Origin of the sequence: Microbulbifer sp. THAF38 (assembly GCF_009363535.1) — a bacterium.
In the GTDB taxonomy this organism is placed as follows: domain Bacteria; phylum Pseudomonadota; class Gammaproteobacteria; order Pseudomonadales; family Cellvibrionaceae; genus Microbulbifer.
Map to the genome: position 1 here is coordinate 1,662,391 of NZ_CP045369.1, position 461,373 is coordinate 2,123,763.

At 49.4% G+C, this 461,373-nt stretch carries 391 protein-coding genes, 8 tRNA genes and 3 pseudogenes (2 of these 402 cut by a window edge); 258 read left to right on the forward strand and 144 right to left on the reverse strand.

The annotated features are described in order from the left end of the window. On the forward strand, nucleotides 1-4,042 hold the 3' portion of the coding sequence (locus FIU95_RS07095; RefSeq protein ID WP_152452805.1) for a PQQ-binding-like beta-propeller repeat protein. Its footprint begins 2,570 nt before the window's first position; 4,042 of the gene's 6,612 nt are visible here — the last part of the coding sequence; the start codon falls outside the window, past its left edge; its stop codon occupies nucleotides 4,040-4,042. Between the two features lie 643 nt (nucleotides 4,043-4,685). Here FIU95_RS07095 and FIU95_RS07100 read toward each other — a convergent pair. The 3 genes from FIU95_RS07100 to FIU95_RS07110 form a co-directional block, all read right to left on the reverse strand. Then, a complete protein-coding gene (locus FIU95_RS07100) occupies nucleotides 4,686-6,263 on the reverse strand; it encodes an NAD(P)/FAD-dependent oxidoreductase (RefSeq protein ID WP_152452807.1) in 1,578 nt (525 codons plus the stop codon). A gap of 153 nt (nucleotides 6,264-6,416) precedes the next feature. Next, nucleotides 6,417-7,169, reverse strand: a complete 753-nt coding sequence (locus tag FIU95_RS07105; protein WP_152452809.1) for a LytTR family DNA-binding domain-containing protein — start codon at nucleotides 7,167-7,169, stop codon at nucleotides 6,417-6,419. Next, nucleotides 7,141-8,241: a sensor histidine kinase gene (locus FIU95_RS07110; RefSeq protein ID WP_152452811.1), complete on the reverse strand. Its 1,101-nt coding sequence runs from the start codon at nucleotides 8,239-8,241 to the stop codon at nucleotides 7,141-7,143. The genes FIU95_RS07105 and FIU95_RS07110 overlap by 29 nt, the downstream gene beginning before the upstream one ends. A gap of 387 nt (nucleotides 8,242-8,628) precedes the next feature. Between FIU95_RS07110 and FIU95_RS07115 the strand changes: the two genes are divergently transcribed. The 3 genes from FIU95_RS07115 (at nucleotide 8,629) to FIU95_RS07125 (ending at nucleotide 15,659) form a co-directional block, all read left to right on the forward strand. Continuing rightward, nucleotides 8,629-10,446, forward strand: a complete 1,818-nt coding sequence (locus tag FIU95_RS07115; protein WP_152452813.1) for a haloalkane dehalogenase — start codon at nucleotides 8,629-8,631, stop codon at nucleotides 10,444-10,446. 880 nt (nucleotides 10,447-11,326) lie between these two features. Then, the gene (locus FIU95_RS07120; RefSeq protein ID WP_152452815.1) at nucleotides 11,327-12,820 is read left to right on the forward strand and encodes an APC family permease; all 1,494 of its coding nucleotides are present in this window, start codon (nucleotides 11,327-11,329) and stop codon (nucleotides 12,818-12,820) included. A 1,366-nt stretch (nucleotides 12,821-14,186) separates the two neighbouring features. Beyond that, entirely contained in the window at nucleotides 14,187-15,659 is a 1,473-nt protein-coding gene (locus tag FIU95_RS07125) for a lytic polysaccharide monooxygenase (RefSeq protein ID WP_152452817.1), read from the forward strand. A gap of 642 nt (nucleotides 15,660-16,301) precedes the next feature. Here the strand turns inward: FIU95_RS07125 and FIU95_RS07130 are convergent. After that, nucleotides 16,302-16,856 (reverse strand): hypothetical protein, encoded by a 555-nt coding sequence (locus tag FIU95_RS07130; protein ID WP_152452819.1) that lies wholly within the window; start codon nucleotides 16,854-16,856, stop codon nucleotides 16,302-16,304. A 655-nt stretch (nucleotides 16,857-17,511) separates the two neighbouring features. Between FIU95_RS07130 and FIU95_RS07135 the strand changes: the two genes are divergently transcribed. Together FIU95_RS07135 and FIU95_RS07140 are read left to right on the forward strand one after the other, a co-directional pair. Next, the gene (locus FIU95_RS07135) at nucleotides 17,512-17,994 is read left to right on the forward strand and encodes a hypothetical protein (RefSeq protein WP_152452821.1); all 483 of its coding nucleotides are present in this window, start codon (nucleotides 17,512-17,514) and stop codon (nucleotides 17,992-17,994) included. Nucleotides 17,995-18,256: 262 nt separating this feature from the next. Continuing rightward, nucleotides 18,257-18,577 (forward strand): cupin domain-containing protein, encoded by a 321-nt coding sequence (locus tag FIU95_RS07140; RefSeq protein ID WP_152452823.1) that lies wholly within the window; start codon nucleotides 18,257-18,259, stop codon nucleotides 18,575-18,577. Between the two features lie 59 nt (nucleotides 18,578-18,636). Here FIU95_RS07140 and FIU95_RS07145 read toward each other — a convergent pair whose 3' ends face one another. Beyond that, nucleotides 18,637-19,587, reverse strand: a complete 951-nt coding sequence (locus tag FIU95_RS07145; RefSeq protein ID WP_152452825.1) for an alpha/beta hydrolase — start codon at nucleotides 19,585-19,587, stop codon at nucleotides 18,637-18,639. A 536-nt stretch (nucleotides 19,588-20,123) separates the two neighbouring features. On the opposite strand from FIU95_RS07145, the gene FIU95_RS07150 reads away from it, so the two are divergent. Next, nucleotides 20,124-22,295, forward strand: coding sequence for a jacalin-like lectin (locus FIU95_RS07150; protein ID WP_152452827.1), 2,172 nt, complete (start codon nucleotides 20,124-20,126; stop codon nucleotides 22,293-22,295). A 62-nt stretch (nucleotides 22,296-22,357) separates the two neighbouring features. Here FIU95_RS07150 and FIU95_RS21290 read toward each other — a convergent pair whose 3' ends face one another. Genes FIU95_RS21290 through FIU95_RS21300 form a run of 3 tightly spaced genes read right to left on the reverse strand, consistent with a single transcriptional unit; the run spans nucleotide 22,358 to nucleotide 23,247 of the window. Continuing rightward, a complete protein-coding gene (locus FIU95_RS21290; RefSeq protein ID WP_216646313.1) occupies nucleotides 22,358-22,858 on the reverse strand; it encodes an EamA family transporter in 501 nt (166 codons plus the stop codon). A 6-nt stretch (nucleotides 22,859-22,864) separates the two neighbouring features. Beyond that, the gene (locus tag FIU95_RS21700; protein ID WP_216646314.1) at nucleotides 22,865-22,987 is read right to left on the reverse strand and encodes a hypothetical protein; all 123 of its coding nucleotides are present in this window, start codon (nucleotides 22,985-22,987) and stop codon (nucleotides 22,865-22,867) included. A gap of 35 nt (nucleotides 22,988-23,022) precedes the next feature. Next, nucleotides 23,023-23,247, reverse strand: coding sequence for a hypothetical protein (locus FIU95_RS21300; RefSeq protein ID WP_216646315.1), 225 nt, complete (start codon nucleotides 23,245-23,247; stop codon nucleotides 23,023-23,025). Nucleotides 23,248-23,401: 154 nt separating this feature from the next. On the opposite strand from FIU95_RS21300, the pseudogene FIU95_RS21425 reads away from it, so the two are divergent. From FIU95_RS21425 to FIU95_RS07185, 5 genes and pseudogenes are all read left to right on the forward strand, one after another. Beyond that, nucleotides 23,402-24,799, forward strand: a pseudogene (locus FIU95_RS21425) (PLP-dependent aminotransferase family protein). A gap of 252 nt (nucleotides 24,800-25,051) precedes the next feature. Next, nucleotides 25,052-25,825 (forward strand): hypothetical protein, encoded by a 774-nt coding sequence (locus FIU95_RS07170; RefSeq protein WP_152452833.1) that lies wholly within the window; start codon nucleotides 25,052-25,054, stop codon nucleotides 25,823-25,825. 417 nt (nucleotides 25,826-26,242) lie between these two features. Then, a complete protein-coding gene (locus FIU95_RS07175) occupies nucleotides 26,243-26,707 on the forward strand; it encodes a GNAT family N-acetyltransferase (protein ID WP_152452835.1) in 465 nt (154 codons plus the stop codon). A gap of 408 nt (nucleotides 26,708-27,115) precedes the next feature. Next, nucleotides 27,116-28,978, forward strand: coding sequence for a carotenoid oxygenase family protein (locus tag FIU95_RS07180; protein ID WP_152452837.1), 1,863 nt, complete (start codon nucleotides 27,116-27,118; stop codon nucleotides 28,976-28,978). Between the two features lie 58 nt (nucleotides 28,979-29,036). Continuing rightward, nucleotides 29,037-30,698 (forward strand): D-arabinono-1,4-lactone oxidase, encoded by a 1,662-nt coding sequence (locus FIU95_RS07185; RefSeq protein ID WP_152452839.1) that lies wholly within the window; start codon nucleotides 29,037-29,039, stop codon nucleotides 30,696-30,698. Nucleotides 30,699-31,400: 702 nt separating this feature from the next. Here FIU95_RS07185 and FIU95_RS07190 read toward each other — a convergent pair. Beyond that, the gene (locus tag FIU95_RS07190) at nucleotides 31,401-31,883 is read right to left on the reverse strand and encodes an Lrp/AsnC family transcriptional regulator (protein ID WP_152456185.1); all 483 of its coding nucleotides are present in this window, start codon (nucleotides 31,881-31,883) and stop codon (nucleotides 31,401-31,403) included. A 573-nt stretch (nucleotides 31,884-32,456) separates the two neighbouring features. Here FIU95_RS07190 and FIU95_RS07195 point away from each other — a divergent pair. Further along, complete coding sequence (locus FIU95_RS07195; RefSeq protein WP_152452841.1) at nucleotides 32,457-35,969, forward strand: indolepyruvate ferredoxin oxidoreductase family protein; 3,513 nt, start codon at nucleotides 32,457-32,459, stop codon at nucleotides 35,967-35,969. Nucleotides 35,970-36,119: 150 nt separating this feature from the next. Here the strand turns inward: FIU95_RS07195 and FIU95_RS07200 are convergent, their stop codons facing one another. Both FIU95_RS07200 and FIU95_RS07205 read right to left on the reverse strand, forming a co-directional pair. Then, nucleotides 36,120-36,803, reverse strand: a complete 684-nt coding sequence (locus FIU95_RS07200; RefSeq protein WP_152452843.1) for a ChrR family anti-sigma-E factor — start codon at nucleotides 36,801-36,803, stop codon at nucleotides 36,120-36,122. Nucleotides 36,804-36,810: 7 nt separating this feature from the next. Continuing rightward, nucleotides 36,811-37,428, reverse strand: coding sequence for a sigma-70 family RNA polymerase sigma factor (locus tag FIU95_RS07205; RefSeq protein ID WP_152452845.1), 618 nt, complete (start codon nucleotides 37,426-37,428; stop codon nucleotides 36,811-36,813). Between the two features lie 148 nt (nucleotides 37,429-37,576). Here FIU95_RS07205 and FIU95_RS07210 point away from each other — a divergent pair, with 148 nt between their 5' ends. From FIU95_RS07210 to FIU95_RS07240, 7 genes are all read left to right on the forward strand, one after another. Next, a complete protein-coding gene (locus FIU95_RS07210) occupies nucleotides 37,577-38,008 on the forward strand; it encodes a nuclear transport factor 2 family protein (protein ID WP_172975339.1) in 432 nt (143 codons plus the stop codon). A gap of 3 nt (nucleotides 38,009-38,011) precedes the next feature. Beyond that, nucleotides 38,012-38,788 (forward strand): SDR family oxidoreductase, encoded by a 777-nt coding sequence (locus tag FIU95_RS07215; protein WP_152452849.1) that lies wholly within the window; start codon nucleotides 38,012-38,014, stop codon nucleotides 38,786-38,788. Then, nucleotides 38,788-40,038, forward strand: a complete 1,251-nt coding sequence (locus tag FIU95_RS07220) for an NAD(P)/FAD-dependent oxidoreductase (RefSeq protein ID WP_152452851.1) — start codon at nucleotides 38,788-38,790, stop codon at nucleotides 40,036-40,038. The genes FIU95_RS07215 and FIU95_RS07220 overlap by 1 nt, the downstream gene beginning before the upstream one ends. A gap of 13 nt (nucleotides 40,039-40,051) precedes the next feature. After that, entirely contained in the window at nucleotides 40,052-40,858 is an 807-nt protein-coding gene (locus tag FIU95_RS07225; RefSeq protein WP_253868907.1) for a DUF1365 domain-containing protein, read from the forward strand. Further along, complete coding sequence (locus FIU95_RS07230; protein ID WP_152452853.1) at nucleotides 40,855-42,108, forward strand: cyclopropane-fatty-acyl-phospholipid synthase family protein; 1,254 nt, start codon at nucleotides 40,855-40,857, stop codon at nucleotides 42,106-42,108. Before FIU95_RS07225 ends, FIU95_RS07230 begins: the two co-directional genes overlap by 4 nt. Then, nucleotides 42,074-42,616 carry a DUF2878 domain-containing protein gene (locus FIU95_RS07235; protein ID WP_152452855.1) on the forward strand — a complete coding sequence of 181 codons (543 nt, stop codon included), beginning with the start codon at nucleotides 42,074-42,076 and terminating at the stop codon, nucleotides 42,614-42,616. The genes FIU95_RS07230 and FIU95_RS07235 overlap by 35 nt, the downstream gene beginning before the upstream one ends. Nucleotides 42,617-42,749: 133 nt before the next feature. Then, complete coding sequence (locus FIU95_RS07240) at nucleotides 42,750-43,580, forward strand: TorF family putative porin (RefSeq protein ID WP_152452857.1); 831 nt, start codon at nucleotides 42,750-42,752, stop codon at nucleotides 43,578-43,580. 239 nt (nucleotides 43,581-43,819) lie between these two features. Here the strand turns inward: FIU95_RS07240 and betA are convergent, their stop codons facing one another. Together betA and betT are read right to left on the reverse strand one after the other, a co-directional pair. Next, a complete protein-coding gene (betA, locus tag FIU95_RS07245; RefSeq protein ID WP_152452859.1) occupies nucleotides 43,820-45,517 on the reverse strand; it encodes a choline dehydrogenase in 1,698 nt (565 codons plus the stop codon). 9 nt (nucleotides 45,518-45,526) lie between these two features. Beyond that, nucleotides 45,527-47,593, reverse strand: a complete 2,067-nt coding sequence (betT, locus tag FIU95_RS07250) for a choline BCCT transporter BetT (RefSeq protein ID WP_152452862.1) — start codon at nucleotides 47,591-47,593, stop codon at nucleotides 45,527-45,529. A gap of 368 nt (nucleotides 47,594-47,961) precedes the next feature. Here betT and FIU95_RS07255 point away from each other — a divergent pair, with 368 nt between their 5' ends. The 4 genes from FIU95_RS07255 to FIU95_RS21105 all read left to right on the forward strand — a co-directional run bounded on the left by FIU95_RS07255 (nucleotide 47,962) and on the right by FIU95_RS21105 (nucleotide 51,164). Beyond that, complete coding sequence (locus tag FIU95_RS07255; RefSeq protein WP_152452863.1) at nucleotides 47,962-48,357, forward strand: glycine zipper family protein; 396 nt, start codon at nucleotides 47,962-47,964, stop codon at nucleotides 48,355-48,357. 189 nt (nucleotides 48,358-48,546) lie between these two features. Beyond that, nucleotides 48,547-49,563 carry an NAD(P)-dependent alcohol dehydrogenase gene (locus FIU95_RS07260; protein WP_152452866.1) on the forward strand — a complete coding sequence of 339 codons (1,017 nt, stop codon included), beginning with the start codon at nucleotides 48,547-48,549 and terminating at the stop codon, nucleotides 49,561-49,563. Between the two features lie 351 nt (nucleotides 49,564-49,914). Next, complete coding sequence (locus FIU95_RS07265; RefSeq protein ID WP_152452868.1) at nucleotides 49,915-50,505, forward strand: hypothetical protein; 591 nt, start codon at nucleotides 49,915-49,917, stop codon at nucleotides 50,503-50,505. A gap of 506 nt (nucleotides 50,506-51,011) precedes the next feature. Next, nucleotides 51,012-51,164, forward strand: coding sequence for a hypothetical protein (locus tag FIU95_RS21105; protein ID WP_172975340.1), 153 nt, complete (start codon nucleotides 51,012-51,014; stop codon nucleotides 51,162-51,164). 3 nt (nucleotides 51,165-51,167) lie between these two features. Here the strand turns inward: FIU95_RS21105 and FIU95_RS07270 are convergent, their stop codons facing one another. From FIU95_RS07270 to FIU95_RS07295, 6 genes are all read right to left on the reverse strand, one after another. Continuing rightward, nucleotides 51,168-52,334, reverse strand: coding sequence for a patatin-like phospholipase family protein (locus tag FIU95_RS07270; RefSeq protein ID WP_152452870.1), 1,167 nt, complete (start codon nucleotides 52,332-52,334; stop codon nucleotides 51,168-51,170). 174 nt (nucleotides 52,335-52,508) lie between these two features. Continuing rightward, complete coding sequence (locus FIU95_RS07275) at nucleotides 52,509-53,372, reverse strand: GyrI-like domain-containing protein (RefSeq protein ID WP_152452872.1); 864 nt, start codon at nucleotides 53,370-53,372, stop codon at nucleotides 52,509-52,511. A gap of 193 nt (nucleotides 53,373-53,565) precedes the next feature. Further along, complete coding sequence (locus FIU95_RS07280) at nucleotides 53,566-54,099, reverse strand: hypothetical protein (RefSeq protein WP_152452874.1); 534 nt, start codon at nucleotides 54,097-54,099, stop codon at nucleotides 53,566-53,568. Between the two features lie 8 nt (nucleotides 54,100-54,107). Further along, nucleotides 54,108-54,617, reverse strand: a complete 510-nt coding sequence (locus FIU95_RS07285) for a hypothetical protein (RefSeq protein WP_152452876.1) — start codon at nucleotides 54,615-54,617, stop codon at nucleotides 54,108-54,110. A 40-nt stretch (nucleotides 54,618-54,657) separates the two neighbouring features. After that, on the reverse strand, nucleotides 54,658-55,191 hold the full coding sequence (locus tag FIU95_RS07290) for a mechanosensitive ion channel domain-containing protein (protein ID WP_172975341.1): 534 nt from the start codon (nucleotides 55,189-55,191) through the stop codon (nucleotides 54,658-54,660). A gap of 65 nt (nucleotides 55,192-55,256) precedes the next feature. Next, on the reverse strand, nucleotides 55,257-55,442 hold the full coding sequence (locus FIU95_RS07295; protein WP_172975342.1) for a hypothetical protein: 186 nt from the start codon (nucleotides 55,440-55,442) through the stop codon (nucleotides 55,257-55,259). A 64-nt stretch (nucleotides 55,443-55,506) separates the two neighbouring features. Here FIU95_RS07295 and FIU95_RS07300 point away from each other — a divergent pair, with 64 nt between their 5' ends. Beyond that, a complete protein-coding gene (locus tag FIU95_RS07300) occupies nucleotides 55,507-55,896 on the forward strand; it encodes a LexA family transcriptional regulator (protein WP_152452880.1) in 390 nt (129 codons plus the stop codon). After that, nucleotides 55,897-57,150 carry a Y-family DNA polymerase gene (locus FIU95_RS07305; protein WP_152452882.1) on the forward strand — a complete coding sequence of 418 codons (1,254 nt, stop codon included), beginning with the start codon at nucleotides 55,897-55,899 and terminating at the stop codon, nucleotides 57,148-57,150. 486 nt (nucleotides 57,151-57,636) lie between these two features. Here FIU95_RS07305 and FIU95_RS07310 read toward each other — a convergent pair whose 3' ends face one another. Further along, nucleotides 57,637-58,068, reverse strand: a complete 432-nt coding sequence (locus tag FIU95_RS07310; RefSeq protein WP_152452884.1) for a helix-turn-helix domain-containing protein — start codon at nucleotides 58,066-58,068, stop codon at nucleotides 57,637-57,639. A gap of 193 nt (nucleotides 58,069-58,261) precedes the next feature. Here FIU95_RS07310 and FIU95_RS07315 point away from each other — a divergent pair, with 193 nt between their 5' ends. The 4 genes from FIU95_RS07315 to FIU95_RS21430 all read left to right on the forward strand — a co-directional run bounded on the left by FIU95_RS07315 (nucleotide 58,262) and on the right by FIU95_RS21430 (nucleotide 61,269). Then, on the forward strand, nucleotides 58,262-58,726 hold the full coding sequence (locus tag FIU95_RS07315) for a hypothetical protein (RefSeq protein WP_152452886.1): 465 nt from the start codon (nucleotides 58,262-58,264) through the stop codon (nucleotides 58,724-58,726). Between the two features lie 10 nt (nucleotides 58,727-58,736). Then, nucleotides 58,737-59,117, forward strand: a complete 381-nt coding sequence (locus tag FIU95_RS07320; protein ID WP_152452888.1) for a hypothetical protein — start codon at nucleotides 58,737-58,739, stop codon at nucleotides 59,115-59,117. Nucleotides 59,118-59,232: 115 nt separating this feature from the next. Beyond that, a complete protein-coding gene (locus tag FIU95_RS07325; RefSeq protein WP_152452890.1) occupies nucleotides 59,233-60,405 on the forward strand; it encodes an AMP-binding protein in 1,173 nt (390 codons plus the stop codon). A gap of 51 nt (nucleotides 60,406-60,456) precedes the next feature. Further along, nucleotides 60,457-61,269, forward strand: a complete 813-nt coding sequence (locus FIU95_RS21430; RefSeq protein ID WP_152452892.1) for an AMP-binding protein — start codon at nucleotides 60,457-60,459, stop codon at nucleotides 61,267-61,269. 45 nt (nucleotides 61,270-61,314) lie between these two features. On the opposite strand, the gene FIU95_RS07335 is transcribed toward FIU95_RS21430, so the two are convergent. The 6 genes from FIU95_RS07335 to FIU95_RS21110 all read right to left on the reverse strand — a co-directional run bounded on the left by FIU95_RS07335 (nucleotide 61,315) and on the right by FIU95_RS21110 (nucleotide 67,760). After that, entirely contained in the window at nucleotides 61,315-62,220 is a 906-nt protein-coding gene (locus tag FIU95_RS07335) for an EamA family transporter (protein WP_152452894.1), read from the reverse strand. Nucleotides 62,221-62,714: 494 nt separating this feature from the next. Then, entirely contained in the window at nucleotides 62,715-63,713 is a 999-nt protein-coding gene (locus FIU95_RS07340) for a patatin-like phospholipase family protein (protein ID WP_253868909.1), read from the reverse strand. Nucleotides 63,714-64,058: 345 nt separating this feature from the next. Further along, nucleotides 64,059-64,135 (reverse strand) — tRNA-Arg (locus FIU95_RS07345). A gap of 294 nt (nucleotides 64,136-64,429) precedes the next feature. Continuing rightward, nucleotides 64,430-65,296: a delta-class carbonic anhydrase gene (locus FIU95_RS07350; RefSeq protein WP_172975343.1), complete on the reverse strand. Its 867-nt coding sequence runs from the start codon at nucleotides 65,294-65,296 to the stop codon at nucleotides 64,430-64,432. A gap of 125 nt (nucleotides 65,297-65,421) precedes the next feature. Further along, nucleotides 65,422-66,546 carry a VCBS repeat-containing protein gene (locus FIU95_RS07355; protein WP_152452900.1) on the reverse strand — a complete coding sequence of 375 codons (1,125 nt, stop codon included), beginning with the start codon at nucleotides 66,544-66,546 and terminating at the stop codon, nucleotides 65,422-65,424. Between the two features lie 1,076 nt (nucleotides 66,547-67,622). Beyond that, nucleotides 67,623-67,760 carry a hypothetical protein gene (locus FIU95_RS21110; RefSeq protein ID WP_172975344.1) on the reverse strand — a complete coding sequence of 46 codons (138 nt, stop codon included), beginning with the start codon at nucleotides 67,758-67,760 and terminating at the stop codon, nucleotides 67,623-67,625. A 1,114-nt stretch (nucleotides 67,761-68,874) separates the two neighbouring features. On the opposite strand from FIU95_RS21110, the gene FIU95_RS07365 reads away from it, so the two are divergent. The 3 genes from FIU95_RS07365 (at nucleotide 68,875) to FIU95_RS07375 (ending at nucleotide 71,801) form a co-directional block, all read left to right on the forward strand. Then, nucleotides 68,875-69,750, forward strand: coding sequence for a hypothetical protein (locus FIU95_RS07365; protein ID WP_253868911.1), 876 nt, complete (start codon nucleotides 68,875-68,877; stop codon nucleotides 69,748-69,750). A 144-nt stretch (nucleotides 69,751-69,894) separates the two neighbouring features. After that, nucleotides 69,895-70,767, forward strand: coding sequence for a hypothetical protein (locus FIU95_RS07370; RefSeq protein WP_253868913.1), 873 nt, complete (start codon nucleotides 69,895-69,897; stop codon nucleotides 70,765-70,767). A gap of 152 nt (nucleotides 70,768-70,919) precedes the next feature. Beyond that, a complete protein-coding gene (locus FIU95_RS07375; protein ID WP_253868917.1) occupies nucleotides 70,920-71,801 on the forward strand; it encodes a hypothetical protein in 882 nt (293 codons plus the stop codon). Nucleotides 71,802-72,339: 538 nt separating this feature from the next. Here the strand turns inward: FIU95_RS07375 and FIU95_RS07385 are convergent. Continuing rightward, the gene (locus tag FIU95_RS07385; RefSeq protein WP_152452902.1) at nucleotides 72,340-72,984 is read right to left on the reverse strand and encodes a hypothetical protein; all 645 of its coding nucleotides are present in this window, start codon (nucleotides 72,982-72,984) and stop codon (nucleotides 72,340-72,342) included. Beyond that, entirely contained in the window at nucleotides 72,984-73,310 is a 327-nt protein-coding gene (locus tag FIU95_RS07390; protein WP_152452904.1) for a hypothetical protein, read from the reverse strand. The genes FIU95_RS07385 and FIU95_RS07390 overlap by 1 nt, the downstream gene beginning before the upstream one ends. A 360-nt stretch (nucleotides 73,311-73,670) precedes the next feature. Between FIU95_RS07390 and FIU95_RS07395 the strand changes: the two genes are divergently transcribed. Beyond that, nucleotides 73,671-73,880: a hypothetical protein gene (locus tag FIU95_RS07395; protein WP_152452906.1), complete on the forward strand. Its 210-nt coding sequence runs from the start codon at nucleotides 73,671-73,673 to the stop codon at nucleotides 73,878-73,880. A 1-nt stretch (nucleotide 73,881) separates the two neighbouring features. Here FIU95_RS07395 and FIU95_RS07400 read toward each other — a convergent pair whose 3' ends face one another. Next, on the reverse strand, nucleotides 73,882-74,139 hold the full coding sequence (locus FIU95_RS07400; protein ID WP_216646376.1) for a hypothetical protein: 258 nt from the start codon (nucleotides 74,137-74,139) through the stop codon (nucleotides 73,882-73,884). A gap of 79 nt (nucleotides 74,140-74,218) precedes the next feature. Here FIU95_RS07400 and FIU95_RS07405 point away from each other — a divergent pair, with 79 nt between their 5' ends. Further along, nucleotides 74,219-74,854, forward strand: a complete 636-nt coding sequence (locus FIU95_RS07405; protein ID WP_253868919.1) for a DUF4113 domain-containing protein — start codon at nucleotides 74,219-74,221, stop codon at nucleotides 74,852-74,854. A gap of 183 nt (nucleotides 74,855-75,037) precedes the next feature. On the opposite strand, the gene FIU95_RS07410 is transcribed toward FIU95_RS07405, so the two are convergent. From FIU95_RS07410 to FIU95_RS07435, 6 genes are all read right to left on the reverse strand, one after another. After that, a tRNA-Arg gene (locus FIU95_RS07410) sits at nucleotides 75,038-75,114 on the reverse strand. A gap of 176 nt (nucleotides 75,115-75,290) precedes the next feature. Next, the gene (locus FIU95_RS07415) at nucleotides 75,291-77,510 is read right to left on the reverse strand and encodes an ATP-dependent helicase (RefSeq protein WP_152452908.1); all 2,220 of its coding nucleotides are present in this window, start codon (nucleotides 77,508-77,510) and stop codon (nucleotides 75,291-75,293) included. A gap of 72 nt (nucleotides 77,511-77,582) precedes the next feature. Continuing rightward, nucleotides 77,583-79,337 carry a SulP family inorganic anion transporter gene (locus FIU95_RS07420; protein WP_152452910.1) on the reverse strand — a complete coding sequence of 585 codons (1,755 nt, stop codon included), beginning with the start codon at nucleotides 79,335-79,337 and terminating at the stop codon, nucleotides 77,583-77,585. A 115-nt stretch (nucleotides 79,338-79,452) separates the two neighbouring features. Continuing rightward, nucleotides 79,453-79,887, reverse strand: a complete 435-nt coding sequence (locus FIU95_RS07425; RefSeq protein WP_216646316.1) for a YeeE/YedE family protein — start codon at nucleotides 79,885-79,887, stop codon at nucleotides 79,453-79,455. A gap of 11 nt (nucleotides 79,888-79,898) precedes the next feature. Beyond that, on the reverse strand, nucleotides 79,899-80,330 hold the full coding sequence (locus FIU95_RS07430) for a YeeE/YedE family protein (RefSeq protein ID WP_152452912.1): 432 nt from the start codon (nucleotides 80,328-80,330) through the stop codon (nucleotides 79,899-79,901). Between the two features lie 4 nt (nucleotides 80,331-80,334). Then, entirely contained in the window at nucleotides 80,335-80,649 is a 315-nt protein-coding gene (locus FIU95_RS07435) for a helix-turn-helix transcriptional regulator (protein WP_152452914.1), read from the reverse strand. A 96-nt stretch (nucleotides 80,650-80,745) separates the two neighbouring features. On the opposite strand from FIU95_RS07435, the gene FIU95_RS07440 reads away from it, so the two are divergent. The 8 genes from FIU95_RS07440 to FIU95_RS07475 all read left to right on the forward strand — a co-directional run bounded on the left by FIU95_RS07440 (nucleotide 80,746) and on the right by FIU95_RS07475 (nucleotide 87,686). Beyond that, nucleotides 80,746-81,624 (forward strand): MBL fold metallo-hydrolase, encoded by an 879-nt coding sequence (locus FIU95_RS07440; RefSeq protein WP_152452916.1) that lies wholly within the window; start codon nucleotides 80,746-80,748, stop codon nucleotides 81,622-81,624. Nucleotides 81,625-81,689: 65 nt separating this feature from the next. Continuing rightward, nucleotides 81,690-82,103, forward strand: coding sequence for a TIGR01244 family sulfur transferase (locus FIU95_RS07445; protein WP_152452918.1), 414 nt, complete (start codon nucleotides 81,690-81,692; stop codon nucleotides 82,101-82,103). 184 nt (nucleotides 82,104-82,287) lie between these two features. After that, nucleotides 82,288-83,994 (forward strand): SulP family inorganic anion transporter, encoded by a 1,707-nt coding sequence (locus tag FIU95_RS07450; protein WP_152452920.1) that lies wholly within the window; start codon nucleotides 82,288-82,290, stop codon nucleotides 83,992-83,994. A gap of 1,001 nt (nucleotides 83,995-84,995) precedes the next feature. Beyond that, nucleotides 84,996-85,277 (forward strand): hypothetical protein, encoded by a 282-nt coding sequence (locus FIU95_RS07455; protein WP_152452922.1) that lies wholly within the window; start codon nucleotides 84,996-84,998, stop codon nucleotides 85,275-85,277. Nucleotides 85,278-85,410: 133 nt separating this feature from the next. Beyond that, nucleotides 85,411-86,304 (forward strand): sulfotransferase domain-containing protein, encoded by an 894-nt coding sequence (locus tag FIU95_RS07460; protein WP_172975345.1) that lies wholly within the window; start codon nucleotides 85,411-85,413, stop codon nucleotides 86,302-86,304. Between the two features lie 129 nt (nucleotides 86,305-86,433). Continuing rightward, complete coding sequence (locus FIU95_RS07465) at nucleotides 86,434-86,805, forward strand: hypothetical protein (protein ID WP_152452926.1); 372 nt, start codon at nucleotides 86,434-86,436, stop codon at nucleotides 86,803-86,805. Nucleotides 86,806-86,950: 145 nt separating this feature from the next. Next, entirely contained in the window at nucleotides 86,951-87,328 is a 378-nt protein-coding gene (locus FIU95_RS07470) for a hypothetical protein (protein WP_152452928.1), read from the forward strand. Between the two features lie 109 nt (nucleotides 87,329-87,437). Further along, entirely contained in the window at nucleotides 87,438-87,686 is a 249-nt protein-coding gene (locus tag FIU95_RS07475) for a hypothetical protein (protein WP_152452930.1), read from the forward strand. Between the two features lie 81 nt (nucleotides 87,687-87,767). Here FIU95_RS07475 and ltrA (FIU95_RS07480) read toward each other — a convergent pair whose 3' ends face one another. Continuing rightward, nucleotides 87,768-89,039 carry a group II intron reverse transcriptase/maturase gene (gene ltrA, locus FIU95_RS07480; protein WP_152452240.1) on the reverse strand — a complete coding sequence of 424 codons (1,272 nt, stop codon included), beginning with the start codon at nucleotides 89,037-89,039 and terminating at the stop codon, nucleotides 87,768-87,770. A 514-nt stretch (nucleotides 89,040-89,553) separates the two neighbouring features. On the opposite strand from ltrA (FIU95_RS07480), the gene FIU95_RS21610 reads away from it, so the two are divergent. From FIU95_RS21610 to FIU95_RS07600, 25 genes are all read left to right on the forward strand, one after another. Next, nucleotides 89,554-89,688: a hypothetical protein gene (locus FIU95_RS21610; RefSeq protein ID WP_256366410.1), complete on the forward strand. Its 135-nt coding sequence runs from the start codon at nucleotides 89,554-89,556 to the stop codon at nucleotides 89,686-89,688. A gap of 18 nt (nucleotides 89,689-89,706) precedes the next feature. After that, on the forward strand, nucleotides 89,707-90,063 hold the full coding sequence (locus FIU95_RS07485; RefSeq protein WP_152452932.1) for a hypothetical protein: 357 nt from the start codon (nucleotides 89,707-89,709) through the stop codon (nucleotides 90,061-90,063). 163 nt (nucleotides 90,064-90,226) lie between these two features. Further along, the gene (locus FIU95_RS07490) at nucleotides 90,227-90,508 is read left to right on the forward strand and encodes a hypothetical protein (RefSeq protein WP_152452922.1); all 282 of its coding nucleotides are present in this window, start codon (nucleotides 90,227-90,229) and stop codon (nucleotides 90,506-90,508) included. 200 nt (nucleotides 90,509-90,708) lie between these two features. Beyond that, nucleotides 90,709-92,073: an IS4 family transposase gene (locus FIU95_RS07495; RefSeq protein WP_152452934.1), complete on the forward strand. Its 1,365-nt coding sequence runs from the start codon at nucleotides 90,709-90,711 to the stop codon at nucleotides 92,071-92,073. 47 nt (nucleotides 92,074-92,120) lie between these two features. Then, complete coding sequence (locus FIU95_RS07500; protein ID WP_152452936.1) at nucleotides 92,121-92,381, forward strand: hypothetical protein; 261 nt, start codon at nucleotides 92,121-92,123, stop codon at nucleotides 92,379-92,381. Nucleotides 92,382-92,496: 115 nt separating this feature from the next. Further along, complete coding sequence (locus FIU95_RS07505) at nucleotides 92,497-92,790, forward strand: hypothetical protein (protein ID WP_152452938.1); 294 nt, start codon at nucleotides 92,497-92,499, stop codon at nucleotides 92,788-92,790. 927 nt (nucleotides 92,791-93,717) lie between these two features. Further along, nucleotides 93,718-94,221: a hypothetical protein gene (locus tag FIU95_RS07510; protein WP_152452940.1), complete on the forward strand. Its 504-nt coding sequence runs from the start codon at nucleotides 93,718-93,720 to the stop codon at nucleotides 94,219-94,221. A 444-nt stretch (nucleotides 94,222-94,665) separates the two neighbouring features. Beyond that, complete coding sequence (locus FIU95_RS07515) at nucleotides 94,666-95,049, forward strand: hypothetical protein (protein ID WP_152452942.1); 384 nt, start codon at nucleotides 94,666-94,668, stop codon at nucleotides 95,047-95,049. Nucleotides 95,050-95,572: 523 nt separating this feature from the next. Further along, entirely contained in the window at nucleotides 95,573-95,911 is a 339-nt protein-coding gene (locus tag FIU95_RS07520; RefSeq protein ID WP_152452943.1) for a hypothetical protein, read from the forward strand. An 87-nt stretch (nucleotides 95,912-95,998) separates the two neighbouring features. Continuing rightward, nucleotides 95,999-96,427, forward strand: a complete 429-nt coding sequence (locus tag FIU95_RS07525; protein WP_152452945.1) for a hypothetical protein — start codon at nucleotides 95,999-96,001, stop codon at nucleotides 96,425-96,427. 118 nt (nucleotides 96,428-96,545) lie between these two features. Then, nucleotides 96,546-97,007: a hypothetical protein gene (locus FIU95_RS07530; protein ID WP_152452947.1), complete on the forward strand. Its 462-nt coding sequence runs from the start codon at nucleotides 96,546-96,548 to the stop codon at nucleotides 97,005-97,007. Nucleotides 97,008-98,033: 1,026 nt separating this feature from the next. Next, nucleotides 98,034-98,297 carry a hypothetical protein gene (locus FIU95_RS07535; RefSeq protein ID WP_152452949.1) on the forward strand — a complete coding sequence of 88 codons (264 nt, stop codon included), beginning with the start codon at nucleotides 98,034-98,036 and terminating at the stop codon, nucleotides 98,295-98,297. Nucleotides 98,298-98,713: 416 nt separating this feature from the next. Then, nucleotides 98,714-99,067 carry a hypothetical protein gene (locus FIU95_RS07540; protein WP_152452951.1) on the forward strand — a complete coding sequence of 118 codons (354 nt, stop codon included), beginning with the start codon at nucleotides 98,714-98,716 and terminating at the stop codon, nucleotides 99,065-99,067. 100 nt (nucleotides 99,068-99,167) lie between these two features. Then, nucleotides 99,168-99,623, forward strand: coding sequence for a hypothetical protein (locus FIU95_RS07545; protein ID WP_152452953.1), 456 nt, complete (start codon nucleotides 99,168-99,170; stop codon nucleotides 99,621-99,623). Nucleotides 99,624-100,123: 500 nt separating this feature from the next. After that, nucleotides 100,124-100,495 carry a hypothetical protein gene (locus FIU95_RS07550; RefSeq protein ID WP_152452955.1) on the forward strand — a complete coding sequence of 124 codons (372 nt, stop codon included), beginning with the start codon at nucleotides 100,124-100,126 and terminating at the stop codon, nucleotides 100,493-100,495. Between the two features lie 779 nt (nucleotides 100,496-101,274). Beyond that, nucleotides 101,275-101,754 (forward strand): murein L,D-transpeptidase family protein, encoded by a 480-nt coding sequence (locus FIU95_RS07555; protein WP_253868922.1) that lies wholly within the window; start codon nucleotides 101,275-101,277, stop codon nucleotides 101,752-101,754. Between the two features lie 489 nt (nucleotides 101,755-102,243). Then, a complete protein-coding gene (locus FIU95_RS07560; protein ID WP_152452957.1) occupies nucleotides 102,244-102,570 on the forward strand; it encodes a hypothetical protein in 327 nt (108 codons plus the stop codon). 517 nt (nucleotides 102,571-103,087) lie between these two features. After that, nucleotides 103,088-103,381, forward strand: coding sequence for a hypothetical protein (locus FIU95_RS07565; protein ID WP_152452938.1), 294 nt, complete (start codon nucleotides 103,088-103,090; stop codon nucleotides 103,379-103,381). A gap of 92 nt (nucleotides 103,382-103,473) precedes the next feature. After that, nucleotides 103,474-103,857: a hypothetical protein gene (locus tag FIU95_RS07570; RefSeq protein ID WP_152452959.1), complete on the forward strand. Its 384-nt coding sequence runs from the start codon at nucleotides 103,474-103,476 to the stop codon at nucleotides 103,855-103,857. Nucleotides 103,858-103,949: 92 nt separating this feature from the next. After that, nucleotides 103,950-104,384, forward strand: a complete 435-nt coding sequence (locus tag FIU95_RS07575; RefSeq protein ID WP_152452961.1) for a hypothetical protein — start codon at nucleotides 103,950-103,952, stop codon at nucleotides 104,382-104,384. A 52-nt stretch (nucleotides 104,385-104,436) separates the two neighbouring features. Further along, nucleotides 104,437-104,850 carry a hypothetical protein gene (locus tag FIU95_RS07580; RefSeq protein WP_152452963.1) on the forward strand — a complete coding sequence of 138 codons (414 nt, stop codon included), beginning with the start codon at nucleotides 104,437-104,439 and terminating at the stop codon, nucleotides 104,848-104,850. Between the two features lie 485 nt (nucleotides 104,851-105,335). After that, on the forward strand, nucleotides 105,336-106,145 hold the full coding sequence (locus FIU95_RS07585; protein ID WP_152452965.1) for a hypothetical protein: 810 nt from the start codon (nucleotides 105,336-105,338) through the stop codon (nucleotides 106,143-106,145). 640 nt (nucleotides 106,146-106,785) lie between these two features. Further along, nucleotides 106,786-108,102 (forward strand): group II intron reverse transcriptase/maturase, encoded by a 1,317-nt coding sequence (ltrA, locus tag FIU95_RS07590; RefSeq protein ID WP_216646317.1) that lies wholly within the window; start codon nucleotides 106,786-106,788, stop codon nucleotides 108,100-108,102. A 39-nt stretch (nucleotides 108,103-108,141) separates the two neighbouring features. Continuing rightward, entirely contained in the window at nucleotides 108,142-108,360 is a 219-nt protein-coding gene (locus FIU95_RS07595) for a hypothetical protein (protein WP_152452967.1), read from the forward strand. A gap of 212 nt (nucleotides 108,361-108,572) precedes the next feature. Further along, nucleotides 108,573-109,067 (forward strand): T6SS effector amidase Tae4 family protein, encoded by a 495-nt coding sequence (locus FIU95_RS07600; protein ID WP_152452969.1) that lies wholly within the window; start codon nucleotides 108,573-108,575, stop codon nucleotides 109,065-109,067. Between the two features lie 208 nt (nucleotides 109,068-109,275). On the opposite strand, the gene FIU95_RS21115 is transcribed toward FIU95_RS07600, so the two are convergent. After that, on the reverse strand, nucleotides 109,276-109,434 hold the full coding sequence (locus FIU95_RS21115; RefSeq protein WP_172975346.1) for a hypothetical protein: 159 nt from the start codon (nucleotides 109,432-109,434) through the stop codon (nucleotides 109,276-109,278). A gap of 334 nt (nucleotides 109,435-109,768) precedes the next feature. On the opposite strand from FIU95_RS21115, the gene FIU95_RS07605 reads away from it, so the two are divergent. Beyond that, a complete protein-coding gene (locus FIU95_RS07605) occupies nucleotides 109,769-110,317 on the forward strand; it encodes a hypothetical protein (RefSeq protein ID WP_152452971.1) in 549 nt (182 codons plus the stop codon). Nucleotides 110,318-110,463: 146 nt separating this feature from the next. Here FIU95_RS07605 and FIU95_RS07610 read toward each other — a convergent pair whose 3' ends face one another. The 10 genes from FIU95_RS07610 to ahpC (FIU95_RS07655) form a co-directional block, all read right to left on the reverse strand. Then, on the reverse strand, nucleotides 110,464-112,395 hold the full coding sequence (locus FIU95_RS07610; protein WP_152452973.1) for an Ig-like domain-containing protein: 1,932 nt from the start codon (nucleotides 112,393-112,395) through the stop codon (nucleotides 110,464-110,466). Nucleotides 112,396-113,162: 767 nt separating this feature from the next. After that, on the reverse strand, nucleotides 113,163-113,672 hold the full coding sequence (locus tag FIU95_RS07615; RefSeq protein WP_152452975.1) for an ester cyclase: 510 nt from the start codon (nucleotides 113,670-113,672) through the stop codon (nucleotides 113,163-113,165). A gap of 342 nt (nucleotides 113,673-114,014) precedes the next feature. Further along, on the reverse strand, nucleotides 114,015-114,731 hold the full coding sequence (locus FIU95_RS07620) for a LytTR family DNA-binding domain-containing protein (protein ID WP_152452977.1): 717 nt from the start codon (nucleotides 114,729-114,731) through the stop codon (nucleotides 114,015-114,017). Nucleotides 114,732-114,734: 3 nt separating this feature from the next. Next, complete coding sequence (locus FIU95_RS07625) at nucleotides 114,735-115,817, reverse strand: sensor histidine kinase (protein WP_152452979.1); 1,083 nt, start codon at nucleotides 115,815-115,817, stop codon at nucleotides 114,735-114,737. A 65-nt stretch (nucleotides 115,818-115,882) separates the two neighbouring features. Beyond that, nucleotides 115,883-117,310, reverse strand: coding sequence for a S9 family peptidase (locus FIU95_RS07630; protein WP_172975347.1), 1,428 nt, complete (start codon nucleotides 117,308-117,310; stop codon nucleotides 115,883-115,885). Between the two features lie 444 nt (nucleotides 117,311-117,754). Beyond that, nucleotides 117,755-118,270, reverse strand: coding sequence for a MaoC/PaaZ C-terminal domain-containing protein (locus FIU95_RS07635; protein ID WP_152452983.1), 516 nt, complete (start codon nucleotides 118,268-118,270; stop codon nucleotides 117,755-117,757). A gap of 22 nt (nucleotides 118,271-118,292) precedes the next feature. Continuing rightward, complete coding sequence (locus FIU95_RS07640; protein ID WP_152452985.1) at nucleotides 118,293-119,141, reverse strand: CoA ester lyase; 849 nt, start codon at nucleotides 119,139-119,141, stop codon at nucleotides 118,293-118,295. A gap of 8 nt (nucleotides 119,142-119,149) precedes the next feature. Continuing rightward, nucleotides 119,150-120,463: an acetyl-CoA hydrolase/transferase family protein gene (locus FIU95_RS07645; protein ID WP_152452987.1), complete on the reverse strand. Its 1,314-nt coding sequence runs from the start codon at nucleotides 120,461-120,463 to the stop codon at nucleotides 119,150-119,152. Between the two features lie 424 nt (nucleotides 120,464-120,887). Beyond that, entirely contained in the window at nucleotides 120,888-122,438 is a 1,551-nt protein-coding gene (gene ahpF / locus FIU95_RS07650; protein WP_152452989.1) for an alkyl hydroperoxide reductase subunit F, read from the reverse strand. Nucleotides 122,439-122,515: 77 nt separating this feature from the next. Further along, nucleotides 122,516-123,082: an alkyl hydroperoxide reductase subunit C gene (ahpC, locus tag FIU95_RS07655; protein ID WP_152452991.1), complete on the reverse strand. Its 567-nt coding sequence runs from the start codon at nucleotides 123,080-123,082 to the stop codon at nucleotides 122,516-122,518. 378 nt (nucleotides 123,083-123,460) lie between these two features. Here ahpC (FIU95_RS07655) and FIU95_RS07660 point away from each other — a divergent pair, with 378 nt between their 5' ends. Together FIU95_RS07660 and FIU95_RS07665 are read left to right on the forward strand one after the other, a co-directional pair. Next, the gene (locus tag FIU95_RS07660; protein WP_152452993.1) at nucleotides 123,461-126,844 is read left to right on the forward strand and encodes a Gfo/Idh/MocA family oxidoreductase; all 3,384 of its coding nucleotides are present in this window, start codon (nucleotides 123,461-123,463) and stop codon (nucleotides 126,842-126,844) included. Continuing rightward, a complete protein-coding gene (locus FIU95_RS07665) occupies nucleotides 126,841-128,046 on the forward strand; it encodes a sugar MFS transporter (protein ID WP_152452995.1) in 1,206 nt (401 codons plus the stop codon). Before FIU95_RS07660 ends, FIU95_RS07665 begins: the two co-directional genes overlap by 4 nt. A gap of 167 nt (nucleotides 128,047-128,213) precedes the next feature. On the opposite strand, the gene ahpC (FIU95_RS07670) is transcribed toward FIU95_RS07665, so the two are convergent. Next, nucleotides 128,214-128,780 (reverse strand): alkyl hydroperoxide reductase subunit C, encoded by a 567-nt coding sequence (gene ahpC, locus FIU95_RS07670; protein WP_152452997.1) that lies wholly within the window; start codon nucleotides 128,778-128,780, stop codon nucleotides 128,214-128,216. A gap of 244 nt (nucleotides 128,781-129,024) precedes the next feature. Between ahpC (FIU95_RS07670) and FIU95_RS07675 the strand changes: the two genes are divergently transcribed. The 3 genes from FIU95_RS07675 (at nucleotide 129,025) to FIU95_RS07685 (ending at nucleotide 131,554) form a co-directional block, all read left to right on the forward strand. Next, nucleotides 129,025-130,341 (forward strand): DUF2157 domain-containing protein, encoded by a 1,317-nt coding sequence (locus tag FIU95_RS07675; protein ID WP_152452999.1) that lies wholly within the window; start codon nucleotides 129,025-129,027, stop codon nucleotides 130,339-130,341. Continuing rightward, nucleotides 130,338-130,859, forward strand: a complete 522-nt coding sequence (locus tag FIU95_RS07680; protein ID WP_152453001.1) for a GDYXXLXY domain-containing protein — start codon at nucleotides 130,338-130,340, stop codon at nucleotides 130,857-130,859. The genes FIU95_RS07675 and FIU95_RS07680 overlap by 4 nt, the downstream gene beginning before the upstream one ends. A gap of 95 nt (nucleotides 130,860-130,954) precedes the next feature. Beyond that, nucleotides 130,955-131,554 carry a CPBP family intramembrane glutamic endopeptidase gene (locus FIU95_RS07685; RefSeq protein WP_152453004.1) on the forward strand — a complete coding sequence of 200 codons (600 nt, stop codon included), beginning with the start codon at nucleotides 130,955-130,957 and terminating at the stop codon, nucleotides 131,552-131,554. 55 nt (nucleotides 131,555-131,609) lie between these two features. On the opposite strand, the gene FIU95_RS07690 is transcribed toward FIU95_RS07685, so the two are convergent. The 4 genes from FIU95_RS07690 to FIU95_RS07705 form a co-directional block, all read right to left on the reverse strand. Beyond that, entirely contained in the window at nucleotides 131,610-132,266 is a 657-nt protein-coding gene (locus FIU95_RS07690) for an exopolysaccharide biosynthesis protein (RefSeq protein WP_253868925.1), read from the reverse strand. A gap of 173 nt (nucleotides 132,267-132,439) precedes the next feature. Then, nucleotides 132,440-133,081 carry an NAD-dependent epimerase/dehydratase family protein gene (locus tag FIU95_RS07695; protein WP_253868928.1) on the reverse strand — a complete coding sequence of 214 codons (642 nt, stop codon included), beginning with the start codon at nucleotides 133,079-133,081 and terminating at the stop codon, nucleotides 132,440-132,442. Nucleotides 133,082-133,727: 646 nt separating this feature from the next. Then, nucleotides 133,728-134,339, reverse strand: a complete 612-nt coding sequence (locus FIU95_RS07700) for a hypothetical protein (protein ID WP_152453008.1) — start codon at nucleotides 134,337-134,339, stop codon at nucleotides 133,728-133,730. A 361-nt stretch (nucleotides 134,340-134,700) separates the two neighbouring features. Continuing rightward, a complete protein-coding gene (locus FIU95_RS07705) occupies nucleotides 134,701-135,222 on the reverse strand; it encodes a DUF4174 domain-containing protein (RefSeq protein WP_172975348.1) in 522 nt (173 codons plus the stop codon). Between the two features lie 256 nt (nucleotides 135,223-135,478). Between FIU95_RS07705 and FIU95_RS07710 the strand changes: the two genes are divergently transcribed. The 3 genes from FIU95_RS07710 (at nucleotide 135,479) to FIU95_RS07720 (ending at nucleotide 139,893) form a co-directional block, all read left to right on the forward strand. Next, on the forward strand, nucleotides 135,479-136,861 hold the full coding sequence (locus tag FIU95_RS07710) for an MFS transporter (protein WP_152453012.1): 1,383 nt from the start codon (nucleotides 135,479-135,481) through the stop codon (nucleotides 136,859-136,861). Between the two features lie 88 nt (nucleotides 136,862-136,949). Continuing rightward, complete coding sequence (locus tag FIU95_RS07715; RefSeq protein ID WP_253868930.1) at nucleotides 136,950-138,335, forward strand: MFS transporter; 1,386 nt, start codon at nucleotides 136,950-136,952, stop codon at nucleotides 138,333-138,335. Between the two features lie 169 nt (nucleotides 138,336-138,504). Beyond that, on the forward strand, nucleotides 138,505-139,893 hold the full coding sequence (locus FIU95_RS07720) for an MFS transporter (RefSeq protein WP_152453014.1): 1,389 nt from the start codon (nucleotides 138,505-138,507) through the stop codon (nucleotides 139,891-139,893). A gap of 155 nt (nucleotides 139,894-140,048) precedes the next feature. On the opposite strand, the gene FIU95_RS07725 is transcribed toward FIU95_RS07720, so the two are convergent. The 4 genes from FIU95_RS07725 to FIU95_RS07740 form a co-directional block, all read right to left on the reverse strand. Next, a complete protein-coding gene (locus tag FIU95_RS07725; RefSeq protein WP_253868933.1) occupies nucleotides 140,049-140,519 on the reverse strand; it encodes a GNAT family N-acetyltransferase in 471 nt (156 codons plus the stop codon). Nucleotides 140,520-141,252: 733 nt separating this feature from the next. Next, complete coding sequence (locus FIU95_RS07730) at nucleotides 141,253-141,648, reverse strand: hypothetical protein (protein ID WP_152453016.1); 396 nt, start codon at nucleotides 141,646-141,648, stop codon at nucleotides 141,253-141,255. Between the two features lie 167 nt (nucleotides 141,649-141,815). Next, entirely contained in the window at nucleotides 141,816-142,439 is a 624-nt protein-coding gene (locus tag FIU95_RS07735) for a hypothetical protein (RefSeq protein ID WP_152453018.1), read from the reverse strand. Nucleotides 142,440-142,688: 249 nt separating this feature from the next. After that, nucleotides 142,689-143,597 (reverse strand): LysR family transcriptional regulator, encoded by a 909-nt coding sequence (locus FIU95_RS07740; protein ID WP_152453020.1) that lies wholly within the window; start codon nucleotides 143,595-143,597, stop codon nucleotides 142,689-142,691. A gap of 147 nt (nucleotides 143,598-143,744) precedes the next feature. On the opposite strand from FIU95_RS07740, the gene FIU95_RS07745 reads away from it, so the two are divergent. The 12 genes from FIU95_RS07745 to FIU95_RS07800 all read left to right on the forward strand — a co-directional run bounded on the left by FIU95_RS07745 (nucleotide 143,745) and on the right by FIU95_RS07800 (nucleotide 174,002). After that, nucleotides 143,745-144,758 (forward strand): NADP-dependent oxidoreductase, encoded by a 1,014-nt coding sequence (locus FIU95_RS07745; RefSeq protein ID WP_152453022.1) that lies wholly within the window; start codon nucleotides 143,745-143,747, stop codon nucleotides 144,756-144,758. A 473-nt stretch (nucleotides 144,759-145,231) separates the two neighbouring features. Next, nucleotides 145,232-145,741, forward strand: coding sequence for a hypothetical protein (locus tag FIU95_RS07750; RefSeq protein ID WP_152453024.1), 510 nt, complete (start codon nucleotides 145,232-145,234; stop codon nucleotides 145,739-145,741). Nucleotides 145,742-145,743: 2 nt separating this feature from the next. Beyond that, complete coding sequence (locus tag FIU95_RS07755) at nucleotides 145,744-147,975, forward strand: hypothetical protein (protein ID WP_216646319.1); 2,232 nt, start codon at nucleotides 145,744-145,746, stop codon at nucleotides 147,973-147,975. Continuing rightward, a complete protein-coding gene (locus FIU95_RS07760; protein WP_253868936.1) occupies nucleotides 147,972-151,166 on the forward strand; it encodes a tetratricopeptide repeat protein in 3,195 nt (1,064 codons plus the stop codon). Before FIU95_RS07755 ends, FIU95_RS07760 begins: the two co-directional genes overlap by 4 nt. Nucleotides 151,167-151,189: 23 nt before the next feature. Continuing rightward, on the forward strand, nucleotides 151,190-151,774 hold the full coding sequence (locus FIU95_RS07765) for a tetratricopeptide repeat protein (RefSeq protein ID WP_152453026.1): 585 nt from the start codon (nucleotides 151,190-151,192) through the stop codon (nucleotides 151,772-151,774). Further along, nucleotides 151,771-152,094, forward strand: a complete 324-nt coding sequence (locus FIU95_RS07770; RefSeq protein WP_253868938.1) for a hypothetical protein — start codon at nucleotides 151,771-151,773, stop codon at nucleotides 152,092-152,094. The genes FIU95_RS07765 and FIU95_RS07770 overlap by 4 nt, the downstream gene beginning before the upstream one ends. A gap of 69 nt (nucleotides 152,095-152,163) precedes the next feature. Then, nucleotides 152,164-152,931, forward strand: coding sequence for a MotA/TolQ/ExbB proton channel family protein (locus FIU95_RS07775; RefSeq protein ID WP_152453028.1), 768 nt, complete (start codon nucleotides 152,164-152,166; stop codon nucleotides 152,929-152,931). After that, the gene (locus tag FIU95_RS07780; protein ID WP_152453030.1) at nucleotides 152,931-153,521 is read left to right on the forward strand and encodes a biopolymer transporter ExbD; all 591 of its coding nucleotides are present in this window, start codon (nucleotides 152,931-152,933) and stop codon (nucleotides 153,519-153,521) included. The genes FIU95_RS07775 and FIU95_RS07780 overlap by 1 nt, the downstream gene beginning before the upstream one ends. Next, nucleotides 153,518-154,063: a biopolymer transporter ExbD gene (locus FIU95_RS07785; RefSeq protein ID WP_253868941.1), complete on the forward strand. Its 546-nt coding sequence runs from the start codon at nucleotides 153,518-153,520 to the stop codon at nucleotides 154,061-154,063. Before FIU95_RS07780 ends, FIU95_RS07785 begins: the two co-directional genes overlap by 4 nt. Nucleotides 154,064-154,072: 9 nt before the next feature. Beyond that, nucleotides 154,073-155,452 carry an AgmX/PglI C-terminal domain-containing protein gene (locus FIU95_RS07790; protein WP_152453032.1) on the forward strand — a complete coding sequence of 460 codons (1,380 nt, stop codon included), beginning with the start codon at nucleotides 154,073-154,075 and terminating at the stop codon, nucleotides 155,450-155,452. Between the two features lie 491 nt (nucleotides 155,453-155,943). Beyond that, nucleotides 155,944-168,786: an isopeptide-forming domain-containing fimbrial protein gene (locus FIU95_RS07795; RefSeq protein ID WP_172975349.1), complete on the forward strand. Its 12,843-nt coding sequence runs from the start codon at nucleotides 155,944-155,946 to the stop codon at nucleotides 168,784-168,786. Beyond that, entirely contained in the window at nucleotides 168,786-174,002 is a 5,217-nt protein-coding gene (locus FIU95_RS07800; protein WP_253868943.1) for an OmpA family protein, read from the forward strand. The genes FIU95_RS07795 and FIU95_RS07800 overlap by 1 nt, the downstream gene beginning before the upstream one ends. 110 nt (nucleotides 174,003-174,112) lie before the next feature. Here the strand turns inward: FIU95_RS07800 and FIU95_RS07805 are convergent, their stop codons facing one another. Continuing rightward, a complete protein-coding gene (locus tag FIU95_RS07805; protein WP_152453037.1) occupies nucleotides 174,113-174,565 on the reverse strand; it encodes an immunity 26/phosphotriesterase HocA family protein in 453 nt (150 codons plus the stop codon). 247 nt (nucleotides 174,566-174,812) lie between these two features. Here FIU95_RS07805 and tnpA point away from each other — a divergent pair. After that, a pseudogene (tnpA, locus tag FIU95_RS21435) lies at nucleotides 174,813-175,177 on the forward strand (IS200/IS605 family transposase); the annotation flags it as partial. 423 nt (nucleotides 175,178-175,600) lie between these two features. Here the strand turns inward: tnpA and FIU95_RS07820 are convergent. Continuing rightward, nucleotides 175,601-177,667, reverse strand: coding sequence for an alpha/beta fold hydrolase (locus tag FIU95_RS07820; RefSeq protein WP_152453044.1), 2,067 nt, complete (start codon nucleotides 177,665-177,667; stop codon nucleotides 175,601-175,603). A 138-nt stretch (nucleotides 177,668-177,805) separates the two neighbouring features. On the opposite strand from FIU95_RS07820, the gene FIU95_RS07825 reads away from it, so the two are divergent. From FIU95_RS07825 to FIU95_RS21440, 6 genes are all read left to right on the forward strand, one after another. Then, nucleotides 177,806-178,315: a hypothetical protein gene (locus FIU95_RS07825; RefSeq protein ID WP_152453046.1), complete on the forward strand. Its 510-nt coding sequence runs from the start codon at nucleotides 177,806-177,808 to the stop codon at nucleotides 178,313-178,315. Between the two features lies 1 nt (nucleotide 178,316). Beyond that, nucleotides 178,317-178,526, forward strand: a complete 210-nt coding sequence (locus FIU95_RS07830) for a helix-turn-helix transcriptional regulator (protein WP_152453048.1) — start codon at nucleotides 178,317-178,319, stop codon at nucleotides 178,524-178,526. Between the two features lie 506 nt (nucleotides 178,527-179,032). Beyond that, nucleotides 179,033-180,106, forward strand: coding sequence for a hypothetical protein (locus tag FIU95_RS07835; RefSeq protein WP_152453050.1), 1,074 nt, complete (start codon nucleotides 179,033-179,035; stop codon nucleotides 180,104-180,106). Next, complete coding sequence (locus FIU95_RS07840; RefSeq protein ID WP_152453052.1) at nucleotides 180,103-180,366, forward strand: hypothetical protein; 264 nt, start codon at nucleotides 180,103-180,105, stop codon at nucleotides 180,364-180,366. Before FIU95_RS07835 ends, FIU95_RS07840 begins: the two co-directional genes overlap by 4 nt. Nucleotides 180,367-180,638: 272 nt before the next feature. After that, nucleotides 180,639-182,237, forward strand: a complete 1,599-nt coding sequence (locus FIU95_RS07845) for an NAD(P)/FAD-dependent oxidoreductase (protein ID WP_152453054.1) — start codon at nucleotides 180,639-180,641, stop codon at nucleotides 182,235-182,237. Nucleotides 182,238-182,628: 391 nt separating this feature from the next. After that, entirely contained in the window at nucleotides 182,629-183,945 is a 1,317-nt protein-coding gene (locus FIU95_RS21440; RefSeq protein WP_253868946.1) for a hypothetical protein, read from the forward strand. 121 nt (nucleotides 183,946-184,066) lie between these two features. On the opposite strand, the gene FIU95_RS07855 is transcribed toward FIU95_RS21440, so the two are convergent. Both FIU95_RS07855 and FIU95_RS07860 read right to left on the reverse strand, forming a co-directional pair. Beyond that, nucleotides 184,067-184,813 carry a sulfite exporter TauE/SafE family protein gene (locus FIU95_RS07855; RefSeq protein WP_152453056.1) on the reverse strand — a complete coding sequence of 249 codons (747 nt, stop codon included), beginning with the start codon at nucleotides 184,811-184,813 and terminating at the stop codon, nucleotides 184,067-184,069. A gap of 427 nt (nucleotides 184,814-185,240) precedes the next feature. Beyond that, nucleotides 185,241-186,149 carry a peptidoglycan DD-metalloendopeptidase family protein gene (locus tag FIU95_RS07860; RefSeq protein WP_152453058.1) on the reverse strand — a complete coding sequence of 303 codons (909 nt, stop codon included), beginning with the start codon at nucleotides 186,147-186,149 and terminating at the stop codon, nucleotides 185,241-185,243. Nucleotides 186,150-186,743: 594 nt separating this feature from the next. On the opposite strand from FIU95_RS07860, the gene FIU95_RS07865 reads away from it, so the two are divergent. Then, nucleotides 186,744-188,126: an MFS transporter gene (locus tag FIU95_RS07865; protein ID WP_152453060.1), complete on the forward strand. Its 1,383-nt coding sequence runs from the start codon at nucleotides 186,744-186,746 to the stop codon at nucleotides 188,124-188,126. 124 nt (nucleotides 188,127-188,250) lie between these two features. On the opposite strand, the gene FIU95_RS07870 is transcribed toward FIU95_RS07865, so the two are convergent. Then, nucleotides 188,251-189,105: a sulfotransferase family 2 domain-containing protein gene (locus tag FIU95_RS07870; RefSeq protein ID WP_152453062.1), complete on the reverse strand. Its 855-nt coding sequence runs from the start codon at nucleotides 189,103-189,105 to the stop codon at nucleotides 188,251-188,253. A 316-nt stretch (nucleotides 189,106-189,421) separates the two neighbouring features. Then, entirely contained in the window at nucleotides 189,422-192,037 is a 2,616-nt protein-coding gene (acnB, locus tag FIU95_RS07875) for a bifunctional aconitate hydratase 2/2-methylisocitrate dehydratase (protein WP_172975350.1), read from the reverse strand. A 306-nt stretch (nucleotides 192,038-192,343) separates the two neighbouring features. Here acnB and FIU95_RS07880 point away from each other — a divergent pair, with 306 nt between their 5' ends. From FIU95_RS07880 to FIU95_RS07890, 3 genes are all read left to right on the forward strand, one after another. After that, the gene (locus tag FIU95_RS07880) at nucleotides 192,344-192,799 is read left to right on the forward strand and encodes a DUF1289 domain-containing protein (protein WP_152453066.1); all 456 of its coding nucleotides are present in this window, start codon (nucleotides 192,344-192,346) and stop codon (nucleotides 192,797-192,799) included. A 102-nt stretch (nucleotides 192,800-192,901) separates the two neighbouring features. Next, nucleotides 192,902-193,831 carry a lipid kinase gene (locus FIU95_RS07885; protein WP_152453068.1) on the forward strand — a complete coding sequence of 310 codons (930 nt, stop codon included), beginning with the start codon at nucleotides 192,902-192,904 and terminating at the stop codon, nucleotides 193,829-193,831. Then, nucleotides 193,828-194,268, forward strand: a complete 441-nt coding sequence (locus tag FIU95_RS07890; protein WP_152453070.1) for a hypothetical protein — start codon at nucleotides 193,828-193,830, stop codon at nucleotides 194,266-194,268. Before FIU95_RS07885 ends, FIU95_RS07890 begins: the two co-directional genes overlap by 4 nt. A 20-nt stretch (nucleotides 194,269-194,288) precedes the next feature. Here FIU95_RS07890 and FIU95_RS07895 read toward each other — a convergent pair whose 3' ends face one another. Then, nucleotides 194,289-195,224, reverse strand: coding sequence for a hypothetical protein (locus FIU95_RS07895; RefSeq protein ID WP_152453073.1), 936 nt, complete (start codon nucleotides 195,222-195,224; stop codon nucleotides 194,289-194,291). 244 nt (nucleotides 195,225-195,468) lie between these two features. Here FIU95_RS07895 and FIU95_RS07900 point away from each other — a divergent pair, with 244 nt between their 5' ends. Beyond that, the gene (locus tag FIU95_RS07900; RefSeq protein ID WP_253868952.1) at nucleotides 195,469-196,104 is read left to right on the forward strand and encodes a tRNA-(ms[2]io[6]A)-hydroxylase; all 636 of its coding nucleotides are present in this window, start codon (nucleotides 195,469-195,471) and stop codon (nucleotides 196,102-196,104) included. A gap of 23 nt (nucleotides 196,105-196,127) precedes the next feature. Here the strand turns inward: FIU95_RS07900 and FIU95_RS07905 are convergent, their stop codons facing one another. Further along, on the reverse strand, nucleotides 196,128-196,388 hold the full coding sequence (locus FIU95_RS07905) for a DUF3081 family protein (RefSeq protein WP_152453075.1): 261 nt from the start codon (nucleotides 196,386-196,388) through the stop codon (nucleotides 196,128-196,130). Nucleotides 196,389-196,467: 79 nt separating this feature from the next. Here FIU95_RS07905 and FIU95_RS07910 point away from each other — a divergent pair, with 79 nt between their 5' ends. The 3 genes from FIU95_RS07910 to FIU95_RS07920 all read left to right on the forward strand — a co-directional run bounded on the left by FIU95_RS07910 (nucleotide 196,468) and on the right by FIU95_RS07920 (nucleotide 198,670). Beyond that, complete coding sequence (locus FIU95_RS07910; protein WP_152453077.1) at nucleotides 196,468-196,929, forward strand: DUF3429 domain-containing protein; 462 nt, start codon at nucleotides 196,468-196,470, stop codon at nucleotides 196,927-196,929. A gap of 74 nt (nucleotides 196,930-197,003) precedes the next feature. Then, nucleotides 197,004-197,633: a malonic semialdehyde reductase gene (locus FIU95_RS07915; protein ID WP_216646320.1), complete on the forward strand. Its 630-nt coding sequence runs from the start codon at nucleotides 197,004-197,006 to the stop codon at nucleotides 197,631-197,633. Nucleotides 197,634-197,692: 59 nt separating this feature from the next. Next, nucleotides 197,693-198,670, forward strand: coding sequence for a hypothetical protein (locus tag FIU95_RS07920; protein ID WP_152453081.1), 978 nt, complete (start codon nucleotides 197,693-197,695; stop codon nucleotides 198,668-198,670). Nucleotides 198,671-198,716: 46 nt separating this feature from the next. Here FIU95_RS07920 and FIU95_RS07925 read toward each other — a convergent pair whose 3' ends face one another. After that, entirely contained in the window at nucleotides 198,717-199,073 is a 357-nt protein-coding gene (locus FIU95_RS07925) for a DUF2269 family protein (protein ID WP_152453083.1), read from the reverse strand. Then, complete coding sequence (locus FIU95_RS21305; RefSeq protein WP_216646321.1) at nucleotides 199,074-199,172, reverse strand: DUF2269 domain-containing protein; 99 nt, start codon at nucleotides 199,170-199,172, stop codon at nucleotides 199,074-199,076. Nucleotides 199,173-199,261: 89 nt separating this feature from the next. Between FIU95_RS21305 and FIU95_RS07930 the strand changes: the two genes are divergently transcribed. Continuing rightward, nucleotides 199,262-199,729 carry a YpsA SLOG family protein gene (locus tag FIU95_RS07930; protein ID WP_152453085.1) on the forward strand — a complete coding sequence of 156 codons (468 nt, stop codon included), beginning with the start codon at nucleotides 199,262-199,264 and terminating at the stop codon, nucleotides 199,727-199,729. Here the strand turns inward: FIU95_RS07930 and adiC are convergent. The 4 genes from adiC to FIU95_RS07950 are packed head-to-tail and all read right to left on the reverse strand — an operon-like array spanning nucleotide 199,719 to nucleotide 206,988. Beyond that, complete coding sequence (gene adiC / locus FIU95_RS07935; protein ID WP_256366420.1) at nucleotides 199,719-201,200, reverse strand: arginine/agmatine antiporter; 1,482 nt, start codon at nucleotides 201,198-201,200, stop codon at nucleotides 199,719-199,721. The genes FIU95_RS07930 and adiC overlap by 11 nt on opposite strands. Then, nucleotides 201,197-203,503, reverse strand: coding sequence for an Orn/Lys/Arg decarboxylase N-terminal domain-containing protein (locus FIU95_RS07940; RefSeq protein ID WP_152453087.1), 2,307 nt, complete (start codon nucleotides 203,501-203,503; stop codon nucleotides 201,197-201,199). Before FIU95_RS07940 ends, adiC begins: the two co-directional genes overlap by 4 nt. A gap of 47 nt (nucleotides 203,504-203,550) precedes the next feature. Continuing rightward, the gene (locus FIU95_RS07945) at nucleotides 203,551-205,263 is read right to left on the reverse strand and encodes a thiamine pyrophosphate-dependent enzyme (protein WP_152453089.1); all 1,713 of its coding nucleotides are present in this window, start codon (nucleotides 205,261-205,263) and stop codon (nucleotides 203,551-203,553) included. 27 nt (nucleotides 205,264-205,290) lie between these two features. After that, the gene (locus FIU95_RS07950; protein ID WP_253868959.1) at nucleotides 205,291-206,988 is read right to left on the reverse strand and encodes an FMN-binding glutamate synthase family protein; all 1,698 of its coding nucleotides are present in this window, start codon (nucleotides 206,986-206,988) and stop codon (nucleotides 205,291-205,293) included. A 361-nt stretch (nucleotides 206,989-207,349) separates the two neighbouring features. Between FIU95_RS07950 and FIU95_RS07955 the strand changes: the two genes are divergently transcribed. Both FIU95_RS07955 and FIU95_RS07960 read left to right on the forward strand, forming a co-directional pair. Further along, nucleotides 207,350-208,636 (forward strand): condensation domain-containing protein, encoded by a 1,287-nt coding sequence (locus FIU95_RS07955; protein ID WP_152453091.1) that lies wholly within the window; start codon nucleotides 207,350-207,352, stop codon nucleotides 208,634-208,636. 388 nt (nucleotides 208,637-209,024) lie between these two features. Further along, on the forward strand, nucleotides 209,025-210,806 hold the full coding sequence (locus tag FIU95_RS07960) for a cellulase family glycosylhydrolase (RefSeq protein WP_152453092.1): 1,782 nt from the start codon (nucleotides 209,025-209,027) through the stop codon (nucleotides 210,804-210,806). A 687-nt stretch (nucleotides 210,807-211,493) separates the two neighbouring features. On the opposite strand, the gene FIU95_RS07965 is transcribed toward FIU95_RS07960, so the two are convergent. Continuing rightward, nucleotides 211,494-212,642 carry a saccharopine dehydrogenase family protein gene (locus tag FIU95_RS07965; protein ID WP_172975351.1) on the reverse strand — a complete coding sequence of 383 codons (1,149 nt, stop codon included), beginning with the start codon at nucleotides 212,640-212,642 and terminating at the stop codon, nucleotides 211,494-211,496. A 488-nt stretch (nucleotides 212,643-213,130) separates the two neighbouring features. Here FIU95_RS07965 and FIU95_RS07970 point away from each other — a divergent pair, with 488 nt between their 5' ends. The 4 genes from FIU95_RS07970 to FIU95_RS07985 all read left to right on the forward strand — a co-directional run bounded on the left by FIU95_RS07970 (nucleotide 213,131) and on the right by FIU95_RS07985 (nucleotide 217,590). Continuing rightward, nucleotides 213,131-214,435 (forward strand): NAD-dependent epimerase/dehydratase family protein, encoded by a 1,305-nt coding sequence (locus FIU95_RS07970; protein WP_152453094.1) that lies wholly within the window; start codon nucleotides 213,131-213,133, stop codon nucleotides 214,433-214,435. A 19-nt stretch (nucleotides 214,436-214,454) separates the two neighbouring features. Further along, a complete protein-coding gene (locus FIU95_RS07975) occupies nucleotides 214,455-215,759 on the forward strand; it encodes a condensation domain-containing protein (protein ID WP_152453095.1) in 1,305 nt (434 codons plus the stop codon). A gap of 161 nt (nucleotides 215,760-215,920) precedes the next feature. After that, a complete protein-coding gene (locus FIU95_RS07980; RefSeq protein ID WP_253868963.1) occupies nucleotides 215,921-216,664 on the forward strand; it encodes a glycosyltransferase in 744 nt (247 codons plus the stop codon). Then, nucleotides 216,661-217,590, forward strand: a complete 930-nt coding sequence (locus tag FIU95_RS07985) for an NAD(P)-dependent oxidoreductase (protein WP_172975352.1) — start codon at nucleotides 216,661-216,663, stop codon at nucleotides 217,588-217,590. Before FIU95_RS07980 ends, FIU95_RS07985 begins: the two co-directional genes overlap by 4 nt. Before the next feature lie 30 nt (nucleotides 217,591-217,620). Here the strand turns inward: FIU95_RS07985 and FIU95_RS07990 are convergent, their stop codons facing one another. After that, entirely contained in the window at nucleotides 217,621-218,346 is a 726-nt protein-coding gene (locus tag FIU95_RS07990) for a UDP-2,3-diacylglucosamine diphosphatase (RefSeq protein WP_152453098.1), read from the reverse strand. Nucleotides 218,347-218,381: 35 nt separating this feature from the next. Further along, the gene (locus tag FIU95_RS07995) at nucleotides 218,382-218,891 is read right to left on the reverse strand and encodes a peptidylprolyl isomerase (protein ID WP_152453099.1); all 510 of its coding nucleotides are present in this window, start codon (nucleotides 218,889-218,891) and stop codon (nucleotides 218,382-218,384) included. A 212-nt stretch (nucleotides 218,892-219,103) separates the two neighbouring features. On the opposite strand from FIU95_RS07995, the gene FIU95_RS08000 reads away from it, so the two are divergent. From FIU95_RS08000 to FIU95_RS08050, 11 genes are all read left to right on the forward strand, one after another. Continuing rightward, a complete protein-coding gene (locus FIU95_RS08000; RefSeq protein ID WP_152453100.1) occupies nucleotides 219,104-220,777 on the forward strand; it encodes a glutamine--tRNA ligase/YqeY domain fusion protein in 1,674 nt (557 codons plus the stop codon). An 87-nt stretch (nucleotides 220,778-220,864) separates the two neighbouring features. Continuing rightward, the gene (gene cysS, locus FIU95_RS08005; protein ID WP_152453101.1) at nucleotides 220,865-222,241 is read left to right on the forward strand and encodes a cysteine--tRNA ligase; all 1,377 of its coding nucleotides are present in this window, start codon (nucleotides 220,865-220,867) and stop codon (nucleotides 222,239-222,241) included. Nucleotides 222,242-222,351: 110 nt separating this feature from the next. Further along, the gene (locus FIU95_RS08010; protein ID WP_152453102.1) at nucleotides 222,352-222,540 is read left to right on the forward strand and encodes a DUF3012 domain-containing protein; all 189 of its coding nucleotides are present in this window, start codon (nucleotides 222,352-222,354) and stop codon (nucleotides 222,538-222,540) included. A 15-nt stretch (nucleotides 222,541-222,555) separates the two neighbouring features. Continuing rightward, nucleotides 222,556-223,983: a Wadjet anti-phage system protein JetA family protein gene (locus FIU95_RS08015; protein ID WP_152453103.1), complete on the forward strand. Its 1,428-nt coding sequence runs from the start codon at nucleotides 222,556-222,558 to the stop codon at nucleotides 223,981-223,983. After that, nucleotides 223,976-224,713, forward strand: a complete 738-nt coding sequence (locus FIU95_RS08020) for a DUF4194 domain-containing protein (RefSeq protein WP_152453104.1) — start codon at nucleotides 223,976-223,978, stop codon at nucleotides 224,711-224,713. The genes FIU95_RS08015 and FIU95_RS08020 overlap by 8 nt, the downstream gene beginning before the upstream one ends. A 142-nt stretch (nucleotides 224,714-224,855) precedes the next feature. Beyond that, the gene (locus FIU95_RS08025; RefSeq protein ID WP_152453106.1) at nucleotides 224,856-228,500 is read left to right on the forward strand and encodes an ATP-binding protein; all 3,645 of its coding nucleotides are present in this window, start codon (nucleotides 224,856-224,858) and stop codon (nucleotides 228,498-228,500) included. Nucleotides 228,501-228,552: 52 nt separating this feature from the next. Then, a complete protein-coding gene (locus FIU95_RS08030) occupies nucleotides 228,553-229,755 on the forward strand; it encodes a Wadjet anti-phage system protein JetD domain-containing protein (protein WP_152453108.1) in 1,203 nt (400 codons plus the stop codon). A gap of 186 nt (nucleotides 229,756-229,941) precedes the next feature. Next, nucleotides 229,942-230,391, forward strand: coding sequence for a capsule biosynthesis GfcC family protein (locus FIU95_RS08035; RefSeq protein ID WP_152453110.1), 450 nt, complete (start codon nucleotides 229,942-229,944; stop codon nucleotides 230,389-230,391). A 141-nt stretch (nucleotides 230,392-230,532) separates the two neighbouring features. Then, on the forward strand, nucleotides 230,533-231,006 hold the full coding sequence (locus tag FIU95_RS08040) for a GAF domain-containing protein (protein ID WP_152453112.1): 474 nt from the start codon (nucleotides 230,533-230,535) through the stop codon (nucleotides 231,004-231,006). Next, complete coding sequence (locus tag FIU95_RS08045; protein ID WP_152453114.1) at nucleotides 231,006-231,752, forward strand: methyltransferase domain-containing protein; 747 nt, start codon at nucleotides 231,006-231,008, stop codon at nucleotides 231,750-231,752. Before FIU95_RS08040 ends, FIU95_RS08045 begins: the two co-directional genes overlap by 1 nt. A 140-nt stretch (nucleotides 231,753-231,892) precedes the next feature. Then, on the forward strand, nucleotides 231,893-232,348 hold the full coding sequence (locus FIU95_RS08050) for a hypothetical protein (protein ID WP_152453116.1): 456 nt from the start codon (nucleotides 231,893-231,895) through the stop codon (nucleotides 232,346-232,348). A 118-nt stretch (nucleotides 232,349-232,466) separates the two neighbouring features. Here FIU95_RS08050 and FIU95_RS08055 read toward each other — a convergent pair whose 3' ends face one another. The 3 genes from FIU95_RS08055 to folD are packed head-to-tail and all read right to left on the reverse strand — an operon-like array spanning nucleotide 232,467 to nucleotide 235,028. Then, the gene (locus tag FIU95_RS08055; RefSeq protein ID WP_253868965.1) at nucleotides 232,467-233,447 is read right to left on the reverse strand and encodes a class I SAM-dependent methyltransferase; all 981 of its coding nucleotides are present in this window, start codon (nucleotides 233,445-233,447) and stop codon (nucleotides 232,467-232,469) included. 38 nt (nucleotides 233,448-233,485) lie between these two features. After that, entirely contained in the window at nucleotides 233,486-234,190 is a 705-nt protein-coding gene (rsuA, locus tag FIU95_RS08060; protein WP_152453120.1) for a 16S rRNA pseudouridine(516) synthase RsuA, read from the reverse strand. Continuing rightward, the gene (folD, locus tag FIU95_RS08065) at nucleotides 234,183-235,028 is read right to left on the reverse strand and encodes a bifunctional methylenetetrahydrofolate dehydrogenase/methenyltetrahydrofolate cyclohydrolase FolD (RefSeq protein ID WP_152453122.1); all 846 of its coding nucleotides are present in this window, start codon (nucleotides 235,026-235,028) and stop codon (nucleotides 234,183-234,185) included. Before folD ends, rsuA begins: the two co-directional genes overlap by 8 nt. A gap of 341 nt (nucleotides 235,029-235,369) precedes the next feature. On the opposite strand from folD, the gene FIU95_RS08070 reads away from it, so the two are divergent. From FIU95_RS08070 to FIU95_RS08090, 5 genes are all read left to right on the forward strand, one after another. Beyond that, nucleotides 235,370-235,446: transfer RNA gene (locus FIU95_RS08070), tRNA-Pro, on the forward strand. A gap of 18 nt (nucleotides 235,447-235,464) precedes the next feature. Next, nucleotides 235,465-235,541 (forward strand) — tRNA-Arg (locus FIU95_RS08075). Nucleotides 235,542-235,656: 115 nt separating this feature from the next. Further along, nucleotides 235,657-235,732 (forward strand) — tRNA-His (locus FIU95_RS08080). A 195-nt stretch (nucleotides 235,733-235,927) separates the two neighbouring features. After that, nucleotides 235,928-236,389, forward strand: a complete 462-nt coding sequence (locus FIU95_RS08085; RefSeq protein ID WP_152453124.1) for a hypothetical protein — start codon at nucleotides 235,928-235,930, stop codon at nucleotides 236,387-236,389. A 369-nt stretch (nucleotides 236,390-236,758) separates the two neighbouring features. Further along, on the forward strand, nucleotides 236,759-238,612 hold the full coding sequence (locus FIU95_RS08090) for an Ig-like domain-containing protein (RefSeq protein WP_152453125.1): 1,854 nt from the start codon (nucleotides 236,759-236,761) through the stop codon (nucleotides 238,610-238,612). Between the two features lie 232 nt (nucleotides 238,613-238,844). Here the strand turns inward: FIU95_RS08090 and FIU95_RS08095 are convergent, their stop codons facing one another. From FIU95_RS08095 to FIU95_RS08110, 4 genes are read right to left on the reverse strand one after another with little or no spacing between them, the layout of a single operon-like run. Further along, nucleotides 238,845-239,306 carry a tyrosine-type recombinase/integrase gene (locus FIU95_RS08095; protein ID WP_152453127.1) on the reverse strand — a complete coding sequence of 154 codons (462 nt, stop codon included), beginning with the start codon at nucleotides 239,304-239,306 and terminating at the stop codon, nucleotides 238,845-238,847. Between the two features lie 15 nt (nucleotides 239,307-239,321). Next, nucleotides 239,322-239,771, reverse strand: coding sequence for a hypothetical protein (locus tag FIU95_RS08100; RefSeq protein ID WP_152453129.1), 450 nt, complete (start codon nucleotides 239,769-239,771; stop codon nucleotides 239,322-239,324). After that, entirely contained in the window at nucleotides 239,771-239,974 is a 204-nt protein-coding gene (locus FIU95_RS08105) for a DUF4224 domain-containing protein (RefSeq protein ID WP_152453131.1), read from the reverse strand. The genes FIU95_RS08100 and FIU95_RS08105 overlap by 1 nt, the downstream gene beginning before the upstream one ends. Continuing rightward, a complete protein-coding gene (locus tag FIU95_RS08110) occupies nucleotides 239,971-240,186 on the reverse strand; it encodes a hypothetical protein (RefSeq protein WP_152453133.1) in 216 nt (71 codons plus the stop codon). Before FIU95_RS08110 ends, FIU95_RS08105 begins: the two co-directional genes overlap by 4 nt. A gap of 129 nt (nucleotides 240,187-240,315) precedes the next feature. Here FIU95_RS08110 and FIU95_RS08115 point away from each other — a divergent pair, with 129 nt between their 5' ends. From FIU95_RS08115 to FIU95_RS08245, 27 genes are all read left to right on the forward strand, one after another. Then, nucleotides 240,316-240,780: a hypothetical protein gene (locus tag FIU95_RS08115; RefSeq protein ID WP_152453135.1), complete on the forward strand. Its 465-nt coding sequence runs from the start codon at nucleotides 240,316-240,318 to the stop codon at nucleotides 240,778-240,780. A gap of 756 nt (nucleotides 240,781-241,536) precedes the next feature. After that, nucleotides 241,537-241,821, forward strand: a complete 285-nt coding sequence (locus FIU95_RS21445) for a hypothetical protein (RefSeq protein WP_253868968.1) — start codon at nucleotides 241,537-241,539, stop codon at nucleotides 241,819-241,821. A gap of 223 nt (nucleotides 241,822-242,044) precedes the next feature. After that, a complete protein-coding gene (locus FIU95_RS08125) occupies nucleotides 242,045-242,497 on the forward strand; it encodes a hypothetical protein (protein ID WP_152453137.1) in 453 nt (150 codons plus the stop codon). A 435-nt stretch (nucleotides 242,498-242,932) separates the two neighbouring features. Continuing rightward, nucleotides 242,933-243,229: a DUF5675 family protein gene (locus tag FIU95_RS08130; RefSeq protein ID WP_152453139.1), complete on the forward strand. Its 297-nt coding sequence runs from the start codon at nucleotides 242,933-242,935 to the stop codon at nucleotides 243,227-243,229. Then, nucleotides 243,229-243,585 carry a hypothetical protein gene (locus FIU95_RS08135; RefSeq protein ID WP_152453141.1) on the forward strand — a complete coding sequence of 119 codons (357 nt, stop codon included), beginning with the start codon at nucleotides 243,229-243,231 and terminating at the stop codon, nucleotides 243,583-243,585. The genes FIU95_RS08130 and FIU95_RS08135 overlap by 1 nt, the downstream gene beginning before the upstream one ends. Further along, nucleotides 243,582-243,812: a holin gene (locus tag FIU95_RS08140; protein ID WP_152453143.1), complete on the forward strand. Its 231-nt coding sequence runs from the start codon at nucleotides 243,582-243,584 to the stop codon at nucleotides 243,810-243,812. Before FIU95_RS08135 ends, FIU95_RS08140 begins: the two co-directional genes overlap by 4 nt. Beyond that, on the forward strand, nucleotides 243,802-244,536 hold the full coding sequence (locus tag FIU95_RS08145; protein ID WP_152453145.1) for a hypothetical protein: 735 nt from the start codon (nucleotides 243,802-243,804) through the stop codon (nucleotides 244,534-244,536). Before FIU95_RS08140 ends, FIU95_RS08145 begins: the two co-directional genes overlap by 11 nt. A gap of 88 nt (nucleotides 244,537-244,624) precedes the next feature. Further along, nucleotides 244,625-245,146, forward strand: a complete 522-nt coding sequence (locus FIU95_RS08150) for a hypothetical protein (protein ID WP_152453147.1) — start codon at nucleotides 244,625-244,627, stop codon at nucleotides 245,144-245,146. Beyond that, nucleotides 245,091-247,115 (forward strand): terminase gpA endonuclease subunit, encoded by a 2,025-nt coding sequence (locus tag FIU95_RS08155; RefSeq protein ID WP_172975353.1) that lies wholly within the window; start codon nucleotides 245,091-245,093, stop codon nucleotides 247,113-247,115. Before FIU95_RS08150 ends, FIU95_RS08155 begins: the two co-directional genes overlap by 56 nt. Next, the gene (locus FIU95_RS08160) at nucleotides 247,116-247,331 is read left to right on the forward strand and encodes a primosomal replication protein PriB/PriC domain protein (RefSeq protein WP_152453151.1); all 216 of its coding nucleotides are present in this window, start codon (nucleotides 247,116-247,118) and stop codon (nucleotides 247,329-247,331) included. After that, on the forward strand, nucleotides 247,331-248,815 hold the full coding sequence (locus FIU95_RS08165) for a phage portal protein (RefSeq protein ID WP_152453153.1): 1,485 nt from the start codon (nucleotides 247,331-247,333) through the stop codon (nucleotides 248,813-248,815). The genes FIU95_RS08160 and FIU95_RS08165 overlap by 1 nt, the downstream gene beginning before the upstream one ends. Nucleotides 248,816-248,824: 9 nt before the next feature. Next, nucleotides 248,825-249,445 (forward strand): head maturation protease, ClpP-related, encoded by a 621-nt coding sequence (locus FIU95_RS08170; RefSeq protein ID WP_152453155.1) that lies wholly within the window; start codon nucleotides 248,825-248,827, stop codon nucleotides 249,443-249,445. An 87-nt stretch (nucleotides 249,446-249,532) separates the two neighbouring features. Beyond that, nucleotides 249,533-250,885, forward strand: a complete 1,353-nt coding sequence (locus FIU95_RS08175) for a Mu-like prophage major head subunit gpT family protein (RefSeq protein WP_152453157.1) — start codon at nucleotides 249,533-249,535, stop codon at nucleotides 250,883-250,885. Between the two features lie 87 nt (nucleotides 250,886-250,972). Next, complete coding sequence (locus FIU95_RS08180) at nucleotides 250,973-251,344, forward strand: DUF2190 family protein (protein ID WP_152453159.1); 372 nt, start codon at nucleotides 250,973-250,975, stop codon at nucleotides 251,342-251,344. Between the two features lie 7 nt (nucleotides 251,345-251,351). Then, the gene (locus FIU95_RS08185) at nucleotides 251,352-251,648 is read left to right on the forward strand and encodes a hypothetical protein (RefSeq protein WP_152453162.1); all 297 of its coding nucleotides are present in this window, start codon (nucleotides 251,352-251,354) and stop codon (nucleotides 251,646-251,648) included. A gap of 222 nt (nucleotides 251,649-251,870) precedes the next feature. Next, nucleotides 251,871-252,392, forward strand: a complete 522-nt coding sequence (locus FIU95_RS08190) for a hypothetical protein (protein ID WP_152453164.1) — start codon at nucleotides 251,871-251,873, stop codon at nucleotides 252,390-252,392. Nucleotides 252,393-252,490: 98 nt separating this feature from the next. Then, entirely contained in the window at nucleotides 252,491-252,979 is a 489-nt protein-coding gene (locus tag FIU95_RS08195; protein ID WP_152453166.1) for a hypothetical protein, read from the forward strand. Between the two features lie 93 nt (nucleotides 252,980-253,072). Further along, entirely contained in the window at nucleotides 253,073-253,498 is a 426-nt protein-coding gene (locus tag FIU95_RS08200; RefSeq protein WP_152453168.1) for a hypothetical protein, read from the forward strand. A gap of 104 nt (nucleotides 253,499-253,602) precedes the next feature. Continuing rightward, nucleotides 253,603-253,893, forward strand: coding sequence for a hypothetical protein (locus tag FIU95_RS08205; RefSeq protein WP_152453170.1), 291 nt, complete (start codon nucleotides 253,603-253,605; stop codon nucleotides 253,891-253,893). A 178-nt stretch (nucleotides 253,894-254,071) separates the two neighbouring features. Continuing rightward, nucleotides 254,072-254,506, forward strand: a complete 435-nt coding sequence (locus FIU95_RS08210; RefSeq protein ID WP_152453172.1) for a hypothetical protein — start codon at nucleotides 254,072-254,074, stop codon at nucleotides 254,504-254,506. Nucleotides 254,507-254,535: 29 nt separating this feature from the next. After that, a complete protein-coding gene (locus FIU95_RS08215) occupies nucleotides 254,536-254,880 on the forward strand; it encodes a hypothetical protein (RefSeq protein WP_152453174.1) in 345 nt (114 codons plus the stop codon). 119 nt (nucleotides 254,881-254,999) lie between these two features. After that, on the forward strand, nucleotides 255,000-255,461 hold the full coding sequence (locus FIU95_RS08220) for a hypothetical protein (RefSeq protein WP_152453175.1): 462 nt from the start codon (nucleotides 255,000-255,002) through the stop codon (nucleotides 255,459-255,461). 81 nt (nucleotides 255,462-255,542) lie between these two features. Further along, nucleotides 255,543-255,935 (forward strand): hypothetical protein, encoded by a 393-nt coding sequence (locus FIU95_RS08225; RefSeq protein ID WP_152453177.1) that lies wholly within the window; start codon nucleotides 255,543-255,545, stop codon nucleotides 255,933-255,935. Between the two features lie 50 nt (nucleotides 255,936-255,985). Further along, entirely contained in the window at nucleotides 255,986-256,459 is a 474-nt protein-coding gene (locus FIU95_RS08230; RefSeq protein WP_152453178.1) for a phage tail tube protein, read from the forward strand. Nucleotides 256,460-257,704: 1,245 nt separating this feature from the next. Further along, nucleotides 257,705-258,139 carry a hypothetical protein gene (locus FIU95_RS08235; RefSeq protein WP_152453180.1) on the forward strand — a complete coding sequence of 145 codons (435 nt, stop codon included), beginning with the start codon at nucleotides 257,705-257,707 and terminating at the stop codon, nucleotides 258,137-258,139. A 995-nt stretch (nucleotides 258,140-259,134) separates the two neighbouring features. After that, nucleotides 259,135-259,965: a glycerophosphodiester phosphodiesterase gene (locus tag FIU95_RS08240; RefSeq protein ID WP_152453182.1), complete on the forward strand. Its 831-nt coding sequence runs from the start codon at nucleotides 259,135-259,137 to the stop codon at nucleotides 259,963-259,965. Between the two features lie 267 nt (nucleotides 259,966-260,232). Next, on the forward strand, nucleotides 260,233-260,628 hold the full coding sequence (locus tag FIU95_RS08245) for a universal stress protein (protein WP_152453184.1): 396 nt from the start codon (nucleotides 260,233-260,235) through the stop codon (nucleotides 260,626-260,628). Between the two features lie 317 nt (nucleotides 260,629-260,945). Here FIU95_RS08245 and nhaA read toward each other — a convergent pair whose 3' ends face one another. Beyond that, nucleotides 260,946-262,397 carry a Na+/H+ antiporter NhaA gene (gene nhaA, locus FIU95_RS08250; protein WP_253868972.1) on the reverse strand — a complete coding sequence of 484 codons (1,452 nt, stop codon included), beginning with the start codon at nucleotides 262,395-262,397 and terminating at the stop codon, nucleotides 260,946-260,948. 1,909 nt (nucleotides 262,398-264,306) lie between these two features. Between nhaA and cysC the strand changes: the two genes are divergently transcribed. The 11 genes and pseudogenes from cysC (at nucleotide 264,307) to FIU95_RS08305 (ending at nucleotide 275,510) form a co-directional block, all read left to right on the forward strand. Next, nucleotides 264,307-264,936 (forward strand): adenylyl-sulfate kinase, encoded by a 630-nt coding sequence (gene cysC / locus FIU95_RS08255; RefSeq protein ID WP_152453187.1) that lies wholly within the window; start codon nucleotides 264,307-264,309, stop codon nucleotides 264,934-264,936. Nucleotides 264,937-265,139: 203 nt separating this feature from the next. Then, on the forward strand, nucleotides 265,140-267,506 hold the full coding sequence (locus FIU95_RS08260) for a DUF6351 family protein (protein WP_152453189.1): 2,367 nt from the start codon (nucleotides 265,140-265,142) through the stop codon (nucleotides 267,504-267,506). 95 nt (nucleotides 267,507-267,601) lie between these two features. Next, nucleotides 267,602-267,677: transfer RNA gene (locus FIU95_RS08265), tRNA-Val, on the forward strand. Nucleotides 267,678-267,705: 28 nt separating this feature from the next. Next, nucleotides 267,706-267,782, forward strand: a tRNA-Asp gene (locus FIU95_RS08270). A gap of 500 nt (nucleotides 267,783-268,282) precedes the next feature. Then, a complete protein-coding gene (locus tag FIU95_RS08275) occupies nucleotides 268,283-269,257 on the forward strand; it encodes a 1-aminocyclopropane-1-carboxylate deaminase/D-cysteine desulfhydrase (protein WP_152453191.1) in 975 nt (324 codons plus the stop codon). Between the two features lie 194 nt (nucleotides 269,258-269,451). After that, nucleotides 269,452-270,324: an NAD(+) kinase gene (locus FIU95_RS08280; protein ID WP_152453193.1), complete on the forward strand. Its 873-nt coding sequence runs from the start codon at nucleotides 269,452-269,454 to the stop codon at nucleotides 270,322-270,324. Continuing rightward, complete coding sequence (locus FIU95_RS08285; RefSeq protein ID WP_152453195.1) at nucleotides 270,309-271,397, forward strand: glycosyltransferase; 1,089 nt, start codon at nucleotides 270,309-270,311, stop codon at nucleotides 271,395-271,397. The genes FIU95_RS08280 and FIU95_RS08285 overlap by 16 nt, the downstream gene beginning before the upstream one ends. Further along, complete coding sequence (locus tag FIU95_RS08290) at nucleotides 271,394-272,503, forward strand: hypothetical protein (RefSeq protein WP_152453197.1); 1,110 nt, start codon at nucleotides 271,394-271,396, stop codon at nucleotides 272,501-272,503. Before FIU95_RS08285 ends, FIU95_RS08290 begins: the two co-directional genes overlap by 4 nt. Nucleotides 272,504-272,600: 97 nt before the next feature. Further along, nucleotides 272,601-273,470 carry a hypothetical protein gene (locus FIU95_RS08295; RefSeq protein WP_152453199.1) on the forward strand — a complete coding sequence of 290 codons (870 nt, stop codon included), beginning with the start codon at nucleotides 272,601-272,603 and terminating at the stop codon, nucleotides 273,468-273,470. Then, nucleotides 273,451-274,104 (forward strand): hypothetical protein, encoded by a 654-nt coding sequence (locus tag FIU95_RS08300; protein WP_152453201.1) that lies wholly within the window; start codon nucleotides 273,451-273,453, stop codon nucleotides 274,102-274,104. Before FIU95_RS08295 ends, FIU95_RS08300 begins: the two co-directional genes overlap by 20 nt. Before the next feature lie 389 nt (nucleotides 274,105-274,493). After that, nucleotides 274,494-275,510, forward strand: a pseudogene (locus FIU95_RS08305) (IS481 family transposase). Between the two features lie 28 nt (nucleotides 275,511-275,538). On the opposite strand, the gene FIU95_RS21705 reads toward FIU95_RS08305, so the two are convergent. The 5 genes from FIU95_RS21705 to FIU95_RS08330 form a co-directional block, all read right to left on the reverse strand. Continuing rightward, nucleotides 275,539-276,099 (reverse strand): IS30 family transposase, encoded by a 561-nt coding sequence (locus FIU95_RS21705; protein WP_152453204.1) that lies wholly within the window; start codon nucleotides 276,097-276,099, stop codon nucleotides 275,539-275,541. A 79-nt stretch (nucleotides 276,100-276,178) separates the two neighbouring features. Beyond that, on the reverse strand, nucleotides 276,179-277,363 hold the full coding sequence (locus FIU95_RS08315) for a hypothetical protein (RefSeq protein ID WP_152453206.1): 1,185 nt from the start codon (nucleotides 277,361-277,363) through the stop codon (nucleotides 276,179-276,181). Further along, entirely contained in the window at nucleotides 277,363-278,067 is a 705-nt protein-coding gene (locus tag FIU95_RS08320) for an ABC transporter ATP-binding protein (protein WP_152453208.1), read from the reverse strand. Before FIU95_RS08320 ends, FIU95_RS08315 begins: the two co-directional genes overlap by 1 nt. Continuing rightward, nucleotides 278,064-278,840 carry an ABC transporter permease gene (locus FIU95_RS08325; protein WP_172975354.1) on the reverse strand — a complete coding sequence of 259 codons (777 nt, stop codon included), beginning with the start codon at nucleotides 278,838-278,840 and terminating at the stop codon, nucleotides 278,064-278,066. Before FIU95_RS08325 ends, FIU95_RS08320 begins: the two co-directional genes overlap by 4 nt. A gap of 4 nt (nucleotides 278,841-278,844) precedes the next feature. Continuing rightward, a complete protein-coding gene (locus FIU95_RS08330; RefSeq protein ID WP_152453212.1) occupies nucleotides 278,845-280,068 on the reverse strand; it encodes a glycosyltransferase in 1,224 nt (407 codons plus the stop codon). Nucleotides 280,069-280,188: 120 nt separating this feature from the next. On the opposite strand from FIU95_RS08330, the gene FIU95_RS08335 reads away from it, so the two are divergent. After that, nucleotides 280,189-281,307 (forward strand): glycosyltransferase, encoded by a 1,119-nt coding sequence (locus tag FIU95_RS08335; RefSeq protein WP_152453214.1) that lies wholly within the window; start codon nucleotides 280,189-280,191, stop codon nucleotides 281,305-281,307. Then, complete coding sequence (locus FIU95_RS08340) at nucleotides 281,307-282,401, forward strand: glycosyltransferase family 1 protein (protein ID WP_152453216.1); 1,095 nt, start codon at nucleotides 281,307-281,309, stop codon at nucleotides 282,399-282,401. The genes FIU95_RS08335 and FIU95_RS08340 overlap by 1 nt, the downstream gene beginning before the upstream one ends. Nucleotides 282,402-282,638: 237 nt before the next feature. Here the strand turns inward: FIU95_RS08340 and FIU95_RS08345 are convergent, their stop codons facing one another. From FIU95_RS08345 to FIU95_RS08370, 6 genes are all read right to left on the reverse strand, one after another. Then, on the reverse strand, nucleotides 282,639-284,342 hold the full coding sequence (locus tag FIU95_RS08345) for a BatD family protein (protein ID WP_253868975.1): 1,704 nt from the start codon (nucleotides 284,340-284,342) through the stop codon (nucleotides 282,639-282,641). A gap of 64 nt (nucleotides 284,343-284,406) precedes the next feature. Then, nucleotides 284,407-286,284 (reverse strand): VWA domain-containing protein, encoded by a 1,878-nt coding sequence (locus tag FIU95_RS08350; protein ID WP_152453218.1) that lies wholly within the window; start codon nucleotides 286,282-286,284, stop codon nucleotides 284,407-284,409. After that, nucleotides 286,281-287,321, reverse strand: coding sequence for a VWA domain-containing protein (locus FIU95_RS08355; protein WP_152453220.1), 1,041 nt, complete (start codon nucleotides 287,319-287,321; stop codon nucleotides 286,281-286,283). The genes FIU95_RS08350 and FIU95_RS08355 overlap by 4 nt, the downstream gene beginning before the upstream one ends. After that, the gene (locus FIU95_RS08360) at nucleotides 287,314-287,865 is read right to left on the reverse strand and encodes a DUF4381 domain-containing protein (protein ID WP_152453222.1); all 552 of its coding nucleotides are present in this window, start codon (nucleotides 287,863-287,865) and stop codon (nucleotides 287,314-287,316) included. The genes FIU95_RS08355 and FIU95_RS08360 overlap by 8 nt, the downstream gene beginning before the upstream one ends. A gap of 100 nt (nucleotides 287,866-287,965) precedes the next feature. After that, nucleotides 287,966-288,937 carry a DUF58 domain-containing protein gene (locus tag FIU95_RS08365; RefSeq protein WP_152453224.1) on the reverse strand — a complete coding sequence of 324 codons (972 nt, stop codon included), beginning with the start codon at nucleotides 288,935-288,937 and terminating at the stop codon, nucleotides 287,966-287,968. Further along, on the reverse strand, nucleotides 288,937-289,908 hold the full coding sequence (locus FIU95_RS08370) for a MoxR family ATPase (RefSeq protein WP_152453226.1): 972 nt from the start codon (nucleotides 289,906-289,908) through the stop codon (nucleotides 288,937-288,939). The genes FIU95_RS08365 and FIU95_RS08370 overlap by 1 nt, the downstream gene beginning before the upstream one ends. A gap of 315 nt (nucleotides 289,909-290,223) precedes the next feature. On the opposite strand from FIU95_RS08370, the gene FIU95_RS08375 reads away from it, so the two are divergent. Together FIU95_RS08375 and FIU95_RS08380 are read left to right on the forward strand one after the other, a co-directional pair. Then, nucleotides 290,224-295,140 (forward strand): NAD-glutamate dehydrogenase, encoded by a 4,917-nt coding sequence (locus tag FIU95_RS08375; RefSeq protein ID WP_172975488.1) that lies wholly within the window; start codon nucleotides 290,224-290,226, stop codon nucleotides 295,138-295,140. 124 nt (nucleotides 295,141-295,264) lie between these two features. Continuing rightward, nucleotides 295,265-296,302, forward strand: a complete 1,038-nt coding sequence (locus FIU95_RS08380) for a quinone-dependent dihydroorotate dehydrogenase (protein ID WP_152453230.1) — start codon at nucleotides 295,265-295,267, stop codon at nucleotides 296,300-296,302. 132 nt (nucleotides 296,303-296,434) lie between these two features. Here the strand turns inward: FIU95_RS08380 and rmf are convergent, their stop codons facing one another. Next, nucleotides 296,435-296,686, reverse strand: coding sequence for a ribosome modulation factor (gene rmf, locus FIU95_RS08385; protein WP_152453232.1), 252 nt, complete (start codon nucleotides 296,684-296,686; stop codon nucleotides 296,435-296,437). 88 nt (nucleotides 296,687-296,774) lie between these two features. After that, nucleotides 296,775-297,080 carry a hypothetical protein gene (locus FIU95_RS08390; RefSeq protein ID WP_152453234.1) on the reverse strand — a complete coding sequence of 102 codons (306 nt, stop codon included), beginning with the start codon at nucleotides 297,078-297,080 and terminating at the stop codon, nucleotides 296,775-296,777. A 27-nt stretch (nucleotides 297,081-297,107) separates the two neighbouring features. Here FIU95_RS08390 and rlmKL point away from each other — a divergent pair, with 27 nt between their 5' ends. Beyond that, nucleotides 297,108-299,306: a bifunctional 23S rRNA (guanine(2069)-N(7))-methyltransferase RlmK/23S rRNA (guanine(2445)-N(2))-methyltransferase RlmL gene (gene rlmKL, locus FIU95_RS08395; protein ID WP_253868978.1), complete on the forward strand. Its 2,199-nt coding sequence runs from the start codon at nucleotides 297,108-297,110 to the stop codon at nucleotides 299,304-299,306. A 206-nt stretch (nucleotides 299,307-299,512) separates the two neighbouring features. On the opposite strand, the gene FIU95_RS08400 is transcribed toward rlmKL, so the two are convergent. Both FIU95_RS08400 and FIU95_RS08405 read right to left on the reverse strand, forming a co-directional pair. Further along, nucleotides 299,513-301,882, reverse strand: coding sequence for a bifunctional serine/threonine-protein kinase/formylglycine-generating enzyme family protein (locus tag FIU95_RS08400; RefSeq protein ID WP_152453236.1), 2,370 nt, complete (start codon nucleotides 301,880-301,882; stop codon nucleotides 299,513-299,515). 17 nt (nucleotides 301,883-301,899) lie between these two features. Beyond that, nucleotides 301,900-302,832 carry a PP2C family serine/threonine-protein phosphatase gene (locus tag FIU95_RS08405; protein WP_152453238.1) on the reverse strand — a complete coding sequence of 311 codons (933 nt, stop codon included), beginning with the start codon at nucleotides 302,830-302,832 and terminating at the stop codon, nucleotides 301,900-301,902. 328 nt (nucleotides 302,833-303,160) lie between these two features. On the opposite strand from FIU95_RS08405, the gene FIU95_RS08410 reads away from it, so the two are divergent. Further along, nucleotides 303,161-304,039, forward strand: coding sequence for an FHA domain-containing protein (locus FIU95_RS08410; protein ID WP_152453240.1), 879 nt, complete (start codon nucleotides 303,161-303,163; stop codon nucleotides 304,037-304,039). Beyond that, nucleotides 304,039-304,296 carry a glutaredoxin family protein gene (locus tag FIU95_RS08415; protein WP_152453242.1) on the forward strand — a complete coding sequence of 86 codons (258 nt, stop codon included), beginning with the start codon at nucleotides 304,039-304,041 and terminating at the stop codon, nucleotides 304,294-304,296. Before FIU95_RS08410 ends, FIU95_RS08415 begins: the two co-directional genes overlap by 1 nt. Before the next feature lie 155 nt (nucleotides 304,297-304,451). Here the strand turns inward: FIU95_RS08415 and FIU95_RS08420 are convergent, their stop codons facing one another. Then, complete coding sequence (locus FIU95_RS08420; RefSeq protein WP_152453244.1) at nucleotides 304,452-306,455, reverse strand: transglycosylase SLT domain-containing protein; 2,004 nt, start codon at nucleotides 306,453-306,455, stop codon at nucleotides 304,452-304,454. A gap of 163 nt (nucleotides 306,456-306,618) precedes the next feature. Between FIU95_RS08420 and FIU95_RS08425 the strand changes: the two genes are divergently transcribed. Then, nucleotides 306,619-308,484: an ATP-binding cassette domain-containing protein gene (locus FIU95_RS08425; protein WP_152453246.1), complete on the forward strand. Its 1,866-nt coding sequence runs from the start codon at nucleotides 306,619-306,621 to the stop codon at nucleotides 308,482-308,484. 62 nt (nucleotides 308,485-308,546) lie between these two features. Here FIU95_RS08425 and FIU95_RS08430 read toward each other — a convergent pair whose 3' ends face one another. Then, complete coding sequence (locus FIU95_RS08430; RefSeq protein WP_152453248.1) at nucleotides 308,547-308,990, reverse strand: universal stress protein; 444 nt, start codon at nucleotides 308,988-308,990, stop codon at nucleotides 308,547-308,549. A 145-nt stretch (nucleotides 308,991-309,135) separates the two neighbouring features. Here FIU95_RS08430 and FIU95_RS08435 point away from each other — a divergent pair, with 145 nt between their 5' ends. The 4 genes from FIU95_RS08435 (at nucleotide 309,136) to FIU95_RS08450 (ending at nucleotide 313,406) form a co-directional block, all read left to right on the forward strand. Then, nucleotides 309,136-309,660 (forward strand): hypothetical protein, encoded by a 525-nt coding sequence (locus tag FIU95_RS08435; protein ID WP_152453249.1) that lies wholly within the window; start codon nucleotides 309,136-309,138, stop codon nucleotides 309,658-309,660. A gap of 214 nt (nucleotides 309,661-309,874) precedes the next feature. Then, nucleotides 309,875-312,559 carry a type I DNA topoisomerase gene (topA, locus tag FIU95_RS08440; RefSeq protein WP_152453252.1) on the forward strand — a complete coding sequence of 895 codons (2,685 nt, stop codon included), beginning with the start codon at nucleotides 309,875-309,877 and terminating at the stop codon, nucleotides 312,557-312,559. After that, nucleotides 312,560-313,048, forward strand: a complete 489-nt coding sequence (locus tag FIU95_RS08445) for a DUF6586 family protein (RefSeq protein WP_152453254.1) — start codon at nucleotides 312,560-312,562, stop codon at nucleotides 313,046-313,048. Nucleotides 313,049-313,151: 103 nt separating this feature from the next. Further along, complete coding sequence (locus FIU95_RS08450; RefSeq protein ID WP_152453256.1) at nucleotides 313,152-313,406, forward strand: hypothetical protein; 255 nt, start codon at nucleotides 313,152-313,154, stop codon at nucleotides 313,404-313,406. Nucleotides 313,407-313,498: 92 nt separating this feature from the next. On the opposite strand, the gene lexA is transcribed toward FIU95_RS08450, so the two are convergent. Beyond that, nucleotides 313,499-314,104, reverse strand: coding sequence for a transcriptional repressor LexA (lexA, locus tag FIU95_RS08455; RefSeq protein ID WP_152453258.1), 606 nt, complete (start codon nucleotides 314,102-314,104; stop codon nucleotides 313,499-313,501). 177 nt (nucleotides 314,105-314,281) lie between these two features. Between lexA and FIU95_RS08460 the strand changes: the two genes are divergently transcribed. From FIU95_RS08460 to FIU95_RS08485, 6 genes are all read left to right on the forward strand, one after another. Continuing rightward, nucleotides 314,282-314,929 (forward strand): TIGR00730 family Rossman fold protein, encoded by a 648-nt coding sequence (locus FIU95_RS08460; protein WP_152453260.1) that lies wholly within the window; start codon nucleotides 314,282-314,284, stop codon nucleotides 314,927-314,929. 286 nt (nucleotides 314,930-315,215) lie between these two features. Then, a complete protein-coding gene (locus FIU95_RS08465) occupies nucleotides 315,216-316,778 on the forward strand; it encodes a class I adenylate-forming enzyme family protein (RefSeq protein WP_253868981.1) in 1,563 nt (520 codons plus the stop codon). A 473-nt stretch (nucleotides 316,779-317,251) separates the two neighbouring features. Beyond that, nucleotides 317,252-317,884 carry a TetR/AcrR family transcriptional regulator gene (locus tag FIU95_RS08470; protein ID WP_152453264.1) on the forward strand — a complete coding sequence of 211 codons (633 nt, stop codon included), beginning with the start codon at nucleotides 317,252-317,254 and terminating at the stop codon, nucleotides 317,882-317,884. Nucleotides 317,885-317,918: 34 nt separating this feature from the next. After that, the gene (gene nagZ / locus FIU95_RS08475; RefSeq protein ID WP_152453266.1) at nucleotides 317,919-318,935 is read left to right on the forward strand and encodes a beta-N-acetylhexosaminidase; all 1,017 of its coding nucleotides are present in this window, start codon (nucleotides 317,919-317,921) and stop codon (nucleotides 318,933-318,935) included. 60 nt (nucleotides 318,936-318,995) lie between these two features. Beyond that, entirely contained in the window at nucleotides 318,996-320,120 is a 1,125-nt protein-coding gene (locus FIU95_RS08480; RefSeq protein WP_172975356.1) for a mechanosensitive ion channel family protein, read from the forward strand. A 299-nt stretch (nucleotides 320,121-320,419) separates the two neighbouring features. Next, nucleotides 320,420-320,635, forward strand: a complete 216-nt coding sequence (locus FIU95_RS08485) for a cold-shock protein (RefSeq protein WP_020413094.1) — start codon at nucleotides 320,420-320,422, stop codon at nucleotides 320,633-320,635. 741 nt (nucleotides 320,636-321,376) lie between these two features. On the opposite strand, the gene FIU95_RS08490 is transcribed toward FIU95_RS08485, so the two are convergent. Beyond that, nucleotides 321,377-322,357 carry a CsiV family protein gene (locus FIU95_RS08490; RefSeq protein WP_172975357.1) on the reverse strand — a complete coding sequence of 327 codons (981 nt, stop codon included), beginning with the start codon at nucleotides 322,355-322,357 and terminating at the stop codon, nucleotides 321,377-321,379. Between the two features lie 132 nt (nucleotides 322,358-322,489). Next, nucleotides 322,490-325,969 (reverse strand): transcription-repair coupling factor, encoded by a 3,480-nt coding sequence (gene mfd, locus FIU95_RS08495; RefSeq protein ID WP_152453270.1) that lies wholly within the window; start codon nucleotides 325,967-325,969, stop codon nucleotides 322,490-322,492. 307 nt (nucleotides 325,970-326,276) lie between these two features. Between mfd and FIU95_RS08500 the strand changes: the two genes are divergently transcribed. From FIU95_RS08500 to FIU95_RS08555, 12 genes are all read left to right on the forward strand, one after another. Beyond that, on the forward strand, nucleotides 326,277-327,737 hold the full coding sequence (locus FIU95_RS08500) for a glyceraldehyde-3-phosphate dehydrogenase (RefSeq protein ID WP_152456227.1): 1,461 nt from the start codon (nucleotides 326,277-326,279) through the stop codon (nucleotides 327,735-327,737). Between the two features lie 394 nt (nucleotides 327,738-328,131). Next, on the forward strand, nucleotides 328,132-329,472 hold the full coding sequence (locus FIU95_RS08505) for a Na(+)-translocating NADH-quinone reductase subunit A (RefSeq protein WP_152453272.1): 1,341 nt from the start codon (nucleotides 328,132-328,134) through the stop codon (nucleotides 329,470-329,472). Nucleotides 329,473-329,474: 2 nt separating this feature from the next. After that, complete coding sequence (locus FIU95_RS08510) at nucleotides 329,475-330,686, forward strand: NADH:ubiquinone reductase (Na(+)-transporting) subunit B (protein ID WP_152453274.1); 1,212 nt, start codon at nucleotides 329,475-329,477, stop codon at nucleotides 330,684-330,686. Continuing rightward, nucleotides 330,679-331,461, forward strand: coding sequence for a Na(+)-translocating NADH-quinone reductase subunit C (locus tag FIU95_RS08515; protein ID WP_152453276.1), 783 nt, complete (start codon nucleotides 330,679-330,681; stop codon nucleotides 331,459-331,461). Before FIU95_RS08510 ends, FIU95_RS08515 begins: the two co-directional genes overlap by 8 nt. Nucleotides 331,462-331,463: 2 nt before the next feature. Beyond that, nucleotides 331,464-332,120, forward strand: a complete 657-nt coding sequence (locus FIU95_RS08520) for an NADH:ubiquinone reductase (Na(+)-transporting) subunit D (RefSeq protein WP_152453278.1) — start codon at nucleotides 331,464-331,466, stop codon at nucleotides 332,118-332,120. Between the two features lie 3 nt (nucleotides 332,121-332,123). Further along, nucleotides 332,124-332,732: an NADH:ubiquinone reductase (Na(+)-transporting) subunit E gene (nqrE, locus tag FIU95_RS08525; protein ID WP_020413086.1), complete on the forward strand. Its 609-nt coding sequence runs from the start codon at nucleotides 332,124-332,126 to the stop codon at nucleotides 332,730-332,732. 17 nt (nucleotides 332,733-332,749) lie between these two features. Then, entirely contained in the window at nucleotides 332,750-333,973 is a 1,224-nt protein-coding gene (gene nqrF / locus FIU95_RS08530) for an NADH:ubiquinone reductase (Na(+)-transporting) subunit F (protein ID WP_152453280.1), read from the forward strand. A gap of 14 nt (nucleotides 333,974-333,987) precedes the next feature. Further along, nucleotides 333,988-335,046, forward strand: a complete 1,059-nt coding sequence (locus FIU95_RS08535; RefSeq protein WP_152453282.1) for an FAD:protein FMN transferase — start codon at nucleotides 333,988-333,990, stop codon at nucleotides 335,044-335,046. Then, the gene (gene nqrM / locus FIU95_RS08540) at nucleotides 335,046-335,288 is read left to right on the forward strand and encodes a (Na+)-NQR maturation NqrM (protein WP_152453284.1); all 243 of its coding nucleotides are present in this window, start codon (nucleotides 335,046-335,048) and stop codon (nucleotides 335,286-335,288) included. Before FIU95_RS08535 ends, nqrM begins: the two co-directional genes overlap by 1 nt. Nucleotides 335,289-335,420: 132 nt before the next feature. Continuing rightward, complete coding sequence (gene sthA / locus FIU95_RS08545) at nucleotides 335,421-336,818, forward strand: Si-specific NAD(P)(+) transhydrogenase (protein WP_152453286.1); 1,398 nt, start codon at nucleotides 335,421-335,423, stop codon at nucleotides 336,816-336,818. Next, the gene (locus FIU95_RS08550; RefSeq protein WP_152453288.1) at nucleotides 336,815-337,279 is read left to right on the forward strand and encodes a thioesterase family protein; all 465 of its coding nucleotides are present in this window, start codon (nucleotides 336,815-336,817) and stop codon (nucleotides 337,277-337,279) included. The genes sthA and FIU95_RS08550 overlap by 4 nt, the downstream gene beginning before the upstream one ends. Nucleotides 337,280-337,361: 82 nt before the next feature. After that, the gene (locus tag FIU95_RS08555; protein WP_172975358.1) at nucleotides 337,362-337,808 is read left to right on the forward strand and encodes an N-acetyltransferase; all 447 of its coding nucleotides are present in this window, start codon (nucleotides 337,362-337,364) and stop codon (nucleotides 337,806-337,808) included. Between the two features lie 80 nt (nucleotides 337,809-337,888). On the opposite strand, the gene FIU95_RS08560 is transcribed toward FIU95_RS08555, so the two are convergent. Next, the gene (locus FIU95_RS08560) at nucleotides 337,889-338,869 is read right to left on the reverse strand and encodes an integron integrase (protein ID WP_152453292.1); all 981 of its coding nucleotides are present in this window, start codon (nucleotides 338,867-338,869) and stop codon (nucleotides 337,889-337,891) included. A 361-nt stretch (nucleotides 338,870-339,230) separates the two neighbouring features. Between FIU95_RS08560 and FIU95_RS08565 the strand changes: the two genes are divergently transcribed. Together FIU95_RS08565 and FIU95_RS08570 are read left to right on the forward strand one after the other, a co-directional pair. Then, nucleotides 339,231-341,495, forward strand: coding sequence for an ATP-binding protein (locus FIU95_RS08565; protein WP_152453294.1), 2,265 nt, complete (start codon nucleotides 339,231-339,233; stop codon nucleotides 341,493-341,495). 818 nt (nucleotides 341,496-342,313) lie between these two features. After that, nucleotides 342,314-343,381, forward strand: coding sequence for an endonuclease/exonuclease/phosphatase family protein (locus FIU95_RS08570; protein ID WP_216646322.1), 1,068 nt, complete (start codon nucleotides 342,314-342,316; stop codon nucleotides 343,379-343,381). Nucleotides 343,382-343,770: 389 nt separating this feature from the next. Here the strand turns inward: FIU95_RS08570 and FIU95_RS08575 are convergent, their stop codons facing one another. From FIU95_RS08575 to trmA, 4 genes are all read right to left on the reverse strand, one after another. Continuing rightward, nucleotides 343,771-344,325 (reverse strand): BON domain-containing protein, encoded by a 555-nt coding sequence (locus FIU95_RS08575; protein ID WP_216646323.1) that lies wholly within the window; start codon nucleotides 344,323-344,325, stop codon nucleotides 343,771-343,773. Nucleotides 344,326-344,359: 34 nt separating this feature from the next. After that, on the reverse strand, nucleotides 344,360-344,869 hold the full coding sequence (locus FIU95_RS08580) for a hypothetical protein (RefSeq protein ID WP_152453298.1): 510 nt from the start codon (nucleotides 344,867-344,869) through the stop codon (nucleotides 344,360-344,362). Nucleotides 344,870-345,304: 435 nt separating this feature from the next. Then, a complete protein-coding gene (locus FIU95_RS08585) occupies nucleotides 345,305-345,502 on the reverse strand; it encodes a hypothetical protein (RefSeq protein WP_216646324.1) in 198 nt (65 codons plus the stop codon). Between the two features lie 344 nt (nucleotides 345,503-345,846). After that, nucleotides 345,847-346,935 (reverse strand): tRNA (uridine(54)-C5)-methyltransferase TrmA, encoded by a 1,089-nt coding sequence (trmA, locus tag FIU95_RS08590; protein ID WP_152453300.1) that lies wholly within the window; start codon nucleotides 346,933-346,935, stop codon nucleotides 345,847-345,849. Between the two features lie 55 nt (nucleotides 346,936-346,990). Between trmA and FIU95_RS08595 the strand changes: the two genes are divergently transcribed. Continuing rightward, complete coding sequence (locus FIU95_RS08595; RefSeq protein WP_152453301.1) at nucleotides 346,991-347,395, forward strand: secondary thiamine-phosphate synthase enzyme YjbQ; 405 nt, start codon at nucleotides 346,991-346,993, stop codon at nucleotides 347,393-347,395. Nucleotides 347,396-347,404: 9 nt separating this feature from the next. Here the strand turns inward: FIU95_RS08595 and FIU95_RS08600 are convergent, their stop codons facing one another. From FIU95_RS08600 to FIU95_RS08640, 9 genes are all read right to left on the reverse strand, one after another. Continuing rightward, nucleotides 347,405-347,740 (reverse strand): TusE/DsrC/DsvC family sulfur relay protein, encoded by a 336-nt coding sequence (locus FIU95_RS08600; RefSeq protein WP_152453303.1) that lies wholly within the window; start codon nucleotides 347,738-347,740, stop codon nucleotides 347,405-347,407. Nucleotides 347,741-347,748: 8 nt separating this feature from the next. Beyond that, nucleotides 347,749-348,039, reverse strand: coding sequence for a sulfurtransferase complex subunit TusB (tusB, locus tag FIU95_RS08605; protein WP_152453305.1), 291 nt, complete (start codon nucleotides 348,037-348,039; stop codon nucleotides 347,749-347,751). A gap of 1 nt (nucleotide 348,040) precedes the next feature. After that, complete coding sequence (gene tusC / locus FIU95_RS08610; protein ID WP_152453307.1) at nucleotides 348,041-348,403, reverse strand: sulfurtransferase complex subunit TusC; 363 nt, start codon at nucleotides 348,401-348,403, stop codon at nucleotides 348,041-348,043. Nucleotides 348,404-348,405: 2 nt separating this feature from the next. Next, complete coding sequence (tusD, locus tag FIU95_RS08615; RefSeq protein WP_172975359.1) at nucleotides 348,406-348,798, reverse strand: sulfurtransferase complex subunit TusD; 393 nt, start codon at nucleotides 348,796-348,798, stop codon at nucleotides 348,406-348,408. A gap of 65 nt (nucleotides 348,799-348,863) precedes the next feature. After that, entirely contained in the window at nucleotides 348,864-349,547 is a 684-nt protein-coding gene (locus tag FIU95_RS08620) for a Bax inhibitor-1/YccA family protein (protein WP_152453311.1), read from the reverse strand. 178 nt (nucleotides 349,548-349,725) lie between these two features. Further along, on the reverse strand, nucleotides 349,726-352,173 hold the full coding sequence (locus FIU95_RS08625) for an endonuclease/exonuclease/phosphatase family protein (protein WP_152453313.1): 2,448 nt from the start codon (nucleotides 352,171-352,173) through the stop codon (nucleotides 349,726-349,728). Nucleotides 352,174-352,182: 9 nt separating this feature from the next. Beyond that, a complete protein-coding gene (locus tag FIU95_RS08630) occupies nucleotides 352,183-353,457 on the reverse strand; it encodes a glycosyltransferase (RefSeq protein ID WP_152453315.1) in 1,275 nt (424 codons plus the stop codon). Beyond that, on the reverse strand, nucleotides 353,454-355,697 hold the full coding sequence (locus FIU95_RS08635) for a hypothetical protein (RefSeq protein WP_152453317.1): 2,244 nt from the start codon (nucleotides 355,695-355,697) through the stop codon (nucleotides 353,454-353,456). Before FIU95_RS08635 ends, FIU95_RS08630 begins: the two co-directional genes overlap by 4 nt. Next, complete coding sequence (locus FIU95_RS08640; RefSeq protein WP_152453319.1) at nucleotides 355,697-356,404, reverse strand: TVP38/TMEM64 family protein; 708 nt, start codon at nucleotides 356,402-356,404, stop codon at nucleotides 355,697-355,699. Before FIU95_RS08640 ends, FIU95_RS08635 begins: the two co-directional genes overlap by 1 nt. Nucleotides 356,405-356,710: 306 nt before the next feature. Between FIU95_RS08640 and FIU95_RS08645 the strand changes: the two genes are divergently transcribed. The 6 genes from FIU95_RS08645 (at nucleotide 356,711) to FIU95_RS08670 (ending at nucleotide 365,166) form a co-directional block, all read left to right on the forward strand. After that, nucleotides 356,711-358,033, forward strand: a complete 1,323-nt coding sequence (locus FIU95_RS08645) for a TolC family protein (protein ID WP_152453321.1) — start codon at nucleotides 356,711-356,713, stop codon at nucleotides 358,031-358,033. Nucleotides 358,034-358,035: 2 nt separating this feature from the next. After that, nucleotides 358,036-359,142: an efflux RND transporter periplasmic adaptor subunit gene (locus FIU95_RS08650; RefSeq protein ID WP_152453323.1), complete on the forward strand. Its 1,107-nt coding sequence runs from the start codon at nucleotides 358,036-358,038 to the stop codon at nucleotides 359,140-359,142. An 18-nt stretch (nucleotides 359,143-359,160) separates the two neighbouring features. Continuing rightward, nucleotides 359,161-362,850 carry an efflux RND transporter permease subunit gene (locus FIU95_RS08655; protein WP_152453325.1) on the forward strand — a complete coding sequence of 1,230 codons (3,690 nt, stop codon included), beginning with the start codon at nucleotides 359,161-359,163 and terminating at the stop codon, nucleotides 362,848-362,850. Nucleotides 362,851-362,969: 119 nt separating this feature from the next. Next, entirely contained in the window at nucleotides 362,970-363,248 is a 279-nt protein-coding gene (locus FIU95_RS08660; RefSeq protein ID WP_152453327.1) for a hypothetical protein, read from the forward strand. Nucleotides 363,249-363,410: 162 nt separating this feature from the next. After that, nucleotides 363,411-364,019 (forward strand): hypothetical protein, encoded by a 609-nt coding sequence (locus FIU95_RS08665; RefSeq protein WP_152453329.1) that lies wholly within the window; start codon nucleotides 363,411-363,413, stop codon nucleotides 364,017-364,019. A gap of 217 nt (nucleotides 364,020-364,236) precedes the next feature. Beyond that, complete coding sequence (locus FIU95_RS08670; protein ID WP_152453331.1) at nucleotides 364,237-365,166, forward strand: SDR family oxidoreductase; 930 nt, start codon at nucleotides 364,237-364,239, stop codon at nucleotides 365,164-365,166. 72 nt (nucleotides 365,167-365,238) lie between these two features. Here the strand turns inward: FIU95_RS08670 and FIU95_RS08675 are convergent, their stop codons facing one another. Then, the gene (locus tag FIU95_RS08675) at nucleotides 365,239-365,790 is read right to left on the reverse strand and encodes a hypothetical protein (RefSeq protein WP_152453333.1); all 552 of its coding nucleotides are present in this window, start codon (nucleotides 365,788-365,790) and stop codon (nucleotides 365,239-365,241) included. A gap of 436 nt (nucleotides 365,791-366,226) precedes the next feature. Here FIU95_RS08675 and FIU95_RS08680 point away from each other — a divergent pair, with 436 nt between their 5' ends. After that, a complete protein-coding gene (locus tag FIU95_RS08680; protein ID WP_152453335.1) occupies nucleotides 366,227-367,372 on the forward strand; it encodes a patatin-like phospholipase family protein in 1,146 nt (381 codons plus the stop codon). Between the two features lie 32 nt (nucleotides 367,373-367,404). On the opposite strand, the gene FIU95_RS08685 is transcribed toward FIU95_RS08680, so the two are convergent. Next, nucleotides 367,405-368,043, reverse strand: coding sequence for an HAD-IA family hydrolase (locus FIU95_RS08685; RefSeq protein ID WP_152453337.1), 639 nt, complete (start codon nucleotides 368,041-368,043; stop codon nucleotides 367,405-367,407). Nucleotides 368,044-368,649: 606 nt separating this feature from the next. Between FIU95_RS08685 and FIU95_RS08690 the strand changes: the two genes are divergently transcribed. Continuing rightward, nucleotides 368,650-369,384, forward strand: coding sequence for an SOS response-associated peptidase family protein (locus tag FIU95_RS08690; protein WP_152453339.1), 735 nt, complete (start codon nucleotides 368,650-368,652; stop codon nucleotides 369,382-369,384). Between the two features lie 524 nt (nucleotides 369,385-369,908). Here the strand turns inward: FIU95_RS08690 and FIU95_RS08695 are convergent. The 3 genes from FIU95_RS08695 to FIU95_RS08705 form a co-directional block, all read right to left on the reverse strand. Then, nucleotides 369,909-369,996, reverse strand: a tRNA-Ser gene (locus tag FIU95_RS08695). Nucleotides 369,997-370,163: 167 nt separating this feature from the next. Continuing rightward, a complete protein-coding gene (locus tag FIU95_RS08700) occupies nucleotides 370,164-373,085 on the reverse strand; it encodes an Rne/Rng family ribonuclease (RefSeq protein WP_152453341.1) in 2,922 nt (973 codons plus the stop codon). A gap of 494 nt (nucleotides 373,086-373,579) precedes the next feature. Beyond that, nucleotides 373,580-373,885, reverse strand: coding sequence for a hypothetical protein (locus tag FIU95_RS08705; protein WP_152453343.1), 306 nt, complete (start codon nucleotides 373,883-373,885; stop codon nucleotides 373,580-373,582). On the opposite strand from FIU95_RS08705, the gene rluC reads away from it, so the two are divergent. Both rluC and FIU95_RS08715 read left to right on the forward strand, forming a co-directional pair. Beyond that, entirely contained in the window at nucleotides 373,884-374,885 is a 1,002-nt protein-coding gene (rluC, locus tag FIU95_RS08710; RefSeq protein ID WP_253868983.1) for a 23S rRNA pseudouridine(955/2504/2580) synthase RluC, read from the forward strand. The two genes, FIU95_RS08705 and rluC, sit on opposite strands and share 2 nt — an antisense overlap. An 11-nt stretch (nucleotides 374,886-374,896) precedes the next feature. Further along, a complete protein-coding gene (locus tag FIU95_RS08715; RefSeq protein ID WP_152453347.1) occupies nucleotides 374,897-375,541 on the forward strand; it encodes an HAD-IA family hydrolase in 645 nt (214 codons plus the stop codon). On the opposite strand, the gene FIU95_RS08720 is transcribed toward FIU95_RS08715, so the two are convergent. After that, complete coding sequence (locus FIU95_RS08720) at nucleotides 375,531-376,142, reverse strand: nucleoside triphosphate pyrophosphatase (protein WP_152453349.1); 612 nt, start codon at nucleotides 376,140-376,142, stop codon at nucleotides 375,531-375,533. The two genes, FIU95_RS08715 and FIU95_RS08720, sit on opposite strands and share 11 nt — an antisense overlap. Nucleotides 376,143-376,249: 107 nt before the next feature. Here FIU95_RS08720 and FIU95_RS08725 point away from each other — a divergent pair, with 107 nt between their 5' ends. From FIU95_RS08725 to FIU95_RS08825, 21 genes are all read left to right on the forward strand, one after another. Beyond that, nucleotides 376,250-376,792, forward strand: coding sequence for a YceD family protein (locus FIU95_RS08725; RefSeq protein WP_152453350.1), 543 nt, complete (start codon nucleotides 376,250-376,252; stop codon nucleotides 376,790-376,792). Nucleotides 376,793-376,866: 74 nt separating this feature from the next. Further along, on the forward strand, nucleotides 376,867-377,061 hold the full coding sequence (gene rpmF / locus FIU95_RS08730) for a 50S ribosomal protein L32 (RefSeq protein WP_152453352.1): 195 nt from the start codon (nucleotides 376,867-376,869) through the stop codon (nucleotides 377,059-377,061). Nucleotides 377,062-377,064: 3 nt separating this feature from the next. Beyond that, nucleotides 377,065-378,111, forward strand: coding sequence for a phosphate acyltransferase PlsX (gene plsX, locus FIU95_RS08735; RefSeq protein ID WP_152453354.1), 1,047 nt, complete (start codon nucleotides 377,065-377,067; stop codon nucleotides 378,109-378,111). A 52-nt stretch (nucleotides 378,112-378,163) separates the two neighbouring features. Beyond that, on the forward strand, nucleotides 378,164-379,108 hold the full coding sequence (fabD, locus tag FIU95_RS08740; RefSeq protein ID WP_152453356.1) for an ACP S-malonyltransferase: 945 nt from the start codon (nucleotides 378,164-378,166) through the stop codon (nucleotides 379,106-379,108). Between the two features lie 47 nt (nucleotides 379,109-379,155). Next, complete coding sequence (fabG, locus tag FIU95_RS08745; RefSeq protein WP_253868985.1) at nucleotides 379,156-379,911, forward strand: 3-oxoacyl-ACP reductase FabG; 756 nt, start codon at nucleotides 379,156-379,158, stop codon at nucleotides 379,909-379,911. Nucleotides 379,912-380,133: 222 nt separating this feature from the next. Then, nucleotides 380,134-380,370: an acyl carrier protein gene (acpP, locus tag FIU95_RS08750; RefSeq protein ID WP_152453358.1), complete on the forward strand. Its 237-nt coding sequence runs from the start codon at nucleotides 380,134-380,136 to the stop codon at nucleotides 380,368-380,370. Nucleotides 380,371-380,564: 194 nt separating this feature from the next. Further along, nucleotides 380,565-381,806, forward strand: coding sequence for a beta-ketoacyl-ACP synthase II (gene fabF / locus FIU95_RS08755; protein ID WP_152453360.1), 1,242 nt, complete (start codon nucleotides 380,565-380,567; stop codon nucleotides 381,804-381,806). Nucleotides 381,807-381,852: 46 nt separating this feature from the next. Further along, nucleotides 381,853-382,623, forward strand: a complete 771-nt coding sequence (locus tag FIU95_RS08760; protein WP_152453362.1) for an aminotransferase class IV — start codon at nucleotides 381,853-381,855, stop codon at nucleotides 382,621-382,623. Next, nucleotides 382,617-383,684, forward strand: coding sequence for an endolytic transglycosylase MltG (mltG, locus tag FIU95_RS08765; RefSeq protein WP_152453364.1), 1,068 nt, complete (start codon nucleotides 382,617-382,619; stop codon nucleotides 383,682-383,684). The genes FIU95_RS08760 and mltG overlap by 7 nt, the downstream gene beginning before the upstream one ends. Nucleotides 383,685-383,689: 5 nt before the next feature. Further along, nucleotides 383,690-384,310, forward strand: a complete 621-nt coding sequence (tmk, locus tag FIU95_RS08770; RefSeq protein WP_152453366.1) for a dTMP kinase — start codon at nucleotides 383,690-383,692, stop codon at nucleotides 384,308-384,310. A 74-nt stretch (nucleotides 384,311-384,384) separates the two neighbouring features. Further along, nucleotides 384,385-385,410, forward strand: coding sequence for a DNA polymerase III subunit delta' (locus FIU95_RS08775; protein WP_371416955.1), 1,026 nt, complete (start codon nucleotides 384,385-384,387; stop codon nucleotides 385,408-385,410). A 125-nt stretch (nucleotides 385,411-385,535) separates the two neighbouring features. Further along, complete coding sequence (locus tag FIU95_RS08780; RefSeq protein ID WP_152453370.1) at nucleotides 385,536-385,889, forward strand: PilZ domain-containing protein; 354 nt, start codon at nucleotides 385,536-385,538, stop codon at nucleotides 385,887-385,889. A gap of 7 nt (nucleotides 385,890-385,896) precedes the next feature. After that, on the forward strand, nucleotides 385,897-386,673 hold the full coding sequence (locus tag FIU95_RS08785) for a TatD family hydrolase (RefSeq protein ID WP_152453372.1): 777 nt from the start codon (nucleotides 385,897-385,899) through the stop codon (nucleotides 386,671-386,673). A gap of 28 nt (nucleotides 386,674-386,701) precedes the next feature. Continuing rightward, on the forward strand, nucleotides 386,702-387,325 hold the full coding sequence (locus tag FIU95_RS08790) for a dUTP diphosphatase (RefSeq protein WP_152456235.1): 624 nt from the start codon (nucleotides 386,702-386,704) through the stop codon (nucleotides 387,323-387,325). Between the two features lie 131 nt (nucleotides 387,326-387,456). Next, nucleotides 387,457-388,437, forward strand: coding sequence for a malate dehydrogenase (locus tag FIU95_RS08795; protein ID WP_152453374.1), 981 nt, complete (start codon nucleotides 387,457-387,459; stop codon nucleotides 388,435-388,437). A gap of 404 nt (nucleotides 388,438-388,841) precedes the next feature. Then, nucleotides 388,842-389,363 carry a DUF2244 domain-containing protein gene (locus FIU95_RS08800; protein ID WP_253868987.1) on the forward strand — a complete coding sequence of 174 codons (522 nt, stop codon included), beginning with the start codon at nucleotides 388,842-388,844 and terminating at the stop codon, nucleotides 389,361-389,363. An 82-nt stretch (nucleotides 389,364-389,445) separates the two neighbouring features. Continuing rightward, nucleotides 389,446-389,922, forward strand: a complete 477-nt coding sequence (bcp, locus tag FIU95_RS08805; protein WP_152453378.1) for a thioredoxin-dependent thiol peroxidase — start codon at nucleotides 389,446-389,448, stop codon at nucleotides 389,920-389,922. A 421-nt stretch (nucleotides 389,923-390,343) separates the two neighbouring features. Further along, nucleotides 390,344-390,790, forward strand: a complete 447-nt coding sequence (locus FIU95_RS08810) for a helix-turn-helix domain-containing protein (RefSeq protein WP_020415217.1) — start codon at nucleotides 390,344-390,346, stop codon at nucleotides 390,788-390,790. Between the two features lie 115 nt (nucleotides 390,791-390,905). Then, nucleotides 390,906-391,238 (forward strand): preprotein translocase subunit YajC, encoded by a 333-nt coding sequence (gene yajC, locus FIU95_RS08815; RefSeq protein ID WP_020415218.1) that lies wholly within the window; start codon nucleotides 390,906-390,908, stop codon nucleotides 391,236-391,238. 239 nt (nucleotides 391,239-391,477) lie between these two features. Next, nucleotides 391,478-392,503 carry a 1-aminocyclopropane-1-carboxylate deaminase/D-cysteine desulfhydrase gene (locus FIU95_RS08820; RefSeq protein WP_371416956.1) on the forward strand — a complete coding sequence of 342 codons (1,026 nt, stop codon included), beginning with the start codon at nucleotides 391,478-391,480 and terminating at the stop codon, nucleotides 392,501-392,503. A 107-nt stretch (nucleotides 392,504-392,610) separates the two neighbouring features. After that, nucleotides 392,611-394,269: a sodium:alanine symporter family protein gene (locus FIU95_RS08825; RefSeq protein ID WP_152453382.1), complete on the forward strand. Its 1,659-nt coding sequence runs from the start codon at nucleotides 392,611-392,613 to the stop codon at nucleotides 394,267-394,269. 117 nt (nucleotides 394,270-394,386) lie between these two features. On the opposite strand, the gene FIU95_RS08830 is transcribed toward FIU95_RS08825, so the two are convergent. Continuing rightward, the gene (locus FIU95_RS08830; RefSeq protein ID WP_152453384.1) at nucleotides 394,387-396,513 is read right to left on the reverse strand and encodes a M4 family metallopeptidase; all 2,127 of its coding nucleotides are present in this window, start codon (nucleotides 396,511-396,513) and stop codon (nucleotides 394,387-394,389) included. Between the two features lie 436 nt (nucleotides 396,514-396,949). Then, nucleotides 396,950-398,284 (reverse strand): glutamine synthetase family protein, encoded by a 1,335-nt coding sequence (locus FIU95_RS08835; RefSeq protein WP_152453386.1) that lies wholly within the window; start codon nucleotides 398,282-398,284, stop codon nucleotides 396,950-396,952. 243 nt (nucleotides 398,285-398,527) lie between these two features. On the opposite strand from FIU95_RS08835, the gene FIU95_RS08840 reads away from it, so the two are divergent. From FIU95_RS08840 to cysB, 4 genes are all read left to right on the forward strand, one after another. Further along, nucleotides 398,528-399,817 carry an FAD-binding oxidoreductase gene (locus tag FIU95_RS08840; protein WP_152453388.1) on the forward strand — a complete coding sequence of 430 codons (1,290 nt, stop codon included), beginning with the start codon at nucleotides 398,528-398,530 and terminating at the stop codon, nucleotides 399,815-399,817. Between the two features lie 84 nt (nucleotides 399,818-399,901). Beyond that, on the forward strand, nucleotides 399,902-400,582 hold the full coding sequence (locus FIU95_RS08845; RefSeq protein ID WP_152453390.1) for a TetR/AcrR family transcriptional regulator: 681 nt from the start codon (nucleotides 399,902-399,904) through the stop codon (nucleotides 400,580-400,582). Further along, nucleotides 400,582-401,493, forward strand: a complete 912-nt coding sequence (locus FIU95_RS08850) for a 5'-nucleotidase (RefSeq protein ID WP_152453392.1) — start codon at nucleotides 400,582-400,584, stop codon at nucleotides 401,491-401,493. The genes FIU95_RS08845 and FIU95_RS08850 overlap by 1 nt, the downstream gene beginning before the upstream one ends. Nucleotides 401,494-401,703: 210 nt before the next feature. Beyond that, nucleotides 401,704-402,675 carry an HTH-type transcriptional regulator CysB gene (gene cysB / locus FIU95_RS08855; protein ID WP_152453394.1) on the forward strand — a complete coding sequence of 324 codons (972 nt, stop codon included), beginning with the start codon at nucleotides 401,704-401,706 and terminating at the stop codon, nucleotides 402,673-402,675. A gap of 19 nt (nucleotides 402,676-402,694) precedes the next feature. On the opposite strand, the gene FIU95_RS08860 is transcribed toward cysB, so the two are convergent. From FIU95_RS08860 to FIU95_RS08870, 3 genes are all read right to left on the reverse strand, one after another. Further along, nucleotides 402,695-402,991, reverse strand: coding sequence for a hypothetical protein (locus tag FIU95_RS08860; RefSeq protein WP_152453396.1), 297 nt, complete (start codon nucleotides 402,989-402,991; stop codon nucleotides 402,695-402,697). A 168-nt stretch (nucleotides 402,992-403,159) separates the two neighbouring features. Beyond that, nucleotides 403,160-404,491, reverse strand: a complete 1,332-nt coding sequence (gene pabB, locus FIU95_RS08865) for an aminodeoxychorismate synthase component I (protein ID WP_152453398.1) — start codon at nucleotides 404,489-404,491, stop codon at nucleotides 403,160-403,162. An 87-nt stretch (nucleotides 404,492-404,578) separates the two neighbouring features. Further along, the gene (locus tag FIU95_RS08870; RefSeq protein WP_152453400.1) at nucleotides 404,579-405,406 is read right to left on the reverse strand and encodes a pyruvate, water dikinase regulatory protein; all 828 of its coding nucleotides are present in this window, start codon (nucleotides 405,404-405,406) and stop codon (nucleotides 404,579-404,581) included. Nucleotides 405,407-405,603: 197 nt separating this feature from the next. Here FIU95_RS08870 and ppsA point away from each other — a divergent pair, with 197 nt between their 5' ends. The 3 genes from ppsA to rraA all read left to right on the forward strand — a co-directional run bounded on the left by ppsA (nucleotide 405,604) and on the right by rraA (nucleotide 409,601). Beyond that, nucleotides 405,604-407,967 carry a phosphoenolpyruvate synthase gene (ppsA, locus tag FIU95_RS08875; protein ID WP_152453402.1) on the forward strand — a complete coding sequence of 788 codons (2,364 nt, stop codon included), beginning with the start codon at nucleotides 405,604-405,606 and terminating at the stop codon, nucleotides 407,965-407,967. Between the two features lie 433 nt (nucleotides 407,968-408,400). Further along, nucleotides 408,401-408,970 carry a L,D-transpeptidase family protein gene (locus tag FIU95_RS08880; RefSeq protein WP_253868990.1) on the forward strand — a complete coding sequence of 190 codons (570 nt, stop codon included), beginning with the start codon at nucleotides 408,401-408,403 and terminating at the stop codon, nucleotides 408,968-408,970. 151 nt (nucleotides 408,971-409,121) lie between these two features. Continuing rightward, on the forward strand, nucleotides 409,122-409,601 hold the full coding sequence (rraA, locus tag FIU95_RS08885; protein ID WP_152453404.1) for a ribonuclease E activity regulator RraA: 480 nt from the start codon (nucleotides 409,122-409,124) through the stop codon (nucleotides 409,599-409,601). 81 nt (nucleotides 409,602-409,682) lie between these two features. On the opposite strand, the gene FIU95_RS08890 is transcribed toward rraA, so the two are convergent. Next, the gene (locus FIU95_RS08890) at nucleotides 409,683-411,122 is read right to left on the reverse strand and encodes a di-heme oxidoredictase family protein (RefSeq protein WP_152453406.1); all 1,440 of its coding nucleotides are present in this window, start codon (nucleotides 411,120-411,122) and stop codon (nucleotides 409,683-409,685) included. Nucleotides 411,123-411,460: 338 nt separating this feature from the next. Between FIU95_RS08890 and FIU95_RS08895 the strand changes: the two genes are divergently transcribed. Together FIU95_RS08895 and FIU95_RS08900 are read left to right on the forward strand one after the other, a co-directional pair. Continuing rightward, nucleotides 411,461-413,752, forward strand: a complete 2,292-nt coding sequence (locus FIU95_RS08895) for an acyl-CoA dehydrogenase (protein WP_152453408.1) — start codon at nucleotides 411,461-411,463, stop codon at nucleotides 413,750-413,752. Between the two features lie 24 nt (nucleotides 413,753-413,776). After that, complete coding sequence (locus FIU95_RS08900; RefSeq protein ID WP_152453410.1) at nucleotides 413,777-415,981, forward strand: acetyl-CoA hydrolase/transferase C-terminal domain-containing protein; 2,205 nt, start codon at nucleotides 413,777-413,779, stop codon at nucleotides 415,979-415,981. Here the strand turns inward: FIU95_RS08900 and pta are convergent. From pta to FIU95_RS08915, 3 genes are all read right to left on the reverse strand, one after another. Then, nucleotides 415,971-418,154 (reverse strand): phosphate acetyltransferase, encoded by a 2,184-nt coding sequence (gene pta / locus FIU95_RS08905; protein WP_152453412.1) that lies wholly within the window; start codon nucleotides 418,152-418,154, stop codon nucleotides 415,971-415,973. The genes FIU95_RS08900 and pta overlap by 11 nt on opposite strands. 5 nt (nucleotides 418,155-418,159) lie before the next feature. After that, nucleotides 418,160-419,368, reverse strand: coding sequence for an acetate kinase (locus FIU95_RS08910; RefSeq protein ID WP_152453415.1), 1,209 nt, complete (start codon nucleotides 419,366-419,368; stop codon nucleotides 418,160-418,162). A gap of 260 nt (nucleotides 419,369-419,628) precedes the next feature. Further along, complete coding sequence (locus FIU95_RS08915) at nucleotides 419,629-421,227, reverse strand: isocitrate lyase (RefSeq protein WP_152453417.1); 1,599 nt, start codon at nucleotides 421,225-421,227, stop codon at nucleotides 419,629-419,631. A gap of 114 nt (nucleotides 421,228-421,341) precedes the next feature. Between FIU95_RS08915 and FIU95_RS08920 the strand changes: the two genes are divergently transcribed. The 8 genes from FIU95_RS08920 to FIU95_RS08955 all read left to right on the forward strand — a co-directional run bounded on the left by FIU95_RS08920 (nucleotide 421,342) and on the right by FIU95_RS08955 (nucleotide 431,783). Next, nucleotides 421,342-422,277, forward strand: a complete 936-nt coding sequence (locus tag FIU95_RS08920) for a LysR family transcriptional regulator (protein ID WP_152453419.1) — start codon at nucleotides 421,342-421,344, stop codon at nucleotides 422,275-422,277. Between the two features lie 189 nt (nucleotides 422,278-422,466). After that, a complete protein-coding gene (locus FIU95_RS08925) occupies nucleotides 422,467-424,641 on the forward strand; it encodes a malate synthase G (protein WP_152453421.1) in 2,175 nt (724 codons plus the stop codon). Nucleotides 424,642-425,137: 496 nt separating this feature from the next. Continuing rightward, nucleotides 425,138-427,318 carry an FUSC family protein gene (locus FIU95_RS08930; protein WP_152453422.1) on the forward strand — a complete coding sequence of 727 codons (2,181 nt, stop codon included), beginning with the start codon at nucleotides 425,138-425,140 and terminating at the stop codon, nucleotides 427,316-427,318. 17 nt (nucleotides 427,319-427,335) lie between these two features. Then, nucleotides 427,336-427,548 carry a DUF1656 domain-containing protein gene (locus FIU95_RS21710; RefSeq protein ID WP_216646325.1) on the forward strand — a complete coding sequence of 71 codons (213 nt, stop codon included), beginning with the start codon at nucleotides 427,336-427,338 and terminating at the stop codon, nucleotides 427,546-427,548. Between the two features lie 2 nt (nucleotides 427,549-427,550). Beyond that, nucleotides 427,551-428,672, forward strand: a complete 1,122-nt coding sequence (locus FIU95_RS08940) for an HlyD family secretion protein (protein WP_152453424.1) — start codon at nucleotides 427,551-427,553, stop codon at nucleotides 428,670-428,672. Then, nucleotides 428,650-430,176, forward strand: coding sequence for an efflux transporter outer membrane subunit (locus tag FIU95_RS08945; RefSeq protein WP_152453426.1), 1,527 nt, complete (start codon nucleotides 428,650-428,652; stop codon nucleotides 430,174-430,176). Before FIU95_RS08940 ends, FIU95_RS08945 begins: the two co-directional genes overlap by 23 nt. A 156-nt stretch (nucleotides 430,177-430,332) precedes the next feature. Next, nucleotides 430,333-431,217: an arylamine N-acetyltransferase gene (locus FIU95_RS08950; protein WP_152453428.1), complete on the forward strand. Its 885-nt coding sequence runs from the start codon at nucleotides 430,333-430,335 to the stop codon at nucleotides 431,215-431,217. Further along, the gene (locus tag FIU95_RS08955; protein ID WP_152453430.1) at nucleotides 431,214-431,783 is read left to right on the forward strand and encodes a flavodoxin family protein; all 570 of its coding nucleotides are present in this window, start codon (nucleotides 431,214-431,216) and stop codon (nucleotides 431,781-431,783) included. Before FIU95_RS08950 ends, FIU95_RS08955 begins: the two co-directional genes overlap by 4 nt. 113 nt (nucleotides 431,784-431,896) lie before the next feature. On the opposite strand, the gene FIU95_RS08960 is transcribed toward FIU95_RS08955, so the two are convergent. The 8 genes from FIU95_RS08960 to FIU95_RS08995 form a co-directional block, all read right to left on the reverse strand. Next, complete coding sequence (locus tag FIU95_RS08960; protein WP_152453432.1) at nucleotides 431,897-433,174, reverse strand: MFS transporter; 1,278 nt, start codon at nucleotides 433,172-433,174, stop codon at nucleotides 431,897-431,899. Further along, nucleotides 433,167-434,588, reverse strand: coding sequence for an 8-oxoguanine deaminase (locus FIU95_RS08965; protein ID WP_152453434.1), 1,422 nt, complete (start codon nucleotides 434,586-434,588; stop codon nucleotides 433,167-433,169). Before FIU95_RS08965 ends, FIU95_RS08960 begins: the two co-directional genes overlap by 8 nt. A gap of 350 nt (nucleotides 434,589-434,938) precedes the next feature. Continuing rightward, nucleotides 434,939-435,361: a GNAT family N-acetyltransferase gene (locus tag FIU95_RS08970; RefSeq protein ID WP_152453436.1), complete on the reverse strand. Its 423-nt coding sequence runs from the start codon at nucleotides 435,359-435,361 to the stop codon at nucleotides 434,939-434,941. Between the two features lies 1 nt (nucleotide 435,362). Further along, nucleotides 435,363-436,517, reverse strand: coding sequence for a cupin domain-containing protein (locus FIU95_RS08975; protein ID WP_152453438.1), 1,155 nt, complete (start codon nucleotides 436,515-436,517; stop codon nucleotides 435,363-435,365). 153 nt (nucleotides 436,518-436,670) lie between these two features. Beyond that, nucleotides 436,671-438,044, reverse strand: a complete 1,374-nt coding sequence (gene purB / locus FIU95_RS08980; protein WP_152453440.1) for an adenylosuccinate lyase — start codon at nucleotides 438,042-438,044, stop codon at nucleotides 436,671-436,673. 15 nt (nucleotides 438,045-438,059) lie between these two features. Further along, entirely contained in the window at nucleotides 438,060-438,695 is a 636-nt protein-coding gene (gene hflD / locus FIU95_RS08985) for a high frequency lysogenization protein HflD (RefSeq protein WP_152453442.1), read from the reverse strand. Between the two features lie 9 nt (nucleotides 438,696-438,704). After that, the gene (gene mnmA, locus FIU95_RS08990) at nucleotides 438,705-439,850 is read right to left on the reverse strand and encodes a tRNA 2-thiouridine(34) synthase MnmA (protein ID WP_152453444.1); all 1,146 of its coding nucleotides are present in this window, start codon (nucleotides 439,848-439,850) and stop codon (nucleotides 438,705-438,707) included. A gap of 97 nt (nucleotides 439,851-439,947) precedes the next feature. After that, nucleotides 439,948-440,562, reverse strand: coding sequence for a pseudouridine synthase (locus FIU95_RS08995; protein WP_152453446.1), 615 nt, complete (start codon nucleotides 440,560-440,562; stop codon nucleotides 439,948-439,950). 149 nt (nucleotides 440,563-440,711) lie between these two features. Here FIU95_RS08995 and icd point away from each other — a divergent pair, with 149 nt between their 5' ends. Continuing rightward, complete coding sequence (icd, locus tag FIU95_RS09000) at nucleotides 440,712-441,962, forward strand: NADP-dependent isocitrate dehydrogenase (RefSeq protein WP_152453448.1); 1,251 nt, start codon at nucleotides 440,712-440,714, stop codon at nucleotides 441,960-441,962. A 111-nt stretch (nucleotides 441,963-442,073) separates the two neighbouring features. On the opposite strand, the gene cspD is transcribed toward icd, so the two are convergent. Beyond that, nucleotides 442,074-442,376: a cold shock domain-containing protein CspD gene (gene cspD, locus FIU95_RS21620; RefSeq protein WP_152453450.1), complete on the reverse strand. Its 303-nt coding sequence runs from the start codon at nucleotides 442,374-442,376 to the stop codon at nucleotides 442,074-442,076. A 280-nt stretch (nucleotides 442,377-442,656) separates the two neighbouring features. Here cspD and clpS point away from each other — a divergent pair, with 280 nt between their 5' ends. Next, entirely contained in the window at nucleotides 442,657-443,037 is a 381-nt protein-coding gene (gene clpS / locus FIU95_RS09010) for an ATP-dependent Clp protease adapter ClpS (protein WP_152453452.1), read from the forward strand. 134 nt (nucleotides 443,038-443,171) lie between these two features. Continuing rightward, on the forward strand, nucleotides 443,172-445,457 hold the full coding sequence (clpA, locus tag FIU95_RS09015) for an ATP-dependent Clp protease ATP-binding subunit ClpA (RefSeq protein WP_152453454.1): 2,286 nt from the start codon (nucleotides 443,172-443,174) through the stop codon (nucleotides 445,455-445,457). Between the two features lie 91 nt (nucleotides 445,458-445,548). Here clpA and infA read toward each other — a convergent pair whose 3' ends face one another. The 4 genes from infA to trxB form a co-directional block, all read right to left on the reverse strand. After that, complete coding sequence (gene infA, locus FIU95_RS09020) at nucleotides 445,549-445,767, reverse strand: translation initiation factor IF-1 (protein ID WP_010130378.1); 219 nt, start codon at nucleotides 445,765-445,767, stop codon at nucleotides 445,549-445,551. Nucleotides 445,768-445,894: 127 nt separating this feature from the next. After that, entirely contained in the window at nucleotides 445,895-446,614 is a 720-nt protein-coding gene (locus tag FIU95_RS09025; RefSeq protein WP_152453456.1) for an arginyltransferase, read from the reverse strand. After that, nucleotides 446,607-447,299: a leucyl/phenylalanyl-tRNA--protein transferase gene (gene aat / locus FIU95_RS09030; RefSeq protein WP_152456241.1), complete on the reverse strand. Its 693-nt coding sequence runs from the start codon at nucleotides 447,297-447,299 to the stop codon at nucleotides 446,607-446,609. Before aat ends, FIU95_RS09025 begins: the two co-directional genes overlap by 8 nt. A gap of 96 nt (nucleotides 447,300-447,395) precedes the next feature. After that, nucleotides 447,396-448,337, reverse strand: a complete 942-nt coding sequence (trxB, locus tag FIU95_RS09035) for a thioredoxin-disulfide reductase (RefSeq protein ID WP_152453458.1) — start codon at nucleotides 448,335-448,337, stop codon at nucleotides 447,396-447,398. Nucleotides 448,338-448,738: 401 nt separating this feature from the next. On the opposite strand from trxB, the gene FIU95_RS09040 reads away from it, so the two are divergent. From FIU95_RS09040 to FIU95_RS09075, 8 genes are all read left to right on the forward strand, one after another. After that, nucleotides 448,739-449,776 (forward strand): class I SAM-dependent methyltransferase, encoded by a 1,038-nt coding sequence (locus FIU95_RS09040; RefSeq protein WP_152453460.1) that lies wholly within the window; start codon nucleotides 448,739-448,741, stop codon nucleotides 449,774-449,776. 98 nt (nucleotides 449,777-449,874) lie between these two features. Further along, nucleotides 449,875-452,217: a DNA translocase FtsK gene (locus FIU95_RS09045; protein ID WP_152453462.1), complete on the forward strand. Its 2,343-nt coding sequence runs from the start codon at nucleotides 449,875-449,877 to the stop codon at nucleotides 452,215-452,217. An 82-nt stretch (nucleotides 452,218-452,299) separates the two neighbouring features. Then, entirely contained in the window at nucleotides 452,300-452,914 is a 615-nt protein-coding gene (gene lolA / locus FIU95_RS09050; protein ID WP_253868996.1) for an outer membrane lipoprotein chaperone LolA, read from the forward strand. After that, a complete protein-coding gene (locus FIU95_RS09055) occupies nucleotides 452,907-454,250 on the forward strand; it encodes a replication-associated recombination protein A (protein ID WP_152453464.1) in 1,344 nt (447 codons plus the stop codon). Before lolA ends, FIU95_RS09055 begins: the two co-directional genes overlap by 8 nt. A gap of 44 nt (nucleotides 454,251-454,294) precedes the next feature. Further along, nucleotides 454,295-454,669, forward strand: coding sequence for a fluoride efflux transporter CrcB (gene crcB / locus FIU95_RS09060; protein ID WP_152453466.1), 375 nt, complete (start codon nucleotides 454,295-454,297; stop codon nucleotides 454,667-454,669). Between the two features lie 55 nt (nucleotides 454,670-454,724). Then, nucleotides 454,725-456,008: a serine--tRNA ligase gene (gene serS / locus FIU95_RS09065; RefSeq protein ID WP_152453468.1), complete on the forward strand. Its 1,284-nt coding sequence runs from the start codon at nucleotides 454,725-454,727 to the stop codon at nucleotides 456,006-456,008. A 91-nt stretch (nucleotides 456,009-456,099) separates the two neighbouring features. Next, nucleotides 456,100-457,485, forward strand: a complete 1,386-nt coding sequence (cysG, locus tag FIU95_RS09070) for a siroheme synthase CysG (RefSeq protein WP_152453470.1) — start codon at nucleotides 456,100-456,102, stop codon at nucleotides 457,483-457,485. 100 nt (nucleotides 457,486-457,585) lie between these two features. Then, complete coding sequence (locus FIU95_RS09075) at nucleotides 457,586-457,849, forward strand: hypothetical protein (protein WP_152453472.1); 264 nt, start codon at nucleotides 457,586-457,588, stop codon at nucleotides 457,847-457,849. Between the two features lie 145 nt (nucleotides 457,850-457,994). Here FIU95_RS09075 and FIU95_RS09080 read toward each other — a convergent pair whose 3' ends face one another. Then, the gene (locus FIU95_RS09080) at nucleotides 457,995-460,319 is read right to left on the reverse strand and encodes a penicillin acylase family protein (RefSeq protein ID WP_253868999.1); all 2,325 of its coding nucleotides are present in this window, start codon (nucleotides 460,317-460,319) and stop codon (nucleotides 457,995-457,997) included. A gap of 344 nt (nucleotides 460,320-460,663) precedes the next feature. Here FIU95_RS09080 and FIU95_RS09085 point away from each other — a divergent pair, with 344 nt between their 5' ends. Further along, nucleotides 460,664-461,373 carry the 5' end (the start) of a TonB-dependent receptor gene (locus tag FIU95_RS09085; RefSeq protein ID WP_152453476.1) on the forward strand. Its footprint extends 1,843 nt past the window's final position, so the window shows 710 of its 2,553 coding nt (coding positions 1-710); the start codon lies at nucleotides 460,664-460,666; its stop codon lies beyond the right edge, outside the window.

Here is a 461,373-nt window from a genome sequence, read left to right on the forward strand (position 1 = left end):
GGTTGGTTTTGAGAATGGTAAACTTATTGAGTTTAGTGAAAATTTACCTATAAAAAACCAGGAGGTGGCCTCTTTAGAGGGAGGTCTGGAAGCATTAATAAGTGCAGGTGATTTCTATGTGGCAGTTGCTGGAAGTGGTCAAGATAGCATTTATTTGAATTATCATTTGCTTGATAAAAGCTATACGATTAGGGATAGTTACAATTGGGCAAGCAGCTCAAAGGAGCTGCTTTACGTGGAGAAAACCGGCCGGTTTTATCATTATTCTTCTTATGGAGATTTAAATAGCTTTAATATTGATAAGGATAGAAAGGAGTTTTCCGGGTATCAATATTATTACTTCGGAGAGTCTTTAGGTGCATGGCTGTCGCAATCACCGGATGGTAAATTATTTGTGACTGGAGAGGGGAATGTTATCCAGGGGTACCCCGCTAACCCCCTCGTTAGCGCACTTGATTTGAGCTCTTTATCTGAGGATGTGGGTGCGGAGATACAGCTACTGGATTTCACCTGGAGCGAGAGTGTCGCTGTTGGCTTGGTTAAGGTAGATAGGGAATATCTTTTAGCAATTTTCAGTCATGATCTTAGAGAAATTCTATTTAAACAATATCTCGATATCGATACCTATATAGACCTTATTGCTGATGAAAATGGTGTAATACTAATTCATCAATCAATTGGCAATGAGCTGAATATAGTAAATTATCGGTATGAATCTGATGCCGATAACGATGGCTTGCCAATGTGGTGGGAGTTGGCCCATGGTTTGGATGACACTGACAAACTAGATGCCTTGAAGGATTCGGATGCTGATGGCCTAAATAATCTTGAGGAGTTCTTAGCCGGCAGTTCGCCTTTGATGGCAGATACGGATCAGGATGGGTTGTCAGACTTTGACGAGGTTATGACTTATTTTACTGATCCATCTAACAGTGATACAGATGAAGATGGTATGCCGGATGGCTGGGAAGTACTATTTGGACTGAATCCGTTAGATGCTTCCGATGCCGATAGTGATTTGGATAATGATACGTTTTCTAATCTAATCGAGTACCTTTTGGGCTCTGACCCAACTGAGGAATTATCTTTACCCTCTCCAATCGATGAATTCTATTTTTCTTTTGAAAATCAAGAATTGCCGGGGGGCTGGGTCTCACAAGGTAGCCCACAATTTGTCACTCAATCAGCTAGTGATGGGGTTGTTAGCTTATTTACCGAAGGTAGTTGGGGTATTTCTACAACCAATTACTTTTCCCCTGTAGAGTTTTCTCTACAAGCACGATCTACCTGCTATTCCATCTATGATGCTGAATTGGTTATTGAGCTAAATGGTGAGAAATTATTAGGTGTGCCTGTCTCCCAAACATCATGGGAAAAGATATCTGTTCCCATTGCTGAGGGTTATCATACATTAGATGTGAGGATTGAATCCTCAGCTAACGATTGTGGCATTTTGATTGATGAACTGAAGGGGGTTTCTCTTCCTACACTTTTTGAAGTGGGAGCCTCTGGAATTTCTATTTTTGAAAATAAGCTTTACTTACTTGATGTTGATGGTCGTGAAATAAAAAGTTTCGACATCCCTAATCCGAGTGGAAGTGATTTCACATATGCACGAGATGCGGTGATTTTGGATGATGGAAGAGTAGCGATTTTCAATGGGACATTTGAGCCTTATTTAAGTGTATATTCACTAGAGTCAAATCTTTGGGAGCATTATCCAGCGCCTGGTTGGAGTATTATTCATAATTTGAGTTATGGCGGCATAGATGCTGTTGGTGAACAAGTTTTCGTTACCAACCAGTCAACTAGTGGCAGTCCTAGTCAAGGGTATGTGAAGTTTGACTTAGCAAATGGTTCTGTGAACTATGTAGATGCAGACTCATTTATAGATCTGACAGTTGGCGCAGATGGCTATCTCTACGCATTAAGTGGCAGTCAGGTTTCTCAATTCAGTCCGGAGTCAGGAATTCTGCTCTCCAACATATCTATTGAAACTTCCCGGGCAATTGCGGTAGATGAGGCTGGTAATATTTTTTCAGCTACCTGGAATGGTGAGATACATCAGTTTACGGCTGGTGGGGTTTTGCAAAAAACATTATTCGTTGGCCAGAGCTTTAATGATCTAAATCTCCGTAGTAATGGGGAGTTAGTCGCTGTTACAGCATATGACGGACTATATCGTGTCACGGCAGACTTAAGTAGTTTTTCCAAGCTAGATGCGCGGGGTAAATTTGTAGATCTGACGCCAGATTGGGACTCTGACAGTGATGGACTTCCTGATTGGTGGGAGTATGGCTTTGGATTAGATCCGAAGAATGTTGCTGATGCGGGCTCCGATTTGGATGGGGATGGCTTATCTGCGTTGCTGGAGTACACCTTTGGTACTCATGCGGACAACCCTGATACTGATAATGACGGCGTTAACGATGGCGATGAACTGTTGATTTATGGTTCTAATCCTTTTGTTGCGGATACAGATGCTGATGGTTTGTCTGATGCAGCAGAGGTGGAATTAGGTACAAGTTTATTGGCGCAAGATAGTGACAACGATGGGCTTACTGATTTTACAGAGGTGAAGGAACTCGGCTCAAACCCATTACTTGAAGACTCGGATAGTGATGGTATGGGAGATATGTACGAGTTCGAGTATGGTTTGGATTTGTTGGCAGATGATAGCGCGGGTGATATTGATGCTGATGGCCTGACCAATCTGCAAGAATATGCCTTGGGGTCTTCCCCAATAGATATAGACACAGATGGTGATTTCCTTTCGGATTTTGAAGAGTCGAATACCTATGGTACATCTCCAATTATTGCTGATACTGATGGCGACCATATTAGGGATGGATGGGAAGTGCTTTATGCGCTAGACCCCATCAATGCTGACGATGCAGCAAATGATGAAGATTTTGATTCTTTTACAAATGTTGAAGAGTTCTTCTCAGACACCTCACCTATTGATAGCAATAGTTACCCCTTACCTGTGGTATGGGCGACATATCAAGGCGGAGCAACGCATACTGGTTATACACCGCTACAGCTAGATGTAGATAATTTCTCTCACCATTGGTCCGTGACATTACCTAATATGACAAAGTTACACCCGGTAGTGGTGGCTGATGGTAATGTCTTCGCATCTAATGAATCCTATTATGCAGAGCAGAGAATTGTTGCTCTGGATGCAAGCAACGGCAATTTGGTGTGGGAGCGTGCTTATGACGGTATATCTTCTATAAATCCCCCAGCTTATGACAGTGGAAAAGTCATTTTTCAAACTGGTGGTCATGGAGATTCCTTTATACGAGGGCTTGACATAGATGATGGCTCACTATTGTTTGCTACTAAATATGAAAATCAGTGGTCAACTTATATGTCTCCAACTGTATATGATGGAGGGATTTATACTGCGGGGGGGTATTACGGAGGACTTTACTCATTTGATCTGAGTGATGGGTCGGAGTCCTGGTTCGCATCTACAGCGCAGTATCAAGAATTTACCCCAGCTGTAGATGAAGAGTATGTATATGCATTTATTACTGATCTACAAGTTTTTCACCGTGATTCTGGTGAATTGGCCTATAACATTGAATATCCTAATTTTGACTGGAGAGGATACGATGTAAATTTGGCCACAGTTTTGACTAGGTATAATAATGTTGTGGCAATTCAATCGGGCTCTTTAGTTGTATTTGATCTCAATAAACGCAACATTTTGTGGGAGAAAACTTCTGCTGGATTTTCAGGACAGCCAGCTTCTAGTGGTGGAATTATTTACGCCTTGCAGTCTGGCATTTTGAAAGCTATTGATGAAGAAGATGGGAGCGAAGTGTGGGCCTGGGAGGCGCCAACGTTGTTAACTTCAAATATTGTGGTAACCCGAACGCATATTTTTGTTGGAGATTCATCGCATACTTATGCCATTAATATAGGTACTCAGGAGCTGGATTGGAGTTTTGAATCTTCCGGGCACTTAAGTCTTGGTGATGACGGAACCCTGTATATCGCTGGCTCTGAGTTGACTGCTATTTCGCTACAGTAACTGAACCTTTAATTTGATTTAGTTTACTGAGACTACTAATGGCATGGTGGGGCAACCCCCATGCCATTAGTATTTGCTAGTTTGAAGTAGCCTAAGGATTAAAAGACTGGCTGTGCCCTGTCTATTATTGTGGTGCTAATTTTTTATTATCTAGCCATCTGAATAAAAATATGAAGTAAGAGTTTACTTTTCCTATTCTATTTGTCCTAGCTCTAGGATTATGTCAATTGGAGAGATAGCTTAAATTATATCGGTGGTGGTATCTTCAAACTTTCCTCAACCTTTCCAATTTACCAGTTCGAGATAGTGCTCCAGTTAAAATTTAGGCTCTTGGGTTTATGACCAAGCATCGGCTGAAGGCTTGGAGGCTGACTGTGAGTAGTTGCTACGGGAATTCGCTGTTGAATCGAGGTAAAAGGGACTCTTACGGTGTTTTGGCACTATTGGTCTAGAGAAGATTAAGATCTACATAGACCATACAGGCTGTCTATGCTCTTCCAATTTGCTCACTGTACTTGTCAGCAAGTGCAGAGCCTCATTCAAATAACTTATAACCAGCTGATATCTTGAGTGGTTAATCTTGGCCTGAACACTATTATGAATAGTGCTCGTACTGGGTTCATAAGATCAATACGAGCTACTCTTACTTATCTCTCAAAATCTCCATCGCCGCATTATGCCCAGGCAGCCCAGTAACCCCACCTCCCGGGTGACTGCCGGAGCCGCAGAGATACAGACCTTGGATTGGTGTGCGGTAATCCGCAAAGCCCATAAAGGGGCGGTTGCTCCACAGTTGGTCCAGGCCTAAGGCACCATGGAAGATATCACCTCCCATCAAGCCAAACTTGCGCTCTAAATCCAGCGGTGAGTGGATTTGTTGAGCAATGATGGAATCACGGAAATTGGGTGCATAGTTGGTGACGGTATCGATAATGGTCTGAGTTGCCTGCTCGCGATAGCCGTCCCAGCTCTTACCCTCCGGCAGTTCTGGAGCAAATTGCTGGCAGAATAGGCTGGCAACATGTTTGCCCTCGGGGGCCAGAGAAGGATCGATGGTGGAGGGGATCAATATCTCGACAATGGGTTGCTTTGACCAGCCATATTGGGTCGCATCTATATAGGCTTGTTCCAGGTAGTCCATGGTGGGGCCAATGACGATTCCAGACTTGTGGTGCGGTTGTGCGTTATTACCAGGCTTGCAGGTAAAGTCTGGCAGCTCAGATAGTGCGACATTCATACGGAAGGTGCCCGAGCCCACTCTAAAACCACGTACACGGCGGCGGAACTCCGGTTCCAGATGTTGTTCGTCTATCATCTGGGAATAGAGCAGTTTAGGGCCGACATTGGCGACTACTTTACCGGCAGTAACGGTTTCCCCACTGCTTAGCTGTACTCCGGTAGCGCGACCACCATCGATCAATACCTCTTTAACTTCAGCATCCGTTCGAATGGTGACTCCGAGGTGCTCCGCTTCTTTGCGCATCGCCTGGGTGATCGCACCCATACCACCTATTGCATGTCCCCAAGCGCCTTTCTCGCCGTTTACCTCGCCAAACACATGATGTAGTAGCACATAGGCGGAACCGGGAGTGCTGGGAGCGGCATAGTTGCCGACGATAGAGTCGAAGGCAAACGCAGCTTTTACATGGTCATTTTCGAACCAGGCATCCAGCACGCTGGTGGCACTCTTGGTGAACAGGTCCAATGCATCACGACGGGATGCCATACTCAGTTTTTTCGCCCTCAGGCCAAAGCCGCCGGCGCGAATCAAATCCACAAGGCCGCCACCTACATTGGGGGGAGCACGCAGCAGTTCCTCGCGCAAAATGTCTGCCACCGTTTCCAGCATGGCATAAAAGTCAGGTAGGGTGGCTGCGTCTCTTCCAGAGAAACGCGCAATTTCTGCCTGTGTATCCGCGAGATTCTTATGGAAGGAAAGGCTTTCCTCCTCTGAAAGTGGGAAAAAGTTTGATTGAGGCCGTAACTTGATCTCCAGGCCATGCTCACGTAAATGGAGGTCTTCTATGATTTTGGGATTAAGCAGGCTAACGGTGTAGCTAGCCACAGAGTTTCGGAAACCTGGGTGGAACTCTTCAGTAACCGCTGCACCGCCAACAATCGATCGGCGCTCAAGAATCGTTACATTTTTTCCAGCTTTAGCCAAATAGCAGGCACAAACCAAGCCATTATGGCCGCCACCAACAATCAAAAAATCCTTCATTATTATTCTCTGAGTAGGAAGATTCGGTATATAAAATATGCCAAAAAAAGTCGGGTGGCTCAATCATTGAATTCTTGGGGTAGGGGTAGGTATTGATATGACGTCAATTAGAAAGAACATTCTACTTAACCCTGGGAGCCTAAGATCAAAATATTAGCAACTGATTTTGATAGATCGCTTTAGTCTGTTGAGGAAGTTACGGGACACTGGAATTTTTGTATCTGTACCAGCCATTCTTACAAAATGACGTCGTGATTGTGACTTTAATTCCAGCATTCTTTCGCTATTAATAATATAGCTACGATGCAGTCGATAAAATACTTTTCTCGGTAACTGTTCACAAAAAGTATCCAATGTCATATCGGATATTATGGTGTCTGTGTTGTGTAAACGGGACCCTGATTCGGTAAGATGAACACGGCGATAACGGCCTATACTTTCAATGTAATTAATGTGATCGTGCGAAAGTAGTCTTTGTTGGTTGCCATCGCTCAACAGTAAACGATGAATGCTTGTAGTATTCCCACTTTGCTCTAAAGCATACATCTCCTGTTGCAAAATTTTACGAATGCTCCTGGCAATTAGTTCTGGCCTGGCAGGTTTTACCAAGTAATCAATAGCATTAGTGTCAAAAGCGCGCAACGCATAATTTTCATAGGCGGTTAAAAAAACTAATTGATAATTCATCTGAGAGGTTGCTTTTGCTACAACAAATCCTGTTACTTCAGGCATTTCAATATCGAGAAAAACAATATCGGGTCGCTTGACCATAATCTGTTCTATTGCAGACTTACCATCCGACACCTCTACTATGACTTCCAATTCGTTAAAAGTATCAATCACCTCCTTTAAGCTGTATCTTGCAGCAGATTCGTCATCAACTATGGCAACGGTTTTCGGTTTCATCTGCGCTTCCTTGCAGGTGCTGTGAGTTGGTGTATGAGGTAACTTCTGGAATGCGAATTACCATACTGGTGCCTCCGATACTTGAACTCAAATTCATTGAGTAATTACCAGCAAAATGTAATTTCAGGGATTCTGACAATATGCGTAGACCTTGACCCTCTTGTATGTTGTTGTCATCAAAGGCAGGGCCGGTATCATGTACTTCTATTTTTAAGTAGCCAGCTTGTAATTCTACTTTGATACTCACATGGCCGCCCCTTACAAAGGGTGCAATGCCATGTTTAATGGAATTCTCTACAACTGGTAGTAGCAATAAGGAAGGGACAAGCTTTCCCTTCAATACGGCTGGGCAATCTATATCAAAGGCAAGTCGACCATCGAATCGTTTATGCTGTAATAAAAGGTAGAGTTCCACCAACTGTAATTCTTCTTCTAAGGTTGCCCAGTTATTGTTGGAAAGCCTGACGGTGTCGCGCAATAAATCAGAAAGGTTATAAATAAGTTCTTTTGCAACTGGCGGATCTCGGCTTATCTCAGTCGCTATCAAATTTAAAGTGTTGAATAAAAAGTGAGGATTGGATTGCATCTTAAGCATCTGCAATTCTGTCTTCTGGGCATTTATGCAGGTTTGGTAGTGTAATTCCTGCTGCTGGAATATGTACATTACAGCCATGTAAATGAGCGATTCAAGTAGCAGTACCACCACTGGTAAAAATTTGACATTTGATACATTATTTTCGAGTGGGATTTCGACAATTGGCACAACCCAGATAAAAATCAAAAAAATAACGATGGGCCTATATAGCCAAATATACTGCTCAATCAAAGATGTTAGTAATCTCTTGAATAGGGCTTCAAAAATATTGAACAGTAAGTATCCAACAAAGAATACACTCCATATCTTGATTGTTACCTGCAGTAAAAGATAAATATTGAAATGGTTGAGCAAGTAAAGTGCGCTAGAGATAAGGCCAATATTAAAAAATGGCCAAATAATCAAGAATATCCATGCTTGATTAGGTTTTCTCTTGCGAATTTCCAGAGAATTTTGGTTGATTGTGGTTTCTATCAATATCTTTCAATTCCAATAAACTTTCAGGTCGTAAAAATCATAAGTAACTATGGACGTTCATCCTTGTTTCGTCTACCGCAGGTTTTGAAATATAAGCCATAAGTAAAAAAGTTTTTGGTCTTTTTGAAAGTTTCTCAGCGAATATTTTTGATTTGTGTGGAGGTAAGGCAATTTAAATCCACTGGTTATTCTTAAGTTCGAGTTAAGTGTAAGAAATCTAGATGACTATTTGAATTCTTTGTGTTGAATAATATGGCTTAAAGCACCATTGATACGAATATTTACACCATCTGAACAATCCTACCTTCTTTGCGGTGTTGTAGTAGTGATATCTGTATTCCTCACTTCTGGCATTTACTGTTCACTGACTGCAAAAGGAATACATCCATGGCAAATCACTCTTTATCACCAGATATTAAAGAGATTAACTCTAAGCGCAGATGGCCAAATATCATTGGCGCCTTTATGCTTGGAGTTTTAATCACTGCTTGTAACTCAGATAACTCTGAAGAAACAACAGAAGAAATACCAGACTCCTCTGGGCCGAATAGCGAGGCCTGTAAATCAGCAGAAAACACAACGCAAGTTACCGATGCTGGTGTGGAGTATATGGTCACTCCAGAGGCCTGTTTTGATTCATTGCCCGGTTATGAGTTTGCTGCTAATTACGCAGAAATTGATGGCCTAAGTATGCATTATGTGGATGTAGGGCCAGTTGATGGGGATGTTGTATTACTCTTGCATGGCCAGCCAAGTTGGTCCTATCTTTATCGGAAAATGATTCCTATCCTCGCAGAAGCTGGTTACCGGGTAATAGCACCCGATAACATCGGCATGGGTAAGTCAGATAAGCCAGTTGATGTCACGATTCACCAATTCGAACAGCATGTTGCTTGGACGAAAGCCTTTATTGATAAATTACAATTAACTAATATCAATCTTTTCGTACATGATTGGGGTAGTCTTTTTGGTCTTCGAATTGCCGGTGAAATGTCGCACCATATTGCGAGATTAGTTGTCGCCAATGGTACACTGCCAATAATCCCTCCTGGTAAAAATCCACATATTTACCCTAGTTTTGAGTTAGACGAGTCATTAGGTGATGCAGCAACATTTTTTGCCTCCCGGTCAAGCGATCAAGTTGAGGGATTCCAGCAGTGGATTGACTATGCATCTAGTGTGCCTGAGCTATTGGCCGGAGATGTGGTGCAAGTCTTGACAGTCTACCAGTTAACTGATGAAGAAATTTCCGCTTACAACGCACCTTATCCCAGTATTGATTATAAAGCGGCAATACGTGCTTTTCCTGCTATGTTTGTTGATATCGAGATGCAAAATATAATTGCCTGGCAAACACTCGGAGCATTTCATAATCCTTTTATGTTTAATGCCGGTGAGTTCGACCGAGGCTTAGGCAGCGAGGAAAACCAACAAAAGTGGATCGAGCATGTGCCTGGCTCGGATGGTAATGATCACAGGCGTTTTTTGGCTGGGCACTTTATTCAAGAGGATGTGGGTGAAGAGTTAGCTATTCACTTATTAAACTTTCTGCGAACCACCACTCCAGAAGAACCATTGCGCGCTGGTGGTCCATCCTTTAATTTCCGTTATTGTGAAATTTTGCTTTCATATCAAGATGGCTCAAGTATAACAGCTGAAATCTGGGGTACACCGGGAGTTAACTATTGCCCACAGGCCCAGTGGGAGGCTCTAGATCTTAGTGATATAGCTGCGGAATATGATGCACTATCAGCCATACCCAATGGGCCTCGTTTTTTTGTTGTGGATGAAAATCTAGGTGGCGACATCATTTTACCCAGTCCAGACGATGAATACCGATTATTTGGCGAGTTAGAAATGCGTTTATTAACTAGCGTTGATCTGACTGATAGTCAAGGGGAGGACGTTGCCTATGTTCCTGGTAAAGTACTAAGGGATAACACCTGGTTATTTTATGAAGGTAGACGTGTCTATGAGTTAACAGATATCAATGGGCAGGTATATATCATGCAGTCTTTTAGTCGACTTGAAGATGACAACTTACAGATGGACGATTTAAAAAATCTAGGTGCTCGTCTTAACCTGCCTGAAGGGTGGACATTCAGGAGCCGAATTCTAAATGATCCTTTACAGGTTTCAGCTATGGATGGCATAGCCATGGTACTTAAGGATGACCTGGGTAATAGCTACCAACTCGTACCTTAATCTTAGCTAGATATTTAATGTGATTTTTCAATTAATATGTTGAATTGATTGAGGCCCGCTTGTTGTCAAGTGGGCTTCAGTTTTTTGATCTGAAGATCCTAGATCAAATCTATTTTTTGAAGATCCTGTTATTAACATTCAATATGTTCGACTGACCCGGAACCGTTATTTCTGGAGTCCAAGTTAAACAAAGGAATCTCTGATTTTCTTGAGCACTTATTTTTAAGTGTACCCTTGTTTTCATTGGATAGAAGTATGTTCAATTTGCACTTACTCCCTATGATTGAAAAGTTTATTCTTTCCCCGGTAAATAAACGGCTGATTAATCCTTTAGCCAAGAAAGCGAGCTGTATTTGCAGGGCGCCGAATTGCTCAATAAGGAGTTTACACAAAATCTAAGTAAAAAACATGATTTAATATTCTGTAGCCATTGATGTGCAAGTGCAAACTTTATCAGGCACCTCAGTGACGGCATAGGATGTATAAGTCTGTCAATCTTTCTTGTTCATAAGTAAAGTTCATCTATCTGCGGATAAATACCATGTGTATTGGGGTGCTGCAAATAGAAAATTCTTAAAGTTTAGGTGTGCAATGATGAAAATAGTGTCAAAATATCATCATTGCCGGTTAAGCGCCTTTCTTGATCCAGGGAGCTTAAAAAGCATATTAAGCGCTTTTTTCATTGTGAAGTGACGCCAGCGACCATCGGAGGATCTAAAGTAGAGGATTAAGTCTTGTATATAAGGCAAGTTGCATAGGTTGGGGTAAGCTTTGGACAAAGCTTCTTACCGAAGAGGTACGACTATCAAGATCTCGAGAATCTTCGTTTAATAAAGATAACAATCTGTTATTGTTTTTATTGTATAAACACATATTCAATATGCAACAATCCAAGCGCGGCAAGAAGAAAGTTACACTGCTTAGTGCAACATTGCTCAGCGCAACTTGTATGATCGGGTCAGGCTGGCTTTTCAGTGCTCAATTGACAGCAAGATATGCCGGCAACTGGGCATTCGCAGCTTGGATCCTAACAGCAGCTCTGGTTTTGATGGTAGGCCTTTGTCTTGCTCGTGTCGTGGCAATTCATCCAGTAAGGGGAGCATTAGCTCAAGCCAGTGCTTTATCGTATAACAATATCTTTGGTATGCCTTTTGCCTTTGCTAATTGGTTTGGCATTCTGATGGTGGTTGCTACAGAAGCTCAAGCTACAACACAGTACCTTTCATCAGCAATTGGATCCTCTTTACTGATAGAAAACTATAGGCTCACGACCTGGGGAAAAGTACTGGCCCTCAGTATTTTGGGTCTTTATCTGATGGTTAATTTTTATGGAATTCGCTGGTTAACTAAAATCAATAACGTGGTCACAGTACTGAAGATATTTACCCCGCTATTTGCACTTACGGTATTGCTCATTGTAGTTTTCACGCGGAATCAAACTGGTTCCAATTTTTCTCTCTCCTCTAATCAGGAATTTGAGTTCCATAGTGCATTCTCTGCCATTATTGGTGCTGGACTTATTTATTCATACAATGGTTTTCAAGTGAGTGTTGCGTTTGCTAGTGAAATCAAAAAACCCAGACGCAATATTCCATTGGCTATTATTCTTTCGATAGTTATTATCACATTAGTCTACCTGTCGCTACAATTTGCCTTTATGGAAGCAGTGCCACATGAGCTATTGATTGAGAATGGCGGTTGGCAGGGGTTAAATTTTGCATCGCCACTCTTAGATTTAGCGACTCTTCTTGGTCTGCATTTTCTGGCGCTTGTATTGTTGGTAGACAGTGTTACCAGCCCTTCTGCATCTGGATATACGTATCTTGGTGCTTCATCAAGAATTTTATTTGGGATGGCACAAGTAGGACAAATGCCTCGGTGGTTAGCCGTATTGGATCCGGTACACAATATTTCCAGGCGATCGATTCTAGTTAACTGGGTTTTAGCAGCGATTGTTCTAGCTAATGCGGATAGCTGGGCAGCACTTATGGTAATTGTGACCGGATATCATGTCGTCAGTTATATGGCTGCGCCTATTAGCATGGGGGCCCTTGAGCCTAATACTCGCTGGTTTGGACTTATTGTATTTGTGCTATTGAGCTTACTGATGCTGACATTGGAGTCTTCGTCGCTACTTTTGCTATGTGTTTCCTTGAGCATTCTAGTATCTATATATGCAACATTACATATTTCCGGAGCAGGAATTCATAAGTTAATTGTCTTCACCTTGCCATTCTTGACATACTTGTGGATTCTATATTTTGTCTCGAGTATTTGGTTGGTTGTGATCGTATCTGCAGTTTTTTATTTAGTAATATCATCTCGTCCCTATGTGGAGTTTTGCAAGAGTCACAATATGGAGAGGGGAGGGTAGAGTAGAGGGTTTAAACTAAAGCCGTAGAGAGGCGTTTTATAGGCTTAGTGTTTTTTACTGAAGAGTCAAGTTAGACCTGGAGACGAAAAGCTAATATCTACCAGGTCAAAATCTATTGGTCAAACCATAGAGTTAATCATCTTATTGGCTTTTGAATTACCAGAGCCATGATTGAGATCATCCCAGGTAACTCGGCCAGAGGCAAGATCTAACTTAACACCTTGGTGGCCAACTTAGTTGCCGCCTCGGCGTAAATTCATCTCGGAGAATACTCCCTGGCTATTGAAGTTGAATTTCTCCAAATTACTAATGTTGAAATTAACAGCAAACATTCGATTAAGTTCTAGCGCGCCACTATAGAGTACCAGCCCCAAACAGGAACCATACCCATCAGAGCGTAACGTTCCTGCATTCGTTCCAGTTGCCCAAGTACATTCAGGTCTGAAACGACAAGCAGCATAACCGCCTCTCAATCGAACTGCTATGACCGAACCCCCTTATTGGAAATTTGTAAGTTATGTGACCGATTGGTCTAAAGCGGTATAACGATAAATTGTATGGTGACCCTTCCAATATCATCAAATTACATTGTTGACGACAGATATTGGTCGGTTAGTTATCGACGCAGTAGTTTATTTAATTATGAAGGTGAGGATTGATGTCAAACAGGTTCGGCAAAATTGATATTGGTTTTGCCTAGGGGGGGATTTAACTTTTTGAGTGGTTTTTATAGTTACTCATGGCAATATGAAAATTTAGTAAGCCATAGCTACATGGTTATTTATGGGGCCTAACATGACGTTTGGTAGTAAGCGGGATCTACAGTTAGCCTTTGTTGCGGATTAGGCTTGACTAGATAGTGGGAGGCATGCTTGGTTAGTTTAAGCTAAAAAAGCGAAGGCTTTCTTTGATGTGCTTGTGGGGCAAATTCAATGTGCCTACATACAAGAATATAAAAGGGTACATTTAAATTGTGTAAGAAATGTGGATTTCATGTGATTTATTTCAGGTTGAGCTACATCGATTATCTTCAGGTTTTTAAATGCTATTTTTAATCACCTCTTGATTTCTAATCTTAAGCTATAGCTTGATGTCAAAGCCTTTATGTGTAGTTTAAATTTACAGGTATAGTTGTTTTTGGGTTAACCTATTCCTCATTTCTTTGCTTCATATAGAATAAATTACTGACCTCCCATTTTTTTAATTTTCGTCTTTTTTTGGACTGGCGATAGGAACCGTATTAATTGAAGGCGGTCCATAGCTTTGTCGCAAACGCTGCTCTTGAGGCATACACATGCTTCAACTGGCTAAGGAACTAGCTCAACAGGGGAAGGATATTGGACAAAATTGAATAACAGGCAGAAATATGATTTACCAGAAAACCAAATTAGCATCTGTATTAAAACAACCTATTTTTAATCATGCATTAATGGCTGTAGTACTGGCCGGACTCAGCTCCAATGCACTTAGCCATGGTTATGTAGAAGCAGCTGATGGTGGTGTTGCCTCTGCACGTGGAACTCTGTGCAAGTACCCTCTTGATACTGGAGAAATGAATACTGGCTGTGGCGCTGTCCAGTGGGAGCCCCAAAGTGTTGAGGGTGCCGAGGGTTTCCCTGATAGTGGCCCAGCCGATGGCCAAATCGCCAGTGCTGGGAATAGCTCCTGGTCTGAATTGAATGAACAATCTTCTGATCGTTGGGTTAAAAACTATATTAGTTCTGGTTGGCAAACCTTTAAATGGCACTTTACTGCAAACCATGTAAGCCGCGATTGGAAATATTATATTACCAAGGAAAACTGGAACCCGAATTTTGCCTTGACTCGAGACCAGTTTGATCTTGATCCCTTCTGCGAAGTGGATGGGAACTATGAGCAGCCTCCAACAGATATGACTCACGAGTGTCAGGTGCCAAATCGTGAGGGCTACCATGTGATTCTTGCTGTTTGGGATGTTGGGGACACGGTGAATGCCTTCTATAACGTTATCGACGTTGAGTTTGACGGTGATAATGTAACCAATACTGAATGGAGTGTTGGAGGCACAATTAACCCAACTCAGGACTTAAATGTTGGGGATAAGGTGTATACCCGTGTTTTTGATAGTTCTGGCGAAAACGATTCTTACTCTACTGTTCTGGAGATAACTTCTGGTGAACAGGGGATTGCCGAAAACTGGTCTCACGATCTAGCTGAGTTAATCAATCAGGAGCAATCCAGCATTCGAGCTGGTGATTATGATGGCAGTAGTAGTTTTGAGCCGTTGTACGGTATCAATAGCATCTACCTGTTGGGCAGTAGCGGCCTGAGAAATGTTGAGATTGGATACGAACTTAGCGCTGACCAGGATGATGCCACTACAGGTGACGATGACTCTGGAGAAACCGGTGATAGTGAGAATACTGGGAGTTCAGGAAGCAGCAGCTGTGCAACCTTCGAGCAGCCGTATGCTGGTGATCCAGGCTACTCGATTGGCGATGTAGTTATTTACGAAGGGGTTGCCTACGAATCTAAGCACGAGCCCAATTGGTGGTCTCCGAGCTCAGCGCCAACATTGTGGAGCGAAACCACATGCCAGACAGAGGGTGATGACTCTGACAGTGATACTGGCACGGGATCAGACGATAGCAATGACAATAGTGTCGATGACAATGCTGGCGGTGATGAAGGTTCGGGAGCCTCTTGCCCCGAGTTTCAGCAGCCTTACGCGGGTGATGGGGGCTATGCAGTCGGTGATCGAGTAACTTTCGAGGGTCAGGTATATATTTCTACTTTTGGGCCCAACTGGTGGTCCCCCTCGGCTGCACCCCAGTACTGGGAGCAGAGTTCCTGCCAGTAACCTAGGTACTCCTAGCCGTCTCCTTTTGGGGAGGCGGTTCTAGAGAGAAGCCCGTTTTAATACCGAGGGCAGGCAAAAAACCTGGTATCTCGTTAATCGCTAAAGTATGCTGATTTTTGAGTTAATTAGCATAAATTCCTGAAGAGATTTATCATTTACCATCTCTCTCTAACGCTACCGATATACCCCAGTATCTAATGTTGTAGAATCAATGGTTGTTTGGCCGCCCGATTGACAGCTTTATGAATTCATACAGTCCACCGGCTGAACATTATTTTTTACTTTAGCTTTCCTTTTTTATTCCATATTTATTTATCTTATTCAAGATGAAGTTTTTCGAGGTGTTTGGCTTTCTTTTGACATCTTACAAATTTGAAGTTTTTGATTAATACTCCTTTCACTTATCACTATCTCTAGCGGATCGAAACATTAAGCTTATAATTAAGTTTCAAAAGGAATACTTGTCTTTTCACTCGAACTAAAACCTGATGCTGGTTAGTTGGGTGGAGGACGGTTTAGACCCGGTTAGTTTGCATGTTTGATTGTATTTTTAAAATTACTTCTACTTCTACTTTTCCTTATTATTTGGACTGAGATGTTTCATTTAATCGCTAATTGCCCGAATATATTTCTCCCGCTGGTTTATTCTCCCAGTTTGGTAGTGTTGATTGTTGTGCCGGCGGGCATTTCAGAAAGCCAATTAATCAATCTATAGAGTCGGGATTTACTCAAGCTACTGGATTCTCGCCATCTGTTCTCTTCCATCTTTGCCAAAGTGACATAAAGTAGTATTTTGTCTTCAACCCCAAGCGTTGACCCGTATCCATGCATAACACCACTGCGGTTGTCACTATCGAATTCGATTGTATAGTTTGCATTGGCGACTCTAATGGATGTAGTTATTTGATTAGAATCACTATCAGATCTTTCTGAGTTGATGATTACAGAGTTTCCATCAACAGATAAATAGATATCTATAGACTCATTGGTTTCTTCAACTTGAAAATTGGACCTGCCCGCTAGTTGAACCACATCGGATGTGGAAATATCTTGCTTGTCGATAGCTCGCTTAGCTACAGACTTTAAAGAGTTTAAATCAGAGTCGTCTAATACATTATTAAATGTCTCATTTGCCAGGGGTAGATTGGAAAATAATGTGAAAAACAATGACGCAAGAATTGATGTTTTTGTATTCATCTTATCTCTCAGATTGATTTGGTTGGCTGACGTTAAAAGATTTCTCATGGGGGAAGTATCGTTGTTACCAACAAAGCTTATTCGAAAGGGTGGATATTTGGGGTGTGAATAAAGCGTCATTTCGAGGGAGTTGTTATGAATAATCTGATAAGGATAGTTGGGGTGCCAAATTGTTTCGAGAAATTTTAAACCGTAACTGAATAGTACGCCTCTTATTTGGTAAGGTATGATCGAATTCACATATAATCAGAAAGGATATGTATGCCTTGGCCTGGTCCTAAATGTCGCAATCTCTTTTGTTTCATATTCAGTGCATTAAGAGGAGGTGATCGAGTGCAAATCTAAGACGTACGGAATTGAGAGGTTGATGAGCTTATAAGTAGGTGGTGATTTGTCGCGCTGATCAGAATGATTTACCTTTTCTAATCTGGATGCTGGGTTACCCAGGGTAAGCGAGGAGAGGCAATCGAGGATATGGAATATACCATTTATAGTAAATCGTTCTACTGGATGGTTAGCTTTTGGAGGTACTATCTAATGAAATCAGGATTTCATGCTAAATAAGACTATGGTAATATGAAGCATAACTACAGATTCTCTTCTTAAAGCTTTGCAAGCTCGGTCTCGACTAAATATTTTTTTACTTTTAGCAGTTATGTTTAGATATGGTTTGATACTCATTTCACTTTTTATCTTGGTAGCATGTGATAAACCTTCTCAGCCGCCAAGAGAAAGCTCAAAAACTTCCAATATTGCTGCGGATAAGGCAAGAGGTGATTCTGTAAAACTGGATGATGTCTTGGTGGACCTTGAAGGGCCAGGTGAATCTTTGGAAGAAGAATCTTCGCCTGAAATTGAGGTTGGCAGGGATATGGCTGATAAGCATGAAGAACAAAATGTGCCCGTCAAAGAAGTACGTCATAAACCACTAGATATTAGTGCTGCCTTTGAGGAGGGCGTTACATCTGGAAAAGGATATGATTTTTCCAGGAAAAATACACTCCCGGATCTATTTGAGCAAAAGAAAAAGGAGGAGGGAGTCTCTTTTAGTGGCAAGTTAATCAATGATCCTGCTAACCCAGACTACTTCGATTCTTTAGAGGGTGCAGAATTCTCAATTGAGGTTAAAACCCGCTAGTGAAGTTTTAATGTGATATCTACTGGGCGATGGATTTGGTGGCCGTTAACTTCATTTGGTACATCCTTCTAGAAAGATATTATTTACTATAAATGCCTTGCTTTTCTTGAAAATAGTTAAGATTATATTTGTCGCTCTCAGAGGTTTTCTCTTGAGAGCTGCTGTGATGTTTTAAGTGTGTGTATTTCACTCCTTGTCAGTTTTGAATTGATGTTTCATTTTTGGAGTGAGATTAGGATTTTATAACAAGGAAGTCTGTATTATGTCCGGAAGTTACCCCAATAGAATTAAACAGCTGCCTCTATATGATGGTCGCTTTGATGCTTATAAACTTGAAGCGAAAGGAAGTGATGTACTTTTTGCTTCTTATCCCGCAGGCACGACTATTCCAGTCCATGTCCATGAAACGGATAATTATGGGGTGATTACAAAAGGGGAACTGATACTGAGCATGAATGGTGTTGTGCAACGATTTGGCGTTGGTGATTGGTACCATGTGCCCGCCTATACCGAACATGCCGCCTCTTTTGAACAGGATACTGATGAAGTCGAGTTTTGGTTTAATTCAGGTGAGAAAGGATAAATTACTTCAGCATATTTTTGTTATCGTGCAGAGCTACATTTGTTAGCTTGGTGAAGTGATTAAAAAGATTGGATAACCCGGATGCGGTCATTCATGGCTCTCACGGAGATCGGGATTTCTGGTGCGAAGACTTCCCACGCATGAATAACGCCAGGGCGCAGGTGAAACTCCGTGCTCACCCCGTCATTGGTGAGTAGCCGTGCATATTGGATATCTTCATTACGAAAGATATCCAGCTCGCCCACCTCAATATATGCTGGAGGCAATCCCTCAGCGTTTTTCAAGTGTGCCGGGGCAGCTACAGGGCTAACGTTGTTTGTGCCTGCGGCATCCCCGAGATAGGCACGCCAGGCGGTGAGGTTGTCATCATTGGTCCAGAGTACTAAAGGGGCCAGATTTGGATCCTCGATAATATTCCGATCATCAAGCATTGGGTAGATAAGGATTTGCCTTGCCAAAGAGGGGCCTTTCCGCTCTCTTGTCAGGATGGTTAGTGCGGCAGATAACCCCCCGCCAGCACTATCTCCCATAACAGCTAGTCGACTGGGGTCTACATTTAGCTGCTTGGCATTCTTATGTAACCAACTCAATGCGGAGTAGCAATCTTCAATAGGGGTAGGGAAGGGGTGCTCCGGCGCTTTACGATAATCTACTGAGAGAAATGGAATCCCACTCTTAGAGACATAGTTTGCGACTGTTTGGTCGTATATCCCAACATCGTTAAAGATCAGGCCACCACCATGCAGGTAGAGAACTGCTGAGCCCGGTGTCGAACCCTCCTTACAATACCAGCGTAACAGCATACTGGACCCATCCGCTGCCTTTACCAGAAAATCTTCAATTAAAACATCACTTGGCATAGGCTGCGTGCGAAGTACTTCTCTAAGAACCCTCTCTCCAATCTCACGCCTTGTTGCTACATCACCAACGGCGATTGGTTCTATTGGCTCCAGTAGCGCGCTAAATCTATCAAGTGCCTGGGTAAAATCCCTGTCAACTGAAAAGGTCATTGTGTATCCGTACTTTTGATTTGGTGCAGACTTCAACTTCTTAGGAAGAAAAATCTGGGCGCCTATAGCTTTGTCCATTTTTCTACGAGTGTGTTGTAAATGGTGCCTGAATCCTCCTCGTGACGTGGTCAATTAGCCAGTTTATTCAGGAAAGAGAAGTAAAACTGAAACTTAATGGTCATTCCGGAATGATATCGTTTACTGGTGGTTCTCTTGTGCCAAATACGAAATCTCATGAAAAAGCAACTTTGTAAGTTGGTTTCGAGTATTTTTTTACTCGTTATGCGAGTTTTGAAATATAAGAAGTGAATAGCTTAGGGAAATTGAAGTTATCCATTGGTTTTCTCGCCCGGAAATATGCATGCATTGTGAAATAGTTAAGTAGCGTTAAGCGCGTATTGATGCCGCAGCGTTTTAGGGTAATTTCTTTCCTGGAACGTTAGTACTTATTTTAATTTTTTAATTCATTGAATAAGTTCGAGGAAACGCTCTTAAGTTGGTGCGGCCACTATCAAGTAATCTTTCAGGAATAAATAATGCTAAAAATAAACTCCATTCCTCTGCTGGTACTGGGAATCTCAGTGTCGATGATGGCAGTTGGTGAAATAGATAGCGGTGATGCAAAGGTACAGCGACTGGATTTACAGGGGCAAATCGACACCCGGGCACCTTTATCTAAAACGCTTTGGGCCGGCGCACACAACGCCTATGCCTCTTACCAGTGGGACCAGGGAGTCTATACCGATGTTAACCAATGGTATGCTCCGGAAAAACTATTCCATCGTGGCATCCGCTTGGTGGAGTACGATACCTATCCTTCATCCACTTTTAGCTCTACTCCACATATGTGCCATATGGGGCTTGAAGAGGCCACCATGTGTATTTATATGGCTGGTACCGCAGCAACTCTGGGGGATGGCTTTGATGAAATCACCGATTTTCTTGAAGATAATCAGGATGAGGTGTTGTTCATAAAATTTGAAGCCTACGACTCCGACTATCATCAAAATTTCAGAAACAAAATTGGTGAGAAGATAGAGAGCCGCTTAGGGGACTATGTTTTCAAACCAACGGACTGGGGGTATTCCGAAGGTGATTGCGCCTCATTACCGGTGCAAACGTTGACAAAGCAAGACGTGCTGGATGCAGGACGGAATATTATTCTTTTTACTCAGGTCCCCAGAGAGTACCCACACACCGGAGACGATAATCTTTGCGATTATCACGATGAGTCACATACCAGCAAGTATTTAAGAAATGTCTGGATTGGTGTGGATGAGATGGATGCTTTTGGTAATCTGACTTCCAATGAACCCTTGGCACAAAACTCCAGCCAATTGACAGCGGATTCTGATGGCAATAGCAGTGCGACTACCCACTATAAAAACGGGAATTTCAGTGTCGCACTGGATGCGACCACAGAATACAGCAAAAACGATATTAAAATTTACGGTGATACCGTTCAAGAAAAAGCGCAAGCAGGTTATCAGTTAATTGAGTTGGCTTTAGTTGAAGCCAATGCAACAACTATTGGTGCTTCCAAGGCTCCACAAATAGAAGACTATTTGTGGTCTTGGAGAGATGATTCACCGGGTACCGAACACAACTGTAGTTGGCTGACTAATGATGGCGAGATCCGAGATTACAATTGCTCGTCAGAACGTGTATTTGCCTGTGTGGATGATGATCGCAACTGGCATATCAGTGAGTCCACTGGTGCCTGGCCTGATGGCTACAGTGTTTGTGCTGCTAAAGGTTATCGCTATGGAATGCCCTACAATGCCCTTGAGAAATCTGAACTTTATGCTGAAAGGAATGCTCAGGGGATAACCACTTCGGTTTGGGTGAATTACTACAAAGTATTTGATGGATTCTGGCTTGCGAGCCAGGAAGCTTACTCTGATTTTGGCTATCTGAAAAAAGATGAGATTGGTGGAACTGGTGGGGATTCATTTGATTCTATCGACCTTGTTAAGCGTAAGCTACTCGGAAGTGGCACAATGAATCTTAAGTCAGTGCAGATTCGTTCTGGAAGCCGTATTGATGGTTTAAAAGCCTGTTATGAATTCCGGCAAGCTGTCAGCCATGCAAATGCGAGTGAACATGAACTTTGCATTGAGTATGGCGATGGAGATGGGGGCTCAATGGGCTCTGTTCTGAATTTTGATTCCGCCAGTGGGGAATACCTCGATGATGTCAAAATTTGCTGGGACGATGAAAAATACAGTTCCGGCAGTGTTTATTATTTGAAACTGACCTCCAACACAGGTGAGACAGTTTCTGGTGGCTCTCAACAGGGTTCCTGTGCGATCTACTCCTCTACCTCAACCCAGCAGCTATTTGCTTTCCATGGTCGTCATGGGAATGAAATTAATGCTTTAGGGGTGCATAAACTTTCCAACTCATTAGTTAATGCCGGATATTATGCGACCGACTGGCTCAACAATGATGATCCATCCTCGGGAGACATAGACTATGAAAGTTTTAATGAGCAGAAAGCGGCTGGTAACATTTCCAGTAATTGTGAAGTAGGGGATGTAGTTGGCATCGTCGGACGTTTAGCGGATTCCAAGTTGGACTATAGGCTAACTGGTGAAGATCTACTTGTCGGAGATATTGGTACTAATTATCGTTTCTTCTGCGCTACAGAGGCGTGTAGTGATTACGAGGTGAAATACTTCTTCTCTACATCATCTTGTTTGCCTTAGACCTCGGAATTTCGAGCGGATAGGAGGACCCTATCCGCTCAAAATACAGTGTTATTTAGTGATTAAGAAGCATTTGGTTGCATCGATTTTCCACTTCTTCTCTTATCCCACTTGATTAGTCCAATCAGTAATCCTGAGATAATCAATAAAGCTGAACCTATTTTAATTGGCCCCAGAGGCTCTTGATAAAATAGCCAGCTCGCAAAAAGTCCAAAAACTGGTACCAGTAAGGTGAGGGGTGCAATGGTAGATAGCGGGTAAGTGACGACCAAGCGATTCCAGATCCAATATCCAAGTAATGTGGTAGGCCAAGCCTGGAATAGAATTGAAAAGATAGTTCGCTTATCTATTTCAATTAGGCTGTATAAAATCTCTTTACCTTCCAAAGCCAGCGCAAGAGCAATTAAAGGAAAAGGAGCGAATAGTAGGCTCCAAACGATAAAGGCAAAAACCTGCTTAGTGTTCGCAGCCTTCATTATCAATCCACTAACCCCCCAGCAGGTTGCTGCCATTACCACCAGGTTCACACCGAAAAAGCTGACACTACCATCTTCAATAAGCAAGGCTAGTCACAGGCCTAAGAGCGCCAGGCTGGCCCCTAAGAACTTTGGAGTGCTTATGGTTTCTTTTAGAATCAGCCAACCGATCAATACACTGATTGCTGCATTGAGCTGAAGAAGCAATGAAGCCATCCCTGGAGAAAGCCCTGCTGTAATTGAATAAGTGGCTAGTCCCCAGTACCCGTACCGAATACCAGGCTATAGCTAAGGATATATCGCCAGGCTACGGGAGGTCTGGGTATAAAGAAAATGGCCGGTATTGCCGCAAGAGCAAAGCGCAGGGCGGTGAGAAGCATTGGATTGAGATTGGTGGTGCCCATTTTGATAGCAATAAAGTTCATTTCCCAAATTACCGTCACAAAAATTCCCAATGCCAGGTCTTTATAGCGCATAACTTCAGTCCCATTGATATCGGGATAGTTTCTGTGCATTCTGGGATTAGGTACAGATACAGATTTGAACCAAAAAAAGTATACAGTTTGTTGGTTTGCTTCCCCTTAAGGGCCTCTGCTCAGGGCGAGCTGAGGATGTCGGAGGGGAGTAGTCATGCGGTATAAGAGTCTGGCTGATCGTTTAATAGATGATGTGCGCATGGGAAGAGTGCAGGCGGGGCAAAAGCTTCCCTCATTACGGCAGCTTGCCCAGCAGAATGAGGTCAGCATGACTACCGCACTAAACTGTTATCGTTATCTTGAGGAGATAGGATGGGTACAAGCCCGGCCTCAGTCTGGTTTTTATGTGAGACAGCCTCTAACCGTGGGGACACTTCCCGAGTTGCCTACTTTTGCTAGTCAGGCAACAGTGCCGAGTACAGGTGGGTCCTCCTATTCTGTGCTGCCTGGACCACTCGGAATAACTCAGTTGGCTGCGGAATTGCAGCCTGTTTATGGTTTGGAGCGAAGTTTACGCCGTGCCACTCGAAGTCAGGGGGAGAGGGTATGCCTTTATCCTGATGTGCAAGGAGAATTACCGCTACGTCGTTCGCTTAGTGAGCACTTTGGGAGCTCAGGATTTCACTTTCAAGCCTCAGAGCTTGTGATAACCAATGGTTGTCTCGATGCAGTACGCACAGCGCTGGAGGTAACCACTAGACCCGGAGATACGGTGGCCATTAGTTCCCCTTGCTACAGCGGGCTCCTTCAACTCCTGGCAAGAATGCGGAGGAATGTTGTGGAGATTCCTTCTACCGCTGAGGGATTGAATTTGCATCAGTTGGAGTAACAGATGCAAAAAAGGAGTATCAGTGCAGGGCTTTTTACCTGTAGCCATATGAACCCAACCGGCATCAGTCTTAATGTTGCACAGAAACAGCAGTTAGCCGAGTTGGCGAATAAATACCACATCCCAATTATTGAGGACGATATTTACCATGAGCTTGATCACCGAGGTACCCCTCCACTGCCAGCATGCCATTGGGATAAAGGGGGTTATTTACTATGGTGTGGCTCTATATCAAAAACGCTTAGTGCTGGTTATCGGCTGGGGTGGTGTTTCCCTGGTCGTTATCTAAGTGACTACAGGCATCAGCGTCAATGGGAAAGTTTAGGGGTAAATTCACCTCTTCAATTGGGTTTGGCCGATTTTGTTGCTAGTGGGCAATATGCCAAGCACCTGTCGGCATTGAGGCCCAGATTGGTAGAGCAAGTAGCTCAGTATCGTAATTTTTTGACTGACCGACTCCCTTCCGGGGCTCGTATCAGTGCTCCTGCTGGTGGACTGGTTTTATGGCTACAGATTCCTGGGTTAAATGAACAGGTTTTTGCGTGTCTTGCCCAGGAGCAAGGCTTGGATATAAGGGCAGGGTCATGCTTTAGCACCCTAAATTTTTATAAAGATTACTTAAGGGTTAACTGTGGCTTTCCTATGAAAGATAAGATAGGGGTGTATTCTCAAGCAGGAAAACAGCTGGAGCGGCTGGTTGGGCTGATCAATCAGAATGTTTGAAGCAAAAGTATAGCTTTTGGATAAATTTTTTAATTCAGCCTGTTATGTTGTTTAGGTTTAAATTTCTATTTAGGCCTCCTGTAGTCTAATAGTGCGCACTCACTTGCAGATGGTTTGACAGCTGAAATTACTTCATCGTTAGGTTTGTCGTGGGCAGCCCTGTCGCCATATTACAAAAATGTTTCAATTGCCTGCTCCCCTTTGCTAGAATCCGCGCCGATTTTGAGAGAGTTAATTCATGGAGGACTACGAATGAAAACTATTGCAAAATTAACTGCGACGATTTTGGCTGTGGCTGGCACCATTCCTGCTCAGGCAGATACAACATTTGATTTACCGAATTTTAGTCAGTGTTCAGAGGTTGCGACTCAAAGCAATACCAACGATCGTGAGGTGTATCGCATTTATTCAGATTTCTACCATGAAATCGAAGATAAGCGCGAGTATGCCATTACTGCGGTGAAGAACTGGGCAAAAAATTATGCAGCCAGCTGTATCACTTCCACCACCCAAATTACACTGGATGATGTGCAATGTGATGAGTTTGTTGGCAGTGCACCAATTTGTCGTATTGAGAGTGATGAAGGCGATTATGTCGTTGTAAAGGATTACGTTGATTCCACAAACATAGTACTTTCCAAGCATGATCAGCAACGCTGGCCTGGGGTACATTCTTCCAATGACATGGATATGCTGTGGGTAGCTAACCCTGCGCAATGTTACTCCGATCTACTGGGTTCTGGCTGGGATTCCCAGGCTTATTACCAGGATGCGTATAACTATCGTTACTTTGGTGATTACCGCTTTATTTTAGCTAGAACCACTCGTGATCTTGTACAAAACCTGGCGGGACAGTCTGAGCAGTGTGCCTATGAAACGACAGGTATTGAAGCTTACAAAATGGAGTGTACAGAGACTTCAGGCGGCACCAAGGTGTGTGCTTCCAGGTACACGAATGCTGGTTATTTCGTATTTGTTAGTGATGACAATCACGGCATGCACGTTGTATTTAATCGCTGGGATTAGTAAATCTCATTGACTATGAAAGCTCCCTTGAGTGGGGGCTTTCAGCAAGTGGGAGCTTTCAGCGTATGCATCGCTTCACTCACTCTCCTCTTCTCAAAAAAATCCACAACAGCGCTGCTTATCCTCATCCATAACTTCACAAATGACTGTTCTCAGCGATCAGCATATCAAGACTTTTGCGACTCACGATGAATGCCCCTTAATAATTCTGCTCGATACTTTTGTTACTTAGTGTTTTGGGCGAACACTATTTCTCTATCTTCCCGCATTGAGTGTCTTAGTCAATATTCGACACGACTTGCTATCGCACCTGCTGACTGATAGGCTGCAAATGTGATCACATTTTTACCTAAGTAGCTTCGCGGATTCTCCGGGGGCGACTTATTTTTAGGATTGACAGGATCAGGGAGCAGATTGATGCAGGGTCAAATTCTACCCGCCACGCCTAAGCAGGCTGCAGTAGTAGCGCACTTGATTGCCAAGTTGCTAACTGTTCTGGTGGGGCATAAGCGAAAAATTAACGCTGAACAATTAGCCGAGGCGAGCAGTAAATTGCTAGCCAGTAATAGTGGTTTTAATGCCTTCCTTTATTATGTTGAGGGTAACCCTGTAGCTGTTATTACAGTATCCAGGTCTGCGGCTATTTATGCCGGAGGTTTTTACGGTGTGATTGAAGAGTTTTACGTGGAGCCTGAATACCGTAGCCAATCGATCGGCAAAAGATTACTTGACCGGGTGATTCAAATTGCAGAGGAGCAGGGTTGGTCTCGCCTGGAAGTGAGCACTCCAGAGAAGGAAAAGTGGAAAAGAACAGAAGATTTTTATCGGCGGGAAGGTTTTTCAGATAATTCCAATGGTGAGAGGCTTAAGTTAGAGATTTAGAGCTCTCTAAGTTTATAAATCTAAGAGGAGCGATAAATATTGAAATGGATTCGCCTTTCTGCTCGTGTAGTTTTCTTTCCTGAGCCTAAGTGCAATCTAGTAGATGTTTTACCGGTATTTTTTTGTTTGACTATTTGGTCCCGATAGGAGTGTCCCCTATCGGGAATACTGGTTAACAGTGTCATAAACTCGTTCTTGATTTTTGCAGTTTAATATAATTAACTGCTCTCCAGTTTTCAGTAGTTACACCTTTGATCTTTTTAACTAGCTGGGATGATTAACCTTTCATATCGGACTCCAAAGGTGCAGAAAATTTATATATGGATGAAGTGAGTTAACTATATAAATCTATATCTATAGGCAAAAGGTCAGGTAAAGCAGTCGGCCGTTTTTATTACAAGGAAAATAATGAAACGTCGCGATCTTCTTAAAGCCGCTGGTGCCCTCTCTGCGCTACCTATTGCTGGTATGACATCTTCTACAGCTCAGGCAAGTAATCGCTTAGAGAATTTTCCGAAATCTATTATGCACGGTAGTCTGCAGGACTCAGCCGGTTTTCTTAAGGTAGTTCAGGGTAACCTGCCAGATGATGTCACCGGTCACCTGCTGATGGCCGAAGGTATCCCTCTCGCCCCTAATCATTTGACCCCTAACGGAAAAGGCGCACTCACCCGGTTGGATTTTAGTGGTAGGGCTAGTAATGGTAGTGTTGCTTTTACACGAAAAATGATCAGAACCGCCTCTGCAATTATGCAGGAGCAGGATTTGAGTGGTTTCGACAAGTTTAATCTGCTGGGGGGAACGATCTATTCCAGTGCAAACCTGGGTTTCATGAATTATTGCAACACGGCCCCCAATTATATGGGTGATAACCGCTTTGCTATGAGCTACGAGGGTGGAATGCCCTATGAATTCGATGCGACCACACTGGAAATGATCACGCCTATTGGTGAAGTGGACGAGTGGGAATCCAGCCTGCCGCCACTGCTCGATAACCTAACGCCAAAGAAGTGGCTGTTCCCGCAAATTCGTACCACAGGCCACCCCTTCTTTGATCTGGAGTCGGGTGAATGTATCACCATAAATTATGGTGGCAACATGGGTGACTCCGGGCGCTCGGGCTTTATTCGCCTGATTTCCTGGGGTCAGCAGGGGGCTTTTAAAAGCTGGAATATTCGCGATCGTCAGGGAAACAACGCCTACATTGCGGCCAGCTCTCACTCCCTGGGGGTTACCCGCAATCATGTCATTATTTTTGAGACAGCGGCCAGGGTGGAGTCTACCCGTATTCTCGGTACCCATATTGTATTGCCGCAGGAGCACAGCACCCGCTGCTGGGTGTTACGCAAATCTGATATGGTGCCTGGGCGCGAAGATATTATTGCCGATTATCTGGAGTTGGGCTTCGATACTTCGGATATTGTTTGTAATTATGATGATAGCGCTGGTGAAATTACCCTCTATGGTCAGTATATGGGGGCCATGGATAAGTCTGAGCAGCTATTCCGCTATGAGATATTCCAGGAGGGCGGGCTGGTACCGAAATGGCTGTCCGGCTATCCAGCAGCACCGGTGGATGTCGGTGGTTTGGTGCGGGCACGGATACAAGTAACCTCCGACTTCGCGCGTGAGATCAAGGAAGACTATCAGGTTATTCGAGATGAAAATCTGTTGTGGGACATGAATGACCCGGCTTATCGTGGCCACTTCCAGTTTCCTGAAACCTTTGAGCATCTCTATTGGGCCGCGGTGGGTTACCGCCCCGATTTGGTTTCAATGCGTGTATCCTGGGCATACCGCAATTACCCTGAACGTTTATATAGCTATTGGGATATGCCCGAGCAAAGCAGGCCATCTGCTTTGGTGCATATGGATTGCTCCCGTATGCAAATTGCCGATGCTTATCAGTTCCCCGATGACTGTGTGATGCGCACTCCGCAGTTTATGGCTCGACCTGGGTCCACCGCTCAGAATGATGGCTACCTGATAGCCGCCGTTGTTCGAAAATATCCGAGTGGTGCTCAATCCAACGGCAAAGAATTTTGGATATTCGATGCCGCTGCACTCAGTAGGGGGCCACTCTGTATCCTCGCCAGCGACTCCCTGGAATTCGCCACTACCAACCATGCCCTATGGGTGCCTTCTATAAGCCGTCGCCCTGCCGCGGCTTATCGTTCTGGATATGGGGACTTCCTGCGTGGTAAGGCACCGGATCACAGCCGCAATGTTCAGGACATTATCAACCGGGAGCTTCTGCCAAGGTTTGGTTAATTTTTCTAATAAGTTGACTTACAACGACTCTGTAATACAACAACAAGGAAACAAAGGCATGTACCATCAATTACTCTCCGGGCGATGTCATTTGTTGCGCCGGGCCACCAATTTTTTATGTGCGGCAGGTTTGTTTTTTGCTGCGGGGGCTTCGGCGGAGCAGTTACCACCACCCATTGATGTACCAGAGGTTATAAAAAACTACCAAGAGACTCAGGAATGTTTTCCTGGGGTTATTCATGACCCTTCAACGATTGCCGAGGTGCAGGCAATCGTGCGCGATGCGGCCGCTCAGGGCCGCAAGGTCATGACTGGCACACGGCGTTTCAACAGCCAGATAGACGCAGCCTGTGCTGGTAATGGAGAGGTGCAAATCACCCTGGAAAATATGGATCAGGTGGTTAGCCTGGACAAGGAAAATCGCTTAGTAACCGTACAGGCGGGTATGCGATTCAATAATTTGGCGGCTTATTTGCGAGAGCATGACCTCAGTGTGCCTATGGTCACTGAGCTGGCGATCTTCTCCATTGGTGGGATGCTCGGTAGCGGCACACACGGTTCTACCTTTACCCAGAAGAGCAATATGATCTCGGATTATGTCACCGAGATAAAACTCGTTGATGGTAAGGGGGATCTACGTGTTATTAATGGTGAGCTACTCAATGCTGCACGGGTTAATCTGGGCGTGTTGGGGGTTGTGGTTGAAGTGACCATCGAAGCAGAGCCGGGCTACAAGGTGCGGGCCAAAGTGAAGGGGCACCGGGATGACAGCGACCTGGAAAATGTTGTCTTGGATCTTGCCCGAGATAACCACTCCGCAAATATTGCCTGGTTCCCTGGATTGGGGCGCTATACGGTAACCACCTATAACAAGGTTCCCTTGGACACCCGGGGCAATGCTTATAACGCTCAAGCCGATGTCTCTGATTTTTCCGAGTATCTCTTTGGCTTGATTTTCGATAGCCTGCATGAGGCCGATAGTGCAGCGTTACAGTGCTTTGCCGCGTCCCTGCGCTATACGGCCCGCTCCAGCTCCTACTTCCGCGATGTTAATACGGGCCTCAAGAAATTGATTAAACCCACAGGCCATGCGGACCTGATGCAGCATTTTGTTTGTAAGGAGCCGAATAATTGTGTCTGGGACAAGCTGCCCATTGCTTTGCAGGAAGTGGCTATACCTTTTGAGGAGCTGCCCAACTGGATTGCCGATGTACGCCAGATTGTCGCCCACAGCGAGCGCACTTGCTTCCCCTTGAACGGAATTTACTTCCGCTTTGGCAAGGCCTCCGACAGCTACCTGGGAATGAGTGCCGGGCGTGATACCGCTTTCGTAGGAATTGAGTACACCCTTCGCCAGCGTGGTGAGGCGGTGCCGAAAAACTACTTTGTGAATCTGGAAATTGAACAGATGTCCCTGCGGAAGTATGGTGCCAGGCCGCACTGGGGTAAGAACTCGGTGGCTATTTTTGAGGATATGCCTTCACGCTTCCCCAAATGGTCACAATTCCTCGACGCCAAGGCTGAGCTGGACCCGGAGAATGTCTTTACCAATCCGTTCTGGGAGCGTGTCAGTGGCCAAGATCCACTTGAGAATTACCTGACGCCACATTGTAATGCCGATGGTCAGTGTTATTGCAGAACCGATGAGCACTGTGAGCAGGGGGCAAGCTGCCAGGCCGGCAGTTGGTATTCTGAGGCACGGATTTGTAAGGCAGATTAAGCCTGTATCTGTTAAGGGGGGTGGCTGTTAGAGCCAGCCCTCGACCCTTTTAATTTTCAGATGGATTTTTTGTATAGTTGAATAAAAATCAAGAAGCTTACTGCAGCTAAATTTATTCCAATTTCCAAGGGCTGATCACTGTATAAAGAAAGTGAGTAATCCGCTCCCAAGCTAAGGCGATATTTTTAATTTAGGGTTGAATATATAATTGCAAAGGATGCACCTATACTTCTGGCAATTTTAAAGCTGACAATAGGAGAGGTAATCCAGGGGATTTGCAGGAAAAAAACCCTGGTAAGATTCTTAGTGTTTGACCTGGATCGTGAAAATTTTAAGCCTGCATACACTGTGTATATAAATACTACTATTAGTAGGCCATTACTAATTACGGTTTCCTTGGCCAATTGACCTGAAGTTGCAATATCTATTGCAATCATAATACTCCCAATCGAACCACCGCCAATTGAGGCAAGTAGTAAGACTCGTCTGATTAATTTTCCCAACTATTTCCCTTGAATCAATTTCTTGTGCGCAGGCTTTACTTTGTAGGTCAGACTAAGTTGTGTTGTGATAGATGTGGAGTTAAGAAAGATAGAATTCGAATTTAAACAAGCGCCTGAATGTAAAACAGGCGCTGATAAGTCTGGGGGTGATTTACCGCAGTTTTTTTGGAGAAGTGGGAACCCAAAGTTCCTGCTAAATTTATTTCTCTAACAACTGATCCAGCGGCAGTTCGGTACGGTAGCGTACCTGCTTTAAAGAGAAGCTGCTCTTAATATGATCAATTCCCGGCAGCTCTGTCAGCTTTTTATCGAGAAATTCCTGGTAAGCCTGCAGGTTTGGGACTACAACACGCAGCAGGTAATCGAAGTCACCGGTCATCAGGTAGCATTCCATAACCTCCGGCCATTGGCCGATAACGGATTCGAAATCCTGCAGCTCTTTTTTCACCTGGTGGTTGAGGGTGACCTGGATAAAGACGCTGACTGGAAGACCCACTTTTTCCGGCTCCAAGAGGGTCACGGCGCGCTTGATAAAGCCCTGTTCATTGAGGTTTTTGACCCGGCGTGAGCATGGGGAGGGGGAGAGGCAGACTTTTTCTGCCAGCTCAATATTGGGGATAGTGGCATCTTCCTGGAGAATCTCCAGGATTTTTTTATCAATGGCATCCAGTAAATAGGCCATGGTCTTTTTCCGTATCTCTTCTCTCTGAACGAACACCGGATTATCCGGCCGCTTCACTGCCTTGCCGGCATGACAAAACATCCCGGTTGAATCCTGTCTGGGCAATTATCCTGTTTTATTGCAGCGCCGTGAAACCGTTTATTCTTTGTTATCAATATTCATTCGCTCGCCAGCTCAGCGCTGGGTGACCAGCCACCATCCATTCGTTCATTCTGCCTATCCATTTGTCGTCCAGCGAGTGAGGAAAATGGTCATGCGAGGGGATAGATCAGTTTGTATCCCGCAGCGACATTCCCGTGAAGTTCCTATTCGATGAATCCCTAAAAAACCGGCTTTTTGAGTGAATTGTTGCTAGCAGCTTATGATCTTTAGCGAGTTGTGTCCGTATTATGCCCTAGCCAGGCTTATTTTGGTATGACCTGCCTGGCCGGGCGGTGTTAATTTTAGCGGCTAAGCAGATGCCTCGGTTTGGCTTTCGACTGGTTCCCTCAGTGTTGAGATGAAATAAGCACTGTGGCAGCCGCCATCTAACCGGGCAAAAGAAAAGCAATAATGAATAAATAGGTGGTACCCATGGCAATGGTCGAAGGTGATCAGGAGCTGGGCTTTGATACAGAGTATTCTCTCAAGGCTGCGTTTACCCGCGATTCTGGCCGGGTCTTTTTGACCGGCATCGACGCACTGGTGCGACTGCCGTTGATGCAGAAACGCATGGATGAGCTGGCGGGCCTGAATACTGCGGGCTTTGTTTCCGGTTACCGGGGGTCTCCCCTCGGTGGTTACGACCAAGCCTTGTGGCGGCACAAGAAGTTACTGGCCGAGCACGATATTCACTTCGAGCCGGGTATCAATGAAGATCTCGGGGCCACCAATATTTGGGGTACCCAGCTGATCGATCACTACCGCAAGCAGGCCACCCGCGATGGGGTCTTTTCCATCTGGTATGGCAAGGGCCACGGGGTGGATCGCACCGCGGATGTGTTCCGTCAAGCCAATATCCAGGGTACCGCCAAGCTCGGCGGCGTGCTGGCGTTGTGTGGCGATGACCACACCGCTGAATCCTCCATGTTCTCCCACAATACCGATCAGATTTTTGAATCGGTTATGATGCCGCTGTTGTTTCCCGCCAGTATCGATGAGTATCTCACCCTCGGGCTCGCCGGTATTGCCCTGTCGCGCTTTTCCGGCCTATGGGTGGGTTTCAAAGCGATTACCGAAACGGTGGAGGCCGGTGCCTCCCTGGTGGTTCCGAGTCTGCCGCAGTTCAGCATTCCGGCGGATTTCCCCATTCCCGCGCACGGCCTGAATTACGATCCGCACCTTAACTGGCCGGCGGAGCGCCTGGAATACGAGCGCCGCATGCTGGAGGAACGCCTGCCGGCGGCGCGGGCTTTCGCCTATGCCAACCGTCTTGATAGAACGACTCACAAGGCCGAGCGCAAGCGCTTTGGCATTGTGACAGTCGGCAAGGCCCACGGGGATCTACTCGAGGCGTTGCAGCTTCTCAACCTGAGTGAAGAGGACCTGCGCCAGGCGGGGATTGCCATTTACAAGGTGGCAATGTCATGGCCCCTGGAGCCCCGCGGTATCGGTGAGTTTGCCGATGGCATGGAGCGCCTGCTGGTGGTTGAGGAAAAACGCCCACTGGTGGAAGACCAGCTGAAGAATCTTTTATATGGCTGGGAGGATGGCCGCCGCCCGAAAGTGGTCGGCAAGAAAGATCTCAATGGTGAAGACCTGCTACCGGCGATCTGGGGGTTTGGCCCGGACCAGGTGGCCAAGGCCATCGCCCGCTGGTTGGCGGACACCGATCTTGCCCAGCGACTGATTCCACTAGCAGAAAAGCTGGGTGGCAATGTGCCGCAGCGGGTCCAGGGTCTATTGGCGCGGGAGCCGATCTTCTGTGCTGGCTGCCCCCACAATACTTCCACCAAGCTACCGGAGGGCAGTCTCGGCAGTGCCGGTATTGGCTGTCATATTATGGCGCTGGGCAAGGGGCTGCGCACCGATACCTATTCCCATATGGGCGGTGAAGGCGCGCACTGGGTGGGGCTGCACCGCTTCTCTAGTGCCGAGCATATTTTCCAGAATATGGGTGACGGTACCTATAACCACTCCGGCCTGCTGGCTATTCGCCAGGCGGTGGCCAGCAAGGTCAATATCACTTACAAAATTCTGCTCAACGATGCGGTAGCCATGACCGGTGGCCAGCCCGCCGATGGCGAAGTAAATGCCCCCAGCCTGGCCGCGCAGCTGCTGGCTGAGGGGGTGGGTGAGGTGGTCCTGCTCAGTGAAAACCCCGATCACTGGCACCAGCACCGAGGCCAGTTGCCGGCGAAGGTGGAAGTACTGGACCGTTCCGAGTTGGATACCGTCCAGCGCCGCCTGCGTGAAACGCCCGGTGTCACCGCCATTATTTACGAGCAGGTGTGCGCCGCAGAAAAACGCCGCCGCCGCAAGAAAAAACTGATGGTGGATCCGCCCAAGCGCCTGCTGATCAACCAGCGCGTATGTGAGGGCTGTGGCGACTGCAGTGTGCAGTCGAGCTGTATCGCCGTAGAGCCGCTGGAAACTCCCTATGGCCGGAAACGCCAGATTAACCAGTCCAGCTGCAACAAGGATATGCGCTGTGCCGATGGCTTCTGCCCCAGTTTTGTCACTGTCGAGGGCGGTGAACTAAAAAAACCACCGGTGCAGTCCCTGGCCGAGTCCCTGGATGCTGCCATTGTCGATTTGCCGGCGGCGCCGGTGGCCGCCTTGGAACAGCCACTCAGTATTTTGGTGGCCGGTATCGGCGGCAGCGGTGTACTTACCGTGGCCGCACTTCTGGGCATGGCCGCGCATCTGGAAGATAAAGGCAGTACCACGCTCTACTTCACCGGCCTGTCACAAAAGAATGGCGCGGTGGTTGCTCACGTAAAAGTGGGTGCGCGCCCAGAAGCCATTACCACTGCGCGTATCCGCGATGGCGCCGCCGAGCTACTGCTCGGTTGCGATATGGTCACTGCTGCCGGTCAGCGCCCCAAGTTTGCTACCGGCAAAATACGCGCGTTGGTCAATACGGCCGAGGTACCGGTGGCGGCGTTTGTGCGTAACAACGAACTGGCCTTCCCGGCAGATGCCACCCAGCAGAGCATTGAGTCCCTTTGTGCCGAGTACTTTGCCTTCGATGCGAATAAATACGCACAGGCACTGTTTGGCGATACCGTTGCCAGTAACCTGATGATCATGGGCTTCGCCTGCCAGAAAGGGCTGCTGCCTATTGGTGAGGCGGCATTGGAGCGGGCCATCGAACTGAATGGTGTGGCGGTGGAAAACAACCTGCGCGCATTCCGCGCTGGGCGTTTGTTGGCGACGGACCCGAGGGCGATTGAAAAACTGGCGGTGCCGGCGCAGCCAGTAAAAATGATTGAGCCTCAGGAGTCTGTGGAGCAACTGATCGCACGTTTGAGCAGCGAGCTGAATGAATACCAAAATGCCGCCTATGCTCGCCAGTTCACACAGTCTATTGCGCCGCTGCAGCGAGCGGAGTCGGCCCTGGCCGGTACAGCGGGGGAGTTAACCCGCACCGCGGCTAACAGCCTGTTCAAAGCCATGGCCTACAAGGATGAGTATGAGGTAGCACGCTTGTACAGTGGCGAAGATTTCCAGCGCCAACTGCGTGAGACGTTTAGCGGCGATTACTCCCTGAAATTCCATATGGCCCCGCCCGTGTTGGCTCGTCCTGATGCCAGTGGTCGGGTGCGCAAGATGCAATTTGGGCCCTGGATGGGCCGCTTAATGCCGCTGTTGGCGCGGGGTAAAGTACTGCGCGGTACCGTGCTGGATGTATTTGGTTACACCAAAGAGCGCCGCGCCGAGCGCGATTGGGCCCGCCAGGTGGCCCAGGCGGTGGAATCGGTGGCGGCCCAGCTGAGCACTGATAATATCGTCGCTGCGCGTGAGCTGCTGGAGATACCTATGCAGGTGCGTGGCTACGGCCATGTGCGCGAGCAGAAATTTGCCCTGGTGCAGGAGCGCTGGCAGAAGCTGTTTACTCAGTTTTCCGCTCGCAATGGGGTAGAGGAGCCGGCAGCAGTCTCTTGAATTATTTAGAAAGTGTCAGAAGGCGAAAGTAAAAATTCATACTTGCATAGACCGTAGCTTGGGAATTTGACAGGGAATGCGCTTGAGGCATGGATGCCGATAACCTGGATATAGGTTTTAAATAACTCAAAAGCAGAGTTTTGCCAGGGCTTATCCTGGCCTGAAAGGGATCAGCGGGTTGAGGAACAGCCCGCGGATTCCCGTAAGGGACACCGGGGCCGCGACTGCAGAAAAACACAGGCAGTCCATGTCCTGGGTGGCGATGGGCCTGTGTACCTGCCCCGGCTCGCGTAACACGAAATCCCCCCGCCCATAAATACCATTGTGATCGGAAAAACTGCCGTGCAGCACCAGGGCGAATTCCTGCCCACGGTGGTCGTGTTTTGGCAGACCACTGCCACTGCGCAGGCAGTGGAAAGCCACCTCGTAATCCCTCTGCCCAGACTTGAGCCGACACATTTGTAGGTTCCGGGTCAGGGTTTTCCATCGCCGGTTAGGGTTACTGGCCAATAGTTTATTCAGAACTTTGGGCAAATGATCCATGGCCGGCTCCCCGCCAACCGGCACTGGAGTGGGGGTATCTTCGCTTTTATGAAGGATCTTCTCTGGAATCTGGCCGATACGTTCCATCAGGCGTTCGAAAGCATTGGCTTGCAGGGGTTGTGCGGGACTTCCGTTGAGGAGTGAGCCACCGAGATTATTTAAGGTAGACAACTGGGAGCGACAGTCGGCACACATCTGTACATGGGCAGCAACAACCAGGCTGGGGCCGCGGGCTAGGCTGCCGGAGGCGTATTCCAACAGAAGATTTTCATCCGGGTGGTGGCGAATCATTCGGCGTTCACCTGACGAACCTGGCTTGTAATTTTTTCATGGCCAGGCGCACACGGGATTTGACCGTACCCAGGGGAAGGCGCAGTTCTTCGGAAATTTCGCTGTGGGATTTTCCCTCCATATAGGCCTTTTCCAAAATATGGCTCTGCTCTGCGGGCAGGGCGCTGAGGCCATCGGCGATATCGCGTTCGTTGCGTTTATGTTGCAAAAATAAAAGGGGTTGGTTTTCCAGGTTTTCATCCCAGATATCGGCCACATCAACATCGCTGTCGCGATTCTGGTGGCGTAGACTGCGGCGCAGCATATCGATACGGCAATTGCGCATAATGGTAAATATCCAGGTACTGGCCGAGGCTTTGCCCTGGTCAAAACAGGGGGCCTTATGCCATACCTTGAGCATGACTTCCTGAACCAGCTCATCCGCCGCTTCGGCATTGAGTGCCTGGGTGCTGCGGCTGTGGTGGAAGCCCTTGATCAGCGGGGCAAAATGTCGGAATACACGCTCGAACGCCTGGCGATCGCGCTGGGCGCCAACCTGCGTCAGTAGCCTGCTCCAGTCATCCTTGTAGTCCTGGGAAGCTTTCACCGCAATTCCATTGCCGTTGTGTCTTAGTCTATGCGCCATATTAGCGCTCTCTACTGTGATGTCGATCTTTTACTACGCTTGTGCTCGGCAAATGGATTGGGCTTTTTTTACTTTGGCGCTGTGATCTGCCTTCCGCAGGCTAACGTAAATGATAGGGATAGCGCTGGGGAATACGGTGGAAGGGAAGATGAGCAGCCGAACATTGGTTAAGGAAGTGCAATCCTATTATCGGGATTTCTTGGTTAGGGATCCCGCCGAGCTATCGAAAATATACAGCGATAAAATTGTATTCCGTGACCCTTTGCACCGGATTGAGGGGCTGCCCGCCCTGAAAACGTATTTCTCGGGTATGAGCCGCGGGCTCACCCAGTGCCGTTTTCGCTTTGAAGAGGCTTCAATTACCCATGATAGTGCTTGCCTGCCCTGGTATATGCACTATGCGCACCAGTCTTTGAAAGGTGGTCGGCCGCTGCGCTTGCGCGGCTGCAGTTTGGTGCGCTTTTCCGACAAAGTGTTTTATCACGAAGATTTTTACGATATGGGGGCGATGGTCTACGAACAGGTGCCCCTGCTGGGTTCTCTCGTGCGCAAAATTAAACTGCGCCTGGGGCAGGGCTGACTGGTGGCGGAAATTCGCGATAAGACACTATGGATTACGGGAGCCAGTTCCGGTATCGGCCGAGCCCTGGTCCTACGTCTTGCCGATCACAATAATTTTGTGATTGCCAGCGGACGCCGGCGTGAAGCACTGGCAGAGTTGCAGCAGTTTGCTCCCACGCGCATTCGCATACTCGATTGCGATGTGGCCGATGACAGTGCCATGGCCTCTACTTTTGAGCGTCTCAAGGATTTAACCGATCACCTGGATGGGGTGATCGCCTGTGCCGGCACTTGTGAATATGACAATGATTTACAGCTAGAAACCGCTATGTATCGGCGGGTATTTGACGCCAACTTCTTTGGTGTCGTGAATACTCTGCGTTGTGCTTTGCCTCTGTTGGCTGCCAGCAAGTCTCCACTTTTTGCCGCATTAGGCAGCTTATCTTCGGTTGTACCTTTTCCCAGAGCGGAGGCCTATGGCAGCTCCAAAGCCGCGCTCGATTACTTTTTGGCATCGGTACGTGCGGATACTTGCCATACAAACCTCAAGGTCGTGCTGGTCCGCCCGGGATTTGTCGACACCCCCCTTACCGCGCAGAACGACTTTGACATGCCTTTTTTGATTAGCGCGGAGCAAGCAGCGGAGTATATTGAGGTGGGGTTGGCTCGCAGAAAATCCATAATCGATTTTCCTCTGCGCTTGAGCCTGCCACTGCGTTTTTTGGGATTTTTCCGTTCTCTTTGGTTTCGTTTTTGCACACCAAAAATAAGCAGGATTCGTACCTTAAGGAAGAGTTGATGCGTATTGCCATCGTCGGGAGTGGAATTGCCGGCATGACGGCGGCTTATCTTTTGAGCCGTAAGCACGAGATCACCGTATTTGAAGCGCAGGATCGACTGGGTGGGCACACTGCGACGGTCGATGTGCAGGAAGGTGATCGCACCCTGGCCATCGATACCGGTTTTATTGTGTATAACGACTGGACCTACCCGAACTTTATTCGCCTGCTCGATGAGCTGGGTATCGAGTCCCAGCCGACCTCCATGGGTTTCAGTGTGTGCTGCGATCAGGAGGGCTATGAGTATGCCGGCAATAACCTCAATACATTATTTTCTCAACGCTCCAACCTTCTCAGCGCCGGTCACTGGCGCATGCTGTGGGACATTGTGCGATTTAATCGTACGGCCACGCGGGACTGGCGTGAGGGGCGCTTGCATGAAGGCCTGACCCTGGGAGAGTACTTGCCGGCGAATGGTTACTCGGCAGAATTTGCCAATCGCTACCTGGTTCCCATGGGGTCGGCGATTTGGTCGGCCAGTGTGGCGCAGATGCTCGAATTTTCGGTAAGTTTTTTTGTGCGTTTCTTTTTCAATCACGGCTTGCTCAACCTGGTACGTCGGCCCCAGTGGCGAGTAATAAAAGGGGGCTCCCGCTCTTATATTCCCGCACTGAGTGCACCCTATGCCGACAAGGTTAGGCTCTCTACTAAAGTGCAATCTGTCAGACGCAGGGAGCAAAATGTGGAGCTGCTGACTTGTACGGGTGAGCAACTCAACTTTGATCAAGTAGTGTTCGCCTGCCACTCAGATCAGGCGTTGGAGTGTCTTGAAGATGCCTCTGGGTTGGAGCGGCAATTGCTCAGAGCCATTCCCTACGCACGCAACAGCGTGGTATTGCATACAGATACCAGCTTGTTACCACAGCAAAGGCGCAGTTGGTCCAGTTGGAATTATCGGCTGGGCACCGAGCGCGATGAGCTACCGGTGCTGACCTATAACATGAACATTTTGCAGGGGCTGAAAACAGATAAAACTTACTGTGTCACCCTGAATGCCGAGGATCGTATCGCCCCAGAAAAGGTACTTGCGCGCTTTGAATATGCCCACCCCCAGTTTTCTGTAGCGGGCACTCGTGCCCAGCAACAATGGACGTGCATTAATGGGGTAAACCGCACTTGGTTTTGCGGTGCTTATTGGGCCAATGGTTTTCATGAGGATGGGGTGAGCAGCGCTTTGCGAATCGCCGAGGGATTGGGGGTAACCTGGTGAAGGGGAAACCTTAATGGAGGCCGCAACAATGGAGAGCGCCATTTACACCGGTTGGGTCCAGCATCGTCGCTTTTCCCCTCGCCAAAACGCCTTCCGCTACAAGGTTTTTATGGTGTATCTGGACTTGGCGGAGCTAGAGCAATTTTGTGCACTCTCTCCCTGGTGGTCAAAAAAACCTTGGGCTCCAGCCCGTTTTCGCCGCGAGGATTTTTTTGGCGACCCGGAACTAAGCATTGATGAGTCCGTGCGCCGCAGGGTTGAGGCGGTTGCCGGAGAACGCCCGCAAGGGCCTGTGCGACTGCTCGCCAATTGGCGCTACTTTGGCTACAACATGAATCCTATCAGTATCTATTACTGCTTTGATGGCGAGGGCAGGGAAGTGCGCTGGATATTATTGGATGTGCACAACACCCCTTGGAAAGAGCGCCACAGCTATGTGCTGGATTGCCGCTCCGGGGCGCGGGTGCAGAAAGTGGCTTTTGCCAAGACTTTTCATGTCTCCCCCTTTATGCCCATCTCCCAGGGCTATCATTGGAGAAGTATTACGCCGGGTGATCGCCTCACTGCTTATTTACAGAATTTTGACCGATATGGCCAAGGGGAGGAAGAGCGTCCCCTATTCGATGCCATACTGAGCCTGCGCCGTTGCGAGCTGAGCGCAGGCCTTCTCAATCGTATTCTGGTCCAGTATCCATTTATGACTGTAAAAGTGATTGCCACCATTTATTGGCAGGCGCTGAAGTTATGGTTCAAGCGCACACCTGTCTATGCGCATCCCGGTGACAGGGGCAAAGTTCAGGGAGGGGAGAAGCATTTATGAATCCAGAGCAAACTTCTCGGGTAACCGTTGGAGAGGAGAGCCAGTCTTGGTTAGTGCGACTCGCGCGCAAGCTGGTCCTGGCTAAGATGCAAGTGGTAGAGCGGGGCCATCTGCTGATTGAAGATGGGGAGGCCAGTTACCATTTTGGCCAGCCAGTGGAGCAGGCAGCGGTGCGGGCGCATATTCGCGTTCGGGATGCCAGCGCTTATGTACAGGTACTGTTAAATGGCACCATCGGTTCGGGCGAAGCCTATATGCAGAACGCTTGGGACTCTCCAAACCTGTTGGATGTGATCCGCCTGATGGTCGACAACATGTCCCTGATTGAGAGTATGGATAGCCGTGGGAGTCAGCTGCCCCGCATGGTGTTACGCGCCTTGCATAACCTCAACAATAATAATCGCAGGGGTTCCCGCAAAAATATCGCTGCGCATTATGATCTGGGAAATGACTTTTTCCACTTATTTCTCGATAAAACCATGCTCTATTCCTCGGCCATGTTCCCCTCTGAGCAGGCTACCTTGTACCAGGCTTCTGTTCACAAGATGGAGCATATTTGCCAAAAGCTGCAATTAAAACCCGACGATCACCTGCTGGAAATCGGCACAGGTTGGGGTGGCATGGCTATTTACGCGGCAAAGCACACGGGTTGCCAGGTAACCACCACAACAATTTCTGCAGAGCAATATGAATATGCTCGCCAGTGGGTGGAGCGTGAGGGGCTGCAAGATAAGGTGCGTGTGCTGTTACAGGATTATCGGGACTTAGACGGCAGCTTTGATAAATTGGTTTCTATTGAAATGGTGGAGGCGGTGGGGCATGAATATCACCGTAAGTTCTTTTCCATTTGTAGTCGTTTACTAAAAGAAGATGGCCTGATGTTTATGCAGGCCATTACTATTTCAGATCAGCGTTACCATCAATACCGCAAAGACATCGATTTTATTCAGCACTATATTTTTCCCGGTGGTTGCCTGCCATCCAATCAGGTTATTGCTCAGCAGATTGCCACCGCTACTGATATGCAGATTGTGGGTTTGGAGGATATTACCGCGGACTATGCGCGCACACTGAGGCACTGGCGCAACGCATTTTTGAGCAGGCTGCCACAGGTGCGCAACCTGGGTTTTGATGACCGTTTTATTCGGATGTGGGAATTTTATTTGTGCTACTGCGAAGGTGGCTTTATGCAGAGGGTGATCAGTACCGCTCAGTTTGTCTTTGCCAAGCCGCGCGCTCTTATCGACTGATATGTGGCGCTTTATCGCCAATGCTTTGCTGTTTGATATTGCCTGGCCCCTTTGTGTGATCGTTGCGCGTCTCTGGATTGTTGTGCCGTTTACGCTGGTCAATTTATTTATTCACTTGTTTTTTGTCGCTAACCTGCGCAGAGAGCCTTTGTGGTTGGGGGGCGTGTTTCTTTTTGGCGTGGGGGTGGACTCGGTACTTTTTCATCTGGGAGTACTGCAAAACCTCAGTGGTATTTCCTGGCCTCCCATCTGGCTGGTATGTCTGTGGTTAAATTTTGCCATGACACTGCGCTACAGCCTGGTATTCCTACAGCGTAATTTATGGCTGGCTGCGTTATTAGGCGGCTTTTTTGGTCCTTTTAGCTACTACACCGGTGCCTTCTTGAATGGCACCGTAGAGTTGGGGCAGCCCTTGTGGCGATCATTGATGTTACTGTCGCTGCTGTGGGCGCTGATGCTTCCGGGATTTAGCTACTTGGCGCGCACTATTAACCCCGCCTATCGGTGAATGGCCATGCAACCGTGCAAGCTGGCGCAAAGCTTGTATTCGGCGGCCTCGCCACCTATACATACCCTACTCAATTAAAAATGTAATTTCTGGATCAGTCACCTTATTCACCAACGCCACCAAGGAGCCGGCAATGAAAGCTTACCTCGTGCGGGCCCTGATCTTGGTCGGGGTTCTGGGGGCACTCAATTCCAGGTGTCTATCGGAGGAAGTGGTCGTCGACGAGCGGGGTGAATTTAGCGAGATCGACCCGGGAGACGAGAATGGTGAGGGTGATGAGAACGGTGAGGGCGACGAGAATGGCGAAGACGACGGGTTTGGTACTGTCGCCGGTAGTCTGGTAATTGCTTCGGATTATATGTTCCGCAGTATCTCGAACTCGAATAATGGTCCTACCGTCCAGGGCGACCTCAACTGGACCCACGATATTGGTTTCTATATCGGCGTCTGGACAACCAATACGGACTTCGGTGGCCCCGGCAACAGTATGGAATTTGATCCCTATGTAGGGTGGTCGGGAGATCTGCCTGAGACCGAAATCAACTTGAATATTGGCTATTGGTCCTACAACTATCCGAAGTCAGAATTTGATTTCGACTATGCCGAAACCTATCTGATCCTTAGTTTTACAGTGGATAAATTAACGATCAGCCCGAGCCTCTGGTATTCAAATAACTACTTTGGCAGAGACTTTCTCAATAATGTTGATTCCTTGGCCTATGAAGCGACCTTTAGCTTGGAGTTGGCCAGCTATATGGATATTTCTGTGCATCTTGGCGAGCAAACTTTTGAATCTTCCTACGACTATCTCAACTATGGCTATTACGACGCCGGTATAGACTGGAAAATCAGTGATTACACTCTGGGTTTGCGTTGGTACGATACCGATGGTGTCGATCCATTCCTGGCCGCCAAGAATCTGACCGATGGGCGCTTTGTCTTTAAAGTCACTCGCAGCTTTTAGAGTAAATCACATACGCTTTTTGCCTGATCTACGTCGGCGAAAATTTCGCTTCTAGTTCTCTTTTTTGCCCCAGTAAAGACCCCACTCTTCGACTATTCACGTAAAAGGCCATGGCCGGAAGCCATGTAAGCTGGCATAGGGTTGGAAATTAAATTTAAAAGAACCCTCAATCTTCCCAACTAAGGCAGACTTGCGGGTTCATCCACCAATGCCCGCGCTTACCTGGTATTGAGTAGGGCTTAGCGCAGAGGGCGTTCCGGCTTTTTCTCGCGTTGGCTGCTTTCCCAGCCACTCGCCACATAGCTCTCTGCCGTGGATGGCTTTAGTAATGACTTACCCAGAATATGATCGGCGGCTTTCTCGCCAATCATGATGGTGGGGGCGTTGAGATTGCCATTGGTGAGGGTTGGCATGATGGAGGAATCTACCACGCGCAGGTTTTCTACACCGTGTACCCGGCATTCGGGATCCACTACAGCCATTTCATCCGTGCCCATACGGCAACTGCCGGCAGGGTGATAGGCGGTTTCGGCGGTTTCTGCGAGCCAATTGTCGATCTCATCGTTACTTTGCACGTCCGGTCCCGGAGAAATCTCCCGCCCTCGGTAGGGGTCCATGCCTGCCTGGGCAAAAATCTCACGGGTGAAGTGCAGGCCGGAGCGAAAGGCTTGCTTGTCCTCTTCGTGGTCTAAATAGTTGAAGACCATTTCCGGTGCGGCCGCTGGATCTGCTGACTTGAGTTTGACCCAACCGCGGCTGAGCGGTTTGTTTGCGCCCAGGTGTACTTGAAATCCGTGCCCTTTCACCGCACTGGAGCCATCGTAAGCGATGGCACCGGCGAGGAAGTGGTACTGGATATCCGGGTATTTGAGGCCGGCGCGGCTGCGAATGTAGCCGTTGGATTCGAAATGATTGGAAGCGCCCAGGCCCCGTTTGAAGAGCAGCCAGTTGATGCCAATCCAGGCCTTACCCAGTGGTCCGAGCCAGCCGTTGAGGGTGATTTTCTGTTTACACTCCTGTTGCACCCAGACCTCGAGGTGATCCTGCAGGTTTTGCCCGACACCAGGCAGATCGTGTACGACTTCGATACCGTGCTCCTGCAGGTGGGCCGCCGGGCCTATACCGGACAACATCAGTAACTTGGGTGAGTTGAATGAACTAGCGGAAACGATCACTTCTTTATTGGCGCGCGCGCGAAAGATTTTTCCGTCCTGCCGGTATTCCACACCTATGGCTTTCTTGCCCTGCATAATCACGTGAGTTGTGAGGGCATGCATTTTGAGTTCGAGGTTACTGCGGCTAAGAACCGGCTTCAGGTAGGCGAGGGCGGTCGAGCAGCGTACACCGTCGCGGACAGACATATCCATGCGCCCGAAACCCTCCTGCCGATAGCCATTGTAATCCTGGGTAAAGCCGTAGCCCGCTTGGGTACCGGCCTCAATAAAGGCGCGGTAAAGCGGGTTTTTCATATTGTTGCCGTTGCACGCGGTGATAGGGCCCTGGTCGCCGCGATAGGCGTCACTGCCATAGACACAGGTTTCGGCCCGGCGGAAGTAGGGCAGGACATCCGCGTAGCCCCAGCCGGATGCGCCGTGCTCCACCCACTCCTCGTAGTCTCCAGCGCAGCCCCGAACAAATGCCATACCGTTGATGGAAGAAGAACCGCCGATGACCTTGCCACGGGCCTGATGGATTCGCCGTCCATGTAGCCCCGGCTCCGGTTCGGTATAAAACTCCCAATCGTATTTAGGCATATTCAGCGGAATGGAAAACGCTGAGGGCATGCGGATATAAATGGAATTATCCTTGCCGCCAAATTCCAACAGTAAAAGGCTGTTTTTGCTATCCGCCGTCAACCGGTTGGCCAGCACGGCGCCGGCTGAACCCGCCCCCACCACGATATAGTCAACAGTCTGATCAAAGTCCTGATTACTCATCTGTTTGCCCTAGGCTGACCCTGGTTCACCCTCTTCACCGGTATTGCGTGCCGCGCGCTCACGGCGCATGTGCAGGTACTGTAGATGTGCTTCGAAGTGGTCGACGATGTCACTGATGACCTGTTCGCGGGTGTACCCCATAAGATCGTAAGTCAGCCCGCCTTCCCGCAGATGTGGTTCCAGACGGTAGTAGCTGGAGCGGGGTTGCTCTGCCCGCAGGGTAAACGCTGGCATTGAGCACTGCCGCGGCCACACCTGATAGGTGAAGTCCACTTCACCGCCGAGGTCCACGTTGAGCTCCAGATGCAGATTGTCGCCCTCGTCGCCAGCGATACTGACCGGGTACTCTTCCTCTTCGAGCTTCTGTTTCATCGCCTCGAACGCGGGCTGTATGGTGCGTTGTATAAATGTTTCCACCTGCTTAAACGTTGGAAAGCTGATCGCGCGCGACAGCCGCTGGGCCCAATTGGTATGCCCTTCCCGCGATATAGTTCTGCCTGAAAGATGCCCGGATAAAGACTCCTGCATGCTCGCGGATTTCAGCTTCTCAAGCTGCAACGCTTTGTACAGCCCCAACATGATCAGCAGCAGGACAATGGCAAAGGGCAGCCCCATGATCACCACCGCACCCTGCAGGGCGGAAAGGCCACCTGTCATCAGTAGGGCAATGGTCACAATACCGATGATTGCAGCCCACAAAATCCGCATCCAGGGTTCCGCATCCTGATTGGGATCTTCGAGACGGATAGTGAGATTGGAAAGCACCAGCGAGCCCGAGTCTCCAGAGGTGACAAAGAACACGATCGACAGGATGGTTACCGCAATTGTGGTTAGCATGCTCCAGGGCAGCTGCTCGAGAAACAGATAGATGGCCGACCCGGGTTTCTCTACCGCCTGGGTGCCGAATTCTGTGGCGCCGCCCATTACCATATCGATGGCCGAGTTGCCCATGATAGCCATCCAGGCGGCCATAAATGTGAAGGGTAGAATCAAGGTGCCGATAACAAATGCACGAATGGTGCGGCCGCGGGAAATTCGTGCCAGGAACAGGCCGACGAAGGGCCCCCAGGCAATCCACCATGCCCAGAAAAACAGTGTCCAGGCATTGAGCCAATCCGTGGGTGGGGCGAAAGGATAGGTATTGAAGGACAAGCCGATAAAGTTCTGTAAGTAATCACCAATGTTGGTGACGAAGGCGTCGAGCAAAAAACGTGTCTTGCCGGTAATCAACACATACAGCATCAGCACTATTGCCAGTAACATGTTGAATTCTGACAGTCGCCGAATTCCCCGTTCGACACCGGTGGCTGCAGAGAATGCGGCGAACACCACAATCATAAGTGCCAGCAGTGATTGCGTGAAGATGCCCTCCGGTATACCAAACATGTACTGTAAGCCGTAGTTCAGCTGGATGATCCCGATTCCCAGGCTGGTGGCGACGCCGAACACCGTGCCCAATACCGCGGCAATATCCACGGTATTACCGAGAGAGCCGTAGATACGTTTACCGAACAACGGATAAAGTGCGGAGCGAATGGTAAGGGGCAGCCCATGCCGGTAGCTGAAGAAAGCCAGGGACATACCTACCAGGGTATAAACTCCCCAGCCGGATAGACCCCAATGTAAAAAAGTCAACGCCATGGCATGGCGTGCCGCTTCGATACTGCCGCCCTCGCCAACAGGTGGCTCCATAAATTGGGTCACGGGCTCTACGATGCAGTAGAAAATCAGGTCGATGCCGATTCCAGCGCTGAAAAGCATGGCAGCCCAGGTCACGATATTGAAATCGGGTTCTGAGTGATCGGGTCCGAGTTTGATGTCACCGAATTTGGAAATGGCCACCAGGATCACGAAGATGAGGTAGGCAACGATAGCGAGAAAGTAAAACCAGCCGAAACTGCCAGATATCCAACTAAGGACCTCGTTAATAACGCCGATCGCCTGCTCGGTAAAGATCATCGCCCAGAGGGAGAACAGCACAATACCCACGACAGAGCCATAAAATACCAGTGGCTTTATTCGCGCCTCTGCGGTGCTCGCTTTAGATGTGCCTTCCGATGATTTGGTGCTGTGCATGCCTTCCCTGCGAAAAAAGACCGACTATCCCATCAGAGTAGGCTATGCCTGGCGGTCGCCGGGTGTATTCACGGAGGTTGGGGCTACTTCAGGGCTGGTGTTGAAAATTTCACTCACAGTAATCAGCATCTTTAACAGGGTTGTTGGAATGGCCGTAATTACTCTTCATTTAATCAATACTCTGCGCATAGAGGGGGTTCTTATTCACTGGCTCTTGTCCGATGGGGCCTCTTTAATGACTTTTTAGTCGTTCTTTTTCTTGCTTTTCCCTTCTCTCGACTGGCGCCATCTTCAACCAACAGCTAAACCTAAAGATGAAAAGCGTGACATACACGCAATCTCTAGGCTCAGGCTGTAAGAGGTGTCCGATGAAAACTGGTATTAACGCCACCGCAGGATTTTGCCTCGCCCTATTAATCGGGTGTGCTGCCCAACCGGAACAGGTACCTGGTGCCGGCGGCATAGTGATTGATACCTGGGGCGTCAATATGAACCAGTATCAAGTCGACCTCTCTGAGTGCAAGGGGATTGCCTATTCCACTTATAGCGACCAGGGTCGCCGGGGCTTAACGGGTGCCGCCGGGGGTGCTGTGGTGGGTGGTGCGCTGGGCGCTATCGTCGGTGATAGTAGTCGGGCTGCGGCGGCAGGTGCTGGTGCGGGAGCCCTGGTAGGTGGTCTCTCCGGCGCTGGTAGTGCTGGTGCCGAAGCACAGCAAATTATCAAAAACTGTCTGCGCGGGCGCGGATATCGCGTGCTGAATTAATTCCCCTCACAGGAGTTAGCCAAGTTTTCTCGTGGGTCCTCTGATATTCGGCAACCTCACAGGACTTGGCTTGGGCCGGGAAATCCCCGGCTCTTTTTTATGTTCTGCTTACAGGGTTTAGTTGGGAACAACCATTTTAAAGCCTAAAGCAACGCGTTGATCTTTCAGTGAATACCATGGGAGTAAGTTATGGCCAGTGGCACTACCATCAATGCCTATGGGGTTATGCAAGCTGGAGGCCCCTTTAAACCGTATCAGGTAAAAGTGGGGGACTTGGGAGCAACTGAGGTGGAGTTGGAAGTCCTCTACTGTGGTATTTGCCACAGTGACCTCAGTATGATCGAGGATGAGTGGGGAGTATCCAAATACCCTATGGTTGCCGGCCATGAAGTGATTGGGCGGGTTCTTGCTTCGGGAGAGCAAGCTGGGCACTTCAAGCCTGGCACCGTTGTCGGCCTGGGTTGGAACTCCGGTTATTGTGAGACCTGCCACTACTGCCGGCGGGGCGATCAAAACTTGTGTGCCGAAGCCCAATTCACCACTCTCACTGGTGGGGGCTTCGCCGATAAAGCCCGTGCTGATATGGGCAGCTTGGTGGTGATTCCCGAGGGGGTGGACCTGGTCTCGGCAGGACCTCTCCTGTGCGGTGGTATTACCGTATTTAATCCGCTGGTGCAGTTTGGTATTGAACCCACCGCTAAAGTAGCGGTGATTGGTATCGGGGGCTTGGGGCATTTGGCCCTGATGTTTCTAAATGCCTGGGGTTGTGAGGTTACCGCTTTTACTTCCAGTGAGCACAAGCGCACCGAGGCCTTGTCTCTCGGTGCCCACAAGACATTGAACTCACGGGACCCGGAAGAAATTAAATCGGCCTCTATGAGTTTCGATTTCATTATTTCTACAGTGAATGTCAACTTGGATTGGGATCTATATATCCAGGCGTTAAAGCCGAAAGGGCGCCTGCATTTTGTCGGTGCTGTTGTGGACCCCATCCAGTTTACCCTTTTCCCTATGATCTTCGGTCAGCGCTCCATTTCGGCTTCCCCGGTGGGCAGCCCAGCAACCATTGAAACGATGCTCGATTTTGTTGCTCATCACCAAATCCGGCCGCAGGTGGAGATTTACCCTATGAGCCAGATTGAGGAAGCGTTCAAGCACTTGAAGTCAGGTAACCCCAAGTATCGAATTGTATTGTCTAGGGAATAGAGCGCAGGAAAGCCGCTGTAATAGAGAGTGTGAAGCTCTTCTGTTTATTAGATGAAACATTACTGTGACTGTTGACTTTAAGGTTTAGCCAAGTAATCTCGGTAACCGTTCATGCCTGTCAGTTCTGACATGCCTTACGTACCGTAATTCTTGCGAACATTGCTGCAAAGGTGATTAATCGGAGAGAACTATTGGGTACTAATGTGCAGGATCTATGAGTCCCGCTTTAAGGTATTTATGATAAATGCAGGCTGTTATGGGGAAAGATAACAGTTGGTCCAGATTTTAATTCCATAATCCGACCATGTTGTCTGGAACTTATTTTTCTCTTATGGATTTAAAGGAATATATATGTATACCGAAAGTGATTTCAAAAAAGAGGTCAGAGGACTTCTAGACCCAGCTAATAATACCGCGCAACATATCGAAGCCTGCTGGCAGGTATACAATAATGCTGCCACCACCAGGGATGGAAAAATCGTCGCTGGTAGTATTGAAGACTTACATGAAGCCCTACAAGTCTTTGGGCCTACCAATACAAGTGATAATGGCTCGGTGTTGAGAACCAATACCTGGTCGATTATTTTAAATGACTCATGGATATTAGGTGCTGTGCATGCAAAGGCTGAAGTAGAGCTTGTTTCCCGGCCAATTTCTTCGACCATTGCTAACCAGAACTATAAAAGTGGTGATCCTCTGGATCGTATTTTTAGGGTTACCGGCAGAGAGCTAATAGGGCTAAAAAGTTTTGGTTACTCTGTAGTTCAGGGGCCTCTAATTTATAAGAGCCACACTGCGAAGGTTATTAATATGATGAGCTGTATTGATCATCGCCTGGCGGAAAGTGCGACTTTCAGTAAATATAAAGAAACCATCATTCGGCAGGCGGGTATTATGGCTTATAAAGGCATTGCTGCTGTTAATAGCTTTCTGGATGCCTAGATGATTTTTTAGGGAGGTTAATGTTTAACTTTTGCCTCCCTGTTTTTTGTGTCCCTTTTCTTACACAGATAGAGGAGTGTAAGAAAATTGACTGCTGGTTCAAAGTTGCCGATTGATTTGTGATCAAAACGCTTAGAATAGAAAGGGGGCAATGGATTGGTTAGCCCTTTCTATCAGTTTCCGCTTTCTGTTTGGTCGCTAGGTTTCGATCACAATTTCTAGTGCTTCTCTGCACTGTGTACTAATGTTGGTGCCATTCTTATAGACGTTAATCCCATCGATTCTTCCATCGATTTCGTCTGTATTGCCGTTTCAGGTAGTCGCTTTCACGATAGTAGAGTTTATCGTCATAACAAATGAAATCACAGAACCTTTTATCGCTTACGCAATCAGCTGGTATCTCCCGATTGTTTCCAAGACACCGGTGATAAACATGCTTACAGGTTTTCATGCATCTTTTGCGGGCTTCCTGTTCATTGAGACTGCTTGCCAGGCTGGAGGAGGATGTGCCCAATAATATTAAGAGTGTAGCTATTGCCAGCGTAAATTTTCCAGTTGCCATGCTAATTGCCGCACCTGTGAAAGTTTCACCGCTAAACAATAATGTTTGCCGCTTTGAAATACAAATTTTACTCGCTGAACAATATTATATGACTTAATCATCAGTCTCTTTGCTTAAGTCTCTGTACTATTCGATCTAGTTCCGCTTGATTTTTGTTGATAAGTCTTTCCGCTAAAATTTTCAGCTTGTCGATGGATTTGTAATCAAATGGGTCAACAAAGGGATCGATTATTTCTACATTTAAGTAGTTATAACTTATTTGACCTTTATGGCTAAGTGATCTGGCAATCTCCAGAGTGTATAGTTGTTGCTCGTCCATAGATCTTTGTACATTCGATATAAGATCGCGAGTCCAGCTTATTTCTCCCCAGTTTTTTAATCTCCTATAGTTGGTTTTCATAGTATTCAAGGGCGAAGTGCCAGCACCAAGGATCAGCACATAGTAGTTTTTCCCAGGGAGCTCCCTGATGGTTTCTAAAAGAATGATGCTGGTAGGATTGTTTGCATCTATGCCAGCATCGGCAAAGTAACGGTGGCGAATATCTTTCCCAGTAGTCATAAACTCTACTGGAGGGAATAGGCTTTCAGCACTAGTAGCTGCAGTGACAAGTTGATAAAGCGTATTGGTGGGTAGTTCGGTAGCTTCCTGACCTCGATTTTTAAATAGTTTCACCTGGCCTGTATGGATGTTCAGGGAGGGTATGATGATGTAATTATTCAGGTCGGTGAATTTCATTCCATTTGTGTAGTGTTTCTCCATGGTATTGCTCAGCCGCTCCCCAATGAAGCGAGGCGAAAAAAGCCCATTGGCGGTTAACAATTTATGATACCAAGGGGTAGAGAATATATACCCGCTCTCATTTTTGTAGATTTGAATTATCCTATCGCTTTTAGAATGAACGCTTTCTACTTTAGGTCCGTGCAGGTCTGTGGGCAGATAGGGCGCATTGAGCCCTGTGGCAATAATGGCACCCGTTGAGACGCCGCTGAAAACATCAAATAGCTCCTCAATGGGTTTGCCAGTCTGGCGTTCTATGTATTGAATTACGTAAAGTGGAATCAATCCGCGGATGCCACCGCCATCTACAATCAGAATGTTAATGGTTTCTTTGTCTTTGAGAGCATCATTATTTTTAACGAACTCACCTGTGACCGGAAGAGTATCAAACTTAGTGCTCTGTGTGAGGCGGTTGTTGTAAAAATACACTAAGCCCACAAAAGTAATAATAAGAAAAGCAGTAATGGCTGATAGATGCCGAGCTTTCATAAGCTGTTTGTACTCTTTAAGTCCATAGCATTCTTTAAATCTATATCCTAAAGAGTACAGGATAAGGCGATAGTTTTATCTTTGGCTATTCCATTAAGGAATTTCAGGATCAGCTTTTTATCTATTTACAGGTGGTTTTTTGTATCCTGTTTTCTACTTCCCAGGCGGGAAATGTTATTCTATGGGGAGGAAGATATCGGTGATCATTTCACTTTCCGACACCTCCGGAAAAAACTTTACCCTCTCAAAAAACATTGGGAATTCACGCAGAGTAAAATCTGAAGAATCCAGCCACTGAAAATACAGGTATCGAACGGCTGTGCCGATTGAGTCATCGCTCCCTATGTGTCTAATGACCGCGCATTTCCCAGCCGGAATCACTTTGCTGACTATATTCTCGGCATTGGTGTCGGTAGAGGTTTTTACCGTGCAGCAGACGTCAAACCTGTACTGATCGGGAGGTGTGGCTGCTGGATCATCGTAAACCAAGTTGAAGGTTCTACTGTTGTTTGGTGAAAGCCCCTGAGCTTTCCGCCATTGAATAAACTGTCTGATGGTTGTGCCCAATAGGTGGGCTGCGCCCCGATGTTCCATAACGGCAAGCTGGATCTCGGGGAATTCAATAATATCGACCTGGTAACTAGCGGAACTTTCCATTAACTGGCTCCTTAACATTATTATTGGCTCATAGTTTTTATGCCAAACTTCCCAGTCTGGGGCTCGGCGAAACTCTGAGGGACTCTTGCCAAAGAGTTTCTTAAAAGCTCGCGTGAAGGCTTCATGGCTGTCGTAGCCGTTCTCCAGAGCTATATCCAACACCTTTTTGTCCCGGTAGGTGAGCTGATAGGCCGCCCGTTTGAGCCTCAGCAATCTGACAAGGGTTATCACGGACATGCCGAAAAATGCGGAGCACTGTCGGTGGAAGTGGTACTTAGACAAGTTGGCGTACTGGCAGAGCTTGTCGATATCCAGTTCGGAGTCCAGGTTGGCCCCGATATAGTGCAGTACCTGCGTAAACCTTTCCCTATACCTCATCATAGATACCGCCTTTCTTTATCTGAAAGTATTCTAAGTTTTGTGTGTCTCTGACACTTGATCAAAGTTGCTGAATATTACCCATGGAGAGCGCTAGTTGGTGGAGGTGAGGAAAAGAGGAGAGAGGGGAGGAATGGAGGAGGCAGAAAAGGCGGAATGGAGGGGGCGCATAGGCCCCCAAATAGACTGCTGGAGACTAACAGGGTGTGGTAGACCTCTTGAAGGTGTTTACCATGACCTTTGCCTCCTTGAGGCGCTGTAAGTAGTCCTTCAGGGAGTTGAGCCCAGCCTTCACCCCAAGGGAAATCACTTTTATCACCAGGGAGAATGCCAGTTCTGATTTGAGGTGGGGGGTAAATGCCAGAAAGGCTTTGAAAATAGAGCAGTGGATTCTTTTGAGTAGATCTTGAATATCTTTATTGCCGGTAGATATCTTCTCGGCTTTTCTCTCAAAAGCTTTGAGTTCATCCAAGTACTCGGTAAATAAACGGTAATTAAAAACAACCGTTTTGTGCTCTTTGTACCCGGCTATGATGCGACTCAGGGCATCGTTGATCTTTCTGAGGGCAATGTAATCTGTTCTGGATAGGTGCTCATAGGAGTTGGAGAGATACGCGATAGTATCTCTCCGTAATTGACAAAATTCGAACAGGTGTTGGTCATGCCTTCTTATCTCAAAAAGCCGGTATATTTGAATTGCAATGAAGACAAGAGCAATCGCGAGCAACATGGAGAACACTACTCAAACTCCTTTTCATTAACTGGCTTTTTGGGGGCCACTTTTCTAGTGGGCGGAGAATAGGAAAAGGCATTATCCATCAGTTTGAGGAACCTGTCCCGATACTCTTTATTATCTGCCGCTAGTCGATCAATTTCAACTTGGCGATCTTTCAACCGCCCACTGTACATCCAGAACAATAAATAATGCGCAAAGATGAAAAACACGACAAACAGGCCATTTTTTAGGCCCATTTCCTGTATGAAGTGGAGTATATCTTTCAGGGTATCGGTCATGCAGTCCCTTAAAGCCAATTTCATTGAATCTTGCGCATTTTTAACCATTGAGACGGTTGAAGCAAATCGCTTCACTGAAGATGGGAAGTGGTGAGAGCTTTTCCGTGCCTTTAATAGAGTTCTATGGGTTTGCTGCTTGTTATTTTCAAGGCAGCTGAGGACGAGGAAGGGCTTATTGGGGTTAAAGGAGGTCAGATTGATGTGGAAATCCGGGGGGAAAGAATTGTCCGTCAAGAACTCCCTGCCCAGAAGTGAGGGCAGGGAGGTGGGAAATTTACTGCGCTTCGGCTTGGCTGGTTTCCGGCAGTTTTTCTGGAGCTTCCGTTAGCTGCTTGCCGGGGTTTTTAATCACGCCTTTTTGCAGGATTAAAGTGTTGGGGTATGTAATTAATTCCTCGCCCCGTCTGATCAGGACATGAAACAGTGTGATCTCCTCAATCGTGCCAGAGATGTCATCGTCTTTGTCCATCACCCGAATCTTGTCGCCAACCCGGTAGGGAAAGCCGAAGAAAATAATTAGGCTGGCGGTGATGTTGCTCAATATTGACCACTGGGCAAAAAGTGCCACGCCAATTACCGCAAACACGGAAGAGAGGAAGATGGAAACCTGGGTGTATTCAAATCCCAGGGCGCTGATCAGCAGGACCAGGTGAAACACCAAAAGAGCAATACTGACAGTCTTGGAAATGTACTTGAGGCGATAAGGCTTGACTGCCCTGGTTTGCCCAAACCGGCTGATAGCGGAGGAGCTAAGCCTCATGCAGATAAAATAAGAGGCTACGATCAGTGCCGCTATGATTAAATTCATATGTGTGTCTCGTTTCCGTACCGTGCCCATTAGGGAGAGGGCTGCGGGGCACGTCTTGTCGTTAATCACTCTCCGCCCGCTGCGCGGATCATAATCTCACACAGCGACACTGCCAAGCTGTCATACAAGCGGGAGCCTGAAGGCCTGCCGGTGGGCTTGGTGTGGGCTTGGTGTGGGGCTTGGTGTGGGGCTTGGTGTGGGGCTGGTGTGGGGCTGGTGTGGGCACGGCTGGCGGCTCGCTGGTCAGCCATCGTTCTTGCCGGGATCGGCGCACTGCCCCTAAACTGTATGCATATACAGTATTGGGTAAATCCTATGAAACTAGCGACTCTCTACAGTCACGGTGTTGCCGCTGGCTTTCCATCTCCTGCGGATGATCACAAAGAGAAAAGTCTCAGCCTTGATCAACATTTGATCACTCATCCGGCGGCCACGTTTATGGCCCGAGCCAACGGCGACTCCATGCAGGGCTTGGGGATCTTCGACCGCGATCTCCTGGTTGTCGACCGTTCACTGACGCCGGTACACGGTGATGTCGTGGTGGTGGCCCTGGATGGCCAGCTCACCTGTAAGGTGCTGGATCGCCACCATGGGCGGCTGCTATCGGCCAATGACCGCTATCCGCCGATACCGGTTTGGGAGGGGCAGGAGCTTATCGTTGAAGGGGTGGTTAAAGCCTCTATTCGCTATCACCGCCCACGCTGAATGCTGGCACTGGTGGATTGCAACAGCTGCTACGCCAGCTGTGAACAGATATTCCGGCCCGACTTAAGGGGTAGGCCGGTGGTGGTACTTTCCAATAATGATGGTTTTGTGGTGGCGCGCTCGAAGGAGGCCAAAGCGCTGGGGATTGGGGATTTGCAGCCCTTCTTCAAGATTGAACACCTGTTGCGGCGGCACAAGGTGGCCATCTTCTCCAGCAACTATCCGCTGTACGGTGATATTTCCCATAGGGTGATGGAAACCCTGAAGGGCTTTAGTCCAGAAGTGGAGGTGTACAGTATCGATGAGATGTTTCTCAATCTGTATGGCTTGCAGGAGCAGTGGTTGGATTACGGCCAGCGGATTCGCACAACCCTGTGGCGTGATGTGCGTATGCCGGTGGGGGTGGGGATTGCCCCGAGTAAGACTCTGGCTAAGCTCGCCAACCGGGCGGCGAAGAAAATCGCTAGCTGCAATGGAGTCTGTGCTCTGGATACCCCGCAGAAGTGGCAGTGGCTACAAAAGCGTATGCCGGTCGATAAAGTCTGGGGCGTTGGCAGGCGCCTGGCAAAGCGGCTGGGGCACTTGGGTATAGAGACCGCTTATGATCTGGCGCAGGCCAACCCCAAGATCCTGCGCCGGCACACCAATATTAATATTGAGCGAACTATTGAGGAGTTAAATGGAGTTCCGTGCCTGAGCCTGGAGGAGCAGCCGCCGGCCAAAAAGCAGATTTATTGCACGCGCTCTTTTGGGGAGAAGCTGACTGAGCTGCAACCCATTCAGCAGGCAATCAGCCTCTATGCCAGCCGAGCGGCAGAAAAGCTGCGCGCCCAGGAATGCCTGGTGGCTTCGATACATATTTTTCTGCACACCTCGCCCCACGAGCCCCACTATTACAGCCGCAGTACGCTGGTACAGTGCCCCTATGCCACCGATGACAGCCGCCTGATCGCCAGTCTGGCCAAGGGGGCGATAGCTGAGCTTTACCGCCCGGGCCACCGCTTTATGAAAGCCGGTGTGGGCCTGGTAGAGCTGGTGCCCAGGTCTCTGGGGCAGGGGGACCTGTTCACGGCTGGTCAGCCGGCCCGCGCCGGGGAGATGATGCAAGCCCTCGATAGGGTCAATCAGCGTTTTGGCCGCGGCACCCTTTTCTTGGGTGCTGAGGGGGTGCATAAACACTGGAAAATGCGCCAGGCCTATCGCTCACCCGCCTACACCACACGCTGGGAAGCGCTGCCACTGGTAGATGTTTAAGAGGGTGTTTTTAAGGAGGCGGCTGGTCCTGTTTCTTTGGGGTATCAAGATTCAACGCCCCGCAGCTGCCGCAGTTTTTGATGAGGACTGGAATATTGTCCAGGCATGCATTGCAGACGAAGCAGCGACCGCTCTTTAAGGTCTTGTGACATGCGAAGCGCTTTACCTCCATCATAGGGAGGCCAATAGCGGGTTTTAAGGCTTTAATCAGCGTTGCGCTGATCCTGTGATCGGGAAAGGCGCGGAGGATTTCCCGTATTGGAATAAGTGCGGAATCCTTGATATCCCAGATTTGGCCACAGTGATCACAGTAAAGAAGCATCGGATGGCTGGCAGTATTTATCGATCGATAAAACCAGTCTAGCCGCAAGCAGTCAGTGTGAGGAGTCAGTATGTGGAGTCATTATGTGGAGTCAGCACGGGAAAGGAAGCTAGAGTCTCGGCGGGGTACAGGTTGAACTGAGATCGTTAGCTTTAAGCGGGCTCTTAATATTTCAAATCCAGATCCAGCAGGGAGACAGGCTCGCCCTCTTTGTTTACCAGGTCCACCTTAACAGCTTCTCCGGTTTTTTTATCTATCACTCGAGACCAGCGTACATTGGTTTTCTCAGACCAGTGTGTACTCCAATCAATCAGTGAGACCAAGACGGGGACCAGTGCAAGGCACTTTGGGGTAGCGCTATAAAGCATACGCCGCGCACCGGGCTTAATGGGCGCTTTAACCAGGATGCCGGTTTCCTCTAGGTTACTTAATCTTTGCGTGAGGATATTTCGGGATATCTGCAAGCTATCTTGCAGTGAGTCAAATCGATTAACGCCCCTCAGCACATCGCGGACAATCAGCAGGCTCCAGCGGTCGCCGATCACAGAAAGTGCCTCTTCGATCCCACATTGAACAGCGGGTTTACTGTCGCTCATAGCCGTTCCGGAGTTGTTCAAGGCGCCATGGTCTCACAAGTTAGTTCCAAAACAAAACTTCCCTGGAGGCCGCATCAGGTCGTTATATAGCCATAAGTTATTGATGTTTCTAGGCTAAGCTAGCGCAATTAAGTTGCATTTTGGAACTTATTTATATTAGATTAGTTCCAAAATGCAACTTATGGTATGGGTCATGCACTTCAAACCTATCGTTTTATGTTCTCTGGTTGAAGGTTCACGAGCGAGCCTCAACAAGCAAGCCCTGGAGCAAGTCATAGGCCGGGCTTACCGGGAACACCTAAGCCAGCCGGTAACGCCCAGGGTGATATGGATGGAGGTTCCCTCAAACCAAGCCTTTTTGGAGGGAAAGACATCGTCGGTGGCCACCTTGATGGCCCCAGTGCCTGATGGAACATCAAATAAGTTGCGACACCCGTTTTTATATCAACTGCTGGAGCAGTGGTGCCTCACAACAGGGGGCAACAAAAACGAAGTCGTTATTACGGCGCCTGACCAATCGCTCAGCAGGGCATTCCTAAGCGCAAATCGCAAGCGCATGCCACCGCTGCGGCAAATTACCTACATAGCCAAAACACTGGTGCGTTTAGTGAGATCCAAAAGCGCCACGGGCCATTTCAACACCCATATCAATTTATGAGAGGTCAAAAATGCCGCTTTATACGATTTCCACCCGGCGCCCATTATCTGCTCCTGAGCAACAGGCTCTGGTCTCTGGGGTTACTGAAGCTCACTGCACAATAACTGGCGCACCCGCACAATTTGTACAGGTTGTATTTAGTCGAGGCGTTCATTTACGCTCAAAGAACAGTCTCCATATCCTGGGTTCCATTCGCGCAGGTCGCAGCGATAGAATCAAGTCAGCTCTAGCCAATCGCTTTATCGAAGTGGCCTCCCAGGTTTTAGGGTGTTCTTTCGCTCGCTGCACGGTGGATCTTATAGATGTTCCCGCCAGTTGGGTGATAGAGGGGGGCGCGGTTATGCCAGAACCTGGAGAGGAGCAAGCGTGGCTTGCCCAGCATTCAAGCTAGGCTTGCGGTTGCTTTCTAAGTATCAATGTAAGCTAAGCATCAAAGCAAACTAAGTATCAAAGTAAAAAATAATTCAATACAACCATCTGCTGATTGGCAGTCAGGGAGAAATATTATGTCCACTTCAACCTTGAAAGGTATTGAGGCTCTGGAAGCCTACCTGCTAACAGGTAAGCAGCCAGAGGGGCAAGATTTTTCCAGCTTTAAAGCTTTTTCGGAAAAATTCAGCGGAAATACTTTTGAAGCATTAATGGCTGCGTGCAAGCGCTATTCTCGGCAAACGGCGATCTCTTTTTTTCTCTCAGGCAAAGACTATAGAAAGCCAGTAAAGATCAGCTATCAAACACTGGCTGAGCGTATTATCCAAACTGCCAATTTATTCAGTAGTGTCGGTATTCAAGAGCATGACACTGTCGCATTTGTACTGCCAAATTTACCAGAAACCCACTATGTACTATGGGGGGCGGAAGCGGCCGCTAAAGTATTGGCGATCAATCCGCTACTGGAGGCCAAACAGATAGAAGAGCTGATTCGGCATAGCCAGTCAAAAGCCATCGTTACCTTGAGTCCTTTCCCGGGTACTGATATCTGTGAAAAAGTTGAGAGTATTTTGCCAAATTTACCCGAGGTAAAAAGTATCTTTCATGTGGACCCGGCATATCACGCCGGAGGCTTTAAAGGCATTGCGGCTAGTGCAGTACAGTATCAATACCGCCGGCGGCTTAAATCATTGAAAGGCAAAAAACGAATACCCTTCCAGTCGTCGATTAAGCAGCAACCGTCTAGCGATTTGAACTTTAAACGCAATATCCACAGTGATGACACCGCCTCCCTATTTTGTACCGGGGGTACAACAGGGTTACCAAAGATCGCCACCCACACACACGGGAATGAATTGGCGAATGCAAAAAGTATTGGTTTGGTCGCCGGCGATATTATGGGGCCCGGAAAAGTTATTCTCTGTGGCTTGCCACTATTTCATGTGAATGCGGCAATCGTGACGGGGCTTGCGGCGTTTATTAACGGCTGTGAGGTGGTATTAATGACCCCACAGGGCTACCGGGGTGAGGGTGTTTTCAGTAACTTCTGGAACATCATTGAGTTCTATCGCGTGAACAGTTTTAGCGCTGTGCCCACAGTTTATTCTACTTTGTTGCAGCAGCCAGTAAATCAGTGTGATATCTCCTCCCTGCAAATGGCCTTGTGTGGCGCGGCGCCTATGCCGGTTGAGGTTTTTAATGCTTTTGAGCGTATAACCGGTGTGCAAATCGTAGAGGGATATGGTTAAACGGAAGGTACTTGCGCTAGCAGTCTCACACCACCACATGGCGCGAAGAAAGTGGGCTCTATCGGACTGCGTTTGCCGCTACAAGAGATGAGAAGTGCCCAGCTGGATGAGCAGGGTAATTTTATTCGGTACAGCCAGGTCAATGAAATCGGCAATTTGCTTATTCGAGGCGACAATGTCTTCAATGGGTATCTCAACCTTGAGCACAATAAGGGAATCTGGGTGCAGGATGATCAAGGGCAGCGCTGGTTTAACACCGGGGATTTAGGTAGGCAGGATGAAGATGGCTATTTTTGGCTCACAGGCCGAAAAAAAGAGTTGATCGTGCGTGGAGGCCATAATATTGAGCCCAAATTGATAGAAGAGGTACTTTGCCAGCATCCTTCCGTTGCCATGGCCGCAGCTGTAGGTACACCAGATGCCCATGCGGGAGAGGTTCCCGTCGCCTATGTCATGCTGTCGGGTGAAGCGATTGGCACGCTGACAGTCAGAGGGCAGGAGGTTGTAATGGATGACTCTGCCAGAGCCCTGCTTGAAGAAATTACTGCCTATGCCAAAGAAAATATTACCGAGCGGGCGGCCATCCCCAGAAAAATTGTGCTCCGAGGGGGACTCCCTACTACGGCGGTTGGCAAGATCTTCAAGCCCGCTTTGGAGATGGAAGAAATCCGGTTGTGTGTTCAGGATATTATTGATCGATTGGTGCAGGGAACAGATTCAGCCATTACCGAGAGTCAGGTAAAAGTGGAGCAAGACAAGGTGCTTGGTACTATTGCCAGGGTTACCACCGGAGGGGATTCCAGTCTTGAGGGCGCTCTTGCGGAACAGCTTGCGCCGTACACCTTTAAATATGAGATCGTCTAATTTTATTTTGGGGGTGCTCTCTTACTGAGCACCCCGACCAAGCGATTAAATCTTTGGTGGAGCCTGCACAGCTTGCCTTGAGGCTTTTACCAGCCCCAATATCTTACCATATAGAGTGTTGCATATAAGCCCAGCCATAATCAGTGCAAAGCCGACGACCTCTATGGTTTCTAATTTTTCGTCCAAAATAATACTGGAGGTGATAATGCCCACTACCGGGATCAATAGGGCGAAAGGGGTCACCGTTGCCGCAGAATGGGTTCTAAGAAGCCTGCCCCAGATCGCGAAGGCAATCAGCGTAGAGATATAGCTGACAAAGGCTAGGGAAAGCCAGGTTTTCGCATTGGTACTAATAATCAGAGTTAAAGGGTCTTGAGTCTCCAGAAAATAGGAGAGGGTAAAAAGAGGTATGGGAGGCACCAGGCATACCCAGACCATAAAGTGCAACAGATTGACGCTCTGAGTGCGTTTCATGATCAAGTTCGACAGGGCCCAGAAGAAAGCTGCAAGTAATAACAGCACCAAGCCGAATGAGGTTACGCTCCCCTCGCTGCTAAAGAGAAACAGTGAAAATCCGGCCATTGCAATGAAAATACCCAACAGTTGATATCGGCCTATTGCCTCCTTAAAGAAAATTGCACTCAGTAAGATGGTAAAGAAGACCTGAGCCTGAAGGATTAGTGAAGAAATTCCTGCAGAGGCGTCCGCTTTCATGGCGAAGAAGAGTAGCCCAAATTTGAACACCCCAAGAAAGACACCGACACCCAGTAGATTCCACGGAGAGGTTTTGGGAAAGGGGATAAAAAGTACGGCCGGAATTGCAACTACAAGGAATCGAAGTGCGGAGAATAGGATGGGAGGAAGTTCTTCCAGTCCAATTTTAATAACCGAAAAGTTAACTCCCCAAATAATAACAACAGTACAAGCTAGGGCCAGGTCCTTTAACGGCATAAATAATCCCCACCCCTACAGAGGTTAACTACTTTAGAACACTCTGGGAGGTTTGCACTCCTCAGCTTTTTAATGGGAGATACCTATCTAGTGTAGATGCTAGTAGATATTACTTGGAAAACTGCTCCTGCATAATAAATAAACTATGGAAATAGCCAATCGAATAGTATTAATCTTGTGGAGCTGGGCGAGTTGGATTGGTAGAGGTGTTTTGCCTAGAAAGTTAACAGTATGATTCTGGCTTATCTGTATTTCTCCAATAAGCCTGTCGGTATATTATTTCAAGGAGCTATGGTGTTAATTGTCAAAGAGGTCAACAAGAGAGTGGGTAATATCATCATCGTACTAATGGTTTTCAGTACAGTTTTTCTGAGTAACTAGGCGATCTTCAGAGCATAAAACCTGCGGATGACCTGTCGATAATTAGAGCAGGAGAAGAGATTTATAGTCAGCGCAAATAAGGTTGATCAAATATTCGAAATTGTGATGAGCTTTTACTGAGAAGCTTTTTTATCAGGCTGGTTGAGCCGCTCGATAATTCTTTGTAATTGCTGCTGGTTTTCTTCTATCAATCGGTCGGCATAAGTTTTTAAATGGTGTAGGGAATCATAGTCAAAGATGTCAACGAATGGATCAGTGACTTCGACATTTAGGTAATCGTATTCCAAACGATCGCCATCAGAGAGCTGTTGGGCGAGTTCCAGTGCGTTTAGTTGTTGAATATCCATATATCTCTGAATGTTGGAAAAGGCATCCCGTATCCAGTTGATACGCCCCCAGTTTTTCAGTTCACTGTAATCTGCTTCACTGCTAGCCAATGGTGGTGAGCCTGCTCCTAAAATTAGTACATAATAGTTTTTATTTGGAAATTCTTTAAGAATATCCAGTAGCACCAGGCTGGTGGGGTTATTCATGGCTAGGCCGGCATCGGCAAAGTAGCTATGCTCTCTGGATTGCTCTGGTGTCCTGAAAGCTACCGGAGGAAAGGCGGTCTCAGCGCTGACTGCTGCAGTGATAAGCTGGTATAAGCTGTCGGTAGGTAGTTGTTTGATTCCATCTCCTCGATTTTTGAAAAGATGTATTTTACCACTGTGAATGTCAAGTGCTGGGATAAGAACAAAGTTATTGAGATCTGTGAAAGAAAGTGACTTTGTATAGTGGTTTTCCAGTACACGGTGGAGTCGCTCGCCCATAAAAGAAGGGGAAAAAAGCCCCCAGCCTGTCAATAGATCGTGATACCAAGGTGAGGAAAACAGGTAGTCACTTTCTTCTTTGTAGAGTTGGATTAAGTACTCTGTGGCAGAATCATGCCCGGTGTAGTTTTTAGGGATAAATTTTTCAGGAATGTTGATACCGCTGGCTACAATGGCACCGCTAGATACACCACTGTAGACATCGAACACTTCGCTAATTGGTTTTTGCAGTTTGTTCTCGAGATAGTTGAGTACGTATAAAGGGATTAACCCTCGGACACCGCCGCCATCAACGATCAAGATTTTGATGGTGTCTTTCTCTTTGAGGTAATCCAGGCTTTCTGACCGTTCGGGCTCATAAGGGGAGCTTTTGAAAGTGACAGACTGGGTAAAATACTTGTTGTAGACGTAAGCGGCAACAATATAAATTGCAAGAATGCAGAGTAGGGCTAAAACCACACGTTTAAGCATAAGACTGCAGACCACTCTCACTTAAAGAGTTAGTGAATGCTGCCGGGCCGAAGCCAAGATTAACTTGGATTGGTGTGAAGTTTATGGTCGTATGCCTGCAATCGCTACCTGCGGAGCTATCTACAGAAGAAATAAAAAAAGGGCTTGTATCCGGAGATACAAGCCCTTTTGAAATGGCGCGCTCGGGAGGATTCGAACCTCCGACCGCCTGGTTCGTAGCCAGGTACTCTATCCAGCTGAGCTACGAGCGCGTCGTTGAGGGTGCGCACAATATAGATTTACCCATGAGCCGTCAAGCACTTTTATGAAAAAGAGTAATAGAGGTTAAATATTGATCATTAAGCGAAGGAGAACAGTGGCCACCTCCTATTCTGGTTGGTTAAGAAGTGGAAGTGGGGTAATGAAGCTAAGCCTTTAGCTACGGCATTACCCAACACCAGCACGCCTGAAACCCTGAGGCATTTGAGGAATAACTAGCCGCTTAGTGGCGTGTCCGTTGTAGATGGATTGGGTCATGTTGGTAGCTGTATTCTTGGCATGCGCGTTTAGTGTTCAATCTTGGAGAGAAGCTTGGGGTTCTGGATCAAATTCCTTACACCATGAGCGTGCTCTTCATTAAAGATATTGTCCTTGCACCAGTTGCCCACAGAAGTAATGTTGACCTTGGCAACATTGGGGCGGACACTCCAGGTGACTTGATAAGGCGAGCCCTGTTCATTGTAATCTGGACCAGTGGTGGAACCTGAATACTGAATTGGCTTTCCAGTATTGCTGGGAATGCCCAGGGCCTGTTGAAAGGCACCTTTTTCATCATGGGCAGTTAATTTTACAAAGTCTAAAGCAGAGGAATCATTCACCAAGACGTAAACTTGCGTTTCTACCCGCAACTGCGGATTCTTGATGTCTTCGTTAAAGCAGGAACCCAAGGTTGGGCCGGGTTTAATTTTGGCGGATGAGTGGACATAATGGACTTCAATGGTATCTCCAGGATGAAGGCTGCCATGTTGGCTTGGGCACACTTCTTGATTAGGTGGGGCCAACTCGGTTTCGGTAAGGGTGTCGGAATACTTAAAACCTGACAGGAAGCCATGTCCATCACCATTGCCCGCATATTGGGTAAATTCTCCACCTTTATGCTCAGCATTCTTGTGAAAATGGATATTGCACAAGTTCATAACCGTATGAGCTGGTGCGGCAGCGAAGAAAATCGCATGGTTTCCAGAAGTTGATTCAATATCACGTGGAGATTGCGGGCCAAAATTTCTTCCTGTGGTGTTCTTCTCTAAATTGGCACGTTGATTTGCGATGGTCTCATCGGATACTGCGCCATTACTCTCTTGACTCTCTTGCGCAGAAGCGTTGACGGCTATAGTTGTCGTTGCAGCTAAAACAAAAATAGATTTTATTTTCACGGTGATAATCCCCTGCGGTTTGTTGTGGTTGAGAGGTTGGTTGTATTTATGTAGGTGTGTTGCTCTGGTGGTTAATTTCGGTACGCTGCAGGAGTAACTTTAGATTACATCCAACAAGGCATCTGTCACTCTATCTGGCTTATATACACCGCTGCTAAATTGCTGTTGCCATCCGCAACAATAAAGTCACTTTTGCCGTCTTTGTTTAAATCTAAAAGTGCGACTCCCCACGGATTGGGAATATTCGTATTCTTAAATTTGATCGACTTGATTGTCGAGCCTCCAATTAATACGAGAATTTCACCTGACCAACTGCTGATTAAAGCGTCGTCAATATCATCACCATTGATATCTCCTGTCGCAATCTGTTTGGCGCCATTAGATGCCTGAATTTCTACTTGTTTCTTTTTTAGAAAGCTGCCGCTACCATCTCCTGGTATTATAGTAATGACATTGAGGTTGTTGGCTACAAGTAAATCCATGTTTCCGTCTCCATTCGTGTCTGCCACCTCAACAGTAAATGGAGCTTCGGATTGTGTCAGGTTATTTAAGCTGAAAGGATTCTTGCCAGATTTGTTATTTATTAATATGCCTATATCATTCTGGTTGGGTGTCACCAAGTCGGAGTGTCCGTCTTTATTTAAGTCTTTGATGGCAAATCCCCGGTAGGGGTCTCCTCCCACTTTAACAGTCTTCCCTGGCAGTTTAAAATCACCATTCCCGTGTCCTTTGAGAATAAGTAAACCTTCGTGATTACGGTTGTCTACAATCAGGTCAACTTTACTATCACCATCAAGGTCACTTAATCGGACGACATGTGGGTGGGGCGTTACTTGCACGCTTAAAGGTGAATTCGGTGCAGGGTAAAAACCTCCTTTGCCATTTCCAAAAAGCATGGTGACGTATGAGGTTTCGTGGTTGGCTATAACAACATCAATGTTCCCATCACCATTGATGTCAGAGGTCGATAAACCTGAAGGGCTGTCACCGGCGGGGAAATCTCCTGCTGGTGTCAAAGTCCCATTGCCATTGGAAAGATAGGTTACTATGTTGTTGTCCGAATTGTTTGCAATAATTACATCTTGATTCCCGTCTGAATTAAGGTCTGTTGCTGCAATTGCAGGTTGGCCGGTACCAACTTTAAGTATGGAAGCCGAGTAAGATGTTTTTTCTACTTTAATTGTGTCTGCGGAACATAAAGCGCTAGCTATAAAACAGAGCGTTAAAAGAGTATATTTAGCTAAATTCATTTTCTTGTGGTTCTCTAAGGTTTGCGTGATTACATAACAAATTTTAAGGGAATGCTCTGGTCTAGTGTTGGCAAAGATTAATTATATCCGGCTTGGAACTTTATCTGGCACCAGGCTAATAAGCGAGATCAATTTGTTAACTTTTGGTGAATTTGGCGACATATGAGTTTTGTGTGGGTTAAATGGATGTTGCCATAAATTAATAACTTATCAATATTATGTGCAGTGCAAAACACCCGTGATCGATCTTAAGCCTTATTCTGCCTACTCAGGGGAAATTCTATTTTTTATATCGGCGCCCTAAAGTGGAGGGTTCCTCAAGCTGTTCTTGATTGTGCTTATGCAGTTAAAATATAGCCTTGGGTTTGCCTGTATTATGGCTGCTTAAAAGAGTCAGGTTGCTCTTTATTGGCGCTTGAAAATATCTTTTGGTCCCTAGTGGTCACTATTAACCATGTATTGTCAAAATCTTTTTAAATGCAGGCTCAGTGTATCAGGGTGGCTGCTGGTAAAGACCCCATGCAGGTTGCGCGGCTCTATTGTAAGAGAGGTTTAAAATTATATTTTATTCATGTCTTCATTAGGCTCACAATTTTATGTCTAGATTGTTATAACAAGTGATTCCCTTGATAATAGCAAAAGGGTCCGTTGGTTACAGGCCAGTTATTTTCAACACGGATAAGCTAGGAACCTTATGGGAGCCGATGCCAACCAGTCGCCCTGAAAGAGAGACATAAGATTGAAGTACTCAACGGGCAGAGCGAAAACACTAATTGTCTACCGAGGTACTTCCACTTGAAAGAAATGCAAGCTGGCAAGATACCTAAAAGTCGAGGGCGTTTATGTGTTTTTGCTGACAGGGGATCATCCCCTACCTATAGATTGGCATGGCCTAAGTTGCTAAAGCGGGCGGAAGCGGAGAGCTCTAGGCCCTAGAGCCATGCTATGGCAATACCCACTATATATTTGTAACCGGCATTAACCCGTTTTTCGTGTGAGTCACTCCGGTCTATTCAATAAATCAAACACCAGCCGGGAAAACTGCTTGATCTTTTCTGGATCAGATAGAAGCTGCATCATCTGGTTCTGGTGGGCATCATTGCTTTCCAGGATCGCGCCTCGTCCACGGCTTTGTTAAAGCCCCCTAGCAGGGCCTGCTCGGCAGTGTTATTCGCTAGCTGTTCCATCACCGCACATTTGCTGCACTCAAACATTTCCTTGGCCTGTTTATAGGCGGCTAGGCGGACCTGTCAACGCTCAAATGCCGGCATGCAGGTATTGGCAGTCGCCGTGTTGCTCTTACTCTTGATGAAAAAGGCCGCGCAGAACTGCTCTACTTCTGGCAAGGTAAAGCTGCTCGCAGCTTGTCGAATAGATCAAAAATCAGGTCCGAGTCGGTGACATTGGCCAGCTAGTATTTCAATTGCTCGGAGTAGGGTGCTTGGGTGGCCGCACTGTCTATGATCAAAGCCAGTTTTTTAGCGGATATCGATGAGTGACCAGATCGCAGAGATCAACCCAACCACGCTCACCATCCTAGGCACAGCCACTATCGCAGTTGGCTAGCTAAACAGCATCACCAGCCCAGGCCCGAAGGCACAAATCTGCTTATTAGCAGAAATCAAACAGCTTTAGCGACATGCCCAATAAAGGCAAACCCTTCGCACAAGAGGACACCCTAGCGCCCGCCGTCAAGCCCTGGATACCATCGACGCACGACTGCAGCTAGAAGAGCAGGCCGCACAAAACAATCTGCCGGGCACTGCCAGTAATGGCGAGCGCTACCTAGTGGCTTCAGGCAGCGGCGCCTGGGCCGGTAAAGTCGGCCAGCTTGCCCGCTATGTGGCAATGTTAGGCTGCAGACAACTTTGCTTGACAAAAGTGGCTCTGAATAAAGCGGACAATCTGTTGTATGTGAAAGGCAACACAGCTGGAATATTGCTAACCGCCAGGGGGCTCTGCCGAAGATCACTGAGAGTGCAAACAGCGATTTGGCTGGGTGCTGGGGCAGATGTTATCCGCGTTAAATAATATTTACTGAGATAACCAGGTTAGTTAATCGCTCTGCTTTTAACTGTTGGCTTAGTTGGTACGTATATAAGGGTAAAATTTTTGGGGCATGGGGAAAGAATGAAATAAAATACTTCGGACAGTTTTGGCCTGGTTGTTTTAGGGTTGTGGCATTGTAAAGGTATTTTACGCAATTTGGAGACGTTCAAGGCTGTGATAAATACCGGTTATCAAGCTGCAGGCCTTGTTAGGGTTGGGCATTAAAAAAACTGTCCGAAGTATTTATGTGTTTCATAGTATATGTAATAGGTTGTAATTTTGAAAAAACTGGCTACAAAATCCGCTCTGCACAGGGCTGTGTTGAAAAATTCTATCGGTGGAATCACTTTAATCTGCGCATCGGCTTTGGTGCAGGCAGATACGATCAGTACCAAAATAGACTTGGGTGCACCCTTCCCCTTCAGGATGGAAGATGGAATTAAGCACGAGTTAATTTTAGATGTTGGTTATCAATTCGATACCATTAAGAAAGTTTGTATCAATACTAAAGTTAAAAATGGAACTGCTGGCGGAGTATCTTATACAACGGAAAGTGAACCTGCAGGACCTTTCACTCTCCCTCGTATTGAGTCGCATGCGTGGATGTTGGTTAAGAGTATAGAGCTTCCAACATCAGAAAATCCTAACCCTGTGCCACAGTTGCAGGAAAGCATCAATATCTGCGGGAAAGAAAATAGTCTCTTAGCAGAGAATTTCCTCGATGGAGAAGGTAAATTTACGTTCAATGTGTCCGGTGGTTATATAGATTTCTGGGACTTTGAGCTGGTTGTAGAGGGTGATGTCTCTGATACTCAGTTGGCGATTGTACTTGACGAACCTGTCGAATTTTCAGTGCCTTCCTATGGAGGAAGAGTCAATTATGATGCAAGTATTCGTAATTTAGATTCTTCACAATCATTGGTTACTCTTGAGCAATGGAGCGTGCTCACCCTTCCCAATGGGGATAATTACCCCATTCATAAATCACGTGATGTTGTGTTGAATTATTCTGAGGCAAAGGACTACACTCGAAATTATCTAACGATACCAGAATGGTTTGAGGCTGGAGATTACGAGTTAACCTGGTATGTCACTGACCCAAGCACCGGGGTTCGGGTGAAAGACAGTCTGCATTTTACTAAAAGTGCTGACTAAGTTTTAAGTTCTCGACTGAGCTGGGGGCTCTTGTGTCCCAGCTCTTCCTTTATCAAATCAAGAGCTTTGCTTTTTAAGGGCCGGATTATAAAAAACTGTCCGAAGTATTGTTGTGCCTCATAATATATGTAATGGAATATCGTTTTGAAAAAAATCACAAACAAATACCCTCAGTATAGGGCTGTGTTGAAAAGTTCTATCGCTGGTTTCACTTTAATCTGCGCGTCGACATTGGTTCAGGCAGATACGATCAGTACAAAAATAGATTTAGGTGAGCCGTTCCCCTTCAGGATGGGAGATGGAGTTGAGTACGAGGTGGACCTAGATATTGGCTATCAATTCGACAGTATTGAAAAAATTTGTATCAAAACTGAAGTTACAGGTGGAGATGCAGGTGCAGCATTTTATAGGGTAGAAAGTGAGCCAGTAAAACCTCTCACGATGCCTATTTCTCAAACGTATGCGCAAAGACTCCTTTATTCTATGGATGCTCCAACTCCGGAAAATCCCAATCCTGTTTGGCAGATGGCAGACATCAGCTTCTGCGAAGGTGAAACTAGTATCTTGGCGAAAAATTTCCTTGATGGAGAAGGTAAATTTACATTCTATGTGTCCGGTGGTTATGTGGATTTCTGGGACTTTGAGCTGGTTGTAGAGGGCGATGTCTCTGATACTCAGTTGGCGATTGTGCTTGACGAACCTGTCGAATTTTCAGTGCCTTCCTACGGGGGAAGAGTCAATTATGACGCAAGTATTCGCAATTTAGATTCTTCACAATCATTGATTATTCTTGAGCAATGGAGTGTGCTCACTCTTCCTAATGGGGATAATTACCCCGTACATAAATCCCGGGATGTCGTGTTGAACTATTCTGAGGCAAAGGATTACACTCGAAATTATCTAACGATACCAGAATGGTTTGAGGCAGGAGATTACGAGTTAACCTGGTATGTCGCTGATCCAAGTACCGGGGTTCGAGTGAAAGACAGTCTGCATTTCACAAAAAGTGCTGACTAAGCTTTAAGCTTTAAGCTTTCGACTGAGCTGGGGCACTCTTGTATCCCAGCTCTTCCTTTCTCAAGCCAAGGGCTTTGCTTTTTCATGACTGGGTTATAAAAAGCTGTCCGAAGTATTGTTGTGCCTCATAATGTATGTAATGGAATATCGTTTTGAAAAAAATCACAAGTAAATACCCTCAGTATAGGGCTGTATTGAAGAATTCTATCGCTAGTTTCACTTTAATCTGCGCATCGACCTTGGTTCAGGCAGATACGATCAGTACAAAAATAGATTTAGGTGAGCCGTTCCCCTTCAAGATGGAAGATGGAGTTGAGTACGAGGTGGATTTAGATATTGGCTATCAATTCGACAGCATTGATAACGCTTGTATCAGTACCGAGGTTAAAGGTGGAAATGCCTCTAAGGCATTTCTTGAACTGGAAAGTGAACCTGCTGCCGGGTCCTTCATTTTGGGTTATTCTGAGTCCCATGAAATAGGGATGATATACAGCTTCGATTTTCCAACACAGGAAAACCCCAATCCTGTCTCAGAACTGATAAGTTTCGGTTTTTGTGCTGGAAGATTTAATGGTAGCCTCCTGAAAAGAAACTTCCTCGATGGGGAAGGTAAATTTACGGTCAGCGTATCCGGTGGTTATGTTGAATTCTGGGACTTTAAGCTGGTTGTTGAAGGGGACCTATCTGATATTCAGCTGGCGATTGAGCTTGATGAACCTGCCGATTTTTCAGTACCTTCCTACGGGGGAAGAGTCAATTATGATGCAAGTATTCGCAATTTAGATTCTTCACAATCATTGATTACTCTTGATCAATGGAGTGTGCTCACTCTTCCTAATGGGGATAATTACCCCATACATAAATCCCGGGATGTCGTGTTGAACTATTCTGAGGCAAAGGATTACACTCGAAATTATCTAACGATACCAGAGTGGTTTGAGGCTGGAGATTACGAGCTAACCTGGTATGTTGCTGATCCAAGTACCGGGGTTCGAGTGAAAGACAGTCTGCATTTCACAAAAAGCGCTGACTAAGCTTTAAGCTTTCGACTGAGCTGGGACACTCTTGTGTCCCAGTTGTCCCGTTCTATTCATATATGACTCAGTCATCAAAATTAGTGTTGGATGTTTGACTACCTTTGATGTTAAAGCACTGTCGTTTCGGTCTTATGGATGGCCCTCTATACCGGCCAGTTTTTCCAACAGGCTTCGGACTTGAATGTTGAGCATATAGGCCTACTCACCAGGGCTCACAAGTTCGGCGGTGCCAATTGAGATCGCGAACAGTATCATGACTTCGCGGAAGACCCGGCCAACCTGTGGCTGGTGGATGATGGGTACAATCAAACCAAGGGCGATAAAGGTCCCGACGAATGGTTGCCCCCTACCAACCCGCTCGCGCAATCTATGCGAGGCAGTTTGGGGATGTTGCCCGAAAGTATGGATTGATTAAATTGGAGACAGCTAAGTCGGAGTGGCTTTTGGTGGGGCAGTTTTAGAGTGGTTATCGGCTGGAATATTACTCTTTAGCTGCTCTTCTCGAAGGATACCCTGATTAAAAGGAAGCTGCGTGTTAAATTGAGGCAACATATAAGTTGGTGAGGATTTCAGCCTCTCTCTCACCATCATTGGAGCCAGTCAAGAATAGATGTATTCTTTTGTCAGTTGTAATATTTTTAGCTCCTCCGGACTTTAGCGCGTCTTTGAGATTATCTTTGGGGAGTTTGTGATTTTTAGCAGCGCTGAAAACGTGGAAATTAATGCTCTCTGTTATGCCAAAAAACCTCGCTGCTTTTTTAATTGCTTCTGTAGATTTCTCATAGAGTTGCATATTCGCTTTGATCAAAGCATCCACTTCCATGTTGTTTTCTTTTTCGGAATTCAAGTTTTTAACATAGACATTGCGGATTATTTCGTCCGGCCGAATTTTGTAAAAACTTGCACCTATCTTAACTGCATCTATTAAATGTAGTTCATTGGTGGCGTCAACAGCAAAAATCCATATTTCATTATCGATAATTGCCGCATCTTTAATGTTGGTTTTTAATTTAGGATAAAATGGGGAGATGTTCTTTGCATATTTTGCCTTCCAGACTGACAATGAATCATAAGTGGTGCGTAGAACGTATTTATTCTCAACAGACCCTCCGATAACAAGCGATACATCAACCTTATAGTTGGGGCCTGCTTCAGCGACTGTTAATGCACAGGTTCTCATTACAAATCCCTGTATTTGAAATCATAGACATCCGAAGAAATAAACGTGGCGGTACAGACTCTATTTCCCTGTTTTGCCCTTTCGAATGCTCTGTCAAGGTTGTAGATGTCGTTAGACCAATCACCCTCTTCGTAGGTGGCAATATTGGTAATGTCTTTAATAGATATCCCGTCCTCGTTGAAATTAGAGGTAAGATGATCGATTGCCTCTTCTTTTGAGGTTGCTGGTACAACAGCGCGGTTGTAATAGAAATCGCTTCCATCTTGCTCGACTGAACTAGTTGGTAAGACCGTGCAAATAGTATCGATAACCCAAAATTTATCCATTGATTACTTCACCTCCTAAAAGTGGTCCTAATTTACGATAGTGGGTGTGTTTTGCAAGCCCGCTTAGCGTAGAATCTTTTTCTGCAAGAAAAGCTGTATGATCTTCATTCAGCGTAAGACTGACCGCTTGTGTAATTTAAAAAAGCTACCCTTCTCAGTTTGTGTGCTTGATAAGATACTGCGGCTTATATTGAGGCAGAGGTACCACTTTTTGGGGAGATGGCATTACAGAAGTACCAATTTGATTTTATGTAGTAACAATTGCTTTGAATTTGGTGTGTCGGTCTATGGGCTGATTTAACAGGATGCGGTACGTTATGCATTCGTAACAGGGTAACAATACTAGGCTAGGAGGCCGCTATGGGATTTGGTGGAATTAGTATCTGGCAGTTGATCATAATATTGCTTCTTATAGTACCAATAGTGCATGTACTCATCTCCAGTCGCTCCCATGGTGGGGCAAAAGTGGGATGGTTCTTCGGTGTTCTTTTCTTTTCCTGGTTGGTCTACGCCGTCTTTCTGATTGTTACCCAGCCAGTGAAGGATGCTAAGGTGGTTCGTGGCAGTTAGATTATCTGCGCACCTTTCTCCAAAACTGGTAAGTTCTCTCAATCACCCGGTGAATATGCCGACGAAACTCATGAAGTAGCTGCGCGTTGAGCCGTGCGACTAACGGCGGAAAGGGAACCTGCGCAAAATGGTGCAGGTTCTCGGCCTTGTATACCTCGGCCAAGAAAATCCCCAAGTGCGATGGCGTCTGTGCATTGGATACCCCCGAGAAGTGGCAGTGGATCCAGCGCCGCACAGCTGTGAACGATGTGTAGGGCATAGGTCGTCGCCTCACCAAGCGCCTGGCGGATTTCGGTATAGAGACTGCCTATGACCTGGCCCAGGCAAACCCGAAAATCTTGCGCCGCCGTATCAATGTGAATATTGAGCGCACTATTGAAGAATTGAACGGGATTCCCTGTCTGGGCCTGGAGGAAGAGCCCCCAGCTAAGAAACAGATCTATTGCACCCGCCCCTTTGGTGAAAAGCTCACCGACTTAGCGCTCATACTGCAAGCTGCGACCCTCTATGCCAGCAGGGCCGCAGAGAAACTGCGCGCGCAGAAATCGCTGGTGAAGTCGATTCATCTATTCCTGCACACCTCACCCCATGAACCCAACTACTACAGCCGCAGCGCCGTAGTGCAGACCCCATACCCCACCGATGACACACGGGTAATCGTGCGGCTGGTGAGAGAAGTCATTGCTCATTTATGCCGCCCAGGCTGCCGCTTTATGAAAGCGGGCGTCGGGCTAATCGAAATAATCCCCCGCGCACTGGGGCAGGGTGATTTGTTCACTCCAGGGCAATCGCTCAGGGCAGGGCAGACCATGCAGGCGATGGACCGGATCAATAAAAAGTTTGGTCGCGGGACTTTGTTCCTGGGGGCTGAAGGCATTCAGAAAAAGTGGAAGATGCGGCAGGCGTTTACATCGCCTGCCTATACCACTCGGTGGGGGGGGGGATTTACCGAGGGTGGTGACTTGATTAACTGAGGCTGTTGCCCCTTATTTGGGAGACATAGATTGACTTATGGGGCCGTTAAGGCGTCAGTTGTATGTTGGGGTGGGGGGCAAATACGGGGCTGTCAAAATATACAGATTTTGAGCGATCACCCAATTTAATTTTCACCACAACAAAAAAGGCTTACGCCGTGAGACGTAAGCCTTTGCTTTGTATGGCGCGCTCGGGAGGATTCGAACCTCCGACCGCCTGGTTCGTAGCCAGGTACTCTATCCAGCTGAGCTACGAGCGCGTTACGGGTGCGGATATTATAGAGACGCTTTACCCAAGTCAACTGTTTTCTTAAAAAAATCGTTACAAATCATTGCCTTACCCCTTACATGCTGAACTTACCAAGAGAGTAGGTGCCAAGCCCGCTCTCTGATGGCGCTATGGGCTTACAAGGTGACAACAAGACCTTGCCAAGAGCTACACCAAATAGCGGGCCAGGGTGACCCAGTCGAAGCGCCGTGTTTTACCATCGCTGAACTGTACCTCAATACGCTGATCCTCCCACTTTAAAACCCGCCCCTGGCCGAGCTTGTTGTGGCGCAGGGCTTCGCCTTGGGTGGGCTTGCGTATGGGGGCGGCGGGTGCGCTGAGTGTTGGGTTGTAGTCGCAGGCCTCTAGGTAGCGCAGGGCCTGGCGGGAGACCGGGATATCGGTATGGATATGTTCGGGGCGTTCGCGCAGGCATTGCGCCATCAGCTGGCTGAGAGGCAATTGCATTTCGTCGATAAATAACGAGGGTTGTGCGGCATCGGGGTCTTTGCGTTTTGCTTCCTCGGTGGGGGCCAGCAGAAACAGTTTGGACTTTGCCCGCGTCATGGCCACGTACATCAGGCGGCGCTCACTCTCCAGGGAGGCGGGGGTGCTGAAATCCCGCTGGGACTGGTAGGGCATATTGTGCTGGGTGAGGGTGGGAATAATGACCTGATCCCACTCCAGCCCTTTGGCCTGGTGCATGGTGGTGATCTGGATGGCCTCTCTGGCAGTCTGCTCGCCCTCGCGGTGTTGCCGCTGCAATTCCTGCAGGTGCGCTAAGGCTTGTGCCGGAGGTTGCTTGAGGGTATCCAGATATTGGTAGAAGGCCAAAATGGTCTGCTGCCTCTCCTCACCCTGCTGGCGGGTGAAGGCGTCTTCGGCAATACCGCTGAGGAGTTCCAGCTCACCGATATGCCGGCGCAACAGCTCGCCGGCGTGGCCGCGCCAGCTCTCTATCTGTATCAAAAGCTCCGCTCTTTGGCGCAATCGCTTGGCCTGGGGTTTGCTCAGGGTTTCTGGAAGTTTCGCAAGCAGCTGTTTGCCCCAGCTTTTCTCTTGTGTGGCGAGGGTGGCACAGAGGGGTTCGAGTACTTTGCGAGGGATGCGTACATGCGGGGCGGTGAGCCATTCGTACAATCCTTGCTGGCGCCGCTTGGGAGGGAGTTCGCTAAAACGTCCCGAGGCGATATTCAGGCTCCAGAACAGTGGCCGCAGTTCGCGGCGCGACAGCACCGTGTTACGGCTGGCGGAGCGGTAGGGAATGCTGTTGGCCAGCAGCGCCAGCTCAAGCGGTGCGGCAATAGACCAGAGGCGCACCAGTACGGCGATACCCGCCAAAGATTGGCCCTGCTTTTGGCAACGGCGCAGGTGCTCTACCAGCCAGCGCCCCTCTTTATCGGTGTTCACCAGTTCAATCGGGGTTTGCCGCTCGCCATCGGCGGAGACACAAAAAATCTCGGCGCGGTCGCGATTGTTTTCAATAAAGTGGTTAGCGGCCAGGGACAGCTGGTGCCCGTAGCGGAAGGTACGGCTCAGGTGATAAATGCGAGACGGCGGAAAATCCTGGTCGAAGAGTTTGAGCAGGAATTCCGGCTTGGAGCCGCGCCACTCATAAATGGTCTGGTCGGGGTCGCCAATGGCGATCACATTGCCATTGCCGCCGTGCAACACTCGTAACAGAAAGTGCTGTATCTCATTGATGTCCTGGTACTCATCCACCAGGATATCTTCATAATTTCCGCCGTATTGTTGTGCCAGCTCCGGTTTTTCATGGAGCAGTTTTGCCGGGTCGTAGATCAGGTCGGCATAGGTTACGGCTGTCTGGCTGCGGCGCCAGTCTTCGAAGGCGCGAAATACCTGTAAAAAATATCCGTATTCGTCGCCGAGTTTTAGTTCCTTGAGCGCACTGTGTTCACCACAGAGAAGGGTTTTGCTGTAGTCGATAAAAAATTCTGCGGCCTCGATTTCCGACTGCTTGCGCTCGCGAATTTCCTCCAGCTCGTGGGTGGGAGCGCACTCCTCAATGGCCTTCCAGATTTGCAGCTGTACGCTGGATTGTGGCAGGGGGCTGAGATTCGCTGCGGTGATATGGCCGTTGGCCATCATGCGCTGGTACAGGCGGTAGCCGACGCTGTGAAAGGTGTGCACCGCCGGGATGTGATTACTGACCAGCTGGCCCATACGGCGCTCGAAATCCTCCCGCGCGCTGCGGTTGTACATCAATACCAGCAGCTGGGCGGCGGGGGTGCCGGTATCCAGGCGATTTTTTACGTAGTGCAGCAGGGCGGTGGTTTTGCCGGAGCCGGCCACGGCAATAATCTTGGCGTGGCCCCCGGAGTGATCCGCAATGGCCCGCTGTTCCTGTGTCAGTGTATCGCCAGCCATGGTGTCCTTCGCCCAAATACTGGATATTTTGCCAGTAATTGGCGCTGGCAGACAAGTTAACTAAGTGGTGGATCAAGTGGGATCGGCGGGGGAGGGGGGAGCGCTGGGTTGGCCATCGTCACTGATATTGTGATGGCGCAGGGCCAGTTCGGCGATGTAGGCAGAGAGGAATACCCGGCCGGTTAATTCTTGCAGCAGCTTGGAGCGTCCCAGCCGGTCCAGTACCGGGCCCTTAACTTCCGCCAGGTGCAGGCGGATATTGCGCTCCAGCAGGTCTTGGTTGACCTGCTGCAGGCGCTCGGTGGCGGTGCTGTCGATGCGGTTGACCGAAGAGAGAATCAGCACCAAGTCATGCAGGCTCTTTTGCCGTTTCACCTCTGCAAACAGGCGGTCTTCTACCGCGCTGATATTGCTGAAAAACAAATTTTCATCGATGCGTAGGAAAAGAATGTCCGGCTGGGTTTTTACCGTATAGCGCAGCACATTGCGGAAGTGCTCGGTGCCGGGAACACGCCCCACCACGGCGATATGAGGCCGACTGGCGCGCCAAATAAGGGTAGCGAAAGAAAGCCCCACGCCCAGGCCGATACCCGCTTCCACGCCAAACAGTATGACGCCTAGTAGGGTGCCGCCCATGGCCAGGCCATCGGTGCGGTCATAGTGCCAGTGTCGTGCCAGTGCGCGCAGGTCAATCAGGTTGGCTGCCGCCACAATAATGGTTGCGGCCAGCACACACACCGGCAGTTCGGTAAACACCTTGGTGGCATAGAGCAGTACCAGGGCTATCAACACTGCGGCGATAATGCCACTTAGCGGTGATTTTGCCCCCGCTTCATCGTTCACCGCGGTGCGTGCAAAGCTGCCGGTTACCGCAAACCCTCCGGAACAGGCACTGAGAAGATTGGCGGTACCGAGGCCGCGTAGTTCCGCATTGGCATCGAGCTTTTCCCCGCGCCGAAGGGCGATGGTATGGGCCACCGAGAGGCTCTCGACAAAGCCGAGCAGGGCGATAATCAGTGCCGGCAGCAATAGCTCGTAAATCATGGAGAAATTAAAAACCGGCAGGGTGAAATCCGGCAGGCCCGCAGGGATTTCGCCCACCACGGGCAAATCCTGCTCCCAGTGGAAAATGGTGGTGAGGGCGATGGAGAGCAGCACAACCAGCATTGGGGCCAGGCGCGATAGCAACTTTGCCCGTGTGGCCTCAACGCCCAGGGTGCGCAGTAAAAAAGGAAGCCCGAGGCGCGCGATAATCAGGCTGGATAGGGCAATCAGCCCCATCAGGGCTGCATCCGGGTCGCTCAGCGGGCCGTTATCAATCGTGCTCAGCAAAATTTCCAGGGCCGTGTGCCCCTCACTTTTAATGCCGAGTAGCGGAGCTATTTGCCCCGCGATGATCAGCACCGCCGCGCCGGACACAAAGCCATTGACCACCGGTAGGCTCAGCAGATTGGAGAGGCTGCCAAGGCCCAGGAAACCCATCAATAGCAGCATTATTCCGCTGAGTAGGGCCAGCAATATGGCCCCATTGATATATTCGACGCTGCCAGGCGTGGCGATTGGGGTAAGCGCGGAGGCGGTCATCAGGGCCAGTATTGCCACGGGCCCCACAGAGAGTACTGAGCTGGAGCCGAACAGGGCATAGCCCACCAGAGGCAGCAGACCCGCATAAAGTCCCAAGTAGGGCGGCAGGCCGGCCAGCGCCGCATAGGCCAGTGCCTGGGGAATCAACATCATGCTGGCAAGGATTGCAGCCACGGCATCCCCTATCAGCCACTTGGGCTGGTAGCGTTTTAGCCAGAGGGGGATCAGTTGCTGCACACGCATGTTTTACTTTTGTTGATTGGCGGATCTCCACTTGGTGGTGGCGATACCTTGATTCAACAAGATAGACCGAAGCGACGGCGCTGCTTACCAGTGCCGCCGCTCCTAGGTGTCCGCCTTATCCGCGCGCCGGGATCATCTTATGAGCGCCGAGCCTGAAGATGCCCATGCCGGCCAGCATGGCCAGGGTAAATATCAGTGCTTTTTCCAGCCCGGCACCGCTCGCCACAATGGCGGGGCCGGGGCAGAAGCCCGCCAAGCCCCAGCCGATCCCAAACATCAGGCCGCCTATCACCAGGCGGCGGTCAATATGGGTATTGGTTGGCAACTGTAAGGTTTCTTTTAATAGGGATTCTTTGCGCCCTTTAAATAATTGAAAGGCGGGCAGACTGACGGCGATGGCGCCCGCCATAACCAGTGCCAGGGAGGGGTCCCAGGCGCCGGCAATATCTAAAAAGCCCAATACCTTTTCCGGGTTAGCCATACCGGATAACAACAAGCCCAGTCCGAAGATCAAGCCCGCCAGTAACGCAGTCACAGTGGTTTTCATCATTTGATCCTCTCTTAAGCGGCCAGCAGGTGGCGCACAACATAAACCGTGGCAAAGCCCGCGGCCATAAACACTAACGTGGCGACCAGTGAGCGGGGTGAGAGACGGGATAGGCCGCAGACCCCATGACCGCTGGTGCAGCCGGAGCCCAAACGGGTGCCGAAGCCCACCAGCAGGCCGGCGGCGATCAGGGTGGGGTAGCCCGCCTCAATTTTGATGGGGGGGAGGGCGACAAAGAGCTGCCAGGCCAGCGGTGCAGCCAGTAGGCCGATAATAAAAGCCAGGCGCCAGCCGATACCGGAGCTGCCTTCCAGCAGGCCGCCTAAAACACCAGAGATGCCGGCAATGCGGCCATTAAAAATCAGCAATAGGACGCTGGCGAGCCCAATAAGAGCACCGCCGGCGAGTGCCGTGGCGGGGGTGAAGGCAGTCCAATCGATGGTCATGGCGTTACTCCGCGCAGTAGAGTTGATAAAGAGTTTGTAGAAGTGCCAGAACCCGTGGGTCAGCTACTCGGTAGTAAACGTGTTTGCCCTCCCGGCGGGTGTCCACCAACCCCTCGCGGCGTAGGACACCCAGCTGTTGGGAGAGGCTGGGCTGGCGAAGACCCAGGCGTTCCTCAAGTTCGCCTACATTAAGTTCTTCCTGGCTGAGTTGGCACAGCAGTAACAAGCGGTCTTGGTTGGCCAGGGAGCGCAGCATGGCCGCGGCTTGGCCGGCGGAATCGCGCATCTTGTTTAAATCGAGGCTGGAGGTATCGGGCATTAACTTGGCCTGGTAACAATCTACAAAATAATAATATATTGTTTTACATATTATCAAAATGTATATTGATCGGGTAGTGAATTTGGAGGGCAAAAAATGCCGCAGGTAAAGCAAAGCACTCAGGTGCGGCCGTTCCTCGACAGAGAGACCGAAACCTGGAGCTATGTGGTATACGACAGGGCCGGTGGCTCGGCCGCCGTGGTGGATACCGTGCTCAACTTTGACACGGCATCCGGGCGTACCAGCAACAAGGGTGCGCAAGAAATAGTGGCGTTTATCCGGGAAAAGAATCTCACCCTGGAGTGGATACTGGAAACCCACGCCCATGCCGACCACCTCTCTGCGGCGCCTTTCCTGCGGGAGCAGTTGGGTGGACGCATCGCCATCGGTGAGCAGATTTGCCAGGTGCAGAAGATTTTCCGCGAGGTTTTTAACCTGGAGAGGGAGTTTCTTGCCGATGGCAGCCAGTTTGATCACCTATTCAAGGATGGTGAACATTTTCAGGTGGGAGAGCTGGAGGCGCGGGTGATTTATAGCCCCGGCCACACTCCCGCGGATATGGCCTGGTTGATCGGCGATGCCCTGTTTGTGGGAGATACCCTGTTTATGCCGGATGTGGGCAGTGCCCGATGTGATTTCCCCGGAGGCGATGCCGCACAACTGTATTTGTCGGTGAAAAAAATATTATCCCTGCCGGACGAAACCCGCATGTTCATGTGTCACGATTACCCACCGCAGGGTCAGCGGGAGCACCAGTGTGAAACCACTGTGGGGGCCCAGCGACGGGAAAATATCCACCTGCGCGACGGTATTAGCGAAAGCGAGTTTGTGGCAATCCGTAAAAAACGCGATGCCAGCCTGCCCATGCCGCGGCTGATTATCCCCTCAGTGCAGGTCAATATTCGTGCCGGCCAGTTTCCTCCGGCAGAATCCAACGGCACAGTCTATCTAAAAGTGCCGCTGAATCAGCTGTAAAAAATCCAAGTAAATCTAGCGCTGCAGCCAAGATTAGCTGGGGCCGCAGTCACAACGAGGCGACGATGAATATTAAAAAATTAGATGAGCAAGTGAGCGTTTCTGAACATATTGCCTGTGAAGAGATGGCACCTCTGGCACAGAGTGGTGTACAGGTGGTGGTTTGCAACTGCCCGGAAGGGGAGAGTGAGGCACACCCCAGCTACGAAGCCATGGAGCGGGCCGCTCAGAACGCCGGCCTACGCTTTATTGCGATTCCTTTTACCCGTGGGCGAATGACCCGGGAGCACTGCGAGGCCTTTCGCAATGTATTGCAGAGCGGTGAAAAAATTCATGCATTCTGCCGCACCGGCAATCGTTCAAGTCAGGTTTGGGCCGGGGCCAAAATTTTAATGGGTGCCGATAAAAAACAGTTGCATAGCCAGGCTCAGGCAGCAGGCTTTGATGTCAGTGCCGCGCTGGTCTCTATCGATTCCTAACTTATCGAGCCCTAATCTATCGAGCGCCTAATAAAGGCGCTTTAATGGCCATTAGGATATACCAGAGATTGCGGCACCGCTATGCATTGTAAGAGGGTGCCGCAATTAAATGTCTGTCATGTGCCGTGACAAAACGGGTGGAACTGACGGCGTGAAGAGAAAAAGCGGAAGGTAAACCATAGTTATGCAGAAACTCTCCCGATGGTTTCCCATCTTCACTACTTTTCAATCCTATAACCGCCGCACTTTTAACCGGGATCTACTCGCCGCAGCAATAGTCACGGTGCTGCTGATTCCCCAATCCCTTGCCTACGCCCTGTTAGCGGGGCTGCCGGCGGAAGTGGGCCTCTATGCCAGTATGGTGCCGCTGGTGGTCTACGGTATTTTCGGTTCTAGTAGTACTTTATCTGTGGGGCCGGTCGCAGTGATCTCTCTGATGAGTGCCGCCGCCCTGGGAGAGGTCACTGCTACTGGTGAGGTGGATTACCTGAGCGCGGCCGCCGCCCTGGCGCTGCTCTCCGGGGGAATACTTTTTTTGTTGGGCACTTTACGTCTCGGCATGCTGGCGAACTTTCTCTCCCACCCAGTGATCTCTGGTTTTATTACTGCTTCCGCATTATTGATTGCACTCAGCCAGCTGCGGCATTTATTGGGGGTGGCCGCCCATGGTGATACTGCACCGGAGTTACTGCTATCGCTATGGCAGAACCTGCAAAGCATCAATAGCCTCGCCTTGATAACTGGAGTGGGGGTGGTGATTTTTCTCTATTGGGCCAGAGCCTTTGCTGCAAAATGGCTGGAGAAAATGGGCTTGTCTCGCAGTAATGCCGAACTGTTTGCCAGGGCGGCACCGGTGCTGGGTGTGCTGGTAACCATTGCCTTATCAGCTTTCATGAATTTTGAAGCGCAACAAGTGGCGCTGGTAGGCGCTATTCCCGCCGGTTTACCACCGCTATCACTGCCGAACCTATCATTGCCGCTACTGCAATCTTTATTTGTGCCTGCACTAATGATCGCCATTATTGGCTATGTAGAATCTATTTCGGTAGCCAAAACCCTCGCAGCCAAGCGACGACAAAGAATTGATGGTAATCAAGAGTTGGTTGCCCTGGGCATGGCTAATATCAGCTCCGGCCTTTCTGGTGGTTTCCCGGTGAGTGGTGGCTTTTCTCGCTCGGTAGTGAATGATGCTGCGGGTGCGCAGACACAATTTGCCAGCCTGTTTACGGCATTGGGTATCGCGATGGCCGCGCTCTTTTTAACTCCTTTTCTTTATTACCTACCGAAAACCACCCTGGCCGCTACTATTATTGTTGCGGTTCTCTCCCTGGTGGACTTCTCCATCCTGCGTAAAACCTGGCACTTTGCCAAGGCAGATTTTATTGCCGTTACCCTGACAATCGCCGTTACCCTGTTAATGGGCGTCGAGCCCGGTGTAGCCTGTGGTGTTGCCGCATCCTTATTATTATTTATCTATCGGGCCTCCAAACCTCATATAGCCGAAGTGGGCCTGGTGGAGGGCACCGAGCATTTTCGCAATATTCACCGGCACCAGGTAAAAACTGTTCCCGAGATCCTCACCTTCCGCGTAGATGGCCGCCTGATTTTCTCTAATATCGGCGTACTGGAAGACCGTATCTATACCGGCCTTGCCAATAATCCTCAGGTGAGACATGTCATTCTGATGTGCAGCGCGGTGAATGAGATTGATTGGAGTGCATTAGAAGTTTTAGAGTCTATGAATGCGAACCTGGCTGATAGAGGGGTTCGTTTTCATCTCTCCGAAGTTAAAGGGCCGGTGATGGATTGTCTGGAGAAAAGTAGTTTTTTGCAGAAGTTGTCTGGGCGGGTATTTTTGAGTCAGTATCAGGCGTTTGTGCAGCTAGGCTAGGGCAAAACCTCATTACATTGAAGGAATGCAAGGCTTGCGGTCTACAAGAGGTACAAGTCTTCGGGTTACTCACTAAGATCGCAGTACGAATACGCCGTTGAATGGAAGTGTGGCCAGAACCTTTCACCAAATCGGCTGAGAAGATCAAGCTAGGCCTTATGGACGGCTAGGACAATTCTTCCATCTAGCTGTGCTTGGGGCTTAAAGCGGCCTTCCCAGAAGTGACCGGATCTAGCGGAAATATTCCAGCTAGCTTATGCATTCAAGGCTAAATCCACTTGCAAAATTTTCATAAATGTTGGTTTATTTTGCCATTTTTATGTGCAGAATTTGCTGTCTTCAACTGCTGTCGATATCGAAGATCACAAGCAGGTGCACATATCTACGGTAAGATCAGCGTTAACTTATTGATTTTTAATGATTTGCATCAGTGATCAAAAGCAACAAAATAACAAGATATAATGCAGCCGCAATATATCCACTTGAGTGTTTCTATGTCAGAGATTGCTAATCCCTTGATTTGTAAGTCTTTTTCTGGGTTTACTGGTTTTTTTGAACTTGGGATATGTTGCAGGGTGATATAATGCAGGAGCTTTTGAATACACTGTTATTGTGGCGGTCATTTTTTAGATATTTTGTAGTTGCTACAAGCATCGATCTCTAACTGGACACACTTTTTCAGAGAGTATTTTCTACCGGCTGGTACCGCAGTTTCATTCAAGTGCCTTCGTTTTAAGTTAGCAGGCCCTGCAAGCCAACCGCGCCATCTTTGAGTGCCAGTCAGTTAGTTAATCGGTAGGGAAAGTATGGTATTTTTCCCGATAAATTTATCGGGCAGTGGCCAGCCACCTTTGGCTGGCAGAGGGCAAGTAGGTCGTTCAGAGCGCGCCAGCTATAACCAGGCCAGGCAAGATCGCCCAGCCGGAGGCTGGGCTGGACAGCCTACGCTCTGCTTCGGCTGCCCTTGCTGGCAACGTTATGTGTCCTAAGGAGAAAATTCATTGGAAGAAATAGCCGAGGGGGCACTGAAGGGGTTACTACGCTTAGTTAGTGTAGTGGTTCGCTCTTTAATGTGGCTAATCTGGGAGCTTTGCTTTGAAGTTATAGCTTGGTATGTGGGGTGGCCTATATGTCGCGCCATCAGTTTTGGCAAGCTACCTCAAAAGGCCATTACTGATCACGAACAAGCTTCAAATTTCACCAACTTTACTGTATCCATGGTGGGGCTGGTTTCTTTGGTGGGGTTAGCAATCTTAATAGCTAAGTTAGTTGGTTCAGGTTGATCATACTCACCACACATAACAAAACGCTCAACTACACTCCGGCCGCAAGCGGCCTCCGTCGGACAGCCAAAAGCGTGCTTCGCACTGGCTGCCGGTTAGCTCAGCGTTATGCTCAGTAAGCATGGAGAAAAATATGTCAGCCAGAAGAAGGTATTTACACCCCTTCTTAGATAGTGATAGATGGCAGAAATTCGAGCCAAGAAGTGGAGATATCGTAATTGCCACTCCTTTTAAATCTGGCACTACGTGGATGCAAATGATTGTTTTAGGACTTTTGCATGGCATCAAAAATCCACCGTTATTGAGAGAGGTGGGGCACTGGATAGATTTTAGGCCGGCACCTGAGGAGGAGATACTTTCGCGTCTTGAAGAGCAGTCTTCACGAAGGTTCATTAAGACCCATTTGCCCTTCGATGCAATTAAATATGATAAAAATATTAAATATATTGTAGTTGATCGTGATCCTAGGGATGTCTTTATGTCTCTCTGGAATCACTACAAAAATATGGATGTTGACTTGGTTAATAGTGACCTTCCACTAGGTGTCCATCCTATACCACCGTGCCCTGATAGCATCCATGAATTCTGGAAGTCATGGCTAACAAAGGGGTATTTTGAATGGGAGAGCGAGGGGTATCCTTTCTGGTCAAACTTGAGGCATGTGCAGTCATGGTTTGATGTGAAAGATTTGGATAATGTGTTACACGTGCATTACAACAACCTACTGCTTGATAGTGAATCAGAAATTAAGCGTGTCGCCAAATTTATTGAGGTCGAGATTTCCGATGAGGAAGCGAATTCCTTGGCCAATTACACTTCCTTTGAATCTACGAAGAAAAATCTAAATAAATTATTTCCTGGTGGCTATCGCCTATTTAAAAATGGCCCAGATACATTTTTTCATAAGGGAAAGAACGGTCGATGGAGAAGTGTATTAACTCAAGAAGATGAAAAGCTGCTGTCTGAGGCTTCCGACACCATGCTCAGTAAAGCTTGCTTCAAGTGGCTGACCTTTGGAACCTTGTAGCGGAGCATAACAATCAGCGGCAGAGCGACAGTCAACGCTACGCACCTTTTGTGTTACTCGCTGGCGCTCAAACATTAACACAAAAGGCGCTCCGCGCTGGCTGCGCCTGCGCTGGGCGTTATGCGTAATATGAGATTCATCGTAATTATTCTTTTAGTGCTGTTATTATCAGGCTGCTCAAGTAAGCCTGAATTGAGTCAGATACTGGATCAAGCGCTAGGGTATGCCCCGCTAAAACAATATGCGCTTGTCCAGCATGGGCGATCTCCCAAATTCTTGGATATTTGGCAAGGATATAATGAAAGTTTTCTGCTGGAACTAGACGCGGTGGATTACAAAAACCTTTTAGAGATTGTAAATTCTAAGTGGAAGCTGCAACCTAAGAAAATTGGTGGTGCAGAGAAATGGGAGAGAATCGCGGTAATTCAAAAATATGGAGTTACTTCAGTTTCGTCTGTCCGTTCAGATAGTAGGTACGTTTTCATACATGTATCGCAGTAACCGCATAACAATGCGCTGCAAAGGGACGGCTTATCTTGTGCACCTTTTGTGCGGTCGCTTCGCTCCCATTTTTGCACAAAACATACACAAGGTAAGCCGCCCCTGAGCGCGGCGTTAGTTGCTCAGGGAGATTATAACCATCAGCTTGTCAGACAACGAAAAGTGGCTATTGGTTGAGTTGACTGATTTCGGTAAAACTCTACCAGAGTTAATATCAGAGATTCATTCTGATGCTACGGAAGATAGCCTCATTGAAAAATATGAGCTGGCAATTGGCCTTGTAAATTCATTGGTGTCAAAGGGCCTGATTTCACTCTGTCAGATTGATAGAGCTTCCAAAGAGCCATACTCTGTTGAGTCTGTAAAGACATTAACCAATGATGATTTGGAAAGCTTCATTAATGATCCATGGAACTGGAGTAGCTCATTTTCAAGAGACAATAAATGGCAGTATGAGCTGGCTCCAACTAACCGAGGGGAGGCCGTGCTAGATGAGATTTTCGGAGTCCAAAAAAGCAACTAACGAGGTGCTCATCGGCGGCTTACTTTATGCACCTTTCGCGCAAAACGCGCAAAAGGTGCATAAAGTAAGCCGCCGATGAGCACGGCGTTAAGTGATACAAGGAGAGTAAATGAAATCATTCATGGTTAATCTTATCGGGTTGGCTGGTTCTTGGTACATGGTTGATCTTACTTCCGAAAACTCGCTTAATTCCATTTTTGCTCCATTGGTTTTTTCTGGGTTTTTAATTTCCAGCGTGCTGTGGTTTATTGTGAAGTTTGGGGTAACCCAGGGGGCTGGCACCGCTGGTTATTTTGGCAGTGGTGATTCTGGTGGTTTCAGTGGTGGAGATGGAGGGGGTGGTGATGGTGGTTGTTAGATCACTTAAATCGGGTAGCCGGTAGTTTCTAGCTACCGGCCCCCACACCACCCATCGTGCGGGTCCGCAATGGGCGGTTCCCTATCCGTAATGAATCTCTACCCAACGATCTCGCAATGAAATCAACCCCATCTCTTCGAAGAACTCATTATTGAGCGCAATATGAATACCCTCAGTTTTTGCGCTTCGCCAGTAACTTTTACCGGTCGAGCCGCAGGTAACTGCCAGCGATTCACTCACACCCATACGCAGTAAATTTCGAACTTTCGTTCTCACTCTGCGCCAATTCTTCCAATAGCTCATTCTTAATCGCCGCCGTATCCAGCAGTCTAGATCAATACATTTTTGATAGCCTTGCGCTATTCCAAAATAGTTGATCCAGCCACGGAGGTATACGGTAAGTTCCTTCAGTTTCTTTTCCATCGAAATGCCACGGGACCGTCCTGTAATCTGACGGACGTGGTATTTAAATTGGCGCAGTGACTTATCATGCCAGACAAGCTTTGCTCCACGAAAAGAAAAACCCAGAAACTTACAACGACTAACGGGGGCTACTTGGCTTTTAGCATCGTTAACTTTGAGTTTAAGCTTGCGCTCAACAAAGCGTTTAATGCTCGCCATAAGCCGTTCGCCGGCACGTTTAGAGGAAACGACAATCACAAAATCATCCGCATAGCGGACAAAATCGTGCTGGCGTTTTTCCAGCTCTTTGTCGAGCAGGTCGAGTACAATATTGGAGAGCAGCGGCGATAAAGGGCCCCCTTGTGGCACCCCCTCATGACAGGCTTTCCAGCATCCATCTTCTACACTTCCTACACGCAAGTAACTTGCGATCAACTTGAGTAAACGCTTATCGCTGATTCTTTGGCCAAGTAAACTCATGAGGAAGTCATGGTTGACCCGGTCGAAGAACTTAGATAAATCGACATCTACGGCTATCCGCTTCCCGCCTTCGATATACTTCTGTAGCTTTTTCACCGCATGATGCTGTGATCGCTTTGGGCGGAACCCATAGCTGAACTCCGAAAAGGTTTTATCGAAACTGGGACCGATGATTTGGGCGATAGCCTGCTGTATAACACGATCAAAGATCGTAGGTATCCCGAGACCACGCTGGCCGCCATCTGGCTTGCGAATGTAGACGCGCCTGACGGGAAGCGGCTGGTAATGACCCTGTCGAATAGTCTCGATGAGGTCGTCGCCAACTGCCTTGAAGTGCTGCATAAAATTATCGACAGTAATCTCGTCAATGCCTGCGGCACCTTTGTTGCTTCGCACGTGTTTCCATGCAGCATTAAGATTTTCTTTGCTGAGGATGGTTTCAAGCAGATTTTCATTTGAGTTGAGTGTCATGGCAGTGCGCTACGTCAATTTTATATCCGGCTGGCAACATATCGGCAGGCTAGCCCTGTCTTTTAACTCGTGGATTTTGGGTTCAGGCCTTCACCGTATCCAAGGTATTAATCTTGGTATTAGGCTACTATGCCGTCGGCTGACTTCTGTTCAATCACCTTGGCCATTACTGGCCGAGGCGCCGCTGTGTTCCACCAATTTTGTTTACCCCCGCGATGGTGGCTAACGGGCTGGGCCTACTTATGAGTCAGCGGCCACGCTGACAGCTTTACAGCAGCAGGTTGAACAGATCTCCCCAGATAAGAACGTGAACTTTCACTACACAACTGCATCATTTACTCTACCCGTTAGACCACATGGCTTTGGTATCCTTGGCTACCTCGCCTCCAGGCTAAGCCTTATATGATGTTTCTGTCCGTCAGCTCGTAGTTTTGCTAGCGGCTTCCTCCCCACAAGACCTCGCGGTATTGCAGTTGCCATTCGCTAGTAGTTAGCATTTAATGGAAACCATTAAATGGTGATCCTCCTACAGGGGACTTTCACCCCATTAGTTCACGCCCATGCTGGGCGTACCAAGCGCATGTTGTTCGCCGCTATCGCGGCCGGACGGCTTACGCTACGCTTCACCCGCCGCAAATGCGAACGTTAGGTTCAAAACGAGTAAAACATGAAAAGAATAAAAATCATCGCGTCATTGATTGCTATCTTGGCTTGTGCAAACGTACAGGCCACTCCGAAAAGTCAAGAGTCACAGGGCTTATACTTGTTAGGTCTAATTTTTGGGGTTAAGAAAGATTCAGAAGGCAATGTTAAAGAAGTTCGCTTAGCTCAGGTCCAAGATACGGCAAGCAAGCAGCAAATCGACTTTCAGTTGCCAGAGCATTTGATGGTGCAAGCCTCCAATAAAATTAAAAAATACAATGCTGGTATTGATGAAAGATCAGAGAGCCAAGAAGAGTTCTTTGTGATTTGTATCTACACCAATCTAGATCCCGAGCTCGTAAGGTGCGGCGGCGATGAATGAACCTAACAATCACAGGCAGTAAAGCTACGGCCCTTCGGGCCTCCGCGGGACGGCTTACCTTATGCACGTTTTGCGCGGTCGCTTCGCTCCCATTTTCGCGCAAAACGCGCATAAGGTAAGCCGCCCCTGCTGTGGGCGTTATGTGTCCTAAGGAGAAAATTCATTGGAAGAAATAGCCGAGGGGGCACTGAAGGGGTTACTACGCTTAGTTAGTGTAGTGGTTCGCTCTTTAATGTGGCTAATCTGGGAGCTTTGCTTTGAAGTTATAGCTTGGTATGTGGGGTGGCCTATATGTCGCGCCATCAGTTTTGGCAAGCTACCTCAAAAGGCCATTACTGATCACGAACAAGCTTCAAATTTCACCAACTTTACTGTATCCATGGTGGGGCTGGTTTCTTTGGTGGGGTTAGCAATCTTAATAGCTAAGTTAGTTGGTTCAGGTTGATCATACTCACCACACATAACAAAACGCTCAACTACACTCCGGCCGCAAGCGGCCTCCGTCGGACAGCCAAAAGCGTGCTTCGCACTGGCTGCCGGTTAGCTCAGCGCTAAGTTTTATACACAAATATTTCCAGTTTTATTTTAAAAATCAATGAGTTACAGTTTGCGCGTAATAAGAGCTACAGATTTGGCTGGATAATTATGCAGGACTGGGTCAGGGACGAAGTGAAAAATCAGGTTATGGGTGATACACGATTGAATAAGCGCTTGTCCAATATTCTCAGTAATTTAAGTTCCGACCCAAAGAATAGTATTCCCTGTGCAAACAAGTCTTGGGCAGAAACCTTTGCAGCTTATCGATTTATCGAAAATGATAAAGTCAACTTTGACTCTATTATGAGTGGCCATAAATCAGCCACTGTCGAAAGAATCAAGGCTCAACCGGTTGTTCTTATCCCTCAGGATACCACTTTCCTAAATTTTGCTACCGATTTAGAAAGCAAAGAGATGGGAACACTCCGGCGTAAAGAGACTAATCAGCAGCTCCTACACACGTCTATCGCTATAACACCGTCCAGAGATAATCTGGGCATTGTTGAGGGTAGTATGTGGCAGCGAGATAAGGAATCAAGTGCTAATTCTCGCTATACCAAGTCGATACAAGATAAAGAAAGTCGACGGTGGCTAGACCATTACGAATCAGCTTGCCAAATACAGGAGCGCTGCCCTGAAACCACGATTGTGAGCATTGCAGATAGAGAGGGAGATATTCATGAGTGGTTTCAGTTAGCTGAAGACCAAAATGAACAGCGTCGTGCGAGCTATATTGTTCGAGCCAAGGCCAATCGTAGCTTAGAGATCGCTGGAGAAGATACGACTCTACTTTGGGACTACATGACCAAACAGAAACCTGTCGGGAAATACACAGTAAATATCCCAAAGCGGAATGGAGAGCAGGAAAGGGAAGCCAAGGTCAGTATATCCACTGCGGATGTAGGATTACTGGGAAAAGGAAAATCGAAACGAGCTCTTTCTCTCTATGTTGTATTTGCTAAGGAATTCAATCCACCAGAAGGAACGAAAGGCATTGAGTGGATGCTGCTGACAGATCTTCCAGTTGAAGACTTCAAGCAAGCGAGGATTATCATTGAGTGGTATCGAAGCCGGTGGGAAATTGAAACCTATTTTCGAGTGGTGAAAGGCGGATGTGAGATAGAAAGCAATCGCTTCAGAACAGAGCAGCGAATGTTGAACTGTATTGCGATCTATATGATTATTGGGTGGCGCCTACATTCGATGACTACACGAGCACGAAGACTTCCAGATACACCATGTGCTAGCGTTTACTCTGAAAAAGAATGGCGCATGATATGGATGATGCGAGATAAAACTACCCCACCCAACGAACCTCCAAGTATGAGGGCGATAACTCGCATGTTGGCAGGTCTAGGAGGTTTTCTGGGGCGTAAAGGGGATGGTGAGCCAGGGGTTAAAACTGTTTGGCAGGGATACACTAAACTGCTTCATTATATGGAGGCAGCGGAGGCTTTAAGTGGGGTTAAATGATGTGTATAAAACACAGGCTCAGCGTTATGTGTCAATGAGTAGGAAATATGATTGATGTCATTGATGGATTTAAAGCAGGTGGTTGCGGTAAAATTTTTATCAGACACTTACTGAAGCTTATTTTTACACTGTGTGTCTCGATAGTTCTTGTAGGGTTGATTCGCTTCTTACTTGGGAAAGATGAGATAATACCTCTTGGTGCTGAATCCATAGGCGTTTTAATAGCTTTGGTATTAATGCACCTAGTTGATTTCATGCGTGCGGTAATTAAAAATGGCGAGCATTCTGATATACCCCCAGCCACATAACCAGGCCAAGCAGGCTCGCCCAGCCCCTGTGGGGCTAGGCTGGACAGCCTACGCAGCGCGCTTCGCACGCAAACGCTCCGGTTGCCCCTGTTGGCAACGTTATACGTTAGGAGCTATGAAAGCATTTCTATTATCTCTGGCGCTCTTGATCTCAAGCTTTCAGGCTCTTGCTGAAGAATCATGTGAGCGTAATGTTCAGGATGATGGAGCGAGAAAAGCAGCAATTAGTTTCTTATCTCGTCAAGAGTATGTGGATGAGTATGAGAGATATCCCGAATCCACAATAGAGTCAGGCTGTTTCTGGATTGTTTCGTTTAAGCATAAAGACTGGAAAACTAGAAAGCCCTCGCGTGGCAAGGTGAGTGTTCATAAAACAACAGGGGAAACAAAGTGGCTTCCTTCAAGGTAAAAACGTATAACAAGCGGCAGCAGCATCGGCCCTTCGGGCCTGGACTCGCTACACTGCGTTTCGCTCGCCGCTGTGCCGGACGTTAACTGTACATGATCAAGAAAGAGATACATTTAGGGGCTCTAGAATCCAAGTTCTATGAAGAGAATGGAGAGGAGTATTACAAGGTTAATGCGATCTTCGGATCACCGATCTCATGGAGCTTCAACAATCCACTCAGCCGTATTCAAGTCGAAGAGTGTTCAGAAAGTTGCCTAATAATTCATGGAAAATACATGAGCTTGAAAATGGAGTTTTCTGAACTTTCACCAGGTCTTCAAAAATGTCGAGTAAAACCATACTTACTCGGCTTTTATCCAATAGGTGTCTACTTTGGTGAAATATCCTGTTCTAATAAAAGGCACCTACTTGAGCGCTTCGTTCACAGTTAACAAAGCAATGCAGCCGACGTCTTACTTTGTACACTTTTTGCACGGTCACTGCTCTTCCATTTTCGTACAAAAAGTGTACAAAGTAAGCCGTGTCTGATTACGGCGTTATGGTGCCGGTCGGTATTTTTAGATTTTCGAGGTTGCTGAAAATTCAGTGTCGCAAAATAGCTTCCAACATTGAGCCAATTTGGCCGGTTGCTATTCAATCAAGTTCGTTCCTAGAGTGTTCGTTCTGGTTAAGTAGAAGAGGGTGCTCCCGAGTAATCTTGTGGAGTGCCAGTAAGAGAATAAAGAGTTGGGGAAAGCGCGGCATTCTTTCCTAGTAAATTTAGGCAGTGGCCAGCCAAGCCGTGGCTGGCAAAGTGCTAGTGGTAGGTTCCGAGTGCGCCAGCCATAACCAGGCTAGGCAGGATCGCCCAAGGCCCTGCGGGGCCTTGGGCTGGACAGCCTACGCTGCGCTCCGGCTGCCCCTGCTAGCGGCGTTAAAGGGCTAATTATGTATCGAGCAGTATTCGTGGTTTTTACAGTTTTACTACTATCTAGTTGTGTTGGTTTAGCTGTTGGCACTTTTGGAAAAAAGGAGTGGGCTAGAGCCGATTTTCGTCTAGGCAAAGAGCGAAATCAGTTTGTCTTTGAGAAAAAAAATGAACCGTATAAGGAAGAGGAAATAATCGAATATTGGGGGCGGCCAGACTCCGTAGATACGTTCAAAGAGTGTAAAATTTTAATTTATAAAGGTGGAACCTCTTGGGCGGGCGGTGGAGCATTTGTAGGGATCGTACCAGTACCTCTTCTAGTTCCAACTGGCACATACAAAAATCGGTTTTACCTGCAAAACAACTCTGCAATAGGCCTTGTTCAAGAGTATGGTGAGGTAGATCGTGCGGTTGGTTATACCTGTGGTAGCAACGAATGCATAACAAGCTCTGGTGAAAAAGTAAATGAGCCAGAAATTAATGCTCAGGAGGCAATTGAACAGTGGTGTGCTACATCCCTTTAACATGTTTAGGCACCTGACGCCTACGGCGCAAGTGCTAAAAGCGTTATTGTGGCGGTCGATTTTATTGATTTTTCGTAGTAACTGAAGGTTTAGTGCCACTAAATAGCACCCAGTATTGAGCAGTTTTTATTGATTGCTATTCAAGCAGTTTCGCTCCTAGAGCGTTCGCTCAGGTGCTGTAAAAAGAGGCAGTCCGCAGCAATTTCGTGGAGTGCCAGTAAGATAGGAATTGGTTGGGGAAAGTGCGGTATTCTTTCCTCGTAAATATTGGGCAGTGGCCAGCCAAAGTTGGCTGGCAGAGAGCAAGTAGGTTGTTCAGTGCGCGCCAGCTATAACCAGGCCAAGCAGGCTCGCCCAGCCCCTGTGGGGCTAGGCTGGACAGCCTACGCAGCGCGCTTCGCACGCAAACGCTCCGGCTGCCCCTGTTGGCAACGTTAACACTCTATGAACGATCATACTCCGTACCAAGAAAGATTAAATAGAATTCCGGATTTCATTGTGGAGTATGAGATAGATCTGTGTGAGGAATTGAAAGAGGCTAAACCGGGGCAAGGAATGCGAGCGGATTTCCTCTACGACGGAGATGATCCACAAGTAGAAGGAGTACATATGATTTGGCCAGAATTACTTGATAAAAATGGCGAGGTTGTCATAGATACAACACCTGGCAACATTGCCAAGCGAGGCAAAGCAAATATGTGGGTCGTTGATGAAGCGCGGCGTCCATATCATGCAGAACGTATAAAAATTGGCACAAAAGGCACTTGGTGGCGGGGCGGCCGTATTGCCAATGTTACAGTCGTAAGTGCCGAGGGGCTAAAGTGTTAACAAAGCCAGGCAGTGAAGCTCCGGGCCTTCGGCCCTCCGCGGGACAGCTTACCTTGTGCACGTTTTGCGCAGGTCGCTTCGCTCCCATTTTCGCGCAAAACGCGCACAAGGTAATCTGCCCCTGCTGGCGGCGTTATGTTTCGAATGAGAAATAAATGATGAATCTTGGGTCGAAAGTAAAGCTTGTATCCTTTAATGGTGATTCTTTATCACCGCAAGACTGTGATCCTGCTGAGAACTACTGGAGATTGATAGGAGCGTACGGAACAATCGAAGAGTTAGAAAACTCTCGTGGGCGAGTTCTTGTGAGGTTCGAAAGAAATTTAAGTGAAATGGGGTTGCACTGTCACAATCCCTCTCCAAATAGCTTGTATATATTGCCATCAGATCTTGAAGTGAGGTCGTAGTGGCGTGAAACATAACAAGCACCGGCACAAGCGCGCACTTCGTGCGCTGGACTCGCAACAAGTTGCTCGCCTGTGCGGTGAGCGTTAAGTGTATGAGTATGAGGATAGCTTCAATAGTGGCGCTCTTGTTGATGTCTCAGGGGGTTAGTGCTGAGGTATCAGATAAAATTCCATCTTTTGTTGGAATGTGGGTGCAAGCTGTAGTTTTTGGTGTGGTCTTTTTGTTTGCCTCATTCAAAAAGCCGTGGTGTGTATTATTGGGTTTGCTGTTTTCATTGTTCTTGGCATCCGGGTTCTATGACATGGCAAATGACAGGTTTATGTATTTGGCTGTTATTAAAGAGCAGGGAGAGCTTTATTTTCTCAATGGCTATGCTTCCTCTTTTGCGGTCGGGGTTCTAGCACTCTTGGGCTTAATAATTAATCGGAGCGTTAATGCAAGGAAAAACACTTAACAAAGGTAGGCAAGGTCGCGCTTCGCGCTTGACCTCGTCGCTATCGCTTCTCGGCACTTGCTACCGGCGTTAAGCGTCTAGAGAGATATGAGCAAATCTATAGTAATACTTGGAGCTGTAACGATATTTCTGATATTGGCATTTAGCGTTGTCAATATTCAGCAAGGTGGAAAAAATTACGCCCAGCTCAAAAATGAGGTTTCGGACTCTGCCAAAGCGGACGCTGAAAGTGAGCTTGCTAAAGGCCAATTTGATATTCTGGCTGAAGCTTATGGCTTCGGTGATGGCGGTAGAAAAGTTCCTGGCATAGGTTTTGAACAATATAGCAAGTGCCTCAGTAAATTCGCTCCTCTGAGAATTTACTTGCGTTCAGGCGATGTCGCATGGGAAAAGAGCGAGATTGAACTCATTAAAGAGCTAACAGAATCACCAAAGTCCACACATACATATGCGGAATCTTTCAATCTCAGGAAATTTAAGTGGCTTATGGAGAGCGGCTCATTCCGATGCGCTTAACCAAGCAATGCGGCCGACGTCTTACTTTGTGCACTTTTTGCACGGTCGCTGCGCTCCCATTTTCGTGCAAAAAGTGCACAAAGTAAGCCGCGGCTGATTGCGGCGTTAAGGCAAGTAAATGAAATACCTACTACTTTTAATCGCGTTTATTTCATTTCCTGCTTTTTCGTGGGAATGTCCTCAGTTTGGGAATAGTACGGATGTTTCCACGCATTGGCATGCAGCTACTGATGTGATATTTGGCCGCGTTAAGAGTGGCTCAATAGTTGAAGATCCCGCTGTAACTTATGATCAAATTTATGAATTTGAGGTCTTTCATACTCTAAAAGGCAAACCTGAAAGTGGAAAATTCAATTTTCAGGTGGAGAAAGGGCCGGGTATAGATGGCTTAATGATTGGTCAAAGCTATATCTTATTTTTCTATAGTAATTCTAAAAGAATAGATTTTTGTAGTATACAAATTGAGCTTTCAAGTCACATCAATGATCTAGTAGAGCTAAAATTTTCTAACTCTAGAAGTGATGTATGGTACTCGCGACCACTAAAGGAGCTTCTGGACCTGTGGCACGCCCAGCCTTAACAATCACAGGCAGTATGCTACGGCCCTTCGGGCCTCCGCGGGACGGCTTACCTTGTGCACATTTTGCTCGGGTCGCTTCGCTCTCATTTTTGCGCAAAAGGCGCACAAGGTAAGCCGCCCCTGCTGTGGGCGTTATTGTGGCGGTCAATTTTCAGATTTTCTGTAGCTGCTGCAAGCATCAACTTCTATCTGAGCACTCTTTTCCTGAGAGTTTTCCTGCAATCTGGTACCGTAGTTTCGCTCCAGTGCCATCGTTTTAAGTCAGCAAGCCCTGCAAGCCAGCTACACCATCATGGAGTGCCAATCAGATAGTTAACCGGTTGGGAAAGTATGGTATTTTCTCCTGTAATTTTATCGGGCAGTGGCCAGCCAAAGTTGGCTGGCAGAGAGCAAGTAGGTCGTTCAGTACGCGCCAGCTATAACTAGGCCAGGCAAGATCGCCCAGCCGGAGGCTGGGCTGGACAGCCTACGCTTCGCTTCGGCTGCCCTTGCTGGCAACGTTATACATCAGGTCACACATGAGCCTTTATGAGCTAATTCAGAATACGATTCGGGTGGTTCCTGTTGTGGTATTGTTGCCAGCCTTTCTATATCTACTTAGGCTTAAGTGGTACCAGCGTTTTGGAGTAATGTTTGTCTTGGGATGGGTGGTGTTCGCAGCCTCGACATTGTTGTTCTGGAGCTATTCAATTAACTATGCACCCACTCAAGAAACCATGACAGATCTTGCCCAACGAGATGGTGCGCCGAGGTTATTTGGCACATTGTTTGGTTGGGCCTTTGGTCTTATTCTGCTGTTTATATTTGAAGCGACAAGGTTAATCTATATTGGATTCAACCCACTAATTAGCCGGCTAAGGTAAGAAAATGCATAACAAAGCCGGGCAGTTTGCTCCAGGCCTACGGCCCTCCACGGGACGGCTTACCTTGTGCACCGTTTGCGCGGGTCGCTGTGCTCCCATTTTCGCGCAAATGGCGCACAAGGTAAGCTGCCCCTGCCGGCGGCGTTAACTGTAATTGAGAGTTATGGAATTAGACGAAGCAATCAAATCATTTAATGAGCTGTTGTCCAAATACGGAGTTAAGGGCTGGAAACTGAGTGAGGTAAGAACTGCTTCCTCAGCACGTAATGTGCTTAGTAAATTTGGTGGAATGGGCAGCATAAATGATATTTATATTTGCGCTGCCAATGGCCATAACATCAAGCCTGAGCATGAAATGCAAGCCAATACAGAGTTACATGAATTATTAGAGCGTATTTATGAGCTCTGTAAAGCTAAGGCTCAGTAATGTCAGATTCACAGTTAACAAGGGCCAGCAACGGACTGTCAAAAGTGTCACTTAAATTGCTGGCGCAATTACGTGCCACTTTTGCCAGCCGCTGTGGTGGGCGTTATGTGATTCGGAGAGTATGTAGTGATTTACGGTTTAATCGGCATTGTCTTTTTCGTGTGGGTAATCTTCTTCGGTGGAGCTAGTCGATTGGAGAATACGTTGGTCGGTTACTTTGAGTTCGGCCAAGCTGGAGAGAAAGCCATCTATATTAAAATGGTGTCTTGGATCGGCCTGGTATTTTCTGTGGGTTTTCTGTTTTTTGGCAGCTCTAGCTAGGCGTGTGCGAGTATCACATAACAAGCAGCGGCAGAGCGACAGCCAACGCTACGCACCTTTTGTGTTACTCGCTGGCGCTCAAACATTAACACAAAATGCGCTCCGCGCTGGCTGCGCCTGCGCTGGGCGTTAACTGTACTGGTGAAATTATGACTAGGGGAAAAGGGATAGCATTGAGGCTCGCATTAGTGGTCGTACTTGCAACTGCTATTTCATTTTTCTTTGAAATTAGTTTCTATATGAGTGTTGTTATAGTTGCAGCTCTAGGAGTTTTTGGCGAAATGGTACATATGCCTGAAAATATGCCAGGAGCTACCGACAACCCAGAAGGAAAAGAAGCTCATCCAATTAAGGCAATGGCCATTGGGGTACTTGTTGTATTTGTTTTACTGTTTGTGGGTTTTCTGTTTCCAGAGGTATACCGTTATGGTTTCGGTACATACAGTTAACAAGCCGCAGCAATCGCTCCCTTTGGTCGCTGGGACAGCCAAAACGCTACGCTTATTTGTCTGCCCTTGTGCGGGGCGTTAGGCACTGGAAGGAGATTCAGTGGGTTATCACGTATCAATATTGAGAACTGAGGATAAAGTTCAGAGAAATATTGAAATTAGCGAGATTCATAGGGCTATTTCCTCTGAATGGAAATTCGATACGAAACATAAATGTTTTGAGAAGATAGGAAAAGATAACGAGATCTGCGTTTTGTGGTACTCAAATGGTGAGCTTTGGGCAAAAAATCCATCTCAATGGGCCATAACTCAAATGCTCGACCTTGCGGATAGTTTAGGTGCCCGTGTCAGAGGTGATGAGTTCGAAACTTACATCTCCAATAATAATACCTATCTTCACCCTGATGATATTTCTCTTATCAAGAAAGCCAATAAAGCTGGCGAGGATCTCATCAAAGAGTCGTTGAGTGAGCAAAAAACAATCAGAGGAGTATTTATAGGCTTTTTCTTACTTATGGGCGCCATTGCTTTCGTAATTGGAAAAAACTTTGAGTAGTAACGGGCCTAACAAACCAATGCAGCTGACAGCCAACACTCCGCTTGCTTTGTGTTGCTCGCTGCGCTCACAGATTAACACAAAGTAAGCTCCATGCTGGCTTCAGCTGATTGGGGCGTTATTGTGGCGGTCAATTTTTAGATAGTTTGTAGTTGCTGTAAGTAACAATCTCTACCTGAACACACTTCACCAGAGAGTTCTCCTGCTAACTGGTACCGCAGTTTCTTTCAAGTGCCTTCGTTTTAAGTCAACAAGTTCTGCAAATTAGCTGCCGCATTGTAGAGTGCCAGTCAGATAGTTAATTGGTGGGGAAAGTATGGTACTTTTCCCTGTAAATTTATCGGGCAGTGGCCAGCCAAAGGTGGCTGGCAGAGAGCAAGTAGGTCGTACAGAGCGCGCCAGCTATAACCAGGCCAGGCAAGATCGTCCAGCCGGAGGCTGGGCTGGACAGCCTACGCTCCGCTTCGGCTGCCCTTGCTGGCAACGTTATGAGATTCGTGATGAAGCAAGCTTTTATTCTTTTGGTTTTTCTTGTTGTGTCTTGTGGTCGAGGAAATCCTGGAGACGGAATGGAGTCTGGTACTGACAAGTATGAATGGTCGATTCTTCAGAACCTTGAATACCAAAATAGAGATGTCAATAATTTGAAGTTCTCAATTATAGAAAAATATAATTATGCTATCGCACAGGTTCCAAATGAATCTGGCGTGGGTGCTTTCTATATAATGCTCAATCCAAAGGCGCCTCCCTTCTACAAGCAGATGCCATCTAAACAATATAGTTTGAGCGATGAAAGGTTTTCTGTGATTCAGTCTCACCCAAAGACCATTACTACAGTTGAGATGGCGGTTAGATCGCATGTCGCGGAGTAAATCTCATAACCAGGCCAGGCAAGATCGCCCAGCCGGCGGCTGGGCTGGACAGCCTACGCTCCGCTTCGGCTGCCCTTGCTGGCAACGTTATTGGTCGCTCGCTCCAGTTTTGCGGGGGGTCAATAAAGGATAGCAGGTGATTATTAGTTTGCTGTATAAAAAAACAGTATTGGCGGGAAAGCCCATAGCCAACGGTTCGACCTTCATGTAAGCTTCGAACCTAGTGCTGCTAGTTTCTCTCTCCGAATCGTGGTAGACAATAAAAGAAAGATATTTGTAGTGAATTTGTACACAGTGCCACGAGCAACAAATAACAACCCGATTATGCGGAAACCTAAAAGTTGTCATTCCCTTTGCTTGCGCAAAGGCACTGCCAACTTTCTTAACGGTTCCGCATATCTATTTTCGTTATTGTGGCGGTCAATTTTAGATGTTTTGTAGCTGCTGCAAGCATCAATCTCTATCTGAGCACACTTTTCCTGAGAGTTTTCCTGCAAGCTGGTACCGCAGTTCCGTTCCAGTGCCTTCGTTTTCAGTCAGTAAGCCCTACAAGCCTGCTAGGACATCGTTGAGTGCCAATCAGATAGATATCCGGTGGGGAAAGTATGGTATTTTCCCCTGTAAATTTATCGGGCAGTGGCCAGCCAAAGTTGGCTGGCAGAGAGCAAGTAGGTCGTTCAGTGCGCGCCAGCTATAACTAGGCCAGGCAAGATCGCCCAGCCGGAGGCTGGGCTGGACAGCCTACGCTCCGCTTCGGCTGCCCTTGCTGGCAACGTTACATGCATATGAGAAATATCCTACTCATCTTTATGTTTTTGACCTGCAATGCCATTGCAGAAGTAGATTTGGTCAAGGTAGATAAATCCGAGAACAAGCTCTATCTGCTGGATGGAGAAAAGGTGGTTCGTGAATATCATGTTGCTTTTGGTAAGAATCCAAAAGGCCACAAGCAGCAAGAGGGCGATGAAAAGACACCTGAAGGTCGCTACATCCTAGACTACAAAAAGGAAGATTCATCATTTTATAGAGCTATGCATGTCTCATATCCTAATCAGAAGGATAAGGATGTCGCTGAAGAACTGGGTGTTTCCCCTGGTGGTTTCATAATGGTTCATGGTCAAAGAAATTGGCTGGGTTGGTTTTCACCAATAACTCAGCGTTTTAATTGGACTAACGGTTGTATAGCCTTAACAAACAGTGAAATGGATGAGTTCATGGATCTGGTAAAGGTGGGAACTCCGATTGAAATTCAGTGGTAAGGGGCATGTAACAAGGTGCGGCAGACCGACGTCTTACTTTGTGCACTTTTTGCGCAGTCGCTACGCTCCTATCTTTGCACAAAAAATGCACAAAGTAAGCCGCCGCTGCGCACGGCGTTATTGTGGCGGTCATTTTTTAGATGGTTTGTAGTTGTTGCAAGTATCAATTTCTAACTGCGCTCGCTTCTCCAGAGAGCTTTTTCTACCCGCTGGTACCGCAGTTTCTTTCAACTGCCTTCGTTTTAAGTCAGTAAGCCAGTTGCGCCATCGTTGAGTGCCAGTCGGATAGTTAATTGGTGGGGAAAGTATGGTATTTTCTCTGTAAATTTATCGGGCAGTGGCCAGCCAAAGTTGGCTGGCAGAGGGCATGTAGGCTGTTCAGTACGCGCCAGCTATAACCAGGCCAGGCAAGAACGCCCAGCCGGCGGCTGGGCTGGACAGCCTACGCTCCGCTTCGGCTGCCCTTGCTGGCAACGTTATGAGTAGCTTATGAATAGAGATCGCGATTTAATCGAAGCGTTTGAAAATTTAGATCTTGCAGCTATGAGGTCTGCAATTGAGATGGGAGCGGATATTAATTGCCCACACCCTGATGGCGGGTCAATATTATCTGTAGCTGTCGATAGTGCTATAGATAGCTGTATTCAGTCTGGAGGTGGTCCAGGAGATGAGGAGCTAGAATTCGTCGAACTCTTACTAAACAGCGGTGCGGATATATTCCTTAAATTTGGTGATTCATCAAGTGCCATTGAATGTGCAAAAGCTTATAAATCAGTAAAAAACATAGTAGTGTATCTTGAGAGTTTTCACTCATAACAAGCGGCTGCATTTCGCTCCGGCCTGCGGCCTCCACCGGACTCGCTACGCTCGCCGATGAGCCGGGCGTTATGAGTAGCGTATGAAAGACTTTCTTATTTCTTATATTAAGAGACTCTCCGGGTTGCAATCCGATGCGGCAAGTTACTCTAGAACAGAAAGATATTCAGCCTTTTGGTCGGTGGAAGTATTCTTGCAATGATGGTGGTTTTTGTATTGGCGCTAGTTAATGAAATATTTTTTGATAAATATTTTCACGATTTTATAGTGGTTTTTGGACGGGCTTCTTTAGGATGTTTCATTGTGGGGTTAATTCTCACAGTCTTGTCAGCTAATGATCTGGTATAGTTGTGTGCGAAGTACTCATAACAATCACGGGCAGTTTGCTCCGGCCCTTCGGGCCTCCGCGGGACGGCTTACCTCATGCACGCTTTGCGCGGGTCGCTATGCTCCCATTTTCGCGCAAAACGCGCATAAGGTAAGCCGCCCCTGCCGTGGGCGTTATACGTTAGGAGCTATGAAAGCATTTCTATTATCTCTGGCGCTCTTGATCTCAAGCTTTCAGGCTCTTGCTGAAGAATCATGTGAGCGTAATGTTCAGGATGATGGAGCGAGAAAAGCAGCAATTAGTTTCTTATCTCGTCAAGAGTATGTGGATGAGTATGAGAGATATCCCGAATCCACAATAGAGTCAGGCTGTTTCTGGATTGTTTCGTTTAAGCATAAAGACTGGAAAACTAGAAAGCCCTCGCGTGGCAAGGTGAGTGTTCATAAAACAACAGGGGAAACAAAGTGGCTTCCTTCAAGGTAAAAACGTATAACAAGCGGCAGCAGCATCGGCCCTTCGGGCCTGGACTCGCTACACTGCGTTTCGCTCGCCGCTGTGCCGGACGTTAAACCTCTATGAAGATTGAGCCATATAAAAAAGTCGGAGAAGTAAGCTTAGAAGTTCGAGAGGATGAGCTATTGCGTGACCTCGGAGATCCAAACAGAAAATCGACAAATAGCATTGGGCTTGTCGAATTCGACTTTGGCTCTAGAGTATTTCGTTTCGATCCATCTGGAGCCCTAGACGAAGTAACTATTGAATCTGAGGTTGTTGAGCTGGAAAGCGCATCTATACCATTTAAGTACCTCGCTGCACGCCTTAAAGCAGATGATGCTGGGGTGTTTGAAAAGTATGGTTTTATTGTCAGCCCAAAATTTGGGCTGGCTTTCGACCCAGAGCATAGCCCTTGGGTTACCGTATTAACAAAAAAGGGTTTAGCGGCATGGCAAAAGGTTTAACAAAGGCAGGCAGCATCGCCACTGCATGGCTGGACCTCGGTACCCTCGGCTGCTGCTGCCGGCGTTAAGCATAAATGAGTATGTAGCAAAATATGGAAGGTGTTTATATTGCAGTTGGCGTCGCAGCCTTGGTAGTAGCTGTCTTAGTGGCTCGATATATCAAGCGAACTGTAGTTGATGGGGCTCCACTTAAGAGTCTTGCGAGAGAGTTTGGCGAGGAGTTGCGCGTAGAAAGCGACAGTGGCTTGATCAGGGACTACGTCCGTTTACCTGCTTCCGCAGTTACCGCATGTACTGGGGTTAAAGAAAGCGGGGTGGTTATTTATAGTGTTGGTGTTTGCTCGGTGTTAATTCCCTGGAGTTCGGTGGTGAGAATTAATGTCACTAAAAAAACAAAATCACATTATTTGGCAGAGCTTAGTCTCGAAAAAGATGGTAAAAGTATTTCCAATGTATTTATACCTTGGCAATCAAACTACAAACAGTTTGTTCCTGCGTCTACTGGTTACGCAGAAGCAAATGCTTAACAAAGGCAGTAAGGGCGACGCTCGTATCTCGCGCGCCTTCTGCCGGCGTTAAATGTCACGAAAAATGCATAGCACACTTAAAAGATGGATCGAAGAGCTAGAAACTGACGTTGAGATTGTTTCTTCTCATGAAATTAATGAGGAGGCAGGATCAAACCTGTTTTCTTTTGGCTTTAACCAATGCCTACTCAGTGAGTGGGGGCGGGAGTCTGTCCAAGAGTTTTTGGCCAGTTGTGCTGACCTCTACAAACGAAAATGCAGCGGTTCAGCCATGGTTTTTTATTCCTGGCTAGATAACCAGGCCGGCCAAATACGTATTTCAGCAGTTAGTGAATCACATAATAAACTGCCTTTTGGCTGTAAGATCAATATGACAAGCTTGGAGCAAGTCGTAGATGATATATTTTCTAATGATTCCGGTTTGTATACCAAGGGAGCACTGGACGTTTGGTGCAAGAACATTTAACAAGTCAATTAACTACGCGCCTTCGGCGCCCGACAGCTCACACTCCGCTTCGCTGCGTTCCAGCTGCGGGTTATTGAGACGTTATTGTGGCGGTCAATTTTTAGGTGGTTTGAAGTTGCTGCAAGCACCAATCTCTTCCTGAGCACATTTCTCCAGAGTGTTTTCCTGCAAATTGGCACAGCGGTTCCGTTCAAGTGCCTTCGTTTAAAGCCAACAAGTTCTGCAAGCTAGCTGCAGCATTGTGGAGTGCCAGTCAGTTAGTTAATTGGTGGGGAAAGTATGGTATTTTTCCCAGTAAATTTATCGGGCAGTGGCCAGCCAACGTTGGCTGGCAAAGAGCAAGTAGGTTGTTCAGTGCGCGCCAGCTATAACCAGGCCAGGCAAGATCGCCCAGCCGGAGGCTGGGCTGGACAGCCTACGCTACGCTTCGGCTGCCCTTGCTGGCAACGTTATGTGTATTCAGTAATGAGAAAAGGAACTAACTTATGTCAATTGAAAATTATGTAGTTACATCATTCAGGTTTTCGGATAAGGAAAGTCGCGATGACTTCGTAAAAGCATTTGGCGATACGGTTAACATGGACAATGCGTTTGAAAGATACGAGTTTACGAAGCTGCTATCAAATAAATTCACTGAGGTATACGGGGAAGAAGTTAGTTTTGATAGTAGTATTCACGACGCAACTGTTACTCCAAAAGAGGAATTTGAGGCTGAAATATTTTTAGAAGGTCGGGGAGTCAGTGGCTTAATTTATGAGATGACCAAATATCTATCTAAAAAACTGAATGAAGTATACTTACTTGAATTACTGGATGAGTATTACTTCAGTATTTATTCAAAATCAGATGATAAATGGGTCTCCTATACCAAGTCAATGAAGGAGCATTGCTCTGATTTACTCGATGATTATGATGTCTTATTTGAAACCAAGTTATCAGAGATGGTGGCACTGTATAGAAGTGGTACGCTCTCACCTTACAAGAAAGCATCACATAATGAAATCTTTGAAAAAATCTCAAATATAGAAATCGATCCATACGAAGATGGGTATATTTTTGATATAGATGATGCTCGGATAACTAATGATAAAGGCGATACTATTATTACTGCCGCAGTGCGAAGCGGGAATACATCCGTCATATTTCACGTGACTCAAAATGTCGATCATGGGTCCATTCAAATTCCAAACGAAAAAGGTGAAACCCCCATAAATATTGCTGAATCAATAGGAAATAAAAATGTAATAGATTGGGTGCGTAAGTTAGGTGGCCATTCGAAAAAATTACCATCTTAACGGGCAAATAAGTTTAGTTCACTTCGGTAAGTGTAGAGCTACACTTAGATTTTAAGGTTTAGCAAACACATAACAACGATATTAAATTCGCGCCCTGCGGTTGCCTGACGCTTCGCGTAGTTTATATAGGGTGTGTGTGTGCCAGGCATGGCATTTAACTAGAGAGGTGAAAGTCCTCTTATCAGGTATTCGTGGAGCCGAAGGTTAGCGAAAGGGCAAGGTTAATATCGTGAGGTATTGGCTGGAGGAAGCCCAACGCAAATTCACGGGATGATGAACAAGAACTGGATATGAGGTGTGACGTAGGCGGAGCCAGTGGGCACGTGACCATAAAGCTCTCCATCCACAACTGGCCTGCGTTTTATAAATCCAGCATCTACGTGAAGAAAGTTAAATGTCTTACCCTGGGAGGTCTATAGGTTGTTAATGGAATAACTGAAAACTGAGAAATCAGTTTTGATCGGCCTATAGAAGTCAGCAGAAGGCATAGTAGGTAGGTTTCGTGCTACTGAAGGCCTGAACAATTCTGGACAGTATTATTAACACAGAGCTTGATGAATGCATCTGACAAGTAACTTAGTTGCCAGGGAAAAAGAATTTTTTTTCTGGATGAACATCAAACTGGAAACTTAATCGTACCTTGTCCAATTTTCCATCTCTTTTAATGCGACGAACTCTAGATAGGAATAATCTGTTTCGAGCATTACAACAAGTTTCTCGTAATCAGGGTGCTCCTGGTCTGGATGGCATGACGGTAAAACAGTTACCGGAATACCTTAAGCAGACTTGGATTGCTACTCGACAAAAGGTGCTAAATAGTAGCTATCGTCCTCAACCGGCGAAACGTGTCTTTATACCAAAAGGCAATGGTGGTCTGCGCCCACTGGGTATCCCAACGGTGCAAGATAGGTTAATCCAACAAGCTATCGCACAGATTCTCAGTGAACAATGGGAGCCGAAGTTTCATGCTTTTAGCTTTGGTTTTAGACCAAATCGATCAACGCATCAGGCGATTAAACAAGTCCAATACTTTGTCCGGCAAGGAAAGCGCTGGACGATCGATATGGACTTGAAATCTTTCTTTGATGAGGTGAATCATGACAAACTCATGTCAACACTGAAGAAAAGCGGGATGCCGGCTGATGTGCTGGGGTTAATAAACCGATATCTAAAAGCACCGACGGTTGTGGATGGCAAGTTTATAGCTACAACAAAAGGCGTACCGCAAGGTGGGCCATTATCTCCACTACTAGCTAATATTGTACTTAATGAACTGGATTGGGAATTGCACAAGCGCCAACTCAGTTTTGTACGATATGCCGATGATTTTCAAATACTGGTGGGAAGTCGTCGGTCTGCAGAGCGGATAAAATCAAGCCTTACGCACTTCATCAAATGTAAGCTGAAGCTCACAGTAAATACTGAGAAGAGTGCAGAGGATCACTTCTGGAGGCGGAGTTTTCTAGGGTTTAGATTGTTGAAGAAAGATGCCCGGATAAAGGTATCGGAATCATCGATCAATAAATTGAAAACAAAGGTCAGAGGGATCACCCGTCGAACACGAGGCCGCAAGTTTACTCAGATCATAAAAGAGTTAAAGAAGTCCCTGCTTGGTTGGAAAGCGTACTTTGATATCAGTGAAGTACTGAGCCCTCAGAAGGATCTAGACAAGTGGATAAGACGGAAATTGCGATGTTATCTATGGAAGCAGTGGGGGCGTAGTGGTTACCGCAGATTAAGAAGGCTGGGAGTTGATCGCTTTCTAGAGTGGAATACAGCTAAATCAGCGCATGGACCATGGAGGCTAAGCAAAAGTCCGGCCCTTTGCAGAGCATTACCAAATAGATACTTTAGGAACTTGGGGCTGCCGGCATTGGCAGATAGAAAGGGGAAAAGAGTTGAACCGCCATGGTACGTGATCCGTATGCCTGGTGGTGTGGGAGGAGAGGTATCGTGAGGTGCCTCCCTATCCCGATTATGTGAGTACGGCAAAAAGATGAGTGGATTTAAATGGGCAGACTTATCAGAATTTGAGCAGAGAAATTATCTCTTTAGGTGGTTCTGGTCCGAAATACGTGAGGAAGGCGAAGTTAATCTTGTCAATATTCTCAAAGAATATCCTCCTTTGGCTTTGTTAATTCCGGAGATTGTAAAAGATGTCGCGGAACTCTTATGTGTAGAAGCTGATGAAGTAGAAAAGCTTATAGTGTGTTAAGATCATTTGTGATGTTGGTAGCGGGCACAATAAATGATTATTAACGAGCACATAACAAACCGCTCAAAGTTCAGCCGCGTTGCGGCTTGGACCTCCGTTTCGGCGCTCGTTTTGGGGGTTACGCTACGCCACCCCAAAAAGTTCGCCTCCACTACGGCCCTTTAGCGGGGCGTTAGCTTTAATCGGAAATAACTAATCAATAAGGAAATTAAATGGTACGGTTTGAGAGTTTGTGGGAAAACTACCCAGATGATGACCCATGTGATGCAAAGAACCGGGATGGTGAAAAGCTATTTGGAAACCAGTGCGCCATTCGACTAAGTCATGCAATGAAAAAATCCGGTATTAAATTCAACACTTTCCCAAAGGGAAGGAAGTGCTGGGTTCATCCTGGGGAAGAGCATATTCTTGCTGCAGCGGAACTTGCTGATTGGATTCAAAATTCAAAAATTCCAAATATGCTCGTCACTGAAAACATAACTGGTGAAAGCTGGCGGGAAAAAGTTGAGTCTAGAAAGGGAATCATATGCTTCGAAGATTATTATCTCCGAGGAGACGGTAGCGGAGGAGACCATATCGACCTCTGGAATGGTAGAGCAATGACCGGAATCGGTTCATATTTTCGCACTCGGTTCAATATAGTTATTCCCAGCATTTGGTCTGACTTGGGAAAATCCAAGAAAATAAGGTTCTTTCCAGTAACATGATGAAAAAAATACTTTGGTTTATTGTAGCGTTCGTTTGCATCAGCATTGCCTATTTCTGCTTAGTATATTTAGCTGGGTGGGCACTGAGCTTGGCAGATCTCAGGCTCTACGATTCTGAGGCAGATCAGCAGCGTAATTTTAATATCGTAGTGACCGGATGGCTTTTACTTTCAATAGTGGGTGCTGCGTGGTTAAGTGCTCGGAAAAGCTAACAATCAGCGGCAGAGCGACAGCCAACGCTACGCACCTTTTGTGTTACTCGCTGGCGATCAAACATTAACACAAAATGCCCTTCGCGCTGGCTGCCGTTGCCATAGGCGTTATTGTGGCGGTCAATTTTTAGGTGGTTTGAAGTTGCTGCAAGCACCAATCTCTTCCTGAGCACATTTCTCCAGAGTTTTTTCCTACAAATTGGCACCGCAGTTCCGTTCAAGTGCCTTCGTTTAAAGCCAACAAGTTCTGCAAGGTAGCTGCAGCATTGTGGAGTGCCAGTCAGTTAGTTAACTGGTGGGGAAAGTATGGTATTTTTCCCAGTAAATTTATCGGGCAGTGGCCAGCCAGCGTTGGCTGGCAAAGAACAAGTAGGTCGTTCAGTGCGCGCCAGCTATAACTAGGCCAGGCAAGCTCGCCCAGCCGGAGGCTGGGCTGGACAACCTACGCTTCGCTTCGGCTGCCCTTGCTGGCAACGTTAGGCACTACATATGATTCCAGTTGGGTACATGGCAAAGAGGATTGAATTAAAACCGGATTGGCTTAAAACCGATCAGGTGGAAGATATTTATTCTCTTAGTAACTGTACGTCAAAAGATTTCGCTGATTATATCGAATATTGGAAGCACAATGGGTACTGGCTATTTAATTCCCCTGAAGATATCTACGCTCTAGCTAAAGAGCATGATGTTGATATGTCCGGAACAAAGATGTTCTATTACGAAGTCTATGAATATCAATGTTATGAAGATGAACCAGAATGGGAAGAATTTCAGCCGGAGAAATCATTCGAAACTAACGTCACTATTCCAAACGAGAAAGAGCTAGAGGGTTTTGATATAGTATCCCTCTACAATGAAAATGCACCTGAGTGTTCATACTTATCCTGTAACCATATGGCGCAAGAGCTAAATGTAAATCAGCACTGTCTCTTGCCCAGTTTTGAGGAAGCGAGATTGTATTTAGAAAACAAAGCCTTTGATGGCTGCGAATCAGGACCGTGTCGAATCTTCGCGGTATATTCGCTTCCAAATGCCTAACAAGGCCATCAACTTCGCGCCTATCGGCGCCGGACAGCCTAATTAGTGTTAACAGCCCTAAGCATGGATCACTTAAAAGGTGGGCAATAAGCAGGGCTCCAAACTCTTATCCAGAGAATGAGTCGCCCTGCAGCTTAATGTGAGTATTAGCGAGATTTAAAAATTAAGATTCGATGGTTCCCGGAGTCAGTAATAAATAAGTTATTTTTATAACCAAAAATTCCTGTGGGCTCATTCAGAGTAGATGCTGTCGGCGATTCAGCTTCATCCGGATACCCAATACCGTTTTGATTTGCGTCATTTGCGGTAAAATTAGTAAATCCATTCTGACCTAGAACTCTGTCTGCAGGTTCAAAATTTGTGGTTGGCCACGTGTCCCAAATCAAAATTCTATTATTTTTGCTGTCAGCAACAAAGAGTTGAATTCCATTTGACCAAATGCCAGTTGATGGTTCGTTAAAAGTGTACTCGTTGACGGGCCATTCTATACCTTCTTTGTTAGTTGACTCCTTATTTCTGCTTGTGAAGTCCGGTTGTCCTAGAACTACATCTGCAGGCTCAAAATTTTTGCTGGGGAAATTGTTCCACAGAAGAATGCGATTGTTTCCGCTGTCTATAATTGCTAGTTTTTTTCCGTCACTCCATACATCTGTAGGTGAATTGAAAGTATTTGCAGAAGGTCCATCCAGGACGCAATCTACTAACGATGTCTGGCCGAGCACTAGATCTGGAGGCGTGTTGTTATTATCTGGTTGCGTGTTCCAAATCAAAACCCTATCGTTTCCTGCATCGGTGACTAGAATTTTTTTATCCGCAATAGAGGCTCCCCAACTAATCCAGAGTGCCAGGCTCACACAAGGGGAAATATCATCTTCACCAATTATTAATGTTAGAGAAGGTATCGCTCCCATCCCAATCGTTATTTTGTCATAAATAGAGATAAGTCTTTCTTTATATTGTGAAATCAGAAGGTTATTACCATCAAAACTTACATCTGATGGGCCAAATAATTCCTGTCGTTTGTCAGATAGGGTGAGAGTATCCAGTCCATCCTTACCTACCGCCATATCTGCAGGAGCGCCATTAATGGTGGGGATAGAGTTAAAGACTAACACTCTATTAGAGGAAGTATCTGAAATATATAGTTTTCCTTCATTGTCAACACTTACATCGCCACTGGGTTGGAATGAAAAGCTTTTCGCGCTTATTCCTACATCGTTGCTAGAAAAGTTATCTTGACCAATAACAACTTTTGCGGAGTCAAAATTCTCAAAATATAAAGGAGTCGTAAAAGTACTGCTATATTGCGGTATTTTGTTGCCTGCTTGGTCATTAACATCAATGCTAATGTCGCGGTCTTGGCCAGACTCCCAGTTGGTATCGGGTTTAATGGATAAGGTATCATTCCTAACATTGGTTTCAGACCAAGCAATTGTATAGCCATCTTCAGTAAGGCTACCAGTCAATTGAAGACTTTCGACATCCATAGACTCTGAGAAGAGAATCTTGATTATGTCGTTATTCTCTAAGCGAACCGTCCCTGGAGTAAAATTGACAACAGAGGGAGGCTGCGTATCTATCTGATAGGAGGCAACAACCTCTTCCATGATGTTATCGGCATCAATTTCTGCATTAATGACTAAGGTATATTCTGATAAGTTTACCCACCCCGCTTTTGGGTTTGCTATCAGTGTATCTTCATCAAGCTGAGTAATCACTCCGTCTTCACCCATAGTTCCAGATAACGTAACATCATCAAGTTGAATGGAAGTACTGAAGTTCAGCTGAATATCCTCATTCGGCCCAATGATGCTGCCGCTAGCTGGCTTGAGGCTTACTGAAAGTGGTGGGGTATCACTGCCAGGCTCCTCCGTTGTTGGAGGTGTAGTATCAACGCCCTCAGAACCATTACCAGAATTAGTTCCTGTGCCATTCCCAGAGTTATCTCCAGAACTATTTCCATAGTTACTTTCGGAATCGCTGTTTGTTGAGTCACTACCCCCTGAGCCGCCACTACAGCCATAAAGTGATGAGGCGATTGCGACACAGAGCATTAACTTTAGAATACGATCTTTCATGCTTACTTCCCTGTTATAAAACTCCTGGAATCAACGAGAAAATTCCCAATTGAAACTATCGTGCTAAATTTGGATGATTCCTGAGCCAAGATTAACGTTTTACCACTTGAAAGTCACTTTTTTAATAAAAGCTAAAAGTTAATTTTTCATGCTGAAAGTACAAGCTTACAAAGCTTAGGTTGATTTCTTACCATATCTCTAAATTTATGTTTGTAGTCGATAGCTTGATTAGGGATATTTTGGAGCGATTTCAAAAGAAATAAGTTTCCATTTTTAGAGATGAAATTTGCCACTTTGGATGGTTGTATTTGTGATTTATACCGTTACCAACACTTCGGACATTTTTAAGAGGTGAGGAGGGTAGAAATCGTGGGCGGGTACTGGGAAAATAAGGCACTCAGATCAAATTGACGCAGCACCTACACTTGGAAGACGTTATAAAAGCTATTTTTGTTCAAGTGTCCAATGTCAAAAAATCACAGGAAAATTTTATGCTCACGTTATTTACTGTACTGATGGTTTTTCAGGAAAAGGCGATATTTCTAATATGAATAAATACAGATTAGTCAATGAGAAGCGCTATCGTTGACGATCACGTAGGAACTTAGACTTCGTCAAATTCGATGCAGATATTCTCAGGGACCATTTATAATTTTTTCAATAACTGTTATCTATGGCTGGAAGTATGAGGCGGCTTAAATAGAATGTTGGTATGGGGCAGCTGGATAGATATTCTCTATACAGCCGATTGTCGAAACTGAATGTCATTATTTTATAGCCCCCATTTGTTTCAGGAAGCCGTATTTATCCCAGGTAACCCAGGTTTCGGTGATCTTTCCATCTTCAATCCTGACAAACTCAACGCCATCATAGGTGACGGTCTTCTTTGTTGGGGGTTCACCCATAAAAGAGCCGACATGATTTGCCCTGATAACCACATGGGTGGCCACTAAATTCCCTTCAGCGACCTGCATTTTTTTAAGAATTTTTACGTCTTTGAAGGCGTCATGAAATTTATCTACCTCAGCCTTTACTTCTTGTAAATTTCGTTTTTGAGGGCCAGCGGTATAGTTGGTTGCAGAATCCAGATGATTCACATAGTTTGGAGCAAAAATAGTGGCTGGATCAATATCAGTCCCACTAAGCCACCAATCAATAGCTTGCATAGCGAGTTTTTTATTTGCCTCTAGGTCATTGGAATAAGCAAAAACACTAGTTAAACTCGCACACAAGAAGATACATGCCGTTATTACCAAAGAAAGATATCGTTTAGTCATGTAGTTGTCCTATTTGCAAAGGTACCTGAGGTCACCGTTAGTTTTGATGAAAAAGGAGTTCATTAGAGAGCTATAAGGAGTGCAAAGTATGAACGCTATTCGAAGGAATAGTCATGTCTGCAGGTGGATTTTGGCAACCGCTTCCTCCTTACCTGCCCAGCTGCTGGGTTAAATAGCCCTTCACGATTCATCAGGTTATCAAGTTCCGGATTGGAAGCTTGTAGGAGGAAACGATGGCCTTAGTTCCCTCCTTATTGGCAGCTCTTACATTAATCTATTGACTGACTATTGGATATCCAGCGTAGGCATAAAAAGCTTGATACAGCTGTTTATCTAAGTGGGCTAGAGACTCAGCATCTCTCGTAGGCGGGTGGCTGGTCGTCTGGCAACCTCTATTTCTTTCCCGTCAGTCATGGTTATTAGTAAACCACTGTTAATCCACGATTCTATATCCTTAATAAAATTTAAATTGATAATCTGCTGTCGATTAACGCGAAAGAAAATTTCAGGGTTCAATCTTTGTTCAATTTTGGCTAAAGATTTATAGATAAATGGTTTGCTATCATCGAAAAAGACTTGCGCATGATTACCGCAGTTTTCAAAGTAGCGAATTTTTCCGATTTCGATTAGCCAGCAACGCTCTCCATCTTTAATGAATATTTTATTGTTGCTGTCTAAGTAACTTATTGAGTCGCTGGAGGGGGTAGGGGGTGTCTCACGTAATGTCTTGTCTAGGGCCCGCTTTAGTTTTTGAGGGTTGATTGGCTTGAGTAAATAATCCAGAGCATTCACTTCGAAAGCTTGGATGGCATACTCATCGTAAGCTGTTGTGAAAATAATTTGAGGTGTAAGGTCCAGTTTCTCTAGTATGTCAAATCCATTGCCATCAGGAAGGTTGATATCTAAGAAAACTAAGTCCGGCTGTTCTTCTGATATAAGAGAGATCGCTTCTTCACAGTTTTGCGCCTCTGCAATCAAGTTTATATGCTTATGAGGTTTGAGCAGTTCTCTCAATTCATTACGTGCGAGTCGTGAGTCTTCAACGATAATGGCTTTCACTTCTTATACCACTAATTGTAAGGAGGAGGGAATATGGCACTGGGCAACCACTTGGGAGCCCTGCTGTTTAATATTAAAACGTGTCCTACTGCCATATTGAATGGTTAATCTTTTTTGGATGTTGCTTAATCCTAGGCCAGTATTGTTGCTCTCTGTAGTTGATGTTGTGTTGAGGGTGCCTGGATTTTTGACAATGATTACTATATGGTTTTCTTCTTTTGTTACTTTAATCATTAGTTCACCTCCTTGTTTGCACTTTTCTATACCATGACGTACGGCATTTTCTGCAAGTAGCTGGATTAGCAGTGGTGGTATTCTCTCTCCCATTAAGTGATCCTCTACCTCGATTTTGAAAGCTAGTCGATCTTCATATTGAATTTTTAGAAGTTCGATATACTGGCAAACGATCTCTAGTTCATCTCTTAACGGTACAGTCTTATGCTTGTGGGCAATTAAGGTATAACGTAGCAGATCAGAGAGATTGGTTAACATTTCTCTAGACTTATTGGTATCTTCAAGTATCAAGGCGCGAATGTTATTTAATCCATTAAAAAGAAAGTGAGGGTTTAGCTGCCCCATTAGCGCGCTCATTTTAGCTTCATTGAGTTGCAGCTTGAGTTGTGTTGCATCTTGCTCCGCCCTTCGCAAGCGATCTTGGTTTACTGCAGTAAGGTAAATTAGAGACCAAGTTAGCATGAGTAGGATAAGGATAAGCCAGCTATCGAACACCGCTTCCCAGAAAGTGTGAACAACCGTATATCCCTCAGAGTTATAGTACGCATAGATGATACTCACTGCGATACAGGCGCAGATAAATCCTAGTATGATTGAGGCTGAGAGAAAATAAGCCCATTGTTGATACCAACTTTTATCAAAAAGATTAAAGCGGTATGTGATTTCTCGGATAATAAGAGTGGAGAACCCTACGGTTAATACTACGGTTGCAACGTGTATTGCGATCTTGTCGATGTGATCCTGGGTCAGTAGTCCCAGTGAGAAGGTATTTACTAGTGAGAATATTGCCCAGCCACCAAAGTGGTAGGATAGAAATTTTACAGATGGAGTAGGTGATTTTAGAAAATTCATTGAGTGTATATGTTAATAAAAATGGCTCCAAGATAGGAGCCATAGATTGATATTTCTTATTATGACTAGAAGCGTTCATTTAGCCATAATGACATTATGTTAAGGGCTCTTGGAGAGAAGCTTTCTTCAATTTCAGCATATTCAGAAAATGAGCCGTTGCCTGCAGTTTGAAAAAGATGATTCATTTTTTCAAGTTCAATCGTTTTAAAGTCCTTGTGCCCAGCATTACTCAATACTGACTGTATATTGTTCAGGTTCATTTTTGCATCAACTTGAAAGTCTAACGATCCAATAAGAGCTAATAATGGTGATTTTGTTTTTTCTAAATAAGGCTCAGGGTTGAACTTAAGAAAATAACGGAACCAAGGTGTAGAGTATTGGTTCTTTAGTTGTTCAACTTGTACATCCAGTTCTTCTGCCTTAACGCCTTCGAGCTTGACACTTTCGTAAAGCAGTTCCTCAATCTCACCATTGATACTCTCTTTCAGCCCAAGCATGCCAAGTTTATCAAAAATTTTCTTATCTAAATGGCTGAGTTTTTGCAGCTTTTCTTCTGGAACGCCTTTAAATCTACGATCCCGGTTCCATTGATCAATAATCAATTCTGGTATTTTAACCCCTGGGCCTGCAAGCAGGATTGAAAAAGCGATATCATCTCGGCTGCTAGCAACCATGGGTGCTATCATACCACCTTCGCTGTGTCCAATTAATCCAACTTTACCTTTGGGTAAATCTTTACGACTGTTTAAAAAATCTACAGCCGCACTGGTGTCATTGGCAAAGTCTTCGCTGGTTGCTGCACTGAAGTCACCACTGGAGCCACCAATGCCGCGGTCGTCATAGCGAAATATTGCATATCCTTGTCGTGTCAGGTGATCGGCGATTATTGCGAATGGCTTATGGCCAAACAGGGTTTCATCACGGTCCTGAGGCCCTGAGCCACTGATAAGAACAGCGGTTGCCTTGATATTTGACTTTGGTTTAGTCAGCGTTCCTGAAATGATATTGTTCGTCGCAGCATTCTTAAAGCTCACCTCCTCAATCGTATACGGAAATGGACCTTGTGGTGTCTGGGGGCGATTGTTCGGCCTGTTTCTTGCACTCTCAGAGGTCCTGCTAAAATTCATCGGTGATGCAACATTCTGATGAACAGCGCCGAACATCAGGTCAGTTGCTTCACTATAAGCGCCTTTGTAGCTAATCTGTAAGTCTTCCACTTCGAAAGTGATACTATTGTCTTGGATTTCCAGCATGGAGACTTCTAGCCCTTCCTTCCGCAGAGAGGGACTGTCCAAAGTGCCGGTCCACTCGCCATTAACTTCGTCAAGATGAATGACTATTGGCACATTTCTCTCACCATTTATTTGTGCAACTGACCTCCAGCTTCCTTCGATGCCACCAGCCATTGCATTGGCTGAGATCAAGCCTGTTGCGAGGATTAAGGTTTTTAATTGCCACTTGGCTTTTGCAAAGGTAGTTTTGCTCGCTTGCATGTGTGATATCCCTGTGTGTATTCGATGAATGCTTGGCATTCTAATGAGCTTTTGGCTTTATGTAGCAAGTTTAGTGGGAATGGTTTTTATGATTGATGAGCGGTAAAGAAAGATGATGAGTGGCTAGAGCCTGTGCATGCACAAGATGGTTCTATAGTACCATTAGTTTTGAGGCATACCTGTCACTTCTTTGTAGGCTAGGCTAGGGCTTCGTTGAGTGGCACTTGTTTCTGGTTTTTTGTTCGATAGGCTGGAGGGGCTTCGGTGTAGATAGCCGTTAAGCACACAGCACATGCCGCCTGCAAGGTTCGCACTACAGAGTTTTAGAGCGATTTGTATCCTGCGTTTCGATTTATGGAAAGGTCTAGATATTCCTACAAAGCTTTGCCTTGATTGTGAGCCACTCTGAAAGTAATAGAAGTTACGGCGTTATTAAGAGGCCCCCTAAATGCCGTAAGATGGTGAGTGGCCTTTCTTGTACACCAATACTGTTCTCAGAAAACTCATAAATAGTTCACCATCTTGATTGAAGCCACGAGTTTCAACCGTCACTATTCCCTGAGTAGGGCGGGAATGCGTTTCCCGTTTAGATTGGATTTCACTCTCAGCGTAGATGGTGTCCCCCTCAAAAACAGGTTTTAGTAGCTTTACCTTATCCCACTCTAAATTAGCTACTACTTTCTTACTGATCGTGTTTACGGTCATTCCAGTTACAATCGCCAGGGTTAAAGTGCTATCTACTAGCGGTAACTTCCATTCAGTGTTTTGTGCATAGTGTGCATCAAAATGCAATTGTGCCGTATTCATTGTAAGTAACGTCATCCAGGTATTGTCTGTTCGAGTCAATGTTCTACCAGGACGATGCTCAATGATCATACCCTCTGTGAAGTCTTCGAAGTAAAATCCAAAGTCTTCCCGATAGCGGTTATCGCTGATTTTTTTATAGGGTTGGAATTGCATAACTACCATTTCCCTTGCTTCTTTAGTTTAGTTTGTTGAAGATAGTGATGATTTGCTTTGCTTTGGAATAGACAGGTACATCAATCATCTCACCTTGGTATTGACAAGCCTTGCCCTTTGAGTTGTTATAAATCTCTACTATTTTTTCTGCTTTTTCATACTCCTCTTGAGTAGGCTTGAAAGAAGACTTGATTGCTGAGATTTGTTTGGGGTGGATAGCGGCTTTGCCATTGAATCCCATTGCCTTAACGGTATTCAGCTCTTTCAGTAGCCCATCTTCATTATTGAAATCAAAGTAAGGTGAGTCATAGCAGGCCAGATTCTTTGTCGCTGATGCTTCTACGATTTTGCTGCGAGCAGAGCTTAGGGCGTTAATGGAGTTGTCACAGTTCAGTTCGTTGGCATAGTCTGCTGCACCAAACATCAAGGCCTGCAGTTTCTGTGGGCTGTTTTTAACAATATTGTGGATGTTAATTGTCCCATTAGCTGTTTCGATTAAGGCAATTATTGCTAAGTCCTCATAAGTTTGAGAGAGAAGTTCATTAAGCTGCTGAATATCATTAGGGGACTCTGTCTTGGGGTAAAGTACAGCATCGATCTGTAATTTGACTGTAGTAATAGCCAGTATGTCTTTTAGCCCTTCATTGCTTGTTAGGTGATTGATTCGAATAATATTGGCAGTAGTGTTGCTGTCTTTCTTTGAAAGATAGTGAACAGCATTGTCCCGGGCTAATTGCTTTTCACTTTTGGGTACACTATCTTCGAGATCAATAATAATTGCACTGGCTTCTACCTCCCTTGCTTTCTGAAAAAGACTGGGTTTATTACCTGGTGTAAAAAGCAGTGCAGGATGAATGTGTAGGTTGATCATAAGGTCGGTTAGATGAAATTGTGCTCTTTAGCTTCTTTTATCAGGCTTTCCCTAAAGTCTGGGTGTGCAATATTAATTAGGGCATGGGTACGTTCGGTGGTTGATTTCCCCATCAGCTGGCAGCAGCCGTATTCAGTAACTACGTAATCAACATCAAGCCTGGAATCTGTTGTGATGGTATTTAATCGCGGTACCACTCGAGAAATTTTTCCGCCCTGTGCTGTAGAACTGCTTGCCAATATGGTCTTACCGTTTTTCGAGTAATAGACACCTCTAATGAAATCCAGTTGTCCACCCACGCCTGAGAACTGATGGTCAGTGAATTCTGCATTCACCTGACCATTGAAATCGATCTCTATAAAGGAGTTAACTGATATCATGTTGTCAATCTGGGCAATAGTCTGTGGTTCATTGACGTAAGAGACCGGGAGGCAGGCCATTGAAGGATTCCCATCAATAAAGTCATACAGTGCCCTGTCACCTATTGCAAAAGTGAAAACATTGAGGTGGGTATTAAGCGTTTTTCGTGAATTATTAACAGCGCCAGATTTGATCAGGTTTATCATACCCGAGGTGATAACCTCGGTATGTATCCCAAGATTTTTCTTACCAACCAAATCCTCACATACAGCATTGGGAACACCACCAATCCCCATTTGAATGGTGGCGCCATCAGGTATTAGTGGCGCAATATAATCGCTGATCTTTTTATCCAGTTCAGAGGTTTCTCTTTGTGGCTCTTCGATTAATGGGGTGTCGTTTTCTATGATTGCATCCACTTCGTTAATATGAAGTAATGTTTGCCCAGAAGTTCTCGGCATATTTTTATTGACTTCAACAATCAATCGCTCCGCGTGCCTGGATAACTCAATGGCATAATCTCCGCTAGTGCCAAAGTTGAAGTATCCATATTTATCCATTGGGGATACGGTAACGAGAAAGGCATCCAAATTAACTTGCTTTTTAATGATCTCAGGGTAGCGACTGAAGGAGATGGGCACATAGTTAATGTATTTTTTACCCTTGGCGAAACCTTTCTTGGCGAGCTTGACCTCGTCTTTAGTGAGCATGGACGAAAAAGGCCTAACGCGGTCTAGTAAATCTTCCTGAAAAATGGTTTTCATTGCGATGCCACCGCAGCGCATGTAGTACACCTTGAGCTTCTTTATGTCGTCTGCCCGAACGCGCTTTTCTAAAGCTCTTAGTAATGCCGGTGGCGTGGCTACACGCATCCCCATTGAAATGATACTTTCACTAGGTATTGTGGATATGGCGTTATCGGCTGTGGTCAATTTTCTATGGTATTGGGCTTCGTAGTTCATAATACGCTAAATTCACCGTTATCTTATTTGTCTTCTCTCTGGGCCCTTAGTCGCTTTATGGCCTACAAGCACTGAACTTAAAATAGATTATTTTTCCGGTCTCGATAGTGAAGTATGGGCTTCGATAGCATTCTCGGTTAATGCTAGGGCTTATTTATAGTGGCTGTTTTATATTGTCGTGATTTGTTGCTATTCATTGAGGAATTGAAAGGTTATTTACGGCGATACTATTTAAGGCTATCAGGTTCAGTGTGAACAGGAAGTGTCGGTGGGGAAAAGGAGAGGTTATGAGGCAGAAAGAGGGCTGGAGAGTCCCATTGACCTTGACTGCAAATTCTTATGATGGGCTGGGATGGCGGAATATTTCGTGCAGTTCAGAAGTAAAAAAGGCCGGTCTTAGGCCGGCCTTGTGAAGTATCGATATTTATTCCACTGAGGAGCGGATCAGGTAATCAAATGCGCCCAATGCTGCTGTGGCACCGGCTCCCATGGAAATCACAATTTGCTTGTAAGGCACAGTGGTGGCATCGCCGGCAGCGTAGACGCCGGGTACAGAAGTTGCGCCACGCTCGTTGATGATGATCTCTCCCATGCGATTCATTTCTACATCGGTTTCCTTGAGGAACTCTGTATTGGGTACCAACCCAATTTGCACAAAGATTCCTGCCAGATCGAGTTTTTTGTTTTCTCCAGATTCACGATCGGTGTAGGCGAGCCCATTTACCTTGTTACCATCGCCTAGGACTTCAGTGGTTTGGGCGTTGACGATAATGTCAATGTTATCCATCTGCTGAGCTTTGCGTACTAAAACGTCATCTGCTCGTAGCTTGTCGGCAAATTCCAATACGGTGACATGCTCGACAATACCGGCCAGGTCGATGGCCGCCTCAATACCGGAGTTGCCACCGCCAATAACCGCTACACGCCTGCCTTTAAAGAAGGGGCCGTCGCAGTGGGGGCAGTAGGCTACGCCTTTAGTGCGGTATTCTGCTTCACCTGGCACGCCGAGTTCTCTCCAGCGGGCTCCGGTGGCCAGTATGACTGAGCGACTGGATAGGGTAGCGCCGCTTTGCAGCTCTATATCCACCAGCTCGTTGCGCTGTAAATTGGCTGCACGTTGATCGGTAATAATATCTACACCGTACTCTTTAACGTGTTGCTCCAGACTGGCAGAAAGCTTCGGACCTTCGGTGTAAGGGACTGAGATAAAGTTTTCGATACCCACGGTATCCATCACCTGTCCGCCAAAGCGCTCAGCCACCAGGCCTGTGCGAATGCCCTTGCGTGCGGCATAAATGGCTGCTGCAGCACCGGCGGGTCCACCACCCACTACCAGTAAGTCGTAAGGGGCTTTTTCACTGAGTTCTTCAGTTTTGCGTTCTGCGGCGCCGCTATCCAGTTTACTGACGATTTCTTCCAGAGACATTCTCCCCTGGCCGAAATGTTCGCCGTTCAGGTAGACCGCTGGTACCGCCATCACATTGCGCTGCTCAACCTCATCCTGGAACAAGCTGCCATCGATCATCTCGTGGGTGATGTTCGGGTTTAGGGTGGCCATCAGGTTCAGTGCTTGAACCACATCCGGGCAGTTCTGGCAGGAAAGCGATATGTAAGTTTCAAAGTGAAATTCGCCTTTTAGATTGCGCACCTGCTCAAGTAGTTCTGGGTTCGCTTTGGAGGGATGGCCGCCCGCTTGCAGTAACGCCAACACTAGAGAGGTGAATTCATGGCCCAGTGGGATTCCGGCAAAGCTTACACGGGGTTCTTCACCCGCTGGAGCGATGGCCATATTCGGGGTACGCTTGGCCTGACCTTGGCGTGCGCTGATTTTTCCAGAGAGCGCGGAAATTTCATCGACCAGCGATTCCAGCTCTTTGGATTTCTGGCTGTCATCAGTGGACACACGAATCTCGATCGGCTTGACGATATTCTGCAGGTAAGTGTCCAGTTGCTTCTTCAGGTTTGCATCCAACATCGGTGTGTCCTTTCCTAACAATTTCAAAATTTGGGTATGGCCCACCTTTTTGGTGAGCCGGGTCAGAGTGCTCGGGTTTAAATTTTGCCGACGAGATCGAGGGAGGGCGCTAGGGTTTCTTCCCCTTCCTTCCACTTCGCCGGGCAGACTTCACCGGGGTGTGCGGCGACGTACTGAGCGGCTTTGATCTTGCGCAGTAGCTCGCTGGCATCGCGGCCGATGCCACCGGCGGTGATCTCAACGATCTGGATGCGACCTTCCGGGTCGATCACAAAGGTGCCGCGGTCGGCAATGCCTTCTTCCTCGATCATCACGCCGAAGTTGCGGGTGATGGTGCCTGTGGGATCGCCGATCATCGGGTACTGGATCTTGCCGATGGTGTCTGAAGAGTCGTGCCAGGCTTTGTGGGTGAAGTGGGTGTCCGTGGATACGGAGTAAATCTCCACGCCCAGTTTCTTGAACTCTTCGTAGTTGTCCGCCAGGTCGCCCAGCTCGGTGGGGCACACAAAGGTGAAGTCGGCGGGATAGAAGAAGAACACCGCCCACTTGCCCTTTACGTCAGCGTCGCTGATATCGAAAAAGTCGCCGTTTTGGTAAGCCTTGGCGTTAAAGGGTTTCAGTTGGGATTCGATGTAACGTGACATGGATAGCTCCTTATTCATGGCTGTCTTGCCGGTCGTTGTTTGGGTACGGGGTTAATACTATCGATCAAGATAAGTTAATAAAAATTATTAATTTAAATGCTTTTGATAGTTAATAGCTATCTTTGGCTTCAACTTGATTGCCGTGGATGGGGGATACTACTGCAGGGTGTTGATAGGTATTCAGCACCGCTAGAAGCAGCGGTATTGAGTGCTGCTCAGCATTCCTTAATCAGGAAGTTACCAGCTAAGAGGTCGGCCTCTGGGCTGAATGATGAAGAGCTGAAAAAGAGTTGAGGACTAGATACGAGGACATTAGCAATGGGGTATGAGAGTGAATTGGTGCTTGGGGTTTCAGCTTAGCTTCGCGTTGGTGTGAGGTTGAAAGTTGCCGGTATGAATGAAAACGTTTTGCATGTCACAGTAATCGGTGTTGGCCTGCCTGGGGAGTCAATTGGTTGGCTGCATTTGTCTCAGCTAATGAGTATGCCAAATGTAGTCGTGGACGCGGTTATTGAGGAATATTGGCTTTCTGAGGCTGTTGCTTCGAGCGAGAAAGGACTGGCATATAAAAGAGAGATGGCAAGACTTGAGGAGCAGTTCGGCGGCTTCAAAATTTATACCTCTGTAGCTCAGTTGCCCAGGCCAGATATGTTCTCCAAGCATTTGGTCATCATCTCGGTTAGAACTCCATCTGCCACGGATGTGTTTAAGTCGGTAGTTGCCAGAGGCTTTAGGAATATTTACTTGGAAAAGCCAGGAGCAGATTCTCTGGAAAAATTACAAGCCATGGAAAGGATTGCCGAAGAAAAAAATGTGAAGGTTGTCGTAGGTTATCAAAAACATATTGCAAGTTATGTAAAAGAAGCTGAGAAAATCGACCATGAGTGGGCGTTGCACTCCAGAAGCGTTGGTTTTATACATCACAACCCCCATCCTGAAGATTCTCTAGAAAGTGTGTTTAGGCAAAATTCTGAAGGAATGCTGCTGAATCAGTGCTGTCATGAGCTTGAACTCTGTGTCGCAAAGTGGAAATTGGCTTCCCATAATATTACTGACGTGGTGGTTAACCCTGAGAAAACCATAAAAAAGCGTTTTGGTGATATTGAGGACTTTAAGAAACTATCCTTTAAGATAGAAACTAACTTAGGAGTCTCCTTTTCCTTTTTTGCCACTCGCTGTGAGGGGGTAGAAAACAGTATAGTGATGAGGAGAGGTCTCACAAGTAAGCCTGTTTTGGTTAGGCAGGCCAAGCCAGATGTGTTAGAGCGCGCTTTGGCACTTACCAAGAAAGAAAAAGGTGCAATGTGGTATTGCTACTTATTCGAGCAGGATTACCGTGCTCTGAAGAGGTTATTTATTGAGTCAATTTTATATCACGATGACGAGAAGTATTTAAGCCTCCCCAGGCTGCCACACGCCTGTGGAGTTCTTCAGCTAGCCGCGGCGATTGAGCCTAGTATTCAGGCTCAGGTTAAGAGTAACAAAGATTACCATCCTGTTGCTCAGGTTGTAGATATAGTATGTCAAGAGCCAACGACTCAGAGAATCTGGTACCACCAAAAACTATTTGCCCCTGGTAATAACTTTCTTATTGATATCCTAAGGCCGCCAAAGAAAAGAATTATCTGTTGCGTTGATGACAGGGTCTGGGATCTTTATGCAAAAGATATCATTGAGTGGGAAAAGTCCGTTGGAGTTAGCCTTATTCCAATAGTGATGAAAGGCGGTGAACAGTCAAAGAATATTGACAGTTTCCTCAAGGTGATTGATGAGATCTGGAAAGCAAACCCTCTCCGCTATAGAGAGCCAATCGTAGCCATGGGAGGTGGGGCAGTAACAGATACTATAGGATTCGTTAGTGCTGTCTGGCGACGTAATACCCCATGGATACGTATTCCCACTACACTGATGGGCATGATTGATTCCTCTATCGGTATCAAGGTGAGTGTGAACCATATTATTAAGAATGGTTTAGGTGCTTTCCACTGTCCTCGGCATACCATTATTGATCCAACCTTTTTACGCACTAACTCGCAACGGGTATTGAAGAGTGCGATAGGCGAAATGATTAAAGTGGGCGTGGTATTTAATAAAGAGACTCTCAATTTGCTATCTAAGAAGGGGGAGGGTTTGTTGGATAGCAGGTTTCTCGACTCTAAAGGCTTGCCAGGAGAGGTTTCTTACAATCTTATTATGATTTGTATTGATGCCATGCTGGATAGCATCGCGGGGGACCTAAACGAGGAAAATTTATCCCGGCCAATGGATTTTGGGCACACACTTTCAAGGTGGCTGGAGCGTGATGAATCATTTCGGCTGATGCATGGTGAGGCGGTGGGTATTGATTGCCTGTTCACATCCCTAGTGGCTGAACAAATGGAGTTGATTACCAAAGTGGAGGTGGAGTTTCTCTTTGATATTTATGTCAAGCTGGGACTTGCAGCTAGCGTAAAAGGGCTTAACTTGGATGTATACAAAACCGCTCTAAAACAAATTTCTATTCATCGGTCGGGTAGATTACGGGCTCCACTACCTGCGCCTCTAGGGCGTTGCACTTGGGTAGATGAAATAAAAAACAAAGATCTGGAGAAATCCTGGAGTAGCTTGCAAAAGAGACTCGCTATCCATCCTGAGCTGGTTTTGGACCCAGATGCTATTGAAGATGAAGATGAAGATGAAGATTATCGGTCTGCTGGTGCGAAAGCGTCAAATGCTAGAAGCAAGGGAAAATACAGTCAAAAATCGCTTCGCTGGGGAATTATTGGTTGTGGAAGAATTGCAAATGACTTTGCGATTATTATCAATTATCTGGAGTCTGCTGAAATTCACGCTGTGGCTTCAAGAAATTTGGATAGGGCGAAAGATTTTGCGAGTAACCACGGGGTCAGTCGGGCGTATGGGAATTATCTAGAGCTTGTTTCTGATCCAGACGTTGATATTGTATATATTGCAACCATCCCGGAGCTGCATCGGCAGCATGCTGAACTGGTTTTAAGGGCAGGAAAGCCGGTGCTTGTTGAGAAGCCTTTAGCGCTCACAGTAGAAGATGCCTTAAAGATTAAAGCACTTGCTCATAAAAAGCAGCTGTTCTGTATGGAAGGAATGTGGATGAGATTCTTCCCTGCTATTAAATATTGTAGAAGCATCGTAAGTAGCGGCGAGATCGGTAAGGTTTGCCAGCTTCGGGCAGATTTAAGTTTCGACTTGCGTAAGGATGAAGGGCTTCAATCGCCTAAATGGCGGGTAGGGGCGGGCATGGATGCTGGTGTTTACCCCATTCATGCCGCGCTTATGTTGCTTGGAAGGAATGCATCAGACCTAGAGTTTTCTGGCGTACTTGATGACTATGGATCTCAGGAGGATGGTGCGGGATTAATCTATGCGCATTATGATTCCGGGCCTACAGCTGTTGTTTCCTGGAGTCATCTGGTTGAGGGAGCGGAGGAGTTGGAGGTCTATGGCACTGAGGGTAGGGTGAAAGTACACTCACCGGCTCACTGCCCAACAAGGATTTCCGTAACCAGGGTGGAGGGCTCTCGAAGAGCCGATAACAATACCAGGTTGTATGAATTTCCACTGCCACGAATTAGGGGGGAGTTTAATTATCCCAACTCCGAGGGGCTATACTACGAGGCTCGGGCGGTGCAGCGATGCTTGGAGAGGGGATTGATCGAGTGTCCAGAGCTTCCTTTAGCAGACTCCGTGCAGGCAATCAAGATGATCGTAGCGTGCGACCAGCACATTAAAAGAAAAGCTGCGTGAAACGAAATATCTATTGGTTTGGGTTGCTGTCTTGCTACGGAGCGCTGTTTCTTCTGGGGTTTATAGAAGTTTATAAAGCACCAATTTATCCAAAAATACTAGATTTCTTTTCTGTATCCCCTACTAAGGGCTCCACCTTTTTCTTTTTATCCACCTTTTCAGCTTTATTGATGACGCTCTCCGGATCTTTGTGGGTAAAGAGGGTGAGAGTCATATCTGGCTTGGGACTGTTTATCGCCTTTATGGGGATCGGTTCAATCCTATCAGGTATCTCTGGTTATTTTCACTCCTTTCCTGTATTGATTTTGGGCAGTTTTGTTTTTGGGGTCGGTGCAGGGGGTTGTATGGTGCTAATTAATGTAGCAATTCCTCTTTTTGTACCTCAAGACCTGACTCGCCAAGGGTATTGTGGATTACATAGCACCTACGGAGTTGCATCAATACTATCTCCATTATTGCCTGTACTCTTTTATAAATATCACTTTGGTTGGGAGGGTGGGTTCTACCTGTTTGGTGGGCTTGCAACCGCTATTTTAATATTTATTTTCTTTGGATTACGCAATAGCAGGGCAAGGCGTCAAGCGGGTGAGGGAGGTATTGATCCCAGTGCTTATCGAGAAAAGGGTAAGCGTGATAAAGAACCAAAAGAGTGGTGGATTGCAATAGGTGGTGGGCTGATTGTTTCTGCCTACAACGGATCGGAGCATATTCTTGCAAGTCGACTGGTGCTGTTTCTTGAGGCAAGAGGCGGCCCATGGGCGGTTGAAGCTGATATCCTGCTATCAATCTTTTTTGGCCTATTGTGCATTGGCAGGATACTTTTTACCTTTATTCTTCTGAAGGGCAATACCTTCTTTTGGCTGATTATCTCTTTTCTATCGACTGCAGTGGTTTTTCTTCTGGGTTATTGGGTGAACCCTATATGGTTTCCGGTATGCGGATTAACACTATCTTACCTATTCCCCTATACGATGGAGTGGTTAACCCGTTGTTCCAAGAATCCACCATTTACTGTTTCATTTTCTCTTGGCGCAGGAGGTGTATTTTTGATATTTGCGCATGCTTCGGTGGGCTGGCTGGATGGGAATTATGGGATTCAAACAGCTATTTGTGTAGTCCCAGTGTTCCTTGTGGCTGGGATACTCTTTTGTTTACTGATGGGATATATCGAAAGGGTGAAAAAGTCTTCAAAGGTTAGTTGAGGAGTTTGACTCTTATCTTGTGCTCGATCGTCACAATAGATGACTGCGTCTCTATTAATTTTTTCAAATTGTGTTTGTATTGACCGGTTGATTGAAAGTTTATAAATGACAATGCCCACCAAAAGGTGGGCAATGCCGGTTCCAATCCTGTGAGGGCTTGGGAAAACTTAAATTTTGCCTACTAGGTCGAGTGACGGCGCCAGGGTCTCTTCACCCTCTTTCCACTTGGCCGGGCAGACTTCACCGGGGTGTGCAGCGACGTACTGGGCGGCTTTGATCTTGCGCAGTAATTCGCTGGCATCGCGGCCGATACCACCAGCGGTGATCTCAACGATCTGTATGCGGCCTTCCGGGTCGATCACAAAGGTACCGCGGTCGGCGATGCCTTCTTCCTCAATCATCACGCCGAAGTTACGTGTAATGGTGCCGGTGGGGTCGCCGATCATCGGGTATTGGATTTTACCGATGGTGTCAGAGGAGTCGTGCCAGGCTTTGTGGGTGAAGTGGGTATCGGTGGAGACGGAGTAGATTTCTACACCCAACTTTTTGAACTCTTCGTAGTTGTCCGCCAGGTCACCGAGCTCTGTGGGGCATACAAAGGTGAAGTCGGCGGGGTAGAAGAAGAATACGGCCCACTTACCTTTTACATCGGTGTCGCTGACGTCGTGAAATTCGCCGTTCTGATAGGCCTTGGCTTTGAAGGGCTTGAGTTCGGATTCGATATAGCGGGACATGAATTGCTCCTTAGTTGGATTAAAAGTATTCCGCGTTGTGTCTGTAACTTCTGTGACTTGAATACTATTGTTCTTGTGTTTTTAATAAAAATTAACAATTTAAATGTGTCAGATAGCCTGTGACTATGCGCTTATCTGGGGCAGGCTAGATTGTGGATGGAAGCGACTTTAGAGATACTCCAAGGACTTGGGGTGCGCGTAGTGCTGCTCACCGGTAATGGATACAAAGCCGCAGGAAAGTGGTATGCGATTGATAAGGTTGTTGAAGTATGACCTGGCGCGGGAAGCCGGGGACTGGGTGGATGATGGGGTGATCAGCGAGGCGCAGGCTGAGTTAATCTGCGCCCGCTATGAGGTGGACTACCATCGGGCCCGGCAGCGCTCAATGGGTTACAACGTGTTGGTGGGGCTCGGTTACCTGTTTATCGCATTGGCGCTGATTACCCTGATTGGGGCCAACTGGGAGGAAATTCCACGCGCTTTGCGTATGGGAGGGCTGGTAACGCTTACTGTAGCCACCCAATGCGTTGCCCTGCGGATCTATTTCACTGGCGATCCCCGCCGGGGCGAGGGGCTTTTCCTGCTGGGGAACTTCTTCTTTGGTGCCTCAATTATCCTGATCGCGCAGATATACCATTTGGGCGAATATATGCCCGATGGCGTCTTCTGGTGGGCATTGGGTTGCCTGCCGTTTGCCCTGATTGCTCGCAGCCCCTGGCTGGCAATCCAGACACAGGTTTTAGCGCTGCTGTGGTTCTTTTTGCAGGTCAGCATGGGCTACTACCCGGCGCTCTTCCCGCTCTTTATTGCGGCATCTCTCTATGTGCTTCTGCGCGGGCGTGCGAGTACGGTTCTTATGCTGTTGCTCTTGGTGAGTATCGGCTTCTGGGTTGAATACACTCTGTCGGAATTTTGGCGGAGCCAGCAGCCGTGGGTTGGGTTGAAGCTCTATCCCGAGAATCTGGCGGTAGCGGTTGCCCTGTTTATCCTGCTGTATGTTTTCAGCCACTGGCTGGCCTTGAGGGGGGCATCGGTGGCCAAGGATTACGCAACGGTGATTTCCGTGTGGTGCCTGCGTTTTGCTCTGGTCAGCCTGCTGGTATTCAGCTTTGCATTTCCCTGGGAGGAGCTGATTGAGGCCCAGTGGGAGCACCGGCTGAGTATGTGGTTGGTGGTAGCCGCGATGGCTGCCGCTACGCTGGTATTAGCACTGCCGACCAGGCGCCTGTTATCGAGCGGCCTCCTCTTGGTATTTTTTGTCGGTGCACTGATTGGCGTCAGTACCAGAGGTAACCCGGATTTGGCAGTGTATCTGCAGGTGGCGACTAATTTCGTCCTTATCAGCTGTGGTATTTGGTTGATCTACCGGGGTATTCACGATGGTATTTCCCATTATTTCTTTCTTGGTGTGATGTCGATATTGATCACCGCACTGCTGCGCTATATCGACTTGATCGGCGATTACCTGGGGGCGGCGTTAATCTTTATTCTATTTGCGGGCCTGCTGTTGGGGGCCGCCAAGTACTGGAAGCACCACCAGGGCGGGGAGGAAATGCCATGAAGAAGGGATTGACCTACGCCTTAGGGGTGGCGATTGCTACGCAATTTTTCATTCTTGTGGGGATGTATGTAAAAGCGCAGATGCCGCTTTGGACGGGAGAGCTGGTGCGGGTCAAAGCGATTCCGGTAGATCCCCGCTCTCTATTTCGCGGTAACTATGCGCGGCTGAATTACGATTTTTCCCGCGTTGCCAAGTCGGCCCTGGCCGGAGACCGGCGAGTGCGAGAGGGAGAGGTGGTATATGTGTCCCTGAAAAAAGATCCTTCAGGGCTCTATGCGTTTTCTGGAGCGAGCCTGGAGAAACCTTCCGAAGGAGTATTTCTAAAAGGGCGGGTTGTGGGTCGTAACGCTTGGCGTGCAAAGCATTTTTATCGTGTTAAGTACGGCATTGAGGCTTACTTTGCGCCCAAGGCAAAGGCTTTGCAGCTGGAGCGGGAATTACGCGATGGTGGGATTGCCGAGCTTATGGTGGCGCCCAGCGGGCAAGTGACCCTTAAGAATGTGATCGGGGATGATTGATTCGGTAAATTGACTCGTGCGGTGTTTGGTGTGGGAGTATGCCGGACTCCTAATCGAGCAGAGAAAACAATGCCAACGGATGGGGGGCATGCGCTATGTCACAGGGGAAAGGACATCGGATCGATATTTTCTCTACCATGATGTGGGTGCAGGGGGGGTGCCTGCTGTTGGCAGCAATCGGTTTTGGGTTTTCCGAGGTAGCGCTTCCCGCATTCGAGAGTGCCATTTTGAGTTCAGTGGCCTGGGGGATTCTGGGGGCATTACTCAGCTTTGTAGCAGTAGTGGTGTTGACTCGTTCCCATAATCGGGTGGGCCGCGCCCTGCGTTGGCACTGTGGCCGGCTGGCGCCAATTTTCAGCAAAATGCCTCTAGTTCAATTAGTGATACTGTCTATTGCTGCGGGCGTGTGTGAGGAGCTGTTATTTCGTGGCTTTCTGCAAACCTGGTTATCACAGCTGAGTTCACCGCTCTTGGGATTATTCGTTGCCTCCCTCATTTTTGCACTTCTACATTGGGCTTCGCTGATCTATGTACTGTTGATTTTTGTCTTTGGTCTGATCCTCGGCTATGCCTACCAGGTTAGTGGGAGCCTGTTGGGGGTGATAGTCTGGCACGCCGTTTACGATTTTTTTGCCTTGGCCGCTCTCGCCTACTACCCCAAGGTGCTGGGTGCCGATCGATGGTTGAGCGAATAATCCGTTTATTCAGGGGCTTGGCACTTCAGTCCTTCAGCCCTTTATCCCTTCAACCCTATAGCAGGGTGTGGGCGAGTAGTAGGGTGAGTAGAGCGGTTATGGTAAAGGCAATCAGTGCCAGTAGGCCGTCGTGGGCCACCAGGGCCAGTCCAAAAATGGTAAGGGCAAAACCTGCGGTAGTAGCGGAAAAGGGCACCAGTTCCATCAGCGGCATCGTCAAAGCGATCAGCGAACAGGTGGTGGCGATGGCATAGGTGCCACCGCGCCTCACCAGAAAGTCCAGGCGCGGCTGCATCCAGCGGTCAGCAAATTCTGCCGGCCGTCGCAACCAATGCAACGCTCTTATAAGTTTCTTTTTAGATATAGAGCGCTTGAGTAGCCACTTGGGCAGCCATACATGTCTCCGTCCCAATAGGAGTTGAATGGCTACTAGTAGTAGCAGCGCTGCCATGGCGGTAGAAATACCGGGCACGCCACTCAAAGGGGAGAACAAAATCAGACCCACCACCAGCAGGAAGGGCGCATAAGACCTGAGCCCGATGGTATCTATCACAAGTTCCAGAGAGACCCGCTCAGCATGTTTGCAGCTGGTTTCGATTTGCTCGAGCAGTTGGCACAGACCGGTAAACTCCTGGGGCATAACAGCGAGGCTCAATGCCTGGCGGTGTTTGATTGCGCAGGGCCCAATGGCGAGGGCTTTACATACTGGCATCCTCGCCGACTGTGAGCTACAGCTGGAAGCGTCGGCAAGGCGATCTGGGCCAAGACTGCCAAGAGCAGCTCAAACGAATAGGACACAAACAACAGCATGGCGTTCACCAGAAAGGGAAACCTCTAGAGATAGTCTGTGCCGCCAAGGCCCCAAGCGCCAGTCCAACAGGGGATCTAGTTGGAAAACAATTCATCCAAAGTGAAGGTTTCCAGGCCCTTACCCTGCCTTTGGCTCTCGCTCACCATCTTTGCCGCCACTTGAGCGCCTTTTATTGGACGGTAGCGACGTAATCCGGGTAGCAGGCAGATCCAGGGAAGTAGCATGGCGCCAATTTTCTCAGCTGGGCGGGAGTCACTACGATCTCCCATGAGTAGGGAAGGGCGGAAGATGCTGATTTGGGCAAAGGGCAGTAGCAAAACTTTCTGCTCCAATTCTCCTTTCATTCGCAAATAGGCATTGCTGCTCTTGGCATTAGCGCCACTGGAGGATACCAACAGATAATGTGATACCCCGTTATCCGCTGCCAGTTGTGCCGCGTGGAGCTGGTAATCCACATCCACTTTATGTTGTTGCTCCAGGCTACCAGCCTGTTTCTTGGTAGTACCTAGGCAGGAAAAGAGCAAGTCGCCCCGAAATAATTCTGCATATTCCTCAAGGCGATCAAAATCCACTACTTCATTGCGTACCTTGGGGTGGGGGGAGGGGGTGTTTCGGCGGGTCAGGGTTACTATTTCATCAATGAAAGCTTCTTTTGCTAATTGCTCAACCAGGTGATTCCCGATCAGTCCTGTTGCTCCGATAATAATGGCTTTCATTGCTATATTTCCTGGCTAATCACTTTTCTATAGGGTGAATGATCCACTATTAAGGGGTGGTACTGTCAAGTTTGTTGGGCACCTTAAGAACTTTATTTTTTAGTCAGATTTTTAAAATAAATGAAAACTTCGTTAAAAAATGATTAGAAAATAAATGTGAAATTCTTTAGCTATTAGATATTGATCCCTTAAAGATAAAATCAAGGTAGTGATGCAATAAATCCTGGGGGTAGGTGGGATGTAGCGTGCTTATCTAGGCTAGGGTTTTCAACGGCGTTGCTTATGGAAACTTAGAATAGTTCAGGTTGATTTGGATTGATTTGGGGGGCTTTTACTCTCCAAGCCTCCCACAAAAGCAATTCTCACCGAGTTTGACGCAGCACCAATGGAGCTAGCAATCTACTACCTGTGACTGGCGGAGCGCTCTCATACCCTAACGCTGGCTTGCCTAGAGGTTGGTGCCCCAATCTAATCCAAAGCGGTCCTGATGCTGCCTGAGGGGTATGAGAGTCATTGGCGCCATCAATCTTATCCAAACGGATCAGTCAGCACTTTGCCAGGTAAGGATTTACGGACAGAAGGACGAATCGGCTATCGTTTTTCAGGAATAGCCGAAGCGGTGGAGAAGTTCGAAATAATACAAGTATTACTGTAAAACCTCAGGTTTCATCCCTGCACAATAATTGGCCGGTATTTCATCTAAATGGAACGCCTTCATAAGATCTCTGCTTGCCCCAACATAAGACCCTACCGTTGTGCCTGACCAGTAGCCTGTATCACAAGTCAGAGAAACACAGTCTCCCCCAAAAGTTACAAAGGGCTTATCACGTACAATCTTGCATGTGCATATGGCTTTGAGCGGATTCATTGGATCGACAATGCAGGGTTGATCCAGGCAATCTGTCCACGGTTTACCCTGTGGGCAGGAAAGTACAGGCTTAGTAGGCGCCTGTGCGAAAGAAAATGTCGATAAGGCCTTTTTTACTCCATTTGAGTCAGTCACAGGCACCCGGGCTTTGCATTCTGATAATCCGAAGTTCAATCCCTCGTTAACATCACAGTTACAAATTGCATTTGAATCCGGTTTCTCAGGATCTGGAACGCAAGGGGCGGATGTGCATAAGACATATTCATTGCTACAAATGGTGCCCTTACCATTTTTGATGGCGTTGTGATTGCCCTCCTGAGCGGCTGCTTCAAACCCTATCAAGGCTAGGGCAATCAAAATGATTGTGACCAGGAATGAATCTTTCTTCATGAACGTAGCCTTTATGATTAAAAAGGTCGGATAAAATTTAAGCTGATATGGCTCAGGCTAGGATCTTTAAAGTGTCTGTTTTTGATGGATAGGGTCAGTTTGTCAAAGTGCGACCAATGTTGTTCAAGATGGTGGGGGAGAGAATCAGGAGTCGGATCTAACAGGCGTCATTTAATCTATGAATCTATCGAATACAAAGGTTAGCCGGGTATGTATGTCGGCTAGGGCTTAACGTCTAGATGGGATGGATGAACTCTAGGGTAATAAGTCTTGCGTACAGTCAATGTGCATAAAGGCTAGATGATGGTCAGGCGTGAAGGGGATCGGCATGTCTAAGCATCAAGAATGCCTAGACATGCTTCTATTTAGGTTGCTCAATGCAAAACTTCTCGGCAATTCTAGAAAAAAAATTCAGTGTCCCGGCGGGTTCAATGCAGTTATTAATTCGATCTTGGCTGGGTAAATAGGTTCCTTGCATCTCTTGTTGCCGCATCGGCATCCGATCTATGCGATGAAAAATTTCCACGGGTGAGAAGGTGACAGTGCGATATTTCACTCCACCATCCTTGCCAATCAAAATAACCTGTTCAGTATTGCTTCTGAAGTATTGATCGCGAACATTTTTACCGAAATCCCTGGAAATTTCACCTGGGTAATTAGTTTCTATCTTCTCATCGGAAAACAAAAACCATAGTAGTTGCCTTTCAGCGAATTGTGGTTCCAGCTTGAGCAGAGACTGCACAGTCTCTGGCACGTCTTTAGGGTTGGCCAGGAGTAAAACACGATACTTCCATTGGAAATTTTTAAGGTTGTTTATAGCCGCCTCCTCTGCGGAAAGCTGTAAAGGATGGAGAATAAATAGCAAAAAAAACAGTATGCGCATTAGTACAACTCTGCTATTTGGATTGCTAAATACACTTAAGTTTAGCTGAGTTAAATCAACTAGACTTATACGGTGCCTCTCTTGATTGCTCATGTTAATAAAATAGGGGTGGCCCCCTGGTTTTTAGTGGACCTTATTAAAGAGGCCTGCATATAAGCTCTAGGTTACTGAGAGAAGTCCCGAACCCAAGTAATGCAGGCGCCTGACAACTTTCTGACTTGATTTTCAATTGGAGTCTCCAAGGCTGGTAGTATTCATGGCGTACGTGCAGGAGTCCTCCCAGCAGTCAAACCGATTAGGCCTATTGGCCATATTCGTTGCGCTGTTTATTATCGCTATCGATATTAGCGCCTTCTCCCCGGCGGTCCCGGCCATCGAAAGGGAGATGAATATGGATATTACTACTTCACAATGGGTTATTAATGGCTATGGATTGGTCTTTGGGGTACTGGTTGTTACCGGGGGGCGTATAGCAGACATTATCGGTCGACGTCGTACTTTTATAGCTGGAGCCAGTATTTTTTTGCTCTTTTCCCTTGTCGGTGGGCTTTCAATCAATGTGCCAATGCTACTGGCAAGTCGGGCGGCGATGGGTGTAGGGGCCGCTCTCATGTGGCCTGCGATTCTGGGTATGGCTTATAACCTGATGCCGGAAGAGCGCGCAGGGGAAACTGGGGGATTGATTATGGCGGTTTGTGGTCTGGCCAATACCTTAGGCCCGGTTGTGGGCGGCTTGTTGGCAGACCTACTGAGTTGGCGCTGGATATTTTTCTTCAATTTGCCTATTGCTACTGTCGCAGTGTATATGTGTTGGAAATTTACCCCTCTAGATGCCCCCTATGATCCGGATGAAAAAATTGATTATCTTGGTGTTGTTGCCCTTACAGGTTCGTTGTTAAGTTTTCTCCTGGCCTTAAGCTTTGCTTCTGAGAATGGTTTTCTGAACCCTTTAGTCGTAGGGCTGTTATCTTTATTTCTATTGTTCAGTGTTGCCTTTTTTATTATAGAAATAAAAGCCGGTGATATTGCGCTGATTCCACCAGACATCATTGAAAACAAGCGTTTCTTGGCCGCAGGTGCAGTTACGCTCTTTACTTCTGTAACTTTCTTCTCAGTTATTTTGTACCTACCACAATTCTTATCTAATGTACGAGGCTTTTCTACTATACAGTCAGGATTGGCCCTGGTCCCAATGATGGTTGCTTTTGGACTGATGTCCTTTGTTGCAGGAAAATTATATTTGAGAACAGGAGGGAAGCTACTAGTCTGTGTTGGGATTCTTAGTATGAGTCTGGGGATGTTCTTTTTATCCAGGCTGAGTCAAGGTTATGAGTATATCTTTGGGTTAATCATTTTAGGGGCAGGCCTTGGGCTATTTAACCCCTCAACTACAACGATGGTTATTGCCATCGTTAATCCCAATCGTGCCAGCCTGGCGAGTGCCATTATTTATATGCTTAAAATTACCGGGGGGGCTGTCGGTTTAGGTGTTAATGCAGCGATATTGGGTTTTTCACAGAATATAACATCAGGTATTGGCCGGGCATTTGAGGTGAATGCCTGTTTCGCATTTGTGGGCTTTGTCATTGCGTTTTTATTTATGAGTGCACCCAGAATCCCAGAGCGGGAAGAGGGGTAATGGCTGGAATGAGGGAGTATGTGGAGAAGGCTGAAACAAATATCCTATTTTTGGGTTCTCATCCAAAACTGCTGAAGGAAGTAGGTTAGTGGAGCAACCGAAGATTTCAAGGGCACAGGTCTATGGGTTATCTTCAGCTGCCCTGGCCCTCTTTCTGATCGCTATTGATATGAGTGCATTTGCCCCCGCGCTACCTGCCATAGAGAATGAATTTGGTTTTGATATTACTACCTCACAATGGGTAATCAATGGCTATGCGCTTGTATTCGGTATCTTGGTGGTTACTGGCGGGCGCTTGGCTGATATTTATGGAAGAAAACGCGCATTTATTACGGGGACTGGCATTTTTGCCCTTTGCTCACTATTAGGTGGGCTTTCTATCGATATGGCGATGCTATTGGTGGTCCGCTGTTTAATGGGCATAGGGGCAGCATTAATGTGGCCATCAATTATAGGAATGACATATAGCTTGGTATCTAAAGAGTATGCAGGCCAGGTTGGTGGAGGTTTAATGGCAGTCTTGGGGCTGGCGAATATAGTCGGGCCTATTGCTGGTGGAGTTTTAGCAGAATATTTGAGCTGGCGCTGGATATTTTATATAAATATTCCCCTTGCGCTTACAGTAATTCTATTATGTTGGAAGCCAGTGCCTGATGATGTTCCAACGGGTACACGTGAGAAAGTCGATTACCTGGGAGTCATCACATTAAGTGTTTCGCTATTTAGTCTTTTAATTTCCTTGAATCTGGCCTCTGAGATTGGATTTAGGCACCCACTGGTAGTCTACTTGTTAATGGCATTCCTAATATTTATATGTCTCTTTATCGTTTTAGAGAGACGTAATCAAGAGATGGCTTTGATTCCGGCAGATATCATCACAAATAAAACATTTTGTGTTGTGAGTATTGTAACGCTGTTATCCGCAATGATGTTTTTTGCGGTTCTATTGTTTATGCCACAATTCTTCATTGAATATCGAGGATTTACTGCCGTCCAGTCTGGGTTTGCAATGGTTCCTCTTATGGCTACTTTTGCCTTGACTTCCTACCTCTCTGGGGCTCTTCATAAACAGCTGGGGGCTAAGATCTTGATCTGTGTAGGGCTTGTCTGCAAGGGAGCAGGGATTTTTTCCCTATCATACCTTAATCATGAGTCTGAATATCTGGAGCTTATTCCCGGGTTGATTATTCTAGGTATTGGTATAGGCCTGTTTAACCCAGCGGTAACTACTGTAGCTGTTTCGGTTGTTGATTCAAGTCGTTCAAGCTTGGCTAGTGCGATTCTATATATGTTCAAGATTGCTGGAGGGGCATTGGGGTTGGGGATCAATGCGACTATCGTGGCGTTCGCCCCAGATGTGGTTGAAGGTATTGGTCGAGCCTATACGGTGAATGCCTACTTTGCCCTCAGTGCATTTATCATTGCTGTTTTCTTTGTTCCAGGGCCGATACCCAAAGTGCTTTCAGGGCGTTAGTAGCTAAGGAGGAGCGTGTTGCTCATTTTAGAGTAACTTAAGACTTGATACGAAATAAGTAATTTGGAAATGAAAGAGTAAGTAAATTTTGACATAGTGGATGATTGAAAAATGACTAAAAAACGCTGATCAAGATTGAAATCTAAAGTGGTGCAGAAGGAGTCAATTTATGTCGGCGTCAAATTCCTCTCTAGGTAGGGAGCAATATCTAGGGCTTACGGCCCTATCTATGGCAGTGTTCCTTGTTGCTAATGACTTTACCGCTTTTGCTCCAGCATTGCCTGCTATAGAAAATGAGTTTAACGTGGACATAACCACCTCGCAGTGGATTATTAATGGTTATGCATTGGTCTTTGGTGTTTTAATTATCACCGGTGGTCGCCTTGCTGATCTCTATGGTAGAAGAAATATATTCTTTTGTGGCACCTTGGTTTTTATGTTTTTTTCACTTCTGGGGGGCTTGGCTGTTAATGTTTACATGCTCTTGATTTCCAGGGCTTTGATGGGGATCGGAGCGGCAATGATGTGGCCATCCGTCCTGGGGATGACCTATAACTTGATGCCCGAGGATCGCTCAGGCCAGGCTGGTGGGTTAATTATGGCAGTTTGTGCCTTTGCTAATGCCATAGGCCCGGTATTGGGGGGGACACTGGCTGACCTTTTAAGTTGGCGTTGGATATTTTTAATCAACATCCCCATTGCTTCACTCGCCATGTTTGTATGCTGGAAGGTGGTTCCGTTCGAGCCTCCAGAGCAGACAGATGAGAAAATTGACTATCCAGGTGTCGCGACTCTCTCAATTTCTTTATTTGGTTTGCTATTTGCTCTGGATATGTCTGGGCAGATCGGTTTCAAGCATCCGCTAATTATCGCGCTCTTGACAGTGTTTTGTGTGTTTATTTGTGTTTTTGCTATTACTGAATATCGAACAGGACGCAATGCGCTAGTTCCAGGTGATGTTATCGGTAATAGGAAATTTCTTGCGGCAAGTGTTGTTACCCTATTAGTTGCTGTCTTATATTTCTCAGCGCTACTATATGTCCCACAGTTTTTGACAAAAACACAGGGATACAGTGCGATGCAGTCCGGTATGTCACTGATTCCGTTAATGGTTATTTCAGGGGTATTCGCCTATTTGTCTGGACGTTTCTATGAAGTCATTGGGCCAAGGTGGCTGGCGGGAGCGGGGGTACTGTGCATGTGTGTGGGAATGTTTATGCTGTCTCATCTAAACGACCATACAGGATTTGTGGCCCTCTTGCCGGGTATGGCAATGCTGGGTACTGGCATTGGCCTATTCAATCCTGCAATTACCACCGCTGCAATCACTGCCGTATCACCAAGCCGGGCAAGCCTTGCTGGGGCTGTTTTGTATATGTTTAAAATTGCTGGCGGCGCTATTGGGCTTGGTATGAATGCGACTATTGTGGCTTTTGCCCCTGATATTGCTTCAGGTATTGATCGGGCATTCACGGTTAATGCCTATCTTGCTCTTGCGGGGTTGATTGGCTGCTTGTTTTTTGTTGGTGCTAGCCAGAAGAAAGAGGTATCTGGTTAGCCTACCTAATGAGTACACCTATAAGTAAATAGTTCTTCAAAATGGCGATCATTTTAGGGTTGACGAGAAGGGTTATATGGTAATCATTGTATTTTTTATCCTTCTATTCTCCCTTGAGTACTAAAATATCGAAGTCTCGCCAAAGTAAATCCTGTCTAAGTCTTTGTTTTTCGAAAATAAATATGATCGGCATAAGTCTTTCCGCCAATCATGTGGGCTTCTGGGATGATCATATCAAGATGAAAGCCGCACTTCCCGAGCACCCGCTCTGAAGCAATGTTACCTTCTGTTACTACTGCCTTATATTGCGCAATACCATGCTCTAAATAGGCCCATTCCATTAAGCCGGTAAGCGATTCGGTACCATAACTTTTTCCATGGAACTCTGGTAACAATAAATAGCCAACTTCGGCTATGCCGTTCTCTAATTGAAGCCCAGTAACCCCCATTTTCTGGCCGGAGAGTTTATCTATAATAGTCATGCACAACCAAGTAGTAGAGTTCGCATCCCAGGGGGCAAGTCTTGATTCAAACTTAGACTTTAATGCTGTTTCATCTGGGGCATCGAAACATAACTGGATTACTTGAGGGTTAGTATGCAAAGCTCTCAAATAGTGACCAATCACCCTCGGTGATAGGTGACATGGTTAAGCGCTGGGTACTTACTTTCATTCTTTGTTCAACTCTCCATTTGTGCATTAATTTTGATGATATTTCAGGTTAGCTTGAAAGTTGGCCTAAATTTTTAAATGGGAGTGAGTCTGCGAAGTAAGTTTGAAATAAATCCAACTTCGCAGATACCTAAAGATTGAGAGGTAATTAAAGTTTTTTCTCATCAACGGTAGAATTCATTACGGCCACACAGGGGCTTCCCGGTCCTGCACAAGGCCCTTCTAAAATATATGTGGCGCGTCTATTGCAACCGGAAGCACCGTATGTGCGTCGGTCTAGTTGGTGAATGGTCATGGATTTAGCGTCACAGTTTAGGTCAAAAGGTGCTCTTTTTGAGACGGTTTCTTCCATGAGAGAGGTACAGCCACTTAATAAAGTAACCAAAATGCTTGACCAGATTAATTTGCGTCCCACGGGTAATCCTTTTCTATAAAGTTGATGAAGTAGATAGGGTGAACATACAAAGGCCTAAGCTTGTTGAATGTTAATAGATTTATTAATACAAGCTTGCCTTTGTTTCCTATTGTTGAAATTTAGGTTTATTGCCCTTTAAGGTCTAGGTGACAATTATATTGTTAAAGTTATCCTTTGGGGAGTGGACATTCAGGCTTTTGTCGTATGTTAACGATCTCTTAGCTAAGAGATATCGTCTTATATTGATCGTTAGTACCAATTATCCTATCATGATTACTTGCCTGAAGGTTGTTTACCGTGCTTCCAAGCGGATTGCACCTTAAATCGCTTAATAAGATCTTGAATCTTGGGGCTCGTGCAGCTTGCCTCTTCTATTTCCCTATATACCATGTCGGTTGCTCGCTTGCCTGCATCAAGGAGTATCTGTGAGGCCTGCTTGTCCGTGAGGCTTGGCTTTTTATTTTTAATGTATTGGGAGGACATTCGGGTAACCAGCTCATAATTGGCTAGAAATAGAGCTAGCTCCTGCTCTGTCGGCTTGTAACATTTACCCGCTGCGGCGCTAGACAGGGTAAAGTGCTCATACATCTTAAGGATTTCAGGCGTGCTCTGAGCAGCGGCGGCTGAGTTGGATAGGAGTGCGATAGTTAGAGTTATAATAGCTTGCATATCACTCCCATATGATGAATAGCTAATGTTGATTTAATTCAGTAAATCTCTTTGTTGTACTATTTAAAACTGATTAGGTTTTGCTCATTTGTTGTAGTGTGCGTTGCTTGTAGATTGTTGGTCTTTTTCTGGATATATTCCTGATTTCCATTTTTGCTTACACCAATTCAAAAAAATGGTTCTAACATGTGACCTCTTTTCCCCCAAAATTTACACCATCGACCGGCAGATACTACGACATGTAGATTGAAAGATGTGCCTGTCTCTTCGGGTGCCTGATCTGGGATCTTAATTTTATGTGATTCAGAATATCTACTTGCTAATTTAATTAGATCCTCACCATATCTAACCAGCTCTGAAGGCTGTTGGTATTCAAATGATTTAGCCAGTAGGTCTTCACCAATAATTTCCTTGCAATCTTTCAAAAGCTGGGCTCTGAAAGAGTAAGCATCCACATAACCCAATAGACTATTGCTGTAATAGGGGATGCCATCACACGGAGGAGAGAGCTCTAGTACATAGTATCCAGTTAATCTGGAGAGAAATTCTTCTTCACTTATTTCTTGATTTGAGCCTTTGTACTTCTCTTTAGCCCACAGGGTAGCTGCTTCGTCGATGCCTACTTGGGGCGTATTGAGGGTTTCAAAAGCAGAGATTGATATCTCTTCAAACCTTTGTTCTAGTCTTTTCCTCCCAAACCAAACTTTTCCTAAAAGCTTTTTAGTGATTTTCTTAAATTCTTCTTCATGTCCAGGTTTTGCCTTGTTGGCTGGGTTCCAATCAAGCCCCATGGATCCTTCCTTGCGATGTAAACTTTTTAAGACCCCTAGAATATAATAGTTTGATCGGCGTTGCGAATTGCTCTGCTTAGATGGGAGTTACACACATAGCTCGATAAGATAATTGGCCAAGAGGCTTGGATATAGAAGTGACACAGACTACCTTTCGACGATCAGAGTGTCATATATTGTAATGGGGTTGGCACTAGATGGTTGATTTTTACATTTGTCTTTACAGTGTGGTATTTTTTCACCTTTTTCTTAATTTTGCTGCAAATGCTCACAAATAAAATCCACACATAATTTAATTTTGGGTATTTGATATTTGCTGCGCTCATAAAGTAGAAAAATGCCAATATCGCCCCCGGGGCTAACAGAAACCTTCCCCTGGGTCGGTACTTGTACCAATTCCCCGGATTCCAGGTGTTCACAAATACTCCATGAAGGTACACAGAACATGCCGCGGTGATTCAGTGCTGCGGCCAGTAGTGCCTTACCATTATTGCTAATCATGTGGGTGGATAGTTTTAGTGGCTCCCAGTGATCGCCATCGAAATAGTGCCAGTCTATAGGGCCTCTGGGGCCACGATATTGCAGGGCTTGGGCAGACTCGATAGCTTGTTTGTTCAGCGGAAACTCCTGCCCCAGGGCGTTTAGGTACTCTGGCGTGGCGGTGAGTGAGAATTCGTTTTTGGATAGGCGCTTGGCGATGACATGCTCGTCGGGGGCATAGCCTCCACGTATGGCGATATCTACTGGGTCCTTGCCCAGCTGGGCAAGGTCGTCGCTGTAGTGCAGATCAAAAACAATTTTGGGGTAACGCTGGGCGAATTCTTCCAGCAAGGGTGTCAGGTGTTGTTCCCCATAAGAGGGCAGGCAGCTGATGCGAATCAACCCGCTCGGTGCCTCGAAGGTTTGGCTCACCAGTTCGTCGGCTTGCTCCAGTTGGCGAATGGTTTCACTGGTCATGGAATAGTAAAGTTTGCCCAGCTCGGTAACCTCCACCTTGCGGGTGCTGCGCTGCAATAACTCTACCCCTAGGGACTGTTCCAGATCCCGAACCCGCCGGGAGATGGAGGAGGCGGGCACATCAAATTCCTCGGCTACGGCAGTAAAACTGCATAGTTCTGCTACTCGTTTGAAGTAGCGTAATGCCCTGATTTTGTCCATAAAGTCTCTATTTTTGGCTCTTCTTGCGGGTATCCCGCCTTTATTATTGTCAGAAAGACAAAAGACTTCCACTGGTAGCTCACTGTTTCATAGGCGGGCTAGGGGGCACTATCGTCATCATTCCTGAACAGATGACTAGAGGGACTAATGAAAGCACTCAAAATTACTCAGTATGGTGATATCGACAGCAGCCTGGCTTTTCAAGAGGCCAATGTACCTGAGCCGGGTGCTGGCGAGGTACTGATTAAAATAAATGCAGCGAGTATCAACCCCATAGATCTGATGGTGATGCGCGGTGAAATGAAAGCTGTAAAGAAGCTCAATCTACCAGTGGGTATCGGCCGTGACCTAAGTGGTGAGGTGGTCTCTGTGGGTAATGGGGTCTCCCAATATCAGCCCGGTGAAGAGGTCTTCGCCAGGGTGGGGGAGGATCATGTAGGAACTCTTGCCCAGTATCTGGTAGTGGATGCTTCTCACTTGGCGAAAAAGCCCAACAATCTCACCCATGAAGAGGCTGCAAGCGTCCCCCTGGTGGGGCTGACTTCCTACCAGGCCCTGATTCAAGTTGCGGGTTTGAAAAAGGGAGAGAAAGTATTGATTCATGCGGGTTCCGGTGGCATTGGCTCTATGGCTATTCAGCTCGCTAAGGCTTACGGCGCTTATGTGATAACAACAACCAGTAGCGCCAATGTGGAATGGGTGCGCAAGCTTGGTGCGGATCAGGTGATCGACTACAAAAAAGAAAACTATCTGGACCTGCTGTCTGATATTGATGTGGTTTATGACACCCTCGGTAAGCAATTCACATTAGACGCTTTCAAAGTCTTGAAGAAAGGTGGCAGGGTAGTATCTATCGCAGGGGTGGTGGACCCGCAGACGGCGAGGGAATTGGGTATCAACTGGTTGTTGCGCAAGTTGATCCGCCTAAAGTCGCGTCCGATATTGAAGCTGGCGAAAGAGAAAAACGCATTTTATCGTATGGTCATCATGCAGGCGAATGGCGCCCAGCTCAAAGAGTTGGGGGCCCTGTATCAGGACAAGATAATTCATCCGGTCGTCGATAGGGTTTATCCCTTCGAGCAGAGCCTGGCTGCCTTCACTTACTTGAATACCAAGCGGGCAAAAGGCAAAGTGGTTATTTCACTGGCGAATAGCGGTTGATGCGCTGGATTCTTTAAGGTTGCTTCTTCGCTAAGATGTCAGCCATACCTTGAGATTTGGGTATGGCTGCCACTGACTTTTAACTTTCACTATTTATCTTCTTATCCTCGGGCGCAGTTGATCAATGCCTATCGATTGCATTCCTGTTTTTTTAAAATTTTATAGGGCCCTGTTATTGAAGGGAGATAGTTTCTCCCAATGTATCTGTAAAATAATTGCCATCAATTTCCGGCTTTAATTGAGGGGTTATGAGACTTACCTCACATAACTACCTCAGATTGCAACTTCTCTGTGATGAAAATTATCAACGGCCGGTTTCCCTAGATTTGACTTCCCTCACATCTGCCCATTTCTGTATTCACTACAATGCCGCTGGCTGAAAGGTCCCTGTTTTCAGGCATTTCAATGTGGCCCATAAGGGGCTTGCACATCGCTGGTTTTCATTGATAAGGATTGGGTCAGAGGTAGGCCACATGTTCAGAATTTTGCAGGTAACACTCCTTCTTTTATTGGCTGTCGCAGTGAATGCGCAGGATGTCAGTCGAGATGATATCCGTGGTTTGGATGAACAGATCCAGGATGTCAAAAAAGATGTGATCGACCTCACCGCGACTTTGGCGCAGCTGGAAGAGAAACTGTTGTTTCCCTCAAATACCCAGGTGGCCCTGTTTGTTTCTGTTGCCGACGAAAAGCCATTTGAGCTGGAATCTGTAGAGATTACGCTCAATGGGGAGATCGTTGCGCACCACCTCTACACCTATCGCGAAATTGAATCTCTGCAGAAGGGTGGGGTGCAAAAAATTTATACCGGTAATGTGCAGGCGGGTGCGCACCCGTTGCAGGTGCGCTTTATCGGTAAGACCCCCTCCGGTAAAGATTATCAGGCCAATGCCTCTTACCAGATCGATAAGGCAGTGGGGCCCAAGTTTGTTGAGATCAGGATTTCCGGAACCGAGTCCGAGATTAACTTCAAGGACTGGTAATCATGCGCATCCCACTGCTTTCCGCCTTCTCTGGCGTCGCTGGGGTCAGCCTGCGTGCCCTCAGCTTCACCCTTTGTAGCTTCTCTCTGCTCTCCAGTGCCGCTCAGGCCGATGATGAGAAAGAGGAGCTGCGCGATTTGTTTTTTGGTGCGGCCATGTATTACGCCCATCAGGAAAATTACTTCGATGCGATTGTGGCCCTGGACAATGAGTTGGCCCAGTACCACCGCCTGGATGAGCCGGAGCTGGACCCATTCAGTGAGCATTTGGGGCAGGCGGAATTTTCTGTGGGCGACCTGGAGCTTTCCTATCGGATGCACCGGGAAGCGGGCCGCGCGATCGAGGCGGTGCTGAAAGGCAACGTTTCTCAGGAAGTGCGTAATGAGGCCGCCTATCGCCTAGCTAAGATTCACTATCACAAACAGCAGCCCCTCAATGCTCTGCACGCACTGGAAATGATTGAGGGCAGGGTACCCCTGCGGGTGCGCGCCGATGAGCAGTTCCTGCGTGCGCGGGTATTTATGGAATTGGGGCGCCTCGAAGAAGCTGTTGAGCTGCTTAAAGATTTAAAAGGTGAGGAATCCCTGAACGGCTTTGTGGAGTTCAACCTGGGTATCGCCCAGTTGAAGTCCAATGAGGAAGCCCGTGGAGTGCTTGAACTCACGGCTCTGGGCAAGCGCCGCGGTAGCAATCCCGTCGACCAAGCACTTTATGACAAGACCAACCTCTTGCTGGGCTCTCACTTGATGGAGGCTGGCGAGCTGGAGTTGGCGCGCCCCTATTTTGATCGGGTCAATCTCGAGGGGCCTTTCTCTAATCGAGCACTACTCGGTGCCGGCTGGGTGGAAGCTCGTGCGGGCCGATATGATCGCGCCCTGGTGCCCTGGAGAATCTTGCAGAACCGCAAGGGCACTAATGAGGCGGTTCAGGAAGTGATGTTGGCGGTGCCTTATGCCTACGGCAAGCTGGATGTACACAGTACGGCAGCCATTAATTACGGCCGCGCCTTGGATGCTTTTGGCCGTGAAATCGATACGCTGACCGCTTCTATCAATAGTATTCGCCAGGGAAAGTTTCTCGAAGCGCTGCGCCGTAAAGAGGCTACCCAGGTGCAAAACTGGGTGGTGGCTTTGCGCAATCTGCCGGAGGCGCCGGAGACCCATTATCTGCTCGATCTGATGGCCTCCAATGATTATCAGGAATTCCTGCGTAATTATCGCGATCTCAATGATCTCTACGAGCGGAATAAAGAATGGCTTAAAAGCCTCACCGCTTATGAATATATTATCAGTGCGCGTCGGGCTTACTACGAGCCCCTACTGCCACAGCTAGACGAGCAATTTCGTGCGCTGGATGTGCGTATTAAGTTGCGTATGGAGCAGCGCGATCAGTTTTCCAATCGTATCGAGCAGATGCTGGTTTCCCGTCGCCCCGAATATCTCGCGACCGCCGATGAGCAGGAAGCGCGCCTGCAGCTGCTGCAGCTGCACAAGGAGATCGCGCGCAATCCCAACGGTTTTACCGGGGAAACCCGCAGCCGCCTGGCGCGCCTGCAGGGCATTTTGGATTTGCGTCTCTCCACCGAATATCACCAGCGCCTCACAGAGGCTTACAGGCATTTGCAGGAACTCAATATTGAGATTGAAAAACTGCAAACAATTTATCGTTCCTATGTGCGCAGTCGTCAGGCGGCCACCCATAGTTACACCGGTTACAACAAGAATATCCAGCGTCTGCGTGCGCAAATTCACGCTGCACAGCAGCGTCTGGAGATGCTGATGGCCCGCCAGGGCAGCATGCTGGAAGCGCTCGCCGTTGAAGAATTAGAGCGCCGTCGCAGCCAGTTGGAAAGCTACCAAATTAAAGCGCGCTTCGCCCTGGCCGATAGTTATGACCGTGCCAACGAGCTGCAGGAGCAGCGCGAGGATGAGCGCAAGATTGAGCAGCACCGCGAGGCTCAGCCGGAAACGCTTCCGGCGCACAACCCTCCCGAAATGGAAGCATCAGAAACTGAAAATAATCTGCAGGAGCCGGATGAGGTTGAGCAGCACCGTGAAGCTCAGCCGGAAACTCTTCCGGAACACAATCCTCCCGAAATGGAAGCATCTGAAACTGATAATAAGTTGCAGGAGCCGGACGAAGTTGAGTCACACAGCGAGACCCAGACGGAAGCTCTTCCAAGGAGCAGTTCTGCCGAATCGGAAGCTCCAGAGATTGAGGGGGATAAAGCGTGAAATCCTTAACCAAGCGCGTAAAACACCCCGTTAGGGCTGCTATTAAGCCCGTCGCGACAGGATACAAGCCCCCGATCTTACTGCGCCGCTGTGCATTAGCTGCGGCTGTATTGTTGCTCAACGCCTGTGCGGTTAATAGCGGCAAGACCATTGGCAGTCTGCAGAATGTCGATATTGAGATCAAAGAAGAATATATCGATGGAAGCCTGGAGAAGGCCCTGGCCAGTTACCAGCGCTACTTGCAGGAAACTCCAGAGTCTAAACTCACTCCCGAGGCGATGCGTCGAATTGCCGACCTGAAAATCAAGCAGGCGCACCGGGCCGAAGATGCCGCTATCGACGGTGTCGCGGCTGCTGGCAGCGGTGCTGTGATCGCCATCGATGCTCCAGAAGCGTCTCAAGAAAATACCCTGGAGGCTCCCGCAGGAGTTGCTGCGCCTGTGGCCAAGGTAAAGGAACAACAGCTACAAGAACAACAGGTACAGGAAGTTGCTGCAGAGCAAACTGGCGCGGCGGAATCCGATGCGGATTTCGAAGCCCGTGCTAGCAGTAGTGTCGATATTGCAGCGGATACTACCCCGCTACAGGTGCCCGAGGAGGACCCGGAAGCGCTGATGTCAGCCAATGCCCGTGAGGCGATCGCGCTGTATCTTAAGCTGCTGAAAAAATATCCCTTCTACGACCGCAATGATCAGGTGATGTACCAGCTCTCCCGTGCCTACGAAGAAGCTGGACAAATTGATGCTGCAGTGGATGTTTTACGCCAGTTGGTGGCCAAGTATCCAGATTCACGCCATATCGATGAGGCCTGGTTTCGCCTGGGTGAATACCACTTTACCCGAAAAAAATACCTGGATGCAGAAGAGGCCTATGGTCGGGTAATTACGATCGGCGAGATTTCCAGTTTCTATGAATTGGCCTTATATAAGCGCGGTTGGTCCCTGTTTAAACAGGATATGTACGAGATGGCACTGGATGATTACGTGGCCATGCTCGATTACAAAGTTTCGCAAGGTTACGATTTCGACCAGCAGACCAATACGGTTGAGCGCAAACATGTGGATGATACTTTCCGCGTGGTGAGTCTGAGTTTCTCTTATATGGAGGGGCCAGATTCAATCGTCGATTATTTCTCCCGCAAGGGCGCGCGTCAGTATGAGTACTTGGTGTATAGCCACCTGGGTGAATACTACCTGGACAAACGCCGCTACCAGGATTCGGCAAAATCCTACATCGCTTTTGTGGAGCGGAATCCACTGCACAAAGTTTCCGCGGATTTTTCTATTCGCGTCATCGATATTTACAGCAAAGGTGGATTCCCCAAGCTGGTGCTTGAGGCGAAGAAAACCTTCGTCAATACCTACGCTCTCAATGCCGAATACTGGACCGTATTCGATATCAATGAATTCGGTGAGGTGGTTGAGTTTTTACAGGCCAACCTGATCGACTTGGCAGGCCACTATCACGCTGCCTACCAAAATAAGAAGTTGAAGGATAAGAAAGGCGAGCACTATCGCGAGGCCATTCACTGGTATCGCCGCTATCTACAGTCCTTCCGTGAAACCGAGCGCGCGCCGGAAATGAACTACCAGCTCGCCGGTTTGATGCTGGAAAATCGTGATTTCCACAATGCCGCACTGGAATATGAGCGCACCGCCTACGAATATCCCACCCACAAGGACTCCAGCGAGGCGGGCTACGCTGCGGTATATGCTTATCGTGAACACTTGGCGAACAACTTGAAAGAGGCGAGCGCAGATCAGCGTGCGCCGCAGTTGCGGGAAATTATTCGTTCCTCCTTAACGTTTGCGGATACTTTTGCGCAGCATGCCAAAGCGCCGCAGGTGATGCTGGGTGCGGTAGAGGAGTTGTATGGCCTTAAAGACTATACGCCAGTGATCGAAAACGGCCGCCAGCTGCTGGAGAAATTCCCTGCGGCAGAGCAGGAAATTCGTCGCTCCGCCTGGATGTTGGTGGCCCACGGTTCCTTTGATACCCAGGCCTATGTCGATGCGGAAGTGGCCTATGGGGAAACGCTAAATCTCACTGCGGCTGATGCCAAAGATCGTGCGGGGCTGGTCGATAACCTGGCCGCGTCCATTTACCAGCAGGGTGATATGGCGCGCAAGCAAGAGGACCATGCCACCGCTGCCGGCCACTTCCTGCGAATTCGCGCTGCGGCTCCGGGGGCGACTTTATTGGCTACGGCTGAGTACGATGCAGCCGCCTCCCTGATTGTTCTCAAGGATTGGACCCAGGCTGCCTCGGTGCTGAACAGCTTCCGCAGGAATTTCCCCGAGCACGAATTGGCCAAAGATGTTACCAAGAAATTGGCGGTGGTCTATCAGGAGAGCGGAGAGCTCTTGTTGGCGGCCGCAGAATTTGAGCGTATTGAGCGAGAATCTGAGGATGAAGAGATTCGTCGCGAAGCCCTGACCCAGGCGGCGGATCTTTACAGTGCCGCCAAAGATAGTGACAGAGCCCTGGCGGTATTGCGCCGTTACGTCAAGCTGTTCCCCAATCCCATGGAACCGGCTCTGGAAACGCGGCAGAAGATTGCCGATATCTATAAATCCTCCGGCCAGCAAAAACGCTACACGCAGGAACTGCGCGAGATGGTGCGCATTGAGTTGCGCGGCGGCTCCCAGCGCAGTGATCGCACCCGCTACCTGGCCGGTAACGCCGCACTGCAACTGGCGCAGCCCAGTTATGAAGCCTTTACCCAGGTGGCGTTGGTGAAGCCCATCGAGCAAAACCTGAATCTGAAGCGCAAGCGCATGAAAAAGGCGATCAGCGATTTCTCAGCCCTGATCGACTACAAGGTAGCGGATGTGACTGCTGCCGCTACCTATTACCTCGCGGAAATTTATCTGCACTTCAGTGTGTCCCTGAAAGACTCTGAGCGCCCAAGTAATTTAAGTGCGCTTGAGCTGGAGGAGTATGAGCTGGCTCTGGAGGATCAAATTTATCCCTTCGAGGAAAAAGCGATTTCCGTACATGAGAAAAATGTTGAGCTGCTCGGGGTGGGTATTTACAACCCCTGGGTCGACAAAAGTATCGGAAAGCTGGCAGGCCTGATGCCGGCCCGTTATGCACGCGCCGAGGAAGCTGGTGAGTATCTGCAGAATATTGTGCCCCTGCCGCCAGAACCAGAGGTGTTGGAATCGGGCGAAGCAGTTTCCGGCCAGTAACAGTGAAAATGGAGATTAGGGCTATGCAAACAAGATTGCGAATGGTTGTCCTGATGGCGGTGGCTTTGTTTCTGGCTGCCTGTGCGGGTGTCCAGACCAAGTCGGGAAAAGTTTCTGATTATTCCTCTGTGCGGGTATCCGGCAGTGTGGGCCGGGACTTTGCGCGTTCCCTGGAGCTCCTTGCCAATAAGGAATTTGTGCAGGCCATTGAATTATTGGAGTCGGTTGTTGAGCGGGAGCAGCGCTTGCCTGCACCTTATATCAATCTCGGTATTACCCAATCTCAGGTTGGCGAGGAAAAAAAAGCGGAAGAGGCTTTTCTTAAGGCGTTAGAGATTGATGCCGAACATCCGGTAGCCACCAATGAGTTGGCCGTGCTTTATCGCAAGCAGGGTCGCTTTGCCGATGCGCGCAAAATTTATGTGAATGCCTTGGCAGAAAACCCCGAATACCTGCCTTTGATTAAAAATCTAGGCATATTGTGTGATCTCTATCTGCAAGATCTCCAGTGTGCTCTGGCACAATTCCAGCAATATGTGCAGCTGGAGCCAGAAGATCAGGATGTATCCATCTGGCTGGCGGACCTTAAGAGGAGGGCGGACAAGTGACAGTGCAGTGTAAATGGATTTTGCCGTTCCTTATGGGGTTAGCTATTTCGTCATTCGCCAATGCGCAATCACAGGATGAAGAAAAAACACAATCCACAGAAAAGAAAGTGGATTCCAAGGTAAAGGAGCTATCGGGTATATCCATTATTGGTAACAAGGAAGCGCCCAAGTCCCTTTATATCGTTCCCTGGAAAAGTTCCGAGGTGGGCGTTGAAAGTGATCTTGTCTCCAGCTTGATGGACGACAAGCTCAAACCGCTCGACAAGGAAGTTTTCATGCGTGAGCTGGAGTTCTACCAGCTCAGCCTGTCCGGCGATTAACGCCGTCCTTTCTCTGGCAAATGCCAGAGCAGCAACCAATTACTGCAGTATTTCTCAAGAGGGTTTGTAATGGACTTTTTCAATAGCGTCATCGAGTTTTTCCAGACGGGCGGTACTTTTATGTACCCCATTCTTGTGGTGGCCGCCCTGGGTAGCGCCGTAGCGATTGAGCGATTTATTCGCCTGCACTACGAGCGCCATACCAACCGCACCATGTGGGATAAATTACAGCCGATTCTCTCCAGTGGGGATTTCGATCGCGCTCGCAATCTGGTCAAGCAGGATAATTCCAGTGTAGCTAAGCTGCTTTCCATGGGCTTGGCCCGCCAGGGTGCGGTGCGCCGTCGCGAAGACATCGAAATCGCGATGGAAGAGAGCATGATGGAAATCACTCCGCAACTGGAAAAGCGCACTCCCTACGTCGCACTGTTTTCCAATATTGCCACGCTGCTAGGGCTGCTCGGTACCATTATGGGCCTGATCGAAGCCTTTACTGCGGTTGCTAATGCCAACCCTGCAGAAAAGGCTGACCTGCTCTCCGCCAGTATTTCCGTGGCGATGAACACTACCGCCTTCGGCCTGATGACCGGTATTCCCCTGTTGATCGTGCATGCGCTGCTCAACTCTCTCACCGGTGAAATTATCGACAGCCTGGAAATGGTTTCCGTAAAAGCCTCCAACCTGATCGACAGCTCAACTCGCCGTCGCTTCGAAATCGATGCGCCTGCTTCAGAGAAGAAAGCTGAAAATAAGCCAGTCAAGAAATCTGAAAAGCACTCTAAAGCGCAACCCGAGGCCCAGGCCAAAACCGAAGAACAGCAAACGGAAACTGCGTAATGAGAAGGCGGCGCCACGGGAGAGATAGAGAAGCCCCGGAGCTGGACATCACCGCCTTCCTGAATCTGATGGTGGTGTTGGTACCCTTCCTGTTGGTATCGGCAGTGTTCTCACGGGTAACAATTTTAGAGCTGAATATGCCGAGCGGAGCCGGCGGCGGAGCGCCGGATGATCCCGCAGTTACGGTGGAAGTCGTCGTGCGTAAGGAAGCACTGGAAATCAGTGACGGTGAGAAGGTCATCGCGCGTTTTCCTAATCTGACTCAGCCCGAAGAGGGTGAGCCCGCTCCGGTGGAAGCGGTTGTGGAGGAGGGTAATGAAGAGGGTGAAAAGCTTGCCCTGTTGCCAACTGCCGAGGTCTACGACCTGAAAAAACTTACCGAGTTTTTGCTGCAGATAAAAGCCAGCTATCCGGAAAAAACCGACTCTATTCTTTTGATGGAGGCGGATATCGCCTATGAGCATCTCGTGGGTGTGATGGATAGCGTGCGCGGAGCAGAAGTGCGTGTGGAAGGCAGTGATCCCAGCGATCCCGAAGCGGTGGAGAGGGTGGTACTGTTTCCCGATATTTCCATAGGAGATGCGCCGTGAGACATGAAAGCCGACGTATGAAGCGCATGGCGCGCAGCCACAAGCGCAAAAAAACCTCGGGGATGAATCTCACCTCGCTGATGGACGTGTTCACCATTCTGGTGTTTTTCCTTCTCACTAACACTTCCAGCAATGAGGCGTTGGAGCCGCCCAAGGTCATCACTTTGCCGGATTCAGTAGTGGAGACTAAGCCCAGGGAAACCGTGACTTTGATGGTGACTGACGAGGAAATCCTGGTGGAATCCAATTCGGTGGTGGCTACCAGCGAGGTGCTTGAGAGTGAGGAAATCATTATCGAGGCCATCAAGCAGGCAATGATTGCTGAAATGGGTAAGGCCATCGGTGTGGCCCAGGCTTCTGCCGAAGCAGAGGCTGAGGAAGAGGGCACTGAAGGTGAAGTGCAGCCGGAGCCACCGGAAGTCAATATTCTCGCGGACAGGGGCATACCGTTCAGTTTGCTTAAAAAGGTGATGTCCAGCTGTACGGAAGCTGGCTACACCAAGGTATCGCTGGCGGTTATTCAGAAAGCATCTCAGGGTTAATGGAAGTTTGTGAGTAATTTTCTACAACAACAGCAGGCGCTTAGCGAATCGCTCCATGCGGTTCGCCAGCGTATGCTCCTGCTCGAGGATGAGCGGCAGCAGATAGAGGAGCAGCTGGCTGAGTTGCAGGCCAATGGCACCAAGTTCCAGCTGCTTGATGAAATATCTGAGCGTCTGGGCAAGCTCGAACAAGCTGGCGCAGGGGAAATGTTTTGGGCCGAGCACTACCGGGCCGATGCTTCCGCTCAGGTGATTGCGCGAATTGGCGAATCCACCCGCGATTACAATGAACGGCTGGATCAGCTACATCAGTCTCGCCGGCAAGTCCTCGATAATATTGAATATTGTAATGAGGAAATCTTTGCTCTGGATGAGCAGGCGGATGAACTGCGCCGTGAAGAGGAAGAGTCTAAGTACGAATTCGAAATCACACGCGAATTTGAGCAGCCGGATTTTCGTCCGATGGTTATGCCTTGGCATACCCAGGGTGAGGATGAAAAGCGTTTCCGCCTCTGTGTATTTGCGTCTCTATTTATCGCCACTTTACTGGGTTATCTAGTGCCGCTCTACACGCTGCCGGAACCGGAAACCGAGGTGGTTGAAATTCCAGAGCGCCTGGCCAAGCTGGTCATCGAAAAGAAAACCAAGCCCAAGCCACCGCCTGAGCCGGAGAAAACCAAGCCCAAGAAAGAGGAGAAAAAACCCGAGCCTAAGCCTGAACAAAAGGTGGCTAAGCAGGAGCCGAAGCCTACCAAGACCGAGAAAAAGCAGGCTCGTAAGAAAGCCGAGCGCGCCGGTGTTCTGGCCTTCAAAGATAATTTCCAGGATCTCATTCAGGATGATCTGGATAATCGTCTCGGCCAGCAGACACAGCTGAGCACGGCTGGTAAGAAGGAAAATCGCAGCCAGCGTTCTCTGATTACTTCTGCTGCGGCCAAGGGTAGTGGCGGCCTGAGTGCTTCCGATGTGAGCCGCAACGTGGCTGGAACTGGGTCCTCTCTGGGTGGTGTCGAGTTTGCGCGAGTGGAGAGTGCTATCGGTACCGAAGGTGACTTTGCTGGTGAGGATCGTCCGCTTAGCGATGGTGTGGGTCCGTCCCGAACCGACGAGGAAATTCAGATTGTTTTCGATCGTTATAAGTCGTCGCTGTATCGTATCTACAACCGCGAGTTGCGTAACAACCCGGCTCTGCAGGGCAAGATGGTGTTGAAAATTACTATCGAACCGGATGGCTCTGTATCCATGGCACAAGTGGAATCCAGTGATATGGATTCACCGGCACTCAATGCCAAGATTGTGGCAAGGGTCAAGCGGTTTAACTTCGGTGAAAAGGCTGGTGTTCCAACGATCACCATTCTCTACCCGATCGACTTCCTGCCTCAAAACTAATCAAAAGTGTCTCCTTCTCACTTGGGTGAGGAGGAGACACTTTTTGTACATGCCAGTTTTGTGAAAGTTTTTCATTGCTTTCTCGATGACGCCCTTCCCGGGTTTCCCTGAGAACCACTTGGCAATCTCCAAAAAAGTTCCCTTGCCCCGCGGTATTTATGACCTGTTTCACGGCCACTTTTTTCCTCTGCAATTAAAGTTCGCGCACCGGGCAGACCCTGTGCGGTGGCAGTGCTTGTGGGCTCTGTCGAGGATTTTGCAAACAGAAAAGCGGCGGCTGATAAGTGACGATGATGTCAGAAGTAATTGGACGGAAATCCTGGAATAATGCGCTTGTTGGTTTAGTGCTGCTCTGTATTTGGATTGCTTTATTTGCCCCGCAGGCTAGGGCGGATCACAACTGTCCCTCATCTCCGGATAACCCCGCATTTTTTAATATCATTGAACATAGTTCCTCTAACAGCTGGTGCGAGCTTTGTGGTGATGGTCAAGTGGCTATCAAGATCGAGGTCCCTAGTATCCGCAGTGGTTTTATGGGAACTCAGCATATCGAGAACATTGTGGTCACAGAAGATCTTGGTTCTTCTCAGCTGGAATATGTTCCCGGTTCTACTTGGGTAAGTTCAGGTTCTATAATAAGTGAGCCTACAATTAGTGGCTCCACGATACGTTGGGATCAAAATGATTTAACTGCACTTGCTGCCCGTAATGAAAGTACCACTTTATGGATTACCTTTGAGGTACGCAGCAGAGCTGATAGAGAAGAGGACCTGGTCAATAACAACCGCAGAATTTATGCTTCTGCTTCATTTGACTATTGTGGCGATTCCGAAACTGATTACCATGATCTGGTGTTAAGTATTAAAGAGCCGCTGCCCTCCGTAGATAAACGCGGGCGTAATATCGACGCGGGTCAAACAAACTACACCAATAATGTTTATGGCAATATCAATGATGATGTGATCTGGCGTATCGCTATCTCCAATGCTGGCGATGCAGATATGCAGGATGCACGCTTTGATGATTTGATGACCAACCCGAATATGGACATCAATTATGCCTGTTCCAGCGAATCAGCGGCGCAGGCTATCGCCAATAGCAATGGTTCTAATCCAGGTGTCTCTGGGTGTGTTTCAGCCAGCAACAATATCAATAATTTTGAGCTGGATGGCAGTTTCTCTGGCGGTTCTGGCCGCACAGATGTTCCGGCAAATTCAACTCTGAATATCTACCTGGTCGGCAAGGTAAACACTTCTTGTAGCGACGGCACTAATACGGTTTCGGATATACAGTGGGGTTGTGAAATTGATGACGATACTGGGGTGGGTGGAATTTCCTCTCCGGCTGTCGGATCTGGGCCAGGTTCAGATGAGGAGGCGATGTATGCACGCGTTGCCGACGCGCTCGATATTACCCAGGTCATTACCGGTACCAACCTGAATCAGCCTTTGGGCTCCGCCGGGTTTGTAACTATTACCATCAATAACCAGACCCGCGGCTCAGTTAAGGATATCCAGTTCGTCAGCGATCTGCCCGATGAGTATGTGGTGGATACCACCTATACGCCGCAAATCACTCTAGATCGTCGCGGAAGAAATGATGGGCATGATGCGAATTACGCTCCCACTTATTATGGCAAGGTGGATATCCTGCAATGGCGTGTGGGGAGTAATTGGAACCAATGGGACTCTGACCCCCTCAAGAATAATAAACCAGAATTTCGCCTATTGAGTAGTACGGTGCATCCGGATTATTCGGATCAGCGAGACATGATGCGTCATGGGGATGAAATTCAAATCCGTTTCCGTATCGTTACCACGGAGCCGAGCTTCTACGACAAAATGGCCGACCTGGATGTTGAGGAAGAATCTGCAGGTAATGGCAAGGACCCCAACAGTAATATCCCCCTGGCGAATAATGTCCTAACGATCGACTACGAAGACTTTTGCCCCAGTACCAATCCACCGACTCAAGTTGAAAACCAGTCGGTTACACCGGATCCGGAAGACCTGGATATCAGCACCGTACACCCTCTGTATATTGTGCGGGATAGCGGTACTTCCGAGCTGACGGTTGATGTAACCAACAACGGTGGTCACGATGCGGACAATTACGATGTGTATGTCACCTTTGGTGAAGCTATGCGCGTGCTGTCCAATGACCGTGCCTGCACACCGATCGGCAAGCCAAATCCTGGTACAGTGCCGGCACATCCCCTTTGGAATCAGCCGGATTATTTACCAGCATCGTCAGCGGTTTATCGTTGTTCCAATTTAGGTGGCGTTATTGAGCCCGGTAAGACCGAGCGCATTGTTTTTCAGGTTGAGAAAAACCATTCAGCAACTGATGATGATCTTACTTTCCGCGCCGATGTAGTAGGGGAGATAACCCTCTCTGATGGCACTCCACTGTATTTCCCTGAGCCAGTGGTGCTGAGTGAAACAACCCCCAATAAGCAGCTGGCCAATAATTATACCCTCGACGGCATGCGTGCGCGGGTGATGGGTTTTAACCTGATCAAAGAACGCTCTGATCAGTGTAACGAACTGACTTCCGAAACCGCCTTTTCCAATGACAGTGTGTTGATCGGTGAAGAGTGTCGCTTTGAAATCCAGGCCGGTGGCTGGTTTGGATTCGATACGCCCGGATTTACTCTGATCGAAGTACGCGATATTGATGTACTCGATGATCTGCCTGATGGCCAGGGCTATATTAACGATGCTCCGCTTAATTGTGCCGATGTCACTCTGCCGCACCCAACTTCCCAGGCCAACTGTGTGGTAATTCCCAGCGGTGATATCGTAGAAAGTGGGGGTTTGAACATCCCCCTCAGTGAAACAGATTTTCTCTGGGAGGTGACTTCCAAGATCACCTTGCGAGACCGCTGGTTCCTTGCGGATATGACTACACGTTTGCTCAATGATCCGGTGGATACCGAAAATACCGATCCAAACCAACATGCAAATCTCAGCACCGACTTTGCGCGCGCGCAATTTACCGCAGTGTTCGATACCGAAACAATTGTGGTGGATAATTTTAATACCAGCGGGATCTTGACCAATATCGACGGTATTCCGACTACAGTACCGGGCTTCCCGGATATTACTGAATGGTCGGAAACCGTAACCGTCTCTGAGCCCCATATCGAAATCGATAAGAAAGTCTGTAACGAAAACCTCTATGGTATCGGCACCAGCTGTACAAATTTCGTGGACTTTACGAATGAAGGTCACCGTGACCAGACTTATATTTTCCGTTTGACCCTGACTAACCGTGCCGCAGATGGTGGTGTAAACCGTGCTCCTGCTTACGATTTAGTCGTCACTGATACTCTCGATCCCACCGGGCAGATGTGTGTGCAGGCCCTGGGCAGCGATGGCTTGGACAACGATGGTGATGGTTCAGCGGAAACAAACAGTGGTGACGATGGATGGGTCGGCACCACTATCGGGGCGAATAATTATTCTGAAGCTAGCCATTGTAGTGATGGTGGAACTCCGGCCATTGTTACCTTCTCTTATGAGCACTCTTCGGCATTGGAGCGAATTAATCCCGGTGATTCGGTAACCCTTTATTACCGAGTAAAGCCGCATCGCTCCGTAGCGCCATTGCAGCTATTCAATAACACCTTTTATGCCCGCTATGACAGCCTGGAAGGTGACTTTGGCCACCAGACTGCCACACAGATCGATAGTGATGCGGACAACGATGGTGTCGGGGATGGTACTCCTGCAGCGGGGCGTGCACGCCACTATAAAACGGCCGATGCCGAAGCGCGTATGCAGATTATTGAGGTAAAAGCGGAACCTAAACAGGCCCTGGAACTTTCCAATGGCACTGCCAGTGGCACCAATAGCGATACTGTCGTTGTTGGTGAGGAAATTCGCTACCGATTAACCGCGAAAATCCCCGCGGCCAAGTTGCGTAACTTTGTTATCCGCGATGAATTGCCAGCCGGTATGCGCTGTATTGAAGGGCAAACGGTTAACCTCAATGCTTCGCCCTATGATGCCGCCGGTTTTATTCCCGGTGGCACTTTTAGCGCAACCTGTACCAGTACTGGCACTGCCGATTATGTGGAGTGGGATTTTGGTGACCAGGAACTCACAACGGTAACCGGCAGCCTGTTTGATTTCCCGGTTGAATTTATCGCACGTATCGAAAACAGCAGTAATACGGACGATGGTGATTTACTGGGTAACGGGGGTAGCTACACCACCGCGCAGGTGAGTTATGTGGATGAGGCCGGTGGCAATATCGTAGTGCCTTTCGACTCCCACGAAATTACTGTGCTGGAACCGAAGATAAAACTCAACAAATCCTTCGCTGTAACCAATAGCGATGCGGACGATATTCTCACAGTAACCGTAACCGCGGAAAATACCGGTACCGCCGCTGCCTATAATCTGCAGGTACTCGATGACCTGACCGGCACTAAGTTGGTTTACGTTGGCAATATCGGTGGTAATGATCCACCCCAAAATGATGATGTTACTACCATAGGTGCCAATGCGCCGATCTTTAGCTGGAATCGCAACAATGCGGATTACAGCATCGCCGTGGGCGCTACCAAGTCATTCACCTTTGATGTGCGGGTAGAGCAGGGTGTAGAGCCCCATGAGATTCTGGATAACACCATTCAGGCCCGCTGGCAGTCCCTGCCGGGCAAAGATATTTCATTGAATAGCAGCAAAACCATCGGCAACGATGGGGCCGCCGATGGTATGCGTATCGGCGTACTGCCCAATGGTGGTGACGCTATCAATGATTACGAAACCAATGCCAGTGCCCAGACAGAAGTCTTGCCACTGCAGATGAGTAAAACCGATTTGCAGCCGGCGGTAGTCCCCACTATCGGTGCCCATAAAAAATTCCAGCTGGAAATTAGTTTGCCCGAAGGTATCAGCCAAAGCGTAGCGATTACGGATCAACTGGGCAGCCCGGAAGGTTATGTCCTGAGTCATAATAGCGATTACGATATCAGCTACGACTTTATCGGTATCGAGACCATCAATGGCGCTGCGCCCTCTGAAGCCGCATTTAATAGCTTCCCCGCAGACAACACTGCTGGCAATGCCACCTGGGATATCGGTACCGTCGATACGAATAGTGAAAATGACACTGCTGGCGGAACCATTGAACCACTGATCCGCATTACCTATTTCGCCCGTATCGCCAATGATTTGGCTACCAACGACGGTGACTCACGTCGCAATGGTGCCACCCTGTCTTATAGCAATGGCGAAACCGGGGCAGGGGAAAATCTCAATGACAGAACTGCCGCGGTTACCGTGGTAGAGCCCCTGTTAACGGTGAGTAAAACCGTGAGCAATGCAACCAACCCCGGCAATTTACCGGTGGGTGGCGATGTATTGGAGTACGAAATTACCGTGGCCCACGCTGGTGGCTCCACCGCTGCCGCTTACGATTTAAATCTGGTGGACACACTGCCGTCGGAACTGCAGTTGGATAATAGCTTTACTCCGACCGCATTAATTAACGGCGGCGCCGTGGCTGGTTTTGTCGCTACACCGGCAGCGGCACCGAACGGACCGTTGATTTGGGGTCGCGATAACGGCGATAACAGCCTGGATCTGCAGTTGGGTGAAACCCTGGTGATCACCTATCGCACCCAGGTGAATGGGGTTTTTGGTTCGCCGATTAGTAATAGTGTGATGCTGGACTGGACCTCACTGGATAACAGCAGCATCAACGATCAGGCCTATGAGCGCGATGGCGCTGGTTGCCCAAGTATTTCTGCACCGGATGATTACTGTGCGGGCCCGGCCAACGCCAGTATCGATACGGTGGATAACACCAGTCTCTCCAAGACCGTGATTGCGGATTCCGATAGTGCTACCCCGGTGGGCACACTGCGGGTTGGTGACACGGTGACCTATCAGCTGGTCCTGAACCTGCAAGCGGGCACTACTCCGGCGGTAACCGTTACCGATACGCTGCCGAGCGGCTTGGAATTTGATTCCATTGTCAGTGTGAATGGCGATACCACCGCCCCCTACGATGACAATCTAAATGATTACTCCTATGCGGCGATTGCCGTGCCCACTGCCGGCGATACCGGTACGGTAACTTGGAACCTGGGGGATATTCGCAGTAATTTCGGCAATACCAATCACTTTGTGATTGAGTACACCGCCAAGGTGCAAACCGGTGCAGGCATTGCCGTACCCACCGCCACTCTAACCAATACTGCGCAATTGAATTACACCGGTGCCGCCAGCGCATTGCAGGACAGCGCCAGCATTACGGTGCTGCAGCCGCGCCTCGCGAATCTGACCAAGACCGATGCCAACTGGCCCAGTTCCCATATGAATGTGAACCCGGCCAATGATGTGATGCAGTTTACCCTGCAAGCCTGCAACACCGGTTTGGCTCCAGCCTATGATCTGTCACTGACCGATGACCTGGCTACGCAGATGGACCAGAGCTCCATCGCCAACTTGCGGGTGTCTCTGGATGGCACAGTGCTGACGCAGGGCGCTGACTACAACTACACCGCACCGGCCAATCGCGGCGACGATATGCGCTTTACTCTGCAGGTGCCTATCGAAGCCGGCGCTTGTTTGGATATTTATTATGAGATTGGTTTTTATACCGATATCGGCGGCGGTGAAAATTGGGTAAACACCTTTACGGCCAATGAATTCTGGTCACTGCCCAGCAAGAACGGCGAGCAGTATGCCCCAGTTCCCCTGGCAACCCCTTATCCGATGGGTACAGTTGCCACCACGGTAACGCCGCTACAGAAAACCCTGCTTACTGCCCCCACAGCGGCAGTGGGCGAGGAAGTGGTGTATCGCATTCAAGTACCGGGCAGCGCCACCACTGCGGCGATTCACGACTTAGTGATTACCGATGTGCTCGATCCCAGCCTGTCACTGGTGCAGTTGCAGGAAATTAATGGCCGCGCATTTACCGATAACACCAGCAATAACAATATTGCCCTGGCCGTGGATATGATTCCGGCTGGCGATGTGGCGATTTTTGAGGTGCGTGCGCGTGTTGCCAATAATGCAACCGCACAGGCGGGGCACAATTTTGCCAACCAGGCCAGCTATTCCTTTGCTGCCACCAAAGGTGGTGCAGCTCAGGCTGGTGGTGTTGGCACTGCGCCGGCGCTCACGATTGTTGAGCCGGATTTATCCGCAACCAATACCGTAGCCAACCAGACCAGCCCCGGCAATGACCCGGATGCGGGCGATGTTCTGCGCTTCACTCTGGATCTCAGTGCTGCGGGCAACACAGAAAATTCTGCCGCATTTGATTTGGCAATCAGTGAGCAGCTTTCACTGGGCCTGCAATTTGTACCGGGCAGTGTCACCTTTGCCGGTGCCGCCCAGGCTGATCCCACTGTCACTGGCGATGGTGTGAATAACGCACAAGCGCTCGAATGGAACCGTACTAACAGCGATCTGGACATCGCCGCAGGTAATAACAGCCTGCTGGTATTCGATGCATTGGTGTTAGATGAAGTATTGGCGGCCGCCTCGCTTTCTGCTGCTGCACGTATTGAGTGGACCAGCCTGGATGAAGACAACAGCAGTTCCCACGAGCGTAATGGTGCCGATGGTGTCGGCGGTTTAAATGATTATGTGCTGGAAAATATCGCTGCACAGCTGACCGCCGCCAATGACAGTACCCTGAGTAAAACCCGTGTCGACGACAGTTACGGTAGCGGCAATGCCCAGTTGCGTATCGGTGATCTGGTGGAATACGAGCTGCGTCTGGCATTGCCCGAAGGCTCAGCACCGAACGCACAGATTGTCGATACCCTGCCGCAGGGCATGGTATTTGCCGGTACTGTGTCAGTGAATGGGAATAGCAACGCACCCTTCGCGGCTGTGGCACCTTTCGCTCACAGTGATATTGCCGAGCCGGTGCAGGCTGGTGACCCCGCGATGGGCCCAACGACATTAAGTTGGAATATTGCCGATCTGCGCAATCTCGGCGATAACAATGCAGTTAATGATGAATTTGTGCTGCGCTATCGTGCTCGGGTATTAAACCGCGATGTACACCCTTGGCCTGCCAATAATACGGTGCTCACCAATAATGTGGTGTTTAGCTTCGATGCGGCCACCGGTACAGAGGCCCGCAATGACAGTGAAACCCTGGATCTACTGCAGCCGGATTTGGCGGTAGCGATCAGCGCGACGCCCGCAGGTGGTACCACTCTGTCCGCCGGTGACACGGTCGATTACACCATTACCATTACCAATAATGGCTCAGCACCGGCGTACGATCCGGTCTTTAAAGATTTGATTCCCCACGGCCTGCGCCAGCGTGGCATCAGTGTGCAGTCGATCAATGTGAATGGTGCTGCGGCCAGCGCAATTACCCCGGCGTTCGATAACAGTACCGGTGAGGCGGTTTGGGATTTCTCTGCGGGAACGGGTTATGCCATTAATCCGGGTCAGACTTTGCAGATGGTGTATCGCGTACAGGCGGATGCCAACTTAGGCGCGGGCCTCAATCTGCAAAATGCGGCCACTGTAGAAACCTATTACTCACTGGATGGCGATAATCTGCCTTCCCTGGGAGCCACTGCGGTTGCTTTGGATATGCGCGAAGACTACGGCCCCACAGCCCCAGTGGGTGTGCAGTTTAATACCCCCAATGCCGCGCCGCTGTTAATTGAAAATACTCAGCCCACGGCCTCGATAGGCGAGCCATTCAATTACCGTATTACCATTCCGCAAACGCCACAGCCGGCAGCCCTGCACGATGTGAGTGTGCTGATCGACTTGAGTGCTTCTGCCGCGGAGCTGGAATTTATTGGTGCGGCCAAGGTTTCCGGTAAAAACGCATTTACCCCACAAAATACCGGTTCCACCACTGCGTTGGTGATTGCCGATAACACCAATGGCATCGACATACCGGCTGGTGAGCAGGTGGTGATTGATATCACTCTGCGCCTGCGCGACAGCAATCCGCCCAATGTGGATGGCTTCCTGTTTAGCAACAGCGCCAGTTACAGCTACAACTACGGCAACGACAATCCGGCGTTGGGGCAGGGCGCCGGTGCCGGTAATGCCACTTTGGATATGCAGGTGGTGGAGCCCACGGCGATTACCCTGACAAAAACCGGCCCCGCCAGTGTGCAGTCTGGTTTGCCCGGTACCTTTACATTGGATCTGCACAATATTGGCACCGGTCCGGCCTGGGATATCAGCGTGACCGATATCCTGCCGGACAATAATCCCGGTGGTATGTGTGAAACCGCACCAAATAATTTTGCTGCGCAAATTACAGACGCTGCCGGTACAGCGGTTGCCACTCTGAGCGAAGGCACCGATTTTAATGCGGCCTTTGATGCTGCCAGTTGTACGCTCACCCTTACCTCGATTGGCGCTGGAGCAATGTTGGCTACGGATCACCATCTGTTGCTAAGTTACGACGCCACCCTGGATGCGGATACCCGCGATGGCGATACGCTCACCAATATTGCCGGCGTAACACTGTGGCACAGTTGGGATAGCAGTGCGCCCGAAGCGCGTCAGTACACCCGCCCGGCGCCAACCGACGGCACTCCTGGGGTTCTTGATCACGAGGACGTGTTCAGCGTGAGCGCCTCGGTACCCAAGGTGACTTTCTACAAGACTGTTGAGAATGTTACTCGTGGGGAAAGTCCAGCAACTGAGGCCAGCCCTGCAGAGGTATTGCGTTACACCCTCACACTGACAAACCTGAGTGGTGTGGATGTCAGCGGTATAGAAATTACTGATGACCTGGGCCGACTAAACAGCTTGCCGCTATTCCAGTCCGGTTCACTCCAGCTGGTGACTGCTCCGACAAGTAGCGATAGTAGCGGAACAGATTCTTCTGCTGGTACCCACGGCAGTGGTTTGCTGAAGGTGACAAATCTTGACTTGGCGGCAAGTGGCAATGCTGGCGATTCAATTCAGTTGGTCTATGAAGTCACTCTCGCCCCTGTTATTGATAGCGCTACAGCTGTATTGAATCAGGCTCAGGTACAGTTGCCAGGCCAGTTACTCAAAAACAGTGACGATCCCAATATTAACGGCACCGATGATCCTGACGCGGAGGGTGATGAAGATCCCACTCAGGTGTTAATCGATTCCGAGCCACTGCTGGTGGTACACAAAACCTCAGCGGATATAACAGGCGATCCGGATCTGCTGATGGTGACGGATACTCTGCGCTATACCATTCGCGTGGAAAATACCGGTAGCGAAAATGTCGTTAATGCAATGCTGCGCGACCAGATTCCAGCCAATACCACTTACGTAGCGGGTTCCACCACTTTGAATGGTTCTGCGCTTTCGGATGTAAGTGGCACTTCTCCTCTTGCAGCTGGAATGAGTATTAATACCAATGGCGAGGCCGATGGCTTTATTGGTGCGGCTGCAACCGGTGTTGCAGCTGCGGTAGTCACCTTTGATGTCACCATTAATGATGTCAACGATGGCACCATGATTTCTAACCAAGGCTTTGTTAATGGCGAGGGTGCAGGAAGCGGTCCCTTTGCTGAAGTGCCTTCGGATGATCCTGCTACCGATGCGCCCAACGATCCTACAATCGATATTGTGGGCGATGTCCCCTTGCTGATTGCGCATAAAACCGTGGCAATTACTGTGGACAATATTTCTGCGGGCATTGTTGATCCCGGTGATGTACTGCGTTACACCATTGCAATTTCCAATATGGGGGGAGTCGATGCACTACAGGCGGCTCTCACCGATCAGGTGCCTGCAAATACCACTTATGTTGCTGGCAGTACGACCCTAAATGGCGTGGCTGTTGCCGATAACGCTGGCGGTATGTCACTGCTGAACACGGCCTTGCCCGTGTCTTCCAATGACCTAACACCACCACTGCCGGGTGCCGATGAGGGTGTGATTACTTCTGCACAAACGGCCACTGTAACTTTTGATGTGATGGTGAATGCGGACGTTGCCAGGGGGACTGTAATTAGTAACCAGGGCAGCGTCACTGCCGAAGAACTGCCCCTGGTTCTCACTGATGCGGATAGCAATCCGGCCAATGGTGCCCAGCCGACTCTAGTGGTTGTGGGTGATGCGCAGCTACTTTCAATTGTGAAAGAAGTCGCCGTTATCGGTGGCGGTGCAGCTGAAGCCGGTGCAGTGCTGGAGTACCTGGTGGCCATTGAAAATATCAGTGGTGTACCGGCAACCATGGTGACTATTACTGATGACCTAATGGTTGCTGGCGATGGTGTCCTTACCTACGTTGCAGACTCTGCCACCCTCAATGGTCAGGTCGATGGTGTCAGTATCGCTGGTCAGGTAATTACTGCAGATTACTCCACTATTTATGGGGATTTGTTGCCGGGTGAAAGCGCAACACTGCGCTTTCAGGCAAAGCTTTCCGACAACCTGGAAATTGGTTATACGGTGCTGAACACCGCTGAAGTACAGTGGAATGATCCTCCTTCAACTAATCAAGCCAGTGTTGCCATAGATGTGGGCGGTACGCCGGGTATTGCCAACTTGGCCGGTTACCTATGGCACGATGTGAACTTCAATAACCAGGCGGATGCGGACGAACGCCTATTGTTGAATTGGGCTGTAGATCTCTATTTCAATGATACTTTGCTGGAAACTATCCAGACCGACGAAAACGGTTACTTCCAATTCCAAGGGCTAGTTCCAAATGGCTACGGAGGTCTCAGTTATGAGATGCGCTACACCGCACCGGATGCCACTGAAAATACTGCATCTTTAGGTAACTCGGTTTCCGATTTCACCGATGGTCCGCAGCGTATTAGTGAGATTTTTGTAGACTCAGGGGCCAATCCGCAGGACTTGAATTTACCGCTGACACCAAATGGTGTGGTGTACAACTCGATCCTGCGTGAGCCCATTACCGGTGCTGCTCTGACCATGCTGCGTGCCAGCTCTGGGCAGGAATTGCCGGATCGCTGTTTCGATGATGAAAAGCAGCAGGGCCAAGTAACCCATACCGGTGGTTACTACAAATTCGACATTAATTTCGATGATGCCGCTTGTCCTGCCAATGCGGATTACCTGATTAAGGTAGAGCTTGCCGACAAGAAATATGTCGGTGGTGAATCCCTGGTAATTCCTGCACAAACCAATGAGGAAACTGCCGGGTTCGATGTGGGTGCCTGCCTCGGCAGCAATGCTGACATGGTGCCGGGAACCGCGCAGCACTGTGAAGTGCAGTTGTCCCCGGCACATCCGCCGCTGGATATCGAAGCGCGTGATACGTTAACCAATTACTACCTGCGCCTCTCTCTGGATGACCAGCAGATTCCAGGGGACAGTCAGTTGTTCAACAACCATATTCCTATGGACCCGAACCTGGAGGGTGCGCTTTCCATTACCAAAACTGCGGCCATGCTGAATGTGACTCGCAGCCAGTTGGTGCCTTACACCATTACCTTTGGCAACAGCTTGCCGGTGCCGCTCACAGATTTGCAGTTGGTGGACTTCTTCCCCGCTGGCTTCAAATACGTGGCCGGCTCGGCGCGCCTCGACGGTGAACCGGTAGAGCCGGAGACAAAAGGTTTGCAATTGGTCTGGTCCGACCTGCGTGTGGAAGCCGATCAGACCCGCGAGCTGAAACTGCTGCTGGTCGTGGGCTCCGGTGTGGGCGAGGGCAAGTACGTGAACCGTGCGGCTATGTTCAACCAGCTCTCAGGGCAAGCCGCTTCTGGTGAGGCCTCGGCAACCGTGCGTGTGGTGCCAGACCCCACCTTCGACTGTACCGATGTGATCGGTAAGGTTTTCGACGATAAAAATATGAATGGCTATCAGGATGCCGGTGAAGGTGGTCTGCCTGGTGCGCGAGTGGTGAGTGCTACTGGCCTCAATGCTACCGCTGACGCCCACGGTCGATTCCATATCACTTGTGCTGTGGTACCGAATCCTGATCGCGGTTCCAATTTTGTGCTCAAGCTCGACGACCGCAGTCTGCCCAGCGGCTATCGTCTCACCACGGAAAACCCGCGTGTAGTGCGCGCGACCCGAGGCAAGATGGTGAAGTTTAACTTCGGTGCCAGCTTGCACCGGGTGGTGCGACTGGATATGGCTGAGGCGGTCTTTGAACCGACAACTACCGAGATGCGTCCCCAGTGGCAGTCCCGTATTGAACTGTTGCTGGAAAAACTCAGTGAGGCGCCTTCGGTATTGCGTCTGTCTTACCTCGCGGAAAATGAAGACCCGGATTTGGTGGAAGAGCGTTTGCAAGCGATCAAGACTGAAATTGCCGAGCAGTGGGCAGCTAGTTATGGCGACTACGAATTGACTATTGAAACGGAAGTATTCTGGCGGCGTGGTGCGCCGCCCAGCAAAGGAGGGTGGCAGTAATGTCCTTTGCAGATAGCGATAAAAATCGCAGTAGCATGGAACCGTCGAGCGCTCTGGTTGTTGCAAAAAAAACTGTTCGCACATTTCGCCGACGTGAGCGCTGTTTGGCCACGGCCATCGCCCTGGCACTGGCGCTACCGGCACAAGCGCAACAACCAGTTGCCCCTGAGGGTGCTGAGCCCCAGGAGTCGAGCTGGTGGCAAGTGTGGCAAAAAATTCCCGGACTGGCTCCAGAAATAGAGGAGCCACAGGCAGAATTTGAGGAAAAGCCCATCGGCAGTAATACAGAAAGTATGCTGCTGCGGGCCCCCGCCAATCAATGGCTGCAGGATGCAGGAAGTTTTATTGCTCCGCCTGAGCCAATTGTGCTGGAAGACTTTATCGAACCCATACCGTTTTATACTGTAGAGGATGAAGTCTCCCCAGAGGCTATAGAGTTATTGCGAGAAAAACTCACCGAATTAGGTGAAAAGCCAAACTTCAAGCTGCACTTTATTGGCCACACTGATTCTGATCCCATGCAAAAAGAATTGGTGGCTGACTATGAGAATAAGGATGACTTTACCCAGGCCAGGGCTCAGTTCGTAGCAGACTTCTTCCAGCAGGCCCTGGACTTGCCAGAGGAAATGATCACCGTGGAAGGCCGCGGTGATGTTGAGCCAATCGCCGATAATATCACCACCGCAGGGCGCGAACTGAATCGCCGCGTCCAGGTGCAGGTGACTTACGATGCCCTGGATGAAGAAGCCATGGCGGCGCGCGCCCGCGCTGAAGCCCTGGCGCTGAACCGCGTGAAAGTATGTCGTCAGGAAACAGTTTGTAGGCTCAATTATACCGCGGGTACTGAGCAGCGCGCGCGCTTAAAAAACCTGGTCAATCCTCTGCGCTGGCAGGCAGGGCAAACGAATTTGCCCGAGGCGTTTTTACGCCGCATACGCGAAGTGCGCTCGAATTTAGCGAATAAAAATAATCTGGTCATCCATTTTGTCGGCCACACCGATGCGTTGCCTCTGCAGATTGGTGAAAGTTCTGAACAGCAGCAGAGTGCTTATCGGGAAAAATCCCATAGCGAAGCTCGCCGTGTCGCTCTGGCAGTGCGCGATGCCCTGGGCCTGCCAGACACCATGATTACCAGTAGCGGCAAGGGTGCCAGTCAGCCTATTGCCGCCAATGACACACCTAAAGGCCGCGCTCTCAACCGTCGCGTGGAAGTGGAATTCTGGTACGACGATCCCCTCGAAGTAGCGGTGGACGGGGTACAGGCCTGCCCGGAAGCGGCGGCTGCGGAAACCATTACCATTGCACACCAATCCCTGCGTGGAGATATTCCGCCCATTCGCTTCGATAATGGCGATCCGATTATTACCCAGGCGCAGCTGACCCGAATGCGCGCTGCCATGGCGGAAATCGCCAGCAAGGCCAATGTGCGCTTGAGCTTTATTGGCTACAGCGAAAACAAACGTATGGATCGCCGTGAAGCCATGGTTTATGGCGATGATGTGGGGCTTTCCGGTGCACGGGCCCGTCGCGCTATGGAGCAGGTAAAAGAGCTTCTCAGCCTTGAAGACACCCAAGTGCAATCGGAAGGTCGCGGTTATGTGCAGTCCGACGATGTAGTGGCCAACGGCTTCACCTTGGATGAAGGTGCCAGGGTTGAAGTACAGGTACTTTACGATGAGCTGGCGATTCTGGCGGAGAGTGACCGCCTGGAAATCGAGCGCATTAATCGCGAGGCTATCGCCAATAATCCCTATTCGCTGAATTTAATGCGTATTACCGTGGATGGCAGCCCGGAGTATGACCCTTATAAAAACTCAGCCGACCTGCAACGCTGCACCGATGTGGCTCTCGATAATGCCAATATCCAGTTCCGCTTCGATAACAAAAAGATGCAGCCGCGCCTGAATGTTTCAGCCTGGCCCAATACCATCCGTTATGCGGATAACCCGGATACCGAAAATAGCGAGAACCGCGTAGTTTTCCGCAGCTATACTAACTATCCCACCTTTATTGAGCAGGCCGAGGTGCGGCTGTTTGAAGAGGGCCAGTCCCTACGCGACACTCCACTTGATGTGGTACCACTGACAGCTGGGGAAGGAGAGTGGTTTGCGGAATTTTCCCAGTTCCAGGCGCCGTTAAAAAAACTGCACTATGTGCTGCGGGTGTACGATAGAAAAGGCCGCTTCGATGAAACCACCGAACAGACTCTGTGGTTGGTGGACAAGGTCGAAGAGTCCACAAAAGATGTGGATGTCTCCCAGGAATTACTGGTTGGCTACGGCGAGAACCGCCTAGCGCGACGAAATATCCCTCTGGATGGCAACAGTGTGCTGGTGAACGGTGCCGAGGTGCCGCCAGGGCACACCGTGTGGCTGGCGGGTAATCCAGTACCGGTTAACGAGCAGGGCCAGTTTGTGGCCGAGCAGATTTTTGATCCCGGTATGCATACCGTAGAGGTGGCGGTTCTGGATGAAGAGGGCAATGGCGAATTGTTCCTGCGCGATCTGGAATTTGCCAAAAGCGACTGGTTTACCGTGGGTATTGCCGATCTCACGATCGGCTACGATAAAACCAACGGCCCAGCAGCGCTGGTGACCGGCGATGAAACCCACTACGACAATTCTGTCAGCTACGATGGCCGTTTGGCATTTTATACCAGCGGTGGTTTTGGAGAAGGCTGGCGTTTGTCCGCCAGTGCGGATACGGAAGAAGGGCCTGTCGACGATCTGTTTTCCAATTTTATGGAAAAAACCCCGGATGCCCTGTTCCGCCGTTTAGATAGTGATCTTTACTACCCCACCTTTGGTGACGATTCCACCGTAGTGGAGGATGCGCCCACTTCCGGCAAGTTTTATGTGAAGTTGTCCAAGTACGACGACTACGGCCTGTGGGGTAATTTCAAAGCGACTTATGCCGATAACGAACTGGCGCAAATAGACCGTGCTCTTTACGGTGCCAATGGTCACTTCGAAAGCGATTCCATGACCAGCTTCGGGGAAAAGCGTTTCCAGGTGGATGCCTTCGGCGCGGAGCCAGGTACTATTGCCGGGCGCGATGAATATCGTGGAACCGGCGGCTCCCTGTATTTCATGCGACACCAGGATATTCTGAACGGTTCCGAGCGCCTGCGAGTGGAAGTGCGGGATAAAGACTCTGGCCTGGTGCTGGCCGTAAAAAATCTCTCGCCGGTCATTGATTATGATATCGATTATATTCAGGGCCGCGTACTGCTGAACAAACCACTATCCGCCCTGGCCAACGATAATTTATTAATTCAGGATGGCTCCTACAACGGCAATCCGCAGTATCTGGTCGCCCGCTACGAATACACTCCCGGTTTTGAAGAGATGGACACCCTGGCCTTTGGTGGCCGCGCCCATTACTGGTTTGGAGATCACGTAAAGCTGGGGCTCAGTGCTACCCAGCAAGATGAGGACGACAACGAAACCGCGTTGCAAGGCTTCGATTTAACCTTGCGCAAAACCGCCGGTAGCTGGCTGAAAGTGGAAGTGGCCAACAGCGAAGGTGGTAACCTGGATACCACAAACTCTTTGGATGGCGGTTTCACTTTTGATAATGGTCAGACCTTAGACCCCGAGGCCTCTGCGGGTGCGACCAAAGTAGAGGGTAGCCTGCAGCTGGGAGATTTCTTCGAAAGTCTGCGCGGCTCAAGTAATTTTTACCACCAGCAGCGCGAAGCCGGCTTCTCCGGCCCCGGCCAATTTGCCCGGGGCGAAACCACACAGTTTGGAGCCGGGGTCAACCTACCCCTTGGTGAAAGTTTCGATGTGGGCTTAAAAGCGGATAATAAAGAAGAGGAATTCGGTCTGCACACCAGTGCTACAGATCTGATGCTCGGCTACCGCCTCAACAACCACTGGCGTCTCAGCTCCGGCGTGCGCAATGATAGCCGCGAGGATTTCTCGGAGGTCGTTGCAGCCACCCAAACCGAAGGCGACCGCACCGATATGGCGGTGGAAGCCAGTTATGATTCCGGTGAAAACTGGAGTGCTTTCGGCTTTGTACAGGGCACTGTGGAAGTAACCGGCACCCGTGAGGAAAACAACCGGGTTGGCATGGGCGGCGCCTACCGGGTGAGCGACAGACTCACCATGGATAGTGAAGTCTCCAGCGGCGATACCGGCTTGGCCGCGCGCCTGGGTACCGATTTCCTGGTGAGCGATAGAACCAGTGTTTACCTGAATTACACCCTCGATAACGAGCGCAGCGATACCGGCGTGCGTGCTCGCAAAGGCAATATGAGTACCGGCTTCCGCAGCCGTTATTCCGACACTTTGAGTATGTATGGTGAGGAGCGCTACAGCCACGGCGATGTCTCCACCGGCCTGACCCATGCCCTGGGTATGGACCTGGCGCCCAATGACCGCTGGACATATGGCACAACAGTAGAAGCGGGCACCCTGGAAGACCCACGCACCGGCGCCAAAACTGAGCGCAACGCCCTGGGTCTTAATATGGGCTATAGCCTGGATGAAATCCGTTTGGCTTCGGCAGTGGAATACCGCACCGATACTATGGAAACCGCACTGGATGAAAATACTGTAACGGAATCCGAGCGCGATACCTGGTTACTGAAAAACACCCTGAGCTATCAACTTAACCCAGACTGGCGCTTGGTCGGCAAATTCAATTACTCCGACAGCAAGAGCTCTCAGGGCGAGTTTTATGATGGCAAGTTTACCGAAGCGGTAATGGGCTACGCCTACCGCCCAGTGAATCACGATCGCCTCAATACGCTATTGAAATACACCTATTTCTACAACGTGCCCACCAAAGATCAGGTAACCGTAGAAAATACCTCGGCAGAGTTTATTCAAAAGAGCCATATTTTCTCCGTGGATGCCAGCTACGATCTCACCCAACGCTGGACCCTTGGCGGTAAATACGCCTACCGTCTGGGCCAGTTAAGCCTGGATAGAGAAGACCCAGAATTTTTCGACAGCCGCGCCAGCCTCTATGTACTGCGCGCAGACTGGCATTTTGTAAAACGCTGGGATCTCTTAATCGAAGGCCGCCTACTCGACTTGCCCGACGCACAGGATAGTAAGAGTGGTGCACTGGTCGGCCTGTACCGCCATATTGGTGATCACCTCAAGCTGGGGGTGGGCTACAACTTTACCGACTTCTCCGATGATCTCACCCAGCTGGATTACGACAGCCAGGGGATGTTTGTGAATATTGTGGGTAAGTTGTAAGAGTGGAGTAGGAATTAAAACCTTATTTTGTTTGAGGCGCACTTCTTCAGTGAAGTTATCTCGTTGGTAAGAAGTTAATAAGGCCTGCCGTTGCGGGCCTTCTTCTCTTTTTACTTAATTTTTAACGACTCCACCCACTTATTAGGTACACCTAAAAAGTGATCTCGAAGTCTATCTTCTATATGCTCTGGGTCCCATACGGCAGCTCTCTCTAACCCTTCACAATCCCCTGCTGAAACAGGTCCGTCTTGAATTTCGGAGTTCCTATATAGGAATAAATTATCATTCATGGGGCTCTGCTTAAAAAAAGTTACTGGTGCCCTTAGCTCTTCTGTTAAAGGGCTTTGGCCAATAATTGGCCATCGACCGGATGTAACTGCATATTTCATAACCCAAACTTTAAATAAAATAGGGGAGTTAATCAAAACATTAATCGGCGGAATCTCCTTAACTTTTAAATCGTAAAAAGCTATAAGAGGATCCTTGAGTACATGTGCAAAGCAAAACTCACCACTTTCTAATTCAATTTTAACTACACTTCCAGCTTTATGTTTAATAGCCATACAAAAGCCCAAGAATTACTTTATTACTTCAATTATATACAATCCATTTCTTATTTTTAGCTCCGAGCCATTAATAACATTGTCAGGAGTGCCTCCGGTAGATTTTGCTCCCCCATTAGTGTCAATAAGTAATTAACACATAGGTAAACCACCGCCTCTGCGGTGAGACTTGACAAGGCTCAGCTGTTCCGGCGTACAGAGTAAAAATATGGCCTCCATGAACGGGCAAGCTCCAGAAGGAAGCCATATGAGAGATTGGCAATGCCAAGCTCACGTGAAACATTATTGCAGGTACCACGTGGTATTTGTGCCCAAGTATCGAAAGAAAGCCTTATTTGGGACAATGAGATGGGAGATTGGAGCAATATTCCGAGACTTATGTCGTCAATAGAGCATTGAATTGGTAAAGGGTACGCAATGAGGGATCACATTCATATGCTGTTAATGACTCCTCCGAAGTTTAGTGTTTCCACTACGGTTGGGTTTCTGAAAGGGAAATCTGCAACCCAGATATTTCTGAAGTACAAGCATGTACAGAGAAATTTCGCAGAGAGACACTTTTGGGCTCGGGGTTACTGTGTGAGTATAGTGGGGCGAGATGAGCAGGTGATTTGAGTGTACATCAAGAATCAAGAGGTAGAAGAATGCCAGCATGAGCAGATGCAACTGGCGGGGTTGTAACTGGCCCCCTCTGGGGGCTTTCACCATACCACCTGCTATGCGGGTGGTTGCTGATTAAACGGGTGCTCCAAGTGGGTGATGGCTTAGTAGCTAACTCGAGATTTCTATTAGCTGGTTGTGCTTATGGATCATAATCCTATCTAAATTGAAAATGAGGCAGTCGTGAGATATTTTCCGCTATTAAGGTTGGGATATTAAGGTGCTAGGGTTACGGAGTTTCTTGTGTTGTTCTTTAAAAGCTGAAATGACAGTAGTTTAAAGTAGCCTGTCTTTGATCGATATTGATTAAGATCTATCACAGACAGGCGCTCCATATTGGTAATCAACTCAAGGTCGCAAGAAATCTATTTAAGATTACTCCTCGGCTAATTTTGATATGTCAACTTCAAGCCCGGCCAAATGGGTAGTAAGCTCCTCAGGAATATCAGAGCTTACTTCACCACCTAAGTGCTCAGAGAGAAATTCTTCCATTTTTATCAAATAAGCCAGTTTATTAATACGCTTAGTAAATCCGTGCCCCTCATCTTTAGCCAAAATATACTCGACAGCTAAGTCTTTTTGATGCATGTCTATAGCAATTTGATCAGACTCAAGTTGAGTAACGCGAGGATCATTTGCACCCTGAGCCAATAGTAAAGGTGCTTTAATTTGATCCGTAAAGTTTAAAGGTGATCGGGCCTGCATATCCTCTCGGTCTGATTGAATCAAAGGATCACCGACTGCTTTGAACCAGTTGGAAATAAATGGTCGATAATACTCCGGGAATGACTCAACCAAGGTGACTAGGCTTGATGGGCCCACAAAAGATATCGCGGCTGCATATACATCGGGGGTGAAAGTCAACCCGGAAAGTGCTGCATAGCCTCCGTAAGACCCACCCATGATGGCTACTTTATCTTTGTCCGCAATGCCTTGCTCGACTAGAAACTCAACACCATCAGTCAGGTCATGTTGCATTGCACCAGTTCCCCACTGGCGATTACCCAAAGCGATGAAGGTTTCACCAAAGCCTGTAGATGTACGAAAGTTGGGTTGTAATACCGCATAGCCGCGATTTGCCAGCAACTGAGACACGCGATTGAAGAAGCCATCACTAAGCCTCCAGTGATCTCTTTCCCATGGGCCACCGTGAGGCAATACCACTAGCGGCAATTGACTGCTCTTGCCTTTGGGTAGGGTCAGATAGGCTTGAATAGTGATACCGTCACGAGCTTTATAAGTAATAGAGCGTCTTTCTGTCAGAGATTCAGAATCTAACCTTGTATCTTTATCAATCAAGCGCCTCAGTGATTGGTCTGCTTGATTGTAGGTATAAAAAGCCCCCAGATCGACATCACTGGCAATATCTAGCAGCCATATGCCAGCCTCCTCATTGATAGAGATAACATCAATCTCTACCCTGCCTGAAAATTGACTGATGATATATTGCCAATGCTTTTTGAACTCCTTACTAATTGGATAATCTTCTCTATACCCATAGTAGTAAGAAACCAACTGAAGCTCCCCATCCTTATTGAATAAGGTCTTATAAACGTCGGATCGTTGATTGGGGTCGGTGTGAACGTCAACAATTTTCCCTGAATTTAAATCCAGTTGTTTTAATCCTGAAGTATCAGCCTCGCCGAAGCTGGATTCGAAATACACTCTTCCAAGATCTGAATTATAACTGGAAAGGTGTAAAATTTCTCCCGCTTCAGTTTTCAGAGCTTCTTGCCAAGATTTATTCTTACGAATAAATAATTCCATGGATGTATCTGGGTTGGATCTTACACCGGCAATAGGAATTCCCTCATTGTCAAACAACACATGATTGAAGCGCTGAGTATTTGACATTACCCATGTCAACTTACCAGTTTGGGTATTCAACTGATAAAAGCTCAACAGATTCGGGTCGTCGTGATTAGCCATTAGAGTAAGGCTTTTAGGCTTTTCTGAAGCCTGTCCCGCCAGCATATAATTTACGCCAGCTTTCGTTGTTAATTTTTGAGTGTTGAGCAAATTTAAAATTTTATCCTTTACCTCCAGATCCAATCGATAAATCTGGTGCTGCTCGTTCCCATTGGTATCTTTAGAAACAAACATACCGAGCTGATGTTTATCCCAATAAAAGCTATCTGCTCCATCGGCGAAAGCAGTTAAAGGGAAGGCATCCTCAACACTCCCATTACTCGGCATTACATAGATATTTGGTGCCCCGTTGTGCTGCTGGAGCCAAGCTAGCCATTGACCATCAGAAGATAATTTGACTCCACTGATTTCAGAGTCATTAAAGAAACTCTCAACAGGGAGTAACTCCTGTTGAGCTTCTGTTGATACTGAATCCTCTAAAACGACATTCATGCTACAGCCGCTAAAAACAGCGGCAAAGCTCAGCCAGCAGATGGTCTTAGGTATTGACCAGCGGTGATTTTTTAATTCCATGGACTTAACTCCTTATCAGTGATGACCATGGGTATACTGTAGAGCAGCTATAAATTATTGTAAAGCAATAATTTATAGCTAGATTGCAGAAATTAGATACTGTTGTATAATGTTTGCTTATCCCATTGGAGCTAACCTGTGAAGCAAAATATTCAGGTATTAAGTACGCGTTTGCGCTGGACTGTCGTCGCTGTCAGTTTGATCGCTATTTGCATTTTGCTGATCAACTACTTTGTTTACGATGAGAATGCCTTCAATAGCAGTAACCCACTTTTCCAGGAGCTTTGGGCGTTAGGTGACCAGTACAGGTCGATGCTATTACTTGGCCAACTGCCAACCTTTGTGCTTTCCGGCTTGTTTATCTATTGGCTTTGGCGGCTTTTTGGTCAGTACGCGAAGGGTGACTATTTTGGTAAAGAGAGTGACCGTTGCTATGTGTGGTTGGTTTGGCTCTATGGGGCTTCGATCCTGGTGCGCATGCTGGAGTCTTTGTGGCTCAGCTATCTATCGTATTTGCATGAAAGTGAACTAACCCTGGTGCTGTCATTTGATGTCGGTAGGCTTTTTACATTGTTCGTACTTGTGAGCGTCCTCTATATTTTGCGCGCAGCAAAACAAATTGAGCAAGAAAACAAAGAGTTTGTATAGCATGGCTATCATTGTCAATTTGGATGTTATGCTGGCCAAACGTAAAGTCAGCTCTAAATCGTTGGCAGCTGAGATAGGTATTACCGAGGCTAACTTGTCATTATTGAAACGTGGCAAAGTGAAAGGGGTCAGGTTTGATACGTTATCGGCAATATGTGAAGCGCTTGAATGTCAGCCCGGTGATATTTTAGAGTTCAAACAAGATGAATGATCTACTATCTTTATACCCAGGAAGGGAGTGCCATGGGTGCTACCGGGGAATTTTTAGTGCAATAGTTAAGGACTGAACTGAAAATTTTTGACCTTCTCAGAGTGTTTCCTTTCGGACAGGTTAGAACCATTATGCATGAGCTTCTTAAACTAGGATGCTTATTCGCTTAAAATTTTTTTGGAGAATATATCTTCTTCAGTCTTCTATGCCTTCCATCTAAATTTACTGAAAGGGAGGGTACCTAGAAATAAGTTCGGTGTTGAAGCTCCTGGACTGTAAGTGCTTTCCGGTTGTAGAAGTATCGATGCTTTTTAATTTTCCTCTCGTTCTAGCTGTTCTTGCCAATAGAATTATTATCCTCTTAAGACCTGACTACCTATTCAGTAGTGTTTACCGTAACAAGCAAAATCCCACCCTATAATCGGTTCTTATAGATGCGGTAATTGGTAGTCACAAATGATCTCAGTGTTGCCCCATCAGTAGTGCTCAACTCTCGGGTGAAAGCTTTGTCTCTAAGCCTGCGTTTTATTGCATATTTCTACTTTCTGTTTTTATCTTTTGCAGCCTGTGCCAGTGGTTTCTCCAGCAAATCGCCTTCAGACTCTTCTCTAACAGTAGTTAGAACGAGCGTCTCTGAAACGAGCAGCCGTATAGAAAACTTTCCATTTTCTTGGATTTCACTACCAGGTGTTGTCAATGAGTATCATCTGGTAAAGCAAAAAGAGGATGGTATTTGGTCTGAGCTTAGTAAGTTCACTGGGTATTCATTTCAATCCCAAGGGCTATCTCAAGGGCTTTGGGGGTTCAAGGCGCAGCCCAGCAGTAGTGCAGGTTGTGGTGGTTTTTCCAGTGAGAAACATCAAGATGGTGCTAATCCTCTTCCCACGCCAAGAAATATAACTGTTCAAAGTGGAGAGTTGGAGAAAGTACAGCTAGTAAACCCTCCGATACAAGCTCCCCGAGTAGTGGATGCTGCTTCTGAAAATCCAAGATCTCAAGGAACCGTTGAAGTCAAATGGGAAACCCCTGATTCAAGGAAAAAAATTACCGGCTATGAAATTGAGCAGTGCAAAGGTAGTTGTTCCACGTGGTCCTGTGTTTATTCTGGAGAAAGTGCAGGCCCAATTGCCCTACCAAGGGAAAAGGGTAAGCGATTAACAAGTGGTTCCTATAAATTCCGAATTCGATCCTATGCCAGGACCGATGGTTCTAACACCTATAGCGCCTGGGTAACATCTCCAAGAGTCGCTGTGATTCGAAAGGGATTGATAAACCCTAAAGCTGTCAGGTTCACTCAGGATAGCATTAAGGCAACTTTTTCAAACGGACGAAAAGTGGAAGACTTGATCCAGGATCTAAAGAGTGGAAAATTGAATGCGGGTGATGTACCACCTATACGGGTATTCAGTAGAAATGGTAAAATCTATTCGTTAGACAATCGCAGGCTTAAGGCATTTCAGGAGGCAGCCAAGCCGATCCGCATAACACCCGCGACCCCAAGTGAGATTGTTGAGGGGTCATTTAAATTCACGAGTAAAAACGATGGTACCTCGATTCGTATTCGCAGAGGAGATAAATGAAAAAATTAAACTTACTTGAAAATCTTAACCAGGTTAAGACAAGAGATGATTTCTCTAAATTTGTTCTGGATATTCTTAATGATTATAAAAATAATTCTTCGAGTTGGGAGAATGCTGATCTAGCAAGTTTTCTGGAGGCAATGGCTGCTTGGGCAGATGATATGGATGGCTTTTACGCTAATCAGGGAGAAGAAATTCCCGAGAATATTCATTGGAAGGTTTTTGCTGAAATCCTATGTGCTGCCAGAATGTATGAATAACTTCATTAACCCGTTCATTTATTGATCCGCCATTCTGGGGATTAGTTTACTCAGCACTCCATATGAGTTTTCATGACATCTTATAAATTTAAACTTAATGACTAAGTGACTGAATAAATATTCTCGCTTTCAAAAAAATCTATCTCGCCTCTTCATTACCCCTTTGTTACAAGTTGACCAGGGCTGACTGTACTATTCCTAATATTAATTGACCGAATACGGGGTGAATCCAACCGTCTGGATGCTGGCCAATGATTCGATGAGATACCGTCATGAGCGAGTCATTACTTGAGGTTAAGGGAGAACCCGAGATCATCTTCATTGGTGCGGGTATCAATTCTCTCTGCGCTGCATTCATCTTGGCCAAAGAGGGTTGGCGAGTACTGGTCCTCGATCAAAATGCTACTCCAGGTGGTGCGATACGAACGCTGGAACTCACTTTACCAGGATTCTTACATGACATTGGGGCGATGAACCTGAGTATGTTCGCAGGCTCAGAATTTTATACTGAGCACAGAGAGGTCTTGGCAGAAAAGGGCTTGGAATTTATTGTCGCGGAGCATTCCTTTGGGTCATTTGCTTCGGATGACCGATTTTTGGGCGTTAGTAGGGATCTGGATGCCAATTTGCGATCCATTGCGTGCTTCTCGAAGGCAGACACTGAGGCATGGAAGGATTGGCGTGAAGACTATAATCGGTGCAGTCCCACCTTGTTCCAACTATTGGCCTCACCAGCCGTTCAAACCGGGCCGCTGGAACTTGTCTTTGGCAGAACCGGGGATATACCCCCTAGTGTCTCTACTCCCTTACGCGGGATACTGCTTGACTCCCTTCGTGCGAATTTAGGGCGACGTTTTCAGAGTGATATTGTACAGGCTCTGATAGCCGCTTGGGCAATGCACTTAGATTATGCACCTGATATCTCGGGTGGATGCTGGATGCCTTTTCTGGAGACCAATGGTGATGAGCGAAATGGCATTCCGATTGCTCGCGGTGGATCCGGCAACATGATCCGGGCCATTGTAGAACTTGTTCAGGAGCATGGGGGAAATGTTGCTGCCAAGCAGATGGTACAAGAGATCCTCTTTGATAAGGGGAGGGCGTCCGGTGTACGTCTTGCGAGTGGACAGGAGCTGCGATGTTCTCGTGGAGTTGTCGCCAGTGTCACACCGCAGGCATTGGTGAGACTGACGAGAGGTAATTTGTCGGATGCGATAGTTAAAGAAGCGGAAAACTACCGTTACGGGCCAGGCACAATGGTGATTCATCTCGCTCTATCGAGGTTGCCCGACTGGAAAGATGAAGCGGCGCGACGGAGCTTCTATGTGCATATAGGCCCATCGCTGGACTATATAGCGGCCGCTTATCAGGAAGGTGTGGCGGGTATGCTTCCAAGTCACCCTTTTATCGTAGTGGGCCAACCGACGATATTTGATTCAACCCGCGCCCCTGATGGCCAGCATGTTCTTTGGATAATGGTACGTGCAATACCTGCTGAGATTCGTGGAGATGCTGCCGGTGAAATAAAAGAACAGATCTGGAGCTCTGAAGCTGCCAAAAAAGTTGCAGATCGCGTCATTTGGAAGATATCGAGATATGCGCCGGGTCTTCCCGATAGGATCCTCGGGATGACTATACATACGCCATTGGAATTGCAGCAATTGAACCCAAATCTTGTGAATGGAGATTTAAACGCTGGTAGCCTCCATTTATCACAATTTTATGGCAATCGGCCCTTTACTGGGTATGCGAACCATGAAATGCCAATTCCAGGTCTCTACATGTGTGGTGCATCCACCTGGCCAGGTGGAGGTGCCGCGCCAGGGTCGGGAATGTTATTGGCTAGAAAGCTCTTATGTGGGAATTCGTGAAAGTGCATTGGCGATGCTAAATGGGTGTATTCATGGAAGGGATGCGATCAATTGGCATTGATTGGTCCATTTTACATTTTCAGATATCTTAAATGCTTAGTTAAGTCTTCAGAAGGGTATCTTTAAAGGGGCGGTATAATCTTTTTCTCAATGAAAGGCTCAAAAAGGGCTTTCTATCCAGGGGATTACATTCTAAGGAAGAACATTCTAAGGAGCTACATATAAGGTGCTTCACTTCTTGGATGCGACTGGTTGGAGTCAGTAACCGAGCGAAATACAATTTTTATAGGTTCTGAACTACTGGGGCCATCATGAGACTTCGCATTTGATACTATCACACCTATTTAAGGCCGACTAAACTATAGGAAAACTTAGCTAACGGAGTCGCTCAATGCTCTGTTACTTGAAATTCCTACTAGCTATTTTCATTACTTGCTGTCTATTGACGCCATTAAGCTCCGCTGTTGAGAGAGATAAATTAATCAGTCAGGCAAAATTTTCTAGTAATGGAAGCTGCTATACCCTTGATCGACTTACCCTGACAAATAGCCTTAATTTTGAATATCTAAAATATTATCTCACCCACAATGCTTTTATTGCAGCTAGTTTCAATGTTGGAAGCAGTCGGCAGCCTGAGGCCAGGCAAACCAAAAGACAGAGATTCACTTTTTTTAGTGAAACCTGCTATCCGGAAAAGAAATATACTGGCCGTATCAAAGAGAAATTTTGTAAAAGGAAAAAATCTCATTCGCAGTATTTTTTCAAAAATTCGCAACACCTAGCGCAAGAAAACAGGCTAAAAGTTGATCGACGTATTGAAAGTTATAAAAATATAATGTTTCAAACGTATGACTTTCAGTCTAGGTCTAATGAAAAATCCGATAATGCAAATGAAATTGAAGGATTTGATGAGATATATGCAATGGCACCTACGGCGAAAATAGAGATTGATGCCTTAGCAGATGTGATTGCTACTTTGACTGGAGGTCAAGTCGCTAAAGTGCCGATAAAATCGAAAGATAGGGCTCAATTAAAAATAATAAATGATTATGGCGGCGATCCAACTAGAATAACAGACCTTGCCAGAAACACTATTATTGTTCCTCAAAATAAAATCAAAGAAGTGATAGAAATGCTTCGTGCAAAATCCACAATCGTTAAAATATCAGATGGAGCCTTAGACCTGCTAGGCTACAGTGGAGTAAATTCTAAAATAAAAACGAAGTCTGGCTTAATTGCGGAAATACAGGTAAATTCTCCAGAAATGATATATGCAAAAGAGCCTCCAGAAATAGCTAAGGCACTGCTGGGGGAAGATGTTTATGGCTCGATTGCAAGTAAATCTCCCGTTGCAGGCGGGAAAGGGCATAAGCTGTATGAAAAATGGCGCTCTTTAGAGGAAGGTGATCCGAATAGAAGGAAGCTCGAGGCTGAAAGTAAAGAGTATTATGAGTCAATAAGGTCTAAGGCGATGTCAATTAAAACTGGCGAGTATTTAAACTTAAAGCACGTTTATATTGATTATTCTTTTGAGTCGGTTATGTTTAGAAGAGATAAAGAAACAAAAAACATATATAGAAAATTTTATGGAGAGAAAGAACACCCCGCTCCTATCCCGCACACAAATCGATTGTTTAATGATGCTCTTTTATATGGTCAAGAAATCACTAAAGAAGAATACCTTAAAGGTGAAGGGGGAGGTAACTAATGACTGATCTAAATGCTGCAATTGAAGTAGTAGGAAAACTATATTTCAGGAAAAAGGATAGGCCTGGGATCTCATATCTTGATTTTTCCATGTTGGATCTTCCCTAATGGCAAGATGGGAGTTACGCCACTGCCTCCCAGAGTTGTGCACTGACCCGAAAAATTAAAACTAGTCCAGATATAAACATAATTGATAGGGCGTAACTATCGAATCTCTGGATACTTATTATTTTTAAAAAATGTTTTGCTACGAGCATTCCCACCATAACGCCTAAACCAATAGTGATGCCATATGTGAGCAGTTCTGAATTGAGGGCGCCAAAATGGAAATAGGCAACAAGCTTAGTGGAGTGCATCATTAAAGAGCTTACTCCTCTCGTGGCTACCAGCTCTTCTTTGTTGAGTCCATAATTTAAGAAAAAGGGGTTTTGTACAGGGCCAACCGCGCCAATGATTGAGGAGAATAGTGTGGTGACAAATCCCAGCATGGGAAAATATGGAAGATGCATAATGAAAGATTTTTTCTTTCGCCCGAATCCAAACTGAAATACGGTCGATACCAAGAATAAACCGACAGTGAACTCTATCAATAATGGGTGCATTCGCGTGTAAACATAGGCACCAATGATTGCTCCGGGAATAATTCCTGGTAGTAGCCATAGTGCTACTTTCCAATTAATGTACTTCCAGAATAAAAAAATGCCAAATGGCGATGCAATAGCATTGCCAGTGGTTAATATAGGTGCAACGAGATGAGGTCCTACCAGAAATCCTACCAAAGGTACTAGCAGCAGTGCTCCTCCACCTGCAGCCATGATAGATATGTAGCCGGTTACTAGCCCAAATATAAGGAGTAGGAAAATAATCATAAGTCAGCAGATTTTCATGCCTAGCATCAATATTGTTATTCCTTATAGGTAAGCACAAAAACAATGAAAGACTAGTGGCTGTGATATAGGGAGAGTGTTTTAAGTATAAAAATTGGAGTTTGTGCAGAGAAGCCTGGCGCCAAGTTGGGTATGGCGTAACTTAGCACTTATAATTTTTTATATTATCGATAATTGCGCCAGAAAGTTGGCTGGTAGCCGTATGTTATCAGTATTAGATTTAACACGACTATAAACGCGATACCGTGGCGATGTATTTTTTTGTTCTTCGAAGTTAAAGGAGAATATATATCATTGTGGAGATTTAGGCGGAGTGTAGTAGCCTAAAAATCGTTTTGTAAAAAGATGTTAGCTGCAAACTAGAGGTATGGGTTGCTGCATATAATCCCTTTCCTTCTATCGATAAAATTTAAATTTCTTCAGGTGGGCTAAATACCGTCATCCCTCGCTTAGGAGTGAATGGCTCATCGTCTTCTCCAATAAATTGGAATGGTATAGATACAGTTGACATTCCAATATTCTTTCGGATTACAAAGTGAAGATGAGGCCCTGTGGAAAAGCCAGAGGAGCCAGATCTGGCTAAACGATCTCCAGATTTCACCTTGTCTCCAGGTTTTACTAAGGCGGTTCCTTGTAATATATGCGCATATGTAGCATAGGTGCCATCCTCATGTAAAACTGATACATAGTTGGCTTTATCTAGGAAGTACTCCTTTGCTCCACCCATATGGTAGTCGTCTTTTACCCAGATGACAGTTCCCTCTCTGGCCGCACCTATGTAGGTGCCTATAGGCATGGCAATATCTACTGCGTATTTATTCGGTCGTTGGTGATGGGAAAATCTACCATTAAAGGATTGGGTAATTCGGTGGTCTTGAAGAGAAGAAATGGGTAGGCGATAAGTATAGGACTTTGCAAGTGTTTCCGGTGAACCCATCACCCATGTGTAATAATATTTATCAATTTCTTCGTTACTTTCATAAAGTTTGAATTTTGAATTGCTAGGTACAACTGTTGTAAAAACTCTATCTACATTTTCCGAAAACTTAATTTTAAGTTGCACTTCAATAGGTGCGTAATAAGGGTTTTGAGCAAATATATAATTAACCTTATCATCGGTTAGGGTATATATCTTTGGTTTGCTCTTGGTTAGCTTAGAGGAAGTCTTCTTTATTGTTTCTACTTCAATATCTTTGGTAGGTTTTCTATCGGTAAAAATCCAATTCCCCTTCTGATCTTTGTATTTATAGATCTGATCGGCACTGGCTGGTATGGAAAGCAGGAGATATAGTGAGAGTAAAGTTAAGAATCTTTCCATTGAAATTTGCTTTGTTTATGCTCAATTTAGCAGTTCATTTTATCTACGAATAGTTATTGGATCAAGTTTGATTATCTAATGTTTGTTATAAACTTTAAGTGACGACTTGATTGGATCAGAAGGCGGGCCAATACAAAGTTTATAACAATCCTTACTGTTGAATCGTGTGCACACCTACAGCTTAATTGGGTGATTTGATTTATATAAGAAGTTTTAAAGTTTGCTTGTGGTTGATATCGCACAATTTATATATGTGGGGCTACAATATGATCTACTTATAGCGTTAGGGATTGCAGTTATCACTTGAGATCATAAGCCCAATATTTCATGATAAAATTCATTGTCTGACATTTTGCCAGAGAGGTTAATGTTTCTAATCTCAAGGCCTTAAATGCATAATGAATGTATTATTAAATATAGTGGCTTTAATCCGGTCGGTACATTAATTATCTATATGGATGAGACTTAATTTTTTAGAGAGTGCAGGCTAATCTTGTTTATTATGAAAGATGGGGCTTATATCGGTTCGTTAACCTCAGTCTAACAACTAAGATAATAGATTATGCACATTTTCCAACGAAATGAGTGACGGTAATGTATCTAAAGGGATTAACCGCTTCTGAAGCCCGAAGTCTGGGTTTGACGGCGTTAATTTTCTCAATTTTTCTTGTTGGATATGATTATACCGCTTTCTCTGTCGCTCTCCCTTCAATTCAGAAGACGTTCCAGGTCGATATTACGACAACAATGTGGCTGGTTAATGCTTACGCCTTGGCTTTTGGTGTTTCTGTAATATCTTGTGGCCGCTTAGCTGATATGTTGGGGAGGCGACGAACCTTTTTTATAGGCGCAACACTCTTTTCGGTATTCTCTCTTTTAGGTGGTTTTTCGCTAAATATATGGATGTTGATGGGGTGTCGCGTAATGTTAAGTATTGGTGGCGCCATGATGTGGCCTTCCGTGATAGGGATGACTTATCACTTGTTAGATAGCAAACGCGCTGGAATTGCGGGTGGGCTGTTGATGCTTGGTTGTGGCGTGGCAAATTCCCTAGGCCCTATTATTGGTGGGATTTTAACCGATACCCTGGGGTGGCGCTGGATACTTTTCCTAAATCTCCCCTTAACCCTGGTGGCGATGCTTATTTGCTGGAAGTTGGTCATTAGCGATTTACCATCGGCCCCGGGCGAACATGTGGATTTAACTGGGCTGCTATTTCTCTCATTGGCTTTACTTGCGCTGTTGTTAGGGTTGGATTTATCTGTAGATGTGGGGTTTGTTAACAACCGAACATTGCTCCTATTTTTGGGCTTTGTTCTTTTCCTGTCTGCATTTGTCTGGTTGGATTATCGTTCATCAGGAGAGCCTCTGATACCTGTGGATGTGGTCAAGAATAAGAGGTTCTTCGCGGAAGGAGTTGCTACTTTATTGGTCTCTGTGGCATTTATAGCTGCACTGATGTTTGTTCCACAGTTTCTCAGTAAGGTATGGAAATTCACTGCGATACAGTCTGGTATAGCGCTACTCCCCATGATGATAATGTTTGGTGCCACTTCTTTTCTATCAGGACATCTTTATGAGAGGTTTGGGGCCAAGTTACTCTCCTGTTTTGGGGCTCTATTTATGTGGGCTGGTATGTTGGTTCTCTCTAAACTTTCTGTGCAAGTTGAGCCCTTCATTTTTACGCCAGGCATGGGGTTGATGGGTATTGGAATGGGTTTGTTTTACCCCACTATCACCACGGCAGCTATTCTAATTCTCAGGTATGACCGTGCCAGCCTTGCTGCAGCCATCATCTATATGTTTCAAATTATTGGTGGTGCAATCGGTTTGGGATTGAATACGACAATCGTTGCGCTGGCCCCAGATTTGGCGACTGGTATTAGTCGGGCGTTTTTGATGAATGCCCACTTGGCCCTGTTGGGGATGGTGGTGAGTGTGTTTTTTATCAATGGAAGAGGGAAGGGTTCAAGTTAATAGAGGGCGGTATAAACTTCCCTTAAATGCTAACTTATTCTCAGATTTGCAAAGTCATTATTGTGATATATGTCTATGGGTAATGTGTAGTGGTTTTTTTGTGTAGACCTCTCCAGGGCGGGGGCTAATTAATGGCGTGGAATCTTTTTGAATAGATTGGGCCAAATTCCCCGAGAAATCTTTTATAAATTTCTGTGTCATGTCTGCAAATGTGTTCAATCTTTTTAATTATTTCTGGGGTGGACCTTAGTTGTTGGGCGAGTTCACTATTAGGGGTTTCATTTAATCTAGGTAAATTTAATTTAACCTGGAATTCTTTTTCTGTCTGCTGTGCCAGTTGGTCTAGATGTTCGGTTGTGCCAACGATAGAAAACCTCTGCAAGTTGTGAATGGCTTGCTCAATATAATCCGCTGGGTTTGATCGAGGTGCCTGACTAAAGTCTGAAAAGTAATGAATGAAACTTTGGCCAGCGGCAATGCCTTTGTGAGACCGGATGTATTCGTTCAGTGGAAGTGTATTCTTAGCCCATTTGCTCAGCTTGAAAGTATTGTAAGTATAAAGTGATATCCATCTCTCAACAGGATCTCTTAGGACTGTAAAAAAATTCCACTCAGGGGAGAAATTTGTTACAAGGTTGGGGCGGCAGAAGCAATGGCCGCTGCCAAAAAAATTCGCCTTAATGGATAGGTTGTAGGCGAGCACTGTTTCTCGAACTGACATCATTGATGTATCTAAGATGCTGGCCGCAAATCTACTCTCTTCTAGCTTGATATCGAATTGGCCTAATTTATTAGGTGTATAGAGTTGATTTCTGAATGCGGAATCTAATGAGGATCCTGCACATTTAGGGACATGGCAAAAATAGATCTTTGGAGGGAGAGTTAGTCCGGATGGATGTCTTAAGGTAGTGAGGGGCTGATCTTCCAAGTTGGTATCTGGAGTTGTTTGGTTGGCCAATTTTCTTAGTAGCTTTTTCATTTGAAGATTATTTGCGGCGAGAGTGAAAAGCTACTTATTAGAATGGGTCCGGTCAAGGTCTTAATTTGAGTCTTGAATTTTGGCGCGATTAATATCTATTATTTTTTTGATATTTCTGTTTTAGCTGCAGAGTAGAAGTAAAGTAAATAAAAATTTATCGGATTTCTTCCTCAGTCCTATTTTCGTATTTAGTTAACAAGGAAAGCATTGTTTAGGTTTAAGCTCTTTACCTTGATTTGCTTGGTAAGAGTTTTGGAAGTGCCATAAAAAAAGCCCCGCCAAATGGCGGGGCTTTCTCTTGAGGCAGGGCTGTTACTTAAACAGTAACTTCCTGGATCTCGGTGGCGGCAATGCGCTTACCTTCTTCGGCAGATTTCTGGAAATCTTCAATCTGGTCGAAGTTCAGGTAGCGGTAGATCTCGCTGGACATGGAATCCAGGTTCTTCGCGTATTCTTGGTACTCGGCCGGGGTCGGCAGTTTACCCAGGATGGCGCCTACAGAAGCCAGTTCAGCGGAGGTCAGGTACACATTGGCACCGTCGCCCAGGCGGTTGGGGAAGTTACGGGTAGAGGTGGACAGTACGGTGCTGTTCGGAGCCACACGCGCCTGGTTACCCATGCAGAGGGAGCATCCGGGCATTTCGGTGCGGGCACCGGCTGCGCCGTAGATGTTGTAGTAACCCTCTTCCATCAGCTGGTGCTCGTCCATCTTAGTGGGCGGAGCGATCCACATGCGGGTGGAGATACCACCTTTGTGTCCCTGCAGCAGCTTACCGGCAGCGCGGAAGTGACCGATGTTGGTCATACAGGAGCCGATGAATACTTCGTCTACTTTGTCGCCAGCTACGTCTGACAGCAGGCGCGCGTCGTCCGGGTCGTTCGGTGCACAAACGATAGGCTCTTTGATATCGGCCAGATCAATCTCGATAACTTCCAGGTACTCTGCGTCGGCATCCGCTTCCATCAGTTTCGGGTTGGCCAGCCACTCTTCCATAGCACGCGCGCGGCGTTCCAGGGTGCGCTTGGAGCCATAACCTTCGGCGATCATCCAGCGCAACAGGGTGATGTTGGAGCGCAGGTACTCGGCCATGGTCTCTTCAGACAGCTTGATGGTACAGCCAGCAGCGGAGCGCTCGGCGGAGGCGTCGGACAGCTCGAAAGCCTGCTCTACGGTCAGGTTTTCTAGGCCTTCGATCTCGAGGATACGGCCGGAGAAGATGTTCTTCTTGCCTTTCTTCTCTACGGTCAGCAAGCCCTGCTTGATGGCGTAAAGCGGAATGGCGTGTACCAGGTCGCGCAGGGTGATGCCGGGCTGCATTTCGCCTTTGAAGCGCACCAGTACAGACTCAGGCATATCCAGCGGCATAACACCGGTTGCGGCGGCGAAGGCTACCAGGCCGGAACCTGCCGGGAAGGAGATACCCATGGGGAAACGGGTGTGGGAGTCACCACCGGTACCTACGGTGTCTGGCAGCAGCATACGGTTCAGCCAGCTGTGGATGATGCCGTCAGCCGGGCGCAGGGAAACACCGCCGCGGTTCATGATGAAGTCCGGCAGGGTGTGCTGGGTGCTGATATCAACGGGCTTGGGGTAGGCCGCAGTGTGACAGAAAGACTGCATGACCAGGTCGGCGGAGAAGCCGAGGCAGGCCAGGTCTTTCAGTTCGTCACGGGTCATGGGGCCAGTGGTGTCCTGGGAGCCCACAGTGGTCATTTTCGGTTCGCAATAGGTGCCCGGACGGATACCTTCAACGCCACAGGCTTTACCAACCATTTTCTGCGCCAGGGTATAACCCTTGCCGGTATCGACGGGCTGCTCAGGCTTGCGGAACAGCTCGGAAGGTGCCAGGCCCAGGGATTCACGGGCTTTGCCGGTAAGGCCGCGACCGATGATCAGGTTGATACGACCGCCAGCCTGAACTTCGTCCAACAGTACTTCGGACTTCAGTTCGAATTCGGACAGGACTTTGCCATCTTCGGCCAGGATCTTGCCGTCGTAGGGGCGGATCTCGATAACGTCGCCCATGCCCAGTTCGTCAACGGGGGCTTCGAATACCAGCGCGCCAGCATCTTCCATGGTGTTGTAGAAGATCGGGGCGACTTTACCGCCGATACAAATACCACCGCCTTTTTTGTTCGGCACGCCCGGCATTTCTTCACCGAAGTACCACAGCACAGAGTTGGTGGCGGACTTACGGGAAGAACCGGTACCCACTACGTCGCCAACGAAAGCAACGGGCAGGCCCTTGGCTTTCACTTCTTCAATCTGCTTCAGCGGGCCGGTAACGCCGGCTTCTTCAGGCTCCAGGCCGTCGCGCTTCATTTTGTACATGGCCAGCGCGTGCAGGGGGATATCCGGGCGGGACCAGGCATCGGGAGCAGGAGACAGGTCATCGGTGTTGGTTTCGCCGGTCACCTTGAATACGGCAACCTTGATGCTCTCGGGCACTTTGTTGCGCTTGGTGAACCACTCGGCATCGGCCCAGGATTGCAGTACGGCTTTGGCGTGTTCGTTGCCGGCTTTGGCTTTCTCTTCCACATCGTGGAAGGCGTCGAACATCAGTAGGGTGCCTTTTAGCTGCTCTGCGGCCAGCTCGGCCAGATCTTTGTCGTCCAGCAGTTCTACCAGGGTAGCGATGTTATAGCCGCCAAGCATTTGGCCCAGTAGTTCTACAGCGTGTTTGCGGTCGATCAGCGGGGACTCCGCTTCACCCTTGATAATGGCGGACAGGAAGCCGGCTTTTACGTAAGCGGCTTCGTCAACACCGGGGGGTACACGGTGGGTGAGCAGGTCAACTAATTCCTGCTCTTCGCCTTTTGGCGGATTTTTCAGCAGCTCAACCAAGCCAGCTACTTGCTCAGCGTCGAGCGGCTTCGGTGGGATGCCCTGTTCGGCGCGTTCTGCGACGTGATTACGATAGGCTTCAAGCACGGATAAGTCCCTCTTGGTGTGTGGGGTGGCACCAACAGCGGGTGGAATTCCCGATCTTTGTACTGTTGTCGGGATTTTTTTTTCGAGGCCGCTGAAGGCGGGGTGGCGAATACTACAGCAAAGCCCTACAGCTGTTAAGTTTATCGAAAAATCAATAATTTAAGTGAATTTCGACTATTCGTAGGGCGAATTTTACTGCGCTCACAGCAGCTATCCCGCCTCTTTTCTTAGTGGCCGAAACAAAATAGTCTACGCGCAATTTTAATCCAGGCCCCCGGTGCCTGATCGGCTAAATCTGGTTAATTGATGTACAAAAAAGTCCGTACACCTTGTATCGGTGTCTGCTCAACAGGAATTGGCGATGATGTTTGCCGTGGCTGCAAGCGTTTTGCCCACGAGGTGATCGATTGGAATGCCTACTCCGAGGAGCAGCGCCGCATTATTGCCTCCCGGCGTGAAGGCTATTTAACCAATGCTGTGCGCAGTCAGCTGGAAATCATCGATGAATCCCTATTGCTTTCGCAGCTGCGCCATCAGCAGATTCGCTTTGATGATAGTCAGAGTGCCTATTGTTGGGTATTTGAGTTACTGCGGGCGGGTGCCAGCCAGATTGGCGACTTGGGTGCATTCGGGCTGCGGCCGACCGCACAGGCCAAGGGGGTGAGCCTGGTGGAAGTTCGCCGGCGCATTGATGAGGATTTCTACGCTCTATCCGTAGCTTATTACCAGCGCTATATTGCCCCTGGTCTGCAAAAAGACTGACGGCTTTTCTTTATTTACCATTGCGTACCTCGGTCGGTATTTTCTTGGGGCAGCTTATCCCTTTAGAATTCATACTCCTTTTCCGGTAATGGAGAACCGGCTATCAGCTCAACTCAAAAAAAATCTCGCCGAGCATTGCTCGTGGTCAACCCGAAAAGTCGAAATGGCGCCGAGGCAGATATCGACAGCGGCATAGAACGTTTGCGCGCTGACGGAGTAGAAGTGGAAGTCCTGCACTCTGAGGGCCCACAGAAAACTGAAGATGCGATCCGACAGCGGCATAAGGCTCTGGACTTTGTGATCGTCGGCGGCGGCGATGGCACTATCAGCTCCACTGCCAGGGTATTGAAAGAGTGTCAGTTGCCTCTAGCTATTTTGCCGTTGGGGACTGCGAATGATCTGGCCCGCTCACTGGGCATCGAGGAGCTGGATCAGGCCTTTGATGTCATTATCGAGAACCACCGCCAGCCAATTGACCTCGGTGTTGTCAATGGCCACTACTTTTTCAATGTGGCCAATATGGGGCTTGGGGTAAAAGTAACAGAGGCACAAGACTCCGAAATAAAAAAACGTTGGGGGGTGCTGAGTTACCTGAGGGCTTTCTTTGTTGCCCTGAGGCGGGCGCAAAAGTTCCGGGTCAAGTTGGCGCTGGATGATGAGCGCTATCGAATGGGGTCCATCCAATTGGCGGTGGGAAATGGCCGTTACTATGGCGGTGGAAACCTGGTGGCCGAAGAGGCGCGCATCAATGATGCCAGGCTCGACCTGTACTGTCTGCGTCCACGCGGCCTGATGGAGCTACTGGGTATGGCGCTGTTGGTGCGTGGTGGCAAACACCACTTGGCCAAGAGAATCTTTAACGCCAGTGCCCAGCATATAGAAGTGGAAACCAAGCCGCGCCTGGAGATCCACGCAGATGGAGAGCCGGTTACCAATACTCCGGCCACGTTCTCGGTTATTCCCAAGGCGCTAGAGGTGCTGGTGCCACGTAATTCTGAAGAACTCCTCAGTGAAAAAGAGAGAGGGCAATGACACTCATTCGCACAGAAACCCAAGCCGCATTGAATGACCTGTTTATGGCGCTTACCCGCAGCGAGGATGACTACCGAGCTGCGGCCGAACAACTCGAAGATCAGGCTGCAGCTGATTTTCTGTGCGCTATCGCTTCCAAGCGGCAGTCGCTTGCGCAGCGTGTGGAGCGAGCGATTCGCGCAGAGGGCGGCTTGCCCTCGGAACCGGATCCTGACCTGAAAGCGGGTGAGCAGCTTCTGCAGATGCTTGGGCCATTGATGGCCGACGACAAGACCAGGGAAGTCTTTCAGCAGCGTCTCGATGCCGACCGCGAGCTACTGGACTATATGGAGTGCGAGGATTTGAGCGCCCTGGAGGGATCTCATGGCGAGCTCAAGAGTGAGTGTCGCCATCACCTCGAAGAATCTCTGACCTGGCTCGAAAAGCGCCTACAGTGATCCTCGCCGGCTGATCACCCTCAGCGCTGCTGCCGCAGAAATACCCGCAGGGCTGGCAGGAAAGGCTCATTGGCGATGGCCAGATCCCGCCTCTGCCGGCGCCGGCTTGCACTGGGTTGATGGTCGATCCGGGTAAATTCCGGTAGCTGCCCGGCCTCGTTGGCGGCCACCAGTACCGGCATGGAGGAATAGCCCACCTGACGGTATTGGTCTTCCTCGCCTGTTCCCTGCGCAAAAAATATTTCCGCGACCTGCAGATTGGGGCGGCTCTGTACCTGTACCTGGCGCAAATCATCCTGCTGGCTTTTGTGCAAGCCGGCGAGCAGTTGCCGTTGGTACTGAATACCGGGGTCCGCGCCGGTCGGGTCCATCTGGACCAGCTTTTTCTCACACCATTGCGTCGTTACTTTACGAATAGACTTGCGCGCTTTTATCCAGGAGAGGGTGATGGCGTCGGGATGCTCATCACAGAGTAAAACCAGGCGGTAGCACTGACGCAGGTGCGCGCGTGGATAGCCAGCCTGAGCCAATACCTCGCGTACGTTGCGGTCTCGCTCTGCCATTGGCCGCTCAACCAGGGCTGCACGGTATTCGGCGATGGCATTGGCGAAGGCCTCCTTGGCGCTGTTGAGCTGTTTGGCCAGGGACAGAGTCTTTTGCGGGACTGCCAGTAAACCGGGAATTTGTAGGGTTACGCGGGCATCGCCACCGGTACCCAGAGGTTCGGCGTAATCCAGTTGGGTATAGAGGGCACCCGCGAGGGAGTAGGGGCGCTCAAAGCTTTCCTGCAAGGACTGGGCAGCTTCCAAGGCAAAAGGTGGCTGCAGCAGGTAGTGCTGCCAGGGCTTACCGGCAGTCTGTAGCTGTTCAAGAGCGTCGCGCAACTCTGCGGCGCTGCTGTGGACCTGTTCCAGCAGGGGGGGGATGCTGAGTGCCAATGCCCGATGGTCTCTCATTGCCGAGTTCCACTGTCTAAAAGATTGGTATTTTAATGCACTTAATAAGCCGTTAACAAATTCCTATTTAAACAGTTTAATCCTGAGGGCCCTGCTTGGCAGGGTTGAGTTGGTTAGTGGTGGCATGAGGCAGGGTGATAGTGCTCGGTGGGTCACATCTAGGGCTTAAGTGGTTGATTATGCTTCGGGACCTGCCTTTCCGCTGTTGTGTCGCTATAATCCCGCGCCAAATGATTGATACCAGATGAATACCGATCCCATGAGTGCTCTAGTTCCCGATTTGTCCGCGATTCATGAATTCCTGTTGTGCGCCACCCCGGATGCCTGGATTGAGGCGGCACTAGCCGAGCCAGAGATGATGCTGGTGGATCACGCCAACTGTGAGAAAAAAGCGGCGGGTACGGCACTCAACCTGATGTTCCGCTATTTGGGGGATTTTGAGCTGCTGCACAAGATGTCGCGTCTGGCCCGCGAGGAGCTACGCCACTTTGAGCAGGTGTTGGCAATTATGGAAAAGCGCGGCATTGCCTATCCCCACGTCAGTGCCTCCCGCTACGCCGCTGGGCTGCGTGCAGAGGTGCGCTCCGCGGAGCCTGGGCGCCTCGTGGATACCCTGATTTGTGGGGCCATCATTGAGGCGCGCTCCTGTGAGCGTTTTGCTCGTATTGCGCCACACCTGGACGAAGAGCTGCAGAAATTTTATCTCTCACTTCTGAAGTCAGAAGCCCGCCACTTCCGCGATTATCTGCACCTTGCACAAAAAGCTGCCAATGAGGATATAGAGCCTCGGGTGCAGGCTTTATTACAGCTCGAGAAGGAGCTTGTGCTGAGTGGCGATGGCGAGTTTCGTTTTCACAGCGGCGTACCTGGCAAAGTTTAAGGTGCGCTTTATATAGCCCAGCTTCAGCTCTGGTCCAGGCTGGCCAGTAAGCGGTTAAAGTCCTGCAGATCCCTGTCGCTCCCGTAGTCCACAGAGAACTTATTGTGAAAAAATACGGTGAGCTTCACTTTGTCTGAGTTGATGAAGACGGTATAGCCGTCAAAGTCGGTGCTTACTGTCAGCCCTTGGTAATGCCAGCCATCGGCTTCCTTTTGTCCCTCTCGGGTGGCCCGATCAAATACCCGCAAGGCCTGTTTGACGTCAATTTTGCTCTCCTCTTCCATACTGACCTCCCCGCGCCGCTAGACTTGTTGTTTCGATGTCGGAAATTCCTTTCCCTTACTGTATGGAATATTACACAGCATGGATAGTAGCGGCTATCAGCAGCCGGTGGTGGATACCCGCCTGTTTGACATCCTGGCTTATTTGGGACTTTGTCCTTTTGTTATCGGATTGTTGCTACAGATAACCGAGGTCTCCTTGTTGGGCATTGATGCCCGCTTATTTTTTACCGCTTACAGTGCGGTGATACTCAGTTTTTTATGTGGTGTCTGGTGGGGTGGGGCACTTAATCGCCCCGGTCATCCGCACCGAATGGCGCTGGTGTTTCTCAGTAATCTGATCGCATTGGCCGGCTGGGTTGGGTTGCTTTTGTATCAAAGCCCTTGGGGCTTGCCCATCCTCGCAATTGGTTTCGCATTTGTGGCTTGGATGGAGGCCCGTTTGAATCCAAATTTGCCGGGCCGGGAGCAATACTTTCGCACGCGCAGTATCGTTACCTATCTTGTGATCGCTTGTCACCTCGGCATGATGCTGCTGTCTTAACGCCTTCGGTGGCGGTTTCTTAGTCTTATTGAAAGCTAGACTTTTACCTGAAAACCGACAAGGAAATGCCAGGAATGGAGCCGATTACCCACTCAGCACAAGACCAATTGTTCTTTGACGCCAGGACACATAGTTACTGGCAGGATAAACCGGTGCCGCAGCCGCTGCTGAAAGAGTTGCATGACCTGGTCAGGATGGCACCCACCAGCGCTAACTGTTGCCCGATGCGGGTTGTGTTTATTGTGAGCAAGGAGGGCAAGGCAAGACTTAAACCGGCCTTGAATGAGGGCAATGTCGAGAAAACCCTGTCGGCTCCGGTTACGGCAATTATTGCGCACGATATGCGTTTTTATGAACACCTCCCCAAACTGTTTCCCCACGCACCGGCCCGGGAGTGGTTTGCCGATAATCCAGAGCTGGCAGAAACCACAGCGTTTCGCAATGGTTCAATCCAGGGGGGCTATTTTATTTTGGCGGCGAGGGCCCTGGGGCTGGACTGTGGTCCTATGTCGGGGTTTGATAACGCACTCGTGGATCACGAATTCTTTAGCGATAAATCCTCGGCTCCGGCTTTTGTACAGGAGCATTGCCCTGAAAGCCACATTAAATCCAACTTCCTCTGTAATCTCGGATATGGCGTGGATGCCAAACTGCACCCGCGCAATCCTCGCTTTGAATTCGATGAAGTATGTCGGGTCGTTTAATCATGCGGAGAAAATACCGCTTGGTTTTTTATTGGTATTGATAAAAGTGGGCAGGATTAATGGCTCAAAGACCGTTGCAGAATTTATCTCGCCCTGAGGAATATTTTTTACCCAGGGATGAAGAGGTTCTGTATGAATTATTTGGGCGTGACATTAGTCGGCCGGTCGTCGAGCGTTTTCTCGCCTTACAGGATATCGAGTATTTACGCTGTGTCTCTTCTGAATATAAAGGTATTTATCAGGCAGACCAGATGTTGTTGGACTGCTATGCCAGAAAGATCAATGAAGAGGCGGTTTTAGATGAGAAACTATTGTTCACTAAAGCGGAGTTTGAGCCGATCATTGCGGCTTATAGAAGCGAAGCACAGTACATGAACCTGGGGGAGGATAGGGCGACCTTGCCTCATGATGTGATTTCGACTGAGGAGTTTGTGCTGCATTTGCAGGCCACAATTGCTAGAGCTTTAGAAAAAAAGAAAGAGGCCGATGACTTTGTCGTTGTGATTCCAACCACCAGCTATAAAGGGGAGCTTATCCCCAAGGCGATTTGCAGTAAAGCCAAGCTGGATGATGAGACTTTCAAAAGGCAGTGCCAGTTGGGCTTAGTGCGCAATCAGCACCTGCAGTATGTGTTGAGTAAGTCCTATCTTTGGACCCTTGCCCATGCCTGGCCCTTTATTACTGGCAGTGAGGTGGGTGAGGGGCGCTTTCGCGGTGTGGTATTTAGACAGTTCGATCTCAATTGGGGCACCATTGCCTGTGATCTCGATAGTGATACCAATGTCTTTGTAATTACTGATGCTAGCTGTTCCGGGGGCGAGGCTGAGCATATTCGCAGCCGCTTGCTAAGGTGTGATAAGCGCGAGAAATCCGCCATTATCATCCCGCTCTGCAAAAGGGAAGCCTTAAACCGGTTGAGTAAAAACTCCGAAGGATATGCCGAGATTGTTGCGGGTGTTGTGCTGGATGATTTTAAACGGCAGTGGAAAGATATTGGGCAGAGAGCGAGTTATAAGACCCTGAGAGGCGCAAATTAAAGTTGGAAGCCTACCTTAAGGTGAGTCAGCCAGGTTACTCATATTTCTAAAAAGAGGGTTTGGAGACCATCAGGTAAACGATCGCAACTGTTAGAGGAAAGGCCAGCGCACCCAGTAGGCACCATGTCCGCATAATTTTGCGTATTTTTCCGTGGTTATTCTCCTGGTTGGCATGAGAGCGCAACTGATATTGCAGGTAGACCACCGGTAGCCACAGTAGGAAGACAGCGAGGGTCAATCCGGCGGCTAGTTGCAGCCACGTTTGCTGAATCCAGGCCGGATTTATCATCAGCATACCCATGGCACTGCCCATCAGCCCAAGCACGGCGCTGCCGGTGAAAATCCAGTCCGCCCGCACTGTTTCCTTACTTATCCACTGGATTACTTGTGAATCCCCGGACAGTCAACCGCGCAAGGTATACCAGGCAATTCCGGTGCCGGTACCGAGTACGATAATGGCGCAGAGGATGTGTAGTGTCTTGAGTACGAGGTAGTAATTCATAAACGCGCTGACCAAACTAAGCGGGGAGTAAGGTAGGGCTTTGAGCGGGAATTTTCAATTCTATTGGTTTTCATAGGTTTTCTTTGAGCATGATCTTCAAACCGGAAAAAATCATCAGTGGCGGACAAACTGGAGCGGACACCGGCGGATTGATCGCTGGGCAACGTCTGGGTATTGCTACCGGTGGCGCCGCACCAAAAGGCTATTTGACCGAGGAGGGGGCGCGAGCGGAATTTCTGAAAGGCTTTGGGTTAATTGAGCTGCCGACCAAAGATTTGGCAGAGCGAACGCGGGAAAATATACGCAACTCCGATGCGACCTTAATTTTTACCGACAATCCCAACAGCGACGGTACTGCTTATACCATCCGGTTCTGCCGGGAAATGGACAAGCCGTACTTGATAGTTGATCCCAGGGAAGACTGCTGCAGAAAAATACGAGCATTTATCGATAAAAATAGACCGTTTGTGTTGAATGTGGCTGGTAATAGGGAATCAAATTCCCGTGGTATTACCCAGCGGGCGATTAAAATAATCCAGCAGGTATTTAGTGGTTAATTGCCTGCCCAAGTGGCAGAGGATCGCGCAAGCGAATCTCTAAATCGGTGTATTGGCCAACTGAATACCAGAAAAATACGCAAAGTGCGGTGATCGTCGCCCCAAGGGTGAAATAGTGTACCCATCTGGGTTCGGGACCACCGGGTAGCAAGTGTCTCTCTTCGACGCTGCGCCGGCGATTTAATATCAACGCATAGAAAATAACGGTGCTGATGACAAAAATCAGTGACCATCGCGTTTGCTGGCCATCTGAGCCTACCAGTGCCACCAGGCAATAGATGGCGGCAATCAGCAGTATCACGGTAAACAGTATGTATTGATGATGTGGCATCTTGCCGTAGGCGAGCACTCGCAGAGCGATTGCCGAGTAGATATAGGGTAGCAATGTCATGATGACTGCTACCGAGGCTATCTTGCCGAACTGCTGGCTGGCGCTAGGAGAAATAGTGGCGAGCACCAGCAAGGACATCAGAATGGCTACCAGTGCCAGGCCGAAAGAGGGCACCCCTTTAGCGTTGGTTTTGGCAAAGGCCTTGGAAAACAGTCCGTCATCGGCGGCGGCCTTGGCAGATTGACCCACCAAAAGAATCCAGCCTCCGAGTGATCCGATACATCCTATAGCCGCACAGATGGCCACAATATTCGCCGCAGTATTGCCCAGCGCCAAGCGCGCCGCATCGGCAAAGGGTGCGGAAGAGGCGATCAGCGCTTTGTTGGGCAGCATGCCCATAATGACCGAAGAACTCAGCACATAAGCTACCGATGCCAGCAGCACCCCGCCTACGGTGGCGATAGGTACATTGCGACTGGGGTTCCTTACCACCGCAGTGGACACGGAGGCAGTCTCTACCCCGATAAACGCCCACAGGGTAAAAGTTAAAGTGGTCATGATTGCGCTGGTATCGCTCTTGCCGGAGACATTCCAGCCGGCGCTGAACGTCTGGCTGTCGAACCAGAACCATCCAAAAAGGGCAGTGCCGAGAATCGGAATCAGCACCAGGCTGGTGGTGAGAGACTGTATTCGCCCGACGATGTGCGGCCCCAGGATATTTGCATAAGTGAGCAGCCAGATCAGTGCTACCTGGGCCAGGGCAAAGGTAAATGGGTCTTTGAGCGGTGGGAAGAAGTGGGTGATGTAGCCCAGCCCGGCGGTAATCAGTGCGACGTTACCGATGACATTGGCCAGCCAATACACCAGGTTGGTTTGGTAGCCGATATAGTCGCCGAAGGCCTGGCGCGCGTAGGCATAGGGCCCCCCGGCGGCTGGGTCTAGGGCGGCGAGGCGGGCAAAAACCAGTGCAAGTGATACGGCGCCAACGATGGTAATAAGCCAGCCGACCAGGGAAATACTGCCGACAACTGCCAGATTGGCCGGAAGCATAAATACCCCGGAACCCATCATATTGCCAGCCACCATCAGTGTGGCGGGCACCAGTCCGATTTTATTTTTCTCCGCGGGATGAGGAGCTATGGCGCGGCCCCCCGGCTCAGGGCGTAGATATGGTAGCGCCCCTCGCGTACTTCCACTCCATGGTTATCGTGGCCGAAACCGGGAAACTCCCGGTCGAAGGATTCCAATACCCGCAAGTATTCCAGCGCGGGGCTGCCCTCGCTGCCAAAATTCTCCCCGGGCATCAACAGAGGGATACCGGGTGGGTAGGGAATAACCCCCGTTGCCGCAGTGCGCCCGGCTAACTGATCGAGAGGGAGTAACTCCACTTCGCCGCGTACCAGGGCTTCATAGGCCTGCACGGGGCTGCAATCGGCCTGGGGCAGGGCGGAAAAACCGGCGGACATTTTTGCCGTGCTGCGCAACTCCTTCATTCGGTCAAACATTTTTTGCGCCAAGTCCCGCAGGCCCATCTCCGTATAGCCCGGGTACTTTGCCAGTAGGTTGGGCAGGCACTGACTGAGGGGCTGGTTAGCGTCGTAGTCCCGCTTAAAAGCGAGCAGCGCATTGATCAGGGTGCCCCATTTACCTTTCGTAATGCCGATGGAGAAAAGGAACAGGATGGTGAAGTCGGTCGTTTTCTCGACAATGATGCCGAGGTTATCCAGATACTTGCTGATAATACCGGCTGGAATACCCCATTGTGCGAGTTGGCCCTTGCGCTGCATGCCTGGGGTGGTGATTGAGACCTTGATGGGGTCGAGCATGCAGTAATTTTTTTCCAGCTCGCCGAAGCCGTGCCAGGAGTCGCCGGGGTTCAGCAGCCAGCAGCTGGCATCGTTACAGAGCAGCTCTATGGGGGCGCTGTGAAAGGCGTATTTCTGGCCACTTGTCGGGTCTGTCACCTGATCCGGCTGCCAACCGTCAAAAAACCACTCCCCCTTGTCTTCATACTCCCGTTTGAGCCGTGCCAACACCTGGCGAAAAGCCACCGCCTCGGCAATGGATTCGCCGGTGAGCGCCGTACCACCTGGGCCGTCCATCATCGCTGTGCTGACATCATTCGAAGCCATGATGGAGTAGAGCGGCGAGGTGGAGGCGTGCAACATAAACGCTTCGTTAAAGCGGCCGTGTTCGATGGGGCTGCGCCCGTCGCGGATATGGATCATGGAAGCCTGTGATAAAGCCGCCAGCAGTTTGTGGGTGGACTGGGTGGCGAATTTGGTCGGGCCATTATGGGGCTCGGCATCATCGCTGTCGTACATAGCGAAGCGATCCCGATAGATGGGATTGAAGCGGGCATAGGCATACCAAGCTTCATCAAAGTGCAGCCGGTCGACGGACTCACCCAGCAATTCCTCCACCCGGCGCACGTTATAACAGAGCCCGTCATAGGTGGAGTTGGTAATAACCGCATGCACCGCGCGCTGGCTGTCGGCGGTGCGTGCCAGGGGATTGTTCTGGATCGCTTGAGACACCGCCGCTTTCGTCAGCTGGTCCGGGGGAATCGGTCCGATCAATCCGTAGTGATTGCGCAGAGGCACCAGGTAAGTGGGGATGGCGCCAGACATGGTGATGGCGTGCTCCACCGACTTGTGACAGTTGCGGTCGCATAGCGCCAGTTGGCCGCGGGTCACAGAGGCCATCACAATCACGCGGTTGGAGGTGGAGGAGCCGTTGGTGACATAGTAAGTACGGTCAGCACCGAAAACCTTGGCCGCGTAGCGCTCTCCGGCGGCAATTGGCCCGGTGTGATCGAGTAGGGAACCCAGCTCTGTCACAGAAATGGACAGGTCCGAGCGCAGCATGTTCTCACCAAAGAAATCGTAGAAGGCGCGGCCCGCGGGGGATTTTAGGAATGCAGTGCCGCCGGTATGGCCGGGTGTGTGCCAGGAGTATTCATGTACACGGGCGAAATGGGTCAGGGCGGCAAACATCGGCGGCAGTACCGCATGGCTATAGCGCTCTATTGCCCCTTGAATGCGCCCACCGATAAAAGTGGGGGTGTCCTCCAATATCCAGATAAAGTCATTGGCCAGCTCCAGGGCGCGTCGTGGCATATTGCTGACGGTTTCGCGATCGGCCAGTAGGAATACCGGCAGCTGTAAATTGCGCGCTCTCAGCTGTTCCAGCACATTCAACGCGGGCAAATGGCCACTGCCTGGCAGCTCCCAATTCAGCAACAGGCATTGTATCGCTGGGTTGGCGCGCAGCATGGCATTGGCGTCGTCACTGGAGACCGTGGTGATCAGGTCGATGCGGCGCTGTGCCAGCTCCTCCTGCAGGCGCGCGGCGGCGCGGCCGGGGGCACTGTTGCTGGCGATCTCCCCGCTGGCGAGTAGGGCCAGCATCCCGGTGGGCACTTGTTTTCCGAGCTGGTGCATGGACCTCCCGTCTGGGTTGCGCCTGGGGTCGAGCTGGGTGACCCGTGTCAGCGCAGAAAGTTGTCTTTCAGCAGGTCGACCACTTCATCGGCACGCCCGCTGAGTATGGCCTTGAGGCCAAACAGCGCGGTGGAAGAGACCTGTTGCGCCGTGACCTCCGGGGGCATGACCAGTTCCAACCGATTTACAGTAACGTCCAGCAGGGCCGGCCCTTTCGCAGCCAGCCAGCGCTTCATTGCGTCCTCTAGATCATCGGCTTGCTCGACTTTCTCTCCGTGAATGCCAATGACTTCCGCCATGCGACTGAAGTCGGGATTCTGCAAATCGGTAAAGCTATCCAGCAGCCCTTCAATGCGCTGTTCCATTTCCACAAAGCCGAGGGAGTGATTGTTAAAGACCAATAGTTTGAGTGGGATTTTTTCTTGTACCAAAGTCAACAGATCCCCCATCAGCATGGTCATTCCCCCATCGCCGCACATCGCAATTACCTGGCGGCTGGGGTCGGCTTTGGCCATGCCCAGGCCCTGAGGGTAGGCATTGGCCATGGTGCCGTGGGAGAGGCTGGTGAGAAAGGAGCGTTTGCCATTGGCGCGTAGATGGCGCAGCAGCCAAACCATGGGAGAGCCGCCATCGGCAGTAAATACGGCCCCATCGCTGGCCAGTTTGTCCAGGGTTTGAGCAACAAACTGGGGGTGAATCAGTTTGGGGTCGGGCTCGTGTCCTCGATCTTCCAATTGCTCCAGGTCTTTTTGATAGCGACCGAGCAGGTCCTGGAGAAATTTTTTGTCGCTGCGGGCTTTTAGTTTTGGCAAAAGGGCTTCAATGGTTGCACCGACATCGCCTACCAAGCCCATATGAATGGGGGTGCGGCGACCAAGGTGGGAGGCCTCTATGTCCACTTGGATGATGGTGGCTTTTTCCGGGTAAAACTGGGTGTAGGCGAAATCGTTGCCCAGACACAACAACAGGTCACAGGTCTGGATTGCACGATAGCCGGCGGGGTTACCCAGGATGCCATTCATGCCGACGTTGCAGGGGTTGTCGTACTCTAAAAACTCTTTGGAACGGGTGGTATGTACGATTGGGGCGGACAGGTGTTGCCCCAGCTTGACTACCGCATCGTGAGCAAAGCGGCAGCCAATGCCGCCATAGATAACAATCTTTTCCGCCTGATTGAGTTTTTCCGCCAGTGCATCCAGTTCCTCATCAGAGGGACGCGCTAACCACTGGGGGCGATGGACTGCCCAGGGAATCGCGTCTTTTACCTTGGTTTTGAACGTATCGCCACTGATCTCAACCACGGCCACGCCTCGGTGGTTGAGAGCGGCCTGGGCGGCTTGGCAGATAATACGGCGCGCCTGCTCCGGGTCGGAGAGGGTTTCACAGAATACCGAGCACTGCTCGTAAAGCTTGATCTGATCGACATCCTGTGGGAATCCCAGCCCCTGCTCCGCACGGTCAATACGGGAGGCAATCAGCAATACCGGTGCGCCGTTGCGGTGGCTCTCGAAGATACCGTTGAGAAAGTGCAGGCTACCGGGGCCGGCGGTGCCGGCACAGACACTCAGCTCCCCGCTCAAATAGGACTCGCCGCCCGCAGCCAGGGCGCCCACCTCTTCGTGACGAACGTGGACCCACTCCAGCTTGGACTGGCGCACGGCGGAGGTAAAGTGATTGATGGTATCGCCGACGATGCCGTAGCAGCGTTTTGCCCCGGCTTTTACCAGGGCATCGACAACAATCTCCGAAACGGTCTCCATGGAAATCTCCAGTAAAAGGGGCTGGGGCTATAGGCGTCGCAGGGCGGAGTGATCATCGTGATGAGCCAGATTAACCGCGGGCTGAAATGAGTCGGCCCTCGCGGCCTGCCACCAGTGTCGGTAAGGGGTTTCATCGGGTGCGTCTATCAAGGACTTCTCATCGAGGAAGTGCCAGATTCGATCGATAGGGTACGACTCGGTGCCATTGATTCGGTGGTATAGGTGGTAGGGCTGTAGATCCCGCGGTTCGGTTAATCCAGCGGCGGCGATAATATCCCCAAGGGCCTCCAGAGTTTTCTCCTGAAATGCCGCAGCGCGCTTGCTCTGCACATCCACCACCAGACCGCGCTGGCGTTGAGGGTCCTGGGTGGTGACACCCGTGGGGCAGGTATCGGTGTGGCAGCGCCGCGACTGGATACAGCCAATGGAAAACATAAAAGGTCGTGCGGCATTGCACCAATCTGCGCCAATCGCGAGGCAGGCAGCCAGCTCTGAAGCAGAGTAAATTTTGCCGCTGGCGGCCAGCCGTACTTTGTCCCGCAAGCCGGTTCCTACCAATGCATTGCGCACTACGATTAACCCCGCCAACAGCGGCATGCCCACATGGTTGGATAATTCCAGGGGTGCGGCGCCTGTGCCCCCTTCGGCGCCATCTACCACGATAAAATCGAGATATTTTTTCGTTTCGAGCATGGCTTTCATAATGGCCAGCACTTCAAATACCTGCCCTACACACAGTTTGATACCCACCGGTTTGCCCCCAGATAGGCTGCGCATCTGGTCGGCAAATTCGAGCATTTCAATGGGGGTCGAAAACATTGAGTGTGCACGTGGAGAGACACAATCCACTCCCGGTTTCACTTTGCGAGTGGAGGCGATTTCCTGGGTGACCTTTGCACCGGGCAATACCCCGCCATGGCCAGGTTTAGCTCCCTGGCTCAGTTTAATTTCGGTCATCTTCACCTGATCATCGCAGGCTTCACGAAAAAGATCGGGATCGAAACTGCCGTCATCGCGACGGGCACCAAAGTAGCCACTGCCCAATTCCCACACCAAGTCACCGCCATGTTTACGGTGATAGGGGCTGATGCCACCTTCTCCGGTATCGTGATAGAAACCGCCGATGGCGGCGCCCTTGTTCAGAGCCTCAATCGCTGGGGCGGATAGGGCGCCGAAACTCATGGCGGAGATATTTAATAGCGCTGCCGAATAGGGCTTTGCGCAACGGCCAGACCCCACCTCAATGCGAGACTTCACATCTGCTTCTTTGGCTGGATTAATAGAATGTGTGAGCCACATATATTCATCGCTACGCACATCCAGCTCAGTGCCAAAGGGGTGCATGTCCGAGAAACCTTCGGCGCGAGCGTAGACCAGTCGCCGCGCCTCATAGCTAAAAGGCTTGCCTTCCTCATCACCCTCCACCATATAGGCGCGGAAGTAAGGGCGCAGATTCAGGAATATCCAGCGGATGCGGCCGGCCACAGGAAAGTTACGCGTCACATTCCAGTAGGGCTGCAGCATGTCGTAGATGCCCAAAAGAACCAAAGACAGGCTCAGCAGCAGGGCGATTACCCACCAAGCATCGACTGCGATGGTGAGTATTAGAAATATCGGGGTTAGAACCAGGGCGGTCACCGGAATGATCGCGCGCTTGATTCCATTCCTACTGGCGTAGGCACGCCAGGCTGTGGAGATGATCATAGTGGGTGGGTTCAATCTCATTACTGGGAGTTCCGATAATGAACCTAGATCATCGCGCGGGGCTTTGCTGCTATATACCCTCGATCTGCCGCAAAACAGGCCGCTCAAGGTGTGAATCTTACCAAGTATCTTTTTTTTAGGCGTATAAACAATCTTTATGCGTGTAATTAATATTGTCGAGTAATTAGTGCAGGGCGAGTAGCACAGTGAGTCGCTCATTTTTGTTCACCTTGGACATGCAATACTCATTAAGGGAGCCTCTGAATAATTTCGAAATGCTTCTGCAGGGTTAAAAGGTTTTAGATATTAGGTACAGCACGTTGTAAGGGCTGCCTGGCAGAAATTTGACAGAAAGATTATTGAGCGTTCATGGGAGATAAGCATGTCGGGATGGGAGCAGTCTGCAGATGTGCCTCTGTCAATCACAGAGCGGAGTATCTACAACTTACATTACCGAAAAGCCCTGGCTGATATGATCGCCCGCACCATAAATATCAAAGGGCCTCTTCAAGTTGACCTGTTCAGGGAGGCGGTTCATAGAACCGTTAACACTTACCCCATTTTTCGCTGCCGCTACACCAGGGAGCCTGTTAGGCGCATTTTTGTTGATGTCGAACTGGATATCATTGATATCCGTGACTTGAGTGACGCCCATATAATGAGTTTTTTAACTCAATACAGTAATGCGCCAATGGCGTTACAGTCGGATCAACTCTTGGGGTTGAGTCTTATTCGCACGGGAGAGGCCGAATACATTCTCTTGACAAAATGTCATCATATTATTGCCGATGGCATTAGTTTGGCTCTGCTTTTAGAGTTGGCTCTAACTGCTTACCTAGATCTCGAACGTGGTGCCAGCTTCCGATCCCAGCCCGAAACGATTGACTTTGCCGATTATGTAAATTTCGAAAATAACTATATCCACTCGCAGCGAGGACAAAAAGCTCTGCAATATTGGCGGGACAAGCTCAACCGTCAAAGAAACGCTGTTGAGGTGGCGTCTGTTGGGAAAATGGTCTCGCTCTATTGCGAAGATTTGGCTTATACCCTGGAACCGAGAGAATTTTTACATATAAAAGAGCGTGCCAGGGCTGCTGGGGTCAGTCACTTTGCTTATCTGTGTGCCGCATTTCAACAAGCTTTGTACGAACTCTTACAAAAAGAGTTTTGGATGAATGTGAGTTTGTCACTTCGGATAAAAAAAGAACATAGGCAGATTTTTGGGCCCATGTTTCGCTTGGCAAATCTGGCTGTGGTGGGTGAAGAAGACTGGGCGGAAAAATTACAGCGTTTGTCCAGGGAAATACAATATGCCGTGCGTACAGTTTATGTGGCGGACTCAATAGGACCCCATGGAATCATCGGTAATAACCTACCAGCTCCCTGTACCTATTTGGTCAACTACTTGCAAACGGAAGTACATCAAGAAGGATTGCAAGCTGCATATAATGCCGCGGGCTCTGAGTGGATTGCTATTAATGAGAAAATTAAAATACGTTCGTTAGATCTCCCCGCCAGAATCAGTCCCTACGGTATTTATCTCTCCTTGGCCGCTTACGATGGATATCTCCACAGTAATTTTGTTTATAACGCCAACTGCTTTAGTCGAGACACCTTACAAAAACTTAGTGAACGTTGGCGCTATGTTTTAATGCAGGGTAATAAATAACCTGTTCAGCCAAGCTGATTTTCAGCTGTTATCAAATTATAAGTAATTCCTTGTGTGTAAGGCTGGGTATGAGCTCTCCAGGTCATCGGCTTGCACATTTTCTCCTTGATTCGGTTATGTATTGGGTAAAGCTTACTTGCTGATATCAAAACTTCTCGGTATTAGTGAAATGGAAGGCTCAATAGTCTGCAGTCATCCCAAAGCAAAAAAACATGCAGTGGAATGAATGCTCCTAATTAACCCGGAACTCAATAAGGGTATTTCTGTCCTAATTTTTGAATTTGTTAGCCGGTTGACTGTTTGGCTTTGAGTGACATGGGCCTGATACCTTGAGTACTTCCATTTCTTCAGGAGCCGGTTTGGTAATAACTTAAGTGAGAGTGACGGTATGTTAAAAGTCAAACGAAAAAATAAAAGTTTACAGGTTATATTAGCTCTATCCATCGGGTTTTCTGCGGGAATAAGTAATATACACTCTGTTTTTGCTGCGAGCGATTCAAATCCAGTTGGTTATTTTGGCGAAATGCAGGTGGAGGGAAATAAAATTAATGGCTCCAAAACTGGAGAGCCAATGCAAGTAAAAGGGATGAGTTTCTTCTGGAGTAATTGGACCACTTATTATAACTCTGAAACAGTTGATAGGATGGTTGATGAATTTCAGGTGGAAATTCTTAGGGCGTCTTATGGGGTTGATGATAACGGGAGCCCGTATGATTCAGATGAAGACAAAATAAGAACTGTAGTTGAAGCTGCTATAGATAGAGGAGTTTATATAATTATCGATTGGCACACGCATGGGGCGCATAATAATGTAGATGCAGCGAAAGAATTTTTTGCAAGGATGGCAATGGATTATGGCAGTTATGATAACGTAATTTTTGAGATTTATAACGAGCCAACCTATGTTTCGTGGAGTGTTGTGAAAGACTATGCGGAAGAGGTTATCTCTGAAATAAGAAAGCACTCGGATAACTTGGTGGTGGTTGGATCGCCCACTTGGTCCCAAGATGTTGGGGCCGCTGCGAATGACAGGATAAATGATGAAAATGTGGCTTATTCGTTGCACTTTTATGCGGGAACCCATTTTTCATCATTAAGAGATAAGGCTGATTATGCTTTAAGCCAGGGAGTAGCGCTTTTTGTTACAGAATGGGGTTCAGTTAATGCTGATGGTAATGGTTCGATTAACTACGATTCAACCGGAGACTGGTTAGCCTGGATGGATGAAAATGAAATATCGTGGGCTAATTGGGCAATTAACGATAAGGCGGAATCATCCAGTATTTTTAATTCTGATGGAAGTGTCACTGAGACAGGTAGTTTCCTGAAAAGTATTTTTGAAAGTGCTGTACCTGGTCGAATATGGGATGATGCTGGCATTGATGGCGGTACTATTGGGGATGACGATGTAGATAGTGGTAATGAAGGTGCTGGTAATACAGGCAGTGCTAATGGTGAAGAGGGTGGTGAGGCTGATAATGGTAGTGGTGGTGCTATCGACGGCGAGAATGATAATGTTGATTTAGTCTCTGGTTCAAGTGTTGGATTTAGCAAAGCATCTGACTGGGGTGCTGGATTTAATGGAAGCTTTACCATTAATAATACTGGATCAAGTGACATAGAGGGTTGGGTTTTAGAGTTTGATTTTGATGGGCAGATAAACTCTTTTTGGACTGCTCAGATTGTTTCTCATTCGGGGAATCACTACGTGGTAAAACCCCATGATTGGAATTCCACAGTTAATGCTGGGAAATCATTAGATTTGGGTTTTACAGCAACAGGTGGGCAGACCGTTACGAATATTACCCTTGGTGGTAATAGTGATGTAGGTCAGTCAACTGGTAATACTAATGAAGGCGATACTGTTGTAGGTGCTACAAGCTTAGCACCCATTGTGGAATTTAGTGTGTCTAAAGATTGGGGGGCTGGATTCAACGGTGAATTCACCATTAAAAATACTGGGTCAACTGACCTGTCGGGATGGACTCTAGAGTTTGATTATGATGGGCAGATAGATTCATTTTGGACGGCTAAGATCATCTCTCACTCAGAAGGTCATTATGTGGTTAAACCTCTTGACTGGAATTCAACAATAAAGCCTGGAGATTCTCTAAAGTTAGGCTTTACAGCAACAGGCTCTAAAAATGTTAGTAATAGCACCCTGAAATAGGGTTGAAGTTATAAGGCTCTATGATTAATAGGTTAAGCAGTTTATTTTTGTAAGATGATATGCATCTGTAATGATTTCTCTACCTCGGCTTTGTGATATGGGTGTCTACGGTAGAAGTTATTTGCAGGTGTATTTTTCTGAAAGTTAATTTTGCTAAATTCTGTGTAGTTCTGTGGCCTTGGTGTCTGTAGAGTTCACATTTCCAAGAGCACAAGCCAGCTCACTTAACATGCCTAATATTTGTCCCGATTCTAAATTAATGGATTGATTCTCTTTATCTTAGTGGAAGAGTTAAATTTTTCTTTCACATGCTGGTTAAGCAAGTGTGTTATTGAAACAAAAGCGCCAAAAAATTGGATAGCCTTCTACGGTGTTGTTTCTCCATAAAACGCCATAGGGATATGTCCGGTCTCTTGGGCCAGTTTGAATCTTATGGCTCACTGTATGTAGAAGGGAAGTGAGGTGTTAAGCTGCAGGTATATTCGTGGTGAAATGGTATGAAAATTTAGTGCTAAAGGTCCTGAAAGTGTAAGTTGTTAATTTACTCTTTGCCCTTAAGTATCGTGGACAATTCTTGTTATCCTCCCATCACACCGGTTCTAGCCTCTTTGAGAGGGTAAGCTTTGAGTGGGTCGCTGTATGAGGGAGTTTTCCCTATGTATTTGCTAAGGCCTGTTAACGGCCCTATTAAGCAAGTGCGGGCATACGCTCACGGGAGTGGCTTTCTATTGAGGTCACAACGGAGTGATCATTTAATTCAAGTAGAATTTCATCCAGGCTGAGAAGTTGCCAGCATGCCTTTGCCCCAGCCTCCTCCATTTCGCCACGTAAAAATTTGCGAGCTAGGGCCGCCGCAGGAGCCGCTGGAATCCAGGGGCCATCGCCATTCAGGCCGAGCACCTGCCAGCAGCGTGAGGCAGTTTCACCATGGGTATTTTCCCCTATGGCACGCACAATCATGCCGCCGTGTGGGGTGCCTCCCGGCCAGCGTTCGCTGAGTTTGTGGCCGAGTTGGGCGATGCGTGCGGTAGTTGCTGGTAGCTGTAGGCGAGACAATTGGGCACATGCGGACAGGCCGATTTGCAGGGTGAGTGGCTCCAACCCGGTAGCGAAGCGGGCGCTGTGCATCTCGGGGAAATACTTCGGGAAGAGCTCCAGATCGGGCACATCAAAATCGCACAACCAGCGTTTACCTACCGGGTGGGCGAGCTTGATGGGGCGTAGATTTTTTCCTGCATGGGATTCACGCCAGTAGCCGCCCTGTAGTTGTGGAAAGCTATGGCCGAGGGATTCAACACCGGCACGCACGGTTGCCAGGCCGCGATCTATACGGTGTGCGGGTGCTATAGCGATGTCGACGGAATGAATAACCGGCAACTCCAGCTGGATTTCGGCGATTGCGGCGGAGCTCAGGCCGGGCAGACTGCTGGCACCAGACACCATGGTTATTCCCGCAGCTTCTGCTGCAGGTGATAGGCGATGGAAGTCGCACACGAAGCGGCGGCCATCGGAGATATCGATGTAAGGTGTGCGGGATTCGATACAGGCTTTGGCGACCCGGTAATCCGCCTCTTTTTGGAAAGGTCCTGCGCAGTGAATCAAAAGATCCAAATGTAGGGCTTTCAGTTGCGCGGACAGGTTGATGGCGTCTCTTTCCAGGCGCAAGCCTTCGGCGAGCCCACCGAGTTCTTCGGCGCATTGATCCGCCTGAGCCTTGTTGCGGCCGGCAATAATCAGCTGGATATCGGGCTCAGAACGCAACATATGCGCGATGCGCGCGCCAAAATTGCCGTAGCCGCCAAGTATTAATACCCGTTTGTTCAGGTTGTTGATCACCTGGGTCGCACTCCTCTCCCCTGAGGTCAGAGAGGATCATGCAATGGGGTGGTGACGTAAATCAAGAGAATCTTGGTGTCTGTCATTAATCGATTGGGTAGAGGTTTGGTTCAATTTGGCCTAGGCAAAGAGGATTTTGACGAAAAATAGCAGTTTCTGGGGGGGCGGCCCTTGCGCTTGAATGGCATAACCTTCTTTGCAGAACTATATTCCCTATCCGCGCCAAGCTGGTGCCTGTTGGCAATCCGATTGGCGCCATCAAACCCCAGGTTTCTGCACAAGGCTCTGGGTTTCTCTAGGATTCTAAGGGGGAGCGCTTTTTTCTCACAGTACTCCCTTTGGCCGAATGGATGGGTGGATTGTAGGCGCTAATCAGTGACACCACCCACTAGCTGGTCAATAGCCAGCGGTCGCCTGGTCAGTGGTCTTGTATATTATTTATTCATAGCTTTCGGTATTTGGCGCGAATTTTCTCTGGGGAGGCAAATATGCGGCAAAACGGTAATGCCCGCATTTTGGTATTGGGTGGTGACGGATTCTGTGGCTGGCCTACGGCACTGTATTTATCGAGGCAGGGTTACGCTGTCACTATCGTGGATAATTTTTCACGACGCCTTATCGATGAGGAATTGGGGGTGGAATCCCTGACGCCTATCGAGAGTATTGGGCAACGTATTCAATGCTGGTGGGAGATGACCGGGCTCAATATTGGGCTGCATAGGCTGGATCTTGCCTGTGATTATGACCCCCTTGTGGAGTTGATTACAGAGACCCGGCCTGCTGCGATTGTGCATTTTGCCGAGCAGCGCGCTGCGCCATATTCCATGAAATCCTCGCGTCACAAGCGTTACACAGTTTCCAACAATATCAATGCCACCAATAATCTTCTCGCTGCCCTGGTGGATGCGGGTGTCGATACGCATGTCGTCCATCTCGGTACTATGGGGGTTTACGGTTACGGCTCTGCGGGAATGAAGATTCCAGAGGGCTACCTGGATGTGGAAATACCCCTGGAAAATGGACAGAGGGTTTCCCAGCAGATTCTCTATCCGACCAACCCAGGCAGTATTTATCACCTGACCAAGTCCCAGGATCAGCTGCTCTTTGCCTACTACAACAAAAACGATGGTGTGCGCGTTACGGATTTACACCAGGGGATCGTTTGGGGAACTCAAACTGCAGAAACTTCCCTGGATGAACGCTTAATCAACCGCTTTGACTACGACGGGGATTACGGCACTGTACTGAACCGTTTTCTAATGCAGGCTGCTACTGGCCATGAATTGACGGTTCATGGCACTGGTGGGCAGACCCGCGCATTTATCCATATCTCCGATACGGTGCGCTGTATCCAACTGGCGATCGATTCCCCTCCCGCTGCGGGTGAGCGTGTGCGCATTATGAACCAGATGACCGAAACCCATCGGGTACGCGATCTCGCCAAGATGATTGCCGATGCCAGTGGAGCCAAGGTGGCCTTTGTCGATAACCCCCGCAACGAGGCCGCAGAGAACGAGTTATTTGTGGAGAATGACAGTCTGTGTAACCTGGGCTTGAAGCCAACCTTCCTGGCTCAGGGACTGATGGAGGAAATCTCTGAAGTTGCCGGAAAATATGCGCACCGCTCTAATCCCGACCTGATCCCATGTCGCTCCTACTGGCGAACAGCAAAAAACCAAGAAAGTTCTCTTGGTGAAGGTATTGGTACAGATACTGAGGATAGTGCTGAGGCACCACACCTGCGCCAGGTATTGGGTGGGGCACAGAATTTGATTGGGCCCACTAGCTCATAGCCGGCAATAGGCGCTCCCCATGCCAGGCTGGGATTGCTCCACCCATGTGCCTCTGTCAATTACTGAACAGAGCATTTACAACTTGAATCACCGCAAGGTGTTGGCTGACCTGATTACCCGTGCCATGCGCATCAAGGGCGATGTGGATGTCGAGTTGTTTGAGCGGGCCATTCCGTTGGTTGTAAATTCCTATCCTATTTTTCGTTGCCGCTATCATGATGAGCCGGCAGTTCGAAGCTTTGACGATATCGAGCTGGACTATATGGATATTCGTCATATGAGCGAGGCGCATATAACCAGTTTCCTGCGTCAGTTCAGTAGTTCGCCCATGGATTTAATTTCGGATCAACTACTTGGTCTCAGTCTTTTTCGGACCGGCGAAGATGAATATATTTTCTTGATCAAGTGTCACCACATTATTACCGATGGTATTAGTCTTTCACTGTTGTGGGCAGAATCCCTGACTGCTTACCTGACCATGGAAGCTGGGAAGCCTTATAGGCCTCGGGGAGAAGCTACGGATTTTGCTGACTATATCAATTTTGAAGACACCTATCTCGAATCGGAGCGTGGGCAAAAAGCCAGATATTACTGGCGTAACAAGTTGGAGCTACAGCATGAGGCTGTTTGGCAGGCCTCGCATCAAGAAATTGTTTCAATCATTTGTAAGGAGGCGACCCTCAATATTGAGGGCAGAGAGTTCGAGGAAATCCAGGCCAATGCCGGCGATGCAAAGGTCAGTCTGTTTGCCTACTTGTGTGCCGCTTACCAACAAACTCTATGTGAATTTCTTCACCATGACTTTTGGCTGAATACCAGCCTGTCACTGCGTCTAAAGCTAGAACACCGGTATATTCTGGGGCCCATGTTTCGTTATGGAAATCTTTCCGTTTGCAGGAATGAATCCTGGCCGGAAAAGCTCACCCGGCTGTCGCAGGAGATCAAACGTGCAGTGCGCACGGCCTATGCTGCAGACTCTATCGGCCCTCATGGCAGTATCGGCCATAACCTTAATGCCTCCAGTTGTTTCCTGGTTAGTTTTCTTCAGACCGAAGAGCATCATGAAGGCTTTAGTGCTGTATATACCGGTGAAACTTCAGACTGGGTGGAAGTTGGCGAGAAATTGAAAATACATACGACTCCACTGCCCACACGTTTAACCCCTTACGGAATTTATCTTTCAATAGCGGCTTATGGGGGCCAGCTTCGGGCGAGCTTTATCTATAATGTGAACTGTTTCAGTCTAAAACAGGTGGAGTGTATTATGGATCGATGGCGTCTTCGCGCGATCCATGGCTCGCAAGAAAAAATGCCCCCTCTATGATCCATCCCATAGGTTTTTTCTGAGCATTTGGCAGTGCGTCCCCCCTAATGAGTATCAAGTAGTGTGCAGTTGTCGTCATGTCTCATTGTGCCTTTGTTACCCTCATTAATAGCCCAGAGTATGTGACTGGTGCAGTCGCTCTAAAACGCTCATTGGAGAGGGTGGGAAGTATCTATCCTCTAGTTACAATGGTGGTCGCCGATTGCGTTAATACAGGGCGGCTGGAATCTTCTGGATGCTTGGTGCGGGAGGTCAACCTGCCGGATTTTTCCGAAGCATTTATTCAGCGTCATGAGCGCGAGAGGTTACACCGGCGTGCGCCTTTCGATAAAGGGAATAAGCCTAGGTTTCATGTTCCATTGAATAATTTTTGCAAGCTGGCTCTTTGGCGCTTGGAGGAATATGACAAACTCGTGTTTCTCGACGCAGATGTTCTAGTGCTTCGCAATATTGATCACCTGATGGATTACCCCGAGTTTTGTGCTGCACCTAACCTCTATGAAGACTTGGATGGCTTTGGGCGGATGAATTCCGGCTTATTTACTGCCGTACCCTGTGAGGGCACGTATCAAAAAATGCTGAAATTGCTGGATCGACCAGGCGTATTTTGGCGTCGCACCGACCAAACTTTTTTACAGGCGTTTTTTCCCCGCTGGCACGGTATACCTTATATCTACAATGCTTTGCAGTATCTGTATCTGAACTTACCTCAATTGTGGCTGTGGAGCAGTATTCATGTGATTCACTATCAATACGAAAAGCCTTGGCAAAAGGACCATGGGAAAGCGGAACAGCTCAGACCGCTGATCGAGTTGTGGTGGGCTGTCAATCAGGGGCGCGATATCGGTTTGAGAATCGAGCAGCTTGCCCGTGAGCAGCGCCAATCGTCGGGTGGTGCCTTGTGAATATCGGTATCACTGGCGCTAGTGGTTATGTCGGGCAATTTATTGTTCGCTACTTTCTCGATCATGGTTACAAGGTGCGGGCAATGTCCCGTTCGGGGCGCAAGTCAGGCTTATTTCCCTTTGCTGCGGGCAGTAACTTTGAGTGGGTTGCTGGCGATATGGTAGATCGCAGTGTTTTATCCAAATTTGTGAGGGGGCTTAATGCGATAGTGCATTGCGCCTATGACCATTTGCCCGGCCGTTATCGAGGTGGGGAGGGGGAAAACCTCTCCAGGTATCTCGATTCCAATTTGAACAGCACGCTGCTGTTGATGCAGGTGGCTCACTCTGCTGCCGTGGATAAATTTGTTTTTATTTCCAGTAGGGCGGTGTACGCGACGGGGTGTTTGCGCGGCAGTTTGTACGAGCATCAGGCGGTGCGGCCCGATACATTTTATGGGGCATATAAATCGGCGGTGGAGGCGATGGTCTGTGCCTGGGCTCAGCAGCGCCAATGGCATGCGGTTTCCCTGCGCCTCACCGGAGTCTATGGCGTGGTAAATCCTCTGGAGCGCAGCAAGTGGTATGACATTGCCCGTGCGGTGGTCAGTGGGGAGCCCTATACCCAGGCCAGAGTTGCCACGGAGGTACATGGAGAAGATGTAGCCCGAGCGGTAGAGTTGGTGCTGTCTGAGGAGGATGCCCGGGGCCGGGCAGTAAATTGCAGCGATCGCCTGGTGAGCTATCGGGAAGTGGCTGAGATTTTGCAGTCCATGTTAGGAACACGTAGCCCTCTGCCCCCAGAGCCTCGGGAAGAGCCGCCAACGGTAATGGACTGTGCCTATTTGCAAGGCAAGGGCTTCAAGTTTGGCGGGGCAGAGCGCTTGCGACACAGCCTGCGCCTACTGGCGGAAGCTGTGAAGCTCGAGCAAAGACTCTACCACTAGCGGGCGTAGCGATGGGGTGGTGGTTTGGGCTCAGCCGATTGGCCAGTGCATCAGTTCCAATGTTTCGCCGTTCGCTTTCAGGCACCAGGCATTGTGATCCCAGTCTCCCAGTACAATGCGCTCCGCAGGGGCATCATCAATGGAGAAGGGGTGGCGGCCCGGCCTGTGGGTGTGGCCGTGGATCAGAGTGTTCGCGTTGTATTCACGCATCACTTTTTCCACTTCCTCAGGGGTGACATCCATGATGTCTTCCGCTTTGCGGCTGTTCATGGCTTTGGACGCGGCGCGAATCTGTGCGGCGATAGCGCGGCGCTCTTCCAAAGGCTTGGCCAGCAACCCCTGCTGCCAGTTGGGGTCCCGCGCCTGGCGACGGAAAGCCATGTACTCCTCATCGCGAGTGCAGAGGCTGTCGCCGTGCATCAGTAAGACTTGCTGACCTGCCAGAGTGAGGGTGGTTGGGTCCTGCAGCAATATTGCCCCTGTGCGCAAGGCAAAATCCGCACCGAGCAGGAAATCGCGGTTGCCGTGCATCAGATACAGTTCCACCCCGGTGCCACTGTAGTGGCTCAACTCCCGTACCACTTCATTGATCAGGGGGGCATCGTCGTCATCGCCAATCCAGGCCTCGAAGAAGTCGCCGAGAATATATAGTGCCTCGGCACCGGCGGCAGGGCCGCGCAGGAAATCAAAGAAAGCCTGGGTAATCTCTGGACGGCTCTCATCGAGGTGCAGATCGGAAATAAAATAAATAGACAATGTCCCCGCCTTAAAGCCTAAATGGGCTCGAAAAATTACTTATCTGCGTAGTCGTCAGAAATGCTGATGCCGGTGATTTCGATGGTTTCCAGAGGTACGTCCTGGTGGAAACCCTTGCTGCCGGTTTTTACACTCTTGATCTTGTTGACCACGTCCATACCGTTGGCCACTTTACCAAACACGCAGTAACCCCAGCCCTGGGTGTCCTTGCTGCGGAAGTTCAGGAAGTCGTTGTCCTTTACATTGATAAAGAACTGGGAGCTGGCGGAGTGTGGGTCCATGGTGCGGGCCATGGCCAGGGTGCCGGTGTCATTCTTCAGGCCGTTGTCCGCTTCGTTTTCAATGGACTCACGGGTTTCTTTCTGCTCCATGTCCGGGGTCATACCGCCGCCCTGAATCATGAAGTTGTCGATCACCCGGTGGAAAATGGTCCCAGTGTAAAAATCATCACGGCAGTACTGCAGGAAGTTGGCTGCAGTCTTTGGGGCCTTGTCGAAATCCAGTTCGATAGCAATATCTCCGTGGGTAGTGTGCAAGGTGATCATAAAATGTCCTATGAGGGTTGATTTCGGCCGGCATGATACCTTTTCGTCAGGAGCTGTAAAACGCCGAGTCACGATATCATAATGGATTGCCTAAAAAGTGTGCGCCAACAGTAAAAATCATCGCCTGACGCTCAGCTAAATAGGATATTCTGTGGCTCAACTAGGGTATAATTCGCCGTTTATGTTCGCACAGCTGTAAATAAGAGAATCCTATGACATCCGAGAGCAAGCCCGCTCACTTTTTACAGAACCTAATTCGCGAAGACCTGGCAGAGGGCCGGGTATCCCAGGTGGCAACCCGCTTTCCACCGGAGCCGAATGGATATCTACATATTGGACACGCCAAATCCATCTGCCTGAACTTTGGTTTGGCGCAGGAGTTTGGCGGCACCTGTAATTTACGTTTTGATGACACCAACCCGGCTAAGGAAGAGGAAGAGTTTGTCGATGCGATCAAGCGCGACGTCTCCTGGCTCGGTTTCGAGTGGAATGGTCAGGCAAAGTACTCCTCGGATAATTTTGATCAACTGTACGAGTGGGCACTGCACCTGCTTAAAGCCGGAAAGGCCTACGTCTGCGATCTGTCTGCAGAAGAAGCCCGTCACTACCGCGGCACGCTCAAGGAGCCGGGTAAAAACAGCCCCTACCGCGAAAGAGCCGTGGAAGAAAACCTGGCGTTGTTTGAAAAGATGCGCAATGGCGAAATGGAAGAGGGCCAGTGCAGTCTGCGCGCCAAGATCGATATGGCCGCGCCCAATATCAATCTGCGCGACCCGATTATTTACCGCATCAAAAAAATGGCTCACCACCAGACCGGTGATAAGTGGTGCATTTATCCCAGCTACGATTTTGCCCATGGCCAGTGTGATGCGATTGAGGGTATCAGCCACTCTATCTGTACCCTGGAATTCGAAGATCACAAGCCGCTGTACGACTGGCTGATCGAGAACCTGCCGGTGCCATCGCGCCCGCGTCAGTACGAATTTGCACGCCTGCACCTCAACTACACCGTGGTATCCAAGCGCAAGCTCAAGCAGCTGGTCGATGAAGGTCATGTAGATGGCTGGGATGATCCCCGCATGCCGACCCTGTCCGGTATGCGCCGACGCGGCTTTACCCCGGCTTCCATTCGTAACTTCTGCGAGATGATCGGTGTAACCCGCTCCGACTCCGTCGTTGATGTGGGCATGCTGGAATACAGCATTCGCGACGATCTGGATAAAAATGCACCGCGCGCCATGTGCGTGATGGAGCCTTTGAAGATCACCCTGAAAAATTACCCGGAAGGTCAGGAAGAGCTGCTGTCAGCACCGGGCCACCCAGTGCGCAACGATCTGCCGGCCCGTGAACTTCCGTTTGGCCGTACTCTCTATATTGAGAAAGAGGATTTTCGCGAAGAGGCCAACAAGAAGTACAAGCGCCTGGTGCTGGGTAAAAAAGTTCGCCTGCGCAACGCCTATGTCATTTTTGCCGAAGAAGTGGTGAAGAACGATGCCGGCGAAATTGTAGAAGTGATCTGCTCGGTTGATCTGGATACCCTGGGTAAAGACCCGGCCGACGGCGTTAAGCCGAAGGGCGTGATTCACTGGGTCTCTGCGGACAACAATGTCGATTGCGAAGTCCGCCTCTACGATCGCCTGTTCAACGATGCGGCGCCGGATGCCGGCGGTAAGAACTTCCTAGACTGTGTAAACCCGGACAACCTGCAAATCCTAAAAGGCTGTAAGGCGGAAATCGGCCTGGCTAAAGCGGAGCCGGAGCAGGGCTACCAGTTTGAGCGCAATGGCTACTTCTGTCGCGACAGTAAGTACGGCAGCGCAGAAGCGCCGGTGTTTAACCGCACTATTGGTCTGCGCGACAGCTGGGCCAAAGAGCAAAACAAATAGCAAAGCGGAGAGCTGCCCGAGCGGCAGTTTTCGCGGTTGGGCCAGGGGCTGGCCCAGCCACACAGCAAAAAGAATTTGAGAGAAAAGATGTCTCTACAGGTTTACAACACGTTTTCCGGGAAGAAAGAACCCTTCGTACCACTGGTGGAAGATCAGGTGCGCATGTATGTGTGTGGCCCCACCGTGTACAACCGCGTGCATATTGGCAATGCCCGCCCTGTGGTGGTGTTTGACACCCTGTACCGGGTACTGAAAAGAAACTTCAGCGATGTGATTTACGCGCGCAATATCACCGATATTGACGATAAAATCATGAAAACCGCGCGGGATAACGGCGAGGAAATCGGCGTGCTGTCGGCGCGTTATGCCCAGGCTTACTACGAGGATATGGCCGCGCTCAATAACCTGGAGCCGGATATTGTCCCCTACGCTACCCAGCACTTGCCGGAAATGATCGCGATGATCGAAAGCCTGCTGGAGAAGGGCCACGCTTACGCCGCCGAGGGCCATGTGTTGTTCGCGGTGGAGTCCATGCAGGAATACGGTCAGCTGTCCAAGCGCTCCCTCGACGATATGCTCGCCGGTGCGCGCGTGGAAGTAGCGCCTTATAAAAAATACGCCGGTGACTTCGTATTGTGGAAGCCCTCCTCAGAAGAAGAGCCCGGTTGGGACAGTCCCTGGGGGCGTGGTCGTCCTGGTTGGCACCTGGAGTGCTCGGCCATGATCAAGAAGCACCTGGGTGACACCATTGATATTCACGGTGGCGGTCGCGACCTGACTTTCCCCCACCATGAAAACGAGCGCGCCCAAAGCTGCTGCGCCAATGGCGTGGATTTTGTGCGCTACTGGATGCACAACGGCTACGTGAATATCGACGGCGAGAAGATGTCCAAGTCCCTGGGTAACTTCCGCATGGTCAAAGACCTGTTGGCACTTTACCCTGGCGAAGTACTGCGCTTCGCACTGCTATCTGCCCACTACCGTTCAGAGCTGAATTTCAGTGCTGACCTGCTTGACCAGGCTTGGCGCACCCTGGACACCCTCTACGGTGCACTGCGTGAAACGGAAGCGGTTGAGGCTGAAGCGGCAGATCTTAACGACACCGCCTTTATCAAGGCGTTGGAAGACGATCTGAATACGCCGATCGCCATCAGCGAGTTGCACCAGATCGCCCGCGATTTGAACAAGGCCGAAGACGCCGATAAAGCGCGCCTGAAAGGTTTGTTGCTGGCGGCCGGTGAAATGCTTGGCATTTTGCAGCAAGACCCGGAAGCCTGGTTCAAGCAGGCCCGCGGTGGCGAAGAAACGATTTCCGCAGAGGAAATTGAAGCGCTGATTGAAGAGCGTGTGCAGAGCAAGAAAAACCGTGACTTTGCCCGCGCCGATGAGATTCGCGAAGAGTTAAAATCCAAAGGTGTGGTGCTTGAGGATAGCCGCGAGGGCACTAAGTGGCGCCGCGAGTAGGGCGCCTCTTACCCCTAAACTAGATCCTTAAACTACGCTCACTGATTTCTCCCTGGCTGGTCGCAGCTGGGGAGAAAAAGCCATTCGAATTTCATTTGTAGAAGCGAACCATGAAAAAAGTACTCGTTCTGATCTGCTCCGCTGCAGCCCTTGTCGCACTGACCGCCTGTGAGCCCAAGCGCGGCTCCGATGCTTGGTGTGAAAAAATGGATAAAGTGCCCAAGGGCCAATGGACCCTGGATGATGGACGCGACTACACCAAGTACTGCGTCTTCAACCAAAAGCCGGAAGAGGAATAAGCGAGCCTATAGTCGTTGTTCTTCGTCGATTCTTACCAGCACTTTTTCCGCCCGCTGACCGGTAAATACCGCGAACAGGTGGTTGAGTGCTTACGTCTTTTGTATGAGCGTCTGTACACCGCCAAGGCTGACTACGGTGAGTCTTTGCTGCGCGAACAGATTCTGGAAATTTTTGCCGAGGCCCTGACCCGCGCGCCCCAGCTCGATAGCGAGGACGGCGTGCAGGACCCCGAGGGCCGCTTCCGCAACCTGCGCGATCAGGCCGTCTGGGTACTAAACAGCCTGGTGGAATTCGGTTGGCTGGAGAAGCAGGTGGATAGCGCCACGCTCACCGCTACTTATCCGTTTAGCCGCCGGGGCCGCCTTTTCACTCAGCCGCTAGTGGAAGTGAACGGCACTCGCGTGCGCACCCGCCACCGCAATACCCGCAACACCTTAAATGCCCTGGAAGCTTTTGCCAGCCGAGGTGAAATCCACGACTTGATCGATGCTTGGGAATACTCCGAGCGTATCGTGGCGGACTTCACCGATATGATTGCCGAGCTGGAAGAGCGCAAGCGGGAAATGGTGCGGGAGGTGGAAGCCCAGTTACTGGTGCAGCAGGCTACCGATGAGTTTTTCTCCTTTATGGAGAGCCGCTTTCAGCCGGACCTGGCTATCCGCCTTTCTGCGGACAGCGTGGAGAAGCATCGCGATTCCATCAACCGGGTGATTGACTGCATTCGCCGCAAAGAGGATATGCAGAAAGCGGAGTGGGAAAAGCGCCTGCGTCAATTCTTGCCGGAATTGGTGGAGCAGGGGCAGTCTTTATTGTGGTTGATGCTCGATACCATCGAGGACCGCATGCGCCGCGCCTGCGAGGTGAAGCTGCCTGCACTGCGCCGCGCCCTACAGGGCTTTACCAAGCGCGCCGATATTATTATTCGCCAGCTCAGCTACCTACACAGCCAGGCCGAGGGCGAGTTTGCCGACCTGTGCCAGCGACTCGGCGAAAGCCAGCAAAAAACACAAATTCTCGAGCAGCTGGGTGAAGAGCTGGGCGGTTTTCAGCTGCGCCTGTTTGACCCCAAGCAAACCCAGCTGTGGCAGCGCAATCGCCGCCAGCCGGTCAATACCCGGGTCGAAGATGAAACCCCCATCGGTGAAGAAAACCGCCGCGAGATCGAGCTACAGCAAATGCTCGACCAGGCGTTTAACTTTAACAACAGTCACCTGCGCGATTACTTGAGTGATGCCCTCGGCACCGGCCGTCAGATCAACAGCCGCAACCTGCCATTGCGCGATGCGCGTGATCTGCTCGCTATGAGTCATGTGATCGAAGCGGCGGCGGTGAACCAGAGCGGCGCCGCCGAGTTGCAAGTGAAATTTACCGGTGAAATCGCCAGCAATGATTATTTCACCGAGTTTGACGAATATATCCTGGAGCTGAAAAACAGTGATTGAACAGGCTTTGGAAGAGGCTCTGGCGCAGTGTCGCCTGAATCGCAGTGAATTCTCCGAGCTGATGGTGCGCCTGTTGGATTACGGTGTGATCTGCCGGGATGAAAGTGTAATTGAAACTACCCTTTACGATCGTTTCCAGCGCTGTGAGCCGTTGGTGCGCGAGTGGTTGGCCCCCTTGGGGTTGCGATTGCAGCACGACAGCCGATTCCAGTTTATCCGCGTATACCCACCCGGCGCTGAGGTGCCCGGTCTGCCGGATCAGGAAGAGCCGCACCACGGCGGTTTCCGCGCACGCCTTAGCCAGCAGGAAGTAGCTGCGATTCTCGCCCTGCGGGTGGAGTACGACAAAGCGCTGCGGGAAGGGCAGGTGGATGAGGGTGGTTGTGCCGCGTTGTCTCTGGAAGCCCTGGAATTGGGGATGCGCAATTTGCTGAAAATGTCCCTGCCTGATAAACACGCCGAGCGCAAAAACCTGCTGAAAAAATTACGCCAGCTACGCTTGGTGCAGTTCAGCAGCGAAGAAGTGGAGGCCAGTGCGGAAGTCTGGCTTCGAGTGCGCCCGACCATCGCGCACTTTGTCAGTGAGTCGGTATTGCGCCAGTTGATCGACAATGACATCCCACCGGCCTCCCACGAAGAGAAAGATGATGCTGAGGAAGAAAAACCCTCCGAACGTATAACCCCAGAAGTTGAAGACCACAGCCTGTTTGAGAGCGAAGCGGCCTCTTAGGGTGTAATAAAAATGGCCGGGACTACCGGCCAAAAAAATCGAGAAATATTCGACCGCCTGGGGCTGTGTGAGCCGCGCCCAGGAGCCTTGCAAAAGGTTGTCGGGTTCCCGCCTGCGAAAAGACTGTGTTTTTGAAAAGACTATGTTCCTAAAAAAACTGATCCTGATTAACTGGGGCAATATCCCGCAGTTGGAATATGATTTCGGCCCGATCAACCTGTTTTCCGGCGGTAACGGTTCCGGTAAAACCACGGCGGCCGATGCTATCCAGACATTGATGACTGCCGCCCACGACACCCTGTTTACCTTTAACCCGGGGCAGGATGAAACCACCCAGCGCGGGCGCGGTGGCAAGCAGGTGCGGACGCTAGCTTCCTATGTGCTGGGTTGTGACGACGGCAGCTACGCTCGTGTAGAGCCCACCGACTGTTATATCGCTGGTATTTTCCATCCCACTAGTGGTGAAGAGAGCGCAGAGCCCTTTACCGCAGTGATGGGCATCCGGGCTCACCTGGATAACAGCAGCAAGCCCGCTCAGGCCCGCCAAAGTGATTTGCGCTTTTTTGTATTCCCCGGCGAGCAATTGGTGATGGGGGATTTTGTCCGGGATTACACCGATGGCAAACACCTGCTGCCGCTGGATAAATTCAACCAGGTGCTGAGCAAACAGTTCGAAAAAGTCGAGCAGTACGATAAGAAAAAGGCCTACCTGCGCCGCCTTTACGGCGCCCTGCGCGGACGCCGCGATGCAGTCTCCGATCGCGAGGCCACGCACGCCGCGCGCACCTTTGCCAACTTTATGGCCTACAAGCCAGTAAAGAGCATCAACGATTTTGTTGCCCAGGAAGTGTTGGAAAAACGCGATCTGGGTGATGCCATCCGCTCCGTATCCGAGCTGATGAAAACCATTCACAGCATGGAACAGGAAGCCCGCCAGATTGTGGAGCGGGTCAGTTCTCTGGAGGCCATTGCCCAGTCGGTAGAGCTCTACCGGGATCAGTGGTTGCAGTTGCGGGTGCAGGAATATTTGTGCGCGCGCCACCGCCAGCAGCGGGTACAAAAAAGTTACCTGAGCGGCAAGAACGACCAGAAAAAACTGCGTAGCGATCTGGACAACAATGAGCGCGAAGTGCGCATCGCCTCCGAGCGCGTCGAGCAACTCAACGGCCAGCTGGTAGAGCTTCAAGCCCAGCGTCTGGGTATCGATGCGCTGCGCAATAAGGACGAACTGGAACAGCGTATTAACAATGCCCTGAGCCTTCTGTCCCAGCAGCACACCCCCATGTCTGCTGAAGAGGCCCGCTGGCGCGAGAACCGCGAGGCCGCCGAAGAATTATTAAACCTACTCAACTCCACCTCTGCCGAGCTGGAAATTCCCGCTTTCTCCGATAAAGCACTGGTGCAGGCGATCAAGCAGGTAGCCCGCGAGGAAGACTTGCCGGATCTGCACAAGCTGTTGGGCAAGGACTGGATTGACTTGGCCGCATTGGAGCCCCTGCGCGAGCGTGCCGCCAGCAGTGAAGCGTTGCAGAACCGCCTCTACGACCTGTTGGATAGCAGTGGTAAGGGCGGCGCCGGTAATGAGTCCTCCCCAAAGGAACAGATTGCCCAGCAGGCCTCCCGCTGGGAGCAAAAAGTGCAGCAACTGCAAAAGCAGCTGCGCACCCAGGAAAGCCGTATCCAGCACCTTCAGGCCAACCGCGTGCGCTATCCCCAATCGGTGGAAGCGGCCCTGGCCGCTATTCGTGAGCAGTGCCCGCAGGCGGAACCCCGCGTTCTTTGTGATTACGTGGAAGTGTTGGATGAGCGCTGGCAGATGGCGATTGAAGGCTATCTGGGCGGCGCGCGCTTCTCGATTATTGTTGAGCCGGAACACGAGGCTCGCGCGATTCGTATCGTGCGCAGCCTGCCGGGTCGCAACAACCGTGCCCGCGTGATTCAGGGGGATAAAGCCCGCCGTGATGCTGAGCGTCTGGAGACACCGTCCAGCTCCATTCTCGAATTGATGGAGTTCACCCATAAAACTGCTGAGCACTATTTGCGCGCCTCCTACGGTGCTGTGGTACAGGTAGAGGATGAACACGAGCTGCGCGGTACCCGTCGAGGCCTGACCGCCGACGGCATGGCCAGTGGCAATTACAGCATGTGGCGCTGCGATATGGACGATGCGGAGCTGGTATTCGGCCAGGGCGCCCGCGCTCGCGCATTGGCCGCACAGCAGCGCGCTATGGAGCAGTTGCTGGAAGAGGCCGCTCACGTCAACGAGCGCCACCAGCTCTACCGCCGTGTCACCCACGCGGTGCGTGGGTTGGCGAATATCAAGCTGTTGTCTATCGTGGATTCCGCACTGGCGGCCCAACGCGAATGGCGCAGTGCCGAGCGTGCTTTGGAAAACCTGGATCTGAAGGATTTCGAGCAGTTCGAGCAGCAAGTCGATGAACTAAAAGCCCAGCTTAAAAACCAGCAGAAGCAGTTGTCTGATCTCCAGCGCCAAACCGGCTCCCTGGAAACCAAGTTAAAGAGCAACGAAAAACTTTTGTATGCCCTGTCTGGTGAGCTGGAATCCCTGGATGATGCCGCCAGTGACAGCGAGGAGATGGTAAGGCGTATTACCGCCATCGACCCCACTTTCGATGCCGAGAAAGTGCTGGTTACTGCCGATGAACAGGTGGATCGCGCCGCAGATAACTTCGATTTCTCAGCGGATATTGAAAGCTGGCAGGGGCAGTTGGAAAAATACAGTCGCCAGCTGGATCGTGCGGTCATGGAGTACAACGCCACCTGTGCCAGCGTCGATACCCTGGTGTTTGAGCCAGACCTGAGCGGTGGCCACAAAGATAGCCTGTTCAAGTTGATCAGTGGCCTCGGTAATCAGGTGGAGACCCTGCGCAACCGCCTGAAGAATAACCTGCTGGTGGAGCGTCACGATCAACTGCTGGGATTGAAAAAATCCTTCAACACCACTTTTGTCACTCACTTGTGCCACGCTATTTACCAGTCCATTAACGACGGTAAGCGCGTGCTGGATGATCTGAACAAAGAGTTGGAGCACCACCGCTTTGGCGCGGATCGTGAGCGCTTCCGTTTCGACTACCAATGGGTAGCGGAATTTAAGGAGTACTGGAGCTTCTTTAAGGCAGTGATCGAGCTGCCGAACCTGGGTGAAGAGCAGAGCTTGTTTGATACGGATTTGGCCCCCAAGCACCGCAAAGTGCGCGATCGCTTGTTGAATATGCTGCTGAGTGAGGACGAACAGGTGGCGCGGCGCGAGCTGGATCGTATCAGTGATTACCGCAATTACCGCAGCTACGAGATCTACAAAGAACCGGAGGGCAAAGAGCCGATTGCACTTAGCCAGTACGGCACCGGTTCCGGCGGCCAGCTGGAAACCCCGGCTTATATTATCCGCTCCGCAGCGGTAACTTCCGCCTTCCGCTTTGGTGAAAGCGGCAGCCATTTACAGATGGTGCTGGTGGATGAGGCCTTTTCCAAAATGGATGAGTCCCGCTCCAAGGAAGTGATCCGTTACTTGACTGAAACCCTGGGGCTACAACTGCTGTTTATTATGCCCAGCAGTAAATCCGGGCCTTTTATGGATCTGATCTCCAATCAGTTTGTGTTTAGCAAGTGCCCCAGTGCCAAGCCCATCGGCCAGCTGAATACCCGGGTGTATGTGGATCGCAAGGTGTGCAATCAGGAGCGTATCGCCGAACTCTGGGCTAATCACCGCCGTACGATTCGCCAACAGGCATCGCTGGATTTTATGGACCTGGTAGAAGTAGATTGAACTGAGCAGGCATTTTTCGGGGGAACCCCCCCCATTGGCAGGGAGGCAACCGATGGAAAAGGCATTGCCCTATTGGGTAGAGGAAAACCCGCTGTTAATCGGTATCCTGAATTTTATTCTGGATCGGCGGGACAGCCAGCTGCAACGTGGCAAGGAAGCCCGCATCAGTTTCAGGTTGGATTTGCGCGCTGGCAGTAAACGCTGGCAAGAAGTACTTGAGCCGCTCAGGGACCCCACTCAGGATGAGCAGGAACTGTGGAGTGAGCTCCAGTACTTTGCCAGTGAGTATCAATGCTTTGCGGTAAAGCCGAATCCCAAACGGCGACCGGGTGTTGCAGAGTGGCAGGGCGCCCAGCTGATCTTTAAGGATGCCAGTGAAGAGCAGCTGCGCCTTTGGCTCGATCGCCCATCCCCCAACTTGCGCCAGTCTGCCTGGACCAGCTTACTGGAACCCTATGTCGACCGTTTTGAGAACCCCGCTGCTTTTCCCATAGAGGGGTTGGAACTCCAGCCGGGATTCGACTCCGTTGAAGAGTTGGTCTCTTGTTGGGTCTCAGTAGGCCGGGAGTTAATATTTGCTGAGCAAATCTCCTGGCGGCAATTGGCCGCGCGCTGCTTTAAAGGCGATTCCAAATATCTTGATTTACATAGTCGCCAGTCCCTGGTGCGTAACCTGTTTCCGGAACTGAGCCGAAAAATTCGCGAGCGCCAACTGTTACTTCACGCCTACCTGCCGGAACAGTTTACGCAGGTGATTTTTATAGAGAATCAAGATACTTTTATCAGCCTCGCTGAATTGCAGCCCAACCGCACGGCCCTGGTGTATAGCGAGGGTTATCAGGGCGGCGCGGAGCGGATTCGCAATCCTGGCATTGCTCGCTTTAGTACATTTAATGTGGTCGATAAAGCGTCTCGACAGCAATTTCTCCAATGGTGGTATGGCGATGACTCGAGTCCATTGCCAGTTTTTTTCTGGGGGGATCTGGACTATGAAGGCTTGCGGATTGCTGCCGCATTGAGAAGAAGCTTTCCTGAGTTACAGTGTTGGCGCCCCGGTTACGACCTATTGCTCGACTCTCTTCGCACTGGCAAAGCCCACTGCCCCGACTTGGCAGAAAAACTAGGGCAAAAACCCATCGAAATGATTGGCTGCCAATACGCGGATCAATATTTGATCCCGGCTCTCTCGACAACGACTTCTTTTGTGGACCAGGAGGCTGCCAACTTAGGTGCATTGTTGGAAACCCTTCCATAGTCTTTACGAAAGATTGCCTTTGTCGCTAATCGATAAATTTCTCTACAGTTTTATCGCCCAGTGGCCCATGCAATAGCTTCAGTCAGCTTTCAAGCTTGTTTTTTATGCGCAAGATCTCGGAAGATACAGGAAATTTACGGTAAAAATGCCCTTTAAAAATAACAAGGGAAGTTCCTGGAGATCTCTATGCGTCAGTTTTCCATTTTGGTCATTTTTGCTTTGGCCTTTGGCGGCGCCGCTGTTTTATATGAGAAGGAAAGCCGCAAAGTTAAAGGTGTGCTGACCCAGATTACCGAGCTGCAGGCGCAGATGGGGGATTTGCAGGCGGAGGTCAATCGACTTAACAGCGAGCTGGAAGCCGTGAAGCTCGCAGAGCGTCGCCGGCCGAATTTGTCCACTATGGCCAATCGCATCCGCCGGGAGTCCAACCCGTCCATGCCGCCCAAACCGGTAGTGGAAAAGCGATTCGAGCAAAAACGCTCCGCTCTGATGGCCTCCGATGTTACTACGGCCCCACCTGCAATCCGTTCGGGAGAAGGGCAGGGTGAGGGTGATGAGTGGTCGCGCCCCACTATAGATGCGGACCAGTATCAAAAGGAGACTGCGGACAAGGAAGTGTTGGACCCCTACCAGTAATTTACCTTCACCGGTTGATTCCTGCTGTAAAGCCCGCAAAATACCTGCCTCTTGGCGCACACCGTGCCAGGTATTTTGCGGGTTTGCTGTATCTGGCAAATGCGTTTTATAGCCACTGATTGTGAGGGGGCGCCCCGGCCAATGTCATTAAATAAATTCTACACATCGCTCAATAGTCAACTCGAAGGCCTGCTATCAGCGGAGAATGATTGGCTGGCCAATACTGCCAATGCCAGCGCCTTACTGTTTATGGAACTGGAAGATATCAACTGGGCGGGCTTCTACTTTTTGCATGGTGATGAACTGCGTCTGGGGCCTTTTCAGGGCAAGCCCGCCTGTACTCGGATTTCGGTAGGTGCCGGGGTTTGTGGCACAGCGGTATCCACGGGTGAGTCCCAGCTAGTGGAAGATGTACATCAGTTCCCCGGCCATATCGCTTGCGATGCGGTTTCTGCTTCTGAAGTGGTTATTCCGCTCTACGATAATAACGGCCGCTGCCTTGGGGTGCTCGATATCGACAGCCCCACCGTTGCCCGCTTCACTCAGGAAGACCTTGCCGGCTTACAGGGCTTTGCCCAGGTTCTGCTGAAATCCTCTGACCTGCCGAAAAGCTAATGGCGCTGTTGTGGCAGAAGCAGGTGGGAGACACCCGCTACGAGGTGCGCAACCACGGCGCCAGTGTGCGCTTGTACAGTAATGGGGTTTTTCATTCCCAGTGGAATCCCCGCGACCCCCTTAAGGGCTCCCTGTGGGAGCTGCTTATGTTGCCCGCCTTCTTTCTCCCAGAGAAGCGTCTGAATTCGGTATTGCTGTTGGGGGTGGGGGGGGGTGCCCTGATTCGCCTGCTGCAGGCCTATACCTCAGCAGAGCGCATTGTTGGTGTGGACTTGGACCCGGTTCACCTGCAAGTAGCCCGCCGCTACTTCGGTGTTAAGGATGTTGAGCTGGTGCATGCCGATGCCAAAGAGTATGTAGCAGATTACCTGGAAAACCCCTCCAGTGAGCCGTTTGATCTGGTGATCGATGATTTGTTTGGTCACTTCCAGGGGGTGGCACAGCGTGCCGTACCCGCAAATCAAGAATGGTGTGCCAGTCTAATGCGCCTCCTACACAAGGAGGGTGTTTTGGTCAGCAATTTTGGCGATCTCCAGGAGCTTCGAGGCAGTGCCTGGCGTCAAAAAACTTTGCGCAATCGCCTACGTGGCGCCTGGATGGCCTATATGCCCCAATATGAAAACCATATCCTGGCGGTGAGTAGAAAGACACTTTCCTTGTCAGAACTGAATGCCCGTGCTCCAGGTAAAATCAATCCCAGTAGCCCCAGCTGTCGTCTTTATACCCATCACCGAATTTTGCGTTGAGTTTCCTGACTGGTGTGCCCAAACGGCAAGCTAGATAGGGAGAAAAATGCCATTGTCGTTTTTTTGTGGGGTCTTGTTGGCGCCCTTTCTCACAGTCTGTCTATACTGACATTAGCGACTTATTACTCCAGGGCTCGTTAATGCGGTACAAAACAGTTGAGGAAGTTATTCAGGAAGGAAGGGATTTTCATGCCAAATTGGCGCTGCAATACGAAGAGTATGAGCAGCTTGCCACCAACAAGCGGGTTGAGCTGCTTTTAGATCAGCTTCGACGACGGGAAGACTCCATGAAGCACTCGCTGGAGAACTTCCACGCCGACCTACCCCCTGGTGCCTTGCATACCTGGGTGCAATTTGCCCCAGAAGGGCGCGAGAAGGAGTTCCTGCAGCGTCTGCGCAGTATCGATATCGATAATCTAGACGACATTGCCAAACTGGCAATGGATATTGAGATCTACCTGGCTGATCAATACCGGGATCTGGCCCAAGGGGCGGAGACTCCCTCTGCGCGTGAGGCTTTCGAACGCTTGCGGCAACTGGAGGAGTTGGAGGAGCACACCCTCTCTATGAATCTGTTTAATTTGCGCGACTATTGATTCTGCCAATTCCGCCAATTCCGCCAATTCTGCAGAATTAGCAGATAGCGTTAGTCTGCAAGCATGATTTGTTGTCCTGGCGACTGCTCGCCTTATTTAGACGCCGGCAAACTGCGCCCTAAGGGCGCAGCCGGTACACACAGAAGCCCTTCTCTTTGGTGATCAACTGCACTTCAGAGAAGTAGCGCGGCCCCTTTTTTCCCAGCGGAATAAACTCATTCACCACAAAGAGCGCCGTACCGGTTATTTTCAATAACCGTGCGCTTTGTTGCAGAAATCGATCGGTGAGATCGCCCTCCACCTGAAAACCCTGATGGAAGGGCGGGTTGCACAGCACCAGATCAGCAGCGCCGCTTTCAAACTCATCTCCGGCATCCGAGGGTAGTACTACCCCTTTTATCCCCAGAGTCTGAAAGTTTTTCTTACAGGAGAGTAGGGCGGCGGCATTATTATCGGTGGCGGTAAAGTGGAAGCTCCCCAGTGAAGCCAGCCGTGTGCTGAGGTAGCCGTAGCCACAGCCGAGGTCCACTACTTGGGCGTTTTCCTTGGGCAGCTCGGTGGTGAGCTGCTGGGCCAGCAGGGCGCTGCCCTTATCAATCTTGTTCCAGCCGAACAGACCGGGCTTACTGTAGAGGCCGCCTAACTCTGGCAGACTGCGCAGCTGCGGGTAATCCTCCTCAGCGATGAGCTTTCCACCCTGAGGATGCTCCACTCGGTTAACGCTGCAATAATCATTACCGAATTTTTGCAGGTGCTTACCGCTACCCAGGCGCTCCGCAACTTTCAGTGCATAGCTTTTAATGCCGCTCTGCTTTTCTCCCAGCAACACCAGTTCGCCACCCTCCCCAAGGAGTCGGGGGGCCTGATTGATGATATGGTGGACGACGGCCTTCTCTTTAGAAACTGAATAAACAATGCGGCGATAGCGGCGGTCCAGCTCTTCAAAGTGAAAGTCGTTATAGAAGCTGCGCCCAACCTTACCCTGGGCCCGCTCGGCAATATCCCAGCGATTGGTGAGGAGATCGCCTTCGAAATGAAAGCCCGGCTGTAGCAAGGGCTTGCTGTTTTCATCGGCGATCCACAGGGTTTCACTCGGCACCTGTGAGATTTCCTGGAGGAGAAGCGAGGACATAGTCTTTATTGTACCGAAGCGATTTCTTCAGGAGTTAACAGCCGGTATTCGCCTTCCTGGAGTTCTTCATCCAGGAAAATATCGCCGATTCTCTCCCGGTGCAGTTCGATTACCCGGTTACCCAGGGTGGCAAACATACGCTTGACTTGGTGGTAGCGGCCCTCACCGATGGTGATGCGCACCTCGTTGGCATAGAGGATCTCAAGCTTGGCCGGCTTGGTTCTTTTCTTTTCATTATTGAGCCAGATACCCTTGGCAAACTTTGCCACTGCATCCTCCTCAATTTTCTCTGCCAGCAGAGCGTAGTAGGTTTTCTCACAGTGGTGGTTTGGTGAAGTCACCTTGTGGGACCACTGGCCATCATCAGTGAGCAGAACCAGCCCGGTGGTATCGATATCCAGGCGCCCGGCGATATGCAGCTTGGCTTTGTTGGGCTCGTCAATCAGGTCCAGCACCGTAGGGTGCTCGCCATCTTTGGTGGCACTTACATAGCCCAAAGGCTTGTTCAACATAATATAGCGGGGCCCCGGCTCATGCAGGGGCTCATCATCCAGGCACAGTTCATCACTGGGCTGTATCTTGGTAGAGGCATCCGTGACTGTCACACCATTCACAGTAATGCGCCCCGCCCAGGCGGCGCGCTTTACATCGGAGCGGGAGAGATCAGTGACCTGGCTGACCGCTTTATCCAGACGAATCAGGTTAGCCAATTTTACGCTCACCGGAATCGACAGATTGGTAGATCAGGGTATTGATGGTCATGGGGCCAACACCGCCGGGCACCGGGGTGTAGGCGGCAACGCGCTCAGTTAGCGGGCCCAGCTCAATATCGCCCACTCCGCCTGGATGGTAGCCGGCATCCACAACTACAGCGCCATCTTTAATCCACTCAGCCTTAATAAACTCCGGTTTGCCCACGGCGCCCACTACGATATCGGCGCGGCGGATATGTTCGGCCAGGTCTTGAGTGCGGGAGTGGCAGATAGTTACGGTGGCATTGGCGTTCAATAACATGGCAGCCATCGGCTTACCCAGGATAGGGCTGCGGCCCACAACTACGGCGTGCTTGCCTTCCATTTCGATATTGTAGGCTTCCAGTAGGCGCATAATGCCTTTAGGGGTTGCACAGCCATAGGCCTCTTCACCCATTGCCATACGGCCAAAGCCCAGGCAGGTTACGCCATCTACATCTTTCTCCAGGCTAATCGCGTCGAAACAGGCACGCTCATCGATCTGTGCCGGCACTGGGTGCTGGAGCAGGATGCCGTGGACGTTGGGGTTGGCGTTGAGCGCCTCAATCTTGGCGAGTAGCTCCTCAGTAGTGGTGGAGGAGGGCAATTCCACCTGCATGGAATCCATGCCGATGCGGCGGCAAGCATTGCCTTTCATCTTTACATAGGTAGCGGAAGCGGGGTCATCACCCACCAGGATGGTCGCCAGGATTGGCGTTTGCCCACCGCTCTTCTCCTTTAGTACGGCTACCCGGGCCGAGAGTTCTTCTTCAGTTTTCTGTGCCAGGGCCTTGCCGTCCAGAACCAGTGCAGACATAGATGCTATCTCTAACAATAAAAAATCGATGGCTAATAGACCGGAGTCTGCTCCAGCACCTACTGTATATAGAAGGGCGGAAGCAGGCGGCTTTTAGGAGCTGCTTACTTTTTATCCGGTCGGATTCGCGAAGTGCGCCATTTTCGCACAGGTTGGAAATAATTTCGCCACTTCTGGGCCCAGATAGGCAAATGGATAAACTTCTTTAAAAATAATAGCTTAGAAGCGTTGACATGGGCCGGGGGTATCATTACTATGCACGCACTTCGCAGCTACAGCGACTTACACAACCACCTACGGGGCGGTTAGCAAAGTCAAAGAGGTGCGAACGATTGGAAAAACGGGGCATAGCGCAGTCTGGTAGCGCGCCTGCTTTGGGAGCAGGATGTCGGGGGTTCGAATCCCTCTGCCCCGACCAATTTTCCGGGTTCACCTTGCGCCCGTAGCTCAGCTGGATAGAGCATCCGCCTTCTAAGCGGATGGTCGCAGGTTCGAGTCCTGCCGGGCGTGCCATCTACACAAGATGGTGCTGGTTTGGCAAAAAGGACTTAGTCTGAAGCCAGATTGGCTGCAAGAGATATCCGGCAATCAGTACTGCCACAAGGTGCTGAAGTATATCACTTTTATGGTGGCCGTAGCTCAGTTGGTAGAGCACAGGATTGTGGCTCCTGAGGTCGCGGGTTCGATCCCCGTCGGCCACCCCAGATTCTTCCTTGTTTTTCAAGGACTTAAAACCTCGCCTAGTGCGGGGTTTTTTAGTTTTTGGCCCCGTGGTGCCAATTCATAGTGCCAATTTTGGCCTCAATCTATATTGAGGTTTAATTTTGGCAGATCGTGAGTCATGTCCATCTGGCGGTACCCCCCCTGTTGAAATCACTAAGAAGTAGCTTGGAGCTGTAATGAAGTATCTGCTGTCCGTATTTTTCCTAACTTGTTCTATGTTCGCCTCTGCGGCTGGGGACTCAAATTTTTCATTAGGCGTTGGTGTGGATCATGCTGGGCTAGGAGCAAAGTACTCGATTAACCGCGGTAAAGATAAGTATTTCGGCTCTTTGGGTTGGAAGGGCTTCTCCGATCAGGCTGGTTCAGTCACGGGGTGGGGCTTAGGCTGGGAGCACCTTGTATCTTCTGATAGTCACTCTTTAGGGACTTTCTTGGGGCTTGTTGAGGTTGATTATGCTGGTGATAGCGCGGTGCGCTATCACGGTGTTGCTTTGCTCTACAACTATTACTTTTCAGGGTTTTCTGAGTCTTCTTTTGTCCTTGGCGCTGCTATTCATGCGGGTGCTAGCTCATATGATGGGCCGTATTATGATGATAATACTACCGGTGCGACCGTAAAGCTGGCCTATCAGTGGTAGTGTAGGAGCTTTTTTAAAGGGGCCTTATATAAACAAATGAATTAGTATTTTTTGTTTTTCAGGAGGAGGATCCTCGCTTGATGTGGGGGTTTTTTCATTTTTCTATTTGCCTATCCATATAAGTGTGGTGAGGACAGAAAGTTTGCCCCTTTAATATTTAGAGACTAATAAAGTCTTGCTTTTGAGGTTGGCGAAGGGAAGTCGCTATTCTCATAGGCTGTTGTTCTCTCGAATTTCCGAAATTACCGCTAGTGCTTTAAATCTTAGATGTTGAAAGTGCGGTGGCAATTTTTGGAGGGTAATAAACTCTAACTAAGTATTGTACACACATGGTGTGCAACAAAATTTTTAATACAAAGATATTATAGCGTGAAGTTCTCAAATCATTATTTTCCCCTTTTATTGTTGATTTTTTGTTTTGCCCTGCAAGCATGTAAAGATGGAGGGTCAAGTAAGAAAGGTCCATCAAGCAACGAAACGGCTAATAAGGAAAACCGAGTTCCAGTAGTGTCAAATCGGATTCAAGATTTCACCTTGGAAGTTGGTGTCGATCTGACCCTTCAAGTATCTGCTGAAGACCCGGATGGTGACTCTTTATCTTTCAATATTGAAAATCTGCCTCAGTTCATTTCTGCAAGTGATAATAATAACGGAAAGCTATCATTGATCTTTGCAGCAGAAGCCGGTGATGAGGGAGAATACCATTTAAGTATTGACGTATCTGACGGTGAAGGTGTTACAAATACTTCCTTTTCAGTTCGGGTGGTAAATAGTAGCTCTACAGGAATGATTGATGACCTGAATGATTTTTCAATTGAGGAAGCTGGCAGTGAAGTCTCGCGAATACCTGTCAATCGAATTGGTGCAAATGAAGTCCATATAGACAACTTGGTTGCCCCTGATTTTGCAAATATATTTATTGGTGAGTCCAATGACCTGGTCATTGAGTTGGCTCCAAAATTTGGCTCAGCTGGAGTCTATACTGTTGATTTTGAATTAAACGATGGTTTCAGGAAGCAGAAAGTCATATTTGAAATAGTTGTAACACAGGCTGATTTTATCCCTGAAATAATTTTTCCTGAAGAAATAATTGTATCCGAAGGTACAGAAACTACTCATGAAATTCTTTCGGCTGAAATTGGAAGTCTAGTATCAGTTACATCATCAACGGTTCCCGAATTTGGGGAAATTGTACAGTCAGATAGTGGGAAAATAGATCTTATATTAGGGCCCGGCTATAAAGATGCTGGTATTTATAAGATTGAAGTGACTTTTCATAATGGAAGTTTTGATAGTCCAGTATTTGATATGGAAGTTACTGTTGAGCAATCATTTAGCGGGGAGGCATCTACTATAGATGCTGGTGCTTTTCATACCTGCGCATTAGAGCAAGAGACGGTTTATTGTTGGGGGTTGAATGATGTCGGGCAGGCTAAAGTTCCTGCCCACCTCGGTGATGTTACACATTTGGCCGCTGGTGAATATCATACCTGTGCGGCTGATGAGAATGGTATTTCATGTTGGGGGCGTAATTTTAATGGAGAGGCATCTCCGCCTGAAGGAACTATCAATGTTTCGAAGCTAGCTGCTGGATATGAGCACACCTGCGTACTTTCTAATGGGCAAGTAAAATGTTGGGGGTCAAATACTGATGGTTTTGGGGCAGATGTTGGCCAGAGTCGAGTTCCCGATAGTTTAGGCGTAGTTACTGATATTTCAGCTGGTTTCTTTCATACCTGTGCGCTTGATGAGGCAGGATTGCAATGTTGGGGATCAAATCATTGGAAGCAAAGCGATACGCCTAGTGGTTTATCATCAGTTACCAGTTTTGGAGCTGGTAGATTAATAACCTGTGCAGCTGAAAGCATGGGTTTGAGCTGCTGGGGAACGGCTGATGGCTATGGACAGAATAAAGTGCCAGACACTGTGGTTCTTCCAGATCTATTCGAAATTGGTTACTTTTATAATAGCTGTGCCTTCGAGAATGGTGAATTGATTTGTTGGGGGGCTGGTTCAAGTGATACAAATAATTGGCCCCACTTTGGGCAGGGAATAGTACCTCAAAATCTTAACAATATTTCTTCACTAACCCTTGGAATGACTCATGCTTGTGTAATTGATAGCGGTAGTGTTAGCTGTTGGGGTGCTGGTGAAGAAAGTGATGGTCAGGGTGATTATCATTTTGGGCAGAGTATTGTTCCAAGTTTTTTACAGGCTCCTTAGTTTAAGTATATTAATAGTGAAAAATTGTTTGCTATCAACTAATAATGAGCCTTCTAAATAGGCTATCCGTAATATTTGGTTGATTTGGAAGGCCTTAAAAAAGCCTAAGAGAGGGGTTGCAACCTGTTAGCACAGCCTGCCTGGGTAGTTTTGGCTGTGCGCAGGTGCATCACCCGATCTACATGCAGTTATGCTTCTCAGTCATAGATCACGCCTTATGCTCAGTAAATTATTAAGCATCCCCTTTAAAGTCATTTGCTATTTTGATCTTCGAATCATGAAAGCGCTGTTTAATTACCCCAGCAGCTAGTGCTGCTCGCTGTTCTCTTTGCCAAATGGCATTGAACCCAGTGCGGGTGTAGGCGCGGCCTGCGCGGCTGCGGATGATATGAGTGGTTTGGATTTGTGCTTCGATGTTAGTGGCTACTGCGCGATCAACGGCTTCTTTGAGGGCTGAGCTCCATAGCTTTAGTTGGGCTTTGCCTGTCTTGGCTTGCACAATAAGTAGGCCGTCTTCTTGGATGTCTGCGCGGGTAAGGGCGAGAACATCTTGCTGTCTGGCTGCACACAAATAGCTGATTTCCATAGCGCACTGGTGCATCACGTGGCCGCGATCACCTAGCCATTGCCAAAAGGCTTGGTATTCCCAGTCTTCTACATAGCGCCCGCCGGGCTTTACTTTAATTGTTTTCACTACCGCTGTGGGGTCTTAGATCTTCACGAACCCTCTAGCTTTGCCCCATTTCATCACAATGCCGAGAAAGGTTCGCTCTCTATTGGCGGAGGTGGGGTACTCAGCACCGCGTGCATCCATAAACATCTGCACTAGCGGGGAGGTGATGGTGTCTGGCTCCATTTCCCCAAATACTGCGAGGACTCGCTGGCTGTAGCGGTAGTAGTCTTTTTGAGTCTGCGGTTTTATGTGTTTGGTGTACTGGGGGGAGGCGAAGTAGAGCTCTACCAAATCTGCGAAGGTAAAGGTCTTTTGAACTAGGCCGGCTAGGTATTTCTCACAGGCAACCCAGACCTCAGCCTGGGAGGCGTCGGGGCCGGCAATATGCTTGGTTGGTTCTCCATGCTTGCGAAATCGGTAACCGTTTTTATACCGGGCTACATGCGGTGGCATCCATGCATTTTCGGGGTTACGCCTCCTGCCCATCAGCTTGCTGCTCCCAGGTTAAAGCCTTCAGGTAGGTTGCTGCCTGTCGGGCTTAGCTTTAATGCTCCGCGTGCCAGAGTGGCTTGATTGACCATCTCCCAGGTAAGTGCGGGTGAGCCATCTTTGCGGCTTACATAGGGGATTCGGTTGGCCTCGAGAGTCTGCTTTTGCGCTTCCATATTCCCTACCGGTGCTCCGGTCATGCGATTTCCTCCCAGTTGTTGCGAAAGTGAATGGCTAGAATTGTGGGGCGGAGTTGGAATTTGTAAAACCACTCCGCCAGCAAGTTATTGCTGTTGGTCACAGAGAGCTGCATAGCTTGGGTGGGCTCACGATTGAAGAGGTCGCGAGCGCAGTGTGTCAGCGCTTCGGCGTGGCGTGGGGCCAATAGTCTGAACGGCTTAGCGGTGTTCACTTGGGTGCCCTATCCTTGGTTAACGATTACAGTTTCTGAAAGGTAATATTTGGGTTGTTATCCATAAGTTATTTTTTCGAGGTTAATACCCTTGATATGCTCGAAGTGTACTTTTCACGGAGGATAAGAATGAAAAAACTAAGAGGTTTGGTAGTAGGAGTTCTACTGTTACCTGGCTTAGAGGGTTGTGCTGTAAAGAATGATACGCCAGTGATAATTAGCGAGTATTTCGCAATAGAGCACTTCTCTAATAAGCAGGAGGTATTGAGTAAGGCGAGACAGGCCTTGTTGAGAGACGGATTTCAAATTTTATCTGCCGATTTAGAGGCGGGTTATATCTCTACTTCTCTGAAAAATTGGAAGCTTTTGCCGAATCAGGCCCATTGTGGTACGGCTAAAGGGGTGGATTATTTGGATGACAATCACACCAAGACAGAGGTGGCCTTTAATGTGGTAGTCGATGATAGAGCAGTGATTGTTCGCTCAAACATTCAGGGAGAGTATCTACCGGGAGAGCTGGCTAAAAATCTTACTTTAAATTGCGTTTCTCGCGGTGTTATAGAAGTTGAGATGGCAAAAAAAATATTGTTCTGATTTTTGGTTTACAAAGCCCATATTAATGGACTCATTTTTTTGACTCAGGAGTGTAGAAGCCAATGATGACCGCGCAAAAACTTACTTCTTTGCCAGGAACCCGCCCCGTATCCAGGCGCGGAACTGGTCTCCCGAAGATTGGCAGCTGACCAGAGAATTTTATAATCAGGCTGTCAGGGTATGCCCAGCTGGCTGTGTGGTGCAATTGGGTGAGGCGGGAGAGGTTTGCTCCCATAATGCCCCCCCAGCGAGCGAGAGACCGTCCAATCGGTGAGATATTGAGAGATACCAGCTGATAAGCCCCGAGCACCAAGCCAATAGTTTTCAGTTGGCCGCGTGATAGGGCCCAGTCGGGCCAGTTGAGGTTAGTGTTTACAGTCTTGGGGGCATGAGATTCGATTCAACGAGACAGGCTTGGCATGATGCCTTTGATGGCTCTGCTTCAGCGTTTGATTATGAGGCAATGGGCAATAGGAGTACCGTCACCTCAAACACCCGGCGGAGCCGTAAAGTTTTAATTCGTGATGAGGTATAGGGAAAGGCAAATCAAGTGTTCGGCCGAATTGATGCGCCTCGGGTGAGTGGTGTTGAAACGATTGTGAGTAAGGTGAGCGGTAACCGAGTTATGGATTCCTGTGAGCAGGGAATCATTCGACGTGATTGCAAAACTGAGACAAAGCGATCTGCTGGGGCATGGCTGCGTATGTGTCACCGGCAAAAAGATTTAAAGAGCGGGCGGCGCTGTTGCAGTATCTGATGTCTGAATTCGACAAGTGGGAGGAGCCGCATCCGAGGGATAAGGTTAGCCAGTTGGCGTTATTTTGTATTAGCGCGAGTGCGTTGCGGGATGTGAATGGGCGATCAATAGATCTAGGTCATGCACGTAAAATATTAGGGTGTGACAAAAAGCGTTGGGATAGAGAGTGGGTGAAAATTCGGAAGCGCTTACAGCGGCGTCTGGACCCTTTGCCCGGAAGAGCTTTGGGGCCGGTGTCTGAGTTGGTGCAAGAGTACCGCAGTCGACTTAAAAAGGCCTGTTGACAGCTTTGTCCTGAGTAGGTATAAATTCCCTAGCGTGCGGTTTTTCCGCTTTGCAGAATAAAACCGGCCTTTGAGCCGGTTTTTTTACGCTGTTAATTTCTAAAGCTATTGAGCGAATGTATGCACATGAAAATATTGGACGTAAATTTCCCATGAACTATTTTTATATAATTTTTTAATGTTGTTAAGCATAAGCAGTTTATCTTCTAATGATACTTCCTACATGGAGGTGAATAATAATTCAAGCCATGAAGAAATCTCGAAGATTGATAGTGCAGATCAGAGCACTAGAGATGAAGCAAGGATGGGTGCTGAATTAGACAATTGTATGAGCTTACTTAGAGATAAAGTAGAAGCTTATGCTTCTAGTCCTAATGGTATGAGTATAGATAAGCTTGTGTATAAGGTAAGTCTAGATGATAGGTATAGTGTATCTAGAACACTGAGATCCATAATGAAGAGTGGTGTAGAGGAAATATCCTATTTTACACTAGAAGCTTATAATGCTCGCTATGGAGCTTCTCCTATTCCCAATGTAAGAGATGAAATAGAGCCAACGCATTTATTTTTTATTAAGCCGCATGGTAATAGATTTTCCAGTGGTTTAAGTTTTCCTGCTGGTCGCTCAGGTGATGTTTGTTATTTCCTTGAACTTGAAGTTTTAGTTATTGACTGACATATGTAAATGTTAATGGCAGCCGTCTAAGGGTAAGGGTTTTTCAGAATATTTTAAGTTGCTTATCTTAACTCATTTGCGGGGAAGAGCTTTGGAGTAGTATTTGGGTTGGAGTAAAAGGGTCAAAAAGCGATTTAAAGTAGTCTGTTGACAGTTTTGTCCTGAATAGGTATAAATTTCCTAGCATGCGGTTTTTTCCGCTTTGCAATAAACCCGGCTCCCCCAGCCGGGTTTTTTCGTTTCTGACTTTCTATTTTTCATTGCTCCATCACCTGTACTTGGCGGCGTTCTTGTGGGCGCTGTTTTTTTATTCCTTAGCTCTACGAGCTGAAATTCATGAACTGCAATCTGCAACGTTTCGCCTATGGGCCTGATGCCACATTGGGGCGGCTGAGAGTGCGTGACTGTGTGTTTTATACGGTTGAGCGCCCGTAGTTGGGGAATCGTCCGTTCGAGAGCTGTATTCCTGAAGGGGTTTATTCCTGTAATCCCTATAACTCACCGAGGTTCTCCAATGTGTGGGAGCTACAGGAAGTCCCAGGTCGTTCAAAAATCCTAATCCATACGGCAAATTATTCTGCAGATGTGCAGGGCTGCATTGGTATTGGCTCTAACCTGGCTCCCGGTGGTTGGTGGGTGACGCAATCCCGCAAGGCCATGCAGCAGCTGCGAGAGCTGCTGCCGCCTGAGTTTGATCTAACAATTACGCACTATGTGCCGGAGTATCCGTGATGGGTATTTGGTCTGGAGTTAAGGGTTTATTTGCTGGCCCAGAGTCTGCGGGCAAAGTGCTGGATGCCACTGTAAATACCGTGGATGCGGTGTGGTTTACCGATGAGGAAAAATCCCGTTGGTATCTCAAATACCTGGAAGCCACGCAGCCGCAGAACCGGGCACGGCGATTAATTGCCTTTCTGGTGACATTGGTTTGGGCGTTACTGGTTTTATTGATTGCGGCGGCCATGGCTTTCAAAGCCCCTTTTGTAGCAGACCTAAAGGGCCTGCTGGTTGATGTGGTTGTGCAGCCTTACAGCATCATCATCGGTTTCTATTTCGTGAAGTCGTGGGTGAGTGAGGTTAAGCGGTGAACACTGTAGCTCAAGAGGCAGCGAGGGAAGCCATGGTTCAGAAGGTCGCCAGTGCAACCACTACGGTTGCTGCGGGTACAGCGGTTGTCGGTGGATATGCCGCACAAGAGTTATTGGCGGTAGGTGGTTTCCTGATTGCTTTGAGTTGGTTCATTGTGAATTGGTATTACAACCATAAGCGCTTGAAACTGCAGGAAAGGCAGCAGGACGGGGACGATGGACGTTAGTGTAAAGCTCGATACCTCAAAGTTTGATAAGGCCTCAGCCGAATTAAAAAAGCAGCTGCCCTATGCCAGTTCCGTAGCGCTGAATAATGTGGCGTTTCGTATACGGGGAGAAGAGCGCGCAGCAATTGGGCGCATATTTGTAAACCCGGCGAAGCTGACACTGAACTCTGTACTGGTAAAAAAAGCCACTAAGCGCACGGGTGTTGCCAAAGTCTTTATTCGCGATCAGGCCCCGAACGGCACGGCACCTAGTGAGTATTTAGCGACGTCAGTGATTGGTGAGAACCGGATTGATAAACGCTTTGAGCGAGCGCTTCGGCATGCTGGACTCTTACCGAGCGGGATGTATGTAGTGCATGGGAAGGAAGCCCGTTTGAACAAGCATGGCAACATTTCGGTTGCGACCTATAAGAAGATCCTGGCAGAGCTGCGTGCTAACTCCGGCGCTAAAAAGAGTGGAGCTGATGGTGTGAATGGCACCAAGTCTAAATATTTTGTCGGAAAAGTTAATGGGAAGCGTAACAAGCAGTGGTATGGGGTGTGGAAGAGGGCTGGTGGTAAGCGCAATCCAACTGCTAAACCCATTCTTATTTTCCTTAAAGGCAGGCCGAACTACCGCCAGCGCTTTCCTTTTGTTGGGATTGCACAGGGTATTGCTCGGCGGCACCTGCCGATAGAGCTTGATAAGGCAATGGACCATGCAATCAAGACTTCAAAGCGTTGATGAACGGGTCCTCCTGGGCGACCCAGCCCACGAGCAATTCGGGCCCGTGTTTTTAACAGCTATCTGAAATTTCCTAGGGGGTTATACCTTGGCTGACAACCTATCACTGGATGATCAGGCCACTCAGTCTGGTTTGGCTCGCTTAGTGGGCGCATCACAGCCGGCGATTGCAAAGCACTTTAAAGCAGGGGTCTTTACTGAAGCTGCCAGTTATCGGGTTTGGCTTCAGGAGTACTGCGAGCGATTACGAACAGAAGCCGCTGGCCGCCAGGTTAGCGACGCCCGCAGCCGCCGCGATATGGCCCAAGCCATTGAGTCTGAGGTGAATGCTCAGATGAAAATGCGCGAGCTGTATAAGGACGATCAGTTAATCCTCGATATTGAGTCCGTACGCAAGGCGATGGTGGAGTGGTCCACCATTGGCAAAAATGAATTTATAGGAGCGGTAGAAAGCATCGTTATTGCTATCGAAAGTCAGCATGCCATTACCGTCGATCGAGAACCCCTACAGCCAAACATTGACGCTGCCCTCAAAGCTATTGGCAGTTACGAGATTGAATCTGAAGAGGCTGGTGCAGGAGGTGCGCCAGGCCTGGATACCGCAGCCTAAAATCCCGCTGATCGAGTGGTTGCCAAACAATATCAAACTGCCCTCGGAGGATAGCGACAACGCCGGCTATTACCGCAACGATTATGTGCCCTATTTCTGGGGCGTAATGCACGCACTGGATAGTCCGGTGTCCTGGATGGTGGTAATGCAGAAAGCCGCGCAGATCGGCTGGACGGTTCTGCTGGCTACCGATATCTGTAAGGTCGCCGTCACCGACCCGGCCCGCATCCTGATGCTGTTTCCCAAGGATGAAAAAGGCCGGCTGTTTATGGATGAAAAGCTGGTGCCGATTATCGAAGGTTCGCCAGCAGTGAATCGGGTGATCGATGTCACCACCAGCCGCAAAGGCGGTAGCCGCTCAACGCGCAAGAAATTCCCCGGCGGTGAGGTGCGTACCATTGGCTCCAACTCGATTTCCAATGTGAAATCCACTACAGCCCGCCGGGGCTATGTGGAGGAGCCGGACGATACCAATAAAGACGTCGGCGATCAGGGCGATTCCATTCGCCACCTGCGCGAACGCCTCAAGCGCATGCGCAATAAGAAATTAATTATCGGTGGCACACCGGCCGTTGCCGACCTTTCCCAAGTGGAGCACTACACCAAGCTCGGCACCATGCGCGTGCTGCCGGTGACCTGCCACGACTGCGGCGATTCCCATGTACTGGATTGGGAAAATGTCAGCTGGCTGGAGAAAGAGGGCGGCACGCCGCACCCGGTATTCGGCCTGCACCAGCCAGAAAGCGCGGTGTATAGCTGCCCGCACTGTGGCAGCGCCTGGGATGACTACCGCCGCCAGGCCAATATTCTGCAGACCTGCAAAACCGCTCGGGAAAATGGCGATGACTTTGCCGGCTGGGTGAAAACCCAGTGCGGCGAGGATTTTACCGAGCATGAAATCGAACCGATAGAAACCTTTATGGAGCTATCGGAACTCTATGTGTGCATTCCCGGCACCGGCCTCGCCGATGTGGTGCGGGATTTTCTCGAAGCCGAACACGAAGCCAAAAGCGGTGATGAATCCGCGCGCATTGTTTTTCAGAACAACAAGCTGGGCAGGCCCTACCAGTATGCCGCCAGCCGCTTGCTGGACCACGAAAAACTACAAGAGGCCGCCGAGGATTACCCGGAATTAGTGTGCCCTGCCGGTGGTCTGCTGGTAACGGTCGGCATCGATGTACAGCACGACCGCCTGGCAATCAGCATCCGCGCCTTTGGCCGCAATGAAGAATCCTGGCAGATGTACTGGGGCGAGATCGATGGCGATACCGCCGACAAGCGCGACGATTGTTGGGATGCCCTGGATAAGCTGGTGTTCCAAAGTTTTGAGCACGAGCGCTTCGGCGAGATCCGCGCAGCGGCAGTCAGTATTGATTCCGGCGATGGCGGCACCAGCAATGCGGTGTATCACTGGGTGCGAACCCGCGATAAAAAATATCGCGGTGTGTTGGTGATGGCCATCAAAGGTGACAGCAACGACTTCGGCACCAAGGAAATCTTTAACCAGCCCCGGCAGGTGGATTTTAACAACCCCAAGCGCCGCACCAAAGCCGACCGTTACGGCGTAAAGGTTTATATCGTGGGCACCCACAAAGCCAAAGACCTGATGGCCAAGCGCCTGCTGGGCACCAGTGCCTACATGCACAGTTGCAAGCATGTGCGCCAGGACTACTGGGAGCAGGTGACTGCAGAAGTCAAAGCACCGAGTAAGAAAAATAAAGGCCGGGAAACCTGGCAACCGCGTCCCGGCCGCCCCAATGAAGGCACCGATACCGAGGTCTACGCCCTACACGCCGCCCACGCCATGGGCATGCACAAATACAACGAGAAAAAATGGTCCACCATCGAATCGCGCCTGGGCCAGCGCACGCTATTTAGCGAACCTCAACAAACACCCGAACAGCCCAAACCAGTCCCGAAAAAACCAAGGCAGCCTGCGCAGCCAGCCGGCTCCCTACTGGATAGTTAAATGTCTAAAACCGCACAAGCCATGGTCGACCTCTATATCGAGGCCGAGATAGACGTGCTCGCCGGAAAAACCACGGTCATTAACGGCCGCCAATTTACTGCCGAGAACCTGCAAGAGATCCGCGCGGGCCGACAGGAGTGGGAGCGCCGAGCAACTGCAGAAACCTTAAAGGCCGCCGGCAAACGCCCTGGGCCCGCCTACGCGAATTTTAATTAATGAATAAATTAGATTCTGTTATCGGGTTTTTTGCACCCGAGGCTGCCCTGCGCCGTGTACAAGCCCGGCGCGCCCTGGAGATCGCCGCCGCCTATGAAGCCGCGCGCCCCAGTCGCCTGCGCAAAAACCCCGGTGATAACCGCAGTGGTGATCTGGTACTGGGAGGCAGCGTGGAAACTCTGCGCGGCCAAGCCCGGCACCTGGAGCAAAACCACGATTTTGCCTTTGGCATTCTCACCACCCTGGTGAACAACATTGTCGGCCCGCGCGGTATCGATGTGGAATTCCAGCCCAAAACCTGGGATGGCGATATCCATGACGGCCTCGCCAGCCAAATGAATGATGCCCACAAGGAATGGGCACGGCGCCCGGAATGTACTCGGCAGTTCAGCTGGGGCAAAGCGCAGCGGCTTCTGTGTAATACCTGGCTGCGCGATGGTGAAACTTTAATGCGGCACCTGCAGGGCACAGTGCCCGGTTTAAAGCACCGTACCAATGTGCCTTACACCATCGAATGCCTGGAACCGGATTTCTTACCGGTCAGTTACAGCGACTCCAGCAAGCGCATTGTTCAAGGCATTCAAAAGTCTGCCTGGGGCGAGCCCGCGGGGTTTTGGTTGTACGACGAGCACCCCGGTGCCTCATTGAACTGGCGTATGAAGCGCAGGTTCCATAGTGCCAAAAATATTGAGCACCTTAAGTTTGTGCGCAGGCTGCACCAAACCCGTGGGGCTTCCATCTTTGCCGCGGTGATGAATCGCCTTACTGATATTAAAGACTATGAAGAAAACGAGCGCGTTGCCGCCAAGATTGCCTCAGCCATGGTGGGTTTTATTCAAAAGGGCAGCCCTACTGAGTACCAGCATGATGATACTTGGGATGATGAAGGAAACCGCACCCTCGATATCCGTGCCGGTGCCATCTATGACGATCTCCGCCCTGGGGAATCAGTCGGCACCATTCAGAGCAATCGCCCCAGTGGTCTGCTAACGCCATTTTTAGAAACCATGCACCGCATGGCCGCCGCCGGCACCATGGCCAGCTTTAGCAGTATCAGCAAAAACTACAACGGGACTTATAGCTCGCAACGCCAGGAGCTGGTGGAGCAGTGGACCAATTACGAAACCCTCAGCCTGGAATTTTGTGAGGAAATTGTAGAGCCGGCCACCCGCCGCTGGGTGCAAATGGCTTTACTGGCGGATGCCTTCAAAGTGCCGAGTGATGTCGATCCATCCACGCTGATGCATGTCGATTTTATTACCCCGGTGATGCCCTGGATTAACCCGGTCCATGAAGCCAGCGCCGATGAAACCCTGCTGGAAAATGTACTGGCCAGCCCACAGCAGACCATCCGCCGCCGTGGCAAAAGGCCAGATGATGTGATTAAGCAAACTGCTGCCTGGCAGCGGAAGCTCAAACAAAACGACATTACCACCCCAACCAAACGCGAAGCCGTACCCGCGCAAGAAATTGAATCTGAATAGGAGGCAGCCATGCCGAATAAGTCCTGGTACAGCATCACCGCTGCCGCCAATACCAGTGAAGCCGATATTTATTTGTATGACTACATCGGCTACTGGGAGTTGACTGCAAAAGACTTTGCCCGCGATCTCAAAGCGCTCGGTGATGTCAGCAAGATCAATCTGCATATCAACTGCCCTGGCGGGGATGTGTTCGACGGCACCGCCATTTACAACCTGCTCAAAGATCACAAAGCCGAGGTGGAAACCTGGATTGAAGGCATCGCAGCCAGTATGGGCAGTGTGATCGCCTTAGCCGGGGACACGGTTCACATTGCCGAAAACGCTTATTACATGGTGCACAACCCCAGTGCCGGTGTACGAGGCGATGAGCGCGCCCTGGAAAAAACCAAGAGCCTACTGGCAAAAGTGAAAACCACCATGAAAAGCCTGTACTCCTCGCGCACCGGCATGTCGGATGAGGAAATCAGCCAAGTGATGGATGACGAGACTTGGTATACCGGCGCCGAAGCCGTGGAAGCCGGTTTTGCCACCGATACCACCGCAGCAATGGAAATGGCTGCCAGCTTCAGTGCCGATCACTTAAACCAATTCAAAAATACCCCTCAAGCCATTAGTGCATTGGTTGTGTAGGGGTCCACTGAATTTAGATTCCCGTCTGCGGTTGCAGGCAACTCAACCCAACCCCAACCCCAAACCCAAACCAAGGAAGCGCAAGCCATGCCTAAAACTACCTCCACCACGCCAGCTGCAACCGCTGCGCCCGAGGTTACCCCAGAAATGAAAGCGCAGATTGCCGCCGATGCCAGAGCGCAATTTGCCGCGGATGAGAAAAAGCGCAAAGACACTATCACAGCCGTATTTAAAGGCTTCGAAGCACATAGTGTTGTGATGCAGGAATGTCTCAATGATATGGACTGCACCGCCGAAAAAGCCAAAGACAAACTGCTCACAGCCCTCGGCAGCCAAACCCCAACCCCCGTGCAAAGCTACAGCGTAGTGGTGCATGAAGGTGAGGGCATTAAGCGCTTAAAAGCCGATGCCGAAAATGCGATTGCCATGCGCGCCCTCGGTGAAAAGCGCACAGAAGGCAATGAACTCAGTGGCTACACCATGATGGAGATTGCCCGCATCCTCATGCAGGCCCACGGCCAAAGCTTGTCCGGACTCGACAGAATGGGTGTGGTCGCCGCAGCCTTTACCCATAGTTCGGGTGACTTCGCAACGGTGCTCGGCAATATCGCCAATAAATCTATGCTCAAAGGCTATGAAGAAGCACAGGAAATCTTCCCGCGCTTTACCAGTGTCGGCAACCTCAGTGACTTTAAACTCACCACCCGCACAGACTTGGGCAGCTTCCCCTCACTGCGCCAAGTCGCACCGGGGGCAGAATTTAAATATGTGAGTATCGGCGAACGCGCCGAGACCGCCGCACTAGCCACTTACGGGGAACTCTTCTCCATTACTCGCCAGGCCATCATTAATGACGACCTGGGCGCATTCACCCGAATCCCGCAAAAGATGGGCCTCGCCGCTGTGCGCACCGTGGGGGATCTGGTATTCAGTATCCTGCTCAACAATCCCGAAATGGCAGATGGAAAAGCCCTGTTCCATGCGGATCATGGCAACTTGGCCAGCGCCGCTCTAATCAACACCGCCAGCATCGACGCCGCACGGGTATTGATGGGTAATCAAAAGGATGGCAGCGCAGTGCTCAATATCCGGCCCAAGTTCCTGCTCTGTGATATTGCCGACGAGGGCAGCGCAAAGGTTGCCCTGGAATCCGAATTCGAAGTGGGAGAATCCACTAAAAACAACACCACACCGAACAGCGTGCGCAATATCGCCGAAGTGCTCTCTGATGCGCGCCTTAGCGGACATAACGGCTGGTACCTCAATGCCGACCCGGTAGCGCATGACACCATCGAAGTGCTCTATCTGGATGGCCAGCAGGCCCCGGTTTTAGAAGAGCAAAATGGCTGGAGTGTCGATGGGGTGGAATTCAAAGTCCGCCTGGATGCCGCTGCGAAAGCCTGGGATGCGAAAGGCATGGTGAAAACACCCAAGACCTAACCTCAATTCCAACTGAGATTAAACCGGAAAGGGCCGCAATACGCGGCCTTTTTTATTTCGACTGCTTTACCCACTGAGAGAAAGAATATGGCTACGAATTTTGTACAAGACGGGCGCATGCTCGATTTCACCAACAACACCAGCGCAGCGATTACCTCTGGCCAGGTGGTAATCGCAGGTGCGGTCCTGGGTGTGGCGATGGATGATATCGCCGTGGGTGAATCCGGGGTGATCGCTATTGATGGCGTATTTACGGTGCCCAAGGTATCCGGTGCAGTGATTGGCCAGGGCGAGTCACTCACCTGGGATATCTCTGCTGCAGCCTTTGACGATAGTGCTGCAACAGCCGCAACCGGCGATATCACCGGCCCTACCGCCTTTGCCGCGGAATCCGCAGGGAATGGCGCGACCAGCCTAGCGGTCAAGTTTACCGGCGTACCGGGCACCGTGAAGGCCTAGGTGATCCATGGATCTGGACCAACGAGCCGCAGAGCGCGCGTTTCGCAAATGGGGCAAGCCTGCTATCTATACAGACGGTAGCGGTGCTGAACCTATTACTTGCCGAGTGATTAAAGATCAAGAGATCGACGAGTTCGAAGATGAGGAACGTGTGCGGGTGCCGCGTATCGAGTTGAGTCTGCTGGTCAGTGAGGTAGGGGCTTACAACTCCGAGGCGGTGATTACTCTTGGCGGTGTGGAGTATGCAGTGCGCAAGCGGCTGACGGATGATGGGGTTGTTTGGCGGGTGCTGGTGGATGCTTAGGAGTATATGCCCTTCCCAAATTATTATAAAGCGGAGAAAATGCCCAACTTTATTGAGTTTTCTTAGAGTAGACTTTTGTACATTTGTACCAATAATTTATATTTTAATGACTCGCTTAATGCATATCTACTACTCTTAGTAAATATCTTATGCAGATATAAAGTGGGAAATTACAAAGAATGTTCTCTAGGATTTCTTGCTAAGTCGACATGAGTTGAGATTATGGAAGCAATAGCGTCAATCATTGATTCACTGGTGTGGCCAGTCTGTATCGTAATTATAGTTTTAGTTTTAAAGTCAGAAATTTCGCATTTGGCAAAAAAAGTCAGCAGAATTTCCCACAAAGAGACTCAGATTGATTTCAATGCAGCAGTTAAGAACGCCTCTTTTTCTCTAGAAACGGAAGAGCTTAATACAAAAATTACTGTTTCTGATGAGTTGTCGGATTTATCACCAAGGGGATCGGTAATAGAATCTTGGTTAAGAGTCGAAGATGCAGTAAGAGGATATAATTTAAGACATGGAATTGATGCTTCTAAGGAAAAGCCGTTTAGAAGCTCATTGGCTGCGATGAATTCGATTCACTATGATTCTATCGGTAAGGGAACTTTGCAAATGTTGGAGTCATTGCGAAGGCTTCGAAATGAAGCGGTTCACTTAAGTGATGCAAATATTTCGGCTGTCTCTGCAAAAGAGTATAGAGTCATGGCAGATAAAGTAATTTCTGCTTTAGAAATGGCCTGATGCTATAAAGGAAAGCGGCTTTCTTGGTTGCATTTTATTTTCGCTTTGAAATTTGATATGTAAGTTAGTTTAAAATTTTTATGTGAGTTTAATGGACGATGGAGCATCTAAGTTTTCTGGAAAAGCTGCGGGCAGTGTTTCTTTTGTCTGCTTGGGGTTGCTCGATTCTCTTCATTGTTGGGGCGCCAAATGAAGTTGAGATCGTATATTCAGTAAAAAACACTGCTCCAGAAAAGTTAAGAATTGAAAAAGCATATCTAACTTCGGAATCATGCGGGGTGGGAAAAAAATGCGATCGTATTAAATTTGAAGCAACTAATTTAGCAACAAATTCCCCTGTAGAAGAAAGGATAGACGCTGAGCCGGGAATATTCCCTTTTGGTGTTTCAATTGGGCGAAAACAGATATGGTCTACAGAGAGGAGCTATCTCGAAGAGTTCAATGTAGGTGAAGTGTACGATGCGTATTTAGCCAGTAATGGGAGGTACTATTTGTCACAAGGAAGCTATTTTCCATTCGCATATCTTCTGGCTTTTTCGGTATTGTGGTTGGTGGGAAATGCCGTCGTTATAGCAAATAGGTTGTAAAAGATAGATTTATATGGTTGTCTGCACTTGGTTAGCTCTGTCCTTTTCTGGTCTGTTTGTTTGGGGTTAGATTTTTTATGGGGTTATTGATTTGTGAGCAAGAGAATTCAGAGGGTGATTGTTGGGGTTTTATTTCCCATTATATTGGGGGCTCTATTTCTTATGATATGGGTAATTTTACCTCGTGGTTTTAATAATTTGACAGATTCTAATTCCTATAAATTATTCATTCTGGCGTTTTTTGTTCAGTTCATATTTCTTGGAATTCCGGCGCTTATTTGTTCTGCAATCGTTGAGTTTTTTCAATCTATATTAAAGAGTGATTTTTGTTTTTATGTCGTTGGTGGTTTTTTGTGTGGAGTCTGTAATATAACGATGGCAGCTCTCTTTTTTGGGGAGTCTAGATTTTACACGGTGTACTCTTTTTTCATTTTTTGTGTTATTCCTGGGATTGTTGCTGCAGTTGTTTTGCGTGAAATGTATCAATCATCAAGTGCATTGTTAACCAATAAAGAGTGATAGTAAATCTTGGAAGTCAACGTATTTTGAGTTGAGAGTAAACTGATATCGAAACCCGCTTCGGCGGGTTTTTTTATGCCCAAAATTTCTGGAGAACATCCCCAATGACCCAACGCATCACCATCCGCGATGCCGCCCTAAACAATCTAAAAAACCTATCTGGCTACAACTTCCCCTCATCGGGCACTACCGATGGCATCGAGCGGGAAAAGCTGCCGGCCATCCTTGTGGGCTTTGCTACGGAACAAACAGAACAGGAACTCTCGGGCACCATACGCCAACTGAATCTTGACGTGTCTGTGGTGGTGCATAGCCGGGGGGATATCTATGAATTGTTGGATAGGGCTGCGGCGGATGTTGAGGGCGTATTCAGTGCGCAAGCGGCTGTCGGATGATGGGGTGGTTTGGCGGGTGTTGGTGGAAGGGTAGGGGGGTGTTTTGTTCGCTCTTCTTAAAATGTTATAAATAAGCTTCCTTGTGTGTATTGGACTCACAATAAGTTGCCAGCCGGTGTGGTGGGCGTTATGTGTGTTCAAATTTTAAACGTTTTAAATGTGGTAACTTACTGTCAATATGAAAAGTTTTTTTCTTATTCTCATTTCACTCACCATTGTGGGTTGTAATTCTGTCCTTGTAACGTATAAGCCGCCTCAAACAGGTAATTTGACTAAATTAAAATTGCCAAAAGATGACAACACTTTATACAAACTAGGTGAGCTAAACGAAAAAGGTTGTGCGGTCAACTTTAGAACTGTAAGGGCTGAAAGCTATTCGGATAGCGAAAATGTATATGTTCAAGCTAACAAAAGTATTGTGCTTCATGTGAATAAATCAGGTAGAACAATCTGTAGAGGCACTGAGGCTATGAGCCTAGAGAGTAATAAACACTATGAAGCGGATATATTTCCAGTTCGTCATTTTTGCCTCGTCTCCATCTACGATATTACTGATGGTAAGAAAGGCGAAAAGGTAGAGCCTGAGGATCTTAACGGTTGTGTGAAAGAGTAAAGGTTACTAATCACAGTTCAATATGTTTTATGAAAAAATTTATCAGAAAAGCCTGTAGCTTGATAACAGCATTGCTTGTATTGGGTGTTTTGTGGGTTCACATTTTGTCTAAGGATGCTTTTTTAGCCAATTTTGACAAATGGTATTTCTACTCAACTGCTGTTTTGATGTTTGGGTGGGTAGTATCTATGGCAGGCCTTTTTGTAAACAAGCATTGGGCGTATTTTTTAGCCATAGCTGTACTGGTTTTACATCAAGTCACGCTAGTTATTTCGGGGGCGTGGCAATTAAACAAAGTGCCAATGCTTGTATTGCCAGTGTTAATTTTGTGGTGGTTTAAAGGCAGTTCACCTTTAATAAGACGTTCAGTCTAGCGATATTTTCTAGACGTTGGGCTGCTTCTGAGTTCCTGGTAAATGGTACTGAAAACCCATTATAAACTGAAGTAGCGATTAGCTTCTTCTGAATGAACTGTTATGCATCTGAGAAAAATATGAAGAGTGTTCTAACAATTTTTTTCGCTTTTTTGTTGGCGAGCTGTGCTACCCAAAACACAGAAAATGCCGACATTTTCGATTTTAAATTTGGGCTTCTTGTTGGTGGTTCAATGAACACACTTGATGTAGTTGAAAACCAATTTATTATTCCACACAGAGTGGCCACGAAACTTCCATATTTTGGTTTCAAAATTAATCCTGGCCACTATGAACTGTACAGTGTGCAAACTATTATTTATTTTCCGTCAGCGCCTAAATCTATATCCGGAAATCTTGAAGGTTCACCGGAGGACTATGCTGAAGGTATCAAATCTCGAGTTAATTTATATCAGGGTCGCTCAGTAGTTGGCTATCGCCTCGAACCCGGCGACCCTTACGGAGACTATAAATTAGTCGTTTTAGTAAATGGCAGGCCTTGGCAAGAAGTTGATTACAAGATCGTGCCAGAAAGCGCTTAACAAACGAAGACACTACATCGTAAATACTAAACCCGCACCAGCGGGTTTTTTTATGCCCAAAATTCCTGGAGCACACCCTAAATGACCCAACGCATCACCATCCGCGATGCCGTACTCAGCAATCTGCAAACCCTATCAGGCTACAACTTCCCCTCAGCAGGCACCACGGAAGGCATCGAGCGGGAAAAGCTGTCGGCAATCTTTGTCGGCTTTGCAACGGAACAAACAGAACAGGAACTTTCGGGCACTACTCGCCAGCTGGATCTTGTTGTGTCGGTGGTAGTTCACAGCCGGGGGGATATCTATGAACTGTTGGATCAGGCTTCTGAGGATGTAGAGGGCGTCCTGCAGGATCGAACCCTGGGCGGTGCCTGTGAGATTTTTGCACTCTCGCAAACCGATTTTGCCTTGGATCAGGATCACCCACTGGGTGAGGTACGCTTGACCTATACCGCCCAATATTCCACTGAATGACGCACCCCGCGTCGGACTTTTATTTCCATTAAAGCAACGGGAGAACCCCTATGTCTCAATTGGCTCAGGGCACCAATATCTATTTTATCGACCCGGCAGATGACTCTGTGAAGAAAGTGACCGGGTTGAATTCTTTTAACCCCGGTGGCAACCCGGCGGATCAGCTCGACGATACCTCTCTGGAGGACTTGGATAAAAAGTTTAAACGGGGTCTGCGTACACCGGGGCAGGCGTCGGTAGGTCTCAAAATTGATCCAAGAAATGCGGTCCATAAACGCCTGCATGAGCTGTCCCAAGATGACACGGTGGACAATATGAAATGGGCAGTGGGCTGGAGTGATGGCACCGAGGCGCCCACAGTGACAACCGGTGAGTGGACCCTGCCGACTACCCGCACCTGGTTCACCTTCGAGGGCTATGTGGCTGACTTCCCCTTTGATTTTCAGCAGAACAGTTTGGTCACTGGTGAAATGTCGATCCAGCGCAGCGGCGGTTCGGCCTGGACGGTTAAGTCTTCAACTTAAGAGGTTAATTATGGAATTATCCATCGAATCCCTGGAGTAGGGCACTTTTCCGAAACGCCGGTTAAGTGTTCCATTACCTGGAAGTTGGGCGAGTAAGAGTGATTGACGAGTTTCTTTGTGCTCCGTCTCAATTTTATTAAAGAGCCCTCAGCGATGTACCGGAGATACGTGGAGGGGTATTGCCGACAGTATTATTGATACCGAGGAGAAAACCACTATTTAGCCAAGAGTATATTATCTGGGAGGCAGGCTCACCAGTATCTATGCAAATTTCGCAATGAGCATTAAGAATCACGAAAAATTAATGACTTTATGATCATACGGCTTTTAGCTCACTAAAAAGGCAAGCTTTTACCAACGGGCTCTATGTTGCTGTTGTTCCTCGCTGTCGGAGCTGAGGAGACATATGGCTCCGGCAACGCTGGTCTATTACTAGTTGAGGCTAGAGCCTGAGCTGGGACATTTACAGATGCGATTATAGTTGGGTACTGGGTACTGGGTACTGGGTTTTTTTAGGTCAAGAATTTACCCCTTGGTTGTGTTGTTAAATAAATTGTCGAGATCTCCATAGGAAAGATATAGATCAACATCAGTTTCCTCAAAGCTAAAAAATCTGGGGCTGGAGAGAGTGGTATAGAATTGGTAGTCGATATTTTTAATCCCTGGGGAGCGAGTAGTGGATGATATATAATCTGTAACTGCTCTTGGGCTTCATAAGTGACAGTTTGTTTTTGAGTAGGCTTTATTACATGCGTTATTCAGGATAGAAGTAGCTTATCAGTGTCTTTCTAATGGGTGGTAGAGGTGCAGACTCCATCCATTGGTCTATTCCTTACAGTTGCTTTTATCTTAAAAACCAAAATGTATTTTGGGGAATGGTACCAATAAACCTTGGAATCGCTTCTCTTTGCCGGGACGTAGTAGTGTTCAAAGGTAATGACAGGTGTATTTCTTGATGCTTAATATTGAAAATGTAATAGAAGGTGACAGTGCCAATTAACTCAGTGCGAAATAAAAATTTATGATGTTAAAATAGTGAGATAGTGAGATAGTGAGATAGTGAGATAGTGAGATAGTGAGATAGTGAGATAGTGAGATAGTGAGATAGTGAGATTCAACTCAACCTTTAGGTTTACGATGCTAGTTTGAAGATGGTTATTAGTGAGCCCTTTTGGAAGAGTTGAATGTCTCAAGTGGTTGTCAAGTAATCAAGTTGCCCTTTTCGAAATAAGTAAGGAAATAAAAGTGAAAAATTTTTTGGTTGCAATGGTTTTGATGGTTGGCTCTACCTGTGCCTTAGCTAGAGATGATATTAGTGATTACTCGGTAGAAGAAGCGATGTCGACCCCAAAAGTATCTTCAGCTGTTGGTGAGGGTGTAATTTTCTATTTTGGTCAGCAAAAACATCCTAAGATCCTACAGGATTTCGGAGAATTCCGTTCAAATAAGAAGACTAATGCTTTTGGAAAGTCTGACAAAGCTGCCTGTCAGTGGGCTTTTGCATCTGCTATTAAGTCGCTTAAGCAGCGTGCAGAAAAAGAAGGGGGAAATGCCGTAGTGAATATTAGATCGAATTACAAGGGTAATATGACTGCTAGTGATGCCACTTTTAAATGTGGAGCTGGCGCGATTATGGCTGGCGTTGCACTTGTTGGTGATGTGGTGAGAGTAGAAGAATAATTATAAGTGTAGTTTTATTGGATATTGCCCCGGCTCTAGAGCATGTACACATGTAGTGGTCCATGTTGGTATCCGATGGGAGATTAAGAGCTTTCACCCGAGCTTTGTTCTTTTCTACTTAAGTGGTATTTTTTTATTATTTCCACTGAAAAATTCTTCTTATGGCCTATCTTCTTGTTTAAGCTGCTTTCACCTAAAAGGCCCGCAGTGCGCGGGCATAGTTGGTTACACTGGAGGTTCTAGGGTTTTTCCTTTTTTTCTGAGTTTTCCGCCTGCTATGTTATAGATCGTTAATTGGTCTGTTTCTTTATCGAAGATTTGCATCCAATATTTAATGCGTCCCCTTTTTGGGAATCTTGGTTGCTTTCTACTTTGTTCCCTCAGTGGTCATTGCTGAGTGGATAAAGTCACTTGCTCTACCCATCATTAGGTTGAGAGTGCTACTAGCCACTAAATAGTGCATATCTATTCATTGTGTTCTTCTTAATTTAAAAAATGGGATTCACATAAGTATCCATTTGGAGAGGTAGGCGATAGGTTGCTTTGGAATACTTATTTCAGCTTTTTACAGGTACTTACAAGAATAGATTGATAATGTCGCGTTAACTCATTGATGCCTTTGGGTCTATTCTATGCTGGCATAGGATTTTCTATAAGAAAAATTGATTTTTCTATATTGTGCTCATCAGAAAGGCCGGGATGAATATGTAAGAGTGAGCAAATAGAAATATATATGCCGATACAGGTGGTTGGGTTGAATCTTGGTTGCCTTGGTTAAATGCGCAGGCTTAAGGTAGATTACTGCTTAGGTTTAATTGCTTTGGCTTGATTTGTTAGGGTGTGGATGTATGTCAGTTAAACAGGAAAATAAAATATATTTGAATATATGTGAGGGGTATTGATATGTGGTTAATTTATTTTTAACCTTTCAGTGAGTCTGTGTGGTAGTGGGTTGGGGGAAAATAAACATCTAAAAATTTAAGGGAATCACCTAAATGAATAAATTGATAAAGTTCATTATTTGTCTTGCTCTCGGTTTCGGTTTTTGCAGCCAGCCATTTGCTGTTGAGATTCTCGCGCACAGGGGGGCATCTGGTGAGTACCCTCAGAGTACAGCGCTGGCTTTCGATAAGGCTTTAGAGCAAGGGGGAGATATTCTGGAGCTGGATGTTCATTTTTCGAAAGACCATCACATCATCATAAATCATGATGCAGATCTCAAAGACAATGTTGGAGTACCCGATAAAATTAATGATTTGACTCTGGGTGAAATTAAGACCCTAGATGCTGGGCATGAGTTTACCCTGGATAAAGGCAATACCTACCCTTTCAGAAATCAGGGGCTTACTTTGTTGACGCTGAATGAACTGTTTGAGCGATACCCTGATGGGGTCTTTAATGTGGAAATCAAGCCTAACGACAAAAGGCTCTCAGAAGTGCTTTGGCAGGTTATTTTAGACTACAGGATGGAGCATAGAGTGACTGTTGCGAGCCAGCATAGCAAAGCAATGAGACACTTTCGAGAAATTAGCGGGGGTGAGGTCAGGACCAGTGCAACCATAGGTGAGCTTGTGGAGGCAAGCCTTGCCTGGAGTTCGGGTTTTGGCTGGGCTTTCAAACCTCAATTTGATGTCGCGCAACTGCCATATAGTATAACAACCAAACCTTACGTGCGTTTTTTTCAGAAAAAAGGTGTGGATGTAGACCTTTGGACTGTGAATGATGCGGACCATATTGAGCGCAGTATATCATTGGGGGTAGATGGAATAATTGGTGACTACCCTGATCGTATTTATCAGGCGCTTGTAGATGCCGGGGAGCGCTAGTATCAACTAACCACCCATAACATGTGGGGTAATTTAATACCTGTACCTAAGAAGGTAGGTACCTGTGGCGAGAGCTGTGAAATACTTCACTAGGGTGAGCATAAACTTAGAGTATGAGTGTTAGTAAAAATTGTCATTTATTTTAGCTATAGGTTGGGTGCAGGGTAGAGATTGTTTGCGTAGTAATCAATCTTGCGGATAAAGTTGTTGGTTCGTTTGTTGGTCAATTTTATTAAATATTAATTGTCATTATCATGGGGAGAGTAGATGTATAAAACAATTCTTTGCGCTATAGAGGCTTCCCAGGAGGGCCGCTTTGTGCTTTCAAAGGCAGTAGATCTCTCTAAGCAGCATGAAAGTAACTTAATAGTATTGAATGTGCTTCCTTATAGCTTTCTCCCTAAGGATTATCAACGGGAACTTAAAGAGGATGCTATTCCTAAGTTTGAGGAGATTACTTCATCCTTCGGTGTCGCTAAAAAGAATCGCGCCCTTAAGGTGGGTAAACCTTATGAAGTTATTTGTAAGGAAGCTGTAAAAAGAAATGTCGATTTAATTGTTCTGGGGACGCATTCTAAGAAAGGTCTAAGTTCTCTTATCGGCTCTACAGCGAACAGTATTGTAAATTACGCTCATTGCGATGTCACTCTGGTGAGAATTTGATTGGGATGGGCTTTACGTAGACAAATCATAGAAAACAGTCTTTGAGACTATGGTGTGATCTACTGCTAGACGGATAGCGTCTAGCTTAATTTGGGAGGAAAGATTGACTTCGTTGACTGCCTACTCATTGAGCATCTCTATCTTTGGTGACAGCTTTATTAACTTAATTGGTGTTAGGGTTTAGTAGACCACTACAAAGTGAGTCTACATAAGGAATTATTCAAGGGATTTAATAGCAGTCGATTAACTATAGAATGTAGCTGCTCGACTGCTATTGTGAAATTAAGAGCGGTAATAGTTAGTTACCCGCCAATCTACTAGGGAGCAGAGTGAGGAGGCAGAAAGTTATCTGAACTTTCCCTTCCCGCTACATCCTGGAGCTCATCTTCACTGTCAACCGATGCTGGGGCGCTGCGCAGAATCAAGAAACCCGCAACTCCAGAGATTACAGAGGCTAGCAAAATACCGGCTTTAGCCTGGATCAAAAGCTCGTATTGGCTGCTAAATGCCAGTTCAGCAATAAAAATCGACATTGTAAAACCGATGCCCGCGAGCAGTGCTACACCAATGATGTGCTGAAAGTTTGCGGCCTTTGGGAGTTTGCCCCAGCCAAGTTTCCAGCCAATCCAGGTGGCCCCGACAATGCCAATTAGCTTACCGACAACCAGGCCGCCAATAACTCCAAGGGTTACTGGGTTGAGCACAGCCGTTGAACTGCTAAAGCTATCAAAAGGGATGCCCGCATTTGCGAGTGCGAAGATAGGGATTACTATAAAGCCCACAGGGATATGTAATCGAGTTTCCATACGTTGCAGGGGGGACTGAGCCAGATTTACACCGTTACCCAGGGCCATTACTCTTGCATGGAGGGCATCGTTAGCAATGATTTTGTCCCCGGGGCGAAAATAGCGGTCGAAGCTGCGAATAATATCTTTTACAAAGGTGCTGAATGCTACTGGGTCATACTTTGGCTTAGCGGGCAATGCCATGGCGGTAATGACACCGGCTAGCGTTGCGTGGACGCCTGCCTTGTAAAGTCCATACCAGAGTAAAATGCCTATAAAAACATAGGCTGAAGAGCGACGAATTCCGGCAGCATTGAGTAAACCCATGGTTACAACTAGAAAGCCGGATGCGATCAGAGCAGTAGTGTTCACTTGCTCGGTATACCAGATTGCAATCACAAGGATTGCACCCAGGTCATCAACAATGGCCAGGGCTACCAGGAAGGTTACAACTGCTCTGGGTACCCGGTTTCCTAGAAGTGCTATACAGCCTACTGCGAAGGCGATATCGGTAGCCATGGGAATGCCCCACCCAGGTTCCGCTGCGCTGCCGCTATTGAGAGAATTGTAAATAAGGGCTGGAACCACCATGCCACCAATAGCTGCCATCACAGGTAAGACCGCTTGGCGTAGATCGGAGAGCTCTCCAACTAGAAATTCACGCTTGAGTTCCAGCCCTACTAAGAAAAAGAAAATGGCCATTAGGCCATCATTAATCCAGTGGTGTAATGAAAGAGAAAGCTCCCAGTCACCGGAGCCGATGCTAATTGGTACGTGCAGCAGGTGCTTGTAAGCATCCTGTAGGGGGGAGTTGGCAACAATCAGTGCTACCAATGCAGAGAGCATTAATAAGATACCACTGCTACTTTGGCGATGAATAAATTCTTCAAAAGGTGTAACCAAGCGACCAAAGGCCTCCTCTAGTGGCGCCTCAAAAACCTTCCCTTTGCGAATTTTGAACCTATCCAGAACACTTTTTGCCATCGGCTATCTGCCTCCTTCTTCTAGCTAAGCCTTACAAAAAGTAGGGCTACTATATGCCTTTTAGAGGTCAGAGGTTAGCATGGCGAATGTATCGTTATCTATATTGAAATGTATTTTAGCTAGAGTTTACTTTGCGAACTTTAAGTAGCTCAGAATAAGAACCCCTTTCCTGATGTGAAGTTGTAGTAAGGCTGCAGTAAATTAGTTATGAGTAAAGTTGGTACCCTGGGGGCTTTAGAAGACTACTTTATAACCTTAAGCTAGGGAGGTTTTAAGGGGCTGACCTGTTCATTTTGTAGTCATTCGTATAGCTTCGCTCTTGGATTTCGGTCAATAAATAGTGAGCCTTCTTTTGAGTAGTCAAGATCCGAGGTAATTAGAGTTGCTGTAGAAAATGACTATGCTAAAGAGGTGGCCATTTGCCAAGAAGCTTTGCGCCTAATGCCTATCTGGAAGCGGATGCTAACCACGGTAAATATCGCAATTAGGCGAGACGTGCATAGATAGAAAATTAGGTGTAGGGTATTCTAGCGCGGCGACTCCTTCCCTGTGAAAAAATTATGCAGTTTGTAAAGCTGTGATATCAATAGATATATCCTCAGCAGGTTTGCCTCTTGGCTTGCTTGCGCGACAATCCCTCATATTTCTTTTAGTGCACCCCACGAGAGTGCTTCAGATACTCGATCATTGGGTGGGTTGATCTCTTTTTGCTGTGGAGATGAGTATTCTATTAATGGACAGGATCAACTTATGGCTACCCTGGTTCGTAGAATATTTGCTTGCAAGTATGCAATGCAGATCTCACCAGCTTCATCAAGAAGAAGTACACTTCGCCCGCTGAAGCGCTATAATTCATACTGAATATTAATACTAATAAAAGCTCTAGTGCTCCAGGTGTGGATCCCATTGTTTAAGCCATAACTGAGCTACTCATTTGATTGAGGGTGCTGCTTTTAATACCTAGCTGAAAGTGACTAACTAATGCGGTAATTGCTACATTAAAGTAAAAAGAGACCAGTAAAAGTGAAAGTTCATAGAACAATTTTCTCGATGTTGTGAGATTTTGTTTTTAGTTGGCTAGTTGCTTAAAAACCAGAAAGAGATTGAAGGTCTGCGTATTTCTTTGTTTTGCAACTTGCGAGATATTACTTAAAAGCTCTACTAATTTGATATATCTGAGGGAATTAAGGTGAATTCTAATAAGAGCTAAGGTTTTACGTAATGTTGTACTCATCCTATAGGGATTTTTATGGGATTATGTTGCCTGGAGATGAAAAGTATTCAGGAAGCATGTTTGTATATCGATTTATTTAGCGTGTTATTTTCTATGGAAAAGTTTCACTGATATCTGCTTCAGCTCATTCCTTGAAATATATTTTATTGTACGGTGGGTGAAACTGTGGAAATAATGACACGTCCCAGTATTCTTTTTTCTTAAAGATTGATGCTATAACAAAGCTTTGCGTATCTGGTGAGCGCTTGTGGAATCTTAGGTGAGTAACTTTGGTAAAGGTATGTTGGTCAATGCTCAAACTGTAGTAATGCCGACTTTAAAGCTAGCAATACCATATACCGGCTACCTCCTCCTTGAGTGACTGTGGAAATACTCGTTGACACAATTTGTAAAGGGCGACGGCGGGCTCGCCGTATCTAGTGGGAGAAAAGTTTTACCTTTTGATTGGGTTTTGTGATTTTTACCCCCTATGCATTTAATGGGGCGGAGGTTTTTCTAATCTTTCTTATGTTTCTTTATGGCCATGTCTGCTAAATATGCTATAAGCAGGACCTTTACGCATACGGCTCAAATGCTTGATAATTGGCGCCCAGGCTTCCAGGGGTGGGTGGTGCTCATGTGCTTCTTCCCAAGCGGGGGTGTATAGGAATTGAATCTGAAATCTTGGAGTGATCGGTGACGACAACAGTTGAACGCAAGGCAACCAATGTACATTGGCATGATGGCGATGTAACTCGTGACAACAGGGCTAGCATTCTTGGCCATAAAGGGGTGACTCTCTGGTTCACTGGTTTGTCTGGTTCCGGCAAGAGCACTGTGGCGGTAGCTGTTGAGAAAGCCCTGGCTGCACGTGGAGTTCTGAGCTACCGCTTGGATGGCGATAATATACGCTTAGGGATCAACTCCAATCTGGGCTTCTCCGCTGAAGATCGCCAAGAAAATATCCGTCGTGTCGGCGAGATCTCCAAGCTGTTTGCGGATACCGGGGTTGTGGTGCTGAGTAGCTTTATCAGTCCATATCGCGAGGATCGCGATTTGGTCAGAAAGATGCACGAGGATGGAAGCCTGCCCTATTTGGAGGTGTTTGTAGACTGCCCCTTAGAAGAGGCGGAATCCCGCGACCCCAAAGGCCTCTATAAAAAGGCCCGAGCTGGTGAGATTAAAGGCTTTACCGGTATTGATGACCCCTATGAAGCGCCAGTTTCCCCAGAGTTGCGCCTGAATACGGCAGAAATGACCCTGGAGCAGGAGGTGGCGGTGATTATTTCCACTCTGCAGGAAAAGGGTATTATTGCCAAAGACTAAGGTTCTTCTCAGCTGCCCATACCAAAAAGGGAGGCTTAAAAGGCCTCCCTTTTTTCTATCGGATTTATCAGACCATTCGATTCATCACTTCTGATACTTACTTCTTATAAGTCCTTCCCTGCGCCAAGAATCGGTTGATCTCCTTATCCCTTCATATACTCATCCTGTACCAGTTTTAGAAGTTGGCAGCTGCGGAGGCGTTTATGTCGACAAGGGGAGCTTGGTTTCTCTCTGTATTTTTCTTGGTGTTGGTCGGAGTGCTAGGAGTAGCCGCTTGGATCGCATATGCAAAACTACCAAAGGTGCATGGCAAGGTGGATGCTCCGGTGCTGGGAGTGCCAGCTGGAGCCCTCGAATATTCTCCCTCGCCTGCCTATGCAGGTCCTCATCCAAGAATGATGTCGCGCCCACCAGAGTATTTCCCTTTCCCTATCTCAATCGGTGAGGTCGGACCTGTGGAAACTCTATTTACGGGCCCTTCAAAATACCCGTTCTTCTGTGGTCGCAACGCCATTACGGATAGGCAGCCATTAGTGGATAACCAAGTTAAGGAAGGAGTGGCGGTTTTTGCTTTAGATGCTGATGGGAAGAAAACCAAAGAGGTGATTGGTTATAGTCGGGACTGTAGTCATGCCACGGAGGTCACTTACTTCTATCGCAGTACAACCGATGGAAGTTTTTACTATCTACATGAGGCGCGCAACGATATTGACAAGGTGACAGTGAATGGTCGCCAGGTAGATTTTATCGTTCGAGTGGAAACGGGCACGATCAACCGGCACTTTTACGCCATTGCTGCTTTGCGTGGAGAGGGAGAAACAGCAGAAAAACCGAATGCCAGTAACTGGAACCGCCGCCTGATCTATCAATTTCGCGGTGGAGTTGGTATTGGCTGGCGCCAAGGCAATCTGAGCAAAGGGGACGTGACTACACGGCGCATGGATCAATTGGCCCGCGGCTATGCCATCGTGTACTCGACAGCGAATCAAACTAGAAATCACTACAATTTATGGTTGGCTGAAGATACGGCACGACGCCTCAAGAAACAGTTCCAGGCACTTTATGGCGAGCCAATGTATACGGTGGGCATCGGTGGTTCTGGAGGGGCCATACAGCAATATCTATTCGCGCAAAATGCACCAGGGTTACTGGATGCGGCAATTCCACTCTATTCCTATCCAGATATGGTGACCCAGACAATTTATGCCTTTGACTGCGAGCCCCTTGAGTATTTCTTTGATGTTCTGGATGCCGACAATCCCCGCTGGAAGGATGTTGAGGAACGCCAGCGTATTCAGGGGCTAGCAGCGAACCCTGAGGCAGATAGTCGCTTCAAGCTGATAACTATGGCGGCAGGTTTGTTTGATAGTCGCTATAGGGGGCGGCCAAGTGGCGCCACTGAGTGTGTTGATGGTTGGCGTGGTTTGGTGCCATTAGTAAACAATCCAAATTTTGTGCATTTCTTCAAAAGCTTTGCTGGGGATTTACCGGAGAGGGTGCATTGGACTCATTGGGAAAACCTCCGCCAGTTTTACGGAGCTGGTGAAAATGGCTATGCAAATACTACCTGGGATAATGAGGGGGTTCAGTATGGGTTGAAAGCGTTAGTTGGTAGTGAAATCAGCATCGACACTTTCTTGAAAATCAATGCCGCCATAGGTGGCTGGAAGGCCCAGCAGAATCAGTCACAAGAAAAGCTATGGTTTTTAAATGGTGGGTTGTTCCCTGTGAAGCTTTCCGTTTGGAGTGAGCAAAACCTCAATATGGGAACTTTGGAGAAACCTGCCAAGCGTAGCCGAGCAAGTATGGAGGCGATCAATGGTATCTATAGGTCGGGTCACGTTTTCCTTGGGGATGTGGAAATCCCAATTGTAGATATGCGCCACTATCTGGATGAAGAGCCGGATATGCATCATAGCTCCGCTTCTTTCACTGCTCGTGAGCGTATTCGAAGAGCTCGGGGCCATGCGGATAATCAGTTGATCTGGATGAGCCACAAAGACTACAACCCACTGGATGATGCTTTAGATCTTGTTGACCGCTGGATGCAAAACATCATCAATGATCCTGCCAGCGGTGTTGTAGATAATCGACCAGAGGATGCTATCGACCGCTGCTTTGACAGCGAAGGTAATGTACTGGCATCGGGGTCGGATGTTTGGAATGGCGACTGGAATGGCCAACCAAAGGGTAAATGTATGAGGGAGTACCCGGCACACAGAACTTCAAGGCAAGTGGCTGGGGCACCTGTGACGGATGACATTTTTAAGTGCGCGCTTCAGCCAGTTGAGCGGGCCTTGGCAAAGGGCGTATACGGCTCCCATACGGAAGAGATTTCGGGTCGCCTCGATGATTTACGTCGCATCTTCCCAACCGGGGTATGTAATTACAACGAGCAGGACTTGGCGCGCCCGAAAGAGCAGTTGATTCCTAAAGAGGTTCCTGTACGGATAGCAGGTCATTTAATAGATCCAGACTATCGACAGGGCAAGCTGTTGCAGGAGGCAAGTGTCGGGGAGGGGGAGATGCAGCCGGTGTCTGTACCTTCGGAAAGCATGCCCGATGAATAATAGTGGGTCTTGGCGCGAAAATTGTTGACAGGAAATTTTATTCCAGTAATATGCGCCTCGCTCAAGGGGCAAGGCCCTTAAAGAAGATGAGCAGCGGGTGGTTAGCTCAGTTGGGAGAGCGACGGCCTTACAAGCCGTAGGTCACAGGTTCGACCCCTGTACCACCCACCAACTTCCTTAAGTGGAAGTTGACTACCGAGGACCGGTAGTTCAGTTGGTTAGAATGCCGGCCTGTCACGCCGGAGGTCGCGGGTTCGAGTCCCGTCCGGTCCGCCAGATACGAAAAAGGCCCCCTCGAAAGATGGGGCCTTTTTCGTATCTGTAAGATCGGTATGCGAGAGTCAAGTTGGTCTTGTATGGACGCATGCGGGGGGGGGCGATCGTGGTCTGATCGGCAGGCTGAGAAAATAGCAGATGGCGGTGGGAGGCTTGCTGGATCTGAGTATTTCCTGGTGCCCCCAGAAATAAACAAGCTTATTATTTTGGCTCTTAATAAAGGTTGCAGATCATCACTGGGATAGAGGCTAGCTAGAGCTGACTCAACTTGTGAATTATCACTTGTAACAAAATTTGGATCGCCGGCTTGGTGAAGCTTTTGTCTTCAGCGTAAAGACTCCCTCAGTCTAGGCAATGCAGGTTGGCAGGGTGCAAGTTTCAGTTGGGTAGCCTCGAAGTGATTGATGTACCTCTCGATCAATGTAGCCCTCTTTGGACCCTTGGCTTCACCCAAGTGACGATCAGTTCTGGGGGCTATTGTTACGGCAAAAACCAGAAAGATGAGCTCTATTCCTCACTATTTAACTAATCTCGATCTGAATTACTTCACCGAAGCCGCTCGCGATATTCCCTACCAGAAAGTCCACAGTGATCTATTCCCTGGAGTTGAGGTTTGGATCCGTCGCGATGACCTGCTAGACCCGCTTATTTCAGGTAATAAAGCCTACAAACTTCTTTACAACCTAATCGACGCGGGAGAGCAGGGGGTTGAAACCCTAATTACCTGTGGCGGAGCCTGGTCAAATCACTTACATGCCTCTGCTGCTGCAGGGGCCCGCTTTGGCTACCGTACCATTGGCATTATCCGCGGTGAGCGCCCGCCAGAGCTGAGTGCCATGCTGCAAGATGCAGAGCGCTTGGGCATGGGATTCAAGTTTGTGACCCGAGAACTATATAGGCAGCGTAATCAGCAGGAATTTCCCGGTCATTTAGGGGGTGAGCTACAAAATTACCTCTATTTGCCAGAAGGTGGGGCAAACTTTGCTGGGGCGAGAGGGGTTTTCTTATTGGGGAAGATTATCGAAGCTACTAAGCCAATTAGGTTTGATCAACTTTGGGTGGCTTGCGGTACAGGCCTAACTCTTGGGGGGCTGAGAGCAGCTGTAAATAGCTTTCCTGTGTGCGGCGTTGAGGTTTTGAAGGCGGGCGGGTCTATCCGCCGTGACGCACAGCGCTGGCTCGCGGCACTATCAACAAGCGAAGCTTGCAGGCGTGACCAAGTCGTCGCGAAGAGTGTCGATTTAATGAGCGAGTATCATTGTGACGGCTATGGTAAATACCCCAGCCAATTGCAGGCATTTCAGCAGGCTTTCGAGCGTCAATCCAGCATTCCTCTAGATCCTATTTATACCGCCAAACTTTTGTATGCGATTCACCTAAGGGCTAATGCTGGCCATTTCGAGTGCGGTACTAAGATTCTGGCGCTCCATTCTGGCGGACTGCAGGGGCGACGTGGATTACAGCTTGGCAGTTAGGTTAAAAAACAACCTTTTTGGGTCGATAGCTTCCCTTGACCGGGCGTCCTTGTTCGACTCTAACTCCAAGCTAAGGCATAATATTCTGTCACATTTTTGGGAACCTTTTTCTGTCGACGTGTAAAGTAAGATTATGCGATTGACAGGCAAAGCAACAATCGCAAGGCCCAGGTTCGGGCACCTGAGAGGGAGCGGTGTCGGAATTTCAAAATATCGGCCTGATCGGTCGCACTGAAAGTGATAGTGCTGTGGTCTCGCTCAAGCGCCTTATGGTATTTCTCGAGCGGGAAGGTTACACAGTTGTATTGGAGAAAGAGACTGCTGCGGCAGTGTCCGCCCTCAACGCGCAAATCTCTTCAAAAGAAAAGCTAGGTGAACTCTGTGATTTAGTCATTGTCGTCGGTGGTGATGGTAGCCTACTCGCTGCCGCCCGTGCCTTGGCAAAATTCAGTGTGCCCCTGCTCGGTATTAATCGTGGGCGCCTAGGTTTCCTCACTGATATCAGCCCAGATGAGGTAGAGCGAAAAGTGGGTGAGGTGTTGGTCGGCAAATATATGGCCGAGAGTCGCTTTCTGCTGGATATGTCCGTAACTAGGGCCGGTAAGCCCTTAGGCAAGGGGTCAGCGTTGAATGATGTTGTTATTCATCCTGGTGAATTTATTCGAATGATTGAATTCGATCTTTTTATTGATGGACAGTTTGTTTATGCCCAGCGCTCTGATGGGCTTATTATTTCCACCCCCACAGGTTCTACTGCATATGCTTTGTCTGGAGGTGGACCGATTATGCACCCAAAACTTGATGCGATTGTTCTGGTCCCATTAAATCCTCACACATTAAGCAGCCGCCCAATTGTAGTGGAGGGAAGTAGTGAATTTAAGATAGTTGTAGGGGAGTATAATACAACAAATCCGTATGTAACTTGTGATGGACACGAGCAGGTTGTTACTAATCCTGGAGATATCATTCGTATTCACAAAAAACCTCATCGGTTAACTCTGGTCCACCCTCTCGAGCATAATTTTTATGAAATTTGTCGAAAAAAACTTAATTGGCAGTTGTCGTAACTGAGCTGGTGTGGGTGCAACTATTTGCATTGATTGTTTTACTTGATTTTAGTTTTTTCGATATTGCAGATATGATTAATTACGTAATATTAAACCCCTTTTATAGTGGTGAAGAGGGGTCTAGTTCTGGAATAGATATATATTCTAGAGAGTTAAGGCAAACAATCTTGTCAAAAAGTGGTATAAATGTAGCCTCTTTAAATTTTAACTTCACTGAAAAGAGGAGAGATTTGAGGGGGTATGTGAGCCGCAGTTTAGCTGAATTTAGCAAAAAAAATACAATTGTCGAAGCTCCCGACGCAAGAGCTTTTGGAGGGTTGATCCCTGCTGGGTACTTTACTCACATTAGATTGCATTGTCCTCTGTTTCTCGCTCAAAAATATGATCGAGCGAACCCTAGTAAGCTATTGAAGTTTCGTGAGGTCCGACAAATACGGAAGGCAGACCTTCTTTCATCCCCTTCTGGATTAATGTGTAGTGAATTGTCGCGTGAGTTAAGGGGCAAGGAAGTATCTATTTACCCTAATCCAATCTTCAATTATATCGAGCAACCTCCTGTCGTTGAAATTGAAAGAGATATAGATATTCTTTTCTTAGGTAGGTATCAGTACTTGAAGGGAATAGATGTTTTTTTGAAGGTTGTTGGTCAATTTGGTGGGGAGTTGAAGGTTGCAGTGGCTGGAGATGATAGGCCAGTAAGTTCATATGCACTTAATAGTGTAGATAATCACGGCTTTGTAGGCCCGTCAGAGAAGATGGCTCTTCTTCATAGAACTAAGTGTGTTCTGATTCCTAGTAGATTTGAGTCTTTTTCCATGGTTGCTTATGAGGCTATTTCCTGTGGTGCGAAAGTGATTACTTGGCCTAATACTGGATTTAGTGAGTGGGCGGATAATGAAATCGTTTATAGGGGTTTGGATGATGAAAAAAAAACGAAAGAGATAATTTTAAATGCACTGCAGTCGTCTCCGGACTCTGCAAAATTTCATGAAAAAGTTGATAGTGTTAATGGAGCGTTTTGGCTTGGGATCGAATATGTTCAAAAAAAATTCAATGAGTGGTTGAGTGTATGATTGGAATTTTAAAATTAGTATGGTTTAGATTAAGGAGCGAACCATTACAGTTTTTTTTGCGCTCATCCAAAAAAGTGTTTTTTTCACCTGGTGTTTTGCTGCATGATATTGGAAATGCGATATCTGCGCCATTGAAATTTATGGGGACAACTGGGGTTTCCGGTGCGATTCAAGCTGGCGATCGCGTTGTTCTAGATGGTGCGGATTTTATTAGAGCGCGGAAAAGTCAGGAGGAGCTTGTCAGTGGTTATCCGTGCTATAGTTTGATATATAAGAGTGAGAAAAAATTTGGTATTTACCGAAAGAAATTTTCACCTACAAACGGACGATTTTCCTCGCTATTTTTTATGCCTGCAGCAGGAAATGATATTGCTGGTGACTTTTTAAAGGATGCCTCTGAAAACGCTTCTAACTTCATTGGTTTTAGAAAGGAAAATCTCGGTGTGTGTCTCTTAAACGAGGAGGCGATTATTAGTGAAAAGCTAGTATTAATGACGAGATTGAAACCTTTAAAGCTGCAAGAAAGTTTCTATTGTTCTTATCAAAATTTAGTGGTTGTGAATCCTAAAGGATATATACCGTGGATGTACTGGCAAGTTAACCAGGATTCCAATATTGTTTTGGTTCTGACAGAGAAGCAGGATGAAGAGGTTTTTCGAGATTATCTTGATATAGCATCTGTCGTGATTGATTGTAACAGTGTAATTAACTCTGTTGATCGGAAGAATTCTTATACATATGTTCAGGGTTCTCTTGAATCTTTGAGGCACTTGCTAGTAAATGTTATCCTTGACCTCAGCGAAAAACAGAAGAATATTCTTATGCCCGCCTATCGGGGTCTTGAGTATATCCCTAATATTGAGCTTCTAAATAGCAAAGGAATAGGCGGTGTCCTCTGTTTGACAGAGTCATTCAGTCCTATTAAAGGAGCAACATTTGTTGAAATGCTTGAATGTAATAAGGAAAAGATAAAATATATTCTTCTTAGGGAGGAGCTTCATTTGAGATATAAAGATTTAATCTGGAGGTCCGAAGAAGAAGGTGAACCTTTAGAGCTGTTATTGAAATCATTGAAGGATGGTGTGAAGTATGAAGTCATCTATTAATATAGTTCATATTTCTTTAACCCCGTTAGTAGGTTCCCCAGGCAAGATTGCTGATTGTCTAAACCGATACACTCCTCATCGAGGTGAGTTTATTTACTTGTCGGATTACCCTAAGCCTTTAAGTGGAAGCTTTACCTCCTCGGGGGTTTATTGGGATAGAAGGCCGAATAAGGATAGTGGGCTCGCAGTAGAGTTAATTAAAAACGCTGATGTAATCCATATACATAATGCCGTTTATAGAGTTGTTTGTGACGAGATATATGAATTAAATCCTACAGCTTCATATGTCTTTCAGACCCACTCAGGATTAAGGGAGGGGCCATTGTATTTTGATGCTACTGAGATGATGGGGCTTCCATTTAAGCGCTTTTTTACTATTGCTCAAGCTTATCCTCGTTTGTATCAGAATTATGAGCCAGTTCCCAATATAATTAGCTTTCCAGCAAATCCTGAACCTGCTCTCATTGAGGGGGGGAGGCCTCGTGTGCTGTTCTCTCCCACTCATTCACGTAAAGCTCGCTGGGGGGGGAAGGGATCAAAAGTTTTAGAGGAAACTTTAACATCCTTATCTTCACTGGGGAGAATTGAATATGTGAGACCAAAGTCTTTCCTGACGCCCTATGAGTTATTCTCCCTAAGAAAGACATGCCAAATTTCGGTTGATGAAATAATTACAGGAGGCTTTCATCAGGTTAGTTTGGAGGCTTTGGGCGCGGGTACAGTTTGTGTAAATGGATCAGATTACTTTTCAAACCTTTCATTTATGAGCTGCTTGGGGTCATTAGACGAGCCCCCTTTTTTCAGGGTTACTGAAGATGATTGTGTTGAAAGGATGACGGATCTAGTATCATCTCCAGATCTAATTTTGAAGTATCAGCAAGAATCATTACGTTTTTTTGATAATTATTTAAGACCTGAGAAGCTGGTAAGCATTTATGCGCAGAAGTATGAAGAACTCCTCCAATAATATCCGTTCACTTAAAAGGCGGCATCAAGGAGAGGTAGGGGTAGTTTTGGCGAATGGCCCCTCCGCATTAAGCTATGAAAAGAAAAGTGATTCTATTGTCCATATTGGGCTAAATGCATCCCCTTTACTTGAAGAGAGGTGTGGCCTTAGCCTAGACTATTACGTCTTGACAGATAGGCGCTTTTTGCAAAATCCAGAGAAAAGACCTATAGCTGATACAATGCTTGAACGTGATACTCCATGTATTTTGCGTGAAGAGTTGTCGGCAGATTTGACTAAAACTAACGATAATACTTTTTTTGTAAGGTCTATTGGGCGTGATGGCTTTTCTACAGATCTAGAGTCTGGATTTTATTTTGGTTGTAGTACAACAATGCTTGCGTTGCAGTTGGCATATTATTTAGGGTTGAAAAAAATATACCTTGTTGGGGTTGACTTGAAATATAAGCCAGAGCAGCCGCGCTTTTATATGGAAAAAGTAGTTGAGCCTAATGATCCATTTACAAGTGTGCAAGTATGGAATTTTTCTAATGCATACCAAACTTTAAAGATGCTGGATGTTGACCTCTTTCTCTGCAGTGAAGAGTCACTTGCTAGGCCATATATTCCATTCTTAGATGTTAAAGATATTTAGGGAGTTAATAGCTTTGTTGCTATCCGTAGCTTAGAATGCAGCCAACTATTGCTTTCAGTGCTGCGACCTGAAAGCACATGCTGCTTTGCTTGTAAAAAATTAGTATTTTGAATTTGACCTGAAGAAGAGCTTTCTGAGAAGCCGATAACAATCAGGTCAAATTTAACTACTAAACCCAATTCTCTGGGTGAAAGTCTATCGGAATACGCGCTCGCAGATGTAAGAGTGAATTGTTCTCTGGCTTCTTAAAACAAAGATTATGCTGCACATTTGACTGTAGTTTGTGTGTATTAGTTCAGACCAAATCTGACACATTCTCTTGAAAAAGAGGGGTTTACCGGTTTTGATAAAGGTGCCTAAACCTAGAAGCAAAACCAAGGATAAACCCCATGATCGATATTAATGAACGCATCATCAAACACAAGACCGGATTGCTCAATTTGGCAGAAGAGCTCGGTAATATCTCTGAAGCTTGTAAGATGCTTGGTGTATCGAGGGACACTTTCTATCGATACAAGGAAGCTGTTTCAAGTGGCGGCGTGGACGCCCTTCTTGAAAAAAATCAGCGGGTACCCAACCACAAGAACCGTGTTGACACTGCTATTGAAGAGGCTGTGTTGACTTATGCCCTTCAGCAACCTGCCCATGGTCAGGTGCGAGTCTCCAATGAGCTGTGTAAACGCGGTGTATTTGTGTCCCTTAGTGGCGTTCGGAGCATCTGGTTACGCCATGACCTGGCAAACTTCAAATTGCGATTAAAAGCCCTTGAGGCCAAGGTGACTGAGGAGGGGCTGATCCTCACAGAATCACAGGTTCAGGTTTTGGAGAGAAAGCGCCATGATGGTGAGGCTTGTGGTGAAATTGATACCCAGCATCCAGGCTATTTGGGCTCGCAAGATACTTTCTATGCAGGGACATTTAAGGGGGATGGCCGTATTTATCAACAAACCTATGTTGATACCTATGCAAAGGTTGCCCACTGCAAGCTGTATACCACCAAAACACCAATCACTGCGGCAGACCTCCTGAATGACCGTGTATTACCGTTTTACGTGCCCGTACTGCGTATTCTAACTGACCGCGGTACTGAGTATTGTGGGAAGCTAGAGCAGCATGATTATCAGTTATACCTGAGTGTGAACGAAATAGAGCACACAAAGACAAAAGCCAGGCATCCACAAACCAACGGCATCTGTGAGCGATTCCATAAAACAATTTAACAGGAGTTCTACCAACCATCATTACGTCGTAAGATATACGAATCTGCAGAGGAGCTTCAAAAGGATCTAGACGAATGGCTCGCATATTACAATAATGACCCCACCCATCAGGGTAAGAAATGTTGCGGCCGCACACCGGTGGCAACACTTGAAGATGGAAAAGGCATCTGGAGGGAAAATTCGTAAACCAAAATTGACCTGACAGGGCACCTTCTCAGTCACCTATCCGATTCATCCGATCAACAACCGCTGGCCGTTCATCTATATTCACTTTGTTTTTAATCTTTCCGCGCCGATCATACTTACCGTAGCGCTTACGATAGGTCTTTGATGTAATCCTAAGATGCTTGCATAAGTCTCCACCATTTGCCTTATCTAAATAAATGAGTTGGTAGATCGTCTCATGATGTAACGATACACGAGTGTGTTTCTTTAAAAAGCTTGCAGTCTGCTGAGGACTTAATTCTTTCCGAGTTAGGATGTCTATTTGTTGCCATTCTCCATCAGTCACTTTCTGTGCCTTATACACTTGCCGGCGTCTAAGCTCCGAGAGCTTATGTGCTTGCCCTGGGCGATACCCCCGCATGCGTCGCAGCTCTCGGCTGATCGTTGAGGGGTGTCTCTCTAACAGTTTTTCTATTGCTTTTTGAGTGTGTCCGGCTTTTCTCAGGCCGTAAATCTGGTATCGTTTGTTCTCGCTCAGTTGGTAGTAGCTCCTCAGTGTCTTTCTCTTGTTGGTCAGGAGAGATGCCGGCTCTACCAGCTGAGTCCTCACTTACCAATTGCGCTTACTATCCGAAAGCAAGGATTGTAAAAGCTTGATTCTGCGTTTAAGTATCAAAGGTATCTATTTTCTATAGAGCTTTTAGCTTGTTTTTTATCCATATTTTTATGGCGGCAAGAATAATGCTACACAATGAATAGTTTAAGCGCTTCTGATTTCTCGTATGTGACAATATATTTTTTAAAAAATAAGTTTTGGGTGGGGTAAGGTTTTTCTGTTTTTGGAGAAGAAGGTGAATAAGTTCCTCTTGCCTTTCAACTGAGTATAGATGGATAGTGGGAATCATGTCATCTAGACCCACCTTAATAATAGCGTCACTTCTCGAAAAAATTCCGTTACCTACAGTGTAAACAGGCTTCTCGTATATCAGAGATTCTAGCAATACGGTACTGTTTATCCCTAAGACGCAATTAGACTTTGATATCAATTGGTGGAGCGGGGTTTTGTTATCGATTTTCATTCGGCTACTGTTGGGGAGTAGGTCAAGTGGGGAGCTTTGATCAAGAGGGTGTTGGCGTGTAATGATGCTTATATTGGGGGGTACGTGATATTCGGCCCACTCAAGAAAGCTTTTCATGGTGCGAAATGGAGAGAATTTTGTAATGTTTGTGTCCGTCTCTAATTGGAGAGGGATAAATACATACCCATTATCAGATATATTATTATCCTCAAATTTCCCCCTGTATGTCAGTTTCCACTGTTTTATATTTTGCCGCTCTTCCGAGCTAATACTTTTTGGCTTTGTGGTAGAGATCGAGCTTTGTGCATTTACTCCGAGGGGATCTTCATAGTAAGTTCCCGATTGCGGAAACCAGCCAGCTTCCATGAAGGAAAATTTTTGATTTGGATTCATTCTGCGAGAAAGATCTATAAAATCTTGTTGATAATGGGGTAGGCCATTCCAGATTATTATCTTTTCTGGTTTAAAGCTCTCTATCACCTTTTGAAAGCAGTGTGATCGATAGTGTTTTATATCATTAAGCGCTTTTTGAGGGTTTGTTGAAAATTGCTTTGCTAGAGCTTTATTTCTAGGCAAGGCGGTAAAGTTAAATTCGCTTGTTGCAATCTTTGCTTTTATTATGTTTGTGCAGTTTACGCTGTGAGGTTGACTTATGTGGTTCCTGGTAAGAAGCTGCACCTCTTCTTCAACTAATAATAAAATATCATTTCCAAGTTCGGACTCTTTACGTGCGGCTGCTAAGATTGTATCTGCGCGCTGAATATCTGGCATTGGCTCGTATATAAGAACGCGCATTATTTCTGTGACTCTTCATAAGCTGCCACCACAGACTTGCTGTCTCCGTATTGGGCCACAACACCATTTTCAATCCATACAGCCTTATTGCAAAGCCGCTTGACAGTTTCTGCAGAATGGGATACTAAAACTACGGTGTCTCCTGAAGTAATTTTCTCCTTCATTACTGCCTCTGACTTTTTCCTGAACTTTGAATCCCCAACAGCTAGAATTTCATCAATTAATAAGACGTCAGTTTTTAAATGGATTGCCACAGCCATCCCAAGTCGCTGTTTCATTCCTGTAGAGTAGTTTTTGACTGGCCGATCAAAAAACTCCCCAAGCTCGGCGAATTCATTGATTTCATCAAGCTTGCTTACAATAAAATGTTTTTTTAGGCCCATCATCATCCCACTAATTACCGCATTTTGGCGACCAGAAAGATTTTGATCATAGCCGACAGTTAAAGAGAGTAGCGCCGTTCTATGTCCGTGGTTGGTCACCTTCCCTCCATCAGGCTTGATGATACCGTTCAGCAGACGAAGTAGAGTGCTTTTCCCTGCACCGTTGCGACCAAGAACTCCAAGCGAATCCCCCTCATAAAGCTCAAAACTAATATCTTTCAGTGGGCTGTAAACACTGGTTGCTCGGGTAAAGGGGATGCCTGAGCGATAGGTCACCCGTACATTCTTCAGGCTAATGGCTGACTTCTTTCTTTCGCTCATTGTTGCATCAGTGCTCTTGCGAATACGGGATTTAGCTTTCTCATTATCAGCCTCGCTAGGGCATAAAGCGATATAGCTGCGCAGGTGTAAATTGCCAAGCTAGATACATTAGGTATTTGGTTATACATCAATATGTCGCGGTAGCTCTCAATAATCCAGACCATTGGATTGTAAGCGAGAATATCTTGAATGTTTTCTGGTAATGAGCTGACGGTATAGAGGATGCCTGATCCATACATGCCGAGTCGTAGCAAGTGAGGAATCAAGTTAGAGAGATCTGGTACAAATGGAATAAGCGCGCTGGCGATCAGGCCGCAGGCATAATTCAACAGGAGTTGTATTAACAGAATTAATGGAAGGTAGATGTAGCTCCATGTGGGTGGATACCCCATTATCCATAACCCAATTAGCAGTAGCATAAACACAATACTGAACTTGAAGGTGTCCATGACGATATTAATAGATGGAAGTACTACTTTGGGGAAATTGACTTGGCTGATTAGTGCATGATTTTGGGTAATAGCAGCTGAGCAGTGGCTGACGCATTGGGCAAACCACTGCCAAACTACCAATCCCACAAGAAGGAAGGGGACAAAGTCATCTGTTCCTCTTTGAAATACAACGGCAAATATAAAGTAATAGATCGCCATCGAAAAAATGGGCTCTATGATCCACCAGAGGAAGCTCAAATAGGTTTTCGAGGCTTCAGATCGTAAATTACATAGCGCCTTGTAGAAGACGATGTCTCTATGATGTTTTTGTAGAAAAATCACGGGGTTAAAACACTTTTTGGTATTCGGATAAAATTTTGTCAGAAACTTCTTTGGAGGATAACCCCAAAGTGGGGCAACTTATTTTCGATATGTCTTTTCTTGCTATATATAGCAACTCTTTCAATTTGTTCGCATCATTAACAGGGAAAACGGAGATTGGGGAAAGTAGCTCGGCACAACCTGGAGTATTAGAGGCTAGAACAGGCTTTTTCCTCGCGGCAGCTTCAAGCAGCACTTGGGGTTGATTTTCTGGTGAGTTGCTGGGTATTACTAGCAAGTCTAAAGAGTCTAAAAATTCTTTGCTCTGTGATTCGCTAAGCTCGCCGGTATATTCAGTAATTTTATAGGAGCTTAGGCACTGTTTGGCATATCTGTGATCGGATATTCTTCCTGCGACTTTAAGTTTGACTTTTGAATCACCAAGGTCATTTAATGCATGGGTGAGGGTATGGAGGCCTTTGTGTGGTGCAATAGCGCCAAGAAACCCAACTACGAACGGGGTAGTGTTCGTCTGTCGGTGAGGTACTGTTTCAAACCAAGTATCTGAAAGGCCTGCAGGAATATAGTGGCAATTACTGAGTGAGTAGTACTCTTTTATCCGTCTCAGGCTTGTTTTTGAGAGGCAAATTACCTTTCTTGCTTTATTTAGAGCTGAGGCCAGGATTTGCTTACGGTTCTTGCTTTCTGGCGCTGTTGCGAATGTGGTGTTCTTTAAGTGTAAAATTTTAGCAATATAATTTCTGGTAACTGGAAGCTGAGAGACGGTTTTTACTAACTTGTTAGGGTGTGTTTCTGCAATGCAGCGGAAGCAGGTTTCATAGTCAGCAAATCCTGAGCAAAAATCGCCGGATCTAAGAGTCAATGTATGCTTGGGGCAGAGCCACCAGAAGTCAGTGATTGAGATGAAGTAAGGAATGTTTAGGTTCTGGGCCGCCCCCAGTAAATTAATGCCTATATGGGCTGGATTAACCATATGGACGACATCGGGTTTCAGCTCAGAAAGTAAAGCCTGATAATTTTCAATCGAATCACCCTCGGTGGTTCCCCAGCCAAAAGTTGGGAGCTTAATTAGGCGAATTCCGTCTTCGTCAATAAGTGTGGGATCGGTTAGTATCCCTTCAGGATCGCCGCCCGCAACTATGACATCACAACCGCGCTTACTTAGATCTTGAGCGAGATTGCGAATGTATTTTTCGGTTCCCTGGTTATACCCGGGCCCGAATTGCATGGTACAGAATAATATTCTCACATTGACACCGGGGTTACTGGGGCGGTTATTATACCTTAATGTGTTATAAAACAATAGGTTATCGGCAGGCCCGTACCCCTTCTGTTAAGTGAGTCTCCTTTGAATCCTGAGCTTGAAGTTCTCCACTGTTATCGAACCTTTTATCCTGAGTCACAAGGAGGGGTTGAGCAGGTAATTTTAGAAATCGCACAAAAAACAGAAAAGTGTGGTGTTCTCACTCTGGCTGATTCCCCCCGCAGTCTGAAGTTGAATGATCATTTGCCCGTAATTGCCAAGAAGCGTTGGTTCTCGATCGCTTCATGTTGCGTAGGTCCAGGTTTATTGGGGGCTTTGTATCAAACTAAAGCAAAGCTATTGCATTTTCATTTTCCGTGGCCATTCGGTGACTTGTCATATTTCCTGGTCGGTCGGTCACGCCCATTGGTCGTGACTTATCATTCAGATATAGTTAGACAGAGGTTGTTAGGTGCCCTCTATCGACCTCTCATGCATAGATTCCTGGCCCGTGCGGATCGCATTATAGCCACGTCACATAACTATCTGGAAAGTAGCCCGGTTCTTGCCGCTTATAGGGATAAAGTGAAGGTGATTCCCCTTGGTGTATCCGAGCAGGGGTACCCTGAACCCTCGGATAAGACAGCGGAAAGCCTCGAGATGCAATTTGGCCGAGGCTTTATGCTGTTTGTGGGTGTCCTCAGGTATTATAAAGGGCTCGAGTACTTGGTCCGAGCGGCTGCAAATCAACCTTATCGTGTTGTTATAGCTGGCAATGGGCCTGAGGCTAGTCGTTTGAAATCCTTGGCTGCTCAACTGGGGGCAACCAACGTACATTTTGCCGGTTTTGTCAGCGATGAAGAGAAGGCCGCGTTGATGAGATTGTGTCGAGCAGTAGTTTTCCCCTCTCATTTACGTTCGGAGGCTTTCGGCGTAACCCTGATTGAGGGATTGATGAATAGTAAACCCCTCATTTCCTGCGAAATTGGCACCGGAACCAGTTTTGTCAACCAAGATGGAGAAACGGGCTATGTTGTGCGCCCAGCCGACCCTATTGCACTTCGAGAGGCAATGGAAAATTTATGGTCCGATTCTGTGAAAGCAGAGGAAATGGGGCGCGCTGGTCGTTGTCGTTACGAGAGGTTATTTACTGCTGACAAAATGGCTGAAGCTCATCATCAGCTCTACCGAGAGGTTCTCATGGAGAGGGGGTTGGTAGATTAATGGCCAAAATAGCAGTGGATGCTCGGCCACTTTCGATTCCCACTACGGGTATCGGTCGTTATACCCTTGCAGTTTTGGAGCGAATGCTGAGTAGCGAGCATCATTGGTACCTTTACAGTCACCAACCTCTGCTGGTTGATTTTGAGTCGCTTCCTAATGTGACTGTGCGATCGGCAAATATTCAAAAGGGAAGTCTCAGTACTTTCTTTGCTCAGATGGTTTTTCCCCTGTGGGCCTGGAAAGATGATGTAGATTTATTTTGGTCTCCCCGCCACCATCTACCCCTTTGCCTTGGGCGATCGATATCGAAGGTGTTAACAATACACGATTTGGTATGGCAGCGTTTCCCTAAGACTATGTCGCGTTTGGGTCTACAGCTTGAAAGACTGCTGATGCCTCAGGGTGTTAAGTTGGCTGATTCAGTTATTGCTGTTTCAGAAGCAACGGCAAATGAATTGAGGCAGTCATTTCCCAGCTGCGCTGAAAAGATTGTGACTATTTATGAGGCCCCTTTTCTAGAAGTTTCTGAAGTACCTGGCCCTCCAGGCGAGTATTTTCTTTTTGTGGGTACTATTGAGCCTCGCAAGAATCTCAAACGCTTGCTCGAAGCATATTCCTTATATCGAGAAAGAGTTACTGATCCACTCCCTCTGAAAATTTGTGGTGGTAAGGGCTGGGGTATGCCGGAATTGAAGGGAAAAGTCCAGGAGTTGGATCTAGAGGAGAGTGTTGAGATTCTTGGCTATATAACTGATGACCAATTGCCTAAGCTCTACCGGGAGGCGAGAGCGCTACTGATTCCTTCGCTATACGAGGGCTTTGGCTTGCCAATTGTCGAAGCTTATAGCCAGGGAACACCGGTATTGACAGCAAACCGAGGAGCTATGGCTGAAGTTGCCGGAGATGCGGCAGTTACGGTCAACCCTGATTCGACAGCAGAAATTGCCCATGCACTTGCTGTGTTGACTCAAGACCTTGAAAGAGTATCAGAATTGCAGTTCTCCGCACTGAGAAGGGCTGGGGAATTCTCATGGGATAAAGCGGCAGCCGAGACTCTTTCAGTGATTGAGTCAGCTTTAAATCGGGCCCGATAACGGCGGTGGGCTGAAGCCACTAATTGAGATTGTCTTAACGAAGCAATTACGATATTGGCCTTATATGCATATAGGAAGGCTGAATAGACTTTTGGGGTCTGCTTTTCTATGGGGAGTAGGGCCATGCCAGTTTGTTAGGTTGCATAAGTTTGGTGGCTCAGGTCTGACCCAATAGGGTAGTTGCAAAAAATGAGTAACTGCCTCGTCAAATCTGAGCTAGTGCACATCAAGTAAGCATCAGGTAAACAGTTTCGGTAACTCTCCCACCTCCGAAGCCTCTTCCATATCTCTGTCTCGGCTCATCAACCTATCAATCAGAACTTTGACCTTCACCACATTTAACGGCTTTATTGGTTCTTGATAGATGGCGGCACTGAGCAGCGACTGAATTTCTTCCAACTCCTCAAAACCAAGCTTGTGTGCAATCTCACTTAAGTTATTTCCGCTTACATGGGGCCAGCGTTGCTGTAGCCAGTCGAGCAAGGCTTGCTGAATGTGTCTGGGGTCTTCACTTTCAATCGCTTTCTTTAATCTCGCCTCTTGGTGCATCTTCTTTGCTGACGTTGCCTGGGCTGCAGGTTGCTTTGGGCGCTGTTGGCGATACCGGTAGAAGTAGAAAACCCACAGTAGATGGGAGGCAAGGGCGGCGATAGCTAGGTTACGCCAAAAATGATCTTGTTCTTCCAGAGTTTTAGTGCCGGGAACAAGGGTGGGGAGGTTTCCGGGTTCTTGATTTTGAGGGGCGGCTGCAGCAGTACCGCTGACCTTAAAGCGGAAAGCGGGAAGTTGGGTGGCGCGCTGTTTTTGGCTCTTGGTATCCCACCAGGTGAGTGTGACTGCGGGCAGCTGGTAATCGCCAGGCTGGGTGGCGACGATTGCGGTGGTTTCTATGCGGCTACCAGTGACGCCATTAGGGCCTACCTGATCTTCCTGTTGTGGTTGGTCGGGGTAGGTTTTAAGGCCTTCAATGTCTAACTTGGGGAGAGGTGGTAGCTGGGCTGCGCGCAGGCCCTCAGCCCGTATGGTAAGAATTCGGGTAATAGGCTCGCCAACGGTAAAGGTATCCGGGTCTTGGCTCCAGCTTTGCACGATTCCCAGGCTTGCGGCAGGCAGCCAGTGGGCACCGCTGTAGCTGTCAGGCTTGGGAAGAACCTCGATGGTTTTTGCCTGGGAGCGCAGGCGCAGCCTCTGGCTGTTGCGATTGAACAGTGAGAAGGGGTCTCTTCGCCCGGCAACGGCGACATAAGTCAATGCGGGAATAGAGAGCTGGCCAGAGCTATCGGGAAAGATGGCATAAGTCAGTTCGTATACGGCATGACTGACGCCATCGAGTTTGCGCTCATAGCGTTGCTCATCAACCTTTTCTACATGGGCACCGGCTACTTGTAATGGCTCGGTGGCGATATCGTGCAGTCCGATAGTTGTGTACAACCGCACTTTAACTAGCAGCTGCTCTTGTACGTAGACCTTGTCTTTATCTAATTCGATCTCCAGAAAAGCCTTACGATCAGCGCCATTGGGGGCGCTGCCAGCCTCGCTGACTTTTATGGGGATTGCATCTGAAACTTGCCCTTTATAGTGCAATGAAGGAATAAATAACTCTCCTTCCCGTTTTGGTGCCAGTGTGAGCATCCATTCGACAAAGCTCTCTGCACGACCATTAATTACCCGGTATTGGTTGGATTGTTGACGAGAGAGAATGTCAAAATCCTGCTCCAGTAATTCGAAGTCGGGCTGGCCGCCATTCTCATCACCGGAGTAGCGCACGCGTAAATTCAGGGTTTCATCGATACCAATTTTATTGCGATCCACACTGGCATTGAGATCACTGGCCCAGCCGCTGGCGGGCAGGCAAAAGAGAGCCAGTAAAAATAGCAGGCAGTGAAGTCCTGAAAGATCTAGTGGGCGAAATAATTTATGGTCCTTAAAAAAGCTATCCATAAGCCTTCCTGAAGTTTGGTCACATCTAAAAACAGAGATCATGTTTTGCATTGTGGGTATCTATCTACCACCTTTGGGTAGCGCCGTTTTCAGGGGGCTCCCACTCGCCACTGCGATAGGCACGCCGTCTCTGCAAGCTTTCGTATTTGAATTTTTCCCGCATTAAACCGGCGGGGTCATCGGGAATTTGACGTAGCCATTGGTCCAGGGCCTGCTGGGTTTCTGGGTCCAATTGGCGCTCCTCGGCTCCGGCTGGTTGGGGCTCTCCTTGCTGTTCTTTTTGCTCTTCTTCGCCCTGTTGGGCTTGTTGAGACTGCCGCTCCTGTTCATTTTGTTGCTGCTCAGCTTCTGCAGGCTGCTGTTCGGCTGATTGATCCTGTTCCTGGCCGGATTGTTGCTCGGAGGACTGGGGTTCGCCGGAGGAGGGTTGTTGCTGGTTCTCCTGCTGCTGATCCTGTTGATTTTGCTGTTGGTTGCCGGCCTGCTGATCCTGTTGCTGATCTTGCTTGTCTTGTTGTTCTTGTTGATCACCGGATTGCTGTTGATTTTGTTGTTGCTGGCGCTCTTGAAGTTCCTTGAGTTTCTCGGCAATTTCTCGGTTGTGTTGTGCATCGGCGAATTGAGGTGCTTGAGCCAGAGCCTGGTCATAGGCCTCAATGGCGCGCTCATAGTCGCCCTGCTGCACTAGGCTGTTACCCAGGTTGTATAGGCCCTGGGCATCATTGGACTGGGCAAAGTCCTGCTGGGCAGCAGCATAATCACCGGCGCGATAATTTGCGGTGCCGCGCCATTCTGGGTTGCGAAAAGTTTCTGCGGCTTCGGCGGACTCCCCTTTGTTGAGTAATTCCTGACCCTGTTGATCTTTGCGTTGCCAAAGATCCTTCCATTCTAAAGCCTGGCTTTCACTCGGCAGTCCCAAGGTTAGGGCGAGGGGCAGGGTGCAGGCGAGGGCGCCTCGGCGAAACAGCAAGGCGGCAAACGGTAAGAGAAGAAGGATCAATAGGGGGCCTTCGTCGCGCCATTGGTCAAATTCTCGCTCAGTCAGCTCGGCTTGCTCGGGGGTTTCGCTTTGCGGAAGCAAGTGCTCTATGTCGGCGTCGTTGACGGTAATCTTGGCGTAACGGCCGCCGCTGTCTCTAGCCAGTTTGCGCAGCTCCCGTGGGTCAAAATTGGAAATCACAATTGCGCCATTACTATCTGTGACGAAGCCGCCACTATTGCCGCGGGGGATTGGGCTGCCCTCGCCACTGCCGACTGCGAGAATGTTGAGCTCAACTCCAGCCTCCGCCAGGGATTTGGCGACAATATCCGCAGCCGCTGGCTCAATGCCGTCAGTGACTGCGAGCAGTTGTCCGCGCCCAGCAGAGCCATCCTTGAGCAGGCGAATACCGGTCTGTACAGCCATTTCGATGTTGCTGCCGGGTACCGGCATAATCGCAGGCGATAATGCCGGAACCAAGTTGGCGATAGTGGCGGTATCTTCTGTCAGTGGTGTGACCACATGGGCTTCGCCTGCATAGGCGACCAGGGCAGTCAGTCCGTCTTTGCGCTCACGAAGAATATCCAGAATTTTTAACCTGGCGCGGGTGAGACGATTGGGAGAGAGATCTGTCGCCATCATGGAGGGAGACAGGTCCAGTAAAATCACCAAGGCGTCCTGGTTGCTGTAGACCGGAGTGGGCAGCTTTCTCCAAGAGGGTCCCGCCATAGCGATAATCATGGTGGCGAGTAATGCAAAGATTAGCCCGAATAACCAGGGGCGCTTGGCGCCGCCGCGCATTAACAGGTGCGGTAACAGATCTGCATCAATCACCTTTTGCAGTTGGGCATTGTTCAGAACGATTTTGCCCAGGCCCCAGCAAATGAGAGCTGCGGGGATTAATAGCCACAGCCAGTAGGGACGGAGAAAATGAAACGATTGGAGTAGCTCAGGTGTGCTCACTGTGCCTGGCCTCCGTTGGTAGTAGCTTGTTTATTGCCGTTGCCGGAATATCTGAAATTAGTGGTGAGAGGGGCCACTGCCCAGATGGCAGACAGGAATAGGGCTACTCCAAGTGGCCATACAAATAGGGACTTCAGTGGGCGGTAGCTTTCTGCTTCCTGTTCCACAGGTTCCAGCTCATCCAATTCCGAATATATCTCTGCCAGTTCCTGGGGATTATGGGCGCGGAAATAGCGGCCGCCAGTTGTATCGGCAATTGTCTGCAGGGTTTTGCTGTCGAGATCCCTGGAGGGGTTAATTCTTCGGCTGCCATAGCGGCTGCCCAATAAACCCGGTTGAACCATCTCTTCAGCACCCACACCGATGGTGTAGACGGTGATGCCTGCTTGCTGTGCCAGCTCGGCGGCTTTTAGTGGAGACACTTCGCCGGCGGTATTGGCGCCGTCGGTGAGTAGGATTAGCACGCGCTGTTCGGCTGGACGCTGGGTCAGGCGCTTAACAGACAGGCCGATAGCATCCCCTATGGCGGTACCCTGGCCGGCGAATCCGATTTGGGCTTCGCGCAATAGGGTCCCTACAGTTTCCCGGTCGTAGGTCAGTGGCGCCTGAAGATAGGCGCGGGTGCCGAAGAGTACCAGGCCCAGGCGATCGCCCTGGCGCCGCTCTACAAAGTCCCCTACCACCTGTTTGACTGCATTAATACGCATCGCTGGGCGTCCGCCCAGAAGCATGTCGGGAGTCTCCATGCTGCCGGATATATCTACCGCAACCAATAGATCCCTCGCGCTACTGGCTTGGGAAATTGGTTCTCCATACCAGCGAGGCCTCGCCGCGGCACAGATCAGCAGTAACCAAATCAGAGCGAGCAACATTAAATTTAGGTAGTTGCTTTGCTCTCCACCGCCGCGCTGAGAGAGCTCAGAGTAGAAGGGTACTTTCAAGGCGCTGCTTAAAGGCTTTGAGCGGGGCAGTAGCCACCGCGCGAGCAGCGGTAAAGGGACTAGTAGGAAAACCCATGGCCAGGCAAACTCAAACACCGGCATGCTCCTTACTCACTTGTGACTCGGAGTCTTGCGCCGTTAATTGGTGCTGCAGGACCCATTGAATAGCATATTGGCGAAAAGCCTCGCTATTCTCTGGCTTGGAAGAGCCGCGATAAAGTTGTTCGAGCAACGCTTCCCGAGCTTCGTCAGGACATTTCAGAGAGGCGCTGTCTTCTAAAAAACTCAACCATGCGCTACCGGTGAGATTGCCACAGTGCGCTCTGCTAAAAGTGGTTACAGCAACGCGTTTCAGAATTTCGTTGATCTCTCCAGTCGCTTCAGGCCGGCTTACATCCACCGCATTTAATAAAGCAACGGCTTCAATTTTGTAGCGGTTGCGCTCGGCCTGCTTGCGCCGATGTCTGATCCACAGGGTAATTCCAAGCAAAGAGAGAAGTATCAATAATGCGAGTAGCCACCAGCCAGGCGCGGGTGGCCACCAGCTTACAGGAGCCGGTTCCTGAATGTCGTGTAGTTGGGCCAGTAATTCCTGGGCCTCGGGTGAGGGGGGTTGCAGTTGCTGCTGTTTTCTCAGCATGGTTGCCCCTCCACTGAAGTTATTGGGTTGGTGGTGCCAATCGCTCCAGTTAAATAAAACCTACCAGGTGAAAATTCAGTGTGTTCCCTATCGCTCACGGCTACTGCCTTTTATTTTTATGCCAACCGTTTTGCTGGCGTGAACCGTAAAAAGACATTAATTCCCCGACAAGGGGTTTTGTATTGTCAAAATCCAACAGCGGAAGTCGATGTCGCCGGCATAATTGTTCCACATCGGCGCGGGTCTGGGCCTGCTTTTCTGCAAAATGCTCACGCAGGGGGCGGTTGCCTGCGTTTAAAAATGTGCGTTGTCGGCCATCCGAAATTGTCAGGGACTGATCGGGTAAATGCTGTTCCAGTGGATCGGTTATTCGCAGTACCTGTAAATCCGCGTGCCTCGACAGCAAATACAAAGACTGGGAGCATTGCTGATTCAGGTCATGACAATCACTAATAAGAAAAAGTGCACTGCCGGGGCGGGCGATACGGCGGGCCTCCTCCAGTAGAGTTTGCATGGATTGGCTGCCATTCTCAGCGATAGGGCTCTGTAATTTGGATGCCCTGTCTACTGCGCTGTGAATCATCGCTAATACGGCGTGATGGCTGCGCTTAGGGCGCACAGTGTCTATGTCTTTATCAGAAAAGAGCAGGGCACCGATGCGGTCGCTGTGTTGCAGCCCAGCCCAGCCCAGTGCAGCGGCGATGCCGCTCGCTGCGACAGACTTGAAAGCGCGGTGGCTGCCGAAAAACATCGGTGAGCGCAAATCGAGCAGGATAACAATGGGCCTCTCCCGCTCCTCCTGATACAACTTGGTATGGGTTGTGCCAGTGCGCGCAGTTACACGCCAGTCGATTGAGCGCACGTCATCGCCGGCTTGGTAATCCCTTACTTCTTCGAAATTCATCCCGCGCCCACGGTAGCGGGTAAGGAGGTTCCCAGCCTGGTCGCTACGCACCAGGCGAGGTTTAAAGAGCTGTAACTGGCGCGCAACATAGCGCATTTGCACCAGTGAGTTGACTTCTGGATAAGCGCCGCGCAGGTCCAGTTCTGATGGCGGTGTTGCGGTGTGCATCAGATAGCCGGCACCTGTTGCAGCAGGCGTTGAATAACCTGGTCTGTAGTAATGCCAGCGGCTTCGGCTTCAAAACTGAGTAGCAGGCGATGGCGTAAAATATCCGGGGCCACATCCATGACATCATCTGGAGTCACAAAATCGCGGCCTGCTAGCCAGGCGCGTGCGCGGGCACAGCGGTCGAGCGCAATTGTTGCCCTTGGACTTGCACCAAAATCTAGCCATGATGCCAGCTCGCTGTCATACTTCGCCGGCTCGCGCGTAGCAATGACAAGTTGGACAGTATAGGTTTCCACGGCCTCGACCATCTGCATTTCCAGAATCTGGTTGCGGGCCTGAAAAATGGTTTCCTGGCTGATAATTTCGGTAGGGCGATTTTCGCCAAGGGTGGCCTCGGATCTGGCCAGGCGCAGGATTTTTGCTTCCGCCTCGGCATCGGGATAGGCAAGATTCACCTGCATGAGGAACCTATCCAACTGAGCCTCAGGCAGAGGATAAGTCCCCTCTTGCTCAATAGGGTTTTGGGTGGCCATCACTAAAAATAATTGCGGCAGCGGATAGGTTTTTCGACCCACACTAATTTGCCGCTCGGCCATAGCCTCCAACAGTGCCGATTGCACTTTGGCGGGCGCGCGGTTTATCTCATCCGCCAGGATCAGGTTGTGAAAGACTGGTCCCGGTTGAAAATGGAACTCTCCGGTTTCCGGCCGGTAAATGTCGGTACCGGTAATATCAGCCGGCAGCAAGTCTGGCGTGAATTGAACTCGATGGAAGTCACCCTCAATAGCTTCGCCCAGTGTTTTGATCGCCTTGGTTTTGGCCAGGCCTGGAGCCCCCTCTACGAGCAGGTGTCCATCGGCAAGCAGAGCGATCAGAATACGATTAACCAGCGTCTCCTGGCCGATGATCTGCTCTTCCAGCCAGTCGCCCAATGCGATGATGTGATCTCTAATATTCCGGTTTGCTTCCATAGCGTCTCTTCTTCTGTAAATGTGCCCGCCCAATTAGTCCGGGTGGCTATCTACCATCTTTTATATATAGTCGCCGCCAAAGCGATGGGGCCTGTTGATTTTAGCGGCACCAGTAGAAGAGGCAACCACCGAACACCCGCCCACTTTTTAGGCGACATTCTTGAGGTGGCGTTGGTGCCACTCACAAGGTTAATTGAAAGTTTAATTTTTTGGACTCGCCCCTGCAGCACTTCAGGGATGAGATGACGATCTTTTCGGATCTACAGTCATAGGATTCGATGTGACAAAAATGAGATTGGGAGGTTCCCCGTGAATATGGCGACGGTGATTACCGACAGCCGTGAAGAGTTAGTGGCACAGATTTGTGAACTGATTCGCGATAAGTTGTCATCTGATGCAGAGCCGGTGGTGGCTTTTGCGCAGCAGTTTCTGCACCAGTATCCACTGGAAGACCTGCAGGGCCGACGTCTGGTAGATATCTACGGTTGTATCTACACCTGGTGGAACTTTATTCAGCAACGTTCTGATGGCCTGCCCAAGGTGCGCATCTTCAATCCGCGCCTGGAAGACGATGGTTGGGAATGCTCGCATACGGTAATAGGGCTACTGGTACGGGATATGCCATTCCTGGTGGACTCGGTGCGTATGGAGGTCAACCAGAAAAATACGGTTATCCATTCCATTAAGAGTACCGTGCTGCAACTCGAGCGCAGTGCCGGCGGAAAATTAAAGCGCCTGCTGCCACCCAGGGATGAAATTCCCAACCTGACTTTTGAACATATTACGGCTAAAGATCACAAGCCTGCCAAAGGGGCGAAGTTAGTCAGTGAGGCCCTCATTTATATTGAGGTCAACCATGACACTTCGGCGAAGTTTGCCTCAGAGCTCACTGCGGCCCTGAAAGATGTTCTCGGCGATGTGGAGTTGGTGGTTGATGATTACGCGCCCATGCTCGAGACCTGTGGCGGTATGGAAGGGCAGCTGAAAGCCGGAGTATCTGAGGACGATACCAATCTCCTTGAGGCCTGCGCGTTTTTACAGTGGATGCGGGACGGCAACTTTACCTTTCTCGGCTACCGGGAGTATGAGTTCAGTCAGGTAGGCGACAAGAAAATTCTCAGTGAGGTGGAAGATCGCCGCTTGGGTATTTTCAAGAAGCTGGAAGAAGCAGCAGCGCCTATGCCCGAAACGGCTTTTAGCGAAGGCAAGCAGCGCTTTTACCTGGGGCCCAACTATCTGACTTTTGCCAAGTCCTCGGTGAAATCCCGCGTACATCGCAGCGCTTACTCAGATTATGTCATGATCAAGCGCTATAACGCCGAGGGCGAGGTAATTGGTGAGTCCGCCTTTATGGGGCTCTATACCTCACCAGTTTACACAGAGAGTCCAGCCAAGATCCCTATTATCCGACGCAAGATGGCCTCAATTATTGAGTACAGTGGTCTCTCTGGTTATGGGCACGATGGTAAGGCGCTGCGCCGTATTCTGGATACCTTTCCCCGCGATGAACTGTTTCAGAGCAGCACCCGGGAGCTCTTCGATGTTGTGATGGGGGTACTCAGCCTGAATGAGCGCGCCCATGTTCGCCTGTTTATGCGCAGAGACCTTTTTGGGAAATTTGTTACAGCCACTGTGTATGTTCCAAGGGACCAGTTCAGCAGTAGCGTACGCGAATTGATTTGTGCTCATATCTCCAAGGCGATCAAGGCCAAAGAGTCTGATTTCACTACCTATTTTTCTGAATCCATCCTCGCGCGCGTGCACTTTGTTTTCCGTATCTCGCCCGATGAGCCTGTCGATATAGACGTAGCGCTGCTGGAGGCGCAGATTGTGGATATTACCCGCTCCTGGGAAGATGTTTTTCAAAGATCCTTAGTTGAAAGTAGCGGAGAGGAAGAGGGTAACCGACTTTTCCGAATTTTTGGCCGCGCCTTCCCGGCAGGTTATCGGGAGGATTTTGAGCCGCGCATCGCCGTACAGGATGTGGCGGCAATCCAGGATCTCAACGAAAACAACCGGGTGGCGATGAGCTTTTACCAGCCATCGGGAGCCGCTCAGGGCAGTTTGCGCTTCAAGGTATTTAACTGGGGCAGTGGTCTGACCCTCTCCGATGTGATTCCCGTATTGGAAAACCTAGGCCTGCGGGTAATCGGAGAATTCCCTTATACTATTCGTCCTTCCGGCAGCACCGATGTTTGGATGCATGAATTCCACCTGGAATTTGGTCTGCCAACGAAAATCGATGCGCAGGCATCCCGTGGCCTTTTCCAGGATGCGTTTGCTGCAATCTGGAGCCATACCGCTGAGAGCGATGCCTTTAATCGCCTGGTGCTGGCTGCGCGCTTGAACTGGCGCGAAGTCTCTATGCTGCGCGCCTATGCACGCTATCTCAAGCAGACAAAGTCCAGTGCAAGCCAGAGCTATATTGCCGCAACCCTGGCTAGCCAAGTGGAAATCACGCGCAATTTAGTGGCCCTGTTCCGCGCATTGTTTGATCCGCGTTTGAGTAGTGGCAAGCAAGAGCAAACCCGCGTGGAACGGTTGATTGCCAAAATTCACGATGGTCTCGATGCCGTTGAGAACCTCAATGAAGATCTGGTATTGCGCCGCTATCTTGAGTTGATCCTCGCCACCTTGAGAACCAACTTTTTCCAAACCGGAGCCGATGGTCAGCCCAAGGACTATATCTCCATCAAGTTCAGCCCGCGGGATATTCCCGGTATTCCCGAGCCGCGTCCGGAATTTGAAATTTTTGTCTACTCCCCAAGGGTGGAAGGTGTACACCTGCGTGGTAGTAAGGTTGCCCGCGGTGGCCTGCGCTGGTCGGATCGCCGGGAAGACTTCCGCACAGAGGTCTTGGGTTTGGTAAAAGCCCAGGCGGTAAAAAATGCGGTGATTGTCCCTAGTGGCGCCAAGGGCGGTTTTGTTGTGCGCCGCCCCCCTGCAGATGGCAGCCGCGAGGCCATGCTGGAAGAGGGCATCGCCTGCTACAAAACCTTTATCCGCGGCTTGCTGGATATCACGGACAACCTGAAAAACGGTGAGATCGTCGCGCCCGAGCAGGTGGTGCGTCGGGATGAGGACGACCCCTACCTGGTGGTTGCTGCGGACAAGGGAACGGCGACGTTTTCCGATATCGCTAATGGTATTGCCGCGGATTACGGCTTTTGGCTGGGGGACGCCTTTGCCTCGGGTGGTAGTCAGGGTTACGACCACAAGAAGATGGGTATTACCGCTCGCGGAGCCTGGGTTTCAGTGCAGAGGCACTTCCGTGAGATGGGAGTGGATGTTCAGAAAGAGGACTTCTCTGTAATTGGTATCGGCGATATGGGTGGCGATGTGTTTGGCAACGGTATGCTGTTGTCTGAGCATATCCAGCTAAAGGCTGCGTTCAACCATATGCATATTTTTATCGATCCGAGTCCCGATGTGGCAAGCAGTTTTGAAGAGCGCAAGCGTTTGTTTGAGCTGCCTCGTTCCAGCTGGAGGGATTACGATCACACCTTAATATCAAAGGGTGGCGGTGTCTTTGAGCGCAGAGTGAAAGCGATCAGTATCACGCCAGAGATGAAAGCTGCCTTCGATATCAAGGAAGACCGACTGACGCCCAATGAGTTGATCAGTGCTCTGTTGCGTGCGCCGGTGGATTTGATTTGGAATGGTGGTATCGGTACTTATGTTAAGGCCGGGACGGAAACTGACAGTGAAGTGGGCGACAAATCCAACGACCATTTGCGCGTTAACGGCGCGGAGTTGCGCGCTAAAGTTTTTGGTGAGGGTGGCAATCTGGGTATGACCCAGCGTGGGCGTATCGAGTATGCCCTTAACGGTGGCCGTTGTAACACAGACTTTATCGATAACGCTGCGGGCGTGGACTGTTCCGACCATGAGGTGAATATCAAGATTCTCCTCGATAAAGTGGTGGCGAATGGCGATCTTACCGAGAAGCAGCGTAACCAGCTGCTGCATGGTATGACCGATTCGGTGAGCGAGCTGGTGCTGCATAATAACTACGACCAGACCCGCGCATTGAGTGTGGCGGAATACCAAGTCTCCAAGCGTCTGGATGAGTACCGCCGTACGATTAATACCCTGGAAGAAGATGGCCGATTAAAGAGGGCCCTTGAGTTTATTCCCGATAATGAGCAGATTTCTGATCGGGTACACAAGGGTCAGACCCTGACCCGGCCGGAACTTTCCGTTTTGATTTCCTACGTGAAAGTGAAGCTGAAAGAGGAGCTACAGGAGGCGGAGATTACCGATAACCCTCGTGTGCGCGAAGCGGCCGAATCCGCCTTCCCGGCAGCATTGGTAGAGCGCTACAAAGACCAGGTATACGAGCATCCTCTGTTGCGCCAGATCGTTTCCACTCAGGTGGCCAACGAAATGGTCAACAGTATGGGGATTACCTTTTACAACCGCATCAGTACCGCAACCGGAGCGGATATTAACGATGTCGCTGCGGCCTATATCAGTGCCCGCGATGTTTACAAGATGGTGGAGTTCCAGCAACAACTGGCCGAGCTGGATTACAAGGTGCCCGCAGAGCTGCAGACCGAACTGCTCAACTCTATGATCGGCCGGGTTCGACGCGCAGCCCGCTGGTTCCTGCGCAATCGCCGCAGTGATTTGGAGCCAGCTCAGAATTGTGCCCTGTTCCAATCTCAGGTGCAGAGAGTGATCAAGGCTCTGCCCAAAGTCCTTAGTGGCGACCCATTGGGGGAGTGGGAGCAGCGCTACCAGAAACTGCTAGAGGCTGGTTTGCCGGAAGAGATCGCCCTGCTGTCTGCGTCGCCGACCTATCTCTACTCGGCTCTGGGTATTTCTGAATCAGCCTATGCCAGTGACCGGCCGGTGGAGGAAGTGGCTAAAGTCTACTTCAGCCTCTCCGATGAGCTGAATTTGCACTGGTTTGGCAACCTGATTGTGGATCTGCCAGTGGATAGTTTCTGGCAGGCCCAGGCTCGCGAGACCAGTATGGATGATTTGGACAGTCAGCTCGCTACCCTGGCCGTCCATATCCTGCGTCTCGCCAGTGCTGAGAATTTGGATGTAGATAGTGCAATGTCTCGCTGGGGCGCTATTATGGCGCCAGCTATTCAGCGTTGGCACACTATGATTGCCGAGCTGAAGGCTGCTGCCGTCGGTGATTTTGCGATGTTTACAGTAGCGTTGCGCGAGTTGATGTACCTCGCCCACGCAACGGCCGATCGCGAAACCTTGGCGGAATAGGCCGGTGCAAGCCCGTGAAATCGCTGGAGGTTCTCCAACTTTCAGAGATCACGGGCGGTAATGAAACTCTACTCCCGTTCGTTTGCTCCGGGCGAACGGGTCCAGTCCCCACGTAAGGAAAGGTATGTATTCAACTCTGCGTAAAGCTCTGTTTGCGCTCGATCCCGAGCGGGCCCACCACCTCTCTCTGGATGCAATAGGTGCTGCTGAGCGCCTCGGTTTGATGTCTTTTTTCAAGCAATCAGTGGCGCATGACCCGGTAGAGCTGATGGGGCTGACCCTACCGAATCCGGTTGGTCTGGCCGCGGGGCTGGATAAGAATGCCCAGGCATTTAATGGGCTGGGAGCACTTGGCTTTGGGTTTGTCGAGGTGGGTACCGTGACTCCTCGCCCGCAGCCGGGTAACCCACTTCCTCGACTGTTTCGTGTAGAAGAAGCGGGTGCCATTATCAACCGTATGGGGTTCAATAACCTTGGGGTTGATTATTTGATTGATAGAGTGAAACACCGCCGTTACAAGGGTGTTTTGGGTATCAATGTCGGCAAGAATTTCGATACCCCGGTGGAAAAGGCGGCTGATGATTACCGTCTCTGCATGGAAAAAGTGTACCCCTACGCCGATTACATTACCGCGAATGTTTCATCGCCGAATACCAAGGGGCTGCGGGACCTGCAATTTGGTGAGAGTCTCAACAGGCTGCTGGGTAGTATCAAGGACAAGCAGGCGGAGCTGGCTCAAAAGAGTGATCGCTATGTGCCAGTTGCGGTGAAAATTGCTCCTGACATGGAAGGGGATGCCATAGCGCAGATTGCCGAGGCGCTGTGTGAATACAGCATCGATGGGGTTATCGCCACGAATACCACGATCGATAAATCATCTGTGGCCAATCTGCCTCACGGCAATGAAGAGGGTGGGCTCAGTGGAAAGCCCTTACAGCAACGCTCTACAGAGGTGATTGCGCAGCTATCAAAAGCGTTAGATAAGCAGCTCCCGATTATCGGCGTGGGCGGTATCTTCGATGGCGACAGTGCCGCTGAAAAAATTCGTGCTGGGGCAACGGCTGTTCAGATCTATACCGGTTTTATCTACCGCGGGCCCCAATTGGTGCGTGAGGCAGTGGAAGCCATTGCCATGGAGCGACGCCGTTCAACCGGTGAGTAAGCTGGATATTGACCAGCCCGCCTAATGGCTGTGAAGTGTGCTTGCCGATCAGGGTGGTTTGCCAATGGGTTGGCGCTTTTTGTTTCTGATGAGCTGACGAAAGGTGCAGGCTTGCCTGCACCTTCCCGCTGACTAAATGGTGCTCCAGCCGTCTGGGTATTGGATATCGGTAGAAACGGCGCCATAAATTTCCAGTTTTTGCGCCTTGGTAGTCCTGTCAAAGCCATTCCAGTAGTCTTCCCGCCCTTCACGCCAGCCGTTCACCCATTCCTGGTGTGGGTCATTTTCGACAAAGGGACAGCTATCAATAGACTTATTGTTCAGGGCTGCCAAATACCCTTTATAGAAAGCCCTGTCGGCGTGATTGCGTTTTTGGCGTTTCATCTATACGGCACCTCTGCTTGTAGATTTACGGACTGCGGCGCGGTCCGTTGGATGCTTATTGCGGTTTTGTTGCATCGACAATTAAAGCTTAGCGAATCTTTTCCGCGGGCAGTTGAGCGCCGCCATTCGCTTCCCACACTGCAAGAATATGGTGGAGGGGCGGCAATCGGAAAAAGCCGGATGAGGCACCTAGGGTATTTGCAAAATGCCAGTGAAAAGTGGGCGTGACCCGGTAGACACCATAGCGATATTCATGTGCCATAGGCTCAGCCGTTACAAAGTGGGATAATCGCGCCAGAAAGTCTGGCCTGCCGAGGAAGTTGCTGCCTTTCAGGTATCCCTTCCAGGCCGTTTGAAAATCTAATTCGCGCCAACAGGCGTTGTATATACCCACTTATTGTGGGGTTATCGAGTAAAAGTTTTGACCGACTCACATATAGAAGAATTTAAGTTCACCGCGACCTGCCCGAAAGGATTGGAGAATCTACTTGTCGGAGAGCTGGAGTCCCTGGGTGCCAGGGTCCTTCGAGAGCAGCCCGCGGCAGTGCATTTTGCCGGTTCTTTGAAGTTGGCCTATCGCTGTTGCCTCTGGAGCCGTCTGGCCAACCGAATCCTCCTGCAGCTTGATCAAGTGCGTATTAGCGGAGCTGAAGATCTCTACCGGGCTGTGGCGGCACAACCTTGGGAGCAGCATATTGGTCCTTCGGGGAAACTTTGGCTGCAGTTTTCGGGGACCAATCGAGAGATCCGTAACAGCCAGTTTGGCGCACAAAAGACAAAAGATGCTATCGTCGATCGCTTGCGGGAAAAAACCGGTGCGAGGCCCAGCATCGATAAGCACAATCCAGACTTAACCGTTGCCCTGCGACTGCAGCGGGATAAGCTGGATATTGCCATCGATCTGAGTGGGGAAAGTCTGCACAAGCGGGGTTATAGAACACATATCGGTGCTGCCCCCCTGAAGGAAAACCTGGCGGCAGCCCTTTTGATGCGTACCCGCTGGTCGCAGGTTGCGGAGCAGGGCGGGGCCCTTTTGGACCCCATGTGTGGCTCAGGCACTATTTTGATTGAGGCGGCCATGATGGCTGCAGATATCGCACCGGGTCTTTTCCGCGAAAGCTTTGGTTTCGAGCGCTGGCTCAACCACCAGAGCGATATTTGGAATGAACTGCGAGAGGAGGCTTTGCAGCGCCGCAGTGTAGGTTTGGAAAAGCCTCTACCAGAAATTCGCGGTTACGATGCTGATGCCAGGGTGCTATTTGCCGCCGAAGGTAATATCGCCAGGGCGGGATTGGAGCGTCAGGTGAGGGTGAGCTGTCGGCCGGTTGCGACATTCAAGGTTCCGAGTCACAGAGAGGTCAATGTTGGCCTGGTATTGACCAATCCACCCTATGGTGAGCGCCTTGGAGAGCAAGAGGCTCTGCGGGAAACTTACGCGGAATTGGGGCGGCAGCTGAAGGCGGAGTTCCCCGGTTGGCTGGTGGGAATTTTTACCGGTAATCCTGAGCTGGGCTATTCCACTGGCCTGCGCTCCCACAAGCACTACCAGCTGTATAACGGCACAATTCCAAGCCAATTACTGCTGTTTCAAGTGCGCGGACAAAATGAGCAAAGCGAAACCGCGCAAAAGGAGCGTAAGCTTTCCCCGGAAGCCGAAATGGTGGCCAACCGCCTGCGTAAGAATTTACGCACCACGGGTAAGTGGGCCTCCAGAAATGGTATTGATTGTTTTAGGCTCTACGATGCTGACCTGCCTGAATATGCCGCTGCGGTGGACTTATATCGAACCCTGGATGGGGACCTGTATGCACATCTGCAAGAGTACCGGCCACCGGCCAGTATTGATGAAAACAAGGCGCGAAACCGGTTAAGAGATCTGATGCGGGCTGTGCAATCCGTTCTGGAGTTGTCCAGGGGGAAAATTAGTATCAAGGAGCGCCGTCGCCACAGCCATAAAAGCGGGCAGAAGGGCGCAAGCCAGTATCAAAAGCAGGCTGATGCAGGGGCTAGCCTACAAGTACAGGAGTACGGCGCTGAGTTGGAAGTGGATTTGTGGCGTTACCTGGATACTGGGCTGTTCCTGGACCACCGCCCGGTGAGAAAGTATCTGCGCGAAATGTCCTCGGGGAAAAAGTTTCTCAACCTATTTTGCTATACCGCGACTGCCACTGTACAAGCGGCTCTGGGTGGCTGTGTACAGAGTACCAGTGTGGATATGTCCAGAACCTATCAATCCTGGGCCGCGCGAAACTTCCGTGCAAACAATATGGACCCCTATAAGCATCAATTGATAGAGGCGGATTGCCTGCAGTGGCTGGCATCGGCCCAGCAAAATCGTAAAGGGCATTATGACCTGATCTTCCTCGATCCCCCGAGCTTTTCCAACTCGGCCAAAATGCGAGGGGTGCTGGATATCCAACGCGATCACGCCAATCTGATCAGCCAGTGTATGGCGCTATTGGCTCCGCAGGGCACTTTGATTTTTTCCAATAATTTGCGCAGCTTTAAAATGGACGCGGCAGTTACTGAAGTCTTTGCTGTGCAGCCATTGCAGTTACTGGATAAGGATTTTCAGCGCAATCCCAAGATCCATAATGTTTGGGAAATACAGCGAAAGTAAAAGTAACTAGAAGCAGTTGCTAGCCTAGGGAATTATTGGAGTAGTGGAACAATGTGGCACAAGGATGTGTCGTGGCTGCTGATCTTTATTGCCTCAGGTTGAAATATCCATTGCTATTTGCCACTACTTGAATGCTTTGACTTTGGTCGTGAAAAGTTGATGGCAGTGTCTTGGAGAGATTCTCAGTTATTTAACTTGATCGAGCATCAATCAAGTTCCATCACAACGCGTATCCCCACATCCTTTGTGCGGCTATTTTCATCGAGACCCTTGCGATATTCCGCTCCGATTCTGTTGGAGGGGTCCCGCATTGAGCCGCCGCGAACACTGCGTAACTGACAGTTTTTGATGTTTACGGGTGAGGGTGTGTTGCGGTTTTTATCGTAGCCGGGTTGATAGCAGTCCTGTACCCACTCAGCGACATTGCCCGCGGTATCGTACAAGCCAAATGGGTTGGCTTGGTAGTTTGCAACCGGCCCGGTTTTAATAGAGAAAAGGCTGTTAAATTGGCTATCGCATCCGCGCCTGCAATTGGCTTTTCCTCTTGCGTCGCTACTTTTCCACCAAAAAGAGTGGTTTGTGCCCGCTCGAGCTGCATATTCCCACTCAGCTTCACTGGGTAGGCGATACTTTCTACCCGTCTCCTTTGAAAGCCACTGAACATAGCCTTGAGCATCCTGCCAAGAGATATTGATGGCCGGCCTTTCTCCACGCCCCCAACCGGCATCGCTGGGTTGCTTGGCATCTGTGGCCAGGGCAAAGCGATCATATTCTTCAAAAGTAATTTCGCGGGTTGAAATGGCAAAAGGTTTGGGAATATTTACCGGGTGTGCCGGGCGGCTGTTGCTGTGCTTATCACTGCCCATGGTAAATTCTCCCGAATCCACCACGATCATTTGTGGCCCTCGGCCGCCAGAGGAGAGCGTTGAGCGTATTTTCTTCCCGGCAAAGTAGGCTTTTTGAAGTTTTACTGAAAGCTGGAGATCCTGGTCATCAACGTTAATCCAGCGCCGATAATGGTTATAACCAGGCTTGCTGACTTCCACATCGTATTGCCCTGGCTCCAGTTGAATGCCGGGCTGATAGCGGGGGGCAATATTCATTATGCGTATGCGCGCATCCTCAGGCTCGGGCGCTACTGTAAAGGCAAATGTTGGTGTAGTGCTTGGTGCTTCTGGCGGTTTCTCGGAAGTGTCGGCAGAGATTTGAGCCGTTAAATCGGTCGGTACCGGTAATTGAATAGACTGACTCGGTTGAGGTGGATTGAGTGAACCTCCTTGAGAGATAGTCTGAGGGCTGGTCAGTTTTTGTGCATGTTCTGGCAGTTTTTCTGAGACTGCACCTGCCATGCTGGTTTGCTGTTTACCTAGGTTATCGGTGCTGGTAATAGAATCGGGGATAAGGAGGTTAGCGTCATCTGCTAATGTGATGCTGCCCTGCTGGGGTGCCTTGTTGCCCAATACACTAAAAACACTCCAGCCTAAAAGTAGAGTAATGGCGGTGATAGCACTTAAAGCCCATGGGCGTTTGTGTTTTACCGGCTCACTGACCAATTGCCTTAGGCGTACAAGGGTATCCTGATCTTTACGCGCAGGCCCAAGTTGCTGGGGGTTGCCCTGTCTAAGTTGCCAGGTCTTGATAAAGCGTTCGCGGAGGCTGCTGAAAAGAGTAAGGAAAAGTGCTCGTGCCAGGCTGGATACACCGATAGAGGTGTTGTTTAACTGGCTGATTTGCTGGCTTGGTTTCCCTGCCAAGGTGGCAACCAGCTGATCGGCCGCATCGGCAACCTCCAGGCCTCGTTGAAATCGTTTTGACGGATCTTTGGCTAGGGCGCGCTCAATAATCGACTGGTACAGCGCGTGCCGGGCAGGCAGTTTTGGTATGGGATCGGTCAAGTGCTTGATGGCAATAGCCACTGCTTCCTCGGCCTGGTAGGGTACGACGCCGGTCAGCATTTCATAAAAAACCACGCCAAGGCTGTAGAGGTCTGCGCGACCATCAATGGCGTTACCCCTGGCCTGTTCGGGGCTCATATAGTGGGGTGTGCCCACGACCATGCCGCTATTGGTCATTCTCGTGGTGTGTGCCACTGCGCGAGCCACACCGAAATCACTCAATACGGCGGAACCGTCTTCCCGAAAAAGTATATTTTCCGGTTTCAAATCCCTGTGTACATACCCCTTGCTGTGGGAGTGATCCAGGGCCATGGCAATTTGTCGCACCACGTTCAGAGCTTCCAGTGGCTCCAGTGGCCCTTTGGCGAGTCTCTCCGCAACCGATCCGCCAGACATATAGTCCATGGCGATATAGTTCAGGCTGCGGTAGCGTCCAATATCGTGGATACCGACAATATTGGGGTGTGAGAGCTGCCCGACAATATTGGCTTCTCGCTGGAATCGCTCGCTAAAGATTGGATCGGCATTGAGAACCGGCGACATAACCTTGAGAGCCACTTGACGACCCACGCTGCGCTGAATGGCCAGGTATACCGTGGACATGCCGCCTTGGTTTATTTTTCGGAGAATACGATAACCGGGGATTTGCAGCGAGGAGTTGCCACTCTTGACGAGTTCCATGGTGTGCTATCGCCCTGTTAAAGCAGCTGGGACAGTCCGCCTGCCAGTGCGGCAACAGCCCCGCAAGCGACAAGCAAAATCAGTAGCGGGCGCCACTTTCTGTTGTTGCGGCTTGTGTCGACATTTTCGTTTTGCGTGATGCTATCGGTAGATTGCTTCGAAATGCTTGGGGGAGAGGCAATGGCTGGAGCTTCGATAATTTGAATGGTGATGTTGTCTTTGCCGCCGGCGTCGAGGGCTGCGTTGATGAGAAGTTCGACTGCTTGGTGAATATTGGTATTTTCTGAAATGATCCGGTTTATTTTCTCATTGGGGACTTCAGAACTGAGGCCATCGCTGCAAAGTAGAATTTTCTGTCCGGCGCTCCAACGATAGGAAACTCGATCAACTTCGAGCTTTGGGTTGGTGCTACCGCCAATACATCGGGTAATAACGTGGCGATTGGGATGACTTGCGGCTTCTTCGGAGTTGATGGCGCCAGAATCCATCAGCATTTGAACATAGGAGTGGTCACTGGTTAGTTGACTGAACTCCCCGCTTTTATCGCCAGGTGTCCACAGGTAAGCCCGGCTATCTCCAACCCAATAGATGTGATAGTAATCCCCTTCCTCGGCAAGCACCACCGCGGTGGATCCCATATTGGCAGTGCTGTGTTCATCACCGAGCAGTAGGGCGTGGGCTTTTTGTAATGCCCGTTCATAATGGCGGTCGGTCGCGGCGCACTGTTGAATTTCCTCGACAACAGTCTGGCTGGCAATCTCTCCGGCGTGGTGGCCGCCCAAACCATCGGCGACAACCCAAATGCCCTCAGCTTCATCGGCCCAATAGGCATCTTCGTTCTGCTCACGCCGGTAACCGGGATGAGTGGCGCCAGCGCTACGGGTAGCACTTGGGGTGCGTTGAACTGCTTCGCTGTGCCGCGATACTTCGCGTACTTTGGCTTCACTCACTGGCGTGCAACTACCTGTTATGGTTTCTTATCGTAACTGACGGTGATAGCCGCTTCGGCAAAAGCCCGTCTTTTCCCTGTCGTGCTGCAAGTGTACTTTACCCAACGACACCTGCGGCAGCTGAATAGGTCATCCTTGCCTGAGCTGGATATTAGACCTTTGCGCCATTGTAAGCTGCAAACCCAATCACACGCTAATGATATTGCCCGTGTTAAACTCGGCTCGATCTTTCAATCTGCAAATTTTTTCAGGTTATACAGTTAATTGGGACTCCCACCTTATTTAGGATGCCCCATATTCAATCTCCTTAGGGCGAGGAGCGCGACCGATGCTCAAACTTTGTGATGTAAACGATTCGGGCCAAAGTGTTTGGCTGGTGGCCCCTGGTGTGACGGTGGGGCGCGATCAAGGATGCGACCTATGTTTACCGGATGACTCTATAGCGAAGTTGCATTTGAAGATTGCGATTAAAGGGGATCAGTTGACTCTGGGAAATGTTTCCGGTGGTTCTCAAGTACTAGTTAACGGTAAGTCGGTCGCCTCAGCCTGCCATTTAAAACTGAATGATCGGATAACAATTGGGTCCCGAACACTGCAAATTGTCGACCCCAAGGTGACGAAGCTCAGTTCAAGCAAGGCTAAAAATGTAGCCTGGGCATTGCGGGCTAATCACAAAGCCATAGCTGGAAAAGTATTTCCTGTTAAAGGTGGGGCAGTGGTGGGGCGCTCTGAGGAGTGTGATATCACTTTTTCACTTTCCCATCTCTCGCGCCGTCATGCGCGGATGGAAGTACGTGAGGGATTGCTGTTCGTGATTGATCTCGGCTCGGCCAATGGTACTTTCGTGAATGGTCGGCGAATTACGGAGAGTCGTGTGCGAAGGGGAGATGAGTTGCGGTTCGACTCGTTAAGCTTTTCCGTTGTGGGCCCTGCCGATGACCTCGATCGCACTGCAGTGCGTCCCGCAATCTCTTCACATTTAATGAAATCCTCACGGCTTGCTTCAGGCGAAATCGCTGCTGAAGATGTCACTCAACGTTCCTTTGCGGTGCCCATTGGTGAACAGCGGGAGGAGGCGCCAAATATGGTGGAGTCTTTGGAAGGGGAGCCCAAGCCCAGCATTTCCATGAAAGCGATGGGGCTAGCTGTTTTGTTAATCGCGGGTGCTGCTGGTTACTTTTGGTTAAATACTCTGGGGGTATTTTAATGAGCGCCCCCCGTGAATTGCTGTTGTATACCACCCTCGGATGTAGCCTGTGCGAGAAAGCCAAGCTGGAAATATGGCCCTTGTTAGAACAGTTTGGGTTGCGCTTGCGGGAGGTGGATATTGCCGATGATGATAGCTTGTTCGAGCGCTTTAGCTTACTGATTCCGGTAGTAGGTTTGGGTGATCCTGAAGACACTTGTGCCTGGCCTTTCGAGCAATCACAACTGCGAGCATGGCTGGCAAAACGGATCAGCTGAATAGGCACCTATGAATAGACACCTCTGAATTATTAAGAAATCTCTTTTCTGTCTGAAGCCCTCACCTGAAAAGGGCTTCAGAATGAATCTCATTTTCCGCAAAAACGAGCCACATAAAGGCTGCACAAGGAATCTTCAAGCTTCACAAAAGATTCCTAAAGCTTATTGCTTGCTTCATTTGCCCTAAGTAACTGTAGCTTGGTGCCACTTCGATAGGCATAAATTACCGTATACGCGAGTACATTCTGCACATAATTTCGGGTTTCACTATAGGGAATGGTCTCTATCCAGACGTCGTGTGGAAGCTGTTGACGGGTCTCCTTTAACCACTTTGCGACCCGTGTTGGCCCCGCGTTGTAAGCCGCTGCGGCGAGGAAGCGGTTGTTATCGAAGCGGTTTAACAGAGTGCTCAGATAAAAACTGCCCAGGGCAATATTGGTTTTGGGGCTGAGAAGATCCCAGCTGCGTCGATAGCGAACTCCGGCGCGTTTCGCTGTTGCACGGGCGGTGGATGGGAGCAATTGCATCAGGCCCAATGCGCCAGACCTTGATTTGGCATCGTGGCTGAAGTGGCTTTCCTGACGGGCGACGGCAAAAATCATATAGGGCTCTAAGGGGGCGCTCTGCCGTCCGACCTGCTCACTTACACTTGTTACTATATCGGCAAAGGCCAGGGGAAAGCGGAGCTCCAGATCATCCAGGTAGTCCGCCGCAAGAACCGACTGTATGGATTTGTGATACCACCCCCAAGCACTGGCCACTTTTCCCGCAGCTAAAAGTTCCCCGTGATCCATCTCCCGAGTGGCGTAGCTCCATTCCCGGCGGGCGTGGAATAGCTCACCAATAGCCTGAAGCTCACGAGCTCTTTGCAAATCGGCACGCTGGGCCATCTGCTGCACTTGCACTGGTGTGATTGGAGCGGGCCGGTCCACAAAGCTGTAGTTTTGCCCGAGTGCATCGGCGGCGAGAAAACCGTAATAACTGCGCTCGCGCGCAGCTTTCCGATACAGTAGGGAGGCTGCTCCAGATTGAGCTTTACCGTAGACTTCTTCCAGTGAGCGGGCTTTCCAATAGAGCCAGCGGTCACGCTGTTGTCGTTCAATAGGTAGGCGGTCTATCCAGAAGGCAACCCGCTCCCAATCAAGTTCGCGCAAAGACTGTCGTGCCAGCCACTCAATGGAATAGCCATCATCAATGGTGTGATTCTTAGTTAGCTGCAATAGTCCCTGGATATTGTCTTGCCGAGCAAATTGACGTGCCAAGTGGCGAAGCATATCCACCTGTTCATCATCGCTAAAGAGGAGGCTTGCACTATAGCGCTGCCATGCTTCCTCGGCGATTGCAGCGTCTTTTCGAGCTAGGCGATGCAGTCCATGCAGGATAATTTCCCTATTTTGATTGGGCGCCTGTAGAAAGCGAGAGTAGTTGAGAAGGCTTTTGGGGGATCTATGCACTTCCCTCAGCACAGTAGCTCTCTGCACATAGGGCTCGTCCATTTTCCTGGCGATATAAGAAGCTAGCTCCAGATTGCCCTCCTTCAGGGCGAGCAGGTGGCGGGCCCAGGTTTTCTCCTGAGTGAGACCGCCATTGCGCATCCAGTGTGCGAATACAGGGTCGCACTCTTCAGCCTGGGAGTGGCCGACGAGCCAGAGTTCGGTGGTAACTTGATCGGCTTTTTCCTTGCTTCCATGGCGAAACAGAGCGTTTGCGTAATAACAGCGAAGTGCCGCGCGGCGGTGTTTTTCAGGTTGGTAGTATTTCAGGTAGGTTTTGAATTGGCGCTGTTGCCCAAGCTCTCTAAGTAATCTAATGCGCATCCAGTCGCCGATAGCAGTTCCCTGATTCTCTGCAAGAAAAAGGTCAATCTCTTTAACCGGTAATTGGCGCAATTTTCTGCTAATTGCCCAGTAGTCCAGGTAAGGGGCCAGGGGATAATTGGTTAATTTGGCTTTCAACCGTTCTAGCTGCTTCTTGTTGCCGTGTTTGATGGCGAGCCTGGCTTGCTGTAACAGCTGACGCTGGCTGGATGTCTCTGAAGACGACTCCTCTTGTTGGGTCAATTCCTTTGCGGATTCCTGTGGTGCTGCCTGGGCGCCGAGGCAGGCCCAGATTAACAGGGGGGCGAATAACTGGGGGAGTCCCCTTGTGCTAACTGACATGACAGTAACCCCGAAATTGAGTCTGGTCGCGCAAGTTTATGAGACGGCTTGGCAAAAAAGCGTAAAATAGCGAATTTTTCACAGGACCCGAAGCGGCAATTTTCGTTTCATTCATCTTTCTAGCGAGAATGTTAACCGGGTCTGTTAATTGTAGTGCCTAATTATGTTGCTTCTATTGGATGGGGTCAGTCTGCGTTACGGGGCCCAAATTCTTGCTGATAATGCCAGTGCAAAAATTGAACGGGGTGATCGTATTTGTCTTGTGGGGCGCAATGGGGAGGGTAAGTCCAGCCTATTGCGCCTGATTGCCGGGCAGGTGGACCCTGATGCAGGGGAAATCGTTCGCGCTAGTGGGATGGTGATGGCAACTCTTGAGCAGGAGCTGCCTGCGGACTGTCTCGACACTGTCTACTGCTATGTGGCCGAGGGTTTGGGGCCTATAGGAAGGGTGTTGGCCGGCTATCGGCAAACCCCTACGGCTGAGTTGCAGAGCAAAATTGAAGCAGAGCACGGCTGGGAACTCTTGCCCAGAGTCGACAGTGTACTCGATCGTCTCGGATTGAATCCGGATGAATTGGTGGCCGATCTCTCTGGTGGTTGGCAGCGCCGCGCAGCCCTTGCCCGGGCATTGGTTACAGAGCCAGACCTACTTATTCTCGATGAGCCCACCAACCACTTGGATATTGCCGCAGTAGAGTGGCTGGAGGGTTTCCTCGATACTTTTAGAGGTGCCTTACTATTCGTCAGTCACGACCGTGCTTTGGCACAGCGCTTGTCCCGCACAGTGTGGGATCTGGATCGGGGGTACCTGCGTGTTTTTCGCTGCGAATTTGAGCGATACCAGGAGGAAAAGGAAAAGCTTTTAGAAGAAGAGGCCAGAAATGAGGCGTTATTCGATAAAAAGTTAGCCCAGGAGGAGGCCTGGATTCGCCAGGGGATCAAGGCGAGACGCACCCGTAACGAGGGGCGTGTGCGTGCTTTACAGGGACTTAGGCGCCAGCGAGAAGCGCGCCGTACGCAGCAGGGTATTGCCCGGATGTCTCTCGATAGTGGTGAAGTGTCCGGTAAGCTGGTGGCCGAGCTGAGCAATGTTACCTTTGCCTACCCCAATGAGGCTCCCCTAATCCGCGACCTCTCATTTACCTTGATGCGCGGTGATAAGGTGGGGTTGATTGGCCCCAATGGTGTCGGCAAAAGCACACTGATCCGAGTGCTGCTTGGAGATCTCCAACCGCAGTCCGGGAAAGTCCGTTTGGGCACCAAACAGCAGGTCGCCTACTTTGACCAGCGTAGAGACCAGCTTAACCCTGAGCTCACCGTGCTGGACAATGTTGCCGAGGGGCGCGACTCGGTCACCATTGGCGGTAAGAGTCGCCATATCATGTCTTATTTGTCGGACTTTCTCTTTAGTGGTTTGAAAGCGCGTACCAAGGTCGGTGCCTTGAGTGGAGGTGAGCGCAATAGAGCCCTCCTGGCAAAATTGTTCAGTCAACCAGCCAATATTTTGGTGCTCGACGAACCGACTAATGACTTGGATGTGGAAACCCTGGAACTGCTTGAACAATTGCTGTTGGAGTTCAGTGGCACTGTGATATTAGTCAGCCACGATCGCGCTTTTCTCGACAATGTTGTGGATTCGTGTCTGGCTTTTGAGGGAGATGGTCGCATCCGTGAGTATGTCGGTGGTTATGCCGACTTCATTCGCCAAGGAGGCCGTTTCGAGCAGGAGGTGAAGGAGAAAGAGGTTCCTGAGGCTAAGGTAAAACCCAAGCCGGCTGAAGCGGATAAGTCGCAGACTAAGAAAAAGAAGCTCAGCTATAAATTGCAGCGTGAACTGGACAGCCTGCCGGCTTTGATTGAGCAGCTTGAAGAGGAAATTGGCACTATTGAGGCCGAGGTGGCCGATCCTGCTTTTTATCAGCAGGAGCAAGCCGAAGTGCAGAGCCGATTGAATGCACTTGCAGAGAAGCAGGCCCAATTAGAGACCGCTTTCGATCGTTGGTCGGAGTTGGAAGGGGGCGATGAATAGGGTTTGTGTATTTGGAAGAGGTGGTGCTTAGCACCACCTCTCGTGCTGTAAAGGAGAGGTGCTCACTCTTCCTCTACATAAACTCTAACGGCTAAAACATCGCACTTGGCGCCGTGAAGAACGCCATTAGATGTTGATCCGAGAAGCAACGCCAGCCCGTGACGCCCGTGGCTACCGATTACGATAAGGTCTATGTCGAGATCTTTGGCTAAGCGGTGTATCTCGGTGGATGGCTGCCCCAAAATAACATGCTGACGCTCAGCAGGGATATTCAGCGGTAGGGCCGCTTTTTGCAGTTGTTCCTTGGCCTGTCTTTGCAGCTGGTCTTGCACCTCCGACAAATCCATGGGGATATCTCCACCGTAGGCAAATGTCAGGGGTTCAATCGCATGCATTAAGCTGATTTCAGCGTTGAAAGCTTCAGCGAGAGTCGCTGCTTTCTCTATAACCTGTGACGACTCTTCTGAGAGGTCCAACCCCACCAAAATTCGTTGATATTTCGCCATATTCCATTAACTCCTGTCTTTTATTTTTGCCCTGAGGGGCCTCCTGCGACAGCCATTTTCAGTCTACCGTAAAAAAAACTGTTTGACATGGATCATATAAGGCGTCGCAGAATAGGCCGCTTTTTCATCATCGTAAGGAACCGACATGTCCGAGTGGCTACCGGTAATTATTATTGGCTTTGCTATTGCCCTGGTATTAGGGCCTGTGATGTGGCTGAAGCCCAATCAACGCGATAGCCGCTTGGCGGATTTGCGGGGGCGTGCTGCCAAGGCGGGTATTACCGTGCAAATCCAGACCTTACCTGCGGCACTGGGGGAGGGGACCGCTGCAGTATATTGCTACCGATGGAATGACCGAAAGCGCCTGCAGGTTGGCTGGGCGCTGCAGCGTCAGCGTATTAATCATGAGATGAACTTTGCCGGCAATTGGGATTGGAGGAATAGCGTTAAGGCGCCTCAGGCGGCATGGCAGTACCTGCATCAGTTAGTGGATAGTTTGCCGTCAGATTGCTGTGCGATTATCGCAACCGATGTCGGATTGGGGGTGCAATGGCAAGAGAACGGTGGGGTAAAGGCTTTTTCACAGCTGTCTGACAGTTTGGCGGAGTACGCACCATTAATAGAGGAAGCGGTGCGCAGGGCTAATCCGATCAAGCTCCCTGAGGACTAGGGTGGCAGGCGTTTTAGAAGGCTGCCCAAATAAGGGAAAATGTCACAATTTTGCTCCTTTTTAGTGGTGAAATTTGGCGAATCGACAGCAAAAATTGTCAGCTTCCCTTGACCCCGCCCCTAGTGGAGCTTATATATTCGCGCAGCGCGGGCCCGAACTACGGGTCTGAAATGCTTCGGATAGCAGTAAATTTTTCATTTGAAATCAAAGGCTTATGGGTAAATCACTGGTCATCGTCGAATCGCCGGCCAAAGCGAAAACTATCAATAAATATCTCGGCAAGGACTTTGTGGTTAAGTCCAGCGTCGGTCATATTCGCGATTTGCCAACTGGTGGCGGCAACAAACAGCCCGTTGATGCAAAAGAGCGGGCAAGACGTGCGGCTGAGACCCGTAAACTTTCCCCTGAGGCGAAAGAGGTCTACAAGCGTAAGAAAAATCGTGAGCAACTGATCAAGCGCATGGGTATCGACCCAGATAATGGCTGGCAGGCTCACTATGAAATCCTACCGGGTAAAGAGAAGGTGGTCAGCGAGTTGCAGAAACTTGCCGAGAATGCCGACCACATTTACCTGGCAACGGACTTGGACCGCGAGGGAGAGGCCATCGCCTGGCACTTGCGCGAAGCCATTGGTGGCAATGATGATCGTTATCGCCGGGTAGTTTTCAATGAGATTACCAAATCGGCAATTCAGGAGGCTTTCAAAGACCCCGGCCGCCTGAATATCAATCGGGTTCATGCTCAGCAGGCCCGTCGTTTTCTCGATCGCATCGTGGGCTATATGGTGTCCCCGCTGTTGTGGGAAAAGGTTGCCCGCGGCCTTTCCGCCGGTCGGGTGCAATCGGTAGCCGTGCGATTGGTGGTTGAGCGCGAGCGTGAAATTCGCGCCTTTATCCCGGAAGAGTACTGGACGCTCTTCGCCGATACCGCCACAAACAAAGCGAACAAGCTCCGCCTTGAAGTTAAAAAGCAGGCTGGAGAAGCTTTCCGCCCTACCAATGAAGTCGATGCGAAAAGCGCGGTTAAATTGTTGCAGGGCAGTGATTTTGTTGTCAGTGCTCGTGATGACAAACCTACGAGTTCCAAGCCAGGGGCCCCTTTTATTACTTCGACGCTACAGCAGGCGGCAAGCAATCGCCTTGGCTTTAGTGTTAAGAAAACTATGACCCTAGCGCAGCGCCTCTACGAAGCTGGTCATATCACATACATGCGTACCGATTCGACTAATTTGAGTAAAGAGGCGGTTGAGTCGGCCCGGCAATATATCGGTGAGAATTTCGGCGATAAGTATTTGCCGGAAAATCCCAATAGCTATAGCAGCAAAGAGGGGGCACAAGAAGCGCACGAGGCAATACGCCCCTCCGATGTCCGTGTCGCCCCTAATATGCTTTCCGGTATGGAGCGCGATGCAGAGCGGCTCTACAACCTGATTTGGCAACAGTTTGTTGCCTGTCAAATGACCCCGGCGAAATACACTTCAACCTCTATTGTGGTGAGCGCTGGTGAATTTGAGTTGCGTGCTCGCGGTCGGGTGATTCGCTTTGATGGCTTTCTCAAGGTCGCGCCTCCGGCAGGTAAAAAAGATGAGGATCTAGTGCTGCCTGATGTGAAGGTGGGTGAAAAGCTCTCACTAGAGCAGCTAGACCCGAAACAGCACTTTACGAAACCACCAGCTCGCTTCAGTGAAGCAGCCCTGGTAAAAGAGCTGGAGAAGCGCGGTATTGGCCGACCCTCAACCTATGCCTCGATCATTTCCACTATTCAGGATCGTGGCTATGTGCGGCTAGAGAACCGCCGTTTTTATGCGGAAAAAATGGGTGATATTGTCACCGACCGTCTCAGTGAAAGTTTTAAAAACCTGATGGACTACGGTTTTACCGCAAACCTGGAGGAATCCCTGGATGCGGTCGCCGACGGCGATAAAGGTTGGAAGCAGCTGCTTGATGAGTTTTATCAGGACTTCTCTTCGCGACTGGAAAAGGCTCAGTCCAGCGATGCGGGAATGCGTCGCAACACGCCGACGGATACCGATATTGAATGCAGTAAGTGCGGTCGCCATATGCAGATTCGTACGGGTTCTACCGGTGTTTTCCTGGGTTGCTCCGGTTATGCGCTGCCTCCCAAGGAGCGTTGCACCAATACAATGAATCTGGTTTCCGGTGATGAGGCGATAGACGCAGATAAGGATGAGGATGCAGAAACCCGTCAGCTGCGGGAGAAGCGCCGTTGTCCCAAGTGCGGCACGGCGATGGATAGCTATCTGCTCGATGAGCATCGCAAACTGCATATCTGTGGTAACAATCCGGACTGTAATGGATACGAGGTGGAGCAGGGCACGTTCAAAATCAAGGGTTATGACGGCCCGATTATTGAGTGTGATAAATGCGGAAGCGATATGCAGCTGAAGTCTGGCCGCTTTGGTAAATATTTTGGCTGCACTAATGAAGCTTGCAAGAACACCCGTAAGCTGTTGAAGAATGGCCAGCCGGCACCACCGAAGATGGATCCGGTGCCCATGCCTGAGTTGGCATGCCAGAAGGTTGAAGACCATTACATTCTTCGTGATGGCGCCTCCGGGTTATTCCTGGCTGCCAGTCAGTTCCCGAAAAACCGTGAAACCCGCGCACCGCTGGTCAAAGAGTTGCTACCTCACCAAAGTGAGATCGATCCCAAGTACAGTTTCTTGTTCTCTGCACCTGCACAGGATGATCAGGGGCGGGATACCGTGGTTCGCTTTAGTCGCAAGACCCAAGAGCAATATGTCCAGTCCGAGGAGGATGGAAAGGCGACGGGTTGGAAGGCTTTCTATCGAGATGGCGCCTGGAAGGTTGAGGCGGCAAGTAAGTCTACTGCAGCTAAGAAAAAGCCTGCAGCGAAGAAAGTGGCGGCAAAAAAGTAAATGAGCAATCCCTACACTGGCCTGGTTACATCCGCGCTACGCAAGAGCCAACTGCTTGCTACAAGTAGTTTTGACTCTGCTATTCAGCGAATGGCTCTTGAAGAAGGTGCCCTGTTGCAATTGTGGAAAGCTTACCGGGCCTTCCTGGCTGAGCTTTCCCATCAATTGCAACTGGGGTTTGAGCCTGAGTCCCTGCAGGTTATTGTGGATAGCCTGCACAGCCAGGGGAAAGCCAGTGTTGAAGTAAGGGAATTGCAGTTGTTGGTCTCAGAGCCGGGGAGTTGGCTGAGCGAGTTTTTACGTGCATGGCATCAACTCTTGCGGCTGCCTCCGCTTGCGGAAGATAAGGGGCAGGGCGGCAATCTGATACCAGCGCACAATGTCGCGGGCCCTGTGGTTGTTGATCTTTCCTTCGAAGTGCTGCTCAAATGGCACGCTGCATTAAGTGAGTTGGTAGGCAGGCAGCGTGCCAATCTTGAGGAGTGCTGAGGGCTCCTCGCTCCCTTTCTGTCTATCTGTTTGCACCCACTGAAACTTCTAAATTGCCTGTGGTACACTGGGCGCAAACTGATGTGCAGTGAAGGGAAAGCTAATGTCCTCCGAAACTTTTGAGATTATCGAGTTGGCCAATGGCGATGTGGCTCTACGCCGCGCCGGTCACGAGGAGGACCCTCTGGTGAGTATTCGTTTCTCAGCCGAGAGTCTCCAATTTTTACGAAAGCACAAAGTAGCAGTGGCTCGGGCAATGCTGGAAGCGGGTATAGAAGCTGTGCAGAACCTTGATGACCTGGAGCCTGGTTACTTCGAAGAGGAAGAATCAATGCCGGTTAACCATACGATTCATTGATCTAATCTATGGTAAGGTGAGCAGGTAAAAGTGTTTCAACAGCGGCTTAAAGCCGCTGTTGTTGTATATGGACATTGGTAAACTGTTTACTCTTAAGGGGTTTGGCGAATCACGCCCACCGCGAGCCCTTCAATCACAAAGTTCTTATCCCGCATATCCACCTGGATAGTCTCAAAGTCTTCGTTTTCGGGTAGTAGTTGCACAGTTGCCTGATTGCCTTTGCGGCGGAAGCGTTTAACAGTTACTTCATCATCAATCCGGGCAACCACAATCTGTCCATTTCTGACTTGCTCGGTTTTCTGTACGGCCAGCAGGTCCCCATCGAGAATACCTGCGTTGCGCATACTCATGCCGTGCACCCTGAGTAAATAATCTGCCGGCGGGTGAAAGAAGCTGGCGGGCAGGTCGCAATAATCCTCAATATGCTCTGTGGCCAGGATAGGGTGGCCTGCAGCGACACGTCCTACGATGGGAAGACCGGATTGGTGATCTGGAATTCGAATGCCCCTGGAGGCGCCGGCGACCATCTCAATGGCTCCTTTTCTCGCCAATGCTTTGAGGTGTTCCTCTGCGGCATTGGGTGAGCGAAAGCCCAGTTCCTGGGCAATTTCTGCGCGGGTGGGGGGGTAGCCTGTGTCATCCAGGTAGGTTTTGATCAGCTCTAATACTTGAGTCTGACGTGCGGTGAGATTGGTCATAGATTTACCTAGAGTTTCTGTATTTTTATACAGTTGCTGGGATTATATACAGATTTTAGGTTTGCGCAAACCCGCCCCTTGCCTCGATTCAAGCTGCTACATTGATTAAGAAAACAATGAGTGAAAAAAAGAGTAGTTGAAAGAGCTGACAGCACGAGAGAACAAGGGAGAACAATAATGCTTGATGCAAAGATGCCCGAGGCTTGGAGGGTTCTACGTATACAGTCGGAATTAGTTGATGGGATTGAGCGTCTAATTGCACTAAAAGGGGCTGTAACGGTTTTTGGTGGCGCGCGTTTCACAGAGGATAGTTTGGAATACCAGCAGGGGGTAAAGCTTGGGGGGCTTTTGGCTGCCGAGGGGATACCGGTAATCACCGGTGGTGGCCCAGGTCTTATGGAGGCGTGTAATCGAGGGGCTTTTGGGCAGTCTGGCCCCTCAATTGGATTAAATATTGAACTCCCTTTTGAGCAGGCAGCCAATCCGTATCAGGATATTAGCTTGAACTTTCGTTATTTCTTTGTGCGGAAATTTATGTTTGTTAAGCATGCCGCCGGTTTTGTTGGCCTAGCTGGAGGCTACGGCACTCTGGATGAATTGTTTGAGGCTTTAACGCTTGTGCAAACACAAAAAGTAAGGCGATTTCCTATAGTGCTGGTTGGGGAGCGCTATTGGGGTGGGTTGTACAATTGGTTAGTGGATACAGTGCTGGAAAAGGGTTGTATTGATTCAGGCGATCTCGATTTATTCCATATCGTGGATACCGTCGAGGAGGCTGTACACTTGATTTTGAAGTATTTGCGCGGCAGAGAAAGTCAAAAATAATTTAAAAAATTGTAAGTTTCTGTTGGGGTTGAAGAGGTTTGGCTATTGCTCTGGTAATTTTTCAGAGCTAGTCAAACACCCTGGGGGTTCTCTATTTTGGGGCTTTGATTATTCCGAGCTATTGCCCATCGTATACTCCCCTTTGATCACCAGGTGCCAGTTTCAGCGGTTTGTAATGCGTGTCAGACTGATTAATGAGCCTGCTATTATTCTTATATTTGATCGCTTGTGATTAGGGGTATTTTTACTTATTAGCTAGCCTGCATTCTAAATAGGACGCCAAACTGTGCCTTTTTATGGAGACCCCCTACTAAAGCCCGCGGACTTGAAGAATCTCTTAGAGGTCTCTCTAGATAGTAAGCCAGATGAGATAGCACTACTTTGCAGCAGTCGAGCGTGGACCTGGCGAGAATTGCAAAGAGATATTGATACTTTGGCTGAGAGGCTGGCAGCGAAGGGTTTTCGTCAAGGTGAACGGTTTGCATCTTTGATGCCGAACCAAGGCGAAATGCTTATTTTTCTTCTCTCATGCATCAAGCTAGGGCTAGTTGCAGTTCCATTAAACTATCGCTACACCTCAGCCGAAATTGATCGTGCACTTGAAGTGAGTGGCGCAGTAGCCTTGTGCGTAGATGAGGAGCTTAGAGAGGATATTCGATCTAATAAATCTGTTAGCGGATTGAGTAAAGGTATTCTTATTTTTGAGAGTGCTCTTGAAAATACCTGGAATTTTGAAAGTTTGGTTGATTCTGGATTGCCAGCGGTTGGGCCTCCCTCATCAGATTTAGAGGATTGTGCATTCCTTTTCTTTACATCCGGCAGTACCGGAGAGCCGAAGGGTGTTATACACAGTCAGTTTTCTTTCGGGTCTATAGTGGCAAGTTTTGCTATTGCTCTAAACCTTTCACGCAATGACGTTGTTTTACCAGGAGCTTCAATTGCACATGTGGGGTCACTTTCAACAGCCATGGCTGCATTTTCTGTAGGTGCAATGGTAGTCATTCCTCAAAGTTTTGAGGGACCAGAAATTCTTTCCTTATTGCGATCTTGCCGGCCAACTGTGCTGGTAATGATTCCCGCAGCTTTTATCTCGATGGAGCGCAATCATGATGCAAAGCGTGAAGACTTCGCGTCACTTCGATTGTGTGTCACTGGTGGTGATAAATTTCCGCTCAATCTTGCAGTTGAATTTGTCCGCAAGACTGGTCTGATGATCCAGGAGACTTACGGGCTCACAGAGGCTCCAGATTGCCTTTTCAATCCTTCCAGTTCAATAGAGAAGGCTGGGTCCGTTGGTAAGGTTTCTCCAGGTTATATTGCTTGCTTACGTGATGGCGAGGGGAGGGAGGTTGCCCCTGATACAGATGGTAACCTCTGGCTCAGTGGAGCGCCGGTGATGGCTGGTTATTGGGCTAATTCTGGAGTAACTCGAACGGTGCTTGAGAATGACTGGTTTGATACCGGTGATATTATGCGTGTCGATTCTCATGGTTATTTTTGGTTTCGTGGTCGAAAAAAGCAGATTATCGTCCGAGATGGCTCAAACCTCTCACCCCAGGAAATTGAAGAAGCTGTTATGGCGCATCCAGCGGTTGATCTCGCTGGAGTAGTTGGCGTTCACAATGATGTTCATGGAGAGGATGTGTGGGCTTTTATTACGCTGAAGAGCGGTGTCACTGCGCCAAGTGTTGAGGATGTGATTGATTGTGCGAGAGAGCGTGTCGGTTACAAGGCCCCTGAAGTGATAATAATCCTGGATAGCATGCCTCTCAACCCCACTGGCAAAATTGATAGGGCGGCACTAAAAAAGCTTGCAGAAGAACAATTATCGATTATTCAAAAAAAGTGAATGCCGCGAAGTGGTTTGTCGCTACAGATTAAGTTTCTTCAATTTATGATCGCAGCCCATGATATTTCAGCTTTGTCTCAAAGGTTGAATTTTTGATTGGCTGCTGCAATTCAGATGGACTCGGGTCGCAAAGATGGATTGTCCCAGCCGTTTCTTTTGTTCATGTGTTCATGAATTCCTGTTTCTGAGTTGAATTAACCTTTCTTGTCCCCTCTATCTTTCGGGTAGCTTCCCAAAGCGCTTAACTTTGAGTTGCAGTATCCAGGAGGGGGGTATTAGCAGTTGTACTGCATCAGTACGAATCTCCTCTTGAGTGATACAGCAACACGTCTGTTTCAGCTGTGAGAAGTTTTCTCCCTGTAGGTGCTGATAAGCGATCAGAACCTCTAAAGGTGTTTTGTACAGTTCGACTGGCAGAGGAATATGCTAATCTGGCCAGAGTTAAACAACTGTTTTAAATGATGGTTTGATATATGAGCCAGACGGACACCGTTAGCCGGATACTGGACGCAGCTGAAGTGCTATTTGCCGAGCGCGGTTTTACGGAAACTTCTCTCAGAACGATTACGAGCACAGCAGGTGTTAACCTGGCGGCAGTCAATTACCACTTTGGCTCAAAAAAAGAGCTGATCCAGGCGGTCTTTGAGCGCTTTTTGACCCCATTTACCGAGGCTTTAGAGTCAGAACTCGATTGGCGTATTGCTTCTGGCCAGCCGCTTAGGGTAGAGGGGCTATTAGAAAGCCTTTATAAGGTGGGGTTGGGCGGCTTGAGTGAGCGAGGGCTCGATCCGCAGCGCTTTATGCGACTGCTGGGATTGGCCTACACACAGTTTCAGGGGCACTTACGTCGCTTTATAGTGTCTCGTTACGGTGAAAGTTACCGGCGCTTTGCCGGCCTGCTGGCTGAGGCCTTACCAGGGGTTGACCCCGTTACGTTCTACTGGCGCCTGTATTTCATGCTGGGAGCCACTATCTTCACCTTGTCGAGCTACGATGCCATAGAGGCTATTCTGAGAGAGGATTTTGGTGCTCAGAGCAGTTTGCCGGAAACCCTGGAGCGTCTTGTGCCGGCCGCTTCTGCGATGCTGAAGGTGGAGGCCAGTTAAGCCATAGAGCTGTCGAATATAAGAGGAATTGAGTATGTCCGCATCACTTGGACCAGTGATGATTGATATTGAGGGGCTGGAGCTTACCAATGAGGATTGTGAGCTCTTACGTCACCCGCTTGTGGGTGGCTTGATTTTCTTTGCACGCAATTACCGGGACCGCAATCAGCTGCAGGCGTTGATTGCCGATATTCGATCTATACGTCCGGAGATTCTCCTGGCTGTTGACCAGGAGGGGGGGCGGGTCCAGCGATTTCGTGAGGGTTTTACTCGCCTGCCTTCCATGCAGAAATTATCTGCAGAGGCATCTGCAACACAGTTGCAGGATGTGGGCTGGTTGCTCGCTGCGGAGTTACTGGCGGCAGGGGTGGACTTCAGTTTTGCCCCCGTTTTGGATGCGGATGATAGCCATAGCCGGGTGATTGGGGACCGCAGTTTTTGTCCAGACCCCGGCCGCTTGGCGGCTATTGCGAGGCCATTTATTCAAGGAATGCATGAGGCCGGTATGGCCTCAACTGGCAAGCATTTTCCCGGACATGGCCATGTATTGGAAGACAGTCATGTGGAGCTTCCACAGGATGAGCGGACTCTGGAGCGGGTTATGGATTCCGATGCCTTGCCCTTCATTGAGCTTATTGGTATTGGTGAGCTGGATGCCGTGATGCCTGCCCATATTCGCTTCGTCAACATTGATAGTCAGCCTGTGGGTTTTTCCCGATACTGGTTGAGGGATATTTTGCGGGGGCGACTTGGGTTTAATGGAGTCATCTTTAGTGACGATCTGTCGATGGAGGGGGCGGGTGTAGCCGGAGGTTATGGAGAGAGGGTCCGAGCTGCACTGGAGGCGGGTTGTGATATGGGGGTGGTCTGTAACAATCGTGCCGGGGCTTTGGAGTCCCTCGCTGGACTACAGAATTTTAAGCCCGCAGCGGAGTCCAGTGAGCGCCTGAAAGCGATGCGCGGCAAGCCCTCAATCACCTCCTGGGCGGAACTTGAAAATAGTGAGCGCTGGCGTAGAACGCGCAGTTGGTTAGCTTCAATAATGCAGTAATTGAGATGTGCTGGCTTTTAACCCGACTGAAGCCTATTTGGGTGGAGTGGAGTCAGCTTTATGAGTGGAGGGGGAATCGTGGAGTCCGTAGAGAGTGTGCTGTTGTCCTGGCTGGGTGATAACCGGGTCTGGATAGTCTCTGTTTTTTTGATTGTATTGACTTCCGCGTTGGCGGCATGGATTTTTGGACGCTTTGTGCAAAAGCTGGCTGCCAGGGCTGAGAAGACCGTCAATCCTTGGGATGATGCGCTGGTAGGGGCTCTTTCCCCACCTGGGCAGGTATTAATCTGGCTACTGGGCCTGACGGTTGCTGCCCAGCGTGCGGGCCTAGCAACGGGGTCGGAGATTTTTTCCCTGGCGGAGCCCGCCCGCGAGATAGGTCTTATCCTGGTGCTCTCCTGGTTCGCTTGGCGCTTCTCCCACAGTGCGGAACGCAACCTGTGTAACCCCCGCTACATTGGCAAACCGATGGATGCCACCACGGTTAGGGCCATTGGCAAGCTGGTGAGGGCTTCGATCGCCATCACCGCAGGCATTGTGATTATGCAGTTCCTGGGCTATAGCGTCAGCGGTGTTTTGGCTTTCGGTGGCATTGGCGGGCTGGCAGTTGGCTTTGCCGCTAAGGATTTGCTGGCGAACTTCTTTGGTGGTCTGATGATATATCTTGACCGGCCCTTTGCGGTCGGCGATTGGATTCGCTCGCCGGACAAAGAGATAGAGGGCACCGTCGAGGACATTGGCTGGCGCTTAACCCGTATTCGCACCTTTGATATGCGACCGGTTTATGTGCCCAACAGCGTATTCACCCAAATATCTGTCGAGAATCCTTCAAGGATGCTCAATCGCAGGATTTTTGAAACTATTGGTATCCGTTACAAAGATGCCCATTTGATGGCGCAGATCGTGGCGGATGTTAAGAAAATGTTACAGCATCACCCGGAAATAGATGCCAACCGGACTCTTATTGTTAATTTTAATAGTTTTGCTGCCTCATCCCTGGATTTCTTTATATACACCTTTACCAGAACTACCGAGTGGGTGAGATACCATGAAATCAAACAGGATGTATTGTTGAATGTCCTCAATATTATTGAGCGCCATGGCGCCTCCTGTGCATTCCCGACCTCAACAGTTCATATTGCCGATATTCCTTCATTAGCGCGTGAAGCCGCGTTAGACAGTTGAGTATTGGGAGTGCGATAAGGTACAAATGTTTAGTTTATATATGGAGCTTAATCGGGATTTTGACGGTTAATTACGCCTAGTGGTAAAAACGTAGTATTTATTTCACATAGAAACCTAGACACTGGCGCTGTTTTATCTAAGAATCAGGTTACGCCCTTTGGGTATCTCTCAAATGGGTGAAGCAAGATAGCATTCTGCATGGAGCAGTTTGTTAACAATGGGGTGGCGTTTGCCCCTCTTGCCGAAATAAGCAGTGAGGTAATAGAGGTAGGCGCAATAACAATAATGAGGTTTTCTCAATGAGTGATCGCGTTACAGGTACAGTGAAGTGGTTCAATAACGCACGGGGTTATGGCTTCATCACCTGTGGAGAAGGAACTGAAGATATTTTCGTTCACTATCGCAGCATTCGCGGAGAGGGTTATAAAACCCTTAACGAGGGGCAAGCGGTTGAGTTCGAAATGCAACAAGGTGACAAAGGACTGCTGGCGGAAGATGTTGTTCCCTGTGAGTGATTTTCGGATCGCTCGTTGAAAGAACTGTTATCGTGTAGAGTTTGCGGTAGCCAGCCGCGAACTCTGCCAGCGCCTCTAAAGCGGGCTGCTTGGCTCGCTTTTCTATCTCCCCCCTTCGCCCGGTTAATCTATTTACTGAGGTGATATGCCTTTCGCGTGTGACCAATTACATCGATTCCGTTTCGCGTTGTGTTTTCTCTAATAATTAGTCCCTTGAAATATTTAGAAAAATTAAATGTTTTCACGGCTTTAATAAATATGAAATCGATTCAATGGTATGTGCGCTTTAATGGCTGGGACTGGATGCAGTGTATTTGTTGGGTGATATTTGAGAGCTTATGGTTTTACTTTTAAATTTTTCACTTACTTATGTGGCAAATAGCTTCGAGTAAATTTCGTTGAGGTGAGTCAGTGTTAAGGTGAGTCAATATTAAGGTGGGCCAATGTTGAGGTGAAGAGGATTTCCTGATTTGCTCCTAACAGTTGTATTTCTATTCGCTATTGAGATCCCTCTGAATCACTCTTATAAAAAAATTTTATTGCCTTAGGGGCAATCAAATTCGTTTGATTGTCTCGTAGGGTTTGGTGGATATTCTTTGGTTGTTACAGGATTAACTTGTTTTTACTTTTGAATGGGTGCGCTATTAGGAATGAAATCCCCCCCCCTTTCAGAAAAATAAAAGAGGGGGGCTTTTTTGTAGAGCTTCGCAGGCTTTTATTTGCTGGTTTTCTACTGGTTTTCTAAAGGGTGTCAGAGTTTATTTCTTCGGTGGGCTCTTCTTTGATACCGGCAACCGTGCGAATTTCAATCAGGATGCCAAATGCCGGATGGTCAATATAGTGAAGCTGGCCACTTCGCATACGGCGCTCATGTTGTAAATGAGCGGCTCGCATAACATGCATTGGCTGTTCGGCAACTGGAAGCGAGGCATCAAGGGTCATTGGTTCTTGTCTCGCAGCTGGACTAAGAGCATCTTGCGGCTCTTGATTTGAGAAAGAATTATTTCCTTCATGGGCAAGGCGTGTGGAGGTCTCTTCAATAGAGGCTGTCGGTGTGACTTTGGGGCGAAGAGGCAGGCGGATACCTTTTGTGGATGCCGGAGCTGAAAAATCGCTGAGCCAGAGGTTTGTGCTTAGGTGTAAATAGCGAGAGACGCTCAGGGTGATCGAGCCCTCCAGCTGATTGTGTCCAGCATAGGCGTCGCCACCGTCAATCAGGATCGCTGGAGACTTGTGCTTTTGTTCCAGCACCTGGTGCCAGGCTTTGTGAAACAAAATACGGTCCCCGCCTCTAACCAGTGCGGCAACCTTGTTGTCCAGCTTGGTGGCTACCGGGGAAAGCATCAAGCGGGAGAGTGGCGTCTCGTCAGTAGTGTTGCCATTGAGTCCCATCGTTTCAAAGCCGATAGGCTCTTCGTCCAGGTCTGTAGTTCTGCGAGGGCCGTGGGTGGACCCGTTAGGTTCTGAAAGTGTGGGGGCCGCCGGGCTTTTAGAAGTTTCCTTTCGATGTGTGCGGGTATTGAAATCCACCCAACGACCTGGGTATGAGAGCTTGGGCTCAGCAGGCCAGTTTTCACTGGTTTGCGCCATGCCTTGGGGGCGCTCGAATACGATCATCTCGATCTCAAAGGTATTGCCGGCATAGTTCGCCGCCTGAGTGGCCGCGGCGGAGAGCGCCAGGGCCAAGGTAGAGCAGAGGTGCGCTATCTTTTTTATGGTCATGGGTTTACCACTTTTTTCCATCTGTCTGTTGTCAGGGCCTGGAGGCATTCTGCAACTGGGTATCTGTGCGGGGGATTGTGGCAGGGGGTTGCCCCCCTGTCGATCGACCCCATCACCGGTTGCAGGGTGCTATCACTGGGCCAGTCGCTCCAACACTTCGTTGATTTCCTGTAGTTTGCGCTCGGGACCCTCTTCATCGAGGCTGAAGTTCAACTGGTTGGCACCTGCAAGTTGATAGCGTCCCGGCTGGGTCTGCACCATTTTCACTAAGGTCAGGGGGTCTACCTGGGTGTTCTCGGCAAACTCAATGCGGCCGCGGACAGCGGAGGCCTCCAGCTTGCGAATCCCCATTTTATCCGCCTTCAGTTTAATTTCTGTGGTGCGGAACAGGTGTTTTACCGGTTCGGGCAGCAGGCCAAAGCGGTCGATCATTTCCACCTGAAGCTCTTTGAGCTGTTGGCGATCGACGGCATTGGCGATGCGTTTATACATCATCAGGCGGCCGTGCACATCCGGCAGGTAATCCTCGGGGATTAGTGCCGGTACACGCAGATTGACATCTACCGCCGGGGATTCCAGGGGTTCGTCGATATTGGGAGTGCGCCCCTCGCGGATGGCCTTCACTGCGCGATCGAGCATCTCCATATACAGGTTAAAGCCCACGCTCTGAATCTGTCCGCTCTGCTCCTCGCCAAGCAGCTCGCCGGCACCGCGGATTTCCAGGTCGTGGGTGGCCAGGGTGAAACCGGCTCCCAGATCCTGGGCTTCGCTGATAGCTTCCAGGCGTTTGATGGCATCGCCAGTCATCGAGCGTTTGTTGGGGGTGAGTAAATAGGCATAGGCCTGGTGGTGGGAGCGCCCCACACGGCCGCGCAGCTGATGTAGCTGGGCCAGGCCAAATTTATCCGCACGCTCGATCAGGATTGTATTGGCCGTAGGGACGTCGATGCCTGTCTCGATAATGGTGGTACAGACCAATACATTGAAGCGCTTGTGGTAAAAGTCACTCATGACCTGTTCCAGCTCGCGCTCGCGCATCTGGCCGTGACCGATACCGATACGGGCCTCGGGAATCATTTCCTGCAGTTCCCGGGCTATACGCTCGATGCTCTTAACCTCGTTGTGCAGGAAGTACACCTGCCCACCACGGAGGATCTCCCGCAGTATGGCTTCCTTCACCAGGGCATCGTCGCGCTCGCGTACAAAAGTCTTTACCGATAAGCGTCGTGCCGGAGGGGTAGCGATGACTGAGAGATCTCGAATACCGGCCATGGCCATATTTAACGTGCGCGGAATCGGTGTGGCTGTCAGGTTGAGGATATCCACCTCCGCGCGCAGGCTCTTGAGGCGCTCCTTCTGACGTACACCGAAACGGTGCTCCTCGTCGATAATCAGCAATCCCAGGTTTTTGAAATCGAGATCACTCTGCAGTAATTTGTGGGTGCCGACCAGGATGTCCACCTTGCCACTCGCTACTTTCTCTTTCACGCTGTCCACTTCCTTGCCGGAACGGAAGCGGGAGATGACTTCGATATTGATGGGCCAGTCGGCAAAGCGATCCTGGAAGGACTGGAAATGCTGCTGTGCCAGCAGGGTGGTGGGAACTAGCATGGCGACCTGCTTGCCGGCGTGGGCGGCGACAAAGGCTGCACGCATGGCGACTTCGGTTTTACCAAAGCCCACATCGCCACACACCAGTCGATCCATGGGTTTTTTCGACAGCATATCGCCGACCACGGCTTCGATAGCTTGCTGCTGATCCGGGGTCTCTTCGAAGGGGAAGCCGGCGGCGAATTCGCGATAAGCCAGCTTGGGATCGGCAAAGGCATGGCCGACACGGGCCTCCCGGCGGGCGTAGATGTCTAAAAGCTCGGCGGCGGCATCACGTACTTTTTCCGCCGCTTTGCGTTTGGCCTTTTGCCACTGCTCACTGCCCATTTTATGCAAGGGGGCCAGGGCTTCGTCAGCCCCGGAGTATCGGCTGATCAGGTGCAGGCTGGCTACGGGCACATAGAGTTTGGCCTCATCGGCATATTCCAGGGTCAGAAACTCTGCCGGCTGCCCATCGATTTCCAGGTGTTGCAGGCCGCGATAGCGCCCCACGCCGTGGTCGATATGTACCACCGGGGTGCCGATTCGCAGTTCCGCCAGGTTTTTGACTGCATTGTCAGCATCATCTTTGGCTTTTTTGCGGCGGCGCTGTTGAAGCACCCGTTCGCCAAACAGCTGTGGTTCTGCGATCAGGTTGATGGCGGGGTCGTTGAGCAGTAACCCCTGATCCAGGGGGGCTACAGTGATGCCGATGGATTTATCGCTTTGAAGGAACTCTTGCCAGCTTTGAAAGGTGGGTGGAGATAAGCGTATGCCTTTGAGTAGCTCAAGTAGTGCCTCGCGGCGTCCACCGCTCTCGGCACAGAAGAGTACCCGCCCGGAATACTCCATCAAATAACTTTCCAGGGCTGCCATGGGCTGCTCGGCTTTTCCGTCCACTGGTAATGTCGGTGGCACCTGGGTGGCAAAGTTGTGATTGCCCTGAGCCTCGGGCAGTGTCTCGTTGGAGAAAATGGCTCTCGGCATCGACTTGAGTGCACCGTTGAACTCGTCGATATCTAGCAGAATTTGGCGGGGTTGCAGGATTGGACGGGTCAGATCGCCGCGGCGGCTTTCATAGCGGTTGCTGACCTCGCGCCAGAAGCTATCTACGGGCGCTTGAATATCCCCCTGAATAAATGCCTGGCTGTTTTCAGGTAGGTAGTCGAACAGGCTCGCGCAGTTATTATCGAAAAATAATGGCAGATAATATTCGATGCCTGCTGGCGCAATGCCTGCACTGATATCCTGGTAGATGGGTACCAGACTGGGGTCAACTTGAAACTGTTCATGCCAGTTTTGCATAAAGCCGGAAAGACCGGCTTTATGCATTGGGAATTCCCTAGCGGGCAGCAGGTGAATGGTTTCCACTTTATCTACAGTGCGCTGGGTTTCCGGATCAAAAGTGCGCAGGGATTCAATCTCATCATCGAACAAATCGATGCGGTAGGGCAGTGAGCTGCCCATGGGGAAAATATCCATGAGTGAGCCGCGCACGGCAAATTCGCCGTGTTCGTAGACGGTATCTACACAGTGATAGCCGGCCTGTTCAAGGAGGCGGCGCTGGATATCGATATCAAACTGTTGCCCCTCATTCAGTATCAGGGCATTGCCGGCCACATAATCGCTGGGAGGCAGGCGATGCATCAAGGTGCTTACAGGCACGATGACGATACCGCTCCCCATTTGCGGCAGGCGGTAGAGAGTGGCCAAGCGGTCCGAAATAATGTCCTGGTGGGGAGAGAAGGTGTCGTAGGGAAGGATCTCCCAATCGGGGAAATGGAAGATCTGAAAATCGCTCTGTGAGGTTCCATCTCTCCGCGCTTTGTTAAAAAATTTCAGTTGCACCTCTAAACGGTGCGCTTCAAGGCTGTCCCGAGTGACCAGCAGAGTAGGGGATTGGCTGTTGCGGGCAGCGTTGAGAATGGCGAGCGCGGCCGCTGCGCCGTGTAGTTGCCCCCAGAATTGCCGGTCGCTATCGCCGTGAAATTTGGGGGGAGTTAGAGGCTGTATATCGGTCATCTTTCCTTAAATATCCGCGCTTTCATTTGCTGTAGTGCCAGGGGCGGCTATTGTAGCCGCGATCGGATTAGGCTGCAGTCTATGATATCCGCGCCGGTGAATTTGGTCTCAAACGGCTAGGCTTTTTGGGAGATTGCGCATCAAGACAGCTCGTGACAACAAAAAGGTAGTTTTACTACATTTTTTTGGTTTTTTTTTGCGCAGTTGCGCAGCCGTGGGTGAATCCTGATAATGCGCAGCCATACGGCCCCCGAGTGGTTTGTGGGCCGAGATTTCCTGCCTATTAAACACATTGCAGAGGTGTCCGATAGTGACTCAGAAGCGACCGAAGCCCGCGGACTTTTTCAAGGACTGGAAACAGCGTGAAGCGCTGGCCGAATCCATGATCCCGATGATTGGAAAGCTCAACCGCGAGCAAAACGTCGGCATTTATATGTACGGCCGCAACCTGGTAAACCGCTCTGTACTGAGCATCATGAAAGCGCATCGCTTCGTGCGTCAGGTTGAGGAAAACGAACTCTCCGAGTTTGAAACCTTCCCTGTATTGGAGGCCATCTGCAAGCTGGAGCTGGGTCCTGTCCACATCGACCTGGGAACCATGACCAACAAGTACATGCGCGATGATCGCGGCTTGTCTGTGGACGAGTTTGTACGTGAAGAGCTGACGGATGCCGCTGGTGCCGGTAAGCCTCTGCCTGAATCCAAAGATGTTGTGATCTACGGTTTTGGTCGTATCGGCCGCCTAGTTGCCCGCCTGCTGATCGACAAGGCCGGCAGTGGTGACGTTCTGCGCCTGCGCGCTATCGTGCTGCGCAAGGGCAAGGCGCCCAACGATCTGGTGAAGCGCGCTTCTCTGCTGCGTCGCGACTCCGTACACGGCGCTTTCCAGGGCACTATCCGTGTGGACGAGGAGACCAACTCCCTGATCTGTAACGGTAACGAAATCAAGATCATCTACGCCAACTCCCCGCAGGAAGTGGATTACACCCAGCACGGTATCAACGATGCGATTATCGTTGACAGTACCGGTGTATGGCGTGATGAAGAAGGTCTGAGCCAGCACCTGCAGAGCCCAGGCGCTTCCAAGGTGCTTCTGACTGCACCGGGCAAGGGCGATATCAAGAATATCGTTTACGGTATCAACAGCAGCGACATCAAGCCGGAAGACAAGGTGCTGTCCGCCGCTTCCTGTACCACTAATGCCATCGTACCTGTCCTGAAGGCGATGATGGACGGCTATGGTGTTGAGCACGGCCACGTAGAAACCGTACACGCCTACACCAACGACCAGAACTTGATCGACAACTACCACAAAGGCGAGCGTCGCGGTCGCGCAGCAGCGCTGAATATGGTTCTGACTGAAACCGGTGCTGCCAAGGCGGTTGCCAAAGCGCTGCCCGAGCTGAAAGGTAAGCTCACCGGCAACGCAATTCGTGTTCCAACCCCCAATGTTTCCATGGCGATCCTGAACCTGAACCTGGGTAAAGAGACCACCAAGGAAGAGCTGAACGAATACATGCGCGATGTGGCGCTGCACTCGCCACTGCGCCAGCAGATCGATTTCACCAACTCCCCGGAAGTGGTGTCCAGCGATTTTGTTGGTTCCCGCGTTGCCTGCGTATTCGATTCCACTGCGACTATCGTGGATGGCAAGAATGCGGTGCTCTATTGCTGGTACGACAACGAGTTCGGCTATAGCTGCCAGGTGGTTCGCTGCCTGGAAGATATGGCTGGCGTTCGTTACGAGTTGTTCCCAAAGAAAGACTAAGGCGTCAGCTAAAAGTCTGCAGGTCGGCCCTTTGGGCTGGCCACAAGGGTGGGGCGGCAGTCACAGCCGCCCGCCCACTTCTCGCCAAATCCCTGTTTTTTCAGTAGAAATTTCCTATCTTAGAGCCACTTTGGATGCTTCCAGGCTGGTAAAGCTTTTGCCCCATCTTTATAATGCGCGCGATTTTGCGGGGCGGCCGTGCGCCGAGAAGTTAGCGCGCACAACCATCAGTTAGCTTCCTTCCGCCCGGTCTACGGGTGAAACGGCATAAGCCCTCGCAGCACAGAATTCCACAGTATGGCTCGCCAGTCCGGGATTGACTGTTTTTCAGTTTGAACCTGGGCGGGTGGGCTTTATTGCAATTTTTATAAACTAGAAACTTAGGCATAGGCGTATGAGAAAGATCCGTCGGGGATTGGACTTACCCATATCCGGCGCGCCCGAGCAGGTCATCCACAAAGGACCTGCGATCAAGACCGTTGCTGTTCTCGGCCCCGATTATCACGGGATGAAACCGACAATGGCAGTGGCTGTAGGGGATCGCGTCAATCTTGGTCAGCTACTGTTCAGTGACAAAAAAACCGAAGGTGTGCGCTACACAGCGCCGGCCGCCGGTCGTGTTGTTGCTATCAATCGTGGTGCCCGCCGTGTTCTGCAATCCGTTGTGATTGGCATAGACGGCGATGCTGCAGAACAGTTCCAGAGCTACAGCGCAGATAAGTTGTCTGGCCTGACACGCGAGCAGGTTGTTGAGAACCTGGTTGAGTCTGGCATGTGGACCGCACTGCGCACCCGCCCGTTCAGCCGCGTCCCCGCTTTGGATGCCAAGCCGGAAGCGGTGTTTATCAACGCGATGGACACCAATCCTCTGGCTGCCAATCCAGAAGTGGTGATTGCCGAGAATCCTAAAGCCTTCTCTCAGGGCGTTGAGATTCTTTCCAAGCTGGCGGAAACCACTTACGTCTGTACCGCCCCTGATGCAGACATCCCCGTACCGAGCGCTGCGAATATTCGCCGCGAAGCTTTTGCCGGCCCCCATCCGGCTGGCCTGTCCGGTACCCATATTCACTACTTGAATCCGGTTTCCGGTTCTCGCAGTGTATTTACCATTAACTACCAGGATGTGATCGCCGTAGGCAAACTGTTTACCACCGGTAAACTGTTCACCGACCGCGTTGTTTCCCTGGCCGGCCCTCAAGTCAAGCAGCCGCGCCTTTTGTGCACTCGTCTCGGCGCCAGCCTGGAAACTTTGACTTCCGGTGAGTTGAAAGGTGATAACGATCGCGTTATTTCCGGCTCCGTATTTGGCGGCCGCACCGCTGAAGGTCCTTTGGGTTACCTGGGTCGCTACCATAATCAGGTATCTGTCCTGGAAGAGGGCGATGAGCGTCCTTTCCTGCACTACCTGCGTGCCGGTAACAAGCGCTACTCTGTTTTCCCGATTTACCTCTCGCGCCTGTTCAAGAACAAGCTGTTCAACTTCACCACCAGCACTAACGGTTCCGAGCGTGCCATGGTGCCGGTCGGCACTTATGAGAAGGTCATGCCGCTGGACGTACTGCCGACCCAGCTACTGCGCTCCCTGATCGTGGGTGATACAGCTATGGCCCAGAAACTGGGTGCTCTGGAGTTGGATGAGGAAGATCTGGCACTGTGTACCTTTGTGTGTCCGGGCAAGTACGAATACGGCCCCATTTTGCGGGACAACCTGACCCGTATTGAGAAGGAGGGGTAAGTATGTTGCGTAAATTCCTCGATTCTATCGAACCGAAATTCCACAAAGGCGGCAAGTTCGAAAAGTTCTATGCCCTCTTTGAGGCCATTGATACTGGCTTGTTCCAGCCGGCTGATAAAACCAAGACCACGGCTCATGTGCGCGATGGTATCGACCTGAAGCGTATTATGATCACCGTGTGGGCTTGTGCGATGATCCCTGCCTTCTACGGTATGTGGAATATCGGTTTCCAGGCCAACACCATCCTCGAAGGTATGACCAACCCGGATCTGTCCGGCTGGCGTCACGCCGTTATTGGTGCTCTGACCTCCTATAACCCGGCGAGCCTGTGGGACAACTTTGTCTACGGTGCCATGTACTTCCTGCCGATTTATGCGGTCACCTTTATTGTGGGTGGTATCTGGGAAGTGCTGTTCGCCGCTGTGCGCGGTCACGAAGTGAACGAAGGTTTCTTCGTAACCTCCATTCTGTTTGCCTTAACCTGTCCGCCGGATCTCCCTCTGTGGATGGTGGCCATGGGCATCAGCTTCGGTGTGGTGATCGGTAAGGAAGTGTTCGGTGGTACCGGCAAAAACTTCCTCAACCCGGCACTGACCGGTCGTGCGTTCGTATTCTTCGCCTACCCGGCGGCCATGTCTGGCGATGCAGTATGGACTGCGGTTGACGGTTATACCGGTGCAACTGCGTTGTCTGTTATGGCCAGCGAAGGCATCCAGAACGGTATCGTGAACGCTGCGGTTGGCCAGGTAACCTGGTTCGACGCTTTCTTCGGCAAGATACATGGTTCCATCGGTGAAACTTCTACCCTGGCTATCCTGATTGCCGGTGTAATCCTGATGGGCATGAAGATCGCCAGCTGGCGCATCGTAGCCGGCACCCTGCTGGGTATGATGGCCACCGCGTTTATGTTCAACATGATCGGTTCCGAAACCAACCCGATGTTCCAGGTACCCTGGTACTGGCACCTGGTAGTGGGCGGTTTTGCTTTCGGCCTGATCTTTATGACCACTGACCCGGTTTCCGCTGCCATGACCAACACTGGTCGCTGGTGGTACGGCATTCTGATCGGGGTGATGGTTGTCCTGATTCGTGTAGTGAACCCGGCCTTCCCGGAAGGCATGATGCTGGCGATCCTATTCGCTAACCTGTTCGCTCCGCTGTTTGACCACTTTGTGGTGCAGTCCAATATCAAACGGAGGTTGGCACGTGGCTAATAAAGATTCCGTAACCGGTACTCTGATTGTCGCGCTGGTAATGTGCCTGGTGTGCTCCGTAGTGGTTTCCACTGCGGCGGTAATGCTGAAGCCTGCCCAGCAGGCGAATGCCGAGCTGGACATGAAGCGCAACGTACTGATGGCTGGTGGCCTGCTGAAGGACTCTCACGCTAACAAAGCGCAAGTCGAGAAAGCCTTCGCCGATGTGAAGATCAAATACGTTGACCTGAACACCGGTAAATTCACCGATGAAGCGCCGGCTGGCGGCAGCGGTCGCGCTGCTTCCAAGATCCCCTCTGCCAGTGAGAGACTGCCGGCAGACGAGGACACCGCTAAGATCATCCGCCGGGAAAATACCAAAGAGGTATACCTGGTGGAGAAAGATGGCAAGCTGGACAAGATCATTCTGCCTGTCCGCGGCTACGGCCTTTGGGGTACCTTGTACGGCTTCCTCGCGCTGGAGAGTAACCTCGACACCGTAGCGGGCCTCGGCTTCTACGAGCACAAGGAAACTCCCGGACTGGGTGGCGAAGTGGACAACCCCAACTGGAAATCCCAGTGGGTTGGTAAGCAAGTCTTCGACAGCCAGGGCAACGTCGATATCAGCGTGATCAAAGGGCAGGTTAATCCGAAAAGCCCGAATGCGATTCACGAAGTAGACGGCCTGTCCGGTGCGACTCTGACCAGTAAGGGCGTTAGCAACCTGGTGAACTTCTGGTTGGGTAACCAGGGTTATGGTCCCTTCCTGAAAAACCTGAAAGCAGGGGAGGCATAAGCATGAAAATTAAAGAGACTCTGCTAGAGCCGATTTTTAACAACAACCCGATCGCGCTGCAGATCCTGGGTATCTGTTCTGCACTGGCTGTAACCAGCTCGCTGCAGGTGACCCTGGTAATGTGTATCGCTCTGACCTCGGTTGTGGCCTGTTCTAACGTTGCGGTATCTCTGATCCGCAAGCAGATCCCGAACAGTATCCGCATCATCGTTCAGATGACCGTGATTGCCTCATTGGTAATCCTGGTGGATCAGCTGATCAAGGCATTGGCTTACGACATCTCCAAGCAGTTGTCCGTATTCGTTGGCCTGATCATTACCAACTGTATCGTAATGGGCCGTGCAGAAGCCTTCGCTATGAAGAACCCGCCGCTGCCCAGTTTCTTCGATGGTCTCGGTAACGGTCTGGGCTACAGCGTTATCCTGATTGGTCTCGCGGTAATCCGTGAACTGTTCGGCGCTGGTAAGCTGTTCGGTGTGGACATCCTGACCACCGTGAGCAACGGCGGCTGGTATATCCCCAACGGTCTGCTGTTGTTGCCGCCCAGTGCATTCTTCCTGATCGGCCTGTTCATCTGGGCAATCCGTGCCTGGAAGCCTGCCCAGGTTGAGCAAGACGAGTTCAAGATTGCGCCTAATTCCCAAGCGCAGGAGGCCTAATCCATGGAACATTATATTTCTTTGATTATCCGCGCCGTTTTCGTTGAAAACATGGCGTTGGCCTTCTTCCTCGGTATGTGTACCTTCCTGGCCGTATCGAAGAAGATCGAAGCTGCGATTGGCCTGGGTGTTGCGGTTATCGTGGTACTGACACTGACAGTACCGGTCAATAACCTGATTTACACCTACCTGCTGAAAGACGGTGCACTGGCCTGGGCCGGTTACCCCGACGTGGACCTGAGCTTCCTCGGCCTGCTGTCCTACATCGGTGTTATCGCGGCACTGGTACAGATCCTGGAGATGTTCCTGGATAAATATGTACCAGCGCTCTACAACGCCCTGGGTGTATTCCTGCCGCTGATCACCGTGAACTGCGCCATTATGGGTGCCTCTCTGTTCATGGTTGAGCGCGAATACGCGTTCGGTGAGAGTGTTGCCTACGGCTTCGGTGCCGGCCTCGGCTGGGCACTGGCGATTACCGCTCTGGCCGGTATTCGTGAAAAGCTGAAGTACAGCGACGTACCGGATGGCTTGAAAGGCCTGGGCATCACCTTCGTAACCGTTGGTCTGATGTCCCTGGGCTTCATGTCCTTCGGCGGCATCGATATCTAAGCGGGGAAAACAATAGAATGAGTATTGAAATTATCCTCGGCGTAGCGATGTTTACCGTCATCGTACTGGCGCTGGTGGCGGTGATCCTTGCGGCCCGCTCGCGCCTGGTAAACACCGGCAACGTCAACATTTTGGTTAACGGTGAGAAGACTCTCACCGTACCGGCCGGCGGCAAGCTGCTGCAAACCCTGGCTGCCAATAATCTGTTCCTGGCCTCCGCCTGTGGTGGCGGTGGTAGCTGTGCGCAGTGTGTATGTAAAGTGACTGCGGGCGGTGGCGATATGCTGCCGACCGAAGCGGCTCACTTTACCCCGCGCGATGCGAAAGAAGGCAAGCGCCTTTCCTGTCAGGTTGCAGTTAAGCAGGACATGGAAATCGAAGTGCCGGAAGAGGTGTTCGGCGTGAAGCAGTGGGAGTGCACTGTGGAATCCAACCCCAACGTTGCCACCTTCATTAAAGAGCTGACCTTGCGTCTGCCCGAAGGCGAAAACGTTGATTTCCGCGCTGGCGGTTACGTTCAGCTGGAAGCCCCGGCTCACCACGTTAAATTTGCCGACTTCGAAGTGGAAGACCAGTACCGCGGTGATTGGGAGCACTTTGGCTTCTTCAAGCTGGAGTCCAAGGTCACCGAGCCAGTGGTTCGCGCCTACTCCATGGCTAACTACCCGGAAGAAAAGGGTGTTGTTAAGTTCAACATCCGTATCGCGACTCCGCCGCCCCGTACCGAGGGTATCCCGCCGGGTCAGATGTCTTCCTACGTGTTCAGCCTGAAGCCGGGTGACAAGATCAAGGTGTACGGACCCTTCGGTGAGTTCTTCGCCAAGGAAACCGACAACGAGATGGTGTTTATCGGTGGTGGTGCCGGTATGGCGCCGATGCGTTCACACATCTTCGACCAGCTCAAGCGTCTGCACTCCAAGCGCAAGATCAGCTTCTGGTACGGCGCGCGCTCTCTGCGCGAGATGTTCTACGAAGATGACTACAACGGCCTGGCTGCTGAGTTTGATAACTTCAAGTGGCACGTGGCGCTTTCCGATCCGCAGCCGGAAGATAACTGGACGGGTTATACGGGCTTCATTCACAACGTTGTGTATGAAAATTACCTGAAAGACCATCCGGCTCCGGAAGACTGTGAGTACTACATGTGTGGGCCGCCCATGATGAACGCCGCGGTAATCAATATGCTCAAAGACTTGGGCGTAGAGGATGAAAATATTCTCCTCGATGACTTCGGTGGTTAAACGGAGAGCTTAGTTTGCTAAACGCAATCAAAGCCCCGCAAAAAACAAAAACAGGGCCCGTTTTTCCGGCCCTGTTTTTGCTTTGTGTGGCTGTAATTTTTTCAGCCTGTACTCCAGGGGTGGAAAACTGGCAGCTCAGCGGCCGTACCATGGGTACCAGTTATCACATCACCCTAGTGGATGTTCCCGATGCTATAGACCGCAATGCGTTGCAGAAGCTGATCGATAGCGAGTTGCAGCAGGTCAACCAGGAGATGTCCACTTACATCAACGATTCCGAGTTGATGCTGCTAAATCGCGGCCCTATCGGCGAACCCATCCCGGTCAGCCAGCCACTCGCAGATATTGTAGAGATGTCCCTGGATATCTACCGTCGTAGCAATGGCGCCTTCGAGGTGACCGTTGGTCCTCTGGTCAATTTGTGGGGGTTTGGCCCCAAGCCTGAGCCGGAGCAGATTCCCGCTGATGCGGATATCGAACGCCTGCTAAAAGTTGTGGGATCTGATGCACTTTCGGTAACTCGTCAGCCGAATACCATCACCCGCCAGCGGCCCGTGGAAATAGATTTGTCGGCTATTGCCAAGGGGCATGGTGTCGACCGGGTCGCCTTGTTATTGGAGCGTCAAGGGGTTCGTAACTACCTGGTCGAGATCGGTGGTGAACTGCGAACCCGCGGGGTGAATCCAAAAGGTAAGGCTTGGCGAATTGGTATTGAAGCTCCAGATTCCTTCGGACAAATGGTTCAGCAGCCTATAGAGGTTAGTGGTAAAGCGGTGGCCACCAGTGGCGATTACCGCAATTACTATGAGCGCGATGGCATCCGCTATTCGCACAGTATCGACCCGCGTACCGGGCGGCCATTAACTCACAATCTCGCTTCGGTCACTGTGGTGGCTGAGAGTTGCGCAGAAGCTGATGGTTTGGCCACCGCCCTCAATGTACTTGGTGCTAAAGAAGGGTTGGATTTGGCTGAGAGGGACAACCTGGCCGTTTTTATGCTGGTTAAAACTGATAAAGGATTTGAAGAGCGGTTTAGCTCCGCTTTTGCTCCTTACCTAGAGAGGTCTGAGTAATGACAATTTTTATCTTTGCTTTTGTTGCCATGTTGTTAGTTGTCGCTGGCATGGCAATCGGCGCCATGGTGCAAAACAAGCCATTAAAAGGTTCCTGTGGTGGTTTGAATAATATTGGTATGAAGCAGGATTGCTCCATTTGTGGTGGCAATGACGACAAATGCGAAAAAGAGCAGGAGCGACAGCTTCAAGAAAAAGCTGCCGCTGAAGATCTTGCTTACGATGCCACTAAAAGCAAGTAAGCAGTCCCCAAGCCCGTGAGCAACGGGCTTGTAGTTTTATATCATTGGCACCAATCGTGCCGATTTTAATATTGAGTGTGAGTCGCTAGTACGGCTTACATTCCGTTTTGGAAAAAAGAATTAGAGCAATAGATGGCAGAGCAAAAGTTTGACTTGGTTGTAATTGGTTCTGGCCCCGCAGGTGAGGCCGCCGCAATGAGTGCCGCGAAAAAGGGCATGCGCGTCGCAGTGATTGAAAAACGCCAGGTAGTGGGTGGCAATTGTACCCATAAAGGCACTATTCCCTCCAAGGCACTGCGCCACTCTGTCAAACAATTAATGCGCTATAACACTCAGAGTGTTTTTCGTGCTCTGGGTGAGCCGCGCCGCCTAACGTTTCCCCAGGTGATGCAGACGGTCAATAAAGTGATTTCCTATCAAGTGGAAATGCACACTTCTTTTTATGCGCGTAACCGAGTTGAATTGATCGTTGGGGCAGCAAATTTCCGCGATGCTAATAGCGTGGAAGTACAACTGCCCGATGGTGCTATGGAAATTGTCACCGCGAAAAAATTTATTATCGCCACCGGCTCCCGCCCATATCGTCCCGCCGATGTAGACTTCGATCACGAGCGTGTTTACGACAGCGATATGATTCTGGATATGCAGCACACGCCGCATTCCATCATGATCTACGGCGCCGGCGTGATTGGCTGTGAATACGCTTCTATTTTTGCTGGTCTCGGCATCAAGGTAGATTTGATCAATACACGCAGTAGCCTATTGGAATTCCTGGATGATGAGATCTCTGATGCCCTGAGTTATCACCTACGGGATATGGGAGTCACTGTTCGTCACCAAGAAGAGTATGCGCGTGTACTCCCGAATGAACAGGGCGTAATTATGGAAATGCAATCTGGTAAGCGTATCCATGCCGATGCTCTACTCTGGTGTAACGGCCGTACAGGTAATACCAGCTCCCTGGGACTGGAAAATGTCGGCCTCGAAGCCAACCATCGCGGCCAGTTAAGCGTGGATGATCACTACTGTACTGAGGTGGAAAATATCTTTGCCGTCGGCGATGTTATTGGTTGGCCCAGCCTTGCCAGTGCCTCCTATGACCAGGGTAGGGCGGTAGCGGCGGCCATAGCCGGCCGCGGGCACCGTGTAATCGAGGATGCGCCCACTGGTATTTATACCTTACCGGAAATTTCCTCAGTGGGTAAAACCGAATCCGAACTCACCGCTGCCAAGGTACCCTATGAGGTGGGGCGCGCGCTCTTTAAGCACACAGCGCGGGCTCAGATATCCGGCGAGCGCGTGGGCATGCTTAAGATTCTATTCCATATCGAGACCCGTGAGATCCTAGGCATCCACTGTTTTGGTGCTGAGGCGGCAGAGATCGTGCATATTGGCCAGGCCATCATGAAGCAGCCCTCTCCAAATAACACTATTGATTATTTCGTGAATACCACATTCAACTATCCCACCATGGCGGAGGCCTATCGCAGTGCCGCACTGGATGGCCTCAACCGGGTTGCACGGCTATGACAGAACCCTCACCCAGTGAGTTTCAGGAATTGGTAAAGGGTTTTTTTGAACAAATCCCTTTTAATCAACAAATTGGACTTGAGATGCGCTCCCTAGACCTAGAGGCACTTACTCTTTCCGCCGGCTTTCAACAACGTCCGGAGTTGATAGGTAACGTCTGGACGAATATTTTGCACGGCGGCGTAATTGCCACTGCTCTGGATACTGTCGGTGGCCTTACCGCAATGGTTGCTGCATATCAGCGCATGGGGGATTTGCACTGGAAAGAAAAAGCCGATCGCCTTTCTAAGCTGGGTACGGTAGATATGCGCGTGGATTATTTAAAGCCCGGAAGGGGGGAGCACTTTCTCTGTGAAGGCTCGATTCTACGCACGGGCAATAAACTCGTGGTTGCGCGCATGGAGTTAAGTAATGACCGGGAAGAATTAATTGCTACTGGGACTGCGACATTTCTCTACTGATGTCCCCTTGGGTTAGTTGCAAGAACTGACTTGCAGCTAATTCGGTAAGCTGAAATGCTTTTGTAAATTGCGAGGGGACTTTGTGAAAATATTACGATGTGAAAGCCATCATGTGCCTGAGGTGGCTCAATTATTTGATGAATACAGGGTGTTTTGTGGCTATAAATCGGACTTAATTGGAACTGAGTCTTTTCTAACCAGCTTGATCGACAGTCAGGCTTCCACACTTTTTATAGCAATAGATTCCGAGTGTCCTGAGGTAATGGGTTTTGTGAATCTTTATCCCAGCTTTTCTTCCCTTGCTCTTGCACGTCTGTGGATTTTAAATGACTTAGGGGTGTCAAACCGCTATAGGGGGAGGGGCGTTTCTAAGAAGCTGATCCAGGCTGCGATAGATTTTGCAAAGGAAACTCAGGCCATTCGTATTGAACTTAAAACAGAGAAAAGAAACAATCGCGCACGTCAATTATATCAGTCTTTAGGTTTTGAGATTGACTGTGAAAATATTTACTACAGAGTACCTTGTTAAAAAGCAACGGGTCTTTTAGTAGAGAGTGAGAGAAGGACTTAAAGCTCAGCAGTTTTTAGAGGTCTTGCCTGGGGCTCAATCTAATCTAATGGACTGTTAATTTCACGTTCATGTACACCAATCACATGAGTGTAGATCATCGTAGTACTTATATCATTGTGACCAAGAAGCTCTTGAATATTGCGAATGTCTGCACCCGATCGTAATAGGTTGGTAGCGAATGAATGCCTGAAGGTGTGACAGCTGGCTTTTTTTCGTATACCCAAGGTCGAAATAGCCCTAGCAACTGCACGTCTAATCTGTTGTTCCGCTAGATGATGCCTTCGTATGATTCCGCTACGAGGATCCAGCGAACGCTCTCTGGCTGGGAACAGATACTGCCAGGCAGGGTTAGTTTCCGCTTTTGGGTACTTTTTCGACAGGGCAAATGGTAAATAGACCTTACCAAAACCTTCTGCAAGATCTTGCTTGTGTATGGTCAGTGCCGTATGGATTTGTACCCGAATAGGTTCAACCAGAGAATTGGGCAGAAGGGTTCTTCGCCACTTTTCACCCTTGGATTCCCTTACCACCAAGAATTGATCAGAGAAATCCACATCTTGTACTCGAAGCCGAACCGCCTCCATCACACGGAGACCTGATCCATACATCAATGATGCAGCGAGTTTAGCCGGACCGTTCAGCTTGCTTAAAATCCCAGTGGCTTCCTGATGGCTAAAAACCACAGGCAGCCGCCGTGGGCGGTGGCTACCTTCAAATTGAAGCTGCCCCAAGTCGACACCCATAAATTGCTTATATAAAAAAACAATCGCATTTAAGGCTGTTCTTTGTGTATTGACTGATACAGAGCGGTTGGCAGCTAGGTGACTTAACCAAAGGTCCACTTCAGGCTTGCCGAGGTCTTCTGGCCGCTGCATTTTATTGAAGCGGATAAAATCCTTAATCCAATAACAATAGGTCTGCTCAGTCTTATAGGCTAAGTATCGAGAGCGCATAAAAGTACGTAAACGATCCATAAATTGGGATGGATGCTTGGGGATAGGTACAGGAATGTCATCCATTTCAAAATACCTGTTATGTATTTATGTACAGTATTGTGGAGGAAGTGACCGGATTGCAAATCGAATTTCAATCAATTTGATTGTTATTTTGAGGTTTTGGAGTATTTCATTTAAAAAGTTAATAAATACAGAGAGTTATGAGTAAATAGAAATTCCTGGATAGTAATCATGTCGATCACTTTTCCATTGAGTACGATAGTGCAAATTCAAGGTAAGTTTCTGACTTAAGTGGATATTTGGAAAGTTGACGCAGGATTGCTTCCGGGATAACAATCAGGATAATAGAGGGCGTTGTGATTACTATATAAATGTTACACGTCAGTCACCACATGAAGTGTCAACCGAAAAATGGATGTCATAGATGAATAAGCTTTCGCAAAAAGAAAGGGTCGTATCACTAGGGATAGATCTTCTTCTGCTTTTGATTATTTGTACCATAGCATTTGGCAGCTTATACCCACCAGTAGGTGATAGTGGATTCTGGTTTTACGCCGCATTGCTCAGCGTTCTTGTCGGGTCAAAAATAGTAACCCCATTTTATGTAAAGCCTGTTGATGCTATTTCATATTCAGTCCCTGCATTTGTATCACTAATGCTTGTGAATAGTTGGGCTACGTGGCCGATTGAGACTAAGATTGCATTTTTTGCGGTGTCATCACTATCTGGATTGATTTTAATTATTTCGTTGCTAGCTATCATTCTGAATAATTGGGGTAGTGAAAGGATACAAAAGGTCTCAAATAAAATTCGGATATTTCTTGAAGTGTTCGCAAAACCTCAAGTTATCTACACTCCAATTATTATATTTGCGATGTATTCCTATCACATTGGGAAGCCAAATGAATTAATACTAATATCTATAGCCATATTGCTTACAGTAGCTATGTCGGCTGGGGATGTTTTAGTTAAGACATTCAACAGGATTAGAAAAACAACTAAGATAGGCCAGCAGGTATCTAGCGTCGCAGAAATTGCGGCTTACCAGCAGCCAAAAATCATTCTACTTCGTCAAGCTAAAGATAACGATTTGCCGCTTAAGAAAATTGTCTACGTAAAAGATAAGCATTCCAACTCTAAGTTGGCTCTTACACTTGATTTAGTCGGTCGAGATAATGGTGTTCTGACTCGCTCTGTTGAAATTGCAAGCCTCCAATCTGGACAATATCAAGAGCTCGAGTCTGTTGTTTCAAATGACTCGGTTGCGGTAATTGAAGAAGAATATCTTCTAGAAATTTGTGCTACAGAAGGAATTGATTTGGCATCTGGGGATAGCGTTGTTGGTATTGTAGCACCCGACACTTCAATTGAGAGGTTGTTCTTTGAGGTAGTAGATAACTCAAATATTGAAGAAGGACGCCTAGTAACCGTAAACATACAAGGCCAAAAGGTTCTCTATCAAATCGTTGGCGGTTTGACGAGAGAAGAAGCCGTACATCAAAAAAATACTTATGGTTATTTGCGAGTTCAAGCGCAGCAAGTCGGTGTTTGGAACGAACAGCAGAGAAAATTCACTCAGTTTAGTTGGCTGCCTAACATCAATGAACCGGTATATCTTGAGGCGCAAGAAAACTACGCTATTGAGCCAGATACTATAGGTCACTTTCCCGATAGCAATTACCAAGTAAAAATTGGAAATATAAATCATTTAGTAACTCATAATACGGCGATTCTTGGGATTCTTGGCGTAGGAAAGTCCATGCTCGCAATAGAGTTGCTAGAGAGAATGATGGTCGAGGGAATTAAAGTTGTATGTCTAGATCTAACGGATCAATATTCATCAGAACTGTCGGACTATTATAACGCTCCATATGAAGAAGAATGTATTCAAAGGCTAAGAGCTGCCACTGATCAAGATCGAGATGTATGGCAGGAAAATCCGGAGCAAGGCGGTAGCTTACCTAATTTGAAGAATGCATTTTTCGAAGATTTAAATAGATTTATTAACAATTCAGATGGGCATCTTCTAAAAATTTATAACCCAGCAGAGTTTGTTGCTACACGACAAGATAGGGCGCCAGGTAGCTTTCAAACTAGGGGCCAGTGGCAGCGTGGCGCTCCACTATTTAGTGTTACACCTGTAGAAATTACGAAAATTGTATCAGAGACTGTTCTTGATATTCTATCTGCCGAAATGTCAGACAATGCTAGGGTTTGTTTGGTTTATGAAGAAGCCCACTCGCTTGTTCCAGAATGGAACTCTGTTGTTGCAGAAGGTGATAAGCACGCAACTAGCGGTACAGCTAGAGCAATTCTCCAAGGAAGAAAGTTTGGTCTTGGATGCTTGCTGATTACACAGAGGACAGCAAATGTTACGAAAACTATCCTCAATCAGTGCAATACTATATTCGCTATGCGCACATTTGATGATACTGGAAAGGAATTTCTAGGTAATTATATTGGAAAAGATTACGCTCAATCTTTGTCTTCAGTAAAAGAGCGTCATGCAGTCTTCTTTGGTAGAGGATCTAGTTGTGAAAACCCAGTTTTGATGAAAGTAAACAATAGAGATGATTTTTTGAGATCATATAGAGGAATACATCAACCCCCTGTATTTCCTCCAGTAGACTCTATTCCTGCTCAAGAACAACAACTAGAACCTGAGTTCGATGATGATGTCCCGTTCTGAAAAAACGTGTAACAAGTCAAAGCACTCGGACTTGTTAAAGTTGTCATCTTTTTTGTGTCAAAAAGAGCCGCCAACTTCACCAAGTCGGTGTTTGAGGCGTTAAATGCAAAACTTACCCACGTTTAATAGACACCCTGTATTGTTAGATTTAGGCCTAACATGAGTTAGAGTATATGAACTTATAGATATAAAGTTTGCACAGAAGATAAGCCAATAGATATTGGCCTTTGACATAGCTCTCGAGCTCCAATGACCTGAGTTGAGTATGAATATAAAGGATGAAGAGTATTACGATGCTATGTGAGCGGAGAGCGGAAATTCCTACCCAAGTTATTCAGGTATGGTTAATGGTATTGAGTCTCCCTTGAAATATCTGGCCTCTAGGTTTACGGCGAAAACTACTGGCTCAAGTCTCTCGTGAGTACTATAAGTACTCTTTAAACAGTCAAGCACAATCACTACTACTATTTATGCGCTGGCTGAATCTCGCGACCTGTAAAAGTTCTCCGCTATGACCTAACACTGAACTACATTTTTCTAGCCTCTAGATCTAAAAACTCTTCAGTAGATCTTTATTCAACTCTATTAGATTTTCTGGCCATATTATCCATGCATGTAGCTTTCAGGTAAGTATTCCAATACTATCTACTTGAGTTGGAAAGCAGTGAATAAAGCGACACTGGGATATCTACTAAATTTTCGAATTAGTCTGGGTGAAGTTAAGTGTGGAATTTTTGTATTGGCATCTTCTATCTAACCAATAGATTAACCGAGCTTATATTTTGATGTTTATATTCATAGTAATCTATAGCGTTGTAATGGCAATATTTACCCTGCTACCTACTTTAAGGTATGAGGCTTGGTATATACGCGGATTTGATTTTCCGAGATTGCAGTTCTCAATATTGTTAATTTTTCTTTTGATACTTCAATGTATTTTTCTTGATTTTAGTAGCCCCATGGCTTACGGCTTGGTTCTAGTTAGTCTTTTTTGCTTAGGATGTCAGTTGTGGCGGATAGTTCCTTACATGTTTCTTTTCCCAATTCAAGTGGGGCGTGTAAGTTCACGGGAAGGACATCTTGAGGATTACGATAACATTAGTATTTTGACTGCTAATGTACAAGGTTCAAATAGAAGAGCAGCAGACTTTTTAGATATCGTTAAGCGGTATAATCCGGACATTATACTCACGCTTGAGTCCAATAAATGGTGGCAGTCTCAGCTAGACACGTTAGAAGCAAGCTATCCATATACGATAAAGTGTCCTCTCGAAAATTTATATGGGATGCACGTTTATTCCAAGCTCCCTTTGTCGGATAGTCAAATACAATTTTTGGTTGAAGATAATGTGCCTTCTATGCACACTCTGGTTCAGACTCCTCAAGGCCATATGATTAATGCTCATTTTTTGCATCCTGCCCCTCCAAGTCCAACTGAAAATGATACTTCTGAAGAGAGGGATGCGGAGCTCCTGGTTGTTGCAGAAAAAGTGAAGGACAAGACTTCGCCCATTATCGTTGCAGGCGACTTTAATGATGTGACTTGGTCTCGTACTACACGACTATTCAGAAAAGTTAGTGGGCTGCTAGATCCACGTATTGGGCGAGGCCTGTTTAATACTTTTCATGCTAAATATTGGTTTATACGTTGGCCATTGGATCATTTGTTCCACAGTAAACACTTTAAACTACTAAGTATTCAGCGTTTACAGGAGTTTGGTTCTGACCATTTCCCTTTATTGATCCATTTGCAGATTCAGGCTCAAGTTGTAGCTGATGAAAGTACAGAATCATTGGCACCAAGAGAGGAGAGCGTAGCTCAAGAAAAGACCGCTCAGCAAAATGTTGATGTTAGTGATGTGGCTTCTTTGGGAAGTTCAAAGTAGTTGGTAGCGTTGCTCTAAGGCATATAGTGTTATGCCTTAAGTTTTCAGGTGTTAGTGATTAATTTATACTTTGACTAATGACTAAGTAATAGTTCGGCAATGACTTCTTTTTATATTGTGGGGTTGATTCGGGGGTAGAAATGCTCATTGAATCTTTTAAGGTCGTCAGGAGAGAATAGAGGGGGGGTGCGGGTTGGCAAAAATGGTAGGGCTAAATTTATTTAAATTAAACTTCGGTTAGATTGGGCAAGCGATTAAGGATCATTCACTTGCACATACATGCTGTCCGTTCTTACTGCTGATTTTTATTAAAAATCCGTTTCTTGTAGAAAATTGTGGGCTAAATATTTATAGAGTGGAGGGGCTGCTTTGCAGCCCCTCAAGACTTATTATCCGGTTACTTTTAGCTTGTTAACCACCTTTTGCACATCGTCGGTATTCTCTGCGATGGCCTGCGCTAGGTCTTTCTGAGCGCTAGACTTGACGGAGCCTTTAAGGGTAATCGTGCCTTCTTGAGCAGACACATCAATCTTAGTTCCGGAGACTTCTCGGTCAAGCAATAATCGTGTTTTTACAACGGTGGCAATCTTGGTGTCTGTATATTCCTTTGAGATGCTTTCTCCAAGGCTTTCTTTGTTGACGACAGTAAGTTTGTTATTAACTTTCTTGACGCCATCAATGCCAGTAATTAGTTCCTCTGCGAGACGTTTATCGATATTACTTTCCACCTCGCCTGTCAGCATAACTACACCATTATTGACATCAGTATCAATGGCAAAATTGTTTAGGTTCTCATTGAGTAATAGGATGGTCTCTGCTTTTCCGTCGAGCCATGCATCACTCATAGTTAAGCTTTTCTGATCTGATTTTTCCCCTGCCATAGCACCAGCTGAAAAGGATACTGCGATGATGGCGGCGCTAAGAGTGCTTTTCATAAGATTCATAAATTACTCCATTCTTTGCTTGTGACACAGTAACTCAAGCAGCTTTCATGCCAAGTTTTTCTGATGATGTTTTCATGCTTTTTTCTTGGTTAAGGGTAATAAGGTGTTTTTCCAGTTGTTCGATAGCTGTTTGTTGCTTTGCTGTTAGTGCGGAGAGCGCCATTCTCAGGTGGCTATCGCCTGTGGATTGGATAACTTTTAGCTGATGAAAACTCTGTAATTTTTCACATTCAATGAGTCTGTTAATTAGTCTTTTGGGAGGATGTTTTATGATTATGGCAATTGGTCGTCGTTCTATTATCCACTTTTTTATCGAAAGTGATGTGTTGAAGGAGGCTCCGTCAAGTAAATTTTTTACATTCTCATGTAAATCTTTCAAATTCTTGAAAGTCTCCCTAATGCTTGGATTTCCTATGTTACCTAGACCGGTTTTATAAAATAGCCTGGCATTTAAGCTTAGGTAGTAGATGGTGTTTATTTCATGCTCTATTGATTGTTGTGATAAGTTTGATGACGTTGATGGTTTCATTGGTAGATGTGACATTTTTTATCTCTATTAAATTCTGTGAGTTTGGGTAGGTTTAAGTGCCTACTATTGGGAATTTGTAAGTTGTTCATTGAGCTTCCTTTGAGGAAACTCAAGCTTTTATTCTATGTTGAGCGATGGGTGGTGATTTATAGCTGTAGGATGGTTTTATATCGGGGCAGTGTCGGTCAGAATTGGAGGCGCTGATTTCTTGAGTTCTGGGTGATTGCGGGCATGAAAAATATAGTATGAGTGTTTTGTTGTAATGTCTTAAATTTTAGTTCCGTATTCTATTGCTGTAGTTGGCTCCCGGATTCTTATTGAATGGAGCCTGCTTGAATTAAAATCTAATAATTAATTGATCTCTAGGGAAACGATCTGGGGCGTTTCCCTAGAGTAGATTTTTAGCAATATAAGGATGAGAAGGGTGTTTCATCTCCCCTTGCAAAACAACTAGCAGTCGGTATCTTTTGCATTGCCCCCCTCTTTAACTTCTTCACAAGCATCTTCAATCTGATTGCCGGCTTGCTCAGCTTTGTTGTCGATTCGCTCTCCGAGGGTTTCAGCAGATTGCTCCTCACAGGCTGCGAGAGAGAAACTGAATACTGCTGCAAGTAGAACTAAACTGAGTTTCTTCATTGAATTGTTCATGGGGCTCTCCTTTGGTCGAATTTTGGATCACTAAACTCTTTGCTAAAACTTGCTAGACAAAAAGTGTTTATTTCAATAATCCAGATAACTGTATCTGTAATAAAGCAAGAGCTATGCCAATTTGTTATTTTCAGTTTTTACAGGGTGAAAGGCTATTTTTACTGTTGGTAGGGATGGAGGCGTGAAAATATTTCAAGGGTCTATGTAATATCTTCACTTACTGCTCCTAGCTGTAAGGAAAGCTATCAAGCATTTTATTGTGAGACGGAAGAGATAATAGAGGTGAATCGAAGTAGACTTGGGGGCGACACAGTGATGCCCCCAAGAATAAGCCCAACAGGGTTTTATTTACGAACCAGCATGAGGCCGGTTTCTGTGTGGTCTGTGTAGGGGAATTGATCGAATAGGGCAAAGCGCTCTATACGATGGGTTTTGCTTAAAAGCTTGAGGTTTTCCAGTTGGGTTTCCGGATTGCAGGAGATATACAAAATACGAGGAAAGCGCGCAACCATCGCACAGGTATCCTCATCCAGTCCTGCCCGGGGTGGATCTACCAATACAGTGTCAAAATTGTAGTCAGCTAGATCTATGTGAGAGAGGCGGCGAAATGGGCGAACCTTGTCTATAGCTTGGGTAAATTCCTCACTGGATAGACGCACGATATCCAGGTTGGTGACGCCATTGGCTTGAATATTTTCCTGGGCAGAATTGACCGAAACCTTGGAGATTTCTGTGGCCAGTACCTTCTCAAAATTTTCACTGAGCGGAATGGTGAAGTTGCCGTTTCCGCAGTAGAGTTCAAGCAGGTCGGTGGAGTTTTGCCCGCAAGCATTCTTCGCCCAATGGATCATGGAACGACAAATGTGCCCATTGGGTTGGGTAAAGCTGCCTTCTACTTGTTTGTACTGATACTTCTTGCCATCGATATCCAGTTGCTCGGTGACGAAGTCCCGCTCTAATACGACTTTCTGCTTGCGTGAGCGGCCTAGTATGGGAAAGCCCAGTTTTTCCTGTAGGGCTGTGGCTTCTTGCTCCCAGATTTCATCCAGCTTTTTGTGATAGATGAGTGTAATGAGCGCGTCACCACTCAATGTGGTGAGGAATTCGGCGGAGAACAGGCGTTTGCGCAGCACCTCGCTGCTGTTAACAGCCTCCAGTACCTTGGGCATCAGCTGATTCATCAGCTCTGAACCCACGGTGAATGTATCGATGATAAAAGGCTTCTTGTATTCGCCTTGGCGATACATAGCGTAATGGGCTACGCCGCCTTCATGCCAAACCTTGAACTCGGCGCGAAGCCGGTAGTGGATGGGCGGCGATGGAAACAGCTCGGGTTCCAGGTCGGTGAATTCCCGATAGGCCTCGGCCAAGCGCTTGGCCTTTTGATGGAGCTGTTGTTGATAGTCGTCGGTGTTAACGCGGTGCAGTGCCATATTAGAATACGGTAGTCTCATTGGTAGAGCGGGCGCGAATTATATAGGAATCCGTATGGCAATAGGTGAGATTGCAATAAGAGTGTCGGGGCAGGGGCTTCAGGAGTTTACTGGTCAGGTGGCTGATTGGGTTTCCAGGCAGAATGTGGGGGAGGGGCTTTGTACGCTATTTATTCAACATACCTCGGCGAGTCTGTTGATTCAGGAGAACGCAGACCCCAGCGCGCGCAGGGATCTGGAGCACTGGCTCAATCGGTTGGTGCCAGAGGATGACCCCCTTTACACCCATACTCTCGAGGGACCGGATGATATGCCGGCCCATATCAAGGCAGCTCTAACAGCCACTAGTCTTTCCATCCCCGTGCTGAATGGGCGACTTATGCTGGGCACTTGGCAGGGGGTCTACTTGTGGGAGCACCGCCACCATCACGGCGAGCGCAGAGTCATTCTGCATATCTAAGCGCCCATCCTAGAGACAGTTGGTGGGTTTGGGCAGCCCGGCGATCTTACTGGCAATCTTGGCGGGGCTGGGGGGGAATAGCTGCATTAGGTAGATGCTGCGCCCTTTCTCCGGGCCCAGACGTTGACCGATAAACTTTACTAACGGACGCATGGCGGGAGAGAGCTCGAATTGGCGGTAGAATTCCTGCAGTAGCTCAATCACTTCCCAGTGTGCACTCGAGAGCTCTATCTCCTCGGTTCGAGCCAGCTCTTCGGCGACATCGCGGTTCCAGTCATTTAAGTTGCGCAGGTAGCCCTCTTTGTCTAACGGGATTTCCTGGCCATTTACATTCAGGTTGCTCATTGTTCGTATCACCGGAACCAACTGACGATGGGATTATGCTCGGTGCATAGCTGCACCCAGCGGGTGTCGTCGATCATCTCTACCGAGTCAGATGCCGAGCTAGTCTGCAATCCGCGGGCTTGGCTATCGGCTGATAGGCAGTAGATCTTTGTTTTATGTAGACTCTGAAGGGCTTGGTGCTGTAGGGCGTAGACCCCGTCTTCGATCAAGAGCAGGGCATCGCCCTCGGCAAGGCTCTGCAGGCAATCGTGGAGGGCCTGGCAGCTAAAGGGAGATTTACTGACAACATGTAAGGTCATATTAAAAGCTCAACACACACTGATAAGGAGCGATCAACTCTCCGGGGTTGCCCACCAGGGTCACTTCCGCGCCTGGTATTTGAATTAGATCAGGGCCAATACCTCTCTCCTCCAGGCTGCGTTGACAGACATAGAGTTGCTCGACGCCAAACATGGGGAGTGCCATGAGATTACGACGCAGGCTTTTTTGTTCTATGGCCTCTGGGGCTTGGTTGTCCAGCAGTTGAAATATGCCATCGCCCAGGAAGAGCAAGTCAATTTCCTGCTCCATAGCTGCGGAGGCGAGGACGGCTTCAATGCCCTCTCTGGCTAGGGCACTGCCGTAAGGAGCAGCTCGGCATAGGGCCAGGGTTTGATTGCTCATTGTTAGCCTCCAAAAGTGATCAGGCGCTCAGAGTTGGCCACAGCATCGGTGAGCTGACCGAGGCCGGCCAGTTCGAAGCCTTCTGCGAGATTGGCCGCGGGCTTTTCCAAGCGCTGAGCCTCCCGCTGGCTTAATACACCGCGCCTCTGTGCGGCGGCAATGCAGATAACTAAATCCAGGTTGTGCTTCTGCTGAAGCGTCTGCCATTCACGGATCAAGTCGGCCTCGTCTTGGGGGGGGGCGGCAATCATGTTGCCGTTTTGTACGCCATCACAGTAGAAAAATATCCGGTAGATTTCATGTCCCTCAGCCAGTAACACTTTGGCAAAACGCAATGCACTGGCGGCGGATTGGGAGGCGTGAGGAGCGGAGTATATTGCCAGGGAAAACTTCATAGGGGGCCAAATAGTAAAATGCCCCGCAGAGCGGGGCATTGGGACTTGCTCAGCAGTGCTGGTGCTTAGTCATCAGAGGATGCGAATCCAAGGATGTGCAGCAGGCTGGTGAACAGGTTAAAGATATTCAGGTACAGGGAAGCGGTGGCCATCAGGTAGTTAGTCTCACCGCCGTTGATGATGCGACTGGTGTCATACAGGATGAAACCTGACATCAACAGGGCAACAACACCACTCAGGGCAACGCTGACCAGAGGCATATGAATGCCGAAGAAGCCCGCGATGATGACTGCCAGGAAACACACCAGGACAGCGATCAGGCCGACGGCCAGGAAACCACCCATAAAGCTGAAGTCTTTGCGAGTAGTCAGTACATAAGCAGACAGAGCAAAGAAAATCAGGGCAGTGGTACCCAGAGCTTGCATGACGATCTGGCCGCCGCCAGCGAGGCCCAGGTAGTGGTTGAGCAATGGGCCGATGGACGCGCCCAGAAGACCGGTGAATGCGAACACAACACCTACACCGGCGCTAGAGTTGGCGGTGCGCGGCAGTACGAACCAGATCAGGGCCAGGGCTCCCAGGGAGCAGATCAGGCTCATGCCTCGGCCCATACCGACGGCCATGGAAATACCGGCTGTGACGGCACTAAAAAGTACGGTCATGGCCAGTAGGGCATAGGTATTGCGCAACACCTTCGCCGATTCCGAGCGGTCCAGTGCGCGGGTATTTGTATAAGCTTGCGGTTGCATTTAGCGACTCCTGCTATTTAATCGATACCGGAATCATATAGCTCGCGGTGGGGACCATCAAGTCGGTAAATCCCTTTTAAGCGCTGGCTATAAATCGAGATGAATTCGAAAAACCGTAGTTTTATTAGGGGTTTAGTCGAATCTTCTCCTGCTAATAATGAGGGCCTCAGGGGATTTTTCAAGTAGGTTTAGTTGCTCCCGGGCGAAAAGGCACCTCGATATCAACAATCAATGGCAGGTGATCCGAGGCCTGCCGGGTGAGTGTGGTACGGGGCACTCGCACTTTTTTCACTGCGATGCCGGCACTCAAGAAAACATGGTCGATGCGAACTTTGAGAAAAGTGCCTTTGGGAGAGTGTCTGGGGGCCTGTTCCTGGGCGTCGCGCAGGTAACCACTTAATCGCTTGCACTCGGCAGAGTTGGGCAGTGCGTTGAAGTCGCCGAGTAAAATCCGCTCGCCCTTACAGCGTGGGTTCCCCAGCCATTCTGGCCCCAGCAACGCATCCACCTGGCGCAGGCGTTCAATACGGGAGAGGCCCAGGTGGGTGTTGATCACCTGGATCTTGCTGCCATTGTGTTCAATCTCTACCCAGATGGCGCCGCGAGGTTCATCGGCAGCCGGATTGAATAGGCGTCCCTTGCCCTCGGGTGGTCCCGGCAAAATCCCTTTTTTGATCAGCTTGGCTGGTAGATGAGTAAGAATGGCATCGCCGTAGAGTTCTTCATTGAGGTGAATGGCGGGCTGGAAGTGCACATCCATCGCGAGCAGCCGCGCCAGCCGCTCTGCTTGATCGAGCCCCCCGCTGCGTTTACGTCTCACATCTAACTCCTGCAGGGCGACTATATCGGGGCGGTAGCGGGCGATTACCCGGGCGATGCGCTGGGGTGACAAGGTGCCATCGGTTCCCTGGCAGCTGTGCACGTTATAGGTCATCACCCTTAGGGTTTTTTGCGGCGCTTGGTGCTCATCCAGTTTCATGGGACGGGCCCCACGCAGGTAGGCCCTTGCAGCGGTACGCAGATCCTGTGGGCGCCAATACCCCAGGCGAGGGTCTGGAGGTTGGATATCTTGCGGCATCAGGGCAAAGGCGTGGGTTTCCCTGGGGCCGGCGGCGCCGTGGCTGCCGTTTTCCATCGCGAAGGTCAGCGGTTGCTCTTCAGTGGAGCACCAGCCGTACATCATAAAGTCGCCGGCGTCTGGGTGGCTGCACAGGCTCATCATGTCGGCTATAGACTGCTCTGGATAGGGATGCTCATCTCCCATCAACTTGCGGCCATCCTCCGGCAATCGCACCGGGCCGTGTTTCCACCAGCCGTGTACTGGGGAATCTGCTGAAGTGGGGTCCACCCGATAGAGCACCAGAGGTATTTTGGCCTCTTCAACGATCTTGCGGGCGACTTCCTCGCGACCGATATCTCCCAGCTCCAGGTTATAGAGCATGGCCAGTGGACCGAGGGCAGTGAGCGCCAATGGCGTTTTCTGAGCAGTCTGCTCGGTTGGTTGCTCCTGCTTTTCAATATCCTTTTTATCCATCCACTCGCTGCCAAACAGGCGCGCGCGCTCCAACTGAACGCCGTGCCTGGTCTGGCCAGGTTCAATTTCAGGTGGCTTGGCGAGCCCAGAGAGTGTTTCTGATAGGGCATCGCCAAGGCTGCGGCCATAAATCTCTTCGTAGGGTTTGGTTTGCTCCTGGCCGTGGTCGGAAAAAATCCACACATCGTAATGGCGCCGATCAGAGACATGCGCGGCACGCCAGATTCGGGCCACGGCATCGTCAATGCCCTTCAAGACCCAGTGGGCAAACGCCGAGCGTGGACCGCGGCGATGGGATTGCTCGTCATAGCCGAGCAAATTGACATAGATAATGGGTAGGCCACGGCTGATATCGACCTTGGCGCCCATAGTACAAAACTCCCGCGAGAGGATGGTGACGCCGACCCGCGTGGGGATAAACATCAGTTCCTTTATAAAACTTTGCCCCTGCATGACCCCGCGCACGCAGTCTATGAGCGAGAGTAATAATTCCACCAAAATTAGCGCGCCCGTGCGTATCAGGCTCCATAAGTTGCTGAGGATAAGGACTGCGATAGTCCACGGGCTGGCGCTGCGCAGGGCCGGTCCCCAACCTTGATCGGCCGGGCAAAAGTGGGCTTCGCCTGTTTTGGTGCCGGCGCGAAATAGGCTCAGGTAACAACTTCCGCCGCGCAGCAGCGGATCGCGCTGCTGGAACATGGCTCGGCTTTCCACCAGCGCGGCTACTTCAGGATCGTACATACGGCCTAGCTTTTGGGTTTCGTGTATCAAAAAACCAAAGGCCGGTACCGCCTGGCGTACGCCATAGAAAAGTTCTGCCTGCACGGCGGGGGTGGTGGAGGGGACTCCCGAAAACATGTGCTCCAAACGGTAGTGCTCTTTGCGAATCAAACGCTTCAAAAAAGGCATCCTGCCTCTGGCCAAGGCCTTTAATAATTCCGGGTGGGCCAGGCCGTCGATTTGGATCAGGATTAACCCCGGAGCATGGGGCTGGTGACCGCTGGTAGAAAGTCCCAGCAACTTGGCGATCCACTCGCTGCGGCTGAAGCGGCGGCGCCAGCGCCTGATGGATAGTCCGACTCGGCTTATCATAATCTGTGATTACGGCTCTGGTGCCTGGCCAAATGCGGCGCCTGCGGCGCCGGTCAGCCCCTCGATAATCTCCCACTGGGCGCCGATAAGGTTGCGCATACGCATCCACTGGGCAAAAAGGGAATCATCCATAGCCCAACCGTATTTCAGAAGTGGTTGATAGAGGTCCAGGGCCCGCTGCGCGCAGCTGTGCATGGAAAAATCCCGCGCGGTGTTTAGGGCCTCGCGATTGAGGGCTTGACGCTGTTCCGGGGGAAGCTGGTAATGCCAGCGAATGGCGTCGATAAAGCCATCCAAATTTACATCCGTCACCAGAAGTCCATTTTTGCCGTTGCGCACCATCTCCCGTGAGCCGTTGGCATCCAGGGCGATAACCGGCACACCTCCGGCCATCGCTTCGGAGAGTACCAGTCCCTGGGTTTCACTGGTGGAGGCGAACACAAAAGTATCCATTGCGTTGTACATGTCCCGCCGTGCTTCGCCGAGCACCGCGCCGGGCATGTGCAGGCGTTGGGCCAAGCCGCGGCTGGCAAAGATTGCTTGCAGTTCTTCCTCGAGAGGACCGCTGCCGGCAAACAGGAAGTGGGCGTTTTCCTCATCACGCATAAACCGGGCTACCGCGTTGCAGAGAAAGCGCAGGTTTTTTTCCTGCCCGAAGCGACCCAGGTGGCCCACTACAAAAGCGGACTCGGGAATATCCAGGCGGCGGCGGACTTTGCTGCCGTCGCCGTTGTTGTAATCCTCCAATTGAACGCCAGTGGGGACCTCGGCGATAGGCGTCTGCACGCCGCGCTCGCGCAGCAATTTGACAATACTGTGACTGGGCGCCAGTACCAGGCTTGCCAGGTTCGCGTAGCGGGTGGCGAGTTCAACCACAAAGCGCTTGAGCACCTGTGAGTCTGCGGGGACATAGTGGGTGTAGTGCTCGTAGAGCGTGTGGTGGGTAAAGACCAAAGGCAGTTCCCGCTGTCTGGCCACCCTGAGGGCGGTCATTCCCAGAAGGAAAGGGTGGTGCGCATGCACAATATCTGGCTTAAATTGATCCAGCCGATCGCTCAAGTCTGGTGAGAAAGGCAGTGCTACCGAGAAGTCACTGCCATTGAAATTCTGGATTGCGTGGATGCGGACTACATTCTTTTCCCCGGCGATTTTCTCAGGGAATTCCGGAGCCACTATCAACACATTGTGGCCCCGCCTGCGATATTCCTCACTAAACGCGGCGACCGAGTGCGCCACGCCACCGACGTGGGGCAGGTAGGTATTGGTCAGCATGACGATATTCACAGGGGTTTTAACTCCACAGACTCTAGCCCCTCGCCAACCAGTGTGGGTGGAAAGCCGATTGGGTTGACGGCTATGGCAGGTGGCTTTCCATTCCAGTCTGCCGTCCAGGATACCTTCGGGTGAATTCCGGGAGTGATCTCCAATGAAATCACGCCAAAGCGGGTCGGTGCCGGGCCGAAGCAAATGGGTTCTTTGGTGGAGGTATCCTTGAGCCATTCCGGTGGTAATCCTGAGACCAGAATCAAGGCGTCCTGTTCCTCCCGCACAAAGCAATTGCGCTGCATGGCGACCCACTCCGCAGCCGCCCAGGCATGCTGTCCATCCCCCATACAGCCACCCAGAGAGTGGGGGTGAATGGCTTCCGGCCACTGGCCTGTGGGAGAGGCGAGCTTGGCGACATTGCGCATTAATTCCAGGCAGCGCCGGTCCCCGGCGCGCAGCAAGACTTGGGCGATATGTAACGTGAGATAGGCATTGATGCCCGAGTGGATCATGTCCTGAAAAAAGCCGCCGCTGACAAAGCAGTTGTCGATCAAGAAGTCGGCCAGATCGGTCAGCCGGGGATTATCCGGTGAGTAGAGCTGCAGCGGGTAGCCGGCCACCACTGATCCAATAGCTCCAGCATCCAGGCGCCGGTTGGGAGAAGCGGGCATGGCGGCGCGCCCGAGTCGCTCCTGAGCGCCGTTAAGGCTCTCATCGATGGTGCGCTGGAAATCGTTGGCTGCGGTATTGAACCGATGGGCACTGTCGTCGATGCCCTCTCTGGTGCAAATCTCGGCTGCGGCGTGTAACCCGGCCACTCCCCAGAAGTCATCCCAGTAGTAACAGTCATTGGGGCCCAGGTGTTCAGCACTAAAGCCCGCCGGAAGCAGTCCGGCACAAAGGCTGCCATCCTGGGGCAGACGTTTGTTGATGATCCATCTGGCGCCTTTGAGGATGGGGTCACACCAGAGCTGCTTGAGGGGCCTGTTGGCCAGCTGGCAATACAAGTTGAATATCCAAAGCGCCTCGCCGTTGGAGTCCCACTCACCGTCCTGGGAGTGAAAGAAACCGTCCCGCTTCTGTCGTTGGGGAAACTGATCTAAAGCGCGTTCTGCACGATCTATTAACCCTGCGTAGAGCAGTGACTGAATCATAAATGCGGCGTCACGGAACCAGAATCGCTTGTAGGTATAGGGGCCTGGGTAGACATCCTTGGGGGAGTGCAGGATCAATGTGCGAATGGCTGAGTCGTAGAGGAACTGGAAATCCCTGTCTGGTACCCTGAGCGCACAGTGGTCCGCTAAACTTCCTTCCCAGCTTTTCGCTTTCGTGTCTTTTGGAGTTTCGGAGTCCAGGGGGATTGAGACCTCGAGCTTTAGGGGCTTATGGCGCTCTAAACGAAACATCGCTGCGGCGGTGGCCATTCCCACGTCGCACTCGCCTTGCATTCGGCCGGTCAAGTCCTTCAGGTGCAGGTAAATATCGCCACCGCGATAGTTCGATGCTAAGTGTTTGTCGATGGGCTGGCTGAATGAAACCGCCTGTTTGTCCTCAATCAGCCAACCCTTGCCCTCGTCATTCAGGCGGACTTTATGCACAAAGCTGACCCCTTCAGGGTTGCAAGGGCGCAGGGCTACCAGCAGCCAGCCGCCGTCCCGGCAACTGGCTTTGAGCTTTATTTTGCAGTGGGGCACGCCACTCTGTGCTGTCACTGCAACATGATTTCGCAGTTTTAGGCCTCTGCGGGCAGACTCTGTGACTACAGCGAGGTTGTCAGCCAGCTCCTGATGCTGCTCACAGTAGGTGAGAGAGGCTGGGGTGAGTTCTTCGCCACCGTCGCCAATCACCCAGGCATCAATGGACCAGCCGTCATAGTAAGGCGTCACCAGTCCACGGGGATCAACTACGGGCAGTGCCTCGCAGTCGGGTAGCCCCACCGCGGTCCAATTGCGGTGACTGAGGTTGCAGTGGGTTATCGAAAAGGCTCTGGGGATAAACGAATTGTCACGTGGGTCAAACTGTCTTTGTATCCAGTAGGGCCAAACCCAATCCAAATTGTGTTGGATCACTTTGCTATTGATCAGCGCGCGGGCGTGGAACACCGCTCCTGCACGCAGGAGTTCAATGGGCTCACTCACTTCAGAGGGTTCTGCAAAGCGCTGCAGATGCGCCATCAGGGTCAGTGGGTCGAGGAAACCGTGGGCGGTGGCGAATCGGCGAACAAAGAAGCGCCAGGGTAGCCATTTCATCCAAGGCATTAGAGGTCCTCTTCTTTCACGATCTTCTTCAGGGCGCGTCGCGCCATACGGGTCAGGCCGATCAAGGCCAGCACGGCGAGTACAAATCCCATGATATATAGCGCCCATTGCGCCGTAGTGCGCTCTTCCACCTCGCCCAGGGATGTTAGATCTGCGGCGATGGAGCCCACATACACATTGTTCAGTGTGAGGGGAATAACCCCCAGGGCATTGCCCAATACAAAGTCTCTCAGCCGCACCGGTGTCAGCCCAAAGAAGTAGTTGGAAAGCTTGAAAGGGAACAGCGGCACCAAGCGGGTCAGCATGATCATCTGCCAGCCCTCACGCCTTATTACCTCGCCCACGGTGGCGGGTTTGATATGGGACATAATCCAGCGCGATGGTTTTTCTCCGAGTAGATAGCGGGCGATTAGAAATGCCAGGGTGGCGCCGAGAACCGTCCCTGCCAGCACCAGTAATGTCCCTTTCACAACGCCGAATACAAACCCGGCTCCCATAGTAAAAATAATGCCCGGCAGCAACAGCACGATTGCCAGAGCAACGATCAGAACGAACAGCAGGCTGGTTTGCCAGCCCCGGTCATTGAGCCATTGGAACAGTTCGATCAGTTGTTCATCCAGATTGAAATAGTGCAGCAGGCTGAGCGCCCCGGCCACGGCGATCAGGCAAATCAGAATCACAATTACCGGGAGGAACTTCGCCGCCATAAAACTGCTCGGGAGCTAACAACAAACGGTTTTGATTGCCGCCAGTTATTAGCCTAGCCAATGGAAAAGGGCAGGTGAAACTTCATAGTGGCGCCCCTGGGTTTTTAATGGGGTAGGGGAGCTCATAAAGCGATGGTCCATCCGGGGAAGGGATAAGGCCGATATGAAAAATAGAAATATTAAGAGGGAAGTATTGGATGGCGTGGGGATAGGCGTATGCACTTAGATCTGTTCACTAAGCACATATACTTACTTGAATAATTGCATATTGAGCGGGTGTGTGCTGCTGCCAGGAAGGGGTGATCGTTGTTCAAGGGCGGGTTCGCAATATGGGTCTTTATCGGCGCTGCCTGGAGCTCTGTCCCCGAGCCCGTGCTCCCACTCAATGAAGCTGTGCAGACGGCGATTCGGGCAAACCTGCGGGTGCAAGGTGCTGCACTGGAAGTCGATGAGGCAGGCGATTCGGTTGAGGCTTTGAAGACCCGTCGCTACCCCCGGCTTGAACTGGATGCCGCCATCAATCGCAATCTCACTACCCAGAGCTACACCTTTCCTGAGGGTAGCCTTGTTCCCGATTCTGAAATCGGTCCAATACCGCCAGAAAATGTAGAAATCACCTCGGAGGAGGGAACGACTAAGATTGTTTCCTTTAGTGCGCGCCAACCCTTAACCAAGCTTTACACCATTGCCCTGGAAATCTGTGAAGGTTATGTCACCACCGAGATGGCGGTGCAAAAAGTGCGTTGGACCCAGCAGGATGTTGCCTATCTGGTGAAGCTACAGTATTTCGAGGTGGGCAGGATCCTTGGCGATTTACAGGCCATTGATGAATCCATTCTCTTTTTGAGCTCACTGAGCGATCTGGTGCGCAATTATGTCGATCAGCAGGTAGCTCTGGAATACGAGTTGCTGGATGTGCGCGCCCGACTAGCCCAGCGTCAGCTGGAGCGCCAGCGCATGGTTGATGAAATGATCACAGCCAAAGAGCGGCTGAATGCTTTAATGGGGCGCGATGTGGAAACGCCATTTAACGTTGAGCATCTTCCACTTCCTCATCAAGTCGTCTATGACACCGATGAATCCCTGCTGCTGGCCTTTGATCAGCGCGCCGACTTCATTGAGTCGCAACTGGCCATAGAAAAAGCGGAGTACAGTTACGACGTCAAAAAATCAGAATACATACCCGATGTGGATATCCACTTCAGCTATATCAAACTCTATAACGTCAATCTGATTCCCGATGCAGAGGCATTCGTTGCATTGGATTTCCGCTGGGAGTTTTTTGACTGGGGGCGTAAACGCGATGAGCTGGCGAGTCGCGCGAGTAAGATCGCCGGGGCAGAAGTGAAAATGGGCGAAGTGCGCAATCAAATCGAAATTGAGGTGCGCGATAGTTTGCGCAAACTGCGTACTTCACAAGAGTCGGTAGGAGTTGCCCGAGAACTGCAAGCGGCCTATCGGGAAAAGCTACGGGTGATGATTAACCGCTATCGCGAACAGACAACGCTCTTGACCAATGTCCTGGAAACAGAAACCCAGCTTGAGCGCGCCAACAGGGATTACAACAAAGCGGTGCTATCTGTTTGGGGGGCGCTGGCCGAATATGAAAAAGCGGTTGGGGAGGTGTAGCGGTGCTACGGTCCACCCCATGGCTGCTGCTTTTACTTTTACTTACTGCTTGTCACGGTGAGCCGCCAGGAAAACAGCCGGTGCCTGTTCAGACCACTGTAGTGCGCACCGAAACGGGTATTGAGGGTTTCCCCTACTCCGCAGTGGTTAATCCCTATACCCAGGTCAATGTGGCTTTTCGCACAGAGGGTTATATCGATGAAATCCCATCCCGCAGGGCCTTGGGGGAAACCCGCATACTGCAGGGAGGGGATCGGGTGATACAAGGAGAGCCTCTGGCAATAGTCAATGACGAGCAATACCGGGATAAAGTCGTGGAAGCCGCGGCGAATGTGAGTAAAGCAGAGGCTGCAAGGCGCAAAGCGGATTTGGATTACAAACGGGCCTCAGCCTTGTTCGCCACCGCAAGTATTACCGCACCAGATTACGATGCAGCTAGGGAAGAGTACGAGGTTTCACAGGCTGCAGTGGTGGGTTCGAAAGCACGGCTCGATAACGCCAAAGAGGACCTCAATGACACGGTACTTCGCTCCCCCCTCACCGGGGTCATACTACAGCGCAATATAGAGGTTGGGACCCTGGTACATCGGGATACGGTGGGTTTTGTCGTTGCCGATACTTCCCGCGTCAAGGTGGTCTTTAATGTACCCGATGTGGTCTTGCGCTATGCCAAGTTGGGCAGTGTTTTATCCATGCATACAGAATCTTTAGCGGGAAAGGTTTTTACGGGGCAGGTTTCTGAGGTCTCACCTAAAGCTGAGGAACGCACCAGGGTTTTTGCCATAACGGTGACGGTGCCCAATCCCGATGCCCTGCTGAAAACGGGCATGATAATGAGCCTTGTGCTGGATAAAACACAAGAGCCTCCTAATCGTGTAGTTATCCCTTTGTCTTGCCTTGTGACCCCCACCAATGAAGAGGGAGGCTTTGCGGTTTTTGTCTTGGAAGTCGATAAAGATGTCTTGCGGGCAAAACTGCGCAGAGTGGTTCCAGGCGCGGTACTTGGGAACCGTATTGTTATCCTGCGCGGGCTGGAGGTTGGAGAGCGGGTGGTCTCCAACGGCACGGCACAGCTACAGGATGGTCAAATGGTGAGGGTGGTGCCCTAGTGCTTTAAGGGAATTACTATGGCGGTTAAGGACGAAAAAACCCGAGAGGAAATCCTGGAAGCGGAGAGCGAACACCGCTTTAATACCGCGCGTTTTTTTGTTGATAATGCCTCTATATCTTGGGCGCTATTGGTTGGCGTTATGTTTTGGGGCTTGGTTGCCTACCTGGTAATGCCAAAAAGTAAGGACCCAGATATTCCCGTTCGTATAGCAACGGCAACGACCAAGTGGCCCGGGCAGAGTGCTATTAAGGTAGAGGAATTGGTAACGCGCCGTATAGAGAATGCCATCGCCCAGAGTGAATACTTATACCAGCCTGATGCCCGCTCTTTCGCCATAAAATCACTCACTCTTAATGGGGTCTCAATAGTACAAACCCAGTTGGCGCCTCATACCGATGTTACTAAAGCATTTAATGACATTAATTTAAAGCTGATAGATGCACAAAGTACGTTGCCATCTGGGGCAGAAGCCACGCTTTTTAATAGCGAGTTTGGGGATACCGCAGCGGTGCTTTTAGCGGTGGCCAGTCCTCGTGCCGATGCGACGGAGATTAGTCTCAGGGCCGAGAATATTCGCGAGGCCATATCGGAAGTCCGCGCAGAGTATAAACGCCAAGGATTGGAACAGCGCGTGAGTATTATGGTGGCCCTACCACTTTCAGTGTACGGGGCCGATGTCATGGCAGCGTTTCGGGTGTTTTCCCGTTGGCTGAAAGATGAGGGCTACGGCATCGCTTTTAAAATCCTATCTGGACCGGGTTATATCGGTGTGGACTTTACAACGGATAAGAGTGATGAAGAGTTAATGCTGGCGGAAAAGCGATTTTTGAATGAGCGGCTCAGCGCACAGAAGTTTTTTCCCGATGCCTGGAGTCCGTTTATCGTGCGGGATATTGCACAAACACGTGAGAGACTGGATGCGGTGGCCGGGGCAAAATATAGCTATCGACAACTGGATGATTTCTCCGATCTCATTGCTGCCAATATCCGTACTCTGCCCCAGGTTAAACGGGTGCTGCGCTCAGGGGTACTACACCAGCAAGTCGACTTGATTTACTCTCAGGAACGGCTTGCCTCATACGGCCTGCGCCCGGATATGATCGCACCGATACTCAATGCGCGTAATACAACTATCCCTGGCGGTACTCTAACCGTGGAGGATATGGACGTTGCAATATTTCCCAGTGGAGATTTCACCAACTACGAGGAAATCGGGGACGTGCCTGTAGCCCTGAGCCAGGAGGGTACTCCGGTTTACCTACGGGGTGTATTAGATGTCTCAATGGGTTATGAGTTGCCGCCGCAGTTATTGAATTATTACATCAGTAGGTCAAAGCACGATGGAGCCTGGCATCGCCATCGCAGTGTTAACTTGTCGGTGCAAATGCGTGCCGGAGAACAGATTGGTGAGCTGGGTAAGGTACTCACTCAATTACTGGATAAAGTCAGAGCTGACTTGCCGCCGGATTTAATTATTGAGCGTGTCTCTGATCAGCCCCGACAGGTAAAAGAGAGTGTCGGGCTTTTTATTGAGGCCTTGGTCGAAGCCATTATTCTCGTCGTGATTGTCGCCTTCATCGGCTTTTCAGATTGGCGTTCTGCTGTGCTGTTAATGATTTCCATCCCGATTACCTTGGCGATGACGTTTGGTTTTATCCAATTTATGGGGGTGGAAATCCAGCAGGTCTCTATTGCAGCACTGATTATTGCTTTGGGGCTATTGGTGGACGACCCTGTCGTTGCAGGGGATGCCATTAAACGACAAATGGCCGCGGGTAAACCATCCTTTATCGCTGCTTGGCTCGGGCCAACTTTACTGGCCAAGGCGATTTTCTTTGCAACGCTGACTAACGTAGTGGCTTACCTGCCTTTCTTACTATTAACCGGTAATCAAGGGGATTTTTTGCATAGCCTACCGGTTGTTATGGCAAGCGCCCTGATTGCTTCACGTATCGTATCCATGACCTTTCTCCCCTTTATTGGAAATCTCGTTTTGCGTCCGCCAAAGCATACCGAGCCCAGTTTGGCAGAACGAAGAAAGCATGGACTTACCGGCTTCTATTATCGTACCGCTAATTGGGCAATAGATAATCGGAAGCTTGTTTTGTTAGGGTTTTTAATAGTTTTGATAGCCGGGTTTGCCTTGAAAACCCAGCTAAAAAATGCTTTTTTCCCCGATGATGTTCAATACCTTTCCTATGTGGATATCTGGCTGCAAAATGATGCGAGTATTGATGCTACGGATAATGTAGCCAAACAAGCGGAGCAGGTAATACGGGAGACCATTGCCAAACATCAAGGAGCGAGTAGTAAAGATCTTGATGAGTCAATCCTGCAAGCTCTCAGTACGACTGTCGGAGGAGGAGCCCCGCGCTTTTGGTACACCGTAAATCCGCGACCTCAGCAGGCCAATTATGGGCAGATAATAATTCGACTTAGTAATAAAGATTTAACCCCAGAATTAGTGCCGATACTCCAGAAAGCTCTCAGTGCAAAGATTCCAGGTGCCTATCTGGATGTCCGTCAACTGCAAACAACGCCGGTGGATTATCCATTTGAGATTCGGGTGTCCGGGCGGGTAACAACTGGGTCCGAAGAGGAAAAGAGGGATATTTTTACTCTGCGTCAGATTGCAGAAAAAGTAAGGGCTATTGTACAGCAGTCTCCCTATGCGCGCACTGTGCGGCAGGACTGGGGGGATGAGAGCTTAACTCTGAATATGAATGTTTTGGAAGATCGTGCAGCGATGTCCGGGGTTACCAATTCGGATATCGCTCTTTCTTCATCAACCGCAATTAATGGTAATGAGGTTGCTACGTTACGTCAGGGGGATAAAGAAATTCCCATTGTTGCTCGTCTGCGACTAGATCAGCTAGGGCGCTTGCAGGATATCAATAACCTCTATGTATTTGCCTCTGATAGTGAAGTTAGAGTGCCGCTGGAGCAGGTTGCAACAACTGGTGTCGACTTCAAAACTGAAAGAATTCGACGGCTGGAAAAATTTCGAACTATCACAGTGTTCGCCTATCCTTATAGTGGATTTATATCCTCGGATATTATGGGCGATGTTAAACAAGAGCTGGAGGCCTTACAGAAAACATTGCCGAGTGGTTATCAGCTACAGGCTTCTGGAGATGCGGCAAACTCCAAACATGGCTTTTCACAGTTGCTCATGATTCTTGGTGTTTCTTCTGGTGCAATTTTTCTGGCCCTGGTATTCCAATTCAGTAATCTTTTAAAACCACTAGTGGTATTTGCTACGGTGCCACTTGGAATGGTTGGTGCTTTGGCTGCGTTATATATCACCCGCCAACCGTTTGGTTTTATGGCCTTTCTGGGTATTGTCAGCTTGGTAGGGGTGATTGTTAGCCATATTATTGTCCTGTTTGACTTTATTGAAGTACGCCATGCCGCTGGCGATCCATTTAGAGAGGCGCTATTAGATGCGGGCATTTTACGACTAAGGCCAATACTAATCACTATTGCGGCTACCACCTGTGCCCTGATACCTCTCGCCTTTCATGGAGGCCCGCTATGGCAACCCTTGTGTTTTGCCCAAATCGGAGGGTTGATTTTGGCGACTTGTGGCACCTTACTATTGGTGCCGGTGCTTTATACCGTTATGGTGGTGGATCTCAAGTGGATTCGTTGGGTAGAAAAACCCTCAGATCAGGATGACAACAGTCAAAGCACTGTAAAGGCATAGGTAATCTACTTATCAGTCATGTATCTAAGAGTGGGAATAGTCATCTCATACTCCTTGAGTAGCTGGGCATTGACTATGGTTGGGACTCATAACCTCAATCAGAAATGAAAGGATGTCAGATGCGTCTTTTGATGAAAATCCTGATCCCCGTTAAGAGCGGAAACAATGCTATTGCCGACAAGTCTATGTCGAGGGTATTTAATGACTTCATTGCCTCTGCAGAGCCGGAGTCCTCTTATTTTTTTCTTGAAGATGGCAAACGTGGAGCCATTTTTATCCTGGAGGAAAAGCGACAGGATCATTTGATGGCTTACAATGAAAAATTTTTCTCTGCTTTAAATGCTGAAATCTGGATTACACCCGTTTTAAACCAAAAAGAGTTGCAAAAGCACCTTTAAGCGATGCTTGGACACTGATCGAGAGCTGTTGGGACCATAGGTTTAGGACATTAGACTGATCTTTGGTTTTCTTGTGAGTTTCACAGTAACCTCTTATCTTTATAAGTCTTTTAAAGGCTTGTAAGTATTAATCCAGGAATTGCAATTTATCTGGGGTTCTATATGCCTATTAGTGATAACAGAGGAAGTAGGGAGGTATCAAATAGTTTAAAAGTTCTATTGTTTTTTTTAATTTTTGGATTCTCTTACAGTACTGTAGGATTACAGCTTGGATATTCTTCTAGTGGTTATTACTGGCAATCGGGTAATGCAAATATCAAGCAGCTTCATTTAACTGAGAGCTGTTCGCCATTTAAAAAGATTGCAGCTACACCTCAAAACCAATATGCATCGAGTGAGCTTCTTGGGATTGTAATTTTTAGGACCATTGCCAGAGATGTTTCAACCTCGCAAAGAGTAAAAACGCCACCTATACGTCATTTCGACGCCGTCACCGAAATCGATTTCAAACCGAACTTGGCCCGTAAAAGGTACCACCGTATTTGTGATCGCAAGGCACCACAGAATTTAAACTCCTGTGCCGAGGCGCAATGGCAGTACCGTCAAGCTAAGGCTTGCTTGCAGGCTCGAGAGGACTGGGAAGTTAAGTGGGGCACTTCGGAAACCGCAGAGCCCCATGAACGAGCACTGGAGAATGTTAGATCAAGAGTAAAGAATGCTGAGAGGGATCGGCGCCGGTATTGCGAACTCGGGAAAAATTCTAAGGATTGAGCCTCTCTGAAGGGATCGAATATAGCTCCAACTTTTTGGGTAGTTCAACAAGTTGTGAACTCGGCCTAGGTGCATGGTGCATGTTGGTTTTAACTTGGGATGGCTTATCAAGGGCTCCCGCTCTTGTTCTTGCTGGCAATCAATTTCTCTAGCAGTGACTCACCGCTTTGCTATCTGTAGACTGTTTCACCAGTAGGACTTGAAATGAGCGAAATTTGTGGAAGAACGTGTATTGTTGACTGGTGCCAGTGGCTTTGTAGGTAGAGCGCTCATGCCGGCCCTACGAGATAAAGGCTTTAATGTACTGCCCGTGTATCGTCAAGCGATTGAGGGAGGGCTTCAGATACCGCAAATAGACGCGGAGACTGATTGGAATTCCGCTCTCAGAAATATTGACGTTGTCATTCATGCAGCTGCGCGAGTTCACGTAATGCATGAAAGTGCTGCTGATCCCCTGGCAGAGTTTCGTAAAGTAAACTTGGAAGGCACCCTCCAGCTTGCTCGTCAGGCTGCCTTATCTGGAGTGAAAAGATTTATCTTCCTGAGCTCTATTAAGGTGAACGGGGAGTCTACCACCGGTAGGGCGCCATTTACTGCTGAGGAAGCCCCACATCCGGCCGATCCCTATGCCATTTCTAAAAAAGAAGCTGAGGATGCGCTGCTGGCCTTGGCTGAGGAAACAGGTTTGGAAGTAGTCATTATCCGCCCACCATTGGTGTATGGACCGGGGGTGAAGGCCAACTTTCAATCCATGATGCGATGGCTTCAGAAAGGTGTCCCGCTACCCTTGGGCTCGATAGAGAATCGTCGCAGCTTGGTCTCTGTCTATAACCTGATCGATTTGATTGCAGTTTGTATTGCTCATCCAAAGGCCAGAAACCAAATCTTCCTTGTGTCCGATGACTTAGATATGTCCATCACAGGTTTGCTGGTGCGACTCGCCAGCGCTCTGGGCTGTCATGCCCGATTAGTACCCGTGCCGGAATCTGTGCTGACATTCACTCTCACCCTTTTGGGAAAAAAGGCCATAGCTGATCGTTTGTGTGGCTCCTTGCAAGTGGATATCGAGAAAACCAAGCTATTACTGGGCTGGGAACCACCGGTAACTGTAGAAGAGGGGTTGGCTAAAACTGTTGAAGGCCTATAAAAATCTGGTAAGAGCTAATTTTTCTGGTCATAAAACAGAGGCCGCGAAGTAGCTACTGCGGCCTCCCGTCCCCTAGCCTTGTCTATTGACAACAGCAGAGTAAAAACCCATTAGATATGAGCTGGGAACATCAATAACTGAGCGATGCCCTGATTTTGCGTACAGTTTCACTCTCAGTTTATCTCGGCGTTTGAGGGCGTCGGTAATTTGATCCTCGCTCAATGCTACCTCTAATGTCTCTTCAAGCATGCAGCTATTCGTTGAAGCGCAGTTGAGTGTTTTTCTATTCAGCTGAGAGAATTCAAGCTGGCCTCCACTACCTAAGATCGCTTTTTCATAGTTGCGCCAGTTTTCCCGGTAAGTAATATCAATCTGTAGCAGATACTGAGGGGAGGTACCATCACTGGGGGCAAGAGCACGCATTTTATAGTAGTACAAATTGTAAGCGGAACCGTCTGTGGTCCCCTGCATTGGGGGGCCGCTATATTCAGTTGCACTCTCATCGGCGGTAATCTGTATTGCCACTGCCTGGCGAACTTCGCTAGCGCTTTTTTGTGTAATGCTCGTCGTAGCGCTACACCCGGCTAATAAGATAGCCGCCAGACCGATCGCAAATTTGCTCATATACCCTTCCTGCTACGATAGAGGCTTTGATTTTATAGGCGCGAAGTATCTCATATTTGAAGCCTGTTGTAGGGATTGAAGCGCACTTTTTTACATAATTGAGCACATTAACAGTCATATTTGATTTGATTCGTCAATACATCCAATTATAAATTTGCCTTTACTCATATCACATTTGCATATTGGTATTGCCGGCTGTAGGAATGCTGTAAGCAAGGATCAAGCAATCTGTAAAGTTCATTGATAGAGCATCTATTATTACCGAAAAGTCTGAGTCATAGAGTTTCAGCGTGATTGCTAGCTCAAATTATCATAAACGATTAAAGAGCTGGTGGTTTGTGGTTGTGGATTGTCGGTCAAATTCACGTGGCTATAAAAGTAATCAATAAGCATGATCAATGTTCTTATAATATATGGAAAGGTTTGAGGTGCTCTAATGAAGGTCAGGTATATTACGGCCATTATTGTGCTCATTTTGGGTCTGCTGGTGTATTTCTATAACCATCAGTTTATCCAAGGAGTAAAGTTTGAATCGCAGCCAATTGCGAGCGAGCTAATAAAGAGTAATGAGGACCTTAAAAAGAAAGAAACAATTAATATCTTGATTATCGAAGGTGGCGGTGTTCGCGGCCTTATTCCCCTCTATCTGATGCGCTATATTGAGGAACAGCTTGGCAGGCCCATTGAGGAATTTTTCGATGTGTTTAGTGGGGTGTCGACGGGTGCAATTATTGCAACCAGTTTAAATATACCGGATGCGGAGTTTAACCGCTTAGACTCGGGGAAAACTCTCTCAAAAAATGAAAAGCTAATCAGTATTTATGAAAACGAAAGTGAGTACATTTTTTCTGCACCTTGGTATCACAACATTTTAACGGCCAATGGTTATCTTTCCCCTAAGTTTAAGGGAAGTCACCTGTGTAAAGTGTTAAAGAAAAATTACTCCACTCAGATGAACTTCACTAGTTTGAACAATTATGTAATCATTCCTTCTCTGGATATACATAATGGCCAATTGCATCTGTTTAAGAACCGGGGAGATGAGGTAGGTAAGCTACCAACAAATACCCTATATCAACTGGTTCTAGCAGCGTCCAGCGCAGAAGCTTATTTCACCCCAGTAGATTTTGTAACTGCGGATGGTACTTTAAGCCATCGGTATTTTGCAGATGCGGCAATCACAGCTAACGACCCAGCTAGCATTATATTGCATGATGTAATTAATGAGTTTCCTGATAAAAACTATTATGTGTTGATTCTTGGGTCTGGTATTCATCCGGTGCAGACTATGGATTTTAATTATAGGAGCTTGAAAAGCTGGGGGAAATTGCGTTGGTTTCAAGATGCTATATTTAGTATGACAAGATCTATGGATTATCAACAAATATTTTCTCTAGAGATAGCAAAATCTTTAGCATCCTCGCGGGTGAGCTATGACTACCTAAATATTCAACTGATAGATCCATTTGTTGGCCCTTTTGATTATAAATCAATTGACAAGCTTAAGGTTCTTTCAGATAGACTTATTGAAGAAAATAAGGCGGAGATCGATCGGGTGATTGATTCTCTTGAAGGAGAATAGCAAAACAGCTAGGACTAATTCTGTTGGTGTTGTTAATCTCTTGTATTTCCTACTAATCCAGGCAGCTCGTCCATTGTAGTGAAGCTCACAATACCTTTAATGTTGCACTGCTCTTCAAATCTATTAAAGAAGAAGGTTGTCATTCCTGCATCTGTACCAGCTTTAACGCCCACGGGACCATCATCAATAACGATGCAGTTTTCTACAGGATAACCCATCCGCTTGGCTGCATGTAGATATATACCTGGATCTGGCTTCCAAATACCTACCTCGTAAGAGCTATATAAATTGTCCCCAAAGTATTTGGATAAACCACATAGGCCTAAAGTATGCTTTATTTTTTCTATTGGTCCGCTAGATACCACTGCCTTTGGGGCATCTAGTGCTTCTAGAGCCTCAATTACCCCTTCAACAGGTCTAAGTTCTTTGTTAAATAGGCCTGATACTATAGTTCGATACTCTTGTACGAAATCTCCTGGCAGGTCGAGTCCATTTTCCTTTTCTAAAATAGATAGTAGGCTTGAGAGTTTCCATCCTCTGAAACGGATCACTAACTCATCAGCATCCAGTGCTATCCCAAAGCGCCTGAACATTAGCACGAGGCCTATGTTACAAAGATACTCGCTATCAACTAATGTTCCATCATTGTCAAAGAGTAAACAATTATCCATGGCTCAAAATATAAGAAAAAGAGTATTTGGGAGAGACATCTTAGCATTTTCAAAGTGATATCTAGAGCTGGTTAATCGTTCCATGTAAATGATTTTCTACTAAGCGCTATATGGCATGGTTAATGGGTGCTTCCTGAAAGCTAAAATTTCAGGAGGGAGGCAAGTATAAGTGCAGTAAGCATTATCTAGCTGGCCCAATCAAGCCAGCTCCAGAGCTAATAATTGCTATTTTCATAATGCGTTTTCCTTAAAGCAATGGTAGCCAAGCCATTGTATGAGGGTGTTGATCAGCAAGGCGGTTGTCGTTGCACAGTAAGTACTTTTACTGTTGATTAATACTTGCCGCAGCTCAAAGTGGCATTGGGCAAAGCAGCCGTGAGACAGATGGTAGGACTAGTATCCATTTATGATTTATCTTTGTCAGGTTGTTTGGTGTGCCAATCATACGAACCTAAGCACATGCCAATATATTGGACGCAATGACTATTGCAATCGGGGTTAGGTTATATTCCTTCTTCCTTCAGATAACAAATATCCCATGTAGTGGCCAGCTAGCCCAATTGAGCCCCTTGAACATGGCTTCGCTACGATGAATGGAGAGCTCTTATGTGTTACTCCTTTACGGTTCCTAATGATAAATCCATGTCATTACTTCCCATTGAATACAAGAGAGATGCTCTTGCTTGGCAGCAGTTCCGCTTGGACCAGAAGTGGGAGGTTTCTGCTGGCAGGGCAGAGGCTCAGCAGGTTCTTGGTTTGAAGGGGCAGCCCCGGGCGAGCCAATTTCGCTTGGCAGGGGTGGGTGAGAGAGTATATCCACGGTATTTTACGCCGGGTATCACTAGTGATGGGGCGCAAAACTGGTTGCGTCCTTTGCGCTACTCCTTGCGGTCTGCAAATTCTACAGTGGATCTATCGACCCGCTATAGCCTCTATAACGCCCGGTTGGATAGATTGCTGGATGCAAAGACTTGGCGGCCTTTAATAGGGCGCCAGCATGGCATTTTACCTTTTTGCAGCTTCTTTGAGTGGGTGGAGCTCAAAGGGCGGAAGACACAGGTTCAATTTACTCCATTGGGTAAAGAAATCATGTGGGCACCCATCCTCTGGGATTACTGGGAATCTGTTGGAGGGGAGGTTGGCTACTACTCATGCACCTTAATTACTGATGAACCGGCACCTGAGGTTGCAGCGGCTGGCCACGATAGAAGCCCAATCTTTTTGGCTGCTGAATATGTACAGGTTTGGTTGGATGCGGAATCTTATACTGCCCCTGAATGGCAGAAATTTTTGAAAGGGCATCGCGAGCAGGTAGCGTATGGGGCCTTCGCTATTGCCTGAAAATTTAAGTGGTTACTTGTGGCTTTTCACTTCTCAGCAGACAAATACTTTGACGTTGCTCTTGGCCGCTATGGCCGCTTAACTTTATGCCTTGCTTGGCATAAAACGACTCAAGCATTGGTGCTGCTATAGCAAATACTGCTGTTCCTATCTCGCTGTTAGTGGTTCTTTTCTCAAGCTTAGTTGTGTTGTGAAAGTTGCTTTTAGTATTCCGCTGGCAGGATGAATTCTAGCTGCTGGGCTGAGAGCTCTTATTGCTCCTTAACTCCTTGCTGGGGACTGCGTTAGCGATAATGGCATTTGCCAATTATGCGGCAATCCTGAAAGGCAAAAAATAAGTTAAGCGGCACTTGAAAAAGGAAAGCGGGTGCTTGAGAGCTTGAGGGGCGTGATGGTGCAGGAATTAGTTTAGTTTCACTCGTTGGTTTGCAGGCTTTACCCTTCAACGAAGATGTGGGCTTGGGCCCTGAATTGCCAAACTCATAAACGAAAGAGCCCGGCATAAAGCCGGGCTCTTTTTTATATGGCGGTGGGGCAGGGATTCGAACCCTGGGACCTGTTACAGTCAACGGTTTTCAAGACCGCCGCTTTCGACCACTCAGCCACCCCACCAAATTGTGCTGCGCATTATACATAGCTTCGTGCTACATACAACCGTCTTTGTGAAATTTTTTAATAAGTTCAATAAGTTAGGTGAATTATTGATCAATCTAGGTGAATTCTTTAGGCATTAAAAAGCCCCCGGCAGCTTAGCTGCCGGGGGCTTTGATTGGCGCTGTTTAGCCAGCTTCTGCTGAGTTGTGGTCAGTATCAGTTTGTGTTTGCGCTACCCGGCGAGCCATGCGCGGATCGTTGGCTGGGCGTGCCAGGGCGCGTGGGCTGTGCTCAATGGCCGCTGGTTGAGCGGTATCCAGTGGTTGCTGTGAGCCCATCTCGCGGTGCTCGGTAACGATAGCCAGCTCAAGTAATGGTTTGGGGTTGATGCGCGGGTCATTGCCTGCGCGCCCCTGGGTTGCCGGAGCATTGATTTCCTCGGAAGCTATAGCTTCTTCGGCCATGATCTCTTCTCTGGCAATAGCATCACTTTGCTTTTCAGTTGCTTTTGCGGCCTCGCTGGCTTCCTGCAGGGCCGTCTCCTCAGCGTCCTGCTGCTCCACAATGGCTTCCGCGGTTTTAGCGCTTGCCGGTGTTTTGGTGCTAGTGGCTTCTTGAGAAGCCTTTGCGGTTGCCTGGGGGGCTTCCTTGGTTGCAGCAGGTGTTACCGCTTGCTGGGTCTCCGTTGCGGAAGTGGTCGGCTCCGCTTTTACTCTGGCCGCTGCAGTTGCTTCTGACGCAATGGGCGCTTGCGTAGGCGCTTTCTCTGCGGGCTTGGGTTTGGAAGCCTGAGTGGGTTCGGGTGTCTTCTGTTCACTGTGCTTGGCTTTGGGTCTTGGCACCTCGCTTGCAGAAGTGTTGCTGGAGCTAGAAGTGTCGCTGGAGCTTTTGGCCGTGGTATCCCGGGATTTTCTGGCTTCGCTCTCTGCTTCGTCAATGGCTTCATTGACTTCGCGATTCAGCTCTTCCTGACTTTGGGCTACGGCTGTGGCAGCAGTGTTTTCTGCACGACGGCCACGGCGTCGAGCTTGCGGGCGGCCGCGAACATTGCTGGGGCGGCGTGACGGACGCTGCTGATCAGTGCTCTCTTCTACTTGAGTAGCATTTTCATTGGTGTTGCTGTCGGAGATGTTGCCGCGGTTTTCGTCCTTGCGGCGGTTGTCCCCGCTGCGACGACGACGACGGCGACGCTGCCCCTCGCCACGATCCGCTCCGCTGTCGCGCTCATCGTACGGCTTTGCGGTCTGCTTGGGCTCGCGCTGGTCTTCGCTCTTGGCGTCTTCGCGGCGATCGTCTCTGCGGCGTGTCTGGCGCTCACCGCGGTTTCCTCGGTTGCCACCGCGCTGGTTGCGATTACGGTTGCGGTTGCGCTGGTAATCTTTGCCGCGGTTTTGCGACTTTTGATGCTTTTTGGGCTCTTCTTCTTTGCTGGTGAAAAGCTCCGCAATAGCACTAATCAGACGGCTAAACAGACCCGGCTCCGGTTTCTTTTCGGGAGTGGGTGCCGGTGCAGCGTGTGCGAGCGGCTGAACAGTCGGTTGAGCCAGTGGGCGCTTAGGCTGCTCTTCTTTCTTGGTGACGGTTTCCTCAACGCTTCCAGAAATTTTATAGGAGGTTTCGAGGGTAGAGGTATCGTCATCGCGCAGGCGCTGCACTTCAAAGTGGGGGGTTTCAATCTCCGAGTTGGGTACAACCACTACACGGGTATTGTTGCGCGCTTCAATCTGGGAAATAGCCTTGCGCTTCTCGTTGAGAAGGTAGGTGGCGACATTCACCGGAGTGATTGCGCGAATCTCTGCGCTGCGCTCTTTCTTGGCTTCTTCTTCCACCAGGCGCAGGATTGAGAGGGCCAGGGATTTGGTGCCGCGAATGGTACCTTGGCCGCTACAACGGGGGCAGACGCGGAAGGTGGTTTCGCCAAGAGATGGACGCAGGCGCTGACGGGACATTTCCAGCAGGCCGAAGCGGGAGATACGGCCAACCTGTACGCGTGCGCGGTCCATGCTGAGAGCTTTTTCCATGCGCTTCTCAACTTCGCGCTGGTTGGATTTGCTCTGCATGTCGATAAAGTCGATCACTACCAGGCCGCCCATGTCGCGCAGGCGCAGCTGGCGAGCGATCTCGTCGGCGGCTTCCAGGTTGATACTGCGCGCGGTCTCCTCGATGTCGCCGCCTTTGGTGGCACGGGAGGAGTTGATGTCGATAGAGACTAGCGCCTCGGTAACATCGATAACGATGGAGCCGCCGGAGGGAAGTTTCACTTCACGTTCAAAGGCGGTCTCGATCTGGCTTTCAATTTGGTAGCGGTTGAAGAGCGGAATACTATCTTCGTAGAACTTTACCTTATGGGCGTAGTGGGGCATGACCTGCTCGGCAAAGCCCTTTACTAGCTTGAAGGCATCTGCATCGTCGACAATGACTTCGCCAATATCATCGCGCATGTAATCGCGAATCGCCCGAATGATTACATTGCTTTCCTGGAAGAGGAATTCGGGTGCGCTATTCTTGTCCGCTGATTCTTTGATTAGGCTCCACAGCTGCAGGAGATAATTGAGATCCCATTGCAGTTCTTCGCCGCTGCGACCAACACCGGCGGTGCGCACGATAATGCCCATGCCGGAGGGGACGTCTACGCTTGCCAGGGCATCGCGTAGCTCGGATCGCTCGTCACCTTCAATACGGCGAGAGATACCACCGGCACGGGGGTTGTTTGGCATCAGTACCAGGTAGCGCCCGGCGAGGCTGATAAAGGTGGTCAGGGCTGCGCCTTTGTTACCGCGCTCTTCCTTATCGACCTGAACGACGACCTCCATTCCCTCTTTAACGACATCTTTAATCTTGATACGGCCTTCGATGTCCTTGGGCTGTTTGAGGAAGTATTCGCGGGAGATTTCTTTCAGGGGAAGGAAGCCGTGGCGCTCTTCGCCATAGTCGACAAATGCGGCTTCGAGCGAGGGTTCTACGCGGGTAATTTTACCTTTGTAGATGTTGGCTTTTTTCTGCTGGCGGGTGCGATTTTCAATATCCAAGTCATAGAGCCACTGGCCATCTACCAGGGCTACACGCAACTCCTCAGGCTGGGTTGCGTTGATCAGCATTCTCTTCATGCGTGTCGATTTCCTTGCTTTGCGCAAAGGTTTGACACCGCTAGTTGCAGGCTTGATTGTTGGCCGCCAAGAGGAGAGGACCTGGTGGCGGGGCAGAGAAATGAGAGAGGCTGTCTGTTCCGCAAATTCAGTCTACGCGGCTTTTCGAGACGAGCGTTCGCCCAATATTTTCACTGCAAAAACTCCGGATACACGCTGCTGTGGTGTTATCCGTTGGTACTTATTAGTACCTTTCTTCCTTTAGTACCTTATGTTTAGTACTGCCCTGTACCGGGGCCGTGGGTTTCCATGGCCGGATTGGGCGCCACCCTTCGGTCTGTTTCAAGCTGGGTGGCAAGGTTTGCGTCATTATTACTGGCTCTGCAGCTCGGCTTTTGGCCGGTACCTTTCTTCTATATTTTGTTGACCAGGTCATTGGAAGCAGTTTTAGCCTGGTTGCCAGTTCGGTCGCTGGCATTATCTGCAGAGCGGGACGCAAATTTTGAGTCGTCCTTTCAAGCGCTGCGGGTCGCGGCCCGTCTTACCTTCGCGATTGTTACCCACTTAACTGTGGGCTGTTGTGCCGGTGAGGCCCCCTTGAGATTCTCGTTTTGGGAAGCACTCATCAGCTCAGTTTTTATCAATAACGCGGGTATGCCCGCGCACTGGCCGAACAGCGGTATTTTCTCTGAAGCCATGGCTATCTCTTCATGTGGGAAGCCGCCAATGGCCGAAAACCAGCCGAATTCAGGCCGGCCGAATATAGCACGGGCAGGGAGGTGCTTCAATTGTCCCCTAAGCGGCGCTATGATGCGCGTCATGCGAAGTACACCTCCCCTTAAAACGAAAACGGCTGCGGCCGACACTCCCTCTGATACCTGGAATCCCTCTGGTGGCGTGCAGCTTTTAACTGTGCCGGAAGAGCTGGCTGGTCAGAGGATTGATAATTTCCTGCAGGCACGCCTAAAAGGTGTGCCCCGTTCACGTGTCTACCGAATCCTGCGTAAGGGCGAGGTAAGAGTAAATAAAGGACGGGTCAAGGCGGAATACAAGCTGGCAGCGGGCGATGTGGTGCGTGTGCCGCCAATTCGTGCCGCAGAGCAGGCTCCTGCCCCCCTTGCGGGAGAGCAGCTGCGCCAGTTGGTGCGAGATTCCATTCTTTATGATGAAAATGGCCTGCTTGTGATCAATAAGCCCGCGGGGCTTGCCGTTCACGGTGGCAGTGGAGTCCGGCTTGGATTGATTGAGGTGCTCAGGCAGATGTATCCGCAGAGCCCATTTATTGAACTGGTGCATCGCCTCGATCGGGATACGAGCGGTGCAATTATGGTGGCCCGCAAGCGCAACGTTTTGCAGCATGTGCAGTCGGAGCTGAGAGGTGGCCGAATAGGGAAGTCTTATTTGGCGCTGGCAGTGGGTAAGTGGCCCCGGGGCAGAAAGGTTGTTGAGGCTCCTCTGCGCAAGAATACCCTCAAGAGTGGCGAGCGGATGGTTTCGGTGCACCAGGATGGCAAAACATCCGAGACGCGCTTCCAGGTGCTGGAGCGCTTCAAGGCGGCAACACTGCTGGCCGCAGAGCCGGTAACCGGTCGCACCCACCAGATTCGCGTGCATGCTCAGTTTGTCGGTTGCCCCTTGGCGGGCGATAGCAAATACACCAGTGACGAGGATAACCGCGCTTTTCGCGAGCGTGGGCTAAAGCGCCTTTTCCTGCATTCTGCTTCTGTGCGCTGTACCCTGCCAGATGGTACCGCTGTGAGTGTCGAAGCGCCCCTGCCCACTGAAATGCAGGCGTTATTGAAGAAGTTGCGGGAAGAGTAGGGCGGTAAGCGATGCTGGTGATCCTCGATTGGGATGGCACTGTTTGTAATTCTGAGGCGCGGATTGTGGCCTGTATGCTGCGTGCAGCTGAGCGGGTTGGCTTGCCTGCGCTTACCCCTGATGCGGTGAGTAATATTATTGGGTTGGGTTTGCCGGAGGCGGCAGCCACCCTTTTTCCAGAGGCTCCCGATGGGGATCGACAAGCGCTGAGGCAATTCTATTCGGAGGAGTGGATGGCTGCGCGGGTGGAGCCTGTGCCCTTATTTGAGGGAGTGTTGGATACTCTGGATGAATTGCTCTCTCGGGGGCACCAGTTGGCGGTTGCTACAGGAAAAAGTCGTCGCGGTCTCAACCGGGAGTTTGAGGAGCATGGTCTGGGGCATTTGTTTGTGGCGAGCCGCTGCGCGGATGAAACTGCCTCCAAGCCCGATCCGCGCATGCTCAGTGAGCTACTGGTCGAAATCAGATGCGGGGTTGGTGAGGCGGTGATGGTCGGCGACACTACTTATGATTTGGCGATGGCGGCGGCGATAGGTATGTCTTCAATCGGCGTTAGTTACGGGGCTCACTGCCCGACTCGCCTGCAGGAGTATCGTCCCCAGGCGATTATCGACGAATTTGCAGGCTTACTGGATTGGGCTCCTCTCACTCCTTAGGCGTTGATTCGGGAGCTGGTTGTAGAGGGTCTATGCCAAATTCACCGAGTAGATCTACCAAGCGGATAAGGGGAAGGCCCACAAGGGTGTTGATGTCTGTGCCGTCGAGTTTTTCAAATAAGGCGATACCGAGGCCCTCAACTTTAAAAGATCCGGCACAATCGTAGGGCTCTTCTAGCTCCACATATCTTTCAATCTGCGCCAGGCTGAGCGGGCGGAAATACACCGTGAAAGTTTCCACAGTGCTTGCTTGGCGGCCGCTTTCGCTGTCTAAGAGTGACAGGCCGGTGTGAAATATGACTTTGTTGCCAGAGCAGGCTTGTAGCTGGGCAATGGCTTTGGTGCGGTTGCCGGGCTTGCCTAGAATCCCGCCTTCATATTCTGCTACCTGGTCTGAGCCGATGATTAGGGCTTTGGGGTGATCTTTTACCAAGGCCTGGGCTTTTTCCTGTGCGAGTCGCAGGGCTAGCGCGCCTGCACCTTCCCCTGGCCTGGCTTCTTCATTTATATGAGGTGCCGCGTGGCGAAAGGGCAGGTTGAGCTGTTGTAGTAACGCTCTTCGATAGGGGGAGCTGGAGGCTAGTATCAGTGGAGAGGCCATTATTTGGGCAGTTCCATGGTTGTTTGGTCAATGTTTGTGACCGAGCGATACTGCAGTGACTGAATTGTTTTGACAAGGGTAGGGTGAGTCCATAGAATTGCGCGCTTATGTCGATAGCCCCCTCTAAATCAGTATTGCCAAAGAGCGTTGACGCTCGAAAATTGGTGCAGCGCGAACAGTATCTGGAAGGTATTTTGCCTCTGGAATCACTGGGGCGCCTCCGTGAGGCTGTAGAGTCTGTGGAAGGGGAGGTTGTGGCTGATATTCAGTTTGGTCGCGACCTGCAAAATCACCTCACTGTTAGTGGCAAGGTGTCGTGCACGGTGGATTTACTATGCCAACGTTGCCTACACCCCGTGCGCGAGCAGCTCGAAGCGCAATTTTGCTGGGGTATCGTTTGGTCTGAAGAGCAGGGCAAGGCCCTCCCCAAAGACCTGGATCCGGTTATTCAGGATAGCGATGAGCTAAACCTACACCAGATCCTGGAAGATGAAATTTTGCTTAATCTGCCGATGGTGGCTTATCACGATGCGGAATGTGTCTCTAAGGACAGTTTCCATGTCGGTGAGAAGGAGTCTGAAGCGGGTGAGCAACGGGAAAACCCCTTTAAAGTGCTGGAGCAGTTGAAGGGTTCTTCGGGGAAATCCTAGATTTTTCCGGGGAGTTTGGGCTCGCCGGTAGGCGCCCCGGTTCCAGCGAAATTTGTTTATTTTAGGAGCTAGCAATGGCTGTTCAACAAAACAAGAAGACTCGTTCCCGTCGCGGTATGCGTCGTTCACACGACGCTCTGGGCGCCGGTGCAACTCTCTCCGTAGACCCCACTACCGGTGAAAAACACCGTCGTCACCACGTGACCAAAGACGGTTTTTACCGTGGTCGCAAGGTGCTCGAAATCGGCGGCGGCTCCGAAGAAGAGTAAGCTTTGTCCAGCCAATTGCGATTGGCCGTGGATGCAATGGGCGGGGACTTAGGTCCCCGCTCTGTCGTTCCGGCCTGTATTAGATTTCTTCATAACTTCCCCGAAGCGCAGCTAAAACTCTTTGGCCCGCGCGCGCAATTAGAGGCTCTGTTCCTCGAGCAGCGTTACTCCCAAATCCCTGATCGCCTTGAAATTGTCCCCTGTGAGCAGGTTGTTACCCAGGAGTGCAACCCTTTGCAGGCCGTTCGTCATAAGCGCGACTCTACTATGGCTAAGGCTTTGAAGGCGGTGGCAGAGGGGAGTGCTCAGGCGATGGTGACTTCAGGAAATACCGGCGCCCTATTGGCTCTGAGTCGCAGCGTTCTAGGTAATATTGAGGGCGTTCGCAAACCAGCGCTGGGCAAGTCCGTACCCTCAGGGCACGGTTCCTGCTACCTTTTGGATCTCGGCGCCAATGTGGGGTGTAGTGCTGAAGACTTGTTGCAGTTTGCGCGTATGGGAATAGAGGCCCAGCATCTGCATACCGGTATCCCTCGCGAGGATATCGAAGTGGCCCTGCTGAATATCGGTGCAGAAGCGCACAAGGGAACCGCAGAGATACGCAGGGCTGCCGAGCTTTTCGAGGCAGACCCGGGAGTCAACTATGTCGGCTTTGTGGAAGGACATGACATCTTTACCGGCGCTGTCGATGTGGTTGTGTGTGATGGCCTGATGGGAAATGTGGCCATGAAATCCGCTGAGGGCGTAATAAGACTTATGGGTCAAAAAGCGTTCACCATCGAGAAAAAGGGGTGTTTCAAGCGTTTTTTTGGCCAATTAGCCATAAAGCTGTTGCGAAAATGGCGCACACAGGTAGAGCCTGCCCGCTATAATGGCGCCAGCTTTGTAGGGGTGAAGGGCAACGTGATTAAAAGCCACGGAGGTGCCAGCAGCGAAGCTTTTTACCGGGCTATGGTGACGGCAAAAGAATGTGCCGATGCCAATTTAGCCGCCAGAGTTGGCGCTGCCCTGGTGCAAGCTGGTGAGCGAAACTCAAAGGAAATGGGGTAGATGGTTCGCCCCGCTCCTACTGAAATTTGCCAAATAGGTTTAAGGATATCTTATGACCAATGCCGCGCTTGCATTCGTCTTTCCTGGGCAGGGATCTCAAAAGATCGGTATGCTCTCCGAGATTGCTCAGGAAGCCCCAGAAATCCAGTCCACCTTTGCTGAGGCTTCGGAGGTTCTTGGATACGACCTTTGGGATCTCTGTCAAAATGGTGAGCAGGAAGCGATCAATCTAACCCAGCGCACCCAACCCCTTCTTCTGACCTCCAGTGTTGCTCTCTATCGTCTCTGGCGTGCCCGTGGTGGTGCTGTGCCTGCGCGCATGGCGGGGCACAGTCTGGGAGAGTGGTCTGCATTAGTATGCTCTGGTGTTTTGGCTTTTAAGGATGCTGTCCACCTGGTCCGTGAGCGCGGCCGCCTGATGCAGGAAGCTGTACCCGTAGGCACTGGAGCTATGGCCGCAGTGATTGGCCTCGACGATGCGGTTGTGGAAGAGGCCTGTGCTGAAGCCGCTCAAGGGGGGGTAGTTGCCGCGGTGAACTACAACTCACCGGGGCAGATTGTTATTGCCGGCAGTAGTGCTGCGGTTGAAAGGGCCATAGATGCCTGTAAATCAGCCGGCGCCAAGCGTGCAATGCCTTTGCCGGTGAGTGCACCCTTTCATACTGAATTAATGCGTCCAGCAGCTGAAAAGCTCGCTCCTCAAATTGAGGCGGCGGAGTTCAGCGCACCGCAAATCCCTGTTGTGCACAATGTGCATGCCGAAGCCGAATCTGATCCGGCGAAGATCAAAGCTTTAATGATTGAGCAAATCTATAGCCCTGTGCGCTGGACGGCCTGTGCCCAAAAGCTTGTGAGCGATGGCGCTACACAATGGGTTGAATGTGGTCCGGGCAAGGTGCTGGCTGGTTTGGTCAAGCGCATCAATCGCAGTGCTACTTGTCACGGTATAGATACTCCTGCCAGCTTTAATGAGGCGCTGAGAGCTACAGCTGCCTGATATTGCTCAGGCACGATTGGCAATGGTCGAATAAGGATAATGCAAGTATGAGCCTAAAGATTTCCCTTGAAGGTAAGGTGGCCCTGGTCACTGGCGCCAGTCGCGGTATTGGTGCGGCAATTGCGGATATGCTGGGTAGCCAGGGCGCAACGGTGATAGGTACTGCTACCAGTGATAGCGGTGCAGAGAAAATCAGTGCGCGTTTTGCCGAGAAAGGCTTTAGTGGGGCTGGTATGGTGCTTGATGTGACGAGTGCCGAAAGCATCGCCGGGCTACATGAGGCCGTGAAAAATGATTTTGCGGCGCCTGCCATCCTGGTCAATAACGCGGGCATCACTAAAGACAACTTGCTTATGCGCATGAAGGATGATGAGTGGGACTCTGTGATTGAGACAAACTTGTCCGCAGTTTACCGCATGACGAAAGCGTGTCTTCGGGATATGACCCGAGCTCGCTGGGGGCGCATCATTAATATCAGTTCTGTCGTGGGTAGCATGGGCAATGCCGGTCAGAGCAATTACGCAGCCACCAAGGCTGGAGTAGCCGGTTTTGCGCGCTCTCTGGCTGCAGAGATCGGCTCCCGCGGTATCACTGTCAATACCGTTGCCCCGGGTTTTATCGATACCGATATGACCAAAGTGCTGCCCGAAGCCCAGCGCGAGGCACTGCTTGAAAAGATTCCCCTGGGGCGCCTGGGGCAGCCTGAAGAGATCGCTTCTGTTGTGGCATTTCTGGCAAGTGATGCCGGAGCCTATGTCACAGGGGAGACGATACATGTCAATGGCGGCATGTATATGACTTGAGATACGCTAAAAATATCAAAATAACTTGTTGATTTTTATAAGATTTGTGTATTTGCTAATGGTGCCGCAGAGCCGTGCATTACAACCCTAAAAACTTGGGGTACAATGGCCTCTGAATTATCCAAAAGCTGTGTGAGCCGGTCGTTATCGCCGTTAATTGGATTGGCGAAATAACAATAGCGACTAAAACAGATTTTTACCCACTAGGAGTTAAATTGAATCATGAGCAGCATTGAAGAGCGCGTTAAAAAGATCGTTGCTGAACAACTGGGCGTGAAGGAAGAAGACGTTAAGCCTGAAGCCTCTTTTGTTGAAGATCTGGGCGCGGACTCACTCGACACAGTTGAGTTGGTAATGGCTTTGGAAGAGGAATTCGAAACCGAAATCCCCGATGAAGAAGCTGAGAAAATCACAACTGTTCAGCTGGCAATTGATTACATCAAGGACAACCTTGGTTAATTCCTGCTGGGTGGTTTAGGCGCGAACAGTTTTATTACTGTGCGTAGCCAAGCGTTTCTGAGAGCCGTTCTATGTTACATAGCGCGGCTCTCTTTTTATTTGCACTATGGAATTGTGACTACTGTTCGAGTGTTGTTTCATTCACAAGCTATTGAAGGAAGAACAGTGACAGTAAGAGTTTCGGGGGGACCGCAGTGTCGCACAGAAGAGTTGTTGTAACCGGAATGGGCGCAGTAAGCCCGCTAGGTAACACCGTAGGGGAGACTTGGTCTGGCATTCTGAAAGGTGTCAGTGGGGCAGCTCCAATAGAAACGTTCGATGTTTCGGCGTTCTCGACCCGCTTCGCCGCTACGGTAAAAGATTTCGATCCCACGCCCTACATGCCTGCAAAAGATGCACGCAAGATGGACACCTTCCTGCAGTATGGCTTGGTCGCGGGTATTCAGGCGATGGAAGATAGTGGCCTGGAAGTGAGCGAAGGCAGTGCACCACGTATGGGGACCTGTATCGGTTCCGGTATGGGGGGCATCATGGCTATTGAAGACAATGCCCTGTTAATCGCGGAGAAGGGCCCCCGACGGGTATCACCATTTTTTGTGCCGGGTGCCATCATCAACATGGTAGCTGGTAACCTATCGATTAAATATGGCCTTCGAGGGCCAAACCTTGCCGTCACAACGGCCTGCACTACTGGTACCCATGCCTTGGGGTTGGGAATGCGGACCATCCAATATGGCGATGCAGATGTTATGGTGTGTGGCGGGGCCGAAATGGTCACCACACCTGTCGGGCTCGGCGGCTTCTGTGCGGCCAGGGCGCTTTCCACACGCAATGATGATCCCAAGACGGCCAGTCGCCCATGGGATAAAGACCGGGATGGTTTCGTATTGGGAGAGGGCGCTGCGGTGCTCGTCCTGGAAGAATATGAGCATGCAAAAGCCCGCGGTGCGACTATTTACGCCGAGCTTGCGGGCTTTGGTATGAGTGGCGACGCCCACCATATGACCTCGCCCCCAGAAGATGGTGCCGGAGCCGCACTTTCAATGCAGAACGCACTGAAAGACGCGGGTATGGGGGCTACCGAAATCCAATATATTAACGCCCATGGCACTTCTACCCCGTTAGGGGATACGGCTGAAATCCAGGCGGTACGCAATGTTTTTGCCGGCTCTGCAGAAAAGCTGGCTGTAAGCTCCACCAAGTCTATGACGGGGCACCTTTTAGGCGCAGCTGGTGCTATTGAGGCGGTTTTCTCCGTTCTTGCGTTGCGTGACCAGATGGCGCCACCAACAATCAATTTAAATAATGCCGATGAGGCTTGCGAAGGTATTAACCTGGTTCCTCAAGAGGCTCAGCCGATGGCTATCGATTCGGTACTTTCTAACTCATTTGGGTTCGGCGGTACCAATGGTTCACTGATTTTCAAGCGGATCTGACCTATCTGCCCGCCTTTGGGCGGGCAACTCTCATTCCGAGGACTGCATGTCCAAATTACCGCAGCTTTTCCTTCGAGGCCATCCTGTGCAGAGCCTGCCAGAAGATGAGCTCTATAAAGACGGAATCCTCGAAACTATGCGTTGTCACAACGGGAAGATTCCTCTGTGGCCATTGCATAGAGAGCGCCTTGCACGAGCCTTGGGTTTGGGCGAGTCGCTACTTGCTGATATTGATCAATGCGTCCCTCTGCTGGCAGCACAGCGGGGTCACAAAATGGCGATCGCTCGGTTACGGGTGGGCCTTATTGATGGCCAGTGGTGCTGGGACCTTTCCTTTTTGCCACTGCAGCCGACAGAGGAGGCAGAACTTGGGGTTCACCTTTTCCCCTGTAAGACTCATCTGCCGGTTTCACAAAGATGGAACTCTGGCTGCAAATTTTTGAGTCGCAGTCGATATAATAGGGCGAAGTCTGAGCTCCCTGAGGGCGACTACCTCGATGGCCTGATGCTCGACACTGAAGGCAGGGTTATCGAGAGCTTGCGCTGTAATTTACTGGCGCGCTTCGGCGATGGCTGGATAACACCTAACCTAGAGCGGTGTGGTGTCCGGGGTGTCATGCGAGACTGGCTGTCAAGCAGGATTCAATGGCAGGAGCGAGATATGGATATTCGGGACCTGTGCGGTGCTGAGGAAATAGCTTTGTGTAACAGCGTGCGCGGGGTATTACCTGTTGTCGAGATTGTCGGTCATAAGCGTTGGAAAATAGGGTCTGGCGTACGTGGGTTACAGCAATTGATTATGGAAACATTGTGGTAAAAAAGAAGAAGCAGACAAGCTCCCCGGTTAAATTCTGGAAGGTCCTGTTTGGAGGTTTCCTTCTCTCAGGCCTATTGGTACTGGCATCTCTTTGGATGTTACAGGTGGCTCTCGCTACACCGCTACCGGTGGGAGAAAAGGGCCTTCAGTTTCAGGTGAATAAAGGCAGCAGTCTATCTGGCACTTTGCGTAAGCTGAAAGGTGATGGGGTAATCAACTGGCCGAGATTGGTGCTTGCCTATGCTTACTGGGAGGGCAAAACAGATATCCACTCCGGTGAGTATTTGATCCCCCATGGAAGTACAGCAATGGATTTGATCGCCCGGCTAAACCGAGGGGATGTCACTGTTTACCGGCTGACTCTGGTTGAGGGTTGGACCTTCCAGCAGGCCCTGCACAAGATTCGCTCGGGGCAAAGGGTTGTTAGATCCAAGGCAGGTAGCAGTGTCAGTGCAGCTGCCCGGGCCCTCGGCTTGGAAGAGGGTGCAGAGGAAGGCTGGATTTTCCCAGATACCTATGTATACCGCTCTGGAACTACGGATATTGAGCTTTTGCGCGAGGCTTACGAACGTATGCAGCGTGTATTGGATGAGGAGTGGCAGGCAAAAGGAGAGGGGCTTCCTTATGCGTCCCCCTATGAAGCCTTGATCATGGCCTCGCTGATTGAAAAGGAAACCGGTCAGCCTTCGGAGCGCAGTGAAATCGCAGGGGTGTTTGTACGTCGCTTGAATAAAGGCATGCGCCTGCAGACAGATCCCACTGTCATTTATGGGTTGGGAGAAGATTACGATGGTAATCTCACTCGAGCACACCTTCGGGCGCCAACCCCGTATAATACCTATGTAATCAATGGGCTGCCCCCCACACCAATTGCACTGCCAGGGCGTGCGGCTATCCGTGCTGCACTCAACCCAAAACCTGGTAAAAGCCTTTATTTTGTAGGCAAGGGGGATGGCTCCCATCATTTCTCAGCCACTCTGACAGAGCACAACCGTGCGGTGCGGGAGTATCAGCTGAAGAGGCGAGCGGATTATCGCTCCAGCCCGGTTAAAGGAAATTAGAGATAGTGTCGCGCGGAAAATTCATAACCCTGGAAGGTGGTGAGGGGGTTGGTAAGTCCACTAACCTGCAATTTATCACCCAGTGGTTAGCTGATCGTAATATTCCATTCATTCAAACCCGTGAGCCAGGTGGTACGCCGCTGGCTGAACAGCTGCGGGAATTGCTCCTGGCGAAGCGTGAAGAGGCGGTTGACCCCACGGCGGAACTGCTTATGGTCTTTGCTGCTCGAGCGCAGCATTTGGCTAAAGTGATTGTCCCGGCTCTGGAGCGTGGTGATTGGGTAGTTTGTGACCGTTTCACCGATGCCACTTATGCCTATCAGGGTGGTGGCCGAGCGCTCGATAGAGCCTTAATAGAGCGGCTCGAACAAGATGTGCAGGGTGATTTACGGCCCGATAAAGTGCTTCTTTTAGACCTGGATCCGCAAATAGGTTTGGAGCGTGCAGCCAGTACTGGAGCTGCCGATCGATTTGAAAGTGAGCAGCTGGCTTTCTTTCACCGAGTGCGTGCGGCTTATCGTGAACGTGCACAGGCGGCCCCCTCACGTTACGCTATTGTTGATGCCAGCCAGCCTCTAGCGCAGGTTCAGCAGCAGCTGGGGCAGGAGTTACAGCGTCTTCTTTAAAGGGCGCTGTAAAAATATTGCCCCCACAGCGCCCTTATTGTTGGTAGTGAAGTTCCCAGTTACAAATTTGGCAAATGGCAGTGTCTGAAGCACCTGAACATATCCCTATTCCCTCTCTATTACCCTGGCAAACGGAACAGTGGCAACGGCTCGGTACCCAGTGGCGCGCAGGTCGATGTCCTCATGCCTTGCTGATCAGTGGTCAGCAAGGTCTTGGCAAGCGCGCTTTTGCCGAGGCTTTTTCAGCGCTGGTATTGTGTGAACAACCCAGAGAAGGGCAGGCCTGTGGAAGCTGCAAAGACTGCCACCTTTGGCAGGCGGGATCTCACCCGGATTTTCTTCGGGTGGAGCCAGAGAAAGAGGGAGGGCCGCTCAAGGTTGAGCAGATTCGCCAGCTCGGCGACTTTGTGTCGCGAACCAGTGGGCGCGGGGGCGCGCGCTTGGTGTGGCTGGCACCGGCAGAGGCGATGAACATCAATGCGGCTAACGCCCTGCTGAAAAATCTGGAGGAACCGGCGGCATCAGTGATTTTCCTGCTGGTTAGTGACTCTCCGGCAGGCTTGCTGCCAACGATTCGCAGCCGTTGCCAATCTGTTGTATTTCCACCTCCTTCAGAAGAAATGGCACTGCAGTGGCTGCGCGCTAGTGACTTGGAGGAAGACTCGGCAACCAGAGCCCTGGCACTCGCTGGTGGGGCCCCATTGCTGGCTGCGCAATTGGCAGATCCAAAGTGTGAGGAAATTCGAGAGCGGTTTTTGCAAGAGCTTGTTGCTCTGGCCCAAGGGAGTGCTAGGGCCGTGACAGCCGCCGGTCGCTGGGAGACCCCTCCCGAACCCACAGACCTAGGCCAGCTTATTCAATTTTGGCAGCAGTGGGTTGCTCAAATGGCTCGGGTGCGCAGCTGTGATGCCACTGGTGATACTCAGGTTATGGCACTTTTGCAAAGGTTCCCCGGTGCAGGGCGGGCTAGCTTGCGCACACTGTTTGGCTTTTATGATCATCTTCTTCAGGCGCGTATGGGCCTCGCAAGCGGAGCAAATCCCAACCGTCGCCTGTTGCTGGAAGAGTTGATGATTCGCTGGGCCAGGTTATTCGGCTGAGTGAAAAACGATCAATAATGGTTGGCGTACTATTTAGTTTCATCAAAGTGTCGATCCGCTGGGTTCTGGACAGAAACAGTACGCTCAGATAAGTTAGCGCAACATTAAAAACATTGAGGTTGAGCATGAAAGCCATGGGAGGCGGTGCCCGAAACGGCATCCTATCGCTGAAGATTCAGGATAAATCAGTTCTCTACGCGGCTTATATGCCCTTTGTAAAGAATGGTGGCCTGTTTATCAGTACGGATAAATCCTACAGCCTCGGTGATGAAGTATTCCTGCTGTTAAGCCTGATGGATGAACCCGAAAAAATTCCGGTGGCCGGCAAGGTGATCTGGATAACCCCCAGTGGAGCCCAGGGAAACCGTACGCCGGGTATTGGCGTTCAGTTTGGGGACAAGGACAATATTGCGCAAAACAAAATAGAAACTTACCTGGCTGGCACTCTTGAATCCAGCCGACCCACTCACACGTTGTAAATTTCACATGCTCGTAGATTCTCATTGTCACCTGGATAGACTGAAGCTCGATAAGTTTGATGGCGATCTGGATACTGTTCTGGAGTTCGCTCGCAGTCGGGGGGTCGGGAAATTCTTGTGTGTTGGTATCAGTCTCGATAATGCCGATGCTGTCGTAGAGATTGCTTCAAAGTATGAAGATGTGGTTTGCTCAGTGGGGATACATCCGCTGGATGTCGAATCCGGTCTCGCTGGTGTGGACCAATTGATCGAAATGGCGGGGCGCCCCAAGGTGGTAGCACTGGGGGAGACTGGTCTCGATTATTACTACAGTACCGAGACAAAAGAGACCCAACAGCAAAGTTTTATCGCCCATCTACAGGCGGCGGGCCAAGTGGGGCTGCCGGTAATAGTGCATACCCGCGATGCCCGTGAAGATACGATTCAGTTAATTCGACAGCACGGAAACCTGCAAACAGCGGGTGTATTGCATTGCTTCACCGAGAGCTGGGAGATGGCTAAGGCCGCACTGGACCTAAACTATTACATTTCCCTCTCCGGTATTGTTACATTTAAAAATGCCGGGGACCTGCGCGATGTTGCGCGTAAACTGCCCCTCGATCGCCTACTGGTGGAAACAGATTCTCCCTACCTTGCACCGATTCCCTATCGTGGCAAGCCTAATATCCCGGCTTATGTCCGGGAAGTAGCCGAATTCATTGCTGAGTTGCGCGGAATTTCTTACGAGCAGCTGGCTGAAATCACTACAGAAAATTTTCTCCGATTATTTCCTCGGGCTGCCTAAGCCCGGCTAGTTAGAAGTTCCCTATATGATGAAGCAGCAATTGCAGGTCATGCTGACCCTGCAGGACGAAATTAATACCGTTGTTAATGAAAACTGGCGTGCGCAAAACTTTGCCTGGTATCGGGCTATTTGGGTAGAGAGTGCCGAACTTTTGGATCACTACGGTTGGAAGTGGTGGAAAAAACAACAGCCTGATATAGATCAGGTGAAACTCGAGCTGGTAGATATTTGGCATTTTGGCCTGAGCCTTGAATTGCAACAGGGTGCCCCGATTCAGGTTGCTGAAAAGATGCTGCAGGAATTAGAGGCAGGTCAGCGAGCCCCTGGTGATTTTCGTGAAAACCTGGAGGCCTTCACTTTAAATACTTTGGCAAGCAAACAATTCGATCTGCCAGGGTTTGCTCAGCTTCTCGCCGATACAGAGATGCCTTTTACCGAGCTGTATCAACGTTATGTAGGCAAGAACGTGCTCAATCGTTTCCGCCAGGATAACGGTTATAAAGAGGGGACTTATGTGAAGACCTGGGGTGGGCGCGAAGATAACGAGCACTTGGCTGAGATTGCCAGTGAGCTCGACGCCTCCGCTGATGATTACAGCGATCAGGTTTATCGCACCTTGCAGCAACGTTACCGGGAAATCGCTTTGGCGTGATCCTTATTTGACGTTTTATTTGAGAAAAATGCAGTTTTACTAGGCAAATTGAGTTGGTAATTTCCCCGCTTGAGGTGAAATTTGCTCGAGAGGCCCTATAATGCGGCCGCTTACAAACGAGGAGAACTATCGTGAAAGCACCTGTTCGTGTTGCTGTTACCGGCGCTGCCGGTCAGATCAGCTATTCGCTGCTGTTCCGCATCGCCTCCGGCGAGATGCTGGGTAAAGATCAACCAGTTATTCTGCAGCTGCTGGAAATCACTCCAGCATTGGAAGCGCTGAAAGGCGTGGCCATGGAGCTCGAAGACTGCGCTTTCCCGCTGCTGGCGGGTATCGTTCAGAGCGACGACGCTACTGTTGCGTTTAAAGACGCTGATTATGCTCTGCTCGTGGGCGCTCGTCCCCGTGGACCGGGTATGGAGCGTAAAGACCTGCTTGAAGCAAACGCCGCTATTTTCTCTGCACAGGGTAAGGCGCTGAATGACGTTGCCTCCCGCAATGTGAAAGTATTGGTTGTTGGCAACCCTGCGAATACCAATGCCCTGATCGCTCAGCGCAATGCGCCTGACCTGGATCCGCGTAATTTCACTGCTATGACTCGCCTGGACCACAATCGCGCACTGTCGCAACTGGCCAACAAAACTGAGTCTAGTGTTAACGACATTACCCACATGACCATTTGGGGTAACCACTCCTCCACTCAATACCCAGACCTGCATCAGGTTAAAGTATCGGGTGACGCTGCCATGGATAAAGTGGAGCAGGACTGGTACGAGAACGACTTTATCCCGACTGTTCAGCAGCGCGGTGCCGCCATTATCAAGGCTCGTGGCGCCTCCTCTGCAGCTTCTGCAGCTAATGCCGCTATCGATCATATGCACGACTGGGCTCTGGGCACCGCAGAAGGTGACTGGACCAGCATGGCTGTTTACAGCGATGGTTCCTACGGTATTCAGGAAGGCCTGATTTACTCTTTCCCTTGCACCTGCAAAGGCGGGGATTGGGAAATTGTACAGGGCGTGGATATCAACGACTTCTCTCGCGAGAAAATGTCTGCGACCGAGAAGGAGTTGGCGGAAGAGCGTGATGCGGTCGCCCACCTGCTGCCGTAACTCTGCCGGTTAACCGGCCTTATTGGCTGGTTCGTCAAAAAAGCCCGCACAAATGTGCGGGCTTTTTTTATTTGCGCAGATTAACGGGAATTGCTTCTTTTCTGGCAAAAAAGCTTTCGCTAAAACAGGTAAAAGAGTTTAGGTGGTATTTACGACCTTAGTGTTATCCCCTCTAATTTTCCGCCCAATCCTATCACCAGTCATCTTTTTGTTGCTGCCGTGATGCTGTAATACGGAGCTCTTGCCTTGCTGGAGCGTAAAATGGCTTTCCGTAGGGCAATCAAACTAGTGTTGGCTGATGTGAGTATTGGGATAGCTTTGAAACTGGCGGGTCGCTATACGAGTGTGGGCTGGTGGCGGCGGCACTACACTGATGGGGTAAGTAATGTCTGGAAACGTTTGCCATGGTCACAGAAGTCGGCCGCCAAGCCCCGCGATGCGCCTGCATTCTTCTTCAGCCTAACCAGTCTCTATCGGCAACCGGAAACCTTTGGGTGTTCTTCTCTCTGGTTGGCGTTTCCCTCGGTATTAGCCTGGCTTTTGCCTTTGCCGGGGCTTGGATGATCCTGCCCTTTGCTGGCCTGGAAATCTTATTACTTGCGGTATTATTTACCTATGTCTATTTGGAAGGGACTCGTCGTGAGGTAATCCGTATCAGCGATGAACGGGTCGTCTTCGACTGTTGCAAGGGGTTTCGCCAGCAATCTGTCTACCACCGGGAGTTTTCTCGGAGCAATTTGGCCTTATTGGTGCGAATGGGGAATAGCGCGGCTGAACCGGCCGCGGTAACCTTTAGTGGCCCTGAGGGCTGCCTCGAAGTAGGTGAATTTTTGACCGATGCCGAGAAGGCGGATCTGGTACAAAAACTCAAGCGGATTGGTATCTTTGCACGCAGGGAGAAGGAGTTTCGCTTGCATCAGTTTTGATTGAGATCCCATGTGACATTCCAGTTAGTACTTTTCGTTATAATCCCCACAAAATTCACAGCAACTCCTTAGGGGATTTCTTATGGCCTTTCCCAAAATTGGCAACCTGGCACCGGCTTTCACTCTGACAAATCAGAACGGAGAGAAGGTTTCACTCAAGGATTTCCGTGATAAAAACAATGTTGTGCTTTATTTCTACCCAAAGGCGCTGACACCAGGCTGCACTACACAGGCTTGTGGCATCCGGGATGGCGCAGATGCGTTTGAAAAACTTGATACTGTTGTCCTAGGTGTCAGCCCGGATCCGGAAGCCAAATTACAGCGCTTTATCGATAAACATGAACTGAACTTTGACCTCCTTTCCGATGAAGATCACAAGATCGCAGACAAATACGGTTGCTGGGGGTTGAAGAAGTTTATGGGCAAAGAGTATATGGGCCTGATCCGGACAACTTTTATCATCGATAAAAGTGGGCGTTTGCGCCATATTATCGACAAGGTGAAAACCAAGACCCACAGTGAGGATGTGCTTAACTGGGTGGGTGAAAATCTGGGTTAATGCGCTAGGATTGCGGATTGGTAGTTGTTTTCTAGGGGGAGTAGGTGGCCTCTGCCCCCCGAATTACCTTGGTTTTTAAGAAAAGTGAGTATTCGGGCCACTCAATTCTGCTCCTTACAGCACAATAAGATGAAAAAAACCACTGTCGCCCCTTGCATTCTCAATTCTTGGTCTATACTGGCAGATGTAAAGGAAAGGTGCGCCGGCGAGAGAGTGTTTCTCTTTGGGTATTGCCGGAGCGGTTAGTTTAAAAATTGTACATCTCTGTGAAGGATTCGATGTCTGTTTTTGGTGCGTCCCGCATCGAGTAGTAGTCCGCCGAAGTTGTTGGTGTGTTGGTGTGGGCAGGAGCAACCGGGATTCGCTGGATGCGGACATAGAAAAATAACTGCGGCTCACGGAACTCAAAAGGAGCAGCTCGATGAACCATACTCAGCCCGACCAGACTTCGCTCTCAGAAGACAAATCCCTTCAGCAGGCCAGAATATCCGGTGACCCGAATATCCTTGACCAGCTGTTGGCACCACCGGAAGCTACCAGCTTTGGCATTGCTGCCAGAGTTATCGATGTGTTGGAGCAGCGCATCGGTAAGGCTTCTCTCGCTATTCGCCCAGTTGCCTCTGACTTAAGCATGTCCACCCGGACTTTGCAGCGTCGTTTGCAGGAGCATAATCTGAGCTTCGCCTCACTGCGTGACCATGTGCGTTTCCGTCACGCGGTGCACTTCCTCAAAGATACCGCCTTGAGTGTCGATGGAATTTCCCGGATCCTGGATTTTTCTGACAGGACCAGTTTCACCAGTGCGTTTAAGCGTTGGACAGGTATGTCACCAACAGGTTATCGCCGTCAGGTGCGTCAGCGCTTTTAAATGAGTGGGAATTGATTAGGTCGGTCTTTCGTCGATCGGCCCAATCCGTTGCCTCAACAGGGGAAACCCGTTAGAGTTGGCGGCAATTTTATAGGCTGACTCTTTGAGGTTTTGCATGAGCTTTTTTATCCCCTCTGCCATGGCACAGCAAGCGGCACCGGCACCACAGGGTAACCCGATGATAACCCTGTTGATGTTTGCGGGTCTGTTCGCATTCATGTGGTTTTTTATCATCCGCCCTCAGCGCAAGCGTCAGAAGGAGCACCAGGAACTGGTTGGCGCTCTGAAAAAGGGTGATGAAGTGGTCATGAGCAGCGGTATGCTGGGTCGTGTAGACAAGGTAGACGAAGACTACATCGTGCTGGAAGTTGCAGACAATATGTCCCTGAAGTTCCAGAAAGTAGCTGTTCATGCGGTGTTGCCGAAAGGCACAATTAAAAAGATCTGATTGCTCTGTTGGTTTGATCTTTTATAGATTTTTAGAAAACCCGGCAGTAGCCGGGTTTTTTTTGCTGTTGGTTTCTACATTGACTAAATATTGAGCCTTGGTAGGCGGCGTTCGTTGCTTAAACCTTAGTTGTTTAAAGCTTAGTTGCTAATACCTAGGCACTTCGAGTTAGGTAAGAGATTAGGCCAACAAGGTTCTCTCCCTTTTTCTCGGCCTAACTGAATAGAATGGAATCTACTTTGTTTGAAAAGATACCCGTTGAGCTACCCAGACGTCTGAATCTGGCCCATCTGCCAACGCCTCTGCAACCGCTCGACCGTATTAGCGAACTTTATTCTTATCCATACGGTGGCCCGAAAATCTGGGTGAAAAGAGATGATCTGACGGAATCGGGAATGTCTGGCAATAAGCTGCGAAAGCTTGAGTTCGTGGTTGCAGAGGCCCTAGAGCAGGGCAGTGATACCTTGATCACCTGTGGTGGTATTCAATCCAATCATTGCCGCACCACTGCGCTTGTTGGGGCTCGCCTGGGTCTCAATGTGCATTTGCTGTTGCGAGGTGAGCCGGTCGCTGAGGCTGATGGGAACCTGTTGTTGGACCAGTTGGCAGGTGCAGAAGTTACTTTCTATTCGCCAGCAGAGTTTGCCAGGGACATCAAAGGCCTTTTTAATTCCTGTAAAGATGAATACCGCAAACGTGGCCTTAAAGCTTTTTGTATTCCAACCGGTGCCAGTGATGGCCTGGGTTTGTGGGGGTATCTCTCCGCTTCGCAGGAATTAATCTCTGACTGCCTAACAAGGGGGTTCGAGCCGGATCATATTGTATGTGCAACAGGGAGTGGGGGTACCCAGGCCGGCTTAACCCTGGGGTGTCATCTGCAGGGATTTAATGTACAAGTGACAGGTTATGCAGTTTGCGATGATGTCGCATATTTCCAGGCCAAAGTGAAAGAGGATATTCGTCACTGGAGTAGGCTGACGGGGAATCCTATAGATACGCAATCACTGCAAGTGCATGTCAACGCTGACTATATTGGGCCTGGATATGCCAAGGCTGGACCCCCGATCTACAAAATGATTGAGGAAGTCGCTCGCTTGGAGGGAATATTGCTGGAGCCTATATATACCGGTAAAGCTTTTTATGGACTGATACAGGAGCTACAAAAAGGCCGCTACAAAGGCTGCGATAACCTGGTATTTGTACACACGGGAGGGCAATTCGCGTTATTCCCCTATCGCCACAACTTCTCATTTCATAGGGTTTAGGCCCCTTTACTGTTCTAGCGCTGCGGAAGCTGCTAACCTGCGCAACAAATTACGGCTGCGGCTGTATATAAAACAAACAGAATTAGTTCAGAGAAGTGGGGGTTAGTTTGGATTCCTTTAATCAGCTGCTACTGTCGCTAGACGGTTTGCTCGGTTCGGCACCTTGGTTCCCGTGGGTGCTACTTGGGGTAGGTTTCTTTTTCACTATTTACCTAGGGTTTCCGCAATTCCGTTACTTTGGACATGCGATTAAGATTGTCCAGGGTAAATACGATAAGCCCAGCGACCCAGGTGATACTTCTCACTTCCAAGCTCTGGCTACCGCTCTTTCCGGTACAGTGGGTACCGGTAACATTGGCGGGGTAGGTCTCGCTATTTTCCTGGGTGGGCCGGCCGCGTTGTTCTGGATGTGGATGACTGCCTTCCTGGGTATGACAACCAAATTTGTCGAAGTCACCTTGTCACACAAGTATCGTATTAAAGCGGCGGATGGTTACTATGCAGGTGGCCCCATGTTCTATATGGAGCGCCGTCTCAATATGAAATGGTTGGCAGTCCTGTTTGCCATTGCCACTGTAATTTGTTCTTTTGGTACCGGAAGCCTGCCCCAGGTGAATAATATCGCCCAGGCGATGCACGATTCTTTTGGTATTGAGAAAGCCCTAACTGGTGGTGTGCTCGCTATTCTGTTAGGTATGGTAATCATCGGTGGTATTACGCGAATCGCTAAGGTTACCTCCACTATTGTTCCCGCAATGGCACTGATCTACATCATTGGTGCATTGGGAGTGATTTTCTACAATATGGAAAATATCATTCCCTCTTTCGTGGCTGTTTTCCGCGATGCCTTTACCGGCAGTGCTGCGGTGGGTGGCTTCCTCGGAGCCAGCTTTGCCTATGCCTTTAACCGTGGTGTAAACCGCGGCCTCTTCTCCAACGAAGCCGGTCAGGGCTCAGCGCCCATTGCCCACGCCGCCGCACGTGCCGATGAGCCTGTATCCGAGGGGATGGTTTCCCTGCTGGAACCGTTTATCGATACCATCATTATCTGTACCTTGACCGGTCTGGTAATCCTGTCTTCCGGTGTTTGGACTGAGAAACATGAAAACCTATTTGAGGGTGCCGATACTTATGTTGTAGAGGGCCGTTACGAAGAGAGTGATCCCGAGCAAGTTAAGCAATTGTTTAACTACCTCAGTGGTCGGCCTAGCGAAGTGAAGGCCTATAACGGCTCGGTGGTTGTGACAGATGGACATCCGCTCAATGTTCAGGACTTCACCTTGATCCATGCACGCTCAATTGCTGAAGACCTGGATTTCCGTGTCGGTGATGACCAGTTCAGTGGTGTATTGAATGTTGTAGATGGTAAGTTTGCCAATGAGGATGTAGATATCTGGGGGAAATCCCTGGTTCATTCAGTGGCTCTGACCAGTAAGGCTTTCCAGCGCGGTTTCTTCGGCGAATACGGTGGGCTGATCGTTACACTTGGCATTCTCCTGTTTGCTTTCTCAACCGCTATCGCCTGGTCTTACTACGGTGATCGTTCCATGATCTATCTGTTTGGCCCCAAAGCGGTAATGCCCTACAGAATTGTGTATGTCATCGCCTTCTTCTGGGCAGCGATTGAAGATACCACCGTTATTTGGAATTTGTCCGCGGTAGCTATCGTCATCATGACCTTGCCCAACTTGTTTGGTATCACCATATTGGCGAAGGAGATGAAGGATACGGTGAAGGAGTATTGGAAGGATCCCAGTCATAAATAAAGTGACTTCCCGTAAACGTCCGAATTAAAAAAAGGCAGCCATTTGGCTGCCTTTTTCGTTACCGGGATAGGCTGGTATGGCAGCTTATCCCGGTTTTTGGTGGCTCAGCAAATGCCCTTATTCAGACTGGGCGCTGAGGGTTATACCGGAGTAGGAAGAGTAGCCACGAATACTGATGTACCAGGTCCCCGCTTGAGGGTTGCTGACATTACAGCTCTCTTCATTACCCCACTTGTAGGGGCGGCAATCCCAGTTGTTGCGAGTAGGCTCTGAACCATAGCGTACATAGAGGTCAGCATCACCACTGCCACCTGACATGGTTGCGGTCAGAGAGGACATGCCCTCGGCAACGTCTAATGAAAAATGTTGCCAGCTGCCGTTGGAGCCGGAAAGATCGGTTTCCTCCCAGCCGCCAGGCTCACCGCCGCCGTCACCTTCGGTGAAACTGCCCACCAGGCTGACACCGGAGAAGGAGCTATAGCCACGCACCATTACGTAGTAGGTGCCCTCTTGAACATTCGAAATGTCACAGGTCTCATTGTTGCCACTACTAAAGGGACGACAGTCGTATGTGGAGGTCGTTGGAGCCGCGCCAAAACGGACATAAAGATCGGCATCACCACTTCCGCCGGACATGGCAAAGCTCAAGTCAGTTGCGTCCCCTGGTACATCCATGGTGTAGTGAAGTTCATCACCAGAGCCACCGCTGAGGTTATCTACTGAAACGCCATTCTCTAGTTCACCGGGAGGAGGTGGCGGTGTGGTATCACAGGTAACTCCTACGGTACTGAAGGCGGTTGTAACATCCGCTTTACTGTACCCTAGGTCTACAGCAGCTTGCTCAACACCGCAGGCAGCTTCATCGTAGTCAGAGTTTGAGCCCCAGTACATCTGATTGGCGAGGACAAAAATATCAAATGCCTTGCGAGTATCCCAGCCGTTGGTATTGGCGATCAGATAGAAAGCTCGGTTGTAGACACCAGAGCTATAGTGTACGTCCATACCGCTGTAATAATCGTCGGCATGTCCAATGGAGCGTCCATCCTGTGTTGGGTCTTCAAAATAACGCAAGGCGCCATTGGCTTTGAAAATCTGAGCTCCAACCAGCCAGTCATTACTGCCAGTCATAAAGTATTCAGCGGCTTCACCAGAGATATCGGAGAAGGCTTCATTAATTCCCCCTGGTTGTTGACTGTAAACTAGGCCAGAGTTCTGCTCGGTAAAGCCGTGGCTGACCTCGTGAGCCGTAACATCCAGGCTGACTAGCGGGTGGAAGGTGTTTTGACCATCGCCAAAGGTCATCTGGCTGCCATCCCAGAAAGCATTTTCGTAGTTATTACCGTAATGCACGCGAAGGCGCAGCTTTTGAGTCAGCGGTGAAGTGTTGTACCAGTCGCTGAACATATCGAAGACCACGCCACCGAAATAGTGCGCGTCATTTAGCGGTGAATAAGCACCATTGATTTCTTTGTGATCATTGTAGGGGCAGTTGAATTGATGGACGCTACCGCCACTGGTTCCATGATTCAGGTCCACAGTTTCAACGTTGGTAGTATCCATACGGCAGTTGGCATCAACCTGCATGGAGGGGAAATCGGTACCATATTCATAGCGGCCTGTTTTTAAATTGCCGCCAGGACCTTGTGCATCTTGGAAGGTGAGGCCATCCCAATGCTTAATCACTTCGCCGGTCATGGCATCAATAAAGTAGAAGGGGCGCTTGGGGTCGTCTCCATACTCGACCCAGTTCACCAGGTAGGCGAGGCGTGCTTCATCCTTATCATTGATGTAAACATAGAGTTCTTTTTTCTGGTTTTTGGCTTCCAATTTAAGTACTGGCAGTGACAGGGCACCTGACATCACTCCCTGCTGTGCGCGCAGGGAGACCTGGTGGTTCATGGCGCGATCAAGGGCATTGCCCGCGTCAATTGCCGCGCGCACGGTGGGCACTTCGAGCTCAAGCCCGGTGAGAACATTACCGTGCATTTCGGTAATAAGACCTTTACCGGAACTGGTTACGGTCTGTCCCCATACGGGGATACCTTTGTGGGTCTGTTGATAACGGGCGATGGTCTTGCCATTTCCCAGCGTACGTTCGCGAATTTTCACCAATGCCATATCTGATCCGGCAACGGTGTTGAGTGTTTGAGGCGAGAGCATATCCGGAGTTGCTGGGACACGGTCTGCGGCCTGAGCACTGATAGCCATGGCTAAAGTGCAGGTAAGTCCTACGAAATGCTTCATTGCTAGCTTTCCCTTTACGTAACTTTTTTATTAGGGACCGAGCACCTGGAACTGGTAGGTAATCCAGTATGGCGTTACCGAACAGTTCAGCAGTTTTGGTGCTAACGGTCTTTATGGTTGGTAAGACAGCAGAAGAAGGCCGGGCATCTGGGGTGGGGCCATAAAATGGCAGTGACGTCCGCTTTCTCAAACCGGTTGCCCAAAATTTCCGGGCAACCTGAGATTACCTTGCATGCGCTTAGTGGCAACAAAAAGGTGATGACAAACTCATATATTTGAATTCTTTTCGATATTTTTGCTTAAGTAGTCACAAATCAGCAAATAATATCCTGCCGAAGAATCCAAAATGATGCGCCTAAATAAACCCGATAAAAGGGTGATACGCCAGTCAATAATTAATTTTCAGATAAGTCTCGAAAATTTTTATTGGGAATATCTACACGTTAAGAAGAAGATATTCCCGCTCCCAAGAGCTGATCACCCGGTTAAATTCTTCATATTCGTCGCGCTTAATTGCGTTCCATGCTTTTACAAATTTTCTGCCAAACATTTCTGTAGCAGCTTCGCATTCTGTTAGAAGGTTGAGAGCGTGTTCTTGCGTTCGAGGTAAAGTAATGGCTTCTTTAGAGCAGTCGCCCTGATACGGTGCGCTGGGTGCCACTTTATTGATCATGCCAAGATAACCACAGGCGAGTGAGGCAGCAATGGCGAGGTAAGGGTTGCAGTCGGCACCAGGAAATCGATTTTCTAATCTTTTTCCCTGGGGTGAGCTGTCGGGAACCCTTAGCCCTGTTGTGCGATTATCATAGCCCCAGTGCAGGCTTGTAGGCGCAGCCATTTCAGGGGTGAAGCGGCGATAAGAATTTACATTTGGGGCTAGAAAACTAATGAATCCCGGAGTGTATTCCTGCATGCCGCCAATAAAATGCATGAAGGTTTCGTTTTCATTTCCATTGCCGTCTACAAAAATATTTTTTCCTGTTTTTGTGTCGACAATACTTTGGTGGAGATGCAGTGCGCTGCCGGGTTCATCTTCCATGGGTTTGGCCATAAAGGTGGCATAAATCCCGTGGCGTAAAGCAGTTTCTCTAACCGTGCGCTTAAAAGTAAAAACCTGATCGGCGAGTTGCAGTGGATCGCCATGGAGGAAGTTAATTTCCATTTGTGCGGTCCCGGATTCATGAATCAGTGTATCCACATCCAGGCCCTGTGCCTCACAGAAGTTATACATGTCCTCAATAATGGGTTCGTATTCGTTGGCGGCATCGATACTATAAGACTGTCTCGTTTTTTCTGTGCGGCCAGATCTTCCCACCGGCGCTGAAAGTTTTTCATCTGGATCGAGATTGCGTTTCACCAGGTAAAATTCCACTTCGGGAGCAACAACCGGCTTCCAACCTTTTTCTTTATATTTTTCCAAAACAAATTTGAGGATATTGCGGGTACTAATCGGATGGGGTTGACCATCCCGGGTGTAGCAATCATGAATAATTTGAGCAGTGGGATCATTGGCCCAGGGGTTAAGTCGAACGGAATCGGGATCGGGTACCAGTAACATATCCGTATCAGCCGGATCGACAAGCTCGTTGTGTTCATCGACATAGTCTCCGGTCACGGTTTGGACCAGGATACTTTCCGGTAAACGGCTGTCCTGAGTGAGAAATTTATCTGTAGGAGTGAATTTACCCCTGGCATTACCTGACATATCCGGTACCAGGCATTCCACTTCTGCAATATCGTGCTCTGCCAGCCAACTTGTAATCTTGTCCATTCTCTTGTTTTTCCGGTGTGTTCCCATCTGAGAGTCGCTCCAGTATATGCCTGACCTACATACTCGCGATAGCCGATGCTGTTTAGCGGAGCAGTTTGTTGCCCTCATAGGCTTGGGGCATAGATTGATAGTGTCTGGAGGAGATCTAGCATGGAGGGTAAAAGCGAATTACCATTCGGCAATTCCCGGAGGCTGGGAAAACCTAAACCTCCGGCCGACACAACGCCTTAAGGGGTTGCATTGATGATAAGCACACCTGGTTATACAGATTCCTACTACTCCGCAAGTGCCAGCCCGTTGCCTTCCTATCCTCAGCTGGAAGGCACCAGGGAAGCGGATGTGTGCGTAATCGGTGCAGGCTATACCGGACTCTCTACGGCATTGCATTTGGCTGAACGGGGTTACAAAGTGACTTTGCTGGAAGCCGAGCGTGTGGCTTGGGGGGCTTCAGGGCGCAATGGCGGGCATGTGGGGGTGGGGCAGAGGCGCTGCCAGAGTGACCTGGAGGAAATGTTCGGTGTCGATATTGCCAAACGGCTCTGGCAATTTAGCCTTGAAGCGGTGCACCTTGTCGAGCAGTTAATCAAGAAGCATCAAATTCACTGTGATCTGAAGCGGGGGATTATGCATCTTGCCGCCAAGCCCAGCCATGACAACTATTTGCGCAAGGAGGCCGAACTTCTTCAGGAGCGTTACGGCTACACCGATGTGCGCTATGCCGATGAGCAGGAGATGGGTGGCCTTGTGGGAACAAGGCGTTATTTGGGGGCGCAAATTGACAGTGGTTCACTGCACCTTCATCCGCTCAACTATGGGCTGGGGTTGGCGGCAGCCTGTGTCAAAGCGGGAGTCGAACTCTTTGAGCACAGCCGAGTGACTGGCTATCGAGGGGGGCATTCCTGTACGGTTGAGACAGCCAAAGGGCAGGTGAAAGCAAATAATATGGTTCTGGCCTGCAATGGCTATCTTGGTAATTTGGAGCCTCGTCTGGCTGGCAAAATAATGCCGATTAATAACTTTATTCTGGCCACTGAACCCCTGTCCGAACCTCTTGCACAGAAACTGATCGCCAATGATTACGCGGTGCAGGACACACTATTCGTTATTAATTACTGGAAGCTTTCAGGGGATAACCGCCTGATTTTTGGCGGAGGGGAAAATTACACGGCCCGTTTTCCCGCAGATATTCGCAAGTTTGTGCGAAAAAATATGCTGAAAGTGTATCCGCAGCTTGAGCAGACGAGAATAGATTATGGTTGGGGTGGCACTTTGGCAATCACTCTGAACCGCATGCCACACATGGGCCGATTAGAGCACAATGTCTATTACAGCCAGGGTTATTCGGGCCATGGGGTACCTACTGCCACTTTTGCGGGCAAATTGCTCGCAGAAGTCATCGCTGGTACAGAGGAGCGCTTCGACATTATGTCGAAAATTCCAACAGAGACTTTTCCAGGAGGGACTCTTTTGCGTTGGCCCGGCCTGGTACTGGGGATGCTCTACCACAGTCTGCTCGATAGGTTTGGGCATTGATGGGGTTGGCCGCGGCCAGTTACTGGTGAAGTTGTAGGCTGCTTTGGTGTTAATATGCCGTGACTTGCATTTGGGAAGCCGAACTTGTCCAACACCGAACAGCCAAAACGTAAAAGCCAGTTATCTCCCCGCCGTGAGCCCATTCAGGCCCGCGCGCGGGCACGAGCAAGGCAGATTCTCGATGTCACCGGGCGCCTACTAGAGGAAGTGGGTCTCGACGACCTCACCACAATCCTAATTGCCAGGAAGCTCGATATTTCGGTGGGCTCCCTCTATCACTATTTTCCCAATAAGCACGCGATTCTCTATGCTATGGGCGAGCAGTGGCTCGCCAGCATCAGCGGGGCTATGGCCGAATTGGCAGAGCTAGACCTCGAAGGCATGGCGCTTGAAAATTTTATTGATGAGTTTATTGGGCGCCTATTGACGGTCTACCGTGAGCAGCGCGGGCTACTGCCACTGGTTCAGGCGATGTGGGGAATCCCGGAGTTGCACGAGCTGGACGAGAGTCATGACGAGCTGGTGATCGGGCACCTGGTGGATATGTTCCGGCGCTTGGGCTTTGCCTGCCCGCCCAATGAATTGAATCGCCTGGGCAGGCTTACGTTGGAAAGTTGCCATGCGCTATTGCTGGTGATGGTCAACCAGGCCGAGAGGCGTGCCCATCGTACCCGAGAAGATTTACAGCAAATACTGTTCACTCTGTTAAATGGCAGGCGTAACGATAACAGTCCCGAAGGGCTTGGTGATGTGGAGGCTCCCTGATGGCTATGCGACCAGATAAGCTGGTAATCGCGATTTCCTCGCGGGCACTGTTTGACTTGAATGATAGCCATAAAGTCTTCGAAGAGCAGGGCTTACAAGCTTTCTCCCGCTATCAGGTGGAGCGGGAGAATGATGTTCTGCAGAAAGGTGATGCTTTTCATTTAGTAGAGAAATTTCTAAAAATCAATGAGCAGCTAGGTGGCGAGCCGAGGGTCGAGGTCATCCTGCTCTCGCGCAACAGTGCAGATACCGGGCTGCGGGTGTTCAACTCGATTGAGCACTACGGCTTGGATATTACCCGGGCGGCCTTTTGCAATGGTGAAAGCCCCTACCGCTATATCGGGCCATTTGGTTGCAACCTGTTTCTATCGACCGATGGCCTGGATGTGCGCCGCGCACTGGAGCAGGGAGTTGCTGCGGCGACTCTGGTGGCTGGTGGCAACCGTGAACAGCGTGATGATGTTTTACGCTTTGCTTTTGATGGTGATGCGGTCATCTTTTCCGATGAGGCGGAGCAGATTTTTAAACGGGATGGGCTCGCCGCCTTTGCCCGGGCCGAGCGAGCCTCGGCACAGATGCCTCTGGGTGGGGGGCCTTTCAAGGGGTTCCTTGAGGCCTTACAAAAATTGCAGGCGGAGTTTGGTTTGGAAGCCTGCCCAATCCGCACCGCGCTGGTAACTGCCCGGTCGGCTCCAGCCCATGAGCGGGTAATTCGTACGCTGCGTGCTTGGGATATCCGGGTGGATGAATCAGTTTTCCTGGGTGGGCTGCCGAAGGGGGAATTCCTACGGGCATTCGGTGCCGATGTCTTCTTCGATGATCAGCCAGCGCATTGCGCTTCTGCTGCAGAGCATGTTGCCACAGGCCATGTACCACATGGAATTGCCAACGTCGCTAATAGTGAAGCCTAATCGTATAAGCCTTTTTGGGGGGCTGTTAATCTCTCGAAGTTGATTGACACTCGCCGCGCTTCACCGGATATTCATTTGTCCGTTGGCCCCGGCTTCGATTGGCTGCTATTCTTTTCTCGCATAACTCAAGATGTTTTTTATAACTAACAATTTATCTGTCAGAGTTGCACTCGTCCAGGGGCGGGATGATTGATACCAAAGGGAGGACTTATGAAGCTGCAGCAGTTGCGATATATCTGGGAAGTGGCACATCACGATCTCAACGTTTCTGCTACTGCGCAGAGCCTCTATACCTCCCAGCCGGGCATCAGCAAGCAGATTCGCCTTTTGGAAGACGAGCTTGGAGTGGAAATTTTTGCCCGCAGCGGCAAGCACCTGACCCGGGTAACTCCAGCGGGTGAGGCGATCCTCAAGACCGCTGGCGAAATTATGCGCAAAGTGGAAAATATCAAGCAGGTTGCCCAAGAGTTCAGTAATGACAAGAAGGGCAGCCTGGCAGTTGCCACTACTCATACCCAGGCGCGTTACGCGCTGCCCCCGGTCATCAAGCTGTTTATTTCCCGTTACCCGGATGTGTCTCTGCATATGCACCAAGGCACGCCCATGCAGATCTCGGAAATGGCGGCCGATGGCACAGCGGATTTCGCCATTGCCACCGAGGCGCTGGAGCTATTCAGTGATCTGGTGATGATGCCGGTGTACCGTTGGAATCGCTGTGTGCTAGTGCCTAAAGATCACCCTCTCTGCCATGCCAGTAAGCTGGACCTGGAAGAGGTTGCCAAATACCCGATAGTCACTTATGTGTTTGGCTTTACCGGTCGTTCAAAGCTGGATGAGGCGTTTCTGGAGAAAGGGCTTTCCCCTAAGGTGGTATTCACCGCCGCAGATGCGGACGTTATCAAAACCTATGTGCGGCTGGGACTGGGTATCGGCATAGTGGCGGATATGGCGGTGGATGGCGAGGACGAAGATCTGGTTGCCCTCGATGCGAGTAATCTGTTTGAGCCCAGCATCACCAAGATTGGCTTCCGTAAGGGAATTTTTCTGCGGGGCTTTATGTATGATTTCATCCAGCAGTTTGCACCGCATCTCACACGAGAGTTGGTGGACCAGGCGGCGCACGCCACGTCTAGGGCCGAAGTGGATGCGCTATTTGCCGATAAAGAGTTGCCAGTTTATTAAGGTGGCTGCTTAGCGGGGGCTAGGAGGCCTCCGCCTGTTGGATCAGCGGCTGCAACACTTCTTTGGCCAATTTAAAGTAGACGGTGTAAACCTCCGCATCCTGCCCCTCGCGCTCAACCACAAAGAATGGTGCACGATCCACGTTAAATTGCTGGGCAATTTGCATGCCGCTACTTTGCGGGTCGCGTACATCGGCTATCAAGGTTTGGTCGATAAACTTCAGCTGCCCATTCACTTCCAGTTTTTCCTGCACATCGCGACATTTGGCGCAGGGGGAGCCATCGGCAAGTATTTTTTTGACCAGTGTGATCTTCACAATAAATTCCTTGATCCAGTTAAGTGCTGAAATTGGCACTACTGGCATTGAATCTATCAGATGGCCTAATAACTTTGAAATATCAATCCTGGATAAATCTATAACCAAAAAGCTGTAGTAAGACTACAGGAAAGCCCGCCAGAAGCTGATTCCCGGCGGGCGGGGCAATTAATGGAGGAATTGCTCTGCGGTCTCTAGGAGTAAGTGTACTTTGGCCAGGCACTCATTGTGTTCTGCCACTGGGTCAGAGTCTGCAACTATACCCCCACCGGCAGCGCAGGTAATGCGGCCATTGCTGGCACTGAAGGTGCGGATTGCAATATTGGTATCGGCGCGACCGCAGCTGCTGATATAGCCGATGCTGCCGCAATAGATGCCTCGCGGGCTGCTCTCCAACTCGCGGATCACCTCCATAGAGCGGCGCTTGGGGGCGCCAGTAATGGAGCCACCTGGAAAGCAGGCTGCCAGGAGATCGCTATAGGCCGAATCCTCGTGCATTTCTCCGGTCACGACGCTGACCAAATGGTGGACATTGGCAAAGCTGGTCAACTGGAATAATTCAGGCACGCGCACACTGCCACTGCGGCACAACTTGCTGAAATCATTGCGCAACAGATCCACAATCATCAGGTTTTCCGCGCGATCTTTAGGGCTTCTCTGTAAGGTAAACGCAGCCCGTTGATCCTCTACTGGGTCGGCCGCTCTGGCTGCGGTGCCCTTGATGGGTTCGGTGCGTAAACTGCTGCCATCGGCGCGGATAAAACGCTCCGGTGATAAGCTCAGCAGACTGCCCTGGGGTAGCTCCATAAAGGCAGAAAAGGGGCCGGCTACACGTTGGCGCAACGCCATATAGGCACTGAAGAGGTCGCCTTCATAAGGGGCACTGAAGCGCTGAGTAAAGTTTGCCTGGTAGACATCCCCAGCCGCAATATATTCGAGGATGCGTTCAATGCGCTCCTGGTAGTCCGTGGCGCTGAATTCATGGGCGAATGGTGCCAACAGTCGAAAGCCTTTCAGATCTTGATCCTGCTCCCACTGCACCGATTTAAAGCGATCGATCAGCTCGCGTACCTGCCTGGCTGGGCAGGCTGGGTGGAATACCAGGTGGCTGGAACCCAGCTGATGGTCCGCGATAAAAGCCCAGCTATAAAGCCCAAAGAAGCCTGCGGGAAGGTCTGTGGGCCGGATATCCGCCGGCAAATAGTTTCCGCTGGTGCCCAGTTCATAGCCTGCGAAGCCTATCATCCCTCCGCAGAAGGGTAGTTGCGAGTCCCGCTCCTGTGGGCAGAGCTCACGGCTCAGGTCATCCACTTGAGTGAAAGGTTCACTGCTGTCTGCTGCCAGTTCCAGCGTATTGAGGGGGTCGGCGCTGATAATATCGTATCGGCCACCGCTGCTGAGAGGGCGGCCGCTATCGAGCCACACCGGCACCGGAAGATCTGCAATCGCCCGAAAGGCCGCGGCAGAATTGAGTGAATAGGGCAGGGAGACTATTTGCATATCAAAACACGGCAGTCTGGAAGACGGCGCACACTACACACTTTGACGCGGCGTGAAAAGGGCGGCTGGCCCCTTGGTCAATCCTTATTAGTCAATCCTGCGCTCGATGCCTGCCTGGGACATCAGGCGGGTTGCGAGCTCCTCCACGGAAAGTTGGGTGGCGTTGAGGAAGGGCACCTGTGCCCGCCTCAGCATCTGTTCGACTTGGCGCACCTCAAATTCACACTGTTCTTTAGAAGCGTAGCGGCTATTGGCGCGTCTTTCCTGTCGAATCTGCATCAGCCGCTTGGGGTCTATGGTGAGGCCGAAGAGTTTGCGGTGGTAGGGGCGCAATATCTTCGGCAGGGTGGTGGAGTCCATATCTTCTTCGGTGATGGGGTAATTGGCGGCGCGCAGCCCAAACTGTAGGGCTAAATAGAGGCAGGTGGGGGTTTTGCCGGAGCGGGAGACCCCGAGCAATATCACATCCGCCTGTTCAAATTCACTGATACGGCGGCCGTCGTCATTGTCCATAGCAAAATGCACCGCATCGATACGCTCACTGTAGCGGCGATTGTTGGCAATGCCATGGGAAACATTAACGGTTTGAGTGGGGTCGCGCCCAAATAAATTGGCCAGAGGTGTCAGGTAGTTCTCGAATACATCCAACATCAGTGCGGGGCTTTGGTGCAGCTGATCGCGAATCTGATTTGACACGATGCTGGTAATAATAATGGGCTGTAACCCAGACTCTTGCGAGGCTCTATCGATACGCTGTAAAGCTTGTTGAACTTTCTCAGCCGAGTCTATGTAGGGCAGGGTCACCTGCTCGACATGCTGATCCTGAAACTGCGCCAACAGGCTGTGGCCAATGGCCTCCACGGTGAGGCCGGTTCCATCGGAAATAAAAAAGGCGGTGCGTTTGTCTTTTGCCATGCTGCTTCTCTGTCTGTTGGCGGGACCTTTTCAGTGGCCGCTAGTATAGGGGCGGTGGGCCAAAAGGTCTTATTTTCTGAGCGCCATGTCATCTTGTAGAAAATTTACAACATTTTGGCCGTTTTTACTGGGCTATTTTTTACAAGACTCATCCTTATAATCAGCGCCCAACAAACCTGATTTCAGAGGGCCTTCACTTGACGAATTTCACCATCGACTTTGCAAAACTGGGAATGGATGATGTCGACAAGGTCGGCGGTAAAAACGCATCGCTCGGCGAGATGATCTCATCTCTGGCCGGTGCTGGTGTGAGTGTACCGGGCGGCTTTGCGACTACTGCGGAGGCCTTTCGGGCTTTCCTGGCCCATGAACAGTTGGAGCAGCGTATCGCCGAGCGTCTGAAAGGGCTCGATGTCGGTGATGTTACTGAACTCGCCAAAGCGGGCGATGAAATTCGCAATTGGATCTTACAGACTCCTTTCCCCGCACAACTGGAAAAAGAGATCCGCGATGGCTACGAAGCCCTGGGTGGCGGTGAGACAGCCGTTGCTGTGCGCTCCTCTGCTACTGCGGAAGACTTACCAGATGCCTCTTTCGCTGGTCAGCAAGAGACCTTCCTGAATATCCGCGGTATCGATGCGGTATTGACTGCGGTTAAAGAAGTCTTTGCTTCTCTCTACAACGACCGCGCCATTGCCTATCGTGTGCACACGGGTTACGCGGATGTTGGCGTTGCTCTATCTGCGGGTATTCAGCACATGGTGCGCAGTGAAACTGGTGCAGCCGGTGTGATGTTCACCCTGGATACCGAAAGTGGATTCCGCGATGTGATCTTTATCACCGCGGCCTTCGGTTTGGGTGAAACTGTTGTGCAGGGGGCTGTGAACCCCGACGAGTTCTACCTCTACAAGCCTGCTTTGGATGCCGGACGCCCGGCGATCCTGCGTCGCAATCGCGGCAGCAAAGCGATCAAGATGGTGTACGACGAAAGCGGTGAGTGTGGGCGCTCTGTAAAAACCGTTGAGGTTGCAGAGGAAGATCGTCAGCGTTTTGCCCTGAACGATGAAGAGTTAACCAGCCTGGCGGTGCAGGCCCGCAAAATTGAAGAGCACTATGGTCGCCCGATGGATATCGAGTGGGCCAAAGACGGCGATACTGGCAAGCTGTTTATCGTACAGGCGCGTCCTGAGACCGTACGCTCCCGCGATCAGGGTACCCACATAGAGCGCTACAGCTTGCAGGAGCGCGGTGAAGTACTGTGTGAAGGGCGCGCTATTGGTCAGCGCATCGGTGCCGGCCGCGTGCGTAAGCTGAAGTCTGTTGAAGATATGGCGGCTATGCAGGACGGCGAGGTGCTGGTGACCGATATGACCGACCCGGATTGGGAGCCGGTTCTGAAGAAAGCCAGCGCAATTGTCACCAACCGCGGCGGCCGTACCTGTCACGCGGCGATTATTGCCCGCGAACTGGGGATTCCCGCAGTGGTTGGCTGTGGAAACGCCACTGAATTATTGGAAAATGGCACTCCGGTGACCGTATCTTGTGCTGAAGGCGACACCGGTTTTGTGATGTCTGGCGAGCTGAATTTCCAGCGTGAGGAAACTGAAGTTTCCGAGATGCCGGACCTGCCTTTCAAGATTATGCTCAACGTGGGCAATCCGGATCGCGCTTTTGCTTTCAGCCACCTGCCCAATCAGGGTGTTGGCCTGGCGCGTTTGGAATTTATCCTGAACCGCATGATTGGTATTCACCCGAAAGCGCTGCTCGAGCTGGATAGTTTGCCGGAAGATCTGCAACAGAATATCCGTGAGCGCATTGGCGGCTACGCTTCTCCGGAAGACTTTATTGTTGAGAAGTTGGTGGAAGGTATCGCTACCCTGGCCGCCGCTTTTGCGCCTAATCGTGTGATTGTGCGTCTGTCAGACTTTAAGTCCAACGAATATGCACACTTGGTGGGTGGTCAGCTGTACGAGCCCAGCGAAGAGAACCCGATGCTCGGTTTCCGTGGTGCGGCCCGTTACCGCTCCGAAGATTTCCGTCAGTGCTTCGCTCTGGAGTGTCGCGCGCTGAAAAAAGTGCGTGATGAGATGGGCTTGACCAATGTAGAGATTATGGTGCCCTTCGTGCGCACGCCGGAAGAGGCGGAAGAGGTGGTCGGCCTGCTCGCCGAGAATGGCTTGCGTCGCGGTGAGGGTGGCCTGAAGGTCATCATGATGTGCGAACTGCCCTCGAATGCTCTGCTGGCCGAAGAGTTCCTGCAGCACTTTGACGGTTTCTCTATCGGTTCCAACGACCTGACCCAGCTTACCCTGGGCCTGGATCGGGATTCCGGCCTGGTGGCTGACCTGTTCGATGAGCGAAACCCTGCGGTTAAGGCCTTGCTGTCCCGCGCCATTCAGGCCTGTAAAAAAGCCGGTAAATATGTGGGCATTTGCGGTCAAGGGCCTTCTGACCACAAAGACTTCGCCCGTTGGTTGATGGATGAAGGGATTGACAGTGTTTCCCTGAACCCCGACACGGCTGTGGATACTTGGCTATTCCTGGCTAACGAAGAAGCCTGATTTCCTAGTAAAGCGGCCCTATAGGGCCGCTTTTTCTATTTAAACACCTCTCGCGCGGCTGTGGTTTTTTTTTGTTCGAGCCGTTTCGCATCTGCTCAAAAATTAGACTCCAGTTGCCGCTTACCTCGATAACTTCGGATTTTATCCTGCTATTTCAGTGTGAGATTTGCAGATCACACACTACCGAAAAAATTCAACACTCTATGGCTTACCCGCCAAGAGAAGAATTCATTCTAAGTCTTATCACCAGCCTCAATAGAATCGGAAGAGTCCTGAGGCAGCGCGTTGATAGAAAAAAACCTAGCGCAATTTGCTTTGGTGCTGATTCACCTGCAGGGGTAAATCCCCCGGTGTTGAAGTTTAAGTGGTACCGGTAGGGCTGTTTTCCTGTCCGTCCACTTTGGCAGAACAGAGAAAGTTGTTGAGGTGAGCTATGCATACGAGCAGACAGTTACAAATTCCGATATGGCATATTTTCCTGATGTTGTGTCTCCTGGCGCTACTCGCTGTTCCTCCGGCAATGGCAAAGCCCCGTGGAGGTAACTGGTTTGATGATCGCGCTGCAGCCAGGGGAGGGAGTGCTTCAATCAGAATTGATTTGAGCGAGCAACGCGCTTATCTCTACAAAGGCGGTAAATTGGTTGGGGTTTCTAGAATTTCATCGGGCAAGCGGGGCTACAGTACGCGCCCGGGACATTTCCGAGTACTGTCCAAACATCCCCATCACCGCTCTTCGATCTACGGTAGCTATGTGGATAGACGCACAGGCAGAGTTGTGAGATCTAATGTGAATACCCGTAAGCACCGCCGCCCTGCCGGTACCGTATATCGCGGTGCGAAAATGAATAATTACATTCGTTTTAATGGCGGCATCGGTCTACATGCTTCAGGTCATGTGCCCGGATATCCAGCTTCCCACGGATGTGTACGCATGCCGCCGCACATGGCAAGTAAGTTTTATCGCCATGTGCGCGTAGGTACCCCGGTACGTGTTACGCACTAAAAATGGCGTAACGCATAGAGCAGTTTTGTAGCAGCGAAGCCTTGGCCGGGTATTATCTACAGGGATGATACCCGGTATTTATTTGTCAGCCTGCCACCAAAGTTACGGTACCGCTATCATCACTTTTTACGGAATGATTGCGAGAGGACTTATGTCAATTTCAACCCCCGATTTGTGTGATGCCCACGGCGATGCAGTACAAGTGGTTGAGCCGATGTTTATTAATTACGGAGGTCGTGAGAGCTTTGGCGGTCAAATCGTAACTATTAAATGTTTCGAGGATAATTCTTTGGTGCGTGAGCTCGTTGCAGAACCTGGGCAGGGCAAGGTTTTGGTGGTTGATGCGGGCGGTTCTTTGCGCCGTGCCTGCCTTGGGGATATGCTCGCCGAGAAAGCAGTCGCTAATGGCTGGGAAGGTATTGTCATGTATGGCTGTATCCGCGATGTCGATCAGATTGCGGCGCTGGATCTGGGGGTGCAGGCCCTGGGTACACACCCAATGAAAACTGAGAAAAAAGGGATTGGCGAGCGGGATCTGGAAGTCACTTTTGGCGGGGTGAGTTTCCGCCCAGGTGATTATCTCTATGGGGATAACAACGGCATTATTGTTGCACAAAAACAACTGGTATGAACTGCAGCCTCAATAAGTGATTGGGAATAAAAATGCCCACTGGCAACTTCGCTGCCGCGGGCATTTTTCTCAGGGAGCCGTTTATCGATTGATTAAATCAGAAACCGGGTCCCTCGGCATGCGTAAGGACATCAGAAAATAAAGAATCTTGTTCTTGTCCTCATCTGTCAGATTCTGGAAATTTTCTGCGGCATAGCCGGCATCGCTACCAGGATTATCATGTAACAGTATGGCTTCTACCAAAGTGAGAGCACGGCCATCGTGCATGTAGGGTGCAGTGTCTGCCACTCCCCACAGGCGTGCGGTAATAAACTCCCTGTTTTGTACCTCATCTAGGAAGAAAGCCGTTTCAGATAGTGCGATGCCCATATCATGGCGCTTTAGATCTGAGAACATTTCGACTTCAACCCCAGCCCCAAAAATAGTTTTAAAAATTGTGGGGGGTTTACTCAGATCTACCTCATAGAAAGTATCTTCAAATGGAGCTTCAGGAGAGCCGGTCAGCTTGTAGGGTAACTTTCTGCGCTCAGTGGTCATAACGGGTCGATGGCAGTCGGCACAGCCTATTTGACTGAACAGTTTACGACCGTCGGTATTTTTTGTGGATTCTATCTTGAAGGGGCGGTCCAGCGTGGTGACAAAAATACTAATCGCTGAAAGATCACCGACAGATATTTCATTGGTTACGCCGTCATTGTCTTCATCGGCATCCTCTCCACCAAATTTTTCGGTCGCTTGCATGCCCATGTGAAATGAAAGAGCATCCATCGCGAATTCGCGGGCTGAAGCCACATCTCCCTTCCTGCCAAAAGGCCGCACGACCAAATCCTCATCGACGCCTTTCACATTACTAGTATCCAGGTTGCCATCCTCATCGGCAACGATGGTGCCAAAATTAACGGATTTAGTATCCAGGCTGACAACGGTTCCAGGGTTGTCTAGGGCATATTGTTTGAGACCCTGAAGCTCAAAGGTCATTTCTCTAGCCACTAATTCAATGCCCCCGGAACCAAATAAAAAGAGGGGGTTGATCAGGCGGCCGTCATATTCGGCAGTACCATCAAAGCTCTCATCAATGACATCAATATTTACCGGACGCAGCATTGCACTGGTGCTAAAACCGCCGCCGCCGCCAATACCCATCGTGGGCGGCACAGTCCTGTTGCTGACGATACTATGGCATTCCAGGCAGTTCTGAGAGTCGAGACCATTGACTCGCAGGAAGGTGCCGTTGCCCTGTAATGTCGGCCGATTGCCGGCATCGGCAGAGTGGTTATCGGGCTGGGATTCATCGTGTGGGCCATCCCCATAACCATCGTAGCGATTGAAGGGGGTGCTAAAGATGAGCATTCCTGCCCGGCGAATTTCATCCAGGGTTAGTTCACCCTCCACAATTTGTCCCTGGGTAATTCTGTCTTCCGGGGCTAACCGGGGGCCTTCTCCCACCAGATTGGCGAAGAGCAGTGTGGGGGTTATTAGTAGTCCAACACCGGCAAGTGAGTTCACAAGAGTCTGCTTCATATGAGCATCCTAAGTTCAATGCTTTCTATCAACTGATCCAGAGCTTCATTTGCGGCGTCCATTCCATCTCTCTAAATATAGGTAGATTTTCCCAGGGATATCGCGACAACTGGCGCCTCATGCATCTTTTTGACGTATAAATTTCAGGTTCTCTTGGGCGCCTGCTCTTTTCTGCTCATTAACGGCGCTCTGGATAAGGTCTTGAAGAAAAGAAATTCGCGTCAGGTGGGTCTTAAATGGCGTATCTGCAACGTTCTATTGCCGTGGAGGCTCTGTGAGATCATTCAGCGACTCCTCAAGTCCATTCGTTGCCTATCATTGTCTTTTGAAATAACACCATGGCTTCTGGAAAGTGGCTGGGTATTTTGCCGCTACAGATACTACGGAAGGTAAAAATGAGCGAGCTGCGCAAGAAATTCTTTACCAAACCCCTGCTGAACATTATCAAGAGGGTTTTGCCGCCAATATCGCAAACTGAGCGAGAAGCAATGGAGGCCGGGGAGGTTTGGTGGGATGCCCAGCTACTTTCCGGCAAACCGGATTGGAAGCAACTGCTGGATATGGGGCCACCGGAGCTGAGTGAGGAGGAGCAGGCCTTTCTCGACGGGCCTGTCGAAGAGCTCTGCAAAATGGTCAACGATTGGCAAATCAGCTTTGTCGAGCACGATATTCCAGAGCCTGTATGGGAGTTTCTGCGAAAAAACCGCTTTTTCGGCATCATTATCCCTAAAAAATATGGCGGCCTCGGCTTTTCCCCCACCGCACATGCAGAAATAGTGACCAAGATTTCCACGCGCAGTAACACCGTGGGTGTGACAGTCATGGTGCCAAATTCCCTGGGGCCGGGTGAATTACTGCTTGCCCATGGAACCCAGGAACAAAAAGACCACTATTTGCCCCGACTCGCCGATGGCACGGATATTCCCTGTTTTGGCCTGACCAGCCCTCAGGCAGGTTCCGATGCGGCCGCCATGATCGACCGTGGGGAAGTTTGTTACGGAGACTATAAGGGGGAAAAGGTCTTGGGCATGCGTGTCAACTGGCACAAGCGCTACATCACCCTGGGACCTATTGCCACGGTTTTGGGGCTCGCCTTTAAGCTGTACGACCCGGAGCATATTCTCGGCGATAAAGAGGAGTTGGGAATTACCGTGGCACTGGTTCCCACTGATACCGAGGGCGTGACTATTGGTCAGCGCCATCTACCCGCGATGCAGGCCTTCCAGAATGGCCCCAATTGGGGGAAAGATGTTTTTATTCCCATGGAATGGATTATCGGTGGCCAGGAGAACGTCGGTAAGGGCTGGGAAATGCTGATGAGTGCCTTGGCTGCGGGCCGGGGTATCTCACTGCCCTCGCTCTCCACTGGCGGCGCCAAGATGGCTGCAAGAACCACCGGCGCCTACGCTCGTATTCGCGAACAATTCAATATTCCCGTAGGGCGATTTGAAGGGGTACAACGGCGCTTAGCGGAAATTGCCGCTATTGCCTTCGTGCTCGATAGTGCCCACAAAACAACTACCAGGGCGCTGGATGACGGCATCAAGCCGGCGGTCATTACCGCAATTATGAAAGCCAGTGCAACGGGAGGGCTGCGCCAGGCCATTGATGACGCCATGGATATCCATGCGGGCAAGGCAATAATGGATGGGCCATTGAATTATTTGGGTAATGCTTATCGCGCTGTACCAGTGGCGATTACGGTAGAAGGCGCAAACCTGCTAACCCGCAGCTTGATGATCTTCGGCCAGGGGGCGATACGCTGCCATCCCTATATACTCGATGAAATGCTCGCAGCCGAAAACCCTAATACGGAAGAGGGGTTGGAGCAATTAGATCGGTTGTTACCCAAACACATGTGGTTCCAGGTCAAAACGCTGCTGCGTGGAGTGTTTCACGGTTGGACCGTGGGGCTCTTTGCCAGCAGTCCGCGCAATGTCGGGGGCGCGGCTAAGTATTTCCGTCAGATCAATCGCTATTCGGCTGTGCTGACTCTGGTTACAGAAGTCTCTCTGATCACTTTGGGCGGAGAGCTGAAAAGGAAAGAATTGATCTCCTCCCGGCTTGGCGATGTACTCAGCCAGTTGTATCTGCTGAGTTGTACCCTCAAGCGTTTCTATGACGACGGTAATCCAAAAGATGATTTGCCGTTATTGGAATACGCTATGCGCGATGGCTTACATAAAATTGAAGTTCAGTTGCTGGAAGTCTTTCAGAATTTCCCGCGTCCTTTCTTTGGCCAGATAATGCATTTCCTGACCATGCCTTGGGGACACAGTATTCACACCGCCTCGGATCGCCAGGCTAGGGCCTGTGCAGAATTGCTGCTGAACCCCTCTAAGACTCGAGACCGTTTAACTCGTGGTGTTTTCCTCGGCAATCCTGGAGACGGGATCGATATTGTCGAGCAGGCTTTTGATAAAGTCTGTGCATCGGAGCGTGCGCGGGAGAAGCTAAAAAAAGGTGGTATTCGCACTCTCAGTCGCGAGTCAGTGGAAGAGGGGCTGCAACGCAACTTGATTAGTAGTGAAGAGGCGGATGCCCTTCGGGAAGCCGCTGATGCGGTGGATAAGGCTATTCAGGTCGATCATTTCGATCACTTGGCCAGGGAGGCTGGGCAAATCCAATAGCGCTGCGAGGGAAGTCTGATCTACATGGAAGTCTCTCCCAATAAAGTACCTCAACGCTTTAACGCTGTTGAGGCTTGTATTGATGCACTTCTGCAAAAAGTCGGTAAAAAAATTGTACTGGGGTTGCCCCTGGGGCTGGGAAAGGCCAATCACTTTGCCAATGCCCTTTACGCACGTGCCGCTGCCGATCCATCTATCTCCCTGACCATCTTTACTGCGCTGACCCTTGAGCGCCCCCGGGGGGATAGTGATATCACTCGCCGCTTTGTACAGCCATTGCTGGATCGCCTTTACAGTCACTACCAGGATCTTGGGTATGTGGCGGCACGAAGAAAAGGAGAGCTCCCCAATAATGTTGAGGTGATAGAGTTTTTTATGGAGCCCGGTGCCTTACTGGGTAACCACTATGCGCAACAGCATTATGTCAGCACGAATTATACCGAGGTGCCCGCCGAACTTCTGCGCAGCGGGATCAATGTGATCGCGCAAATGGTGTCGCCCTCACCAATGGGGGATAAATACAGTTTAAGTTGTAATCCGGATCTGACACTACCGCTTTTGTTAATGGCCTCAGAACACAAAGAAAAGCCATTTTTTTTACTTGGGGAGGTGAACCCCCAGTTACCTTATATGCCCGGTAGCAGTGAACTTGCTGAGACGGAGTTTGATTTTTTACTCGAAGGGGAGAGCTTCGATACCCCCTTATTTCCCGCTCCAGCCATGCCGGTGAGTTTTACCGAGTACGCTATCGCTTTTCACATTGCCAGCCTGGTTACTGATGGTGGCACATTGCAAGTGGGTATCGGTGCCCTGGGCGATGCGGTTTGTCATGTACTGCGCCTGCGCCACACAGAAAACACATTATTCTCCCGTTTGCTGGGGGAACTGATCGGGACCGAGCTGCCCCCTTATCGGAAAAGCCTGCCTCTGCAAATAGCGCCTTTTCAGCGGGGACTCTATGGTGCCAGTGAAATGGTTCCCCATGGCTTTTTACATCTGCGCAGGGCAGGAGTTTTAATCCGCGAAGTGTACGGCGATGAGGCGCTGCAGGAGCTATTGGATTCCGATGTCATCACCCACACGGTGAATGAGGAGACCTTACTCGCTCTTCAGAAGTGTGGCCGTATCCATTGCCCTTTAACCACTGAAGATACGGAGTTTCTACAACGATTCGGTATTGTAGATCCGAGTTACAGCTGGCGCGGCCACAAGTTGCTGACTCCCGATGGTGAGGAAGAGGAGTGTGATCTGCACAGTGAGCACGGCCGGCGGCGTCTGATAGGCAATTGTCTGAATAACAAATTGAAAGGGGGCATCTGGCTTCACGGTGGCTTCTATCTAGGTCCGGAAGTAATGTATCGAGAGCTACGCGATCTGGCTCCAGTCGAGCGGGCGGGCATTGATATGACCTCCATCGATTTCACTAACGACCTTCAAGACCAGCAGCTGTTAAAGCGAGCCCAGCGCAAACACGCCCGCTTTGTAAATTCAGCCATGATGGTGACCTTGGGCGGGGCGGTTATTTCCGATGCTTTGATGGATAACCAGGTAGTTAGCGGTGTTGGTGGGCAATACAATTTTGTAGCTCAGGCGTTCGCACTGCCGGGTGCCCGCTCTATCATTGCGCTGCCGAGTACACGGGTTCGCGATGGAATTTGTGAAAGCAATATTGTGTGGGAATACCCTCATACCACTATACCCAGACACTTGCGGGATATCGTGGTAACTGAATACGGTGCGGTGGATCTGCGCGGTAAGACGGATCGGGATGTGATGATCTCCATGCTCAGCATTTGCGATGCACGATTCCAGGCTGTGTTGCTGGAGCAGGCCAAATATGCCGGCAAGATTGAAAAGGGTTTTGCTATTCCTGCTGAGTTTAATCGGAATACCCCGGAGCATATTGCCGAGATTTTTTCCGATGAAAAGTCCCTGGCAATGCTACCTTATTATCCATTGGGAACGGACTTTACCGATGAAGAGGGATTATTGGCCGTTGCACTCCAGCAGTTGAGGGCGGCCGACCGCAGTTGGTGGCGAATGCTGATGACGGTGATCAAGGGTCGCGGAGTATGGCGGGATAAATCTGAAGAGTTCGCGTTTATCCATCGTTGCCTGGAGCGGATGGGCTGCGATCATTCGGATACCTATGAGCACCGCTTGGAGGCCTATGTCATTGCCGCTGCACTGCATGATTATATCGACACCCGCCGCCCTCTCAGTGGTTAGGAGCTGAGGATTGTTCAGCGAGTTGCTGCTGACGTTGTTGGGCCTGAATAGCAGTCAGTGCAATGGTGTAGACAATATCGTCTACCAGGGCGCCGCGGGAAAGATCATTTACTGGTTTGCGCAATCCCTGCAACATGGGACCAATACTGACCAGGTCCGCACTGCGCTGTACAGCTTTATAAGTCGTGTTGCCGGTGTTTAGGTCGGGAAAAATAAAAACGGTGGCACGGCCGGCAACTGGACTCTGTGGTGCTTTTTGTTTGGCCACATTTTCGATGAGTGCCGCGTCGTATTGCAATGGTCCATCAATAATCAGGTTGGGCCTCCTTTCCCTGGCGATTTGTGTTGCTTCCCGCACTTTGTCCACGTCTAACCCAGTCCCTGAGGTACCAGTGGAGTAACTGATCATCGCCACACGGGGTTCGATACCAAAAGCTGCTGCTGAGTCTGCTGATTGGATGGCAATAGCGGCCAGTTGACTGGCGTTGGGATCGGGATTAATCGCGCAGTCCCCGTATACCAGCACTTGCTCGGGTAGAAGCATAAAGAAAATTGAGGAAACCAGTTCTTCACCTGGGGCTGCTTTGATTAATTGCAGGGCGGGGCGGATAGTATTGGCGGTGGTGTGAATAGCGCCTGAAACCAGGCCATCTACCTGGTCCAGAGCCAGCATCATAGTGCCCAATACCACATTGTCTTGCAGCTGTTCTTTCGCGACTACTTGGGTGAGTCCTTTGTTTTTACGCAAAGCCACCATGGGCTCAATATAATTTTCCCTGACATCCTCCGGCTTGATGATTTCTATCTGCTTATTGAGTTTAAGGCCCTGTTGCTCGGCAACTCGTTGGATAGTATCACCTCTCCCCAGTAGTATGGGTTGCGCAATATCGCGGTCTACACAGGCCAGAGCCGCGCGAATTGTGCGAGGCTCTTCTCCCTCCGGCAGTACAATGCGTTTTAATGCCCGTCGGGCCAACTCTGTCAGGTGGTAGCGAAAAGCTGGGGGTGCCATGCGGCGCGGCCGCTGGGAGACCTGGCTGAGGGATTGCACCCAGTTGCTATCCAGGTGACTGGCGAAAAAATCCTGTACCCGGTTTACCCGCTCGCGGTCATCTGCAGGGGTGCGCAGATTAAAAGTTTGCAGCTCCATAACGGTATGCCAGGTGTTGGAGCCAACCAGCATTACCGGAAGACCGGTCTCCATGGCGGGCGTGCAAAGTTTGTGTACGCCGCGATCTAGTCGATAGCCTCCAGTCAGTAATAAACAGCCAATCTTTACACCATTCATTGCCGCCAAACTGGCCCCAACCATGACATCGGGCCTATCGGCGGAGGTTATCAATAGTGCCCCGGGGGAAAATCGGTGCAGCATATTGGGGAGTGATCTGGAGCAGAAGGTCACACTGCGTAAACGGCGACTCTCTAATTCTCCACGGTTAATCAACTGTGCATTGAAGTGACGAACGAGATCCAGTGCGCGGGGTGCCAGTAGCTGTGCGTTCCAGGGAATAGCGCCGACAATACGCAAGGGGATCTGACGGTAGAGGGCTTTGCGGTCGATAGTTGCGGAGCTGGGCTCCTGTTTGGCGCCCACCGAGATAAAGTGACCACCGGGTGGGTCGGTTATGCGGGGTGGGGCATCCAGCTTATTGATAATGCAGCCCACCACTGGGTTGGATGGCCCCTCCCCAAACGATTGCATGGCAAACTGCAGGCGTTCTCTGAGCTGACGGATATTGCCTGTGTGCAGGCTGGCAACCAGAACCACTTCTGCATCCAGGGTTTTCGCCACTTGGGAGTTTAACTGGTCTGCATATTGGTTGAGCCCGCCGGGTAAAAGGCCCTCCACAACGATGATATCCGCAGCTGGAAAACTACTGCGGTAGCGGGCCAATATTTTCTCCTGCAACTCCGCGGAATCACCTGCAGCAATCATGGCCTCCGCTTGCTGTGCGCTGATTGAAGGGGGAATATCCAGCTTAGTGGTTTGTCGCAGTACCTCGGTTGTTCTCTCGATGGCGCCATCGCGAGAAGGGGGTTCACTGACAGGCTTAAAAAACTGGGTTTCCACACGGTTGCGTTCCAGTGCCCGTATCAAGCCCAGGCTTACTGAGGTGATCCCCACGCCCACTTCCAGTGGGATCAGCATCAAGGTGCGTGCATTCTGTGACATATTTTTTAAGTCGCCCTGCTCGCTAAGCGAATGGTATCGCGGGCAATTACCCACTCCTCCCGAGTAGGTATTACAAAGATATCCGGTGTTTCGTCTTTCGAAATTCGTCCCTCGGCACCAAAGCAGATTTCTTCATTGCACATTTCATCCAGTTGGTAGCCGAACTGACTGAGCCAGCCTGTGGTTTCTCGGCGTACCCAGGCAGAGTTTTCGCCGATTCCCCCAGTAAAAACCAGGCTATCGACCCGCTTTAAGGGCACTGTGTAGGCCGCGATATATTTGGCCAGTCGATAGCAAAAGATCTTCAGTGCCAGGCTGGCACCGGCGTGGCCTTTTGCCATGGCCTCTTCTAGCTCCCGACAGTCATTGCTCAGCTCGGATATCCCGAGCAATCCACTGTTGCGATTGAGCAGCAGTTCAAGTTCTGCCAGGGAGTAATCCAAGGCCTCACCTAAATGAAGTAACAGGCCAGGGTCCAGGTCACCGCAGCGGCTCCCCATCACCAACCCTTCGAGCGGGGTCAATCCCATACTGGTATCAACACTCTGCCCCTCTTTTATGGCGCAGAGTGAGGCTCCATTGCCCAAATGAGCGGAGATGACATTGATGTTGTTTGTGGGTTTATTCAATAACTCCGCACAGCGCTCGCCAATATAGCGATGACTGCTGCCATGCATACCGTAGCGGCGTAGGTGGTGATCCCGGTAAAAGCGGTAGGGCAGGGCGTAGAGATATGCGTAATCCGGCAAGCTCTGGTGGAAGGCGGTATCAAATACCGCTACCTGCGGCAGCTCAGGAAAGGCGACCAGAGAGGCTTGTATACCCTGTAGGGCGGCAGGGTTATGGAGAGGGGCCAGTTCACAGCAGGCTCTTATGGCCGATAGCACATGGTTGTCTATAAGGGCGGAATCTGCGAACTGTTCGCCACCGTGAACCACCCGGTGGCCAATGGCCACAAGTTGCTTGCGTAACTCTGACCAAGGGCCGGCGAAGCGTTCTACCAGGGCACCGATAACGCTGTCATAGTCATCCCCTGGTGAGAGCGGTTGCTTGCCCTCTTTATCGCAATACTGCCACTTAAGTACCGCTGAAGATGTATTTAGTGCATCGGCCTGGCCATTTAAGTGCTCCTCGCCACTTGTGGGGTCAATTGCGGAGAGCTTGAGGGAGGAACTGCCGCAATTGAAGATCAGAACAAGGTTTTGAGCAGACATAGGCGTTGCGCACCTTAGCGTGTATACCCTAAGGCTAGCTAATGTGGCGTAAAAATCCTTTGATAAAGGGAATAAGGCGGGGAATAAAAAAAGGGCCGCGATTGCGGCCCGAGTTCTAAGTGCAGATATAAAAGCGCAGTTTGCACAACTGTTCTTCTTCGGCGGATTCATTGCCTAGGTCAATTGGACCCGGCGGAAAATCCCTGAAGAAAAAGGCGGCTTGCGCCGCCTTGAATCTACCTGAAAGGTATAAGAGCGTCTTAGCTGAACTGGTTCATGGTGTTGTCTTTACCAGAAGCTTTCAGGGCAGCTTCACCAGCGAAGTATTCTTTGTGGTCGTCACCGATGTCGGAACCGGCCATATTCTGGTGCTTAACGCAGGCGATACCCTGACGGATTTCTTTACGCTGAACGCCTTTTACGTAGCCCAGCATGCCTTGCTCACCGAAGTACTCTTTGGCCAGGTTGTCGGTAGACAGGGCCGCAGTGTGGTAAGTCGGCAGGGTGATCAGGTGGTGGAAGATGCCGGCTTCACGGGCAGCGTCTGCCTGGAAGGTGCGGATCTTGTCGTCTGCAGCTGCAGAAAGTTCGGAATCGTCATACTCGGCGCTCATCAGGTTGGCGCGGTCGTACGCAGATACATCTTTACCTTCTTCGGCCCACGCATCGAACACTTGCTGACGGAAGTTCAGGGTCCAGTTGAAGGACGGGCTGTTGTTGTAAACCAGCTTCGCATCGGGAACGACCTTGCGGATTTCGTCCATCATGCCGCCGATCTGGCGAACGTGAGGCTTCTCGGTTTCGATCCAGATCAGGTCAGCGCCGTTCTGCAGAGAGGTGATGCTGTCCAGGATGCAGCGAGCTTCGCCGGTACCTTTGCGGAACTGGAACAGGTTAGAAGCCAGGCGCTTAGGACGCAGCAGCTTGCCTTCGCGGTTGATTACAACGTCGCCGTTGGCCAGATCAGCAGGTGCGATTTCTTCGCAGTCCAGGAAAGAGTTGTACTGGTCGCCCAGGTCGCCCGGCTCTTTGGTCACAGCGATCTGCTTGGTCAGGCCAGCACCCAGGGAGTCGGTACGGGCAACGATAACACCGTTGTCTACGCCCAGCTCCAGGAACGCGTAGCGAACTGCGCGGATCTTGGCCAGGAAGTCTTCGTGAGGAACGGTTACTTTACCGTCCTGGTGGCCACACTGCTTCTCGTCGGAAACCTGGTTCTCGATCTGGATACAGCAAGCACCCGCTTCGATCATTTGCTTGGCCATCAGGTAGGTGGCTTCCGCATTACCGAAACCGGCGTCGATGTCGGCGATGATCGGTACAACGTGGGTCTTGTGGTTGTCGATCTTGTCTTGAGCCGCTTTTTCGGCTTCTTTGTCACCGGCCTCACGGGCGGCGTCCAGCTCGCGGAACAGGTCGTTCAGTTCGCGGGCATCGGCTTGACGCAGGAAGGTGTACAGCTCGTTGATCAGGTGTGCAACAGAGGTTTTCTCGTGCATGGACTGGTCGGGCAGAGGACCGAATTCACTGCGCAGAGCGGCAACCATCCAGCCGGACAGGTACAAATAGCGACGGTCGGTGTTGCCTTCGAAGTGCTTCTTAATAGAAATCATCTTCTGTTGGCCGATGAAGCCGTGCCAGCAGCCCAGAGACTGGGTGTACTTGGAGCTGTCCTTGTCGTAGTTCTCCATGTCTGCACGCATGATATTGGCAGTGTATTTGGCAATATCCAGGCCGTTCTTGAATTTGTTCTGGGCGCGCATACGGGCAACAGATTCGGGATTGATAGCGTCCCAAGTGCCGCTTTTGCTGTCACGGAGCTTAGCTACCGCGTCGATGTCTTGAGTGTAAGTGGACATGACAGTGTTTCCTTAAAACGGTGACTGCGATTAGGTGTTGAGTATCTTAGGAGGAGTGGCATAATTTGCCTAATTTATTGATTTTATTTTCACTATCGATCTGGCAAATGTTGTATGCAACTGGAAAGAGCTGACCTGAACCTGCTGGTATACCTGGATGTGCTGCTGCGCGAGCGCAATGTGACCCGCGCGGCCAACTATCTGGGGTTGTCCCAACCCGCGATGAGTAATGGCCTCAAACGCCTGCGCGAACTCTTTGACGACCCCCTGTTGGTGCGAACCCGCGAAGGCATGATGCCCACCGAGCGCGCCCTGGAGCTGCAGCCTATGGTGCGCGAGGCACTGTCCAGTATCGACCGTGTGATTCAGCCCAACCGAGATTTCGATCCTGCCAACACCCGTCGTACCTTCCGCATTATGGCCAGTGACTATGCGGAATCCACATTGATTCCGCCCCTGCTCAAGAAGCTGCGCGATGATGCCCCCGGTATCAGCCTGGACATCATGACGCCCAGTGATGTGAGCTTTGTGGATGTGGAGCAGGGGAAAGTGGATATGGTGATCAACCGCTTCGACAGCATGCCCCAAAGTTTCCACCAGGCGACTGTCTGGCGCGATAGCTTTTCCTGCATGATGCGGGCAGATAACCCAATTCTCGAAGACTACAATCTGCAGAGTTATTTGAAGGCCCAGCATATCTGGGTGAGCAAGACCGGCATGGGCGTAGGTGTGGGGGTCAATCCGGAGGACGTACAGCGTCTGGGCTGGGTAGATGAAGCTATCGGCAAGCTGGGGGAGAAGCGGGATATCTCGGTATTTACCCGCCATTATCAGGTGGCTATGTTACTGGCTGAGCAGAGTGATTTGATCGTTACCGTGCCTACACGTTTGGCGCAGCTCGCCAACGACAACCCCAGGGTCGTCCGCCGGGACCCGCCACTGGATATCCCTCCATTGGAGCTGAAAATGGCCTGGAGCCCCTTGTTACAACAAAGCGCGCCACACCGCTGGTTACGCCGCCTGATCCTGGATATTGGCCGGGCATTATAAGTGACCAGTGAGTAAGGAAGCATGCGCTTTGCGAGTGAATATCCAGTTCTCTAGGCAAGGTTTCATGCGCCAGCCACATTCATAAAAATTTGATCTATGAATAGTGGAAATTGTGTCTATAAATTAGCGGTATGCCGAAATGGCTGTTTAGAATGCCGTAATTCCAACAATCAGTGAGAGGCCCAGGGTATGACGGAACGAGTCCAAATCGGTGATCTACAAATCGCACCAGAGCTTTACAACCTGGTTTGCGAGGAGGTGATTCCAGGAACCGGGGTCGATGCCGATAAATTCTGGTCTGGACTCGATGCGATTGTTCGCGACCTGGCACCAGTGAATCGGTCTCTGCTTGAGAAACGCGACGAACTCCAGGAAACCCTGGACCGCTGGTATACCGATAACCCGGAAGGCTTCCGCGATCTGGAAGGCTATCAGTCATTTCTGAAAGAAATTGGCTACCTGGTGGATGAGCCTGCTGAATTCAGTGCCTCCACTGAGAATGTGGATGAGGAAATCGCCACTCTCGCCGGCCCTCAGTTGGTAGTGCCGGTGATGAACGCCCGCTACGCCCTGAATGCCGCGAATGCTCGCTGGGGCAGCCTTTACGACGCTCTTTATGGCACAGATGTCATTAGTGAAGAGGGTGGAGCGGAAAAAGGCAGTGAGTACAACCCGGTGCGCGGCGCCAAAGTTATTGAGTTTGCGCGCAACTTCCTCGACCAATCCGCCCCATTAACTTGCGGCAGTCACAAAGAAGCCGTGCAATATCGTATCAATGGCTCTCTGTTGGAAGTGGTCCAAGCCAATGGCGATATTGCCACCCTGAAAGACGGCACCCAGTTTGCCGGTTACCGCGGCGACAGCGAAGAGCCCTCCAGTATTCTGCTCAAGCAGCACGGTCTGCACTTTGAAATTCAGGTAGATCGCCAGAGCCCTATCGGTAAAACCGATGATGCGGGCATTAAAGATGTTCTTATGGAATCCGCGCTGACCACCATTATGGACTGTGAGGACTCCGTAGCAGCAGTGGATGCGGAAGATAAGGTTGTGGTTTATCGCAACTGGCTTGGTCTGATGAGAGGGGACCTGAAGGAGACCATCAATAAAGGTGGCAAGTCAATTGAGCGTAAGCTTAATGCCGACCGTGAATATATTACTCCGAATGGCAATCAATTGACCTTACCGGGTCGCAGCCTGATGTTTGTGCGCAACGTTGGCCATCTCATGACCAACGATGCTGTTTTATATGGTGATGGCCAGGAAATTCCGGAAGGCATTCTCGATGGCATGGTCACCAGCCTGATTTCTTTACATGATCTGCGTGGCAACAACGAGATCAAGAACTCCCGCGAAGGTAGCATCTATATCGTAAAACCGAAGATGCACGGCCCGGAAGAGGTGGCTTTTGCCAACACGTTGTTTAACCGCATCGAGGATGTCCTTGGCCTGCCGCGTTACACCGTGAAAATGGGCATTATGGATGAAGAGCGCCGTACTACGGTGAACCTCAAAGCCTGTATTGCGGAAGCCAAAGAACGCGTGGTGTTTATTAACACCGGTTTCCTGGATCGCACTGGAGATGAAATTCACACCTCCATGCTTGCCGGTCCCATGATTCGCAAGGGCGACATGAAGCAATCCACCTGGATTAACGCCTACGAAGAGTGGAACGTAGATGTGGGTCTCAATAGCGGCCTCAAGGGAAGAGCGCAAATTGGTAAAGGCATGTGGCCAATACCAGATCAGATGTCGGCCATGATGCACGCAAAACTCGCGCATCCCATGGCCGGTGCGAATACTGCCTGGGTGCCATCGCCCACTGCCGCAACTCTGCACGCGTTGCACTATCACAAAGTAGACGTGAACCGCCGCCAGGAAGAAATTCAGCATCGCCACCACGCCAAGCTGGAAGATATTCTCACCGTACCGGTGGCCGAAGACACCAACTGGAGTGCTAAAGAGATCCAGTTGGAATTGGACAACAATGCTCAAGGTATCCTCGGCTATGTAGTGCGCTGGGTAGAGCAGGGCGTGGGTTGTTCCAAGGTGCCGGATATTAATGATGTGGGCCTGATGGAAGACCGCGCAACCCTGCGGATTTCTTCACAACATATTGCCAACTGGCTCAAGCACGGCATCGTCACAGAGAAACAGGTGCGCGACACCATGGAGCGCATGGCCGCAGTTGTTGACCGCCAGAATGCCGGTGATGCCAATTACAATAATATGGCACCAGACTTCGATAAGAGCGTTGCCTTCCAGGCTGCCTGTGAACTCGTTTTTGAAGGCTGTGTACAGCCAAACGGTTATACAGAGCCGGTTCTACATCGTCGTAGACGCGAGTTTAAAGCTTTGAATGCTTGATTCTAGAGCTCAAAAGTTCCAAAGGGCCCCATTAGGGGCCTTTTTTGTTTGGGGTGAGCTATTTCACTATTTCCTTTTAACCCTGAAACATTCTCGATATTTATTTTGGCTTCATTTTTATTTACAGATCCTGTCAGCTTCACCAATCAAAATTAAACACCTACATATCAATTTTTACGTTTCGGTTTACATGACGTTATATCCGTTATGAATTGAATGTAAGTCGCAGGTATTGTTGTTTAAATGTCCTCGAGGTTGTTTCTCTATAAATAAGTTATGTTTTGTGTCTCTATAAAAATTCGTGACTGATGTCATTTTGTCATTTAATTGAACGTTTGAATTATTCTATTTAACTGTATTGAGCTTTTATTTGTCCGCTTACCTATATGCCATACTTCTTCCCGGCAACTAGCGCAATTATCTGATAAATAAACTTTGCGGCGCCAAAGAAAAATTTAGGCGTTGTTAAGAGGTGGAAATATAGTCGGAGAGGGCCTTGCAGTTATCTCGCAATGCAAAGGAGTCGCTCAAACTCGCGACGGCTTTGGTCTCTGTTTATGCCATTGCTATGGGCCTTAATTGGGAGAAACCTTTTTGGGCTGGATTCGCTGTTATTGTATGTAGTCAGGCCAGCCTCGGACAGTCTCTCAATCGGGCAATTTTGTGGATCATGGGGACGCTTTTTGCGCTAATGGGTGGATGGTTAATCGTCGCCTTATTCCCTCAGGATCGCTGGCTTTTTATGATCGCCCTTTCTCTTTGGGTTGCAAGTTGCGTCTATTTCCTACAAAGATCCCGTTATCAGTATTTTTGGATTACATGTGGCTATGTCATTCTGCTGTTGTGGGATGCGACTGGTGGTGACCTATCTATTTCCTATGAAGAAGGCATTTTACGTGTACAGGAATCTTTACTGGGAATTGTCGTTTACGGTCTTATTGCGGTTCTTATATGGCCAAACTGTAGTCGAGATGAGTTAGATAAAGCATCTGCTGAACTTCTTGAAAAGCACCGACTTTTTGCAGAAAGTTGTTTTGATCGAATCCAAAAGCAAGAAAAAGTTGAGGTTCGTCCAGATAAACGGGTCGAATTGCTTAAAACTGACACGCGCCTTAATGCAGCCATTGATGATGCCAGTTCCGATAGCTATGAAATTTGGGAGTGTCGCAAGCAGTGGAATCACTTTGGGCATCGTTCGACAGCTGTCACTCAGTCATTACTCAAACTTGAGGAAAGTTTGGCTTTATCTAGTGAGCTGGGTGTATCCAAATATCTTTCTGGGGTGGATGAGTACATAGAGGATATTCAAGACCGTTTCGCCCAAATAAAACATGCGATTAGTGCGGGTGCCCTTGCTGATAGAGCCGTGGAAAGAAACATCCAGGGGGATGTAGAAAAAATAAAAGAGCTTTCAACCTTTCAGACAGCCGCTTTGGCGATTACGAGACGATCTTTAAATGATCTAGCAGTAGAAACCCGATTTTTTATCGATTCTGCCAATGATATTCAGCAGATGGGCCGGTCATATTTAAAGTTCCCAGATGAAGGGGGCGGCTATTGGCTCGGTCTACTTATGCCTGACCCAGACAGGCTTGGGAATGTGGTTCGTGTACTTGTAGGTATTTGGATTGCTTATCTGTCATATCTATTCGTTCCGGGTATGATAGGAGGTTTATTGGTTGTTCTATTAATTACTGTAATAGCAATTATTGCCGCAGTGAGCCCTCAAATCAGGCTGTTTGAGACATGCATCTATACAATATTGGTTTGTTTAATGTCGGCGCCTTTATACTTCTTTGTGATGCCAAAGTTGCAGGGGTTTTATTCGCTGGGATTAATGATATTCATCTGGACCTTTATTGTCTGCTATCTGGCTAATCGAGCATTCGGCACACAGTCGATGATAAGAACACTGGTACTTATTTTCCCACAGATTATATTCAATTTTAATGACTACCAAACATATAGTTTTGTTGTGTATACAAACTATGTTTTCGTTCTGGCTATTATATTTTGTATTCTGGCGATTTCCAGAAATATACCATTTTCCTCACACCCTGAGAGGAACTTTAAAAAAAATGTGGACAGGCTTCTCAATAGCGCTGCCTGCTTAATATTGCAGGGCGATATCCCTGAAGCTAGAAGGCGATCAATTCTTTATCGGCTATATATACTTTACCACATTAACATTGTTTTTATTGCATATAAAAGCATTCTCTATTGGATGGATGGTATTGATAAGAACCGTATTGAGGGTATGTCTAGATATCAGATGGAGAGGGTTATTAGCCTGCTGATGTTGATTGCAAATCAGGTGAAAATTTTATACGGAATAGATAAAAGTAAAATGAAGTTTGTAGCTCCAAAGAGGATGATGCGTGAAGCCTTTATTTGGAGGTGTCTGGCAGGGAAGATACTTTTTTATTTGTCCGGTAAGAAAAGAGAGGTTCATATTGATTCGTTGCGGCGGGGATATCGAAGGATATTTCATCGGGCAAATGTCGATGTAAATGAGCTTATGGAGATGGGCGCATATAGTGCTAAATCCAAGGAGGGTGTGTCAAACTTTTTATATTTCTTAGGGGTTACCCACTGTATCAATAACTATTTGGCTGAATTATTTCATTTGTCAGAGTCATTGGACTGGGAGCGGTTTTGTGAAGAGCGATTCTTGTGATTTAACCAGGTCTGTGAATGGAAAAGATACCGCATGATGTTTCTGTAGGTGGATTTTACCTTTCACCTATATTGGTTTCAGGCTTGCTCGGTGTGCTTGCTGCACTTCTTACTGCCAGACTTCTAGATCGTTTTCGACTCTCTAGGTATTTTGCAAATCCTCCTGTTGTCATCATCTCGTTGAGTGTTATTTACTCTGTTTTCTTCGGGGTAGTATTTGTGGGGATATAAGTATGAAAAAATATAGTAAATATATTCTCACGGGAAGCTTGGTTTTAATTGCCGTTTTGTTATTGGCTTTGCAGTTTTGGAGATACCTTAACAATCCATGGACAAGAGATGGAACAGTTCAGGCAGATATTATCCAGATTACCCCCAGGGTTTCTGGTCAAGTAGTAAAACTACCGATTAGGGATAATCAATTTGTCAAAGCAGGAGAGCTCCTATTTCAAATTGATCCGAGAATCTATGAGGCGGCACTCGCTGAAGCAAAAGCGCAATATGAGGAGGCCATAGATACATATAATGCCCAAAGGGAAAATATTCTTGCCTATGAAGCCCGGTTGCGAGAATCCTCAGCGGCCATAGATCAGGCCCAAAGTAATATCAATGCACTTGATGCAGAGATTACAAAGGCCAGGGCGGAATATAAACGTCAACAGGAATTGCTTCCTCAGCGTGCCACTTCGGTGAGATCCCTTCAGGCTGCTCAGGCAGAGTTTGAGTCGTCTGTGGAATATCGTGCTGGAGCAGAAGCGAGACTCGCCAAGTCTTTGGCCTCTCTAGAGCAGTCACAGGCTGAATTAGCCCAGGCCCGAGCTCAACTAGGCGCACTGGGAATAGATAACCCAGGCGTGCGTGCGGCTCTTGCTTTAGTGCGTCAGGCAGAGCTTAATCTGGAATACACTACGGTTACCGCGCCGGTTTCCGGCTATGTAACGAACCTCGATTTCCGTTTTGGTGATCAAGCGGTTGCCAATCAACCGGCCCTGTCCATAGTAGACGTTAGTACTTATCGGGTGGAGGGGTATTTTCGGGAAACATTCATCCGTCGTATTTCTCCAGGTGATCAAGCCATAGTGACTCTGATGGCCTATCCATATAGGCCGCTCCATGGGTATGTGGAAAGTATTGGCTGGGGAATAGCCCAAACAGATGGAACCGCTGGCAATGATTTACTACCAAGGGTAGATCCAACGTTTGAATGGATACGATTAGCACAGCGGATACCCGTGAGAGTTCATCTGACCGAAATCCCTACCTCGGTTGAGCTGCGGGTTGGTTTCACTAGCTCAGTACTCGTCATGAGTGGTACTGCGAGCGCCGAACAAGATGATACGGCGCAAACTCCTTAATTGGTTAAGCTCAATAAACCTACGCCAGCCTGTAGTCCTAGGTGTACTTACTACGTTTGTTGGTAATGGCTGCATGTTGGGGCCAGACTATTTGCCTCCGCCTGTTACAGTTGAAGACTCTTGGATTTACCAAAATAGTAAGAGTTTGGACAGTCTAAAAGCAGTGAATCCCTATTGGTGGCAGTCGGCCTTTGCAGATCCCATTTTAGATGACTTGGTAGCCCAGGCGATAGAAAACAACCTGGAACTGAGGTCTGCCGCCCTTAGGGCTTTACAAGCGCAGCAACTCCTCGCAATTGCAGTCGGTAATCAATACCCACAGATACAGCAAATTGAGGGCTTGGTAGATCGATCTAAATATGTTCGCTCAGGCATAACCGGCAACTTGCAGACCGAATATTACCTCAATTTCAATTTGACATGGGAGCTGGATATGTGGGGGCAGCTAAGGAGGTTGGTCAACTCTGCTGCCGCGGACTTTGAGGCTAGTATGGCCGAATATGATGGTTTGCTCGTTTCGATTATTGCACAGGTGGCCCAGACATATATCAATATTCGCACTATCAAGCGGCGTCTTGAAGTGGCCAGAGAGAATATTCGTATTCAGCAAGAGGGTCTAAGAATTGCAGAAGTAAAATTTCATGCAGGAGAGGTGAGCGCCTTGGATGCTGAACAGGCGCAAACCTTATTGAGTAATACCGAGGCTACTGTGCCCGGGTTGGAAATAGCGCTGCAGCAATTCAAAAATACCCTTTCGATATTGTTGGGCATGCCGCCTCATAGTCTTAATGACATTCTTTCTGTATCTCCAACAGTACCACATGTCCCCTCAATTATAGCGATAGGTATGCCGCAGGATCTCCTGCGACAGCGTCCAGATATCCGTCAGGCCGAACGCCTCCTCGCTGCTCAGGGAGAGCTGATTGGTGTTGCACGCGCAGAGCTTTACCCAAACTTTTCAATTGGTGGATTGATTGGTGCAATTGATATTAGGGGAGGGCAGCTAAATGGTAGAAGTGATGCTTGGGATCTATTTGTTGATTTTGAATGGAATGTTTTTAACTATGGACGATTGCGTAACAATGTACGCTTGCAGGATGCGACCTTTCAGCAGCTAGTCTCGGATTATCAGCAAGTGGTTTTGCAGGCGCAAGTGGATGTTGAAAATGCAATTGTTGCTTACCTTAAATCCCAAGAGCAGCAATATTTTTATAACATAGCCGCTATGGCTTCAGAGGAAGCGGTTAACCTATCTTTAACTCAGTATATTGATGGGCAAATACAATACAATACAGTTCTCACAACCATGGTTTCCAATTTTGCGCAACAAGATATTTTAGTGGTTGCTCAGGGTGCCGTGGCAGCAAACCTGGTTCAGGTTTACCTCTCTCTTGGGGGCGGATGGCAGATAGTGGATGGGTTAACACCTTTGGAGTTATTACCAGAAGAAACCATAGAGGATATGCTTCGACGGACCCACTATTGGGATAAGCTCTTGGATTAGAGGTTTTATATTTTTGCCAGCTTTCAGAAAAGAATTGTTTCTTTGGCTCTCCTGGTTGCCATCAGGGAAAATTAATTAGTAATTTGCCTTGACCTAAACCAAGGTTTAGGTATTAGACTGCTCTTATTGTTGATTGGCCAGGAGGATTAGAGGCAAATGACAGAAAGCACACACAATATAGATTTACAAAAATACTTTGAGCGGATCGGTTACTATAATAAGCCTACTCTGGACCTGGATACCCTGAAGAGCATCCTTACCCAGCATATTCGTACCCTGCCATTTGAAAATGTAACGTCCTTCCTAGGCAGTCCCGTGAATATTGATCTAGCTGCGATTGAGCAAAAGCTAGTGAATCAAAAGCGTGGAGGCTATTGTTTTGAGCAAAATGCCTTGTTACGTGCTGTGTTGCAGCAGATTGGGTTTACGGTAACCGGGCTTGCTGCGCGCGTTCTCTGGCAGACACCACCAGGCCATCAGCCTGCACAATCGCATATGATTTTGCTTGTGGAAGTCGGCCAGGTGCATTATCTGTTAGATGCTGGTTTTGGCAGTAATACTCTTACTGCTCCAATACGCTTGGATGTATCTGATCCACAGGGCACTCCACACGGCACCTATCGCTTGACATTGTCTGATGAAGACTACCTATTGGAAGTAAAGGTCGCTGATTCCTGGCAGCCAATGTATAGCTTTGATTTACGTCCACGTAATGCAGGTGATTATAAGATCGCCAACTGGTTTTGTTGTACACACCCAGAATCTCGTTTCGTTGAGCATTTAATTGCCACACGGGCATTCACAGAAGGTCGTCATGCTTTATTGGATCGCCAATTAAGCTATCAGCCAATTGCGGGGCCAAAAACTGTCATTATGCTGGCCAGTGTCGAAGAGTTACGTAAAACGCTTTTAGAGGTGTTTGGAATTGAGACTCCGAGGGAGGCAGGCGCCGACCAAAAGCTGGCAAATCTCTTCAAGGTCGCAACATCCTCTGAGAGTTGTGGTCACTCTATTGCGAATATCGATCAGGCCGCATCATGATCAAAGTGGGCGTTGTGTACCATTCTGTTTGTGGCAGCACAAGGACTTTAGCTGAAGCCATTGTAGATGGGATCAATGGTAATCCAGGTTGTGAAGGGGGAGCATTTGCGATTGAGGGCGCTCACATTATTCAAGGGCGCTATCACAATCCTGAATTGATGCTTCGTTTGGACCAATGTGATGGAATTGTATTTGGTTCGCCAACCTTTATGGGATCGGTTTCAGCTCAGTTTAAGGCTTTCATGGACGCAGCCAGTGAGCGCTATAGTGGGCGTGGGTGGGTTGATAAGTTATCTGCGGGCTTTACCATCGGTAGTAACTTTAGTGGGGATCAACTCAATACGATTAGCACTTTACAGATATTTGCCTCTCAGATGGGTATGTTGTGGGTACCTTTAGATATTGTGCCAAGCCAGGATGCCGAGGGGCGAAATAGGAGTGGGTGCCAGTCGGGACTTGTTGCTGTTCTTGAGAGTGAGGGAGCCGTTCACGAGCTTGATTATCATACGGCCTTATACATGGGAGGGAGAATAGGGCGATTACTAGGCCGCTTCCAGCAACTATAGCGATAACTAAATAGAGGTAAAAGCCCTAATTAATTTTTAATGTATTTTGTTAGGATAAATCGCTTATAGATAATGAAATAGCCTCTGGAAATTATCGTTGAATTTTGCCGGGGCTATTTTTCCTTATAAAAGAATAAGCTGCTAAAAAAACCAATACAGATAACGATACCTACCAACTGAAAAGCAGACTGATAGTCTAGGAATTTAGTGCCGCCTTTAGGTAAAAAATTAAGGTGCTCGGTTATTCTATCTATTAGTCCAAGCTGTTGATTGGCTTCAAGTGATAGGCCTACAAGCGCCTGTAATAGCCCACCAAAAATAAATCCGGCAGTAACTACCAGCGCAGTTGCCAGGGTGTGAGTAGATTTTGGTAATTGAGCCTGGATTACTGAAAATGCCAGAATAGATCCGCTGAGTCCAACTCCAAGAATAAAGTTGGCTCCTAAACTCCATGAGATGGAAAGATTAATCAATAGTAAGATCAGTGTGATTGCCAATGCAATTAGGCTATACGTTCTTGCGGGTACAATATAGTCATTTCTATGTTGCGCCCAGACGCCAACTGTGAGGCTCCCAAAGATTACCCCTATCAGAGTCATTGTGTTGCTAAAAGTCCCTTGCTGTGCGGTTTCGTCAAAAAAATCTACCTGGAACTGCACATTCCACAAGTCGGAGTAAGCGAGCATGCTACCGTAGAGGCAGGCATAAAAAATTAATGCTGCCCAGAATTGTAAAGACGTGAAACAAACCCTAAGTTGAGTAATGAGCGGTAAGGCAGGAGCATTTTTTTCATTGCTGATTTTGGGGTTGCTGCCAACAAATAGATATATCGCCGTTGCCAAAGTAATAAGAAAAGCGCCAGCAAAATAATATAGGTCCCGAAACGAGGTGATACTTGCAGTTAACCCGAACAGTATTGATAAAAAAGCCGCACTAAAGTTTGCTAACCCCTGGCTTAATGCGCTTAAAAGGGAGAAGTGATCCGGTAAATCTCTCTCGATAATATAGATAACTCCTATAAAACTACACGACAGGCCAAATGCAGTTAAGATTTGACCGACTAACGCCCACAGAAAATTGGAGCTACTTGCAAAAATGATACAGCCACATGAGGCTAGTAAAGCCGTTAGGCTCAGAAGGATTTTTGGACTGAAAGCGCCTAGTTTTGATCCCAGTAGGAGTTGACCAAGTGAGTAAGCGATAAAAGAGCTGCCGCCTAAAATACCTATTTCACTGTGGTCAAGTTCTAGCTGGGTGACAATGTTGGGGGATAGTAAAGCAAAGAAAACTGAGAGCACGATACTGCTTGAAAAAAGCAGGACTGCAATACTCCAGGGAAGGTACCTCTGCTTTCCTACCAATTTAGCCCCAGCTCTGTGCATATCAGCCATCTCTCAGAAGCTTTCTGCTCCATTTATTATGCTCACGAATGACAGGGGCCATATCAATTGAAATAATCTCTCCATTACTAACTATCTGGCGGCCGTGAATAACCACTGTTTTCGCAGACTGTGGAGCGCAAAAGACTACAGCGGCGACAGGGTCTGAAAGGGCTCCCGCGTATTGAATAGTATTGAGCTCCAGTGTAAAAAAATCTGCGCAGCGCCCGACCTCTAGCGCACCGATATCAGTGCGATTAAGAACCCTTGCACCTCCAAGGGTGGCAAGTTCCAAGGCTTCTCGAGCAGTCATCCATTCTGAGGAACGCAGTGGGTGGGATTGAGGGAGTTGGGCGTAACGGTGTGGTCCTTCTGGGGGGCGAAGTCCCATTCTCAACCTTGAAAGCAGCATGGCTTGGCGGGTTTCGAGAAGCATATTGGAGGCGTCATTACTGGCGGAGCCATCAACGCCAAGACCCACTTTTATGCCAGCGGCAATATAATCTTTGACTGGCGCAATTCCCGAAGAGAGACGCATATTAGAGCTTGGGCAGTGTGAAATACCACACCCCATGCGAGCCAAAGCATTCACTTCCAAGGCATCGACATGTACGGCATGAGCAAACCAAACATCGGGGCCCAGCCATTCGGCTTCTTCCATCCATTCCAAAGGTCGCTTGCCAAACCGTTCAAGTGTATGGCGTTCTTCATCAAATGTTTCGCAGATGTGTGTGTGCAGCATGACCCCCTTATCTCGGGCCAGCTGAGCGGTTTCCTTGAGCAAGTTTTCTGAAACATTAAATGGGGAGCAGGGGGCTAAAACGATTCGGGTTAGGGCGCCGTAATTTGCATCGTGATAGCGATCTATGACACGAATGCTGTCCTGGAGAATAAATTCTTCATCCTCGACGCTCTCATCTGGAGGCAAGCCCCCTTTGGATCTACCCAAGGACATAGAGCCACGACTAGCATGAAATCTCACCCCCAAATCTTTGGCGGCTTCAATATGAAAATCTACTTTGTTGCCACTTTTGAATAGGTAAGAGTGGTCAAACACCGTCGTGCAACCAGAGAGCACAAGCTCACCCAAACCAATCAGGGCGCTGGTACGGGAAGCCTCTGGGTTTATACGGGTCCAAATGGGGTAGTGGAGCTGCAACCAAGCAAAGAGGTTCATGTTTTGGGTGGCAGGCAGGTTACGGGTCAACGTCTGATTTAAGTGGTGATGAGTGTTCACCATCCCGGGGAGGGCTATCTGCCCGCGGGCATCTATAATCGTATCCGCATTCCTGGGCAGGTCCTTGGACTGTCCTACAGCGGTAATTATTCCGTCCTCAGCATAAATACCCCCGTCGGCAATTTCACGCCTTTCTGAGTCCATGGTTACCAGGAGCTCGGCATTTTTAAGGAGCAGTGTCTTGGGCATGGTTGGTAAAGCACCTCCTTATTCGATTTCCAGGCCCTCTGATATTAGTCCGAGCTAACAGGAAGTCAGGAAAAAGGGACTGTGCCCAAATGATGGGCAGCCTGTTCGGTCCCAGTTATAGGAAGTAGATAAAGGAATAGTATAAAAGAATACACTTACAAGGCCGTTATCGTATAAATTCATATTCCCGCTAGCCACATCTACAGAAAATGTTAGTTAGGTGATGGGGGGCGTATGGGATCTACCGGAACAGTGAAGAGGATATTTTGTTTATGGTGGTTTGGATGGAGGATGGAGGATGGAGGAGGATGGCCGGCATGCATTTCCATGCCGGCATTTTTCATTGCAGCTTAGTTTAACTGCCGCACCATCTTGATATGGGGGATACCCGCTTCATAAAAGATCTCTCCCTCCGCGATAAAGCCGCCTCTGGTATAAAAACCCTGAGCGTGTTGTTGTGCATGCAGGTAGATATTGAATAAGCCCCGTTGCTTGGCATAGTCACAAATGCAGTTTAGTAATTGAGCCCCAAGCCCAAGCCCTCGAGCAGATTGCTTGATGGCCATTCTGCCAATTTTGCCATTTTTACCGAGGCGCCCGGTCCCTACAGCGACACCCTCATTGAAAACCAGAAAATGTTGCGAGCTTTCTTCCAGGTTATCCCATTCCAAGTCTGCGGGTACTTTCTGTTCTTGTACAAACACAGCTTCGCGGATAGCTCGAATGCTTTCTTGCTCTTTTTGCCAGTCTGCGGGGCGCACCAGTACGGCCATTTCAAAAATCCTCCGGGGGATAAATTAATGTGCCCTGGGCTACCAGCTGATCAATGAGCCCATCATTGCTGGCAATTTCAGGGAAAGCCTCAATATCGTCCCAGGAGATTTCGTGCGATTCAGCAAACTGCTGGGCAAATGTGAGTGGTGCGGAGAGAGCCTCACCATCGACAAATAACGTGGCCGGCTCTCGACAGAAGGCTGCTCGCGATGCGGGGTTTAGTACTAACTGTGCCCCTTTTGGCATTTGCTCACGCCAGTCTGCAGCTTCATCTGCATCTAATGCGACGGTATCAGGGTATTTTGCTTCAGTCATTACGGCGCCAAACCACTGAGTGATCTTTTCTGGTTGCTTCAGCCACTCGATGAGCTGTTGTTGCAAGCGAGCTACTGACTCAGAATCTACTTCTGCTGGGCATTTTGCCGGTTCCATGCCGGCATCGGTATAGCGCAGGCTGTCCGGTAGCCCCATGGCTACTTCGGCGGCGAGGTCTTCCAGTATGACTGAAGCAGAGGGTGCTCGGAAGCCAATGGAAATCGTGGTGCAGCCGCCCTCGGCGATACCCCAGTGGCTGTATTGTGGAGGAAGATAGAGCATATCACCGGGTTCTAGCACCCAGCTGTTTTCTGCATTGAACTCTTTCAAGATATTGAGGGGCGTGCCTTCCAGGCGTGGGCTGGTTTCATCTACTTTAACTCCCTGCTGCCAAAGGCGCTTGCCTTCGGCTTGGAGCAAAAAGACGTCGTAGTGATCGTAGTGAGGCCCGACACTCCCCTGGTCGGCCGCGTAACTAATCATGACGTCATCTAAGCGCCAGTCTGGGATAAAGCGGAAGGACTCTTTTAGTTCGGCCACTTCCGAGAGCCACTGGTCTACTGCTTGTACAAGTAATGTCCAGTGAGTGCGGGGTAGGGTGAGGAAGTCTTCTTCAGTGAAAGGGCCAGTGCGTAGCTCCCAGGGCCCGCTTTCACCGTTTTCCAGTACCAGGCGCGATTCAACCGCTTCCTCCAGTGCCATGCCTGCAAGCTCTTCCCCTGAAATGGGCGACTCGAAGTTGGGGAAGGCATTGCGGATCAGCAGGGGTTTTTGCTGCCAATAATCACGCATAAAAACTTCAATTGGCATATCGCCGAGATGGGTAAGGGGGCTTGCCACGGTAACTCTCACTGTTAGTTGGGCTGGGGTAATGCTCTCAAGTCTGCTAATGGAAGTAACCTAGCGTGAAGTTACAGCTCTGCAGAGTAGAGCGATCATGAGCGGTTTGAATAAGCTTCCGGCCACGGAAATGTAGCCGGAAGCAGTGCTCACTTAAATTTTGCGAGCTTGCTCGATAGCATTACCGATATAGGATGCTGGGGTCATTTCCAATAGTGCGCTTTTGGCTTCTGCAGGAATATCCAGGTTCTCGATAAACACTTTTAAAGTTTCGCGGGTAATACCCTGGCCGCGAGTAAGGGCCTTCAGTTTCTCGTAAGGCTCTTCGATGTTGTAGCGGCGCATAACAGTCTGGATCGGCTCGGCCAGAACTTCCCAGGAATTATCCAGGTCTTCCGCCAGGCGTTCACGGTTGATCTCCAGTTTGCCCAGCCCCTTCATGGTGGCGGCATAAGCAATGGCGGAGTAACCGGCGCCCACGCCCATATTGCGCAGTACGGTGGAGTCGGTCAGGTCGCGCTGCCAGCGGGAGACCGGCAATTTCGCGGCCAGGTGCTGGAATACGGCATTGGCCAGGCCCAGGTTGCCTTCGGAGTTTTCGAAGTCGATAGGGTTGACCTTATGCGGCATGGTGGAGGAACCCACTTCTCCGGCAACGACTTTCTGCTTGAAGTAGCCAAGGGAGATATAGCCCCAGATATCGCGGTCAAAGTCGATCAGGATGGTGTTAAAGCGCGCAATGGCATCGAACAGTTCGGCAATATAGTCGTGGGGTTCGATCTGGGTGGTGTAGGGGTTCCAGGTCAGGCCGAGAGAGGAGATGAACTCTTCCGCGTTCTTTTCCCAGTCGATAGTTGGGTAAGCAGACAGGTGAGCATTGTAGTTGCCCACAGCACCGTTGATTTTACCCAGCAGTGGTACGGCCTCTACCTGGGCTACCTGGCGGCGCAGGCGCGCAACCACGTTGGCGAGTTCCTTGCCTACAGTCGTGGGGCTGGCGGTTTGGCCGTGGGTGCGGGATAGCATAGGCACATCGGCGAAATCCTGGGCGAGTTTGGCAATTTTTTCTACCAGGCCATTCATTGCGGGCAGCATGAAATTGTCGCGGCCAGCGCGCAGCATCAGGGCGTGGGACAGGTTGTTGATGTCCTCGGAGGTGCAGGCGAAGTGAACGAATTCGCTTACTTTTGCCAGCTGTGCATTGCCGCTGATTTTTTCCTTGAGGAAGTATTCAACCGCTTTCACGTCATGGTTGGTGGTGCGCTCAATTTCCTTGATACGCCCAGCATCTTCCAGGGAAAAGTTAGCCACAATGCTATCGAGTAGCTGGTTGGCAGCTTCGTCGAACTGCTCTACCTCAGCAATTCCCGAGTGTGCGGAGAGTTTCTGAAGCCAGCGCACTTCCACTTCAACACGGGCGCGAATCAGGCCGTATTCACTGAAAATTTCACGTAGGGGGGCAGTCTTGCTCTCGTAGCGACCATCAATAGGGGATACCGCTGTGAGTGCGGAAAGCTCAACTGTCATAGTAAATCTCCGGGATTAGTTTTTTATAGATTCGATCTGTGCGATCAGCTCGTCGGTCGCACGCAATAGTTTCTTGCGTTGAAACAGAAGGTGCAGGCGTCTGCCACCCAATTGTCGCCACAGCGTGGCTGAACGAATACCGGCAAACAGCATGGAGCGGATCTGGTTGGCGACACGCTGTTGCTGCAGGAAATTGAAATCCCCCAGAACCTGGATGCGGAAGCGGAAAGTACCGAGAGTATCGCTGTAGATGCTGGCGAGATTGGAAAATACATTCTCGTGAGTGGGGGCGAAGTGCTCCGCCTGAGTCTTGGCTTTTTCGAGGCGGCTGCCAATAATGGAAAGCAACTCTCCTTTCTTGCTTAATTGCCGCTGCAGATAGAGCACCGAGAGTGCGTAGCGCAGGCAGTCTGTGTATTCGGGGTGTTGCCGCGATTGCAGTAACTGCCTTGAAACCTGTAAGCCAGGCAGCAGCTTTTCTGCACCGGCAAACACATCTTCGGTGCGATCTGGGTTGAGCTGGAAGAGGCTATACACCCCGGTTTCCAGTTGGGCCTGGGGAGCGGTGCCCGTTTTGGCCAGGCGCTCTACCAGTGTTGCGGATTGAAAAATTCCGGCCAGTGCCAGAGCCTGGTCCCGCCAGTTATTCAAAGTCACTCCTTAGTGTTTCTTGTACTTTTCTGGTACGGCGGTGCCTATACCGGTTGCCTGTTCTATCACTGCGCCGCCGAGGCATTTTTCACCATCGTACAGGACCAGAGATTGCCCTGGAGTTATTGCACGTTGAGGTTCATCAAACTCCACAACTAGGTTTCCATCTTCCTGTACCTGTACGGTGCAATCCTGGTCCGGCTGGCGATAGCGAGTTTTCGCCTGACAGCGGAAAGACTCCCCTGGTGCAGCACCATTGATCCAATGGGTTTGGGTTGCCCTCAAGCCAGTGGCATAGAGCAAGGGGTGGTGCGCCCCCTGGGCAACAATCAATACGTTGCGCTCCAGGTTTTTACCCACAACATACCAAGGTTCTTCGCCTGCACCTTTTACGCCACCGATACCTAGTCCCTGCCTCTGTCCGATGGTGTGATACATCAGGCCGGCGTGACGCCCCATAACTTCGCCTTCGGGCGTTTCCATGTCGCCCGGCTGGGCGGGCAGGTACTGCTCCAGGAAATCCTTAAAGCGACGTTCGCCAATAAAGCAAATACCGGTGCTGTCTTTCTTGTTGTGGGTGATAAAGCCATTTTCCTCGGCGATACGCCGCACTTCGGGTTTCTCCAGTTCCCCTAATGGGAACAGTGAACGAGCAAACTCTGCCTCCCCAACGGCGTGGAGGAAATAGCTTTGATCTTTGTTGCCATCCAACCCCTTGAATAAGTAGGAGCGACCTTCTATATCGCGGCGACGGGCATAGTGCCCGGTGGCAATGGCATCCGCGCCCAGGACTTCGGCATATTCCAGGAAAACTTTAAATTTGATTTCCCGGTTACACAGAATGTCTGGGTTCGGTGTGCGGCCGGCTTTGTATTCTGCCAGGAAGTATTCGAATACATGATCCCAATACTCGGCTGCAAAATTGGCGGTGTGCAGTTTAATGCCCAGCTTTTCACAAACAGCCTGGGCATCGGCCAAGTCCGCTTTCGCAGTGCAGTATTCGGTGCCGTCGTCCTCGTCCCAGTTTTTCATAAACAAGCCCTCCACCTGGTAGCCCTGCTGCATAAGCAGGAGTGCGGCTACAGAGGAGTCCACACCGCCGGACATACCGACGATGACGCGCTTTGGCTGTTTGTTGTGCGTGGAATCAAGCATAAGAAGGACAGTCACTACTTCACTGAGATGGAAAGGGGGCGAATTTTACCTGTGAATCGTGCTTCTGACCAAGGCCGCTTTCATCTTGGTTTATAGCTTACTGCCCCCGGCGGGGGCGATTGCGCTTCTGAGGTGGCTTCGTTTTGCGGTAGGGCCTTGGTTTAGGTGCAGAGAAAACCTCCTCCGAGCGGTACTGTCCCGGCTGCAGAGCATCGAGCTTCCAATTACCGATCGCCATACGCACCAGTCGCAGGGTGGGGAAGCCGACTGCGGCGGTCATACGCCGTACTTGGCGGTTTCGGCCCTCATGGATAGTGAGCTCTACCCAGCTGGTGGGGATGGACTTGCGCTCTCTAATTGGGGGGTTGCGTGGCCACAGATCGACTTTGGAGAGTTTGCGGGCCTTAGCAGGAGCTGTGCGTCCATCCTTCAAATCTACACCTTGGCGCAGGAACATCAGGGCATCATCGGTGATTTCCCCCTCAACCTGGGCCCAATAGGTTTTCGCCATCTTTCTCTTTGGATGGCTGATTTGATGTTGTAGCGCTCCATCATCAGTGAGGAGTAGGAGACCCTCGGAGTCGTAGTCGAGCCGCCCGGCGGCATAGAAGCCTTTGTGCGGGATATAGTCCGCTAGTGTGGCGCGACCCTGGGGATCTGTGAATTGGCTTAACACGCCAAAAGGTTTGTTTAGGAGAATGATCTTGGGCATAAGAAAAATTGAGTATTGTAATCCAACTACAAAAATTAGCCGATGCTGCTATAATCCCGCCGATTTTTATCCCCGCCCAATGGTCCCGGGGGAGCGGTGCAAGCAACGCTGGACCTAAAAAGTCATAGAATTTTGGGAGTTTACGCAATATGGGTCACATCCAAGTGCCGGCAGACGGCGAAAAAGTTACAGTCAATTCCGACGGTTCGCTGAATGTTCCGAATCGCCCGGTAATTCCGTTCATCGAGGGTGACGGCATCGGTGTGGATATCACCCCGGTAATGCGCAAGGTTATCGACGCGGCGGTAGAGAAAGCTTTCGGCGGCGACAAGAAAATCGAGTGGATGGAAATCTACTGCGGCGAGAAAGCCGCAGAGACTTACGCTGGTGACTGGTTCCCAGCTGAAACCCTCGAAGCGATCAAAGACTACGTTGTCAGCATCAAAGGCCCTCTGACCACTCCAGTGGGCGGCGGCTTCCGTTCCCTGAACGTTGCCCTGCGTCAGGAGTTGGACCTGTATGTATGTCAGCGTCCGGTTCGCTGGTTCAGCGGCGTACCTTCTCCGGTGAAAGAGCCGAACAAGGTAGACATGGTGATCTTCCGTGAGAACTCCGAAGACATCTACGCGGGTATCGAGTGGAAAGCGGACACCGACGAAGCCAAGAAAGTTATCAAGTTCCTGCAGGAAGAGATGGGTGTTAAGAAAATCCGTTTCCCTGAGAACTGCGGTATTGGTGTTAAGCCGGTTTCTTCTGAAGGTACCAAGCGTCTCGTGCGCAAGGCTATCCAGTACGCTGTGGACCAGGATCGCGATTCCGTAACCCTGGTGCACAAAGGCAACATCATGAAGTTCACCGAAGGTGCCTTCGCCGATTGGGGTTATGAGCTGGCTCGCGACGAGTTTGGCGCTCAGCCACTGGACGGCGGTCCTTGGCACAGCTTCAAGAACCCGAAGACTGGCAAAGAGATCGTTGTTAAGGACGTGATTGCCGATGCGATGCTGCAGCAGATCCTGTTGCGTCCTGCTGAGTACGACGTAATTGCCACCCTGAACCTGAACGGCGACTACTTGTCCGACGCACTGGCTGCGCAGGTTGGCGGTATCGGTATCGCTCCGGGTGCGAACCTGTCCGACGACGTTGCTCTGTTCGAAGCGACTCACGGTACTGCACCTAAGTACGCCGGCCAAGACAAAGTAAACCCGGGCTCCCTGATTCTTTCCGCTGAGATGATGCTGCGTCACCTGGGCTGGAACGAAGCTGCAGACCTGGTCATCAAGGGTATGGAAGGTGCTATCGAAGCCAAGACCGTAACCTACGATTTCGAGCGCCTGATGGATGGTGCCGAGCTGAAATCCTGCTCCGCGTTTGGTGACGAAGTTATCAAGCACATGGCCTAATTGGCTGATTTAGGGTTGGATCGTTTAATCCGGCCCTAACTAAAAAAGCCCTTTGCTGTAAAGCGAAGGGCTTTTTTGTTGGCGTGGGTCTGCCAGTGCAGCTTCAACAGGTTAGTCGAGCGCTTCCGCCTCTTTCTCTCTGATTGTCTCAGAGCGGCTGAGATCTGCATTAACGCTGGCGCTTTGGCTGCTAGTCGTAGCTTCTGCCGCCGTGGCGGTAGAAATATTTGCGGCGTGATAGCCTTTGTCACCTCTGACGATATCAAAGGTAACTTGCTGGCCGGCCTTCAGGGTTCGGTAGCCTTCCATCTGAATTGCGGAATAGTGCGCGAACAGATCCTCCCCTCCTTCATCTGCAAGAATAAACCCATATCCCTTAGCGTTGTTGAACCACTTCACGGTACCAGTAGGCATAACGAACTCCCTCTAATTGCCTGAGTGACCTATCGGCCACCTTACAGAGTTTTTATATTTATTTGACCTGCGGATTAATCGACTGCGATCCTATCTGCGACTAATGGCTGTGAATGAGCAGGCACTACCTCTTGTAGTCAACTGCTATAGGAATGTCAAGAAGCTGCGCTTGAGGCTGTGATGTCCCTGTGTCGTTGGTCAAATAAGGTTACAATGGCAGGTCGTTGATGGTTGAGCATGCCGTGCTACTAAAGCTCGTTAGAACACATTGATAATTGTTATGAGTATTTTGCAGGTCATTAAACTAGGCTCCAGTGATTCTGGAGAAGATTATTTAGAGGGTGAGGGTTCCGATGGCGGGCTCGCACTGGAAGAGGCGCCGCCACGGCTCAAACGCCCGCCTATGTATAAGGTCATCATGTTGAATGATGACTACACCCCCATGGACTTTGTTGTGGAGACTCTGGAGTTATTTTTTGGGGTCAACCGTGAGCGCGCCACACAGTTGATGCTGCAAGTACACACACGGGGAAAAGCAGTGTGCGGTGTCTATACTCGGGATATAGCGGAGACAAAGGCCGCACAAGTTAATCAGTTCGCCCAGGAGAATGAGCATCCGTTGTTGTGTGAGATAGAGGCGGACGAGAGTAAAGACGATTGATTTATATTAAAGCTGCTTTAGCACAAGGGTCCCGTCACCTGAAAGGAATCAGCCAGGAGATAGATGCCGGCAAAGGGTGCGCGCCTACCAGCGGAGTCGGCGGGGAATATTGGCGATTAGGGTTTGAGGTTTAAATGCTCAGCAAGGACTTAGAGGTAACGCTCAATCTGGCGTTCAAGGGTGCGCGAGCGAAGCGGCACGAATTCATGACTGTGGAGCACCTGCTGCTGGCGCTCCTGGACAATGAGTCGGCTGCTGACGTGTTGCATGCCTGCGGGGCCGACCTGAGCGCATTGCGCCGCGAACTGTTGGAGTTTGTGGACTCTACCACGCCGTTAATCCCGGAGGCAGATACCGATCGCGAGACCCAGCCTACCCTGGGGTTCCAAAGGGTATTGCAGAGGGCCGTTTTCCACGTTCAGTCATCGGGTAAAAAAGAGGTTACCGGGGCTAATGTGTTGGTCGCCATTTTCTGTGAACAGGAAAGCCAAGCCGTTTACTATCTGAAGCAGCAGAGTGTTGCGCGCATTGATGTAGTCAATTACATCACCCATGGGATTTCCAGGGTCGGTTCCAGCGGCAATAACCACAATCACCACCATGGCTCAGATGCCACCCAGGAGCAGGTGGAAGAGGAGATCAGTACCGGTACCGAACCCGGAGGCTCTGACCCCCTGGAGAGCTATGCAACCAACCTGAACCAGGAGGCAATCCTCGGTCGAATCGACCCGCTGGTCGGGCGTGGTCCCGAAGTTGAACGGGTCACTCAGGTCCTCGCGCGACGCCGCAAGAATAACCCCCTGTTGGTGGGTGAATCCGGCGTCGGTAAAACTGCAATCGCTGAAGGCTTGGCCAGACGAATTGTGGATGAGGATATTCCAGAGCCCTTAAAAGACAGTACCATTTACTCTCTTGACCTGGGCTCTCTACTTGCCGGAACCAAGTATCGGGGTGATTTTGAGAAGCGTTTCAAAGCATTGTTAGCCGAGCTGAAGAAGCGCGAGCATGCAGTCCTGTTTATTGATGAGATCCATACCATTATTGGAGCCGGCGCAGCATCCGGCGGCGTTATGGACGCTTCCAACCTGCTGAAACCACTGCTTTCCAGCGGTCAGCTTCGCTGCATTGGCTCCACCACCTTTACCGAATACCGCGGTATCTTCGAGAAAGACCGCGCGCTCTCACGCCGCTTTCAAAAAATTGATGTCAGCGAGCCCTCGGTAGAGGAGACCGTACAGATACTGCAGGGCCTCAGGAGCTGCTTCGAGGATCATCACAAAGTGCGTTTCACCGATGCCGCCCTTGATGCCGCCGCCCAGCTCTCCAGTCGTCATATCACCGAGCGTTTCCTGCCCGATAAAGCGATCGATGTGATTGATGAGGCGGGGGCCTATCAATCCCTACTGTCCGTCGAGGAGCGCACAGAGGTGATTGGTGTTGGTGAGATCGAAGAAGTAATAGCCAAAATGGCTCGGATCCCGGCGAAGAGTGTCTCCGCTTCGGACAAGGAGCAGTTATCGCGACTAGACGATAATCTCAAGATGGTGGTCTTTGGTCAGGATCGGGCGATTGAAGCGCTCAGTACGGCCATTAAGCTGAGTCGTGCGGGACTCGGTGCGGAGGAGAAACCCATAGGCTCGTTCTTGTTCTCTGGCCCTACAGGGGTCGGTAAGACTGAGCTTTGCCGTCAGCTGGCCAAGGTCATGGGGATTGAGCTTATTCGCTTCGATATGTCCGAGTATATGGAGCGCCACACGGTTTCCCGTCTGATTGGTGCGCCTCCCGGCTATGTGGGCTTCGATCAGGGTGGGTTGTTAACCGATGCGGTGACCAAGCATCCGCACAGTGTGGTGTTGCTCGATGAGATCGAGAAGGCCCACCCCGAAGTATTTAACCTGCTTCTGCAGGTGATGGACCATGGAACCCTGACGGACAATAACGGGCGCAAAGCGGATTTCCGCAATGTGATCCTGATTATGACCACGAATGCTGGTGCTGAACTGATGAGTCGTCGATCTATCGGTTTCTCCAGTCAGGACCACTCCTCCGATGGTATGGAGGAGATTAAAAAGATGTTTACCCCCGAGTTCCGCAACCGCCTCGACAGTATTATCCAATTTGGTGCTCTTCCATTGGATGTGGTTAAAACGGTGGTGGATAAGTTTATTGTCGAGTTGCAGGCGCAGCTGGATGACTCCCGTGTAACCCTGATCGTGGAAGATGAGGCCCGCGAGTGGCTGGCTATTCGCGGTTATGATGAGAAAATGGGAGCCCGCCCAATGTCCCGCTTGATACGAGACAAGTTGCGTAAACCCTTGGCGGAGTCCGTTCTGTTTGGGGAGTTGGCGGAAGAGGGTGGCCGTGTTGTGGTCGTCATAGAAGATGACGAAATATCCATAAAGACGGCGGTTCCGGCCTGATTTTGCTTGTAAGCCCATCAAAAAAGCCACCGTAAGGTGGCTTTTTTGTATCACAGCAAATCGCCTTGGAGGCTTTTGCCTGGCGAGCGAATTAACGGGCGCGGTACGTAATGCGGCCTTTGCTCAGGTCGTAGGGCGTAAGCTCCACCTTGACCTTGTCGCCAGTGAGGATGCGAATGTAGTTTTTACGCATCTTTCCTGAGATGTGCGCAATGACCACGTGTCCGTTTTCCAGCTTTACGCGGAAAGTGGTATTTGGCAGGGTGTCGATCACCTCGCCTTCCATTTCAATATAATCGTCTTTTGCCATGCGGCAGCAACCTTCAAATAAACTTGATCAGACCTTTACCCCGGAGGCAATCTTGCCTAGCCGCGGCTCGACGGGCGAGCATTTTGCACGAAAAGGCAGAATAGAGCAAAGGGCGCGTGCAATGGGGCTATAGAGACTTCAAGCTCCAGCGGTTCTCCATGAGCATTTCTATCGGCTTGAACTGGCTTTTGTAAGCCATTTTGTGGCACTTCTCGATCCAATAGCCCAAGTAGAGATTGGAGAGGCCCAGCCTCCTGGCCCATTCGATCTGGTAGAGAATGCAGTAGCTCCCGAGGCTGCGTTTGTCCTCATCCGGGTCGAAGAAAGTATAGATGGCCGACAGGCCTGCAGTGAGGAGGTCGGTAACCGCTACAGCCACCAGGCGCCCCCGCGCACGGAGTTCGATATAGCGTGTGGCCCCCCAGGCTGGGCTCAAAAAGCTGCGATATTGCTCGCGGCTGGGTGGGTACATTTCTCCGTCGGCGTGGCGCTGCTCGATATAGCGAGCGTACAGCTCGTAATGTTCGTCTGTGTCGATGGATTCGATATGGAAGATATCCAGATCCTTGTTGCGCTTCCAACAGCGCCGTTGGTTGCGATCGGGTACAAAAAGACCCACAGGCACACGGGCGGGTACACAGGCTCTGCAAGTGGCGCATTGCGGTCGGTAGAGATAGGCACCACTGCGGCGGAAGCCCAGCTCTGAAAGGCGGTTGTACAGGCGTTGGTCTACCTCTGTCTGCGGGTCCACAAATACCGTTGTGGCCTCCCTGTCCGGCAGGTAGCCACATGGGTGGGGCAGAGTTGCCAGCAGGCGGACCGAGTCGAGCTGAGAATATTTACCCATAAGTCCACGAAAGTTCCCAAGGCTGCGGGAAGGCGGGTTGTGCCAGGCCGCATTCCAGCAAGTGTTCGAAGTCCTTACGGCACAATTCAACGGCCCCGAGACTGTTCAAGTGAGGGTTGCTTACCTGGCAGTCGATGAGAGGGCAGCCCCACAATTCTAATTGGCGAACGAGGTGGACAAAAGCGACTTTGGAAGCATCCGTCTCCCGGTGAAACATTGATTCGCCAAAAAATACCCGACCGATGGCTATGCCATAAAGCCCGCCAGCCAACAGCCCGTCGCGCCATACTTCGACGGAGTGTGCATGGCCAAGGTGATGCATATCGACATACGCCTCGGTCATTTCATCGGTGATCCAGGTGCCATCTTCAGAGGTTCTGGGGGCGCGGCAGCCCTCGATGACCGCTTCGAAGGCCTGGTCAAATGTGACCGAGAATGTACCTCGGCGCAGCACCTTGCGCAGGCTGCGACCTATACGAAAGTCACTGGGTATCACCACGCAACGTGGCGAGGGGGACCACCATAGGATGGGCTGGTCATCGGAGAACCAGGGAAAGATACCGCGCCCGTAGGCTGCTAACAGCCAGTCTGGAGTGAGGTCTCCACCCGCAGCGAGTAGCCCATTGGGGTCGTCGAGAGCAGTCTGGGTAGAAGGGAAGTCGATATGGTTGTGGTCGAGCCACATCAGGCGGCTTTGGGTATTCCTTGCCACAAACTGATACCTGTCCTGGGCCTGAAGAGGCCCGGGTAGCCTTGTGGATACCCGGGGGAGAAGCGCTTATTAGGCGTCGAGGAAACGCTCGGCATCCAGAGCTGCCATACAGCCAGTTCCAGCGGAAGTGACCGCCTGGCGGTAGATATGATCAGACACATCGCCTGCAGCAAACACGCCGGGGACAGATGTCTGGGTCGCGTTACCCTCCAGGCCACTTTGCACGATGATATAGCCGTTGTTCATTTCCAGCTGATCTTTAAAAATATCGGTATTGGGCTTATGGCCAATCGCGATAAACACACCGGAGACTTCAAGATCCTTGGTAGAGTCGTCCTGTGTGTTGCGAACGCGCAGACCAGTTACACCGCTGTCATCCCCAAGAACTTCGTCGAGGGTGTGGTGAAAGCAAAGTTTGATATTGCCGTTTTCCACCTTATCCATCAGGCGATTCTGCAGAATCTTTTCCGCACGAAGTTCGTCGCGGCGGTGAATCAGTGTGACTTCGCTGGCGATGTTAGACAGGTAAAGGGCCTCTTCAACAGCGGTGTTGCCGCCGCCTACGACCGCTACTTTTTGATCGCGATAGAAAAAACCATCACAAGTGGCACAGGCACTGACGCCGCGGCCCTGGAAGGCTTCCTCGGAAGGCAGGCCCAGGTACTGAGCAGAGGCGCCTGTGGCAATGATCAGCGCATCGCAGGTGTAGGTTTCATTGCCCTTCAGGGTGAATGGGCGGTTGTTCAGATCTACAGACTCGATGTGGTCGAAAATAATCTGGGTGTCGAAGCGCTCGGCGTGTTGCTGCATTTGCACCATCAGATCGGGACCTTGCAGGTCGGCGATACCACCGGGCCAGTTTTCAACTTCTGTGGTAGTGGTCAGCTGTCCACCCTGCTGCATGCCGGTGATCACTACGGGGTTCAAATTTGCGCGGGCTGCGTAGATGGCTGCTGTGTAGCCTGCAGGACCAGAACCGAGAATAATCAGTCGATGATGGTTGTTGCTCATGAAACTCTCTTTAAACCTGTCTGTGTGCAAAGTTTACCCAGTGAACTGGGGGTCCACCTAGCTGGCCATATTTTGATCAGCCAAAGCTATTAGATTGGCCGATATGATAGGCGATAGTGACAATGCGACGAAATAGTTTGCCTCAATTTATGCCATTGGGAAGTGCTATTTAGATCGCTACGGCGGGTCGGTCCGGTTCTCTCTATCCAGAAATGACATCAATAATTGTTAATAATTCCTTGTTTTTATTGAATAAACTGCGATTTATTTAATGTGAAGTCTGCCCGAAAGGGCTTATAAAGTATTTGTATTTGGTCACAAGAGGGCTCGGAGGAGGTGTTTTCATCCTTATGGTAATTAGCCAAGTTTAGGATGCATAACAACGGCCAAAGGGCGAAGCCATGAGGCAAGGCAGAAAAATAGTACCGTTGAATCTGGGCAGTAATTTGATTGGCCACCCCACATTTACCTTCAGTCTCAGTAATGAAGCACAGGTATTTGTGTCGGAGATCCTGGATGACTCTTTCTCCTTGAGGCTTTCTGTCGATTTAGGGCCTGATGGTAGTCATATTGCCAGTTTGCATGGCCCTCCAGATTTAGTGGAGTTGTTCGCATCCCTGAAGCTGCAGATCAGATGCGATATTGTGGCGGATGGGTACAATGTTCTCTCCCATGATGCTTTAGACGCCTTCGTGGCTTCACCCGAATCGAAAGCAAAACTACTCGAAGCGTTGGATCTCAAAGAGGGAAACAAAGTACTGGACTTAATGAGCGGCAGTGGAGCAGTGAGCCAGTTGCTGTTGGAGTATGGTGATAAAAAGTCAATGGAGATTGCTCTCAGTCTGTGTGATACCCACCACTCCCAGCTCAAGCGTATTGACCCAAAAGTGCGTGAAAGGGTTGTCGATGTTACTGTGGGTGATGCCAGGGCGTTGCCTTATGAAAAGGAATCTTTTGATGCAGTAGTGCTCAAAATGGGATTGCACGAAGTGCCCCAGTTGGACCAACCGTTGGTAATGAGGAACGTCTTTCGAGTCCTGAAGAGGGGGGGGCGCTTCATTATTTGGCAATTGCTGCCTGCCACCGGTGTGATACAGGATGTATTTACAGATATCGTACGAAAAACCAGCATCTTGGCTGGCTGCGAATCCCAAGCTTTCAACCGCTATTTCCCCAGGCAGGACCAGTTATCCTGGCTGTTTAAAAGTGCTGGCTTCAGTGGGTGTGAGGAAATATTTCAGGCTGAATTCACTTACAGTACCCAGGCAAGCCTGGTCGCCGAGCTGGGTGGAGACTCCAGCAAACTAGAAATACTGAATAACTTTGCCCGCGACAGAGTGCCCCAAGAGATAAGAGATTCGTTGTGTTGGCGGGATACTGGAGAGGATATTTCCCTTAAGATTCCGGCTTGTATATATCGCACATACAAACCGGCATAAATCAAAGATAATTAGGCCATCGAGGAAATCGCTACTTAAGCGATTTCCGTTCATTACAAGTGCCAGAAAGTAACAACAAAGATTATTGAGGTAAGCCATTGAAGGCCGAGAGCGCAACCGAAGAAAATTCCGCGAAGAGCGGTGTATTACCGGATTCACTCGTCGCCCGCTTGGTTCGCGAGGGTGCGTTAATCAGTTTGCTGGCGGGTGCACTATTGTTGGCTATTAGCCTGCTGAGTTATGACGCCCAGGATCCAGGTTGGTCCCATACCGGTCAGTTAGGAAAAATTCACAATGCCATTGGACCGGCTGGGGCCTGGCTCGCCGATGTGTGCCTTTCACTATTGGGTTGGATGGCTTACCTGTTCCCTCTGTTGATCGGCTTGCGCGCCTATAAAATCTTGCGCGATCGCAATGCGCGTTTTCATGCTCCTCTACTTGCACTTAGAGTCTTTGGTCTGACCCTTCTGCTAGTCAGTGGCGCCTCTTTGGCGACACTTTGTTTTTCCCCTTCGGAAAATCCACTGCCGTTCACTAATGGCGGGATCATTGGAGATGCATTGTCGAGTTCCCTGGAGGGGAGTCTTGGTTATGTTGGCGCGACAATTTTATTGCTGGCGATTTTCGCTATTGGTACCACCGTGTTTACCGGTCTTTCCTGGCTCAAGCTGGTGGAATCCATCGGCCGCAATGTGCTGGGGCTTATTGCTTGGATGACTAGCTACTACAAGCAGTGGCGTCAGAAGCGCACAGAACAACGGGTGGCGCGGGAAGCTATAGTAGTTCGCAAGGCCGCCGTGGAAGAAGAGAAGCAGCGCACAGCCAAACGCATTCCGCCCAAGATCGAAGCGACGGCACCAAAGCCGAAGCAGAGCCCCCGGGCGGCAAAGGAGAAGCAGGGAGAGCTATTCAAGGCTGGGCCCGTGACTGGAACCTTGCCGCCTTTGGGACTTCTCGACCCCTCCGACCAGAATAAGAAGCCGGGCTTTTCCCGGGAGTCCCTCGAAGCTCTGTCTCGCTTGCTGGAGTTGAAACTCAAGGATTTTGGTGTGGTAGCCGAGGTTGTATCGGTACTGCCTGGCCCCGTAGTAACCCGCTTTGAGATCCAGCCGGCGCCGGGGGTGAAGGTGAGTAAAATCTCCAACCTGGCTAAAGACCTGGCCAGATCCCTGGCGGTGATCAGTGTCCGCGTAGTGGAGGTGATCCCGGGTAAATCGGTAGTAGGCATTGAGATTCCCAATGAGAATCGCCAGATGGTGCGCCTCAGTGAGGTGCTGTCCGCCGATGTTTATGAAAATGCCAAATCGCCCCTGACTCTGGCGCTTGGGCACGATATTTCCGGTCAGCCGGTAGTGGCGGATCTCGCTAAGATGCCCCACCTCCTAGTCGCCGGTACCACCGGTTCTGGTAAATCTGTGGGCATCAATGTGATGCTGCTCAGCCTGCTTTATAAGTCCACGCCCGAGGAGGTCCGCCTGATTTTGGTGGACCCGAAGATGTTGGAATTATCGGTATACGAGGGTATTCCCCACCTACTCACCCCGGTGATCACCGACATGAATGACGCGGCCAATGGTTTGCGCTGGTGTGTGGGTGAGATGGAGCGTCGCTATAAATTGATGGCGGCGATGGGGGTGCGCAATCTGGCGGGCTTTAATCGCAAGATAAAAGAGGCAGAAGAAGCCGGTGAGCCGATTCTGGATCCTATCTGGGAGTCAGATCCTGCTTCCAGCGTTCCGGCTGAAGAGCAAACCGCCCCTGCACTTAAGGCTCTACCCGCAATCGTGGTTGTTATTGATGAATTTGCCGACATGATGATGATTGTTGGCAAAAAGGTGGAGCAGCTGATTGCCCGTATCGCACAGAAAGCCCGGGCTGCGGGGATTCATCTGCTGTTAGCTACCCAGCGACCCTCGGTGGATGTGATTACCGGGTTGATCAAGGCCAATGTGCCTACCCGTATCGGTTTTCAGGTCTCCTCCAAAGTGGATTCTCGCACCATTCTTGACCAGGGCGGCGCCGAGCAGCTGCTCGGTCACGGCGATATGCTTTATCTGCCTCCAGGCAGTGGGGTGCCAGTGCGGGTTCACGGTGCTTTTGTTGACGACCATGAGGTACACAAAGTCGTCGCAGACTGGGCGCGTCGCGGAGAGCCCGAATACATCGACGGTATTGTTGATGACAGCAATAACAGCATTCCGGTGCCCGGATTGCAGTCCGAGGGCGGTGATGAAGATGATCCTGAGGCTGATGCTCTTTACGATGAAGCCGTTGCTTTTGTCACCAAATCGCGCAAGGCATCTATCTCCTCTGTGCAGCGTCAGCTTCGTATCGGCTACAATCGCGCCGCGCGAATTATCGATGCCATGGAGGCTGCCGGCGTTGTGTCGCCTGCCGGGCACAATGGCAACCGTGAAGTGTTGGCTCCGCCCCCCGCATAAGAGGGGGCAGCGCCAATCGCAGTTAAGCTACGGTTCACTTCCCGCTGGCTAATCTTTAGGGAAATCAACACACTGGAAATCAATGATGAAGAATATTCTACGCAACTTGCTGGTGGCATTGACGGTTGTGACCAGTGCAGCCTGGGCCGACGCTACCGAAGATCTCGGCAAACTACTGCAGCCGCTGTCTTCTCTGTCTGGAAATTTTAAGCAGACTTTGATTGATGAGCGCGGCAAGGTTTCGCAAAAAAGCAATGGTAACTTTTCTGTGCAAAGGCCGGGCAAGTTACGCTGGAAAACGGGCGAGCCTTATGCCCAACTATTGGTGACCAATAATAAAACTCTGTGGCTCTATGATCCGGATCTTGAACAGGTCACCATTCGTCCGGTGGATGAGCGTATGAAAGAAACCCCGGCGCTGTTACTCGGCGGCAAGGTGGAGGATATTCGCGAATCTTTCGATGTGACCTTAAAAGAGGGCGTTTACCAGCTGGCGCCAAAAAATCCAAAGGCGCCGTTTAAATCGATGGAAATCCGTTTTGCTAAAGATGGTCTGCCATCCTCTATGAAAGTACGCGATAGCATGGGGCAGACAACGGAGATTGTTTTCAACAGCATGAAAGCAAACCCGAAACTTTCTGAGTCCCTCTTTAATTTCAAGCCACCCGCCGGTACAGACATAATCAAAGATGAGTGATCTGTTTCAAACTCCGCCGACGCACCAACCACTGGCCGCGAGAATGCGGCCCGATTCCCTGGCCTACTATGTGGGCCAATCACATTTATTGGGCAAGGGAAAACCTCTGCGGGAAGCGGTTGAGCGTGGCCAGTTGCACTCGATGATTTTGTGGGGGCCACCGGGCGTCGGCAAGACCACATTTGCCCGACTGTTAGCGGCAGAGTGTGATGCGCACTTCGCCACTCTGTCTGCAGTGTTGGCGGGAGTGAAGGATATTCGGCAGGCAGTTGCTGAAGCCGAACAACGGCGAATGCAGTCAGGCCGTAACACCATTCTTTTTGTCGACGAAGTACACCGTTTCAATAAAGCGCAGCAGGATGCTTTTCTTCCCTATGTGGAAGAGGGCACCGTGACTTTTGTTGGTGCCACTACTGAAAACCCGGCCTTTGAGTTGAACAATGCGCTCCTATCCCGCTGTCGGGTTTATCTACTGCGCAGTATTCCCGAAGAAGACTTGCTCGGGCTGCTGCAGTATGCGCTGCAGGCGGATGATCAACTGCGCGAGCGAAGTGTCCATGTGCCAGAAAATGTTTTGGGCAAGATTGCCCGCGCGGCCGATGGGGATGCACGCAGCGCCTTAAACTTGCTCGAAGTCGCCTGCGACCTGGCCAGGGAAGAGGGCGGTAGGCTTGTGGTCGATGAAGACGTACTCAGCGAAGTGCTCAGCGCCGATGTGCGCCGATTCGACAAGGGCGGTGATTATTTTTACGACCAGATTTCTGCCATGCATAAATCTGTGCGGGGCTCAGATCCCGATGCAGCACTCTACTGGTTTGTGCGCATGCTCGATGGCGGCTGCGATCCTTTGTATGTTGCCCGCCGGGTGGTGCGTATGGCCAGTGAAGATATTGGTAATGCCGATCCACGCGCGCTGCAGTTGGCTCTGAATGCCCGGGATGTCCAGGAGCGTCTCGGTAGCCCGGAGGGGGAGCTGGCTATTGCGCAGGCAATTACTTATCTTGCAGTCGCAGCGAAAAGTAACGCGGTTTACAGTGCTTATAAACGCGCAGTGGCCGATGTACGCCGGGAACCCAGTTACGAAGTGCCCGTTCATTTACGCAATGCCCCCACTAAGTTGGCGAAGAGTCTGTCTCACGGTGCCGAGTACCGCTATGCCCACGACGAGCCCGATGCTTTCGCGGCGGGAGAGAACTACTTCCCCGAAGAGGTTGCAGACAGGCAGTATTACCAGCCTGTACCCCGTGGGCTGGAGCTAAAGATTTCTGAAAAGTTGCAGGTGCTGCGACGTCTTAACAGTGAAAGTGCTGAGCAGCGCTATAAAAACAAACCTTAGCGCTAGCTATTAGAGAAAGACGAAAGGATTAGAAGGAAAAATCTATGCAGTGGCTCGCCATCGCCATAGGTGGTGCCTTGGGGGCAATGCTTCGCCACCAGATTACTGTCTGGACCTACCCGGTATTCAACGGGAAATTCCCACTCGGCACATTAATCGTGAATGTGCTTGGATCATTCCTTATCGGTATTGCCTACATATTGATCACTCACAGGGCAATGCTTGGGGAGGAGTGGCGCCTGTTGATCATGACAGGAATGTTCGGTGCACTGACTACCTTTTCCACTTTCTCCCTAGAGAGCCTGATACTGTGGCACAATGGCCAGCCTTTGATGGCTCTAGGCTATATCGTCGGCAGTCTCATTTGCTGCCTGGCGGCCACAGGAGCCGCAGTCGCCTTGGCGACGCGTTATTTTTAACCAATATTTACTTTAATTTTGTTGTAGGAGCCTGATTACAGGCGAACTGGAAACGATGCTCGATCCCAAACTGATTCGCACGGATATGGACCAAGTGGCCGCAGCCTTGAAAAAGCGCGGTGTGGAACTGGATACTGCCAAACTGGAAGCCCTCGAGGAGCGCCGTAAAGAGCTGCAGGTGCGCACCGAGAGTTTGCAAAACGAGCGCAATAGCAAATCGAAAAATATCGGGCGGGCCAAGGCTGCCGGAGAAGATATTGCTCCTCTGCTCAAAGAAGTCGAGTCCCTCGGGGGCGAGCTGCAAAATGCTAAGCAGGCGTTGTCTGAGTTACAGGAAGAGTTGGATTCGATTCTCTCCGCGATTCCCAACCTACCAGATGCTTCTGTCCCTGAAGGCGAGAGTGAAGATGATAACGTGGAGGTGCGTCGCTGGGGGCAGCCGCGTACTTTTGATTTTGAGGTCAAAGACCATGTGGATCTGGGCTCTCAGCTCGGTGGTCTCGATTTCGAAATGGCGGTAAAACTCACTGGGTCGCGCTTTGCCGTGATGTCCGGTGAGGTGGCGCGCCTGCATCGCGCCCTTGCCCAATTTATGCTCGACACGCACGTTGAAGAGCATGGCTACAAAGAGACCAATGTACCGGTGATCGTCAACAGTGACTCCCTGTACGGAACCTCTCAGTTGCCAAAGTTTGAGGAAGACTTGTTCAAGCTCACCGATGAGCGCGGCTTTTACATGATTCCTACCGCGGAAGTGCCGCTGACCAATATGTATCGCGATCACATTGTTGAGGACAGCGATTCGCTGCCGCACAAACTGGTAGCGCACACAACCTGCTTCCGCTCCGAGGCCGGTTCACACGGCCGCGACACCCGTGGCATGATTCGCCAACACCAGTTTGAAAAAGTAGAACTGGTATGGGCCGCGCGCCCGGATCAGTCCGAAGAGGCGTTGGAGACCCTTACCAAAAATGCTGAGGCGATCCTGCAAAAGCTGAACCTGCCTTATCGCACTGTAGTGTTGTGTGGTGGTGATATCGGATTCGCTGCGCGTAAGACTTACGATATCGAAGTCTGGATTCCCTCCCAGGATAAGTACCGTGAAATCTCTTCTTGCTCCCTGGTTGGTGATTTCCAGGCACGCCGTATGAAGGCGCGCTGGCGCAACCCGGAAACCGGCAAGCCCGAGTTGTTGCACACACTAAACGGCTCCGGTTTGGCAGTGGGGCGCACCTTGATCGCGGTGCTGGAAAACTACCAGCGCGAGGATGGCAGTATCGAGGTGCCCGAAGCGCTGCGCCCCTATATGCGTGGCCAAGAGGTTATCTCCGCTGTCTAAATGCGGTGATTTAAAAGGGCGAACATTGTGTTCGCCCTTTTTTCTTTGCTGAGTAGAATACTGCTCATCGGCTTGTTTGATGGATTAATCCGTGCGTTATCTCCCGCTTGCATTCGATATAAAAGATCGCCCCAGCCTGATCGTTGGAGGTGGCTCCATAGCCACACGTAAGGCTCGTCTGTTGCACAAGGCGGGGGCTCAAATATGGGTGGTATCCCCGAATATCACTGAAGAGTTACAACAGATAGTGGTTGATTCCAAAGGACAGTGGTATCGGGAAATCTATTCTGCTGAGTATTTGGATCTGGCCGAGTTGGTCATCGCTGCCACAAATATTCCTGAGGTCAATGGCTGTGTATCCAGGGATGCGCAGAAGCGCCGCTTGCCAGTGAATGCTGTAGATGCTCCGGAACTTTGTACTTTTACCTTTCCGGCGATTGTTGAACGCGGCGATCTCTCTATCGGAATCAGTAGTGGTGGGGCAGCTCCAGTTCTGGCCCGCCGTATTCGAGCCCAGCTGGAGGCACTACTTTCGCCGGGGATTGCATCACTGGTGGATTTTGCCTCACGAATGCGTTCTCACGTAAAAGATGCACTACCGGAAGCCCGTCGTAAGAATTTCTGGGAGTGGGTCTTTGCCGGTCCTGTTGCCCGCCGGGTGGAGGCGGGTCAGCTGACGGATGCAGAGAAGGAATTTTTGAGCGCTTTGCAAGATTGGCAGGGGAGTCCCAATCCGCCAGGGGAGGTCTATCTGGTTGGCGGTGGGCCGGGAGATCCAGACTTATTGACCTTTCGTGCGCTGCGCTTAATGCAGCAAGCTGACGTAGTGCTCTACGACCGACTGGTTTCCCCTGAGGTTTTGGATCTGGTGCGCAGAGATGCCGAACGTATTTATGTCGGTAAAAGAAAGGCGTTTCATGCCGTACCGCAAGACGACATCAATCAGCTATTGGTCGATTTGGCTAAGCAGGGTAAGAAAGTACTGCGTTTGAAAGGTGGTGACCCCTTTATTTTTGGACGCGGAGGAGAGGAAATCGACAAGCTGGCTGATGCTTCGATACCTTTTCAGGTGGTACCGGGAATAACTGCTGCGGCTGGATGTGCCAGTTATGCGGGTATTCCATTGACCCATCGAGATCATGCACAATCCGTGCGATTTATTACCGGTCACCTCAAGGAGGGAAGTCTCGACCTGCCATGGAAAGAACTGGCCTCTGGCAGCCAGACATTGGTTTTTTACATGGGATTAACGGGACTGGAAAAAATTTGTGCAGAGCTTGTTCATCATGGTCTGCCGGTAAGCACTCCTGCGGCGCTAATTGAAAAGGGCACTACCCAGGCACAAAGAGTGATCGTCGGTGACCTGAGTACATTACCCACACTGGCACATGAAAAAGCCGTACGGGCGCCTACGCTCACCATTATCGGCGGTGTCGTCAGCTTGCATGAAAAACTGAGCTGGTATCAGCCAGGCTAGTGCCTACAGTTTCAAATCGGCCAATGACTTCTTGCGTCGGCACTGAATCTACCCTGACAGAAACTATACTGAAAAGGTCTTTCCGTCAGGTGTGAGTGCCATGCTGCTGGCGATGATTCGCTTTTATTGCACCAATTTTGTGCGATTCTTTCTCCCACAACAGCCAGAGCTTCCGCAGTTTGGCCCGCTGGATTGTGATACCCGCCGCTACAGCTATGAATATCGGCAAAAGAAGGATCTGGTGCGCTGGTTGTGGACCGGGGTTTCCCTGATCATGTTGTGCTTTCCGGTTTTACCATTAGTGCTTGGTCTAACCTTTTTTACCGCTTTTTTATCCTTCGCAATTTTGGATGAGACCACCTGATTTTTTCTATTGTTAATCCAGCAACTCTGCCTATGCGCTAAAGCGGCACGAGTTTGTGCCGCAGTGTGAGTTGGAAAGGTACTGGCCGTTAAGGCATCCAAGCCAGAGTTTCTAGGCTGGGCATTTTTCGTTATTGCAGTTTTCGTTATTGCAGTTTGAGCAGGTAGCGGCTTTCTCCCTCTTTTAAAGGGGAGGGATTTCCTTCTACCCAGTCGGCATGGCCTTTACCAAAAAATGGGGAAAGCGGGTGGCTGCTTTGCCCTGTCGCCATATGGAAAATACCGTGCTCCTCCCGCCCAGGTGAGACAACCATTCGTTCTGAGGCACCGTGAGTTGGGGATTGAAAGCGGGGCATATGGGTATCCCCTGCCAGTTGGTCCTCGGGCATTGCGGTAAACCAATCTATGGCTGATATGGCTCTCGCTAGTGGGTGCCGGATAGAAGCCGTGTTTTGTTCGCCCCAGGTTTGTTGTAACAGGGGGAGTCCGTCTGCCGACATTTTCTCCAGAACTTGATCAAGTGCGGCTAATTTAAGTGCTGTCCAGGATTCAAAATCGGGGTTGAGCAGGTGTTGAGGTTCTTCTTGTGTGAGAGTCCAGATCGGGTATTCGAATTGACGCTTTAATTGACCGAAAGAAAAGTTGGGCTGGGATTTGCGCATAAAAGTAAGAATAGGGGCGGTGCACAACTCCATAAACTTAAGGCGGTAATTGCGAACAATACGGTACCCAACCGAGTCGGGGCTGGCGCGTCCTCCCCAGTTCTGTACTAATTGATAAGTCTCGCTGTAACCTTCCCGGCCTCGCAGGAATTCGGTCAGGTGTTGCTGCCAGCGCTGCAGAAAAATGGCGCGGTCATCCAGCTGAATATCCAACAGAGATTGTTCATCAAACTGCTGGCGGGCGAGTAGGTTATCGCGTATTTGCTGCTGGCGGGCTCCGAGGGCATAGCCGTGATCGCCCATGATTTTCAGCCAATTTCCATCTATGGTTCGGGCATTAGCACTCCACAGGCGATGATTGGCAGGGTTATAAATTCGCGGTTGTTCCTCTGTGGTGAGATAGCCATCCCAGTAGGTTTTACCCTCGGCCCAGCTTACCGAGCGGCTGCCATCAAAGCCAAACCGCTTGGGGATAGGCCCGGCGATTGTCCAGCCAATGTTGCCTTTCTGATCGCCTACAAGAAGGTTCTGATGAGGTATGCCGATTGCCGGACCAAGGATTAATGCTTCACTGGTGGTAGTGATAGATTCCATCTGCAATAAATTCATATTGCCAGCGGGGATATCGTGAGCAACCCAGCGATAGGCGAGAGGGGTTCCACGGTGGTCTTTCCCGATAACAGGCCCCCAAATGGTTTTCTTCACTATGAGTGCTTCATCGGGGGCACTTTTTACTTTGATAATTTCCTCTTCGAGAGTGATATCCCGCCAGCCATCTGGGGTCAGGTATTGGGTGGCATCTGAGTTCAATTCCAGGGGAATAAGATCACCCCAATCTGCCCCGGTATTGGTAAAGCCCCAGGCAATAGCGCCGTTGCTTCCGGCCACCACGATCGGACCTCCTGGTAGGGTAACTCCGCGAATAGTCCTGTTAGTCCCGGGAATATTCCAGCCTACGCGAAACCAGATATTGGGTACATTCAGCCCCAGATGCATGTCATTAGCGAGGATGGCGCCACCGTGCTCAGTTAAGGCCCCGCCAACTACCCAATTGTTACTGCCGTAAACTTTGTCATCGCTTTCCATGGTCTGGTAGGCAATAGGATCGTTTTTATCCAGCAATGAAGAAATTGGCGTTTCTGGGATAGTACTAATAGGCTCCTCCTCGCCAATTAGCGGAGCATCCCAGATACCTCCGGCAGGAAAGTAGAATGTGTAAAGGTCTTGCGGTAAGAGATCGGCGAGAGCGGTGTCGCGCCTTTCGAATTTTCCCTCTTCACTTTGCAGTGTTAAGTACATGCTAAAGGTCGTCAGCAGACTGTCGGCGGCGCTCCAGGGCCTGGGGTCCTGCCCTAAAAGAAAATATTCCCAGGGCTTGCTGCCAAGATGTAGCAGTCCGAAGTTTACTCCGCGTACATAGTGATCGAGTAGTTGGCGCTGCGTCTCGGGCATTGCCTCAATATTCCTTTCGGCCCGCTTGCGAAACTGATGCCTGCGCACCTTTTTATCTTTTTTCAGTGCTGCCGGGCCTACCAGTTCAGATAGCTCTCCCGCGGAGCTTCGTCGCAATAGGTCCATTTGGAAGAAGCGCTCCTGGGCATGTAAAAAGCCTAAGGCAAAGGCGGAGCTATTGCGGTCACTGGACTGGATCATTACCACACCCTGTTGATCCCGATGTATGAGCGCGGGTTCGGACAGTTGCCCAGTGACGATACTACCTTCGAGTAGAGGTAGGCTCTGTCTCCACCAAGCCCAGGCTGCAAGAAGGAGGACAATAATGAGCACCATAGTTGCAATGAGTAAATACATTGCGCGGCTTTTTAAATAAGATGAACTTAAATAAGACGGGCGCACCATAAGCTTTTTCCGTTCAGCGGTTACTTTAATTAATGTCGGTTAAATCGGATCGCTTTTATCACGTTAAATAAACAAGTTACTAGAGAACACACGTTAGTAACTTTTGGTGACGGTAATAACAAGCTATTTACGCCTAATAACCTGTCTTTTCGCGCAATCCTTCACAATACTGACCAGTCAAAAGAAAAAGGTCATATCGGGGTTTTAAATCCAAAAACGCAATCGTAAGATGGCGTGGAATAACAAAAATAATAAACCAGAACATCACGCTGTATAACAATAAATGCGAGGACGCGATGATGCACGATGTTGGTAGCACCGTAAAAAACCGTCAATTTAAACTCTCCATCCTCTCTGGGGCTATAGCTTTCCTCACCGCTGTGAGTGCTGGCGTTCAAGCCGCGGAAATCGAGGAGGTCGTGGTGACAGCGCAGAAGCGCGCGGAAAACCTGCAGGAAGTACCCATCGCGATTTCTGCGTTTACCGGGGACAATATAAAAGAGTCCGGTGTCAAAAATCTGACGGACCTGGGGCGATATACGCCAGGCGTAGAGATGCATAACGATACCGCCTTGCAGCCAACCTATAGTATCCGCGGTATTCAAACCAACGATTGGACTGTGGGATCTGACCCGGCTGTTGCTGTCTATGTGGACGGCGTTTACACCGGCCGCGGTGCCGGTGCCGAAATCCCCCTGACAGATATCGAAAGGGTAGAGGTTCTAAAAGGTCCACAGGGTACGCTGTTTGGGCGCAATGCCACTGGCGGGGCCATTCATATTATTACAACCAAGCCTCAGGCAGATAATTCGGTTGAGCTCAACCTCACCGCTGGTAACTACGGGCGCCAATCATCCGATCTGCTTTTCAATCGCCAGCTGACCGATACTTTATATGCCCGTTTCTCTGCATCCACTAACCGCCGCGATCCTTTTGCAGATAACTTGGCGGGTGGTTTCTCCGTAGGAGATCAGGACACCCAGACCTACCGGGCATCGGTTTTATG

Bases quoted from the DNA above. Each gene is read 5' to 3' on its own strand.
- FIU95_RS07100 (WP_152452807.1), bottom strand. From the start codon at position 6,263: ATGAAGGATTTTTTGATTGTTGGTGGCGGCCATAATGGCTTGGTTTGT.
- FIU95_RS07105 (WP_152452809.1), bottom strand. From the start codon at position 7,169: ATGAAACCGAAAACCGTTGCCATAGTTGATGACGAATCTGCTGCAAGA.
- FIU95_RS07115 (WP_152452813.1), top strand. From the start codon at position 8,629: ATGGCAAATCACTCTTTATCACCAGATATTAAAGAGATTAACTCTAAG.
- FIU95_RS07120 (WP_152452815.1), top strand. From the start codon at position 11,327: ATGCAACAATCCAAGCGCGGCAAGAAGAAAGTTACACTGCTTAGTGCA.
- FIU95_RS07125 (WP_152452817.1), top strand. From the start codon at position 14,187: ATGATTTACCAGAAAACCAAATTAGCATCTGTATTAAAACAACCTATT.
- FIU95_RS07130 (WP_152452819.1), bottom strand. From the start codon at position 16,856: ATGAATACAAAAACATCAATTCTTGCGTCATTGTTTTTCACATTATTT.
- FIU95_RS07135 (WP_152452821.1), top strand. From the start codon at position 17,512: ATGTTTAGATATGGTTTGATACTCATTTCACTTTTTATCTTGGTAGCA.
- FIU95_RS07140 (WP_152452823.1), top strand. From the start codon at position 18,257: ATGTCCGGAAGTTACCCCAATAGAATTAAACAGCTGCCTCTATATGAT.
- FIU95_RS07145 (WP_152452825.1), bottom strand. From the start codon at position 19,587: ATGACCTTTTCAGTTGACAGGGATTTTACCCAGGCACTTGATAGATTT.
- FIU95_RS07150 (WP_152452827.1), top strand. From the start codon at position 20,124: ATGCTAAAAATAAACTCCATTCCTCTGCTGGTACTGGGAATCTCAGTG.
- FIU95_RS21700 (WP_216646314.1), bottom strand. From the start codon at position 22,987: ATGGCTTCATTGCTTCTTCAGCTCAATGCAGCAATCAGTGTATTGATC.
- FIU95_RS21300 (WP_216646315.1), bottom strand. From the start codon at position 23,247: ATGCGCTATAAAGACCTGGCATTGGGAATTTTTGTGACGGTAATTTGG.
- FIU95_RS07170 (WP_152452833.1), top strand. From the start codon at position 25,052: ATGAAAACTATTGCAAAATTAACTGCGACGATTTTGGCTGTGGCTGGC.
- FIU95_RS07175 (WP_152452835.1), top strand. From the start codon at position 26,243: ATGCAGGGTCAAATTCTACCCGCCACGCCTAAGCAGGCTGCAGTAGTA.
- FIU95_RS07180 (WP_152452837.1), top strand. From the start codon at position 27,116: ATGAAACGTCGCGATCTTCTTAAAGCCGCTGGTGCCCTCTCTGCGCTA.
- FIU95_RS07185 (WP_152452839.1), top strand. From the start codon at position 29,037: ATGTACCATCAATTACTCTCCGGGCGATGTCATTTGTTGCGCCGGGCC.
- FIU95_RS07190 (WP_152456185.1), bottom strand. From the start codon at position 31,883: ATGGCCTATTTACTGGATGCCATTGATAAAAAAATCCTGGAGATTCTC.
- FIU95_RS07195 (WP_152452841.1), top strand. From the start codon at position 32,457: ATGGCAATGGTCGAAGGTGATCAGGAGCTGGGCTTTGATACAGAGTAT.
- FIU95_RS07200 (WP_152452843.1), bottom strand. From the start codon at position 36,803: ATGATTCGCCACCACCCGGATGAAAATCTTCTGTTGGAATACGCCTCC.
- FIU95_RS07205 (WP_152452845.1), bottom strand. From the start codon at position 37,428: ATGGCGCATAGACTAAGACACAACGGCAATGGAATTGCGGTGAAAGCT.
- FIU95_RS07210 (WP_172975339.1), top strand. From the start codon at position 37,577: ATGAGCAGCCGAACATTGGTTAAGGAAGTGCAATCCTATTATCGGGAT.
- FIU95_RS07220 (WP_152452851.1), top strand. From the start codon at position 38,788: ATGCGTATTGCCATCGTCGGGAGTGGAATTGCCGGCATGACGGCGGCT.
- FIU95_RS07225 (WP_253868907.1), top strand. From the start codon at position 40,052: ATGGAGGCCGCAACAATGGAGAGCGCCATTTACACCGGTTGGGTCCAG.
- FIU95_RS07230 (WP_152452853.1), top strand. From the start codon at position 40,855: ATGAATCCAGAGCAAACTTCTCGGGTAACCGTTGGAGAGGAGAGCCAG.
- FIU95_RS07240 (WP_152452857.1), top strand. From the start codon at position 42,750: ATGAAAGCTTACCTCGTGCGGGCCCTGATCTTGGTCGGGGTTCTGGGG.
- betA (WP_152452859.1), bottom strand. From the start codon at position 45,517: ATGAGTAATCAGGACTTTGATCAGACTGTTGACTATATCGTGGTGGGG.
- betT (WP_152452862.1), bottom strand. From the start codon at position 47,593: ATGCACAGCACCAAATCATCGGAAGGCACATCTAAAGCGAGCACCGCA.
- FIU95_RS07255 (WP_152452863.1), top strand. From the start codon at position 47,962: ATGAAAACTGGTATTAACGCCACCGCAGGATTTTGCCTCGCCCTATTA.
- FIU95_RS07260 (WP_152452866.1), top strand. From the start codon at position 48,547: ATGGCCAGTGGCACTACCATCAATGCCTATGGGGTTATGCAAGCTGGA.
- FIU95_RS07265 (WP_152452868.1), top strand. From the start codon at position 49,915: ATGTATACCGAAAGTGATTTCAAAAAAGAGGTCAGAGGACTTCTAGAC.
- FIU95_RS07270 (WP_152452870.1), bottom strand. From the start codon at position 52,334: ATGAAAGCTCGGCATCTATCAGCCATTACTGCTTTTCTTATTATTACT.
- FIU95_RS07275 (WP_152452872.1), bottom strand. From the start codon at position 53,372: ATGATGAGGTATAGGGAAAGGTTTACGCAGGTACTGCACTATATCGGG.
- FIU95_RS07280 (WP_152452874.1), bottom strand. From the start codon at position 54,099: ATGTTGCTCGCGATTGCTCTTGTCTTCATTGCAATTCAAATATACCGG.
- FIU95_RS07290 (WP_172975341.1), bottom strand. From the start codon at position 55,191: ATGAATTTAATCATAGCGGCACTGATCGTAGCCTCTTATTTTATCTGC.
- FIU95_RS07295 (WP_172975342.1), bottom strand. From the start codon at position 55,442: ATGGCTGACCAGCGAGCCGCCAGCCGTGCCCACACCAGCCCCACACCA.
- FIU95_RS07300 (WP_152452880.1), top strand. From the start codon at position 55,507: ATGAAACTAGCGACTCTCTACAGTCACGGTGTTGCCGCTGGCTTTCCA.
- FIU95_RS07305 (WP_152452882.1), top strand. From the start codon at position 55,897: ATGCTGGCACTGGTGGATTGCAACAGCTGCTACGCCAGCTGTGAACAG.
- FIU95_RS07310 (WP_152452884.1), bottom strand. From the start codon at position 58,068: ATGAGCGACAGTAAACCCGCTGTTCAATGTGGGATCGAAGAGGCACTT.
- FIU95_RS07315 (WP_152452886.1), top strand. From the start codon at position 58,262: ATGCACTTCAAACCTATCGTTTTATGTTCTCTGGTTGAAGGTTCACGA.
- FIU95_RS07320 (WP_152452888.1), top strand. From the start codon at position 58,737: ATGCCGCTTTATACGATTTCCACCCGGCGCCCATTATCTGCTCCTGAG.
- FIU95_RS07325 (WP_152452890.1), top strand. From the start codon at position 59,233: ATGTCCACTTCAACCTTGAAAGGTATTGAGGCTCTGGAAGCCTACCTG.
- FIU95_RS07335 (WP_152452894.1), bottom strand. From the start codon at position 62,220: ATGCCGTTAAAGGACCTGGCCCTAGCTTGTACTGTTGTTATTATTTGG.
- FIU95_RS07355 (WP_152452900.1), bottom strand. From the start codon at position 66,546: ATGAATTTAGCTAAATATACTCTTTTAACGCTCTGTTTTATAGCTAGC.
- FIU95_RS21110 (WP_172975344.1), bottom strand. From the start codon at position 67,760: ATGTTTGAGTGCAGCAAATGTGCGGTGATGGAACAGCTAGCGAATAAC.
- FIU95_RS07385 (WP_152452902.1), bottom strand. From the start codon at position 72,984: ATGAGAACCTGTGCATTAACAGTCGCTGAAGCAGGCCCCAACTATAAG.
- FIU95_RS07390 (WP_152452904.1), bottom strand. From the start codon at position 73,310: ATGGATAAATTTTGGGTTATCGATACTATTTGCACGGTCTTACCAACT.
- FIU95_RS07395 (WP_152452906.1), top strand. From the start codon at position 73,671: ATGGGATTTGGTGGAATTAGTATCTGGCAGTTGATCATAATATTGCTT.
- FIU95_RS07400 (WP_216646376.1), bottom strand. From the start codon at position 74,139: ATGCCCTACACATCGTTCACAGCTGTGCGGCGCTGGATCCACTGCCAC.
- FIU95_RS07415 (WP_152452908.1), bottom strand. From the start codon at position 77,510: ATGGCTGGCGATACACTGACACAGGAACAGCGGGCCATTGCGGATCAC.
- FIU95_RS07420 (WP_152452910.1), bottom strand. From the start codon at position 79,337: ATGCGTGTGCAGCAACTGATCCCCCTCTGGCTAAAACGCTACCAGCCC.
- FIU95_RS07425 (WP_216646316.1), bottom strand. From the start codon at position 79,887: ATGATGAAAACCACTGTGACTGCGTTACTGGCGGGCTTGATCTTCGGA.
- FIU95_RS07430 (WP_152452912.1), bottom strand. From the start codon at position 80,330: ATGACCATCGATTGGACTGCCTTCACCCCCGCCACGGCACTCGCCGGC.
- FIU95_RS07435 (WP_152452914.1), bottom strand. From the start codon at position 80,649: ATGCCCGATACCTCCAGCCTCGATTTAAACAAGATGCGCGATTCCGCC.
- FIU95_RS07440 (WP_152452916.1), top strand. From the start codon at position 80,746: ATGCCGCAGGTAAAGCAAAGCACTCAGGTGCGGCCGTTCCTCGACAGA.
- FIU95_RS07445 (WP_152452918.1), top strand. From the start codon at position 81,690: ATGAATATTAAAAAATTAGATGAGCAAGTGAGCGTTTCTGAACATATT.
- FIU95_RS07450 (WP_152452920.1), top strand. From the start codon at position 82,288: ATGCAGAAACTCTCCCGATGGTTTCCCATCTTCACTACTTTTCAATCC.
- FIU95_RS07460 (WP_172975345.1), top strand. From the start codon at position 85,411: ATGTCAGCCAGAAGAAGGTATTTACACCCCTTCTTAGATAGTGATAGA.
- FIU95_RS07465 (WP_152452926.1), top strand. From the start codon at position 86,434: ATGAGATTCATCGTAATTATTCTTTTAGTGCTGTTATTATCAGGCTGC.
- FIU95_RS07475 (WP_152452930.1), top strand. From the start codon at position 87,438: ATGAAATCATTCATGGTTAATCTTATCGGGTTGGCTGGTTCTTGGTAC.
- ltrA (WP_152452240.1), bottom strand. From the start codon at position 89,039: ATGACACTCAACTCAAATGAAAATCTGCTTGAAACCATCCTCAGCAAA.
- FIU95_RS21610 (WP_256366410.1), top strand. From the start codon at position 89,554: ATGGTGATCCTCCTACAGGGGACTTTCACCCCATTAGTTCACGCCCAT.
- FIU95_RS07485 (WP_152452932.1), top strand. From the start codon at position 89,707: ATGAAAAGAATAAAAATCATCGCGTCATTGATTGCTATCTTGGCTTGT.
- FIU95_RS07495 (WP_152452934.1), top strand. From the start codon at position 90,709: ATGCAGGACTGGGTCAGGGACGAAGTGAAAAATCAGGTTATGGGTGAT.
- FIU95_RS07500 (WP_152452936.1), top strand. From the start codon at position 92,121: ATGATTGATGTCATTGATGGATTTAAAGCAGGTGGTTGCGGTAAAATT.
- FIU95_RS07505 (WP_152452938.1), top strand. From the start codon at position 92,497: ATGAAAGCATTTCTATTATCTCTGGCGCTCTTGATCTCAAGCTTTCAG.
- FIU95_RS07510 (WP_152452940.1), top strand. From the start codon at position 93,718: ATGTATCGAGCAGTATTCGTGGTTTTTACAGTTTTACTACTATCTAGT.
- FIU95_RS07515 (WP_152452942.1), top strand. From the start codon at position 94,666: ATGAACGATCATACTCCGTACCAAGAAAGATTAAATAGAATTCCGGAT.
- FIU95_RS07525 (WP_152452945.1), top strand. From the start codon at position 95,999: ATGAGCAAATCTATAGTAATACTTGGAGCTGTAACGATATTTCTGATA.
- FIU95_RS07530 (WP_152452947.1), top strand. From the start codon at position 96,546: ATGAAATACCTACTACTTTTAATCGCGTTTATTTCATTTCCTGCTTTT.
- FIU95_RS07535 (WP_152452949.1), top strand. From the start codon at position 98,034: ATGGAATTAGACGAAGCAATCAAATCATTTAATGAGCTGTTGTCCAAA.
- FIU95_RS07540 (WP_152452951.1), top strand. From the start codon at position 98,714: ATGCGCTCCGCGCTGGCTGCGCCTGCGCTGGGCGTTAACTGTACTGGT.
- FIU95_RS07550 (WP_152452955.1), top strand. From the start codon at position 100,124: ATGAAGCAAGCTTTTATTCTTTTGGTTTTTCTTGTTGTGTCTTGTGGT.
- FIU95_RS07555 (WP_253868922.1), top strand. From the start codon at position 101,275: ATGCATATGAGAAATATCCTACTCATCTTTATGTTTTTGACCTGCAAT.
- FIU95_RS07560 (WP_152452957.1), top strand. From the start codon at position 102,244: ATGAATAGAGATCGCGATTTAATCGAAGCGTTTGAAAATTTAGATCTT.
- FIU95_RS07565 (WP_152452938.1), top strand. From the start codon at position 103,088: ATGAAAGCATTTCTATTATCTCTGGCGCTCTTGATCTCAAGCTTTCAG.
- FIU95_RS07570 (WP_152452959.1), top strand. From the start codon at position 103,474: ATGAAGATTGAGCCATATAAAAAAGTCGGAGAAGTAAGCTTAGAAGTT.
- FIU95_RS07575 (WP_152452961.1), top strand. From the start codon at position 103,950: ATGGAAGGTGTTTATATTGCAGTTGGCGTCGCAGCCTTGGTAGTAGCT.
- FIU95_RS07580 (WP_152452963.1), top strand. From the start codon at position 104,437: ATGTCACGAAAAATGCATAGCACACTTAAAAGATGGATCGAAGAGCTA.
- FIU95_RS07585 (WP_152452965.1), top strand. From the start codon at position 105,336: ATGTCAATTGAAAATTATGTAGTTACATCATTCAGGTTTTCGGATAAG.
- FIU95_RS07595 (WP_152452967.1), top strand. From the start codon at position 108,142: ATGAGTGGATTTAAATGGGCAGACTTATCAGAATTTGAGCAGAGAAAT.
- FIU95_RS07600 (WP_152452969.1), top strand. From the start codon at position 108,573: ATGGTACGGTTTGAGAGTTTGTGGGAAAACTACCCAGATGATGACCCA.
- FIU95_RS07605 (WP_152452971.1), top strand. From the start codon at position 109,769: ATGATTCCAGTTGGGTACATGGCAAAGAGGATTGAATTAAAACCGGAT.
- FIU95_RS07610 (WP_152452973.1), bottom strand. From the start codon at position 112,395: ATGAAAGATCGTATTCTAAAGTTAATGCTCTGTGTCGCAATCGCCTCA.
- FIU95_RS07615 (WP_152452975.1), bottom strand. From the start codon at position 113,672: ATGACTAAACGATATCTTTCTTTGGTAATAACGGCATGTATCTTCTTG.
- FIU95_RS07625 (WP_152452979.1), bottom strand. From the start codon at position 115,817: ATGAATTTTCTAAAATCACCTACTCCATCTGTAAAATTTCTATCCTAC.
- FIU95_RS07630 (WP_172975347.1), bottom strand. From the start codon at position 117,310: ATGCAAGCGAGCAAAACTACCTTTGCAAAAGCCAAGTGGCAATTAAAA.
- FIU95_RS07635 (WP_152452983.1), bottom strand. From the start codon at position 118,270: ATGCAATTCCAACCCTATAAAAAAATCAGCGATAACCGCTATCGGGAA.
- FIU95_RS07640 (WP_152452985.1), bottom strand. From the start codon at position 119,141: ATGATCAACCTACACATTCATCCTGCACTGCTTTTTACACCAGGTAAT.
- FIU95_RS07645 (WP_152452987.1), bottom strand. From the start codon at position 120,463: ATGAACTACGAAGCCCAATACCATAGAAAATTGACCACAGCCGATAAC.
- ahpF (WP_152452989.1), bottom strand. From the start codon at position 122,438: ATGTTGGATGCAAACCTGAAGAAGCAACTGGACACTTACCTGCAGAAT.
- ahpC (WP_152452991.1), bottom strand. From the start codon at position 123,082: ATGTCACGTTACATCGAATCCCAACTGAAACCCTTTAACGCCAAGGCT.
- ahpC (WP_152452997.1), bottom strand. From the start codon at position 128,780: ATGTCCCGCTATATCGAATCCGAACTCAAGCCCTTCAAAGCCAAGGCC.
- FIU95_RS07675 (WP_152452999.1), top strand. From the start codon at position 129,025: ATGCGATTGATAAGGTTGTTGAAGTATGACCTGGCGCGGGAAGCCGGG.
- FIU95_RS07680 (WP_152453001.1), top strand. From the start codon at position 130,338: ATGAAGAAGGGATTGACCTACGCCTTAGGGGTGGCGATTGCTACGCAA.
- FIU95_RS07685 (WP_152453004.1), top strand. From the start codon at position 130,955: ATGTCACAGGGGAAAGGACATCGGATCGATATTTTCTCTACCATGATG.
- FIU95_RS07690 (WP_253868925.1), bottom strand. From the start codon at position 132,266: ATGCCAGTATGTAAAGCCCTCGCCATTGGGCCCTGCGCAATCAAACAC.
- FIU95_RS07695 (WP_253868928.1), bottom strand. From the start codon at position 133,081: ATGAAAGCCATTATTATCGGAGCAACAGGACTGATCGGGAATCACCTG.
- FIU95_RS07700 (WP_152453008.1), bottom strand. From the start codon at position 134,339: ATGAAGAAAGATTCATTCCTGGTCACAATCATTTTGATTGCCCTAGCC.
- FIU95_RS07705 (WP_172975348.1), bottom strand. From the start codon at position 135,222: ATGCGCATACTGTTTTTTTTGCTATTTATTCTCCATCCTTTACAGCTT.
- FIU95_RS07710 (WP_152453012.1), top strand. From the start codon at position 135,479: ATGGCGTACGTGCAGGAGTCCTCCCAGCAGTCAAACCGATTAGGCCTA.
- FIU95_RS07720 (WP_152453014.1), top strand. From the start codon at position 138,505: ATGTCGGCGTCAAATTCCTCTCTAGGTAGGGAGCAATATCTAGGGCTT.
- FIU95_RS07730 (WP_152453016.1), bottom strand. From the start codon at position 141,648: ATGCAAGCTATTATAACTCTAACTATCGCACTCCTATCCAACTCAGCC.
- FIU95_RS07735 (WP_152453018.1), bottom strand. From the start codon at position 142,439: ATGGGGCTTGATTGGAACCCAGCCAACAAGGCAAAACCTGGACATGAA.
- FIU95_RS07740 (WP_152453020.1), bottom strand. From the start codon at position 143,597: ATGGACAAAATCAGGGCATTACGCTACTTCAAACGAGTAGCAGAACTA.
- FIU95_RS07745 (WP_152453022.1), top strand. From the start codon at position 143,745: ATGAAAGCACTCAAAATTACTCAGTATGGTGATATCGACAGCAGCCTG.
- FIU95_RS07750 (WP_152453024.1), top strand. From the start codon at position 145,232: ATGTTCAGAATTTTGCAGGTAACACTCCTTCTTTTATTGGCTGTCGCA.
- FIU95_RS07755 (WP_216646319.1), top strand. From the start codon at position 145,744: ATGCGCATCCCACTGCTTTCCGCCTTCTCTGGCGTCGCTGGGGTCAGC.
- FIU95_RS07765 (WP_152453026.1), top strand. From the start codon at position 151,190: ATGCAAACAAGATTGCGAATGGTTGTCCTGATGGCGGTGGCTTTGTTT.
- FIU95_RS07775 (WP_152453028.1), top strand. From the start codon at position 152,164: ATGGACTTTTTCAATAGCGTCATCGAGTTTTTCCAGACGGGCGGTACT.
- FIU95_RS07780 (WP_152453030.1), top strand. From the start codon at position 152,931: ATGAGAAGGCGGCGCCACGGGAGAGATAGAGAAGCCCCGGAGCTGGAC.
- FIU95_RS07800 (WP_253868943.1), top strand. From the start codon at position 168,786: ATGTCCTTTGCAGATAGCGATAAAAATCGCAGTAGCATGGAACCGTCG.
- FIU95_RS07805 (WP_152453037.1), bottom strand. From the start codon at position 174,565: ATGGCTATTAAACATAAAGCTGGAAGTGTAGTTAAAATTGAATTAGAA.
- FIU95_RS07820 (WP_152453044.1), bottom strand. From the start codon at position 177,667: ATGGAATTAAAAAATCACCGCTGGTCAATACCTAAGACCATCTGCTGG.
- FIU95_RS07830 (WP_152453048.1), top strand. From the start codon at position 178,317: ATGGCTATCATTGTCAATTTGGATGTTATGCTGGCCAAACGTAAAGTC.
- FIU95_RS07840 (WP_152453052.1), top strand. From the start codon at position 180,103: ATGAAAAAATTAAACTTACTTGAAAATCTTAACCAGGTTAAGACAAGA.
- FIU95_RS07845 (WP_152453054.1), top strand. From the start codon at position 180,639: ATGAGCGAGTCATTACTTGAGGTTAAGGGAGAACCCGAGATCATCTTC.
- FIU95_RS21440 (WP_253868946.1), top strand. From the start codon at position 182,629: ATGCTCTGTTACTTGAAATTCCTACTAGCTATTTTCATTACTTGCTGT.
- FIU95_RS07855 (WP_152453056.1), bottom strand. From the start codon at position 184,813: ATGATTATTTTCCTACTCCTTATATTTGGGCTAGTAACCGGCTACATA.
- FIU95_RS07860 (WP_152453058.1), bottom strand. From the start codon at position 186,149: ATGGAAAGATTCTTAACTTTACTCTCACTATATCTCCTGCTTTCCATA.
- FIU95_RS07865 (WP_152453060.1), top strand. From the start codon at position 186,744: ATGTATCTAAAGGGATTAACCGCTTCTGAAGCCCGAAGTCTGGGTTTG.
- FIU95_RS07870 (WP_152453062.1), bottom strand. From the start codon at position 189,105: ATGAAAAAGCTACTAAGAAAATTGGCCAACCAAACAACTCCAGATACC.
- FIU95_RS07880 (WP_152453066.1), top strand. From the start codon at position 192,344: ATGTACAAAAAAGTCCGTACACCTTGTATCGGTGTCTGCTCAACAGGA.
- FIU95_RS07890 (WP_152453070.1), top strand. From the start codon at position 193,828: ATGACACTCATTCGCACAGAAACCCAAGCCGCATTGAATGACCTGTTT.
- FIU95_RS07895 (WP_152453073.1), bottom strand. From the start codon at position 195,224: ATGAGAGACCATCGGGCATTGGCACTCAGCATCCCCCCCCTGCTGGAA.
- FIU95_RS07900 (WP_253868952.1), top strand. From the start codon at position 195,469: ATGAATACCGATCCCATGAGTGCTCTAGTTCCCGATTTGTCCGCGATT.
- FIU95_RS07905 (WP_152453075.1), bottom strand. From the start codon at position 196,388: ATGGAAGAGGAGAGCAAAATTGACGTCAAACAGGCCTTGCGGGTATTT.
- FIU95_RS07910 (WP_152453077.1), top strand. From the start codon at position 196,468: ATGGATAGTAGCGGCTATCAGCAGCCGGTGGTGGATACCCGCCTGTTT.
- FIU95_RS07915 (WP_216646320.1), top strand. From the start codon at position 197,004: ATGGAGCCGATTACCCACTCAGCACAAGACCAATTGTTCTTTGACGCC.
- FIU95_RS07920 (WP_152453081.1), top strand. From the start codon at position 197,693: ATGGCTCAAAGACCGTTGCAGAATTTATCTCGCCCTGAGGAATATTTT.
- FIU95_RS21305 (WP_216646321.1), bottom strand. From the start codon at position 199,172: ATGAATTACTACCTCGTACTCAAGACACTACACATCCTCTGCGCCATT.
- FIU95_RS07930 (WP_152453085.1), top strand. From the start codon at position 199,262: ATGATCTTCAAACCGGAAAAAATCATCAGTGGCGGACAAACTGGAGCG.
- FIU95_RS07940 (WP_152453087.1), bottom strand. From the start codon at position 203,503: ATGCACCAGCTCGGAAAACAAGTGCCCACCGGGATGCTGGCCCTACTC.
- FIU95_RS07945 (WP_152453089.1), bottom strand. From the start codon at position 205,263: ATGGAGACCGTTTCGGAGATTGTTGTCGATGCCCTGGTAAAAGCCGGG.
- FIU95_RS07950 (WP_253868959.1), bottom strand. From the start codon at position 206,988: ATGAGATTGAACCCACCCACTATGATCATCTCCACAGCCTGGCGTGCC.
- FIU95_RS07955 (WP_152453091.1), top strand. From the start codon at position 207,350: ATGTCGGGATGGGAGCAGTCTGCAGATGTGCCTCTGTCAATCACAGAG.
- FIU95_RS07960 (WP_152453092.1), top strand. From the start codon at position 209,025: ATGTTAAAAGTCAAACGAAAAAATAAAAGTTTACAGGTTATATTAGCT.
- FIU95_RS07970 (WP_152453094.1), top strand. From the start codon at position 213,131: ATGCGGCAAAACGGTAATGCCCGCATTTTGGTATTGGGTGGTGACGGA.
- FIU95_RS07975 (WP_152453095.1), top strand. From the start codon at position 214,455: ATGCCAGGCTGGGATTGCTCCACCCATGTGCCTCTGTCAATTACTGAA.
- FIU95_RS07995 (WP_152453099.1), bottom strand. From the start codon at position 218,891: ATGATCACCTTGCACACTACCCACGGAGATATTGCTATCGAACTGGAT.
- FIU95_RS08000 (WP_152453100.1), top strand. From the start codon at position 219,104: ATGACATCCGAGAGCAAGCCCGCTCACTTTTTACAGAACCTAATTCGC.
- cysS (WP_152453101.1), top strand. From the start codon at position 220,865: ATGTCTCTACAGGTTTACAACACGTTTTCCGGGAAGAAAGAACCCTTC.
- FIU95_RS08010 (WP_152453102.1), top strand. From the start codon at position 222,352: ATGAAAAAAGTACTCGTTCTGATCTGCTCCGCTGCAGCCCTTGTCGCA.
- FIU95_RS08025 (WP_152453106.1), top strand. From the start codon at position 224,856: ATGTTCCTAAAAAAACTGATCCTGATTAACTGGGGCAATATCCCGCAG.
- FIU95_RS08030 (WP_152453108.1), top strand. From the start codon at position 228,553: ATGGAAAAGGCATTGCCCTATTGGGTAGAGGAAAACCCGCTGTTAATC.
- FIU95_RS08035 (WP_152453110.1), top strand. From the start codon at position 229,942: ATGCGTCAGTTTTCCATTTTGGTCATTTTTGCTTTGGCCTTTGGCGGC.
- FIU95_RS08040 (WP_152453112.1), top strand. From the start codon at position 230,533: ATGTCATTAAATAAATTCTACACATCGCTCAATAGTCAACTCGAAGGC.
- FIU95_RS08045 (WP_152453114.1), top strand. From the start codon at position 231,006: ATGGCGCTGTTGTGGCAGAAGCAGGTGGGAGACACCCGCTACGAGGTG.
- FIU95_RS08050 (WP_152453116.1), top strand. From the start codon at position 231,893: ATGCGGTACAAAACAGTTGAGGAAGTTATTCAGGAAGGAAGGGATTTT.
- folD (WP_152453122.1), bottom strand. From the start codon at position 235,028: ATGTCTGCACTGGTTCTGGACGGCAAGGCCCTGGCACAGAAAACTGAA.
- FIU95_RS08085 (WP_152453124.1), top strand. From the start codon at position 235,928: ATGAAGTATCTGCTGTCCGTATTTTTCCTAACTTGTTCTATGTTCGCC.
- FIU95_RS08100 (WP_152453129.1), bottom strand. From the start codon at position 239,771: ATGGGCAGGAGGCGTAACCCCGAAAATGCATGGATGCCACCGCATGTA.
- FIU95_RS08105 (WP_152453131.1), bottom strand. From the start codon at position 239,974: ATGACCGGAGCACCGGTAGGGAATATGGAAGCGCAAAAGCAGACTCTC.
- FIU95_RS08115 (WP_152453135.1), top strand. From the start codon at position 240,316: ATGAAAAAACTAAGAGGTTTGGTAGTAGGAGTTCTACTGTTACCTGGC.
- FIU95_RS21445 (WP_253868968.1), top strand. From the start codon at position 241,537: ATGTCTGAATTCGACAAGTGGGAGGAGCCGCATCCGAGGGATAAGGTT.
- FIU95_RS08125 (WP_152453137.1), top strand. From the start codon at position 242,045: ATGGAGGTGAATAATAATTCAAGCCATGAAGAAATCTCGAAGATTGAT.
- FIU95_RS08135 (WP_152453141.1), top strand. From the start codon at position 243,229: ATGGGTATTTGGTCTGGAGTTAAGGGTTTATTTGCTGGCCCAGAGTCT.
- FIU95_RS08145 (WP_152453145.1), top strand. From the start codon at position 243,802: ATGGACGTTAGTGTAAAGCTCGATACCTCAAAGTTTGATAAGGCCTCA.
- FIU95_RS08160 (WP_152453151.1), top strand. From the start codon at position 247,116: ATGTCTAAAACCGCACAAGCCATGGTCGACCTCTATATCGAGGCCGAG.
- FIU95_RS08165 (WP_152453153.1), top strand. From the start codon at position 247,331: ATGAATAAATTAGATTCTGTTATCGGGTTTTTTGCACCCGAGGCTGCC.
- FIU95_RS08170 (WP_152453155.1), top strand. From the start codon at position 248,825: ATGCCGAATAAGTCCTGGTACAGCATCACCGCTGCCGCCAATACCAGT.
- FIU95_RS08175 (WP_152453157.1), top strand. From the start codon at position 249,533: ATGCCTAAAACTACCTCCACCACGCCAGCTGCAACCGCTGCGCCCGAG.
- FIU95_RS08180 (WP_152453159.1), top strand. From the start codon at position 250,973: ATGGCTACGAATTTTGTACAAGACGGGCGCATGCTCGATTTCACCAAC.
- FIU95_RS08185 (WP_152453162.1), top strand. From the start codon at position 251,352: ATGGATCTGGACCAACGAGCCGCAGAGCGCGCGTTTCGCAAATGGGGC.
- FIU95_RS08190 (WP_152453164.1), top strand. From the start codon at position 251,871: ATGGAAGCAATAGCGTCAATCATTGATTCACTGGTGTGGCCAGTCTGT.
- FIU95_RS08195 (WP_152453166.1), top strand. From the start codon at position 252,491: ATGGAGCATCTAAGTTTTCTGGAAAAGCTGCGGGCAGTGTTTCTTTTG.
- FIU95_RS08205 (WP_152453170.1), top strand. From the start codon at position 253,603: ATGACCCAACGCATCACCATCCGCGATGCCGCCCTAAACAATCTAAAA.
- FIU95_RS08210 (WP_152453172.1), top strand. From the start codon at position 254,072: ATGAAAAGTTTTTTTCTTATTCTCATTTCACTCACCATTGTGGGTTGT.
- FIU95_RS08215 (WP_152453174.1), top strand. From the start codon at position 254,536: ATGAAAAAATTTATCAGAAAAGCCTGTAGCTTGATAACAGCATTGCTT.
- FIU95_RS08220 (WP_152453175.1), top strand. From the start codon at position 255,000: ATGAAGAGTGTTCTAACAATTTTTTTCGCTTTTTTGTTGGCGAGCTGT.
- FIU95_RS08225 (WP_152453177.1), top strand. From the start codon at position 255,543: ATGACCCAACGCATCACCATCCGCGATGCCGTACTCAGCAATCTGCAA.
- FIU95_RS08230 (WP_152453178.1), top strand. From the start codon at position 255,986: ATGTCTCAATTGGCTCAGGGCACCAATATCTATTTTATCGACCCGGCA.
- FIU95_RS08240 (WP_152453182.1), top strand. From the start codon at position 259,135: ATGAATAAATTGATAAAGTTCATTATTTGTCTTGCTCTCGGTTTCGGT.
- FIU95_RS08245 (WP_152453184.1), top strand. From the start codon at position 260,233: ATGTATAAAACAATTCTTTGCGCTATAGAGGCTTCCCAGGAGGGCCGC.
- nhaA (WP_253868972.1), bottom strand. From the start codon at position 262,397: ATGGCAAAAAGTGTTCTGGATAGGTTCAAAATTCGCAAAGGGAAGGTT.
- FIU95_RS08260 (WP_152453189.1), top strand. From the start codon at position 265,140: ATGTCGACAAGGGGAGCTTGGTTTCTCTCTGTATTTTTCTTGGTGTTG.
- FIU95_RS08275 (WP_152453191.1), top strand. From the start codon at position 268,283: ATGAGCTCTATTCCTCACTATTTAACTAATCTCGATCTGAATTACTTC.
- FIU95_RS08290 (WP_152453197.1), top strand. From the start codon at position 271,394: ATGATTGGAATTTTAAAATTAGTATGGTTTAGATTAAGGAGCGAACCA.
- FIU95_RS08300 (WP_152453201.1), top strand. From the start codon at position 273,451: ATGAAGAACTCCTCCAATAATATCCGTTCACTTAAAAGGCGGCATCAA.
- FIU95_RS08315 (WP_152453206.1), bottom strand. From the start codon at position 277,363: ATGCGCGTTCTTATATACGAGCCAATGCCAGATATTCAGCGCGCAGAT.
- FIU95_RS08320 (WP_152453208.1), bottom strand. From the start codon at position 278,067: ATGAGCGAAAGAAAGAAGTCAGCCATTAGCCTGAAGAATGTACGGGTG.
- FIU95_RS08330 (WP_152453212.1), bottom strand. From the start codon at position 280,068: ATGCAATTCGGGCCCGGGTATAACCAGGGAACCGAAAAATACATTCGC.
- FIU95_RS08340 (WP_152453216.1), top strand. From the start codon at position 281,307: ATGGCCAAAATAGCAGTGGATGCTCGGCCACTTTCGATTCCCACTACG.
- FIU95_RS08345 (WP_253868975.1), bottom strand. From the start codon at position 284,342: ATGGATAGCTTTTTTAAGGACCATAAATTATTTCGCCCACTAGATCTT.
- FIU95_RS08360 (WP_152453222.1), bottom strand. From the start codon at position 287,865: ATGCTGAGAAAACAGCAGCAACTGCAACCCCCCTCACCCGAGGCCCAG.
- FIU95_RS08365 (WP_152453224.1), bottom strand. From the start codon at position 288,937: ATGCACACCGCAACACCGCCATCAGAACTGGACCTGCGCGGCGCTTAT.
- FIU95_RS08370 (WP_152453226.1), bottom strand. From the start codon at position 289,908: ATGGAAGCAAACCGGAATATTAGAGATCACATCATCGCATTGGGCGAC.
- FIU95_RS08375 (WP_172975488.1), top strand. From the start codon at position 290,224: ATGGCGACGGTGATTACCGACAGCCGTGAAGAGTTAGTGGCACAGATT.
- FIU95_RS08380 (WP_152453230.1), top strand. From the start codon at position 295,265: ATGTATTCAACTCTGCGTAAAGCTCTGTTTGCGCTCGATCCCGAGCGG.
- rmf (WP_152453232.1), bottom strand. From the start codon at position 296,686: ATGAAACGCCAAAAACGCAATCACGCCGACAGGGCTTTCTATAAAGGG.
- FIU95_RS08400 (WP_152453236.1), bottom strand. From the start codon at position 301,882: ATGGAACTCGTCAAGAGTGGCAACTCCTCGCTGCAAATCCCCGGTTAT.
- FIU95_RS08410 (WP_152453240.1), top strand. From the start codon at position 303,161: ATGCTCAAACTTTGTGATGTAAACGATTCGGGCCAAAGTGTTTGGCTG.
- FIU95_RS08415 (WP_152453242.1), top strand. From the start codon at position 304,039: ATGAGCGCCCCCCGTGAATTGCTGTTGTATACCACCCTCGGATGTAGC.
- FIU95_RS08420 (WP_152453244.1), bottom strand. From the start codon at position 306,455: ATGTCAGTTAGCACAAGGGGACTCCCCCAGTTATTCGCCCCCCTGTTA.
- FIU95_RS08425 (WP_152453246.1), top strand. From the start codon at position 306,619: ATGTTGCTTCTATTGGATGGGGTCAGTCTGCGTTACGGGGCCCAAATT.
- FIU95_RS08430 (WP_152453248.1), bottom strand. From the start codon at position 308,990: ATGGCGAAATATCAACGAATTTTGGTGGGGTTGGACCTCTCAGAAGAG.
- FIU95_RS08435 (WP_152453249.1), top strand. From the start codon at position 309,136: ATGTCCGAGTGGCTACCGGTAATTATTATTGGCTTTGCTATTGCCCTG.
- topA (WP_152453252.1), top strand. From the start codon at position 309,875: ATGGGTAAATCACTGGTCATCGTCGAATCGCCGGCCAAAGCGAAAACT.
- FIU95_RS08445 (WP_152453254.1), top strand. From the start codon at position 312,560: ATGAGCAATCCCTACACTGGCCTGGTTACATCCGCGCTACGCAAGAGC.
- FIU95_RS08450 (WP_152453256.1), top strand. From the start codon at position 313,152: ATGTCCTCCGAAACTTTTGAGATTATCGAGTTGGCCAATGGCGATGTG.
- lexA (WP_152453258.1), bottom strand. From the start codon at position 314,104: ATGACCAATCTCACCGCACGTCAGACTCAAGTATTAGAGCTGATCAAA.
- FIU95_RS08460 (WP_152453260.1), top strand. From the start codon at position 314,282: ATGCTTGATGCAAAGATGCCCGAGGCTTGGAGGGTTCTACGTATACAG.
- FIU95_RS08470 (WP_152453264.1), top strand. From the start codon at position 317,252: ATGAGCCAGACGGACACCGTTAGCCGGATACTGGACGCAGCTGAAGTG.
- nagZ (WP_152453266.1), top strand. From the start codon at position 317,919: ATGTCCGCATCACTTGGACCAGTGATGATTGATATTGAGGGGCTGGAG.
- FIU95_RS08480 (WP_172975356.1), top strand. From the start codon at position 318,996: ATGAGTGGAGGGGGAATCGTGGAGTCCGTAGAGAGTGTGCTGTTGTCC.
- FIU95_RS08485 (WP_020413094.1), top strand. From the start codon at position 320,420: ATGAGTGATCGCGTTACAGGTACAGTGAAGTGGTTCAATAACGCACGG.
- FIU95_RS08490 (WP_172975357.1), bottom strand. From the start codon at position 322,357: ATGACCATAAAAAAGATAGCGCACCTCTGCTCTACCTTGGCCCTGGCG.
- mfd (WP_152453270.1), bottom strand. From the start codon at position 325,969: ATGACCGATATACAGCCTCTAACTCCCCCCAAATTTCACGGCGATAGC.
- FIU95_RS08505 (WP_152453272.1), top strand. From the start codon at position 328,132: ATGAGAAAGATCCGTCGGGGATTGGACTTACCCATATCCGGCGCGCCC.
- FIU95_RS08510 (WP_152453274.1), top strand. From the start codon at position 329,475: ATGTTGCGTAAATTCCTCGATTCTATCGAACCGAAATTCCACAAAGGC.
- FIU95_RS08520 (WP_152453278.1), top strand. From the start codon at position 331,464: ATGAAAATTAAAGAGACTCTGCTAGAGCCGATTTTTAACAACAACCCG.
- nqrE (WP_020413086.1), top strand. From the start codon at position 332,124: ATGGAACATTATATTTCTTTGATTATCCGCGCCGTTTTCGTTGAAAAC.
- nqrF (WP_152453280.1), top strand. From the start codon at position 332,750: ATGAGTATTGAAATTATCCTCGGCGTAGCGATGTTTACCGTCATCGTA.
- nqrM (WP_152453284.1), top strand. From the start codon at position 335,046: ATGACAATTTTTATCTTTGCTTTTGTTGCCATGTTGTTAGTTGTCGCT.
- sthA (WP_152453286.1), top strand. From the start codon at position 335,421: ATGGCAGAGCAAAAGTTTGACTTGGTTGTAATTGGTTCTGGCCCCGCA.
- FIU95_RS08550 (WP_152453288.1), top strand. From the start codon at position 336,815: ATGACAGAACCCTCACCCAGTGAGTTTCAGGAATTGGTAAAGGGTTTT.
- FIU95_RS08560 (WP_152453292.1), bottom strand. From the start codon at position 338,869: ATGGATGACATTCCTGTACCTATCCCCAAGCATCCATCCCAATTTATG.
- FIU95_RS08565 (WP_152453294.1), top strand. From the start codon at position 339,231: ATGAATAAGCTTTCGCAAAAAGAAAGGGTCGTATCACTAGGGATAGAT.
- FIU95_RS08570 (WP_216646322.1), top strand. From the start codon at position 342,314: ATGGCAATATTTACCCTGCTACCTACTTTAAGGTATGAGGCTTGGTAT.
- FIU95_RS08575 (WP_216646323.1), bottom strand. From the start codon at position 344,325: ATGAATCTTATGAAAAGCACTCTTAGCGCCGCCATCATCGCAGTATCC.
- FIU95_RS08580 (WP_152453298.1), bottom strand. From the start codon at position 344,869: ATGTCACATCTACCAATGAAACCATCAACGTCATCAAACTTATCACAA.
- FIU95_RS08585 (WP_216646324.1), bottom strand. From the start codon at position 345,502: ATGAACAATTCAATGAAGAAACTCAGTTTAGTTCTACTTGCAGCAGTA.
- trmA (WP_152453300.1), bottom strand. From the start codon at position 346,935: ATGGCACTGCACCGCGTTAACACCGACGACTATCAACAACAGCTCCAT.
- FIU95_RS08595 (WP_152453301.1), top strand. From the start codon at position 346,991: ATGGCAATAGGTGAGATTGCAATAAGAGTGTCGGGGCAGGGGCTTCAG.
- FIU95_RS08600 (WP_152453303.1), bottom strand. From the start codon at position 347,740: ATGAGCAACCTGAATGTAAATGGCCAGGAAATCCCGTTAGACAAAGAG.
- tusB (WP_152453305.1), bottom strand. From the start codon at position 348,039: ATGACCTTACATGTTGTCAGTAAATCTCCCTTTAGCTGCCAGGCCCTC.
- tusC (WP_152453307.1), bottom strand. From the start codon at position 348,403: ATGAGCAATCAAACCCTGGCCCTATGCCGAGCTGCTCCTTACGGCAGT.
- tusD (WP_172975359.1), bottom strand. From the start codon at position 348,798: ATGAAGTTTTCCCTGGCAATATACTCCGCTCCTCACGCCTCCCAATCC.
- FIU95_RS08620 (WP_152453311.1), bottom strand. From the start codon at position 349,547: ATGCAACCGCAAGCTTATACAAATACCCGCGCACTGGACCGCTCGGAA.
- FIU95_RS08625 (WP_152453313.1), bottom strand. From the start codon at position 352,173: ATGATAAGCCGAGTCGGACTATCCATCAGGCGCTGGCGCCGCCGCTTC.
- FIU95_RS08635 (WP_152453317.1), bottom strand. From the start codon at position 355,697: ATGCCTTGGATGAAATGGCTACCCTGGCGCTTCTTTGTTCGCCGATTC.
- FIU95_RS08640 (WP_152453319.1), bottom strand. From the start codon at position 356,404: ATGGCGGCGAAGTTCCTCCCGGTAATTGTGATTCTGATTTGCCTGATC.
- FIU95_RS08655 (WP_152453325.1), top strand. From the start codon at position 359,161: ATGGCGGTTAAGGACGAAAAAACCCGAGAGGAAATCCTGGAAGCGGAG.
- FIU95_RS08660 (WP_152453327.1), top strand. From the start codon at position 362,970: ATGCGTCTTTTGATGAAAATCCTGATCCCCGTTAAGAGCGGAAACAAT.
- FIU95_RS08665 (WP_152453329.1), top strand. From the start codon at position 363,411: ATGCCTATTAGTGATAACAGAGGAAGTAGGGAGGTATCAAATAGTTTA.
- FIU95_RS08675 (WP_152453333.1), bottom strand. From the start codon at position 365,790: ATGAGCAAATTTGCGATCGGTCTGGCGGCTATCTTATTAGCCGGGTGT.
- FIU95_RS08680 (WP_152453335.1), top strand. From the start codon at position 366,227: ATGAAGGTCAGGTATATTACGGCCATTATTGTGCTCATTTTGGGTCTG.
- FIU95_RS08685 (WP_152453337.1), bottom strand. From the start codon at position 368,043: ATGGATAATTGTTTACTCTTTGACAATGATGGAACATTAGTTGATAGC.
- FIU95_RS08690 (WP_152453339.1), top strand. From the start codon at position 368,650: ATGTGTTACTCCTTTACGGTTCCTAATGATAAATCCATGTCATTACTT.
- FIU95_RS08700 (WP_152453341.1), bottom strand. From the start codon at position 373,085: ATGAAGAGAATGCTGATCAACGCAACCCAGCCTGAGGAGTTGCGTGTA.
- rluC (WP_253868983.1), top strand. From the start codon at position 373,884: ATGCGAAGTACACCTCCCCTTAAAACGAAAACGGCTGCGGCCGACACT.
- FIU95_RS08705 (WP_152453343.1), bottom strand. From the start codon at position 373,885: ATGACGCGCATCATAGCGCCGCTTAGGGGACAATTGAAGCACCTCCCT.
- FIU95_RS08715 (WP_152453347.1), top strand. From the start codon at position 374,897: ATGCTGGTGATCCTCGATTGGGATGGCACTGTTTGTAATTCTGAGGCG.
- FIU95_RS08720 (WP_152453349.1), bottom strand. From the start codon at position 376,142: ATGGCCTCTCCACTGATACTAGCCTCCAGCTCCCCCTATCGAAGAGCG.
- FIU95_RS08725 (WP_152453350.1), top strand. From the start codon at position 376,250: ATGTCGATAGCCCCCTCTAAATCAGTATTGCCAAAGAGCGTTGACGCT.
- rpmF (WP_152453352.1), top strand. From the start codon at position 376,867: ATGGCTGTTCAACAAAACAAGAAGACTCGTTCCCGTCGCGGTATGCGT.
- fabD (WP_152453356.1), top strand. From the start codon at position 378,164: ATGACCAATGCCGCGCTTGCATTCGTCTTTCCTGGGCAGGGATCTCAA.
- fabG (WP_253868985.1), top strand. From the start codon at position 379,156: ATGAGCCTAAAGATTTCCCTTGAAGGTAAGGTGGCCCTGGTCACTGGC.
- acpP (WP_152453358.1), top strand. From the start codon at position 380,134: ATGAGCAGCATTGAAGAGCGCGTTAAAAAGATCGTTGCTGAACAACTG.
- FIU95_RS08760 (WP_152453362.1), top strand. From the start codon at position 381,853: ATGTCCAAATTACCGCAGCTTTTCCTTCGAGGCCATCCTGTGCAGAGC.
- FIU95_RS08775 (WP_371416955.1), top strand. From the start codon at position 384,385: ATGGCAGTGTCTGAAGCACCTGAACATATCCCTATTCCCTCTCTATTA.
- FIU95_RS08780 (WP_152453370.1), top strand. From the start codon at position 385,536: ATGAAAGCCATGGGAGGCGGTGCCCGAAACGGCATCCTATCGCTGAAG.
- FIU95_RS08785 (WP_152453372.1), top strand. From the start codon at position 385,897: ATGCTCGTAGATTCTCATTGTCACCTGGATAGACTGAAGCTCGATAAG.
- FIU95_RS08790 (WP_152456235.1), top strand. From the start codon at position 386,702: ATGAAGCAGCAATTGCAGGTCATGCTGACCCTGCAGGACGAAATTAAT.
- FIU95_RS08800 (WP_253868987.1), top strand. From the start codon at position 388,842: ATGGTCACAGAAGTCGGCCGCCAAGCCCCGCGATGCGCCTGCATTCTT.
- bcp (WP_152453378.1), top strand. From the start codon at position 389,446: ATGGCCTTTCCCAAAATTGGCAACCTGGCACCGGCTTTCACTCTGACA.
- FIU95_RS08810 (WP_020415217.1), top strand. From the start codon at position 390,344: ATGAACCATACTCAGCCCGACCAGACTTCGCTCTCAGAAGACAAATCC.
- yajC (WP_020415218.1), top strand. From the start codon at position 390,906: ATGAGCTTTTTTATCCCCTCTGCCATGGCACAGCAAGCGGCACCGGCA.
- FIU95_RS08830 (WP_152453384.1), bottom strand. From the start codon at position 396,513: ATGAAGCATTTCGTAGGACTTACCTGCACTTTAGCCATGGCTATCAGT.
- FIU95_RS08835 (WP_152453386.1), bottom strand. From the start codon at position 398,284: ATGGACAAGATTACAAGTTGGCTGGCAGAGCACGATATTGCAGAAGTG.
- FIU95_RS08840 (WP_152453388.1), top strand. From the start codon at position 398,528: ATGATAAGCACACCTGGTTATACAGATTCCTACTACTCCGCAAGTGCC.
- FIU95_RS08850 (WP_152453392.1), top strand. From the start codon at position 400,582: ATGGCTATGCGACCAGATAAGCTGGTAATCGCGATTTCCTCGCGGGCA.
- cysB (WP_152453394.1), top strand. From the start codon at position 401,704: ATGAAGCTGCAGCAGTTGCGATATATCTGGGAAGTGGCACATCACGAT.
- pabB (WP_152453398.1), bottom strand. From the start codon at position 404,491: ATGCAAATAGTCTCCCTGCCCTATTCACTCAATTCTGCCGCGGCCTTT.
- FIU95_RS08870 (WP_152453400.1), bottom strand. From the start codon at position 405,406: ATGGCAAAAGACAAACGCACCGCCTTTTTTATTTCCGATGGAACCGGC.
- FIU95_RS08880 (WP_253868990.1), top strand. From the start codon at position 408,401: ATGCATACGAGCAGACAGTTACAAATTCCGATATGGCATATTTTCCTG.
- rraA (WP_152453404.1), top strand. From the start codon at position 409,122: ATGTCAATTTCAACCCCCGATTTGTGTGATGCCCACGGCGATGCAGTA.
- FIU95_RS08890 (WP_152453406.1), bottom strand. From the start codon at position 411,122: ATGAAGCAGACTCTTGTGAACTCACTTGCCGGTGTTGGACTACTAATA.
- FIU95_RS08895 (WP_152453408.1), top strand. From the start codon at position 411,461: ATGGCTTCTGGAAAGTGGCTGGGTATTTTGCCGCTACAGATACTACGG.
- FIU95_RS08900 (WP_152453410.1), top strand. From the start codon at position 413,777: ATGGAAGTCTCTCCCAATAAAGTACCTCAACGCTTTAACGCTGTTGAG.
- pta (WP_152453412.1), bottom strand. From the start codon at position 418,154: ATGTCACAGAATGCACGCACCTTGATGCTGATCCCACTGGAAGTGGGC.
- FIU95_RS08910 (WP_152453415.1), bottom strand. From the start codon at position 419,368: ATGTCTGCTCAAAACCTTGTTCTGATCTTCAATTGCGGCAGTTCCTCC.
- FIU95_RS08915 (WP_152453417.1), bottom strand. From the start codon at position 421,227: ATGTCCACTTACACTCAAGACATCGACGCGGTAGCTAAGCTCCGTGAC.
- FIU95_RS08920 (WP_152453419.1), top strand. From the start codon at position 421,342: ATGCAACTGGAAAGAGCTGACCTGAACCTGCTGGTATACCTGGATGTG.
- FIU95_RS08925 (WP_152453421.1), top strand. From the start codon at position 422,467: ATGACGGAACGAGTCCAAATCGGTGATCTACAAATCGCACCAGAGCTT.
- FIU95_RS21710 (WP_216646325.1), top strand. From the start codon at position 427,336: ATGGAAAAGATACCGCATGATGTTTCTGTAGGTGGATTTTACCTTTCA.
- FIU95_RS08940 (WP_152453424.1), top strand. From the start codon at position 427,551: ATGAAAAAATATAGTAAATATATTCTCACGGGAAGCTTGGTTTTAATT.
- FIU95_RS08945 (WP_152453426.1), top strand. From the start codon at position 428,650: ATGATACGGCGCAAACTCCTTAATTGGTTAAGCTCAATAAACCTACGC.
- FIU95_RS08950 (WP_152453428.1), top strand. From the start codon at position 430,333: ATGACAGAAAGCACACACAATATAGATTTACAAAAATACTTTGAGCGG.
- FIU95_RS08955 (WP_152453430.1), top strand. From the start codon at position 431,214: ATGATCAAAGTGGGCGTTGTGTACCATTCTGTTTGTGGCAGCACAAGG.
- FIU95_RS08960 (WP_152453432.1), bottom strand. From the start codon at position 433,174: ATGGCTGATATGCACAGAGCTGGGGCTAAATTGGTAGGAAAGCAGAGG.
- FIU95_RS08965 (WP_152453434.1), bottom strand. From the start codon at position 434,588: ATGCCCAAGACACTGCTCCTTAAAAATGCCGAGCTCCTGGTAACCATG.
- FIU95_RS08970 (WP_152453436.1), bottom strand. From the start codon at position 435,361: ATGGCCGTACTGGTGCGCCCCGCAGACTGGCAAAAAGAGCAAGAAAGC.
- purB (WP_152453440.1), bottom strand. From the start codon at position 438,044: ATGACAGTTGAGCTTTCCGCACTCACAGCGGTATCCCCTATTGATGGT.
- mnmA (WP_152453444.1), bottom strand. From the start codon at position 439,850: ATGCTTGATTCCACGCACAACAAACAGCCAAAGCGCGTCATCGTCGGT.
- FIU95_RS08995 (WP_152453446.1), bottom strand. From the start codon at position 440,562: ATGCCCAAGATCATTCTCCTAAACAAACCTTTTGGCGTGTTAAGCCAA.
- icd (WP_152453448.1), top strand. From the start codon at position 440,712: ATGGGTCACATCCAAGTGCCGGCAGACGGCGAAAAAGTTACAGTCAAT.
- cspD (WP_152453450.1), bottom strand. From the start codon at position 442,376: ATGCCTACTGGTACCGTGAAGTGGTTCAACAACGCTAAGGGATATGGG.
- clpS (WP_152453452.1), top strand. From the start codon at position 442,657: ATGAGTATTTTGCAGGTCATTAAACTAGGCTCCAGTGATTCTGGAGAA.
- clpA (WP_152453454.1), top strand. From the start codon at position 443,172: ATGCTCAGCAAGGACTTAGAGGTAACGCTCAATCTGGCGTTCAAGGGT.
- infA (WP_010130378.1), bottom strand. From the start codon at position 445,767: ATGGCAAAAGACGATTATATTGAAATGGAAGGCGAGGTGATCGACACC.
- FIU95_RS09025 (WP_152453456.1), bottom strand. From the start codon at position 446,614: ATGGGTAAATATTCTCAGCTCGACTCGGTCCGCCTGCTGGCAACTCTG.
- aat (WP_152456241.1), bottom strand. From the start codon at position 447,299: ATGTGGCTCGACCACAACCATATCGACTTCCCTTCTACCCAGACTGCT.
- trxB (WP_152453458.1), bottom strand. From the start codon at position 448,337: ATGAGCAACAACCATCATCGACTGATTATTCTCGGTTCTGGTCCTGCA.
- FIU95_RS09040 (WP_152453460.1), top strand. From the start codon at position 448,739: ATGAGGCAAGGCAGAAAAATAGTACCGTTGAATCTGGGCAGTAATTTG.
- lolA (WP_253868996.1), top strand. From the start codon at position 452,300: ATGATGAAGAATATTCTACGCAACTTGCTGGTGGCATTGACGGTTGTG.
- FIU95_RS09055 (WP_152453464.1), top strand. From the start codon at position 452,907: ATGAGTGATCTGTTTCAAACTCCGCCGACGCACCAACCACTGGCCGCG.
- crcB (WP_152453466.1), top strand. From the start codon at position 454,295: ATGCAGTGGCTCGCCATCGCCATAGGTGGTGCCTTGGGGGCAATGCTT.
- serS (WP_152453468.1), top strand. From the start codon at position 454,725: ATGCTCGATCCCAAACTGATTCGCACGGATATGGACCAAGTGGCCGCA.
- FIU95_RS09075 (WP_152453472.1), top strand. From the start codon at position 457,586: ATGCTGCTGGCGATGATTCGCTTTTATTGCACCAATTTTGTGCGATTC.
- FIU95_RS09080 (WP_253868999.1), bottom strand. From the start codon at position 460,319: ATGTATTTACTCATTGCAACTATGGTGCTCATTATTGTCCTCCTTCTT.